Here is a 461,373-nt window from a genome sequence, read left to right on the forward strand (position 1 = left end):
GGACATGTGGACCGTTAAGAAGTGAGAATGCCGGTATGAGTATCGAAAAGAAAGGTGAGAATCCTTTCCACCGAAAGCCCGAGGGTTCCTGAGCAACGATCGTCGTCTCAGGGTAAGTCGGGACCTAAGCCGAGGCGGAGACGCATAGGCGATGGACAACAGGTTGAAATTCCTGTACCGGATACAATCGTTTGAGCGATGGAGCGACGCAGAAAGGCATATGATCGCGCGACTGGAAGAGCGCGTCCAAGTGCGTATGTTGAATCGGAGGCAAATCCCTGATTCTAAAAGCAGAGACACGATGGGGAGTTATACGAAAGTATGACGAACTCATAGATCCTACACTGCCAAGAAAAACTTCTAGTGAGAAAGTATCCGCCCGTACCGTAAACCGACACAGGTAGGCGGGGAGAGAATCCTAAGGTGCGCGGGAAAACCCTCGTTAAGGAACTCGGCAAATTGCATCCGTAACTTAGGGAGAAGGATGACCTTAAGTAAGCGAAAGGGAGAAACCCCTGGAACAGAACAAGGTGGCAGAAAAGAGGCCCAAGCAACTGTTTACCAAAAACACAGGTGCCTGCGAAAGCGAAAGCTGAAGTATAGGTGCTGACGCCTGCCCGGTGCTGGAAGGTTAAGGAGAGATGTCAGAGCAATCGAAGCATTGAACTGAAGCCCCAGTGAACGGCGGCCGTAACTATAACGGTCCTAAGGTAGCGAAATTCCTTGTCGGGTAAGTTCCGACCCGCATGAAAGGCGTAATGATTTGGGCACTGTCTCAACGAGGGGCCCGGTGAAATTGAAATACCTGTGAAGATGCAGGTTACCCGCGACTGGACAGAAAGACCCCATGGAGCTTCACTGCAGCTTGAGATTGAATCTCGGTGATGCATGCACAGGATAGGTGGGAGACTTTGAAGTATGGGCTTTGGCTTATACTGAGTCGATGTTGGGATACCACCCTTGTATTGCTGAGATTCTAACACGGAGGCTAACAACCTCGTGGACCATCTCAGGTAGGCGGTTTGACTGGGGCGGTCGCCTCCGAAAGAGTAACGGAGGCGCCCAAAGGTTCCCTCAGGTCGGACAGAAACCGACCGAAGAGTGCAAAGGCAGAAGGGAGCTTGACTGCGAGACAGACAAGTCGAGCAGAGACGAAAGTCGGGCTTAGTGATCCGGTGGTACTGTGTGGAAAGGCCATCGCTCAACGGATAAAAGCTACCCTGGGGATAACAGGCTAATCTCTCCCAAGAGTTCATATCGACGGGGAGGTTTGGCACCTCGATGTCGGCTCATCACATCCTGGAGCTGGAGTAGGTTCCAAGGGTTGGGCTGTTCGCCCATTAAAGTGGTACGCGAGCTGGGTTCAAAACGTCGTGAGACAGTTTGGTTCATATCCATCGCGGGCGCAAGAAGTTTGAGGGAGGCTGCTCCTAGTACGAGAGGACCGGAGTGGACGGATCAACGGTGTACCAGTTGTCACGCCAGTGGCACGGCTGGAAAGCCGCATCCGGAAAGGATAAACGCTGAAAGCATCTAAGCGTGAAGCCCGTCCCGAGATGAGACTTCTCATCAGCAATGAGTAAGACCCCTTAAAGACGATGAGGTTGATAGGCTGTGAGTGGAAGGCCCGTAAGGGTTGGAGCGACGCAGTACTAATAGGTCGAGGTCTTAACTTGAATTTCACAAGCGCGACCAAGTGGCGGAAGCCCTTCGGAAAACTTTTCTTCTATATAGTTTTGAGAGAACAGACACTCTCAACGATTCAGTGGCGATAGCTGTGAGGATACACCCGTACCCATGCCGAACACGGTAGTTAAGCTCACAAACGCCGAAAGTACTTGGCTGGAAGCGGCCCGGGAGGATAGGAAGCTGCTGATTAACTAAAAAGGATCAATCATGTGAATGGTTGGTCCTTTTTGCTTTGTCTTACATTCTCGGTTGGCCGGAGTCGCCGGGAGGAACAAGCTGCTGATTAACGGAAAGAACTAATCATGCAAATGGTTGGTTCTTTTTATTTTGTCTGGCGGTTTTGGTTGGCTGGAATCGACGGCGGTATGAAAGACTATGAGGGGCGATCTTCTCCCGCATGTCATTTCGAGCGCAAGCGAGAAATCTTTTCCGTTTGCGGTCAAACGGTGTATGCGTGTGAACGGAAACGGGAAGCCTGATACTCCATGAATGTGGGATACGGTGCTTCATGCAAACGGATGAGCAAAGGGAACAACAAAGCCGCAGCAATAAAGATCCCTCGGCTACGCTCGGGATGACGATACGAGAGGAGGGATAGGCTCACATTGCGTTTAAGAGAATAATCTTGGTTGGCCGGAATCGTCGGGAGGAACAAGCTGCTGATTAACATGAAAGCACATCTGCAAAGATGTGCTTTTTGCTTTGCCTTCATTTGGTTCAAGGTTCAGGGGTGAGGTGGCGGCTTCGTCGCCTTTTTTTATTGGGCGATGCTCGAAAGTGGAATGAAAAACGATATGAGACGATCCGTCTTTCTTGTGTGTCATGAGGGCCGAAGTAGAGGGATCCTTCCGGCAGAGCGGTAAATCGTGAGCGAGGGAAAGGCGAAAAAGGAAGCGCCAAGGCGTCGTTTGAGTGAGGGCGCATGTGTGCATATGGCGGCAGTGCAATAAAGATCCCTCGGCTTCGCTCGGGATGACGGTACTTGGGGAGCGAATAGGTTCAGCGGATAGATTCACAAGGGCGGCTTCGCCGCCTTTTTAGAGGATGGTATTCCCGTATCGCAGCCTTCCCCTCTAGGGAAAGGTGCCCCGCAGGGGCGGATAGGGTGACTATGGCATGAAAGACAGCTGGGATAAGGTTTCCCAGTCACTCCAGGGAAGGAATCAATCATTTACATGGTTGGTTCTTTTTACTTTGCTTTCATTTGGTTCAGGGTTCAGGGGTAAAGAGGCGGCGAGACTGCTCATTAAAGCGTCTTCCTGTCACGTAGCAACAAAAAACGCTTGTAAGAGGGGATCGTGTGACAGGCGGTGAAGGCAGTTTGTGTACTATTCTACGGCATTTTTGGATAAGGTTTCAGGATAGTGGAATAGTTCTAGAAAAATAATTTTAGATAAAGTCTAAATTTAAAGTTGCATATAGACGAAAATCAGGGGGGGGTACTATTAAACCATATTAAAACGCTTTCCCATGGATTCTGCGTTTCTACTTTTTTAGAAAGCGTTTATATTAGGAGGAATTGGTATGATGAAAAGCAAAAAATTAATTTCGGCAATTTTGGCTGCTGCATCGATCGCAGGGAGTGTGGTTGGCGCACAGGCTCAGACTATTGATGGTCTTGATCACAAGGTTGACAATATCATCAATGAATTACAAGATCAAAAGAATAAAATTCAGGGACTTGAAAATAAGGTTAATGGCATAGATACCACCAAACTGGTTGAAGCAGAAGCAACAGCACGCAAAGATGCAGACCAGAAACTGCAGGGAAATATCGATGCAGAAGCAACAGCACGTAAAGATGCAGACGCGAAGCTGCAGAAACAGATTGATAAGAATGGCATCAAAGCAGATACAGCACTGAAGGTAGCTGGTAATGGCGCGATGCAGAATGGCGCAACCAATCTGACAAATGGTGTAAACCAGAATACCAGACTGGTTGAAGCAGAAGCAACAGCACGCAAAGATGCAGACCAGAAACTGCAGGGAAATATCGATGCAGAAGCAACAGCACGTAAAGATGCAGACACGAAGCTGCAGAAACAGATTGATAAGAATGGCATCAAAGCAGATACAGCACTGAAGGTAGCTGGTAATGGCGCGATGCAGAATGGCGCAACCAATCTGACAGATGGTGTAAACCAGAATACCAGACTGGTTGAAGCAGAAGCCAAAGCACGCAAAGATGCAGACACGAAGCTGCAGACACAGATTGACACCAACAAGCAGCAGATTAGCCAGAACCGGCAGAATATTGATAAAAATTCCAGTGACATCAAAACTCTCAAGGATAACTGGAAGGACTCTAATCGTGCTTTCAATGCAGAACAGGTGCAGCAGATTGATCGCAACAAAGCTAATATTGAGTTTATTCATGATCAGATGGATATGGGCGCTTATAAAGATGGCACTTTTATCACCAATGGTGATAGCATCGGCGAAGCACTGAAGAAACTGGATACCAATGCAGTGGATCAGCAGAAACAGATTGATAAGAATGGCATCAAAGCAGATACGGCACTGAAGGTAGCTGGTAATGGCGCGATGCAGAATGGTGCAACCAATCTGACAGATGGTGTAAACCAGAATACCAGACTGGTTGAAGCAGAAGCAACAGCACGCAAAGATGCAGACCAGAAACTGCAGGGAAATATCGATGCAGAAGCAACAGCACGTAAAGATGCAGACGCGAAGCTGCAGAAACAGATTGATAAGAATGGCATCAAAGCAGATACGGCACTGAAGGTAATTGGTAATGGTGCGATGCAGAATGGTGCAACCAATCTGACAGATGGTGTAAACCAGAATACCAGACTGGTTGAAGCAGAAGCCAAAGCACGCGACGATGCAGACAAAGCAGAAGCGAAGGCTCGTGAAGAAGCTGACACGAAGCTGAAGAACAACATCGATAATGAAGCGGCAGCTCGCTTTGCAGGCGATAATGCGCTGAACAGCCGCATCAATCAGGTGGAATCCGATGCGAATAAGGGCATCGCCAAGGCATCCGCTCTGGCTGCACTTCACCCACTGGACTATGATCCGGACAATAAATTCGACATTGCTGCCGCAGGTGGTTTTTATAAAGGCGAGAATGCATTTGCTCTGGGTGCATTCTACCGTCCGAACAGAAATGTCATGCTGAGCATGGGAACGACCTTGACCAGCGGTGATAATGCTTACAATGTCGGTGTGACCTTCAAAATCGGTAAATCCGGTAAGCACACGGAAACTGGTCTTACCACAGCTGACCTGTACGCAATGATCAGTGCTATGCAGGACAAGATGGATCAGCAGCAGAAGAAGATCGAAGAACTGGAAGCAAAACAGGCTAAGTAATCATTTCCCTGTAGACTTCGAAGAGGCCCAGATAAAGTCTGGGCCTCTTCTTGTGCATAGGGAGGCTATCCGAGATAAGACTCTTCTCTATTTATTCCAATAGCACCCATCTAGTTGTTTTTGAAGACCTGCTATGGCAAGCAAAAACACCAGTCTTTATGGCTGGTGTTTTTTGCTTGCTGGTATGTCATCCGCATCGGGGGCGCTGCCGTTTTATTTTTGGGGGGCAGGTCATTTCCTCTTTCGTCACCAGTTACCGGTTACGCTTACGCTTACGATATGGGAGAGTGGTCTTTCCTGCAAGGCACGCAGGCTTATCAGCTGTCAATCACACACAAAAGCGCGCCCCGTGCTTGGGAAGGCGATATGAGAAAATGCTCCTTACCCATTCCTTTTTATTCCGCTGTGTGAGCCAACCTCCGCCCCTTCGGGGCACCTCCTTCCATAGGAAGGAGGGAGAGCCATGTCCCTGCATAGCTTTCCCATACTGTCATTTCGAGCGCAAGCGAGAAATCTTTTTCGTTTGCGGTCAATAAGAAACGGGAGGGCATCGGAAAACGGGAAACACGGTACTCCATACGCTACTTCCTGCGCTCCGGGATCACGGCGTTTCATTTGGGCATTAAAAATCCCCTAAAGCAGTTTGGTTATTTACGTTGTCTGCTTTAGGGGGGATCATATCAGTGTGAGGGCGCGCTTTTGTGCGTAGATTATTTCCCTGTATCACTGGTCGTGCTTTCCGTCGATGTGCCGAAGGAGGAGTAGGTGACGCCATTAAAGGTGCAGGTGACTTCGCCTTTGCTTCCTACGGTATAAGCACCGGCACCCGTGGGCGGTTCGGGGACTTTTTTCAGATAGCCGTTATCGCCTGCGAGTGTGGAGAGGTCGGTGGGGTAGGTGCCGCCTTTCTTGACGTGGTAGACTTCCATGGCGGTGCCGATGGTGGAAAGATCAGACTGGATCTTGGCGACCTTCGCTTCGTCGGTCATGCCGACGAAGTTCGGAATGGCGACAGCGGCAAGAATGCCGATGATCGCGACTACGATGATGAGCTCTAAAAGCATGAAGCCTTTTCTTTTCTTGATCGTTCTCTTTTCTTTTTCCATAGGACCTCCTTGTTGTGAAGTGACGGGGGAATCGTTTCATTCATTATGCGCTTTCCGTTTTGGATTTACCAATATGAAATGCGAATGCTTACTCAGGGTATCGGTGAGCAAATTAGATGAGAGGGACTTTTTCCGAAAACACTCATCCATGAAGACTAGCACCTTTTTTGCGAATCGTCATCGCTCACTGGCCGCCGATCCCCTTGCATTTTTCAGAGCACAATGCTAGAATAAGCCGGAACGAAGATCCTGGAAAAGTCAATAGAAAAATTGACGCATAAAAACTTTTATATAGCGTATGATAATTTCTATAAAAGAAAATAAACAATATGCATTATAGAAGAAATCTTTATGTGGGTTTTCGTGAGAATCATTGCGGATATTGACTTTGTGTGATATGATTTTTATTCGCAACGGTTCTTTTAGTAGAGTATATATAATAAGGTTGTGTAATGCTTCCGGAGGCAGGCAGGGACTCGATGATTGGTTCGATTTCCTGCTTCTTTTTTCCGGGAGGAAGAAAGCCATGTTGTTTTTATGAAAGGGTGAGGCAAGGAATGCCGAACAGCAAGATGTTCAGACCTGTCGTGGTAGGGAAGAAAAAGAGATACACCTATGCCAGATCGCAGGAAGTACTGAAGATGCCCCATTTGCTCGATCTGCAGACGAAGTCGTATGAATGGTTCTGCAAGGAAGGGCTGAAGGATGTTTTCGCAGATATTTCTCCTATCGAGGACAGCGCTAAGAAATGGGCGCTGCACTTTGGCGATTTCTATTTCGGCAAGGGCAAGTACAATATCGAACAGTGCAAGGCGAAGGATGTGAACTACTCCGCTCCGCTGTACGTGAAGACGCGTCTGGAAAACAAGGAAACCGGCGAGCTGAAAGAGCACGATCTGTTCATGGGGGATTTCCCGGTCATGACGGACACGGGTACATTCATCATCAATGGTGCCGAGCGTGTCATCGTATCCCAGCTGGTTCGTTCTCCCGGCGTATACTACAAGCGCGAAAGAGATGCTTTCGACAAGGAGATCTATACCGCGCAGCTGATCCCGAACCGCGGTGCGTGGATCGAGCTGGAATCGGATCCGGCAGGCTCCGTTTCCGTCCGTATCGACCGCAACCGTAAGATGCCGGTCACCGTCCTCATCCGTGCGCTGGGCTACTCTTCCAATGAAGAGATCCTGGAGCTTTTCGATCATGATATCCATATCGAAAAGACGCTGGAGAAGGACAGCACCACGGACAAAAAGTCCGCTCTGATCGAGATCTATCACAAGCTCCGCCCGGGTGAACCGGCTACCGAAGATAGTGGTACGACGCTGCTCCATAATTTCTTCTTTGATCCGCGCCGTTATGATCTCGCGAAGGTCGGCCGTTACAAACTGAATAAGAAGCTGGCTTGGAAGAACCGTCTCCTCGGTCACAAGACCGAAGGCCCGATCGTCAATATGGAAACGGGTGAAGTGGTCATCGAAGGCAACAGCACCATCGATGAAGAAGCGATCGCAAGGATCGAAGAAAGCGGTGTATTCTCTTCCTTCGATCAGGTCGAAGTGATGACCCAGAAGGATGATGGCACTCCGGTCAAGGTGATCTGCTCTTCCGGCAACCGCGAAGACAATTACCGCACGCTGGAGATCTGCGATATCATCGCCTGCATTGATTATCTCCTGAACATGATGCAGGGCTATGGCAAGAGTGATGACATCGACCATCTGGGCAACCGTCGTGTCCGTTGCGTCGGTGAGCTCCTGCAGAACCAGTTCCGTATCGGTCTCACCCGTATGGAAAGAGTGGTTCGCGAGAGAATGACCACCCAGGACCAGGATAAGATGAGTGTACAGGCGCTCGTCAATATCCGCCCGGTCGTAGCTGCTATCAAGGAGTTCTTCGGAAGTTCCCAGCTGTCTCAGTTCATGGACCAGACGAACCCGCTGGCAGAACTCACGCATAAGCGTCGTCTTTCCGCTCTGGGACCTGGCGGTCTTTCCCGTGAACGTGCAGGCTTCGAAGTCCGCGACGTACATTACTCCCACTATGGACGTATGTGCCCGGTAGAAACCCCTGAAGGCCCGAACATCGGCTTGATCTCCTCTCTGTCCAACTACGGCGTCATCAACAAGTATGGTCTCATCGAGACACCGTACCGTCTGATCGATGAAAAGACCCACACTGTCACTGACAAGTGCGAATATGTCACTGCTGATATCGAAGAAGATAAGATCATCGCACAGGCGAGCGAACCGCTCGATGCAGAAGGTCATTTCGTTCATAAAAATGTAGCGAGCCGCCGCGGCCCGGACGTACTCGAAGCGGAACCGGAAGAAGTCGTGCTGATGGACGTATCTCCGAAGCAGGTCGTCTCCATCGGTACCTCCCTCATTCCATTCCTCGAACACGATGATACGAACCGAGCTCTGATGGGTGCGAACATGCAGCGTCAGGCTGTACCGCTCCTGCGTCCGGAAGCACCGCTCGTCGGCACCGGCATGGAATGGGTCGCTGGTCAGGACTCCGGCGTCTGCATCCTCGCTAAGCGTGCCGGCACTGTCGAAAGAGTCACTGGCCGCCAGATCATCGTTCGCGCAGAGAATGGCGAGCTTGATACCTACGACATCATCAAATTCATGCGTTCCAACCAGTCCACCTGCATCAACCAGCACCCGATCGTATCCAAGGGCGACCGCGTAGAAGCGGGAGACACGCTGGCGGACGGCATGGCGACCGATGGCGGCGAGCTGGCTCTCGGCCACAATGTACTCGTAGCTTTCGTATCCTGGGAAGGGTACAACCACGAAGACGCCGTTCTGATTTCCGAACGTCTCTGCAAGGATGACCTGTACACCTCCATCCATATCGAAGAATATGAATGCGATGCCCGCGATACCAAGCTGGGCGAGGAAGAGATCACCCGCCAGCTGTCTTCTGTTTCGGAAGATGCTGTCAAATACCTCGACGAAAACGGCATCATCATGGTCGGCGCTGACGTCCGTCCAGGCGATATCCTGGTCGGCAAGGTCACTCCGAAGGGCGAGACGGAGCTGACGCCGGAAGAACGATTACTGCGTGCGATCTTCGGTGACAAAGAAAGAGAAGTCCGTGATACCTCCCTGCGTGTGCCGCACGGCGAATTCGGCAAGGTCGTCGATGTCAAGGTCTTCACCCGTGAAAACGGTGATGAGCTGGCACCAGGCGTGAACAAGCTCGTCCGCGTTTACATCGCGCAGAAACGTAAGATCCGTGAAGGCGATAAAATGGCAGGCCGTCACGGCAACAAGTGCGTATGCTCCCGCATCATGCCTGTCGAAGATATGCCGTTCACCCCGGATGGCCGTCCGGTCGATCTGGTACTGAACCCACTGGGCGTACCGTCCCGAATGAACATCGGACAGATCCTGGAAATCCATCTTTCCTGGGCCTGCCACATGCTCGGCGAAGAGATCCATGCGGCAATGGCAGCCGGTGTCGGCTCTCCGAAGTATGAAGAAATGAAGCAGCGCCTCATCGACTGCGGCTATGATTTCGAAAAATACGGCATGCCGGAACCGACCGAGTCCGGTATCCATATCGCGACCCCGGTCTTCGACGGCTGCCGAGATGAAGACCTCGCAGCGACCCTGAAGGCAGCAGGCCTTCCGGCCGGTGCGAAGACGGACCTCTATGATGGCCGTACCGGTGAAAAACTGGACAATCAGGTCACGATCGGCTGGAAATACATGCTGAAGCTCCATCATCTCGTCGATGATAAGATCCATGCCCGCTCCACCGGCCCATACTCCCTCGTTACCCAGCAGCCGCTGGGTGGCAAGGCACAGTTCGGCGGCCAGCGTTTCGGTGAAATGGAAGTCTGGGCTCTGGAAGCCTACGGCGCGGCTTACACGCTGCAGGAAATCCTGACCGTGAAGTCCGATGATGTCATCGGCCGTGTCAAAGCCTATGAAAAGATCGTCAAGGGCGAAAACATCCCGAGTCCGGGCGTACCGGAATCCTTCAAGGTCCTCATGAAGGAACTCCAGTCCATCGGTCTCGACGTCCGTATCCTGAATGAAAATGGCGATGAAGTCGTCCTGAAAGAGCTCGATGAAAGCGATCTGGAACAGGGCTACGGCGGCGGACAGCCATGGCATAAGGATGAACTGAAAGAAGCCATGGAAGGTGATGATGCCGTTTCAGATTCCAGAAACGACATGGAAAGCCACATGAATGGCGCTGTCGAAAACGCCGGCGATGATGTCGCATCCTTCAATGATACACTCGAAGCAGAAGCCAATGCACAGGCTCCCGTAGAAGCCGGCTTTGGTGAAACTGATCTTGATACAGAACTTGGCTTTACGAATGACAGCCAGGATGACTGATTCCGGAAAGGAGCGCTAATCAATTGTTAGATGTAAATGAATTTGATTCCATGAAAATCGGTATCGCTTCTCCGGAAAAGATCCTTGAATGGTCTCACGGGGAAGTGACGAAGCCGGAAACCATCAATTACAGAACCCTGAAGGCAGAAACCGACGGCCTCTTCTGTGAAAAGATTTTCGGACCGACCAAAGACTGGGAATGCAAATGCGGCAAGTACAAAAAGATGCGTTACAGAGGCACCATCTGCGATAAGTGCGGTGTCGAAGTCACCTCCTCCAAAGTCCGCCGTGAACGCATGGGTCATATTTCTCTGGCCTGCCCGGTTTCCCATATCTGGTACTTCAAGGGCACGCCGTCCCGTATCGGCCTCATCCTTGAGATCTCTCCTCGCCAGCTCGAAAGAGTCCTGTACTTTGCAGCTTATATCGTCCTCGATCCGGGCGATACGAACCTGTCCAAGTGCCAGGTCCTGAATGAACAGGAATATCAGGATGCCGTAGCTACCTATGGCAAGAAAGCATTCAAAGCCCAGATGGGCGCAGAAGCCATCCAGTACCTGCTGAAAGAGCTCGATCTGCCAAAGCTGGAAAAAGCACTGCAGAAAGAGATCGAAGAGGGCAGCGGCCAGCGCAAGGTCAGATGCATCCGTCGCCTCGAAGAAGTCGAAGCCTTCCTGCATTCCGGAAACAAGCCGGAATGGATGATCCTCTCTGTCCTGCCGGTCATCCCTCCGGATCTGCGCCCGATGGTCCAGCTCGATGGCGGCCGTTTCGCCACCTCCGACCTGAATGACCTCTATCGCCGCGTCATCAATAGAAATAACCGTCTGAAGAGACTTCTGGAACTCGGTGCTCCGGAAATCATCATCAGAAACGAAAAACGTATGCTTCAGGAAGCTGTCGATGCCCTGATCGATAACGGCCGTCGCGGACGCGCCGTCTCCGGCCCGGGCAACCGCCCGCTGAAATCCCTCTCCGACATGCTGAAGGGCAAGCAGGGCCGTTTCCGTCAGAACCTTCTCGGCAAACGTGTCGACTACTCCGGCCGTTCCGTTATCGTCGTCGGACCTGAGCTCAAAATGTACCAGTGCGGCCTGCCGAAGGAAATGGCGATCGAACTCTTCAAACCGTTCATCATGCATGAACTCATCAAGAGAGGCGTCGCAAGCAACCTCAAGGCAGCACGCAAGAAGGTCGATAAGCTCGCTCCGGAAGTCTGGGAAGTCCTTGGCGATGTCATCAAAGAACACCCGGTCCTTCTGAACCGCGCACCGACACTGCACAGACTCGGTATCCAGGCTTTCGAACCGATCCTCTGGGAAGGCCGCGCGATCAAGCTGCATCCGCTCGTATGCCCAGGCTACAACGCTGACTTCGATGGTGACCAGATGGCCTGCCATCTGCCGCTGTCCGTTGAAGCGCAGGCTGAAGCACGCACCCTGATGCTCTCCATCAACAACATCCTGTCCACGAAGGACGGCAAGCCAGTCGCAATTCCTTCGCAGGATATGATTCTCGGCTCCTACTACCTCACCATCGTACAGACAGCCAATGATACGAAGGTCGATTTCACCGATGAAGAAAAGAAAGAAAATCCGAAGGCGAAATTCGATGTCATGAAGCAGTGGAAGAAAGCCGAAGATGAGATGGACACCTCCAAGCTTCGCGCTTACACCGGCTATGACGAAGTCATGCTGGCTTACAACCTGCATCAGATCAAGATCCATGATTTCATCAAGGTCTTCATCCCGAAGGAAGATCGTCCGGATGGATTCAATGAATCTGATGATGATCTTGTCATCACCACCCCGGGCCGCCTGATCTTCAACTATGCGATCCCGAGAGAACTGCGTTTCTTCTACAAGCGTCATGAAAAGCGCCTTGATGAAAATGGCAATACCTATACCGTCGAAAACAATGGTCTCGGCGTCACTATCGGTAAGAAGCAGATGGGCAAGCTCGTCAATGACTGCTTCAAGAAACTCGGATTCAAGGCGACCGGCGACCTGCTCGACTCCGTGAAAGCCCTCGGCTTCCACTACGCTTTGATCTCTGGTATTTCCATCGGCATTTACGATGTCGCTGTACCACCGGAAAAGGATAAGATCCTGGAAGACGGCGATGAAAAAGTCGAACAGATCAAACGCTTCTTCCGCCGCGGCCTCATGACCGATGACGAAAGATACAGAAGAGTCGTCGAAGTATGGAGCAAGAAGACCGACGAAGTCGGTGCTGCGATGAAGAGCTCTATGGTGAAGTTCAACCCGCTGACCATGATGGCCCAGTCCGGCGCCCGTGGTAACGATAACCAGATCCGTCAGCTGGCCGGCATGCGCGGCCTCATCGCCGATACCTCCGGTAAGACGGTCGAACTCCCTGTAAAGGCAAACTTCCGTGAAGGTCTGACCGTCCTCGATTACTTTACCTCTTCCCACGGCGCTCGTAAGGGTCTTGCCGATACCGCACTCCGTACCGCAGACTCCGGTTACCTTACCCGTCGTCTGGTTGACGTTTCCCAGGACGTCATCGTTCGCGAAGAAGACTGCGACGTACAGGTCCTGAATTTCGACAGAGAACAGAGCCTTATCGCCTCTCAGCCGGAAGTCAAGAAGACCATCATGGGTCTCAAGCAGACACTCCTCGGCGCAGTTCTGGATGAAGATGTCCTCGACCGCAGAAATGGAGATATCCTCCTCGTGAAGGGCAAGACCCTCGATGCGGACGATGTGACCCTGCTGAACCGTCACCTCGTAGAACATATTTCCGTCATCATCCCGACCGCTGACGGCATCGAAGCCGCAGAACCGAAGACCTTTGACCTCGGCACACAGGATGCTGTCGCTGAATACAACCGCGCGATGCGCCATCATCTGACTGTCCACTTCGCAGGCAAGAAACTCGAAGAAGATGCCTATGACCGCCAAGGCAATGTCCTCTTCCCGGCAGGCACCGTCATCGACAGCGATGTCGCAGAGAAGATCCTCGTTTCCGATATCCCGGTGCTCAAAGTCCGTATGGATGAAGCGGAAGGCGTCGAAGTCTCCCTCATCGAAGAAAAAGGCCAGCCGATCGAGTCTCTGGCTGACCGTATCGCAGGCCGCTGCCCGCTGGAAGATGTCGTGAACCCGACCACCGGCGAAGTTATCGCGAAGAAGAATGAAGAAATTTCCGATGCACAGGCAGAAGAAATCCAGAAATACTACGACAAGCTGAAGGTTCGCTCCATCCTCACCTGCCACTCCGCTCACGGCGTCTGCGCGAAGTGCTATGGCAGAAATCTGGCAACCGGCCGTCACGTAGAGATCGGCGAAGCAGTCGGCATCATCGCTGCACAGTCCATCGGCGAACCGGGTACCCAGCTGACCATGCGTACCTTCCATACCGGCGGCGTTGCTTCTGCAGAAGATATCACACAGGGTCTTCCACGAGTCGAAGAATTGTTCGAAGCCCGCAAACCAAAGGGCAATGCGATCATTTCCCGTATCGACGGCACGGTTTCCATCACCAGTGCAGAGGATAACCCGAATGTCAAGATCATTACCATCACCAGCAATGATCCGGAAATCGCCCCGGAAAGCGAAAAGATCCCGGTAGCGAAGAAGATCTCCGTCACAAACGGCGAATTCATCAAAGCCGGCACCCGCCTCTTTGAAGGTAACATCAACCCGCACGATATCCTTGATGTCCTTGGCGTACAGGCGACTCAGAACTATATCGTCAAGGAAGTCCAGAAGGTTTACCGCAGCCAGGGCGTAGAGATCAACGATAAACACATCGAGATCATCGTTCATCAGATGCTGCGTAAGATCAAGATCACCGAACCGGGCGGCTCCGGCTGGCTCCCGGGCGAGACTGTCGACATCGTCGCATTCCGTGCGATGAACCAGCGTCTTGACGACGAAGGCAAAGACAGAGCCGTCGGCGAAAACCTGCTCCTTGGTACCACCAAGGCAGCTCTTGCGACCGACTCCTTCCTCTCCGCCGCTTCCTTCCAGGAAACCACCCGTGTCCTCACCGAAGCAGCGATCAAAGGCAAGGAAGATCCGCTCCTCGGCCTCAAGGAAAATGTCATCATCGGCAAACTTATTCCGGCTGGTACAGGCATGTCCCGTTACCGCAAGCTGAATGTCATCCATAAGGGTGAATCCTTCGAAACCGGATCCGATGCGGAATAATTGATGCATCAGATGTAGCCAAAGCAGTCCTCACATCGTGGGGACTGCTTTTTGCATGGAGGGTATTCTGCACGATCCGGCGTATTTACTGGGCAGCAGCTACTTGCCGCAGGTCACCGTGCTTTCCTCTTGCGAATTTCTTCGAGATTCTCTACAATAGAATAGATATGACAGGGGGACTTGCATCACAGGCGTCGTCTGTATCCCTTTCCGCGATGATCCTACGATCCTATGCGTTGCACGGCCTCGCTGCCTCTATAGGATCTCCCGAATCTCTTTCGCCCAAGATCAAAGGGGTGCATCCCCAATGGTTCACACGGAATACATTTTCCTGCTCTCGGATTTTTCAAGGAGATGCTATGATAAAAAAACTCTTCCCTCTCGCGCTAGCTGCGATGCTCTCAGTGACGGGGCTTTCGATCTCCGATGCGGAGGATCTTGTGATCGATGGGCTCGGCCGTCTGCCATTTCCCAAGGACGTGACGGTCACGGATGGCGGCGGGTCAGAGCTCTCGCGGTTCATGATCGAAGGGACACACCGGGAAAATTATGGGAGATCGGCGCGTGCTGCGATGTGGTCGATTCTGACGGTACCGCCAGGCATGCAGCTGTATCCGGAGAAAGCGCCGTATCCCTATGACTCGATGCACATGTACCAGATACGCAAGACGGATGTGCGCGGGACATACAGCGCGGGCATCTATGTCATCTCGGGGACGGAGAAGGATTTCTTCCATGAGGGGCATCCGAAGGCAGCCCGCTTCTGGTCTACGGCTTTCCTTGAGGATGCCAAGCGTCCGACCTCGCTCTTTGGAATGCCGAAGATCCAGACATCGGAGTTCCAGGCATTGGTGGATCAGGTGCTTTCTGAGACAAAAGGTCCATCTATACAGGTGAAGATCTTGAGATTCGTCCCCTGGCGTGCTTTCAAAAATGAAGACGGTACCTACCGCTGGGGACAGGAGGCGAAGGTCATCCTGACGAATGAAAAGGGCTTGTCGTTTCCCCTCTGGATCTCTGCCAATCTTTTGAAAGCGGGGGATAAGTACTATTTGATCGAGGTGAATGGCAGCCACGCGGCGGCCGAACAGCTGTCGGATCTCCTGCTGTATGGATTCTATCGGATGAAGAGATGAGATAGCAGCGATGCGATGATTTCAAAATGCGCGGTGCTTCCGCTTTACGATGTGCGCTCCATCTAGGCAGGACAGCGTAAGCTTTTTTACTGCTGCATTTACTTTTGAAAGGGGATTTTCCATGAAATGGAAATGTTTGCTTCTCACGCTCGCGCTGGCCTGCGGGATCTCTGCGGGGGGAGAAGCGTATGATATGAATGCCGTCGCAGCCGCTTCGCTTCCCAAAGGCTTCACCTACCGGGAGGCAGCGGGGACGGAGACACTCCATTTTATGGAGAAAGACATTCCTTATCAGATGGGACAGCTGCAGTATACATTGGAAAAACAGCAGAGCTTCTCATCCGGCTATATCATTCGCGCGCTGCTTCCTGTAGAGATGGCGGAAGCGCTGAAGCCGTATTTCAAGATGAATCGTGATGAACATGTCTGGCGCCGGCTGATGCAGATGAACCGCGCACTCTTAAATCCGGCATCCCCTCTTCGGAAGGGGATCGAAGAGACGGTACTGAGTCTGGCTCGCAATGCCATCGGCCCCGCTGCGGATTCTTCGATCAAGGTAGAGCTTTCTCGGCTGGAGCCTTTCCGCCGCCTGGATGTCGATGAGGCCTATGTCTATACCGCAGGCGGGCTGATCACCTACAATGCGGAGGGGATGAAGCTCCCCATGTACTGCCGCTCCTATTTCTTCCCCGGAAGTGAGGGACTCGATGTCCTGATGCTTTTCACCCCCGACGAAGGCAAAGCGCCGCTCCTATATGCCATCGATGATCTGGTGAATGCGGCCGCGAAGGAAGAGCTCAATGGGGCAGCAGGATATAAAGACCTCGGCGTGGTGCTGGGGAAGAATCAATAAGAAAAGGGGCTGCCAGTGACAGGTGACTAGGAATTAACAGCTAGGAATTAGGAAGCTCGAGGGACTAGTGACTTGAATACTACTTTCGGGCATCGCCTCATACATCATTGCGGCGAAGCCGCCACCTGAACCCTGAACCATAAACCTTAAATTACATATTTCCATACAACCAACCCATTTACAGGAGGACCTATGAACGTATTTGCCTCGCTTGGCGTGAATGAGACGCTGACGAAACTTTTGAAAACACAGGGGATCAAGACCCCGACGCCCATCCAGATGTCCGCGATCCCAAACGCTTTCAAGGGACGCGATCTGATCGGCCGTTCGCAGACTGGGACCGGAAAGACGCTGGCCTATCTGCTGCCGGTCGTTCAGCGCGTAGAAACAGACAAAGCCATGACGCAGGTGCTTATCATGACACCGACCCGCGAGCTTGCCAAGCAGGTCTTTGACGTGATGCGCCCCTTTGCCATCGAGTGCGGTGTGGATGGAGCAGATATCATCGGCGGACGCACGATCGAGAACCAGTTGCAGAAGCTGAAGCGTGATCCGCATGTCATCATCGGGACACCCGGGCGCCTTCTGGATCATATCCGCAGAAAGAGCCTCGACCTTTCGAATGTGAAGACGGTCATCCTGGATGAAGCCGACCAGATGCTGGCGAATGGGTTCCGCAAAGATATCGAAGCCCTGATCGATGAGACGCCGAAGAAGCGCCAGCTCCTGCTCTTCTCTGCGACGATGCCTGACGATGCGAAGCGTCTTGCCAGAAAGTATATGCACCACCCGGTCTTCCTTGATGTCGCAGAAAAAGCGACTGCATCGACGGTCGAGCAGCGTATCTATGAGACGACTCTCCCGCGCAAGTTCAAGCTCCTCGTCCGGCATCTGACGGAGATGAATCCGTACATGGCCGTCGTTTTCACGAATACCCGTGAGGAAGCGCATGAGCTCGCCGGCAAGCTGCAGGAGGAGACAGACTTCATCGTGGATGAGATCCATGGTGATATGAGCCAGAGCCAGAGAAATCAGGTCATTCGCGAATTTGAGAAAGCACGCATTCAGGTGCTCGTTGCCTCCGATATCGCGGCACGCGGGCTTGACGTCGAAGGCATTACGCATGTCTTCAATTACGGGATCCCAAGAAATCTCGAATACTATATCCATCGCATCGGCCGCACCGGCCGCGCCGGTACGAAGGGGATCGCCATCACCTATGCGACGCCGGAGGATGGATTCCTTCTCCGGAAGCTGGAAAAATCCATTGAAGAGACCATCACCCGCTATGATGAGAAGGGAAATGTCCGCCGCGTGAAGGCAGGCAAGCCGAAGAAGAAGGTCGTGACGCCCGGCATGTACAAACCGACCAAGAAGAAAGAGCATAAAGCGCTCGGACACAAGGGGCGGAATATGAGACAGAAACGGAAGAAAGAAAAGAAATAAGGGAAACGGACAGTTGCGGCTGTCCGTTTTTGGGGTAATGCTATTAAGTTAAGGAAATCGTTAGCTGCGTAACGTCTTGCTTCCCCCTTCGGGGGAAGTGCCGAAGGCAATAGGGGCATGCCAGCGGTATAGCGTGCTATGTTGAATAGTCCGATGTTATTGCACTTGTCAACAAAAATTGGACACGAAACTAAAAAAATTAGGCATAAAAATTGAATACTTGTACAAGATACAGTGAATCTTCCAACATCGTCTCGGGAACCGCCAGACACTTTATGCCAACTACAACTTGAATAAGTTCAGCATTTAGAAATATGGCGTTCTCGGTACTGCTTCGGCGTCAAGTAGCCCAATGTATAGGCTGGCCTATATTCGTTAAAGAAATGGATGTAATCATCCACCTCTTCCGCGATGGACTTCTCTCCGGTCACGTGCAAGTCCATGAACATTTCGGCCTTAATCCATCCATTGACAGATTCCATTGCAGCGTTATCTGTCGGCGTTCCGGCACGTGACATCGACCGGGTAATGCCGTACATGGGCAACAGGTCGTTGTAGGCCTTAGATGCGTAGACAGATCCCTGGTCCGTGTGCAGGATCATTTGGTGTTCTGGATGTTGCTCCTTCCATGCAATCAGATCTCTCAGCCCACTGATATAGGTCATGCGGTCGCCACGCTTTGACGAAAGGGAATAGATGACAATCTCATTGTTCCAGAGATCCATGTAAAGAGTCAGTTCGTAGTAGGTGCCCTTCACATAAAACGCTGTCATATCGCTCACGATGCACTGCATCGGCCCGTCAATCTGCATCTCTGACAGGAGCAGATTTGGGAATATCCGTGCCGGATCTCCAGCCTTCTTGTAGCGGTAATGCTTGGACTTGCTCTTGATTCCCGCAATCTTGCAACACTTATGAGCATAGGGGTCAGACAGGACAATGTTTTTGTCTAGGCGTATCTTGGCATTCAGCCAGCGGTAACCATGCGACGGATACTTCGAGTGGTATTCTTGAAACAGCCTGACATTGCTTGCAAGGTTCTTCTCTCTTTCCGAAGGATGGGAGAGATGCTTCTTCCATGCGTAGAAACTGCTCCGCTGGATGCCCATTGCTTTACATAGGATCTTCACTGGGATTTCTCCTGACAGCTCCATAATCACTTGGTAGTCTTGCTGGCGTATAGAATTACCGTACCATCTCCCTTCACCTCGTATCCTTTTTTTAACCTTGCTTCTGTGATCCTGGCCTTGATCAGCTCCTGGATCAATTCCTCCTTTGTCATAGATTTCAGTTCATCCAGCTCTACCGGCTCTTTCTTGAAAGAGAGTGTGCCGATGGATCTCTGACCGTGTTTGGGCGGTAGCCGATTGACATCCCGATACATTCTCATGTAATTCCGTGCGGTCTGCTCACTAATGCCATATTCTTCCGCGGCTTCATACCGACTTATTTCGCTGTAGTAAATTCGTCGACCGATGTCCAATCTTTGTTCTTTCGTGTACTTCATGGCAAACCTCCTGTCCAGTAAGGGGGACACTCTGTCCAGTGCTTATTTTGCACTGCCTATGCAGTGTACACTGTAGGTCTAAAGATTACCCCCTCTGTGTCCAATTTTAGTTTACCACTTCATATCGATATTCCAACACTTTCATGCAATACCGCTACGTAGCCCCCTCACCCCTTCGGGGAGCTCCCCCGATGGGGAGCCAAGAACGTTCTGCCGCTTAACGCTTAACTTAATGGCATTACCTAGAGGGGAAGGCTGCGATACGAGAATACCATCTTCTAAAAAAGTCGGCGAAGCCGCCACGAGAACCTTGAACTCTGAACCAAATGAAAGCAAAGTAAAAAGGGGCTGTGAAGAAATGAGGATTCATTTCTTCACAACTCCTTTTCTGTAGGGGGATTTCCTCGTGCCTTTGTGCCGAAGCGTACTGCCAACACGCCTGAATTGTGATACAATAGTCCCCATCGAGGTGATACGTATGATCAAAAATAAAAAATTCATTCATCAGCTGCTGTGGCTCTTGGCGGGAATTCTTCCCTGGGGCTTCGGGGGATTTCTGGTACACACTGCTGAGTCCATGGCAGTGGGGACGCTCGCTTACTGGGGAATGGGGCTTCTGGTGCCGTTTCTTTTTTTCCTCTTCCAGCGGAAAGGCTATGGCAGTGAGTGGGGAGCATTACGAGCGGCAGTACATTTGCCGCTCTGGATCTCCTTTATCATCCTGCAGATGGTCATTTTCTGGAGCTATCTGCCGATGGCAGACAAGGCCTTCAAGGAAAGTCCGATACCGATCTCGATCGCTTTCTTTATCGTGCTGACGCTTTTTGCCGGGGCGGCGATCATGCTGGACTATCTGCTTCCTGCTCTCTATGAGAAACTTGCGGAGAAGGGGGCTTGCCGGAAAGTCTGGCTGGGCGCGGCTTATTTCAGCGGACTTATTCCCGGCTTTGCCATTCTCTCCTTTCTGGGGCTCTACTATGCGAATGGTATGCGCCTTGATCCTTTCACGGCGAGCTTCTTCCTGCTGGAGGTTTTCAGCTTTATCTTCTACGGAAAAATCATCCTCGGCATGATGACATTCGGGATTTATCTCTTTCTGGCGCTTTCCGGGACAAAGGGGCGGCGCATCACGGTGTGTGCTTTCAGCGGGATATTCTGGCTGATGCTCCTCTATATCCCGATGGTGATCTCCCTCCATCTTCCGCAGGCAAGCTGGCAGGTCTATATGGATCCGTCCTACCTTCCCATGATCCCCTTCGTTTCAGATCTTTGGCTGACAGGGATCGCGATCTGGGGTGGGAAAAAGGTCACGGAGTGGATATTTAGATAATGGGGTTAGCCCATGGGGCGGGCTGCTCACCTGATTGTTTGCGAAAGAGGGGGAGCGGGTTCTATAGGTGGAGAGGGTTCAGCGGGGGCGGTGCTCGAAGGTGGCATGTAATCACCTTTCGGGCATCGCCCCTTTTTTTTGAACCTATAGAACCTGCTGAACCTATTTCATCCGCAATCAAAGGGCAAAACGTCTCAGGGGCTCGTCCTGCGCCTTCACCGTGAAATTCTAATTTTTCTCCATTGGACAGGTATGATAAAATGTAACTGTATTAGTGGCTTTTTTCATTTCCGACTGGAGCCTGCGCCTTTGCGCCGGCGAGTAACGAGGAAGGAGTGTTGAACTTGTCTGATATCAGACGTTTGTATGTACGAAAGAAGGCTGGTTTCCGTCAGGGCGAAGAGAGCCTGACGGCTGAGCTGAAAGAGGTGCTGGGAGACCGCATCGAAGGCTGTGGGATCTATCATCGCTACGATGTCGACGGACTTTCCGGAGAAGACTATGAGAAAGCGGTCTCGACTGTATTCTCTGAACCGCCGGTCGACAGTGTAGAGACAGAACTGCCAAAGGGCGATCTCGTCATCGGCGTCGAATTCCTGCCGGGGCAGTATGACCAGAGAGCGGATTCGGCAGAGCAGTGTCTGGCCATTGTCACCGGAAAAGATGGCGCGCGTGTGCGTTGTGCGCTGGTCTACACCTTTGATGGACATTTCGCAGAAGGCGACCGCGAGAAGATCCTGAAATTCCTTGTGAATCCGGTGGAGTCCCGTGAAGCAAGTCTCGCTCCTGCGGAAACGCTGGATCTTCCCATCGAAGACCCGAAGGCAGTACCCGTTGTCAAGGGCGTCTGCGAGCTGGATGATGCAGGGATCGATGCCCTGATCGCCGACATGGGCCTTGCCATGAGCCATGATGACATGGCGATGATCCGTGACTATTTCCGCGATGAAGAGAAGAGAGATCCGACCGTGACAGAGATCCGTGTGCTCGATACCTACTGGTCCGACCACTGCCGTCACACCACTTTCTCCACCAAGCTCTCCTGTGTCGAAGTCGAAGACGGCACTTTTACCGCTCCGATCTCCAAGGCGCTCAAAGACTACGAAGAGACGCGTATCCATATCTATGGCAAGGACACGAAGCGCCCTGTGACGCTGATGGATATGGCAACAGCGGCTGTCAAGGCTCTCCGCAAGGAAGGAAAGCTGGAAAATCTGGATCAGTCGGAAGAGATCAATGCCTGCACCATTAAGGTGAAGATCGATACCATCGACGGCGAGGAAGACTGGCTGCTCCTTTTCAAGAATGAAACACACAACCATCCGACCGAGATCGAGCCATTCGGCGGGGCAGCGACCTGCCTGGGCGGATGTATCCGAGACCCTCTCTCCGGACGCTCCTATGTGTATCAAGCGATGCGCGTGACGGGCGCCGCAGACCCGCGCATGCCGCTTTCCGAAACGCTTGCAGGCAAGCTCCCGCAGAGAAAGATCGTTGTCGAAGCGGCTAAGGGCTACTCCTCCTATGGCAATCAGATCGGTCTTGCCACCGGTGAGGTCAAGGAATATTATCATCCGGGATTCATGGCGAAGCGCATGGAGATCGGCGCCGTTGTCGCAGCGGCTCCGGAAGACCATGTCATCCGTCTTTCTCCGACACCCGGCGACGTCGTCATCCTGGTCGGCGGGCGCACGGGCCGTGACGGCATGGGCGGTGCGACAGGCTCATCGAAGGAGCTGAATACCGAGTCCATCGAGACTTGCGGCGCAGAAGTCCAGAAGGGCAATCCGATCACGGAAAGAAAGATCCAGTGCCTCTTCCGTCGCGGGGAAGTCACACGCCTCATCAAACGCTGCAATGACTTCGGCGCAGGCGGTGTCTCTGTCGCTGTCGGTGAACTGACAGATGGCCTTGACATCGATCTTGATCAGGTACCGAAGAAATACGAAGGCCTTGATGGGACTGAGCTGGCGATTTCCGAATCGCAGGAGCGTATGGCGGTCGTCGTCAGAAAAGAAGATGCAGACCAGTTTATCCGCTATGCCGCAGAAGAAAACCTTGAAGCCACCATTGTGGCTGATGTGACCGATACCCGCCGCCTCGTCATGAAGTGGAGAGGGGATACCATCGTCGATATTTCGAGAGATTTCCTCGACACGAATGGCGCGCAGCAGGTGAAGGAAGCCTACATCGCAAAGCCGGATGAAGCTGGCTATTTCCATAAAGAAGAGATCCATGACATCAAAAAGACCTGGCTTTCCGCCATGGCAGATCTCAATAACTGCTCGGAGCAGGGGCTGGCTGAACGCTTCGACTCCACCATCGGTGCCGGTACCGTACTCATGCCATTCGGCGGCAAGTACCAGAAGACCCCGACCGACGGCATGGTAGCGAAATTCCCGGTCCGCAAAGGAGAGACTGACAGCGCCAGCTTCATGGCACATGGTTTCGATCCCTATCTGGCATCCTGGAGCCCGTTCCATGGTGCAGCCTATGCCGTACTCCTCTCCGTGGCCCGCCTCGTGGCGATGGGGGCTGACTGGAGAAAAGCCTACCTGACGCTGCAGGAATACTTCGAAAAGCTCACTGACAAGACCAGCTGGGGCAAACCGGCGGCCGCACTCCTCGGTGCTTTCCATATGCAGGAAAGCCTTGGTCTGGGAGCGATTGGCGGCAAGGACTCCATGAGCGGTACCTTCAATGATATCCACGTCCCGCCGACACTCGTTTCCTTCGCAATCGCTCCGGGGAAAGCCTCCGAAGCTGTCAGCCAGGAACTCAAGAAGGAGGGCGATGTCCTCATCCTCTTCGGCCAGCCGAAGGACGAAGCCGGCATGCCGCTTCTTGATGTATTCAAAGCGCATGCGGATTTCCTCTATCAGGAAGTGCAGGCCGGACACATCGCAGCGATGAAAGCGGTCGAACACGGCGGCGTCGCAGTGACCGCAGCCAAGATGGCTTTCGGCAACAAGCTCGGCGTCACCTTTGGTGAAAATCTGCCGCTCTTCAAATACTTCAGCAATTTCTATGGCGCGATCCTTGTAGAAACTACGCCGGAACTGGCAGAGGCATTTGCCAAACAGCCGCACACGAAGATCCTCGGTACCATCGGCGGGGACAGCATGAAGCTCTGCGGGGAAGAGATCGCCGTCGAAGAGCTCCTGCGTTCCTATGAAGGTACGCTCGATCCGATCTTCCCGCGCCGCGCAGCAGACATCCAGAAAGAAGCGCCGATCCTTCCGGAAACGAAAGCGATCCCGCAGTTCTATGTCCATACGAATCTTTCGCGTCCGCGCGTCTTCATCCCGACCATGCCGGGCAACAACTGTGAAGTCGACTGCGCGAGAGCCTTTGAACGTGCCGGTGCGGTCAGTGATATCTTCATCTTCAGAAATCGCGATGCAGCCGAACTCAAGGACTCCGTCGATGAAATGGCAGAACGCATCCGCCATGCGCAGATCGTCATGTTCCCGGGCGGCTTCTCTGCAGGCGATGAACCGGACGGCAGCGGCAAATTTATCGCCGCTGTATTCAGAAATCAGAAGCTCATGGAGGCCATGGACCAGCTCCTTCATGTCAGAGATGGTCTTGCCATGGGCATCTGCAACGGTTTCCAGGCTCTGATCAAGCTCGGCCTCGTACCGTATGGCGAATTCAAGCCGCTCACCGATGACGCACCGACGCTCACCTTCAATACGCTCGGCCGTCATATCTCCCGCTTCGTCACGACCAAGGTCGTATCGACCAAGTCCCCGTGGCTTGCCCTCTGCCAGCCCGGTGATCTCCACTCCATCGCCATCAGCCACGGCGAAGGACGCTTCATCGCTTCCGATGAACAGATCCGGGCACTCGCAGCCAATGGCCAGATCGCGACACAGTACGTGGGGCCAGATGGCGAGCCGACCTACGACAGCCGCTACAATCCGAACGGCTCCTCCTGGGCTGTTGAAGGCATCACCAGTCCTGACGGACGCGTCCTCGGTAAGATGGGTCATACCGAACGCCGCGGCCAGAATGTCGCAAAGAACATCGCCGGTGATACCTACCAGCCGCTCTTCGAAGCCGGTGTGAAGTACTTCAAGGGCTAATGGTCCATGCATAGAAAAACGCTCTCGTGAATGCGGGAGCGTTTTTGTTTAGGGTTCAAGGTTCAAGGTTCAGGGTGAGCCCCGAAGTTTGAAAGCAGGGATGAGGGATTGGGGATTAAGGAAACGCTGATTCAATCGCAGAGTCAGATTCTACAAGAATTTTTATACATAGCTTCGTCATAGCCTTCCTTAAATAGCTCGCTATTCGCGTCAGGTTATTCCTCGCTATGCATAAAAGTTCAAGAGTAAAATCTGACAACGATTTAATCAGTGTTTCCTTAGAAATCTCAATGACTTGTGACCAGGAATTAGTATCTAGGGATTAGTAGCTAGGGATTGGGTTCGCGATAGGAGAAAACCGCAAATTCAAATCTACGCGGCGCTTCCTGATTTTATGCGCCGCACCACGGGCTAACCCCAAACCGCAAACCCTGAACCCTGAACCCTGAACCTTAAAAATTTTCATCCTAAAAACTATTTGACACGCACGTAAAAAAACTATATAATACTCCTTGTGAGATTTGTCCGGAAACCACTAGCCCCGGAGGAAGGATGACATCTTGCGGTTCTGTTTTTTATTCAGAAGGAGTCATTACTAATGAAAACAACATTCATGGCCAATGCGGGCAACATCACTCGCAAATGGTATATCGTTGATGCTGCAGGACTGACTGTTGGCCGTCTGGCTGCCAGCGTTGCCAAAGTTCTGACCGGCAAGAATAAACCTACCTACACACCGCATGTTGACACTGGTGACAACGTCATCATCATCAACGCAGATAAAGTCGTTTTCTCCGGCAAAAAAGAACTGAAGAAAGTTTACTTCCACTACACCGGATATATCGGCGGCGACAGATACCAGAAAGCTGGCGACGCTCTTCGTGAAAAACCGGTATGGGTCGTAGAACATGCTATCCGCGGCATGCTTCCGAAGAACAAGCTCGGTGCTCAGATGTACCGCAAGCTCCACGTATACGCAGGCGCTGAACATCCGCATGCAGCACAGCAGCCTGAAGAACTGAAATTTGATATCCGTTAACCAGAAGGGAAGGAAATAAGAAATGGCAGAAGCTACATACTACGGCACTGGCCGCAGAAAAACATCCGTTGCCAGAGTCCGTCTGGTACCGGGACAGGGTAACATCACAATCAATGGTCGTGATCTGAAGGATTACTTCGATCTCGCAACCCTCGAACTGATCATTAAACAGCCGCTCGAACTGACCGGCACCACCACCGCATATGACGTCATCGCTAACGTAAAAGGCGGCGGACGTACAGGCCAGGCTGGCGCTATCCGTCATGGCATCAGCCGTGCTCTCCTCGATGTCGATGGAGACTACAGAAAAGTTCTGAAAGTCGCAGGTCTCCTGACCCGTGATCCAAGAATGAAAGAACGTAAGAAATACGGCCTCAAGAAAGCAAGAAAAGCAAGCCAGTTCTCCAAACGTTAATCATTGGACGAATACCGAAAACGCTCATGGATTTCCATGGGCGTTTTTTGATGCATGAGAAGCAGAAACGAAGGGGATGAGCAGCATATGATGAAAGCGTGTCATCCCGCCTTCCCCGCGGCTCCTCTTCTCTTTTAAAAGCTGTTTCCCGTCCCAGATCCACCAACCAAGTGCATTTCCCTACTATTTCCTTCCTCTATGAAGTATAATAAGGGAGACCGATTCACCAAGGAGGATTTATGACTGCAAACGATATTCATGACGCGATAGAGACATTTGCTCGCTACGGTGTGCCGCGGGAGCGGATTTTTAATGAAGTCATGCGTGCGCGCTACCTGGACTATGTACTTTTCCTGAATCCGGAGAATGTCCAGTACGGGATCTCCATCGATGACCTGTACGAGAATATGAAGCGCACGGCAGACAAACTGGGCATGTATGAGGGCGATGCAGATACCTATGCGCGCGTTTATACACTTGCGCTCCGTGTGGAGCCGCTGGTCTTTGCGCCGGAAATGCCGACGGCACCTGCCAAAGTGCATGCGCTGCTCGCAGAAGCGGTAAAGAAGGCAGAGGCCGCGGGAAATACGGTGCTTTTCACCGGCGCGGAAGAATATCTGCCTTACCTTGCCGGAATTTTCCAGGATCTCGGAGGAAAACGTATCGCCGTGGCGGTGAAGGATGGCATCTGGAAGGAGCGTCTCCACTACGTCTTCCCACGCGGCCGTGCGATGCTGGAGAGCGAACTTGCGGAAGATACCGAACACTACGATTACATTTTTGATTTTGAAACAGACGGCATCGCAGCGGCAGCTGATTTGAGACATCGCCTCGCCGAGAAAGGCGTGATGGACGTTATCATTCCTTCGGCGCTGCTGACGAAAGAGGGGGATACTGCGCTTGCTGCCAGAAGAAACTTGGCGGCCGAGAAGAAACTGACGGCTTTCTATGATACGGAAATCGGCGGGAACGAGTACGCTTACCTGCGCTTTGCCGGAGAAGCAGCTAAGACCGTGTCTTTCGGGCTGTCGGATTTCTCAGACGGCGCCTTCCGCGGCATAGACCAGCTCTCGCTTCCGTCGGAAACCTTCATTGAAGCCGATGACTGGAACTATGATCTCTACGCTTTCAATGGCTCGCCGAGCGTGCAGATGCTCCTTTCTCAAAATATCGTTTCGCCGGATTTCACGCTGGGAAAGGTCTTCTCTGATGTGCCGATGGAAGAGATCGAGACCGACCTGCCGCAGATTTCCCGCGAAGCGGTGACGGACTCGGGCGTGCGGATGGATCTCGCGGCGCATGTACGTGAGAAAACGCCGGCGGTTCTGCGCGTCCTTGCAGCAGGCGACCTCGTTCTGACCACGGTGGAAGGGCATCTTCGCACTGCCGTCGTAAAAGAACCTTGCGCTGTATCTGACGAAGGCATCCTGGTCTTCCGCCCGCTGGAGGGCTATACCGGCGAATATGTGAAACTCTATTTCGATGGGAAACTGGGCGAACTTTTTCTCGCAACTATGAAAGCAGGGAAGCATTGGTATCTCACGACATCCCGACTCCTTCGTTTACCCATTCCGCCGGCAGGAAAGGAAACCATGGAAGCCCTCACCAGACTTTGCGATGAACGTACCAAAGCCCTCGCTCATGCGGAAGCCGCATGGAGAGAAGCCAAAGAAGAGAGTGTCAGAAGGATGGTCGGGAAATAGGTTTAATGGGTTCAACAGGTTCAGCTTGATAGGGGGGATAGCCACTTCCCTTGGAAGGGGCAGGCGAGCCGGGGTTGGTCGAGGGAAACGGAATTAACGTATTCCACTAGCCAACCTCCGCCCCTTCGGGGCACCTCCTTCCAGAGGAAGGAGGGAAATGCGAAATAGTTAAGGAAACGCTGATTCAATCGCAGAGTCAGATTTTACAAGAATTTTTATACATAGCTTCGTCATAACCTTCCTTAAATAGCTCGCTATTCGCGTCAGGTTATTCCTTGCTATGCATAAAAATCCAAGAGTAAAATCTGACAACGATTTAATCAGTGTTTCCTTAGCAGTTACTTCTACGCCCTGAACCCGCCAACCTGAAGTTTGAAAGCAGGGATCAGGGACTGAGGATTAGTAGCCTCGAGTGAATGATGTCTTGAATACGACTTTTGGGCATCGCTCTATTTATACTTCGCGGCGCTTCTATATTTTTATGCGCTGCACCCTGAACCTTGAACCCTAAACCCTATCTACCAAGAGGAGATTCAAAATGATGGAAACAAAAAAAATCGTACTGGCTACGCACAATCAAGGAAAGATCAGAGAATTTCAGAAAGCCTTTGCAGAGATCGGATGGCAAGCTGTGCCGATCGCAGACATTGCGGAGGTAGAAGACCCGGAAGAGACGGGGACGACCTTCGAAGAAAATGCGCTGCAGAAGGCCCGCTGCTATGCGAAGGCGGTGGATCTTCCCGTGCTCTCCGATGACTCGGGCATCATTGCCTGCGCGCTCGGAGACAGGCCTGGGGTATACTCGGCGCGCTATGCCGGACACCATGGCGACGATGAAGCCAATAACCAGAAGCTCATCCGAGACCTCGCCCCTTACACGGGGGATGATCGCAAGGGCTACTATGCCTGCGTCGTCGCACTTGTCTGGCCGGATGGCAGATCCCTTACGGGAAAAGGGACGTGCGATGGGATCATCCGTGATTTCTATCAGGGGGAAGGCGGCTTCGGCTATGATCCGCTCTTCTATCTGCCGGAATTTGGAAAAACCATGGCAGAGCTTTCGATGGAAGAGAAGAACCAGATCAGCCATCGAGGAAGAGCTCTCCGGGACTTACTGTCGAAAATAGGGAAATAGATTCAGGGCACGCCCCTCGGGGCGTCCTTTGGTTGTTTGCAAAAGAGGGGGAGCAGGTTCTATAGGTTCAAAGGGTTCAGCGGGGGTGGTGCGGCGCATAAAAATCAAAAGCGCTGCGGAGGTTTGAAACTGGCGGTTTACTCGTATCGCAAACCTAATCCCTAGCCACTAATCCCTAGCTACCAGTCACTAGTTACTTTGCGCCCCTAATCCCCAATCTCTAATCCCTGGCTACTAATCTGTGCTTGCCATGCGAACCATTGACTTTTATTTCCCAAAACTCATACATAATGTATCTACCTATACAGAAATAGTATACTCGATTTTAAGCAGTTTCATTCAATAAGGCTCTATGTTATAATGGAAAAAGTTCCAATCCATAGAGGAAAAGAACGGGGGTGGCAGTTTACTTCATGAAACGGGGTAAGCTCAAACTGCTGGGTTTCAACAATTTGACCAAGACACTCAGCTTCAACATGTACGACATCTGCTATGCCAGTACAGAAACAGAAAGAAAAAAATACATCGCTTACATTGACGAGGTCTACAGTGCCGAGCGCCTGACCCAGATCCTCGTGAAGGTCGCCGAGATGATCGGAGCCCATGTGCTGAACATCGCTTCACAGGACTATGATCCGCAGGGCGCATCCGTCACGATGCTGATCGCAGAGGAAGAAGTCGAGAAGCAGGATGTGGTGTGCCATCTGGACAAGAGCCATATCACTGTCCATACGTATCCGGAAATGCATCCGCAGGATGGCATCTGTACCTTCCGTGCAGACATTGATGTATCGACCTGCGGGAAGATCTCGCCCCTGAATGCGCTGAATTTTCTCCTCCAGTCCTTCGATGCAGATATCGTCATCACTGACTACCGCGTGCGCGGCTTTACGCGTGACGTGCAGGGCAAGAAGATCTTCATCGACCACCGTATCAATTCCATCCAGAACTACATGGCGCCGAAGCTGCGCTATAAGTACGACATGGTGGACGTCAATGTATATCAGGAAAATATTTTCCACACGAAGATGCTGATCCATGATTTCAATCTGGATAACTACCTCTTCGATATGAAAGAGGCAGAGCTGGATCGCAAGGAAGGGAAACGCATCCGCCGCCTGCTGAAGCAGGAAATGTATGAGATCTTCAATGGCAGAAATCTTCCTGCCATCAAAGATTAAATATAAAGCGGCTCCATTCGAAGTCGCCGACGCATAAAGTATCAGTCTTTTTTTAGGAGGAAACAATGGATACTGCAAAGCTCAAAGAAGAAGCACTCGCACTCAGAAGAGAAAAGCATCAGATGATTAAGACCGGCTTGAATGCTGCTGTCGAAAGCAATCACGACCTCGCGATCGTATACACCCCGGGTGTATCCGCTCCGTGCCTCGCGATCAAAGACGATGAAGACCTGTCCTTGGAACTGACCTGGAGAGGCAATGTCGTAGCCGTTATTTCCGATGGCACCCGTGTCCTCGGCATGGGCGATATCGGCGCAGCTGCTGCTATGCCGGTCATGGAAGGCAAATCCGCACTGTACAAGAGATTCGGACAGATCGATGCGATCCCGATCACTCTGGACACCAAGGATCCGCAGGAATTCATCCACACCGTCAAACTGCTCGAAAAGAACTTCGCTGGCATCAACCTCGAAGATATCTCTTCCCCGAAATGCTATGACATCGAAGACGAACTGAAAAAGATCATGAACATCCCGGTCTTCCACGATGACCAGCACGGCACTGCGATCGCTGCTCTGGCAGCACTCCTCGGCGCTCTCGAAGTCGTCGGCAAAAAGATCGAAGATGTGAAAGTCGTCATGAATGGTGCTGGTGCTGCCGGTACTGCGATCGCCCGCCTGCTCCTCGAAGACGGCGTAAAACCGGAAAACATGACCATCCTGAACTCCAAAGGCATCCTCTTTGACAATGGCAAGAGAGACCGCGTACAGCAGGAACTCATCGCCAAAGTCAATCCGGAAAACAAACAGGGCACCTTTGCTGACGCTGTCAAAGGCGCTGATGTCCTCATCGGCTGCTCCGCACCGGGCGTATTCAACGTAGAAGCCATCAAGACCATGAACGACAAGAGCATTGTCTTCGGCATGGCAAACCCGGTACCGGAGATCATGTACGAAGAAGCCAAAGAAAAAGGCGTTTACATCTATGGCTCCGGCAGAAGCGATATGCCGAACCAGGTCAACAACTCCTCCGTATTCCCAGGCCTCTTCCGTGGCGCTCTCGATGTACGTGCCCGCCAGATCAATGAGGAAATGAAACTCGCTGCTGCTCATGCTCTCGCAGACCTCGCTATCCATAGCGGCAAACTCGACCCGGATCATGTCGTCGTCGACGTATTCGATCCGAAGGTTCCGTTCGCTGTAGCGAAAGCCGTTGCCAAAGCAGCCATCGCTTCCGGCGTAGCAAGAGCTACCGAACTCCCGGAAAAATACAGAGACTAATCGCGCATAGCGCATCAAAAAAGCAGGAAATGAGACGTTCTCATTTCCTGCTTTTTGTTTTGGGAGATTGGTGACTGGTGACTAGTGACTGGTGGCTAGGGATTAGGTTTGCTATACGAGAAAACTGCTAGTTTCAAACCTCCGCGGCGCTTCCATATTTTATGCGCCGCACCACCATTTCGCATTTCTCATTTCTCATTCAAGTGGGGCTTTCCATCGTAATCAAGGGGCGGCACGCCCTTGGGCTAACCCTGAACCCTGCCCCCAAACCATTTTACTTCAGCCCCAATTCATCCTTATGGGCGGTCATGCCATCGATGCAAGCCTGCATGACCTCGCCCGCTTCCATGCCGAGCATGGCAAAGCCCTGCTTGATCACATCGCGGTTGCAGCCAGCTGCAAATTTCTTGTCCTTGAATTTCTTTTTGAGCCCTTTGAGCTCCATGCCGCTGATGCCTTCAGGGCGCATGAGTGCATACGCCATGACGACACCCGTCAGCTCATCGACCGTGAAAAGACTCTTCTCGATATCAGTTGTCGGCTCTACTTCATTGCTGCAGAGACCCCAGCCGTGGGAGATGATGGTCTTGATGTCTTCTTCGTCTACCCCTTCCGGTTCCAAAAATTCGCGGACGTGATGGCAGTGCTCATGCGGGAAGGCTTCGTAGTCGACGTCGTGCAGATAGCCGATGGCTTCCCAGTGATCTTTGTCACCTCCGAAGATGCTCGCCATCGCGCCCATGGCAGCGCTGACAGCCGCCGCATGGGTGAAAAGATGGTCTTCTGTGGTGTGTTTCTTCAGGATCTCTTTGGCTTTCGCAAGGGTAAGTGTGGACATAGTAGGATCTCCTTTTTAATCAGGGACTAGTGACTTGTGACTGGTAGCTGGGGATGAGGCAGGAAGCCCGAGACACGCCCTCCTTCCTCTGGAGGGAGGTGCCCCGAAGGGGCGGAGGTTGGCCGAGCAAAAACATTTTTAAAATATATCTCGATGGTAGAACATATGGAATGAATTGTCAATGAGAAAGGGAGAAATTGTGATACAATGAGAGAAAGAAGGGTTCAGGGTTAGCCCTTGGGGCGGCTCTACCCTTGATTAAGTTTGAAAGCATCGATTGAATGAAAAATGAGAAATGGTGGTGCGGCGAATAAAAGTATGGAAGCGCTGCGAAGTATAAATAGTGGCGATGCCCGAAAGTGGTACTTCAGTCACCAGTCCCTAGTTACCAGTCCCTAGTCACTTTGATTCTATTCCACGAAAGGAGCCATCAACATGACCGACATCGAGAAACTGAGAGCTATGATCGCATCCCATCACCGTATCGTTTTTTTCGGCGGAGCAGGGGTCTCCACGGAGTCGAACATCCCTGATTTTCGCGGAGCGAATGGCCTTTACCGGCAGAAAACGGGCCTCCCATGGACGCCGGAGGAAATGCTTTCCCACCATTTCTATGAGGAGCATCCCGTGGAATTTTTCACCATGTATAAGCAGTTCGCAGAAGCCATGCTAAAGGCCTCTCCGAACCGTGCGCACTTTGCACTGGCAAAGCTCGAGCAAGAAGGCAGGCTCTCCGCCGTCATCACGCAGAACATCGATGGTCTCCATCAGCGCGCGGGGAGCCGGAATGTCATCGAGGTCCACGGCACCATCCTGACGAATACCTGTGAGAAATGCTTTGCGACATATGATGCAAAGACCCTCCTTACTCTGGCATTGCCCGTGCCGCACTGTCCCAGTTGCGGCGGCGTGATCAAGCCGGACGTCGTGCTCTATGAAGAAGCGCTCGATACGAATGATATCGATGAGGCGATCGATGAGATCTCCAAGGCCGATATGCTCATCATCGGCGGTACGAGCCTCGTCGTTTATCCGGCGGCAGGCTTCGTCACCTATTTCCGCGGTGATGCTCTCGTCGTCATCAATCAGGACGCGACAGCGCAGGACGCCCGCGCTGACCTCGTCTTCCATGAGAGCGTGGGGAAGGTACTGGAAATGGCCGTGGAGGGAGATTAGGAGTTTCGCGTGACTGGTGACTTGAATACCACTTTCGGGCATCGCCCCATATATACTTGATATACTTGCAGCGAAGGCTCGACCACAAGTTTGAAAGCAGGGATGGGTAGCTAGGGATTGGGGATTAGGGATTAGGATTCTCCGGCATCGTCATCCCGAGCGCAGCCGAGGGATCTCTACCGCCCTGCGGGAATCAGCGTGTATGCGACGAAGGGAAACGATGTCTTGGTGTTGTCTCATCTGCAACAATGAGCGTTCTGCCATAGAGATTTCTCGCTTGCGCTCGAAATGACGACGGCGCGAAGCGCCATCAAAACTCTGCGGCGCTTCATTATTTTTTTGCGCCGCACCACAATTTCTCATTCCTCATTCCTAATTTGAGCAAAGATTTCACTTACAATCAAGGGGCAGTACTACCCCTGAACCTTGAACCCCGAACCCTCAATCTCATTAAGTGTATACTCCAACGCATAGACTTTCTTTTATCTGTTTCAAATGATATAATACAGGTATACGCGAGAAATGATGAAGCATTTTTCGTACACTCTATTTCCTTATAGAAAGGACAAAGAACATGGAATATCGTATCGAACATGACACCTTAGGCGAAGTAAAAGTTCCGGCGGATCATATGTGGGGCGCGCAGACCCAGCGCTCTTCTGAAAACTTCAAGATCGGAGCACGCATGCCGGAAGAGATCATTCATGCGTTTGCCGTGCTGAAGAAATGCACCGCCCTTGCGAACCTCGCAGAAGGCAAGCTTTCGGAAGAAAAAGCGAAAGTCATCGCAGAGGCCTGCGACGAGATCCTCGCCGGCAAGTGGAACGGCGAATTCCCGCTCGTCGTGTATCAGACAGGCTCCGGCACGCAGAGCAATATGAACATGAATGAAGTCGTTGCGCACATCGCGAATGCGAAGCTCGAAGCTGTCGGCAGCGAGACACGCATCCACCCGAATGATGACGTCAACATGTCTCAGTCTTCGAACGATACCTTCCCGACCGCTATGCACGTTGCGGCCGTTTCTGTCCTGCACCGCTGCCTCTACCAGCCGCTCGCTGAACTGATCGCGACCTTCCGCAAGAAGAGCGAAGAATACATGCACGTCGTCAAGATTGGCCGCACACATGTACAGGACGCCGTACCGCTCACCTTCGGACAGGAAGTCTCCGGATGGACGACCATGCTCGAAAAGTGCCAGCATATGATCGAAGCATCGGAAAAATATCTTCTTGGGCTTGCCATCGGCGGCACCGCTGTCGGTACCGGTCTCAATGCGCCGAAAGACTTCGGCACCAGAGTATCGGCTGAGATCGCCAAAGAAACAGGCCTTCCGTTCGTATCGGAGGAAAATAAATTCTATGCACTGACCGGACGCGATGACTTCGTTTTCGCTCATGGCGCTCTCGAAGCTCTTGCGATGGACTGCATGAAGATCGCTGACGACCTTCGCCTCCTGGCAGGCGGGCCAAGAGCCGGCCTCGGTGAGCTCACCATCCCGGCGAACGAACCAGGTTCTTCCATCATGCCGGGCAAAGTGAACCCGACCCAGTGCGAAGCCCTGACCATGGTCGCCTGCCGCGTTCATGGCAATCAGGCCGTCGTCTCCATGGCCTCCTCGCAGGGCCGCTTCGAGCTGAACGTTTATGCACCGGTCCTGGCACAGGCCTTCATCGAATCCGTCAAGCTCCTGGGCGAAGCCATCCACTCCTTTAATATCCACTGCGCCGTCGGCATCGAAGTCAACCATGACCGCATGGAAGAGCTGGTGGAGAAATCCCTGATGCTCGTTACCGCACTCGCGCCGCACATCGGCTATGAGAAGTCAGCAAAGATCTCGAAGAAGGCCTTCGCAGACGGCAGCTCCCTGAAGGAAGCCGCTCTGGCTTTGGGCTATGTGACCGAAGAAGAATATGACCGTTGGGTCGTCGCAAAAGATATGTGTAATGTAGATCGGTAATTTTTTATCCATGAAAAGCCGGGCGAAAGCTCGGCTTTTTAAGTGATACAAGTCCCCAGTCACAAGTCCCCAGCCACTAGTCACTTTTTTGACACATCCTGTATAATAGAGATAGAAACCAGCTGGGGGAGCCCTACGGGGCTGAGAGGCGCGAAGCGCTGACCCTTTGAACTTGAATCGGATCATACCGGCGTAAGGAAGCGGGCTCTATTTTGACAGAGTATCCGCCGGAGGCGGATTTTTTTATTGGAGGTTGACTATGACGCAGCTTGAAGCAGCAAGAGAAGGCATCATCACGAAGGAAATGGAAACAGCCGCACGTGAAGAGGGCGTGAGCGCAGAATTCATCCGCTCCGGCATCGCAGAGGGGACGATCGTCCTTCCGGCGAATATTTACCATACATCGCTCCATCCGTATGCGATCGGCAAGGGGCTTCGGACGAAGATGAATGTAAATCTGGGGATCTCTTCTGATGTATGTAACTATGACACGGAGCAGGCGAAGGCGAAGCTCGCCTGGGAGATGGGGGCGGAGGCCATCATGGATCTGTCCTGCTATGGTGAGACGGCGCCGTTCCGTGAATGGCTGGTGAAGAACAGTCCGGCGTCCATCGGTACGGTGCCGATGTATGATGTGAAGGGCGTCCTTCACAAGGGGCTGAAGGATATGACGGCAGACGATCTCTTCTCTGTCGTGGAACGTCATGCGAAGGATGGCGTGGATTTCATGACGATCCATGCGGGGCTGAACCGTGAGACGGCGAAGCACATCATGAGAAATAAGCGCATCACAAATCTGGTCTCGCGCGGCGGCTCGGTGCTCTTTGCGTGGATGTACATGCACGGGAAGGAGAATCCTTTCTACGAACAGTTTGACCGTCTGCTGCTGCTTTTGAAGAAGTATGATGTCACACTGTCTTTGGGCGATGGATGCCGCAGCGGCTGCGGGCATGACTCGACAGATGCCGTGCAGATCTCGGAGCTGATCAATCTGGGTGAGCTGGTCGTGCGTGCGCGCAAGGCGGGGGTACAGGTCATGGTGGAAGGCCCGGGGCATATGCCGATCTCGGATATCCGCATGAATGTGGAGATCGCAAAGAAGCTCACTCACCAGGCGCCTCTCTATGTCCTGGGGCCGATCGTCACCGATGTGGCGCCGGGCTATGATCACATCACCGCGGCGATCGGGGGGACGCTGTCGGCAGCATGCGGGGCAGACTTCCTCTGCTACGTCACTCCGGCGGAGCATCTGCGTCTGCCGGATCTGGATGATGTACACGAAGGGATCGTGGCTTCGAAGATCGCCTGCCACGCCGCGGACCTCGCCAAGGGGGTGAAAGGCGCAGAAAAATGGGATGAAGAAATGAGCTGGGCACGCCGCAAGGTGGACTTCCATCGCATGATCCCGCTCGCCATCGACCCGGGCAAGGCGCGTCGCTACAGAGAGAGCAGCATCCCGGAGGATGAAGCGACCTGTACGATGTGCGGCTCCATGTGTCCGATGAAGACGCTTGATGAGATCTTGAATAACCGCAATGCGGAGGAGGATCCGTTTAAGGACTAAAGCAAAGGTTGCGCCGGAAGGCGCAGCCTTTTTCGATGTAAAGGGGGCAGCAGGTTCAACAGGGAAGGGGACAGCTTCGCTGCAAACATAAATGTGGGCGATGCCTGAAAGGGGTATTTTATCAGTGCTTCCTTAGTTCCCCTCTTTCTGGTTTTTAAGCACCCATACATACGCGTCATTTCCGTTTCCATGCACACCGAGTATTTCGGGGGAAAAGTCAGGGAAGGCGCTCTTGTATTTCTGCAGGAAGAGAAAATAGGAAAGTGCCTCGTCAGTCCAGACCTCGCCGGGCTCTAAGACGGTGATACCGGGGGGATAGGGGAGGATCATTTCCAAAGATACGCGCCCTTTGGCTTTCGGAAGTGGGACGCGCTCGCGTGCTCCTTTGAGGAAGGCCTGATGGGCTTCTTTCCCGGTGAGCATGGCTTTGGGGAAATGATCTTCATCGAAGAGCGCCTGCGTAAGGCGGGCGGCTCCTTCCCGGCAAAGGAAGTCCTGATAGCGCAGGGAGAAGTCTTTCAGCCCCTCGCCCGGAAGGCAGGTGACGTCCGGCGCAAAGACGGACATCGGTGTATTGGCCTCATAGGCCGCTTCGCATTCCTGAAGAAGGGAGAGGAGGTGTTCCTGCTTTTCCTTTGTATCACCCGGCTCGATGAGGAAGAGGAGGGTGTGGAAATCAGATTTCTCCACTGTCACATGGCGGCTTTCGAGAAAATGGGAAAGAAGCGGCGCGGGGAGCGGGTCTGTCACAAGGAGTACCTTGCAGGGATCGGTGAGGTAGAGGTTTTTTGCGATATGGGAGAAGCCGTGCCAGGTGTCTTTGGGGGAAATCGCAAAGAAGGCGGGATCTGAGAGGATCTCTTCTGCCGGATGGGCGTCCCAGGAAGCGGCGCGCACCGTGGGAGCGGTGAATGGCCGAAGGAAGCGGCAGTGTTTGAGGATGGCTCTCTTCAGCTCTGTCGCCGTGATCGCGGCTTCTTGCCAGAGCTCCTTTCCTTTCTTCTGGTGCAGGTACGCATTCATTTCCAGCCCGGCAAGGAGCGGATAGTAAGGGGAAGTCGATATATGCATGAGAAAGGCAGCCTGCAGGACGTCATCCTCGAGGTAGCGCGCCATCCCCCGCAGGTGGCTGTCCTTCTTGTGAAGCTGGCTCGTCATGGAGAATCCGGCAAGCTGCTTGTGGACGGACTGCGTCACAAGGATGCCGGGATCGTCTTTCGTCAGGGGGAAGGTGAGGACGGCAGAATCCTGAAGGAGTGGGAGAAAATTTTCGTAGCCGGCCCATGCGCCGTCGAAGAGGATGTAGTCACAGAGGGAGCCGATGCGGCGAAGAAGCTCTCTGGCATTCAGAAAGAGGCCGTCATAGGTGGAGAGCTGGAGGCAGGCAAGGCGGTAGGGGCGCTGCTTTTTCCCCGCGGCGGGCGAGAGCATGGCCGCTTTCTCGCGGAGGCGGACGGGGTCAAGCGTTTCTTCCGTCAGTCCGCCGATGATGCCGCTTTCATTTCGCTCGGAGGCGAGATAGACAGGAAGTCCGCCTGCGGCGGCGAGTGCGGCCTGCGAGGCAGACTTGTGGTTATTCCTGTCGAAAAGAATGAGGTCGCCCTCTGAGACGAGCGCGCTGATCGCGATGCGGTTCGAGGCGGAGGTGCCGCCCAAGACGAAGAAACAGCGGTCGCTCCCATACACGCTCGCGGCGAGGGCTTCTGCCTCTCCGGAGACGCCTTCGTGAGAGGACGGATCCCCGATGACGGAAGAAGAGTCCGAGATGTCCGCTGTAAAAGCGCCTTCACCGAGCGCGGAGACAAAGGCGCGTCCTTCAGGGATTTCATCAAACAGTGCGCCGCTGTGGTGTCCCGGCGTACAGAAATCATCGCGCGCTTCTTTTGCAAAGTCTAAAAGCGCTTTCGTGAAGGGGGGAAGGTGGTGGGGATCGTTCATGGGTATCAGCTCCTTTTAGAGGTATTGTAACATAAGTTGGGGGTTCAGGGTTCAGGTTGATGGGTTCAGGGTTAGCCCTGGGACGGCTCCGTCCACTGATTATGAATGAAAGCTCGGCTCTCTAGTTGGAGTGAGGAGTGGTGGTGCGGCGCATAAAAATCAAAAGCGCCGCAGAATTTTGATAGCGCTTCGCGCCGTCGTCATTTCGAGCGAAGTCGAGAAATCTTTTTCGTTCACGATCAGGCGGATTATGTTTGTAAACCCTAAACGGGAAACCTGTTATCCTCAAGACCTTCGGGCATCGCCCCATATTATATTCGCGGCGAAGCCGCCACCTTCATTCCTCATTCCTAATTCCTCATTCCTAATTCGAGCAGAGCGTTCATCCCCGATCAAGGAACAGCACGCCCACGGGCTACCCCCTGAACTTATAATTCTATCAACAAATGATTCGATTTATGATAATATAGTAGAGTACATTCATGATGGGGTGGTGCGCGCAAGGAGGCGGGAGCGATCGAAAAAGAATATCAGGTGAATCTTCCTGTCTTCGAAGGGCCGCTGGATCTTTTGCTGCACCTTGTGACGAAGAATCGGATCGATATTCACGACATACCGATCCATGAGATCACCGAGCAGTATCTTGCTTACCTCAGAAGGGCGCAGGCGTTCGATCTGGAGCTGGCGAGCAGTTTCTTCGCCATGGCTTCGACACTCATCTTCATCAAGTCGCGGATGCTGCTCCCGAAGCGGAGGCAGGAGGCGGCCGATGAGACGGAAGACCCGAGAGCTGAGCTCGTGAGGTCACTCGAAGAATTCAAGCGGATGAAGGAGATCAAGGGACGTATCGAGGAGCTCATCGATGCCGAAAGGCCGTACTGGAAGAAAGAGCCCGAGGCTGTGAAGGGCGGGCTGTATCAGGGGCGGATCTCCCTCCTGAAGCTGCGAGCGGCCTTCCTCTCGCTCTATGACTCTCTCCATGAAGAGAAAGAAGAAATCCTCGCCCCCGAGGAGGTGTCGATGGAGCAGGAGATGGAGACGCTGAAAGAGACGCTCTCGCGACTTCGCCGTGTGGACTTCACGCAGTATTTCCGGCGGCTGAAGACACGCCTCCGCCTCGCCGTCACACTCGTGGCACTCCTTGAACTGATTCGCCTTGGCGAGGCTGGCGTGATCGAAGGCGCAGGGGGACTGGAAATTGTAAGCGGCGAAAGCGCAAAGAGGATCAGGAATGAGGAATGAGGGCGGTGTAAGGGGCTTGGCAGTCTCCAAAGACTCGACAGGTATCGACATGCTGCGGCGCTTTCAAAGGGTGATAGGCCAAGCCGCGCCCTTTGCGCCCGCTGGAGGCAAGAGACCTGCGATTTCCATTCTTCTTGACTCTCGATCTCAAAAAAGGACATTTATGACAAATACATTGCTTCAGTTATCAGCACTCATCGAAGCCTTTCTTTTTGCGAAGGGGAGCCCTGTCTCCCTGACCGACATGGCAAAGGCCGTGGGCGAAGACTCTCAGATGATCGAGAAAGCACTCACGCTGCTGACTGAAAAATATGAAAAGCCAGACTCCGGTTTGACGCTCCATCACACGGGCGCGGGGTACATGCTGGCGACGAAAAAGAAATATGACACCTGGCTCTCCTCCCTTCTGGGCAAACAGACGCCGCTCTCGGCTGCGGCGCTGGAGACGCTGGCGGTGGTGGCCTGCAAAGAGCCTGTGACGCGAGTCGAGATCGAGAAGATCCGCGGCGTGACGGCAGGCCGTGTGCTGGGGCTCCTCATGGAGAAGGGCCTCATCGAAGAAAGAGGACGTCTGGATATCCCCGGACGGCCGATCCTTTATGGTACGACGAAGCGTTTCCTCGCCTGCACCGGGCTTTCAGATGTGAATGAGCTTCGGATGCGCTGGCGAGAAGGACTGGAAGAAGGAGAACTATTTTGAAAGAACGTTTACAGAAGGTATTGAGCCATGCGGGCATCTGCTCCCGCCGCAAGGCTGAAGAATTGATCGCAGCGGGACAGGTCCGTGTGAATGGCAAGGTCATCCGCGAGCTGGGGAGCGAAGCTGATCCCGTTTCCGATCGTATAGAGGTCGCCGGAGAACGCATCCGCCCTGAGCGGAAACGCTATTTCCTCTTCTACAAGCCGGATAATGTCATCACGTCTGTCACCGACCCGCAGGGGCGGCGCACGGTCATGGACTATTTCAGAAATATACGTGAGCGCATTTTCCCTGTCGGACGTCTTGACTATCACTCCGAAGGACTGCTCCTCATGACGAATGACGGCGAGCTCGACAACATCCTGACGCATCCGAAGCATGAGGTCAAAAAGGTATATGAAGTCACAGTCCGTGGGAAATATTCACTGAAGCTGGCAGATAAAATGTCGAAGGGCGTGCGCATCGACAGCGGAGTGACTGCGCCGTGCGAGATCGAAGTCCTGGGCTATGACAAGGAGAAGAATAAGACAAAGGTACGCATGACGCTCCACGAAGGGAAGAACCGTGAGATCCGTAAAATGATGGCGGCGTTCCACTATCCTGTATTCGGACTGAAGCGCGTGCAGTACAGCTTCCTGACGCTTGCCGGCGTCTCCCGCGGGGAATACCGCCGCCTGTCCTTGGAGGAGGTCAAGAAACTGTATGAGCTCCACAAATAAAAAGATCGCCGTCATCGGAGCCGGTGTGGCGGGACTTCTGGCCGCTGTCACGGCAGCGGACCGGGGAGCCAAGGTCATGCTCTTTGAAAAAATGCCGAAGGTCGGCCTGAAGATGGGCATCACCGGCAAAGGCCGCTGCAATCTGACCAACAGCGCGCCCATCATGGATTTCATCGGGAAGACACCGGGCAATGGGAAATTTCTCTACAGTGCCTACGAAGCCTTCTCGAATACAGACCTGCTGGAGCTGCTCCATGGCTACGGTCTTGTGACCAAGGTCGAGCGCGGCGGACGTGTCTTCCCTGCCAGCGATGATGCACAGGAGGTGCGCCACCTTTTCATGCGCCTTCTCAAAGAAAAGAAGGTCGAGCTTCACTTGGAGGAGCCGGTGTCTCATATCGTCGTCATAGACGGCAGGGCGAAGGGCGTCGTCACGAAGAAGGGACGCTACGATGCCGATGCCGTGATCCTGACGACCGGCGGCGCTTCGTACCCGCGTACGGGCTCGACGGGAGACGGGTATCGGATGGCTGGGGAGATCGGGCACAAGGTCACGACCATCCGTCCTGCCCTCATTCCTCTCATCACGAAGGAAAGCTGGCCCAAAGACCTGCAGGGGCTCTCGCTCAAGAATGTCACACTGTCTCTTTCCGCCGGCGGGCGCAGAAAGGCAGAGGAATTCGGAGAGATGCTCTTCACCCATTTCGGGATCACCGGTCCCATTGTGCTCTCCCTCTCGGATAAAGCCTCCCTCTGGCTCTCACAGGGACATCCCGTGGAAGCGACGCTCGATCTCAAGCCTGCGCTCACGCAGGAAGTCCTCGATAAGCGTGTCCTGAGAGATCTGGAAAAGCATCACCTGAAGCAGATGGCCGGCGCTCTTGTCGAGCTTCTCCCGCATCGCATGATCGACGTCGTACTCTCACTGGCAGGTATCTCTCGGGACCTTCCTGTCAGCGAGCTCAAGAAAGCCCAGCGCGCGTCCCTCGTGCAGACGATGAAGTCCATGAAGCTCACCATCACAGGCACTCGTCCCATCGAGGAAGCCATCGTGACAGCCGGCGGCATCTCCGTCAAAGAAGTGAATCCGTCCACCATGGAATCAAAGAAAGTGGCAGGGCTCTACTTCGCAGGAGAAGTCCTTGACATCCACGCCTTCACCGGCGGCTACAATCTGCAGGCGGCCTTCTCGACCGGACATCTGGCAGCGGAAAGTGCAGCCGGCAGGGACTAGTGGCTAGTGACTAGTGGCTAGTGACTAGTGGCTAGGGATTAGGGACGCAGGGGAACTGGTGACTAAAAGACTTCAGACTCCCGTATCGTCATTTCGAGCGAAGCGAGAAATCTTCCTTGCAGAGCGATAAACGATGGATGTGTGAAAGCAGGGATTAAGTGCCTCGAGTGACTAGTGATTGGGGTGACTAAATACTGCCTTCGGGCATCGCCCCATAATTATATATTCGCGGCGAAGCCGCCATCTTCATTCCTAATTCCTAATTTCTCATTCGAGCAAAGATTTCATCCACGATCAAGGAACGGCACGCCCTACGGGCTAACCCTGAACCAACCAATTCATATAAAGGAGATCATCATTTATGCGAAAATTATCCATCGCCATCGACGGCCCGGCGGGGGCCGGCAAGAGCAGCGTATCGAAGATCCTTGCATCACGCCTTGGCTATGCCTATCTCGATACCGGAGCGATGTATCGCGCCGTCGCCTATGAAGCCCTGAAGAAGGGTCTGACAGATCCGGCGGAGATCACCGCTATGACAAAAGCCCTCGATATGGAAGTGAAGCCCGGCATGGATGCCATGCACGTCATCGTGGATGGCGAAGATGTGACGCCCTTCATCCGCACGCCGGAAGTCTCCGGGCATGTATCGGAAGTTTCCGCCATCGGCGGCGTGCGCACGGCGATGGTCGCCATCCAGCGCCGCCAGGCCGAAAAGGGTGGCATCGTTCTTGACGGCCGTGACATCGGGACGACTGTCCTGCCGAAGGCTGATGTGAAGATCTTCCTCACCGCCTCCGTCCACACCCGTGCGCTTCGCCGCTTCAAAGAGCTCGAAGCCCAGCACCCGGAGCTTTCGCTCGAAGACATCGAAGCCGATGTGGCAAAGCGCGACTACATGGACAGTCACCGAGAGATCTCCCCCCTGAAGCAGGCAGAGGACGCCATCCTTCTTGATAATGGCGACCTCACGCTCGAAGGTACTGCAGAAGCCATGATCGCCATCTGCGAAAAGAAATTTCCGGGGTTTAGCAGGTAAGTGATTAGTGACTAGGGATCAAGGACTGGACATGGAGATTTGGAGACATCAGAAATCTAAAATTTGAAGTCTAAAGTCTTATAGTCTCCCTGTCTTCTTGCGCTTTATCAACGGCAAACGGCTAACAGCCAACCACCATTTTCAAACGAGGTGAATCCTATGGGCTATGCTATTGTCAGAGCCATCTTAAATTTCTTCTTCTTCGTCATCTTCGGACTCAAGGTCGAAGGGCGGGAGAATGTGCCAAAGACCGGGGCCATCATCGTTGCACCGAACCATAAAAGCTATTGGGATCCCCCTGTCGTCGGCGTGGCTTTTAATACCCGCATCATCCACTACATGGCGAAAGAAGAGCTATTCAAAAATCCATTCTTCGGCTGGCTGATCCGTCAGTTCGGCACTTTCCCGGTGAAGCGCGGCAGCGTCGATCGCGCTGCTGTGCGTCAGGCCATCAAGGAGATCAAGGAGGGCAATCCCCTCGGCATTTTCCCGGAAGGCACCCGCATCAAGAGAGATGGACTCGGCCGTTTCCACACGGGCATGGCATCCCTCGCACTCATGACCGGCACTCCGGTCATTCCTGTCGCTGTCCTTGGCACAATGGATCTGCCTCGTAAGAATGGTCCTTTGGCCGTTCTCATCGGAAAGCCGATCGAGGTCAAAAAGCAGCGCCCGACCGATGAGAAGGTGGCCGAGCTCAATGACATCGTGAAGGCAGAGATCCAGAAGCTGATGGATGACTATAAAAAGTGACTGGCAGCTGGTAACTAGGGATTAGGGATTAGGAGTCTCAAGTGACTGGTGACTTGTGACTGAAATGCCGGCACAAGGCATTGCCAGTATTTATACTTCGCGGCGCTTCCATATTTTTATGCGCCGCACCACCATTTCGCATTTCTCATTTCTAACATTTCGCATTTCTCATTTCTAATTTCTCATTCAATCGAGGCTTTCAAACGTAATCAAGGGGCGAGCCGTCCCATGGGCGAACCCTGAACCCTGAACCCTTTATCTTGCTATTGAACTTTTCTATTTCAAACATAATGCCTGCTCTATAGCGGGCGCTTCAATTGAGAATCAAAATCATGGAAATCTATAAATCGAAAGTGATGGGCTTTTGCTACGGCGTGAAAAGAGCCATGAAAATCGCGGAAAATGCGGCAAATTCGGGCATTAAGGCCGTTACCTACGGTCCCATCATTCATAACCCACAGGTGGTCGGAAGGCTTTCTGAAAAAGGCGTCCATCCGGTGGACGATCTGGACACTTTGACAGATGAAACTGTAATAATTCGCTCGCACGGAGTAGGCCCTTCGTGCTATAATAAACTCAAGTGCAAAAATCTGGCCCTAATGGACGCGACGTGCCCTTTCGTCAAAAGGAACCAGGAGATCACTAAAGACCTCGTGGCTGATGGAAAGACCGTCGTACTCATCGGTGAAAAGAAGCACCCGGAAATGAAGAGCGTAGCGGAGTGGGCAGTGGGTCATTCCTTCCAGGTAGAAACCCTCGAAGATGTAGACCGGCTTCCAGACATGGAAGAGGCGCATATCGTCACGCAGACCACATTTTCGGTGGCTTTGGCTGACCAGCTGGTGCAGGCGATCCGGCAACGGATCCCGCATGTGTTTCTTCACAAATCCATTTGTGATGCGACCATGCAGCGACAGCAGGCGGCGCGTGAGCTGGCGAGGAAAGTAGATGTGATGATTGTCATCGGCGGGCGCAACAGCGCTAATACCAGCCGACTGGCAGACGTATGCAGGAGCGAAGGCGCCTGCGTTCATCATATCGAAACGGCAGAGGAACTAAAATCTGAATGGTTCCAAACCCGGGACAAGATTGGCATCACCGCCGGTGCATCCACACCGGACTGGATCATAGAGGAGGTAGTTTTTATTATGGAAAACATGAAAGAAATGCTGGAACAGGAAGAAATGAACCTGGACGTGCATAAAGGCAGTGTAGTAGAAGGGGAAGTTGTTGACGTACTCGACGACAAAGCCTATATTTCCTTCGGCTACAAAACAGAAGCTGTACTGCAGGCTCATGAATATGCATACCCGGCACCAGCATCTCTGAAGGACGTACTCAAAGCTGGCGACAAGCTTCGTGTACAGATCGTCAGCGGTGTCAAAGAAGACAGCACCATTTACGTATCCAAGATCAAAGTCGATCGTCTCGCTGACTGGGACGTTGTTGAAGAAGCTTTCGAAAAAGGCGAAGCTGTCGAATGCGAAGGCATCGAAGCTATCAAAGTTGGCCTGCTCGTTCAGCTGAAGTCCCTTCGCGGCTTCATTCCGCTGTCTCAGGGCGACCTGCGCTTCGTTCACTCCCTGCAGAACCTGGTCGGACAGAAATTCCCGGCTAAGATCCTCGAAGTCGACCGCGCTAAGAATAGACTGGTTCTCTCCCGCAAAGCAGTACTGGAAGATGCCAGAAACAATGAAATGGATGAAATCGAAGCTGCTTATGAAAACGGCGACGTTCTTCAGGGTACTGTCAAGAAGATCATGCCATATGGTGCTTTCATCGGCATCAATGGCGTAGAAGGTCTGCTCCACATCTCCGATATCTCCTGGAAGAAGATCGGCAAAGTGGAAGACGTCCTCAAACCGGATCAGGTCATTGACGTCAAGATCAAATCCTTCGATCGTGAAAAACAGAGAATCTCCTTCTCTCACAAAGACTGCCTCCCGAATCCATGGGAAACCGCTGTCACCAACCACGCTGCTGATGACATCGTAGACGCTAAAGTCGTCAAGATCCTGGAATTCGGCGTTATCGTTGAACTCGAAGACGGCCTCACCGGTCTGCTCCACATCAATGAAATGACCGATGATCACAACAAGAAACCGGGCGACATCTGCCAGGTCGGCGATGATCTGAAAGTCAAGATCATCAACATCGACGAAGCTCGCAGAAGAATCTCCTTCTCCCTCGTCGAAGCACCGGCTCATGATGCTGAATAAGAGAAAATGATAAAAACCGCATTGCGAGAAGCGCAATGCGGTTTTTTATTGGCCCGGATAGGACATCTCATAAGACACCGCTATAGCCCCTGTGACTTTATGGGGATCATGGGACGGCAGAAAGTGAAAAGCGGAGGATCACTTGACTTTGCCTCCTTGCTATCATACAATTTTATTTACAGTGAAAATGGGGAAGTGTTGCTTCTATCTTTTGGAATGGCCGGCTCTTAGAAACCGGCAGGCAGCATGCTCCTTGGTTAATATATGATTTCCATAGAAATAGAAAGGAATGGGCTCATGAGTAAACCTCTCGTAGCCATCGTCGGGCGGCCGAATGTTGGCAAATCGACCTTGATCAATGGGCTGGCGCAGCGTCGCGTGTCCATCGTAGAAGATATCCCGGGCGTCACCCGTGACCGCATCTATTGTGATGTGAAATGGCTGAACCGTGAATTCACGCTGATCGATACCGGCGGTATCGAGTTTAGAAATGGAAAAGACCAGATCTCGAGCGGCATCCGCCAGCAGGCAGAGCTGGCGATGGAAGAGGCGGATGTGATCCTCTTCGTCCTTGATGCACGCGCCGGACTGACGTCAGATGATGAGATCATCGCCGGGATCCTGCGCCGCACGGGGAAGCCGGTCGTCGTGGCTGTCAATAAAGTGGACAGCGAGAATCAGGAGATGGATGTATACGAATTCTATTCGCTGGGGCTGGGAGATCCGATCGGGATCTCCGCAGTGAACCGTCTCTCTTTCGGCGAGCTTCTGGATCGCATCACGGAAGGCTTCCCGGAGCAGACAGAGGAGGAGTCGGAAGATATCATTCGCACGGCCATCGTAGGGCGCCCGAATGTCGGGAAGTCCACCCTGATCAATTCGCTTCTGGGCTATGAACGCTCGCTCGTGGCGGATGAAATGGGGACGACGCGAGATGCGGTCGATTCTCTCTGGACCTACAAGGGAAAGACCTTCATCCTGGTCGATACAGCGGGCATGAGAAAGAAGAGCAAGATCGATGAGCCGCTGGAAAAATACAGCGTCATCCGTTCTATCCGCGCCATCGATAACTGTGATGTGGCGATCTTCGTACTGGATGCGGTCGATAAGCTGACGGAGCAGGATAAGAAGATCATCGGCTACATCCACGAGGCAGGGAAGGGCCTGCTCCTTTTCGTGAACAAATGGGATGCGGTCGCCAAAGAGACGAATACGATGGTGGAATTCGAGAAGGAGATCAAGAATGGTCTGCCATTTGCGTCCTATGTGCCGATGCTCTTCGGCTCGGCGCTGACGAAGCAGCGCATCCATCGTCTCGGGGATATGATCTACAATGTGGCTGAGCAGCAGAGTCTGCGTATCCCGACATCTGTCCTGAATGACCTTTTGGAGGATGCGAAGATGGTGAATCCGCCGCCGGCACATTCCGGCCGCGTGGCGAAGATCTACTACATGACGCAGGTGGGGATCCGTCCGCCGACGTTCGTCATGTTCGTCAATGATGCGAACCTGATTCATTTCTCTTATGTCCGTTTCATCGAGAACCGGCTGCGTGAGTCCTTCAGCTTCGAAGGTACGCCGATCCGCATCGTGGTACGAAGCAAGAAGGATGGTGAAGAGGCGTGATGGATGGCATAGTTTGGATCGTGCTGGCGTACTTTATCGGTGCGATACCAAGCGGATATATGATTGGCCGTGTATTTTATGGTGTGAATCTGAAAAAGGTGGGGAGCGGCAATATCGGAGCGACGAATGCGTATCGTGAGCTGGGCGCCGTCGCTGGTCTTTCTGTCTTTATCTGCGACTTTTTGAAGGGATTTCTTGCGGTGCATCTGGGGATGCCGGATCCCACGCTGGTACTTGCGTGTGCGATCTTTGCGATCGTCGGCAATGACTGGTCCGTTTTCCTGAAGTTCAAGAGCGGCAAGGGCGTCGCCTGCGGCGTAGGTGCCTTCGCCTATATCTGTGCTCCGGCCGTGCTGGTGGCCTTCCTGGTATGGCTTGCCATCTTCAAGTGGAAGCACATCGTATCCCTTGGCTCCATCGTGGCAGCGCCGGTCGTAGCGATCGTCATGTTCTTCATGGATAAGCCGATCGAGTATGTGGCATTTGCTGCCGCTGCCGCCATCATCATTATCGGTAAGCATAAAGACAACATCGGGCGGCTCCTTCGCGGAGAAGAGAAGCCGATTTCCCGGGAAAAGAGGTAGCAGATGAAAGTAGCTATGATAGGCGCCGGCGGCTGGGGGACAGCGATGATGATCTCCCTCGCGGCGCGGCATGATGATCTTTTCATGTACTGCAGAAATCCCGAAACAGCGCAGGAAATGCAGAAGAGCCGCGAAAATAAGAACTACCTTCCGGGCTGCCGCATCCCGCTCCATGTGAAGATCACGAGCAGTCTGGAGACAGCGGTGAAGGGGGCAGGCTGTGTCATCCTCTGCACCCCGTCACATGCGGTCGAAGCCATGACGGAAAGCCTTGTACCGTGGCTGGAAAAGGATACCGTAGTCGTCTGTGCATCCAAGGGGCTTGCAGATCATGCCGGTCATCGCCTGTCGGAGGTCATCAAGGATAAGGTGAAAGGCATCACGAAAAAGATCGTCGTCCTCTCCGGGCCGAACCATGCCGAAGAAGTCGGCCGTGGGCTGCCGTGTGCGACCGTCGCTGCTTCCGAAGTGCCGGAAGCGGTGCAGGTGGTACAGGACCTTTTCATGAGTCCGGTCTTCCGCGTGTATCGCAGTGACGATATCAAGGGCGTCGAGTACGGTGGTGCGCTGAAGAATATCATGGCGCTCGCCTGCGGTGTGCTGGATGGCATCGGCCTCGGCGATAACAGCCGCGCTGCTCTTATGACACGCGGGCTGGTCGAAATGACCCGCTTCGGCGTACATTTCGGCGCACAGATGACGACCTTCTTCGGCCTTTCCGGGATGGGAGATCTCGTCTGCACCTGCACATCTGTCCACAGCCGCAACCATACCGCCGGTATGATGATGGCAGAAGGCAAGACAGCAAAGGAGATCACGGAAGGCACGAACATGATCGTGGAAGGGATCCGCACAGCTCGTCTGGTGCATGACATCGCTGTCCGTGAGCACATCGATATGCCGATCACGGAAGAGGTATGCCATCTGATCGATGGTGACCACACGGCATTGGAGGCTCTCAAAGCCCTCATGCGTCGCGCCAAGAAGGCGGAGTCTGAGACGTACCCGATGTAAAAAGCGGGTTCAGGGTTCAGGTTGATGGGTTCAGGGTTAGACCGTAGGGCGTTCCGTCCACTGATTGCGTGCGAGAGAGGTTCAGCGGGTTCTATAGGTTCAAAAGGTTCAACGGGGGTGGTGCGGCGCATAAAAAATAGAAGCGCCGCGGAGTTTTTGATTGTTATGCCCTGAACCCCGAAGTTTGAAAGCTGGGATGAGTGGCTAGGGATTAGGGGTTAGGGATTAGAAGCAAGCGGTGATTAAAGTGGCGCAGTTGGCATGCTGACCATTCTGCAATAGAGATTTCTCGGCAACGCTCGAAATGACGACGGCGCGAAGCGCTATCAAAACTCTGCGGCGCTTTTGATTGTTATGCGCCGCACTACAACCCTGAACCCTGAACCTTCCCCCAAAAAGAGCACCGACGAAAGTCGGGTGCTCTTTTTGATTTTCCTATGCTATAATAGAAGCCATGGAACAAAAAAAATTATCACAGAAGAAAACCGTGTCCTTCATCACACTTGGCTGCAAGGTGAACCAGTATGACAGTGACGCGATGCGTACCCTTTTCGTCCGGAACGGGTACAGCCCGGCAGAGGGCGATGACGCGGATGTCTATGTCATTAATACCTGCTCTGTCACCAGTGTCGGTGACAGAAAATCTCGCCAGATGGTGCGCCGTATCCGCCGCGCGCATCCGGATGCCATCATTGCCGTCGCCGGCTGCTATGCCCAGCTTGCGCCGGAGGTCTTCGAGAAGATGGGGGATGTCGATGTCATCGTCGGCCATCAGAATCGCACGCATATCGTCGAGTATGTGGAGAAAGCGAGAACGGCGGAGCAGCCGCTGAACGAAGTCGTGGACATCATGAAGGTGAAGGACTTCGAAAATATGGAGGTCGACCCAGAAGGAGAGATCAAGACCCGCGCCTTCATCAAAGTGCAGGAAGGCTGCGACAATTACTGCACCTTCTGCATCATCCCCTATGCGCGAGGCAAGCTGAAGTCAAGAAAGCAGGAGGATGCCGTTTCCGAAATCCGGAAGCTTGTCGCTCGCGGCTATCGTGAAGTCGTGCTGACAGGCATCCATCTTGGCAACTATGGCAAGGATCTCCATGACGGGACGTCCCTTTCCAGCCTTGTCGCCGAGCTCGTCAAGATTCCGGAGCTTCTCCGTATCCGCTTAGGCTCTATCGAGTCCGTCGAGCTTTCGGAAGAGCTGATCCGGATCATCCAGAATGAGCCGAAGGTGTGCCGTCACCTCCATCTTCCCATCCAGTCAGGCTCCGACAGCGTGCTGAAGGGGATGAACCGCCATTACCGCCTTGCTAAATACAAGGCACTGATCGCCGAACTGCGCGATAAGATCCCGGGCCTTGCTCTGACGACAGATCTCATCGTCGGCTTCCCGGGAGAAACGGAAGAAAACTTCAAGGAAACACTGGAGACATTGAAAGAGATCCGCTTCTCCGGTATTCACGTATTCCCGTACTCCCAGCGCACCGGTACGCCGGCGGCAACCTATCCGGATCAGGTCTCGAATGAGGTGAAAAAGGAGCGAGTCCATCGCGTACAGGAGCTGGAAAAAGGCATCGCGAAGGACTACCGCGATCAGTTTCTCGGCAAGGTCGTCCATGTCCTCGCCGAAGAGGTCAAGAACGGCTGGTACGAGGGCCTTACGGATGAATACATCCGCGTCACCATCCGTAGTGAAGGTGTAGAGCGGGGCATCATGTACCCGGTCCGCATCACCGCCATCACCGAAGAAGGAATGGCGGGGAAGATTGAAAATCAGGAATTAGAAATTAGAAATTAGAAATTAGAAATTAGAAATGAAGGTGGCGGCTTCGCCGCGAATATATATGGGGCGATGCCCGAAAATAGCTTGTAAGTGATTAGTGACTGGGAGACATCAGACTTCAGACGTCTGACTTCTGAATTTAGCACACTGACCGTTCTGTAAGGAAGGTCTGCAGGCTATGATTCCAATGATGACGGCGCGTAGCACTATCATAATTCTGCGGCGCCTCATTGTTTTTTGCGCCGCACCACCCCCGTTGAACCTCTGAACCTATAGAACCTGCGAAACCCTTTGTTAGTTATTTAAGGAGGAATCACCATGTCTGACTGCATTTTCTGCAAGATCGCTGCCGGAGAAATCCCGAGCACCAAGGTTTACGAAGATGACAACTGGTTTGCATTTAAGGATATCGAGCCCTGCGCACCGGTCCATATCCTTGTCATTCCTAAAAAACATGTCGACAACATTCTGGCTTTCGACGAAGAGTACAACAAAAACTTCTCCGACTTCTTCCTTGTCGTGAAGAAGATCGCGGAAGAAGCCGGTCTGAAAGAAAATGGCTTCCGCCTCGTCATGAATACGGGCGAAAAAGCAGGACAGTCCGTCTTCCATTTCCACGCTCACATCATCGGCGGCAAAGAAATGGGCTGGCCGCCATTCCCTGAAAAATAATGAGGAATGAGGAATTAGAAATGAAGGTGGCGGCTTTGCCGAGATCGAGGGCTCAGGTCGCAGCTGTTCTGGCATTCGTTATCTCACATACGACGTTTCTCGCCGCTCAGGATGACGAAACGGGGCGATGCCCGAAGGCTGGAGGATAGAAGTCAGATGTCAGATGTCTCCTAGTCTCTTGGTCTAATCCCTAGTCCCTAGTTCCTAGTTACTTTTTTCATAAAACAGATTGACAGAATGCCACTTGTACTTTATACTAATTAAGTGTGCAATAGCACCCCATCAGTCTTATTGGGAGGGAGGGATATAGATGTCTGAAATCAAAGTTCAAAAGGGCGAAACTCTTGAAAGTGCTCTTCGCAGATTTAAACGTTCCTGCCAAAAAGCCGGGGTTCTTTCTGAAGTAAGAAAACGTGAACATTATGAAAAGCCCAGCGTAAGACGTAAACTGAAATCTGAAGCCGCTAGAAAACGTAAGTTTAAATAATAGGTTGTAAGGTGATTAGTTTTGTCAATCAAAGAACAGCTCATGGCTGACATGAAAGCAGCTATGAAAGCGAAAGAAGAAGGAAAGCTTGCTCTGAACACGATCCGCATGGCTCGTGCTCACATCAGACAGGCTGAAATCGACAACGGACACGCGGACTTCAATGATGATCAGGTTCTTGCGGTTCTCCGGAAAGAAGTGAAGCAGAGGAAAGAAACTCTGTCTGAGATCGAGAGTTCCGGAAGAGAAGACCTGGTTGAACAGACCAAAGCGGAGATCGATGTACTTGAGAAATACCTGCCGGCAGAAATGACTCCGGAAGCCGTCGAAGCAGCAGTCAAGGAAATCGTCGATGCCATGGATCCTGGGCAGAAAAACATGGGCTCTGTGATGAAAGCTGTCATGGCGAAGCTTAAAGGACAGGCAGACGGAAAGCTGATCAATCAGATCGTCCGCAAACTGCTTGCTTAGGCGAAAGGCTTGACAAAGTAAGAAGCGTGGTGTATTCTTAATCCATAAGTTCATATGCTGCGTCAAAGATGACTCATTCCTACCGGGATGGGTCATTTTCTATTGATTCATATAGCTTATTTTCAATCTAAAAAATGGTGGAATTCAAGAAAGTCTATAGGAGGACTCAAATGAACAAAAACTTATTGTACTGCATCCCTGCTGGACAGTATGGCAAAGAAGGGGTACTTTCTTTACTGGCACAGCATCCGGAAATTCGGTTCGTCTCTCTGGTCGGAATCGATCTTGCAGGCAATGATACAGATGAACGCATCCCGATCGAGATCTTCATGAAGGACTACGAAGATTTCTTCGCTGGCAAAGCTGTCCAGACAGATGGTTCTTCTGTCGTGTTTATGAATATCGCCACACTGAACGATGCCCGCGTCGACATGGTCGCTGACAGCACCGTGAATTGGTATGTAGACTATAATGATGATAACGTGGATGAAGAAACCGGTCTTCCGATCGGCACGCTCCGTATTCCGAGCTTCCTGATCCACAATGGCAAATACATTGATTCCCGTTCCATTCTGAAGCAGTCCTGCGAATATGTCGCTGACCGTCTCAGAAAGCTTCTGGTCGGTGCACAGGTCAAGGGGATGGAAAATTTCCCATTCTCTGAGATCCAGGACATCGTATTCACCACCGGCACAGAGCTGGAATTCTGGGTGAAGACACCGAGCGAGAAGGAGACCGTACAGCATCTTTCCATTTCCCAGCGCCTGCAGGAGCAGTACTGGCAGCGCATGCGCGGCAATGTCCGTACCGCTATGGAACAGGCGATCGAAGAACTCGATGCCCGCGGCATGCATGTAGAAATGGGACATAAAGAAGTCGGCGGGATCAAACCTAAGATCGATGATGATGGTCATATTTTTGACGTTTGCGAACAGCTTGAGCTCGACTGGCTCTTCTCGACAAACCCGCTGCAGGCGGCAGATAATGAACTGGAAGCCCGCATTGTGGTTCGTGAAGTATTCCGCAGAAACGGGCTCGACGTCTCCTTCCGCGCGAAACCGATCATCGGCGTCGCCGGCTCCGGGGAACACACCCATGTCGGCTTTGCTGCTCTTCTTAAAAATGGCAAGACCATCAATCTGTTGGCGCCGGAGGATATGCAGGCGGATTTCCTCTCCACCATCGGCTATGGCTTCATCATGGGCATCCTCAACAACTACGAAGCAACGAATCCATTCGTTTCCTCGACCACCGATGCTTTCAACCGCCTGAAGCCTGGCTTCGAAGCGCCGGTCTGCATCGTCACCTCTCTGGGACATAAGCCGGAGTTGCCGTCTCGAAACAGATCCATCCTGATCGGGCTCATCCGTGATATCGGAAATCCGAAAGCCACCCGCTTCGAGCTCCGTGCGCCGAACCCGTTTACCAATACCTATCTCTGCGTTTCCTGCCTGTACCTGACCGCTTTGGATGGCATCGAGTATGCACTCGCTTCCGGAAAAGGCCCAGAAGAACTTCTCGCCGAGCTTTCCAAGAAAGCCGGAGAAGAAGCCGGATACCTTGACAAGAATAGAGAATATCGCTGCGAAGACAACGTATTCGAAGACTATACGCAGGAAGAACGCGATGCTGTCTTCGGCAAGCCGCCGGCTACCGTCTGGGACAATGTCAAGATCATGAAAGCCAATCCGGACAAAGTCGCTGCGCTCACCAAGAGCGGTGCGATCTCTGAACAGATTGTAGACTCCTTTGTCGCATCCATCCTTTACCGCTGGAAGAATGAGCTGATCGATCGGATCATTCCTGGCACCGAACTGGCTGTCAGAGGATATAAGAAGCTCGATAACGACGATAAGATCGATGAAAAGCGCTGGAAATCCATCAAGGCGAAGCGCATCGAGCTCGCTAAGGATACAGAGGATGAGAAATGCCTCTGCACCCGCCTGAAGGAAGCTCTCGAGGCAAATGACTTCGATACCGCTTCCACGCTGCAGGTGGAAATGGCAAAGAAAGCAGAAGCACTGGAAAAAGAATATCGCGTCTATGCGCTGAATATTCTGGACTAGAGAAATGCTGGTGCATCAGGGCGAGGGGAAAATGAAATTTCTAATCCCTAGCCACTAATCCCTAGCTACCAGTCACTACTAACCAACTATACATTCATCTGGCCGAAGATGACCTATTCTCTGGATACCCAGAGAGTAGGTCATTTTTATTTTGCAGGCAAGCTCAAATAGGGGGGACAACCTGGATGAGACGTTTATGGAAAATGGAGTACTGCTACTCCACGCTGGGGTTTCGCCAGCTGTGTAAAAGAATCCAGAGATTAGGGGTTGGAGGTTAGGAATCAGCGAACCTCACCCATAGGCAAACAGCAATCAAAGACCAACAATCCACGATTATCAAGCAGGAGGAATTCAAAATGATCAACAACGACTTACTGTACTACATCCCGTCCGGTGAATTTGGCAAAGAAGGCGTCCTGGGACTCCTCAAGACCCATCCGGAAATCCGTTTCGTTTCTCTGGTCGGCATCGATCTGGCCGGCAATGACACCGATGAAAAGGTGCCGATCGAACTGTTCCTGAAAAACTACGATGATTTCTTCGCCGGCACAGCCGTACAGACCGACGGCTCCTCTGTCGTTCTGATGAACATCGCCACACTGAATGATGCCCGCGTCGACATGGTCGCAGATGCCAGCGTAAACTGGTACATCGACTACAATGAAGACAACCTGTACAGCAATGGCCGTCCGGTCGGCACGCTCCGCATCCCATGCTTCCTTCTGCATAATGGCAAATTCATCGATTCCCGTTCTATCCTGAAAGAATCCTGCGCTTTCGTCGCTGAGAAGCTGAAAGGCCTCCTGGCAAGCGGCAAGCCGGTCAAAGGCATGGAAGATCTGCCGGTCGATGAGATCGAGGATATCAAATTCACCATCGGCACGGAACTGGAATTCTGGGTCAAGACACCGAGCGAAACAGAAACGGTACAGCACCTGTCCATTTCTCAGAGACTGCAGGAACAGTACTGGCAGAGAATGCGCGGCAACGTCAGAACTGCGATGGAAGAAGCCATCGAAGAACTGGATGCTCGCGGCATGCATGTAGAAATGGGGCATAAAGAAGTCGGCGGTATTAAACCGAAAGTCGACGATCTGGGACATACCGTCGATGTCTGCGAACAGCTCGAACTTGACTGGCTCTTCTCTATGAATCCGCTGCAGGCGGCTGACAATGAACTCGAAGCCCGCATCATCATCCGTGAAGTCTTCCGCAAGTACGGCCTCGATGTTTCCTTCCAGGCAAAACCGATCATCGGCGTTGCCGGCTCCGGCGAACATACCCATGTCGGCATCTGCGCTTCTCTGAAGAATGGCAAGACCATCAATCTGTTGGCGCCGAGCGATATGAAAGCTGACTTCCTCTCCACCATCGGCTATGGCTTCATCATGGGTATCCTGAAGAACTACGAAGCAACGAATCCATTCGTCTCCTCCACCACTGATGCCTTCAACCGTCTGAAACCGGGCTTCGAAGCGCCGGTCTGCATCGTCACCTCCCTCGGCCACAATCCGGAAGTACCGTCCCGTAACAGAACCATCCTGATCGGTCTGGTCCGCGACGTCGAAAGCCCGAAAGCCACCCGCTTTGAACTGCGCGCGCCAAACCCGTTCACCAATACCTATCTCGCTGCCTCCTGCCTCTTCCTGACCGCACTGGATGGCATTACCTATGCGATCACCTCCGGCAAAGCACCGGCAGACCTCCTCGCAGAACTCTCCAAGAAACCGGGCGATGCTGCTGACTATCTCGAAGCAGGTCGTGCCTATCGCTGCGAAGACAACGTATTCGAAGACTTCACCCAGGAAGAACGTGATGCTGCTTTTGGCAAGCCGCCGGCAACCGTATGGGAAAACATCAAGACCATGAAGGCAAACAAAGACAAAGTCGCTGTCATCACCGCCGGCGACAGCTTAAATCAGGTCATTGTAGACTCCTTCCTTGATTCCATCGAATACCGCTGGGAAAATGAACTCGTTGACCGCATCATCCCGGCTACAGAAGCACTCGTCAAGAGCTTCAAGAAGCTTTCCAGCGAAGATGAACTCGATGAAGAACGTTGGGAATCTATCGCAGCAAAGAAATATGAACTTATCAAAGATACCAAAGCCAGCAAGTCTATCGCGACCAAGCTCAAAGAAGCCCTGGAAGCTAAAGACTATGACACCGCTTCTGATCTCCAGATCGAACTCTCCAAGAAGTCCGAAGCACTGGAAAAAGAATACGCTGTCTATGCGCTGAACATTGTCGGCTGATAGAAAGCAATAAAAAAGGGGCTGTGAAGAAATGAGGATTCATTTCTTCGCAGTCCCTTTTTGTTGCTTTCATTTGGTTCAGGGTTCAAGGTTCAAGGTTCAAGGTTCAAGGTTCAGGGTTCAGGGTTGAGGTGGCGGCTTCGCCGCCTTTTTTAGAAGATGGTATTCTCGTATCGCAGCCTTCCCCTCTAGGGGAAGGTGCCCGAAAGGGGCGGATAGGGCACAGGCGGTATGAAAGAGAGTGGGAAGGAGTGTCTCAAGTCGACGATTTATGAAAGTACCCTATCCACCGCTCCGCCTAATCCTTCCCCGATGGGGAAGGATTAGGCGGAGCGACGCTTCGCGTCGATTTTTATAAAGGGCGATGTCCGAAAGTGGTGGGGATAGCGATACGGGGGAAACGCATTTCCAACATACGGGGGGAGCCAACCCCGTCTCGCTACGCCAGGCAGCCCCTTCCAGAGGAAGGGGCGAGAATGTGGGGCGTTTTGAGTGTATCTATCCCTCCTTCCTTTGGAAGGAGGTGCCCGCAGGGCGGAGGTTAGGGGCGCAGAGCGGAGTGAAAGATGATGTGAGGCTATCCATTTTTCTAGGGAAACGCTGATTAAATCTGATAACGATTGAATCCGTGTTTCCCTCGTCACCAGTATCCACTCACTTTACCGCAGTAAATGTGAGCGACTTTGTATCAAGTGAAAGAGTATAGGTGGCGTCTGTGCCATTTTCCTTCGTGTGGAAGAGGATCTGTTTCTTCTCAACGGTGAAAGAAGAGGTACCATTGATATTTTCCAGATCCGCTGCATCGAAGGCGCTCTTGAAGGCGGCGCCTTTATAGGAAACAATATGCGCGCCGCCGGCTTCGCCGGTATCGACAAGGTAGAAGCGCAGGCCATTCGCGTCATTCACGAGCGGCGTGATGGTGAGCTTTGCATCCGCAAAGCCGGCTTCTTCGCTTACGAGGACGGGGAGAGCGGTGAGAGACAGCGCACTCTCTGATGCTTTCGTCGTGAAGGTGAGGTCAGCCTTGCCTTCTTCGCCTGCGGTGAGATTTACGTCGAGCCGCTGGTCACCCGTGAGGGCGGTGTGGAAGGCGGCCTCCCCGGAATTGACGGCAAGGATCGTAGGCTCGCCCGTGATCCAGTTCGCGGAAACAGAGGAAGCGAGGGTGAGGGCTGCGAAGGCAGCAGTCAGTAAAATTTTTCGCATAGGAGACTCCTTTCATGAATGAGAAATGATGAGCAGTGAGAACGCCGCATGGGGATAAAAGGACAGGAGCATCGTATCCGGAGGCCTGAACCACAGTCATAAAAACTGCTATTTATTCTCATTATATAGAAAATTCGAGCATGTTTCAAGCCGGGCGGAGGGGCGGGAAAGCTCCTCCGCCTTTCTTGCGACCGATCCTCAGCCACTAAAAAACATGCAAAAAGAGCCGGCTGAAATACAGCCGGCTTGAAATGCAGCAATCAGATGATCGATCAGATGTCTCTGTTTACTTTATGAGAACGAAGGCAACGAGTGCAGACATTCATTCTCTTGACCTGTCCGTCAACCAGTACGCGAACTCTCTGGATGTTCGGTTTCCAGGTTCTCTTTGTTTTCAAATGGGAATGGGATACATTGAATCCCGTAGCGGTTCCCTTGCCGCAAACTTCACAATAGTTAGCCATGTGCTACACCTCCTTGCACTTCCGCGATTGCAACATTCATACTATATCACAACTCTTTTTTTTACGCAAGTATTTTACAGCAGAGTATTTGAAGAATTATAATAGGAGAAAAGAGATAGGGGGTCAGGTTCGGGATTCAGGGTTAGCCCATGGGGCGTATCGCCCTTTGATTGCGAATGAAAGCTCTGCTCGCCAGTGACTAGTGACTTGTGACTAGGAGACATCCGGCTCCCGTATCGTCATTTCGAGCGAAGCGAGAAATCTTTTTTATTCGCGGTCTGGGACTCACGCTTTCCCCACTTGTGCCTCGCACCTCTCCAGTTTTCTCATCTGTCTTTCATACCGCCAGTGCCCTATCCGCCCCTACGGGGCACCTTCCCCTCGAGGGGAAGGCTGACGATACGGGAATGCCATCATCTGACATTGCGGCGAAGCCACCACTACAAGTTTGAAAGCAGAAAGAACAATCTTTCCCTTATATGAATTCTCATAGGTTCAAAAGGTTCAAAAGGTTCACGGGTTTCTCGTTTTTCGTGAATACCATATCTTCAAAACTCCGCGGCGCTTTCCTATTTTTATGCGCCGCACCGTCCCCGTTGAACATGTAGAACCTATAGAACCTATAGAACCCATAGAACCCATAGAACCCATAGAACCCGCTCCCCCTCTTTCGCAAACAATCAAGGGGCACCACGCCCCTAGGGCTAACCCTGAACCCTGAACCCCGAACCCGTAACCATTCAAAGGAGGTCATCCATGAAACTATCTGATTCCGTCCAGTACCTGAAGGGCGTCGGCCCTCGGATGAAGGAGAAGCTGGAGCGCCTCGGTATTCATACCGTAGAAGATATCCTTTCCTATTTTCCGAGGCGCTATCAGGACTGGACGAAGGTCACACCGATGGGAGATCTCGTGCCTGATGAAGAGGCTGTGGTCTACGGAGAGGTAGTGGGCCTGAAGGAGATTCATCCCCGAAGAAGCATGTCGATCCTGAATGTCATGATCGTCGATGATACGGGCGCGGTGGTGCTCACCTATTTCAATCAGCCGTGGAAAGCCGATCTTTTTCATCGTTCGAAGCATGTGCTGGCATATGGCAAGGTGGAGTATGGCTACAACAGAAACCAGATCAGCAATGCGGAGATCGAGACCATCGAGCCGGAGAACCTGCCGTCCTTTCAAAAGCTCGTCCCTGTATACGGACTGACCGAGGGCATCAAGACGCCGCAGCTTCGGCGCATGATCGAAGGAGCGCTCGCGCTGGTGGAGGATGCCGATGAGAATCTTCCGGAGGATACCGTCCGGAGAGAAAAACTGATGGGACGGCTTGCGGCCATCCGTGCGATGCACGATCCGAAGGACTGGGCCGAGCAGAGAGAAGCGCGCAGACGGATCGCATTTGAAGAATTGTTCTTCATGCAGGCAGGTGTTTTGCTCCTGCGTAAAAAGAGAGAAGAGGGGAGAGAGAGCATCAAGTGCGCGCCATCCGGTGAGCTCGTCAAGAGGGTGCGCGAGCAGTTCCCCTTCCGGCTGACCGAGGGGCAGCAGCAAGCCTTTCGTGATATCGAGGACGATATGGAAGGGCTCATCCCGATGAACCGCCTGGTGCAGGGGGATGTCGGGAGCGGCAAGACGGCTGTCGCGGCACTCTCGCTCGCCAAAATCGTAGAGAATGGCTATCAGGGCGCACTCATGGCACCGACCGAGGTTCTGGCAGGGCAGCACTATGAGACATTCCAGCATTTCTACGAAGGCCTTCCCATCCGTGTCGCTTACCTCTCCGGAAATACGAAGGCATCTGAGCGCCGCGAGATCCTGAAGCAGCTGGCAGCAGGCGACATCGATGTGCTGATCGGTACCCATGCTTTGATCGAGAAAGATGTCATCTTTGCCCATCTGGGCCTTGTCATCACCGATGAACAGCACCGCTTCGGCGTGAAGCAGCGAAAGGCATTAGAAACGAAGGGGGGCTCGCCGCACATCCTCGTCATGACGGCGACACCGATCCCAAGGACAATGGCGCTCTCCGTTTATGGCGATCTCGATGTTTCAGCCATCCGCGGGATGCCGCCGGGAAGACATCCGGTGAAGACTTACGCCATCGGGAGTCAGATGCTTCAGCGTGTTTTCAATTTCATGGGACGGGAAATGGAAGCGGGACATCAGGTGTACGTGGTCTGCCCGCTCGTCGAAAAGAGTGAGAAGCAGGACCTCGCCTCGGCCGTCTCCGTGTATGAAGAGCTGCGTGACCGTATATTCCCCATGTTTCCCGTGGGCCTTGTCCATGGGCGGATGAAGAACAGCGAGAAAGAGGCGGTCATGCAGGCCTTTCATCGGGGAGAGAAGAAGCTCCTCGTCGCTACATCCGTCATCGAAGTCGGCGTCAATGTACCCAATGCCACCATCATGTTCGTCTACGGAGCCGATCGCTTCGGCCTTTCGCAGCTGCATCAGCTTCGCGGCCGTGTCGGGCGCGGGGAGGCGCAGGCTTACTGCATCCTTTACTCGGATAATCAGAATGAGATCACCCAGCTTCGTATGAAGCTGATGTGCGAGATCCAGGATGGTTTCCTCCTGTCAGAAAAAGATCTTATCCTGCGCGGCAGCGGTGAATTCTTCGGCTATCACCAGCATGGCATGCCGGACCTCAAGGCGGCAGATATCGTGAAAGATCTCCCGCTCCTCGAAGAAGCGAGGAAGGAATCGCAAAACGCCATGGAGCGGGGGATGGATTTCAGGAAAGAACTCGCGCATCGATTTGGAGGGGCGTTCCTTGAAAAATTGGGGGGGGAGAAGTGACTGGTGACTGGTGACTAGTGGCTAGGGATTAGGAGCCTCAAGTGACTAGTGACTGAAATGCCACCTTCGGGTATCGCCACCATCTATACTCCGCGGCGCTTCCATATTTTTAAGCGCCGCACCACCATTTCGCATTTCTCATTTCTAATTTCTCATTCAAGCGAGGCTTTCAACCATAATCAAGGGGCGCTCTGCCCCACAGGCTAACCTTGCACCCTCAAAAATCATACAAGACACAGCTCTGTGATTTATGGTATAATGTTTTAATTGAAAAGAATGCACCTCTTTGGCATATGAGGGGATGCGGATCCTAAAGATCTGCATTTCCTGGCTAGAGAGCTAGACATGACATCACATAAGTAACCAAAGTTTTTGAATGGAGGCTATGATGAGAGAAGACAAATTTGGCAAGCAGGGACTGACTTTTGATGATGTGCTGCTGATCCCGGCACATTCGGATGTCCTTCCGCGCGACGTAGATGTACGCACCCACCTTACACAGAATGTCACACTGAATATTCCGGTCATGAGCGCCGGCATGGATACCGTCACTGAAGCAGAAATGGCGATCGCCATGGCGCGCGAGGGCGGTATCGGTGTCATTCACAAGAACATGAGCATTGATGAGCAGGCCAGAGAAGTGAAGCTGGTCAAGCGTTCGGAACACGGCATCATCGTGGATCCGATCTACCTCGCTCCGGACAACACCCTGTCGGATGCGGACGAACTGATGAACAAATACCATATTTCCGGTGTGCCGATCACAGAGAATGGCAAACTGGTCGGCATCATTACGAACCGTGATATGCGCTTCGAGACGGATCTGTCCCGTCCGATCAGCGACATCATGACTTCGAAAGGTTTGATCACCGCTCCGGAACATACTACCATGGAAGAAGCGAAACGCATCCTGCAGGCGCACCGCATCGAAAAACTGCCGCTCGTGGACGATGACGGCCATCTGAAAGGCCTCATCACCATCCGTGATATCGAAAAGATGAGAAAATTCCCAAATTCGAACAAAGATTCTGACGGCCGCCTGAAGGTGGCTGCTGCCATCGGTGTCACTTCGGACGTGGAAGACCGCGTCGAAGCGCTTCTCGATGCCAAAGCAGATGTCCTTGTCATCGATACCGCACATGGTCACAGCGAAGGCGTGCTGCAGACCATCCGCCGCCTGCGCAAAGCATTCCCGCATCTGGAACTCATCGCCGGAAATGTCGCAACCTATGATGCGACCAAGGCACTGATCGAAGCTGGCGTATCCGCTGTCAAAGTCGGCATCGGACCTGGCTCCATCTGCACGACCCGCGTCATTGCGGGCATCGGTGTACCGCAGATCACAGCGATCTATGACTGTGCGAAAGCAGCCGAAGGCACCGGCATCCCGATCATCGCTGACGGCGGCATCCAGTACTCCGGTGATATCGCAAAGGCCCTTGGCGCCGGTGCGTCCTGCGTCATGCTCGGCAACCTCCTCGCAGGTACGGAAGAAGCTCCTGGCGAGATGATCATTTATCAGGGCAAGAATTACAAATCCTACCGCGGCATGGGCTCTCTGGGTGCTATGCAGGCTGGCAGCAAGGACAGATATTTCCAGCAGAATGCGAAGAAACTCGTACCGGAGGGTATCGAAGGCCGCATTCCTTACAAAGGACATGTCTCCGACGTCCTCTTCCAGCTCATCGGCGGTCTCCGTGCATCCATGGGCTACTGCGGTGCGAAGAACATCAAGGCCATGAATGAAGACACTCAGTTTATTCAGATTACCGGCGCAGGTCTGCGTGAAAGCCATCCGCATGATGTCAGCATCACCAAGGAAGCACCGAACTACAGCGTAAAATGATAGATATAGAAAAATCCTCGCACAATGTGATGGACGTCACGGTCTATGCACTCACCATGCAGGAAGTCCTCCAGTGGGCGAAAGAAGGGATGGGGGATGAAAAGCCCCGCCTCATTGCCACGGCCAATGCAGAAATGATCATGCAGGCGCAGGAAGACAAGGAGCTCGGGCGCATTCTGAATCGTGCCGACCTCGTCGTTCCTGACGGAGCCGGTGTACTTTGGGCGGGAGAAACTCTCGGCACTCCCTTTCCGGAACGCGTGACCGGTGCCGACCTGTCTGTCGAGCTGCTAAAGATCGCATCGAAAGAAGGTTGGCCCGTCTATTTCTTGGGCGGTGCGCCCGGCGTCGCAAAGAAGGCGGCCGATCGCTTCCAGAAGTCCCATGGAGAGATCCGACTCGTGGGCTGCCATGACGGCTACTTCGATGAAGAAGAAGAGAAAAGGATCATCAAAGACATTCGGAAAAGCGGAGCCAAGCTGCTCCTGGTAGGCCTCGGCGTCCCGAAGCAGGAGAAATGGCTCTATCGTCACAAGGACGAGCTCGGACCCGTGCTGGCCATGGGCATCGGCGGCGTCTTCGATGTCATGAGCGGAAATCTGAAACGCGCCCCGCTCTGGATGCAGAAGAACCGCCTAGAGTGGGCGTATCGACTCTACCTGCAGCCCTCCCGCATCGGGCGCATGATGGCCATCCCCAAATTCATGATGGCTGTCAAGAAGTGGAAGAGGGAGAGAAAGTAATAAGGGGTGAGTGGCTAGGGATTGGGGATTAGGAGCCGCAAGTAACTGGTGACTAGTGACTGGTGGCTAAATACCACCTTCGGGCATCGCCCCATATATACTCGCGGCGAAGCCGCCACCTTCATTTCTAATTTCTAATTCCTAATTCCTAATTTCTAATTTCTCATTCGCGCAAAGCTTTCTTCATAATCAGTGGACGGAGCCGCCCCACGGGCTAACCCCGAACCCTTAACCCTTAAACCCAACATATTCATTTAGGAGTCAGTGATGCTGAAAAAACCAATCATTCTACCGGAAGGATACCCTTTTATCATCGTGGCACTCCTTCTTGGCGTGATCGGACTCTGGATGAAATGGTACTATGCTGCCGTCGTGCCCTTTGTACTTGCAGTATACTTCACCTATTTCTTCCGCTGTCCTCCCAGAAATGATAAAATCACTCCGGGTGATGATGTCCTCGTCTCTCCGGCGGACGGCACCGTCGTGGACGTGTGCCATGACGCGAAGGAAGACATGTTTCTGGGACAGACCTGTCATAAAATCACCATTTTCCTCTCCATTTTCGACGTGCACTGCAACCGCAGCCCAATGGAAGGGAAGATCACCTACCAGTCCTATACACAGGGCAAATTCCTGCCTGCGTATGAGGAAGGGGTAGGCTTTGAAAATGAACGCGGTGCCATCGGGATCACGGGCAAGAACCGATCCATCCTGGTCATCCTCATCGCGGGGATACTGGCACGACGCGTCGTTTCCTGGAAAAATCTGGGAGACAGCCTGAAAAAAGGCGAACTCTACGGTATGATCAAATTCGGCTCCTGCACGGAGCTCTACATCCCGGGAGACTGTGAGATCTGCGTCAAAAAAGGCGACAAAGTACGCGGCGGCCTGACCGTCGTAGGGAGGCTGAAATAAGTTGAATAAATCTTGGATTGCCAATGGAGTCACAGCGGCCAATGCATTCTTTGGCGGCTTATCCATAATGATGTCTATCGAAGGTCACTGCGACCTTGCAGCGATTTTCATACTGATCGCGATGGTGGCTGATGCACTGGACGGGAGAGTCGCCCGTGCGCTGCACACCGCCGGTCCCATGGGCGTCGAGCTCGACTCCCTCTCCGATGATATTTCCTTCGGCATCGCAGCCGGTGCGCTCATTTACTCCTACCAGCTCCATGAGCTGGGCTGGGTGGGCATCATTCCCTGCGCCCTCCTTGGTACCTTCTGTGCCTTCCGTCTGGCACGTTTCAATGTGAAGGTCACATCCGTTCATGGCTACTTCGAAGGACTGCCCTGCCCGACGACCGGCGTCATCATTTCCGCTTACGTGCTCTCCGGTGCGAAAGTCTGGAACTGGCTCATCGTCCTCTGGGTCCTTCTGCTCGCCTTCCTCATGGTGAGTGAGATCCACTACCCGGATAACAAAGGCGCAAGCGCAGACCGACTGCATCGGCCCGCGATTCTGATCTGCCTTGCCTTCTTCGTCATCGCGACCATCTTCTACTGGCCGATCTGGGCGGCTGCCATCTGCGCTGCCTACATCCTCTTCGGCATGATGAATACCTACCTCAACCGCAGAAAAGGCAAACGGAAAGCTATCAGAAGAAAACAGAAAAGAGCACCTGAGGACATCGAACAATGAACCACTACCTCGATATAATCATGTTTCCGATACAGATCATCGTTGGGATTTTTACCATCTACTATACGGTGATCGCGTTATTCGGCATGTGGCATCGAAAAGAAACGAATCTGGCTGCCCCAAAGAGCCGCTTCGCCATCGTCGTACCGGCGCACAACGAAGCCATGGTCCTGGGAGACCTGCTGGACAACCTTCGCATCCTGAAATATCCGAAAGAACTCTATGACGTCTTCGTCATCGCAGACAACTGCACCGACAATACCGCTGACATCGCGCGCGCCCATGGCGCCCACGTCTTCGAAAGAGAAAACAAGGAACTCGTCGGCAAAGGCTATGCCATGGACTGGGTCTTCCCGAAGATCTTTGCACTGGATAAGAAATATGACGCCTTCTGCGTCTTCGACTCCGACAACCTCGTCCATCTGGATTTCCTTGCCGTCATGAACAATCGTCTCCTCAAAGGACAGAAAGTCCTGCAGGGCTACCTCTCCGCGAAGAATCCGACCGACACCTGGGTCTCCGGCACCTTCGCCATCGCCTTCTGGACCATCAACCACCTCTGGCATCTCGGCAAGTACAATATGGGTCTCTCCTCCTGTCTTGGCGGCACCGGCATGTGCATCGCTTCCGATATCGTTAAGAAATACGGCTGGGGCTGTGACTGCCTGACCGAAGACATGGAATTCGCCATGAAATGCCTCTCTCACGGCATCCGTACCTGCTGGGTACATGACGCTATCATTTACGATGAGAAGCCACTCTCCTTCATGGCCTCCTGCCGCCAGAGAAAACGCTGGGCGCAGGGCCAGTTCGATTGCTCCGAGCGCTACATCCCGATCCTTTGGAAAGAAGGATGGAAACGTCACAGCATCGTCATCTTAGACGGCATCATGCAGCTCCTGCAGAACTACTTCCTCCTCGTCTCCACCTTCTACCTTCTGATGACCTACATCAATATGTTCTACCCCTGCTTTACGGTCATCCTCTACAACGATGTGCTGGTGCCGCACCAGTTCTGGGCGATCCTTGGATTCATCCAGTCCGTCGTCCCATTGATCGTTCTTCTTCAGATCAAGGTGCCCTGGAAGATCTACCTCTACTGGCTCATCTACCCTGTCTTTATGTACTCCTGGATCCCCGTCACTATCCTCGGATGGAAGGATCGCCATGAGAAAGGCTGGGTACATACCATTCACACCAGAAGCATGCACTTCGAGCAAGCCAGCCTCACCAGAAAGAAAGAAATCGACTCTTGAAACTAAGCCAAAGAACCACGGCATGCGCCGTGGTTCTTTTTTGTTGGTTGGCGGTGATTGGTGACTAGTATTGCGTTTCCCTAAATAACTGGCATGTAGGTCAACTTTGAAATCAAGTGAGGAGTTAGGAGTGAGGAGTGAGGAGTGAAGGTACGGCGCATAAAATGAGGAAGCGCCGCGGAGTTTTATATAAATAATGGATAAACTGTTTTATATAATGAAGGGGGGATTGGGGCACTATATGAATGGTGTGCCTCTTCTGGCACTTCTCACTAAGTCCAGAAGCTGACAAATCGCTATACTAGTGACTGGTGACAAGGAATTCACCGTCATCCTGCGTAGACGGAAACGGCGCATGTGCGATAACCGCATGCGGAACAAGCGTCGAAGGATCTTGCGGTGAATGTGGCTTGCTGCCTGCTTGATAGAAAATCGAGAAAATATGTAAAATCAACATTTGAAAACTTTGGAAAATATGCAATTTAATAGAAATAAAACTATGACGCCTTTTTTATAAATGACGGAGATCACTGTTTCCCTTCCATCTTTTTTATCCAAAACCGTGTAAAGTCCAAAACTTCCACGATAGTATTTTATGGAGAGAGGAAAATCCTCCCGGGAGCCGAAAGCTCCTCCACACTCCTACGTGCACATACCTATAGGAAAGGAGAGCGGAGAGGGCTGGCGGCGGATCCGATTTCCCTCCTCCCGCCAGAAAGCGTGCTAGCCGCCGGACAGCGTGAGCCATACAAATACATAAAGACGCAGCAAGCAAAGAAAGATCTCATGCAGGATTCGCCTCCACGGCAAACCCTAGAGCGAAGTTTAGCCGTACCTGTACGACATGAACCGTGAAATGCGCTGGTGCCAGATTGCAGGGAATGCTTCCATGGATACTTAAGAATGCTTGCTGCGCCTTTGTGATGCGAAAATGCCCTTCGTCCACAAAGGGCATTCTCGCATTTCTCATAATGACCCGTGAATTTTTTTACCCCATCATTTCATAAATTGACATTTCATGTCTAACCCGCGTGCTATACTAAAGACAAGGGAGGGATCTTGATGTATCGAAAGAGAATAGAAAAAACGAATTGGAAAATGCAGAATGTGAATCCGCAGGGGAAAGACTGCAATGACTGCGTCTTTCGGGCCATTGCCGGAGGCACGGGGATTTCATGGAAAGACACCTTCGCCGGACTGTGCCAGACGGGCCTTTCCCTGCATGCCATGCCGGACTATCCGATCGTCTTTCGCAAATATCTGAAGGAAATCGGAGCCCGCTACGTGTATAAGTCCGCCCAAGCGCACGCCCATACCGAGGACGAAGCCAGCACGGCAGACATGACCGCGGGAGAATTTATCCGGCAGCATCCGAAAGGAAACTACGTCCTCCGCCTTTGGTGGCACGTCACCTGCGCGCGGGATGGTTTTCTCTATGACACATGGGACGCGAGCAGCGAAAAACTGCTCGAAGCGTGGGAGATCCCGCCCGACATCGCATCCGCGCCGCGCCCCTCCGCCCCATGGCTCTACGAAAGGAGCGAGCGCCGCCTCGCTCCTTTGGAAGACATCGACGTCGCCGCGGGCCAGACATTTCTTTTTAGAAATCCAAGTCCCGTAAACCGCGGGTATCAGGACAGCTTCGTCCGTGCCATCGCCCTCGCCGAAGGCAGGACATGGGAAGAGGCTTATCAGGATCTCTGCCGTCAAGCCCTCTCTCAGTGTAATAATCCGCAGTCTACGTCCGTCGCGGCATCCTACCTCAGCCGCTATGCCGTGGGGACTTGCCGGTATTTCACGCGTGGAAAGACGCCGGTAAAAGAATTTCTCGCCTCTCATCCGTCCGGTGCCTGGGTGCTCCAGCTCGGCAAAGGCTGGGCGAGTGCGGTGGTGGATGGCGTGTTGATGGATACGAGAAATTATATCAATAAGCCGATCGAGGTCGCATGGCGACTGCGTTGAGCGGCGAATTTCAAACCCACTCCGGATTTTTTCGGAGTGGGTTTGTTTTGGAATCAATTTTCATATAGAGAACTTCATTTCTGTTATGATCTGTCATTCTTTTTATGATATGATGATCTAAGGAAACGATGATTAAATCGCAGAATCAGTGTTTCCCTAAACGCAAGGAGGTGTGTCGTGATGAAAGAAAGTAAACGTTGTGAAGGCACACTCTTTTTGGGGCATTTTTTATTGGGGGGGTAAACCAGCCTCTTCCGTAAAGGTAAACAATATTTTTGTCGTGCAAAATCAGAGGAAACGAGAAGCTATGGGGACATGGCTTTCGTTTCCTCTTTTTTTTAGGTGTTTGGTATGAAATATAATACGTGGAATATTTATTCGGCTGTTCTTCTCATGGAAACGTATGAGCGTGCGCGAAAGCACCCGCAAAAGAGAAGTGCAGAAATCATTCAGTTGTCTCAGCTGCTACGGAAGCGCGCAGGGCAGGGGAAGCCCTATCACGGCGTATTTGGCTCTGTTGCGGATATCAACTACCAGCTGGGGAAGGTCGAGAGCCAGATGACGGCAGGAAGACGAGGCCTGCCTGGGGCATTGCCGCAAGCGATCATGAAAGCCGTAAAAATGTATCAGTCCCAGCCCACGGACTATGATCGCTATCTGCGTGCTGCCCATCAAAATATCACAGTGGATGAACTGAGAAATCTGGAAATGGAGCAAGGCGGAAGACGGGGGCGGGGGAAAGCCATTCCCCTGAAGGAGATCGAGGGATCGGCTGCTAAAAAGGAGGAGTCCGTAAAGCCAGCAAAGGTGGAAGTCGCTGCGAAGGTGGAAACTCCTGCGATGGAAGAGCCGAAGACAGTGGCGGCAAAGAAGGAAATGATTCCTTACGAGAGCGCAGAAAGTGCGCCGCTGCTTGCATTAGATGATTCTATTTTAGACTTGCATGTATCGACTCGCTTGGAGAATCTACTCATGCGACACCATGTGAAGACCATTCGCGATATGCTTTCGTATCCGACCACGGAGTGGGAGCTCATGAAAGGGATGGGAGCCAAATCGCTATGCGAGCTACGGGATATATTGAGACGATATAGCAGGATCGATCCGAATCAAAAACCATCGCAGGGGCCGAAATCTACCATAGAGCTGGCAGATGAGGCGATTTCATACGATATGCCTATCGGGCGGGTACACTTTGGTACGCGTATGGATAGGGTACTTGCGAGTGCCGGCTTTCAGACGCTGGGGGAAGTGCTGCATTATCCGAAGGAAAAGTGGGCGGAGATGTCTGCATTGGGGACGAACAGTCTCGCACATCTTGTGAAGGAAATCGAAGTGTATCGCCAGGCGGCAAGAGCGACGGCGAAAGCAGAACGTGAGAAAAGGAACCGCGACATCTCGAAAGACCAGTTGCGTGAGGAAGCGGAGGCGATGGAAGACTTCGCGGATATGCTCATGGTCACCTATGAGCATATGATGAGGGTTGCAAAGCAGGCAGAGGCGCAGGATATCCCCTTAGCGGAAGGCATCTGGCAGGATGAGACAATACGGAAAGCGGCACAAAACTATGTGCTTCGTCTTCTTGTCCACGAAAAATATGAAGGCGCGTCTTTTGAGACGCTTTCGACAGATTTTCCACATAGGATTTTTGATGAAACTGCTTTTGTGGCGCTTTTGGACTCCATGGAAAAGCAGCAGCTCATCTGGAAGCAAGGCAAGCGCTACTACTGTGTCTATCCTTCACTGGAAACGGTACTTCCCTCGGTTTGCCGGGAGCGGAATGCCAAGGTGTTGAAACTTCGTTTGTCGGGACTGTCGCTGGAAGAGGTGGCAGGGCAAGTGGGGGTGACACGCGAACGCGTGCGCCAGATCCAGAAGAAGATTTTCTCGAAGCTCCCGCCCGTACGGGAAGGATACTTCGCTTTCTACAAGCAGAAATATGTCGGACTGACGGATGACGATTTTCAATACATTTTCCAGCTTGCAGAAGAGACGTGCCATTTTATCTCGCTTTACTTGGATGAGCAGCGGGTGAAGGAAAAAGATGTGGATGCGGGACAGCGTCTGCAGGCTTTGCGTGCCGTGATGCATGATCAGATACTGGATGCGAAAATACGGGAAAGGGCGGACGCGCGGCTGAAAGCGATCGATCCGTATTTTCTCATCGACGGAAAGCATGTGATGAAGAATCGCCAATCCCTCATCCGTTTTGCCATCAAAAGATATTGCCAGGATGCAAAACCTTCGGGTGCATTACTGGAAGATTACCTGCGGCTTTTGGATAGTCTTTCCGTTTCGCGTGAGAATCCGCGCTTTTCCCTGAATGTGAGATACATAGAACATTATTTCTCGGAAATGAAGGTATTGGTGAGCTGCCATCGACAGGTTCGCTATTATGACATTCTATCGATGGACTATCAGGATTTGCTGGATACGCTGCAGCTGACCGCATATAGCAATGTTGAAATATCCAGCCGCAAGTTTTTCCGTGACTACCCAGAAATCATGGGGCGGTATGATATCAGAGACGAGTATGAACTGCACAATCTTTTGAAAAAGCTCTGGGCGCATGGTCATTACAATGACTATCTGGATGATGCACATCGAATGACTTTTGGCAGAATGCCAACGCTGAAGATTGGTCATACAGATCGTAAAAAACAGGTCGTGGATATCATTCAGGAACATGGTTATATTTCTTACATGGATCTGGGATGCGCGATAGAAGAAGCGTATGGTGTTCCTCAAAATGCTGCAATGGCGAATGGCTGGGGCGAAACCTGCAAAGAGTATTTTGACCCTGGTACGGGGATGTTTCATATCCCGGAGACATTTCTTCCTGAGGATAAGGTGGAGCGCATGAAGAAACGCCTGCCGGAGGATTTTTATCTGATGCAGGATATCCTCGATACGTACTTGGAAGAATACCCAGAGGGAAATGTATGGGATATCGATCCGGCGGCTGTAAGGCAGATGGGTTTCATCTCGCATCGGAAATATGTGATCCGTGATACCTATAGCAGTGTAAAAGATTTCTTCAAAAAGCTGTTTGTAGAAAATGAAATACTGGATCTTCGAGATCATCCTGAATATGCGGTATCTTCCATGTTTTCAGCAGTCTGGCTAGGTCTTGCCAAAGATTTTAAGGTCGTAGAGACTGAGCCGGGGGTATTCTGCAATAGCCGGTATTTAGAAAAACATGGAATTACGCAAGAAGCTATCCATGAATTCTGTGAGAAGGTGTATCACTTTATAGAAAATGGGAAATGCTTCAGTATCAGATCCTTGCGAGCAGCAGGTTTTGATCTTCCGTGGCAGGAAGAGGGATGGGGTGACTGGTTCTATGGATCACTTTTGGCAGCTGACTATGAGAGCTTCAATAGCCAGAAGTATGGCTCGGGACATTTGCTGCGCAAGAGACAGATGCAGCGGAAACTCAGCATGGCGGAACTCGTCGAGGAAATCGTCAATGGTTCGGAAAATTTGCTGACGACTTCAGAAATTTCCGGCATCATCGAGGATACCTATGGGATCGAATTCTCTCCATTCAAAGTGAAGGAAATCGTAGAATCGAATGATGATACATTCTGCGAGAAAGTATTGTATTAAAGCGTGAGAAAGAAATGAAAATAGCAGTGATAGATGCAGACCTCCTCGGGCGGCGAAGGCATCGTTTTCCGAATCTGGTCTGCGAAAAGATTTCCGGCTACTACAAGCAGGTGGTGAAATTGCCGCCGGAAAATGTTGTTTTAAAAACGGACTATGAACATCTGGAAGAATTTGACCGTGTGTTTATCGCCAAAGTCTTCACAGATACCCCCGTTCCGGAATGGCTGCAACATGTGTCGCAGCCGAAAGAGCTTCTGATTCGTGTGGGGCGGCCAGACGCCGGAGCGCTGCCTGTCGAGAAGTGGCTGGAGAAAACTGTGGGATATAAAATCAATGGAAAGATACCTGTCAACGTAGGCGGCACAGGTTTCTTTTTTGATCGTGCTCCCAATCTGCCTGATGTCATCGAGCATTGCATGCCTGACTACCATCTTTACGACAACTGGATCGAGGAGAAGGTAGAGCAGGCGAAGAAAAAGGCAGAAAGTGAAGGCCGTGAATTTCATCGCAGCCGGTTTCTGGTGCAGTTCAAGGAGTACCTGGAGTACAGCATAGGGTACTTGACCCGTGGGTGCTTCCGGCACTGCGGCTTCTGCGTGAATCAAAAATATAACAGGGTATTCCGTCATAGCCATTTGACGGAATTTTTAGATCGGGATCGCAAGAAGATCTGCCTTCTGGATGATAATTTCTTTGGATATCTTGACTGGCGGCCGCTTCTGGGAGAATTGGTCGCAACAAGGAAACGATTCAAGTTCAAGCAGGGAATGGATGAACGTCTTCTGACGCCAGACATAGCGAAGGCACTTTTCACATCGAACTATGATGGGGATTTTACGTTTGCCTTTGATAACATTAGCGACTATGACCTGATTCATGCAAAACTGGAGATCATGAAGCCGTACAAGAAGGGGCGGAGCGTGAAATTCTACGTGCTGGTGGGATTTGCATCCACCGATTGGAAGGATATCCGAGATACCTTCCGGCGTATTGAGCTTCTGATGCAGTATCACTGCCTGCCCTATATCATGCGCTATCAGAATAAGAATGAAGCGCCTTGGAAGAATTCGCCGCTTCATGCGATGTATGTGGCGATTGCTCGTTGGTGTAACCAACCGAATATTTTCAAAAAGATGAGTTTCAGAGAATTTTGCAAGGCCAATCAGGCGATGAAGAAGACGCCAGGTTATTGCTCGGCCATGCAGGCGCTGAAGGATTTCGAAATGAGACATCCGACGCTGGCAGAAGAATTTTTTGATATGAAGTACTCCGACTATTCTGACTGAGGGAGCTGATTCCTATGGATTTTTTCGAGGAGTGGGGAAGAAATCTGGAGAACGCTAAGTACCTGTATGCGTTTCTGTCTGAGAAAGAATATGTGAATCAGGTTTTCCTGTCCGGCACAGGGCCAGAGGAAGAGAAAGCATGCCGAGTGCTGTCCAAAGTGTCTATCGAAAGACTGGTGGACTGCATTTGCCGTCTGTCTCCGAAAAAGGAATTTAGTGTGGCGGATATTCCCATGTTCAGTAGTCTCGAGCGCTCCATCATTCGCGTCCCCGAGTTGTTGGAATTTGCAGACGATGGGCTCTCTTTTGATGCTCTCGGCTATCAGCTGATGCAGTGTGCCACGCAGATAGCCAAGAAGAAATATGGGGAGAACCAGTCAAAAACGGCCGCACTTTTCAGCCTTGTATCCATCACGGATACGCGGCCTAAGATGGTGCATCTGACGTCTTTGGGAAAGTACCTGATACCGATACCTTTTCCGGAAAAATCGGAGATTTTAAGAAAACTGCTGCTTCGTAATGCTTATCTGCACTGCCTCATTCACAAGGCCGCGAAAGGCAAGGTGCGGTATGCGGATACGGTCGCCTGCGTTTCCCAAAGCACAGCGGTGAGGAGGCGTGGTAATGTGCGGGAACTGATGGAATTTGTTTTGAAAGGTACGAAGAAAGAACAGCTTTTACAGCATATCGATTGGGAGGTGTAGCCATGGGGCTGAGAGATTTATATCTGGAGTCCTGCTATGAGACAGAAAGCAGCAAGGAACATCTGCTGGAAAAATTCTATATTCCGGTCTTGAAAGCGACGAAGCGGTACTACCGCATTGCGGGCTTTTTCAGCTCGACTGCTTTGACAGTAGCCGCGGAAGGTATTGAGGGGCTCTGCCAGAATCACGGGCATATGTACCTTCTCGTTTCTCCGCAGCTTTCTCGCAAGGACTTCGAAATCATTCAGAAACACCAGCCGCTTGATGAGCACGCGGATCTGTTTCAGGAGTTGAAGCTCGATGAGGCGGCCGATGATCATCTGAAGCTCCTTGCCTACCTGCTGGATCAGGGATTTCTGGAAATCAAGATCGTCGTATGCAACAATTCACCGACCAGCCTCTTTCATCAGAAAGTCGGTATTATGATCGATGAGAGGGGAGACATGATCTCCTTCTCCGGCTCCATCAATGAAACGGCGCAGGCATGGCTGGAAAATATCGAAGAATTCAAAGTCTTCCGCTCTTGGGAGTTGGGACAGCAGGTCTATGTGGATGCGGATAAAAAGAAATTCGAGGACTACTGGAGCAATCGAAAGGCGTCCATCGCGACGGTTTATGATATCCCGGAAGCCGTCCGAGAAAAGATCGTCAAGATCAAGCCGAAAGATCCATTCGATCTTGACTGTATGAAGCGATACAAGAAACCGGGTGAAAAAGACCCGATCGGACTCTTCCAGCACCAGAGAGAAGCCGTGCAGAAATGGAAAAAGAATCAGGGCCGGCTCCTTATGGAAATGGCGACAGGGACAGGGAAGACGCGGACGGCCATCGGCTGCATCTATGAAAAAATGAAAGAGAAAAAGCCTTTTCTTACGATTGTCGCGACACCGCAAAATACCCTCTCGCGCCAATGGCAGGCGGATATGGAGAAGGTGGGGGTCTCCTTTGATTATAGTCTTATCGCGGATGGGACGAACCCGAAGTGGAAGAAAGAACTTGAGAGCATGCTCTTGACATTTTGGGAATACACGAATGCCATCGTGTACACCACACATGCCACGGCTTCCTCTGATAAATTTATAGAGCTCATTACAAAGTATAAAGGAGATACGCCGATTCTTTTCATCTGTGATGAAGTCCATGGGATCGGCTCGAATAAGCAGCAGAAGGCGCTTCTGCCCTGCTATGAGCAGCGCATCGGTCTTTCAGCGACGCCGGAACGTCTCTTTGATGAAGAAGGTACGCAGCTCATCCGGGACTATTTTGGAAATCAGTCATTCGAATTCGGTCTTTGGGATGCCCTGCATACGAAAAATGAAATCACCCAGAAGCCATTCCTGAATCCTTACGTCTATCACCCGCTCTTTGTCCATTTGTCTGAGGAAGAAAAGCAGAAGTGGGAAAAGCTGCAGCGAAAAATTAGGCCGCTTGTCTTTACGATCGAGAAGCTGAAAAAACAACATAAATCGTACCAGAAAGAGAAAAAGGTACTAGACAATCTGTATGAAAAACGTGCCGATATCGTCAAAAATGCAGAAGAAAAGATGGCGGTGCTGGATGGACTGCTGGACAGTATGGATCCAGACTCGATCCAGGATACGCTTCTCTTCACATCGAATGTGCAGATGGATGGTTGCATGCAGATGCTGGCCGAGAAGAAAATCACGCGGGCAAAAATCACGGAAGAGATCTCCGCCAGCAAGACGGATAGAGAGACGGGCCTGACAGAACGGCAGGAAATTTTGAAAGGGTTTGCCGCTCACAGCCTGCAGGTCGTCCTCGGCATCAAGTGTATGGATGAAGGCATTGATATCACGACTGCCCGCGTGGCGATCATCCTAGCGAGCAGTACGAATCCTAGAGAGTACATCCAGCGTGTCGGACGTGTCATTCGACCGGCACCAGGGAAACAGATGTCGGAAATCTATGATTTCATCGTTTTGGGCGATCAGGATCTTCCGCTCTTAAAGAATGAAGAAAAGCGCGTCGCGCTGATTGCGCAGAATGCCGATAACTATATGGATGTATACCAGTTGTTCAAGGGAAAAGGTGTGGATTTAAATGAGTATCAGCAAGAGAATTAAAGACCAGATCGAAGCGCTCGATGTGAATCGGAATATGAAAGATCTGATGCTGGATATCCTGGAAGCGCAGAGCCGAGGAAGCAAAAAAGCTTATGATAAAAAGATTCAGGAGTATCTGGATAAGCAGAATAAAAAAGGAGGGGAGGCGTGATGGGCATTCAGATCGATCGACTGTCATTTGTAAATTATCGCCAGTATGGGACGTGTGAAATCAATTTCAAAAAATCGGAGAAGGCTGATACCCAGCTCTTTGCCATCATCGCGCAGAATGGTACCGGGAAGACGACGGTGCTGAAGGCGATCACATGGTGCCTCTATGGGAAAGAGAATCCGCGTGAATCGAATGCAAAAACGGAAGCACGGAGCCTGCCGCTTGTGAACAGCTCAGTCCTAGACAAGGCGAAGGTGGAAGAACGCGTGCCAGTTTCTGTGTCGTTCCGCTTTACCAATGAGTCCCAAGATGTCATCGAACTTACCAGAAAAGCATTTTTCATGAAGCACAGCAATGGCGCCGTCACTGGCAGTGCTCCTTCTTTCATGGCGACGGTCACCCCGCATGATAATTCCAATACCAAAACGCTTAGCGAAGAAAATGCAGGCATTCTGGTGAAACAGTACTTCGATGAAGCCATTTATAATTTCTACTTCTTTGATGGGGAAAAATTGAAGGATTTCTTCGCTACGCCGCTGAAAGAGTCGATTTATAATATTGCACAGGTCAATCTTTTGGAAAATACGATCAATGCGACGAACAATAAAAAGGTGGCGTTGAATCGAGCGATTGGCAAGAAATTACCGGACTACGCCAATCTTTTTTCGGAGAAAACAGAGAAGGAAGATTGGATCGCTGCCACGACGAAAGAAATCGAACGAGCGAATAGAAAACTGGAAGAAGCCAAGCAGCGAGAAAATTCCTATGATAATAAGCTGATGGGATTTCGTGAAGTAGAGCCATTACAGAGGGAAAAGAAGCGTCTGGAGAGAGAAGAAAAGGCGCTGGAACAGGAAGACGCTAAGAACAAAGCAGAACAAACGACCATTATCAAAGAATACCTGGTATTGCTCACGATGTACCCCAGACTGAAGAGAATCTATCGCTACATCTCGGCTAAAAAAGAAGCGGGAAAACTGCCGCCAAGCATTGATAGAAATCAGATTTTGGAATTGCTGCACCATAAAGAGCAGCCCTGCCCGCTTTGCCATAGTCATCTGACGGAAGAAGCCATTCTTCATTTGGAAGAAATTTTGAAGGAAAATAAAATTTCCTCCGCCACCTCCAATTTTTTAAGCTGCATGATATCGCCGCTGGAGGTCTATCTCGATAGAGCACGGGAGTATATGACTCAGCGTGATGCCTGGCGCAACAGGGTCATTGCTACCCAAAAGCGGAAGGCAGAAAATAAGGCGCAGCTGGAAGAGAATAACCGCAAACTGGACGCTTATGGTGGCGATGCGGGAACGGCGAACGTAGCTTTGTGGAATAAAGAACGTGACCAGGCAAAGGGGGAAATCAACAACTATAATAAAGAAATCGCAGGCCATAAAGCGATGATCGCAGTCAAAAGTGCAGAAATCGCCAAACTGGATAAGGAGCTGTCTGTGTATGAGAAGCAATCAGCGATTCAGGGAAAGCAGAGAGAAGAACTGAATGTATTAAAGAAAATTGGCGATGGTTTCACAAGGGTCAGAGATGCGATCGTCAATGAAACCAAGAAGGAAATGCAGGAACAGACATGGAAGACATTCCGCTCTATGATCTGGAAAGAGAATACTTTCGGAAGCATCTCCATCGATGATCAATATAATGTCGAAGTTTATAACATGCAGGGGCATATCATGACGAATTCAACTGGTGCTACAGAAGCCATGGCACTGGCATACGCTTTCACGCTTTCCGTACATCAGGTTTCTGGGAAGAACTGTCCGCTCGTCATCGACTCTCCCTTAGGCCGCGTATCGGATGAAAACAGAGTACGCATGGCTAAAGCGCTCCTGAATATCGCGAAAGAGAAGCAGATCATCATGCTCTTTACGCCAGATGAATATTCTCCCGCAGTGGCAGAAATGTATGATAAGAAAGCAACCGTGCGGCATCTGAACCTGTCTAAAGATGAAAGTGTAGTAGAAGGAGTGGATCGATAATGGCAGATAGAGCGTATATTGCGGACGAAAATAGGGACTACATCAATACCCATGGGAATATCCTCGATCTCGAAGCGACGCCGAATAAGGAAATCTTTTTTCTCACCATGGCACTTGGCATGGACGAACCGAAAAAGCTGCCAACCAAAAAGACGGGCTGGATTCTCTTTAAGACATTTGATACCAGGGACCAGGCTCTGATCCAGGCGCTGCGTCTGGGGGCAGAGGATGTGAATGAAGAAAATATCAATGATTTTACCGACTTTGACAAGTGTATAGACTATGCAGAGCAGTGTTCGGAAAGAGGCTTTGAGAAGCTTAGGCAGATGGTCGCGGATGCAGATGGTGATAACACGACGCTGCAGGATCGCTTGATGAATGAGCTGGACCGCCTGTATCGCATGAACGTAGAGGGAAAGTAGATTTCATCGATCTTGAGCATGCAGACGCCAGCCTCATGGCGCTGAAAGAAAAACTGGCAGAATGACGAAGGCTAGCTGTTTCGTTAGAATGAGTTTATAAAACCGTCTTGTCGATGAGACAGAAACCGTGCTATATTGTCTTATGAATGAGACAAAACAGCACGGTTTTTATCTTATGTATGAGACAACAGGAGAAAGAAGGCAGAAGAAATGGGTTTTCGTTTTCAGCGGCGGATCAAGATCATGCCGGGAGTGACGCTGAATGTCGGAAAGCGCGGGGTCTCGACGTCGATCGGACGGCGAGGGGCGCATATCACGTTCGGACAGAATGGTGTCCGGACGACAGTGGGGATCCCGGGGACGGGGATCTCTTATACGTCGCTTTCAAAGCCTTCGCATGCGCCGGAGGCGGGGAGCCGGGAGGCGTCGTGGCCGCATCTTGCAAAGTGTCCGTACTGCGGGCATGGGATGCGGAAGCGCTGGGATCGATGTCCGGCGTGTCATCAGGTGCTGGAGCAGCCGCTGCCGGAGGATGCGGTGCGCTGCCGAGGGTGCAGGCGGGTGTATGAGGGGAATATGCTCCGTTTCTGCCCGGCGTGTGGGTGCCGGCTGTTGGATACGCCGGTGGAGATCCTGCCGGAGCTGACGGCGGAGGAGCGCGCGCAGTATGCGGCGGGGCACTGCGAGGTGTGTCCGCATTGCCGTGGTCCGGTGCCGGATGTCGTGGGGCTGAAGTATTGCCCGCATTGCGGCTTCGAGGTCTCGACAAAGCAGAATCGGCAGGCGTTCTGGGGGAAGTTCTTCTATTGTCTCTTTGTGGCGATCCTGATGATTGCACTTTTTGTCATGATGTAGGATGTGAAAAGTCTGCTTCTTGCTTCCCTCCTTTTCTTGCGTTGGGGTGGGTGAGTCTCCGCCTCTTATTATCTCCTTGTAGCTCTCTTGAAAAGATGGGAAAATGAAACTCTGGAACTTATTATACGAGAAAGAGGACTGGTAAGAGATATGGGACAGAAGGGGAACAACTTTGTGGAGTATGCCCTCATGCTGGCTCTGGTGGTCGGGATCGGATGGGGCCTTTTGGGGTCTTACGGAGACGGGATCCCCGGGATCTTTGGCTCCGCCGCAGAGCTTCTTCAAGCGGGAGGCAAAAGTGATGAGGATGGAAAGCCGAATACGGAGCAGAAGGTCTATGACCGTCATATGAAGTGGCTGCAGGATACGCTTCTTGCACTCACCCAAAAAGAGACGGGCGCTGGGTTCCAGTCATTTGTCGACTATATGGGTGGAACGAATGGAAACTATTTCGATCAAAGAAAAGGCCCGGAGTTTACGACGACGAATGGGCTGATCGATAGTGACAGTCTGTCGCCCTTTGTGAGCCAGATTGATTCCAGTGCGCTCGAAAATGACAGCTGGGCGATGGTCGGTTATAAGGAAAAAGACCAGCTGTACTATGCGGTCGCCATTTACAGCCCGGATAAGAATAAGGGGACGAAATTGACCGATCAGACGGTGGGGACGAAGGTCACGACGGATGTGTATCGGGTGAATCCTACTACGGGTGACATTATTCGACTCGATAGCAGCGTACAGATGCAGGTGGCAGAGAAGAAACGAAAGAATGGAACTACATATCGTGTTCTTCGTGATCTGTAATGAGAAGTACAGAGAGAAACGCACAGGCTTTTCCGCCTGTGCGTTTTTGTGCGTAAAATCTCATAGTGACTGCAAGTCTAACTAGACCTTGCATTAAATCGAGGAATTCTGCATTTTTTGAATGAAACTGGGATTAAAAACTGCACTTTTTCAATGCTTTTTGTCCTATTTAAGCTATTTTGGGGCACCACAAAGAAGCGTTTCTAAATCGATTTTTTTAGAAATACTGTAAAATTGCATGCAGTTAATTCGAGAAATCCTGACGCTCTTTTTCTTAAAATAACAGTGAAAACTTTGTGATACATTTGGTCAAGTTGACATTTCGCTGCCGAAATTTGTTTTTTCACTGCCGCTCCATCCAGTGCAAGGACTAAAGGCCTTGCACTGGATGGAGCGGCAGTGAAACAGACTCCCTTATAGCGTTTTAGCCCGTAATATTCAGAAGCTTAAGCAATCTTTTGCTTTGGATAACTTTGTCAGCGGGAACTTCGCGTATTTCCAGTAAATCAGCCATCTCTTTCCCGTGATATAAGCAGAATAACTGGTAAGGCGTTTTGCCGTTGTATTGCTTTCTGGCGGTGCTGTTCATGTGCGAGAATATGATGTTTAGCTGCGACTGTGTCATTTGATCGAAGCTGGTTCCTTTGGGGCAAATATCCCGCAGCAACGTATGGTTTTTCTCAACACGTGGCTTTTGGCACGATTTCATTGCATCACAGAAAAACAGATGCGTCTCTCTAGTGCCAGCGGCGTTGCACTCTATAGAGTGAATATTTGCAAATTCTCCGCCGTTATCTGTCAGGATCAGCGGGAATAGCTGGTCAAAGGGAGTTTGAGCTGCTGCAAATTTTTCATGAAGGTGTCTAAATTCCTGCGAAACCGCAAGTGCGGATTTGGAGTCAAGTAAAATGCCTACCATGAAATTACAGATGGTAAAGAGCAGCGTCAGAATGACTTTTCCGCCCTGACGGCCTATAACGGTATCCATCTCTACCCAGTTAGGTATTTCGTGAGTTTCAATGTATTGAAGGAAATCCGCGTAAGTGCGCCCTTTTTTGACAGCAGGTGGAATGTAGGGCGTTCTTTTCTTCTTGCGGGATTTAAACTTCACCTTTCTAGGAAGATCTAGGCTGGTAAATGAGAAGTAACCTTTATCTGCGTATTTGTATGCGGTGGATACGGCTATTTCTACACCGGTAGATTGAAGAGCTTGATACATATGCTGTCCGCTCTGGATGGCAGCAGAAAGCTTTGCATCCATGTCGTAAAACTCAGCTTTATTCAAAGGAATGCCTTCACGTGAATCACGAAGCATGTTCCTGTATTGCTCATGTGCTTTGCGTGAAACGTAAAGATAACGCTTTAATCGACAGCTGTGGCGCTTCTTGCAGGCGTTACAAACGTAGGGCGGCCTTTCGAGCTTAGGGCAAGATTCATTAATGACGTTATTCTGTTCATCGTAATTAGTGAACCTATTGGCTACAAGGGTTCGATGTTTACGGACTTCGCGTGAGATCGTGCAGGCATCTTTGCCAAGTGCTGCGGCGATGGTCTGGAAAGTGGTAGCGTTTTGTAACATTATCTCGAGAATGCTTCGATCATCCTGGGTAAGGTGTTTGTACCTTTTATTGCCTTTGTTGACAATCATTTGAATGCAACCTCCTTCATGCGCAAGATTTCTCTATCTAAAGTCTAGCAAAAGGTGGTTCTACATGTAAGTGCTACTTTTACTGCTAATCCGGCACTTACTTTGAGAATTAACGGTGCGTTTTTGTGTAGAGGAATGCCGCTTTCGCTTTCCTTTTCTTCTACGAACTGTCATACAAATATGCTATAATGAAGCGATGTATATTTTTGATTGAGGTGCAATATGACTGACTTAGAAGAAATCAAACGCCGCCGGACGTTTGCGATCATTTCCCACCCGGATGCCGGCAAGACGACATTGACGGAAAAATTACTGCTTTACGGGGGTGCGATCCATCTCGCAGGCTCCGTCAAGGCGAGGAAGACGGCGCGCTATGCGGTGTCTGACTGGATGGAAATCGAAAAACAGCGCGGGATCTCTGTCACGAGCTCGGTGCTGCAGTTCGACTACCAGGGCTGCCGCATCAATATCCTGGATACCCCGGGGCATGCGGACTTTTCGGAGGATACCTACCGCACGCTGATGGCCGTCGACTCGGCGGTCATGGTCATCGATGTGGCAAAGGGTGTCGAAGCGCAGACGAAGAAGCTCTTCAAGGTCTGCTCGGATCGCGGGATCCCGATCTTCACCTTCGTGAATAAGATCGACCATTTCGGTAAGAATCCGTTCGATCTGATGGCGGACATTGAAGATGTGCTTGGCATCCGTTCCTGTCCGATGAACTGGCCGATCGGTGTGAACGGTGACTACACGGGCATCTATGACCGTGAGACGGAGATGTGCCATATCTTCATCAAGGACAATGCCCATGGCGTGAAGAAGCTGGAAGTGATCTCCGGCAAGATCGATGACGAAGCCATCGTTTCTCAGGTCGGGCAGGAAGTTTTGGATGCGCTCCGTGATGACTTGGAGCTTCTTGATGAAGCGGGCGATCCCTTCGATGCGGAAAAAGTCGCCAAAGGGGAGCTGACACCGATGTTCTTCGGGTCGGCTATGACGAATTTCGGCGTACAGCCATTTCTGGAGAAATACCTCGAGCTTGCGCCGCCGCCGGAAGCGAGAAAGACGCTGGAAGGCACCATCGAGCCGGAAGATCCGGCGTTCTCCGGTTTCATTTTCAAGATCCAGGCAAATATGGACCCGAAGCATCATGACCGTGTCGCTTTCATGCGTATCTGCTCGGGCGTCTTCGAGAAAGGCATCACCGTCCTGCATCGCCAGAGCGGCAAGATGCTCCGTCTCTCCCAGCCGCAGCAGTTCCTCGCGACGGAAAGACAGACGGTCGAGAAAGCCTACCCGGGCGACATCATCGGTCTTTTCGATACCGGTGAGCTCGGTGTCGGCGATACCGTCTGCGAGAAGAAGCATCCGGTCACCTTCATTGATTTCCCGGTATTCCCGCCGGAGCTTTTTGCCCGCCTGTCTCCGGAAAGCAGCATGAAGAGAAAGCAGTTCCTGAATGGTGTCTCCCAGCTCGCGCAGGAAGGGGCGATCCAGGTCTACAAGCAGCCTTACGTCATGGAGTCTTTCATCATCGGCGCTGTCGGCCAGCTGCAGTTCGAAGTCATGAAGTACCGGCTGGAAAATGAATATAATGTCCATGTGAATCTGGAGCCTCTCTCCTACACCGCAGCCCGCTGGACCGAGGGCGATGTCCCGCCGGAAGAGCTTATTGGCATCGACAATGCGATGGTCGTCTATGACCGCCGCGAGCGTCCTGTCTACCTCCTGCCGAATGCATGGCAGGCCGGCTGGCTCGCCCAGAGAAATCCGAAAGTCACCTTCCTTGAAAGCCCGCCGCTCGGCGTAGCGAGACTGGAAGGGAATTAAATGAGGAATTAGGAATTAAGCATGAAGGTGGCGCTTCGCCGCTGAGCAGGAATCGCCTTCCCCATTGGGGAAGGGGGACCGCGTCAGCGGTGGATAGGGTGCTTTCGTAAATCGTCGACTTGAGACGCATTTCTCCATCCTCTTTCATACCGCCTGTGCCCTATCCGCCCCTTTGGGGCACCTTCCCCTCGAGGGGAAGGCTGACGATACGAGGAAAACCTGTGATCAACAGACCTTCGGGCATCGCCCCATAAATATTTGCGGCGAAGCCTTAGGCGGAGCGACGCTCCGCGTCGATTTTTGTAAACGGCGATGCCCGCATTCCGCGCGCTAGTCGCCAGTTACTTTGATCAATGAAAACGTCCGCCATCTGGCGGGCGTTTTTGCGTGTGACTAGGAAATTAGAAATGAGAAATTAGAAATGAGAAATGGTGGAGCGGCGCAACAGATAAGGACGCGCCGCGGAGTGAGAAATGGGCGATGACCGCACTTTGCGTGCCGGTCACTGTCCTTAGCCACCAGTCACTCTGATCAATGAAAACGTCCGCTATCCGGCGGGCGTTTTTGCATGCGGCTTTTCATTTCAAATTTCTAGGGAGATTATGGTATACTAATGGCGAATATGGTTTTTCGTGACTGGTAACTGGTGGCTGGCATTGCGTATTTCGATGAAGAGGACTTTCAATCGACATACAAATGCAGTCAGAATGAGCGTCGTAGCCCCCTCTCCCCGAAGGGGAGAGGGGGCTACGTAGCGGTATTGCATGAAAGTGTTGAAATATCGATAGCATCGGACTATTCAACATAGCACGCTATACCGCTAGCATGCCCCATCTCGCTTTTCTCGAAATGGCGTCTCACTGGATTTTAGCGTCGCTACGCTCCTAAAAATCCAGTTCGCTTGCACATATTGCCTTCGGTACTTCCCCCGAAGGGGGAAGCAAGAGGCTGCGTAGCTAACGATTTCCTTAACTTAATAGCATTACTCCATCGGGGAGCCAAGATATTCCACCACTTCTCATTAAGTCCAGAAGTTAACAAATCGCTATACCAGTGGCTGGAATTGTATCTCGGAAATAGCTGTCATTATATAACTTCGTGGCGCTTTTGCTTTTGCGCGCCGCCCCATCATTCCTCACTCTTCATTTCGCATTTTTCATTTCTTATTGCTTCGCTATGAGGTGATACTATGACTTTTTTGAATCGACTGCTTTCCCGCATCAAGAATGAGCGCGGAGCGTACATGGTATTTTTTGCGATATTGATTCCGATCCTCTTCGGCTGCGCGGGGCTCGCGGTGGACCTTGGGAATGGCTTTGCCCGTCACGCGCGCCTGCAGAAGGCGGCAGATGCAGCGGCTCTGGCTGGTGCCGCTGCTTTTGCTATGAATCAAGAGACTGTCGATAGTCATCCAAAGGCAGATGCGCAGGCGGAAACTTATGCGAAAGTGAATTGGGGGAATGGGAGAGCATCATTCCAAAAGCTGCCCCAGGCGAAGACGGTGGATGGTGTATCGTATTATCGCGTCCTTCTTCAGGAGTCGATACCTACGACATTTATCAAATTTGTGGGCATTAAAGAAGACCTATTCAATATTGAGGCAGAAGCGGTGGCAGTGATTCCGACGAAATCGAATGAGCAATCGAATGAGCAGTTGAAATTCGATAGCCTGGCTTCTTTTAGCGGGAGCATGTCCGGAACATTTAACAATAATAATGGTACGGATGGTCAAATGACGGAATGGGGTTGGGTCAATGGCAATAACAATCCGATAGCTTCGACTTATGATGGGCATGTGGTTTGCTATAATCAGGATTTTTATAATGCCAATTACAATAAGCCGGAATTCCAAAAGTTCTTTACCAAAGAAGCTAGAAATTTGCCAAGAAATGATGCCGTTCAAAAAGGCCTTTATAGCCCTATGGAGAAGGGTAATGAGAGTGATTTTACGGCGTTTTGTCAAAAGTCTAATGAGGCTATTGAAAAAATGTTTTCGGATTCTGCCAATTATTTTACGCCGCCTAAAGGAGAGCAGAATTATTCTTTGCCGAATGGCGATTACAATGGAACGCAGTCCAATAGAATTCTTCTAACCGGGGAACCGGGGGTCGGAAATTTTTCGCTGAATCTTAAAAATCTGGGTGGAAATCAAAATGAGCCTGTTTATGTTTATCTCAAAGGCGTTTTTGTCTTAGTGAATATCAATTTGCAAGAGGATATCAAGCGCCCCATTATTTTTTGCCTTCCGGAAAAGAATCCCTGGTGGCCGACTGAAATCCATTTTAATGGAAATGGTCACGATTTTCGTGGCGTATTGTATACGCCATATGCAAACAATACGCCGCTCAATTTTGAAAATGGAACATTCAGAGGTACTATTTTAACGCATGACTTAATGCTTCAGTCTAACCATGGTTCGTTTGTTTTCGAAGAGTTTGGATTCCCTACGGACGGTTCTGGTTCAAGTGGCGGAACCGGCAGCGGAAGCTCCTCGTCGCAGAAACTTCGTCTGGTAGATGGTAGTAAGCTCTCGTGGCAGTGAGGCCTTAACTGATATATTTTGGTATTGTCGCTTGAGGTACTGTGATAAACAAGTACGATTTTGAGAAAAATGAAATTCCAAAGAGGGAAGTCCTGACGGGCTTCTCTCTTTTTTACTGCTGTTGCCCTACATCACGTCATTATACAGGATCTTTTGATCCTACGCTTTTTCCATACCATACTATCAGAATTTCCTTTAACAGAAAGCCTATCCTTGCCGCCGACGTTCCGGCGGTTCATGGTATAATTATAAAGGGGAACTTTGCCAGTCTTTTACCTGCTTTTTACGCAGATGGGCTAGGATAGAGATGTGTCCAATACGTACAACCCATTGTCATGAAACATATGGCGAGACAAAAGGGGCAGAAGTGAGAGGCGCGGGAGCGGCACATAAAAAAGAAGACGCCGCACCACCATTTCACACTTCACATTTTTCGCGTTGCTCTGCCCTGCATGGCGTTTGAACGCTTATATCGCATATTCATTTATAAAAGGAGGGCCACTTATGTCGGAACAAAAGCCGCTCATTTACGGTATCATTCACATCGGCTCGTCGAATCTGTCTCTTCGCATCGTGGAGTACAAGAATGTTAATGAAGTCCGTGTCATCGAGTCCGTGAGGAAGGATACGAACTTTGGGGAAGAGGTATTCAATCATAAGAATCTGTCTTTCGCTTCGATCCGGAAGCTCTGCCGCATGCTGAATGGCTTGAAGCAGCTGCTGTCGGATTATCAGGTGAAGGTATATGCGGCGTATGCGACGGCGGTTTTCCGTGAGGCGGATAACTGCCGCTCGATCCTGGATCTGATCCGTGTCAAGACGGGATTCAATGTGCAGGTCGTGGACATGCCGCAGGAGATCTATTTTAAGCATTTCGGCCTTTCCTACCAGCTGAAGCAGTATAACCGGGCGGCGAATGAGCGTCTGGGGAAGAATTTCCTCTTCGTCGACATCACGTCGGGCTGCGTGGGGCTGACGGTGTGGGAGAAGGGCTCGCTCTGCTACCAGCACAATGTACACATCGGGACGCTGCGGCTTTTGGAGACGTTCACGACGAACCAGCGCGAGTCGCGCTATTTCCCGGAAGCGCTGGCGGAGTACATCCATGCGATCATGGAGCCGCTCTGGGTATCGATCAGAAAGTATGACATCGATACGGTCGTTCTCTCGGGACGCGAGGCGAGGATCGTCGCGATGCTCTTGCACCATGACCTTGATCGGCGGGATATCGCAGAGGTGAAGCCTCAGGAATTCGGCAAGGTGTATGACGAGGTGGGAAAATTCTCTACTTCGATGATCATGCAGAAGTATCACATCAGTGAGGCATGGGCGCTCACTGTCTCGCCGACGCTGCATATTTATCAGGAGATCCTGAATGCGATCCCCGTGAAGCATGTAGTCATGATGGGGATGACCTTCGTGCGCTCGGCATCGCTCTTCTATGGGGCGCAGAAGACGAATGATCCGGCACTTGCGTACATGCGCGCGCAGAATCTGGAGCTGACGCGCTCGATCGCGGCAGACTATTACTATGAACCGGTGCATGCGAAGGCGATGGAGCTCTACAGCAAAGTGATCGTTCAGGCCTTTGACCGCGGAAATGGGCTCAATGACCGTGATGAATTCCTGCTTCGCATGGCGATCATCCTGTACCAGATCGGGAAGTATGTGAATCTTCTGGGCTCGTCCATGCAGGCGTGGAATATGGTTCGCGGGACGGATATTTTCGGGATCTCCGACCGAGAGAAAGATATCGTGGCGTGCATCGTCTACTATGATCACAAGGGGATCCCGAATGATGACGATGAGCCATTCCGTATCCTGTCGGATGAGTCGAAGATGACGGCGCTGAAGCTGATAGCCATCTTCCGTCTGGTCCGTGCGATGGATATGTCGAGGAAGCAGAAGCTGAAAGATCTTTCGGCCCATATCTCGGGGGATGCACTTGTCATCGAGTATGAGTCGAGTGAGGATACGGCTTTGGAGACATGGCTGTTTAATAAAGAAAAAACAATGTTTGAAACGGTATTTGGCATGGAAGCCAAATTGGAGCGGAGGTAACTATGGACATGCAGGATAGACATCAGCATTATTATCTGAACCGCGAGCTGTCGTGGCTGCAGTTCAATCGCCGCGTACTGCAGGAAGCAGTGGATCCGAACAATCCCCTGCTGGAAAAATTGAAATTCCTGGCGATCACGAGTTCGAATCTGGATGAATTCTTCATGATCCGCGTGGCGGGGCTGAGGCACCAGAAGGAAAATGGCGTGAAGCGCCGTGACATCGCCCATATGACACCGGAGGAGCAGCTCGAGCAGATCTCCGACACCTGCCAGAAGCTCGTCGCGCGCCAGTACCGTTTCCTTCATATGATCCTGTCCGAGCTTCGCACGGAAGGGCTCTACTTCATCCATCCGGAAGATGCGACAGAAGCGCAGAAGAAATGGATGGAGGACTATTTCGAGCGGCAGGTATTCCCAGTCGTCACGCCGATGGCCGTCGACTCCTCGCATCCGTTCCCGTTCCTCGCTTCGAAGAGCCTCAATATTGCGATGCTGCTCGAAAGGAATGAGCGTGACCTTTCGCTGGATGAGGAAAATGATATCGATGTGAAGACAGCGATCGTGCCAGTGCCATCGCTGCTCCCTCGTATCGTCCGCCTGCCGGATGATCCGGAAAAGAAGGGACGCCACGACTTCGTCCTCTTGGAGCAGGTCATCCGTCACTTTGCTTCCCGTTTCTTCATCGGCTACGACCTCTTGGAAGCACATCCTTTCCGCATCACACGTGACGCGGATCTTGCCATCGATGAAGAAGATGCACAGGATCTCGTCGTCGAGGTGGAGCGCCAGCTGAAAAAACGCCAGCGCGGGGAGGCCGTGCGTATCGAATTCGAAGCAGGCACCAGCCGCTTCATGCAGCGCTTCATGACGCAGGAGATGCACCTCGCGAAGGAGGATCTGTATGAGATCGACGGACCGCTCGATATGACGATGTTCTTTTCCTTCTGCGGCATCAAGGGCTACGACCGTCTCCGCTATCCGGAAGCGCATCCGCATCGCCCCTGGTCCATGATCCAACTCGAAAAGGATGGTCGAAAGAATATTTTCGAGATGATCCGTGAGAAAGATCTCCTCGTGCATCTGCCCTATGAATCTTTTGAAGACTCTGTCGTCAATTTCGTCGCTTCTGCTGCGGCTGACCCCGATGTCCTTGCCATCAAGCAGACCCTGTACCGCGTGGCTTCCTCCTCGCCGATCATTCAGGCGCTCGAAAAAGCAGCGCAGAACGGCAAGCAGGTCACTGTCCTCATGGAAGTCAAGGCACGCTTTGATGAAGCGAATAACATCCTGATGGCTCGCCGCCTTGAAAAAGCAGGCGCACATGTCATCTATGGCCTTGTCGGGCTCAAGACGCACTCGAAGTGTACGCTCGTCATCCGTCGCGAAAAGGACGGCATCCGCCGCTACGTCCATGTCGCGACCGGCAATTACAATGCATCCACAGCCAAGCTCTATACGGATCTCGGCGTATTCACCTGCAATGACCAGTTCGGCAGCGATGCTTCTGCCTTCTTCAATCTGCTCTCCGGCTACTCTGACCCGCCGCTGTGGGACTCCTTCATCGTCGCGCCGATCAATCTCCGCCAGCGCTGCATGGAGCTCATCGACCGCGAGATCGCCTTCGCCAAGCAGGGCGAGCAGGCACACATGGTCGCCAAGATGAATTCCCTCCTCGATAAGGAGATCATAGATAAGCTCTACGAAGCCTCTCAGGCAGGCGTCAGGATCGAGCTCATCATCCGCGGCATCTGCGTACTCATCCCGGGCATCCCCGGCGTCAGCGACAACATCACCGTCAGAAGCCTTGTCGGCCGCTTCCTGGAGCACAGCCGTGTCTTCTGGTTCGCCAATGGCGGTCGTGAAGAGCTGTATATCGGCAGTGCGGACTGGATGCCAAGAAACCTCAATGACCGCGTCGAACTCATGATCCCTGTGCGTGACGCCGATCTCTGCCATCGTCTGAAGACCATGGTCAATATGGAGCTCGCGGACAATCAGAAAGCGCACATCATGCAGTCTGATGGCATGTGGAAAAAGGAGATCGCACCTGCTGATAAAGTGGGCGCCCAGGCTGAATTCCAGCGTATCGCAGAGAAGCGTGACCGCGAAGATGAAATGACCCTCGCGCAGAAAATGGAACCCTACATGCCTGTCTTTGGAAAAAAAGAAAAGTAAATCATGCTAAGGAAAAGCCGAAGCGAATGCTTCGGCTTTTTTGCGTGGCTGGTGACTAGTGGCTGGTGACTAGTGACTGGTGACTAGTGACTGGTGACTAGTGACTGGTGACTAGTGACTGGTGACTGGTGACTGGTGGCTAGTGACTAGCGGCTAAAGGCTAAGAGCCTAAGAGACGGCAGACTCTCTCGTATTGTCATTTCGAGCGAAGCGAGAAATCTTTGTCATTCGCAAGCGATCAAGGAATGGCACGTTCCATGAGCTTTGATTCTCTATTATCCACTTTTCCTTCTGCCATCTTCTCTTTTTGGGAAAGAATTGTAAATTTCAAGGATTTTGGCGGGCGAATTTCCCACTTTACGAAAAAATGAGAAGAACGAAAGGTCAAAGATGGGACAAAGTTGGGCTATCTCGGATGAGAGATGAAGTCGGCTCGGGGTTGACAATCGGGCGGGGGTCGAAATGCATAAAATGCGAAAGAAACGATAACATGGGAGATAGACTGATTCATAATTCGTTAATAATTCTCAAATGTCTATTGGGGAAATACAAGATTGACAATTTGATTGATGAATATTATTCGATAATATCAGATAAAAATCGTGATATGACAAAAAGCGAGACAAAGAATAGTGTGCGATGTATATTGGAGAATATGCAAGAAATATTCGATAAATACGGAATAAATGCGGGCTTCTATTATTGTCAACATCGGAAAAATTGACAAAAAGTCTCTCTATGGTAGAATAGCGGCCATAGGAGATGCATTTATGAAACCTTCAACGATGAACAAAGCGAAAAAAGTATTAGTATGTATATTGACGGCGGCTGCCTTGGGAAGTCAGGTGGATCTTGCGGCAGCATCTTTAGATTTTCTGGGTGGCAGTCACGCGAAGACAGTGACCGTATATGATGGGGATCACAAGCAGGTCATTTCTACGGCAGCCTCCAATTTCAAGAATGTATTAAGCGACCTCCATGTATCACTGAAGGCGTATGACACATTCTGGACAAGCACAAAGGACGTCACGGACGGCGCAGTCATCGTGGTGGAGCGGGCGGTGCCTGTTTCCATCATCGCGAATGGCAAGAAAAAGGTCGTCTATACGACGCAGCAGACGGTGCAGGGCGTGGTGAATGATGCGGGCTTCGACTGGAAGAAGATGATGCCGATCGAAGACGGTCTGATGCAGGTGAAGGAAGGCATGCAGATCCACGTCGTTCCGTATACTGCGAGGAAGGTCTTCCGCAAGGAGGCGATGCCGATCCACTATAATAAATGGTATGATGGTAGCCTCGGGGAGGATCAGGAGGTCGTCGTCCAGGAGGGGATCCCCGGCGAACGGGAAGTGGAGATCGATGAATTCATCTCCGGCGGCAAGGTCGTGAAGACGGTCATCGCTCATGCCAAGGTTCTCTCTGATGGCACGCCGGGCATTATGAAGACCGGTAAAGCAGAAGGGACGATGGGCTGGGTCGCCAATATGCATGCGAGCGCATATCATCCGAGCGATGGAGGCGGCAGCGGCATCACTGCGACCGGTACACAGGCCGGTCACGGCACGGTGGCGGTCGATCCTTCCGTCATCCCACTCGGTACGAATGTATTCATCCCGAACTATGGTCATGCTGTCGCAGCAGATACCGGCGGTGCGATCGTCGGTAACCGCATCGACCTCTGCATGGAGTCTTTCGAAGACTGCTATAACTTCGGCAGACAGAATATCGAAGTGTTTGTGAATTATTAAGGGTTCGAGGTTCAGGGGTGTGGTGCGGCGCATAAAAATATAGAAGCGCCGCAATGTATAAATGGGGCGATGCCCGAAGGTAGTATTTCAGTCACTAGTCACCAGTCACTAGTCACTCGGCGCTCCTAATCCCTAATCCCTAGCTACTCAACTCTGTGTTCAGGGTTCAGGGGTGTGGTGCGGCGCATAACCATATAGAAGCGCCGCGGAGTATAAATAGTGGCGATGTCCGAAGGCAGCATTTCAGTGACCTTCAGGCATCGCCTTTTCTATTTTCCAGCGAAGCCGCTACCACAACCCCGAAGTGTGAAAGCAGGGATGAGTAGCCAGGGATTAGTGACTGGAGACTAGGAGACTAGAAGACATCAGACTTTCGCACCTCTTTGCCTTCCCCATCGGGGAAGGGGGACCGCGTCAGCGGTGGATAGGGTGCTCTCGTAAATTGTCGACTTGAGACGATCTTTCCCGCTCTCTTTCATACCGCTAGAACCCTATCCGGCTCGCTTCGCTCGCCACCTTCCCCACGCGGGGAAGGCTTTGTTTCTGGGATAGCGGTATTCTCGTTTCGTAGCCTTCCCCATTGGGGAAGGGGGACCGCGTCAGCGGTGGATAGGGTGCTTTCGTAAATCGTCGACTTGAGACGCTCCTTTTTCACTCCGCTCTGCGTCGCCCAACCTCCGCCCTGCGGGCACCTCCTTCCAAAGGAAGGAGGGATTGATACACTCGAAAAGCCCCACATTCTCGCCCCTTCCTCTGGAAGGGGCTGTCGAGCGTAGCGAGACGGGGTTGGCTCCCCCGTATGTTGGAAATGCGTTTCCCCCGTATCGCTGCTCCCACCACTTTCAGGCATCGCCCTATATATATTCGCGGCGAAGCCGCCACCTTCATTCCTCATTCGAGCAGAGCTTCCATCCAAAGTCAAGGGGCGCCCCGCCCACGTAATGCTATTAAGTTAAGCGGAAGAACGTTCTTGGCTCCCCATCGGGGGAGCTGCCCGAAGGGCTGAGGGGGCTACGTAGCGGTATTGCATGAAAGTGTTGGAATATCGATAGCATCGGACTATTCAACATAGCACGTTATACCGCTAGCATGCCCCTATTGCCTTCGGCACTTCCCCCAAAGGGGGAAGCAAGACGTTACGGAGCTAACGATTTCCTTAACTTAATAGCATTGCCCGCCCACGGGCTAACCCCGCCCCGTTCCCACAAAAAAACTCCCTACTGCGCGCACCCTCTCTCTCATGCTATAATAAAGCAATATATAGGAGGATACTATGCTGACAGTTTATATAGCTTTATTCGTGACCGTGCTTGACCAGCTGGTGAAATGGATCGTCCAGCAGCACATGGTCTGGGGAGAATCGATCCCGCTCATTTCCGGGGTATTTCATCTGACCTACATCATCAATCCCGGTGCGGCCTTCGGCATTCTGGCGTATCAGAGATGGTTTTTCCTTGCGATCGTCATCCTGCTCTTTGGTGCGTTCTTCTTTTTCCGGAAACGCATCCCGAAAGAGCCCCGCTATTTTTCCGCCGCGATCGGTATGCTGCTCGGAGGGGCTTTGGGAAATGCCATCGACCGCGTGCGTATCAGCGGCGTGGTGGACTTCTTCGATTTCCGCATCTGGCCGATCTTCAATGTGGCAGACATTTTCATCTGTGTCGGTGTGGCACTGATCGTATTTTATTTTTGGAGACATGAAGCATGAGTGAGAAAATTTACGTTGTGACCGAGCAAGAAGCAGGACAGCGTCTTGACCAGTTCCTGAAAGAGGCCTCCGGGCTCACCCGTTCTGAAGTGCAGAAATGGATCAAAGACGGCCGTGCGCTGCTCGCAGATGGCAAGATGATCCGTCCGAATTACCATGTGCAGACAGGCGATCAGATCTCCTTCTCCTGGGAAGAGAAGAAGGAGATCGCGCTCATTCCGCAGGATATACCGCTTGATATCCTCTACGAAGATGAACACATGCTGGTCATCAATAAAGCGCGCGGCATGGTCGTGCATCCCGGCTCGGGCAATCCGGATGGCACACTGGTGAATGCACTCCTCTTCCATGTCGGTCCTTCGCTTTTTGAGGCCTGCGAGGATCCCATACGTCCGGGCATTGTACACCGCCTTGACAAGGATACCTCAGGCGTCATGGTCGTCGCGAAGTCGAAGGAAGCCTTCCCTGTGCTGAAGGAAGAGATCGCGACACATGAAGCGGAGCGTCACTACGTCGCTCTCGTCCATGGGCAGATGGAAGGAAATACGGGCGTCATCCGTTTCCCCCTGGGGCGCAGTACGAAGGATCGCATGAAATGGGACGTACAGCCTAAGACCGGCAAGCATGCCGTCACCCATTTCCGTGTACTTGAATTCATGCCGCATTACTCATGGATCGAGTGCAAGCTGGAAACCGGACGTACCCACCAGATCCGCGTCCACATGGCACACATCCGCCATCCCGTCGTAAATGACCCGCTCTATGGCTGGAAAAAAGACCATTTCCCTATCGAAGGGCAGGCACTCCATTCGTGGACACTCGATATTCGCCACCCTGTGACGGGCAAGGCCCTGCACTTCGAAGCGCCGATCCCTGCTGATCTTGCGCTCTGCCTTCAGATGGCAAGAAAAGGGGAAATGTAAAGAAACACTGATTAAAGTTAGGAGTGAGGAGTTAGGAGTGAGGGGTGAAGGTACGGCGCATAAAATTAGGAAGCGCCGAGGAGTTTTATGTAAATAACAAACAAATTGTTTTATATAATGAGGGGGTATTGGGGCACTATATGAATTGTGTGCCCCCTTCCCGCACTTCACACTTCTAACTAAGTCCAGACGTTGACAAATCGTAATACTAAAATCCCTAATCCCTAACCACCAGTCACAAGTCCCTAGTCACTAGTCCCTAGTCACTTATTTCCCCGAAAGCCGAAAGGAGAATTTCTATGATCACACGTACCATATCTGTCCCGGGATTTCGCATCGGCACGGCGCAAGACCGTGTGGGTCTTACGGGCGTGACCGTCATTCTGGCGCCTGAAGGGGGTGCGACCGCAGGGGGCGATGTACGCGGCTGCGCACCGGGGACACGGGAGACGGATCTTCTCTCTCCGGAGAAAACGGTGCAGCAGATTCACGCCGTGGTCCTTTCCGGCGGCTCTGCCTTTGGCCTGGAAGCCGACAGCGGCGTCATGAATGCTCTCGCAGAAGACGGTGTCGGATTTCCCGTAGGGCCGGTGTCTGTACCGATCGTCTGCGGCGCGGTGCTCTTCGACCTTTTGATAGGTGATCCGAAAGCCCATCCCGATCTTGCCATGGGATACGAGGCGGCGAAGCGGGCGGATGTGACATTTCCCGTCGGCTGCTACGGTGCAGGGACAGGCGCGACGGTCGGCAAGCTCAAGGGTGCAGAGCATGCCATGAAGAGTGGCGCCGGCTATGCTGAGATCTCCCTCGAAAGCGGACTCTGCGTCGGGGCCTACATGGCTGTCAATGCGTGCGGCGAAGTGTACGACAAAGAGACCACGCTCGCCGGTATTCTTTCCGATGATGAGAAAACCATCCTTTCTTCGCACGACTTCATGCTCAACGGATTTGAACGTATCCTTGGCGGCAATACTTCCATCGGTTGCGTCGTAACGAATGCGAAGCTCACCAAGGCGGAATGCAAGGCGGTGAGCGGTATGGCACACGATGGCTTCGCCAGATCCATCCGCCCCGTCCACACCACGATGGATGGGGATACCGTCTTCACCATGGCATCCGGAGAGATCGCCGCGCCTGTCGATACGGTGGGCTATCTAGCAGAAGAAGCCATCCGCCTTGCCGTCCTTGATGCGGTCAAGAGTGCGGAATCCATGGGCGCTCGCCCTGCGTATGCGGATATCACGCGCGGGGAGTAGAGCGTGCGCCTTAAGGAAACACTGATTAAATCTGACAACGATTTAATCAGCGTTAGCCCGTGGGGCGGGGTGCCCTTTGATTGCGTTTGAAAGCCTCGCTTGAATGAGAAATTAGAAATGAGAAATGCGAAATGGTGGTGCGGCGCATAAGACTATAGAAGCGCCGCGGAGTATAAATAATGGCAATGCCCGAAGATGGTATTTAGTCACCAGTCACTAGTCACCAGTTACTTGCGGCTCCTAATCCCTAGTCCCTCATCCCTGCTTTCAAACTTCCTTATTTCCCCACGGGCGGCTAAATTGACATTTTCCTTCTTATCGCATACAATAGATAAGTACCTTTGGGGATGTACCGGTTTCGACAGGAGATTCTGGGACATAAACAGCGAGTCGGGATCCCACCTGCCCGTTAAACGGTGGAAAAACCTAAACGCAAAATGTGATTTTGCTTTAGCAGCCTAATCTGCTAATGTCCCCTGCGGTTTTCCTATGACCGCAGGCTGACATCAACCAATAGGATAGAGCGGAAGGATGCTTGGGACTTTCGTTTCGAAAACAATTCCGAGATCGGCAAAGGCAGTTTGTTCCTGTACGATACTTTGCTTAAATCTTAAAACAGTGAACTGCACTCGGAGAGGTTTATGGGACAGGCTTTTTGGACAGGGGTTCGACTCCCCTCATCTCCACCAGCAAGTGATGGATCGCAGCGATGCGATCCTTTTTTATTGCCGCTTTGGCTTTTCAATGAATATTATTTTTCCATTTTCGGGCATGTGGGGAGCAACACGAATCCATCTATGATGATTATATTGACATGTATCGATATCCATGATAGAATACACATAGAGAACAATCGATATTCCAGAAAGGAGGAATGAACCATGATTCAAATGATCACAGGTACTAAAAATTTTGATCAGGTGCTCGCAAAGGGCGATATGATCGCCGGCTTCAGCGCACCATGGTGTGGCTACTGCCGCCGCCTGCAGCCGATGATCGTGAAGCTGTCGGAGGAGATCGACATCCCGATCTACGGCGTGAATATTGATGAGGATGAAGCACTGGCAGAGCGCTATCACATCGAGACGATCCCGGATATCGTGTATTTCAAGGACGGCAAGCCGGTGGACAGCATCATCGGCTATGGCAATGTAGGGTATCCGGAGCTCAAGGCGTTCGTGGAGAAGAATCGGTGATAGCGGCTCTACGATAGATATCAGCTATAGTGAGCGGCACAGGCGAGCGCAGCGAGTCGGGCTGTGAATGAAAGCTCTGCTCGCATGAGGAATGAAGGCAGTGGCTTTCTACCATCTTCTAAAAAAAGGCGGCGAAGCCGCCACCTCAACCCTCAACCCTCAACCCTGAACCTTGAACCCTGAACCAAATGAAAGCAAATAAAAAGGAGCTGTGAAGAAATGAGGATTCATTTCTTCACAGCTCCTTTTTATTTTGCCTCCTCTTTTCTCAGGCTGCGTGGTAAAATAAAAAGAAAATTCAGAAATGAGGAGACACCATGAGAGAGGACGAGGCGGATTCCCTGGTGAGGCTGGGGAAGGACTATCTTCATATACGAAATTACGATAAAGCGATGGAGTATCTGGGGCATGCCGTGATGCTGGGCAAAACGAATGCGGCGCAGGATCTCTATGCGCTCGGCGAGCATTTCCTGGCAGAGAAAAACTACAAGAAGGCAGAGGAGGCTTTTCAAATGCTGGCAGATCGCGGGCATGGGGAAAGCTGTCTCATACTTGGAGAGATGTGTGAGAAGGGTCTTGGCCGCCAGCGGGATTATCAGGCGGCCTTTGGCTTCTATAGCGAAAGCTTCCAGCAGGGAGTCGACCGGGGGGCGTACCGGGCAGGGATGCTCATGCGTGAGGATGCGCTTCGGGTGACCGAGGTGCGAGACATCGCACTCACCTGGCTGGAAGAGGCGATCAAGGCGGGGATCTATGAAGCGTATGCGGCGGTCGGGGATCTTTACAGCGAGCATTTCACGGCGGGCTCGACGCCGCGAGATGATCAGGAGGCATTTTCCTGGTACATGAAGGGGGCGATGCGCGGTGATGCGCTGTGCCTCTTTCGCGTGGCGGTGTGCTTCGCTGAGGGCTATGGGACGAAGCCGGATATCCCGCGTGCGCTTCGCCTCTATCGGCAGGCGGCGGATGCCGGGAGTGCGCTCGCCTGCAGGCAGCTTGGGGAGATGTATGCGGCTGGTATTCACGTGCATCGTGAGATCCGAAGGGCGCTTACGTGGTATCTGCGTGCCTATGAGCTGGGGAATCCGGAAGAGAAAAGAGCGGCTGCGGTAGGGATGCTGCGCGTGGTGCAGGCGTATATCGATACGCCGCGCTATGAGGAGGTCGAAGAGCTTCTCCATTCCTTCCTAGAGAAGCTTCATGCGGCGGGAGATACGAGCTGTCTCTTCGCACTTGCAGACATCGAGCGACGCAGGGGACGGATGGATCTCTATCTGAAGGATCTGGAGATGGGGATGCAGGCAGGGCATGACAGCTGCCGTGAGCGCTGGGTGCAGTATTATATGAATGAAGTGGTGACGGAGCTGCGGGTACTGGAGCCGATATTTGACGAGCTTGCCGAAAGGCGGGGCGAGAGAAAGTTCTTCGATGATTATCTTGCGCATACGAGGCATGCGGCTTCTTGCTGCGAGAAGGCGGCAAAGGCGGGCAGCCCGGAGGCTTGGGCGCTCCTTGCGTATCTCTATCTCTACCATGGCGCAGATATCGGGAAGAGAAATGCGGATTTTCTGGAGGCTGCGGCGAATGGAAGAAATGCACGGATCATGGATATGGATCTCTTTCTGTGGACGTACTTTGCAGGTCCCTCCGGAGAGGAGCAAGGAGAGCTTCATCACGAGAATCCTTTGAAGGCGTTCCGGTTTGCGCAAAAGATGGCAAGGAAGCGGAATGAGGATTTCTATGAAGTGATGGCGGATTACTATCGACGCGGATATGGGACAGAGCCGAATCCCCAAATGGCGGAACGGTATCTGGATAAAGCGGCTAAAGTGAAAGAAAAGGGGAAAAGGAAATGACATTTACATCTTATATCGATCAAGTCAGAGCGGAAAGACCGCTTGTGCATCACATCACGAATTATGTGACGGTCAATGACTGTGCGAATGCCTGTCTTGCGATCGGCGCATCGCCTGTCATGGCTGATGCGGTGGATGAAGCGGAGTCGATGGTCTCCATCGCGCAGTCGCTGGTGCTGAATATCGGGACGCTGAATGTGACGAAGGTCGAAGCGATGATGGTGGCAGGCCGCAAGGCGAATGCGCTCGGTATTCCGGTCGTTTTTGACCCTGTCGGCGTGGGGGCGACGCCTTTCAGAAACCATATGGCGGCTGAACTCATGTGTCAGATCCGGATGGCGGTCGTGAGAGGAAATATTTCTGAGATCTGCTCTCTGGGAGGAGAGGCAGCGCGGACCAAGGGAGTCGATGCGGGCGATGCAGATGCCAAGGTCGCGGAAGAGGTCGCTTCGATGCTGGCGAAGAAATGGCATGCGACGGTCGTCATCAGTGGCAAGACGGATATCATCACAGATGGGAAAAGGGTCATGCATATCCGCAATGGCTGCCCGGAGATGTCGGATATCACGGGTTCCGGCTGCATGTGTACCACACTCGTCGGTGCGTTTGTCGGTGCGCATCCGGAGGATCCCTTCGGCGCCTCTGCCGCGGCGATGCTCTCGATGGGGATCGCGGGCGAAAGAGCCTGGAGATCATATGGGCATCAGGGGCTTGGTCATTTCCACATGGGCATCCTGGATGAGCTTGGCAGCATGAGCGCCTCTGTCATGGAAGCGGAGGGCAAGTATGACATCCTTTGATCTTACGCTCTACCTCGTGACTGACCGGCGTATGCCTAAAGAGGGATTTGAAACTGTCGTCGAAGAGGCGATCCGGGGCGGCGTGACGCTTGTGCAGCTTCGTGAAAAGGAAGGGGATACGGGTCTGCTCTACGAACGGGCGCGCAGGCTGAAGAAAGTGACGGACCGCTATCATATCCCTCTCATCATCGATGACCGCATCGACATCATGCTGGCGGTGGATGCGGCAGGCGTTCATGTGGGACAGAGCGATATGCCGGCGGCCATCGCAAGGCAGATGATCGGCCCAGATAAGATCTTGGGCGTCTCCGCTGCCAATCTCACCGAGGCACTGAAGGCAGAAGCAGACGGCGCAGACTACCTCGGTGTCGGCGCGATGTATCCCACGAAGACGAAGACGGATGCGGACTTCACGACCAGAGAGGCGCTGGAGGCGATCAAGCGCAGCGTCCACATCCCCGTCTGCGCCATCGGCGGTATCAATGAGAAGACCATCCCTGACTTCAAAGGAAGCGCGATCGACGGCTTCGCCATCGTCTCTGCCATCATGGCGAGCGAAGAGCCAAAGGCGGATGCGGAAAAGCTGAAACGGATGATCGGGAATGTGCTGAAAAAATAAGGAATCAGGAATGAAGGAGCGGCGCTTCCGCTTTTTATGCGCCGTATTTCCCGCTGAAGTTTGAAAGCAGGGGGCGCTAGTGATTGGTGACTAAACGACTAGAAGACTAGGAGATATCAGACTCCCGTATCGTCATTTCGAGCGCAGCGAGAAATCTTTGGCATTCGCGGCGAGGGACTCACGCTTTCCCCACATGTGCCGCGCATTTCTTCGCTTTTTTCATCTGTCTTTCACACCGACTGTGCCCTATCCGCCCCTACGGGCACCTTCCCCTCGAGGGGAAGGCTCCGATACGAGAATACCCTCTTCTAAAAAGACGTCGCACTACCCTTGTGACCCATCCGCTCCCCGTATCGTCATCCCGAGCGAAGCCGAGGGATCTTTATTGCACTGCCGCCATATGCACACGTGCGCCCTCACGCAAACGACACCTTGGCGCTTCCTTTTTCGCCTTTCTCTCACTCACGGCTTACCGCTCTGCAAGAAGGATCCCTCCACTTCGGCCCTCATGACACGCAAGAAAGACGATAGCCTCACATCGTTTTTCACACCGCTGCGTAGAGTTGTGCCTCTCCGAGGCACTCTATCCTGCGCCTTCGGCGCGGGCCGTTTGGCCTCACAGGAAGGCGCCTTGATGGGCAGGCTAGGCGCCTCTTTGGATTAGGCCAAACTCGGAAGTCCCTCTGCGGGACTTCCGTCTCCAAGGGCCCACTCGTATCATAGGAGTGACTGGGAACTAGTGACTTGAATACCACTTTCGGGCATCGCCCCATATATATTCGCGGCGAAGCCGCCACCACAACCTTGAACCTTGAACCTTGAACCTTGAACCTTGAACCCTCTTTCGCCCAATCAAGGGGCCCCCGCCCACGGGCGAACTCTGAATTCTATTTCCTCTTGACCTGTACTACAGAGTAGTATAAAATAAGGTTTGATATTGGCTTTATATTCGATAGGAAAGGCCGATCTGCCCTTGGGTAGATTCAGAGGAGGATGCAGAGTGAAGTATTTTTTGATTGGTTTGACAATGGTTGTTTCCTTACTGGTGATCGTAGTCGTCGTAGCTCAGGAATCCAAGCAGGCGGGAATGGGCTCGGCCATCGGCGGCGGCGCAGAAGGCGCTGTTGGCGGCAAAACCAGAGGTAAGGATGCTGTACTCTCCAAGTTCACGGTGGTATTTGGCATTGTCTTTGCTGTGCTTTGTCTCGTGCTTGGAAGATATATGAATACTTTCTGATGAAAAGAAAAGGGGCTTGCATAGAAGCAAGCCTTTTTTTATTAAGGGATGGCAAAGAGCAGTGAGCGGTGACCGGAGAACGAATCGGTGCTTCTTCAGTCCATGGTGAGGCTTCCTTATGGCTCTACGCGGAGCCGCGAAGCCATTTCATCGCGCATATACAGGAGAACAACAATGGAAGAAAAGAAAACGCTTTTATCTTATAAGCCGGGGACGATCCTGCAGGGCGTATACAAGTCGTATGGCCGGTTCGGATTTCTGATCACCGATGACGACCACGAGGATGTGTATATTTCCGACCGCGACCATCTGAATGCGGTGAATAATGATACCGTCGAAGTGAAGACGATGAAGAGTGAGACGGGCCGTCACAATACGGAAGGCCGTGTCATGAAGGTCTTAGAGCGTGCCAATGATACCTTCGTCTGCACCTATGAGATGCTGAAGGATGGCGGTGAAGCCGTGCCGATCGATGAGAAGGTGGATATGTACATCGAGATCCCTGAGGGGCAGGAAATGGATGCCACCACGGGGGCGCGTGTCATCGTCGAAGTCACTCGCTGGCCGGGGGAATGGACGGATGCGGAGGGCCGTGTGACGGAAGTCATCGGCTACAAAGGCGATAAGGGGCTTGATATCGATATCATCGTTGCACAGCACCGTCTGCCGCATGAATTTTCCGAAAAGGTACTGGATGAGGCGGAAAATCTGCCGCGGGATATCCGGATGGAAAAGGGACTCACCGATTTCAGAGCTCTTCCGATCGTCACCATCGACGGGCCTGACTCGAAGGATTTGGACGATGCAGTCTACTGCGAGAAGAAGGCAAATGGACATTTTGAGCTGTCTGTCCATATCGCGGATGTGTCTCGCTATGTGACGAAGGGGTCGCTCCTCGATGATGAGGCCTACCGCCGCGGCACCAGTGTATACTTGGCGGACCGCGTCATCCCGATGCTGCCTTTCCAGCTGTCGAATGATCTCTGCAGCCTAAACCATGATGAAGACCGCTATGCGATGTCCTGCGTGATGGATGTGTCGCCGGATGGCAAGGTAAAGACCGAGCTGGTCACACCGTCCATCGTGCGTGTGGCACGCCGCTGCAATTATCCGGAGATCAATAAAGCCTTCCATGAGGGCATTATGCCGGCAGATCTTGCACACTTCATGCCGATGCTCGAAGACCTGAAGGCCTGCGCGGATGCCCTTCGCGCAGACCGCACCCGCCGCGGCGCACTCGACTTCGATTTCCCGGAATACAAGGTCATTCTCGATGAAGAGGGGACACCGCTTCGCATTGAGAAGCGCATCAGAAGTGATGCGGAGAAGATGATCGAGGATGCCATGATCGCGGCGAATGAAGCGGTAGCGCGTTTCCTTGAAAAGACAGGACATACGTCGATCTACCGTGTGCATGAGCATCCGGATGAGGAGAAGCTGAATTCCCTGAAGCGTCTCATCGCCATCATGGGACTCGATCTCTCCATCCCGAAGGATCCGGAGCCGAAGGATATCCAGAAGCTCTTGGAAACGGTGAAGGGAGAAGATATCGAAGCGGTCGTGCAGGTGATGACGCTCCGCAGCCTTCCGCAGGCCTGCTACAGCACGGAAAATGCCGGACACTTCGGGATCGCCAGTGAATGCTATACGCACTTCACCTCGCCGATCCGCCGCTATCCGGATCTGATGGTACATCGCCTCATCCGACAGGCGATCTCGGATGGCCTCTCCAAGGCAGAGCTCAAAAAGCAGACAGAGTTCCTCCTGCGTGCGGCTGACCACTGCTCGGAGACAGAGCAGAATGCGACAGATACCGAGCGCGATGTCGATGATCTCAAGATGACAGAGTACATGGTGCCGTTCGTTGGCGAGCCATTCGATGCGCATGTGACCGGGATCACCCGCTTCGGTGTTTTCGTAGGCCTCGACAATGGCGTAGAAGGTCTTGTCCACATTGACTCCATGGACGATGACGAGTACATGTATCAGGAAGATACGATGACCTTGAAGGGCCGCTTCTCCGGGACGACTTATTCCATGGGGATGCCCGTCCGCGTGACCCTTGTCAAGGCGGATAAGGAACGCCGCGAAGTCGACTTCATCATGGGAGAGATCCATTCCCCGCTGAATCTGGAAAAGAAGACCAGAGCATCTGCAAAATCCAGATCACATTCGAAAAAGAAAATGAAGAAGGGGAAGAAGTGACTGGTGACTAGTGGCTAGGGATTAGGATATTTCCTTTATAAGCCCGCTCTCCCTCCTCCTTTTGGAAGGAGGTGCCCCGAAGGGGCGGAGTGTGCAAGCGAACTGTATTTTTGCAAACCGACGCGAAAATCCAGTGAGACGCCATTTCGAGCAAAGCGAGATGTTGGCTTCGCGAAGCAGGCTTATCACACATCGCGCGGGCCAACCCCGCCTAGCTGCGCTTGGCTGCCCCTTCCAGAGGAAGGGGCTCGCCGGAAGAGCATCTGGCAAGTCATGTACCAGCATTGCTTTATACAAAACTCACGGCGCTTCCAAATTTGATGCGCCGTACCTTCACTCCTCACTTCTCACTCCTAACTCCTCACTTGAAACTATGTATTACATGGAAATTGACCAACATCCGTAAAGGAGAGATACATGGCCGAGAAAAAAACGGCGCCGCCGATCGCGCTCAATCGGCAGGCACATCATAACTATTTCATCCACGAGACGTATGAGTGCGGCATTGCGCTCACCGGAACGGAGGTGAAGTCCATCCGCGCGGGCAAGGCGAACCTGCGTGACAGCTTCGCTCGTATCCAGAAGGGCGAGGTCTACCTGTGGAATGCACATATCAGCCCCTATGAGCAGGGAAATATTTTCAACCACGACCCGCTTCGTACCAGAAAGCTGCTTCTGCACAAGAAGGAGATCCGAAAGATCGAGATGCAGCTCAAAACAAAGGGCTACACCTTAGTCCCGCTCAAGATGTACTTCAAGCACGGCAAGGTCAAAGTGGAGATCGGTGTCGCAACGGGTAAAAAACTCTACGATAAGAGAGAGGATATGGCTGCGAAAGCTGCTAAGCGCGATCTTGACAGGCGCATCAAAGAACAAAGGTATGATTGACTAGTGACTAGTGACTAGTGACTAGTGACTAGTGACTAGTGACTAGTGACTAGTGACTAGGGATTAGGGATTAGTGACTAGTGACTAGGGATTAGGGATTAGTGACTAGTGACTAGGGATTAGGGATTAGTGACTAGTGACTAGGGATTAGGGATTAGGGATTAGGGATTAGGATATTCCTTTATAAGCTCGCTCCCTCCTTCCCATGGAAGGAGGTGCCCCGAAGGGGCGGAGGTTGGCTAATGAAGCGGGTTTGTCACACATTCATGGAATTACCCCCGTTGAACCCGTGTCAACCTGAACCCCGAACCTTGAACCCTTATCATACCATCATTTCAACTAACAACCACAAAGGGAGAACCATAGCATCATGGAAGAAAAAAACAATAAGCCCCGCAAAGACTTCAAAAGTAAGGGAAAATTTGGCGGTAAGAAATTCAGCGGCCGCGGCAAGAGCTTCGGCAAGGATAAGCCGGATTTCAAGAAACGGAAATTGGCTCCCGGCGTCGAATTCGTGGACCGCGAGCTCGGCGTGGGCATCGTGAGAAAGCTGACAGATGAAGGCATCGTCGTTGCTTTCGGCGATGCGGAAAAGCTCATCCCGAGAAAGAAGCGCGAGGGCGGCTACAAAAAAGACGGCTTCAAGAAGGACGCACATCGTAAGGATTTCAAAAAGGAAGCCTTCAGCGCGGCGAAGCCGATGGAAAAGAAGGTATTCACCTTCGATGCACCTCTGCCGGATGCAAAGCCGACCGGTTTCAAAAAGAGAGAAGCGGCTGTCGGTCTGGAGGTCACGGATGAGACGCTCGGTAAGGGCACCATCACCCGCATCACAGAGCGCGGCACGTATGTCACTTATGATGCGACAGGCGAGCGCATCCTCTATCCGATGGGACTTCCGTCGAAGCTCTTGAAGACAGCATTCCCAGAAGAGAAGAAGGAAACGAAAAAAGAAGCGCCGAAGGGACAGGCGCGCACCTATACCGTGCCGGTAGCCGACAGACCGGCTCCGAAGCCGAAGGTGGAAGTCCGTCCGGTCAAGGAAACGCACCGCGGCAATACCCACTATATCGAGATCGGCGTGGGCACGCCCGTTGTCTCCTCTGTGTATGGACCGGGCGTCATCACGGATATTGCGGATGGCAAGCTCGTCGTAGACTTTGGAAATACGGAGCAGTCCTTCTTCTATCCGAAAGCTTTCGCGGAAGGCCAGATCGAAGTGGTGGAAGACTAGTGGCTGGGGAGGAGCTCTCCTCTCGGTCTGTAAGACAAAAAAGGAGCTGTGAAGAAATGAGGATTCATTTCTTCACAGCTCCTTTTTACTTGTCTTATTTTTTTGTCTGCTTGATGAAGGCTTCATCGCGTAGGAATTGTTCCCTCATATCGATCTGGAACTTGACAAGCTGCCCTTCCACGCGGAATTCGACGCGTTTGATATTGGGAAATTCGGTCAGCGTATCGACAGTCATGGCGATGAAGAGGGACTGTCCGGTCTCTCCTTGAAGCTGGTTCAGCTCTTTCGTGAAATTCACGGTGCAGGTGCCGTCTTCGACATGGACGCTCTTCAAGCGGGTACCGGCAGGAACGAGAGGATACTTGGACTTTCGATCCGCGCGGAGCATTTCTTCGATGGCTGTCTTCGCAGTGCGGTCAGCGGCTTTCACTTTGACCGTGGCAGGAAGGATATGAAGGCCGTCTTCTGTGGGCAGGTAGTAAGTGAGACTCGCTTCTTTTTCTGCGGGGATCTGGCTCGAGGAAGCGGCGGGCGGGACGACCTGTCCCGCGCTCTGCGGTTTGCTGTTTCCACCGCAGCCGGAAAGAAGAGCGGTGAGGATGATCGGGACGATCAGTGCATAATAGGTATTCATAGGAGCTCCTTTGGGAAGCATCGGTCTGATTCAGCGAATGGATCCGTGTTTCCTCCCTTTTCATTTCTCATACAATGGTAAGAAGCAGTCTCAGAGAGCTGCGAAATAATCCACCAGTCCCTTGAAGAGGCTCTTGGCGATACTCTTCGGCCCCCAGCTGGACGTGAGCATCTGGACGCGGTGCGCGTTGCTGATATAGCCCATTTCCATCAGGACGGAAGGCATTTTTGTATTGACATTCACATAGAGATGCCCGGAGCGGACACCGCGGTCAGGGATGGAGAGCAGGTTCATGGTGGACTGGTGCAGCATCTGGGCGAGCATCAGGTCCTTTGCGGTCTTGGGGTAGTAGTAGGCGGTGGTACCATCGACAGAGCCATTGGAGAAGGAGTCGATGTGGATGGAGACGAAGACGTCTGCATTCGCTTGATTTCCGACATCGCAGCGTGCCTGTAGCTCGGGGTCATCGTCAGCCCATGGACCATAGACGTCCTTGTCGGTGCTGCGGGTCATGACGACCTTCGCACCGGCAGAGGTGAGCATGTCGCGCAGCGGCAGGGCGATGGAGAGGGTGACATCCTTCTCGTAGATCTCCTTATTTCCTTTGTGTCCGATGGCACCGACGTCCGTGCCGCCGTGGCCGGGGTCAAGGCAGATGATCTTGCCTTTGAGTATTTTTCGGGCATCGGCAGGTACAGAGACTTTCTGCGGGGGGGCTTCTTTCTCAGCAGCAGGCTTTTTGGCGGCTGGCTTTTTGGTCGCCGTGTTCTCGGCGCTTGCTGCCGGCTTTGTGTAGCTCTTTTTGGCGCCCTGGATCGGGATGTCAATGACGAGGCGGTGCGGTTTTCCCAGTTTTGCATCCGGACGAAGGGCAAAGACGTGGATGTCATCGATCTTCTGCGGCTTGGTGAGGGCGACGTCGATGTAGGTGTCGCCGTCTTTTTCAGAAACTGTGGTGAAATCGATGGCGCGCGGATCCATATCGTATTGAGAGCCGCTGAAGCTCTTTTGGGTGTTCTTTAGGATGACTTCGAAGTTTTTGCCGGATTTGTCTATCGCAGCCTCCGCCTGTACCGCTTTCGTGAGATCTGTCACGATACGGACGAAGGGGGGATCGCCATCATTTCTGGCTGTCCAGCGAAGATCGGTGATTTCTGCATCTTTCGCCCATGCTTCATTCGCTGCCAAGGGCAGCCAAAGAAGCGAAAACACAAGCAGGATGAGTTTGAAATATTTCATAGATATCCTTTCTTATACATGTCTTACACGTGCGTAACGATACTCTCTCATATGGTTTTATTATAACACAGCGAGAAAAGGGTGAGCCCGTGGGGCGTGCCCTCCCTTGATTGGGTTTGAAAAGCTCGTTTAAATGAGGAATCAGGAATGAAGGTGGCGGCTTCGCCGCGAATATATATGGGGCGATGCCCGAAGGTGGTATTTAGTCACCAGTCACTAGTCACTTCTTATCCCCAATCCCTAGCCACTCATCCCTTAAAGTACCGAGAAAAACTTGACACTTACCGTTCTTGGCAAAACGCTTTATTTTCTTGCAAAATCGTAGTAAAATATTATAGTGTTGTCATAATAGGAAAACTATAGCAATTCGATACAAAGGAGTTTGACCATTGGATTTCTCGTATAGCAAATGGAAAAAAGCAGCAGCTCTCTCAGCGGCGTCGCTGCTCGCACTGTCGGCTTTTGCACTGACGGGCTGTGGGGGACAAGGCGGGGAGAAGGCAGCGTCTTCTCAGCCGGCAGCGGCTTCGGCACAGGCGGTGGATCCGAATCTGAAGCCCGGCGTCGCTGTCGTGCATCGCGCAGCAGATGTGAAGTATAGTGTACCGGAGGGCGTGTCCGTCCTCATGTACCACATGATCGGAGACGAACAGGGCAATGCGGCCATCATGACCGAGGCAAATCTGCGTATCCAGATGAATTATCTGCGTGATCACGGCTACCATCCGATCACCATGCAGGAGCTCTATGACTATGTCACCAAGGGGGCGCCTCTTCCGGAAAAGCCTGTCTGCATCACTTTCGATGACGGATATCTTGACAGCTACACCATCGTATATCCGCTCATGAAGGAGTATGGCTTCCCATGGACGCTCTTCCTGATCACCGATGATGTAGGAAAGCCGTATAACCGCATGACTTGGGATCAGCTGAAGGAAATGGCAAACAGCCATGCTGTCACCATCGCAAGTCATACGCTGTCGCATCCCAAGCTCCACAATCTTGCCACCCGTGCAGAAAAAGAGAAGGAGATCGTCGAGGCGAACAAGGCGCTCAAGTACCAGCTCGGGATCGACAATGTCTGGCTGGCATATCCTTATGGCGACTATGACGATGAAGTCATCGATATCTGCAAGAAGGCCGGTATCAAGATGGCTGTCACGACAGACGCCGGCCGCGTCCATGTCGGCAGCTTCCCCTATGATCTGAAGAGAGCGTATATCGGGAATGACATTTCCATCGCCCGCTTCTCGGAACGTCTGAACAAGGATAATTACACGCCGGTTTGATGGCTGAGCGGGGGCTTTGACGTGAATCTTCATAGGTTAAGCGGGTTCTGAAGGTGAAAGCAGGGATGAGTAGCTAGGGATTAGGGATTGGGAGACTCAAGTGAATGTTGACTGGGATTCTCCGGCATCGTCATCCCGAGCGCTACGCTCGAAATGACGATGCGCGCGAAGCGCTATCAAAACTCCGCGGTGCTTAGATCCTTCGACTCAGTTCTCATATTTCAGATAAGCCATTATTTAACATACGACGTTTTTCTCCGCTCAGGATGACGAAATACGCCGCCCTGCTCCCCGTTGAACCCATAGAACCCGCTCCCCCTCTTTCATCCCCGATCAAAAGGCGATACGCCCCAGGGGCTAACCCTCAACCCTTTTTCAAGGAGTCACAATGAAACGATTTTTCAACAACATCGTGGTCAAGTTTATCCTGATCACCCTGGTCTTTTTCATCATCACGTCTCCGATCGTGGTGCTCTTCGGGCCGTTCGGCAATTTGAAGCGTGCTGTGGTCGGTGCGATCATGCGCTCACGGCATCCGCAGTACATTACGTGGCTTTACGATCAGGAGGAGCTGAACCAGATCCTCGGCACCGTGACGACGACGGATAAGCAGAATGTATTCGCTTTCAAGCCGCGCACGGATGCGACACTGAAGCTGAAAAAGATCGAGACATCCCGCTTCGTCGGGTATCTGCTGGAGATCCCAAATCCGAAGCGTATCGAAGTCGCTACGGCAGAAGACATCAATGAGAAGGGGGATACCACTTCCAGCATCGCGAAAAAGAACAATGCCGTAGCAGCCATCAATGGCGGCGGCTTCTACGATCCGAATGGCACCGGCATCGGACGTCTGCCCTATGGCTTCATCCTGCATCAGGGCAAGTACCTTTTGGGGCAGCAGGTCGATGACAAGGAAAAAGTCGACTTCGTCGGAATGACGAAGAACGGAAATCTGATTGCCGGGAACTACAATAAGAAAGAACTGCGTGACCTTGGTGCGGTCGAAGGCCTGACCTTCGGCCCGCCGCTCATCATTAATGGGCAGAAGGTCATCAAGAGCGGTGACGGCGGATGGGGGATCTCCCCGCGCTCGGCCATCGGACAGAAGAAGGATGGTACGATGCTCTTCCTCGTCATCGATGGACGACAGCCCGGCTACAGCATCGGCGCGACGCTTGTCGATTCGCAGAATATCCTCTATGAAAACGGGGCCTACATTGCGGCCAATCTGGACGGCGGATCTTCCACGACACTTTACTATAATGGCAAGGTGGTCAATAAGCCTGCCGATCTCCTGGGCGAACGTATGATACCGACTGCATTTATCGTGAAATAAGGAGAACAGCGTGAAGAAAAAAATCGCACAGCTCATGATCTGCTTCCTCCTTGGCGCAGGGGTGCAGGCAGGGGCCTACGTATATATGGACCGCGTCCTTTTTGCCCCGCTCTCCTCAGGTGACTATGATATGTCTGATGTGAAGGACAAAGTCGCAGAGCAGGCGGAAAAGGAAGGCAAGAAGCTCTATGCGAAGGTCAGCGTGAAGGGGAAAGCCTACTACTCGCATGACTATAAATATATGGCAGATGTGACCGCAGAGACGGTCACCATTTACAAAGCCGAAGATCTTGGACATCCTCAGATCGTGGATCTGAAAGGACAGGGCGTTTCTTTCTTCGAATGGATGCCGGACAGAAATCTGGCGCTCATGGCGCTCTATCCGATCCACTGGAAAGGCGGACGCTGGGATGTGACACTGGCGCGCTACAATCCGGAAGGCACCACGCACGAGTCCGATGCGCCGATCCGTGATCTCCCAAGAAATGCGAAGATCGTGGATGTCGCTTACTCGACCGCGACCAATGCCGTCTACATGAAGATGGAGGTCGGCAAAGGACTTTACCGCATCTACCGCACGGATGCAAACTATGATACCCGCCGCATCTATGTGCAGACCTCGCACATCGGCAAGATGGCCGTCTACTATGATGCAGACCGCCTCTTCTATGATGACAGCCAGAAGGGCATCATGTACACCTTTAATGGGGATGACAGCTCGTGGCGTGTCATCTCTCCGCCGGGGGCTTACCGTCTGGTCGGTCTTGGAGATGATAAGACCATCTATGCAGCCAAGATCAACAGCAAGGGCGAGGCGACCGCTTACTATACGGGTAAACTCGGCGTCGGCTTCAAAGAAGTCAAAGCGCTGGAAACACCTGTAGAATTCAACTCTATCACCGTCCATATGATCCGCGAAGCCGCCATGCACGCGGGAAAATAAAAAGCAGCGCTTCGGCGCTGCTTTTTGTGTGCGAGTGACTGGTGGCTGGTGATTAGTGACTAGTGACTAGAAGACTCTCGCATTGTCATTTCGAGCGTAAGCGAGAAATCTTCCATGCAGACCGATAAACAAAGGATGTGTGCAGCACCAAGGCGTCGCTTTCCTGCAGTGCCTATGTGATACTGACCGCAGTGCAAGAAAGATCCCTCGGCTGCGCTCGAGATGACGATACGGGAAAGGGTTGCCCCAAAAGTTTGAAAGAAAGGATGAGTGGCTAAGGATTAGGAGGCTTGAGTGTTTGGTGACTGGGCTGAGACTGAAAGACTAGGGGACTTGGAGACATCAGCCCCCGTATTGTCATTTCGAGCATAAGCGAGAAATCTTCCATGCAGACCGATAAACAAAGGATGTGTGTAGTACCAAGGCGTCGCTTCCGTACCGTGCCTATGTGATACTGACCGCAGTGCAAGAAAGATCTCTCGGCTGCGCTCGGGATGACGATACGAGAAATGGCTACCCAAAAAATTTGAAAGCAGGGGCGAATAGCTAGGAACTTGTGACTGGTGACTAGGAGACCTCGGACTCCCGTATCGTCATTTCGAGCGTAAGCGAGAAATCTTCCATGCAGACCGATAAACAAAGGATGTGTGCAGCACCAAGGCGTCGCTTCCCTGCAGTGCCTATGTGATACTGACCGCAGTGCAAGAAAGATCTCTCGGCTGCGCTCGAGATGACGACGGCGCGAAGCGCTATCAAAACTCCGCTTCAAAGAAGTCAAAGCGCTGGAGGCACCCGTAGAATTCAACTCCATCACCGTCCATATGATCCGCGAAGCCGCTATGCACGCGGGAAAATAAAAAGCAGCGCTTCGGCGCTGCTTTTTGTGTGCGAGTGACTGGTGATTAGTGACTGGTGACTAGTGACTTGGAACTAGTGGCTAGTGACTAGAAGACTCTCGCATCGTCATTTCGAGCGTAAGCGAGAAATCTTCCTTGCAGACCGATAAACAAAGGATGTGTGCAGCACCGAGGCGTCGCTTTCCTGCAGTGCCTATGTGATACTTACCGCAGTGCAAGAAAGATCTCTCGGCTACGCTCGAGATGACGACGGCGCGAAGCGCTATCAAAACTCCGCGGCGCTTAGGGAAACACTAATTCTTCGATTGAAACAGCGTTTCCTTAACATACGACGTTTTTCTCCGCTCAGGATGACGAAATGCGCCGCTCCCATCCCTTCAGCTTCCATCTTTTATAATTTTCTTCCCCGATTTCCTGAATAAATGATATAATAGCTTAGATACCTATTATTCCCATGAAGGAGAGCGGAAATGGCAGAAGAAAACGAAATCTATACAGCCGACGACAGACTGATCGTCGCACTGGACGTCGACAGCTTTGACAAAATGAAAGCGCTGGTCGATGAGCTTGGCGATCTGATCTCCTACTACAAGGTCGGCATGGAGCTCTACTACAGTGCAGGCAGTGATACGATCCGTTACCTGAAGGAACACGGAAAGAAGGTTTTTCTTGATCTGAAGCTCCACGATATTCCGAATACCGTCGGTCACAGCGTGGCCTCCGTCACTCGCCTCGGCGTGAACCTCATCACCGTCCATGCAGCAGGCGGCCGTGCGATGATGCAGGCAGCGACGCGCTATGCGAAGATCACTGCGGATGAGCTGGGCGTAGAACGTCCGAAGATCCTGGCGGTCACCGTCCTCACCAGCTTTGATGACCAGGGATGGCAGGAAGTCGGCGGACATCTCCCCATTCAGGAGCATGTCCTGGAGCTGGCTTCCCTTGCGAAATCCTCCGGCGTCGATGGTGTCGTCGCTTCCCCGAAAGAAGCCGGCAGTATCCGCGAGATGGCCGGAAAGGATGATTTCCTCATCGTGACCCCGGGCATCCGCCCATCCTTTGCCCAGACCGATGATCAGAAACGTATCGCGACCCCATCACAGGCTTTCAAGGACGGATCTTCCATGCTCGTTATCGGACGTCCGATCACACAGGCGATCGACCCCTGTGCGGCTGCCCGTTTAATTTTAAAAGAAATAAAGGAGAACGCATAATGAACGAAAAAGAAGTCGAATCTTTGCTGAAAGAAACCAAAGCCATTCTGGAAGGTCATTTCCTTCTGACCAGCGGTCTTCACAGCCCTCTTTATGTAGAAAAATTCAACGTGCTCCAGCATCCGGAATACACGGAAAAGCTCTGCCAGGAATTTGCAAACCATTTCAAGGATATGGGCATCGAGACCGTCATTGGACCGGCGACCGGCGGCATCATCCTGTCTCAGGTCACTGCCCGTCTGCTGGGCGTTCGTTCCATTTTCACCGAAAGAGAAAATGGCAAGATGACCCTTCGCCGCGGCTTCAAGGTCGCTCCTGGTGAAAAAGTCCTCATCGTCGAAGACATCGTCACCACCGGCGGCTCCATCAAGGAAGTCGTCGATGTCGTGAATGAAGCCAAGGGCGATATCGTCGGCATCGGCCTCTTAGTAGACAGAAGCGGCGGCAAAGCAGACTTCGGCGTACCGCAGGAAAAGGTATATCCGCTGCTCCACCTCACCGTTCCGACCTACAAGCCGGAAGAATGCCCGCTCTGCAAAGAAGGCGCGCCGATCACCGAACGTGGCAGCCATCATCTGAAAAAATAAGAGTGAGATCTGAAAACACACCTATCGAGAGATCGAGGGTGTGTTTTTTTCTTGCCGCTCACAGCTCTTGCTCATGACCGCCTGCGTTCCTCTCTCTTTTTCATAGAAGGGGGGAGAGTCTTCCGGCAGAAGCAAGACGTTTTAAGGAAACACTGATTCAATCGTTGTCAGATTTTACTCTTGAATTTTTATGTATAGCGAGGAATAACCTGACGCGAATAGCGAGCTATTTAAGGAAGGTTATGACAAAGCTATGCGTAAAAATTCTTGTAAAAGCTGACTCTGCGATTTAATCAGCGTTTCCTTAAGCCGCAAGGGTTCTTCGGCTGGCCAATACCTCTTAACCGTCAAGCATAACTTTCATGCAAAACGTGTATTTTATTCCAAGAGGAAAATCATGCTATGATTTGTAAGGATTAACCTAGTATTAGCATATAATTAGTATAAAAACGAGGAGGACATGATGGCACTGGCGTCGCTTGCAGCATTGGGGCTTGCTATATTTCTTGGCTTTGTGAAAAAAATGAATACGGGGCTGTTATGTACCGCGCTCGCACTGCTCGTAGGCAGACTGGCCGGGATCTCTGATGATGAGATCATCCGTGGCTTCAACTACTCCTTATTCCTCATGCTTCTGGGCGTGACCTATCTTTTCGGACTGGCGGAGATGAATGGGACCTTAGCCCTGCTTTCGAAGAAGATCGTGGCGCTCTCCGGACGTCGCACCTACCTGGTACCGATCGTCATGTACCTTTTTGCGACCATCCTCTCTGCCCTGGGACCGGGCACCATACCGACGGCAGCCATTATGATGGTCTTCGGGATGACGCTTGCGAAGGAAATGAATATCAATCCGGCGATGCTGGGGGCCATCATCTTTCTCGGAGCGGCCGGAGGCGGGATGTCTCCACTGGCTGCGACGGGCATCATCGGGCTGAATCTATGCGGAGAATTCGGCCTGACCGGCATCGAGGAACCGCTTCTCGTGAATGGCGTCCTCTCCTCGACCGTCTATGCCGCGCTGGTCTACTTTGCCTTCGGAGGCTATCGGCTGCGGTCAGACATCGTACTTCATCTGGCAGATACGCCTTCATTTGCGCGGCAGCAGATCATCACATTGATAGGCATCGCGGGCATGGTGGTCCTTGTCCTGTTCTTTCATATCAATGTGGGACTTGCCAGCTTCGGCGTCGCTGCTATCTTGTCGTTTCTGAATGTTTCTGATGAAACGGCAGCGCTTCGCCGCATCCCCTGGGGGACGCTTCTTCTGATCTGCGGTGTCGGCGTGCTGATGAATGTCATCATTTTGACTGGTGGGATCGATCTTCTCTCAGATGCGCTTGCTTCCATCATGAGCGACTCGACCGCAGTCAGCATTCTGGGGATCACGGCAGGCGTCCTTTCGTGGTTCTCCTCGACCTCCGGTGTCGTCATGCCCACGCTCATTCCGACCGTGCCGCATATCCTGTCACAGATGGGAAGCAGTGCTAATCCGGTCGAATGGGTCACTGCGATCACCATGGTCTCCAATACCGCAGGCATCAGCCCCTTATCGACGGGCGGTGCGCTGGCGCTGGCGGCTTATTCGGCAGAAGGCGGATTGAAAGACGGCGAGCTGGATCGGCTCTTCATGCGGATGTTCTTCATCTCCGCGGCGGGCGTTGTGTCCCTGTCTGTTCTGGCCTACTTCGGGCTCTACCGTTGGCTGCTGTAAAGAAATAAAACAGAGAAGCGAGTCAGGCAGCCGACGGAGATCCCATGGCTGCCTGTTTTCCGTATCGTAGACGAAGAAGGAGTGACGAAAATGAGTGAAAATCATGATGCTTTGCTTTACATACTGCGTATCGTCGGATTTCTTTTTGCTGTGTGCTGCGTGTGGCTGATCTATGCCAGACAGAAAACGAAAATGAAACGTCTGAAAGCGGCCAACCAGCATTCCGCCATTGTTCTCCTGCATAAGCGTCATGCGGGAAATATAGACTATGCCAGCATCAATGCGATCCTGCACATCGATGGACTTCGTGCAGAGACCTTCCTCTATGCGCTCGGAGTCCCTGCGGTATATCTTGCCCCGGGAAAACATGTCATCGAAGTCGAAGCACACTGGTCCAGGCACATCCGTGGACGGCGTATGAAAGACTATCAGGCAGGGCCGAGCATGATCTCCGTCTCTGTCGAATCAGGAGAGTACTGGTCCCTGGAGTATTGCATCTCTAAGGATCATTTTACGTTCGAACGCTGTGATCCAAAGAACTTATTTTTGAGGAAGGCAGGCTAAGGAACCGGAGCCTGCATAAAAGTTTCTACAAAAAGGCATATTTTCGAGAAAAAATACCAAAGATATAACCGATTGGCATGAACTATAGACAAGCGGAAAACAGATGGATATAATGGAATCAGAAAGGATGAAGAAGGAAATACCTTTCAGACCGGTCAAAATCACTTCAAATGAGTGTAAACTTCCTAATTTCGGATTATTTCCTCGTGCAGCCGCTGAATGCAGAAAGGAGACTATCATGAACAAGATGTATGATGCAGTGATGAAAATGGAAACTTTACTCGATGCGTATGAAGCTCTCATTGGCAATATTACAGATTTCCTGAATGACAATGGGATCGATATCACAGGGGATCCATCGGAACATCCGGCACTGATGCTTTACGCAGAAGCCGGACGGATCTATGGCCGTTTGCTCCATACGAGAAAGCTTGAGGACCTGCTCCGTATGGAAGGGGAGTACCGTCTCATGACCTCCATGGTCGCTGAAATGAAGGCAGGGGCGTGGATGACGACCTCCCATCACGAAAAAATGGCCAAGGCCGGTTGATTTCGTGAGGAACAGGATATGGTAACGGGAAAAAGGAGCTGTAAAGAAATGAATCCTCATTTCTTTACAGCCCCTTTTTACTTTACTTTCATTTGGTTCAGGGTTCAGGGTTCAAGGTTCAGGATTGAGGTGGCGGCTTCGCCGCCTTTTTTTTAGAAGAGATGGTATTCTCGTATCGTAGCCTTCCCCTCTAGGTAATGCTATTAAGTTAAGGAAATCGTTAGCTACGTAACGTCTTGCTTCCCCCTTCGGGGGAAGTGCCGAAGGCAATAGGGGCATGCCAGCGATATAGCGTACTATGTTGAATAGTCCGATGCTATCGATATCACAACACTTTCATGCAATACCGCTATGTAGCCCCCTCAGCCCTTCGGGCAGCTCCCCCGATGGGGAGCCAAGAACGTTCTTCCGCTTAACTTAATAGCATTACCCGCAGGGGAGGATAGGGTGACTATGGCATGAAAGACAGCTGGGATAAGGTTTCCCGGTCACTCCTATGAGAGCTGCAAGTCCCCCCGCGGCAGATGGAACGCGAAAATGAGATGATCGTTATTTAACATCGCCTTTTTGCGTGGGAGGAGCTATAGGGATGGACAGGGAAGCAATGGTTTTCTGGAGAAAGCATTCAAACGGAATAGATATTTTGTCTATTTCTTATGGGAATGCCTGCCTTTATTCTATAGAGACGTATTTCATTTCAAAGGATCAATCATCTATTCTAATAAAATATATAATTATATCTCGATAAATATGTTACAAATGATAAATAAAGAGATATAATTTACCCATCAAGAGCAATGGATAGGAGGCGCAGCTCGTGATGTGGTATCTGTTTGGAAGTTCATGATCTGGCATATAGGCAGAATAGTTTACGGCAGAGAAGCTCTGGATCCAAGAGAGAAGAGCGTCTGCCCATGTCTGAAATGCGAAGGAGTTGACTTACGTGTCATTGAATACTCATGAGATCCTGGCACTTTCCATTTTTGTGGTTGTTTATTTTTTTATCATCTCTGAGATCGTTCATCGAACGATCATCGCTCTTTTAGGCGCTGCTGTCATGATCATGTCAGGCATATTGACGCAGAGCAAAGCCATCAGTTATGTGGATTTCAATACGATCGGTCTTTTGGTCGGGATGATGCTCATCGTAAGTATCACGGCAGAGACAGGAGTATTTAATTATATGGCCTTGTGGTCTGCACAGAAGGTCAAGGCCAGGCCGCTTTACCTTATGGGAGCACTCGCTTTTCTGACTGCGTTCTGCTCCGGATTTCTGGATAATGTGACGACGGTATTGCTGACCGTACCGGTGACATTTTCAATTTGTAAAAAATTGAAAATCTCAGTTTATCCATTCTTGCTGGTACAGATCATGGCTTCTAATATCGGGGGGACAGCGACCATGATCGGTGATCCTCCGAATATCATGCTGAGCAGTGCGGTTCCGCAACTCAACTTCGTCGCCTTTCTGACTCATTTGGGGATCGTCTGTCTCTGTATTCTGACCGTGACGGTTGCGATTTTTATGCGACTCTATCATAAACAGCTGATGACGACAGAAGAGCTTCGCGAGGAAGTCATGAAGATGGATGCAGGCGCGGAAATTACGAATGCGCCGCTATTGAAACGCTGCCTCGTCGTCCTTGCCCTCGTGATAGCCGGTTTTATTTTCCATGATCTCCTTCACGCGGATAATGCCAGCATCGCTCTTTGCGGCGCCGCGCTTTTGATGCTTTGGACTATGAGGAAAGATGAGAAATCCATTGGCAGCGCCCTTGCTGGCGTGGAATGGGTGGCCATTTTCTTCTTTCTTGGACTCTTCATTATCATAGGCGGATTGGTGGAGACAGGCGTCATTACTGCGCTTGCCAAAGCGGCTATGCATGCGACAGGCGGGAATATGACGACGACGACCATGCTTGTCCTGTGGCTCAGTGCATTTGCCTCTGCTTTCATTGATAATATTCCTTTTGTTGCGACCATGATCCCTCTCATTAAGGATATGGGAAATATGGGGATCACGAATCTGGATCCTCTTTGGTGGGCCTTATCTCTTGGCGCCTGCCTCGGCGGTAATGGGACCTTGATCGGTGCGAGTGCCAATGTGGTGGTGGCTTCTCTGGCCCAGGCGCATGGGATCAAGATGACGTTTGCCGGATATACTCGCTACGGGTTGCCGATGATGCTGCTTTCGATCGCCATCTCGGCTGTCTATATATATTTCTGGTACTTGTGATCGAACGATTCGTGTTTCCATCATTTGTTTAGTTTCTTTGGCGGATCTGCGGAAAATCATCCGCTTTCCCCAGTGATACAAGGAGGAATATACATGAACGAGAAAAAAATGAATGAAGCAGGGTATTGGGAAGAAAAAAGCTTAAAGAGGGCGGAAATGCTGAAAGAAAATGATGGCCTTGGCGTGATTTCAGGAAGACAGTACCGTCATGACTCCATCCAGATGCCGGAGATCATGGCAGAGACATCGGCGGGTTTGCAGCACTTGGTGAAGAAAAGCCTGAAGAGGGCAGATGCCATGTCTGAAAATAATGGGATGTATGAGTGAGGGAAGTAGAAAGCTCTTGTTTTTCGCATACATAAAAAAGGGTGTGACCTAGGTCACACCCTTTTCGTATCAGATGGCATCTTTTTTATAGTAGGGAGAGGTTATCCAGTTTCCTGTCTGCATATCCGACAAAATCGAGCGAAGAAGATCATATTCGCCTTCCAGAATGCAGAGCGGATCGATATTCTTCATCTGCGGAAGAGAGGTATAGATACGGAGAGCTTCTTTGTAGAGCATCAGTTCAGGCGCGTTGCCATCGATGTCGATATCGGCATCCTTGAAGTAGGCTCTGTACTGAGCGAGCAGCTGCTCGAAGTCATGGATCATTTTCTCGCGCTTCATTGTGGTGTCATATAAACTGCCCATGATGGTATCCTCCTTCGCTGCTGCGGCAGCGGAATAGAAAGCCGAGACCTCTTGAGGTGCTATGGCGTAAGCGATGGGAAGCGTAGTTCCGTCTGTTTGCACATCGTTTCCGCACCTACTGTATGAGTATCTGCTTTCGGAATTCTTATGATTTCATTATAAGAGATAAGCAGATCTTCGTCCATAGCATATGCCCATGTGTTATAACTTTCATTTTTGGAACAGGAAATATGCGAAACTAATCGATCCATGTTCCTCACCGATCTCGGATCACAGATCTTTGATCTTGATCATGCGTTCCGAATCACGGACATCGCTGTAAAACTGCAGGAACTTTTTCGCGACCACAGAGAGTGGGCGGCCCTTGACGCGGACGACGGTCTTGTACAGATCCGTATCGACCCCTGTGATGGCTTTGGCAATGAGCCCCTCTGGGAGCTTTTCTTTCGGCTCCATAGGGACGATGCTGACGCCGCAGTCATCTTCTGCCCAGCACAGAGCGGTGGTGCGCGTGGTACAGATGGAAAGGACCTGCGGGCGGATGGATTTCTCCGCGAAGATCTTCGACATCATGAGATGACAGCCGGTGGAGAGACAGAGCGGACATTCCGCAAGCTCCGGCAGCGTCGGTGTGGTGGTCCCTTTCAAAAAAATAGAATTTTCTGCGGTCACACAGACGATCTTTTCTTTGCGGCGGAACAGGACGTCAAAGTTATTCTGGTGGATCGGGGGAACCGAAAGGATCCCGAGCTCTGCAATGCCGGAGAGAAGCTGCTGCGACTGCTCCGTAATGCCGCCTTCATGGATCTCATAATTGATGAGAGGGAAGAGGCGATGAAAAGGCTCGAGACATTCCTTGATGAAGACAGCCGCTCTGGAATTGGCAACCGTGAAGCGCAGCGTCCCCTTGCTGCCGTCGCTGACATCTCCGATCTCATTCTTGGCCATATCTTCCAGAGAGCAGATGTATTTCGCTTTGTGGTAGAGGATGCGGCCTGCATCGGTCAGGATGAGGTGCTTGCTGCCGCGTGTCGTGATGATGAGCTTCGTGCCGAAATAATTCTCCAGCGACTTCACCTGCTTCGATAGTGCAGGCTGCGCGATATGGATATATTCTGAGGCGGCCGTCATGCTGCCCGCTTCGACGATGGCAAGAAAATTTCTGTAATTATCAATTTCCATATAAATCTCCTTTACATTCAGATCATGTCTGCCAGGATAGGAAAAGAATGCACATAGGAATCATGGTTCTGTATATTATATAAGAAATAACTAATAAGTGCAATCATAAACGCCAATGAATAGCAAATGTGCGGAGGCGTGGTGTTATTTTCGGATTTGCATGACTTTCATTCCTGTAAGTATCAATGATTTTCTTCGGATAACTAAAATTCCTATCAGATATTTTTAATTTTGCGATAAATTTTGTATCATATAGCCAAGTTAAATCCCATGTCTGCCAGGACAGGAAAACGCCGCAAGGCCAATTTCATAAAGGAGTGATGGAAAATGTTAGCAAAACACACAACCCCATTTGACAGAATTTTTACCCATCGGCTTGATGCAGCCAGCCAGTATCTTCATGATAAGGAACAGACTCGCCAGTTCACCGATACCATTCAGGGCAATGAGCTGACTCTGTCTCAGCTTGAAACATTGCACAGAAGAAAACTGAGCTTCATCGGTCACCTTCATTAAAATATACATGGGCGCAGGACAGATCGCCTACAGCCCATCATCTTCCCTTTGTTTGAAAGCTGTCTCACTATAATGTATTTCATCCTGTTACCTTCCTCAGCTTGAATGCAAGATGGCTTGCCTAAAGGACCCGTTCAGCGGCGGGTCCTTTTTTTATGGGATGGGCCCGGGAGATACCGCCTGGCAGCCGATGATCCCTCTCGTGTGGTCATGACAAAAGGAAAGCGAGAGATTGTTTCATTGGCGGAGAAACAAGGCTCGTCAGCGGAAAAGCCGCCTGGGGCTCATTGGTCGGTGCCGCATCTGCGCAGCAAGAGCAATAACATATTCCGTGCAAGCATAAATGCGGCAGAAAGAAGAACTGCAAAACCAAATGGAATGAGAATATAAATACCAGTATCTAAAATTCCTATCATATATTTTTAATTTACTCACATAAATGCTATGCTTTCCCTGTCAGTTGTTCTTGCTGTTTTTTCAGAAAGGAGGTTCACGTGACAGAACAAAAAGGGAACACCGGATTGGACCTATTGCCACTCATGAAGGAATGGGATAAAAATTACTATTTCCGCTTCATAGAGACAGATCAATCAAATTTCGGACTCATCAGTACCTATGGTCACTATGAAGATTGGCAGCCGGTCAGCATCGTGTATCCCGAAAAAGAATCCCGCTTCATAAAAAAGGGGAAAACGTAATGAGAATTTTGAAGAGCAACTCTCCACATACATTTCTTAGAAGGATATAGATTCCTTCCTCAGATTCACACCCATAGGAGGATGTAAGAACGTTATGGATTTCTTAATCGCGATGGATCCAGCAGTGAAATGTCTGCTGCTTCTGCTTGTCGTCGCCATTCTTTTCGTTACCGAAAAAATTCCGCTGGCGGTCACCTCGATCGCTTCTGCTGTTTGCTGTTGGCTGCTCGGGCTGGTACCGCTCAAAGAGGTATTCCTCGGTCTCGCTGATTCTACTGTCGTGCTCTTCGGCGGCATGTTCGTCGTCGGTGCGGCGATGTTCTACACGGGTCTGGCCCAGGACATCGGTGCCCGTATCGTCAAGGTTTTCGGTACAAGTGAGACGAAGCTGATGATCGGCGTCATGATCATCGCAGCTGTCATGTCTGCCTTCCTCTCGAATACCGGCACCACGGCCTGCCTCATTCCGGTCATCATCGGCGTCTGCAAAGAAGCAAATCTTTCGCCATCCCGTATTCTCATGCCTCTGGCATTTGCTGCCGGCCTCGGCGGTACCTGCACACTGATCGGTACGCCGCCAAACATCATTGCAAACGTGGCTCTGAAAACCGCCGGTATGCCTGAGCTGCAGTTCTCCTTCTTTGAATATGCATATATCGGTATTCCGATCACCGTTTGCGGCATCATCTATATGCTGCTCATCGGTCGTCACATCCTTCCGGAAGTGAAGGTGGATGATTCCTTCGCAAAGACGGCAGAAGTCGAACAGGAGATCGAAGCGAACGAAACCACCAAGACCAAGAAGATCATCTGCGGTGTCATTATGCTCGGCGTCATCGTCACCATGGCAACGGACCTTGTTCCGCTGGAAATCGCGGCTGTCATCGGCGCACTCCTCTGCGTTGTTACCGGCTGCCTTACAGAACGTCAGGCCTATGACTCCATTGACTGGGTCACCATTTTCCTCTTCGCCGGCATGATCCCGATGGCTACAGCCATGAATACATCCGGTGCAGGCAAGATGATCGCGACCTTCACTGTCGCAGCTATGGGCGGTAACCCGTCTCCTTATCTCATCACCGCTGTTCTTTTCGTCCTCGCAGTCATCCTGACCCAGTTCATGAGTAACACCGCCTCCAAAGCTCTGCTTTGCCCGGTAGGTATCGCTCTGGCTACCCAGGTCGGCGCTTCCCCGAGAGCAGTCCTCATGGCGATCCTGATCGCGTCCTCCTGCGCATTTGCTACCCCTGTCGGCACTCCGCCAAACACCCTTGTGCTTGGACCAGGCAAGTACTCCTTCATGGACTATGTCAAGTCTGGTTCCGGCCTCGTCGTGGTCTGCCTGATCGTATCTGTCATCGTCATCCCGATCGTATGGCCATTCTTCCCGAACTAATAAAAATATATTAGTAAAATATAATAATAAGAAATAATCTCCTCCTTTTATGCCCGCTGGATATGACTCATCCGGCGGGCTTTTTCTTTTTGGGGGAAGTTGGTTGGTCGTTGTCTTGGTACTAGTGACTGGTGACTGGGATTCTCTGGTATCGTCATCCCGAGCGTAGCCGAGGGATCTTTACTGCACTATGGGAATCAGCGTGTATGCGCTGAGGGGAAACGATGTCCTGGTGCTGCCTCACATCAGGCGTTGAGCGTTCTGCAATAAAGATCGCGGGCTACGCTCGAAATGACGATGCACGCGAAGCGCTATCAAAATTGCGGCGAAGCCGTCACTGCCTTTTCGTATTTCTAATTCAACTCGAAGATTGAAAGCGGGGACAAGTAGCTAGGGATTAGGGATTGGGGATTAGGAGTGACTAGTGACTGGTGATTGGTGACTGGGATTCTCCAGCATCGTCATCCCGAGCGTAGCCGAGGGATCTTTACTGTACTGCAGGAAATCAGCGTGTATGCGCCAGGGAAAAACGATGTCCTGGTGCTGTCTCACATCAGGCAATGAACGTTCTGCAATATAGATTTCTCGGCTACGCTCGAAATGACGACGACGCGAAGCGCTGTCAAAATTGCGGCGAAGCCGCCACCGCCATTTCGTATTTCTAATTTCTAATTCAACTCGAACCCTGAACCCTTTTTCCCTTGCCTATTTCTCTTCCAGCTTTTATAATGAAAGGAAATGGCATGATGTATCCTACAGTCTTTCAAGGAGGCGTTTGAATGAATCGTCAATGGATGAAAGCAGGAGCTGCCCTTCTCACTTTGGCAGCATTGGGAGTCACGGCTGGCTGCGGGGGAGCGCCCGCAAAGAGCAGCCCGGAGAAAGCAGCGGCATCAGGAGCCGCGGAACGGACACTGAAGGTCGCCTGCATCGCGACATATCCGCCATTTGTCTATAAGGATAAAGAAGATAAGATCATCGGCTTCGATGTGGATATCACGAATGCAGTCGCCAAAGAAATGGGAGCGAAGACCGAGTACAAGAGCATGCCTTTTGACCAGATCGTACAGGCCGTCGCAGACAATAAGGCTGATATCGCCGTGGCGGCCTGTGATATGACGCAGGACCGCGCAGATAAGGTGAATTTCTCCTCGATCTACTACAATAAGGAAAGCGTTTCCATCCTGTCTCGCAAGGATGATGAACGGATCCATGGCTCGCAGGACCTCTCCGGAAAGACCGTCGCTGTCGAGAAGGGCACTGTCTATGTGATGACGGCCAAGCAGCTCGGCGCGACAGTGAAGGAGTATGACTATCATGACCAGCTCATTCAGGCCGTGGAAAGCAAGGAGGCTGATGCGCTTATCCTCGATAAGCCTGTCGCTCTCTTCTACATGACGCATGGGGCAGCGGACAAGCTCCGCTCCGCCGGCATCATTTCCGGTAGCGGCGGCTTCGTCATGCTTCTCAATAAGAAAGACCCTGCGCTCCAGAAAGAAGTGAATGAAGCACTGGGCAAGCTCATGAATAATGGAGAATATGATAAGATCTATGACAAATGGTTTGCCGATACGAATTTCGAAAAAGAACCGGATGTGAAGAAATAGGTAAGCGTGAAAAGGATTCTCTCATGACGAGGGAATCCTTTTTGGCTGGATTCAGATTTTCCTGTGGGGCGGGGGCCTTGATTGTGGATGAAAGACTCGCATGAATTAGAAATTAGAAATGAGAAATGGTGGTGCGGCGCCAGATCCTTCGACTCAGTTCTCACTGCTTTGCCTTTACATTATCGAACATCCGACATTTCACTCCGCTCAGGATGGCGAAATGCGCCGCGAAGTATAAATCAAGGCGATGCTATGAGCTGGTATGCCAGTCACTAGTCACCAGTCACTTGAGACTACTAATCCCTGGCTACTCATCCCTGCTTTCAAATTTTTTAGGGCAGCCATTCCTCGTATCGTCATCCCGAGCGCAGCCGAGGGATCTTTCAAGGGAAACACTGATTCAATCGTTGTCAGATTTTACTCTTGAATCTTTATGCATAGCAAGGAATAACCTGACGAGAATAGCGAGCTATTTAAGGAAGGGTATGACGAAGCTATGTATAAAAATTCTTGTAAAATCTGACTCTGCGATTGAATCAGCGTTTCCCTTGCACTGCGGTCAGTATCACATAAGCACTGGCAGGGAAACGATGCCTTGTTGCTGCGTGTTTTTGCGTTCACATAGGCATCGTTTATCGGTCGGCAAGGAAGATTTCTCGCTGCGCTCGAAATGACAATGCGGGACCCGGGGTCTTCTAGCTACCAGGCACTAATCCCTAGCTACTCATCCCTGCTTTCAAATTTTTTAGGGCAGCCCTTTCCCGTATCGTCATCCCGAGCGCAGCCGAGGGATCTTTCTTGCACTGCGATCAGTAGCACATAAGCACTGGCAGGGAAACGATGCCTTGTTGCTGCGTGTTTCTGCGTTCACATAGTCGTCGTTTGTCGGTCTGCAAGGAAGATTTCTCGCTACGGTCGAAATGACAATACGGGGGTCTGATGTCTCCAAGTCTCCTAGTCTTTCAGTCTCAGCCCTAGTCACCAAACACTCGAGGCTCCTAATCCTTAGCCACGCATCCTTTCTTTCAAACTTTTGGGACAGCCCTTTCCCGTATCGTCATCCCGAGCGCAGCCGAGGGATCTTTCTTGCACTGCGATCAGTATCACATAAGCACTGGCAGGGAAACGATGCCTTGTTGCTGCGTGTTTTTGCGTTCACATAGGCGTAGTTTGTCGGTCTGCAAGGAAGATTTCTCGCTGCGCTCGAAATGACGATACGGGAGACCGAGGTCTTCTAGTCACCAGTCACTTGAGGCTACTCATCCCTGCTTTTCAAATTGGCGGAGAAGCCGCCACCTTCCTCATTCCGCAGTCCTGATTTTCTGGAACCCCGAACCCTATTCATTTCCCCATTGTAATCCCTGCCTAAATCGAATATAATGAAATAAGTTATCAATTGTATACGGAAAAATGCGCATACAAGTTTACAATATATCATGAGGTGATCAAATGAGTGAATTACTTCGCGTGGAGAATCTCCACGTATCTGTAGGCGGGAAAGAGCTCCTTCACGGCATTAACCTCACCGTGAATCAGGGAGAAGTCCATGTCATTATGGGTGTCAATGGGGCAGGCAAGTCGACGCTGCTTCACGCCATCATGGGAAATCCTGTCTATCAGATCACTGAGGGTCATATATATTTCGAAGGAGAGGACATCACAAAGCTTTCTGTCGATAAGAGAGCGAAGCTCGGTATCTTTCTGTCTTTCCAGAACCCGATCTCGGTGGCCGGCATCACGATGGAGAATTTCATCCGTACCGCGAAGACGACGATTTCCGGAAAGCAGCAGCGCCTTTTCCCATTCAAGCGTCTCATGCGCCAGCGCATGGAAGACCTCGCCATGGATCCGTCCTACGCAGACCGCTACCTGAATGACGGCTTCTCCGGCGGGGAACGCAAGAAGAGCGAGATCCTGCAGCTTAGGATCCTCGATCCGAAGCTCGCGATGCTCGATGAAACAGACTCGGGACTCGATGTCGATGCTGTCCGCATCGTATCGAAGAATATTTCTGCGTATCATAATGAAGGAAATGCGATCCTTCTCATCACCCATCTGAACCAGATCCTGAAATTTATCCAGCCGGAATTCGTCCACGTCCTGATCGATGGCAGGATCGTGAAGGAAGGCGGACCGGAGCTCGTGGATGAGATCGAGACCAATGGCTTCGATGTCTATCGCAGCGAGGTGTGACTATGGCAGAAGAGAAAGTCAGAAGCCAGGTCGAAGATATCAATCGCAGCATCTATGACGTCAAGGACAAGGTGGAATTTTCCTATAAAGCAGAGACAGGTCTTACGGAAGAGATCATTCGCGAGATCTCTGCCAAAAAGGAAGAACCGGAATGGATGCTCGAGAAACGGTTAAAGGCTCTTGCGATTTACGATCAGCTGGACTTCCCGCCGTGGGGACCGGATATTTCCGAGCTGGATATGCAGCACATCGATACCTATGTGCGTCCGAAGACGGACATGAAAGCAAGCTGGGAGGATCTTCCCGAGAATATCCGTGACACCTTTGACCGTCTCGGCATCCCGGAAGCGGAGAAGAAATCGCTCGCCGGTGTCGGCGCGCAGTACGACTCGGAAGTGGTCTATCACAATATCCAGAAAGAGCTGGAAGAGCAGGGCGTCATCTACGTCGACTTTGAGACGGCTGTGAAGAAATACCCGGAGCTCATCAAGCCGTACTTCGGGAAGCTGATCACACCGAATTATCATAAATTTGCGGCGCTGCACTATGCCGTATGGTCCGGCGGCTCCTTCGTCTATGTGCCGAAGGGCGTCCATGTGAAGATGCCGCTCCAGAGTTATTTCCGTCTGAATGCACCGGGCGCAGGACAGTTCGAGCATACGCTCATCATCGTCGAAGAGGGGGCAGACTGCCACTTCATCGAAGGCTGCTCGGCACCCCGTTACAATGTGGCCAATCTCCACGCCGGTGCTGTCGAGCTGTATGTGAAAAAAGGCGCGACGCTGCGCTACTCGACCATTGAAAACTGGTCGAAGAACATGTACAACCTGAACACGAAGAAGTCCCTCATCGATGAAGACGGACACATGATTTGGGTATCCGGCTCCTTCGGCTCTCATACCTCCTGCCTGTATCCGGATACGGTTCTCCGAGGCGACCGTGCGACCTGTGAATTCACGGGTATCACCTTTGCCGGAAAGGGACAGTATCTCGATACCGGCTCGAAGGTCGAAGCCCTCGGGAAGGATACCTCCCTCACCGTGAATTCGAAATCGATCTCCAAGGGCGGCGGTACGGCCATCTACCGGGGCGTCGTCTACATCGGGCCGAAAGCTGCGGGGACGAAGGGCTCTATCAGCTGCGAATCCCTGATGCTCGACAATGAGTCCCGCTCGGATACGATCCCGGATATCATCATCGAGAATGATGATATCGATCTCGGGCATGAAGCCAAGATCGGCCGCATTCCGGATGAAGATATTTACTACCTCATGAGCCGCGGCCTCTCCGAAGAAGACGCCAAAGCCATGCTGGTTCGCGGCTTTGCAGAGCCGATTTCCAAAGAACTGCCGCTGGAATATGCGGTAGAAATGAACCGCCTCATCGATCTTGAATTCGAAGGCGCGATTGGTTAAGGAGGGCATCATGGAAGAAATCAGAGTCAACCGTCTGCCGCTTCTCACCTATCGGTATCTGCATACGAATGATACGCCGCTTTCCTTTGAAACGCCGAAAGGGAAAGGCAGCTTCACCTTCTCCGACATGACCCATGTCAAAGAAGGCGGCGCGCTTCCTGAAGATTTCGATGGCGCATCGAAGGAAACCGTGCTCGCTGCAGAAAAAGGCAGTCACTATACCATCACCATCCCTCAAGGGAAGGATGCTCGTCTCGTCATCGATGTCCAGGCGGAAGAGGGCGCGTCGGCAGCCTTTCTTTTCCGGCTGGAAAAAGGCGCGTCCCTTTCCCTCACATGGAAGCTCACGGGCGGAGACAGGGAAGGTACCTGCGTCCTTGCTGCGTACTATGAGCTTGCGGAGGATGCAAGGCTCCACGTATCGCGCCTGGAAAGCGGTCTCACCAAGACCATCATCTATGACCAGCGTCACAGCGTACTCGCCGCTCGTGCCCGCGCCGACTTCTATGCGGCCGAGCTCGGCGGAGAGAAGATCATCGTTCACAGCTATGGAAAGCTCTCCGGCGATGCGTCCGAGATGAATGAAAGAGCCATCTATGCCGGCCGCGGGAGGCAGCATCTCGACTTCTTCTACCACATCGATCATGTGGGGAAGAAGACGAAGGCAGAGATCGACCTCAAAGGCGCACTGGCGGATGAGTCGAAGAAGATTTTCCGCGGTACGCTCGACTTCAAGCGTGGCTGCGCCGGATCCGTGGGCGACGAAGGCGACTTCGCCATCCAGCTCGATCCGAAGACGAAAAACATTTCCCTCCCGCTTCTTCTCTGTACCGAGGATGACGTACAGGGCAATCATGCATCCAGCGCAGGGCAGCTTGACCAGAATACCATCTACTTCCTGATGAGCCGCGGCTTCACCTTGGAAGAAGCCCGCCGCATCGTGGTCGAAGCTCTGATCCGTCCCATCATCGACGGTATGGATGAGACCATCCGAGAAGAAGTCCTGACGGCTGTCAGAGAGAAGCTTGACAGAGAATAACGGGTTAGCCCCCTGGGGGGGGCTCGCCCCTTGATTACGTTTGAAAGCCTCGATTGAATGAGAAATTAGAAATGAGAAATGCGAAATGGTGGTGCGGCGCATAAAAATATGGAAGCGCCGCGAGTATAAATAATGGCGATGCCATGAGCTGGAATTCCAGTCACCAGTCACCAGTCACTAGTCACTTGAGACTCCTAATCCCTAGTTACTCATCCCTGCTTTCAAACTTCAGGGCTCGCTTTAAATGAGAAATGAGGAATGAAGGTGGCGGCTTCGCCGCAAATATATATTTTGCAGCGTAGCTGCCACTACAACCCTGAACCCTGAACCCTAAGGCACTTGCATGAAATGTTTGAATCAGGTGCTACACATATATTTGGAGGAATCATGAACAGCGAACTTATTCGAAATGATTTTCCTATTTTGAAAACCAAGGTCGGCGGTCATCAGATCGTCTACTTTGATAATGCTGCCACCACGCAGCGCCCGCTTCCCGTCGTCAATGCGGTCTTAGACTATACCACCCATGAAAATGGGAATCCGCACAGAGGCGCGCACATCTTTGCGATTTCCGCCTCGGAAGCCTACGATACCTCGAAGGAGGTCGTCCGTGACTTCATCCACGCCAGAAGCGAAAAGGAGATCATCTACACCAGAAATACCAGCGAATCCTTGAACCTCGTAGCCCGTTCCTATGGGGAGACACATCTCAAGGCAGGCGATCATATCCTGATCACCATCGCAGAACATCACTCAAACCTTGTCACCTGGCAGCGCGTCGCCCAAAAGACAGGGGCGACACTGGACTATATCTACGTCGACAAGGAAACCGGCCATTTCCCGGAAGAAGAGCTGAAAAAGATCGACGATCCGAGAGTGAAGCTCTTCGCCTTCGCCGAAGTATCGAATGTCCTTGGCATCGACTTCGATCCGAAGCCCCTCATCCAGAGAGCCCACGCGCATGGCGCGATCGTCGTCTTAGACGGTGCGCAGTCCACGCCGCATAAGCCTGTCGACGTACAGGACTTAGACTGCGACTTCTTCGCCTTCTCCGGACACAAAATGTGCTCGATGGGCGGCATCGGCGTCCTCTATGGCAAGGAAGAGCTCTTGAACGACATGGAGCCCTTCCTGATGGGCGGCGACATGATCGAGGATGTCCATGAGCAGGAAACCACCTACGCCGAGCTTCCTGCCAAATTCGAAGCCGGCACACAGTATGTCGAAGGCGCTGTCAGCCTTGTCGCAGCCATCCGCTATGTGCAGGCCATCGGCTTTGACGAGATCCGCGCGCAGGAAAAACGCCTCGTCACCCGCTGCCTGGAAGGCATGAAGAAGCTCCCCTTCATTCACATCATCGGACCGACGGATCCGGAAGAAAAAGAAGGGCTCGTCGCTTTCGAAGTCGAAGGCGTCCATCCGCATGACGTCGCACAGATCCTCTCTGCGGAAGGCATCTGCATCCGCACCGGACACCACTGCGCCCAGCCGCTCCACATCTACCTTGGCATCAATGCCTCCTGCCGTGCCAGCTTCTATTTCTACAACACGGAAGAAGAAGTGGACTACTTCCTCGAAAAGCTCAAGGATGTCCGGAAAGTCATGGGGTATGACGACTGATGGAACTCAAACAGCTTTATACAGACCTCATCCTCGAATACAACAAGGATAAGAGCAACAAACGCAAAATCGAATGCCCGACCGTCCATGAGCACGGACATAACCCGAGCTGCGGCGATGACATAGATATCGAGGTCAAGATCAAGGACGGCGTTATCGAAGACCTCGCCTACACCGGCAGCGGCTGCGCCATCAGCCAGGCCTCGACGGCGATGATGGCTGAGCTCCTGCATGGGAGAACCGTCCCGGAAGCCCTTCGCCTCTGCCGCCTCTTCCTCGATATGATCCGCGGCAAAGTGACGGAGGAAAGCGAGCTCGAAGAGCTCGAAGCCGCTATCACGCTGAAGGATATTTCCAAGATGCCCGTCCGCGTCAAGTGCGCGACCTTAGGCTGGCATACGCTCGAAATGGCGCTCGAAAAAATAGAAAAAGAACTCACGAAGTAAGACAGAGCCCCCGACCGCATAGCGGTGCGGGGGCTTTTTGTGCCGAAAAGGAGTGGAAAGGGAAAAGATTCCTCATCCTATCATCTAAACTTATTATTGTCCTAAACCTAATATAGAAATTTGACAATACGAGATTTATGATTCATAATAAAACACATAAAAACAATAATAATGCACTTCAGATAGTTTAATATAATGAGAACCTTGAGACCCGAAGCCGGACTTGTTTTCAGGTTCTCATTTTTATTTTCTAGCCTTGGTTTTTACGCAGTCGTCGATGGTCCGTTTCAGGACATCTGAAATCGTCTGCGTTATTTATAAGAGAGAAGGATATATATGAAGAAGGATGTCAAATGTTTGCTCTCAGCACTCGTCTTTGCCGGAATTTCATGGGGGGGATACGGAATAGCGTCTGCTGCCGGTGAAGCAGTGTATGAGCTGAATCCGGTCGTCGTGACGGCAACGAGAACGGAGAAGATGGATGTGGATGTGCCGGCCACTACGACGGTCATTACGGCGAAGGATATTCAAGATAAAGGCTATGTCAGCGTTTTTGATGCACTTGAACATACCGTAGGGGTCGATAGTTATAACTATAGTGCCGGTGGTGGTGATGACCTCGGTGGATCCCAGAGCCGTTTCTATATTCGTGGGATGGATAAAGGGACATTGGTTCTCGTCAATGGTGCGCCGATCAATGTGATGAATTACAGCTCAACAGAAGGCGTTCCTGTCGATGCGGTAGAAAAGATCGAAGTGATCAAGGGTTCGAATTCTGTACTTTATGGTGCGGAAGCTATGGGTGGTGTCGTAAACATCATTACGAAGCATGGCGGAAAACCGAGTGCATCGATTTCCGCAAAATATGGTAATTATAATTCCGGTTATCAGGTGGGAATGACCGGTGAAAGGTATACCGCTTATTTTACTCGTGATTTTGAAGATGAATTTGACGATGCAGCCAAAATTTTCCCTAACTCTAAATATAACTGGACAAATGGAAAGGGGAGAAAGAGCAGCCTTTATTTGTCGACGCAGCTGAATGATCGCTTGACGCTGGACTGGTCTCATGTGGATAGAAATAAAAAGAGATCGGCCTTCAAAGTCATTGGTGGAAAGAAAACGGATAAATATTATAGTTATGGTATTTACGATTATGATACGCAGCGGAATAACATCAATTTGATCTATAATGACAAAGACCATGAGTTTAAATCTGTTCTTGCGTATAACAGCAGAAGAATTGATACGAAGCAATATAAAAATGGTCAAGCACCTGCGGTGCGTGGCACGAATTATGATGTGTACGGGATCACTTTTGATAATCAGAAAACATGGCATTTCAATAACGGGAAGGACAACCTGACTAGTGGAGCCACCTTTAAGAGAGAACACTACAAAGCACTGGCTACACCGTCTGATCGTATTCATCGAGATGCTTACAGTATTTATTCTTCTTATGAACATCAGTTCAGCGATAAACTTTCTACCATCATTGGTGCGCGTGGTGAGTTTGTCAAAGGAAATGGCTGGGATAAAGAGCAGAATGTATTCCTTCCGCAGTGGCAGATGCTTTACAAGCTGAATGATAGCTGGAGCTTGTACTCCAATATTGGGGAATCCTTCGATATGCCGTCGATCAATTCCAAATTCTATTCGAAGAAGACAAAAGCGATCGATTATCAGCCACAGAAAGGCTGGTCTTATGAAATCGGCTCAAAATATGTTAAGGACAAGGATAGCGTAAAGATCGCCCTCTTCCATATGAATATTGATAATTACTTCAAGTGGGTCAAGGAAAACCAGATCATTGATGGTGGTGCCAGTGACATCAATGTGCAGATCAATGGAGGCGAGTTCAAAAATACAGGTCTGGAAGCTGAATGGACGCATAAGATCAATGAGAACTGGCAGTATAATCTGGGGGTAAGCTGGTCGGATCCAAAGCTGAAGAGCAAATGGGTAGTGGGCCATGAAAATGAATGGATGCAGGAGGCGGCGAAGCTGCAGACCAATGCCGGCGTACAGTATTCCGATAAAAAATGGACGGCCAATCTGAACCTGTTCTTTACAGGAGAAAGAGAATACTCCTATTATACAAATAAAGGGGCTATTGCTAAGAATGACGGCAGCTATGACCACGCCATTCCGAACAGAGTCAATCTGACGTCCTCTATTTCATATGCTCCCAATGATAGTCATCGCATCACACTGAATATGTACAATTTGCTTGATCGGCACAACAACTGCATCAATGAAAATGAAAACTATGATCTTCCATTCAACTGGACACTGACCTATAAATATTCTTTCTGATCGCAGTGAACACAAAAGCGGCTGACAGCCAAAGGCTGCCGCCGCTTTTTATTTGATGAGCCAAAAGGAAGCTATGTGGAAAAGAATTTTTTTTACGATACTTGCCGCGCTGGCATCGATCCTTCTTCCTGCCTGCTCGGTCACGCCCGCGCCGCAAAGTGAGACGCGAAGTATGACGGATGATGCCGGGCGCACTATATCCGCGCCCATCCATCCTACGCGCATCGTTTCGCTCACGTATGGGACGGATGAGATACTGACGGCGCTTCTTTCCCCTGGGCGCATTGCCGCCTACTCGAAGTATGCGGGAGATGACGGGATCAGTTTCCTCACCAAGGACGAGGTCAGCCGGGTCGGGCGGACGGTCGATATGGAGCCGGAGCATATTTTGGCGCTTGCACCGGATCTGGTGATCGCTTCGACGTCTACGCCCATGCAGACGGTCGAGGTACTCACACGCTCTGGTGTCCCTGTCTATGTTTCCACCATCCCGACGACGGTAGAGGAAATGAAGGGGAAGGTGCGCGGCGTTGCGAAAGCAGTCCACGAAGAGGAGAAGGGGGAGGCGCTGGTTTCTGACATGGAGTCGAAGCTGGCCGCTCTTGCGTCTAAGCTCTCAGTGGTTTCACCGGATAAGGAGCGGGTGGCTCTCGGCATGTCATTCCGCGGGATCCTGGGCAAGAAGGGGACGCTGTTTTCGGATGTCCTGCGTCTCGCGCATGTGAAGGATGGGGCAGCGGTGTATGAGGTGCCGAAGGGGGCGGATGCGTACCTTTCTTTGGAGATCCTCCCGAAGATCGACCCGGATGTGATCCTTCTTCCCACCTGGCGGGTGAAGGCGGGGGATGATACGAAGGCCTTCGAGGAGGGGCTTCTGTCAAATCCTGCTCTCCGCGAAGTGACGGCGGTCAAAGAGAGGCGGCTCGTGCCCTTTTCGGAGAAGTACAAGTACGTCATGAGCCAGCATGTCGTGGACGCAGTGGAAGCGGCGGCGCGGGCGGTGTATCCGGAAGTGTTTGTGACTAGTGACTAGGGATGAGGGGCTAGGACATTTCACCCCTTCTCGCATTTCGCCCGTTTGCATTTTTGCTTGACTGATGAATGGGATGATTGAATGAGGTATAAGGAGACTCACCTATGACACCCAAAATCATTTATATGACGAATATTGATCGTCGCTATTTCATGATGCGCCGTGCGCTTGACGAATTGATCGCAGATGGAGAGATGCCCGCATCCTCACAGGTCGTAAAGACGGAGGATGGCTCTGCGTGGAGCGCGTCGTGGGAAGAAAAACTACGCGGGAGCGCACTGGTCATGATCCGTTTCATGGGAAATACGATCCGTACGAAGTTTTGGACGGCGTGTATGCATTTTCTCTCGCGGGAAGGGATCCCGTATTACATGGATGCGGCGGGATCGGCAGAGGAGGAGTGCGTAGAGCGGGTCGCGGCAAAGGACATCGAGGCTATGAAGGCGTACTCGTTCTATGGGGGTCTGACGAATTACAAGAATCTGTGGCTCTATGCGCGTTCCCTTTTTGATCAGGGGATGCCTGATGCGGAGCCGCCGTCGCCAATCTGCTGGGCAGGGATCTATCATCCGGGGATGGCGAAGAAATTCATGACGGATCTTTCCTTGTATGAGAAGGCTTTCCTGCAGGCGGGGCGTCCGACGCTGGGGCTTCTCTTCTATCGGGATGAGTGGATCTGGGATGACCTGCATTACCAGAAGGCATTCATAGAGGAGGCGGAGCGGAAGGGGCTCAATGTCATTGCCGTCTTCACGAATGGTCTGCCGGATCCGAAGCTGGGGATGCCGACGATCCATGAGGTGTTTGAGAAGTATTTCATGAAGGAGGGAAAGCCTCTCGTCGATGTCATCGTGAATGTGATGAAGTTCTCCTTTACGACGTCGGGGTCGATTTCCATCAAGGCGCTGGAAGAAATGGGCGTCCCTGTGCTGGAGGCCTACTCTCTGATCGCTCCGAAGGAGGAGTGGGAGGCTTCGCCGGAGGGAATGAATGCGATGGAGATCTCCATCTCGGTCACGATGCCGGAATTTGATGGGATCATTCATGGGATGCCGATCGCTGCGAAGCATGTGAAGGAGGATGGGGAGGTGGAGTACCTGCCCATCCCCGAGCGTATGCGTGCGATGGTCTCGCGGGCGGGGGCATGGGCGAGACTGCACAGGAAACCGAATGCGGAGAAGAAGATCGCGATCATTTTTCACAATTACCCGCCGAAGAATTCGAACATCGGGAGTGCGTATGGTCTGGACAGCATCGAGAGCGTGCGCCGTCTGCTCGGCTTCATGAAGGAGGCAGGCTATCAGGTCGATTTCATCCCGGAGGACACGGAGACCTTCATGAAGCGGCTGACGGCGCAGGCGACGAATGACCGCTCGATGCTGACGGAGGAGCAGGAGGCGGCGTGTCAGAAGGTCCAAAAGAAGCTCTACTGTGATCTCTTTGCTACCTTCCCCGAAGAGACGCGGCGGCAGATGGAGAAGGACTGGGGAAAGGCGCCTGGCAGGGTCATGACGACGGAGTCGGGCGATATTCTGGTACCGGGGCTGATGGACGGGCATATTTTCCTCACGGTGCAGGCGCCGCGCGGGTATGGCTTTGATGCGTCGAAGATCTATCATGATCCTTTTATCGCACCGACGCATCAGTATCTGGCATACTATCAGTGGATCCGTGATGTATGGGGAGCTGATGCCGTGGTCCATGTGGGGACGCATGGAAATCTGGAATGGCTTCCGGGGAAAAGTGCGGGGATGGATAGAGGAAGCTATCCTGATTTAGCTCTGGGAAGCCTGCCGAATATCTATCCCTACCATATGACGATCACGGGAGAGGGAATCCAGGCGAAGCGGCGCGGCGGTGCATGTCTTGTGGATCATTTGCCTGCACCGATGGAAGAGGCAGGGACGTATGAGGAGCTCTCTGAGCTGGAGCAGGCGATGGATGAGTACGCGCATTTTGAGAAATCGGAACCAGAAACGGCGAAGCGGCTGGTACCACGGATCCGTGAGCTTGCGGAGAAAGCAAGTCTGGACGGGGAGGTGCCGTATACGGAAGCGGATTTGGCAGGGTATCTTTCGCGCCTTCACTGCTATATCGAGGATCTTAAAAATAGCGAGTGCCATGTCGGACTGCACATTCTGGGAGAGATGCCGAAGGGGGAAACGCTCATCCATGAAATATTGGCTCTTCTTCGTCTGCCGAATGGTGACATCCCCTCGATCTGTGAGCTGCTGGCTGAGGAGGAGGGGACATCCGTAGATACGCTGTTGGGACAGGCACAGACACTTTTTCCGAATGGTCTCACCGGGGGCGAGTGGATGGCGCGCCTTCAGTGGAAGGCAGAGGGTCTGGTCCGCAAGCTGGCAGAATTGCATTTCGACAAAGAGAAGGCGAAGACACTGGGGACAGAGAGAGAGCAGCCGCTGCTTCGTTTCGTTTGTGAGGAGGTATATCCGCGCCTTGCAGAGACAAAAAAGGAAATGGAGCATACCCTTCGCGGGCTTTCTGCCCGTTACATTGTGCCGGGGATCTCCGGCTCTCCGCACGCGGGAGGTGTCTCTCTTCTGCCGGCAGGGGTGAATTTCTATGGCATCGATCCGCGGCGTCTGCCGACAAGGACGGCATGGGAGGTGGGAAAAGAGCTTGGGGATCAGGTCATCTCGCAATATATCGAGAGCGAAGGCCGGTATCCGGAAAGCGTCGGCATGGTTTTCTGGTCGGGTGCGAATATGCGAAGTCACGGGCAGTGCATCGCGGAATTTCTCTATCTCATGGGCATCCGTCCGATCTGGGAGCCGGGCAGCCTCTATGTGAAGCGTATGGAGCCCATTCCCCTGTCGGAGCTGCAGCGTCCGCGCATCGATGTGACGGCGCGCATCAGCGGTCTTTTCCGCGATACCATGCCCTCTGTCGTCTCGCTCATGGACAGGGCGGTGCTGCTCGCCGCCTCTCTTGCGGAAAATGACGAGGATAATTACGTCAGGAAACATATTTCCGAGGACAGCCGGATCATGGAAGAGAAAGGCTCGCCCAAGGAAGAGGCGTGGCGGGAGGCTGCGTATCGCATCTTTGGGGATGCCCCGGGGACGTATGGTGCAGGCGTTGCGGCGCTTCTGGAGGAGAAAAATTGGGACAGCCTTGATGACCTCGCGAATGTTTTCATCCGATGGGGCGGTCATGCCTATGGATCGAAGTCAAATGGCAGCTACAAGCCCGAGCTCTTCCGTGAGCGTCTCTCGCATATGGAAGTCACCATCAAGAATGAGGATAACCATGAGACCAATATGATGTCATCGGACGACTATAATGCTTACCACGGCGGCTTGATCGCAGCGGTCAGAAGCTGCTCGGGAAAGAAACCGCATGCCTACGAAGGGGACAGCAGCGATCGGAGCCGCATTAAGGTACGCACTGTCGAAGCGGCAGCGAAGCGTATCTTCCGCACGGAGACTGTGAATCCGAAATTCATCGAAGGCCTTATGCAGCATGGCTACAAAGGCGCGGCAGATCTTTCAAATCGCGTCGCCGTCAGTTTCCAGTGGGATGCGACGAGCGATGTCATGGAGGACTGGATGTATGAGAAGCTCTCCGCCGCCTATGCCTTGGATCCCAAGGTGCAGGACTGGATGAAGCGTGTGAATCCATGGGCGCTTAGCCGCATCACTGAGACGCTCCTTGAGGCAGCGCGGCGAGGTCTGTGGCAGGCCAAAGAAGAGACTGTGGATGCTCTCGAGAAGCTGTATCTTGAGGTCGAAGGCGAGATCGAGGAGGAATAAGAAAACGCTGATCTGATCGCAAAGCGATCGGATCAGCGTTTTTTTCACGGAATGGCATTGTCTGTGCCATTGTCACAAAATATCCAGATCCTCATAAGCGGGGCGCATGACATAGCGCCCCGTCTTATCAATGAGCCCCCATTTGCCTTTGACTTTGACGCCAGCGAGACCGGAGGAGAAGGGGGTGACGTCGGAAAAGGTGTCGTCATGAGGGAAGGCTTCATGACCCGCAGGTGTGAGGAAGCTCCAGCCGTTCTTTGTCTTGACGGGAAGGAGGCCTTCTCCTGCTTTCGATACAGCGAGGTAGAGGGGGGCGGTGAGGCGTGTCCCTTCTTTGTCTGCGATGCCCCATTTGCCCTCTTCCTTATAACCGAAAAGACCACTGCCCAAGGATCGGATCTCCTTGTAAGAGAATGGCAGAAGCTCGTGACCGTCTTCCATGGAGAGGAGGCCCCATTTCTTGCTTTCGTCTTTGGCGAGAAGTACGCCGTCTTCCTCATCGGGGAGGAGACCGGTATAGATAGTATGAGCGATGTAGTTACCTTCGCGGTCGACCCAGCCATAGCGGCCGTCTTTCGAAAGGAGGATGCCTTTTCTTCCGGCGGAGAAGACGCGGTCATTGGCGGGGCTGGCGATGACTTTTCCGTTCTTGTCGATATAGCCGCGCTTGACCGTGACGGATGGGACAGGCTCATAGTCGTATCGGCCGGGATACCAGATGGGCAGGCCGATGCCCCATCCCCAGCCCCATGGGTGATGGTGATGGCGGAAGGCAAGCCAGTCGCCCCATCCCCAGCCGATGCCGATGGAGATAGGAGGAAGGCTGCGGACGGCGCGCGTCTCCACCTCGCCTTCTCTGACTTCGGCAAGGCCGTCCTTGAAGGGGAAAAGCTGGTCATAGTCTGCCATGAAGGCGATGGTGCCGTCAGGTCTGGCATAGCCGTTGCCGTCGATGGTCTTGACACCGGAGAGACCTTCGGAGAAGGGGGTCAGCACAGCTTTGAACTGCGGCTTCGCGGTGACGTTTCCTTCGGTATCGATGAATCCCCAGAGCTTGCTGTCGCCTAGGATAGCCGCATAGCCTTCGCTGAAGGCCGGCGAGACGGCTTTGTAAGCGGGAGGGATGATTTCCTTGCCCTCTCTATCTATGTAGCCCCAGAGATTCTTCTGGTTTTTGACGGCGAGGCGTCCCTCTTGGAAGGCAGCACCGGTGTCCTTGTAGGTTGGGGAGACGATATAGCGGCCCGTCATATCGATGACGCCCCAGCGTCCTTTTTCTTTGACGGCGGCGAGGCCGTCTTCGAAGAAGCGCGCTTCCTGATAGACAGGCTTCACTTCTTTTCCATCGAGCGAAAGATAACCATAGGTCGCGCCCCGCTTTACGATCGCCATGCCGTTCTCGAAGTCGGAGACTTGATCGTAGGCGGCACGAGAGATCAGCGATCCATCCTTTTTATAGAAGGAGATTTTCTTGTCCTTCCCACGGACGGCGAGAGCGCCTTCCTTCCAGATGGAGCGGCTTTCATAGGAGATCGGGATGACTTCCTTTCCCGCGCGGGTGAAGAATCCGCGAAGTCCGCCTTTTTCTGCTTCGATGAGATCATCACGTCCCTCTTCAGAGAGAAGGTCCTCCTTCTGCTCGTCGGCCTCGGAGAGTGAGAGGCTGAGACGGTCATATGAGATCGGGATCACGACTTGGCCGGCACCATTCACTGCGCCCCACATGCCGTTTTCTTTGACTGCGGCCGTGAAGGGGAGCGTGGGTTCATTGGCAGAAATCGCAGTTGCTGCCCCAAAGGCAGCAAGCGTCAGGAGTAGTGTACGTTTTTTCATAGAGAGCACCTCCGGGAAGATGATAGATTCTATCCTAAGGAAACACTGATTAAATCGTTGTCCGACTTGGCTCTTGCATTTTCATGCAAGGCGAGGAATAATCCGACGCGAATAGCGAGCTATTTAAGGAGGGTTATGACGAAGCATTGCATGAAAATACATGCCAAATCGGACTCTGCGATTTAATCAGCGTTTCCTTAATTATAGTCAAAGAACGAGGGGCTGTAAAATGAAAGCCAAAAAGCATTTTCCGCGGGGAAAATGCTTTTTGATGCTATGGGGACCTATGGGGCGGCACGACCCGGGGGATAAGTTTGAAAGCAGGGAAGAGTAGCTAGTGGCTAGGGATTAGGGATTAGGAGTGACTAGTGACTAGTCACTGGGATTCTCCGGCATCGTCATCCCGAGCGTAGTCGAGGGATCTTTACTGCACCGCAGGAAATCAGCGTGCATGCGCCGAGGGAAAACGATGTCTTGGTGCTGTCTCACAGCAGGCAATGAGCGTTCTGCCATAGAGATTTCTCGGCTACGCTCGAAATGACGACGGCGCGAAGCGCTATCAAAATTCCGCGGCGCTTCTGATTATGATGCGCCGCACCAATCCCTTTGAACCTCTTGAACCTATAGAACCCGCTGAACCTTTATCATTCCACTTCGATGAGTTCATACTGCGGATTTCCCATCTTGAGCTCTTTCATTGCCTGCAGCTGATGGAGACCGTGGCGAGACTCGATACGCTTGACGAGATCCTGATTTGAAGCGGTCTGATAGACGAGGTCGACCGATGCCTGATCGATGGCGAGAAGGTCGGTCGAGGCGAGGATGCCGATATCCGGGATCGTCGGCTCGGCAGCGATGAGACCGACGCAGTCGCAGTCGACAGACATGCGGCGCAGGACATTCAGGTAGACGATGTGCTTGCCGAAGAGATCAATGGTGGCTTTGGCGGATTCCGCCATGTTCTCCATGAGGAGCTCCTTGCCTGGCCAGGCGTTCCAGTCTTCCGGCTGGTTGTTTACATCGACGCCATGGACCTGGCTTTTGCCGATGCGTCCATCCGCACAGCCGATGGCGAGATTCTTCATCGAGCCGCCGAAGCCGCCCATGGCATGTCCTTTGAAATGGGTGAGGACGATCATCGAGTCATAGTTCACGATGTGGCTGCCCATGGAGACTGTCTTGAAATGCTTGCCGCCACGGACCGGAAGTTCGATAGTCCCTTCTTCGTCCATGATATCGACGGGGCAGAAGGTCCAGCCATTCACCTGCAGGGTGTCGCGGTGCATGGCTGTCGTGTGGCGGTCTCCCTGGTAGAGCGTATTCGTTTCTACGATCGTGCTGTCCTTCACCTGCTTCTGAAAGGCAGCTACCATGTCACGCGGCAGGATATTCGGCCCATGCTTTTCACCTGTATGCAGTTTGATGGCTACTTTGCCATAGATGGCATCATTGATCCGTGCGTAGAGCGAGATCAGGTGCGCCGCATCGATCACGCGGGTGAAGTATACCTTTGCGCGGCTGCCTTCTGCGCTCTCATCCACACGGCGCGAGCCGATGACGGGAGCCTGTTTGTATGTTTTCATATCGTATCCTCCTTGATGGCTAGGGCTGCCTGTGGCAGCTCCGATCTGCGTTACTAGTATAGTCTGTATGTTCTTCAATCACAAATGCTTTTGGCGAATGAGCATGGAAGCTGGAAAAGCATGGGAAAGCCCGGGCGGCGCTCTGCTGAGGAGAACCGATGGGATGGGGATCACAAAAAAACGCCCATGCATACACATGGGCGTTCATGTTCTGGAGCCGGCAACAGGATTTGAACCTGCGACCTACGCATTACGAATGCGCCGCTCTACCAGCTGAGCTATACCGGCATTGACATGAAATATTGTAACAAATGGAGTGGGGGTTTGTCAAATGAATTTTACTATTTCAGAGAAAGCTGCGTGTTTTCCAAGAATCATGCCGAGCGTATGCACCTGCATTCAGGAAACAGGATATGCGTCATGGGCTTTTAAAAATGTATTGACAAATCTGAATTTCCGTGCTATACTTCTAAACATTGTCGGGGCATAGCGCAGTTTGGTAGCGCACTTGGTTCGGGACCAAGGGGTCGCAGGTTCAAATCCTGCTGCTCCGACCATTTTTATGCGGGTGTAGCTCAATGGTAGAGCGCCAGCCTTCCAAGCTGGTTACGAGGGTTCGATTCCCTTCACCCGCTCCAGAAACGATCCGCTCTTGGGGCGGGCTTTTTTATTGCCTGAAATGACTGGCGTCTGCCTTTCGTGCATCCAAGGGAAAGGCTGCTCCTGCGATTTTCCGTCATTTCCTTATACCCGTTTCCGAAATATGATAAGATAGTAGCAATAGCAGTGGAGGTGGATCACGATGGCATACACAGAAGCAGAATTGATCGGTCAGCTGGAGAAGGATCTTGCGCGTCCGGGCGAGCTGTATGTAAAGGACTATATACAAGAGGGCGGGGCGGCGAGTGATACAGGGCGATCCTATGAGGACATCATCAGCACGTATCTCGTCTCTCACGCAGAAGCACTGAAAATGACGGATACGAATTGGGGCATGGTGCATACCGCTATCGGCAAGACTTCCGAGCGAGGGAGCCGCATGGCACAGAAGCTGCTTTCGGAGAAGGATTTTTTCCATGCCATTCCGCTGGACGGAGATGTGCGTCTGACAGATGGGACGATGGCGGAGATCGGATACTTTGATTTTATGACGCTCGATAAAGAAGGAAAGAGCCTCACGCTCTTTGAGATCCGGCCATATCTGGAAAAAGAAAAGCCGCTTTCGCGTCTCCTTCGCTGCTGGAGCCTCAAGACCTCACTGAACAAAGCGCTTCTTTTGCAGATGCTCGGCATGGAAAAGCTGCCACGGATCTCCATCGTGACGCTCATCACCGGCGGAGGAAGTGATCACTTCACGCCTGCGGGGAGACAGCCGGTGTCTCTTCCTTTGAAGCAGCTGGGCGGGATGCTCGGTGTTTTTTGCCTGTATCTCTTCCACGGCCTGTACGGCGTCCCCGTGAGCGGAGCGCAGGCTCCGGCGCAGATGACGCGCGCGGAGCTGCTCTCGCTCCTGGAAAAAGATGCCAAGCATCCGGAGCTTCTGTATCAGAAGGACTATATCAATCGATTCGGCCTCACGGCGGATACGAAGGAGCCGTACGCGGCTGTCGCAGCCGGCTGGCTCACCGGGCATCGGGATCTGTGGATGGGGGTAGCGCATGGTCTTTACCGATTGGTCGAAGGGAATCGCGTCGGCATCATGATGAAGGATCCCGATCTCCAAAGGATCCGCAAGCAGCGCGTCTTTCCGCCTTTTGGCGAAGTGCTGCCTGTCGCGCTCGTGCTTTTGGGAAATCGGTCGCAGGAGCTAGGACGCCCCTCCATGCTGCTCTATGATGGAAATCCGTCAGGGGTGGGGACGTACTCTCTCGTGAGAGCACTTGAAAGGGTCGATCCGTCCGACAGCCTGCTTCGGAGCGTACTTCGCGCGTTCACGCATCTCGTGCTGGTCGATCGGAAGAAGCTGATGGCAGATCTTCGGCTGCCGGAGGAAACGACGCTGGAGGTACGTCTCGTCGTAGGAAAGGGGATGCAGTACGACCTCTTTTTGCGGGATCTTCCCTTCGTAGAGCCGCTCATGAAGGCCATGGGCATCGGACTCATCACGATGGGGGAAGGATATGAGGCGATGTATTGAGGGAGATTTTAGTGACTAGTGACTGGACACAAGCTACCAGTCACAAGTCACTCTTTTCAAAAACCTTGAACCTTCCCTTCGTTCCCTATATAATAAGAAGAAGTAAAAATGTAAGGAGAGCAACTATCCATGGGATTTTTTGATAAAAAGCACGAATCCGACACCCCGATAGGAAACCTGAGAGCGCACATCGGTACCTACATGTACTTTGTCAAAGTGGGCAAGTCGAAGTTCAAGCACAAGGGACGCATTGGCGAGATCTTTGCGGATATGGACAACACCCAGTTCCTTTTCAATCAGGCGACAATGGGGACGATGTATGATTTCAAAAAGAAACTCGACTATGCACTTTGGGATGCAGCCGTTCATAAATACACCGAAGACATGGAAGCCCTGAAGGCAGAGCTATTGAAGGTCGTCGATCAGGAAGAGGCAGCGCCGAAGGAAGAAGCACCGAAGGAAGAAGCACCGAAGGAAGTGGAAGCGGTGGAAGTCGCCCCAAAGGAAGAGGAGACAGGCGACTGGAAATCCTCCATCAAAGGACAGATGGCGGCTGCGGAAGAGAAGGCGAAGAAGGAAGCCGAGCGCAAGAAGCGCGAAGCTGAGGCGGAGGAAGGCTTTGAGGTCGATGCCAGCGAAGAAATGACCGAAGCCGACTGTCGCGAGCTCTGGCGCATCCTTCAGGGACTCGAAAGAGAATTCCAGGAAATGAAGAGCATTGCGGACGACTGGTTCACCGTACACGGTAAAGGCAATGGCTGCTTCGGAGCGCTCGCCATGATGGCTCTTATCCCTGTGGGCGCGATCTACGGGATCTGTCAGATGCTGTAAATGAGGAATGGAAGGGAAAATGGACCGATGTGCCTGCCCGGCCCCCACTTCCTTATAATAACTTTTCTCGAGAGGGTGTACATTTACCCTCACCTATGGTATGATAATGCAAGAAATCTTGGTTTCAGGGAGGTGACATCATGTCCAAACACATCGTTACAATCAACAAGTCTTCTCTGCAGGACTCCATCAAATTCGAAGGCTGCAGTGAATGTCAGACTTCCTGCCAGTCCGCTTGCAAAACAAGCTGCACCATTGGCAACCTGATCTGCACAGAACAGGAAGAAGCAGAAGCAAAGAGAGCATAAGCTGATGCACGGCCAAGCCCCCGGCCTTGAGACCGGGGGCTTTTCTTGTGAGAGAATGGATGAGGGTGGAAGGGAAATAGCATCAGAATTTTCGGCGCTTCCTGATCGGCTGCGCCGCACCATCCCTTTGAAGTCATAAAACTGTTGAGCCCTTCCAGACCATAAGCCTTACCTTGATATACCAGCAAGCAATCAATAAAAGGAGAATAACATTTCATGGATTACAACGTTAAGCCAATGATCCACCGTTTCCAGCAGAACGGCATGAATATCGTCATGGATGTGAACAGCGGCATCGTACATGTCGTCGATGATGTGACGTACAAGGTCCTCGCGTATTACAATGGAACCAACCGGGGAATGGTTCTGGCGAATCTGGCCAAAGACTACGAAGAGGCCGAACTCAATGAAGTCATGGATGACCTTGATGAACTCATCGCCAAAGAAGTGCTCTTTGCACCGATGGATAAGAATTACAAAATGGCGATCGAAGACCGTCCGATCATCAAAGCACTCTGCATCAATATCGCTCACGACTGTAATCTGCGCTGCCAGTACTGCTTCGCCGGGCAGGGCGGCTATGGCCAGTGGCGCATGTTGATGAGCTTCGACGTTGCCAGAAGAGCTGTCGATTTCCTCATCGCACACAGCGGTCCGCGTGAACACTGCGAGCTTGATTTCTTCGGCGGTGAACCGCTCATGAACTGGCATGTCGTACAGCAGACCATCGACTATGTACACAAGCAGGAAAAGAAGCACGGCAAGAAGATCAAGATGTCCCTCACCACGAATGGCCTTCTGCTCGACAAGGAAAAGGTCAAATACCTGACGGACAATCACATCAGTCTCATCCTGTCGCTTGACGGCCGCAAGGAAATGCATGACCGTATGCGTCCGGGTGTCCATGGCGAAGGCACCTATGATGAGATCGTGAAGAATCTCCAGTACTGCGTGGCGAACCGCAAGGGCGAGGAATACTATGTCCGCGGTACCTTCACCCGTTACAATATGGACTTTACGACCGACGTCATCGATATGATCGACAAGGGCTTCCCGGCTGTATCCATGGAACCGGTCGTCGGCGAAGACACTGCCGACTACTCCATCAAGGAAGAGGATCTGCCGCGCGTCAAAGCGGAATATGACCGCCTCGCCAAGCTCTTCATCGCAAGAGAAGAGGAAGGCCGTCCATTCTTCTTCTTCCATTTCAATATGGACCTCTGGAAGGGCCCCTGCCTCCCGAAGCGTCTTCGCGGCTGCGGTGCCGGTCACGAGTATCTCGCCGTCGTACCGAATGGCGATATTTACCCCTGCCACCAGTTCGTCGGACGAGAAGGCTACGTCATCGGCAACGTCTATGAAGGTCTCAAGAACTTCAAGATGATGCGCGACTTCCGCATGAACCACGTCTTCAGCAAGCCGGAATGTGTCGACTGCTGGGCGAAATTCTTCTGCTCCGGCGGCTGCCATGCGAATAACGAAGCATTTGCCGGCGACATTCATAAGCCGTACCACATTACCTGCGAGATCCAGAAGAAACGCGTAGAATGTGCGATGATGATCCAGGCGTACAATGAAATGAAGAAACCAAAGGTCATGGCGCAGCCAGGCACCTACCAGGCAAAGAAAGAAGCCATGGAAGAGAAATAAAAAAGCCGCAGCGGACATATCCGCTACGGGGGTTTGTTATCCTAAACGGGTACGTCCTTGCTTGCTAGGGACGTACCCGTTTGCTATTCAGCTGGCAACGGCTACCTGCAGTTTGAGCTGTAGTGCCTGCATCAGTTTGATGAGAGTATCGAGCTTGGGAGCTACACTGCAGGACTCGATGCGGGCGACAGAAGACTGTGGGATACCGCAGCGCTCAGCCAGTGCTCGTTGGCTGAGGCCAAGCTCCTGCCGACGCTTGATCAAGGAGGAGACGATATCAGCCGCCGCTTCAATTTCTTCCATATTTCTACGGTCGTCCTCACTGCATGCTTTGACGTGCTCTTTATAGTCATTCCAGTTCATGATTTTTCCTCCTTTTGTTTGATGTAATCATCGCGTTCTGCCTTGGCCCGGAGAAGCTCCTTCGCTGGCGTCTTTTGCGATTTTTTGCGAAAATGATGAAGAAGCACATATTGCTTGTTGTCATAATAGAAATAAAAAACGCGGTTATAACCCGGACGCAGCTCCCAGATATCTTCTTCTAAATGTTTCGTGATCTTAATGGGAAGATTGCTGCCGTTCTTTGCAAGCAAATCGATATAGAAAACAATCTGGTTGTATTGAATGCGTGCATCTTTGCTGGTTTTACTTTTTGTACGCAATGCTTCAAGGAAATTCAGAATCTCAGATTGGCCATTTCTGTTTGTATAAAACTCAATATTGTACATAGCAGACTCCTTCTTCCTATACTGATGATAGCATAAATGCTATTAGGAGACAAGGGGGTAAATCAAACTATCAATAAAAATTGTTGGTTTGTCAAACATATGTTACACCGTGCTTGATGAAATCATGGAGTGTATCTTTTGGAGATTTCCATCCAAGCGGTCGCATTGGGAAGCAGTTATAATCTCGATAATTATATCGTTTGAGTTGTATTCTGAAATCTTCAAAAGAGAAGAAACAATGCGTGGCATAAAAGCGTTCGTTATCCTTGCGATGACTGCGTTCTACTTTCCCATTGTGCCTTGGGGTAAAGGGACGAATCTTTTTGTGCTTGATGCCTAATTCCTTTAATTTACGCTCAAAAAGAGTAAGGTCTTCGTCAAGCTTTGCTTTGGTGAATCGTTTAGTGAATTCGGTGCCGTTATCTGTCTGCACACATTCAATAGGCATCGGGAAAGCCTGAACGAGATGCCCAAGAAATATCATGGAAGAGTAGGTGCTGTGCTCTTCAAAGGCTTCCACATAACGCCAGCGTGAGAACTCGTCAATGGCTGTATATTGATAGAAGCGTTTTCCTTTGGCTTCACCAGTCAGACATGCGGACGGCACAAACTTTACGTCAATCTGGATGCGCTGCCCTGGATACAGCATCTGTTCATAGGGTTTGGGCACATATTTGGGGTTAGGTGGTTTCACCGGAGTCACCCCTATGCGTTTCAATGTACGGTAAAGTCCGGTAACTGAACGACTGTATCCACGCTGACGCAGCTTTACCCAGAAAACCACCAGACCGGCTTCTGGATTTCGACGCCTCATATCCTGAATGAGCTTTAATTCCGCAGCTGTATGTGCTTTGGGATGGTGTTTTGGCCTGCGGGATTTATTACGTAGGGACTCCAGTGAGCCGTCATAACGTCGAAGCCAGCGATATACGTATTGGCGATATGTATTGTATTTGATGGCAGTTTTAGTAACGCCATGTTTCAATGCATATTCGACCATAGATCTACGATATTTCATAAGTTGTGATATACTGTTCATGCGAGATACTCCTTTGATAAAAGTTTCTTTTGACGAATTAACTATATCACAAGGGTATCTCGCTTTTCATGTTTTCAATGTGTAACACATGTATTGTAATCCTACAGGGTAAATCAAACTATCAATAAAAATCCTATTGACAGAAAGAAAACAAAATGCTATAATCATCTACGTTGTCGGGGCATAGCGCAGTTTGGTAGCGCACTTGGTTCGGGACCAAGGGGTCGCAGGTTCAAATCCTGCTGCTCCGACCATTTATGCGGGTGTAGCTCAATGGTAGAGCGCCAGCCTTCCAAGCTGGTTACGAGGGTTCGATTCCCTTCACCCGCTCCATTTTTTTATCCGCTCAGTGAGCGGATTTTTTATTGGGAGAATAGGTGACTGGTAGCTAGTGACTGGTGACTAGTCACTAAGAGACTGGGAGACTAGGAGACATCAGACTTCTGACGTCTGACGTCTAACGTCTAACGTCTTAAGCGGGCATCGCCTCATATATATTCGCGGCGCTTCATTATTATTTGCGCCGCACCACCACTCCTCACTCCTCATTCCTCACTAGAGATGGCAAACGGAATCAAAGGGTAGCACGCCCTATGGGCTAACCCAGAAGTTTGAAGGCAGGGATTGGTGGCTAGGGATTAGGAGCCTCGAGTGACTAGTGACTGGGGATTAAAAGCAAACGGTGATTGAAATAGCGCAATTAGCGAACTGACCGTTCTGCAAGGAAGAGCGAGGGCTACGCTCGAGATGACGATGGCGCGAAGCGCTATCAAAATTTTGCGGCGCTTCTATATTTTTATGTGCCGCACCACCATTTCGCATTTCGCATTTCTCATTTCTAATTTCTCATTCAAGCGAGGCTTTCAAACGTAATCATGGGCATCACGCCCCTTTACATTTCCATCGCGATTTGCTACAATGTTCCCATATACGGCGATGAGGAAGAGGAGTATGTCCGACAAAGCGAGCCGGCGGTGGTGAGAGGCCGGCGATGGACAGAAGGCGTTTCTGAGCTGTTTCCTGAACAGAGTAGGGAAATAAGAGAAATCAAGGTGGGCCTTAGGGAACACTGATCAAATCAGACTTTGCGATGTAATCAGTGTTTCCTTGGGTCAATGAGGGTGGAACCGCGGGTTAATGATCTCTGTAACTCGTCCCTGTAACTTTTTGTTACAGGGATTTTTATATTGTCAGGAAATGGGAGCGCAGTGATCGATCGGTCACACCCCATTTCATCGATCAGGAGGAACAAATGACTTTTCAGCAGATCGTCTTAGCACTCCAGAAGTTCTGGTCCAAGCAGGGCTGCGTACTCGGAGAAGCTTACGACACAGAAAAAGGCGCAGGCACGATGAATCCGGCTACCTTCCTGCGCACCATCGGACCGGAACCGTGGAACGTAGCCTATATGGAACCATCCCGCCGTCCGGATGATGGCCGTTATGGGGATAACCCGAACCGTCTCTACCAGCACCATCAGTTCCAGGTCATCATGAAGCCGTCTCCGAATAACATCCAGGAAACCTATCTGGAATCCTTAAAAGAGCTCGGTATCGATCCGCAAGAACACGACATCCGCTTCGTCGAAGATAACTGGGAGTCCCCGACTTTAGGCGCATGGGGCATTGGCTGGGAAGTCTGGCTCGACGGCATGGAAATCACCCAGTTCACCTATTTCCAGCAGGTCGGCGGTATCGATGAGCATCCGGTCTCCGTAGAGATCACCTATGGCCTCGAACGTATCGCGATGTACATTCAGGAAGTCGACAATGTCTATGACCTCGAATGGACCGATGGTGTCACCTATGGCGACATCTGGCACCAGAATGAATACGAGCAGTCCGTCTACAGCTACGAGCTCTCTGACCACGACATGCTCTTCAAGCTCTTCGACATGTATGAAAAAGAAGCACAGCGCGTCGTAAAGGCCGGCCTCGTACTCCCCGCCTATGACTATGTACTGAAATGCTCCCATTCTTTCAACCTGCTGGACGCTGCCGGAGCGATCTCCCTCTCGGAACGTACAGAATATATTTCCCGCGTCAGAAACCTGGCCCGCATGTGCGCCAAGGCCTGGCTGAAAAAGCGCAAAGAGCTGGGATTCCCCATGCTTAAAGGAGGCGAAGCGAAATGAGTAAGAATCTTCTCTTAGAAATCGGCACAGAGGAAATGCCGGCCAATATCATGTCCGGTGTCGTAGACCAGCTGAAAGCACTCGCGGCTTCCCAGTTCGAAGCCCATCGCATCGCTGCCGAAAACATCACCATCTACGCGACCCCGCGCCGCCTTGCCGTCCTTGTCAAGGATGCCGCAGACCGCCAGCCGGATGAAGAAGTCAAGAAACGCGGCCCATCCGTCAAAGCTGCTTTCGATGCTGATGGAAATCCGACACGCGCTGCCCAGGGATTTGCCCGCGGCCAGCACATCGATCCATCTGAACTCGTCAAAGAAGGGGAATACACCTGGGCGCATGTCGTACATGCGGGCAAGAAAGTCGAAGACGTCCTTCCCGAGCTCTTCCTCTCCCTCATCACCGGCCTGAACTTCACCAGAAGCATGCGCTGGGCCGATGAAGAAGCCCATTTCATCCGTCCTGTCCGCTGGATCGTCGCTCTCTGTGACAAGGAGATCATCCCGATGGAATTTGCCCACGTCAAGAGTGGCAATGTCAGCCGCGGACACCGTTTCCTCTGCAAGGAACCTGTCGTGATCTCTGATCCGCTCTCCTACAAGGAGACCATGCGTCACGCCTTTGTCATCGTTGATCAGGATGAACGCCGCGAAATGATTCGTACCGGCCTTCTCGCCGTTGCAGATAAGCTCGGCGGTCACGTCTGGCACAATGCAGACCTTCTGGAAGAGATCAACTACCTTGTCGAATACCCGACTCCGCTCTATGGCAGGATCGATGATGAATTCCTGAAGCTCCCTGTACCGGCCGTCGTCACCCCGATGCGTGACCATCAGAGATACTATCCTGTCAGAAACGAAGACGGCTCCCTCATGCCGTACTTCCTGACTGTTCGAAATGGCGGCACCAAGGCCCTTGAAAACGTCCAGCACGGCAACGAAAAAGTCCTCCGTGCCCGTCTCGACGATGCGAAATTCTTCTTCGAAAACGACCGCAAGAAGACCTTGGAAGGCCACAGAGATGACCTCACCCGCATCAACTATCAGGAAGGCATGGGAGACATGCGTGATAAAGCAGACCGCCTTCAGAAACTGACGGAAGCCATCGGCAAGGACTGGGGCTTCACGGCAGAGAAAGCCGCTGACGCCGACCGCGCCGCCTTCCTCTCCAAGTCCGACCTCGCGACCGGCATGGTCACCGAATTCACCGAACTGCAGGGCGAAATGGGCAAGGAATACGCGCTCCTTGACGGGGAAAAACCGGAAGTCGCACAGGCCATCTTCGAGCAGTACATGCCAAGATTTGCCGGAGATATCCTCCCGCAGCAGGAAATCGGCCGCGCGCTCTCCCTCGCTGATAAGCTGGATAACCTCGCTGCGACCTTCCTGCGCGGTCTCATCCCGACCGGCTCTCAGGATCCCTTCGCGCTCCGCCGTCAGACCATCGGCGCCGTAAATATCCTGACTGATGGAAAGATCCACTGGGACATCCGCCGCGGCATAGAGGCAGCGCTTGCCCTTCTTCCGGGCGATGAAGAGACGAAGAAGACCGTCCTCTCCCAGATCGAAGACTTCTTCCGCCAGCGCATCAAAGCCATCATGCTTGATGAAGGCATCGCCTACGACATCATCGACGCCGTCCTCGCCGGCCCTGTTGATGACATTTATGCCCTCTTCCTGAAGGCGCGCAGCATGGCGGAAAGCCATCTGAAAGACGAAGCCGAGCTCCGACAGGCTGTCACCCGTCTTGCGAATATCACCAAGGGCAAGACCGGCGGCAAGGTTGATCCATCCCTCTTCACAGAAGACGTGGAAAAGAAGCTCCAGAATGCTTTCGAAGCTGTTTCTGCCAAAGCCCTTCCGCTCTTTGCTTCTTACGAGTACGGAAAAGCCCTCCCGGCTCTCAAGGAACTCACGGCCCCGATCAATGACTACCTCGACAACGTCATGGTCATGGTCGATGACGAAGCCGTCAAAAACAACCGCATCTCCCAGCTCCTCGCTACCCTCGCCCTCTTCAATACCTGGGGCGACTTCAGCAAGCTGGTGTGATCGGCTTTCTGGAAATCGTCTTTTCGATAGACTGCTAAAAAAGGAGTTGTGAAGAAATGAATCCTCATTTCTTCACAGCTCCTTTTTTGCGTTGTTGACTGGCGGCTAGGGATTGGGGGAAGACGCTATCCCCGTATCGCCTGCCTTCCCTGCATAGTGCATAGAAAAAAGGATACTTCACGCCGTGGTGTGAAGTATCCTGAAGAATCCGGTACAGCTGCTTTTACCCTTCCTTCTTCATATCAGGGATCAATTTCAGCACGCAGTACAGGAAGGCAAGGAAGGCGAAGGCTGCGCCGGCGAAGCCGATGCATGTGATCGAGATATACGTGCAGAGGAGGCCGCCCAGCCAGGTGCCGGAGCCGATGCCCAGATTGAAGATGCCCGAGAAGATGGACATGGCGACAGGGGCTTCAGCGCTGGTGGTGACCTGGATGGTTTCTGCCTGCAGTCCGACATTGAAGGCTGTCGCAGCCATGCCCCATAGGACGCAGATGGCGCAGATGGCGTAGAGATCTCCTGCAAGCGGATAGAAGAGGGAAAGTGCGATGACGAGGAGGAAGATCGTCGAGGCCAGGAGGGAATAGCGGTGGGCGTTATAGAGCTTGGAGAAAAGGAGGCTGCCCAGAAGTCCGGCAAAGCCGAAGACGGTGAGAAGCATTGTGATCCAGTCTGCCGGGAAGTGGGAGATCTGCAGCATGAAGGGTTCGATGTAGCTGTAGCAGGTGTAGTAACCGGAGGAGACGAGGAAGGAGAGGAGGAAGATACCGGCGAGGACTTTATTTCTGAAAAGCTTCGGCACATCTTTCACGGTGAAAGGCGCATTGCCGGAGACCTTCGGGAGCAGGAAGAAGAGGTAGGCGAGTGTCGCGAAGGAAATGACGGCCACGCAGGCGAAAGTCATGCGCCATCCGGCGGCGAGACCGATGAAGCGGCCCATGGGAAGTCCGAAGATCATGGCGATGGATGTCCCAGTGACGACCATGCCCATGGCAGTGGACTGGTGGGAGGCGGGGACAATGCGTGTCGCGATGGGGGTCGCGATGGACCAGAAGACGGAGTGGGCAAAAGCGACGCCGATACGGGAGGCGAGGAGGGTATAGTAGCCCGTAGAGATCGAAGAGAATACCTGTGATACGGCAAAGAGCGCGATCACGCCGAGAAGCAACGGGCGCAGCGGGATGCGTGAGCAGAGGATCATGAGCGGGAGCGACATCGCCATGACGACCCAGGCATAGATGGAGATCAGCAGGCCTGCGCGGGCTTCGCTGATGCCAAAGTCCATTGCGATGTCCGTCAGAAGGCCGATGGGCATGAATTCAGAGGTATTGAAAATAAAGGCAGAGAGTGTGATGCCGACGAGCGGCAGCCATTCACGTAAAGTCATAGATAAGCCATCCTTTGATAACGTATTCGCATAGGTGCGTAGATACGTATTATAGCATGCGATGGGGCGGGGGACAAGGTGAAGGGGATTCACAGGTTCAATGGGTTCAACGGGTTCAACGGGTTAAGGTGGCGGCTTCGCCGCGAATATATAGGGGGCGATGCCCGAAGGTCAGCGGATAGCAGGTTTCCCGTTTTCAGTTTTCTGACATCATACGCCAAACCGCGAATGACAAAGATTTCTCGCTGGCGCTCGAAATGACGATACGAGAGAGTCCCCGGTTCCCAGTCCCTAGTCACCAGTCACTAGTCACAAGATCGCCCCAATCAAAAACCCGCTTTGCAAAGCAGAGCGGGTTTCGTGCCAAAGCTCACTTTCCCATCGCTTCCTTCAGCTGGGCGCGGAAGATGGCTGCGCCGCCGTTTGCAGGATGGCGCAGGCCAGTGACGGAGAAGCCTGCTTCGGTGAGTGTCATCTCGCTCTTCCTTCCGATGGCAAAGAGCGGAAGGGGGCCGGTTAAGGAGAGGAGCTCTTTCGTATACGTGAGACCGATAGCGAGTTCTTCATCCGTCGGTGTGCGGTTCGTGAGGAGATTTCCTTTTTTATAAGGATGAAAGGGAAAGATGTTCCACAAGAGAAATTCATCGGGGGCAAGGCCGGCTTCGAGGCATGCGCTCCAGACGACGGAGTCAGTGGGCTCATTGAAGCCTTTTTCTTTCTGAGCAGCCTTCGTGATGAAGGGGCTGTCCATCCGGCTGGTGCGTGTGCCTTCACGGCAGAGGATCATCCGGCTCGTGACTTTGGGATGCTGGTTCAAGAGCATACGCTCGCAGGTCATGGCGATGCCGGAGAAGTGTCCGCCCTGATAGCCGCAGGCTTCAGCGATGAGAAGGATCTTTGCCCGCCCGATGCGCAGGGCGAGGTAGTCCGTAAGCTGCTCTTGTCGGATAGAGACGGCGCGGGCGACTTCGTAGTCTGCGTCTGTATCACGCCATGGATTGAAGACGTTCTCGCCCTTGTAGGCGGAGAGAGAAGTGAGGAAATGGGAGAGATTGTCGTTCATGATGAGCCTTTCAAATGGGGAGTTAGTAGGAATTAGGAATTAGGAATGGTTGTGCGGCGCATAAAAATCAAAAGCGCCGCGGAGTTTTGATAGCGCTTCGCGCCGTCGTCATCTCGAGCGTAGCCGAGAGATCTTTCTTGCACTGCGGTCAGTATCACATAGGCACTGTACGGAAACGACGCCTTGGTGCTACACACATCCTTTGTTTATCGGTCTGCAAGGAAGATTTCTTGTTTGCGCTCGAAATGACGATACGAGAGAGTCTGATGCCGCTTAATCTCTGGATCGCTAGTCACCAGTCATTAGTCACAAGTCCCCACAAACCGATAAACTGTCCCAGCCTTGGTGCTTTCTACTTTTTCAAAATGGGGAGCGAGCGACCATGCGTCGAAGAATTTGGCTTTCCCGTTTGCTACATAGAGGTAGCTGGGCCTATCAGAGGCCTTGGCAGATTCTATGAATTGCTCTTCGTTGACGGTAGGGATGGGAGATTTCTTATCCCAGCGGGCATCGCGCTTTTCCTGGTTCAGCAGCGGTTCATCAGGCAGGAGGCGTGTTGCGATGTCGCCTGTGTAGTAGCTGTAGCTGGCGGGATAGGTGAGGAAGAAATAGTGCTTTCCTTTCTCTTCCTGAATGGCACTATCGATCTCAAAGGCGGATCGGGTCATCATGAAGTGGGGAAGACCTTCGGAGATACAGCAGAGGAAGGCGGACGCCGTGACCGCGGAGATGATGGTGAGGCGTTTGTATTGGTTCGCTTTCCAGCGGATGAGGTAGGCGAAGAGGCCATAAGCAAGGACCGCGTAGAAGACAAGCCAGTTTCCTTCTTTTAGACGGAAGGTGCCGACAAGGAGCGCTGTCATAAGGATCAGGAGGCCGAGACCGCCCAGAATGGAGGGGAGCTTTTCGCCCATGCGGATGCGGAGCGCGCCGAAGGCGGCAAAGGTGATGGCGGGAACGACGGAAATGTAGGAATAGGTGACATACTTCGTGGCCATCAGGGTGTAGAAGAGGATGGTGCCCCAGCACCAGACCATGAGGAAGAGGTAGAAGGCGCCCTTCTCTTTCCAGCGCATTTTCATTTCATAAAAGGAAACAAAAGCCCATGGGAGGAGCGAGGCGGGAAGGAGGATGAGGTAGTAGTACCAGTGGTTGTCCTCGGGATGCTCGGAGGAGGTGGCGCGGAGGACGTTGTGCAGTCCCAGAAATTCATTGATGAAATCACTGCCGTGGATCGCATACATGCCGCCGTACCAGGGAAGGACGATGGCAAAGAAGGCGAGAAGCCCCTGCCAGGGGAAAAGGCGGAGAATGGTCTTCGGCTCTTTCATCGAAAGGCACCAGATGACAAGGAGAAGGCCGGGAAGGACGAGGCCGACGGGGCCTTTCGTGAGGCAGGCAAGCCCTGCGGCAGCGTAGGCGATCACCAAGTGCTTTTTGCTGTTTTCTGTGATGCCGATGTAGGCAGAAAACATGGTCGGGATGTTGAAGAGGAGAAGGATGCTGTCGGTGATGATGGCGTGGGAGATCACCCAGCACTCGAGCGAGGTCGCGAGCATGACGCCGGCCCAGATGGAGACGACATTGTCCTTCAGGGTGCGCCGGAGGTACCAGATGAGAAGTGTCACGGAGAGGGCGCCTGTAAGTACTGCCGGCAGGCGGGCGGCGAGGTCGGTAAAGCCAAGTGCGCTGTAGGCGAGCGAGAGGAGCCAGTAGACCATGATGGGCTTGTCATACCAGTAGACGCCATAGATCTGCGGGGACATCCAGTCGCCGGACTCCACCATTTCACGGGCGGTCAGTGCGTAGTTCGACTCGACCGGATCGGTGATCGGAAGCAGCCAGCTGCCCCAGAGGAAGAAGAGAAAGGCGATGATGAAGAAGCTGATAAAAGAGATCAAGGTGCTGCGTTCGTTCTCTTTGGCAAGCTGCGCCTGTTTTCTCTCACGCTTTTGACGTTTTGTACTCAAGGAGACCTCCTGTAACTAGAACTGTGACATGGTGAAGCGGCGTACCCTTCCGTACGCTACGAAACATAGAGAGTGATGGTCATATCTCATGTCATGCATGCCTGTCGGATCGGACGATGATGGAAACAGCAGCTCCTCATGGCTCTGCATGTCTTACCAGAAATACCGCTGTATCCTTTTCCCACAGCAGCCGTGCTTCTGCTTTCAGCTTTTCCGGCCAATGGTCATAGATCTTTTTCTGTACAAGAATGTAGGCATGATCTGGAAGGGTGAGGGCATTGTCTTTGCCGGGAAGAAGGACGCCATCGGCTTCATTTTTTTCCGTTTCCCGGCGTTTTCGTTCGTCAAATTCCGGAAGGGCTTTTCCGTAGATGCCTGTGTAGAAGGCAACAGATGGCCGGTAGAAGGTATCGATATAGACCGGAAGTTCAGGCGCCTTTTCTGTTTCCGAGAGCGTCTCTGCAATGGCCTTCGAGGTGAAGAGACTGGAAACGGGAGCGGCAAAGAGGCCCCAGACGGATGTCACGAAGAGAAGGATGAGGCAGGCCTGCGAGCAGAGGAAGCCGCGCATACGCCCCTTTGACAGCATGTGGACAGAAAAGAGAGCAGAGAGGATCATGAAGAGGGAAATGCCGTATTTCACTATAGCGCCGCCTGCGGGGGTAAGCGGCGCGAGGCTGATGGCGATAGCGGTCGTCAGGGCAAAGAAGAGATGGAAGCCCATGAGGGACTTGGAAACATGCCCCGCTTCTCTGATCTCCGTGAGATATTTCCCCGCCAGAAGCGAGAGCGGAGGAAACATCGGAAGGATGTAGGAGAAGAGCTGCGTCGAGGAGAGTGTAAAGAAAAGGAAAATGACGAGCGCCCAAACGATGAGGTAGAAGAGGACAGGGTCTGATCTCCATTTTCGTAAACGCCGAAGTATACCGGGCAGTGTGCCTGTCCATGGATAGAAACCGGCGATCAGGACGACGAGGTAGAGCCAGTAGTGGTTCTGCCCGGCATGCTCCGGACTGATGAAGCGCGTCACATTGTGATAGCCGAGGAAGGTATCGATGAAGGCATCTCCGTGGATCATGCCCATTGCCAGATACCAGGGAAGTCCCACGAGACAGGCGAGGGGGATCCCCCAGGTCCAGCGGAGTGCCATGATATTTTTGAAAGTGAAAGATCCCCTGAAGATCATCCAAAGCCCTACGATGAGTGCTGGAAATCCAAAGCCGATCGGGCCCTTCGCAAGGAGCGAGAGACCGCAGAAGATATAGGCGGGGATATATTCTTTTCGAAGAAATGAAATGAGGGCGACGGTGAGCGTGAAGGTCAACGTCGCATCCGTCACCGAGCTTCTGGCAAGGACGATGATCTCCAGAGAGGAGGCAGAGATGAAGGCACCGTAGAGCGCAGCCTTCTCACCTACTAGCTTTCGCATAGACAGGTAGAGGTAGGGCGAGAGCAGCGCACCCATCAGGATCGAAGGGAGACGGGCACTCGTGGTCGAGACTCCGAAGAGAGTGAAGGAGATCGATTCCAACCAATAGAAAAGCGGCGGCTTATCATACCAGAATTCGCCATAGATGCGGGGAGACAGCCAGTCGCCTGTAGAGAGCATTTCCTTCGCTGTTTCGCCGTAGACTGGCTCATCTGGGTCGAGCAGAGGAATGAGACCGGAAAAAGTGCCGTAGAGGGCGAGACAGAAAAGGAAAAGTAAGATGCAGTTTTTATTGAGCTTCATGTTTATTATTCTTATGTTTCTGATAGAAATGGAAAGCAACTGCGATGATGGCGCAGATGACGATGCAGACAAGAGCGATCTCCAGCTTGTAAGAGAGGAGCGAATGCCAGTTTTCTCCCAGCATGGCACCCATGTAGACCAGGAATATGGTCCAGGGGATAGTGCCGATGATGGTCAGGATCGTGAATTCCGGGAGGGGAAATTGTGCGATGCCCGCAGGCAGGGAAATGAAGGTACGGATCCCCGGAAGCAGACGGCCGGTAAAGACCGCAATGCCGCCGTAGGTCTCAAACCAGTTTTTTGCGGCGATCATTTTTTTCGCGCCCATACCGCCTTTCTGCGTGTGGCGAAGGATCATGTCGCGCCCGCCCTTGTAGCCCATGTAGTAGGAGGCCAAGGAGCCGATCAGCCCAGCCAGTGTGCCGATCAAGATCGTCGGCCAGAAGGAGAAGACACCCTGCGAGACGAGGAAACCCGCAAAGCCCAGAATGATCTCACTGGGGATGGGGATATTCATGTTTTCGAGCGCCATACAGATAAAGAGCGCAAGATAGCCCCATTCAGAGAGAAAAGATATGATGAATTCCATAGATAGGTCCTTTTGAAAAAACAAGTATAACAAGGGGCAGGATCGGATGATGGCAGGCGTCACTCTCGGAGTCAGCCGCCGGGTCACTCGCTATCGGCTGTTCGTATTTCTAAAGCCTAGACCCTGATTCCTATCATCACTATATCAGACATTGCTTTCGATTTTTTAAATAAATTGTGGGTATTTGTAGAATCATATATATTCTAAACTATAGCATGGATAAAGGGGTGGGTCAATCAAATAGCAGGTTTGAGAAGGGCAATAGGAATTAGGACCGCGAGTGACTCGTGACTGGTGGCTAGGAATTAGTAGCTAGGGATTAGGTTTGCGATACGAGAAAATCGCTAATTTCAAATCTCCGCGGCGCTTCTGATTTTTATGCGCCGCACCACCATTTCTCATTCAAGCGAGGCTTTAAAATGTAATCAAAGGGGCACCACATCCCACGGGCTAACCCTGAACCCTTCTTTGAATATTTATTCGAAAAGCTAGAATAATTTGACATATGTCCGAAGAATTGATAAGATACAAACAGTTGGTTTACTGCTTATTTATATATGTATAGAGTATGGAGATGATCAGAATGATGAATAAAAAAATGAAAATTCTTCTGGCGATGGGCGCTATGGCAGCGGTGGTCCTTGTTTCCGGCTGCGGCGGCGATGCAAAATCTGGCGAGAGTGCAGCGAAGTCTGGCTCCGGCATCCCGAAAGTCATCCGCGTCGGCTCGGAAACCACGTTCCCGCCATTTGAATTTACCAAGGATGATAAATATGTAGGCTTCGACCTGGATCTTGCGGATGCGGTCATCAAACAGATGGGCAGCCAGATGGAATTCAAGTCCATGGGCTTCGATGCGCTGATCCCGGCTGTCCAGTCCGGACAGATCGATCTCATTGCAGCAGGTCTCGATGCGACACCGGAACGCGAAAAGCAGGTCGCTTTCTCCGATCCCTATTTCACACAGAATGGCTATATCATCATTGTCAGAAAAGACAATGATGATATCAAGGACTGGGCAGATCTGGAAGGCAAGAATGTCGGTGCGCAGGTCGGCACGCAGCAGGTGAAGCTCGCGCAGGAAGCCAAAGCCGCACAGGTGAAGCAGCTCGACTCGAATTCTCAGGCATTCATGGAACTGCAGGCTAAGACGCTCGATGCGGTTGTCATCGACCAGCCTGTCGGCATGTACTACCTGAAGCAGGGCGGCGACAAAGATCTGAAGATCGTCGGCACCTCCAAGGGCGCCAACGGCATGGTCTTCGCAGTGAAGAAAGAAAATAAAGAACTGCAGGCGGCGGTGAATAAGGCGCTGAAGGAGATCAAAGCAAACGGGACCTATGATAAGATCTTCGAAAAATGGTTCGGCAAGCAGGAAAAGAAATAAGCGTGACAGGATAGAAGGAGCGGGCATTGTCCCGCTCCTTTTTGCGTGCGTGCCATCGCTGACCGGAAGGACGGTTTCATAAAGTTGAAATTTTAAAGTCTTTAGAAAAACAGTACATGATGCCGGGTTTTATTGGAAACACTTGAAATTTTAAAGTGAAAAAATGGTCGGATTCCAGTATACTTTTTATATATGATTCTGCAAAGATTTAAGGAAACGCTGATTCAATCACAGAATCAGATTTCATATGGATTTTTATACATAGCGTCGTCGACATTCTTCTTAAATAGCTCGCTATTCGCGCTCCCTGTCTCCTCGCTCTATATAAAAATCCAAGAATGAAATCCGATAACGATTGAATCAGTGTTTCCTTAAAAACATTGGATCTCGGGAGGAAATCACATGAACAAAAATGTAATGAAATCAGCCGCTTTCGTTCTGGCAGCCAGTGCTATTTTCTTTTCCACCGGATGTGGTGGGGAGGCAGGGAGCAGCATGGCGACGTCGAAGAAAAAGCTCAGTGTTGCTGTGGAGGCCTCCTATGCCCCCTTCGAATATAAAGATGAAGACGGTCACATCATCGGCTTCGATGTGGACCTCATGAAGGCAGTCGCACAGAAAATGGATGCGGAGGCAGAGTTCAATAACCTTCCTTTTGAACAGATTTTCCACTTCGTCGGTGACAAGAAGATCCAGCTTGGGATTTCCGCCATCGGCGCAACGGAAGAACGTAAGAAGCACGTGTCTTTCAGTGATCCATACTACAGCCTCGGAAGCTACGTCATCGTAGTCCGCCCCGGCACGGAAGGGATCCATGGGCCGGAAGATCTGAAGGGTAAGATCGTAGCCGCCGAACGTGGTACTACGAATGAAGTGAAGGCGAAGGAGCTTTCTCCGGCGCGCACGGTGATGCCTGACTACTATAAGGATGTCTTCAAGGCAGTGGAAGAGGGAGAAGCGGATGCAGCTATCATGGATGAACCGGGAGCGAAGTACTATCTGGAACACGAAGGCAGAGGCAAGCTGACCACGGCCGGCGCCATCCCGACCGGAGAGCAGTTCGTCATCATCATGGCGAAGGATGACAAGGCCATGCAGCAGGAAGTCAATGCGGCGCTGAAGAAGGTCATGGAAGACGGGACCTATGACAAGCTCTCGCAGAAGTGGTTCTTTGAAAAAGCGGCCGATGAGGCAAAAAAATAATAGCTGGAGAAATGTTGAAGCAAATAAAAAGCTATGGTGAAACGGAAGTTTCATCATAGCTTTTTTGTTCATGGCTAGCCCATGGAGCGTGCTGTTCACTGATTACGTTTGAAAGGCCTGCTCGAATGAGAAATGTTGGTGCGGCGCAAAAATAATGAAGCGCCGCGAATGATATATGGGGGATGCCCGAAAATAGTATTCAAGTGACTGGTGGCTAGTGACTAGTCGCTCAAGACTCCGAATCCCTAGCCACTAATCCCTAGTCACCAGTCACCAGTCACGAGTCCCTCAAGGCCTTCATTTCAGATCCGTTTTGTGGAACAGGACTTTGATGAAGGCGGCAATGACCTCGGGATCAAAAAGGATAGAGGAGCCGCTGAAGATCTCACGTGTGACTTCAGCCTTTGTCTTCTCTGAGAAGTCCGGTGAGGAGTAGATGGCGGTATCGTAGTAGTCTGCGACGGCAATGATCCGCGCTCCGAGAGGAATATTCACGTTCTTGAGGTGCTTCGGAAAGCCGGTCCCGTCCCAGTGCTCGTGATGGCAGCGGATGTAGGGAAGAAGATCCTGACAACCCGGGATGGACTCGAGCATATTTGCGCCAAGCTCCGGATGTTTTTTATACAGCGAGAGCTCTCTTCGAGAAAGGTAGGGCGCCTTAGACAGGATCTGATTCGGCAGGGAGATGAGGCCGATGTCATGCAGAAGCCCCGCATAGCGGATGAGTGTGATCTCATTCGAAGGCAGCTTCATATATACGGCTGTCGCAGCTGCATAGTTCGAGACGCGGACAGAGTGGTCGTAAAGCGCAGCGGATTTCAGACGCAGCAGGTCTGCAAAATGTAGAGTGATGGTTTCGAGCATGTTTTGCGTTTCCCGGAAAGAGATCGGGTTTTGAAAGAGAGACGAACTATACATGGTGGTTCCTCTGTGAAAAAGGGTTAAAGGTTCAGGGTTCAGGGTTAGCCCTTGGGGCGTGCCGCCCCCCTTGATTGTAGATGAAAGTCTCGCATGAATGAGAAATTAGAAATGAGAAATGCGAAATGGTGGTGCGGCGCATAAAAAATCTGAAGCGCCGCGAAGTATAAGAAATATAAGAAGTATAAATAATGGCGATGCCATGAGCTGGCATTCCAGTCACAAGTCACTTGTTTTTTTCCATCCAATGGCTCATGTAAGAGCATTCGGAGTGGATGATATAGTGATGGCGGATGGCCCATTCATAGAAGGCAGAAGCCAGCTTTCCGGCGATGCCGCGTCCGGCGAGGGCATCGGGGACTTTTGTATGGGTGACGGTGAGAATATTTCCCGCGCAGGTATACTCCATATAGGCGGTTCCTTTCGGGTCTTCCTGTAGAAATCGACAATGGGCTTCATCATGGATAATCATAAGAAGGACCTCCTGTTTTCTGCAAAAGACACAATGAACATTGTACACAATTTAAGGACAAAGGTCAAAGAAAATCTGAAAAATATATAAATCCCATCAGGTATGGTATAATTGGTGCCGAAGGCGGCAGCAGGCAGATCTCTGGCGAATACGCTGTATTTCTGCTGGATTCCGTTTCCTGCTCCGTATGCTGACTCTTTGGCTATCATACTATATATATGCTATTGATGAGGTAATTGCACAACAATTATAATTATTATACTATAAATAGTTCTGCTTTTCATCACAGGTAAAATCTATAAATACGTACGAATCTTTCAATATCGGAGGAGAGTGCTTATGAGCGATATCATTTATTTTCTGCATCACAGCGGATTCATCTATGAAAATGAGACAAGCCTTCTTGTTTTTGATTTCTATAAAGACCCGGAGAACCGGCTGGAGACGCTTCTTAAGGATTCTACGAAGAAATTGTATTTCTTTGTGAGTCATTATCATGCCGATCATTTTAACCGCGATATACGAAAGTGGGAAGAGCGGGCAGAGGCCTACATCATGCATAAGAACTGCTGGCTGACGATGGACAGGGAAGAAAAGAAGCATCTTATGGTCCCCGGAGATACGCTGACGATCGGCGATCTGACGGTCACTATGTATGGCTCGACAGATGAGGGAGGCTCGTTTCTGGTCAAAAGCGGGGGCAAGACGATCTTCCACGCGGGAGATCTGAACTGGTGGCACTGGGCCGGCGAACCGGCGGCGGATAATCTGGCCGCCAGGCGGGATTTCTTCCATGAGCTGTCCCGCTTTTCCGAAAGACAGGTCGATGTGGCCTTTTTCCCGGTGGATGCTCGGCAGCAGGCGGCCCGCGAGTGGGGCGTCATGGCGTATCTTGAAAGGGTAGAGCCGAAGCTCCTCGTCGCGATGCATGCTTACGGCAAGCGCTGGCTTCCCTCTTATGAATTTCTCTGGCATTATCCGGAACAGAAGCTCTGGATCCCCGAAAAGGATGGAGATGTCAAGGAGGCGGAGTCTTAGCCCTGGCGATCTCTGATCTTGGTTTAAGGAAATGCGGAACGGATCAGCATTTCCTTACCTTTGACACGAAGGATTATATAACCGGCATGGGAGGAACTTTATGACAAACGGCTGGATGTGGATCATTGGCATTATGCTGATTGGCGGATTCATCCTGCAGATGACGCCGCTCATGTTTTATCTGTACGCGGTCTTTGGTGTGCATCTCTCTATCCTTTTGATCTCGTACCTGATCCTTCGAAGAGAGCGGGGCATCGATCTGCGGGCGAATATGCTCTTCATGCTGGGGCTTACGGTGATCAATATCATGACGGATCTTGGGATCATGAATTACCATATGTCCTGGGCAGCGGTGGCGGCTCTTTTCATATGGTCTCTCTTTGGGGGAGGAAGAAGGGGATAGGAGTGGCTGGTAATTCGTGACTAGTGACTGGTGACTGAAATACCACTTTCGGGCATCGCCCTATTTATACTTTGCGGCGCTTCTGATTTTTATGCGCCGCACCACTCCTAACTCCTAACTAGAAAGCGTGACGTTTTCAAATGGAATCAAAGGGCAGCACGCCCTACGGGCTACCCAGCCCTCTATCTCAACCTTGACAATAAAAAATAAACATTTTAAAATTGATGCAGTGCTTAAATCATCGTGATACGATGCCCGTCGTATGTGCAGCGTCCCCGATGGATCAGCATGCAAGCTGCAAGCCCAGTGAGAACTCCGCGAGCGGAGGGATTCTTATTATAGATAAAGGCCATCCGTCAGCCTTTTCGCCATCATCACCTGCTGTAATTTTTGCAAAGGATGTTTTGTGTCATAGGAACCTTTTCTCTTGAAGGATGAAAGACCATTTACCACGGCCTGCACTTTCCGGCGTGCCCGGAGCTACGTATTTCCTGTCTTAAAATAATAAAATCAGAAAGAGAGAGGTGAACCATTTGACACTGGATGAAGTTTTACTCTACGTCATTCTCTGTGGTATCGCAGCGGCTGTCTGCGGTACGGGGATCGGTTATCTGCTGCGCAAGCGTATCGCAGAAGCCCGGATCGGTTCTGCAGAGGAAAAAGCGAAGCAGATCGCAGAGGATGCGAAAAAGATGCTGGATACAGCGTCTCGTGAAGCGGAGACGCTGAAGAAAGAAACCTTGGTACAGACCCGTGAGGAGATCCATAAGCTCCGCGAGGATATGGAAAAGGAAAATAAGGATCGCCGCGAAGAACTGGCGAAGTACGAGCAGCGTCTGGTACAGAAGGACAATAATCTGGATCAGCGCAGCAGCAATCTGGAACAGCGCGAATCACAGCTGGACCGCAAAGAAAATCAGGTCAAGGCCCAGAAAGAAAAAGTCGATGCCCTGTATGTGTCCCAGCAGGCGAAGCTGGAAGAGATCTCCCAGCTGTCCCGTGAACAGGCGAAGGATATGATCCTGTCCCGTGTGGATGAGGAGCTGACGCATGAGAAGGCGGTCCGCATCCGTGATGCGGTCGAGGAAGCCAAGAGCAGTGCGGATACCAAAGCGAGAGAGATCATCGCGGCTGCCATTCAGAGAAATGCGGCCGATACCGTATCAGAGACCACAGTTTCCGTCGTGGCTCTTCCGAACGAAGAGATGAAGGGACGCATCATTGGTCGTGAAGGCAGAAATATCCGCGCCATCGAAACGCTGACCGGCGTCGATCTTATCATCGATGATACTCCGGAAGCTGTCATTCTGTCGTGCTTTGATCCGATCCGCCGTGAAGTCGCGCGTCTTGCGCTGGAAAGTCTTGTCAAGGATGGCCGTATCCATCCAGCCCGCATCGAAGAGGTCGTGGCAAAGACGAAGAAAGAAGTGGATAAGGCGATCCGTGAAGCCGGTGAACAGGCTGTCATGGAATGCGGAATCCGCGGTATGAATCCTGAACTGATCAAGACGCTTGGCCGTCTGAAGTATCGTACCAGCTATGGGCAGAATGTCCTGCAGCACTGCATTGATACCTCCTATTTCTCCGGCATCCTGGCGGCTGAAGTGGGAGCCGATGTAGAGCTTGCCAGAAGAGCGGGTCTGCTTCATGATATCGGCAAGGCTGTCGATCGGGAACAGGAGGGGACGCATGTAGAACTCGGCGTGGAGCTCGCTCAGAAATACCATGAATCGCCGCAGGTCATCAATGCCATTGCTTCCCATCATGGGGATACAGAGCCGACTTGTGTCGAGTCTGTACTGGTCGCTGCGGCTGATGCGATCTCCGCTGCCCGCCCGGGTGCCCGCCGCGAGACACTGGAAAACTATATCAAGAGACTCACGAAGCTCGAAGATATTGCGAAATCCTTCCCAGGCGTGGCCAGCTGCTATGCCATTCAGGCAGGACGTGAGCTGCGTGTCATCGTGAAGCCGGAGAAGGTCAATGAGGATCAGGCCGTCATTCTGGCGCATGATATTTCCCAGCGGATCGAAAAGGAGCTCCAGTATCCGGGGCAAGTCAAGGTGGTCGTCATCCGCGAGACCCGCGCGACGGATATTGCAAAATAATGCTTACCAAAAGAAGCTGCTTCGGCAGCTTCTTTTTCTTTTTGGGGGCAGGTATGCTATAATGAGGAACACATTAGGAGGGGGACTCTGGCGGACGGGGAGCAGGGAGCGGATTGCGATCTTGTTTCCGTTGGTTCCATCGGGCCTGACAGACAAAAAGGACAGATCGAGTGATAGATTTTACAGTAATGAATAGAGGTACTCATCATGGATAGAGAAGACTTGGATCAGCAGCTGAAAGAGCATGGGGAAGCCATGCAGAAAGAGATCACCGGATCCCGCAAGGGACGGATGAAGCTCTTCGCCGCAGCACTTGCGCTGCTCGTCATCGGCGGCGCGGGAGGCTGCTTCTTCGGCGAGTTTCCGGCGATCCCGAAGAGGGACGCTTCTTCCTCGTACCAGGTACCGCAGGGGGCGGATAAGAAGCTGCAGGAGCTGCCGGCCATCCGCAATACGGCGATCGTGCAGGCGGTGAAAGAGGTCGGGCCGGCGGTCGTCGGCATCACGACCAAGGTATATGATCGCGATATGTTTAACCGCCGCGTCGAAGTCGGGCAAAGCGTAGGATCGGGTGTGGTCTTTGACAAGAAAGGCTACATCGTGACGAATAACCACGTCGTCTCCGGCAGCAGGGAGGTCAATGTCTCGCTTTCTTCCGGAAAGACAGTTTCCGGCAAAGTGGTGGGGACGGATCCGTCGACCGATCTTGCTGTCGTCAAGATCGAAGGCAGTGACGATCTCCCCGTAGCTTCTTTGGGAGACTCGGATGGCCTGCAGGTCGGAGAAACGGCGATCGCGATCGGGAATCCATTGGGTCTTGAATTTCAGGGAACCGTAACGGTCGGCGTCATCAGCGCATTGAACAGAAGCCTCGATGATATCGACCAGCGTTTCAAGCTCATTCAGACCGATGCAGCCATCAATCCGGGCAACTCCGGCGGGGCACTTGTCACCGCTGATGGAAAGGTCGTCGGGATCAATAGTGCGAAGATCGCGAAAGAAGGGGTCGAAGGCATGGGCTTTGCCATCCCGATCAATCAGGCAAAGGGCATCATCTCGCAGCTCATAGACCATGGCAAAGTGACGCGTGCCTATCTTGGCGTGTATGCAGCAGACAAGGATATTGCCGCCCGCTACGGTTACAGCTGGGATCACGAGAAGGGAGTCCTCGTCATGAAGATCGCGGCCAGGAGCCCGATCAGCCTGACTGACATTGAGCCGGGGGACTACATTCTTGCGATCGATGGGAAGGAGTGCAATACTATGAAGGAGATGCGGGAAATCCTCGATACTCATAAGCCGGGGGAAAAGATCTCCATCACCTACGAGCACCAGGGAAGAGAAGCCAAGGCGGATGTCCTTCTTGCGGCTGCACCGGAGAATAATAAGTAAGGAAACGATCTGACGAGCGGTTTCCTATCGAAAAAGAGGTCCTATGGACGCAGCTTCGGGGCTTGGCGGCAGTCTCGGATCATCATTTTCTTTGCAGCATCGGTCTACAGAAAAGGAAGAGCTATGAAATTTACACTGCTTGCCATCGGCAAGATCAAAGAAAAATGGATGCGGCAGGGCATCGAGGAGTACGTGAAGCGCCTGAAGCCGATCGCACCTCTGGAGATCATCGCACAGGATGAAGAAAAAATGCCGGAGAATCCATCTCCTGCCATGAAGGAAAGGGTGATGGAGAAAGAAGGAGAGAAGATGCTGAAGTATCTCTCTGGCGATGACTGCCTTGTGCTGCTTGATCTCAAAGGGGATCCCATGTCCTCGGAAGGATTGGCAGACTGGATCTCACGGCGTATGGTCACCGGGACGAGCCATTTCTACTTCATGATCGGCGGTCCCTATGGGAATGGGAAGAACATCCGGCATCGGGCGGATCTCAAAATCTCCATCAGTGCGATGACCTTTACGCACCAGATGGCACGCCTGATCCTCTCCGAGCAGCTCTATCGCGCGATGAAGATCATACGGCATGAACCGTACCATCTATAAAGAGGTTTCCCGGGAAAATCCTTTCTCAAGAACTGATGTCTTCTTCGCCAGCCCTCCTATTGCAGTTCCGGCTCGAAAGAATTAAAATATAAATAGAGAAAGTGTTTTCCTCATTTGTCTCAGTATGAGCCGATTTTTCGTATTTCCTGCAAGGAGGTCTTATCATGAAATCTCTGAAAGCGAAAGACTTTATGACGAAGTATGTGTTCACGGTATCACCGGATACGACCGTACAGGAGCTGGTGGGACTTTTCGTGACGCATCCCGTGTCTGCGATCCCGGTCGTGGGAGATGATAATGAGCTTCTTGGCATTGTTTCCGAGGGTGATCTTTTGTACAAGAAGGTGCAGCCGAAGATCCCGCCGCATGTCGATGTGCTGGGCGGCACAGTGTACTACTGCGGTTTTGGCCGGTATGAGAAATCCTTCAGGAAGCTGCTCGCAACGACTGCAAAGGATATCATGACGACGGATGTGCGCTGTGTCACGCCGGAGACGGACATGGAAGCCATCACGACACTCATGGTGGATCACCATCTGAAGACGGTGCCTGTCGTACAAAAGGGGAAGCTTAGCGTGGAGCGTGAGGGTGATGAGCCGCCGGCACGCCTTGTCGGGATCATCACGCGTCATGATATCTTGGGGGCTATCGCAGCAACGCAGGTCGAAGAGCATATGAGAAACAGGAAATAGCGTGCTGCTGTTCCTTGCGGGTAAAAGAGAAGGCCGATGGGACTTCTCTTTTTACTTGTGTGCGTTCCCTGTCAATTCTTTTGCGGGCATAGTATAATAAGGAGAATGTATGTATGAGCGGCCGGTGGATCGTCACTGGCGACAGATAGCTGCGGATCCTTGCGTGATTCGCTTTTACAATGGGAGAGGCACTCATGATGAGAAAATTATTTAACGCGCTGAGCCAGCTTCATCGAGGCGTCCTCATCTGTGGTGGCTTTGCGGCCTTCATGCTGTTTGGGGCGCTCCTCCTCATGCTGCCCATCTCGCAGACAGGAACGAAGGAAGTCTCTTTCTTGGATGCCCTCTTCATGTCTGTCAGTATCGTCAGCGTGACGGGGATGAGCATGTTTGATCTGAAGACTGACTTTACCATCTTCGGGCAGCTGGTCGTGCTCTTTCTGATGCAGGTGGGCGGTCTGGGGATCATGACGATGATGGCCATGGTCGGCATCTCCCGGGGGCGGAAGATTCGCCTGCAGGAGAGGCTCCTTATCCGGGATTCCTTCAATCTGCAGACACCGTCTGGTATGGTGATGCTGGTGCGGAAGATCATCCTGATGACGCTCTCTATAGAGTTTTGTGCCGGCAGCATTCTTGCGGCCTATTTCTTCACACAGAATGGATGGATCGGCATTTATCAGGGCTACTGGCATGCGGTCTCTGCCTTCACGAATTGCGGTATGGATATCATGGGAAATGATGTCGGATTCGCCGGAATGGCAGCCAATCCGCTGGTCAGTACCGTTGTCTGTATCTCGATGTTTCTGGGAGGCGTAGGCTTCATCGCGCTGGATGATCTTTTGAGGCACCATAGCTGGAGCGCACTGACTCTGAACAGCAAATTCATTCTGGTCATGGAAATGATACTGATCCCGCTGGGCGTTATCGTCTATTTTCTTCTGGAGGGCAATAATCCGGCGACGCTGGGACATCTCAGCACGGCTGAAAAGTGGCAGAGTGCCTTCTTCATGTCGATCTCTTCCCGCATGGCAGGCTTTACTCTCTTTGATATCCACGCTATGAACAATGCGACCGGGCTTATCATCATGCTCTTCATGTTCATCGGAGCAGCGCCTGTCTCGACCGCTGGCGGCATCCGCACGACCACCATCGGACTTCTTCTGCTCTCGCTCTGGTCATGGATCCGCGGGAGAAAAGATGTGGTCATCTTCCATAAACGGGTCGATCCGGAATGTCTGGTGAAAGCATCGAACGTTTTTACACTGGCGACGGTACTGACCTTCCTCACTGCGATGATGGTCTTCCTCTTAGAGCCTGCGTCTCACTTTGATTTTGAGGATGCCCTCTTCGAAGCTGTCTCCGCCTTCAGCACCGTCGGCTTCTCGATGGGACTCACGACGGAGTGGAATGTCCCCTGTAAAATCGTCATCATGATCGCTATGTTCATCGGGCGTATCGGCGTCATGACGCTCGCCGTCACCTTTGCCGGCCGTCCGAAGAGTCAGATCAAGTATCCGAAGGAAAATATTGTCATCGGATAAAAGGAGAGGGGCTGAAACGCTGCCTTCGGGCAGCTCTCCTTTAGATCCGATCGAACCATTTATTATTGCATAGAATCATCCATCACGAGGTACTCTCTATGGCAAAGAAATTACAGTTTTTCGTGGCAGGTCTGGGCCGCTTCGGCATCAGTGTCGCTGTCACATTGGAAAAGATGGGCTATGACGTCATGGCCATGGATATCGATGAAGAGGTAGTGCAAGATCTTTCAGATACACTGGGCTACGTGGTCTGCGCGGACTGTTCCGATGAGAAGAACCTGGTAGCCATCGGTGCCGGCAATGCAGACATCGCTGTCGTTTCTGTCGGCGATCTGTCAGCAAGCCTGATGACGACACTGCTTTTAAAGGAAATGGGCGTCAAGAAGATCGTCGTCAAAGCCCTGGATCCCATTCATGGAAAAATGCTGCAGAAGATCGGCGCAGACAAGATCATTTACTCAGAGAAGGAAATGGGTGTCCGCGTCGCGCACAATCTGATCTCCCCAGGCATCGTTGACTATATCGAGATGGAAAACAACATCACCATCCTTTCCATTCGTGTGCCGCAGGAGTGGGTGAACAAGAGTCTGATCGATACCGACGTCAGAAGAAAATATAACATCACCGTCGTTGCGATCAAGCGCGGAGGAGATATGTTCGTCAATCCGAGACCGGATATGAACATGAAGGAACAGGATACGCTCATCATTCTGGGAGACTCGGAAAGTGTCAAGCGCGTCACCGAGTCGCTGGAACAGTAAAAGAGGATGGGCAGCCGGCGGGCTCCTCCCATGGCTTAGGACCTCTTTCCTCCCGAATCCATGGGCAGACTTTCCCCCAGAGGCTTAATCCAATTTTCACATTGAAATCCCTTGTTTTTTTATGGTATCATACATATAATTGACGTTTGTAGGACAGCGCCGCATCTTTTGGCTGCGGTATCAGATAGATCTTTGCTTTCAGTATTTCATCAGTACAGGAGTGATTCCTTTTGGAAAAATTAGTAATTCATGGTGGACATCCCCTGCGTGGACACGTCCGTGTTTCCAGCGCAAAGAATGCCGTTCTTCCTATCATTGTAGCGACACTTTTGCCTGAGACACCGGCATCCATTGTCGATACACCGAATCTCGATGATGTGGTGACCATTTGCAGTGTACTGGAGTCTTTGGGGGTCAAAGTCCAAAGAGAGGACAATGTCCTGACTTTTGATGCATCCGGGGTGAATAAGACCGAAGCTTCTTATGAGCTTATGAGCCGCATGAGAGCCTCTTTCCTGATCATGGGACCGCTTCTGGCCAAGATGGGGCATGCGAAGATCGCGCTTCCGGGGGGCTGCATGATCGGCAGCCGTCCGATCGATCTGCACCTGAAAGCCTTTGAAGCCATGGGGGCAGAGATCAATGTGGGCAACGGCTATGTCGAAGGATATGCACCGAAGGGGCTGAAGGGCACGACCATTTATCTCGATTTCCCGAGTGTCGGCGCGACAGAGAATATCCTCATGGCAGCTGCTACGGCAGAAGGCCGTACCATCATCGAAAATGCGGCGGAAGAGCCGGAGATCGTGGATCTCGTGACGTTCCTGAATTCCATGGGGGCAAACATCAAAGGCGCAGGGACGAATATCATCCGTGTCGAAGGCGTCGAGAAGCTGGAAGGCGTCGCTCATACAGTCATTCCGGATCGTATCGAAGCGGGGACCTTCATGATCGCAGCGGCTATGGCCGGCGGCGATGTCGTGATCGAAAATGTATTGAATGAACATCTGAAGCCGCTCCTCGCAAAGCTGGGAGAAGCAGGCGTCAAGGTGATCAAGGATGTCGACAGTGTCCGTGTCATCAGTGATGGGCATATCCGCTCTACGGATATCAAGACGCTGCCCTATCCGGGCTTTCCTACGGATCTGCAGGCGCAGTTCATGGCACTCATGACCGTGGGCAGCGGCGTCAGCCGTATCACAGAGACGGTATTTGAAAATCGTTTCATGCATGCCGGCGAGCTGCAGCGGATGGGGGCTTCCATTCAGGTCGAAGGCCGCTGTGCGATCGTTGAGGGCGTCCCCTTCCTGACAGGTGCCTTCGTCAGAGCGACGGACCTTCGTGCAGGGGCAGCACTGACACTGGCCGGGCTCGCTGCGCACGGAGAGACGGAAGTGGGCGAGCTTCATCATATTGATCGTGGTTATGACCATCTTGTAGAAAAGCTGCAGGGGTTAGGAGCAGACATTGTCCGTGTCGATCGAGACTAAAGCGCTGGCGGAGAAGGCGGAGCGTCTGGCGGGGCAGAAGACCCTTCTGGACTGGATCGGCTCTTTCGGCTCAGAAGACATCGGCGTCGATATCGGGACGTCGAATGTAGTGATTTACGTCAAGCATAAGGGCGTCGTATTTCCGGAAGCCTCTGTGATCGCCCGCCACGCCGTGACGAAGGAATTCTTCGCTTACGGTACGAAGGCAGAGGAAATGGAGGGCAAGGCGCCGCGGGACATAGAGATCGTCCATCCGATGAAGCGAAGTGCGATCATCGACTATAACGGGGCGGCTTATCTTTTGAATTCCATCGTGAATCAGTCGTATTTGAAAGGGATGTTCTTTCATCCGCGTCTCATGATGTGCGTGTCTCGGGGAATGGGCAGCGTACAGAGAAGGGCGCTTTTGGAAGCGGCTGTGGCTATGGGCGCACGGAAGACAGTCCTCATCGATCAGCCTATCGCGGCGATGATGGGTCTCGGGCTCACGGGGGATAACTGTCAGGGCGCGATGATCGTGGATATGGGCGGCGGCTCGACGAAGGTTTCCGTGCTTTCGAAACACGGGATCGTGGTCAGCCATTTCTCACCGGAGTCCGGACTGGAAATGGATCAGGCCATCATGGCGGCTATCCGCGACAAGTATCATATCCGCATCGGCCGCAAAGAGGCGGAAAGCCTCAAGATCTCGCTGGGCGCATACTGGGATCTGGATCAGGCGCCGCGCGTGGCTGAAACGTATGGCCTTTCCATCGTATCGGGATCGCCGGTCAAGATCGCCGTAACGGCTGAAGATGTGGCGCATGCCATCAATCCGATCCTGTACAGGATTTTCAAAAACATTCAGGATGTGCTGCAGAGGACGCCGCCGGCGCTTCTCGCAGCGATCCGAGAGCAGGGCATCATGCTGGTCGGCGGGGTGTCTCAGCTGAAGGGCATCGATGAGCTGATCACCCGTATCACCGGGATCGCAGCGAAGGTAGCGGAGAGACCTTCCTATGTGAATGCCATCGGTGCCGGAGCTTCGCTCAACTATATCAATGCATTCAGAGACTCACTGCAGGATCTGCACTGAGCAAAAGCGGAACAGATCGCATTCTGTCGACACATACATGGGGATATAACATTCATTTGTTATGTCCCTTTTTATTTTCTTCATGCCAAGAGACAGATAAAATGGTAAAATATAATATACCTATATGTGAATTTTACAACACAGGGAGGTACATCATGAGAAACGCGATGAAAATCGGCTTGGCGCTGGCAGCACTTGTGGCTGCCGGTGTATATAGTGTGTCTGCGGAGGACGTCTCGCAGCAGGCTGTACTGAATGGGACGGTCGTTTCTGTCATAGAGGCAGGCACACCTGTCAAGGAAGGCGATGTACTGGTCTCTGTGGACTCACTGGTCGGCGGTGTACCGGCGGCGAGAGCCGATCGGGACGGCGTGGTCAAAGAGGTCCGCGTCCAGAAGGGCCAGACGATCGCCAAACAGGACGTCGTAGCGGTGCTGGAGAGCAAATAAAGAAGTCGGCAGTCTGGCACGGTTCCTTCGTTCCCCAGACGGCCTGTCCTTTGCCTTTCATTGGAAGCCTGCTGCACCTATGCGGATGCATCCGATGAAATCGCCATTTCTGATTTCAAACTTATATTTCGGTAAGGGGGATCCTATGCCCAATCGGTTTAAAAAGTCAATGAAGCATCTGGCAGCGGCTGTCTGCCTCACGCTTTCCTGCGTGATGCCTTGTGCAGCACAGGAATTTCTTCCTGTGTCAGAAGTACAGGAGGGTATGCATGGCTATGCCAAGACTGTCGTACACGGTACGAAGATCGAGACCTTCGATGTCGATGTGTTGGGGATTATGAAAGGCAAGGGAGCGACCGGCGGAGATCTGGTGCTGGTGAAGGTATCCGGACCGCTGATCGATCAGACAGAAGGCATCGCGCAGGGGATGAGCGGCAGTCCGGTCTACATTGATGGGAAGCTGCTCGGCGCAGTGGCGTATGGATTTCCACAGTCCGGCGGGCGCATCGGCATGGTGACGCCGATCGGCGACATGCTGAAGCTCTGGACCATCGATGACGGAAAGGACACCGGTCTTACGCCGCCATCCTCCAAAGGGCTGATCCCGCTTACGACGCCTCTCATGGCGAGCGGATACACCCCGGATGCGATGGATTTCCTCGCAGGGAAAATGCAGGATTTCCACATGGTCCCATTTGCTTCCGCATCTGCCTCGCAGGACGATGTGCCGCAGCCGCTTGAACCGGGAAGTGCCGTCTCGGCAACCATGGTGACAGGCGATCTCAAGCTCGGCGCTGTCGGGACGGTCACTTATGTCGACGGTGATCGCATGGTGGCTTTCGGGCATCCGTTCATGGATCGCGGAAATACCGATTACTTCATGCACAATTCCTATATCTTCACCGTCATCCCGAGCAAGAATATCCCCTTCAAGCTGGGGTCCGTCGGGGCAGAGATCGGCACGGTCAACCAGGACCGGGGAGCCGGTATCGGCGGAATGATGGGGAAGCTTCCACACTCTGTCTCGCTTCATGCGTCCGTGACCGATGAAGATACGAAGAAGAAGGAAGATCTCCATGTACGCATGATCCCGAATGAAGCGCTGCTGCCGACTTTATCCGTCACTTCGGTGTACCATGCGATCAGCAATGCCATGGATCGTAAAGGACAGGGGACGGTCGATTTCACCTATACGCTTTACCCGGAGGATATGAAGCAGAAGCCTTTCACCAGAAGCAATATGTACTGGTCGTCCAAAGACATCGCGGAGCGAAGCGTAGATGAGCTCTATAATGTGGTACGGCTTCTCGAGCAGAACCGTTTTGAAAAATATCCTCTCCGCAGCATTATGGTCGACATGCATGTGACGAGTGAACGAAAGACCGCGCAGCTTCTCGATGCCTCGGCGTCTCCGATCATCGTGAGCCCGGGCGATACCATCTATGTACGCGCGCGTCTTTCTCCCTACAGGGGAGAAGTCTTCTACAAGGACCTGACATTCACCGTGCCGAAAGATCAGCCGTACGGAGATATGATCCTCGAAGTCCGCGGCGGCGGTGTCGTGCCGCTCCCCTACCTCATCCAGCAGCAGAAGTTCAATTTGACGGATGAGATCTTAGACCGCATCCGCACGTACAAGGATTTCAATGACCTGCACAGCCGACTGATGAAGGAAGACAAGAACAATCAGGTCGTCGTGGAGATCCTGGATCCGGAGGTCAGCATGATCTCCAAAGGTGAAAACGGCGGCAAAAAGGCAGAAATACAGGAGAAAAAGGCACCGGAAAATCCAGACTATCTGAAGAATAAGGACGGGCTCAAAGAAGACGGAGAAAAAGAGACTCCGAAGAGCGCCGTCGATACGGACTATGTCATCTATGGTGACGGACAATTCACCTTCAAAGTTCTGCCGCAAGCGGAACGCGATAAAGCCCTGAAGAAGCTCGCAAAGAGCAAACAGCAGGCCACCATCGAGATGAGCAATAAGGAAAAAGAAACGCTGGAAAAGAAGGGCGAGAAATCCGCAGATGATGAAAAGCCGGCAGAAAAAGCATCGGTGATGATAGCATTGTAAAAAGGTTCAGGTTGATGGGTTCAGGGTTCAAGGTGGCGGTGCGGCGCATCAAATAATGGAAGCGCTGCAGAGTTTTGAAGATACTCTTCGCATGTACTGCAAAGTCCTTCCTGCGGAATGAGGGCAATACGAGTTTGACGTTAGCCTCAATGACGCACTACCCCGTTGAACCATAGAACCACACCCATAGTTTGAAAGCAGGGACTAGGGATTAGAAGCCGCGAGTGACTGGTGACTTGAATACGACTTTCGGGCATCGCCCAATATATATTCGCGGCGAAGCCGCCACCTTCATTCCTAATTCCTCATTCGAGCAAAGCTTTTATCCACAATCAGTGGATGAGACGCCTCACGGGCTAACCCTGAACCCTGAACCCTGAACCCTGAACCCTGAAAGGAGGTCTCCCCACCCATGTCATTCTTAGAAACGCTTGGCCGCTATACCATCGGCATCTTTCATCAGCTGGGAGCGGTGATCCTGCTCCTTGCGGCAGCGGTGAAAGAGATCGGCGCATTCCGCGGGCGGGAGACGATGAAGCAGTGCCTGGCATTGGGCGTGCTGTCCTTTCCCATCGTGGCATTGACACTGCTCTTTACCGGCATGGTGCTTTCTGTACAGATCGCGGGCGAGCTCACAAAGTATGGCGCAGACTTCACCGTCGGTGCGATCGTAGCCATCGGCATGGGGCGTGAACTCGGACCGGTGCTCTGCGGTGTCGTCCTTGCAGGCCGCGTTGGGGCAGCCATCACGGCTGAGATCGGTACGATGCGAGTGACCGAGCAGATCGATGCGCTAAGGTGCCTTGCGGTGAGTCCGGTGGGGTATCTCGTGGTGCCGCGGCTCGTCGCCTGTATGACGATGCTGCCGCTTCTGACAGTCTTTGGTGTCACCATCGGCGTTGGCGGCGGTATGATCGTCGCTTCGCTCACGCATGGCGTCTCCTCCTATACCTTCATGCACTCCATCCACGTGTACTGCGTCCCTTCTGACCTGTACATCGGCGTTTTCAAGTCGGTCATTTTCGGTATGATCGTCGCCCTTGTCGGCTGTGATCGCGGGATGACCTGTACGGCAGGGGCAGAAGGCGTCGGCAAGGCGACCACCCAGTCCGTAGTATATTCAATTATTATGCTTTTTGCGGCGAATTACCTGCTCTCGTCCATTCTGTTTTGAGGCGTCCTATGATTGATATCAGGCATGTATACCAGACTTTTGGCGATCGTCATATCTTGAAAGATGTCAGTCTTTCCATCAAGGAGGGAGAGACGATGGTCATCCTGGGAGCGTCCGGCTCCGGGAAATCAACGCTCCTAAAGCTCATCATCGGTCTTTTGCGTCCTACATCCGGAAAAGTCCTAGTGAATGGGAAGGATATGGGACAGCTCAGCGAAGTGGAGCTGAATGAGGAGCGCCGCTCGATGGGGATGGTCTTTCAGTATTCTGCGCTCTTTGACTCTCTCAATGTGAAAGAGAATGTGGCCTTTGGTCTGCGTATGCACACGCGGCTTTCTGAAGAAAAGATCGATGCCATCGTGAAGGAGAAACTGCATCTGGTCGGGCTTGATGGGATCGAAGACCTCATGCCGGCGAATCTGTCCGGCGGCATGAAGAAACGCGTGAGCCTTGCCAGAGCGATCGCGCTCGAGCCGAAGATCATTCTCTATGATGAACCGACAGCGGGGCTGGATCCGATCCGTTCGACCGATATCAGTCTTTTGATCAAAGAGACGCAAAAGGTCCTGCATGCGACGAGCGTCGTCGTGACGCACGACCTGAAGTCTGCGGAAATGATCGCGGACCGCATGGCTTTTTTGTATAAGGGCTCGTTCCTTGCGGTAGGGACAGCTAAAGAATTATATGCATCGAAGGATGAAAGAGTACGGCAGTTCATGAACGGTCTGCCATCGAATCCTGATTTTTTGAAAGAAGGTGATGCCTGATGAAATGGTCGACGGAAGCAAAGGTCGGAGCTTTTGCCCTTGCGGGGATACTCCTCTTTGCCGGGATCCTGATCGAGCTTTCCAGCCTTGTGATCTTTGGAAAGAGCGGATTTCATGTGACCGGCTATTTCAAGGAAGCGGAAGGCATAGAACCGGGAAATCCGATCCACTATGCCGGCGTCGAAGTGGGCATGGTCGATGGCATCACGGTGGAGAACGGGGAAGCTGTCGTGAAGCTGCGTTTTTATCACGATGCCAAGGTGCCCAAGGATGCGGACTTCTCCATCCAGACCAGCAGTGTCATGGGCGGACGCTTCGTGAAGGCCTCTGGTGGTCATCAGGAACGCGGCTATCTGGCAGAGGGGATGAAGGTCGAGGGCAAGTCAGCACCGGGGATCGATCAGGCGATGGATAAGATGGATAAGCTCATCACGTCTGCGCAGACCATGCTCGATGGGATCAATAGCGTCGTCGCAGACCCCTCTTCGCAGAAGCATGTGAAGAACAGCATCAATAATTTTGATGCGATTTCCGAAAATCTCGCCATCCTGACCGCGCAGGGGATACAGACAGCGAATGAGATCCAGAGTATCACCTCGCAGGTGAATCAGATGCTGTATCAGCTGAATGGAGACGGCAAAGCCACCGGTGATGTACGCAGGATCATGGACAATATGGTCGTGGCATCGGAGAATGCGAAGGAGATCTCTCAGAATGCCAAAGAGATTTCCGGGAAAATAAATGGATTTATGCAGGGAAATGGTGATTTTGATGTATCTGTTTCCGGCGAATTGTTATATAATACTAAGAAGGACGATTTCTCGCCGAATCTCTTCCTCCGCGTGGGGAAAGACTCCTATGGTCTTCTGGGGATAGAATCCATGGGGAATGATCCGGTCTATGATGCGCTCTATGGTCGTATGAGAGGGGACTATGGCGTACATGCCGGTATCATTCGAAACAAGATCGGCGCTGGCGCGGACTATGCGTCCGGGCGGTGGAAATTCTCCGCAGATGTGTATGACCCCAATGATTTCTCTGTCCGCCTGCGCGGACAGTATGCTCTTACGCCGAATCTGTTCCTGACCGGACAGTCCATTTTCCCGCATAATAACCGCGGCGGCGGAGAGTACATCGGTGTGGGATACAATTATTAAATGAAAACAGCGCCCCCAAGAGGGGCAGTCTGGATACAATGACAACAAAGACATCTGTCTAGAAGGGATGAATGTTGAATGAATACAATGACCTGCAAAATTCTGACTGCTTCTATCGTGCTTGCTCTTTCCTGCGGGCTCGGTGCAGAAGCAAAAGGATCTCAGACGAAGATCATGACGGATCCGTCGATCACACAGAAAGCCATCGAGGCACAGATGAATCAGACGGTAGCGAATAAAGATGTGAACTTCAATAACATGCTGCTCCAGAAGAATCTGGCGTCTTCCATCACAGAAGCGGCAGCTCCGGAAGCAGCGGCTATGGATATCGACCTCAAAGGTGCGGTCACGACTGCCATTCAGAACAACCGCGACATCACCATCGCAGAGTTGAAGCGCAGAGAAGCGGAAGCCGATGTCAGCGCAGCGGCAGCCAAGAAGAATCCGTCCGTCAGCTACTCTTGGCAAAGAAATCAGTATCCGACACAGGTAGTCACTACTGTCGTAGGCACGCAGAGCTCCAACCATGGCTATAGTCAGGGAATCAATGTTTCCTGGCCGATCTGGACCTTCGGCAAGGTAGAAGGTGCGATCGATGCCGCACGCTATCAGAAAAACATCGCAGATCTTAATGTCTACAAAACAGAAGCGGATACGAAGCTCGCGGCCGTGCAGGCATACTACCAGTACCTTGAAGCGGTCAAGCTCGCTGAAGTGCAGGCACAGTCTGTCACTGACTATGCAAGCCATCTGAATAACGTACAGCAGCAGTTCGATGCCGGCATCGTGGCTAAGCTGGACGTACTTTCTTCCAATGTATCGCTCGCCAATGCGAAGCAGAAGAGCATCGCAGCGGACAACACCCGTGATGTCGCAGAAGCGAACCTGAACAACATCATGCGTGTCCCGATGAATACGACGCTGAAACCGCTGGATAAGAATTTCCCGGAACCGGAATTTGACCTCACCATGGAACAGGCCATTCTGATGGCGCAGAAATACCGCTGGGAACTCGTCGAAGCAGACTATGGCGTAAAGGCAGCTGAGGCCGCTCTTCGCTCTGCAAAGGCAGGCTATCTCCCGACAGTCAGCGTCGGCGGCGGATACAGCTGGAAGGAAGCCAGCGTGACGGCGGTCGATAAAGATGACTGGGCTGTCCAGGGCGGGCTTTCCTGGTCACTTTGGGATGGCGGCGCTACCCAGGCATCAGTGAAGAAAGCGGATGCCGCGGTCAAAACAGCACAGGAAACACTCCTGCAGGCGAGAGAAAAGATCGAGCTGGAAGTCCGTCAGGATTACCTGAATGTCCTCTCTTATAAAGAACAAATCCGCGCTGCCGAAGCATCGGTCGCTCAGGCAGAAGAAGCATATAAGATCGCGACCGTCCGCTACAGCAGCGGCGTCGGCATCAACCTGGATGTCCTCGATGCAGAACTCGCCCTCAATACTGCGAGAACGAACTATATCACCGCGCTCTACAACTACAACATCGGTCTCGCTACGCTGGAACATGCGATGGGCGTACCGGCTGTCATTCACCCGGAATTTGCAAAAGCATAATTTTTAGTGACTAGTGACTGGTGGCTGGGAGACATCAGACTCGCATATCGTCATTTCGAGCGAAGCGAGAAATCTTTGTCATTCGCGGTCAAAAGGATGATGTCAGGAAACCATAAATGGGAAGCCTGTTAATCGCTGACTTTCGGGCATCGCCCTATTTATACTCCGCGGCGCTTCTGATTTTTTATGCGCCGCACCAACCCCCTTTGAACCTTTTGAACTTATAGAACCGGTTTCCACCCTTTCATCCCCGAGCAAGGGGCGGCACGCCCCCGGGGCTAACCCTGAACCTTGAAACTTTATTTTTACTTTGGAGAACTTGACCTTGGCTAGCAGAATCAAATGGTGGATCAATGGTATCGCAGCATTCATTTTCGTTATGCTCTGTATCATTTATCTGCTGATCCGTCCGATCATCACACAGAATCTGGAACCTGTCATCAAAGACGCGGCAGGGGAGCGCATCAATGGCACCCTGACGTGGACCATGATGGATCTGGATCCGAATTATGATCTTTCCTTCACTGACCTGGAGCTGAAGGACGCGAAAGGAGAGGTTGTGTTTAAGTCGCCCTCTTTGGCGATCGGATGGTCTGCTTCTGCGTTGTACAACTATGCCTTCAAAGATGGCGGTATCGCTGATGTCGTGAAGACGGTGACCATCGAGAATCCGGAAGTGCACCTTGCCAAGGGGAATGATGGACTCTGGAATGTAGAGACGATTCTAAAACCATCGGACTCTTCGGACAATGGTACTTTCACAGGACAGGTCATCGTGAAGGACGGGAAGGCTTCCATCTCTGCACCAGATATCGGTTCGTATGATTTCACTTCGCTGGGAGGCACGCTCGGCTGGGACAGCAAGGGTACGATCACAGGCTCTTTTGCGGGAGAGTCATTTGACAGCCATTTCAAGGGAGACGTGAAGTACACGAATACGAATAACATGGAAATCAGTCTGGAAACGGATCCGGTTTCCCTTACCTCGTTGAAGCCGCTCTTAGAGCAGTTCCCACAGATTTCTTCAAAACTTGATATAGACAAAGGGACAGGACAGGTGACCAGCGCCAAGATCTGGAAAAGTGATGGCGCTGTCGCTTATCATGTCCAAGGTTCTATCAAAGATGCTGCTCTTCGCTATGATCATTTTATTCTGGCTGACGGAGCAGCCTTTTTTGATATTGAAAATGGTGAAGCTGTCATCACCGAAGCAGCCGTAAAGGTCAATGGGCAAACATTCACCGGAGATGCGAAGGTCCTTTTTGACGTGGACGATCCGATCCTGATGGGACATGTGACGCTGAAGGATATCAAGGCGGAAGAGTTGCTGCCTGAGAAAGGCGCCACCGGAGTCGTTTCCGGCAGCGTAGATATTTCGGGGACGATGGGAGATCCTTTCGTGTCCGGCGAAGCCCATGTGAAGGATGGGCAATATGAGGATCTTTCTGTCAAAGAGGCGAATGTGCGCTTTGTCTATGGAGAGGATCGGATCTCGATCCCTTATCTGAAGGCACAGATGGCGGGCGGTCTTCTGATCGGCGAAGGCTCATATACTATGACAAGCGGAGTCTTCGAAGGCGAAGCAGCCGGAGAGCATATCGACCTTTCTTCTCTTCCGGTCGGGATTTCCGCTTCCGGCATTGTGAGCGGATCTGGGAAGGCGAAGGGCACCTATAAGGACGGCGCACTGTCTTTGGAAATGGCTTCCGGAGAAATGGATGGCGCGGGTCTTTCGTATGAGAATATGGCAGCCGGCAAGGTTTCCGGCTTTGGCAGTTACCGTGATGGTGACTGGCATGGCGTTTTCTATGGCATGGATCTTTCGTATGATGGGATGTCCATGGATACCCTCTCGGGGGAGGCGACTTCGCGCGGCGGCGTGATGGATATTGCGTATCTGACAGGCACATCTGGCGAAGGCTCATTCACCGTGAAGGGGACATATGGGCCGTCTCTCTCGCTCTCGGGCGAGGTATCGTCCATCGACCTTTCTGAGCTTTCCGGTCTTTCGGGAATGGATATGGCCGGATGTCTCTCCGGCCGGTTCGTAGTCAGCGGGAGCAGGGAGGATCCATACGGCGCGGCAGATTTCACAGCGCAGGATGGGGAGATCCGTGGCATCTCCTTTGAACGTATCGAAGGACATGTATCGCTGGGAGATCAGTTGGCGACTATCACTTCGCTTCGCTGGGAAGGGTCGGACGGTAAGCATACGGTGAAGGGGACCGTCGGTCTCTTTGCGCCGCACCCTCTCACGCTCACTATCGATACCGACAAGACACGCATCGAGAAACTGCTTGCGCTTGCCGGAGAGGACTACCCGGTGACGGGATGGGTCGAAAATACAATGACCGTCACTGGCACGATGGAAGCGCCACAGGTGAAAGGGGATTTTCTGGCCTTCGACGGTTCGGTCATGGGTGAGCTTTTCCAGAGCATCTCCGGCGAATATACCTATGATGGAGATGACATCACCCTGAAAAACGGCCTCGCCTATATCTACGATGGTACAGCCATCGTGAGCGGTACGGTGAAGCCGGATATGATCGATATGGATGTGTCACTCAATGACATCAGCCTTTCGTGGATGCTTCCGGGACGCGGAGCAGACGGCAAGGTCAATATGCGCGGGCATGTATCCGGAACGATGGAAGATCCGGTCTTTGAAGGGACGATCTCCTCCAGGCAAATCTCTGTAGGCGGCACTGCCATTTATATGGCATCTGCCGGCATCTATTATCAGAACCATGTCGTAAGCCTTGATGACGGTATATTCAATCAGAAGAATGGCCATTTCGAATGGAAAGGCAGCTATCACATGGACTCCCATACCCTGCAGGGGTTCCTTCGATTTAAGGAATGGAATATCAAGGAGATCATGCGTCTTTTCAAGCTGCCTGAGTCCGCTGTGGATGGCGCTGTCAATGGAGGCATGCAGATCGGAGGGACTCTGGAGAACCCCAGCATCGACTTCAAGGCAGATTTCCTGGGAGGACATCTGGGGGATACACCTGTCGGTCAGGGAGCGATCGATTTCTCCTACCTGAATGGGGCGCTCTCGATCCGTAAGTTTCATCTTCCTGTAGGAGATGGACTGCTCGCCGCAGAAGGCTCTATGAATAGCGATGGGGAGCTCGCTGTCCAGCTCGCAGCCAAAGACATGGAGATGTCCTGGCTGCCGCAGGTATTGGGACGAGATGACATACGGATGGGCGGTCGTCTGACGGCCGGAGTCGTTCTCAGCGGAAATAAAACATCGCCGGAAGCAGACATCTCGATCGGTATCGAGCATCCGAGCTACGGAGAAATCAGCTTTGACAGCTTCTCTCTGATGGCGAATGCCAAGAGCAATGTCGTGACGCTGCAAAATGCACTGGTATCGAAGGGAAACTATCGTGCGAGTGCCAAGGGCATACTCCCCGGTAATCTTTTTACCGGCAGCACCACAGATGAGGCAGTGCCGCTTTCTGTTGATTTCAATCTCGATCAGGCAGATATGAATATTCTGGCTCTCTTCGGTAAAGCCGTGACGAGTGCGAGCGGCCCGATCAAGGGACATGTACAGCTTGTCGGTGACTATCGTGACCCGGAGCTTAAGGGCAGCATCATAGCAAAGAATGGGGCGCTCGGTCTTATGACCATGAATGAAGTCATTCAGCCGATCGATCTGTCCTTACGATTTGATGGACATCGCGTGATATTTGATGGCAGTGCCTCCTTCGGTGGCGGCGGCGTCACTGCGAAGGGCTCTGCTGACTGGAAAGAAAAGGCGATCACGCATTATGATGGGGAAGTGCATATGCATACTCCTTCCATCGACTCTGCCTATTACAAAGGAGCAGTCGATGCTGACCTTTCACTGGGGGAATTCATGGATCAGCTCGGTGTCACGGGCAAGATCTCTATCCACAATGCGACTTGCGAAGTGCCGCTCGCTCTCCTTGCGGAGAGCGGTGAGTCGTCGGCCAATTTCCTGACGAAGATCGACATAGCCATCGGAGACAATGTACGGCTCTACAGCAGCTCGCTCTATGACCTCATGATCAAAGGAAATATTTCGATGATGGGCCATTTCCGCGAACCGATCATGACGGGCCGCGTGAATGTAGAAAAAGGAACTGTCAAGATCAATACCACGGAATTCAAGATCGATCAGGCCAATGCTGTCTGGGGTGGTACCCCCGGCTCCTTCCTGCCTGTCATCCATGCGCGTGCCGATACCAAGGTCGGTCATTACAATATCAAAGCCGAGCTGGATGGACTGCCCGGTGATATGAAGACGACCTTCCACAGTGATCCTGCGCTGAATGATTCGCAGATCATCATGCTGCTGACGCTCCATCAGGATCCGACCAAGGATAAGGATGGCTCGATGCAGGGGGCGCTCTTCAATGCCGGCCTCACCATGCTCTTCGGAAATACAATGCAGGACTTCCTCGCAGATAAGATCGGACTTGACCTCATCAGCATCACGTCGAACCTGACAGACTACTATGACAATATCGATGATAACAATGACAGCTACTACTACATCAAGATCGGGAAGTACCTCTTCAATGATTTCATGCTGACTGCGACCATGGGAGTGAATAATGAGGAAAAAAGTTTGGGCTTCCATTATGATTTGAATTCGCGCGTCGGTCTCTCATCGTGGTATAATAGCAATCACGACAGTTACATCGGCAGCGATTGGAGCTTTAAATTTTAGTTCATAAGCCTGATGGGCTCGGGGAGGAGGTGCGGCTTCGCCGGAATCCTTCGGCGCGAACTCATTTTCCCATTCGCCGCTTGTCGAGCCAACGACATTCCCTTAGATCACGGAAAATGCGTCAATGATCCGGTAACGCATTTTCCGTTCAGCGCTGACAGGAGGGGAAGGTCTATTTCGCGAAATCCCATTTACATGGAGTACCTATTATTATGCTCGAAGAATACAAAGCCTGCCTGTCCCGTGTGACCTTGCTCAGCCGGGAGGAAGAGCAGGCACTTTGGAAAGAATACAAAGAGGAAGAGGAGATCGACGCGCGACAGCGTCTGATCGAGAATTACCAGCCGCTTGTCTTCAAGGAGGCCGTCAAGTACGGCCTGCAGGAGGCGGTGACGATGGACCTTATTCAAGAAGGCACTGTAGGGCTCATGGAGGCGGTCGAGCGCTATGATCCTTTGGCCGGTGTCGCCTTCTCCCTGTATGCCATCCATCGCATCCGCGGACGCATGCTGAATTTCCTGAATGCCAATAAGAAGGAGATCCTTCTCAAGGACGGGGAGGAAGAGAAAGTCTTCCTTGCGCAGGCCATTCCCGATATGGCTTTCGAAAGTGCCGACCGTGAATCGCTGCATGTGGCAGTCGACATGGCGGTGCAGCGACTCTCTGCCAAAGAGCAGGATGTTATCCGCTCGGTCTACCTCGCGGAGCAGACCGCTCAGGAGACCGCTGATGCCATGGGCGTCAGCCAGGCCTACGTCTACCGCCTCGAGAAACGCGGCATCCGGCGTCTGCGCGGGATGCTCTCAAAGCTGATCCATGAGAGAAAGTAGGGGATGACGTGGCATAGCGTTTCTTGCGATCCCATTTTCGGCACTGCCTCGCTGCCCCGCTGAACCTATAGGAAAGAGTAAGATGGAACAGGAATCGGATCTTTGCTCCTCGGACCCTGTCAAACATATCATCCCAGCTTGAAAACACTCGAATTTCGGCAAAAATGATTGAGAATACAAGAAAATGTGAAATAAATAATAATTTTGGATGTTCACTTGTACTTCTAAAACACTGATTATATATAAGAATCATGTAACCAGTGGTTGGCAGAGATCGGAATGATTCCGGTTTTCTCAGCAGGAGGCAGTATGTCGGGGGATACGCTGAAGAGAGTGAAGTCGGTGAAGAGGTGGCTGGAAAAGGCAGAGAATTCCTATTCCAACCATAAAGAACTGACAGGCGAGATGAATCTCATCATGGCGCAGGCAGAGATGCAGCGCCTGAAAGAGGTGAGAGGGACTTCGCCGCGGCGGAAGTGGCTGCTTCGCGGCGGCGCGCTGGCTGTGGCGGGAGCGCTTTTCCTCGGCGCCTCTTTTCTGAAGGACAGTTTTTTTGCACCTGCGCCTACTCCAGCAAGGCCGGTGGAAACAGCAGTCACGACACCGACTACGGCGGTTGTGCCAGTCGAGGAAGCGGATAAGAAAGCCGAAGAGGTTCCTTCGGTATCTGCAGAGACTGTCACGACAGAACCGGCGGAAACGGATCCGCCAAAGCCAGATTCAGAAGCAGTGCCGCCTGCTAAAGCAGCGCCCGTCGTCATGACGCCCGCGCCGGCTCCGGTGGAAGTCTCCGCCGTCACGAAGCCGGAGCTACCCGCCCTCTCCGATCAGGAGATCCAGCGTGTCGTAGGCGAAGCGGGAAGGGCTCTCCGAGGAAATTAGTGATAAGAAGAATTCCGGAGGTTTGAAGGGTCTCCCCTTTAGGAGCTTCCGTCTTGCACTGAATCCATCAATCCCAATGTTATTTAAGGAAATCACACGTTTTGGCAAGTATGCCAGATACCCATCTGTATTTCCATAAATATATAGAAATTCACCATCCAATACATGAGGAGGAATTTACGATGACAGCAACATATAAGAAAGCACTGCTTGCCTCTGCGATCCTGCTTGCGCTTTCCGGGGCGGACGTCTTTGCGGAAGCACCGCAGATGACCGGCTCCCAGAGCGGCATGTCCCAGAGCTCCATGATCGACGTGAAGAGCGGTAAGGAAGCGGGCAAGACCGGTGAGATTTCCGACCAGACGGAAAAAGCGGAACCATCCATGGAAGTGAAGGAATCCCACCAGACCGTCGCAGTGGGCGATGCCTCGCTCTATCTTTCGGCGGACGATGACGCAGCCATCGAAGCACATACAGGCAAGACCATCGCGCATGTCGACTTCGACGGGATCCCGGAAGAAGTCAAGACGAAGCTGTCCCCTCTTCTGCAGAGCAAACCGGGCAGCACCATCACGGCTGAGGGCATCCGCAATGATGTGGCATCTCTTGGCTCGACAGGTGTTTTCTCTCAGATCCGTCCGAAATTCAAGGAAATCCCCGAAGGCGTGGATCTCACCTATGGTCTTGTCACAAATCCCATCGTTCGTGATGTGGAATTCACCGGCAATACCATCTTCACCTCTGACTACCTGAAGTCCATCCTGCAGGTGCCAGAGGGCAGCGTCCTGAACTTCGTCCTCGTGAACCAGAAGCTCAAGGAGATCGAAGATGCCTACCTCAAGCAGGGCTACATGCTCGTCTCCATCCCGAATGTGGAAGTGACGCCGAAGGGCATCCTGAAAGTCCATATTTCCGAAGGCGTCATCGAAGATATCCAGCTCGTCGGCAATGATAAGACGAAGGACAAAGTCATCCTCCGCGAACTCAAGATGAAGAAGGGCAAGCCCTTTAATAAATTCCAAGCAAGCCGCTCCATGGAAAGACTCTATAATCTGGGCTACTTTGAAGATGTCAACATGAAGCTGCTCCCCGGCAAAGAAAATGAACACAATGTCGTCATCGAGATCGATGTTGTCGAGCAGAAGACCGGTGTCATCACTGTCGGCGCCGGCTACTCGGACTCTGACGGTACAGTCGGCATCATCGAGCTCGGTGATACGAACTTCCGCGGCACAGGCGATAAAGTCAATTTCCACTGGGAATTCGGCGGCGCCGGCGACGGTAAGAACTATACCATCTCCTACACCCGCCCGTGGATCAATTCCAACGGTGACTCCCTCGGGGCTTCCATCTTCAACCGCATCTATGAATACGATGACTATGATTCGAACGGTGATACCGTCGCAGAATACGATAAGAGAAGAAGTGGCTGGAACCTCACCTGGGGACGTCAGAATGGCGAATATCGCACGAACTACTTTGCATTTGAAAGTGCGAAGGAAAAATACGATGACCATGACGGTTTCGAATGGGGCAGCGCAGCAACTGACCGCTTTAAGAATTATAAGACGGAAGGTTATAATAGCGAGGATGAAATGAAAAAAGCTTGGCGTGGCGCTATCGATGATAATTTTGGTACCACGAACAGCTTCACCTTCACGCATGTCTTCGATAACCGCGACAACTACTTCAATGCCAGCAAGGGCCGCCGCATCTCCTTCTCTACCCAGTGGGGCGGACATGGCCTTGGCGGCGACTATGATTTCTACAAGTTCACGACAGAAGGCCGCTTCTACAAGGGGCTTGGCAATGGTCACATCCTTGCGCTCCGTCTGCAGGGCGGCTACATCGACGGCGATGTCTCTTACGGGAACCTCTTTGACCTCGGTGGTTCGAATACGCTTCGCGGCTATGAGGATGACCAGTTCAAGGGCAAGAAAATGTACGCGGCGACACTGGAATATCGTTTCCCGATCGCCAAGAAAGTCCAGGGTGTCCTCTTCACCGATGGCGGCAGCACCTGGGGCATCGATAACGGACAGATCCCGTGGTATGAAGATGATGATGGTTTCCAGTGGTCTTGCGGCGTAGGCCTGCGTCTCCAGACCCCGATCGGACCGATCCGTCTTGACTATGGTCACGGTGATAAGAATAAATTCCACTTCAGCTTCGGCACACAGTTCTGATTTGAATGCGAAATGAGAAATGGTGGTGCGGTGCAACATGCATAAAGCGCCGCAGCTCCGATTTTTCCCTCTTTCCGCTGGAAGGAGGTGCCCGCCGGGGCAAAGGCGAGTTCAGGAATGTTCTCCGTTGCACCTGCTGAATCCATTGCACCTGCGGAACCTAGCTATCCACTGATTTTCCAAAGGAGGAGCCATGCATTCTTCCTTATTTCATTCGATGACTCGAGCAGGTCTTGCCCTGCTCGTTTCGTCATTCCTGCTTCCTGCGTGGGCAGATGCGGCACCGATCCGTGAAGTGAGCGTCTCCGTCACGGGAGCGGGCGGCATGCCGCCCGCAGTGGAGAAGCGGATCACGGCGAGTATTTCTGCCATAGGAAACCGCATCCTTGTCGGCAAGGATGAGAGCCTCTTTCGCTCGCATGAGAGCGAGTACGATAAGGTCCTTGCAGACATCGTGAACCGCGTGGTCGTGGGCTATGTGGTGGATGATATATCTGCCGCCTATGGAGAAAAGACAGCGCTTCACGTATCGCTCACTCCCGTCGGGCAGATGATCCGCGAGGTGGAGACCGAGATCGACTACGGGAATCTGTCTCCGGAAGCGGCAGCGCTGGTGAAGAAGGACAGCGCCGGTGTACCGCTCCTTATGAGTCAGCTCCTCTCGGGGCTTCCCGTCGATTCGGTCGGCTGGGCGGAGAGTGTCTCTGAGTCTGCCGGGCGAGAGCTTCTTAAGGAGATCCTCCCGGAATTTACTGCCAACTTCGAAGTGACCTCGGGGGAGAAGACAAGAGTGCGGATCTCCCTCATCCCGCAGGGGACGATCGTCCGTACCGGAAAGCTCACACTGCACAAGACCACCATTCCGCGCCTCCTGATGCTGCGCGCGGTGAATGAGACGGAACATGCCCTTCGAAGTCTTGAAGGGCTTCCGCTCGCTTTTGTCGCCCGTCATCAGAAGGATCTGGCTGCCTCGATGAATGACATCCTCGCCAAGGACCCCTTCATTGAAAAGTATGGCATAGAGACAAAGGCCTATCTTTACCCGGGAGAGATCACAGAACTCAAAGTCGATGCACTGACCGATCACTGGATCATCCGCACGGAAGCATGGATGGATGCCGGGCGCGATGGAAATCGCAATACGGCGATCGAAGGCATGCTCGGGCATTTCGTGGGCAGGAACAATGTGATCTTCGGCGAGGCCCGCTTCTACCCCGGCCCTGTCGACTGGAATGTCTATGGCGGCTGGTACCATCACTTCGGGCGCGTCATGGATCTGGGCTATAAGTATGATCTTGTAGAAAACAGCCACCATGCCTTTGGTCAGATCCCCTTCGGCGAGAACTTCGCCCTGCGCTATGACCGTGATTTCAAGAAAAAAGAGAATGAATATGGATTTTCCTATAAGATCCATAATTACATGACGATCGAATATGTGTATAATGATGAAGAAGGCAAATGGCTTCGGCTGATTGCCAATTTATAAAAGAGGAGAGTAACCTATCATGATGACAACTCTTGGTAACAAGAAAAACGTAAAGATTTTTTCCTTCGCTTTGGCTGGCGTATTCATCGCCTCCGTGGCAGCGATGGCGGTGGTATCCATGGGTGATACAGCGAATGCTGCTCCGACCTCTGACATCGGCGTCGTTGACCAGAGAGAAGTGATCTCCGCGAACAGTACCCTCGCAGCGAACTACCAGCAGAAGATGAAAGAAACGGCAGATGAAATGCAGAAAGACTTTGATGCGAAGTCGGAAGGCATGAGTGATGCGGAAAAAGAGAAGCTCTTCGCTGACATGCAGCAGCAGTTCAATCAGAAGAGACAGGCCATCGAGAAGGACATGGATGATCAGGTGACCGGCGCTGTGAAGTCCGTCGCATCCAAGAAGGGCCTTGCTCTTGTTGTCGATAAATCTGCTGTCATTTACGGCGGCACAGACATCACGAAGGAAGTCACCGATTCCCTTTCGAAGTCTCTTTCTTCCGCTGCCTCCTCTTCCGCAGCATCCGCAGCTTCCTCAGAAAGCAAAAAATAAGGACGTCTCATGAAATATAGAAACTGTGTATACACCGTGGCGGCTGCCCTCCTCGTGGCGTGCTCCCTGGCGGTAAGCGGATGCAGCGATAAAAAAACCGAGGAGCCGGCGCCACCTGCCGTTTCCTACGGCGTGGTCGACTTGGAGACCCTTGTGAAAGCCCATCCGAAATACAGTACATATTTCCGCCTCGAGACTGAGTACAACCATCTCCTTGATCAGTATCAGAATGAACGAAACAAGCTCATTCACATCGCCTCTCAGCAGCAGCACATCAAGGCCGCGCTCTCCGATCAGAGCCGCCGCATGGCTGCCGAAAATGAGTGGAAGACGAAGGTCAAGGCAAAAGAAGACGAATTGAATGACGGCCTCGCAAAACTCTACAAGACCATCAGCGAAGCGCACAAGAAGGACAGAACCTTCACGCCCGATGGCCTCACTGACGAAGAGCGCGCAGAGATGGCGAATCTCCAAATGAAGCTCACCGTCCTCGGCGTCACCGGCTCCGAAAAGGAAGACGTCAAGCAGCGCCTCCATGATCTGATGGACCTTCGCACCGAGCGTGCGAAGATGGATACCATCGGCTGGTCAGAGGACGAAGTGAAAACGATGAAAGAGGCAAAAGAAAACGCATCGAAGGAGCTCGCTGACTTTTCAGAAAAGACCGCGAAAGACATCAAGCAGAACCTCGCGGAGGAAACGAGCGTCGATGTGCCTCTTCCCGAAGACCCCATCGACCCATCGTGGAACGAAGACTGGCAACAGAAGATTGATGCCAAGCAGAAAGAGATGGCCGCCGTCAAGAAAGAAATTATGGAAGACATCCGGAAAGAAGCTGCCCGCGAGGCCTCTGACAAGCACCTTTCCATGATCTTCTCGAAATACAAAGCCAATATCCACGCCGAAGACGTGACGGGGGATATGGTGAATCGTATAGTCAATATCACCAAGTAGGAGGAAATCGAATGGCTATGTGGAAAAAACTGGCCTGCGTAGGACTCATTGGCGCAGCACTCGCCTTTGCCGGCTGCGGCAGTGAACATAAAGTGGCAGTCATTGACTACCAGAAGCTGGAAGCTTCTTCTCCGAAGATCCAGTCTATCGAAAAAGAAATCAACGATAAGGATAAGGAGATCAGAGACCGCCTGGATCAGGACTCCCAGAGCGGACTCTCCGATGAAGACATGCAGAAGAAAGTCCAGTCCGCTCAGCAGGAGCGCATGATCTTCATCCAGAGCAAACAGAAACAGATCCAGTCCATGGTCGAGTCTCAGGCAGCCCAGATCGCGAAAGAAAAGGGCATCGGTATCGTCATGCATAAGAGAGCCGTACCCGGCGGTGCCGTCGACATCACCGATGAAGTGATGGCCAAGATCGATGGCGCATCGAAAGCGGCATCCGGCGCTGCTTCGTCCGCATCCAAGTGAGGTCCATCATGAAAAAAACAGCAGGTGAAATCGCTGCCCTGATTGGCGGCACTCTCTATGGAGACAGCACGGTCTTGATCGACGACGTCGCCAGCGCAGAAAGCGCTGGCCCGTCGCAGGTGACCTTTGCCCGCGGTGTCTACGCCGAGCACATCGAAGAAATGCAGGCAGGTGTCATCCTGGTCGATGAACTCCCAGCCCACTACACGAAGAATCTCATCGTCGTTCCCGATGCCCGCCGCTCCTTTGGCGAACTCATCGAAGTTTTCCGTCCGGAAAACAAATGGGAACCGGGCATCCAAGAGACTGCCGTCATCAGTGAAAAAGCCCTGATCGGCAAAGACGTCACAATCATGGCGTATGCCGTCATCGAAGAAGGCGCTGAGATCGGAGACGGCTGTGTCATCTACCCGTACTGCTACATCGGAAAGAATGCGAAGCTCGGCAAAGACTGCGAACTGAATCCGGGCGCCGTCGTACATGAAAACAGCATCTTAGGCGACCGCGTCGTCCTTCGTGCGCATGCCGTCGTCGGCGGTCAGGGCTTCGGCTTCTCCACTGACGAGGCAGGCCATCACCATCACATCCGTCAGCTCGGCCGCGCTGTCATCAGAGACGACGTCGAGATCGGCGCCTGCTCCACCGTCGACAACGGTGCGATGAACAATACCATCGTCGGCAGCGGCACCAAGATCGATAACCTTTGTCACTTGGGACATAATGTCGAGGTCGGCCAAGACAATTTCCTCTGCGCGCAGGTCGGCATCGCCGGCAGCACCAAAGTCGGCGACCACGTCATCATGGCCGGACAGACCGGCGTGAATGGCCATATCACCATCTGTGACAACGCTGTCTTCGGAGGCAAGACAGGCATCATCGGTACCATCAAGACCCCAGGCACCTACCTGGGCTATCCGGCGAGGACCCACGCCCAGTGGGGGAGAGTCGAGGCTGCACTCTCGCACCTGCCGGAGCTGATGAAAAAGATCCGCCGTCTGGAAAAGCAGCTCGCTGAGAAGGAAGAAAAGTAAATCAGCTTCTTATCATAGCTGATACAAAGGGGCTGTGCTTTCATTTGGTTCAGGGTTCAGGGTTCAGGGTTCTCGTGGCGGCTTCGCCGCCTTTTTTAGAAGATGGTATTCTCGTATCGCAGCCTTCCCCTCTAGGGAATGCTATTAAGTTAAGCGGCAGAACGTTCTTGGCTCCCCATCGGGGGAGCTCCCCGAAGGGGTGAGGGGGCTACGTAGCGGTATTGCATGAAAGTGTTGGAATATTGATCGCATCGGACTATTCAACATAGCACGCTATACCGCTAGCATGCCCCATCTCGCTACGCTCGAAATGGCGTCTCACTGGATTTTAGCGTCGCTACGCTCCTAAAAATCCAGTTCGCTTGCACATATTGCCTTTGGCACTTCCCCGAAGGGGGAAGCAAGACGTTACGTAGCTAACGATTTCCTTAACTTAATAGCATTACCCTCTAGGGGAAGGTGCCCCGCAGGGGCGGATAGGATGACTATGGCATGAAAGACAGCTGGGATAAGGTTTCCCGGTCACTCCTATGAGAGCTGCAACTGCAAGTCTCCCGCGGCAGATGGAACGCGAAAATGAGATGATCGTTATTTCACATCGCCTTTTTGGCGTGCACTGGCGCATGGCTCTGAATGCGAGTGACTATACGGGGCGGCATAAGGGCTATCATGGCAACATCAGCGTGACATATAAGTTTTGATGGATTTTCTAAAACGGCTGGTCGGGGATCACATTTCCGGCCAGCCGTTTTGCTCCCTCGGAGCATCCGGAATGAATTGAAATTTTCAGAAATTTTCAAATTTCATAGGAAAGTATGGTACAATAATAAGGTATGTAAAAAGAAGGATGAGGCAGCGGTATTCCTATATTGCTCATCGGGGAAGGCTCTCATTCGATTCCCAGCCTCTCTCGTCCCCAGTCCACTAGTCACAAAGTCACTACAACCCCTAAGGAGGTCTATAATGGCAAAAGATTATTCATTCGACGTGGTATGCCGCACGGATCTGCAGGAAGCGGCAAATGCTGTGAATCAGGCGTCCAAGGAGATCGGCACGCGCTATGATTTCAAGGGCAGCAAGAGCTCGGTCACGCTTGACGAGGACAAGATCACGCTGATCGGCGATGATGATTTCAAGCTGAAGCTGGTGAAGGATATCATTCATGGAAAGCTCGTAAAGCGCGGGATCTCTCTCAAGAATCTGAAGGAAGAGAAGAAGGAAGCGGCAGCTGGCGGGACGGTCCGTCAGGTACTCTCGCTGCAGAACGGGATCTCTTCGGATATGGCGAAGGATATCGTGAAGCGTGTGAAGGCTTCGAAGATCAAGGTCGCTGCCAAGATCAATGGGGATGAGGTGCGTGTATCGAGCAAGGATAAGGATTGTCTGCAGGAGTGCATCCAGTTCCTGAAGCAGCAGGACATTCCGGCGGATCTGCAGTTTGTGAATTACAGATAAGAAGGCTCTGCGGGGGCAAGGGCTTTCACAGGTGTGACGAGGCTCAGCTTTGAATGGCGCGGCGTCGCATTTGCCTTGCACCGTGAACCGAATGAACCCGCTGAACCTTTATGTATGGGAGGAGTTATGAACGCAGAGGAAATGATGGCGAAGACGCTCCGGGAAGGGCATACCACCGGCGCAACGGCGACGGGGGCGATGAAGGCAGCGATCCTGGCTATGCGAGGAGAATTTCCAAAGCAGGTGACGGTCCTTTCGCCGCAGCGCACGGAGCTCACGATCCCGGTGGAGTCTGCCGAGGCACATGGGCGGACGGGTATCGCGACTTGCCTTAAGGATGCGGGCGATGACCTGGACTGTACACATGGGACGCCGATCGTCGTGACGGTGGAGCTGGTGGATACGCCGGGTCTTACGCTCCGTGCGGGGAAGGGCGTAGGTACGGTGACGAAACCGGGGCTGCAGGTGAAGGTGGGACGACCCGCCATCAACCCGGGCCCGCAGATCATGCTGCGTTATGTGTATGAGGAGCTCATCGGCAAGGATCATGGCTGCATCGTGACGGTTTCTATCCCGAAAGGGGAGGAGCTGGCAAAGCAGACGCTGAATCCTTCGCTGGGTATCGTCGGCGGGATCTCGGTCCTGGGAACGACAGGGATCGTGAAGCCAATGAGCGAGGAGGCGTACAAGAAGTCGCTGGCACCGCAGGTGCCGGTGGTCTATGCGAGCGGGATCCGCACGGCGGTCCTTTGTCCCGGCCGTATCGGTGAGACAGCAGCGAAGATCATGGGGATTCCAGCGGATGCGATCATCGAGACGAGCAATTACATCGGCTTCATGATGGAGCAGTGCATCGCAGGCGGTTTCCAAAAGATGCTGCTCATCGGCCATATGGGAAAGCTGGTCAAGGTGGCGTCAGGCAGCTTCCATACGTACAATCGCAATAGTGACGGTCGTATGGAGACGATGGCGGCGTATGCGGCCATGAATGGGGCATCGACAGATACGGTGCGTGAGATCATGTGCTGTACGACGACGGATGGCGCGGCAGCGGTCGTGCATCGGGAAGGACTGGATATGATTTACCAGCAGATGGCGGAGAGGGCGCAGGTGCGCTCGGAACGCTATATTTTCGGTAAGGCCAGGGTCGGCGTGATTTTTGCGGCGATGGATGGCACGGTGCAGGCAGTCAGCAACCATGCGAAGGAGATTCTGGAGGAGGAACAATGGAGCATACATTGATCGTAGCGGGGATCGGGCCGGGAGATCCGGACTATATCCTGCCGAAGGCGCAGAAAGCCATCGAGGGGGCGCATTACCTCGTGGGCGGCCGCCGCGCGCTTTCTGACTATGCGAAGCCTTCTCAGGAAACATATCCTGTGACAGGCAAGCTCTCTTTGCTGGCGGACTGGCTGGAGGAGGCGCTTAAGAAGGATGATGTCGTCGTCATGGTGAGCGGGGATCCGGGCTATTACAGTCTGCTTCCGTGGCTCAAGAAGCGGTTTCCGGAGCATCCGATCGAAGTCATCCCGGGGATTTCTTCTGTGCAGGCCTGCTTCGCTCTTGTCAAAGAACCATGGCAGGGGGCGCTGTGGCTCTCTTTCCATGGCCGCGTGCCGGAAGAGAAGGATACGTCATATTTGCCCGGACGAAAGCTCGCCTTTCTGACGGATCATGAGCACAATCCAGCCTATATCGCGAGATACCTGATGGAAAAGGGCTGGCCGAAGGAGACGCGCGCTGCGGCGGCCGAGCATATTTCATATGAGAATCAGCATCTTTCGGATTCGACTCTTGAGGAATTGTCGCATCTGGAAGGCTATGGTGAATCAGTCATGGTGGTGATGGGATAAATGCAGTTTGGCATCAAAGATGAGGAGTTTATTCGGGGAAAGGTACCGATGACGAAGGCTGAGATCCGTGCGATGGTCATGGTGAAGGCCGCCATTCAGCCTGGCGATATAGTGGCTGACATCGGTGCAGGGACAGGCTCTCTATCCATCGAGGCAGCGCTCTGCTGCCCCAAGGGGGCTGTGTATTCGATAGAAAGAAATCCGGAGGGGATCGAGCTGATCCGGAAAAATGCGGAAAAGTTCGGCTGTCGGAATATTCATACCATAGCCGGCACAGCGCCGGAGGCGATGGAAGGGCTGCCGAAGATGGATGTGATCATCATCGGCGGGTCTTCCGGAAATATGCATGAGATCCTGGATCGATGTGAAGCGCTGCTCGCTCCGGGCGGACGCATCATCCTTACCGCTGTCACCGTGGAAACGACGGGGGAAGTGGTGAAGGAATTCGCGGATCGTCCTTTCGAGCTGGAAGGCTTCGAAATGCAGATCAATCGACTGAGAAAACTGGGACGGTATCATCTTTATGATCCGATGAGCCCCATTTTCATATTTACAGCAATCAAACATTGAGGAGGAAGTTATTATGGGAAAATTGTATTTCATCGGCGCAGGCCCCGGAGATCCTGAGCTCATCACGGTGAAGGGACAGCGTCTCATCGCAGAGGCGGATGTCATCATCTACGCCGGCTCTCTTGTGAATCCGGAGATCCTGAAGTACGGCAGAAAAGACGCGGAGATCTACAACAGTGCGACCATGAATCTGGATGAAGTGCTGAAGGTGGAGATCGATGCGCTCAAAGCGGGCAAAATGGTGGCTCGTGTGCACACCGGCGATCCGGCCATTTACGGTGCGATCCAGGAACAGATGGACGGCCTGCGCGCAGCAGGGATCAAAGAAGATCAGTTTTGTGTCGTCCCGGGCGTCAGCTCCTTCCTTGCGACAGCAGCTGCGCTGAAACAGGAATATACCCTGCCGAGCATTTCTCAGACCGTCATCATCACCCGTATGGAAGGCCGCACACCAGTCCCGCCGAAGGAAAAGCTGGCGCTTCTTGCTGCACATCAGGCGACCATGTGCATTTTCCTCTCTGTCCAGGCGATCGATCAGGTCATGGCGACCCTGAAAGAGGGCGGCTATCCGGGCGATACCCCGGTTGCTATCGTAGCCAGAGCGACTTGGCCTGACCAGCGTATTTTCCGCGGCACCATTGATACCATCGCAGACATTCTCCATCAGGCAGGCGTCGTCCGTCAGGCCATGATCGTCGTCGGCAAGGTCCTTGATACCGATTATGAGCTCTCCAAGCTTTACGACAGCAAGTTCACCACCATGTTCCGCAAAGGCACAGATGGAGAGTAAGGATGATGGGGATGACTGTTGGTCTCATTCTTCATTCAAAACTACTTCGCAGAGTGAGGAGTTAGGAATGAGGAGTGAGGAGTGACGGTAGCGGCGCACAATTTATAAAGCGCCGCCAATAGGAGAAAGATCTACAAATGCAGAGAGAGTCGTAGGCATGTAATCATCATGAAGGTGTGTTTCTCTAACTATTTAAGGAGAATAATGACGAAGCAGTGTATAAAAATTCTTATGAAATCTGATACTCAGCGTTTCCCTAAATAAGGTCAATGTACAGATCAATATTTGCGGCGCTATATTATTTTTGCGCCGCACCAACACTCCTAACTCCTAACTCCTAACTCCTAACTTGTAATAAGAGAAGCGAGAGCCAATATCATTTTCTGGAGTTTATCGTATGAAGTACGCTATTGTTTCTGTATCCAAAGAAGGAGCCCAGCTGGGGGTGCGCGTGAAGGCGGGCATTTCCGGTGAGGGGACTCTGTATGAAAGAAAAGACGGTGCGAGCGGCAAAGAAGCCGTGTATTTTACCCGCACGCTTGCGCTCACGGCGGATATCTTCTCCCGCTATGATGGGATCCTTTTCATCATGGCCTCCGGCATTGCGGTCCGCGCTATCGCAGCGCATGTAGTGAGCAAGGCGTCCGACCCTGCGGTACTTGTCATGGATGAGTGCGGGAAACATTGTATTTCCCTTCTCTCCGGACACCTCGGCGGGGCGAATGCCTGGGCAAGAGAAGTCTCGGCGGCAGTGGGAGCCGATCCCGTCATCACGACGGCGACCGATGTCCATGACCGCCGCGCGCCGGATGATATCGCCCGCGAGCTGATGATGCGTGTCGAGCCGCTTGCGGCCTTGAAGCCTGTGAATACCGTCATCGCAGCAGGGCGCACATTCCGATGGTTTCTGGATGAGAGCGTCGAAGGGAGCGCATCCATAGCGACGCGCCTCAAAGAGAAAGGGATCCGCACGGAGCCCTTAGACCGACTGGATGCCAATGCGTTTGACGCATGCGCCATCATTACCGAAAAAACGATCACTGTGAAGAAGCCTTTCGTCTGCCTTCGTCCGAAGAATCTTTTCGTTGGCATCGGATGCAAGCGCGGCACCTCCGAAGAGCTGGTGCAGAGCGCATTCACCGCAGCACTTGCTCAGGCAGGGGCTTACCCGTACCAGGTAGCATCGCTTGCGAGCGTCGATGCGAAAGCGGATGAAAAGGGCTTGCTTGATTTTGCCAGTTCCATGCATCTTCCGATCCATTTTTACAAGGCAGAGGAGCTTAAAAAGATCGCGGAAGAGTATCATTTAGAAAGTTCAAAATTTGTAGAGAAAACGATAGGAGTGGGAAACGTATGTCAATCAGCAGCGTTAATGGAATCAATGAAGGGAAAAACGCTTCTGCCGAAAACGAAGTTTGTCAGTGCCACGGTGGCGATCGCCCTGGGACTATCCGGGTCATCGGCATTGGACCGGGCCATGAAGAAGAAATGACGCCGAAGGCCATCAAGGCCATGGAAGCTTCCGATATCATCGTGGGATATAACACCTACATTGCTCTCGTGAAAGACCTCATCAAGGACAAAGAGGTCGTCGGAAATGGCATGCGCCAGGAAGTCGATCGCTGCCAGAAGGCTGTTGATCTGGCGGCAGAAGGCCATCAGGTGGCCGTGATCTCCTCCGGTGACCCGGGCGTCTATGGCATGGCCGGCCTTGTGCTCGAGCTCATCCAGAAGCTGCCGAAGGAAGCGCGTCCGGAGTGCGAGGTCATCCCGGGACTCACGGCAGCAAATACCTCTGCTGCGGCGCTCGGCGCTCCGCTCATGCATGACTATGCCGTCATCAGTCTTTCTGACCTCATGACCCCATGGGAACAGATCAAAAACAGAGCGAAGCTCGCCGCGGAAGGTGACTTCGTCATCGCCATCTACAATCCAAAGAGCCGCGGCCGCGCGACCTACCTCGATGAGATCCGCGATATCGTGCTTCAGTATAGAAAGCCGGAAACACCGGTAGGCATCGTCAGAAAAGCAGGACGTCCGGGCATGAACTGGACGATCTCCACACTGGAAAAACTGCCGGAAGAACATGTAGACATGCAGTCCACCGTCATCATCGGCAAGAGCACCACCTTCGTCGCTGACGGAAAAATGATCACACCAAGAGGATACAAAGCATGATCTGGATCATTTCCGGAACACAGGACGGCCGAGAAATCGGCGCTGCACTCGCAGACCGAGAACAGTCCAAGCCGGAGGGGGAGCGCCGTGAGATCCTTATGACCGTTGTCAGCCAGTACGGTAAAGTGCTCGCCGCACATAAAGGGCTCGACATCGAAGTAGGGCGTTTCCGGGAAGAAGACATGCTCCGTGTCATCAGGGAAAAGGGGATCTCGCTCATCCTTGATGCGAGCCATCCCTATGCAGCGATCGTTTCTGAGACGGCCCGCGCGGCCTGTACCAAGGCAGGGATCGACTATGTACGCTACGAGCGCGCGGAGATCCCGCTCCCTGACTATGACAAGCTCTATCACGCGAAAGATGAATTCGAAGCGGCAGATCTTGCCGGTCAGCTTGGAAAGAGTATCCTTTTGACGACCGGCTCCAAGACGCTTGCCACCTTCGTAGGGGCGAAAGCGCTGGAAGGCAAGGAGATCTGGGCGCGTGTGCTGCCGACATCGAATGTGATCAAAATGTGTGAAGACCTCGGCATGAGAGCCAAGTACATTCTCGCCCTGCAGGGCCCCTTCTCCTATGAAATGAATCTTGCCATGATTCATGACTATCACGCTGATGTGATGGTCACCAAGAACAGCGGTCTCATCGGCGGCAGCGATACGAAACTCAAAGCCGCGATGGACGCTGGGATTTCCGTCATCGTTATCGATAAACCGAAAGCAAAACTGGACGGCGCTGTGGTCTTCTCGACCGTAGAAGGCGTCCTCAACTATATGGAGGAAAACTATGGATTTCATCAAGAGCCCTAAGGCCATCGAAGATAAAAGTATGGATCTCATCAATCCATTCATCATGGACATCGACCTCACACCGGAAGAAGTGACGGTCTATTCCCGTATGATTCACGCCTCCGGCGACGTAGACTACGGGCATCTCATCCAGACCAGCAAAGGCGCTGTCGCTGCCGGTATCGAAGCGCTCGCCAAGGGCTGCAACATCTATACCGATGTGAATATGGTCAAAGCAGGGATCAATAAGAATGCCCTGCATGCACTCGGCAGTGAGGTATTCTGCCGCGTATCCGATCCGGAAATCGCAGCCATTGCCAAAGAGAAAGGCATCGCCCGCTCCATGGCAGCGATGAACTCCTTTGGCACCGATCTCAATGGCTCTATCATCGCCGTCGGAAATGCTCCGACCGCTCTCTACGAAGCCATCCGCATGGTCGAAGAAGATGGCATCAAACCGGCACTGATCATCGGCATCCCTGTCGGCTTCGTCGGCGCAGCTGACTCGAAGGAGCAGCTTGTCCGTCGTGCGCCCTGCCCCTTCATCACTGTCCGTGGCACCAAGGGCGGCAGCTCCATCGTCGCCTCCTGCGTCAATGCACTGATGTACAATCTGGTAAAGCGCAACAACAATATGCTCTTTGTCGAAGGTAAGAAATAGAACTCGTCAAAAGCGCGAAAAAAGGAGCTGTGAAGAAATGAGGATTCATTTCTTCACAGCTCCTTTTTACTTTCATTTGGTTCAGGGTTCAGGTGGCGGCTTCGCCGCCTTTTTTTAGAAGATTGCATTCTCGTATCGCAGCCTTCCCCTCTAGGGGAAGGTGCCCCACAGGGGCGGATAGGGTGACTATGGTATGAAAGACAGCTGGGATAAGGTTTTTCCAGGTCACTCCTATGAGAGTTGCAAGTCCCCCGCGGCAACACGTTTTATGGGGGGACTGGGTTTCCCATTGAGCATGCATCACCTATAGGACCTGCGGGATTCATCAGATCAGTTTTCTGAAATATGGGATCTTCTTGATTCCCCACGTCAGCACCACACCGAGTGCGTAGGCAAGGGTGATCCAGATGACGGCATCGAAGAAGGGGAAGCGGTAGAGATAGACCAGAAGAACGCGGGAGAGGATGATGTGTGTGAGATTTCTTGTGATTTCTTCGAAGAGCATGACGCCGAACGAGATGCCTCCGAGGAAGACGAGGCGGTGAGACCAAGCATCGGAGATGTGGTGGGTCATGAAGTACCAGCGGGTGAGGCAAAAGACGAAGGCGGTATTCAGGAAGAGGAAGGAGTCGTAGAAGCGCTCGGAGATGGCTTCCGTCATGCCGCCGGCGCATACGCCGTGGTAGTAGGTCATGAAGCCGGCTATGGCGGTGCCGATGATGGCAATAAGTCCCAATCTTGCAAGATTTCTCTTCGTCAGCCATGTGTCGGGAAGTACATGTTCGATCCAGTAGCCCATGAGGAAGTAGAAAGACGGCTCGCTGATCGCGAGGAGCGGGTTTACAAAGTAGTTCATCTCCGCGCTGCCCTTGAAAATGAGAAAGGAAATGACAGGCACGCAGCCAACGAAGAAAAGATTGAGCCCGATGAGGTAGAGATAGAGATCCTCCGTCATGGCCTTCACCAGTTTTCTCCAGATGGGGAGCATCAGGAGAAAGCCGATATATATGTATAAAAAATAATAAGCGGTTGCCATCTGCGAGGAGTAGAGCATCGTGAAGAATTTCGCGATGTGACCAAGGATCGTGAGGGGAAGATTGTGGTAGAACCAGACATAGTTGATGAGAGAGAAGACAAAGATGACCTGAAGGAAGCGCCAGATGCGTTTCTTGAAGATGGTGGAGATCGGCTCTTCGCGTCCCAGGAGCAGTGCGCCCGAGATCATGAAAAAGATAGGCACCGCGGTCTTTACCCAGAAGGGGACGGCGAGGTAGAAAGGATAAAAGAGCGACTCGGGGCGGTGAATGAAAATAGAGAAACCTTCGGTCGCACTATGGGTGAACATGACCAGCCAGATGCAGAGGAAGCGCAAAAATTCGATGTGGAGCAGCTTCTTTTTGGCGGGTTTGGACGTCGGTGTGGGGGTATCATTTGTCATGGGAAAACCTTCTTTGCTAATATATTTGCGGCTTAATCATACCATGAATGGGGAGGAGGGGAAAGGGCTTTGGGAGCAGGGCTTGTAAGTCGGCTTCCTATGAACGAATGGCTTCCCCATGCCGTAAGCCCCATTTCTCTTTCCAAATCTATGCCCGTGTGTTATAATTTCTTTAACCCAATGCATAGTACAAGACGCAACCGCTGGTGAGCAAGACGTAGGATGGTATTTTCGGAGGCGGATGGAGGGTCATGTGCTTGCAAAATAGAAATGGAGGAAAAGTAGAATGGCAGGTAAAAAATGGAAGAAAATTTTGGCGGCAGGTCTTTGCGGGCTGATGGCTGCGGGTCTCATCGCAGGCTGCGGCGGCAGTGACGGCGGCAAGAGCGATGCGAAGATGAAGGTCGGGGTGGTACAGATCGTGCAGCACCCGGCACTGGATGAGTCGAACAAAGGCTTTGTCGATGCACTGAATGAACAGGGGCTCAAGGACAAGGTCGATATCGATCAGCAGAATGCCCAGGGCGACCAGTCGAATCTACGCTCGATCGCCAATCGCTTCGTTTCAGGAAACTACAACTTGATCTGTGCGATCTCTACACCGGCAGCGCAGACGATGGCGAATGCGACGGACAAGATCCCGATCATTTGTACGGCGATCGCTGATTTCGAAAATGCGAAACTCATGAAGTCGGAAAAAGCGCCGGACAGCAATATCACAGGAACCCACGACAGAGGTCCGCTGGATAAGCAGGTGGCACTCATTCATGAGATCCAGCCGAATGCAAAGAAAGTCGGTATCATTTACAATTCCAGTGAAATCAACTCCGTCATTCAGGCCGATCGTCTGAAAAAGGCTTGCCAGCCGCTTGGCATCGAAGTCGTCGAGCTCACGGTGAACTCGGTGAATGATGTGCAGCAGGTGGCTGAGGGCTTCCTTGGAGGCAAGGTCGATGCGATCTTCGTTCCGACGGATAATATCATCGCTTCATCCATTCCGACACTGATGGCCGTCGCAAATAAGGAAAAGATCCCGGTCTATGGCGCAGAGGTGGGGCATGTGAAGTCCGGCGTCCTTGCTTCGGAATCTATCAGCTTCTATGACATTGGTCATAGAGCAGGTGAGATGGCAGCAGAGATCCTGAAGGGCAATAAAAAGGTCAAGGATTTCCCTGTCGAAGGCGCTGACAAATCGAAACTTTACATCAATAAAGCAGAAATGGAAACGCTTGGCATCACCATCCCGCAGTCGGTTCTGGACCGCGCGGAAATGATGTAGTAGTAAGGAAACGCTGAATTACCTTAAGCAGGCATTTGCCGGGAGATACGGTTTGCATGTTCCCGGTGTATAAGTAAGGCATACAAAGGAGTAACCTTTTCCGTGAAAGAGGAAGAGGTTACTTTTCCTTGTATAAAAGAGAAAGGAAAACCTCATTGGCTTCGAAACTGAAACAGCTGTGGTGGCTCATGCTCATTTTCGCCATCTGCAATATCGCGATGGCTATTCTCCTCTATCATGACAGACCGGTACCTGTGGATGAAAATCCGCCGGTCCCGATCGCCAGGAAAGAAGTCTATAGCATCGGTATCCTGCAGTCGGACGATCTGCCCGAGCAGGATAAGATGCTCGAAGGCGTCATGGCGTCTCTTGAAGCCGGCGGCTATCAGGACGGAAAGAATATGAAGGTCGAGCTCGTCAAAGCAGCTGGCAGTGAACGCAAAGTGAAGAGCGCGGTGAATCAATTCGTCCGCAGCAAGAAGGATCTCATCATTGCCATCGGCACTCCATCAGCCAAGGCGGCCGCAAAGGTGACGAAGAGCATCCCTGTCGTCGGCATCGGCGTTCTTTATTTCCAGAAGGACAAAGACTTCGAAGACCATGAAAACTTCACCGGTATCAGCGACTATCCGCAGGTCGTGAATCAGGTACGGATGGCATCTCGCTTCATGAAGCTCGATCCGATGGGCGTGATTTACAATCCCAAGGATGAGGGGGCTCTAAAGCAGGTCAAGATGCTTCGCGCCGTTGCAGAACAGAAGCAGCTGAAGCTGGTGGAGATCAAGTATAACGACAGCGAAAAAGCAGGGCCGCAGTTTGAAAACCTGATCTCGCAGGTCAAATGCGTCTATATGCCGGAAGATCCGATGGTTCTTGCACACTTTGATGACATGGTGAAGATCGCCACAGACGCCTGGGTGCCGATCATTGGCGAGCAGAAGGAAATGGTTTCCCGCGGAGCAGTCCTCTCCGTGTCTCCGTCCTATTACCGCATGGGATTCTCCGGTGGGCGTATGGCCTGCTGGCTTCTTGCGGGAGAAAAGATCCCGAAGGATATCCTCATCACCAAGCAGCATGATCCGGATCTTGTCATCAACATGAGACAGGTGAATGCACTCAATATTCCACTCCCCGGTGACATCTGGCAGCGCGGCAGAAAGCTCTATCTTTATGATGGACAGCCGGCAAGACCGTAAAACAGGGCTGTTTATTGATCGTTCTCGGTCGTCCGTCACATAGGGCGTACGCCTTTAAGGGAAGTTCATCGGATGGATTTCCCTTTGATTTTATTCCGTAGCATAGCAGAAAAGGAGCATTGAATTTACATGGCAGATTTAGCATTTTCCACCGTTGCCCAGGGGCTCATGTGGTCCATCCTGGCCATCGGCGTATTTCTTTCCTTCCGCGTACTGGATGTACCGGATATGACCTGCGAAGGCAGCTTCCCGCTGGGCGGTGCTATCGCAGCATCCATGATCGCAGCTGGTGCTTCGCCATGGCTTGCCATTGCAGCCGGTGCTTTCGGCGGTCTTCTTGCCGGTATCGTGACCGGTATTCTTTACACGAAGCTCAAGATCCCGGCCATCCTGGCAGGGATCCTGACCATGATCGCGCTCTACTCGGTGAACCTGCATGTCATGGGGAAAGCGAATATTTCCCTGCTTCGTGTGGACACCATCTTCTCGACCACGGCGAGCCTCCTGCATGTGAGCAACTCTGTCGCGGCCTTCCTCGTGCCGGCAGTGCTGCTTTTCCTCTGCAGTGCTTTCATTTACTGGTTCTTCGGTACAGAGCTTGGCATGTGCATCCGCGCGACCGGGTATAATACACAGATGGTGCGCGCCCAGGGTGTAAATACCGATACCATGATCATCATCGGTCTTTTCATTTCGAATGCCCTCATCGGTCTCTGCGGCGCGGTTGTTGCACAGAACAACGGCTTTGCTGACGTAGGCATGGGCATCGGCACCATCATCATCGGGCTCGCATCCGTCATCATCGGCGAAGTTATTCTTGGCGTCGACAGCTTCTCTGCTTCTCTTGCTGCCGTCATCCTCGGCTCTGTCATTTACCGTGTGGTCATCGCTGTCGTCCTCTATATGGGCATGCCGCCGAATGACCTGAAGCTTTTTACTGCTATTATTGTTGTCCTTGCACTGGCTGCGCCAATGATCAAAGGCAAAGTCAATGTCGGAAAGTGAGGCTGATCCCATGTTAAAAGTTACCAACATCAGCAAAACCTTCTTCAAGGGCACCAGCAATGAAAAGAAAGCATTGAATGGTCTGTCGCTCACTCTGAATGACGGTGATTTTTGTACCGTCATCGGCGGCAACGGCGCGGGCAAGAGTACGCTTCTTAATGCCATCGCCGGCGCGTATATTCCCGATGCAGGGACGATCGAGATCAATGGCACGGACGTCACCCGCGTCAGCGAATACAAGAGAGCGAAGTACATCGGCCGCGTTTTCCAGGATCCGCTGAAAGGCACTGCGGCCGGCATGCAGGTCGAAGAGAATCTTCTGCTCGCTTCCCGAAGAGGGGAGAGCCGCCGCCTGAAATGGGCTTTTTCCGCCGGGGATCATGAGAAATACAGAGACATGGTGGCCCGTCTGGATCTCGGTCTGGAGGATCGCCTCGGCACCCGCATCGGACTTCTTTCCGGCGGGCAGCGCCAGGCTCTCACGCTGCTCATGGCGACCATGAAAAAACCGGACATTCTTCTCCTCGATGAACCGACAGCTGCTCTCGACCCGAAGACAGCGTCCAAGGTGCTGAAAATCACCGATGAGATCGTCACCGAACAACATCTGACGACACTGATGATCACGCACAACATGAGAGACGCGCTGAAATACGGCAACCGTCTCATCATGATGAACAGCGGTCGTATCATTGCGGATTATACACCGGAAGAAAAGAAAAATCTCACCATCGAAGATCTGCTGAAGAAATTCGAAGAGACCAGCGGTACGGTCAGTGACCGCGTCGCTTTGGGATAAAGGGAAAGCCTCTCTGCCATTGTGATATGATCCCCCTAAAGCAGACAAGGTAAATAACCAAACTGCTTTAGGGGGATTTTTTTAATGGCCAAAAGGAAACATTCAGCAGATTGGATGCTTGCCAGAGTGAGAGAATATCTTTCCGGCAAAGGATCTTACCGACAAATCGCCAGAGCGAATGGGATATCCGAGCGGAGTCTTCGTGGCTGGGTAAGGAAATACGAGAAACAGGGCGAGGCCTCTTTCATGGATAGAGCTGGGAACGCAAGCTACAGCAAGGAATTCAAGGCAAGCTGCGTCCTTGCCGTGCTACGTGGCGAGGGCAGCATTGACAACATCGTAGCAAAATACAACATTTCAAGCCGTTCCGTTCTCCGGCACTGGATGAAGCAGTATAATGACCATATAGAACTTAAGGACTACGATCCAAAACGGGAGGTCTATATGGCAGGAGCAAGAAAGAAAACATCGCTTTCGGAGCGCAAGGAGATTGTGGAGTATTGTCTATCGCATGGCAAGAACTACAAGGACACCGCTGCGCACTATGACGTTTCCTACAGTCAGGTATACGATTGGGTGAGGAAATACGTCGCTGACGGGGAAGCTGGCCTTACCGACCGGCGCGGACATCATAAAACCGACGAAGAAGTTGACGAGATGGAACGTCTCCGGCGTGAGAACCGGCGCTTGAAACGGCAGCTTGAGGAACAGGAGAGGTTGGTCTATTTCTTAAAAAAATTGAAAGCCCTGGAAGGGAGGTGAAACTTGGCAGGCTGCGCCATGCCATAACCTATGAAGCAATCCAGCAGTGCCACGCAGAAAAGGGCTGGGGCATTTGCTGGCTGTGTGGTCAGGTAGGTATTACGAGAGCATCCTATTATCAATGGCTGAAGCGAGATGTCCCAAAAGCGGAAAAAGAAAACGAGATCATCGCCCAACTGATCCAAGAGTATGATGAACGATTCCACCACATCCTGGGCTATCGGCGCATGACTGATTGGATCAATCGCCTGAACCACACGCATTACAGCAGGAACCGCATTCATCGACTCATGAAGGAGCTCAATATCCATTCCGTGATCCGGTGCAAGAAGGCAAAATACAGAAGGACCACACCAGAAGCCACATCAGAGAACATCCTTCACAGGGGTTTTCAGGCAGAACGACCGAACCAGAAGTGGGCAACGGACGTGACAGAATTCAAATGGTACGAAGGATCAGTCGTCAAAAAGCTCTATTTGAGCGCCATCCTCGATCTCTATGACCGGTCGATTGTCGCCTACGTCATAAGCGGACGCAATGACAATAAGCTGGTGTTTGACACATTTGAGCAGGCGATTCGCAAAAATCCGGAAGCACACCCGTTGTTCCACAGTGACCGGGGGTTCCAGTATACCAGTAAAGCATTCCAGTTCAAGCTCTCGAAGCAGAGGATGGAGCAATCCATGTCCCGTGTTGGGCATTGCATCGACAATTGCCCAGTGGAAGGTTTCTGGGGAATTGTGAAGACAGAGATGTATTCCCTGAATAAGTTCAGCAGCGGCGGCGAGCTGCGTTCGGCCATCGACCAATACGTCCATTTTTACAATTACGAACGTTTTCAGGAACGATTTGGAGTAAGGACGCCAATGGAAGTTCGCATGGCAGCTCTGCACGCGAAGAACCCGGAACAGTTCCCGATTGCCGAGAACAAACGGATTCAGAAATACAAAGCAAAATTCGCGGCATAACAAAATGCCGCAAATCCCATGCTGATACTAAAACACCAACATGGAACTTACGGCTATAATTTTTTAGATATTTGCCATGTCTACCTTGACAGGGGCTGATCATTGGTGCAGAGGGGCTTTTGGGGTTTAGTGTGACTAGTGACTAGTGACTGGAGACTAGGAGACATCAGACTCTCGTATCGTCATTTCGAGCGAAGCGAGAAATCTTTTTTGCAGACCGCTAAACGAAGGATGCGTGAAAGCAGAAATATGTAGCACCAAGGCGTCGTTTCCCTGCCGGTGCTTATGGGATACTGATAGCAGTTCAAGAAAGATCCCTCGGCTTCGCTTCCGATGACGATGGTGCGAAGCACTATCAAAATTCCGCGGCGCTTCCATATTTTTATGCGACGCACCACCATTTCTAATTTCTAATTTCTCATTCAATCGAGGCTTTCAAACGGAATCAAGGGGCAGCACGCCGCAAGGGTTAAGTTTGAAAGCAGGGATTAGGGATTAGGGATTAGTGGTTAGGGATTGGGAGCCTCATGTGACTGGTAGCTAGTGACTGGTGACTACATACAACCCTCGGGCATCGCCATTATTTTTACTCGCGGCGCTTCTATTTTTTCATGCGCCGCACCAGCACTCCTAACTGTATTCGTATATTAAGCCCCCATCTGAGATGGGGGACCCGGTGGAGCCGTAGCTTTGCCTAGAGTATAAAAAATCCTCCAGTGTTAGAATAAAGAGGGTCTAGCAAACCACTTTAGCTAACAAAGGAGGAGTCCAAATGGACAACAATAGTATAGCTCATACCAAATGGAATTGCACATATCATATCGTATTCATCCCAAAATATCGCAAGAAAGTATTCTACGGGCAAATGAGGAAAGATTTGGTTGAAATCATCCGAAAATTGTGCGAGATGAAGAAAGTGGAACTGATCAAGGGAGCTGCATGCGTGGATCATGTGCATCTGTATCTCGGGATACCGCCGAAGTTGAATATATCAGACGTAGTAGCCTATATCAAAGGGAAAAGTGCGTTAATGATATACGACCGGCATCCCGGGATAAAAGCCAGATGGGGAGAACGGCATCTCTGGGCACGAGGCTATTATGTAGAAACCGTCGGGAATATCAACGAAGAAGTTATCAAGCGTTACATTTCAGAGCAAGAAGAAAGCGATAAGTTCGAGAAGTAAGTAAGACGAATAAGCGAAAGAGCCGCCATAGGCGGCTGTAAGTACAAAGACGATTTGCTAGACCTGCCATAGGCAGGTGTCAGTACAAAACCCCGGAGGGGTTCCAAATAAACCCCCATTTGAAATGGGGGTTGCTAACTTCCTAACTGTATTCGTATATTAAGCCCCCATCTGAGATGGGGGACCCGGTGGAGCCGTAGCTTTGCCTAGAGTATAAAAAATCCTCCAGTGTTAGAATAAAGAGGGTCTAGCAAACCACTTTAGCTAACAAAGGAGGAGTCCAAATGGACAACAATAGTATAGCTCATACCAAATGGAATTGCACATATCATATCGTATTCATCCCAAAATATCGCAAGAAAGTATTCTACGGGCAAATGAGGAAAGATTTGGTTGAAATCATCCGAAAATTGTGCGAGATGAAGAAAGTGGAACTGATCAAGGGAGCTGCATGCGTGGATCATGTGCATCTGTATCTCGGGATACCGCCGAAGTTGAATATATCAGACGTAGTAGCCTATATCAAAGGGAAAAGTGCGTTAATGATATACGACCGGCATCCCGAGATAAAAGCCAGATGGGGAGAACGGCATCTCTGGGCACGAGGCTATTATGTAGAAACCGTCGGGAATATCAACGAAGAAGTTATCAAGCGTTACATTTCAGAGCAAGAAGAAAGCGATAAGTTCGAGAAGTAAGTAAGACGAATAAGCGAAAGAGCCGCCATAGGCGGCTGTAAGTACAAAGACGATTTGCTAGACCTGCCATAGGCAGGTGTCAGTACAAAACCCCGGAGGGGTTCCAAATAAACCCCCATTTGAAATGGGGGTTGCTAACTTCCTAACTGGCGAACAAGGCTTTCATACACAATCAAGGGATGGCACGCCCAAGGGGCTAACCCTGAACCTCTAATTCCCCTTGCACTTTCCTTGATTTCCATGTATAATAATTATCGTTGTGAATACTGTATCCCAGTGGCACGTATCTCCGGCGGCGACTTAGATACAGCTCATGTGTTATTTTAGGAGGCTATTATGCTTACAACCGAACTGAAGAAAGAAATCATCGAACAGTATGCCACCCATGAAGGTGACACCGGATCTCCGGAAGTTCAGATCGCTATCCTCACCAAGAGAATCGTTCTGCTCACCGAACATCTGAAATCCCACAAAAAGGATCATCATTCCCGTCGCGGACTGCTGAAAATGGTCGGCCAGAGAAGAAACATGCTCGACTACCTGCGTCGCAGCGATATTGAACGTTACAGAGCTCTCGGTGCTAAACTGGGCCTGCGTCTGAAATAATTAAAAATTTTTTCCACTTATATAGACATAGATAATTCACAGGAAAGCAGTGGCCATTGCCGCTGCTTTTTTGTTGCCGCAAAAGGAGCAGCGGGCGAAAACGGATCCATCAGGGCGGATCAAACCAGTTTACGGCTGACGGTCACTGCTTTCTTATGTTTATACAAAAAAACATTGACCTTATTCATAAAATGCTATACAATTTATACAAAGTATCTTCCATACTTTCGGGAAGTATGGCTTCGTTTATGCAGATATTTCAGCCTATGCATAAAAGTATGTTTATGAATTGCTTGAGGAGGACAGCTATGAAACGATATAGAATCATGAAAATCAAAGAGATCATTCAGTCGCAGATCATCGAGACACAGGAAGAGCTGGCAAATGCTCTCAAAAAAGAGGGGATCGTCGTGACACAGGCGACGGTATCCCGCGATATCAAGGACCTGATGCTTCTCAAGATCCCGTATGGGGATGGGCATTATCGGTATGCTCTCCCGAGTGAAAAGCCGAATGTGATGTCTAAGAGTCACACCGCGATTCTTTTCCAGGAAGCGGTCATCCGGATCGATAGTGCGATGAATATGGTCGTGCTTCACACATTGCCGGGTTCTGCATCCTCGGTCGCCTTTGCCATCGATCATTCCAGGACAGAGGAGGTCATCGGTACATTGGCGGGGGATGATACTGTGCTCCTGATCCTGAAGACGCCGGAAGATGTACCGGCTATGATCAAAAAGCTTCAGGGTCTCTTGAAAAATTGACGAGGTTGCCATGCTGCAGAGTTTACATATCGTGAATTTTGCCATCATCGAGGATACGGTGATCGATCTCACGAAAGGGGTCACGATCTTTACGGGTGAGACAGGAGCGGGGAAGTCGATCCTGATCGATGCTCTTGCGGTTCTCACCGGACGGCGTGCGAAGACGGATCTCATCCGTACCGGCGCTGATTTCTTCAAAGTGGAAGGGATCTTCTATGCGGATGACAGCATCGTCTCTGCTTTGCAGAAGCTTGGGATCGAGTGCGAGGGGCGCGAAGTGATCCTGTCGCGCAAGCTGAATAAGTCGGGGCGCGGGCTCTGTACCATCAATGGGGATTTCTGTACCGTCAAACAGCTTCAGAAGATCGGCAAGATGCTGGTGCGTCTGCATGAACAGAATGACAATATGGAGCTCCTATCCATCCCTTTCTGCGAAAAGATGGTGGATTCGGGGACATCGGAGGTAGTAGCTGCCTACAGGGACTATCAGGATTCCTACCGGGAGTGGAAAAAGCTGAAGGATGCCCTCGAGGACTATGAAAATGCGAAGCAGGAGCGGGAGCGGCGGCTGGACATTCTGGAGTGGGAGCTTTCCCAGATCTCTTCCGCACATCTTTTGCCGGATGAGGATGAGGAGATCGAGAAGAAGCTCTCCGTCCTCCAGAACCATGAGCGCATTTTCCGCTCAGTGCATCAGGCACTGGAGCTTCTGACGGCAGAAAATGGTCCGCAGGATGCCATCGGGGATGCGATCCGTGAGGTGTCATCGGTCTCCAAGTATGACGAAGCGCTGGAAGCCTTCGTCGAGTCACTGAACAGTGCCTCGTATGCGCTGGAAGATGCCATCAATGGGCTTGATTCCTACATTTCAGATACCGACTTCTCTGAGGAAGAGCTGAATGAGCTGCAGAGCCGGGATGAAGTGATCTCTGAAATGAAACGAAAGTATGGTCCGACGCTTTCGGATGTGCTCGCCTATGAAGCAAAGGCAAAAAAGGAATATGAGGCGCTGAAGGAAGTCATCTATGACAATGAGGCGCTTCAAAAAAATTATGCATCACTGACCGGTCTTTTGATGAAGAAGGCAGAGGTGCTGAATCGGTATCGCATGATCTCCTCGAAGCGGATCCTCACAGGGGTCGTCACGACGCTGAAGGATATGGGCATGGAAAATGCGCGGATGGAGCTGCACCTCGTCGCGCAGAAGAGCCCGATGCCCAATGGCGCAGAGGAGATGGAATTTTATTTCTCGGCGAACCCGGGTGAGCCGCTCCGCAGCATGCGCGATACGGCATCCGGCGGGGAGATTTCCCGTATTGCGCTCGCCATTGAGATGGTGATTTCTCACCTGCTCTCGCAGCAGACACTGATCTTTGATGAGATCGATGTCGGCATCAGCGGTAAGGTGGGGCTCAAGGTCGCCAGAAAAATCGCCTGCCTGGCGAAGACGATCCAAGTGCTCTGCATCACGCACCTTCCGCAGACTGCCTGTGCAGCGGATCGACACTATCAGATCGTGAAGACGATCGCAAATGGCCGGACATCGACAAAGGCGGTACTCCTCAATGACGCGCAGCATTTGGACAATATCGCGCAGATGATCTCCGGTACGGAAGACTCAAAGAGCGCACTGACATCGGCGAAGGAAATGCGACGGCTGGTGATAGGAAGATAGGAATGGAGCCGGAGGTTTGGCGGATTCCTCGGATGATAGTTCCATTTTCCGTGTTGCTTACCAGAGCGGGCTTTTCCTGTAAAAAGATCCTCTGCTCAGGGGAAAATGACGATGCGGGAATACTTTTACGAAGCGATCACAGGATAAGCTTCACACCTTATCATAAATAAGAAAAGGGGCTGTGAAATAACGATCATCTCATTTTCGTTTTCAATCTGCCGCGGGGACTTGCAGCTCTCATAGGAGTGACCGGGCAACCTTATCCCAGCTGTCTTTCATGCCATAGTCACCCTATCCGCCCCTGCGGGGCACCTTCCCCTAGAGGGGAAGGCTGCGATACGAGAATACCATTTTCTAAAAAAAAGGCGGCTAAGCCGCCACCTAAACCCTGAACCTTGAACCCTGAACCAAATGAAAGCAAAGTAACAAGGGGCTGTGAAGAAATGAGGATTCATTTCTTCACAGTCCCTTTTCTTATTTGTAAACGATGATGGTCGATACATCATCGCTGTCGTTCTCGGAGGAAAAGGTTTCCGGTGACGGCTGCTCCGGAGCGATCACAGTGTCTGATCTTCCGGCGGTTTTCGCTTGGGCATCGGCTTTCTTTTTCGCAGCCTCCTCGGCAGCTTTTTTCTTAGCAGCTTCCTCGGCAGCCTTCTTGGCTGCTTCTTCCGCGCGGCGCTGTTTCTCTGCAGCGGTCAGGTAGACGGTGTATTTCGGTGTGGGCGAGACCATGGCATTGATCTCAAAGAGGCGTCCCCATGGGAAATCGGCGGAGATCGTCGCAGGGTCAAGTCCCATTTTCCGTTTGGCAAAGTCCTGCACCTCGGCGATCATTTCCTCTTTCATGGCCGGGGTGGGGATGTAATTCGTCCTTTCGAGCTCTGTCAGGCGGTTGATGTTCTTCCTGACGTTTGCCTGATATGCCCAGTTGTCGATGTATTGCTCGGTCAGCATATCGCGGTGATCTGTCTCGCTCATGTCCGGCGCGAGGATGGCCTGAGCGATGGCATAGCCGATCGTGTTGGAGGCCGTGTTCCATCCATTGTAGGCGGCGACCTTGTAGAGAAGATCATGCTGCTTCATGAGGCTCATGAGCGTATTGTCCGAGCCATTGGCGAAGTAGACGTCCACCATGGAGACGGGAATGCCCTTATCGATGACGGCTTTCACCTGATTCATGAATTCCGTGGTGGAAGGCTTCATCATGCCGTAATTGGAAAACTGACCGGACTCACCCGTGGAGGAAAGGGGGGTATTCACGGCGAGTACGATGTCGGGGCGGCCTTTGGGATCCATGATGCCGCCGACGGCTTCTACATGCTCGGCGATGGTCTTTCCGATGGGCTGGCTTTCATAGCTGGGGACCGTATCCTCTGCGCGGCCTAAGGGATAGATGGAGGTGAAGCTCGGCGTGAGGTGATTCACGTCATTGTGATAGCGTGCGATGAGGAGCAGGGCAAGCTGGTCTGCTCCCGGGAAGGAGCCATAGACTTTGGGAGACAGCTTCGCACTTTCCTTTCCCAGATACCGTGCTTCCATGGCGGACTGGGAGTTCGTGCTGTTATCATCATGCCCCTCACAGAAATAGGCAAAGATGCCGCTCTTGGTATCTTTGAGGAGCAGGCGGTTGATCGTATGGTTCTTTGTGCGGCGCTTGAACCAGTCCTGCAGATATTCGGACGGGATGGAGAGCTTCAGGGACAGCATTTCCGCCGCCTCATCCTTTGTGAGTGTGCCTAGATCCATCTTGTCCTGCAGGCCGGAGAGTACATAGAGGTCGTGGCCGTACTTGGCATAGTAATACGGTTCGACACCGCTGTTTGAAGCATACGGCGTTCTCATGATGGTGCCGAAAGCATAGATCGGCACATTCGGATACATGTGGTGAAGCCGCTGGATACGGTTTTCCCGTGCCATCAGCGTATCGAGCGATTCGTTGTGCTTTCTGGAGTCGACAAGACCGCCGTAGATGATGGTGTCCGTAGAAATCACCGCCGCATCGGCCTCGCTCATGTGCTGCTCGATCCAGCGCCAGACCTGATCAGGACTGCCCTGATAATTCTTCCCGGAAAGATAGCCTTTCGGCGGCGTCAGCACCGTGTAGCCGGCCTTTTCTGCGGTGGAAACCGTGTAGTCAAGAGAGACGGGACGGTCATCCTGCGGTACAAGCAGGATGGTGCGCGCATCGATCGAAGCGAGTCCGCCTGCGAGCAGGAACGCCATAGCCAGCGCGCCGATTTTTTTATGATAGTGCAATGGAAAGCCCCCGTTTGAGAATGAGAAATGAAAAACAGAGAAGCGGCGCGTCAAAGTATGAAAGCGCCGCATGACAGATCTTTCAACGCGGTAGAAGAAACGCTACTGCGTGACATATTTATATGGTATTATTATACCATGAATGAAGAAGGTACGCAGGCGTGACCAGCGAGAAATGAATATATGGCGGTGGTCTATGCATCGGATACGCCGTGCCCTCTTTTTTCACTCCCAAAGGAAAGTAAAAATGAAGGTCTGTGAATACAAGGAGATACATTGTGGCAAAATATCAATTTGATGAGCTGGTCAAGGCGGCCGGATCTGGTGAAGGTATCTATGATCAGCTGAAGAAGAAGGAGATCAGCGAGAAGGAAGCCATTGAGGACATCCTGCAGGGAAGCTTCCGCTTCTCCATCACCGATGGCTATCTCGTAGAAAAGGGCGGGCAGTTTGACTACGCTTTTGATTTTGGAAATGGGGCCTGCGTGCGCTATGACTGGCGAAGCGGAGTCCCTGTCAAGAAAGAGGCGGTGCTGTCACGGGACGTGATGGAGACTTTCGCGAAGGAAATCGCATTTCTTTACCAGCTTCCGCAGAAGCAGTTTGTGACCGACACGAAGTCGACGACCGTCCAGACGAATGCGTATGAAAGAGAGAAGTATGGTCCCATCAAGCGCCTCACCCGTGCGGAGCTCAGATTCGGTGATAAATTCTTCCGTTGGGTACCGGAAGAGGATGAAGACCGGCCGTTTAAGGAATTGTATGCAGCATTGATGACGCTTCGAACGGCGGTGGATGAGGAAATGAAATAGGGGCTAGCCCGTGGAGGCGCACATTCCCTTGATTGCGTGTGAAAGAGGTTCAGTGGGTTCTGTAGGTTCTACGGGTTCAAAGGGGAAGGTGCGGCGCATGAAAATTAGAAGCGCCGCGGAGTATAAAAAGGGTGATGCCCAAAAGTAGTATTGAAGTCACCAGTCACTAGTGACTAAATTCCCTAGACCACTCGCCTAGAATGGTGTACAATAGGGGCGTTGTTTATGAAAAATCTGCGGTCATTCCAAGAAAATTGTCTGTGGATCTTTTGATTCATTAGAAACAAAAAGGGGAATGAGAATAGCGGCGGCTCCGCTGCCAATCAAAGATGGGCGATGCCCGAGGGGAAAATAGGGCAAAGGCTGACATCTGCTATCTCTCGATCCCTGTTATCTGCTCACTTATAATAAGGAGACATACTTTCATGCACGAACTTTTTGACTGGATTTATTCCATCGTCGTGGCGCTTTTTATCGCCATGATCATTCATATTTTCCTCTTCGTCCCGACGAAGGTATCGGGGCAGTCGATGTACCCGACACTGAATAATGGCGAATACCTCATCGTATCGAAGATCAGCCACGTTTTCCGCGAAACGCCGGAGTATGGGGATATCGTCATCATCGACAGCCGCACGCATCGCGAACGCTCCTGGATGGATGATCTGGAAGAACCGATGAAGAACTACATCGCCATCTTTGATCGCTCGAGCCGTGAGCACAACGTCTGGGTGAAGCGCGTCATTGGCAAGGGTGGTGACACGCTGGCATTTAAGGAAGGCCATGTATGGCGCAATGGAGAGAAGCTGGAAGAACCATACATCAATGAACCGATGGAATTCTCTATGGACGGCTCCTATACAGTGCCGGAAGGTACGGTCTTCGTTATGGGCGACAACCGGAACCACAGCTCTGACAGCCGTTTTATCGGACCCGTACCTGTGGATCATGTCCTCGGTAAGGTTGCGATCCAGTTTTGATCAGTATTCTTTGGAAGCCGCTCTCTGAAAAGAGGGCGGTTTTATTGTGGGAGACGCCGGCCTCTATCCTTCCTGTTCCATTGGGAAAAGCTGATTCCATCACAGCATCCGGTTTGACATGTATCTGCATGCCATGCTTTTCAAAGCCCTTCTTGCATAGTCCGCTGCCCACGTCGAAGGATTCCTGGCTCTGGTTGAAAGCGTAAGAGAAAACAAGCAACGATCAAGCCAGTGGCTCTTAAAAAATCATAACAGGAGAGGAAATGCCCGGTGGCGGATGGGCGCGGAAAAGTGTACAATGAACGTGGAAAATCACGAACACAGAAACGCATGTGTCAGATCCTTTCCGTGGACGAGAAAAGTAAAGGAGAATAGCCATGATTACCGGAGATATCAAACATTTGGAAGACTACAAGAAACAGCTGCCGACATTCATCTACGAGTGCCTGAAAGAAGTCGCGGCATTTGATTTCACTGCGGTGCCTGACGGAAAGTACAAAATCAATGGCTGCGATATGGGCGTGGAGTCGCCTGTGACAGAGCCGGCGGCGGATAGAAAGCTGGAAGGTCATAAGAAAATGATCGATATCCAGTATGAAGTGGAAGGCGAAGAAGAATGGCTCGGCGTGGAGACGATCTTCGAAGCGGGAGAGTGCATCGAGAGTTATCCGGAGCGTGACCTCTATTTCTATGAGTCTTCGCCCAAAGGGGAGTCGAAGGTGTACTTTGAGACAGGCCGTTTCGCCGTCTTCTTCCCCGAAGACCTCCATCGCCCGCTCTGCCAGGGAGAAAGCGGCAGCCGGCAGCTTCGCAAAGCTGTCGTGAAGGTGCCGGTGGAATGGGTGAGTGTGAAATAGAAGTCAGGGGTCAGAGGTGACTGGTGATTGCAGAAAACTGAGCGAACCTCTTCTTGACTTACAGTCAACTCTTTGCTATTATAGACTATATTCGATTACTAGCGATTTCTACAGTACCGCACGATGAAGGTGGTATGTGTAAGGGGGCAGAGTATGAAGTATAAAAAAATTTTGGCAGCTGCCATGGCGGCAGGCTTTTTGCTTTCCGCCGGCATGATGACCGGCGGATGCGGGTCGGCCAAACAGCAGCAGGGGCAGCAGCAGGCGATGAAGGTCACGACTTTCAAACCGTTCAAGTCGGACACGCCGATCCAGAGAGAGTATGCCGGCTCCATTATGGCCTTGCAGGAGGTGCCGGTCCGCTCGAAAGTATCCGGTACAGTCATGGAAAAATACGTCAAAGGCGGTGACCATGTCACAGAAGGGCAGCCGCTCTTCCGCCTTGATACGCGCACTTATTCGTCCTCTCTGGCAGCCGCAGAGGCGCAGGTCGCGCAGGCTTCGGCTACCTATGAAAATGCGAAGCGCGATCTCGCCCGCTATGAGCAGCTGATCGCGACGGGAGCGATTTCCAGGCAGGCTTATGATGCACAGAAGGCAGCGACAGAGTCCTATCAGGCCGTCGTCGAAGCAGCCCAGTCGCAGGCTGCGATCGCATCGGATAATCTCTCCGATACCATCGTGACAGCTCCCTTCACAGGGACGCTCTCCATGGATGATGTGAATATCGGCACCTTCGCTTCGGCAGGACAGACGCCGCTCGTCACGATTTCCTCGGCAGATCCGCTGTATGTTCAGTTTGATATGTCGGAGAGCGAATACCTCTCGCTCACCAAGAATAAGAGTGGCACAGAAACGCTCGGGGATGCCCTGAAGCTTCGCCTGGCTGATGGATCCATCTATCAGGAGACCGGCAAGATCGTCCAGATCAATCCGGGTCTGACCGGCGGACAGCTGACGATGAAGGCGGCGTATGCAAATCCGGATAACCTGCTCGTACCGGGCATGTATGCGACAGTTGTTTCTGATGCAGAAATCACCAAGGGCAGCATCCTGGTACCGACCAAGGCACTGATACAGCTCCTGAACCGCGATATGCTTGATGTCGTCGTCGATGGCAAGGTCCAGCAGAAGGCGGTCAAGCTCGGCGCGACCTATGGCATCTATACCATCATTGAAAGCGGCATCGATGAAAATGATGAGATCATCGTCGAAGGCCAGAATAAAGTCCGTGTCGGACAGGCAGTCGCTCCGGAAGAAACCACACGCGAGGCCTTGGAACAGGCGGCGATCAAGGCCGTTTCTGCGCAGCATGGCACGACAGATGCTAAGAAATAAGGGGAGGAGCTATGGCAAATTTCTTTATTAAACGCCCTATCTTTGCTATCGTCGTGGCTCTTGTCATCACGATCGCCGGGGCACTCTGTATTTTCTCACTGCCGATCGACCGCTATCCGAAGATCACGCCGCCTCAGGTCTCTGTCCATGCGACCTATCCGGGTGCTGACTCTGAAGTCGTAGCGCAGACGGTGGCCGAGGTCATAGAAAAGAATGTCATCGGTGCCGAAGGTTTTGATAATATGTCTTCGACATCGAACTCGAATGGCTCCTATTCGCTCTCGGTCCAGTTCCTGACGGGGACGGACTCGGATATGGCGACCATCCGTGTACAGAATGGCGTCACAGCTGCCGATGCAGGGCTTCCTGATACAGTCCGTTCCATCGGCGTCACCACGAAGAAATCTTCGGGGGACATGGCACTCGTCGTCGGTCTGCTCTCACCGAATGGCACGTATGATGACGTCTTCCTGAAAAACTATTTCTCCATGAACTACTTGGATGAGCTGAAGTCCATCAAGGGCGTCGGCAACGTACAGGAATTTGGCTCTGACTTTGCGATGCGTATCTGGATGGATCCGACGAAGATGTCGCAGAACAAGATCACTGCGAGCGAGGTCATTTCTGCCGTTTCTTCGCAGAATAAGCAGATCGCGGCCGGTAACATTTCCAGTGCTCCGGTCGATCCGAATGCCTCCTTCCAGTACATCATCACGGCGAAGGGCCGTCTTGTGACGGAGAAGGAATTCGGCGATATCGTACTTCGCACCAATGATGACGGCTCCATGCTTCGCCTGAAGGATGTGGCCCGTATCGAGCTGGGGGCAAAGGACTACAGCTTCATTTCCCGTGCGGCGGGACAGGAGTCGGCGATTCTCGCCTTCTCTTTGACCGATGATGCGAATGCACTCGAAACTCTGGGTGCGATCAAGGAAAAGCTGAAAGAAGATGCGAAGAGCTTCCCCGATGACATGAGCTATGTCATCTGCATGGATAATACGGACTTCATCTATGCCTCCATCAAAGAGGTCATGCATACCTTCGTCGAAGCGCTCCTCATCGTAGCACTGATCGTGTACATTTTCCTGCAGAACTGGAGATCCACGCTCATCCCGATGATCGCGGTGCCGGTATCGCTCTTGGGTACCTTTGCTTCCTTCCTGCTTCTCGGATTCACCATCAATACCCTGACGCTTTTCGCAATGGTTCTGGCCATTGGCCTTGTCGTCGATGATGCGATCGTCGTCATCGAAGCCGTCGAATATGAAATGCGCTATAACAACCTTGGCCCGAAAGAGGCGACTGTCGCTGCGATGCAGAAGGTACAGAGCCCGGTTATCGGCGTAGCGGTCGTTCTGGCTGCTGTCTTCGTACCGGTCGCTTTTCTGGGTGGGATCATGGGTATCCTGTACAAACAGTTTGCTCTCACCATCGCTGTCTCCGTCCTGATTTCCGCTTTTGTCGCGCTGTCTCTGACTCCGGCTCTTTGCGCCGGTCTTCTGAAACCGCCGAAGAAGCAGAATAGGAAAAATTTCCTTGATCGATTCTGGGATACCTTCAATGACGGTTTCGATCGTATGGTGGAGATCTACGGAGCGATCCTGCAGAAGATGGGACACGCGATCGCTGCTCCGATCCTTGTCCTTATCGTCATCACGGTCGCAGCCTTCGGTATTTTCTTCAAGCTTCCGACCGCATTCCTTCCGCAGGAAGATAATGGCTACTTCATCACGGCGTTCTCGCTGCCGGAAGGCTCTGTCAATGTCAGAACGAATGCAGCGATCACCGCTTACCTTGATTACATGGGGAAGGATCCGGCGGTCGAACAGTCGCAGGGCGTCACCGGCTTTGATATTTTGTCCAGTGGGCAGAAACCAAATGCAGGTCTTTCCTTCATCAAACTGAAACCGTGGGATGAACGTAAAGCGCCAAACGAACAGATCAATGCAGTGATGGGCAAAGCCATGGCGTATGGGGCGATCCATCCGGAGGTATCTCTGATGGCGCTGAATCCGCCTCCGATCCCGGGCCTTGGCTCCTCCGGCGGCTTCAGCCTTTACATCATGAACAAGAGCGGCGCATCGGATGAAGAATTCCAGCGTGTCGTCGGAGAATTCCTCGGTGCTGCCAACCAGCGTCCGGAAATTCAGATGGCCTACACCACCTTCCGAAGCGATACCCCATCGTATAATTTTGATATCGACCGAGAAAAAGCACAGAGAAATGGTGTGGCTGTCGGTGATATCTTCACCGCCCTTCAGGCCTACTATGGCTCTGTCCAGATCAATGATTTTACCATTTATGGACGTAACTTCAAGGTCGTCGCACAGGCGGATACCCAGTACCGCACGAACCCGGGGGACAACAAGTTCCTGACGGTTCGCGACAATAAGGGCAATATGGTGCCGATCTCCACCTTCATCACTCCGAAAAAATCCAATGCCGTTTCTGTCATCACTCGTTACGATAATTTCCCGGCCGTCGAGATCGGCGGGCAGCAGAAGGATGGATACTCCTCCGGGCAGGCGCTCGATGCGCTCGAAGAAACCGCCAATCAGGTCCTTCCGAATGGTTATGGCTTAGAATTCGTCGAATCCTCCGCCCAGGAACGTGAAGCGAGCGGTAAGACGGTATATGCACTCGCGCTCGGCATGCTCTTCGTATTCCTGTCTCTGGCAGCTCTCTATGAAAGCTGGAAGGTTCCATTCACTGTCATCTTCGGGATACCGACCGGTTTCTTTGGTGCGAGCCTTGCAGCCATGGCATTCCATGTATATAACGACATTTACTTCCAGATCGGTCTTTTGACCATCATCGGGCTGGCTGCGAAGAACGCCATCCTGATCGTCGAGTACGCGAAAGTCCGTACGGATCACGGGATGGAAGCGCTTCAGGCGGCTGTCGAAGCATCGAAGATCCGTCTCCGTCCGATCCTGATGACATCTCTTGCTTTCATTGTCGGTAACATCCCGCTGGCTCTCTCGACCGGCGCAGGTGCAAATTCCCGCTCTGAAATGGGGATTGCCGTTGTATTCGGTGTGCTTTCCGCTACCATTTTCCAGATCTTCATCGTTCCGATGCTCTTCGTCGTCATTGAACACATCCATGGATTCAAGAGATCGAAGAAAGTCGTCACTGAAGACTGATGATCGTAAGTAAAAAAAGAGCCTCGAGCCTTGTGCTCGCGGCTCTTTTTGCTGGCGGGCACTGCGTTTTTGAAAGTCATGTTTTTTGCTGACCTCCTCATTTGTACGGGCCTTTCCTTGGTGATCCATGGACAGGCGGGGAAGGCAATGCCATTCGGCCAAGACGATCATCGATGATGAAGTGCAGGGAGCGTGCTCTCGCTTCACTTGCTATCATTTCGGATCAAGCTTAGTGTAAAATTTTACTCGGTAGGGGAATTTTTCCAGAAACAATAAAAGAGGAAAGCCTCCCTTTGAGTGGAAATGTTATAATTTCCGTGCACAAATAAAACAAAGAAAGGGCTTTCCTCATGGATATTATAACAAAAACTGGAGAAATTTGGAGTGAAAATGCAATTGGTGCAGTCATTTCTCTCATTAAGAAATCTGATGACTCTATCGAGGCTGAAAGGAAGCTAACTCATTGGCTCACTGAAATGAACTGTCAGCTTATAGCTATGGCTCTGGCGCGTATTGACACTGAGCTGTATCAGATTTACAAGGTACAGGGGTGGCGTGTGGCACGCCGGGACCCTAGGACGATTTGCTGCCGCTATGGAGAGCTGACCTATACCCGAAGACTTCTGCAGAAAGAAGGGAAGAGCTTCTATCCCCTGGACTGCAAAATGGGCTTTGAGTCCAGAAAGCACTACAGCCTGGGAATGATTGAGCGGATTGTCGAGTCTGTCGCAATTACGACATCCCGCAGTGCCAGTGAACTCCTGCAAAACCTGGCAGGGATTACCATCTCCCATCAGTCCGTTATCTCACTTAAGAATTATGCCGGTAAGAAGGCAAAGGCTTACGAAAAAGCATTCGTAGAAGAGAAGAAGGATAAAAAGCCAGTACAGCCGGAGATTATAGCGATTGAAGGGGATGGAATCATCCTCAAAAACAAGAAGAAAGGCGAGGTCTCGGAGGTGCATCGCCTCCAGGTATACGAAGGAGTCAGGAAAAATGGCAACAGGACAGAACTGGTAGGACTTCGCTGTTTTGCGTCCACCAGCAGGAAAGAACTTTTTGCAATGGCAGCAAGCTATCTGCATGGGCACTATGACCTGTCTAAGACCACGGTGCTATCGAATGGGGATGGAGGGTCCGGGTACCAGTTTCAGGACTTTGAGCAAATGGTAGAAGGCTGCCTGGATCACCAGCACTTCCGTGACTGCTATCATGTACATGAAAAGATCCGGACCCGGCTCAGCTTCTGCAAGAGGGAACTGGTAGACCGTATGATCCGAGAGTTTCACCAGACCGACGATATTATGAAACGGATTCCCGTATGGATGGACACTGCCCGGAGCTGCGCCCGAACAGAGGCGGATTTGGAGGAGGTAAACAAACTGCAAAGCTATCTGGAAAGAAATGCTCCCTATATCCCAAGCCTGAGCCAGCGCGGCATCCATACAGAAATCCACTTGGGTACTGCAGAAACGAATCACCGGTTCTACAGCTATCGCATGAAACGGCAGGGGCGGAGCTGGTCCAGCGAAGGAATGGAGTGCATGGTCTGGGTACTGACCGCCCGGAAGAATAAGACGCTTACGCAAGCCCTCTTGTACCATGCTAATGGGAAGAGCTACAAAAAGATGGATAGAGCCATGCACAAAGCCGTGGTGCAGGCAGAGCGCAGAATGAGAAACTATAGGCCAGGATGCCTGGAAGGGCGTATAGGCATTTATGGAGCTTCTTCTTCCCCCATGGGAAGACTTGCCAGAGCAATACAGAAATACTGATTAAACCGAAGCCACGGAGATAGTAATTATCGACAGTCAAATGAATTACCGAGGAAAACTTGACACTTATCGGATCAAGGGTCGTCCCCTCTCATCCCATCCATTTATGCTATACTAGAGACAAATACACAGGAAAGGCGGAAGCTCTCATGCATTGGGATACAGATGATATTCACACCATTCATTGCTTCGGCGACAGCCTGACGGCAGGCTACGGCGCAGTCCCGGGCGCGGGCTGGGTGGAGGTGGTTGCAAAGCGCCATCCGGAGATAAACTGGATCAATCACGCGAGCCTCGGCGCACTCACAGAAGACATTCTGGACGCACTGGAAGGCACTGCCGCGCTCACATCCGGTCAAGAAGGCTTCTTCTTCATGGGTGGAACGAATGATATCCTCTGCGGTTTTCGTCTCTCCTCTCTGGAGGGGCGACTGACAGAGCGGCTGCCCTCGATCTCCGGAAAGGTGCCGCTCACGATCGGCATCCCGCCGCTTGCGACGAAGGAGAGCATCTGGAGCGGATGGCAGAGCGAAGCTGTCTATGAAAGGAATCAGCTCGATCTTGCAGCATATGGGGATTTCTTACGAGAGCTTGCAAAGGAGAGCAACGTGTGCCTGATCGATTTTTCCCATGCGTTCCCTTTGGAGGATGCATGGTACTATGATGGTCTCCATCCGAATGAGAAGGGGTATAAGCGCTTCGCAGATATGGCAGAGGCAGCTTGGAGGATCAAAGAGAGGTAGAAAGGAAAAGACAGGATGAATGATAGAGAAGAACGAAAAAGGGAACTTATGAAGCAGCGCGTCTTTACATGGGAAGAAGCGGAAGCGCAGATCGCAGCATGGAAAGCGCGGGGCGAGATCGTCGTATTTACGAATGGATGCTTTGACATGCTCCATCGCGGGCACATCACGTATCTCGCGCAGGCGGCCTCTCTCGGAGATCACCTGATCGTGGGGCTGAATTCGGATGCATCGGTGAAGCGGCTCAAGGGAGAGTCGCGCCCAGTGAATGGAGAAAACGATCGTGCGCTCATGCTCTCTGCCCTTCGCAGCGTGGACGGCGTCGTGATCTTTGGGGAGGACACCCCGACCGAGCTCCTGTCTCATCTGAAGCCGGATATCCTTGTCAAAGGCGGGGACTACAAGGTGGAAGAAGTCGCCGGAAGAGAGTACGCCGGGCGCGTGGAGATCCTCTCCTTCGTCAATGGATACTCGACGACGAAACTGATTGAGAGAATCAGGGCGTGATGAGGGCTGGTAGCTAGTGACTGGTGACTAGTGACTAGATATCAGACGTCAGATATTAGACATTGGGCACTAGACATCGGACGTGAGTCATTAGATGTTTAATCCCTAATCCCTAATCCCTAGTCACTAGTCCCTAGTCATTTTTTCAAGAGGCATTGATACTATGCAAAACTGGAAACGAATCGTGTATACCATTGCAGCGATACAGATCGGGACAGGGATCTCGATCATTGGCGTCGTTGCCTTCATTCCGCTCTTTCTGACATCTGAGCTTGGCGTCACGGACCCGGGAGAAGCGGCGTTTTGGGCGGGGCTGATTTCGGGTGTGACGCCCTTCTTCGTCGCGATCGCGGCGCCTTTCTGGTCCATGCAGGCCGATCGCCGGGGGCCGCGTTTTGCGCTGTCCATGATCCTCTTCATCTTGGGCGTGGTCATTGCTTTGATGTATTTTACACGATCGCCCGTAGAGCTTCTGATCCTCCGCATGATCCAGGGCATGTCCGGCGGCTTTCTCGCAGTCGGCATGTCTCTCGTCATGAATGTGACGCCAAAGAAGCAGCTGACGTGGGCGATGGGTGTCTTTCAGGCATCCATGGTCATGGGAGTCATGTTCGGCCCTCTCGTAGGCGGCATGATCGCTGATACCATGGGCTATCGCATGCCCTTTGTCATATTTTGCGCTCTGTCATTTTTCTGCCTCGCTGCGGTGCGTCTGATGGTGCCAAAGCAGATCGGACAGGAACAGGCAAGGGGGCGGGAATCTTTTGTGAAGCAGCTTTCCTACTTTATGAAGAATCCCGTCGTCCGGCTGATGGTCATGCTGCAGTTTCTCTGCAATTGCGGTATGACAGGGATCGGTCCGATCCTCCCGCTCTATATCAAGGAAATGATGGGTGGAGATGCCATGGCGGTCGCGACGATCGTCGGGACCATCATCTTCATCGCAGGCGCCACGAGCGTCACCTCTTCTCTGAATGTCTCGCGCCTTGCGCGGCGGGTCTCTATGCCGAGGATCCTCATCATTGCGTCTCTTGTGACAGGCGTGAACTTCATTCTCCAGTACCTGATGCCGGAGGTCTGGACGCTGGGCTTCATGCGCGGGCTCACCGGCTTCTCCCTCGGGATGATTATGCCGCTCGCAAATACCATTCTTGCCTCGGTGGTGCCGGCGGAAAAGCGTACGATGGTGGTGGGCTTCTCGACCAGTTTCGCTCTTATGGGCAATGTTGCCGGCCCCATGGCGTCGGGCGCCATCGCAATGCAGTGGGGCTATGGTATGGTCTTCTGGTCGACGGCCTTCTGCTTTTTCCTCGCTGCATGCGTGATCTATAGGGAAAGGAAAATCATATAATGGGTTCAGGGTTCAGGTTGATGGGTTCAAGGTTGTGGTAGCAGCTTCGCTGCAAAATATATATTTGCGGCGGAGCCGCCACCACCATTTCTCATTTCTCGCTCAAGTGAAGCTTTCCAACGGAATCAAAGAGCGACACGTCCGTGGGCTAACCCTGACCCCTGAAGTTTGAAAGCAGGGATGAGTGGCTAGGGATTTGGGATTAGGAGTGACTAGGAGACATGAGACTCTCGTATCGTCATTTCGAGCGAAGCGAGAAATCTTTCTTGCAGACCGCTAAACGAAGGATGTGTGAAAGTAGAAATACGCAGCGCCAAGGCGTCGTTTCCGTACCGGTGCTTATGTGATACTGACCGCAGTGCAAGAAAGATCCCTCGGCTACGCTCGGGATGACGACAGCGCGAAGCACTATCAAAATTCCGCGGCGCTTCCTTATTTTATGCGCCGTACCACCATTTCGGATTTCTCATTTCTAATTTCTCATTCAAGCGAAGATTTCAAACGGAATCAAAGGGCAGTACGCCCCAGAGGCTAACCATGAACCTTCCAACCCTTCCCATTTTCCTCTTGCATTTTGCTTTAAATCCTGCTATCATACTAACGTATATGTACAAGCAAAGATGGGAAGAAGCTGGGAAATTTCTCACAGAGAGCCGCCGGGGCTGGAAAGGCGGCAGGAAGGAAACAGCGGGTCACCCCGGAGCTGACAGCGAGATCTGTCCGCGGCGCACGTTACGCGCGAATGAGCGATCAGTTACTGATTATTTAGGTGGTACCGCGGAAGCACTCTTTCGTCCTATGTGGATGAAGGAGATTTTTTTATTTAGGAGTGAACGATATGGCAGAAGACATGAAAGATCTGGGAAAATACGATCCCAGTCAGATCGAACAGAAATGGTATAACTTCTGGGAAGAACATGGTGTATTCCATGATGAAGCAGATCCTGAAAAAGAACCGTACAGCATCGTGCTGCCGCCGCCAAATGTCACCGGCCAGCTGCACATGGGGCATGCGCTCGACAATACCCTGCAGGATATTCTGATCCGTTACAAGAGAATGCAGGGCTACAATGTCCTGTGGCTGCCGGGCAAAGATCATGCCGGCATCGCAACGCAGGTCAAGGTCGAAAAGCAGATCGCTGAAGAAGGTCTCAATAAATATGACCTCGGCCGTGAAAAATTCCTGGAACGTGTATGGCAGTGGAAGGAAAAATTCGGCAACCGCATCGGGCTGCAGATCCGCCGCCTCGGCTCTTCCTGCGACTGGTCCCGTGAACGCTTCACCATGGATGATATTTGTGCGCGTGCCGTTCGCGAGGTTTTTGTTTCCCTCTATGAAAAAGGTCTGATCTATCAGGGCTTCCGCATCACGAACTGGTGTCCGCGCTGCCAGACAGCACTCTCCGACATCGAAGTCGAACATGAAGATGAAGTCGGACATCTCTGGTACTTCAATTACCCGATCGCTGGCGAAGAGGGAAAATACATAGAGATCGCGACCACCCGTCCGGAAACCATCCCGGGCGATACCGCTGTCGCTGTGAATCCGGAAGATGAACGCTACAAGGATCTCGTCGGCAAGAAGGTCGCACTTCCCGGCACCGGCCGTGAGATCCCGATCATTGCCGATGAATACGTTGACATGGCTTATGGTACCGGCTGCGTAAAGATCACACCGGCGCATGACCCGAATGACTTTGAGGTCGGACAGAGACATCAGCTCGAGACCATCGTCATCATGAACAAAGATGGCACGATGAATGAAAAGGCAGGCAAGTATGTCGGCATGGATCGCTACGAAGCGAGAAAAGCCATCATTGCTGATCTCAAGGAAGCCGGTCTTCTCGTCAAGATCGAAGAAACAAAGCATGCGGTCGGTCACTGCTCCCGCTGCAAGACCGTTGTTGAACCGATGACCACCAAGCAGTGGTTCGTCAAGATGAAACCGCTTGCCGGTCCTGCTATGGAAGCTGTTACCTCCGGTAAGACCAAGTTCGTCCCGGAACGTTTCTCGAAAACATATATCCAGTGGCTGTCGAACATCCATGACTGGTGCATTTCCCGCCAGCTTTGGTGGGGGCATCGTATCCCGGTCTGGTACTGCGATGACTGCGGCGCTGTCTCTGCATCCCGCACCGACCTCACAGAATGCCCGAAGTGTCACAGCCAGCATATCCATCAGGATCCGGACGTCCTTGATACCTGGTTCTCCTCTGCGCTTTGGCCATTCTCCACGATGGGCTGGCCGGATCAGACCCCGACGCTGAAGCAGTGGTATCCGACCTCCACCATGGTCACCGGCTACGACATCATCTTCTTCTGGGTAGCCCGCATGATGTTCATGTCCATGGAATTCATGAAGGAGATCCCATTCAAATACGTCTTCATCCACGGCCTTGTCCGCGACTCTCAGGGACGTAAGATGTCCAAATCCCTCGGCAACGGTATCGATCCTCTTGAAGTCATCGAAAAGTACGGCGCAGATGCGCTCCGCTTCACTCTGGTGACCGGCAACACCCCGGGCAATGATATGCGTTTCTACTATGAACGTGTCGAAGGAAATAGAAACTTCGCCAACAAGCTCTGGAATGCGACCAAGTTCACTCTGATGAACCTGGATGACTATGACAAGGATTTCGTCCCGACCAAGGAACAGCTGACGCTGGCAGACAAGTGGATCCTCGACCGTCTCGCCTACACCGAAGACTATGTAGGCACGAACCTTGACAAGTATGAACTCGGTGAAGCGGCAGACAGCATCTACAACTTCGCATGGAATTATTTCTGTGACTGGTACATCGAAACGGCGAAGGGCCGTCTCTATGGCCAGCACAATACGGATAGAAAAGTCACCCAGTATGTCCTCGTGTACACCCTGACCCGCATGTTGGCACTGCTCCATCCGTTCATGCCATTTATCACGGAACACCTCTGGCAGCATCTGCCGCATGAAGGCGAAACGCTGGCAAGAGCTCCATGGCCGAAGGCAGACGAGGCGCTCCGTTTCCCGACCGAAGCAGAACAGTTCGATCGCATCATGGACTGCATCAAGGCTGTCCGTAACATGCGTGCCGAAGCGGGTGTCACCCCGAATAAAGCCTGCCATATCCAGATCGCTGTCCTTCGTGATGACCTCAAAGCCTGCCTTGAAAACAATAAGGAATACTTTGAAAAACTCGGCCATGTCGAAGGCATGAAGCTCCTTTCAGCAGATGCGGCAAAGCCGGAAAATGCAAATGCGGCTGTCGTCACAGGTCTTGAAGTCTACCTCGAGCTCAAAGGCCTCATCGACACGGCGAAGGAAAAGGAAAAGATCCAGAAGGCGAAAGATGCTCTGGCCAAAGATATCGCCCGCACGTCCGGCAAACTTTCCAATCAGGGCTTCCTCGCCAAGGCACCGGAAGCTGTCGTAGCGAAGGAAAAGGAAAAGCTGGCGACCTTTGAAGAAAAGATGAAGTCTTTGGACGAACGTCTGCAGTTCCTGGAAAAGCTTGGCTAAAAGACCGTTGGCTGCGTGCAGCAGGCAGAGGGCATCCGCTACCTGCCTGCTGCTTGCAGCGAGCAGCTAACTATAGTAAGGAGAAATCATGAATTACGAAGAATCTATCGCCTATCTGGAAGCGGCGGCATCCTTCGGGATCAAGCCGGGCCTCGAACGCATCGAAGCCATCCTTGAACGTCTGGATCATCCGGAAAAGGCTTACAAAGTCATCCATGTCACCGGTACGAACGGCAAGGGCAGCGTGGTGGCTATGATCACCAGTGTGCTGGAAAATGCGACACTCAAAGTCGGTCGCTACATTTCCCCGCATCTCATCGATTACACCGAGCGCATCCACATCGCAGGCCATGATATTCCGAAGGAAGACTTCGCGAAGGCTGCGACCGTCGTCCGCGAAGCCGCAGAAAAAGCCATCGCTGACGGCGTCGAAGCTCCGACGGAATTTGAACTCCTGACGGCTATGGCGTTCTGGTATTTCAAAGAACAGAAGGTCGACTACGCTGTCATGGAGGTCGGTATGGGCGGGCTCTACGACTCTACGAATGTCATTATCCCTGTCGTTTCCGTCATCACGAATGTAGCGATGGACCACGAGAAATACCTCGGCAAGAATCTGGAGGAGATCGCACATCAGAAGGCCGGTATCATCAAAGAGGGCATCCCTGTCGTCACCGCAGCCCAGCATGTACCGCTGAAGCAGCTGAAAAAAGAAGCGCATGATAAGAAAGCGCGCCTTTATTTCTATGGAAGAGACTTTGAGATCGATACCCGCAGTAAGTACGGTCATGGACAGGTCGTCGTCGTCAAGCGCAAGGACATGCCCAAGGAACTCGAAAACTGTCTCCTCTTCGTGCCCTTCGTCGGCGCGCATCAGGCAGTCAATGCGGCTGTCGCGACCATGGCACTCACGCTCATCATGAAGCAGGATGAGAGAGTCAATGAGAATGACCTGCGTGAAGGTCTTGCACGTGCCCAGTGGAAGGGCCGCTTTGAGATCCATGATCTGGGCGGTATCCCGTTCGTCATGGACGGCGCACACAATCCGGCGGGCGCTGAAGCGCTGAAGGAAGCGATCGAGGAACAGTACCCGGACAAGCGCCGCGTCCTTGTCTTCACTTCTCTTCAGGACAAGGATACGGAGACCGTCATCCAGCTCCTCATCCGCAAGGGTGACCGTGTATTCCTGACGGAAGCACCGACACCGCGCACCAGAAAGCCGGAAGAGATCGCTGCCATGATCGATGAGCAGAAGATCGCAACCGTGCATACGGCAGAGCCGTCTGTCACGAAAGCACTGGATTCGGCACAGAAAGAAGCCAAAGATGGCGATGTCGTCATCATCTGCGGCTCCCTCTACATCCTTGGCGAAGCCATGGAGTGGATGGCAAAGAAGATCGGAAATTGAACATAGTAAGGGAAACGCTGATTCAATCTGACAACGATTTCATCAGTGTTTCCTTAGGAAAACGGTTACATCGCCAGCTGGCGGTGTAACCGTTTTTTGTCTTGGGGTTCAAGGTTCAGGGTTAAATGGGTGCAACGGGATGTGGCGGCGAAGCCGCTGCATCCATTTCTCATTTCTAATTGCTCATTTAAGCAAAACTGGCAAACGGAATCAAGGGGCAGCACGCTCATGGGCTAACCCTGAACCTATCATCTCTAAAATAGATAAATTTATCTAAAAGAGTTATACATATACGCATGCATATGTTATAATGAGAGCACGAAACAAAAGACTATTTCTATGGAAACACTGATTTTGAAAGGAAATCAGCATTTCTGTAAGTGCGGCATGGCTGCGATTTCCTATAGGAGGACCTCAATATGATTACCGAACGTGAAATATTCCTGACCGATCCTGAAGAAAAAGCAAAAGTTGTCGAATTCCTGAAAGGCTTTGATCTGACTTTTACGGGGATCATTGACTATACCATGGGACTTTTTGATGATGGCAAGCTCATCGGCACTGGTTCGCTCGGCGGGCGCGTCATGCGAGATATTGCGATCAGCAGCGATTATCAGCGAAAAGGTCTGACCCACCGCATCATCAGGAACCTGCAGGGGGAATCCAACCGCCGCGGGATCAATGGAAATCAGATCTTCACAAAGCCGAAGAATGTACCGGTCTTTGAACACATGGGCTTCAAGTGCGTGGCTGTCGCTGAGCCGTATGCAGCGCTTTTAGAGTCAGGTACAGATACACTCGAGGACTATCTCGCGCGCGTGCGTACCTTTCTGGGCAGCGGGGAGGGGAAGAACCGCGGGGCGATCGTCATGAACTGCAATCCTTTCACCTTGGGACACAGAAGCCTTGTCGAGTATGCACATAACAACTGTGATGAAGTCATCATCTTTGCCGTGCAGGAAGATAGGAGCGTCTTCCCCTTCTCGAACCGATTCACTCTCATCAAGCAGGGCGTGAAGGATATGAAGGGTGTCGAAGTCATTTCCGGCGGGGATTTCATCATTTCCAATGCGACCTTCCCGACCTACTTCATCAAAGGCACGGATGAGCTCGCTGCGCAGACGAAACTGGATGCGACCATCTTTGCTACCCGCATCGCACCTGCGCTGAATATCACCGTCCGCTTCGTAGGCGAAGAGCCGACCGACAAGACCACGCTGGCCTACAATCAGGCAATGCGTGAGGTCTTCGCTGAAAACGGGATCGAGCTCAAGGTCATTCCCAGAGAGCAGAAGGGCGATCAGATCGTTTCCGCCTCCTCGGTGCGCCGCGCTCTCGCGGCAGATGACTGGGAGACCGTCTACCGCATGGTACCGAAGACCACGCTGACGTACCTTCGAAGCGAGGATGGGCAGAAAGTGATCCGGAATATCAAGATGCAGGAAGCATTCAAACAGATGGAAGGAAAAACGAAATAACGAGAAAAGGCTAAGCTATCATGGGATGGCTTAGCCTTTTCTTATTCCTGGTGACTGGTGACTAGGGATTAGGGATTAGGGATTAGGGATTAGGAGCAAGCGGTGACTGAAATAGCGCAGTTGGCACGCTGACCGTTCTGCAAGAAAGATCTCTCGTCAACGCTTCCGATGACGACGGCGCGAAGCGTTATCAAAATTCCGCGGCGCTTCCATATTTTTATGCGCCGCACCACCACTCCTCACTCCTAACTCCTCACTCCTAACTAGAACAAGCGAGAGGCTTTCAAACGTAATCAAGGGGCGGGACGCCCCAAGGGCTAACCCTGAACCTGTTTCTAATGTCAATCCTGCTTTATAAAATAGTTGACCAATGGTTTACAACTGATTATAATAAGGAAAAATAGTAAACCAAACATTTCCTGTATAGGGGGCATTTCTATGCGAAACGAAATTCTGGATTATTTCCGCAAAGCCAATGGTCAGTTTATCTCCGGCGAGCAGATCTCCCGGGATCTGCATGTGTCGCGGACGGCCATCTGGAAGCACATCAATATTTTAAAAGAACGCGGTTATATTTTCGAGTCCAGCACGCGCAAGGGCTATCGATTGATCTATGCGCCGAATCTTTTGACACCGCTGGAAATCGACAGCGCGCTGCACACGGAGACCTTTGGTCGTCATGTGGTCTATCTCTCCAGCACCACATCGACGAATGAAGAAGCGAAGAAGATCGCGCGCGAGGGCGCGGAAGAGGGGACCATCGTCGTAGCGGAGGAACAGACGGGCGGTCGCGGACGTCTCACGCGCTCCTTCTACTGCCCCTTTGCGAAAGGGATCTGGTTTACGCTGATTCTCCGTCCGAAATTCTTCCCGCTGGAAGCGTCCAAATGTACGCTGATGGCAGCCGTGGGTGTCTGCCGTGGGATCCGCCGTCTGGGTCTTCAGGACGCGGGCATCAAGTGGCCGAATGATATTCTTTATCACGGCAAGAAGCTGGTCGGCATCCTGACGGAAATGTCTGCCTCCATGGAAAAGATCGACTACATCATCATCGGTGCCGGTATCAATACAGGGATGAAGAAAAGCGAATTCCCGGAGCTCTTCCGTGAAAGTGCCACCTCTTTCCTGGCAGAGGGGATCGATGTTTCCCGTAAGGATCTCCTCGCTGCCATTCTGGCAGAGCTGGAGAAGGAGTACGAGATCGCACAGACACAGGGCTTTGACAAGGTGCTTGAGGACTGGAAAGCTCTCTCCATCACCTTAGGTCAGGATGTCCGCGTCATCATGGGCGAGGAAAACTATACCGGCAAGGCGGTCGACATCGATAAGGATGGCTGTCTCCTTGTCGATACCGGTGAAAAGGTCGAGCGCGTCATCGCAGGCGATGTCTCCATCCGCCCGATCGATGCGCCGCTCCCGAAACGATAAGTGCGGTTGGCAGGTAAGTGGTGAAAAACAAACGGGTTCTGAAGGGTCAATGGGTTCAACGAGGGGCGGCGCAAAATAATATGGGAGCGCCGCGAGTTCAGAAATAGTAGCATTCTCGTATCGTTCCTCTTTCTATTTGCGGCTGAGCCGCCACCACAAGTTTGAAAGCAGGGATGAGTGGCTGGGGAGCGGGAGTGACTGGTAACTAGTGACTGGGGTTCTTTGGCATTGTCATCCCGAGCGTAGCCGAGGGATCTTTACTGCACTGCAGAAAATCAGCGTGTATGTGCTGAGGAAAAACGGTGTCTTGGTACTGTCTCACATCAGGCAATGAGCTTACTGCCATAGAGATTTCTCGGCTACGCTCGAAATGACGACGGCGCGAAGCGCTATCAAAATTCTGCGGCGCTTCTGGTTTTTATGCGCCGCACCACCCTCGCCCTACCTATAGAACCCGCTGAACCCTGAACCCTTATTCCTCATTCACGAAAGAAGGTCTTTCCTTTGGAAAAAGGACACATGCATGATATGATCAGTGCCGCTTTATTTGCGGGCATTATGGCGATCCTGTCACAGTTTACATTCCCCATCGGTGCTGTGCCGATCACGCTGCAGAGCTTCGTCTGTGCGCTGGCCGGCGGTGTACTGGGACGGAAGTGGGGCGCGATCTCCATCGGATTATGGCTTCTCCTTGGGATGCTTGGCATCCCGATCCTTACCATGGGGAAGGCTGGCATCGGCATTTTCCTTTCTCCGGTCGGCGGCTACTATCTGGGCTTCGTCGTCATGGCCTGGCTCTCGGGCTTCCGCCTGGCACAGAAGGGACACTTCGTGCGCCAGATCGCCTGTGCACTGGCCGGTCTTGTCTGCTGCTATGCTCTGGGGACGGTATGGTTCATGGGCTATTTCCAGTACGGCCTTGACAAAGACATGCCGCTGTGGACGGCGCTCACCATGACGGTATTCCCCTTCATCGCGTTTGATCTCATCAAAGTCATTTTGGGTGTCCTTGCCGGTACCCGTATCCGTCAGGCGCTGCATCAGGCAGGATTCTATCCGTCCTTGGAGCATTGAGCGCGTAAAGACGTATTGATCTCACCTGAGAAGCAGTGTGTCCTTAAAAACGTTTCATCTCATTTTGAGGTGAGACGTTTTATTTTGGATTCGGTATCAGACCTTCTTGCTGCCAGCCAAGCATCCCTTCGTATCTCCCATCCCGCCTCTTTTTTATTCATAACTCTTTCTGCATGGGATTTTTCATTCATATCAGAATAATCATTTTTCTCTTGACAGAATGGAAACTTTGTTGCATGATACACATGGTAACAAGGGGGATGATTTCAGAAGGACAAGAATACCCCTTGAAATTATTGGCTATGCGCCATTCACTTGGAGGAGATGCACATGCTTCTTGCTTTTGATGTAGGAAATACGAATATCGTCTGTGGTGTATATAAGGATAGAAAATTGATCCGTCACTGGAGGGTAGCGACTGATACCCTCCAGACCGCGGATGGATACGCTGCACTGCTGGGCAATCTTTTCCAACTGACTGGTCTCAGCTTCAAAGAGGTAGAAGATATTATCATTTCTACTGTCGTCCCTCCGATTATTCCTATTCTGGAAACGATGTCTCAGCGCTACTTCCATACCAAGCCGATCCTTGTAGGACCTGGCATCAAGACAGGGCTGAATATACTCTATGATAACCCGAAGGAGCTTGGGGCTGACCGTATCGTGAATGCCGTAGCTGCCGTGGATGAGTACAAATGCCCTCTGATCATCATCGACATGGGTACTGCGACTACGTTCTGCGTCTTAGATACCAAGGGGAACTATCTGGGTGGTGCTGTTGCACCGGGCATCGGGATCTCCATGGAAGCCCTCTTCCAGAGAGCCTCGAAGCTTCCTCGCATCGAGCTGGTCAAGACGCCGAGCATCATTTGCCGCAATACCGTTTCCGCGATGCAGGCAGGGATCTATTACGGTTTCGTCGGACAGATCGATGAGATCGTGAATCGCATCAAAGAGGAACTGAATGAGAAAAATGTCAAGGTCATTGCGACCGGCGGTCTTGCCACTCTCATCGCGAAGTCTTCGAAGACCATCGACATCGTGGATCCGATGCTGACACTGAAGGGGCTTCTTGTCCTGTATGAAAAAAATAAAGCGGATAAGAAGAGAGAAGCGTAAGAGAGTGCCCGATTTACAGGTCCTGCGCTGCTCCCCGCAGGATCCTTCCGTCATGAATCCATGAGGCCTCCGGGGGGAATACGGATCCAATCATGACTTGATTGGATTTCGCGTTTTCCCGGAGGCAGATATTTCTGCATTTTTTCTTTTTTCCCTCTTGCAATTTCTACCCGTGTCGTGTATAATTATTTGCACATGGCCGGTTAGTCAAACGGTTAAGACGCTGCGTTCTCAGCGCAGAGAGTATGGGTTCGAATCCCATACCGGTCACCAAAGTGAAAGCGCCTCGATTCGAAAGGATCGAGGCGCTTTTTGCATGACATGGGGAATAAAGAGCCCCCAAGGTACATGGGGCGATCCCCATGAGGGAGTCTCAGCTCCCTTCAAGGAAACACATACTGCACAAGTCCCATGTAAAGGATCGTGCCGGCGGCCATGGAGAGCATCATCTGCCGTTTCCAGAGGTGGAGCAGCGTGGTCACAAGGAGAGCAATGGCTTCCGGGATACCATGATTTCCTGACAGCAAAGAAACATCCTTCAGGCAGTACACGACGAGGAGTGCGAAGACAGCAGACGGCAGCGCTTTCCCTAGATAACGGATGTAGGAGGGAAGAGATGCCCCGGGCTTAAAAAGGAGAAAAGGAAGGGAGCGAGAAAGCATGGAGGCGAGAGAGCAGAGTGCGATGATGACGCACTGCTGCCAGAAGGGAAGCGGGCTCATCAGAAGCCTCCTTTCTTTTCCAATGGCTTACGATACAGTGTCATGATGAGGAGCATGAGGCCCATGGCGGGCAGGATGAAATTCTCTTTTCCGAAAAGAAGAAGGCTGCCGATGGAGGAAGAGAGTCCGATGAGGGCAGTGTAGTGCTTCTTCTCTTTCATCCACTGCTCAAGGAAGATAACGAGGAACATGGTCGTCATGACGAAAGAAAGACCTTTCGTATCAAAGGAAATAAGGCCGCCTAAGAGACCGCCGATCGCTGCGCCCGAGCACCAGTACAGGAAATTTAAGAGAGAGACCCAGAAGTAGAACCAGCCTTTGTCGATCGAGTAGGGGATGGTGGCAGAGTAGTTCAGCGCGAATGTCTCATCACACATCATATAAATGAGGAAGGGTTTCTTCCAGCCGGTGCCGGCGTATTTCTCCAGCATCGGGATCCCATAGAAGAGGTGACGTGCCTGTACGGTGAAGGCGACGACGAATGTCTCGATCGGGGCAAAGGAAGAAAGCAGCATGGAGATGGTGACGAATTCCAAAGAGCCGCCGAAAATGATCGCGGCCATTGCCATGGGATAGACCCAGGAGAAGCCGAGTGTATTCATATAGAAACCGTAAGCAAAGGCGAGAAACCAGAATCCCGCGAAAATGGGGAGTGTCAGTGGAAAGGCCTCTGCCAAAGCCGCCATGGCGGCGCCATTTTTCCTCATCATAAGAGTCCTCCTAAAAACTGTTACGATGGATGAGAGTTGAATACCATCATAGACTATTTGGGGGAGAATGACAAGGGAAAAGGGGTCAGGGGCAGCCAGTGGGGCGGGGCGGCCCTTGATTACGGATGAAAGCGCTGCTTCGAGTGAGGAATTAGGAATTAGGAATGGAGGCGGCGGCTTCGCTGCGATCGATGACGAGGTCGCAGCTGTTCTGGCATTCGTTATCTCAAGTGCGACGTTTCTTGCCGCTCAGGATGACGAAACGGGGCGATGTCCGAAGGTAGTATTCAAGTCACTGGTCGCTCGGCGCTCCTCATCTCCAATCCCTAATCCCTAGGATCCTAAAATTGTGGTACAATGAAAAAAAGACTATACCAGCGATCAAGAGTAAAGGAGAATACCTATGGAACCCAGCGTTGTCACGAAGGTCGTCACAGACGAGCTCAGCATCACCACCCGCTTCATCAATGGACTGAAGGAATTCGCCATGACGCGCGGGATCGATTTCCTAGAAGCACTCATCATTTTTATCATCGGCTACATCATCTGCCGCAACATCCGCCGCGCGGTCGCGCACATTCTGGAGAAGAGCGACGTGGATCCGTCAGCAAAGACCTTTATTGAAGAGATCATTTTCTTCTTCTGTCTGGCCATCGTCGTACTGGTCGCTCTGGGAACGGCAGGCGTCGGTACAGGGACTCTCGCGGCTGCTTTCGGCGGCGTGGGTCTGGCGATCGGTCTTGGGCTCAAGGATAATATCGGCAATGTAGCCTCCGGCATTTTCATCCTCATCTTCCGTCCCTTCCGTGTGGGCGACTACATCCAGGTCGCTTCGAATCAGGGCACAGTGACGGAGATCAGCATCATGTATACCATGCTTTCGACGCTGGGAAATCAGCGCATCGTCATCCCGAATTCCTCTCTGACGAGCAGCGTCATCAAGAATTTTTCTGCCTATGATACCAGAAATCTGGAGATGACCTTCGATGTCGGCTATGACACGGATCTGAAATCCTGTGTGGAGCTTCTCAAAAAGATATTCACAGAGGATGCGTATGTGGTCGATAAGGAAAAGCTCACCATCTATGTGAGCGGCATGGCTGACTCCTCCATCCGCATCTATGTCCGCGCTGCCGTAGAACGTGCGAAATACTTCGATGCGCAGAATGACCTTTACATCCGCGTGAAGGAGGCCTTCGATGCAGCGGGGATCGATATCCCCTTCCCGCAGCTTGTCGTGCATCAGGCGGAGAAGGAGTGACTGGTGACTAGTGACTAGTGACTGGTGACTTACATGCCATCTTCGAGCATCGCCCTATTTATACTCCGCGGCGCTTCTGATTTTTATGCGCCGCACCACCATTCCTAATTCCTCATTCCTAATTCCTCATTCCTAATTCCTCATTCAAGCAGAGCTTTCAAACAGAATCAAAGGGCGAGCTGCCCCGTGGTCTAACCTTGAACCTTTCCTTCATTTGCCAAATCTTCTTGTTTACGCTATAATCTATATAATGATAAATTTCGATATGGAGAAAGAGGAGGATACCTATGACAGATGTGATCATTATCGGAGCAGGCCCGGCGGGCCTGAATGCAGCGCTCTATGCTGCGCGCAAGGAGCTTTCTGTACAGGTCGTATCGACGGACATCGGCGGGCAGATGCTTCTCACGGGAGAAATCGAGAACTATCTGGGGCTGCCGCATATTTCTGGCTTTGAGCTGGCAGACAAGATGGAAGCCCATGCGAAAGAGTATCCGGTAGACTTTGTCTTTGCCGGCGTTCTTTCCACAGAAAAAGACAGCGAGGGACATTTTCTGGTGCATCTTGATGATGGCAAGGTGCTTACGGGAAGAACCCTGATCGTGACGGCAGGAAAACGCAGCCGCACACTCGATATTCCCGGCGAAATGGAATATACCGGCCGTGGCGTCAGCTACTGCGCGACCTGCGACGGTCCTTTCTATCGAAAGAAAGACACGGCAGTCGTCGGCGGGGGAGACAGTGCGGTGCAGGCTGCAATCGAGCTGTCACGTCTGGCGAACAAGGTCTACCTCGTGGTCCGAAGCCGCATCCGTGCTTCGGAGATCATTGCACGTCGCCTTGAGGGGCTTTCCAATGTAGAGATCCTTCTGGGGTATACACCGGAAGAAGTGAAAGGCGAGAAGAAAGTCACGGGGCTGGTCGTGAAGGATCGCGCTGACGGTGTGACAAGAGAGCTCTCGGTGCAGGGGGTCTTCGTCGAGGCGGGAGGTTTGCCGAATAACCAGTGCGTTCCTGCGGATGTCAGAAAAAATGCAGCTGGTGAGATCGTGACAGACAAGGGTGGATGTACGAATGTAGCAGGCTTCTTTGCAGCAGGGGACGTGACAGACTCTCCCTACAAACAGGTCATCATTGCTGCTGGGGAAGGCGCAGCGGCGGCACTCTCGGCTCATGAATACTTGTTGAGGCAGTAGGTTTCGGGCAGTGCTTTTTGGGGAAACGCGGATCTGATCTGATCATGATAGGATCCGCGTTTCCTAAACAAGATGAAACCATGGATCAAATTTCCGTGACCGGCCATTCTTGTCCCATTCCCGGTCAATGATGAAAGAAAGTGAACAGATGCGAGTTACGAAAAAGATCAAAGAAGAGCAGCTGAAGCGTCTCTCTGAGGTATACCATGACGATGGTACGATGCTTCATTTCACCAGTCCTTTTACGTTGCTGGTGGCGGTGATCCTGTCAGCGCAGTGTACGGATAAGCGGGTGAATGTCATCACCGGCCGCATTTTCCCGCGGCTTGCAAGTCCAGAGAAGATGGGAGCGCTCCGTCAGGAGGAGCTGGAAAACGAGATCCGGGACTGTGGCCTCTATAAGGCGAAGGCGAAGAACCTGCTCGGCATGTGTCACATGCTGATCGAAAACTATGGCGGCGAAGTGCCTGAGGATTTCGATGAGCTGGTGAAGCTGCCCGGTGTCGGACGAAAGACGGCGAATGTCGTCCGCTCTGTCGCGTGGGGATATCCTGCCATTGCGGTCGATACGCATGTCTTTCGCGTGGCGAACCGGCTGAAACTGGCGGTAGGTACGACGCCACTGGAAGTGGAGAAGGGGCTCATGAAGGCCATTCCGAAGAAGGACTGGTCCGCTGCACACCACTGGCTCATCTGGCATGGCCGCCGCGTGTGTACGGCGAGGAAGCCTGCCTGCGAGACTTGCTTCCTGCAGGATATCTGTCCCTCGTGCACGGTGGGGAAGAAATAGAGAAGGGCGAAATGATCTTCGGGTCATTTCGCTTTTTTATGAGTGGGGCTCAGTATGGGGAGAGGATCAATGGGAAGTCCTGTCCCCTTTTGTGTAAAGCCTCGCACTGATTCGCCCTTTTTAGGTGACGGGCTTTATTTCTCATTCCTGATTTGAGCAGCGCTTTCATTCGGGATCCGTGGGGAAAGGCACAAGAGATGCGCGGGGTCCCTTCTCCCCTTTCCCTGTCAGCGCCAATATTGTATAATTTCATAGATACATTCTACGCATTAGCAAAAGAGGAGACGTCATGAAGAGACTGTTTTTAGCGATTACCAAAGGGGAAGAGATCCGTTTCCTGGGACATCTGGACTACCTGCGTACCATGGAGCGCGTGGTGGTTCGTTCAGGGATCCCGATCGCCTTCTCGGAAGGCTTCAATCCACATATGAAAATTTCCCTTGACTCGGCGCTGGCCGTGGGGGTCACAGCGGATCCGCTCTATATGGAGATCAAACTTGAAAAGGATATGCCCATCGAAGAAGTGAAGGAGCGTATGCAGCGCGAGATGCCAAAGGGCATGACCATTTACCACATCGAAGAAGCGGCACAGGAATGGCCGAAATTCGTAGCTTTTTTCAATGAAGACGCTTATGAAATGGAAGGTCCTGTGACGGAGGGGGCGGATGCCGAAGCGGCAAAAGAGGCGATAGCCCGTTTCAATGCGCTTCCATCCTTCATCTACCAGCGTGTCACGCCGAAAAAGGTCCGTGAGATGGATGTAAAGCCGATGATCATGGAGCCGATGAAGGTCCGTATCGAGGGGGAAAGAGCGTATCTCACCTTCTCTCTCATCCGCAGCAATACAGGTACGGTGCAGCCTAAGGATGTATGGAAGATGCTTGCCGAGTCCTTCGGCCTTCCATGGACGCCGGATGCCTTCATCTGCTCGCGTACCGGGACGTATCGGAAGGAAGAGGGGGAGAGAAAGACGCCCTTTGATCCCGGTGTCTTTGATGCATGGGTCAAAAAGAAATGAAACAGATACTGCTCCATGTGACGGAAGAGGAAAAGGTGCTTGCTGTCCTGGATGAGGGCGTACTTTCGGACATTTCTGTCGAAAAAGCAGAGGAAACGGATCTGGTGGGGCGTGTGTACAAGGGCGTCATCCGGAATGTCGTGCCTTCGATCAATGGGATGTTCATCGATATCGGTATCGGTAAGAACGGATTCCTCCGCACGAAAGATATCCTGTCCAAAGAGCCGCATACCGAGGGGGCATCTGTCCTTGTGCAGGTGGAGAAGGACAGCACAGAGACGAAAGGTCCGCTCCTGACGGAGAAGATCTCCTTTGCTGGAAAATATGCGGTGGCTCTCCTTGCAACGAACTATATCGGGATCTCCAAGAAGATCCGAAGCGAAGAGAAACGCGCATCGCTCAGAGCTATGGCGCGTGACATATGTCCTTCCGGTATGGGAGCCATCGTGCGCACCGCGGCAGAAAAGGCGGAGACGGAAGAGCTTCGGCGCGATCTGTCTGCGCTTTCTGCTGTCGGAGAGATCGTCAGCCGTCGCTTCAAGGTGGAGAAGGCGCCTAAGCTCCTCTACCGTGACGGCGACCTCGCGGTGAAAAGTCTGCGTGACTACATGACGCCGGACGTCGAAAGCCTGATCACGGATGACAGGCCGACCTTTCAGCGTTTGAGGCAGCTTGCGGAAGGAGAAGGATTCCCCGCAGAAAAGATCCGCTGCTATGAAGGAAAGGAGCCGCTCTTCCATGCCTCTCATGTCGATGAGCAGATGAAAGCACTCTTCGATCGCGAAGTACCGCTCCCTTCCGGCGGCTCGCTCGTCATCGACTACACGGAAGCACTGACTGCGATCGATGTGAATTCCGGCTCCTTTCAAGGGAATATGCCTCATGGGGAGTTGGCTTTTCTTCTGAATCAGTCCGCTGTGAAAGAGATCGCCCGCCAGATCCGCCTGCGTGGGATCGGCGGCATCATTCTCATAGATTTCATCGATATGGAAAGAAAATCGCAGGAAGCCCGTCTGGTCGAGCTTTTGAAAGAAGAAGTGCGGAAAGACCGCGTGAAGACCGTCGTCTGCGGCATGACCTCGCTGGGCCTTGTCGAGATGACAAGAAAACGTACGGTCCATCGTCTTTGGCAGAATTACTATGAGACATGCCCTCTTTGTCACGGACAGGGCCGCATCCTTTCGGCAGAATCAGTGGCCCAGCAGATCCTAGAGGACTTGGAGCGGCAGAAAAGCCGTGCGCCTTTCCGAAGCGGTATCCTCATCCGCTGTGAAAAAGAAGTGGCGCATCGCCTCCATGCGCCGGACATGCAGGCGCGCCTTGAGTCCCTCGTTCATCATGATGTCATCATCGAAGACAATGTAAGCATGATGAGAGAAGGATACAGCATACTGGGAGCTGGAGACTAGGGGCTGGTGGTTTGTGGATGGGATCAGCCTTTCTAGGGGATCGACCATCCTATAAAAGAAAGGAAGAATCGGTATGATCGAAGACATTCACTCCGCCGCAGACATGGACCGTCTCGTCGCAGAGGGGGAAGGCTATGTGCTCCTGTGGCTTTGGGCGGCCTGGTGCCGCCCTTGCCAGGTCATGGCACCGGCCGTGCAGGCACTGGAAGAGCGTTTCGCGGGAAAAATACGGGTGGTGCGCATGGAAGTCGATGAGCAGGAGGAGCTTGCGGAAGGCTTCGGTCTCGTCGGCGTGCCGACCTTTATCCTGTATAAGGACGGTGAAGAAAAAGGCCGCATCATCGGTTATCGCATGAAAGCGAAATTCTTCGAAGAACTCGAAGCGATGATGATGGAGAATAAGGGCTAGGGAAACGCTGATTCAATCGCAGAGTCGAATTTCATATGGATTTTTATACATAGCTTCGTCATCATCTTCCTTAAATAGCTCGCTATTCGCGTCAGATGATTCTTTGCTCTGTATAAAAATCCAAGAATGAAATCTGACAACGATTTAATCAGTGTTTCCCTAGGAAACGGTGGCTCGCCGCCTTCGCTGCTTTCCTTGCTGAAGGCGCTGAACCCGTGAGCCCTTTTCACCGGATACGCTTGAAATTTTCAAGCGTATTTTTTTATTTGCCTTTTTCTATACAAACCTTGCCTTTTCATGCTATAATGACACCGTAAGATGATACATGCAAAGAGACCTGTCTTTGCATGAGTGAATTTCTCGACAAGTGAAAGCTTAGCGAGCTGAAACGCCAGTATCTTTTGCGGCGGATGATTCATTCATGCGGAGGCAGGTTTTTTGATGGTATCAATCAAAAGCTGTTTTTGCTGAGGAGGAATCATCATGGCAAACGAAGTGACTATGGAATTTGTACAGGGTATGCCGAAGGCAGAGCTGCACCTGCACATCGAAGGAAGTCTGGAACCGGAGCTGAAGCTCGCACTTGCCCAGAAGAACCATGTGGATATCGGACAGTCCACCATTGAAGAAGTCAGAAAATCTTATCAGTATGACGATCTGGCTTCCTTCCTCGCTGTGTACTATCCGGCGATGAATGTGCTTCAGACGGAAGATGATTTCTACGATCTCGCGATGGCGTACCTGAAACATGCGAAGGAAGAGAATGTCCGTCATGTAGAAATTTTCTTCGACCCGCAGGCACACACCAGCCGCGGTATCGCATTTGAAACTTTCATCAAAGGTCTCTACCGTGCGACGGTCGATGCGCGTGCGATGAACATTGATGCTCGTCTCATCATGTGTTTCCTGCGCGACCTCTCCAGAGAGTCTGCCAGAAAGACGCTCGAAGAAGCCCTGCCGTACAAGGATATGTTCATCGGTGTCGGCCTCGACTCGGATGAGCACAACAATCCTCCGATGAAATTCTTCCCTGTCTTCGTCGAAGCGGAAAAGGCCGGACTGCGTCTCACAGCCCATGCGGATATCGACCAGAAGGACTCCATCGAGCATATCCGTGACCTTTTGGAAGTCATCGGCGTAGAACGTATCGATCACGGCACGAACATTGTCGAAGATCCGGATCTCGTCGACTATGCCGTAAAGCATCAGATCGGCTTCACCTCCTGCCCGCTGTCGAATTCCTTCGTTCGTCCGGAAATGAAGGGCCCAGAAATCAAAGAGCTCCTCGAAAAGGGGGCGAAGATCTGCATCAATTCGGATGACCCGGCATACTTCGGCGGCTACATCAGCAAGAACTACTATGAGCTGGCCCGCCAGTTTGACCTCACCAAAGAACAGGTCGTTCAGCTTGCTAGAAATTCCTTTGAAGCCAGCTGGATCAGCGAAGAGCAGAAAGCGATCTATATCGCTGAGCTCGAAGAATACGCGAGAACGCATTAAGAAATGAGGAATGGGGGATAGCTTTCCGCCCACCCTTCCGTAAGAAGGGATGAGAATCGCGGGCTGCTTCATGGTATGATGACGGAGCATTGCATGAGCATACATATAAGATCAGACTCTGCGATTTAATCAGTGTTTTTTCTAATTGTCTGTTTTGCTTTTTAAAACGAGGGATACGCATCCAAAATGTCTGATACTACATCTCACGGTCTGCTGGATCGACTGTTTCATCTGACCGAGAACAAGACGACGGTCAAGAGAGAATGTCTGGCCGGACTCACGACCTTTGTCTCAATGGCTTATATTTTATTTGTGAATCCCCAGATCCTGGGGGATGCCGGGATGGACGCAGGGGCGGTCTTCACCGCTACCGCACTTTCGGCGATTTTGGGCTGCCTTCTCATGGGATTCCTTGCGAACTATCCGATCTCCATCGCGCCGGGGCTTGGTGACAATGCTTTCTTCACCTACTCCGTCGTCCTTGCCATGGGGATGCCATGGCAGCAGGCGATGGCAGGGGTCTTCATCGCTTCCATCCTGTTCACTGTCGTTTCCATTTTCAGGATCCGTGAGATCATCATTGATGCGATCCCGCAGGATCTGAAATATGCGATGGCAGCCGGCATCGGTATCTTCATTTCCTTCGTCGGCCTGCAGGGCGGCGGCATCGTCATTGCAGATCCGGCGTCCATCATTTCCATCGGCTCCTTCAAGGTACCGACTACCTGGCTCACCATCTTCGGTACCCTTGTGACCGCGCTCCTGATGGCGAGAAAAATCCCCGGCTCCATTTTCTATGGCATCGTCATCACCGCGCTCGCCGGCCTTGTGACAGGCGTCATCGCACCGCCGGACAGCATCATCTCCATGGCACCGTCTCTCGCACCGACCTTCGGAGTCGGCGTGACGCATATGGGAGCGATCCTGACGGATCCTACCATGTGGGCGGTCGTTGTCATCTTCTTCCTGGTCGCTTTCTTTGATACCGCAGGCACACTCATCGGCCTCGCACAGCAGGCAGGCTTCATGCACAATGGCAAGATGCCGCGCATCGGCCGCGCACTCATGGCAGACTCTCTCTCCATGCTCGCCGGCGCTGTCATGGGGACGACCCCGACGGCAGCGTATGTCGAGGCTTCTGCCGGCATCGCGATGGGGGCGCGCACAGGTCTTACCGCTGTCGTCGTCGCGATTCTTTTCGGCGTCAGCATGATCTTCTCGCCGCTCCTTGCCGTCGTCACAGCGAATGTCACCGCTCCGGCGCTCATTGTCGTCGGCGTCCTTATGGCATCGGCGCTGAAGGAGATCCGCTGGGATGAGTTCGAGATCGCGCTCCCGGCCTTCCTGATCGTCATCGGCATGCCGCTCACTTTCAATATTTCCTATGGCATCGCCTTCGGCTTCATTTTCTATCCGCTCGTCATGATCGCTGCCGGTCGCAGAAAAGAGCTGAACTGGATCATTTGGCTCATGTTCGTCCTCTTCCTCTTGCTGCTCGCGACACTGACGATGTTGAAATTCTGATGAAGCTTGGCTTCTGGGCCTATGAATCTAAGGAAATGCGGAAAGCGATCGGATCCTTACTTTCGTGAACCCGCTGAACCCACTGTACTTATAGAACCTGTTTTTTACAAAGGAGAATCATATGCTGACTAGAGAATTGCTCGCTTCCTACATTGACGCCGGCGCTGGCCGCATCAAAGCGGACCTGGCGGTCATGGGCGGTACCCTGATCAATGTCAATACCGGTGAATACTATCAGGCGGACGTTGCCATTTACAAAGGCAAGATCACGGCGGTAGAGAAGGATATTTCTGATTATGTCGATGATCATACGAAGATCATCGATGCGAAGGGAAAGTATCTCGCTCCGGGGCTCATCGACTGCCACGTCCATGTCGAATGCAGCAAGATGAGCATGACCCGCTTCGCAGAAGCCGTCGTGCCGCATGGCACTACGAGCATCGTCAGCGGACTTGATGAATATATTTCCGTCATCGGTGTCGATGGGCTCGAGGATATTTTCAAAGAGATCGATGCGTCCCCATTGAAGGTTTTCTGGGCACTTCCGTACAAGACGCCCTACACCATCCCGAAGTCCACCATCGCGTACAATGTCACAGGGAAAGACCATGAGAGATATCATCAGGACTCCCGCTGCTACGGCATCTGGGAGCTCGTCCGTGAAGCCGTCATGACCAAGGATCAGGATACGCTGGATGCCATCGTCGAAGCAGAGAAGCGTCACCGTCCGATCTTCGGCTGCAGCCCGCTCGCTCGCGGCAAAGATCTCAATGAATATCTCATGAGCGGTGTCCGTGTCGATCATGAAAGCTACGATCATGAAGAATTTCTGGAAAAAGCCAGAAAAGGCATCCATACCATCATCCGTGAATCTGCAGTGACGAAATTCCTGAATGAAAATGTCCGTGCCATCACGGAATGCTGCCCGGGCATGGCGCGTCACACCAGCTTCTGCTCCGATGACGTTCACGCACGCGGCATCCTTGCACACGGTCACATCGACCACATCGTCCGTCTGGCTATCAAGGCCGGCGTCGCACCGATGACTGCCATCCAGATGGGCACCATCAATGCGGCGGAAGCCTATCAGATCGATGATCACGTCGGCTCGATCGCGCCGGGGAAAGACGCTGACATCCTCCTCGTCGACCAGCCAGGCACATTCCAGGTCGAGACCGTCATCAGCAAAGGCCAGCTCATCACCGAAAATGGAGAGAACCGTTTCGATTACCAAATCCCGGCGCGCCAGTCCTCCCTCACCGATACCGTGAAGCATGCGCTCCTCACTGCGGATGATTTTGCCACCCATGTGAATATCGAAGAGGGCACCGCTCTTGTCGAGACCATCCACAGCGTAGGTCCCTTCATGAGAAAGAGAAGAGATGTCGAACTGGAAGTGAAGGACGGCATCGTATGCCCGAGTGCGGAGAAAGACGTCGCCATGGTCTCCGTCATCGAGCGCTATGGCATCCACGGCCATATGTCCAAAGGCTTCATCTCCGGCTGGTCCTTCAACAAAGGCGCCATCGCGACCACGGCATCTCCGGATGACAACAACCTTGTCGTAGCCGGCGCGAGCCGCGAAGACATGGCACTTGCTGCGAATACCCTGATCGGTCAGGGCGGTGGTCAGGTCGTCGTCATCGATGGCAAGATCATCTCCTTCCTTCCGCTCCCGATCGCAGGCATTGCATCCGACCTTGCGCCGGAAGAGCTTGCGAAGAAAGAGATCGAGCTCGAGGAAGGCGCGAAGGAAATCGGCAGCAGCCTGCCTGATCCGATCTTCTACCTCTCCTTCCTTCCAATCACAGCGATCCCGGACCTGGCGATCACTGACGGCGGCTGCGTAGACTATACGAAGCTCAGATATTTCGATCCGATCCTCGAAGTGAAAGAGAACTGATTTGTATACAAAAGAGCGAAGCTTAAATGGCTTCGCTTTTTTGTAATCTTAAAAAGGGAAAGACATTATTCTGGGATTTCATTAAGAATAGACGGTGGTGCCGCCAGAAGAAGTTCAAAGATACGGCTGGACGATCTTGCAGCGTGGTGAATTCCTTTCTGTTTTCTTTCAATGTCTTGTATCCATCAGTGTTTCCCTAGAAATAAAATGTACTTGCTTTCCTCTTGACGTGGGTGCTTTCGTTTAGTAGTATGAATTTGTTTATCCTTAAGCGGTGAAAAAACATGCTGATACAATCTGAATATGACCGCATCCATATTTTCAAAATAGAAAGGCAGGACGGAAATGAAAGCACCTATCGAAGAAATCAATGCATTTGTCGATCGAAACAAAGAGGAAATGCTTCTTTTCTGGGAGCAGCTTGTGAACCGACAGGCGGGCTCGAAAGAAGTGGACCGTGTGAACCGCATCATGCATTTCCTGAAGGACCATTTTGAACGAGAGGGCATCGACTGCCGCCTTGTAGACAGCAAGGGGAGTGCGGATGTGCTGGTGGCGGAGCTCAATGCAGATGTCCCCGGTGCGCCGTTTCTCCTTTCAGGGCATTGCGACACTGTATTTCCTTCCGGCAGCTATCCGGAGGATCCCTTCCATATCGAAGACGGCTTTGCCAGAGGCCCCGGCGTACTGGATATGAAATGCGGGGTAGCACAGATCTTCTACCTTCTGGTCGCACTGAAGCACTTCGGCTATCGTGATCGTCCTGTCAAAGCCATCTTGGTCGGAGATGAAGAGACGAGCCATTATGGCGGTATCGCAGACCAGATCCTGAAAGACGAAGCGAAGGGGGCGCTGTGCTGCTTCAATATGGAAAGCGGACGCCTTGATCACTGCATGACCGTAGGCCGTAAGGGCTGCCTTGACTGCCACATCACGGTGCGCGGCGTCGCAGCCCATGCGGGAAATGACTATTTAAAAGGCAGAAACGCCATCGTCGAAATGGCCCAGAAGCTGCCGCTCCTTCAGGCACTCACCATCTTTGAGGAAGGTCTCACGGTCAGCGTAGGGACGATCAAGGGCGGCACCGTCTCGAATGCGGTCCCTGACTACTGCTACGCCGAGCTTGATGTGCGCTACAAGAAACAGAAGCATATGGACTATGTGAAGGAAAAGATGCGGGAGATCTGCGATAAAACCTTCATCGAAGGCACTACAACAACGATCGAATTTGTCGCGCCTATGCCTCCTTTCGAAGAAACGAAAGCCAATCATCAGCTGCTCTCTCATATCAATCGCGTCGCGAAAGACTGCGGCTATGAGCCCTTTGGCGCGATCTACGTCGGTGGCGGTTCGGATGCCTCCTATATCTCCAGTATGGGCGTGCCCACCGTCTGCTCCATGAGTGCAGAAGGCAGCGGCGCACATACCATGGAAGAAAAAGCCTCCGTCGAGAGCTTCTATTCCCGTTGGATCATTGCCCTCGCATCCATCATGGAAATCGATCAGTATGCGGGGGATCAGTGACTAGTGGCTAGGGACTAGTGACTGGGGATGAGGGTCTAGGCTCCCCTCTCAGCTGCGTAATGCTATTAAGTTAAGCGGCAGAACGTTCTTGGCTCCCCATCGGGGGAGCTGCCCGGAGGGCTGAGGGGGCAGCACTACGGTATATTGGGCATTGTTCGATGGCCGCTAGCATGCCCCTATTGCCTTCGGCACTTTCCCCGAAGGGGAAGCAAGTCATTACGGCACTGACAATTTCCTTAACTTAACAGCATTACTCAGATGCGTAGGCCCTTGGAGAAGGGCCGCGCCAAAGGCGCAGGATAGAGTGCCTCAAAGGGGCACCTCTCAATGAAGCGGAACGAAAGTGCATGTGCGATAAAGCTACACCCGTATCGGCATCTCCTCCTTGTAGAACGGTTAGCGCGCTAAGTGTGCTATTTTATCACTGCTTCAGGGGGACGTCTTACGCTTATTTCAATATTCCGCGGTGCTTCTAATCTTTATGCGCCGCACCTTCCCCTCAGAACCTATTGCCCCTTTTTCCTATCATGCCCCTCTGCGTTTCACAGCAAACCAAGACAACAGGAGAATCATATCTAATGAAAGATCAAGTGAAAGCATTCAAAGCACCCAGCCCGATCATCATACTGGTGTGCGTCATCGTATTCTGCGCCATTGCGAGCTACATCATCCCCGCGGGCGTTTATGACCGAGTCAAGGACGTTCAGACCGGAAAAATGGTCGTCGACCCGTCTACCTTCCACTATGTAGCGCAGAAACCGACAGGATTTCTCGATTTCTTCACTTCTATCAATAAAGGATTCAAGGGCGGTATCAGCATCATCGCCTTCCTCTTCATGGTGGGCGGCTCTCTCAATATCCTTGCCAAGACCGGTGCCATCGTGGCAGGGCTCAGCGCTCTCGTTGAAAAGCTGAAGAATCGGAGCGTCCTTCTGATCCCCGTCCTCATGACCACGCTTGCCACCTTCTCGACACTCGCCGGATGCAACGAGGAATACCTCGCCTTCACGCCTCTCGTCGTGAGCGTCGCACTCGCACTCGGCTTCGACTCCTTGACCGCGCTTGGCATGCTCTTCTGCTCGGTCGCAGCCGGTTATGGTGCCGGATGCACCCAGCCATTCTCCGTCGGCGTCGCACAGGGCATCGCGGGCGTTCCGATCTTCTCCGGCCTGCCATACCGTATGGGTATCTTTGTCTTGCTCCTCGTGCTGAACATTTCTTATGTCATGTACCACGCGCGCAAGGTGAAGAAAGACCCTAAGAGCAGCCCGGTCTATGAGATCGACCTGCTGAAACGAGACAAGATCGATCTTTCTACCGCAGAAAAACTCTCCACACGGCAGGCCATTTGCCTTGGGCTCCTTGGTCTGAACTTCGTTTGCATCATCGTCGGTGTGCTGAAATTTGATTTCTATATGAATGAAATCTCTGCGATCTTCCTCATCATGGGCATCCTCTCCGGTATCATCTGCCGCCTGCACCCGAATGACATCTGTGATGCCTTCCTCGAAGGCTGCAAGGGCATGATGCTCCCCTGTCTCGCTGTTGCGATGTGTAAGGCAGCCACCATCCTTTTGGATAATGCCAAGGTCATGGATACCATCATCTACTACCTCGCCGGCATGCTTGACATCTTCCCATCCTCCATTATCGCCTTCGGTATGTTCATCATCCAAGACTGCTTCAATCTTCTCGTCCCCTCCAGCTCCGGACAGGCGGCCATCTCCATGCCGATCATGGCACCGCTCGCTGACATCGTCGGCCTCACCAGACAGACCGCTGTCTTCGCCTTCACCTTCGGCGATGCCTTCACGAACTGTATTACCCCGGCCTCCGGTGCCACCATGTCCTACCTCGCCATGGCAAACGTCCCCTACAAAAAATGGGCGCGCTTCATCCTCCCTCTCATCGGTATGTGGTGGATCGTCGCCTTCTGCTTCCTCACCTACGCGACCGCCATTCACTTGGGGCCGGTGTGAGCAGGAAACGAATTTCATAATATGAGTAGCCCCCTTCTCCAAGGGAGAACGTGTTTTTCTGCTTTCTCATGAAGTAAAGAACCATATGTCATAATATGAGACCATAATAAAATCCCTCTATAGAAACAGCTCTATAGAGGGATTTTATTATGATTACATATCGAGTTATTTCAATTTCGGGGGGGGGCAAATCTTTGACCTTTACACTGAGCGAATTGACATATTCATCCGGATCCTTTGTCGCCCAGTAACTGATGATGGGGAAGAGAAAGACATCACCATCGGGCACGAGATGATTTATCTTCATGAAAGCCGTCAGTTTTTCATAAGCCTCTTCTGCGTGGAGAAAGTACGCGCCCTTCGTCAGAATGGATAAATACAGCCCTGAGGGACGTATATAATTACATGCAAGGAGCGAACCCTCCTCACCGGACTGTGTCACGATAGCGGAAGAATGCTTGAAATTTTTCGAGAAAAAATCCTCCTCACGGATGACCCAGCCCGTCGGGTGGTCCTTGCAGAAGGAATGGGCGAAGGCTTCATGCACATGCTGGGCGCGTATCGCGATGGCATCGAACCCTCCGCGGTGCACTTCTGGGATTGGTGTCAAATACATGCGGCAGTCCGGATAACATTGCAGGAGCACTCGATTGAGTTCCATATGCTGACTGGATTCCAGTGTTTTTCGGTAGCAGGAAATGGCAGCGAGAAGCTGCTGAGTCTCCGACAGAGTTTGTTTACACAGCGATTCCCGCTCCTTCAGAATGCCGAGGATCTTATCACGCGAGCGATGCTCCAGAAACTCCTTGATGTGAGGGACAGAGATATCCAGTTTTCTCAGGAATAATATGATCTCCAGTGTCAGATACTGCGGCATCGCATAGTAACGATATCCGTTTTTAGCCACAAATTCTGGCGTAAGCAGCCCCATCTTATCGTAGTAAAACATCGTCTGCTTCGGAATCCCGAAGAGCTTGGCCAGCTCGCCAGCCGTATAATACTCTTTTTTATCGCTCATGCACTCACCTTTTAGATTTCATTACCGTATGACATTCATATACTTAATGATAACACAATAGTCGATGATATGAAAATAAAGATTGATTTCCCTGACATGAGAGGGGAATGGGTAAATTTTAAGAATGGGCTTGCTATTTGCATCCTTTCGTGCTACAATGACGGCATCAAGAGGTGAAAGCCCTTGAACCAACTGAAGAGGGAAGCAGAGCCTACGGGCTATTGCGCTGAATTCGGTGAGAATCCGAAACTGAGACCCAGCCGTGAAGGAAATTCATTTCCAAGTCGGATGCCGCCTGTTTCCAACATCCAAGAGCAAATCTGCGGGAGTCGTGTCTGCTTTCGTAGACTGGGTGCTGGTCACAGTCTCAGTCTACGCAGAAGTAGAAATCGATCCGCAGTTTTTTATTGCGGAAAACGAATGGATTTTCAAAGGCCTTGATCTATTTCTGATTTCTACTGCCTTCCTCTTTGTGAAAAGGAGAGCCAATGATGAAAAAAATTAAGGATGAAATCGCACGTATCGAAGGCGCGAAAGGAAACGTCGTCCTCGTGAACAAGAAATCCTATCTCTCTCTCCTGAAAGAGCTTTCCGTCCTGCGATTCAAAGTACACAGGGCGGAGAACTGGGAAACCCCCGCGGCAGTCGTTTCCCTTGTAAGACATGGTTATATGTATCAATACTGGTATCCGGAGAACAAACCGGCACAAAACAAAGGAGAACATAAAATGGCAGAACAGAAAAAAACCGAAGCAGTCGAAGTCAAAGTCGCAGCCGAAAAGGTAGCCGCTTTCCAGAAATATCTCGAAGAAAACAAGATCAGCGGATTTGGTCTGCAGGACTTCCAGAATGACGTTCATGCACAGGCATTCCGCAGCAACCTTCAGGTCGAAGGAACAAACCTGCCCTTCATGATCCTCTTAGACGACAGCGTATACACCATGCTCCAGGTCCAGGTCGCAGCCGGCCTTGCACAGGGCGACAAGAGAGAAAAGATCTGTTCCTTCCTGAATGACCTGAACGAACAGTACCGTATGCTGAAGTTCAGTGCTGACGCTGCTGGCAACGTCCTCCTCACCTGCTGCATCCCGGCTGGTGTACCGCACTTCGAACCGGCCCTCGTCATCGCTATCCTGAACCAGATCCAGGGCCTCCTCACTGCGACCTATCCGGAAATCATGAAACATCTCTGGGAAAAATAACAGGCATGCTGATTGGGTGATAGAGCTTTTGATTTCGATCGCTAACTGTCATCCGTTATCCAAGAAAGAAGGTAATTCTTATGAATATGAAAAAACTCGCCGTCGCCGGAGCGATGCTCCTCGCTGGCACCTTTGGCGCCATGGGGATGGCTGATGCAGCCACCGGCATCGTCAATGTGAATGTCGTCCTCTCCGGCAACGCCGCTTTCCAGAAAGCAGGAAAGACCGTAGCAGCAGAACAGCAGAAGCTGCAGAAGGAATACAACGAAAAATCCAAAGGCATGAACGATGCCGACAAGAAAGCCTTGGAACAGAAACTGAACCAGCAGCTCGCCCAGAAGGAAAATGAAGTCATGAAACCGATCCAGGACAACTTCAAGGCCGCTGTAGAAAAAGCAGCCAAAGCCAAGAAGATCGACACCGTCGTCGTCCCGGGCGGCATCATCTACGGCACCATCTCCGCTGACCTCACCGAAGATGTGAAAGCGAATATGAAATAAGGCGGCAGACAGTGCAGGCAATACCGCTTTGTGGTATGACCTCATAGCAGGTCAGCAGGTTCGGTAGGCTCCTTGGACGTGACGCACGAAAGCCGCTTTTCCCTCCTTCCTCTGGAAGGAGGTGGCGCGAAGCGCCGGAGGTTGGCCCCGCAATATGTAAGCTTAAAAGCAAGAATGGGTGACTGGTGAGTGAAATGCCAGCTCATGGCTTCTCCACCATCTATACTCTGCGGCGCTTTTCTATTTTATGCGCCGGACCACTCCTGTTGAACCTTCTGAACCCATAGAACCTTCTGAACCTTTTTCGCACGCAATCAAAGAGCGGCACGTACCGTGGAAAACCGTTTAAAGCTTACGCAGTTTTCGGGGCGATGCAGGGAGAGCACTTGTGATTTTCCCCTCCCAAGTGTTTCCTGCCTCGTCCCCTATGTAGAGCTTTCCCCTCTACATATCACTCCTTTTTCTCCTCTCTCTTTTTTCTTGAAAAAGCCCCTACAGATGTCAGCCTGACATCTGTAGGGGGCTTTTCATGTAGGATAATCTGATTGAATCAGTGCTTCCTTAAAGAAGTATCTTGAAATTGAAGGATTCTAAGATACTTCTTTAAGGAATTTATAAAATTTCAAAAATATTTCTTGACCGTATGACTATCATACAGAGTATCATGCATGTAAATCATAAAGGGAAACGAATGGGGAATACTGGTGAGAATCCAGAGCTGTCCTGCAACCGTATGGGGAAAAGAAGCAGTGTTACGTCTCTCACAAAGAGCTGCTTCTTTGAGGAACTCAGTCGGAGTGCCATGAAATTTCTTATATCCTATAAGAGTAAGCGATAAATCTTGCTTTTATGTGCAAAGACCTGCGAGGTATGGGTTGGATATCTTTTGCTACTTTTTAGTGTGTCAAAAGAATGTTCCAATTCGTACTTGGCAGTTTTTTATTTTCTTGAGATACGGAATATAGAGGTCATTGGATGTCAGGGTCACACCGATCCTGGATGAAGAATGAGCATCGTAAAGCGTGTCTCGCCAGAAAGGAGAACGGAAAATGCAAAGAAAGTGGGTAAAACGGATGATATTGGCGACCCTGTTTTTGGGAGGGGGCGCATTATTTCCTGCCGGGCAGCAGGCGCTGGCACAGGACGCAACGGCTACTACAGGCCGCTCCTATGCGGTTCTGATGGGAGACGAGGATGTGACGCTGAGCGGCTATAAAACATCCAATGTCTATCTTTGGAAGCATGAGAAGGAGGCTCCTGATCAGTTGATCGGCGGGTCTGTGACGGTATCCAGTGCTGGCTTACAGAATTCAGGTGATAAGGCAAGGATCACGCTGGTCACTGATAGTGATGGGTTAAATCTGTCCAATGACGCCCAGGTGAAACAGGTGCTGGGTGCTCTGGCAGATAAATTGACATACACCGCATATACCAAGGGCGAAAAGAATCTGGAAGGTACCGCAGAAATTTATGAAGGCTTGACCTTTGCTTCTGCTTCCAAGAAATTGTCTGCTCTGGATTTTGATGAAACTACGGGCAAGGCAAAATTGGCTGGAGAGGTCAAGACCCCGTATTCCGGCGTCTTAGGTGTTGATGATGAATATGAAAAACGAGGCATCAAACAGGCCGATGGGACATATCGTTTTCAGGAAGATGCGGTGATTCACCCAGGCTTCAACATCACAAAGGATGATAATTACCTGAGAGATTTTGCCTCTGTAATGATTGGCAAAGATACCACCATTGATATGACAGGTCATAATCTGGATGTCATCATGCATGGCAATATTTATAATGGCGGTGGTTTTACCAATCGTGCGGCAGCTTTGTATGTACCGGGAAGTGCAACTTTAACCATTAACAATCCGGGACAGATCCGTCTGGATACGGATTCTGACTATTACTACTATGCTGATATTGGTGCTATGACGGAAAATAGCCATGTGGTCATTCACAATGATGACGATCCAGACCATGCTGTAGTGATGCGCGTTACGACCCCGCTTAAAGGATATGAAATGAATGTGACTGCGCTGAAAACAATGGCAGGAACCATTGACATAGATGGATTGGTGGATATTTACACCAATGGCGGTTGGGCGACCAATGCTGCCTCGGGGCGTATTTCTGTCGGTGGTGGTACTATTGTGACGCAGGCCTATAATAGTGTCACTGCTCGAAGCGGGGGCGTGATGAACGTCAATGTATCGGGGACTGTAGAAAAGGGATTGACGCCAGGAAATCATACGGTCAATATCACGGCGAAAGGAGCCACTGATTGGGATAGGAACAGTTATGCTGCTTTGGCTTCCATGGGAGCCTGGGTGGGCGCAGACACCAATGCTACGGTGAATGCGGCATTGACGACGGCGGATTCTACTTTGTACGGAACAATACAGGAAGCGGTCAATACCAAAGATACGGATGTGGATGGTGTTCGCCTGTTCCTGCAGAATGGGGCAAAGTGGACCAATACAGGGTCTTCTTCTATGCGTCATCTGTATGGGGGTAAAGATGCGGCACATGTCGGGTATATCGATATGTCAAAGCCAGCAAACTCCAACGTAAATTCTGATCTGACGATTGCCAATTACACCGGAAATACAGTGATTTATTATAGCCAGAACAGAGGAAAAATCCAGGGAGGAAATATTCATATCGGTTATGCCGAGAAGACAGATGGAGAGAAGGCTTCCATTACCATTCGCACGGATAGCGCTCGCATCACGCCAGCCAATTTAGCAAATGAAAGTTACATGAGAAATATGCTGAATACATTGGCTAACAAGTTGTATTATGCTGCTTATGCGGACGGGGAAAACAATCTGAAAGGAACAGTGCAGATTGCAGAAGGCTTGACCAGCCAGAGTGTCTCTCGAGAAGAAGATATCCATTTTACCAAAGCAGGTACTGGCTATGTGGATGGTTTCCAGCAGAAGGCAACTGATTTTACCCAGGCTTTGACTGGTATTATGGAAAAAGATGGTCCGTATGTGGACGCCAATGTATTAAGAGCGGGAAATAAGGCTACCTTTACGGAAGATACGCGCATTACTGTGAAAGATGAAGCGGCTATGCAAGCCAAGGATAAGGCTAGCCTTACTATAACCGCCAAGTATACGGATTTTAATTTGACTGCTTCTGGAGTGGAAGGAAAAGGGATAGAGGCTTCCGGCGCCACTCTGAATATGTCGAATCCTGGAAACATAGAAATCAATGCGAATACAGGAATAGAAGCATCCTATGCAGATGATACGAAGGGCAATATCAATTTAAATGGAAGTACAGCGAATCTGACCATTCATCAGGCAAAAACAGGGGTATTGGCATCTGGAAATGCAGAAACGAATAAAGGGTCTACCATTTATATTTTAAATGCAGAGGGAACTACCACCATTCACAACGAATTGCAGGATACAGATTTTGTAGGAATGAAGACAACCCATGGGAGTACCATTACCACTGCTGGACGTATTGATATCGATGCAGGGAAAGGAACGGCGATCCATGGACGGGTTTCTGCCAATGGGGCTACCATTCGTACAGATGGAGGTACAGCTATTATCGTAGCGGATGGGACGGATGAGGACTATGGTGGAAGACTTTCGCTAAACTCTTATAACAGTGGTTCTAAAGCAACGGCCGCAGATATTACGATTGATGCAGGGGATGGATTTGCTGTCGATGCTACTCGTGGTGTTTGGCACATCGGTAGTCAGTCAAGTCGTTCTGATACGGCCAATGGTATCGTCAATGTGACGGGACATATTAAGCTGGGAAAAGAACATGGTCAGCTAGTTCTCACCAAAGGTGGTTCCGTTTGGACTGGAACGACGGTAGATAGCACAGAAGATGGCAGTGGTTCATTAGATCTTGCCATGGAAAAGGATGCCATTTGGAATCATATTGACAAAGAAGGAGATACAGGCAGTGCTGTAAAAGTATTCCTGTATGGTACGGGTTATAAAGGTGACGCTGGTGATCAATCAACCATTTTCCAAAAATCCAAAAAAGATATCGAACTTACAGATTTTAATCGTTTTGATGGGATCCTTCGGGTAGTCTATAACCATGAAACTGAAAATCCAGCTGCTATCATTGGAGGTAATATCATTGTAGACAAAGTATCTACTCGATATGTAGGTGGTAAGGCGACTTTATACGCTGTTACAGATCATGATGGTATTTCTATGGATGATACGGACCAGGTAGGAAGTGTGCTGAAGGCATTGGCAAAGAAGGTTATTTATACCAATCCGTCGGAAGCCAAATTGGTCGGGAAAGTGGGGATTGCAGATGGCTTGACGGCTAAGAGCGCCATGCTGACGGAAGGGTTTATTCACTTTGATCCGGAATCGGGGGGTAGGTAGCTATATACCACAAATGGTGGATACTTTTACCCGCTCCATGACTGGTGATGAGGTCTACGATCAGATTTATACGGACCAGGGGGTTCGTCAAAGCCAATTTCTGTATTCCCTTGGGAAAGATACCACCATCACCGCCGATAAAGCCATGGATTGGAAAGTCAACAGTAACAGTGATGTTGTGCAGATTGTGGGACAAGGACATACGTTGAACTTGGAAGGACAAACAGCTGGGATTTATATTGGAAATGATGGTAAAAATACGAAAAAAAGCACAAATCTAAAATTTACAGAAATGCCAAGCTTGAATATAGCAGCCAGTGCCAATGGTACGGGAATTCTGGTAAAAAATAGTAGTGCTTCTATTAAGATGCCAAAAGATGGACAAATGCATATCGCAAGTAAAGGCGGCGATAAGGACTTTGTGGGGATCAAAGTCGTAGAGGATCGTGATACGGAAGATCAGTTTTTTGGGGAAACAAGCTTTAGCGTAGGATTTGAAGGTGCTGTGGATATAGAAACGCCGGAAGGAATCGCTCTTTGGCTCGATGGAGGGAAAGACTTAAGTCTTCTTAGTTCTGCTAATGTGATTCATGCAGAGGGCGGCACACTACTCAAAGTGACTAAGAGTCAGAACAATAGTAAAGTTTCCATCACTGGTAAAAAGTTAGTCGGAGACCTGGATCTTTTGGGAGCTACTGGCGGTACATATCGGATTACTTTAAATAACGGTGCTACCTGGACAGGCGGTATTGTTAACGACGCAGCGAAATCTGGCGCAATTAGTCTTGATCTTTGGAACGATCAGTACAGTATCACACCTACCCTATGGACTTATCAGTGGGAACAGAAAGATAAAGCACAGGATAGCTATATTCACACGGTGGAAGGATGGAATCCTGGTATCGGTGAAAGTGCTATCTATATGAAAGCGGACACAAACTTGACTATCGGCATGCTAAAACGGGGAATCCGAATCCTCTACGATCATGATGTGTCGCATCCAACTCAAATCCTTGGCGGAAATGTAACCATCGAAGAAGCAGAGAAAGTGAATCCGCAGACTACTCTTTATGTACGGACGGATAGCGATGGGATCGATATGTCGGATGAAACGCAGGTCTCTGATGTCTTACATGCCCTGGCTCAGAAAATCTACTACAAAGGGACGCCAGAATACCTGGATAGCTATGCGGAAATTGCAGAAGGTCTGACTTCTGCTTCTGTGCTGAAAACAGGAAAAATCACCTACGATGAAACAACCCATCAGGGGAGTTTGTCGGGGACGGTAGAGACGCCCAGTCAGGATGGCACGTTATTTGTTACGTCTTTGTATGCCCCAAAACGTACTGGAAAGGATGAAAATAATACGGCCTATGCCAATGCAGGTGTGCAGCAGAATGGCAAGTACTTCATTTTCCGGAAGGATTCCAAGATTCAGATTTCGCAGAGCGGAGAGGTCCCTTACACCAGTGCTATCGATGCTTCCAGTGATACCTGGGGATATGTAGACATCAAGATGGATCTGACAAACCATCAGCTGGATGTACATATTGACGGTGGAGAAGAGGGACTCAATGAAGCCGTAGCAGGGATCAAAGGCGTTGGCTACGGTGTGTCAGCCCAGAATGGCACCCTTCATATAGAGGCAGCCAATGCTAGAGGAGATGCTATCGGTGTACAGACGAAAGGTAAAAAGGAAACGGATAGCATAATCGATTTGAAGACGTTGACTCATATCGATGCGAAGACGGGCTTCGATGTGACGGGTGGCACCGTCCGTGTTAATGCAGGGACTATCCAGGCGGATACTTTGGGCAGAGTCGGTGCGAATGGCATCCTGTCCATCGGTAATACAGGAGATGCGCCTGCCGTATGGACGGGTGATATGTCTCAAAGCGATGGACAGCTGGATATGAACCTAGATGGGGAAGATTCCAGCTGGACAGGCGCTATGGATTGGACCGGCGGCTCGAACAGCCTGATGCTTACGAATGGAGCGACCTGGAAAAATACCGGGGATTCTCATGTGGGACAGCTCGTCAGCGGCATTACGAGAAGCGTCGGCGGCGTGATCGACATGACCGGGGATGCTGGAAATATCGTACTCGATAAGTTCAGCGGAAATGCGTCTATCCTGTATAAGCATGATGCCAATGACCTCACGAACGTGTATGGCGGTGATGTGACTGTCACCAGTGCAGAGGCCGGCTCTCGGATCACATTGATTACAGATCGGGATGGTATCAGCGATGATGGACTTCGTGAAAAGGAAACGGTAAGCTCCCTTTTCCAGGCGATGGCAAACAAGCTGTACTACACCAATTACCAGACAGAGGGAAATCTCACCGGCATTCTCCAGATTTCGGAAGGGCTGACGGCGAGAGCGGCGTCCAAGGTCACCGGGGCTATGGAATTTACCGGAGAAAATGGACAGGGGCAGTATAAAGCGGATAGCGCTTCCCCGTCGATTTATCCGAAAGACCAGCAGAAGGAAACCTTTACGACGGTTATGACAGGTAATGAGAGCGCGGATAGCGAGTACCTCGATGGCGGTGTCATGAAGGTCGGGAATCCTTCGGATATCCGTTATGAATTCACCAAGGATAAGACCGCTGTAGAATTGGCTACGGCTTCTGATACGGCGATCCAGGCGAAAGATACGGATTATTCCATCGATATGAATGGCCATGATCTGACCATTAAAAACGAAGGAAATGCAGGTATCACCGTAGATGGCAAAGCCTTGACTTTCCGCAACGGAAAGACCACAGAGCTTACGGCGGACAAGGTCGGTATCGAAGCCAAGAACGGCGGTACCTTCCGTACCCATGAAGGCGGCGTGTGGAATATCAGCGCCGAGACAGCGGCGAAGGCCGATGGGGCAGGCAGCAGTGTTTCCTTAGGCGCTGGCAAGATCCAGAGCACCACGCTGGCAGAAGCCTCGAATGGCGGTACCATCAGCTTCTTTGCTCCGAATGACACGGCAGCAACAGAATATGTGGGGGATGTGAAGGTCAATGATGCGGATAGCAAGGTAACCTTAGGCATTGCTACCAAAGGCTCTACCTGGACAGGCGGTCTTACCAATCATGGCGGCACCTTTGAAATGGGGCTGCAGAATGGCGGTGTATGGAACAACACGGGAAAGGAAGAAGCCAATATTTCCTTGCTGGATGCAACGGATACCGGAAATGGCGTGATCTTCCAGAACAAGGACAGCGGCGGTATTACGGTAGACCGGTTCCGCGGTCATGCATTGGTGCTCTATAGCCATAGTGCAGCAGACCCGACCGATATTCTGGGCGGAGATGTGACGGTCAAGAAGGCCGATGCCAATAGCTTCCTGACCCTGCGCACCGATCGCAGCGGTATCAATATGGGTGATTATCACGGCGTAGAGAATGTGCTCGATGCTCTGGCGAAAAAGCTCACCTATACGGAGGCGGTCAATGGCGTGACCAACCTGAATGGCCGGGTAGAAATCGCAGAGGGCCTCACGGCTGCAAGTGCTGCCAAGCAGTATGGTACGATTGATTTCAATAAGACCACGGGACAGGGCAGCTATAAAAAGAACAGCATGAAGCCAGGAGAGACGGATCCGGATATCATCTGGGGCAGCTCGGAAACCATGATGATGCGTGGTGCGAAGAATGCCATGAATACGTCTATGTTGTCCTGGAGAAGCAATGTTTCCGATATGACGACTCGTATGGGAGATCTCCACTATGGCGCAGATGATGGGATCTGGGCAAGAACCTTCGGCGGTAAAGTCAAATATGATAAAGGAACCTCTTCCTTCAGCAATAGCTTCTGGGGCGCTCAGGTGGGGGCTGATAAGCTCTTCAAGAACGGCTGGCATTTTGGCGGCGCTTTCGACTACAGCAAGGGAAGTGCCAAGTATGAAATGGGCGGCGAAGGGGATCCGAAGCTCTACACCTTCTCGCTCTACGGCACGAAGCTTTTCGAGGATGGCCAGTATGTAGATATCGCTGTCAAGGCAGGTCACACGACAAACAGCTATACCGTATACAATGATATGGGACATAAGCTGGATGGGGACTACAGTGCTAATGGCTTCGGTATTTCCGCTGAATACGGAAAACGGTTTGGCGGAGCCGATGGCTTTGTGGAACCACAGCTGCAGCTGACTCTTTCTCGCCTGGGAAGTGCAGACTATGATGGGATCAGCGACTATACCGGCGGAAAGAAAATGCATGTCAGCCAGGACGGCATGACAAGCTTCATCGGCCGTCTGGGTGTAGCCGCAGGAAAAACAACGGAACGCGGTAATTTCTATCTGAAGGCAGGCTTGCTCCATGAATTCAGCGGAAAAACAAGCACGACATTCAGCGCAGAAAATGAACCGACGTCTACCGTGGATCAGGACTTTGGGGATACCTGGGCAGAATTGACTCTGGGCGGTACCTATAGACTGTCTCCTTCGAGCATGCTTTATGGTGATATTACCAAGAGCTTTGGTGGAGATTACAAGGTACAGTGGAAGGCCAATGTGGGTGTCCGCTTCACCTTCTGATGCTATACCGAATATAAATAAATGGTAGTAAAGGGCTGTGCCTTGCAGGAGATCTGCAAGGCGCAGCCTTCTTTTTGCATATGTTAAAAATTGATTCGCACTTTTCGGGGAAAGCCTAAAAAGGAAAATGAAGTTATGAAACCGATCAAGGACAACTTCAAGGCCGCTGTAGAAAAAGCAGCCAAAGCCAAGAAGATCGACGCCGTCGTCGTCCCGGGCGGTATCATCTACGGCACCATCTCCGCTGACCTCACCGAAGATGTGAAAGCGAATATGAAATAAGGCGGAAAAAAGAGCAGGCTCTGGAGGCTTGGCAGGTTCCATGACGATGATGAACGAAAGATTTTTCCCTCCTTCCTCTGGAAGGAGGTGGCGCGAAGCGCCGGAGGTTGGCTCATGCACTCTACTGGCAGAACAGAATCAATGAATTTCTCCAGTCGGTACGTTTTCTGAATGATCATGGGATAGGGCTATGAGGCACCATGCGATCATTGTATTTACTCCATGGGGCGATGCAGGGAGAGCACTTGTGATTTTCCCCTCCCAGATGTTTCCTGACTTGTCCCCTATGTAGATCTTTCCCCTCTACATATCACTCCTTTTTCTCCTCTCTCTTTTTCATATGCTTTGTATGAAATCAATGTCTGTACTTCATATCATATTCTCTTTAAAATATGAGGCACTCTATTTAAGAAGCTCGTTTGGTTATAAAAATTGTGATTAAAAATTAGAAAAAATTGACAGTATGATTATCATACGGTTTATTCTTTAATTGGATAGTAAGAGAAGTTGGATGCATGTACAAGGAGAGTAATGATTGAGGGAAATATAGGAAACTCATGATGCCGAGACTTGCATACCGGTTTCTTGATCATACTGTCCCACGGAGGAGTTTCCTCCAATGGTTCTCTGAGAAAGGAGAATAGTATATGAAAAAGTCATATGCGAAAAAATTAGGCTTATGCGTGGTGCTCGCTCTCAGTGCGGGAGTTCTGTTTCCAACGGGTGTGGTAGAAGCAAAGAACTATACCGCGCCGATTACAGGTAACTCGGATATTGATGGTACAAAGACTACATATAAAGGTGTATTAAAAAATGGAGTGTACACTTTTGGTGAAGATACTACGATTAAGGTGGGCAATAATGAAATTGCAGGCGGGAAATGGTTAAACAACATTAGTACTGCTGTTTCTGGTGCTCAGGGGAAAACCCCGGTTATCAATATGAATCACCATACTTTGACGGTTACAGAAACGAATAGCTCCGGCGCAGCCACGGGGATTGCAGCCATTGGCAATGGTAGTTCAGATACCGCCAACTTAGGAAAAGTCACCATTAACAATGCGGGGAATATGAGAATTACCGCTAGAGGAACGAACGTAACTGCCGGTCTCTTTGCCAATAGCAGTGGAGAAATCTACATTGACAATAATAGCAATGGAGCTGTTTTAACCGTAGATGGCAAATCGACCACAAAGAGCTATGGTGTGGGCATCAAAACCATGAATGGCGTCACGGGTACCAGTAAAATCACCGTTACCGGCTTGGTGGATGTGACCGCCGATGGACAGAATGATGGCGGTTATTCCTCTAATGAAGCTGTCAGCGCTGTAGCATCTACTATTGACTTGGGCGGCGGCTATCTGAAAGCTATCAATGGCGCTTGGGCTGCCATTCGTGCTTATGGAGAATTTGTGACTCCCAACTATGGGGTAGTCAATTTCAATGTGACCAAAGATAAAGATGGCAATCCCACTGGTGCTGGAAATCATATTGCACAGATTACAGGCGACTTGGTTACCAATGGCGGTATGGGTACCAAAGGTCGCATCAATGTGGGGCTGAATGGTAAAGATTCCTGGTGGGAAGGCAACTATGCCGACACCCGTGGCTATGGAGAAACCCCAGGAGAGTTTGGGGCGGTCAATCTCTTCATGAAAAATGGCTCTCATTGGCTCGGCTTCGGCAATGGTTCCATGAATATCCAGATGGATGGTTCAGAAACCTACTGGAATGGCTTTGGTATGGGGGATAGTTTGCAGCTCACCTTAAATAACGGATCTACTTGGTATAATGCTATTACCCCGACCCAGAAAGATCAGAGTGGCAATGCTGTTGAAGCAAAAATTGCCTATTTGAACAGCCGTAATGGCATTATTGATATGACCGGTGAAAAAGGTCTATATGTTGCTGATGGGAAGAGTTTAAATGGGAATACGACCGCTTCGGATCCGTCCCATTTCGTTAAAGTAACGGATACTTCTATGAAATCTGGCAATGTCATTATTTCTTCCTTTACAGGGAATGCTACCGTTAGATATGCTCATGATACGTCAGCACCAACAACCATTTATGGTGGTAATGTAACGATTGCAAGTGCATCCAGTGGTTCTATCATTACTGCTACTACTGACAATAATGGCATTGATACCACTAACTCTTCCGCGGTCAATTCTGTATTGAATGCACTGAAGAATAAACTAATCTATTCCGCTTCTGATACCAATCTTACGAAATATGCTCAAATCGAGGAAGGTTTGACTTCCACCTCTGTGTTTGCAAAAATTGCCCCATATGCATGGTATACATCTGGAAATAAAAACATTGTGCAGACTGCAAATGAAGAAGACGGCAAATGGACTGTTTATGATACGTGTCTGAATGCCTATTATGACAATGATTTTTGGCTGAATAATGGGGTACTGAAGTATGATGAAGTAACGGGAACTCATACTTATACTTTTGACAGTGATACTAAAATTATAGGGCCAGACCCAGAGGTTGTTCAGTGGTGGTCATCAGATCCTGTATCTAAAGCCATTGTAGATTTGAGAGGCCATGATTTTTATGTCACGACAAAATCGAAGAGTATTCCTGCATACACTACAGGATTAATTGCGTTTTCTTTGTACGGTGACGACGGTCCCATTAGCGTAGAGGTGAAAAATCCAGGGGAAATCACACTGGAAGGAACGGATATAGATTCCCACAAAAATGGGGTAATTTCAATGTATAAAGATGTGGATTTCCATATCTATAATTCTAATGAAAAGAGTATATTGAAGATTAATTCTATTGGGAAAGCCAGCCCTGCTCCAGCTATCTTTAACCAAAAGAGCAAGATAGTTGTGGATGGATTAGTAGATATTAATAATTTTGCGGATGCTATTTCCACCTGGGGGGATAGTTCCTATACATCCATCGGGGGTGGGAAAATATCCAATGTCACCAATTTTATAAAAACCTCTGGAAAAGATGGTAATATACCGGGTATACAGGCTCTTAAATCCACAAATGCTCGTGTTGACTTTGACGTCAAGACCGATGACAAGGGCAACGTCACTGGCGTTGGAGATCGCTATGCTAAGTTGGAAGGGGATATCAACAACCAGGGCATCGGCTCTATCTTTAATATCGGTCTCGGCACGGCGGACTCCTACTGGAAAGGCACAGCCATTAATTCCGGTGACGCACTGAATCTCTACATGGCCAACGGTTCTACTTGGACCAATACCGGTGCAAGTACCGTGAAGAGTATCACTGCCGATAAGAGCTACATTGTCATGGGCAAAGATGCTTCTTTGAATCTGGGTAGCTTCAGCGGTAACGCAGATATCTTCTACCAGATGAACGGTAAAGACATCCAGGGCGGTGATGTAACCATTGCCAATGCGACCAAAGGCTCCTCCCTTTCTATGATAGCTGATGTAGACGGCACCGATATCACGACAGGTGACTATACCACTATCCTGGACAACCTGGCCAAGAAACTCTACTACACCGCAGGGGATACTCATCTTTCCGGCTATGTCAAGATTGCCGAAGGACTCACCAGTGCTTCTGTCACAAAAGCGCTGGGCGGTATCGATTTCGATCGTGCTACAGGACAGGGGAGCTACGAGAAGTTTGCTTCCAGCCAGAGTAAGTTTAGTTACAGCACAGCCATCAAAGGCCATATGACAGACGATATGGACTATGTAAAGACCGGCGTACTGGACACAGCTACGAACACTTACAACTTCATCAAGAATGAAACCACCATCACGGCGGAAAACAGCACCGTCTCTGGAGGACCTTGGGTGGGCCGTGTAGGCTCTGCCGTAGCAGGGATCGATGACACGACGACTTTGGATATGCATGGTCATACTCTCACTGTCAGGGAGGCCAATGCAGGTCATTCTACCGGCATCACGGCCATTGGTACAAGAGGCAAAGTGGAAATCAATAACGCCGGTGCAATGGATATCTCTGCGAGTGGCACCGGACAGACTGCTGCGCTCTTTGTCAATGGCGGTGGACAGATTGCGATTCACAATGGCGACAGCGACAAAGCCGTACTTCGTCTAAGAGCCAATGCGTCGAACAAAGCCAATGGTGCCGTCATCAAGAGCATGAATGGTGTGGCTAATGCTGCCAGTCAGATCACTATTGACGGTTTGGTTGACGTCGTAGCAGATGGACAGAATTCTAATGAAGCCGTGAGTGCGGTGGCATCCACCATCAATATCGGAGGTGGGATCGTCACGGCGGAAGACGGTGCAGCTTGGGCTATCCGCGCTTATGGAGAATTTCTTTCCCAAAATGTCGGTATTGTCAATATCAATACCACGCAAGACAGTGCTGGAAATATGAATGGCGCAGGTAGCAGAAAGACGCAGATTACAGGGGATCTCTCTACGGCAGGCGGTATGGGAAACAAAGGCCAGATCAATATCGGGCTGAGTGGAAAAGATTCCTTCCTCAAAGGGGATTACGCCACTGCTACTGGCACCGAAGTAGAAGCGCATACACAGGCTGCGACCGGCCTCAATCTGTATCTCTCCAATGGAGCCGACTGGACAGGAAACACCAAAGGCTCTACGACGCTCACTATGAATGCCAATACGACTTGGCATGGACAGAGCACATCCAGCGAAATGGCAGTCAATATGAAAGGGGCGGGTACTTGGTACAATACGGGTGCCAGCACCATCAAGCATTGGACCAGCCAGAGATATGCTTCCCAGGCAGCTACGATCGATATGACCGACAGCAAAGCAGGAGATGTCAGCATTGATAATTACAATGGAAATACCTTTGTAATTTATAAGCACAATGAAGCGAACCCGTTGATCTTGACTGGCGGTAAAGTGACCATCAAACACGCTGATGCGGGATCTTCTATCACCATGAGTACTGATAACACTGGCATCGATACAAACAATATCTATGCAGTCGACAGTGTGCTTAGTGCATTGGCAGAAAAGCTTACCTACAGTGGTTATATCGGTAAAGCGGAAGATAACCTCAAAGGATATGTACAGATCGCGGAAGGTCTTACCGCTCGCTCTGCGGCTAAAGCTACAGGCAATATTCAGTTCAGTGAAAAAACCGGACAGGGGAGCTTCGACAAGGATAGCCTGGCACCGTCTATTTCCTACCCGAGCGAACAGGGGAGCAGCGAATTTGGTACCGCTATTACCGGCGATAAGAGCAAAGATACCGAATACCTCAAGAAAGGCGTCCTCAGCACGGACACTGGGGAATATACCTTCACCAAAGAAAGCAATACCATCACTGGTAACAACCAAGCCATTGCCGGTGGTGCATGGCTTGGAAAGGTTACTGCAGCCGTATCTGGTGGACAAGGAATCAACACCATTATCCATGCAAATCGCAACAAACTGCAGATTTCCGAAGATGGCAGCCAGGGGCGTAATGGAACTACAGGCATTTCTGCCATTGGATTGGGAGAGGACAAGCCAGAGAAATTGGGCAAAGTCACTATCAAAGATGCGGGTAATATGACTATCACCACGCGTGGCAGCGGTGTCACAGCTGGGCTCTTTGCGAATAGCAGCGGTGAGATTTACATCGATAATGCAGGAAAAGATGCTAATGGTAACGACTATGTCCTAAAAATTGACAGTAAATCTAAGGCCAAGGCAAGTGGCGTGGGCATCAAGACCATGAATGGCGCGAAAGGTACCAGCAAGATCACTGTGACTGGATTGGTCGATGTGGTGGCTGACGGCAAAGCAGATGAAAATGGGTTTGCTGCGAATGAAGCGATCAGTGCTGTAGCGTCCACTATAGATATCGGCGGTGGCAATATCGCAGCTATTAATGGTGCCTGGGCGGCCATCCGCGCCTATGGTGAGTTTGTGACGCAGAATACAGGTACAGTCTATGTCAATGTAAAGCGAGACGATAATGGCAAGATGGTCGGTGCCGGAAACAATAAGACCACCATCACCGGTGATTTCGTGACCAATGGCGGTATGGGTACCAAGGGGCAGATCAATGTCGGGCTCAATGGCAAAGACTCCTTCTGGGAAGGTAACTATGCGGATACCAGAGGATATGGCGTGACGCAGGGGCAGCTTGGTGCGGTCAACCTCTTTATGAAGGATGGAGCCCATTGGAAAGGCTTCGCTAACGGTGCCGTCAACGCTAATCTTGAAGGGAAAGACACGTATTGGTACGGCTTCGCCACCAGCGAAAACACCCAGCTCACACTGAAAGATGGTGCCACCTGGATCAATGCCATCACGCCAGATCAGCTGGATCAGAGCGGCAAACCGGTAGAAAGTCACATCGGATACCTCACTAGTGACAATGGCTTTATCGATATGACTGGGCGTAAAGTCTTTGTTGCATCCAGCAAGAGTCTCTCTGGATCCACCACCGGTGACGGTGCTTCTGCTATTACCGAAAGTGAAAATGGCATCACTGGCAACCTGACGATCAATGACTACAGCGGCTCTGCTACCATCCTCTACAGAAGAGACGCAGCAAGTCCGACAGATGTCCTTGGCGGGAATGTTACCGTGAAGAAAGCGGCGGATAATTCTGTTATCAATCTTCGTACGGATGGAGAGGGGCTTGATTACCATGATACCGATACCCTGCTGAAAACCTTCAAGAATCTGGCAAATAAACTCTACTACACTGAAAAAGTAGAAGACAAGGCAGATACTGCTGAGGTAAAGGCTGGGATGCTGGCAGGTGAAGGAGATGTTGTGACAGATACCACGCTGAATTTGGCTGATCATCTGAAAGGCACAGTAGGTATTAACGAAGGGCTGACCAATACCTCTGCTACTGTCAAACTGGCAGATATTATCTTCCAGAAAGATCATCAGGGTCAGGGAACCATCAAGATGGATCCATCGTCAATCAAGACGGGAGATAAATCGAACATCATCTACGGTGATAAAGAAACTGCGATGATGCGTGGTGCAAAGAGCGCAATGACCACCTCCATGCTCTCCTGGAGAAGCGATATGACAGATATGACCAGCCGCGTCGGTGATCTTCACTATGGCGCTGAGGATGGTATCTGGGCAAGAACCTTTGGCGGCAAAGTCAAGTACGACAAAGACAATGCAAAAGTGACGAACAGCTTCTGGGGAGCGCAGATCGGTGCGGACAAACTGCAGAAGAATGGCTGGCATGTCGGCGGTGCCTTCGACTACAATAAGGGCGATGCCAAGTATGACAAGGGCGGTGAAGGAGATCCGAAGCTCTATACCTTCTCCCTCTATGGCAGCAAACTCTTTGATGATGGGCAGTATCTGGATGTCGTAGCGAAAGTCGGACATACCAGCAATGACTATACGGTGTACAATGACAGCGGGTACAAGCTCGATGGGGATTACAGCGCGACTGGTTACGGTATTTCGGCAGAATACGGCAAGCGGTTTGGTGGTGAGAAAGGATTTATTGAACCACAGGTACAGCTGACACTTTCGCGCCTTGGCAGTGCAGACTATGATGCCGTCAGCAACTATGCGGGGGGCAAGAAGATGCACGTCAGCCAGGACGGCATGACCAGCTGCATCGGTCGTCTGGGCGTCGCTGCAGGAAAGGCTACAGATAAAGGCAACTTCTATCTGAAGGCCAGCCTGCTTCATGAATTCAGCGGGAAGACAACGAGCACCTTCAGTGCAGAAGGAGAAGCTACTTCCAGCGTTGATCAGGACTTCGGCGATACTTGGGCAGAGCTTGCTCTTGGCGGCACCTACAGACTGTCGCCATCCAGCATGCTCTATGCGGATGTCACGAAGAGCTTTGGCGGTGATTATGAAGTACAGTGGAAGGCCAATGTGGGTGTACGCTTCACCTTCTGATGCTTTTGATTTCGATAGCTCATCTCTGATCGTATAACAAAAAACTCGTGAATCGTAATGAGATTCACGAGTTTTTTTATATTAAGTTGCATTAGTTGTTGGAATCAAATAACCAGCAACTTACAACAATCAACAATTACTCATCCGCTATCTTATCAGTTGAAAAAGTGAATGAGAAGCTACTGCATTAAAGATTTTCAAATGTTTTTAATTTTCTCGTTGACTGTATGATAATCATACGGAATATCATTTCCTTAATGAAATGGTATGGGGAATGCTGGTGTAAATCCAGAACTGTCCTGCAACCGTATGGGGAGAAGGTTCATTGCACGTCTTTCACAAAGAAATGAATTCATCGAGGAACTAAGTCGGAGTGCCATGCTTTTTCGTAACTATCACATCATGATGGTGTTCAAAGATCTGCGAGGTATGGGTCGGATAGAGTGATATTTCTTTTGTGATGCTCAAAATCCGGTCTATACTTGGTAGCTTTTTTATTTAATCAGTATATCTGAGAGAGGAGTGCATGATTTATGAAAAAGGAAATGAAAAATTGGCTTCGCAGTAGCATTGTTTTGGCTTTGGCGGCGGGTGCCTTGGTCGGAGGTTCGTCTGTGCAGGCGGCTAATACGTATGATATGACCCAGGGGGAGTTTCTGACCAATGGACTCAATTATACGACTACGAACACGTACCAAGATAGGGATACATTGATTTATAAATGGGATGCACAAAACAAGAAAATCATTGGGGGAAATGTTAGCGTTGGTCAAGATGTCTTGAATTCATCTTATGATGGTGTCAATGTGAATCTGGTGATTGATGCATCAGATTTGTCGAGTATGAGCAACGATGATGTCAAAGAAGCTATGACGCAGTTGGCCTCTAAAATTAAAAATTATGCAGAGACTAACCGATATAGGCTGACTGCCTATGTACAAGTACGAGAAGGATTGACCGCTTCTTCCAAGGTTCTTCGTTCTTATCAGTTGGAATACAAAACTCCTGGTTGGGGTGATCCAGATCAAGAAATCAAACCAGATGCAAATGTCGGAGATCTAGCGGAGGGTGTCTTTGCCACTCCTATTATCAATGGCGCAGCAGGCAGTGAATATGAATTTGATGAAAATGGGGTTTGGCGATATAAAGGCTTTAGAGGAGCAGTGGATGTTAATTTTACTACTCCCGCTACAGATAATGTGTATGCGGCTATTCGTACAGATGGGAAAGATACAGGAATTTCAAATCTGACGGAAAATAGTTCGTTCAATTCTACTTTACAGATGAATGCAGATGCGTCTTCTTTAGCTGATTCCAAAGCTTACTTGGCGTATAGTGGGACAGGAAATCAGGTCAGCGTGATTGCTGATGAATTGAATGCTACGGTCAAAGGGACGGAAGCAACTGGGATTTATGCAGGGCATGAAAATGGTGATACCACGAGTAAGGTAGTGGTTAATGGTGGCATTAATCTGACATTGGATGGTAAGAAAACTACTGGTGTTGAAGCAGGAAAGAATGGGGAAGTCTCCTTATTAACTGGTCAGAAGATTTATAATAGAACCAATACTGTTAGTATTGAATCACCCAATGGTCATGCCGTATATGCACATGACGGAGGCAAGGTTACTTTAGATGCTGTGAAAGTCAAGAAAGCAGATAAATCTGTCATTTGCGCAGAAAAAGGTGGCAACATCACATTGGGCATTGTAAGTGGATTAACAGATGAATCGATTAGTACAGATGACGATGCAGGTAGTCAGGTCTCTTTATCTGTGGATGGAAATTACACAGGGCAAGTGAAGGGGAATGTCAATGTAGCCTTTACTAAGGGTTCTACTTATAAGGCAGATAATGATAGCATTGGCACTGTGACTTTGAATGGTTCCACATGGGATGGTTCCTTGTTGCGTGATAATGGATCAGTATCGATCAACTCTAACGGTCAGTGGAATATGGGAGAAACTGGTCGAGGTATCAAATTATCTGCTTTGACCGGCGGTAAAACGACAGCCAGTCGTGGCTATGTGAAGATGGGCAGTGATAATCTTCACATCGGTACTTACAGTGGAAATGGCACATTTATTTATGATCATGATGCTTCTGATCCGACGAAGATTCTTGGTGGGAACATTACTATTGAAGAATCTAAACCACTAAGTCTTTCTAGCACTGATTTGGGGGATAAGGGTGATTCTACAGCAGAGGGGACTTCCGCGTCTACAATTGCTATTGCGACCGATAGTGCCGGTATCGATACCACGGATAATGCTTTAGTTGAAAAAGTGCTGGATAATTTGGCAAGTAAATTGGCTTATCTGAACTATACTAAAGGAGAACGCAACTTGAGTGGTACCGTAGAATTATTGGAAGGACTGACCAGTAGTTCTGTGACCAAGCATTTTGCCAATCTGACTTTTGATGAAAAGACTGGCCAGGCAAAACGGGATTCGGAAGTCTATCATCCCTATGTCACCTATATCACTGGGGACGCTTCTATCGATACGGCCTATGCAGACGCTTACAATGCAGATACCAATACCTATGATTTCAATCAAGATGTATTTATTCGAGAAGCAAAGTCTACAGATTCCGTTTATCCAGGTAGTTTGTATTATGGATTGATTACCAATTATGGGACGGAATATGAAAAGCCAAGCAAAGGTTTTGGCATGTGGAAGAGTGCTAAACCAGATGATGGTCCTTCTTATACCATTGATCTTCACGGAAATAATTTGACTGTTGATTTGGAAGCATTCCCTGAAGCGAAGACGACAGGGAGCCAGCCGATGTGGACTACAGCCGCTATCATGGCAGCTCGTGAAGGAACCATTAAGATTACTAATCCAGGGGAAGTTCATTTGACTTGCAATGCTAATTACTATTATGGTAGTGCCATCCGTGCTTCTACTAGTGCTGGCACTACCAATGGTGCTCATGTGGTCATTGAAAATGATCAAGGAAACTTGAAAGACCATATCGTATACCTTCGTGGTGGCATTGATACACCAGGGTATCAGCTTGATTATCGTACTATTGAGACTTACGGGAATGCTAAAGCTAAGGATATAACACAAGAAAACTCGGTATACATCAAAGGCCTCGTAGACATTGAAGCAGATAAGCATGCGGCTGTTTTTGCACGAGGCGGTTGGATTCGTCTGGGTGGTGGTCGTATTTCTGTGGATAATTACGATGCGCTTTGGACGGCAGGTAAGGGTCGCATTGATATCAATATGCTGGTCGATGATGATGGCACTGTGAAAGGTGCTGGCAGTAATGATTTTGTACTGAAGGGTAATGCAGTGACCGTTACTCCTTACTATGGGAAGAATGGGACATTGAATTTGGCCTTTACCACAGCAAACTCCAGGTTTGATGGGGAAACTGGAGGTACCGGTGAACAGAATCTCTATGTACAAAATGGAGCGGTTTGGAACAATACACCAGAATCGTATAACATCTGGAGTTCCGGTGAAGTTGTAAAATCAGATCTAGCAAGTATTGCTACCCATTTATACGGGGGACAAGATGCAGCGCATACAGGTTACCTGATTCAGGACAGTGCGAAAGATTTAACAATTAAGAATTATAGTGGCTTTATGAAAGCCTATATAGCACGGGATGAATCCAAATCTGCAGGTGAAGATGGAACTGATGCAACTAGCCAGTTTAGTCAAAAAGGAAATATTATTATCGAAAAAGCGGATCAGACAGATGGACAGAATGCAGATTTCACTTTATTGACAAGTCAGGAAGGCATTGACACTTCCAATAAAGAAGAAGTACTTTCAGTAATGAAGGACTTGGCTGGCAAGCTGATCTATAAGGAAGCCACTGACAGTGAAAATCCGGCAGTTCATCTCAATGGACATGTAGGCTTGGCAGAAGGACTGATTGCTGGTTCAGTAGAAACGAGATTGGCTGATTTGACGTTTGATGGGACGTCCGATGGAACGGGTAGTGTCGTGGATAGTACCTATCAGATTCCGAAGAATTATCCGGCTATCCTGTATGGACCTAAAGAAACTGCTATGATGCGTGGCGCTAAATCTGCCATGGCTTCTACAGCTATGATTTGGCGGGCTATCAATAATGACGTGGAACGCCGGCTGGGCGATTTACGTGTAGGCAATGCTGAAAAGGAAAATGGTATGTGGGCTAAAGTGGGCGCTGGGCGTATGTCTTACGACGAAGGAACCACAGATTTCCGTACCCGCTTTAATGAATATCATATCGGTTATGATCATGCCGTAGGCAATGCAGGATGGAGAGCTGGTGCTTCTGTCAGCTACATCGACGGGAAGAGTACCTATGAAAAGGGGACTGGTGATAATGATGTAACCAATTTCCATGTATATGCTACAAAGACCATGCAAAATGGGGCTTACTTGGATATCATTGGCAGAGTTAGCCATGCCAAGAATAAGTATCATATTATGAACGATGCAGGGAATAAACTGGACGGCGATTATGGAACCAATGGATATGGTCTATCTGCAGAATATGGGAAACGGTTTGTCAAAGATAGTGGATTCTATGTAGAACCACAAGCAGAACTGACTTGGGGTAGATTATCTGGCAAATCTTATGATGCTGCTAGTGATTATGGCGGAGGCCGTGCATTGCATGTCGATCAGGATGATTTTAATAGTTTGATTGGACGTATCGGTGTTGGATTTGGTTTAGTGAAAGAACGAAGCAGCATCTATGCAAAACTTTCGCTTCTCCATGAATTCCAAGGTGGTTTTGATACACAGTATACGGCAAAAGGTGAACCTTCTAATGCGACACATATGGACTTTGATGGTACTTGGGTATCTGCTATGTTTGGCGGTACATACCAGCTGGGAGACAGAGCCAATTTCTATGGGTATCTGGAAAAGACTTATGGTGGCGATTTAAAGACCGATTGGCGCTATAATGTAGGACTTCGTTTTACCTTTTAATAGGAGCTAGAAGCCAAGACTAGGGAAACACTGGTAATGATTAAATCATTGTTTCTCTGGTATGTGTGACTGCTATTTTAGGAGAATAAAGAGCTGTGAATTTGAAAGGAAATTCATGGCTCTTTTTTCTTTATGAGGAAGGGGAGAGTCCTTCACATAGAAGCAGGTGTGATTAGGCAAAATCCTGCACACAATTATTGCCTGTTCGTTGTTGGAGCCTTGATAACCATAAATAGGGGGCTTGACTATATGATAGTCATACGGTTGATACTAAATAAGAATACAAAGTATAAAAGGATAGGCGGCACATTTTATTTCATGCCCCATATTCATTGAGCAAGAGGGCAAAATGAAAGGACTAGAGAAAATGAAGAAATGGAATTCATCTTGGCGTAGGGAGTCCAAGAAATCTTACCTAACAATTGGCTTACTGCTAGGAATGATCTCTATGGGACAAATGTCTGTGTCCGCTAACGAACCAGAACAGGCGGAAGGACCCATATTTACATTGCAAGGGATTACTGTAGAGGCTAAAAGGCCAGATTGGGAAGCAAAGCTTTCTCCGGGGACTGTCACCGTGATTCGCCCTCAGGATTTCAAAGGGGAGCAGAAGACGCTACCGGATATGCTGAAGACGGTGCCTGGGGTACACGTGCGCGAGGTGAACGGGCACGGGCAGTATACGACGGTCACGGTGCGAGGTTCTACCGCGGCACAGGTCGGTGTCTTCATGGATGGGATACTGACAAACCTCGGGGGCGATGCGGCTGTCGATATCTCCACCATTCCGGTCAAGAATGTAGAGCGCATTGAAGTGTATCGCGGTTATGTGCCGGCACGCTTCGGAGGAACTTTTATCGGCGGTGTGATCAATATCGTGACCAAGAAACCGGATAAACCCGGAATTTCTGCAGAAGTGGGAAAGAGCTCCTATGGCGGGAAGAGTCTCTCCATGGAGTATACGGCACCTGCGGGCAGCGGTACTTTGCTGGTGGCAGGAAATTATGAGTCAAGTGATAACGATTTTTCCTATACCAATTATGCGGCGGAAAGAAATATACCGGAAGTGCAGAATGCACTATCTGGGTTTCAGAATCAGGTAGCGAATTTCAATCGCGACTGTATTGATTACTTGACTTCCACCAAAAATCAGCAGGGGCAGGAAAAAGTGCCTATTATTTCTTTGTCGCCTGAGGAAGTTGATCACTTCAAAAATAATACGGATGATTGGTTGAACTTCGTCAGAGGGACAGGCGAAAACAGCTTGGCAGGAAAGATAGAAAAGAATGCATTCGCGAATGCGATGCAAGAGGATGCACTGACCTTCAAAGATAAAATTGCCTCTACCGTTGTAAATGGTAAGACTTTACAGGAATTATTCACAAACGAATACGGAGAAGAATGGTGGTGGGGGGAAGCCAGCCGGGAGTGGAAAGAAGGTCATGGTGATTTTATAACGCCTGAAATCAAGCAGGAGATTGTACGAAATTATGTCGATCAAACGGTAGGAGACACTATCGCCAATGAAAAGTTGAATACGGACCCGGAAACCAGCAAGAGTTTAGAAGGATATAAGAAGAAGGTCGAAGAATATAAGAAGAAATTGAAAGAAGCGAAAGATGGGAAACGTTGGCGTAAGTACAATGATTATAAAAATAGCAGCGCATTAGTGAAGTGGCAGAACCAGAACTGGATGGTCAAAGGTTCCTGGAATCAGATCGACCGGCATTTACCGGACGGATTGTGGGGGGGATCGGCTGCAGATGCCATCATCCATAATGGGGTTGATTTGAGAGATGTTTATTTCTATGACAGTCGGAGGCAAAAATTAACCAATACAGAGCTGATGCTACAGAATCGGAACCAGAATGGTCGGTTAGAATGGGGCTGGACGGCGGACTATCTTCACCAGAAGAAGAGCTATAAAGCGGAAAATATCATGAAAAATGATGTGACGGACGTGGAAGCTGTGACAGTTCCCCTAAGAGAATGGAGCAAGTATACTTCGAATAAGTACAATATCCAGCTGGATGGGACGTACAAAGTGTCTGAGCGTAATATGCTTGATTTCCAGATGAATATGTCGCATGAACGGTTACATATCGATGGCTCGCTGATGGATAAGGTGCTGGGAGATTCTGATATAGCCAATACCCTTGGGCAGACAAGAAATCGATATGATCAGGACATTTTGAATGTGCAGCTGCAGGATACGATCACCTTAGATAGGAAGTCCACCTGGTTCTTGACGCCGAGCCTTCGCTATAACCGGTCCAAGATTACTGGCTACAGCGATGGGAAACGATTTGCAGTGAATCAGGAGAATCGTTTCCATTGGCTGCATCCGAAAGACAGCCAGGTGGATGACAAGGTGACCTGGCAGCTCGCTTTGAAAAAAGAGGTCAATGACCAGCTGACGCTTCGCATGACTGGTGGGACATACTACCGCTTGCTGAATATGTATGAAATCGCAGGGGATGGGGCTGGTATCCTGCCCGCTTCTCGTGGCAGCGGTCAGAATTCTGTATTCCCTGTTCCGGAAGAAGGAAAGCAGTTTGATATAGGTGCCATCTGGAAAGGAAAACTGCTGCATGCGGATAACAGTACGCAGCTCACATATTTCTGGAGAGACTCGACCAATATGCTGCAGTTGGTCCGGGCAGGGAAAGACCATTGGTCTTATTTCAATGATAACCGCGGCAAGGTACATGGCGTGGAATTCCAGTCCAATTTCAGCTGGAAGAAGGTGGATCTGGACTTGCGGGCCACTTACATGCAGACACATATGCAAAGGAAAAATAGTGCCGTGGGCTATGGTTATTCTGATATCTGGGCTACCTATCAGCCGGAGTGGGAAGGAAATGCGAGACTGACCTATCGCCCGAATCGGCATGTGGATCTATTTGGCGAAGTCCATTATACCGGCGGTTATTATACCGATTACAGTAAGGACTCCAGAGGCGGAGAGTATGCACATTTGTCAGGGCGGCCGGTTAATGCACTGACGACCATCAATGGCGGTGTGAAATGGAAACCGGCTGACAGCTGGCAGCTTACTTTTGGCTGTAATGACATATTCAACAGGGGACCAAAGATGAAGATCCGAAGCAATACGGCTTTCACGGTGCCGGGATACATCAATCCGGAATTCCCTATCCAGGGACGGACGTATTATGCGTCGATCCGTTATCAATTCTAAGGAGGAATAGATGATGTGGAAAATGAGTAATAAAAAACGCAAGATGGCTTTCCTGACTGCTCTGATAGGGAGCCTTATGGCGGGATCCAGTGTAGGGGCGGCGAATCTGATGGCAACGATCCCATCGGATTATGCCAATAGCCAGATGGGAGGAGTGACAGGTTCCCGCGTGACCACGAAGGTCGATGCGGCTCCAGTGGTAGGAGCGGTGAAGAATTTGAACAGGGATCCGGCTACGTTCTCTGTGATGCTCGATGGGGAAAGCAAGATTTTCCTGCGTCAATACGTCTATGGCGTCACAGACCTGAAAGGAAGTATCCTGATGGATGCGGATGGAGACTGGGCTTCTGGTGCCAATCCTACAGGAGTGATTAAAGCCGTTCCGAATGCGCATGCTGTTACTGGGTTTGGAAATACCATTTATGCGACGGGCTATGATCAGGGGCAAGTGGGTATTGCGCACATTGTGGATAATCAGATTGCAGAAGATACAACCAAAACCGTCGATTTAAAGAAGGATATCAAGGAAAAGACCGGGGATATAGATGCCAAGGCGTATGATACCTATACAGATACGAATGGCAGTATACAGACTACGACGGTTCATGGGGAAGGGCTTTTGGTCAAAGATGGCTATTTATATGTGGCAGCCAGTGTCAATCTCAAGGGCGGATACGATAATTATGATAATGGGTATCTGATGCAGTATAAGATCAATAGCGATGGCGGTTTATCTTATAATGGGTATGCCCGCATTGGGAAAAATACGGATCAGGTGAAACTGAATAATTATAATCATTTAATCTTGAGTACTTCTATTGGGGGCTATCAAAATTATGGTTTCGGAAATAAAGAAACTTCTTTGGATTATGTAAATATTAACGGGAATAATATTGGAAATCTTCATGATAAAAAGTCGATCATTTTACCGGAGCAGGTTAAAAACGATGGCTATGATTTCCGTGATATGAAGGTACTGCCGGATGGTACTGTTTATGTGATGAAGTATACTTTGAGTGATGTAGGAGGGGACAATAAGAGTGGATTTACCGGCCGTGTGTACCAGACGACCATGGCCAATCTGATGTCGAAAAATCCGGATGATTGGAATATAGTGCTGGCGGGTACGGTCGGAGAAGATGGAGGTTGGTTTGGTCGCCTGAATGCGGAGTATTATACCAAACGGTTATGGGTAGAATGGGGTAACAATCTCTATGTGTACGAAGATGGAGATACGAAACCTACGCACCAATGGGAGACGAAGGACTTTTCTACTGACAAGCAGTTCTATCAGTTCAATTCTGTCACGATGCTGCCGACCGATCAAGTCTGGGGAAGTCTTGCCAAGTTGACGACGTATCGTCCTGAAGGCTTTACTGCATCTTCAGAAACAAAAATCACCCTGGAGAATGCAGATGCCAAGATAGGAACTGTAACTAGAAAAGCGGGCATTACTGGGACATCAGCGGACCATAAAGCTTTTAGTGATGTCACTTCAGATGATGGAACGTATTCTTTTACCAAAGATGAAGTGTTAAGTATTAATCTGGGAAAAGAAGGGGATCATGCCACCAATGCGGCAGCGGTCATTCAGGCGAAAGATGGGAAAGACATCACGATCGATGCTTCCGGTCATACCTTACAGCTAGCCTCTAAAAACTATATAGCATCTCCTGTAGGTATTTATGCCGGAAATGGTAAGAATGTAACGATCACGGCAGACAAAGTGGATGTCGTGACTTCCGGATATTCTAGCGGGAATTCCTTGACCAATGCGATCTGGAATGATGGCGGGAAAAATACAGCCAGCCAAATCACCGTCAATGGAGATGTCAATATTTCCATGTCTGGCGGTTATGGTGGCAATGGTGTCGCTATCCAGAAGTCGTTCCGCTGGGGAGAAAACAGTCAGGAATCGACAGTGTCTTCTGCTATTACGATTCATGGCAATCTGAAAATCGCAGGAGAGGACAGTGCAACGTGGGGCATTCCTGTCAATCAGGAGAATGTTCTGTCTCGTTTCAATAATGCAGGCATTCTGACGAATATTGAAAAAAGCAAAGTCACTGTCACTGGTGATGTAGATATGGCGGTGTATGGCAATGGAATCACCACCAATGCAGTTGGTAGCGAGGTATCCATTGGAGGCGGGCATATTACTGTGCCGCAGGGAACGAAATACGGCTATTATACACTGGGTGCCTATGTGGGTACGATCAATGTCAATATGAATGAGGCAGGCTCCGCAGCCGGTACACATGATGTACAGCTGGATGGAGATGTATTTGCTTTAAAATCGACGGGCACCATCAACTTGGGGCTGACAACGAAGAATTCCTACTTGAATGGTATCATTGACAATGGCGGCAAGGTCAATATGTGGCTGCAGAATGGAGCCGTCTGGACCAATGAAGCGAAAAATACCCGCTATAAACAGGACGATGAGGATGTAGGAAATAATGAGATAAGCCGAGTGACATTCCTGCATGGTGGTACGAAGTCGGGGACTGGTGATACAGCGGGTGTCATCATTCAAACAGAAAACAGTAAGTCGCTGACGATTGACAAATTCTCTGGAGCGGCGAAGGTACTGTACTCACATGATAGCAATACCCCCACGAAGATATTGGGCGGGGATGTGAACATCGGCAGTGCTATTCGTGGGTCAGAAATCGTTCTCCGGACGGATTATGATGACAACATGCAGTCTGATGCAGTAAAGAATCAGGTTTTGAATGCATTGGCAGAAAAACTGTACTATAAAAATGCTGTCAATGGTGAGAAATTCCTTTCTGGGAAAGTGGAAATCGCGGAAGGCTTGACAGCTTCCTCTGTGGCTAAATATACCGGAAATATTGCATTTAATCAGACGGATGGCCAGGGCAGCTTTGCAGGAAGTGGAGAAACGCCGGAACCTCCGGCTGAACAGTCGAAGACGCTCTTCACTTCTTCGATAACTGGCGGAGATGACAAAGAGTACAAGGATGATCATGTATGGCAGGATCAGGTGTACACCTTTACCAAGGATAAAACGACTGTCCAGGTAGAGGGAGGCGCAGCTGTCGATGCTGTGAAAGACGTGACCATCACAGCCGATGGAAATGAACTGGATCTGACCGGCGGAGAAGCCGGGATCCGTGCAGCGGCTGGAAAGACTGTAGACATCACGGCAGGTACACTCAAAGTCAATGGCAAGACGGGGATCGATGTGGCTGGCACCGTGACACTCAAGGGCAAGAGCGAAATCACCGGGACTGAAAAGGCTGTCAACGTACAGAAGGGCGGAAGCGTAACGCTTGGCACATCGACCATCTCTGGAGATGTAGAAAACAGCGGCCATCTGACACTTGACGCAGCGACTACCGTGAGCGGCAGCATCGCCAATGCGGGCGTCCTTGCGGTAAACGGTGAGACCCATGCCAAAGATCTGACCACAACGGGAACGATGACTGTAGGAACTGATGGTGTGCTTGCGGCAGACAATATCAATGTCAATGGAGGTACCTTCACAGCCAATGGCAGTGTGAGCAGCACTGTCAAAGCTGACAAAGGCGGCAAGGCCATCCTGAAAGGAAAGAAGACCGTACTGAAAGGTCTGGTAAGTGGTGATCATTCCAGCATCGAAGCGATCCTATCCGGAAAAGACTCCGCATTAAACGGCAGCCTTGATGGAGCAGGGAGTGTGACTCTGTCATTGGCAGATCAAGCAAACTGGACAGGGAATGCTGTTGGAAACGGGGCTTACGCCGTTACCATCGGGAAAGACAGCACCTGGACGGGAAGCAGTGCAGGAAACAATACCAGCCTCACCCTGGGAGGCACTTGGAACAACCGTGGAACAAGCAGCCTGAAGCAGATGGCAGGAAACGGTGGCGTCATCGATATGACAGATGCAAAGGCTGGCACCGTCACCATCCAGAACTATGGCGGCAGCAGCACCTATATCTACAAACATGACACAACAAAACCGGCAGATGCCAACAGCGGTTATGCTATCCTTGGCGGAGATGTGAAGATTTCCCAGGCAGACAAAGGCAGTGAGATCACCCTTCTTACCGATCGTGCTGGTTTGGATTTCGATTCGACCAAAGCAGATGAGAAGAACCTCATCAGCGGTACGCTGAATGCGCTCGCAGGAAAACTCTACTATACGGGCTACGCAGATGGAAATCTTAGCGGAACGGTCAAGATCGCAGAAGGCCTGACAGCATCTTCTACCAGCTTGAGATCTGAAACCATTACTTTTTCCACAGCTGATATAGGTACCAAGAAGGCAGGACAGGGATTCTATGCCTATACTCCGGCGACGGATGAGAAACCTTATGAAACTGGTCCTATTGTAAAATCTGAAAACATTGATGAAACACGTGTTGGCGATGTCAACGGCATTGTTTCTATCAATGTTACCGAAGCGCAGGATAGTGTAGCTTCCAGTGCGCCTAGTGCTATGTATGTAGCAGGCGATGCAGTAAGCCCGCTTGTTGTTGATCTACAAGGGCACACCTTAAAGCTTAACACCAGCGGTGATGCAAAGAAATATTTGTCTACCGTTTACGTTGATGCAGACAAGAGTATGGAAATTAAGGATTCCAAGGGCAATGGTGTCCTGAAGGTTTCCGCCGGTCTTGGTGCTGATGGCAATGCTGATACTAAAGCTAACTATGTTTATGGCATTCGTGTAGGTGAAAACGGCAGCTTTACCGCAAATACTGATGTCGAGATAGACGGAGTAAAATCCGATTCTACTCAGCGTGCTTATGGTTTATATGTAGGTACCAAAGGCAATGTCGTATTTGAAAAGGATTTGACTGTCAAGAATGTTCAGACCGGCAACAAGGTTGGACCGAGTACAGCAGGTATTTATGCAGACAGTTCTTCAAGCGCAGATGCTCCTGTCAATATAACTGTTAAGGGCAATCTTAATATTGAAAACGTATTGGGAAGTGCAATCCGTGCACTGAATACTTCAACTATATCTACTGCCGGCGCAACAATTAAAGCTGCGGATATGTCTAACGGTACTGCAAATAGCCAATATTATGCTTTGCAGGCTAACAAGGGGACTATTAACCTGAATACCGGTGAAGGCATTACTGCCGGAGTTCTGGACGTTACCGGTGACATGAAGGTAACTGACAATAAAGCTTCTGTTATCAATGTCAATATGACGAAGGGTTCCCAATGGACAGGCGCAGTAAGCAATATTCCCGGCAGTACTTATAATGCACCTGCTGGTCAGTTTAATCTGACAATGGCAGAAGGATCCGTATGGAATCATGAAACCGGGCGTTCAGTAGATACGCTGAAGACAACGTTTGCCGGCAGCAATGTTTCTAAGCTGGACGGCTCCGGTGTAATCTATCAGAATTCCGACAAGGGTATTATCGTATATAATTACAGCGGAGACACGACTGTTGTTTATGGCCATGAGGCAAATGATCCGCTGACCATCAATGGCGGTGATTTTACGATCAAGGCTGCCGCTGCCGATTCCAAGATCACTTTGGTTACCGATAGCCAGGGGATTACCGGTGGCTTTGCGGATGGTGATACGGCAGCAGAAAAGAATCATGTCAAGGAAGTACTGAACAAGCTGGCTAATAAGCTGTTCTATACAGGCTACAAGGATGCAAATCTGGCTGGCGTTGTTAAGATTGCCGACGGTCTGACGGCATCCAGCGTAAGCGCTACTGTCAAAGCATCTGGAGATGTGACCTTCTCTGATGGAACGAATGGGACGAAAAAGGCAGGACAGGGATTCTATGCCTATACGCCGGAACAGGAAAAGCCCAATTATAAAACAGGTGCAATTACCAAGTCTGAAGATATCAGCCTGAGTCGTGAGCTGGATGAAAGCGGCGTGGCGCATGTTTCTGTCACAGAATCGAATGTTGGTAATAACAAATTTGCGAGCGCACTCTATGCAGGTGAATCGACATCCTTGTCCAGCCCGATGACTGTCAAAATGTCCGGTAAGGGGCTGGCTTTGAGCGCTCAGCAATCCAGCGGCCAGGCAGCAGGCATTTACGTAGATGCTAACTCTTACATCAAGGTTGTTAATCCGTCTGCGGATCAAAAGCTTGCGATTACAGCAAGCAATACGGATACCAGAGGCTCTCATGGCATTTACGCCCTGGGCAATGCGCACCTGAATATTTCCGGTCCGGTAGAAATTACAGATGTTATCACGAAGGGTGATGCCGCAACCGGCATAAATATCCAGGGCCAGCAGAGTGAGATTACTATTGATGGTCCGCTGACAATCAGCAACGTCAAAGGTCTTAGAGAACGCGGCGCAGGCATGAATGCTTCCGGTATTCAGGTCACCGGTGACAGCTCCACTGTGACTGTCAGTAGTCCGGTCGATATCTCCGGTGTACGCGGCAGCGGTATCAAGCTCGCTGGCAAGGATACCAAGGTATCTGTTGGCGGTGGCACCATCACGGCAGCTGAAGACAGTGGTAAATCGCATAATTTCTATGCAGTCCGCGTAGATAAAGGCACGCTGGACATCAACATGAAGGACGGCGCTGCAGGCGATACGACCACCAAGATTACCGGTGATATGTATGCCACCGGCCAATATGGCAAGAAGGTCGTGGAATATACCGGCGGCGAGCTGATCGACTGGAAAGACGCAGGCATCCTTAATGTGGCTTTGACCGATAAGGATTCCTTCTGGAAGGGCGTGGCTGCTTATGATATGTATAACGACAACTATGGCGCTGGCGGCAATACTATGCATGATATCGGACAATTCAATCTGTATCTGCAAAACGGCGCCACTTGGACCAATGAGCAGCAGTCGCATGTGACAACAACGACCATAGCGTCCAAAAATCCTGTATGGGCAGGCAGCACGCTGGCAACGCTGCATGGCGGTAAGGATGCCGATAATGCAGGCTTGATTTATCAGAAGGACAATAATCCTATTTCTGTTGTAAATTATAGCGGTCATACCACTGTATTCTATGAGCATGATGCTGCTGATCCTACTAAGATGATTGGCGGCAGCTTCCATATTACCAATGCAGCAGAAGGCTCTGCTATCACCTTTATTACAGATAATAAGGGCATTACCTCCGGCTTTGCAGATGGCGATTCCGCTGATGCTAAGGATAAAGTAGCCAACGTACTGAATAACTTGGCAGGCAAGCTGTTCTACAAGAACTATACGGATGGTCATCTCTCTGGCGTAGTGAAGATAGCTGAAGGCCTGACTGCTTCTTCCGCAGAACTGAAGACCGGCGATATTTCCTTCTCTACGGAAGATACAGGCACCTTTACACCTGGCCAGGGCTACTATGATTATAAGACCAGCAAGCCTGGCAGCCAGATAACTAAAGAATTTACTACGGCAATTACCGGTGATGCAGTTGCTGATACGGTTTACATAGAAAAAGGCGTACTGAAGGACGATGACACCTATGTATTCACGGCAGACAGCACAACCATCACACCTGAAAAGCATCTGATTGCCGGTGGTGCATGGCTCCCGCAGATCAGTGCAGCGATTTCCGGCTCCGATGAAAACCATAATGTGACCATGGATATGAATGGCAACAAGCTGACGGTAGATACAACAACCGATACCCATACAACCGGTATCGCAGCCATCGGCAAGGGTGTAGTCAACATCAATAATGCCGGTGCGATGTCCGTCACTGCAACAAGCACCAAGGGTGGTCAGACAGGCGCACTGTTCGTGAATGCCGGCGGTACGATCCAGATTCATAATGCCGGTGCTGACAATGTCCTTACCTTGCGCGCGAAGAGCACGGCTCCGGCAAATGCTGCCGTGATCAAGAGCATGAACGGAGTAAGCGGCGTGATGTCTGCTATCACCGTGGACGGCCTCGTTGATGTTGTGGCTGATAAGAGTAATGCTTCCGGTGCCAACGAAGCCATCAGTGCAGTTGCTTCCAAGGTTGAGGTTGGCGGCGGCGTCATCAAGGCGATCAACGGAGCAGAATATGCGATCCGTGCTTACGGTGAATTCGCTTCCAAGAACCGCGGACAGGTGAATGTGAATGTCAAGAAGGATGCCAAAGGCGCTATCATCGGTGCAGGTAGCAATACTGTTCAGCTGGAAGGCAATGTCTATCTCGGCGGCGGCATGGATAATGCCGGTGCCAATGCAGATGTCAGCCTCGGTCTGAATACGAAGGATTCCTTCTGGAAGGGCGATGTAAGCAATGCTAACGGCAGCAGTGCAGGTATCGTGAACCTTTACATGGGAAGTGGTGCATCTTGGACCGGCAATAACCTTTCCGGCAATACCGTAAACGCGAATCTGGATCACGCCACCTGGACCGGCTCTAGCAGTGGCAATGCGATGCACCTTACGCTAGATAACTCTATCTGGAATGTAAATGGTGCTAGCAAGATTGCTTCCTTCTCCGGTAACAAAGGCAGCATCTTTGTGGCAAGTGATGCGGGCGATATCAGTGTAGCTGATTACAGCGGCAACGCTACTGTGATTTACAACCACGATGCTAATCATCCGACCAATATTCTCGGCGGCAGCTTTACCATCGGTCAGTCGAAGAACGGGTCTGCCATTACGCTCATCACGGATAACCAGGGCATCACGAAAGGCTTTACCGCACAGGATAAGGCTGAAGACCAGAATACGGTCAATGAAGTTTTGAACAAGCTGGCACAGAAGCTCTTCTACACCGCGAATGACAGCAAGCTGGCTGGTACGGTCAAGATTGCTGAAGGACTGACCGCTTCCTCCAAAGCGCTCAAGACTGGCAATATCAGCTTCTCCACCGATGCAACCGGCACGAAGACACCTGGTCAGGGCTTCTATGAGTATACGGTCAAGGATGATTCCGTTATTACTGATCCGATCACAGGTAATCTGGATAAGAAGTATGAAAATCTGGGCATCGAAACCGAAAAAGGCATTTACAACTTTACGCAGGATACAGTGATCGATGTCACAAAGGGTGATTACAGCTCGAACCTGAGTGCTATTGAATCCAGCGGCGGTCCGATTACGATTAACGCTAAAGGGCAGGATCTTGACGTAGCTTACCATGTTTTGAAGGGCAGCAATGTGGCACGTGCGGTCGCTACCGGTCTCAGCTATGGGAAATCGAAGGATGTGACCATTACAGCTAAGAACCTGAAGCTCAGTACGGATACCACAGGCTTCAGGGCGCAGGGAGTTTATGCAACAGGCGGTAAGATCACCATCGATGCAGACACCACTATTTCTACCTCTGCGCAGACAGAAAGCAATGGTATTTACAGCGGGAATGGCGGTACCGTCACCATGAGCGGCAACCTGACTATCCAAAAGGATAGCAAGGCAGCGAATTACATTGCGCTGAAGTCTGACGATAATGGCGTGATCAACGTCAATATGAAAGACGGCAAGGAAGGCGCAGGCATCGTGAAGATTGATGGCGATGTCTACACCAAGTCGGCAGAAAGCTATGATTATTGGGAGGAGGAAACAACTTCTACATCTTCTACCGTTAATCTGGCATTGCAGGGCAAAGACAGCAGCTGGAACGGCCGCAGCCTCTACGAAGTTACTTCCGGTGATGACTCCACCAGCTATGGCACATTTAACCTGTGGCTGACAGATGGTGCCACCTGGACAAACGAGAAGAACGGCAAGGAGGTTCCGAGCGGCTTTACCGGCAGCCATGTGACGAAGCTGACTGGTGGCAGCGATGCGGCACACGCAGGTAACATCTTCCAAAACGATACTAAGAAGATCACCATCGACAACTACAGCGGCTATGCGAATATCTACTATGCACATGAAGGAAATGGCGAAGCGGCAGAGAACTACAAAGCGGGTGACACCATCATCACCAAGGCAGCTGCCGGTTCCCAGATCTCTCTCATCACCGACAACACTAACGTCGCAATGGATAACGAATACAGCGTAGCCAATGTCCTGAATGCGCTGGCAGGAAAGCTCACCTACAGCGCTTATGCAAAAGGCGAGAAGCACCTCACCGGCTATGTGAAGATCGCCGACGGTTTGACCGCATCGAGCAAAGCCCTGCAGACCGGAAACATCGCCTTCAGCGATAAAGATGGCAAAGGCAGCTTGGCAGAAGGGACAGTCACACCTGGGGTCACCTATCCGGAAGAGCAGGTGAAAGACTCCTATACGCAGGCTATCACCGGCATCACGAAGGATGACTATATCTACAAGCAGAACGGCGTCCTGAAAGAAGAAGGCAAGTATACCTTCACGAAGGATCCGACAAAGATCATGGTAGAAAAAGGCTCTGCTATCGATGCCAAGGCGGATATCACCATCGATACCAGCAAAGCGAAACTGGAACTCTCCGGCAAAGACGCCGGCATCAAGGCGGATGGTCATCAGGTATCCATCACCGGCAGCACCGTGATCACCGGCAAAGACGCGATCTCCGCTTCCAATGGCGGCAAAGTCACACTGAATGGTATGACCGACATCAAAGCAGCTGGCGAGGATGGCACAGCGATTTCTGTAGCTGACAAAGACAGTGAAGTCGCTATCACAGGCAATGCAGCCGCTTCGATCACGGGCGCAGTCTACGTCGCAGGCGGAAACCTTACTGTAAATACCGGGGCCACCACCACCATGACGGGAGATGTAGTCATCGATGGCGGCAAGGCTGACATCACACTCGGAGACAAGGCATCTACCCTGACAGGCGATCTGTCTGTCAGCAACAATGGTCAGCTGACGCTCAATGTTAGCAATGGAGCCAAGGTGACAGGCAGCTATGCAGCAAGCAATGGCACCCTCACCATGAACGTCAAGGATGGCGGCTACTGGATCCTGAATGATGCAGAAAACACCACCAGCCTGTATGCGACAAGCCTTGCTGATGAAGCAGGGGATACGAACGCACCTGCAGCAGGAAAACTTTTCGTCAATGGTGGCAGCGATAAAGCACACACCGGCTACATCGATATGACCAAGAGAACCCAGGACCTCGATATTGCAAGCTTCAGCGGACACGGAACCTTTATCATGGCGCATAAAGACGACGGTACATTCACCAGCGGCAACGTGAACATTGCAAAAGCAGCTGCCGGCTCCGGACTGACCCTTTACACAGCCAACAATGGCAGCATCCAGATGACGGACAAAGCTGCCGTAACCAAGATCTTGGAAGCATTGGCAAAGAAGGCCATCTATACAGAGGGGAACGACAATCTGACTGGTGAAGTAAAGATCGGCGAAGGTCTCACCTCCTCCAGCGCCAAGACCGGATTGATTTCCTTCAAAGACAAGACAGGCGCCCTTGTCGATGGCAGCATCCAGTGGGAACCGACCATTGAAGAAGGTGACTACGAGACCTTCGTCATGAAGGGCGCAAGGAGCGCCGTCACCACCTCCTTCCACAGCTGGCGTGACAACATGCAGGACACCTACACAGGAGCAGACCTCGCTGATGAAGACGGCATCTTTGCCAAAGCCCTTGGCGGCAAGACCTCCTCGGATGTCAGCGGACTGAAAGACAGCAACAACTACTGGGGTGCACAGGTCGGCTACGACAAAGCCCTCGCAAATGGCTGGCACACCGGCGTAGCCTTCGACTACCGTGATGGCGACAGCGACTACCTCCTTGGCGGCAAAGGCGACAACAAGCTCTACAGCTTCGGTGTCTACGGCGTGAAGAAGATGGAAGACGGCAGCTACTTCAGAGTGGCAGCCAAAGCCGGCCGTGTAGAAAACGAATACGACGTCTATACCGAACTCAGAAACAAGCTTCATGCAGACTACAAAGCCAATGCCTATGGCCTCACCGCAGAATACGGGAAGACCTTCGGCAGTGAGATGAGCTACATCACCCCGAAAGTACAGCTCACTTGGTCCCGTGTAGGAAGCAAGGACTACAGCGGCAGCGCAAACAATGGCGCAATCATGAACATTTATCAGGAAAGCTACGACAGCCTTGTCGGCCGCCTCGGCTTCGAAGCGGGCATGAAGAAAGCCCATGGCAGCCTCCATGCAGGACTCTACCTGGCGCATGAATTCAATGGAGACATCGACACCCGCTACTTTGCGAAAGACGGCGGATGGAAATCCACCTCCTTTGACGGAGATGACACCTGGGCAGAACTAGTGCTCGGCGGAGAGTATCGCCTTGGCAGAAACAGCCAGCTCTATGCAGACTTTGCAAGAGATCTTGGCGGCGACTTCCAAAGAAAGTGGAAGCTGAATGCCGGCATCCGCCTCAGATTCTGATAAAGTCCTCGATTGACCGCGTGAGAACGCAAACAAAAAAGGATGAAACTAAGCGTAAGGCTTGGTTTCATCCTTTTTTGTTGCCTTGAAAGCAGGCAGGAGGTAAAGATATAAGGGTAGTCCCTGACGTGTGTGGGAGAGAGGTTCAGCTGGTTCTATAGGTTCAACGGGTGCGGTGTGAAAGTAATATAGCGTCGTATGTGAGATGAAGAAGATCCCATATCGTCATCTCGAGCAAAGTCTAGGGAAACGCTGACTAAATCGCAGAGTTAGATTTCATATGGATTTTTATACATAGCTTCGTCATCATCCTCCTTAAATAGCTCGCTATTCGCGTTAGATGATTCCTTGCTCTGTATAAAAATCCAAGAATGAAATCTGACAACAATTTAATCAGTGTTTCCCTGGAGATCTTTCTTGCAGGACGGTATACGGCACATGCGAGACGGTGGTATAACGCAGCAACAAGACATCGCTGCTGTGTCCATGCATACGTGCTGATTACCGCAGTGTAGTTGAGATCCCTCGGCTACGCTCGGGATGACGATACGGGGATTCCCCTTATCCAAGGAAACACTGATTCAATCTGACAACGGATTGAATCAGTGTTTCCTTAGAAATGGCGATACGCTATCTCGTTGACCTCAATAGAAAAGCGCGACAATCTTTGCTGGATTGTCGTGCTTTTGCGTTTGATGAAATATTATTTCACCGGATTTCTCAGTGTCCCGATGGGGTCGATGTTGATCTCTACCACATCGCCTTTTTTGAGGAATTTCGGCGGGTTGAAGCCCATGCCTACGCCCTGCGGGGTGCCGGTTGCGATGACATCGCCCGGGAGGAGAGTCATGCCGTCGGAGAGAGTCGCGATGAGTTTTGGAATGGAGAAGATGAGGTCGGTGGTGGTGCCTTCCTGACGCAGGCTGCCATTGACTTTCGTGTAGATGGTGAAGGGGAGCGGCCAGTCACCGACCATGACGGTCGGGCCCATCGGGCAGAAGGTGTCGAGGCTCTTGCCGCGGAACCACTGGAGGTGCTTTTTCTGCAGGTCTCTGGCGGTGACGTCATTGATGATGGTGTAGCCATAGACGTATTTCATCGCATCTTCTTCCGCGATGTTCGTGCCTCGTTTGCCGATGATGACGCCGAGCTCGCCTTCGTAGTCGACTTCCTGGGTGGCTGCGGGATGGCTGTCGATTTCCTCGTCTGGCCCGATGATGGAGGTGGTGGCTTTGGTGAAGAAGATCGGATCTTCCGGGTTCTTGGCATTGGCGTTCTGGTCAAATTCCTTGACGTGTGCCTGATAGTTCTTGCCCACGCAGAGGACGTTCCTTCTGGGGTAGAAGGGGGCTTCGAGACGGACGTCTGCGAGCGCGATCGGAGCGACGGCTTTGTCCTTTCCGTTCATTTCGAGCGCGTGTGCTAGGTTCAGGAGGCCTTCTTCGCCGCTTTCGATGAAATCGCCCAGCGTCTCAGCGAGGGGAATGAAGTAGGTTTCTTCAAGATCGATGGCAGGGTAGATGGAAGTGCCGTCGGCGGACAGGACGCCCCACTGGCGTTCGCCTTTGTAGTTGTAGGATACAAGTCTCTGCATAATAGACCTTCTTTCTTATAATATAGAGTGTGGACATATTATAGCATAAATACAGGAAATATGGTTGATTGGTTCAAGGCCTGGATAGCGGGGGATAACAGGTTCAAGTGGTTCAACGGGTTCGATGAGTTCAAAAGGTTCAATGGGGGGTGGTGCGGCGCGAAGCGCCGCGGAGTTTTAATAGCGCTTCGCGCCGTTGTCATTTCGAGCGTAGCCGAGAAATCTCTATGGCAGAACGCTCATTGCCTGATGTGAGACAACACCAAGACATCGTTTTCCCTTGGCGCATACACGCAGATTCCCGCAGGGCAGTAGAGATCGATGGCTGCGCTCGGGATGACGATACGAAAGGATGGCTATCCCCACGTCCTTCAGGCATCGCCCTTTTTATACGGCGGCGAAGCCGCCACCACAACCCTGAACCCTGAACCCGCTCCCTTTTCCTCTAAACTTTCTCTATTTGTCCCTTGCATTCTGCTATCCCGTTTGTTATAATAGCAAAGAATTATCTATGTAGTTGAAATGAGGTGCAACAATTGAAGAAGGGACTTCATCCGGATTATCATCCAGTCGTTTTCCGCGACATCGGTGCTGACTACTCTTTCCTGACCCGTTCTACAGCAACTTCCAACCAGACTGTAAAATGGGAAGATGGCAATGAATACCCGCTGATCAATATCGATATCAGCAGCAAATCCCATCCATTCTATACAGGACAGCAGCGTTTCGGTAAGGCTCGTGGCCGTATCGAAAAGTTCAACAAACGTTACGGCAAATCCGCAGAATAAGGAACAGGGCGCAAGCCCTGTTTTTTATTGCCTTTTTTTGATATACTAGGAAAGATGTGTATATGGGGAAATGGATATTTCAAGTATCCGTTTGAAATTTTGGCTATGGTTCAGGGTTCAGGTTGATGGGTTCAGGGCTGGGTTCCGCGTGGCGCGAGATTCTTCGACTCAGTTCCCACTGTTCTGATTACGCATGAGCAAACATACGGCATTTCACTCCGCTCAGAATGACGACGCCGCGATTTCAGTCACCAGTCACACCTAATCCCTAGCCACTCATCCCTAGGTTCAAACTACAAACGACCCAATTTATAACAGGAGTAAAGCATAATGCAGATCAGCAAATTAGATGGCATGGAAGCCAGATATATGGCACTGGAAGATCAGCTGAGCGATCCTTCGGTGATCGCCGATCAGAACCGCTGGAGAGAGCTCTCGAAGGAGCATGCGGAGCTGGGAGAGATCGTTTTCAAATATAGAGAATATAAGGAGGCACTCAAGGGGATCCAGGATGCACTGGAACTTCTGGACGATAAGTCGCAGGCCGATCTCCATGAGCTGGCGAAGGAAGAGCTGAAGGAAAATGAAGAGAAGCGGGATGCGCTGGATCTGGAAATCCATAAGATGCTGATCCCGAAGGATCCGAATGACGGGAAGAATGTCATCCTGGAAATCCGCGCGGGTACGGGCGGCGAGGAGGCTGCGCTCTTTGCATCGGATCTTCTCAAAATGTACCTGAAATTTGCAGAGCGCAAGGGCTGGAAGGCAGAGATCGCGGATGCGAATGAGACGGATCTTGGTGGGTTCAAGGAAGTCACCTGCACCATCGAAGGAAAGAATGCGTATTCGATCCTGAAATTCGAGAGCGGCGTACACCGCGTGCAGCGTATCCCTGAAACGGAGAGCCAAGGGCGTGTGCATACGTCGGCGGTCACGGTGGCTGTCCTTCCGGAGGCGGAGGATGTAGATATCGAGGTGCGCCGCGAAGACCTGCGTATCGATGTATACCGCTCTTCCGGTGCGGGCGGTCAGCACATCAATAAAACGTCTTCGGCGATCCGACTGACGCATCTTCCTACGGGCATGGTGGTCACTTGTCAGAATGAACGAAGCCAGCGTCAGAACAAAGAGAAGGCGCTGCAGATCCTGAAGTCTCGTCTCTATGACCAGGCGATGCGGGAGTCGCAGAGCAAGGAAGCGGCGGACCGCAAGAATCAGGTCGGCAGCGGCGACCGTTCGGAGCGTATCAGGACGTACAATTTCCCGCAGGGCCGCGTGACAGATCACCGCATCAATATGAGTATTTACCAGCTCGATGATTTCATGAATGGGAACATGGACGCGATCCTTGACCGGCTGATGGAAGAGGATCTGGCGCGCCGCATGAAAGAAGGGGAAGCGAATGGCCGCTAATACGCTCTGGACGATCCAGCGCCTGCTCGCATGGACGACGCAGTATTTCCAAAATCACGAGATCGAGTCGCCGCGTCTGGACGCAGAGCTCTTGCTTGCGAAGGTTCTTCACAAGCAGCGGATCTTCCTCTATACGGATTTCGAAGAAATCGTGAATCCGGAGGAGCTCGCACTTTTCAAGTCCTTCATACAAAAGCGTGTGAAGGGAATTTCCACGGCGGCTATCATTGGCGAGAAGGAATTCATGGGACTCACATTTCATGTGAATGAGGATGTCCTGATTCCTCGCCCGGACACAGAGACATGGCTGGAAAAGATCATCCAATACCATAGAAACGACGGCGTGATCGAGGTCGCGGACCTCGGGACAGGGAGCGGGGCGATCCTCCTCTCTTTCCTGTATTATTGCAAGGAAGCGAAGGGGGTCGGCATCGATATTTCTGAAAAAGCCATCGCTGTCGCAAAAGAAAATGGGAAAGAGCTTGCGATGGAGGAACGCGCGGCGTGGCTGCTCGGGGACTATATCGATGCGCTGCCTGAGGGGGTGCTCTATGATGGCATCCTTTCAAATCCTCCCTACATTCCTCGTTCCGATATCGCCCATCTTCAGGAGGAAGTGAAGCATGAGCCGATGCTTGCGCTCGATGGGGGAGAGGATGGTCTCGTTTTCTACCGCCGCCTCGCTGAGAAGGCAACTGCACATCTGAAGGAGGGCGGTTTCCTTGCCGTGGAATTCGGCATCCACCAGTGGGAAGAGATTCTTTCGCTTTTGAAGGAAACGGGCGAGTTTGAGGATTTCGAAGTCATCAAAGACTACGGCGATATCGAACGCGCGATCTATTGTAGAAAGAAGAAGCATCATGACTGAAAAAGTAGAAGTCAATGACCTATATTATAAGGATAAAGTAAAGGCGCTCGGACGCATCATTCGTGAGGGCGGTCTTGTGGCTTTTCCGACGGAGACGGTCTATGGTCTTGGAGGAAATGCGCTCGATGCGGGTGCGGCGAAAAAAATCTACGCTGCGAAGGGCCGTCCCTCGGATAATCCGCTCATCGTCCATGTGGCGGATCCCTCCGAAGTGGAGAAGTACGCAGCCGAGGTCAGCCCGCTCGCAAGGCGGCTGATGGATACCTTCTGGCCGGGGCCTTTGACCATTGTTTTCCCGAAGAAGGATTGCATCCCGATGGAAACATCCGGGGGACTCTCTACCATCGCCATCCGCTGCCCGAGGAGTGAGGCGACACGCGCCCTCATTCGTGCAGCCGGCGTCCCTATAGCAGGTCCGAGTGCAAATATTTCCACCCGTCCGAGCCCGACGACCGCGGACGATGTGCTGCATGATATGAATGGACGCATCGCCGCTGTCATCGACGGCGGGTCCTGTCAGATCGGCCTCGAGTCCACCGTGGTGGGCATCGAAGGGGACGAGATCGTCATCTACCGTCCCGGCGGCACGACGAAGGAAGCGCTCTCTGCCATCGCACCGACGACGGTAGACAGCGCACTCGCCAAAGACGGCGCACATCCGAAGGCACCCGGCATGAAGTATCGCCACTATGCGCCTTCTGCGCCGCTCACCGTGTATACGGGAGAGGCGGGGAAGGTGGCAGAGGAAATCCTCTCCTTTGCGGGGAAGAGTGATAAACGATATGGATTCTTCGTCAGCGAAGAAACGGCTCGTCTTCTCCCCAAGGAACTTCCTGTTTTCGTCTGGGGACATCGGGAGGATAAAGAGAGCTTCGCGCACAATCTCTTCTCCGGCCTCCTTTATTTCAATCGCCATCCCGTCGATGCCATCATCGGCGAGGGCACGGATACCGCAGGTCTCGGTCTCGCCATCATGAACCGCCTCACCAAGGCGTCCGGGTATCATATCGTGGTGGAGAAGAGGTAGGAGCGGACGGGTTCAAAGGGGTTCTAGGTTTTGTGAATTGACGGACTTTTTCCATCGGCATCATAGAAATCCGGCGCCTCTTTTTACCTATATGTACCGCACCATATCCGTTGGGTGCATAGAATATGTTATGCGAAAGGAACAATTCGCCCATTGCCGAGCTGTTCCTTTTTATGTGCCGCTGTTGTATACTGAAATGGTACAGTATTCCTATTTTCCAAGGAGGGCGAAGATTATGAAAATTGCTATGGCGAGTGATCACGGTGGGTTTGCACTCAAGGCTTCTCTTATGAAGCATCTGGACGAAGAGAAGATCGAATACATAGATTGCGGGACATACTCGGAAGAGTCCTGTGATTATCCGGATTTTGCAGAGAAGGCTTGCAAGCTGGTGCAGCAGGGTGAGGCGACGTATGCGATTCTCGTCTGCGGGACAGGCATCGGCATGTGCATCGCTGCGAACAAGATGAAGGGCATCCGTGCGGCGCTCTGCGGCGATACCTTCTCCGCACATTTCACCCGTGCGCACAATGATGCGAATGTCATGACGCTTGGCGCGCGTGTCGTCGGGCCGGGGCTTGCGGAATTCATCATGGACGAATTTTTAAAGACTCCGTTCGAAGGTGGCCGCCATGCCAGAAGAATTGCAAAGATCGCTGCGATTGAAGAGGCGCAATAATGTTTGAAGACTTACAGGAACAGGCAGTAAAAGCTTTCCATGAGCTTTGCGAAATTTCTCATTTCAGAAAAGGGAGTCTCATCGTCATCGGTGGCTCGTCGAGTGAGATCCGCGGCGGACACATCGGCAAGGATAGCTCCTATGAAGTTGGCACGGCTGTCGTGACGGCTCTGATGGAAGAGGCAGAGAAGGAGGGACTCGCTCTGGCTTTCCAGTGCTGCGAGCATCTGAATCGGGCGCTCATCATGGAGCGCAGCGAAGCAGAGAAGCGCGGCTATGAGGAAGTGACGGTCGTCCCCTGGCTGCATGCCGGCGGCGCCTTCTCGACGAATGCTTTCTATCATTTCAAGGACCCGGTTGCCGTGATGGAGATCAAGGCTGACGGGGGACTCGATATCGGGCTTACGATGATCGGTATGCACTTGAAGCGCGTGGCTGTCCCTGTCCGTCTGGTGAATAACCATATCGGGGCGGCCCTTGTGGCAGCTGCCCGCACCCGCCCGCCGCTCATTGGTGGAGAGCGAGCGCACTATGTGAGGGAAAATGACAAGTGACTGGTGACTAGGGATTAGTGGCTAGTGACTCTCTCGTATCGTCATTTCGAGCGGAGCGAGAAATCTTCCTTGCAGACCGATAAACAACGCATGTGTGAAAGCAGAAATACGTAGCACCAAGGCGTCGGTTTCCTGCCAGTTTCTATGTGATACTGAGCGCAGTGCAATAAAGATCCCTCGGCAACGCTTTCGATGACGACGGCGTGAAGCGCCATCAAAATTCTGCGGCGCTTCATTATTTTTGCGCCGTACCACCATTTCTCATTTCTCATTTGAGCAAAGCTTTCATCCGCAATCCATGGGCGCCCCGCCCACGGGCTAACCTTGAACCCTATTTCCTCTTTACTTCTTCCTGATTTGTGCTATACTATCCTTGTGAGAGATTTCACGAATAGCATACCTGCTCAACGGAAGGGCTTAGTCGTGTATCCTGAAGGGTACACGCTAAGCCCTTTTTCTATATCAAGTATGCATATTTCAAACCCAAAGATGCATTCGTGTGCGCCTCATGATACAATAAATCAAATGTATGCAGGAACCGAAAATGAGTGACTGGGGGATATTTGAGGCAGAGAGCGCTGCTTTAGCGAGCGGTGCTTGGTGAAATGGTGCGATGCGCCGATATTTCTCCACTCTCATTGAGGAAAGTTTTGCATCATGGGGTGTATAAATCGATCCATTCGATTTCACTTTGAAAAATGAAGGGAGTTCATTTCAATGAAACACTTAAAAGAAGACAAAGCGGTTTATGAAGCCATTCAGAAAGAGCTGAACCGTCAGAGAAACAAGCTGGAAATGATCGCATCTGAAAATATCGTCAGCTATGCTGTCATGGAAGCACAGGGTAGCGTCCTCACAAACAAATATGCAGAAGGCTACCCGGGCAAGAGATATTACGGCGGCTGTGAATATGTCGATGTCGTCGAACAGCTGGCGATCGATCGTGCGAAGGAGCTCTTCGGTGCGGAACATGTGAATGTACAGCCGCATTCCGGCTCGCAGGCGAACTTCGCTGTCTACTACGGTCTCTTAAAACCGGGCGACACCATGATGGGCATGAACCTCACGGATGGCGGTCATCTGTCTCACGGCAGCCCGGTCAATATTTCCGGCAATTATTTCAATGTCGTTCCTTACGGCGTCAGAAAAGAAGATGAACTTCTGGACTATGAAGCCATGGAAAAGACCGCGAAGGAAGTCCAGCCGAAGCTCATCATCGGCGGCACCAGTGCATACTCCCGCATCATCGACTTCGAACGCATTGCAGCGATCGCCCATGAAGTCGGCGCACTCTTCATGGTCGATATGGCACACTTCGCCGGTCTTGTCGCAGGCGGTGAATATCCGAGCCCGGTGCCGTGGGCAGATATCGTGACCACTACCACCCACAAGACGCTTCGCGGACCGCGCGGCGGCATCATCATGTGCAAGGAACAGTATGGCAAAGCCATCGATAAAGCGGTATTCCCGGGCATGCAGGGCGGTCCTCTCATGCATGTCATCGCAGCAAAGGCTGTCGCTTTCGGCGAAGATCTCTCCGATGATTTCAAGCAGTATGCAAAACAGATCAAAAAGAATGAAAAGGTCCTCTCTGATGAGCTGCAGAAGAATGGCATCCGCGTCGTTTCCGGCGGCACCGATACCCATGTCCTCCTCGCTGATATGAAAGCTATCGGCATCACAGGCAAGGTCGCACAGACGGTTCTCGACGAGATCGGCATCACCGCAAACAGAAACACCATTCCGTTCGAGACTCTCTCTCCATTCGTCACGAGCGGCATTCGTCTCGGCTCCCCGGCTCTGACCACCAGAGGATTCAAGGAAGATGACTTCAAGGAAGTCGCAGATATCATCTCGACGGTCGTCAAAAATCCGGAGGATGCAGCAGTCAAGGCGGACTGTGCAAAGCGTGTCCATGCTCTCTGCGTGAAGTATCCGCTCTACGAAGATCTGTAATGAATACATCAAATAAAAGCCAGTCCGCAAGGGCTGGCTTTTATTATGCTTGTACATGAATATTTTTTTCGTCTAAATAATTCTTGAGACTGCGTGACATCAGTTCATTCAGCGTGAGTCCATTTTCATGTGCATAGAAGTAGGCGGAACGATGCAGCTCGGGTGTGACACGGACATTGAAAGAGCCTTTGAATTCTTTACTGGGAGACTTTCCTGTCTCTTTGCAGACTTCCAGGTAATCATCCACAGCAGCGTGGAAATCAGACTCCAGTTCAGAGACGCTTTCTCCCTCATAAGAGATGGAGTCCTTGGTGCCGAGCACTTTCCCATAGAGGATGCGATCTTCACCGCAGTAGGAAATCGTACCACGGTAGCCTTTGTATTCCATATAGTTTTTCATTTGAGGAGTCCTTCTTTCTCTAAGAATGCTTTGATTTGCTCGATTTGGTACTTCTTCAGTGCATTTTCGGTAGCTCCATGTGGAGCATGAAGAAAAAGCCGATTTCCTACTGCATTGGGGCCGAAAGAAATGCGAGAACCGTTTCCTTGGCGCACCTGATAGCCGCATTGTTTCATCAGTGTAAGAAGTTCGCCATAGGTAAAATCTCTGGGATACGGATTTTGAAAGAGCCGCCCCAACAATTTATCTTTTTGTGTCAATATAGCCTGCCTCTCTGTAACTAAATTTTAGTTACCCTCTTTTCGCATCATACTAAAATCAAACGCCTTTGTCAAGGGAAACGCTGCTCCAATCGCAGAGTCGAAAGTGAGACTTTAGATATCCGAAGTCTCCCTGTCTAAAGGCTCCCCGTCTCTTTGGCTCCCGCCACAAGTCACCCGCTCGCAAACTTCCCCTTGACTTTCCCCGGCCAATCCCGTATACTATTGAAGTTGATAAATTTCTCTAACGCGTTTAGAGCACTGGCGAAACAGTGAAAGACAAACGGCATAACGGCCGATAGGTAAGGAGGTGCGAGAAATGCCGGTTCCGAAGACAAAAAGTTCTAGATCCCGTCGCGACAAGAGACGTGCAAATTGGAAACTGACTGTTCCGGGTCTTGTGGAATGCCCACAGTGCCATGCACTGAAAAAACCTCATCATGTATGCCCAGTATGCGGTTTCTATAAAGGCAAACAGATCATCACCAAGACTGTTGAAGAATAATGGTCAAAGGAAAATGCTTCTCGATAGAGAGGCATTTTTTTATTGCAGAAATTACTTCTCACTATGGCGCGATATGATACAATAGTAGGTGTTTCTCGAAGAAATAGGGTTCAGCAGGCTCTGCGGGCGAGAGCAGAAAAGGCGGCGATTATATTCACAAGGCGCCGTCGGCCCTTCTTTTTATTCAAAGATTGCGGCGCGCTTTATTTTTGCGCTGCATCGCTCTCGCTCAAAAGCAGAGCCCTATAGAAGCTGTTGAACCTGTTGAATAAACAACGACCATCAAGGAGGAAGTATGGGGAAGCATTTTTCTTTTATCCATTGTGCGGATCTGCACCTCGGAGAACCATTCGGAGGCGTGCGCCTCGGGACGAAGGGACCGTGGAACGAGCAGATCGGGAAAGCCACCTTCAAGGCCTTTGAAAAGGTGGTGGATGCGGCACTGGAAAATCGGGTAGATGCGATCTTGATTTCCGGAGATGTATATAATTCAGACCATCACAGTCTGGCGGCGCAGATGGCTTTCGGTCGGGAGTTGTATCGGGCGGCGCAGGCGGGGATCGAGGTCTTTATCGTGCATGGAAATCACGACCCGGGCGAAGCCTGGCGTGCGGATATCCCGCTGCCGGAGACGGTGCATGTTTTTTCTTCCGAAGAAGTGATAGGCATCCCGCTCATGAAGGATGGGGAAAAGGCGGCCACGATCTATGGCATCAGTTACAAGACACGCCATACGAAGGATGATCTGGTGCGCTCTTTCCATGTGAATCCGGAGGATGGATTCACCATCGGGATGCTACACACGGAAGCCGGCGTCGATGGGAGTCCCTATGCGCCTTGCACGGTCGAGGAGCTCAAGACTGCGGGCATCGACTACTGGGCACTGGGGCATGTGCATACGAGAAAGACGCTCTCGATGAAGCCCTATATCGTCTACCCGGGCAATACGCAGGGGCTGGATATCACGGAAATCGGGCCCCGTGGCTGTTACCTGGTTGATGTGGGGGCCTATGGTACAGTGACGTTGAAGTTCATCGAGACGGATGTGATACGTTGGATGGACATGGTCATAGATATCGCTCCGTTCTTGACCGCAGATGATCTTTTGAAAGACGTGGCACGCCGCCGCGCAGGACTGAAGGAACTGACCGGTAGGCCGAATATGGTGCGTCTGGTACTGACGGGGCATGGTGCGCTGCACAAAGCGATCTCGACGGAAGAGGGACGTGATTTCCTTCTGCAGTCTTTGAATGAAAAGGAGCAGTTCCGCCATCTCTTTGCTTATTTCACCCGCATCGAGGATCGGACGCGGCCATTTCTAAATCTCACCGAGCGCCGCGAGCTTCCCGATGTGACGGGGAATTATCTGAAGGCTTTTGATGCGGTCATGGATCTTCCGTCGGAAGAAAGGGCGAAGATGCTCCGAGAGATGGCTTCTTCGCAGCCGGAGCTTTCGAAGTATAAGAATCTATTGGGCAAGGTGTCTGATGAGGCACTTCTTGCTGCTTTCCGCCGGGCGGAAGTGCTGGGAGCGGAAATGCTGACAGAGGAGGATGGACGATGAAAATCACGGATTTGCAGCTCTCAGAGTACGGCATCTATCGGGGCGCGTCCTGGCAGCCGTCGACGTCTTCGCTGAATGTGGTCATGGGAGAGAATGAGAGCGGGAAGACGACGATGCTTCGTTTCATCCGTGATATGCTCTTCGGCTATGGGCGCGGCAAGTGGCAGGGACGGAAGGGAAATATGGCATTCGTCCGTGCGGACGGGCAGGAGTATCGCGTCTTCCGGGAAGAGAAGGAGCGTTGGTTCGAGAATGCGAGCCATGAGAAATTCTCCGAGGAGCTTCCGACACTCTGGTGGCACGGTCTCACACGCTCTATGTATGAGCAGATCTTCGCTGTCGGCTTAGAGGACCTGCAGGGGGCTTCCTTCCTTGCGAATGACTCCATCCGTAGCCGTTTCTTCATGCTGCAGGGTGGCGATAAGCTCGCCAGTGCCAAGAAGGATATCCAAGAGAATAAGGAAAAGCTCTTCGTGGCTTCGTCTCAGGGAAAGCGCAAGATCAATCAGCTGATGGCGGATCTGGATACGGTGAATCAGGAGCTGGATCATCTTTCTCATCAGGAAAAGGATTTCGCCGAGCTGCAGAAGAAGCAGGAGCTTTTGAAAAAGCAGATCCGTGAGCTCGAGGCTTCGCTCGCCAAGGACCAGGAAAAGGACAGAGAGCTCTCGAAGCGGCTGGGCGCCTGGGAATACTACAAGCGGGCGCGTGATATCAAGCACCAGCTGGATCTCTCCTCGCAGGTGAAGATGTTCCCGTCGAATGGTAAGGAGCAGTGGAACCAGCTCATGAACCGCATGAAGGTGATCCACGACCAGAAGGCATCGCTCCAGGAAAAGCTCGATGAGTACACGCCGAAGAAGAAGGAAGACATCATCCCATGGGCGAGAGAGGCTGAAGCGCTGGAAAAACTCTACGTCGATCTGGGGCAGTGGCGCCAGACCATCGTCGATGTGGAAGCACTGGAAGAGGAAAAGGAAAACTGGAAGCTTGATTTTGTGAATCTGGGCTATTCCCTGCCGCTCTGGGACCGCGCACTGCCTTTGGAGGATGCCTGCGTCCATGTGGACTGGGCAGAAGGACGGCGCCTTGCGCAGAGCGTGGGTGTCAGGGGCAATGAGCTCCATTTCTGGGAGCAAAGAGAGCCGGAGGTCGAAGCCGTCGCAGAAGAGGCGGCAGATGGAGACATCCAGACTGAGGAGGACTTCCAACAGATGGAGGACATGGCCTCCTCGCTCGAGCAGCTTCTCCATCAGGAAGCGGAAATCAGAGGCAAGATCGATGCCGCCTCGCAGCTCGAGGATAAGAAATTCACCTTCTGGTTCTGGCTGGGCATCCTTTCTATGGCAGGAGCAGCTGCTGGCATCGCCTCCTTCTACATGGCCATGGCAGGCACCGTGGCGCTCTATGGCGCAGCAGGCGGGCTCATGCTGGGGATTCTCTGCTTCCTGTTCAATAATAAGAGCATCCACAAGAAAGGGAATGACCTTGAGAAATGGAATGATTCGCTGGCTTCTCTCGTGAATGAGAGGAAGGCGATCTCCGACAAATTCCCCGGGCAGGCACCGGAAGACATAGATGATCTGCAGGCCTTCCATAACCTGATGCAGAGCCGTCGCTCTGATTTCTACAAAGACCAGGCAAAGCGGCAGGCTATCTCATGGAAACGGGAAACGGTACGAAAGCAGCAGCTTGCGCACCAGAAGTGGACAGAAGAAGGCAAGCTGCTTCGCGAAAAGAAGGAAAAAGCAGACAAAGACTGGGATGCCTTCCTCGCGAAAAACAAGCTCCCAAAGACCAGTGCAGAGAATCTCTCCGCTCTGCAGGAGCAGTGGCAGAAGATCTACTCCGCCGAAGGCAAGGGCAAGATCCTCGACCTGCGCTTGGAGCAGATGGATGCGCGCCTTGATGCCTATAGCCGCCGGGCAGAGAGCATCATCTCGAAGACGAAGATGCCCTACACCGTCGATCCGGACGGTATTCAGGAGCTTTACGAGGAAACGCATGCGCGCAGCCTCACATGGCAGTCCATTCAGGAAAAGAACAACCAGCACGATGCGTATCGGAAGGAAATGGGTAAGCTCGATGACGGCTGGGCCTCCTGCCAGCGGGAGATGGATACCCTTCTCCATCTGGTCAATGCAAAAAATGCGGAAGAATTCGCGGAAAAGGTGAATGCCCACGAGCATCATGACCAGCTGACGAAGGAATGGGAGGCCGTGAAGCAGGATCTGCGCCTCTATGCAGGCAGCGATGAAGAATTCCAGTCCCTCTGGAACTTCCTGGAAAGCGGACAGTACGATGACTGGATGGAAACCCATCAGAACCTTGCAAAACACATCAAAGAAGAGACGGCGTCACTGGGTGAGCTCCAGAAGAATCAGGGAGCGGTGGAAAATGAGATCTTCCGTCTGGCGGGGGATAATACCATCACCGATACCCTGCAGAAAAAAGAAAAGATCGAAGCCGAGCTTGCCAATGCACTCTCCGAATGGCTGACCTACATGTACACAGAAGAAATCCTGAACCGCGCGCAGGCCGCCTATGAGTCCGGCCGCCAGCCGCAGATCATGAAGCAGGCGAATACTTTCCTCTCTGCTATGACCAGAGGCAAGTATGCCCTTCGGATCTCCGAAGACGGGAAAGATATCGGCATCGTGGACAGCGAGCACCGGGTGAAAGAGGCCAAGATCTGGTCCTCCGGTACAGGCGATCAGGTCTTCCTTGCCATTCGCCTCGCCATGGCGCTCTCCTTTGGAGAGCAGCTAGAGCCGCTCCCTATTGTTTTGGATGATATCTTCGTGCGCTTTGATGAAGAACGCCAGCGTGAGACACTGCGCTTTCTCATGGAGCTCGGCAAGACCCAGCAGATATTCCTTTTCACCTGCCACGCACAGACCATGCGCATCGCAGAAGAAGTCGGGAAGGAAAAAGCGACCGGTGAGTTCATCCACCTGAAGTCCGGGACCATCGAGCTCGGAGCGTAGATTTGGAGTGACTAGTGGCTAGGGATTGATTAGGAAAATCTCGCAACGCGGTGTGATAAAAAATTGAGAAAAGAGACTCTCTTCGAAAAGAAGAGGGTCACTTTTTTCATATGTGTGCGATGCTATGTATAGAAGCAGGAGAGAGCATCCCGGAGATGATCGATTGACAGATTTCCCTCATCCTAGGCAGAGGGAGAAAAGGAAATCGGGCATCATGCGGCTCTCAAATGCTTCTCCCTTTGAAGGTTCTGCCCGGGAGGAATCGGCAAAAGGGGCAAGACAAGTGAAAAAGACAGGATGAAAACCTAATTACGAAACAACTCAGATAGCTCTGACGACAAGATCAGGCTCGCCTCTAAGTTAGTAGAAGTCCTTGTTTCGTCAAGGCCGCCCTCGAAGACTCTACGCCTCCCAGCCTGGCGCCCGATTCATTAGATCTGATTCATTCGACAGGATGACATCCTGTCTTTTTTGCATGGGTAATGCTTGGAAAACACTGATTAAATCGAACAACGGTTTAATCAGTGTTTCCATAAGGGAAATGAAAAAGCTCTGCAGGACTAGCGTGATCAGCCCCTGTCAAGGTAGACATGGCAAATATCTAAAAAAATTACTGCCGTAAATTCCATGTTGGTGTTTTAGCATCAGCATGGGATTTGCGGCATTTTGTTATGCCGCGAATTTTGCTTTGTATTTCTGAATCCGTTTGTTTTCGGCAATCGGGAACTGTTCCGGGTTCTTCGCATTCAGAGCTGCTATGCGAACTTCCATTGGTGTCCTTACTCCAAATCGCTCCTGAAAACGTTCGTAATTGTAAAAATGGACGTATTGGTCGATGGCCGAACGCAGCTCGCCGCCGCTACTGAACTTGTTCAGGAAATACATCTCTGCCTTCACAATTCCCCAGAAACCTTCCACTGGGCAATTGTCGATGCAATGCCCAACGCGGGACATGGATTGCTCCATACCCTGCTTCGAGAGCTTGAACTGGAATGCTTTACTGGTATACTGGAACCCCCTGTCACTGTGGAACAGCGGGTGTGCTTCCGGATTTTTGCGAATCGCCTGCTCAAATGTGTCAAACACCAGCTTATTGTCATTGCGTCCGCTTATGACGTAGGCGACAATCGACCGATCATAGAGATCGAGGATGGCGCTCAAATAGAGCTTCTTAACGGCTGATCCTTCGTACCATTTGAATTCTGTCACGTCCGTTGCCCACTTCTGGTTCGGTCGTTCTGCCTGAAAACCCCTGTGAAGGATGTTCTCTGATGTGGCTTCTGGTGTGGCCCTTCTGTATTTTGCCTTCTTGCACCGGATCACGGAATGGATATTGAGCTCCTTCATAAGCCGGTGGATGCGGTTCCTGCTGTAATGCGTGTGGTTCAGGCGATTGATCCAATCAGTCATGCGCCGATAGCCCAGGATGTGGTGGAATCGTTCATCATACTCTTGGATCAGTTGGGCGATGATCTCGTTTTCTTTTTCCGCTTTTGGGACATCTCGCTTCAGCCATTGATAATAGGATGCTCTCGTAATACCGACCTGACCACACAGCCAGCAAATGCCCCAGCCCTTTTCTGCGTGGCACTGCTGGATTGCTTCATAGGTTATGGCATGGCGCAGCCTGCCAAGTTTCACCTCCCTTCCAGGGCTTTCAATTTTTTTAAGAAATAGACCAGCCTCTTCTGTTCCTCAAGCTGCCGTTTCAAGCGCCGGTTCTCACGCCGGAGACGTTCCATCTCGTCAACTTCTTCGTCGGTTTTATGATGTCCGCGCCGGTCAATAAGACCAGTTTCCCCGTCAGCGACGTATTTCCTCACCCAATCGTATACCTGACTGTAGGAAACGTCATAGTGCGCGGCGGTGTCCTTGTAGTTCTTGCCATGCGATAGACAATACTCCACTATTTCCTTGCGTTCCGAAAGAGATGTTTTCCTTCTTGCTCCTGCCATATAGACCTCCAGTTTTGGGTCGTAGTCCTTAAGTTCTATATGGTCATTATACTGCTTCATCCAGTGCCGGAGAACGGAATGGCTTGAAATGTTGTACTTCACTACGATGTCGTCAACGCTGCCCTCGCCACGTAGCGCGGCAAGGACGCAGCTTGCCTTGAATTCCTTACTGTAGCTTGCGTTTCCAGCTCTTTCTATGAAAGAGGCCTCGCCCTGTTCCTCGTATTTCCTTACCCAGCCACGAAGACTCCGTTCGGATATCCCATTCTCTCTGGCGATTTGTCGGTAAGATCCTTTGCCGGAAAGATATTCTCTCACTCTGTCAAGCATCCAATCTGCTGAATGTTTCCTTTTGGCCATTAAAAAAATCCCCCTAAAGCAGTTTGGTTATTTACCTTGTCTGCTTTAGGGGGATCATATCATAGTCTTGCAGGGCTTTTTTTATTGTTTTGGCTATTTGTTTTCCAAATGCCGGGGCGGTCATTGATTATGTGTTCAATTATCAAAATATTCGGCGATAGCAGGTGTTTTTCCCTTTTCCTTCTTTGGTTAGCTCGCCCGTTGTTACCATTTTACGAAGAGCTCCTTCCACTGAACTGAGACTCAGTGCCGGGCAGAGGTTATGGATTTCTTGCTTGGTAATACGCCCGATTTTTTGCTGACAAGCCATTCTCACTATTTCAAATGCAGACCGTTTTCCTTCCATAAGAGCGACCCGATCGTCTAAATCCTTATATGCAGCCAAAATGGTTCCCAAGAGAAATTTCATAAAAGGAATCACATCTTCTTTTCCTTCATGCCAGCCTTTTTGAGAATCTTGAAGAGATTCGTAATATAAACTTTTATTAACTGCAATTTTTGCTTCCAAAGAAATATATTTCCCTACAAAGAATCCATTTTGATGCAGTAGCAAAGATGTCAGTAAACGGCTCATACGGCCATTTCCATCATTAAAAGGGTGAATGCAAAGAAAGTCATGGATAAAAATGGGGATAAGAAGAAGCGGATCCGCTATGAAGTTTCCAATTGCCAGATTATAGGTGGCACATAAAGCATCCAGTGCATTTGGGGTTTCATCAGGAGCGAGCGGAGTAAAAAGAGTGACGGTTTGACCGTTTGAATAAGTAGCATTGATGTAATTTTGAGTTGTTTTTGTACGTCCGGCTACTGGATTATTCGTGTGACTATATAAAATCTTATGCAGCTGAAGTATATCATTTTGGGTGATAGGAATGGCATCATAATTTTCATAAATTAACGATAAATCATCGCGATAACCTGTAATTTCTTGTTCATTACGGTTCCGGGGCGTCGTTTTTTCTAATGCAAGCTGTCTGAGACGGGTGCGCGTTGTCGTGATTCCTTCAATGGCATTTGAAGATTCTATACTCTGAATTTTTGCAATTTCAATCAATTTTTCCAGTTTTGCCGGCCATTGCTTTAAAAATATCTCCTGCTTTCCTGCTTCTTTGTAAATAGCCGCGATAAGTCCAAGTAAATCGGTATCCCATTTTCGGTCACGCAGCCATGCATAATTAAATGTCCTCATTTTCGTATCAGCACCTTCTTTCCCTTAAAGTATAGCAAAAATTAAGGGTATTTTGTATCCGGCTACATAGTAAGTCAAATTGCCAAGCCTTTAGCGTGAAGCGAGGAGCCATAACGCATCATTTGAAAATTTGAAGTTCTCCTGGTCGATTAGCAAATGAATGGCTTCGATCCGTATTATATCAATCAGTCGAAAAGCGCTTCATTTCCGCTGGGGATGAAGGGAAAGACGGATGATCATTGTGCTGGGGAGAGTATGTGCCGGATATCAATCAGGAAAATCAAAAACGGAGGCGATAGCGTATGGGAGAAAACGAAAAAAGCCTGCACGACTAACCGTAGTGATCAGCCCCTGTCAAGGTAGACATGGCAAATATCTAAAAAAATTACTGCCGTAAATTCCATGTTGGTGTTTTAGCATCAGCATGGGATTTGCGGCATTTTGTTATGCCGCGAATTTTGCTTTGTATTTCTGAATCCGTTTGTTTTCGGCAATCGGGAACTGTTCCGGGTTCTTCGCATTCAGAGCTGCTATGCGAACTTCCATTGGTGTCCTTACTCCAAATCGCTCCTGAAAACGTTCGTAATTGTAAAAATGGACGTATTGGTCGATGGCCGAACGCAGCTCGCCGCCGCTACTGAACTTGTTCAGGAAATACATCTCTGCCTTCACAATTCCCCAGAAACCTTCCACTGGGCAATTGTCGATGCAATGCCCAACGCGGGACATGGATTGCTCCATACCCTGCTTCGAGAGCTTGAACTGGAATGCTTTACTGGTATACTGGAACCCCCTGTCACTGTGGAACAGCGGGTGTGCTTCCGGATTTTTGCGAATCGCCTGCTCAAATGTGTCAAACACCAGCTTATTGTCATTGCGTCCGCTTATGACGTAGGCGACAATCGACCGATCATAGAGATCGAGGATGGCGCTCAAATAGAGCTTCTTAACGGCTGATCCTTCGTACCATTTGAATTCTGTCACGTCCGTTGCCCACTTCTGGTTCGGTCGTTCTGCCTGAAAACCCCTGTGAAGGATGTTCTCTGATGTGGCTTCTGGTGTGGCCCTTCTGTATTTTGCCTTCTTGCACCGGATCACGGAATGGATATTGAGCTCCTTCATAAGCCGGTGGATGCGGTTCCTGCTGTAATGCGTGTGGTTCAGGCGATTGATCCAATCAGTCATGCGCCGATAGCCCAGGATGTGGTGGAATCGTTCATCATACTCTTGGATCAGTTGGGCGATGATCTCGTTTTCTTTTTCCGCTTTTGGGACATCTCGCTTCAGCCATTGATAATAGGATGCTCTCGTAATACCGACCTGACCACACAGCCAGCAAATGCCCCAGCCCTTTTCTGCGTGGCACTGCTGGATTGCTTCATAGGTTATGGCATGGCGCAGCCTGCCAAGTTTCACCTCCCTTCCAGGGCTTTCAATTTTTTTAAGAAATAGACCAGCCTCTTCTGTTCCTCAAGCTGCCGTTTCAAGCGCCGGTTCTCACGCCGGAGACGTTCCATCTCGTCAACTTCTTCGTCGGTTTTATGATGTCCGCGCCGGTCAATAAGACCAGTTTCCCCGTCAGCGACGTATTTCCTCACCCAATCGTATACCTGACTGTAGGAAACGTCATAGTGCGCGGCGGTGTCCTTGTAGTTCTTGCCATGCGATAGACAATACTCCACTATTTCCTTGCGTTCCGAAAGAGATGTTTTCCTTCTTGCTCCTGCCATATAGACCTCCAGTTTTGGATCGTAGTCCTTAAGTTCTATATGGTCATTATACTGCTTCATCCAGTGCCGGAGAACGGAATGGCTTGAAATGTTGTACTTCACTACGATGTCGTCAACGCTGCCCTCGCCACGTAGCGCGGCAAGGACGCAGCTTGCCTTGAATTCCTTACTGTAGCTTGCGTTTCCAGCTCTTTCTATGAAAGAGGCCTCGCCCTGTTCCTCGTATTTCCTTACCCAGCCACGAAGACTCCGTTCGGATATCCCATTCTCTCTGGCGATTTGTCGGTAAGATCCTTTGCCGGAAAGATATTCTCTCACTCTGTCAAGCATCCAATCTGCTGAATGTTTCCTTTTGGCCATTAAAAAAATCCCCCTAAAGCAGTTTGGTTATTTACCTTGTCTGCTTTAGGGGGATCATATCATAGTCTTGCAGGGCTTTTTATTTATATCCATATAGTGCATCGTTATATTTACACTATTTAATTTACTGTAATTTACGGTAAATTAGTCTAAATAAGACTAAATAAGACTAATTTAGAATAAATAAGTCTACTTTTTCTCTGGCGATCTTTAGATTTCTCGTAAAAAGTACATTTTTTAGGTTGCAAAACGTGAAAAGAAGGAGTATGTTAGAAAAGAAGGCCGGAAGGATTAGGGCTGTATGTCAGAATACTTTGTTGAAGAGGACGGATAATGCATAACAGCTGGCGGATGTCGAAAAGGCTGAACAGCGGAGATGTTCTTGTTGGCTTGAAATCAAGAATAATGACTATTGCATGAGAGCAGGCGGGATTGTAATGCTTGTAGTGCTGGCTGGAGAGATCAGGTATGAGAGATATGCTTCGCTTTTAGCGCTTCCTCTTTAACCTGTGGGAGATTTTCCTCTTTTAAAATCCCAGTGAGAGAATTAGTGAGTGGGGCTTCGGAATGATCAGAAACAAAATAGTCAATCGCCTGTTCAGAATGAGCAATGGGGATTTTTTTGCCGAGCATGCCCCTGTCCGATTTTTTATCTAATCTACTTTGAAGAGTATGAGTTGTTATGGTTTTATCCATCATGATAGTAGTCCTTCCTTCATTGGTTGACTACATTTTATCATAAAATGAGTATTGGAATGAATGGCAAAAGGAGAAAACAATATGAGCTGTCACGATATTGGACGTGGGATGAATTCTGTGGTGCTGGTTGTTTTGGACTTGTATGATCACGGGAAGATGTCTTTGGAATCTGCGCGTCAAGTGATAAAAGCTTGCCGCGAGGGGACCCAATGGTGTGATGGCAACGAGAATGAAGCGGTCATGTGTTGCTGCGAAAATCGCTGCGGATACTGTCTGGAACGATTGAAGCCAGGCGATGCTCTCTACTGCCTTTATGATATAGTCGGAGTCGCTGAAAGTGAGGGACTGCTTAAAGATTATGAACCTGTGAAAGATTTTAGGAATAGGACAGATCAGGCATATAAACTGGCAGGAAAGGATTTGGGATATGACTGGATTTGTGCCAACTGTTTTGAGGAGATTATTAATAAAATCACAGGGGATTCCGAAAAGACCGGGTTCTTAAAACAACTGGTGGAAAGCATATCTTTAAATGAATGGCACGTAGCAGCAAACAATATGAGTGATTACTATATGGCAAAGTATATGGAGCAGAAAGAGAAAGATGATGAAGCGGACTAACTGTAGAGACAAAATGGTATGAAGGGCGTGAAAAAGATAATGAGCGTTTTTTACTTAATGAACAAAGATACACCTGCCCTGCGCGTGGAGTTTGAAGCACAGCGGCATATCTGCAAAGAGGTGCAACCGATCAATCTGGAAGCCGGCCCGATTTATCTGGCTTGCCAGGAACACCGCGTGAGTAGCGCTTTTACGGAATGGATGCGCCTAAGAGCGCCTCTGTGGGAGATTGCTTCCAGACGTAAGGAAATCCTTCAAAACTATGCAGTCAACCTTTCTGACCCATACTGGCTGCAGCCGCAGGGATCCGATATTACCTGGAAAGATATTACTCCATTCCGGAATGATTTTACGCCGAAAGCAGTACCCTCGCCGAATCCCTGCACGGATGGGAGACTCCCTAAACACTGGGCGATCATAGATGATAAAAGAGTACTGATCAAGGAAAGCAGCGGCCCGTATTATCGCGAGGCAAAGAATGAAGTGCTGGCGTCTCTTTTGCTGGATGTCTTAGATGTGCCGCATGTTACATATACAGAGCGAAGGAATCTCTCTTACTGCGAAGACTTTATCACAGAGGATAGCGAGCTTGTCCCTGCCTGGCAGGTATTAGGCGCTTGCGAGAAGAAGGAACAAGAAAATCGATTTGACTTTTTCCGGAGGTGCTGTGATACCCTGCAGATTCCCGTCACGGAAAAAGAACTGGCGAACATGCTGCTGTTCGACTGGCTGATCTTCAACGAAGATCGGCATTTCGGAAATTTTGGGTTCATCCGCAGCGTAAGCGATGGAAAGTTTCAGGGAATGGCGCCATTGTATGACCACGGTAATTCGCTGTGGTTTGATTTGCCGGCTGCCAATTTCCATTGCATCTACCTGAAATGTATGCCATTTGCCAAAAACTTTGAAAGGCAGAGCCAATTCATGCGGGCATCAGACCTGGATTTAGGACGACTGACGGATTGCGCAGTGGCAGAGATTTTCCAAAAAGTATGGGGAGAACGTATCCAAGAGAAAACCATCGCAAAGATGCTCTATTTGGTGCAAAGACATATTTCTTCTGTGCGAAAGCAGATAGGAAGATAAGAAAATGTCAGATGATGATGCCGGTGATGCAAGGGCATGATGGTACGCTTGGTGGATATGATCCGGCAATATAGAGAGTTATGACTTTTTAGAAAAATCTTGGGAGATGCGCTATGCTATGGATTATAACCGATACGCACCTTAATCATCACGCCATGGTAAAGAGCTGCGGCAGACCAGAAAATTTTGATTCCAGCATCTGCCAGAACTGGCAAGAAAAGGTAAAAGCACAAGACACGGTCATCCACCTTGGCGATTGCGCCTGGCGACCGGAAGGAATGAAGAGGCTTCTGGGACTGCCGGGGAAGAAAATCCTCGTGCGCGGAAATCACGATGATAAATCACTGGAAAAGTACATGGAAATGGGCTGGGACTTTGCCTGTGATTCCATTGTCATGAAACTCGGGGGTGTGGTCATCCTATTCTCCCACAAGCCCCGCTTGGGGCATCGAGCAGATATCAATATCCATGGGCACTACCACGACCTGCATCGTGAAGATTTCTCCCGACTCTATCTTCCGCTGTCACTGGAGGCAATGGGATATCAGCCAATCGCGCTGGATGCAGAGTTTCTCGGGACAATGGCGAGCTGGGTTAGTAGGCGGCGCATCCCCAAATTGAAAGAAATCTACGAACTCAAACAGAACCATCGCCCGCTTTCCCTGAGGGATATTTATGGACAGCAGGGGAAAGAACGTTTTATCCGTAAGTTTGATGGGACGCCAGAGTTGGACATTTATGCAATTCTGAAAAAGTTTTGCACGATTCCCTCTGCTTTTACCTGATCTTGTAAAAGGAGAAATAACTATGACAGAATACGAAAAAGGGTATCATGATGCGAAATGGACGATGGCGAACCGGCTTTATGAGTGCTATTTAAATAAATACATATTTGGCATGAGTTGGCAAATGATTGAATATATTACCGGACTATCGCTTGATGACCTTGAAAAGTTGCTATTTGAGTATGACGAGGAATTGACTGCTGCCTGTCTGGCAGAGTCGGACTCGCTGGAGGAAAAGATATATCGTCTGCATATTGAACGATACAGCAATGAATATATTCAGGAACAGCTTGGCGTCACAGAAGAGAAAATAAGATCGGTGATCGAAGGGAAAGATGAATGCTGCAAAGACGTTTACTATACAGTTTACAAAAAGCTCAAGGCGAAAAAACACAAGAATATTGCAAAATATCAGTATTATCGCAATTTTACTATAGGCCAGAAAACTGGACATGAAGAGGTGCGATGGAAATGGGTATAAAGACTGCATACAGCAGGAATGAATGAGGATAAGATTTCGGAAATTCTTACATATCCGCAGAAAGAGGTAGAAAGCCTCTTGATGATGAAAAAAGAAGACATCAAAGGCTGGGTCGAGGATCATTGGCAAGATTAAAACTAAGGGGAAAATCTATTAGGCTGATGCTGGTACTCGAGGCAAAAGAAAAACTGTTAAAATTTGGATAAGACAGTCCTAAAGGCAGCTGTGGGAAAGAGTCTTCTGAATGGAGTTAAAATCCTGGCTGGAGAATTGAAGTCAAATCAAATCTGCGGAAGACCGTTGACGCTAGAATAAGTCGAGTATTATCTGGATTCTTCTATTGAGAAGTACGAGGATCACGCGGCTTCCGTTGGCAAAGAGCTGTGAGGTTGACAGAAGAATACAATTGGTGGGTACTGTGCCAGCGAAAGGAAGCCGCGATTTTTTATGATTAAAGATTGGCTCACTTTTTCATTGACATTCACACCTTTGCCAAAGAAGAAGCCAATGCAGCCCTTAAAGCCATCGACGTCGATAACCTGTAGCAGCTCATCGAAGCGCAGATGAAGAACCTCACCTAATCTGAGATGCCAGATGTGTATTTCATAAATCCGCTCTTCTTCTTTGTTGGAAAAAGGGAAAATTTGCCAGCAAATTAAAAGAAGAGCAGATGTGTCTACTCTTCTTGGGAAATGGTGTTTAGTTTTTAAATCTACTAGCGTAGTAAGATGCTGTTCCGTACCCGTCGTGGAATCCATCATCGTATCCTAAACGGTAACCCTGGCGGCGTCCCTGAATATAAGCGGCTTTCTTCTCTTCCTCCCTTTGTTGCTTTAAGCGACGAATCCGTTCTTCCGTCTGCACTTCTTTCTGGTAAATCATACTTGCTTCCCTAAAGTTATCTGCTCGGTCGCTTATTAGATAGCCCGCCATCTTTTGGCAGGCAGCCGCATTATAGATAAATTTTTTTATACAGTTATATGTCTTGGTACTATAATATGGTTAACACACTTTTATTGAAAGGATTTGAAAACTATGATCTTGCTGCATATTCCTGAGGCCAAAGGCTATACTAAAGAAAAACAAGAATTTAGAGACAAGATAAAAAAGGGGTTTGGTGTTAAATGGAATCGAGACTTAATAAACCCAGTAACCAATACTAAAGGCTGCTGGTGCATTTCTGGTGATAAGGCCGCTGGTATTCCCTCCAAATGGTTAATTAGCTAGGAAATAAATTTTGCAGATTTTCTTATGAACGCTGGTAAGCAGGTACAAGTTCCTAACCTTTTATACACATTCAAAGCGGATGTGCATGATGTATATTGCGGTCCTAATGAAGCTTTTTACATGTATATCTTGTTTACGGAACATAATCTTAAAAGAACCATTAAAGTAAAGGTGCCTTTTAATCTGCTCGAAGATAAGCATTACAAGGAATTCATTGATAAAGAAGTTGAAGTGACCGGTCGTGTTTTTGTATACAAGCCTTACCTTACATTCCAGATAGAGGCAATTAGCTTTAAACTGGTTGGGCCATGCACGCGGTTAAAAGAGTTAGAAAAATGGCAATCTGTATGTGATGAATTGGTTACGAAAAAAGTAGCAAATAACGATCCCTGGCCAGATGGAATCCAAAAAGTTGGATTGATTGCAAATACGAATAGCAGTGGTTATGTTGATTTTATTGATGAAATAACAAAGCATAATGCAATACTATCAGAAAATATCATCACAAAAAATGTTACGATGAAGCTGGAAGATATAGTGAACGCATTGCAAGAATTAAATAAAGAGTCTAATTGTGATGTTATTTGTATTGTTCGTGGCGGGGGAGATCCGGAAACCCTCATAGACTATTCTCGGCCAGAATTCTTGGAAGCTATTGTAAATTCAAAAATACCAGTTGTAACAGGCATTGGGCATTCCACTGATAATCTATTGTGCAAACAAGTGGCATTTCATGCATCTAAGACTCCTACTGCTGCTGCTAATTATATCAATACACAGGTATATAAGAAGAAAAAAGAAAAGTGGGGAGAACAACAAGCCAAGTTCTTCAATCAGCAATTAGAAAAAAGGGAAAGGGCCGCTATTAATTGGAAGGAAAGATGCCTAAACGCGGAGAAAAAAATAGAAGAACTTGAAAAAGAAATCAGTGCGTTAAATACTCAAATTGCGAAATTAAGTCAGAAGAAAGCAGAGATAACCTCTGAAAAACAGCCAGAGCCTAAGAAGCAGAATTGGTTTTCAAAACTCTTCAAGTAAATCCTAAGTTGATATAAATTGCCGTAAAATCAAGGAAAATAGAACCCTACAGGACTAGAAATAATCTTGTAGGGCTTTGTTCTAAATAATTTTTTTATATAGCCATATATTGTCATACTGCTATAGTATAATAAAGGAAACAAGAGGTGATACAGGATGCTGAGATGGAAAACAAAAACTATTGCACCGCCGGATTATTATGTTCGCCTAAGAGATATACAAATTTCATTAGGCCTGGAACTAAAGCAAATGGGCAATCTGATATGCATTCCTGAAGTTACCTATTTATACTATGAACGTGCTAATACAATTGAGATGTCTTTAGAAACTTTGATTCAATTTGCTGTTAAAGCTTGGCGTCTTACTTGATTTCCTGATGGGCTTAACGGATGAACTAGCGCCATATACATCCGCTTCAAACTCTGCGCCGCTGGAGAGAGCAGACACTTCAAGGGTTAGAGAAATGCGGCTTGAATAGGGGATTACGGGAAAAGCCATGGCGGAACAGTTAGAAGTTTCCTGCGGATGATAGCAGATGCAGAAGCCGGGAAGATTGACATCATCATCACCAAATCCATACAGCGCTTCGTGAGAAATACTGTCGACCTTCTCCAGACAGTACGACAATTGAAAGAACAAGGGGTCGAGGTCTGGTTCGAAAAAGAGAATATCCATACCATGAGCGAGGATGGGGAACTGATGATGACCATTCTCGCATCCTTTGCCCAGGAGGGAAGCCGTTCCATCAGTGAAAATGTCAGATGGAGAGTAAAGAAACGATTTGAGAAGGGCATCCCCAATGGGCATTTCCGAATTTATGGTTATCGCTGGGAGGACGACCAGTTAGTTGTCATTCCTTCGGAAGCGGCCATCGTCAAACGCATCTTCCCGAATTTCATTGACGGGAAGTCCCGGCTGGAAACAGAGCGGGAATTTGCTGCGGAGGGGATCAAGATGCGAAACGGTTGCCAATGGCTGGATTCGAATATCAAAAAGATTCTTACTAACATCATCTATACAGGCAACTTGCTATTACAAAAGGAGTACATTACAGACCCCATCACCAAGCATCGGAAGAAGAACCAGAGTGAGCTGACAAAGTACTACGTCGAGAATACTCATGAAGCCATTATCGATAAAGAGACATTCGATTATGTGCAGCAGGAAATGGCACGGCGGCGTGAGCTGGGTCCATTGGCAAACAAAGCGCTGAATATCTCCTGCTTCACGGGAAAAATCAAGTGCGGTATCTGTGGCAAAAGCTTCGTCCATTGTATCCGTCATGACAGAGGTGGTTCAGAAGTATGGGAATGCCAGTCTCATAAAGTAAGGAGCTGCAGTGCAGCATGAAGGGCGCTGTTCCTGCTAAAGTGCTGCATGAAGAATGCGCTGCGGTCCTCAGCCTGGAAGAATTCAACGAAGCAGTTTTTCTGGAGAAGATAGACAAAATCTTGGTACCGGAGCACCATACCATGATTTTCTATTTGAAAGATGGCCAGACAGTCACCCGGCACTGGGTATCGACGGCAAAGAAAGACTGCTGGACTGATGAATACAAAGATCGTCAGCGGGATTGGGTGAGAAACTACATGGCAAGTGGAAAGGATACCCGGTTCTCGTCTTTTACGACCCGTGTGCGCTGCGCCGTATGCGGCCACGTCTTCCGGTGGTGCAAGCAAAGTAGAAAGAACGGAATCTCTGTTCATTGGCGCTGCAGTCAGGGCGGCAAGTGCAGTTCTCTCAGCGTTCGCGAAGAGGACATGATGAAGATTGCCGCTGATGCCATGGGGATAGAATCTTTTGACGGAGAACGAAATCAAAGATGCCTTCGTCCAAGCCGTTAATCAGCTTATTGGCAACAAGGAAGAAATCCTCAACAATATCGTCGTGTTGAAGCAACGGCTCACAGATATCGGTTCTCTGGAAAAAGAACGTGATGCGCTGGAATTGGACCTGAATATGCTGGCAGATAAGGTACAGCAGCTCATAGCCGAGAACGCCAGGGTTGTGCAGAACCAGGATGATTATGACCGGAACTACAACGAACTGGTCAGTCGGTATGAAGCAGCGAAGACGCAGTACGACAAGACCTGTGAAGCCATCCAGTATCGCAAGGCCCGGAGCCGTCAGATGGACAGCTTCATCCAGGAGCTTAGGAATCAGGATCTCATTAAGGAGTTCGATGCCCGGCTGTGGGGCAGCCTGGTGGATTTCATCACAGTGTACAGCAAAGACGATATCCGGGTGACCTTCAAGGACGGGACGGAAATCAGAGCATAAGCAGGAAAAAAGGATTACGGCAGAGAATCCAAGAGGAAACGCAGGATTCTCTGCCGTATTTTTGATGAAGAAAATCGGAATATGATATAATAGTAAGGGTTTCAGGTGTGCGAAGTTTGAGTGAGATATAAATGTTTGGCGAAATATTTTTGCGTGATGGCCCTCTCTGCCCATCGGCAATACCGATGCTATCAAGCCCCTTTAAAATACTAAATTATCAAAAATTCGTTTTGCCGCCTCCGCAATCATAGCGTCGTCAGATTTTGCATTTTTTTCCGTGCGGCGCGACATTATCGCCATGACAATGGGTTTGCGATTGGGCGGATAAATCACGGCAATATCATTCCGCGCCCCATAATCGCCTGAACCGCTCTTGTCGATAACTTTCCAACCTTGCGGAGTTTCTGCCTTGATAAGCGTGTCGGTTATGGAATTGTCGCTCATCCAATCAATCAGCAGTTTTTTCTTGTCGTCGCTCAAAATATCGCCGAATATATAGACTTGCAAATTTTTTACCATCTGTCTCGGCGTGCTAGTATCACGATTATCTTTTGGATTGAAAAGATTAAGTTCAGGTTCATTTCGCGCAGGTTTGGTAGTTTTGTCGCCAATATTTTTAAGTGCCACCTTGAAATTTTCCACGCCGCCGATCTCCTGCAAAATTAAATTTGCCGCCGTGTTGTCACTCCACCTGAGCGATGCCGAACAAATTTCCGCCAGCGTCATGCCATCAGCAACATGGTCTTTGGTGATTGGCGCGTAGGACAAAATATCTTCCGCCGAAAACTTACGAATTTCATTCAAATCGGAGGTATTTTTTTGTCTTAGCAATTCTGCAGCCGTAAAAACTTTGTGTGTCGAGCAGTAGGAAAAACGCGTATCAGGTTTGTAGCAAATTTTTTTTCCATTCTCCATGTCAACGGCGTAAACACCAATCACGGCGTTATATTTATTTTCCAGATCAGCAAGATTTAATTTCTGCCGCGCTTGACAATCCTGAAGGCAGAAAACCATCAAGCCACAGATTATCAAAAACAAAAAACAAAATTTCTTCATAATAACCTCCTACTATCTGTTGAACGACCCGCCAAATTCAACGGGTCGTATTGGCTCAATAGAGCGTGATCATCAGCAATTAGCACTCTTATTGCCATTACTAATACATCACTTCATACAATCAAAGATGCAGTCACTTGCACTTGTCAACAAAAATTGGACACAAAACTAAAAAAATCAGGCATAAAAAACGAATCGATGTACAAGATTCATCAACTTTTCTGACATCCTTCAAGCTTGTTAGACAAACCATGCCATCGATAATGCAGACGAGATCAGCAGATGGGCGTGTGACGTTCCCGATACTGCTTCGGCGTCAGGTAGCCTAAGGAATAGGCTGGCCTCTGTTCATTGAAGAAAAGAATGTAGTCATCCACCTCCTCCTTGACCGGTTTCTCGCCGGTCACATGCAAGTCCATGAACAGCTCCGCCTTGATCCATCCATTGATGGACTCCATAGCGGCATTGTCTGTGGGGGTCCCGGCACGTGACATGGATCGGGTGATGCCGTACATGGGCAATAGCTCGTTGTAGGCTTTGGAGGCGTAGACCGATCCCTGGTCAGAATGGAGAACCATTTGGTGCTCCGGATGCCGTTTTTGCCACTCAATCAGATTTTCCAGTCCGCTGATGTAAGTCATGCGATCACCGCGTTTTGCAGAGAGGGAATGACTGACAATCTCATTGTTCCATAGATCCATATAAAGAGTCAGTTCATGGTAGATGCCTTTCACATAAAAAGCGGTCATATCACTCACGATGCACTGCATTGGCCCATCGATCTGCATTTCAGACATGAGCAGGTTGGGAAATATCCGCGCTGGATCGCCAGCCTTCTTGTACCTGTAGTGCTTGGATTTGCTCTTGATTCCCGCAATCCTACAGCATTTGTGGGCATAGGGATCGGACAGGACAATCTCTTTGTCCAACCGTATCTTGGCGTTCAGCCAGCGATAGCCGTGCGATGGATACTTCCAATGGTACTCCTGGAACAGCAGGACGTTGCTCAAAAGGCGCTTTTCTTTGCCCGACGGCTGAGAAAGATGTTTTTTCCAAGCGTAGAAACTGCTCCTCTGGATGCCCATTGTCTTGCAAAGAAGCTTCACCGGAATTTCTCCGGATAGTTCCATGATTACTTGATAATCTTGTTGCCGTACAGAATTACAGTACCATCCCCCTTCACCTCGTAGCCTTTTTTTAGCCGTGCCTCGGTTATCTTGGCCTTGATTAGTTCCTGGATAAGTTCTTCCTTTGTCATCGCCTTCAGTTCATCCAGCTCTGCCGGAGCTTTCTTGAACGAGGGCGCACAGATGCTTCTTCGTCCCTGCTTGGGCGGCAACTGGTTGGCATCCCGGTACATTCTCATGTAATTCCGTGCCGTCTGCTCATTGATAACGTATTCCTCTGCAGCTTCATACCGGCTGATTTCGCCGTCGTAAATGCGGCGGCCAATGTCCAATCTCTGTTCTTTTGTGTACTTCACGGCAAACCTCCTGTCCTGTGAGGGAGAATTTCTGTCCGATAATTAATTTCGTACTATCCGTACAGTATACACCGTATGTCCAAAAATTACCCCCTCCGTGTCCAATTTTAGTTTACCACTTCAAGATTCACCACAAACCAAACACGAGAGGTGCTACGTGATGTCTCAATTATACACCAGTCAGCCGACAGTTAACAGACTCCTGACGACTTTTTCTTCCTTGTTCCCATCTGCGACGAGACGGACGCGCCATCTGCTGGCGTGGTTACTCATTGCTCAACTGGCTCTGGAGTCGGCGCCGTCGGTGCGCTGCCTGTTCCGGCAGTTCCTATCGAAGCAGACGGACGCATCGCTCAACAGCTATTACCGCGCCCTTGGCAACGGCCTCGTCACGGATGCATCCATTCGCCAGGCCTTGGCGCTGCAGGCGCTTGCCATAGTGCCAGAGGCACTGCGGCAGGAGCCTATCCTGCTCAGCGTGGACGACACGTCCATTGCCAAGTGGGGCAAGCACTTCGACGGTGTAGGCATCCTGTACGACCACGCCAAACACGATGGCAAGTCCTATTTCAATGGGCATGCCTTCGTCAGCCTGACGATGAGCGTGCCGGTCCTCCATGAGACCGCAGGCAAGCAGCAGATCCGTTATATCGCGGTGCCGATTGGCTACGTCATGAGCAACGGCGAAGCCTCGAAGCTGACACTTGCCTGCCAGCTTCTCGATGAAGTCATGCCAATCCTTGAAAAACGCCAGGTCATCCTGCTCTTCGATAGCTGGTACGCCAAGCGCGAGTTGCTCGCACATGCTCTCAGCTATCCGAATCTCAATGTGACCTGCAATGCACGCCACGATACGGCCATGTTCGAGTTGCCGGATTCGACGGCAGGCCGTCGCGGCCGTCCACCAAAGTACGGTAAACGCTTGATGCTGGACGAGATTGCCAATGATCTCACGAATTACCTTTGCCGGATGGACAACTATTTTGTTGCTCACCGTCTGGTGAAAACGCGCATCTTTGGCGACCATACCGTCCATGCCTATGTGACGCTGAGCAAGAGTGGCTCGTACCGTCTCTTTTTCAGCACCATAGATCCGATGGCGCTGCACATGAGCATTGCTTGGCAGGAGAACAAAGGGCTCCGCAACACCAGCTCCAAGCATATGGCGATTTACCCGCTCAAGCTCTACAAGCTCCGCTGGGGCATTGAGACGAACTACTACGAGCAGAAGATGTTCTGGGAGCTCGGCAGCTACAAAGTTCGCACAAAGACTGCGATTGAGCATCTGCTGAACCTAACGAATTCCGGGCACGCTCTCATGAAGATCCTGCCGTATGAGGACGAGCGGCTGAACACCTACCGGGACAAGAGCCCGCAAGAGCTGCGGCACGCGCTAAGCCAGCAGATCCACAAGGAAGTATTTTTCGCCACTTTGGTGTCCAAAGCCCAAAGTAGCATAAATTCAAGCACATTGCTCAAGGCTTTGCAAGCATTGGCTTGGGGCGATGAGCAAGCGGCTTAAAAGCTGTAAACTGTTGTATAATAGTAGAAAATTATGGAACTCAGGGACGGCAGGTGAAGCGACAATGGAACGGATTGAAGGAACAGTTACAACGGCAATATCGTATGCCAAGAGTATCGATGAGAAAGCGAGGGAACAAATCCGCCGCATGTGCAGCTATGAGCTGACGAAGGGGAGCCGGGTGCGGATTATGCCGGACGTCCATGCCGGGAAAGGCTGTACGATTGGTACGACGATGACAATCACAGACAAGGCAGTACCGAACATCGTCGGCGTGGACATCGGCTGTGGCATGTATACGATTGCTCTTGACAAGCAGCCGATTGATTTTGCCAGACTCGATGAAGCGGCTCACATCGTACCTTCCGGGATGAATGTCTGGCCTGAGAAACAGGCTGACTTCAATTTGCAGCGGCTCTATTGTTATGACAAGCTGAAAAAACTGTCTTGGATTGCCTGCAGTATCGGTACCCTGGGAGGCGGGAATCATTTCATCGAGGTCGATAAAACCCATGATGGTCGACATTATCTCGTCATCCATACAGGAAGCCGGAACCTGGGAAAACAGGTGGCGGAGATTTATCAGCGCATGGCCGTTGAGCTGAATGCCCATGATGAAACACTGGAAGAACGGCTCCAGCATATCATAGCAGAATACAAGGCAGCAGGACGGCAAAAAGAAATCCAGAAGGCCATCCAGCAGGCGAAGTCAGAACAACGCAGAGAAAAGCTGCCGGAAGATCTTTGCTTTGTCTCCGGAAAATACCTGAGGCAGTATCTGCATGATGTGGCTCTTTGCCAGCAGTTTGCTAGACTGAACCGGGAGCAGATTGCCAAAAAACTGCTGGAAAGAGCCGGCCTTCAGCCCGGCGAAGCGTTTCATACCATTCACAACTACATCGATGTCGATGAGATGATTCTCAGAAAAGGAGCCATCGCCGCACATAAGGGTGAAAAGGTTCTCATTCCCATCAACATGCGTGACGGAAGCATCCTGGCACTCGGCAAAGGCAATGCCGAGTGGAATTACTCTGCCCCGCACGGCGCAGGCCGCATCATGTCCCGTACCCAGGCAATCAAAGAGCTTTCCCTCAAGGAATACCAGCAGGAGATGGCAGGCGTATATACAACATCGGTAAACGAAGGTACCATTGACGAGGCTCCTATGGCCTACAAATCCCTTGACGATATCTTGGATGTCATCGGTGACACCGTGGACGTTATCGACGTGATGAAACCAGTCTATAATTTCAAGGCGGCAGAGGAGAAGCATTTCTAAAGCATCGGGAAGTGAAGTGACATATATGGAAAAACTAGGGTGCATGAAACGGATTGATGACTTGCGGTCTATCTGGCCGCATGAGGAACAGGATTTTTCAAAATGGCTTGCCCAAAAAGAAAATCTGGAACAGCTGAGTGATGCCATTGAAATTGACCTAGAGCTTGAGGAAACGGAATCTCCAGTAGGAAGTTTCAGTGTAGACATCTACGCCCGCGAAAGCGGGAGTTCCCGTGGGATTATCATCGAGAATCAGCTGGAAGATACCGACCATGATCATTTGGGGAAAATCATTACGTATGCGGCAGGGAAAGACGCTGAAATTATAGTCTGGATTGTCAAAAGGGCTCGTGATGAGCATAAACAGGCTATCGGATGGCTGAATCAGCATACGGATGAAAATATTGGTTTTTTCCTGATTGAAATTGAACTCTGGCGCATTGGGGATTCGCTGCCAGCACCACGGTTTAATGTTGTAGAACGTCCCAACGAATGGGCAAAAACGGTGAAAGCTGCAGAAACCCTGACGCCGCTGCGGAAATTCCAATTGAACTTCTGGCAGCAGTTCTGTGACTATGCCTTCGATAAAGACAGTAAGTTCAGCAAGAGCTTCTCATGCAGAAAGGCTTTCGCGACCAATTGGTACAACCTGAGTACCGGCGTATCATCTGTGGTGGTAGAATTTACAATCAACACATCCCGCCATCGGGCGACAGCGGGCTTGTATGTTGCCAAGGGGAAGGATTGGTATAGGCAGCTGAAAGATAATCAAGATACGATAGAAAAGGAATTAGGCGCTTCCATTGAGTGGTCAGAAGGTGAAAAAGATGGACGTATGCTTTTGACCAAGGAGCTTGATGCGGCGTTTGATAGAAAAGAATATAAAACTTACTTTGACTGGTTCATGGAAAAAGCACTTCTGCTCAAGAAGATAGCCAATCAGTACAACAACGATTGAAGTGAACACGGGGGTGTTCAAAATCCCTGCTATCGTTCGATTGTATCAAATACAGACACCTTTGAGATCCTTGCTGCGGATCCGGGGGAATGTTTGTGCAGTCCATGAAATTCATCGAAACGCACAGCGGGCGCAATGATAATGTCTCCATAGGATACCTTCGCCAAAGACTTGCAGGCGTTGTCGCGCTTCGACTTCATCATGGCCCCTTCAGCCTGTCGAACTGAGAACAGAAAAATCTGGTGGATGACCCGCGTTCACTCCTTACTTGATTCGGAAATCAATTGATCGGTGTCTTACCACATAACCTCAAATCAAAAAAACGCTATCCACGAAAATGTGGATAGCGTTTTATCATGTCTGATGTCTAGTCCCCAGTCCTTAGTCACCAGTCGCCAGCAATTAGTCCTGTGTCAGTTCCTGGATGAGGTCATGGACGGTCGTGATCTTATCGATGCGATAGGCATTCGCACCGCAGAAGACGAGGCCGTGGTCTACATCGCCGTGGACGGCGCGGATGAGAGCCATGGTGATGCAGTAGGGGGTGGTCGCCGGGTCGCAGGTCTTGAGGCAGTGGAAGCAGCCCTGCGGCGGGATGCGGTGCTCGGTGAAGGCTTTGACGAAGGGGTTCAAGAGTGCGCGGCCTGGCATGTGGACCGGGCTCTGTACGATGGTGACGTCGCTCTCTTTGGCATTCACATACATCTGTTTGAATTCGTCAGCAGCGTCGCATTCTTTGGTGGCGACGAAACGGGTCGCCATCTGCACGCCGGAGAGACCGAGGGAGAGGTAGTGCTCAATGTCTTTCTTATCGAAGACGCCGCCGCCGAAGATGACGGGGATCTTCTTTTCGAATTTTTCTTCAAATTCTTTGACAACGGCAAGGATTTCTTTGATTTCCTTTTCATAGCCGTCGCTTTCGTGCTCTTTCACCTGTTCTCTGGTGTAGCCGAGATGGCCGCCGGCTTTCGGGCCTTCGATGACGACCATGTCAGCGGTACGGTGATGGTGGCGTTCCCACAGCTTCAGGATGACGCGGGCTGCTTTCGGGGAGCCGATGATCGGGGCGATCTTGGTGTCTGTGCCTTCCACGCAGGCGGGGAGATCGGCAGGAAGTCCTGCGCCGGAGAAGATGATGTCTGCACCGTTTTCTGCTGCGCAGCGGGCATAGTCTTCATAGTGATGGCCTTTGGACATGATGTTCACGCCGATGATGCCGGTCTTTGCTTTTTCTCTGGCTTTCAGCAGTTCGGATTTCAGTGCGCGAAGGTTGGCATTCACTGTATTTGTTTTGAAGTCTGGTTCATTGAAGCCTACGTTGGCAGCAGAGATGACACCTACACCGCCTTCATTGGCTACGGCACTTGCGAGGCCTGAGAGGCTGACGCCGATGCCCATGCCTCCCTGTACGATCGGTACGGTAGCGGTCAGGTTGCCAATGTGTAATGCTGGTAATTTCATGTGATTTTCTCCTAAAATATTCTACAAATCTCACTTTCAAATAACTATACGGTATCACAGATATGTTTGACAAAATAGCAAGCAAGAAGTATCCTGTATTTACTGTAGTTTATGCCATGAGATGAAATAAGTCAATGGATAAGTTTTTAAACAATCCTGAATTTTTAGCAAACGAATTACGCACCGCGTTTGAATTATCACCTGGTGATAAAATCCGAGGCGAAAAAAGTCAGTAAATGTGGGCGATTTCCCTGATTCGGAAAGAAGCCCATCAGGGAGATGCTTTCCAAAGTATCTTTTAGAAATCGCTAAAACAAATGAAATTTTAATCTACGGATTCAGTGAGTCGCCCATGATATCGATGAAAATCTAAGGAATGTGAAAGAAATATGATTTCCTGCATATGTCTCAAAGAAAGGCTCTTTGCTTATTCAATTTCTTCGTGCAATCCTTGACTGCTTGTGATATAGTATTATCAGCAGGTGATAAAAATGAGCAGAAATTTCAAAATGGATAAAACCCAAAGACGCGATGCGATACAGAGCCTGCTCCGCCAACATCCATGTCTGACAGATGGAGATCTGGCAGAGAAATTTTCTGTATCAAGAGCTACGATCCGTCTGGACAGGCAGGCGCTTGGCATCCCACAAATGCGTGACCGTATGGAGCACCTCGTGGCAGGAAGTCCGGAGGCACGCGGGCTGCAGATCTTAGATAAGGATATCGGTATCAAAGGCGTGGGTCTCTTTCAGACCAGCGATGAGATGGCGGATAATCTCGGTGTGGTGGCTGCGGAAAAATTATATGGCGCAGCCGCTGCATTCGCCGAGTCGCTGGCCGGTGTGCCTTTTGCTTCGACGCAGGTCGGAAATATCAAATATAAGATCGCTGTCAAGCCCGGCACGGCGCTTGTCGTGAAAGGGCGGATCGTATTGGTCAGAGGAAATAAAAAACATATCTATATCAGTTTTTTTGACGGTGATAAAGAAGTATACCGTGCAAAATTTATTATGCAGATCCTGCAGTAATGGAGGCGTCCTGTGAAAAAAATAGCTGTTGACGCGATGGGCGGGGATTTTGCACCGCTGGAAATCGTGCTTGGCGCCATTCAGGCGGTCAAGGAATACAAAGTGCCTGTCGTTCTTGTGGGAGATGAGGATGAGATCCGCCCCATCCTGGAGAAGCATCATGAGGATCAGAATCCTCTGATCGAGATCCATCATGCATCGGAAGTGATCGAGATGGGAGAGCATCCTGGGCTGGCGTATCGCAAAAAGAAGGATGCGTCTGTCTCTGTCGGCGCTCGTCTTGTGAGAGAGGGGGAGTGCGGAGCTCTCGTGGCTCCGGGATCGACTGGGGCAGCCGTCACGGCAGGACTTCTTGGCATCGGCCGTATCAAGGGCATCGAGCGTCCGGCGATCCTGACGCCGATCCCTAACCAGAAGGGCGGCTATACGTACCTGATCGATTCTGGTGCGAGTGCGCAGCCGAAGCTGGAGACGTATATCCAGAATGCTCTTCTGGGCTATATTTATGCGACGAAGGTCGCGGGTATCCAGCAGCCGAAGATCGGTCTTCTCAATATCGGGGAAGAGGCGACGAAGGGGAGCCCTTTGGTCACGGAAGCAAATGAGGCGCTTTCCGCACAGAAGGTCATTCCTTTTGCGGGCAATGCGGAAGGACGCGATGTGATGACGGGAGAATTTGATGTCATCGTCACGGATGGATTTACAGGGAATGTAGTCCTGAAATTTGGGGAAGGCGCCGGGAAACTGGTGGCTGCCCTTTTGAAGAATGCTGTCATGCAGGGGGGACTTCGCGCGAAGATCGGCGGGCTGCTCCTGAAGCCGGCACTCAAAAAATACATGGCAAAGCCTCTTGACTATGCTGAATACGGCGGTGCGCCGCTCATGGGCATCAAAGGCGGCCTCATTATCTGCCATGGCGCTTCGAAAGCAAAAGCGATCAAGAATGCCATCCATATGGCGATGGGCGTTTGTCAGGAGCATCTGGATGAGATCGTGATGGATGCGCTGAAACAGATGGAAAATAATGAGGCATGAGGAGTTGTGCGGTGCTTAAAAAGAAGCGCCGCGGAGTATGAATGGTGGCGATGCTTGAAACTGGCATTTCAGTCACCAGCCACTAGCCACTAGTCCCTGGCTACTAGTCACCAAAAATTCTCTTTTCAATGAACGGAAAGGACATTATATATATGAGTGAATTATGTTCTGCAGGAATTCTGGGTACCGGACATTATGCGCCGGAGAAGATCCTTTCCAATGCAGACCTTGAAAGAATGGTCGATACCAGTGATGAGTGGATCCGCACCCGCACGGGCATCGAGACCAGACATATCGCTTCTCGGTCGGAGACGACCTCCGATCTTTGCGTGAAAGCTGCTCTTCCGGCACTGGAAATGGCTGGCCTTACCGCAGACGATATAGACTACATCATTGTAGCGACGGCATCCCCTGACTATGTGGTACCATCCACGGCCTGCATGGTGCAGGATAAGCTCGGATGCAAGCATGCAGGTGCGATGGATATTTCCGCCGGCTGCTCAGGCTACATTTATGCAGTGGCTCTGGCATCGAATCTGGTGAAGGCCGGGATGTACAAGCACATCCTGATCATCGGTGCGGAAATTCTTTCCCGCCTCGTGAACTGGCAGGACCGCTCCACCTGCATACTTTTCGGTGATGGGGCAGGGGCCGCTGTCATCGGAAAGGTCGAAGATGGCTATGGCCTTCTGGCTTCGGATCTTGGCTCAGACGGCAGCCTAGGCAAGATCCTGAATATCCCGGCGAGCGGCGTCGCTGAACTTGTGACCCACCGCGCCATCGACTCCGGCCGTATCTATATCCATATGGAGGGGCCGGAAGTATTCAAAGCCGCTGTCCGTCACATGGGTGCGACCACGCTGAAGACTTTGAAAGCCGCCGGCATCACGAAGGAAGATATCAATATGTTCATTGCCCATCAGGCAAATAATCGCATCATTCAGGCGATCGCAAAGCGTCTGGCTCTGCCGCAGGATCATATGTATGTGAATGTCAATCGCTATGGCAATACATCAGCAGCTTCCGTCGGCATTGCGCTTGATGAAGTCGTCCGCGCCGGACGCGTGAAGCATGGTGACTACGTTCTCCTGACTGGCTTCGGCGCCGGTCTTACATGGGGCTGCGATGTCATGAGATGGATGTAAGGCAAGACCTGATTCCGAATAACCAACAATAAATTAGTATTTATTTTATATGGAGTGTGACAAGATGAAAACTGCATTTCTGTTCCCTGGACAGGGATCTCAGAAGGTGGGCATGGTACAGGATCTGTTTGAAAACTATGATTCTGTCAAAGCCCTGATCAAAGAAGCGGATGAAACGCTCGGCTTCTCTATTTCCAAAATGATGTTCGAAGGCCCGGACACAGAGCTGATGAAGACCGAATTCACCCAGCCGGCCATTCTGACGGCCAGTGTCGCTGTATGGCAGGTGCTGAAGGAACACGGCCTCACGCCGGATATCGCAGCAGGCCACAGCCTTGGCGAATACTCTGCGCTGGTCGCAGCGGGTGCGATCTCCTTCGCAGATGCCGTGCATACCGTCCATCTGCGTGGCCGCTTCATGCAGGAAGCGGTGCCGCTCGGAGAAGGCGGCATGGCAGCTATCATCGGTTCCACCCCGGAAACCATCGTGAAGGTGTGCGGCGAAGTCTCCACAGAAGACCTTCCTGTACAGGCAGTTAATTTCAACTGCCCGGGACAGGTCGTCATCGCGGGTGCTACGGCAGCTGTCGAGAAAGCCTGCGAAGCACTGAAGGAAGCAGGCGCTCGCCGTGCCATCATGCTGAAGGTCAGCGCGCCATTCCATTCCACCCTGATGGAACCGGCAGCTCTTCGACTGAAGGAAGTCCTTGACAAGATCGACATCCATGACACCGCCATCCCGGTCGTAGCCAATGTCAATGCCAAGGAAGAGACCAAAGCGGACGAGATCAGAAAGAATCTGGTCGATCAGGCGGCACATCCTGTACACTGGGAAGAATCCATCCGGAATATGGTCGCCGGCGGTGTCGATATGACTGTCGAAGCCGGCCCCGGCACGGTTCTTACCGGCTTCATGAAGAAGATCGCCCGCTCCGTACCCTGCCACCATGCAGAAGATGTAGCCTCCATCAATGAAGTCGTGGCTGCACTGAAGGGAGAATAATGATGGAAACTATCGAAAAGACCGCGCTCGTCACGGGGGCTTCCCGCGGTATTGGCAGAGCCATCGCTCTTACACTGGCTGCGAAGGGCTATGCTGTTGCACTGAACTATGCCGGCAGCCAGGCTGCCGCAGAAGCTGTCAAGGGAGAAATCGAAGCCGCTGGCGGCAAAGCCTTCACCATTCAGGGCGATGTCTCCAAAGCAGAAGATGTGGATCGCATTTTCAAAACGATCAAGGAAGAATTCGGTCAGCTGGATGTCCTTGTGAATAATGCAGGGATCACCCGCGACGGACTTCTCATCCGCATGAAAGAAGAAAGCTGGGATGCCGTACTCTCGACCGACCTCAAGAGTGACTTCCTCACCATCAAAGCCGCTGCGCAGATGATGATGAGAAAGAAAAAAGGCTCCATCATCAATATCGCATCCGTAGTCGGCATCATGGGCAATATCGGCCAGGCCAACTACGCAGCAGCAAAAGCAGGCGTGATCGGTCTCACCAAGGCCTGCGCCAAGGAGCTCGCTGCAAGAAACATCCGTGTCAATGCTGTCGCACCAGGCTTCATCGCGACCGACATGACCGATGCTATTCCGGAAAAGAATAAAGAAGCCATGCTGACAGCCATCCCGCTCGGACGCATGGGTCTTGCCGAAGACGTCGCCAAAGCTGTCTCCTTCCTGGCTTCCGATGATGCAAGTTATATCACCGGACAGGTTTTAAAGGTGGACGGCGGAATGGTTATGTAATATAATCAGTAGGGTACAATACAAGGAGACGTCTGTCTTCTATGAGAAAGGTGGTGAAATGAGTAATGAGCACTTTTGACAGAGTAAAGAAGATCGTTGTTGACCAGCTGGGCGTTAGCGAAGCTGATGTCACCATCGACTCCACTTTCATCGATGACCTCGGCGCTGATTCCCTGGATATCGTTGAACTGATCATGGCATTTGAAGAAGAATTCGACATCGAAATCCCGGATGATGCTGCTGAAAAGATCAAGACCGTAAAGAACGCTGTAGACTACATCGACAGCCAGATGTAATGCGCATTCGCATTTCAACATCATATTGGAAGCCGGAGGGGGATCCCCTCCGGCATGCCATATGACTTCCTTTGGGGGAGAATATTTCAAAAAAGCGAATGACCGTCGTGGTTCGTTTTTTTGAGGTCTTGTCCATGCGTGATGGATTTGAAACAGGCGGAGCCATGCCTTTTCAAGTCCTATAATTTTTGCTTAAGAACCTAACACGCGATAAATAATGTTTAAAAGAAGTTTATAAGAGAGGTGCCCTTTTTATGGAAAGAAGAAGAGTAGTAGTGACTGGCATGGGTGTGGTTTCCCCCGTCGGTATCGGCGTCGATGCATTTTGGAATGCCCTTTTGTCGGGCAAATCCGGTGTAACGCCGATCACAGAATTTGATCCCACGGATTTCCCTGTCAAGATCGCAGGCGAAGTCAAAGATTTCGACCCCGTCAAATATGTGGGTGACAAGAAGACCGTCCGTCACATGGATAGAAATGCTCAGTTTGCTGTTGCTGCCGCAAAAATGGCAGCCCAAGATGCGAAGCTCGATATGAGCGTAGAAGATCCGAACCGCGTCGGCACCATCATCGGTACCGGTATCGGCGGGATCAAGACCATGGAAGATACCGTGGAACGCATCGAAAAACGCGGTCCGGGAAAAGTGAATCCATTCGCAGTCCCGATGATGATCGCCAACATGGCCTCCGGTATGGTCTCCATCACCTTCGGCCTGCAGGGTCCGGTCCTGACTGACGTCACCGCCTGCGCTTCCGGCAACAATGCCCTTGGCAGAGCGACCCGCATGATCCAGTGGGGCGATGCGGATGTGATGTTTGCCGGCGGTACCGAAGCGGCTGTCGCAAAGACACCGATGGCTGGTTTTGCTGCTATGCATGCGCTCTCTTCCCGTGAATGCCCGCCGGAAGAAGCATCCTGCCCCTTTGATGTCCGTCGTGACGGTTTCGTACTCGGTGAAGGCAGTGGTGTCCTCATCCTTGAAGAACTTGAACACGCAAAGAAGAGAGGCGCGCACATTTATGCAGAGGTCATCGGCTATGGCACGAATGGCGATGCTTACCATATTACAGCTCCGCGTCCGGGTGGTGAACTCGCAGCTCGCTGCATGAAGAATGCCATCGCGGATGCAGGTATTTCTCCGGAAGATATCGACTACATCAATGCACACGGCACCTCCACCGGCCTCAATGATAAGAATGAGACCAAGGCGATCAAGGAAGTCCTCGGTCAGCATGCCTATGACATCGTCGTGAACTCCACCAAGTCCATGACCGGCCATCTTCTGGGCGCTGCTGGTGCGATCGAAGCTGTCGTCTGCGTACTTTCTATCATGAATAACAAAGTCCATCAGACACTGAACCTTCAGACTCCTGATCCGGAATGTGACCTTCACTACGCGGCTGAAGGCCCGGAAGACCGCAAAGTCGATGTGACCATGTCCAATGCTTTCGGCTTTGGCGGACACAATGCCGTTGTCATCATGAGGCGCTATGAAGAATGAGACATGCTGAAGTGAGAAGAAGAGACCGTATGGCAGAAATTGAAAAGTTTGCTGCGGAAAATGAAATTCCCGTGCAGAATGCACAACTTCTCAATACAGCACTCACCCATACCTCGTATGCGAATGAACATAAAAATGAAGTCATTCATGACAATGAACGACTGGAATTCTTAGGGGATGCCATCCTGGATCTGGTCATCGGGGAATACCTTTTTCTGCGTTTCCCCAGCTGGCCGGAAGGGGAGCTGACCCGAGCGAAGGCGAGCGTCGTCTGCAAGCCTTCCTGTGCGGAATGCGCAACGAAATTCCATGTGGGCGACTACATGCGTCTGGGCCGCGGAGAAGAAATGTCCGGCGGCCGCACCCGTATCTCGATCTTAGGCGATGCCTTCGAAGCTGTCATCGGCGCGATCTATCTCGATAATAACTATGAGGTAGCATCCCGCTTCATCTTGGGGCACATGAAAAAATTCCTCGATCTTATCGATCAGGGAGACTATGACCATGACTACAAGTCTGACCTGCAGGAAATGGTACAGAAGCACGGAGATGTGAATATCTCCTATGTTGTCACCAAGGACGAAGGACCGGCACATGACAAGACCATCTGGATGGAAATCCACATCAATGGCAAAGTCATGGGGGAGAGCGTCGGAAAGAATAAAAAAGAAGCAGCCCAGCGGGCTGCCAAAGAAGCCATCCGAAGGATTCAGCTTGGTGAAACCGTATGATGGGAAAAGCTGCCGTAAGGCAGCTTTTTTGCGTGTTCTGCAAGGAAGAAGAAATCCGCGCCGGGCGGTTTGAGGGGGACATAAAGTTTGAAAGCAGGTATTAGATGCTTCAAGTGACTGGTGATTAGGGACTAGGCAACATCGGACTCCCGTATCGTCATTTCGAGCGCAAGCGAGAAATCTTTGTCATTCGCGGCCTAGCGGTCAATGATTGGAAATTCCAAACGGGAAACCTGATACCCACTTACTTTCGGGTATTGTCCATATATATTCGCGGCGCTTCCTTATTTTTATGCGCCGCACCTGAACCCCGAACCCCGAACCCCGAACCCTTAAACCATTCATCCCATTTTTTCAGAAGAAATCGAAAATATCCTTGACATTCCCATAGGTGAATGCTATTCTAATATCGTAAGTTAGCACTCGAGAATAATGAGTGCTAATAAATTCAGGTGATACATATGGCACGTAGAATCAATCAAGAAAGCACCGGACACGGTGTGAATGAACTGAATGAAAGAAAACGGCGTGTCCTGTGGGCGGTGGTGCAGGACTATGCAGACACGGCCGAACCGGTCGGTTCGCGCACGATCGCACGGAAGTATGACCTGGGCGTATCGAGCGCGACGATCCGAAATGAGATGCAGGACTTAGAGGATGAAGGCTATCTTGAGCAGCCGCATACCTCCGCTGGACGTATCCCTTCGATCAAAGGATACCGTTTCTATGTGGACTGGCTGATGCAGCCCGCTCCGGTCTCTTCGGAAGAAGAGCACATGATCGACCACATGCTGATGGATCATGTGAGCCGTCAGGAAGAGATCTTCCGGAATATGGCCAAGGCTGTAGCGGTACTGACGCATACGCTGTCGGTCGCAGCTTCTGCGGGACAGAAGAAGAAATTCAATTATGTCCGTTTCCTTCCGCTCGATGGCAGGCGGGCGATCCTCCTTGTCGTGACGGATCAGGGCGATGTATCGAATGCGGTGGTGGATATTCCGAAAGGATCCTCCTTCGACGAGATGCAGCTCCTAGCGGATAAGCTGAATCATTTCCTGCATGGCAGAGAGATCGACCATACGGATGAAGAGATGATCCTTTCCTTCCAGCGCGACGTAGAGAAGGATCTGACACCGTATCTGTCGGTCTTTCAGGCACTGCAAAGGGCTGTGAGCCCGCAGAAAGAGGTCTACGCCGGCGGGGCTTCACAGCTGATCGAGCAGCCGGAGTTTAAAAATGTAGAGAAGATGCAGGATATACTGAATCTCTTAGAGCAGAGAGACATGCTCGAAAGCATGCTTCTTTCCTCTTCCGATCAGCCTATCGCTGTGCATATCGGGACAGAAAATCCGATGAAGTCGCTCTCGGATCTGTCCGTAGTCAGAGCGCAGTTCACATCCGGCGGCCGGGTCATCGGCTCTGTGGCCGTCTTAGGACCGACACGGATGCAGTACAGCCGCATCGTCGGTATGATGCGCTTCATGCAGCAGCGACTGGATCTGTTATTAAAAGGGAAAACATAGGAGGCTCCTGGATGAAAGAAGATAAAAAGAAAGTCGACGTCGAAGAACCGATGAAAGAAACCGAAGCCAAAGAAGAAAAGAAAACGTCTCCCGTAGATGACTTGATGGATCAGCTCGGCGAAGCGAAGAAGACCGCCGAAGAAGCCAAGAACAAGGCAGAGGCAGCGGAGTCCAAGCTGGCTACGGCTCTTTCCCAGTACGTCAGACTGCAGGCAGACTTTGATAATTTCCGCCGCCGCACCAGAGAAGCGGAAGCGAAAGCTGCGGATACACATACCGCAGAAACACTGAAAGCTTTCCTGCCGGTGCTGGATAATTTCGAGCTGGCGCTTGCTCACATGAAAAAAGATGAAGGCGGTGCGGCTTATGTACAGGGCTTCGAGCTCCTGCAGAAACAATTCGTCAAGATCCTAGAAGGCTTCGGCGTGAAGGAGATCGAAGCACTGGGAAAGACCTTCGATCCGCATTTCCATGAAGCGGTCATGATGCTCCCGGCAGATGACAAAGAAGACGAAACCATTTCTATGGTATTCCAGAAAGGGTATCTGTACAAGGACAGCGTACTCCGCGCAGCGAAGGTACAGGTCGTGCATAACGGCTAACCGATGGGACGCTCTGCGATTCCATTTCTCTATATAGATATAGCATTTCGTAAGTACAAATAGAAAGAAAGGGGACATTTCAAATGTCAAAAGTTATTGGTATCGATCTGGGGACTACAAACTCTGTTGTTGCCGTCATGGAAGGCGGCGAGCCTGTCGTCATTCCGAATGCGGAAGGTTCTCGCCTGACCCCATCTGTTGTCGGCTTCTCCAAGACCGGTGAACGTCTGGTCGGCCAGCTGGCAAAACGCCAGGCGGTATCGAACCCGCATCGCACCATCGTTTCCATCAAACGTCACATGGGCAGCGACTACAAAGTCACCATTGATGACAAATCCTATACTCCGCAGGAAATTTCTGCGATGATCCTGCAGAAGCTGAAGGTCGATGCAGAAGCTTATCTCGGCGAAAAAGTCACCGATGCAGTCATCACCTGCCCGGCTTATTTCACCGATGCACAGCGCCAGGCGACCAAGGATGCCGGCAAGATCGCAGGGCTGAATGTCCTTCGTATCATCAACGAACCGACCGCATCCTCTCTGGCTTACGGCCTCGATAAGATCAAAGACGGCAAAGAACATCGCTTCCTCGTCTATGACCTCGGCGGCGGCACTTTCGATGTATCCATCCTGAATCTGGCGGATGGTGTCTTCGAAGTCGAAGCCTCCAACGGCAACGGCCATCTCGGCGGTGATGATTTCGATGCCCGCGTCATGGACTGGATCGCTGAAAAATTCAAAGCACAGAACGGCTTCGAACTGAAACGTGATCCGATGACGAACCAGAGACTGAAGGAAGCAGGCGAAAAAGCCAAGATCGAGCTGTCCTCCGTCATGAGCACGGATATCAACCTGCCATTCATCACCATCGACTCCGATGGTCAGCCGGTCCACTTCGATGCGACCCTGACCCGCGCAGAATTTGATAGAATCACCGAAGACCTCGTACAGGCGACGGTAGAACCGATCGACCTTGCGATGAAGGATGCAGGCCTTTCCGTCGGTGATATCGATAAAGTCCTTCTTGTCGGCGGTTCTTCCCGTATCCCGGCAGTACAGACCTTGATCAAGAATAAATTCGGCAAGGAACCATCCAAGGGCGTGAACCCGGATGAATCCGTCGCTGTCGGCGCTGCTGTTCAGGCCGGCGTCCTCAAAGGCGAAGTCAAGGACGTCCTTCTCCTCGATGTCACTCCGCTGTCCCTCGGTATCGAGACCCTGGGCGGTGTCTTCACGACCATGATCAAGAGAAATACCACCATCCCGACCTCCAAGTCTCAGGTCTTCTCCACCGCAGCTGACAATCAGCCGTCTGTAGACATTCATGTCCTGCAGGGCGAACGTCCGATGGCAGCGGACAACAAGACCCTCGGCCGCTTCGAACTTTCCGACATCCCGCCGGCTCCACGGGGCGTACCGCAGATCCAGGTCACCTTCGACATCGATGCAAACGGCATCGTCCACGTCTCTGCGAAAGACCTCGGCACCGGCAAGGAACAGAAGATCGATATCACCTCTTCCACCGGCCTTTCTGATGAAGAGATCCAGAAGATGCAGGACGACGCAAAGGCACATGAAGAAGAAGATAAGAAGCGTAAGGAAGGCATCGAAGCCAAGAACAATGCGGAAGCACTGATCTACCAGGCGGAAAAGACGGTCAAAGAACTCGGCGACAAAGCAGATGCTGCCAAGGTCAAAGAAGTCAATGACGCCATCGCTGCCCTGAAAGAAAGCCTCAAAGGCGATGACACCGCGAAGATCAAAGCCGATGCGGAAGCACTCACCAAGCCACTGCATGAACTCACCGAAAAGCTGTACCAGCAGGCACAGCAGGCGCAGGCACAGCAGCAGGCAGGCGCTCAGCAGGGCCCGCAGCAGGGACCTCAGGCAGGTGCCAAGAAAGCCGATGACAATGTAGTCGATGCCGATTACAAGGTCGTAGACGACGACAAGAAATAATTGATCTCCTGCAAGGGGATCATCATAGAGAAACTCAGAAGGTTCTGAAGGTTCTACGGATTTCCAGAAAACGGGAAGAGAGCGGAGCCTTCAGGACCTTTTGAGGCATTTCTAAGGAAACACTGATTCTGCGATTTAATCAGCGTTTCCCTAATTTCTTTGAGGATAGAAAAGAATGGCAGACAGCAGAGATTACTATGACGTGCTGGGCGTCAACAAAAGCGCCTCAGACGATGAAATAAAGAAAGCATATCGCCGGCTGGCACGCAAGTACCATCCGGATCTGAATAAAGACAATCCAAAAGCCGCGGAAGAAAAATTCAAGGAAGTCAATGAAGCCTACCACGTTCTCTCCGATGCGGACAAGAGAGCGCAGTATGACCAGCTCGGACATGATGCCTTCACGCAGGCTGCCAGCGGCGGCGGTGCGGGCTACGGCGGCTTCGGACAGGGCGGCTTTGGCGGTTTCGGTGGACAGGGCGGCTTTGGCGGCTTCGACATGGGTGATATTTTCGACATGTTCACCGGCGGCGGACGCAGACGGAGCAATGGCCCAGAGCAGGGCGCTGACCTCCGCTATGATATGGAGATCACCCTTCGCGAAGCAGCGACCGGTATCAAGAAGAAATTCACCGTACCGAAGAATGATACCTGTACCCATTGCCACGGCACCGGTGCAGAACCAGGCTCCTCCGTTGAGACCTGCCCCGACTGCCACGGTACCGGACAGCAGCGTGTGGTAAGGAATGGTCCTTTCGGACAGATGGTGAATATCATCACTTGCCAGCACTGTCAGGGCAGCGGCAAGATCATCCGGAATAAATGCTCCGAATGCCGCGGCACCGGCACGATCCGCGTGAAAAAGACCATTGAAGTGAATATCCCGGCCGGTGCTGACACCGGTGTGCGCATGCGCGTCTCCGGCGAGGGTGAGCCAGGCAAGCGCGGCGGTCCGAAGGGGGATCTCTACGTATACATCTACGTGAAAGACGATCCGGACTTCGAGCGTGACGGGGATGATCTCTACAAGAGCGTAGACATCACCTTCCCGGTCGCAGCTCTTGGCAGCACCATCAAGGTCAAGACCCTTGACAAAGAGGTCGAGCTCAAGATCCCCGCCGGTACGCAGAGCGGTACCCGATTCCGCATCATCGGCGAAGGCATGCCGCACCTCCAGTCCAGCCGGAAGGGCAATCTGTACGTGGAAGTCAAAGTCACCGTACCAAAGCGCCTGAAGGAAGAACAGAAAGAAGCCCTCCTGAACTACGCCCACCTCATGGGAGAGGACTGCGCGCAGTACAAAGGAAAGAGCTCCTGGCTCGATAAGATCATCGATAAGTTTAAGTAAGACGTAAGACAGGAACGCCCCGCGAATGGGATCTATTCGCGGGGCGTTCTTTGCGTGGGAGTGGCCTTTTATGAAGAAGGAAGGGTCACTTTTTTCATCGGCTTGCGATGCTATGGATAGAAGCGGGAGAGAGCTTCCCGGAGAAATCGGAACCACTCACTTTCTCATCCTAGGCAGAGAAGAGGGCGGGGAAGAAATCAAGCGGTTCTCAAACGTTTCTCCCTTGAAAGGCTTTGCCTGGGAGAAGCTGAAAAAGGTAAAAGACAAGTGAAAAAAGACAGGATGCGATCCGAAACCGAATAAAGTGGATAGCATTGACGACAAGATCAGACTCGCCTTTAAGTCAGTAGAAGTCCTTACTACGGTAAGGACACCCTCGAAAATTCTACGCTCCCAGCTTGGCGTTCGATTCATTGGATCTGACCATTCGACAGGATGGTACTCTGTCTTTTTGCGTGGAGTATTGCGAAACATTAAAAAAAAACAGGCCAGAATGGAATATTATATGTGAAGATGTAAAAAACTTTTCAGGGAAGCCCTATAGAAATAAAATAGACTTATTGGCTGGAGGAGTGCCCTGCCCACCTTTCTCCGTTGCAGGGAAGCAGCTTGGAAGTGATGATGAACGGGACCTTTTTCCAGAGGCATTACGTTTAATCGAAGAAATTAACCCCAAAGCGGTAATGCTGGAAAACGTCAGAGGATTTTTAGACCCAGCATTTAAAGACTATAGAGAATCCATTTTAAAAAGAATTGACGAATTAGGGTACAATGTTCAGATAAAATTGCTCAATGCATCGGATTATGGCGTTCCACAGTTACGACCGAGAATTGTCATTGTCGGAATCAGAAAAGATGTTCAGGGAAAATTTAGCTATCCACTACCAACATCAGAAAAAGTTAAGACAGTGGGGGAAACTTTATTAGACTTGATGAAGAAGAACCAGTGGCAAAACGCAAATGAATGGGCAAAACAAGCATCAACAATAGCTCCCACCATAGTAGGAGGTTCAAAAAAACATGGGGGACCTGATTTAGGTCCTATAAGAGCAAGAAAAGCATGGGCACAGTTAGGAGTAGATGGAAAAGGTATTGCTAATGAAGCGCCAGAAAAAGATTTTGAGGGAATGCCACGATTAACTCCAAGGATGATAGCTAGAATTCAGGGATTTCCTGATACCTGGAATTTTGGAGATAAAAAAACGGCAGCATGCAGAATGATTGGAAACGCATTTCCCCCTCCTGTAGCAAAAGCAGTGGGAGAAGAAATAAGAAAGGTACTTGAAAAATAAAATGGAGACGCTACTTGCAGAAGCACGGAAAAAATATCATGAAAGTCTGCTCAAATATGGAGTACTAACAATTAATGAGAAAGGAATCCCCAGTAATGCAGATTCTGCTTCTAAATTATCCATTACCATTGCGCGTGGAATTGCGGACCAGCTCATGGTGGAAACCCACGATAAAGCAGTTGGACAAACATCTGGAGCAAAGTTTGAACAAATTAACATGGAATTTTTGAAATCTACATTTCCAAAACTTCAAAACTTACGCCCTGGGAAATGGCATATTGAAAAATTAGGTAATCGAAGCGGGACTAAAACAAGCAGTTTTGCCCAATACGAACATTTAGAATATCTAAGTAAAATAACGAAAGATAATCCAGAACTGGTTACTTGTATAGGAAATAATTATATTGTTGCTCCGGATATTGTGATATATCGAGAATTAGAAGCAGACGAAGAAATCAATAAAATGCAGCTACTAGTAAATGATACAGTATGTAAAATGGCCGATATACGAGCAAGTAATGGAGGTCGGCCGATTCTCCATGCATCTATTTCTGCTAAGTGGACAATGAGAAGTGATCGAGCACAAAATAGCCGTACGGAAGCATTGGGACTAATTCGTAATCGAAAAGGGCACTTACCCCACATTGTTGTTGTAACCGGAGAACCAATGCCTGGCCGTCTTGCTTCGTTGGCGCTTGGTACAGGAGATATTGATTGCATGTATCATTTTGCTCTGTATGAATTAATCAAAGCAGTAGAAAAATCAGGAGCTGAAGATTCTATTGAAATGCTCCATTTATTGATTGAAGGTAAAAGGATAAAAGACATAAGTGATTTACCGTTGGATTTAGCTACCTGAAAACAATTTTGGGAATTTATCATATTAGAGAAACAAGGCGGATAGTGTGTGACTAAAAAATAATGAAGCGCCGCAGAGGTTTGGCTGGTAATTGAACCTCTGCGGCGCTTTATATTATTTTGCGCCGCACCGTTCCCATTGAACCCGCAGAACCCGTTGAACCTTCATGAAATTTTTGCACCATTGCCTTCTGCATGATACAATAGAATGTGAATTTTTAGGATAATTTACAAGGAGCGAGTGATGACGGATTTCCTACCTCATGTTTATGGACAGGAAAAAGTTAAGAAGGAATGGAAGCGGCTTCTCGAGGAGAGGCGGCTTCCGCATACGATGATCCTGTATGGCGATGAGGGTCTCGGAAAGACGACAGTTGCTTTTGATCTTGCAGGGGTGCTGACGGGGAAGTCAGGAAAGCTCTGGGAGGAGATCCGTCTCTGGCAGCGGGAGTCTTCCGGCAAGGAGCCGGTCGTGACCTTTGCGGATCATCAGGTCTGGTATCTTCGTCCGATGGGGATGGAGCTCAAGATCGAGCAGTTCCGCCTGTTTCTGGACGCGATGGCAACATTCGATGAGACGGTGCATGTGTGCATCATCGATGAAGCGCAGACGATGATGGATCCGGTGGCAAATTCGCTCCTGAAGACCTTAGAGGAGCCGGAGGGAAATATCCATTTCATCCTCATCACGCATGATCTTCACGCGCTGCTTCCGACCATCATTTCCCGTGGTGAGCGGTTTGCCTTCCTGCCTCTTTCGGAGGGAGACTATCTCTCGCTCATGGCGTCGGATCCGAAGAAGTATCACTTCCCGAAGGGAATGGATGCGAAGGTGCTCTTCCAGCTTTCGGAAGGAAATCCGGGGATCACGCTGGAGGTCTGTGATGAAAAGGGAGAGGCAGAGCCGCAGTCGGCGATGGATTTCTGGAATATCCTGACGCATGATGCGATGCCTTTTGCGACACTCTCCGCTATGGAGCTGGGGGAGAGGAAGGATTTCCTGCGGCGGCTTCGCTGGATCCGTCTGGTGGGGCGCGATATCATGGTGATCGCAGAGACGGGGGATGCTTCTCTTTCCCGCTGCGGGTCGGTCGCGGGACGCGAGGCTTCTCTCGCTTCTTTCTGGGACCGCGGTCGGGGCGAGGAAGCGATGGGCGTGCTGCAAACGGCAGAAACGGCGGTTTCCCGATATATCAATAGTAAAAATGTATGGGATTATATTCTCATCAGTTTGGAACATATACAGAAAGGCAGCCAGAAATGGAGCAGATCGTAGGTGTCCGGTTCAAACCGGCAGGGAAAATATATTATTTCGATGGCAATGACCTGGAGCTTCACTTGGATGACGGGGTCATCGTGGAGACGTCGCGCGGGCTGGAGTATGGCTATGTGGTGACGATGCCGACTGAGGCGGAGAAGGATGAGGAGAATCCGATGAAGCCGGTCATCCGCAGGGCGACGATCAAGGATATGGCGCAGCTGGAGCGGAATAAGGCGAGGGAGAAATCGGCTTTCGATATCTGTCTCCAGAAAATCGAGAAGTTCAAGGTGCCGATGAAGCTCTTGCGGGCAGAGTATACATTTGATAGAAATAAGATCGTTTTTTTCTTCACCTCAGATGGGCGTGTCGATTTCAGGGAATTGGTGAAGGAGCTGGCTGCGGTCTTCCATACGCGCATCGAGCTTCGTCAGGTGGGCGTGCGTGATGAGGCGAAGCAGGTCTCGGGGATCGGCTCGTGCGGACGGCCGCTGTGCTGCGCGACGTTCCTCGGAGATTTTGCTCCGGTGTCGATCAAGATGGCAAAGAATCAGGGACTGTCGCTGAATCCGACGAAGATTTCCGGGGTCTGCGGGCGTCTTATGTGCTGCCTGCGCTATGAAAATGACCAGTACACGGGGGATAACAACCGCAGGAAGAAGTGCTGTGCGATGCAGCAGAAGGGAAAACAGTTCCGTGTCGGCATGAAGGTCATCACGGATGAAGGCATGGGACAGGTGCTGTATGTGAATTCACAGAAGCATACGGTCAAGGTGCAGCTCGATGGACAGAAGACGAAGACGCTTTCCTGGGATGTGGTAGAGCAGGTGGAAAATGACTGAGTGGACACTGAAGGATGGCGAGCGGCTCGATGATCTGGTACGGGATGGTATGCGTCTCATCCAGCGTCCGGATCAGTTCTGCTTCTCGGTGGACTCCGTACTGCTCGCGCACTATGTGAAGCCGAAGGCGAAGGATCGGATCGCAGACCTCGGAACGGGGACCGGCGTCATCTCTCTCCTCGTATCGGCTCTGGGCGGAAGGGATATCACGGCTTTTGAGGTGAATCCCGTCATGGCAGATCTCGCGCGCCGCAATATAGCGGGGAATGGGAAAGAGGATCGGATCCATGTGGTCGAGTGTGATTACCGGAAGGTGAATGAAAGGTTTCCTTCCGGCTCTTTTTCGTTGGTGCTGGCGAATCCACCCTATCGCGAAATGGGGACGGGGAAGATGAGCATGCTAGAGGGTGTCGCCAGTGCGAGCTATGAGATGAATGCATCGCTCACAGACGTTTTCAAGACAGCGCAGTATCTTTTGAAATACGGCGGCCGCCTCGCGATGGTGCATCGTGCCGATCGCACGGCTGATCTCATAGCCATCGGACGGTCGTATCGCATGGAGCCGAAACGGATGCGTTTCATTTACGCCAGAAAAGGCCATACTGCGGTGCGAGTCCTCATCGAGTGGAAGTATGGAGGAAATCCGGAGCTCACGGTAGAGCCGCCGCTCCTCCTGCATAACCGAGACGGATCGTATACGGATGAAGTGCTGGAGATATATGGGAAATAAGGACGACCGTAGGGCGGCTTTCTCAGAATTGTGCTTGGACTCCTGGCTCGAATTAGAAATTAGGAATTAGAAATTAGGAATGGTGGTGGCGGCTTCGCCGCAGTATAAATAGTGCGTTTCCCTCGGCTATTTAAGGAGGATGTCGACGACGCTATGTATAAAAATCCATATGAAATCTGATTCTGTGATTGAATCAGCGTTTCCTTAATTTCTAGCTACTTCTCTCGTCGTTGAATCATTAATTGAATGCCAGTGATCCTGAAAATGCAACACCAGTCACAAGTCACCAGTCACCAGTCACTAAAATATACAAACGGAAGGAGCTATCCCATGAGTGAAATCAATCCCGGCACCCTCTACTTGGTGCCGACACCGATCGGAAATCTGGAGGATATCACAGAAAGAGCGGTGGAGATCCTGAAGCAGGCGGACATCATCGCGGCGGAGGATACCCGTCATACTCGGATCCTGCTGGATCATCTGGGCATCGCAGGTCATGTCGTATCCTACCATGAACATAATAAAAAAGAAGCAGGGCCGAAGCTCATCGAAAAGCTGCTCGATGGACAGTCGGTCGCGCAGGTGAGTGATGCAGGGATGCCGGTCATCTCTGACCCCGGGGCAGATCTGGTGCGTCTGGCACTTGCAGAAGATCTCCCCATCGTGCCGCTCCCGGGACCGAATGCCGCGCTGACGGCACTTGTGGCATCGGGCCTCGATGCCAGGCAGTTTGCTTTCATCGGATTTCTGCCGAAGATCACCGCGAAGCAGAAGAAGCTTCTGATGGATATGAGCCGTGTGCCTGTGACGCTCATTTTCTATGAAGCGCCGCATCGCTTGAAGGAAACGCTGGATACGCTCATCAAATATCTCGGAGACAGACAGGCTGTGACGGCAAGAGAGCTCACGAAGAAATTCGAGACCTTCCGGCGGGGGACGCTGAAGGAGCTCCGCGCCGAGCTGGATGAAAATGACCCTAGAGGTGAATACGTCATCCTTGTCGAGGGCTGGAATGAGGATATGGCAGAAGGGGAAGAGGAAGAAGCTTCCTGGGAGGCAGAAGCACTGGAGCTGGCAAAGACACTTCCGCAGAAAGAAGCAGCGAGAAAGATCGCAGCGAAGTTCCATATGGGACGGCGAGACGTGTATCAGTACTTACTCAAAAATGGTGACTAGTGACTGGTGACTAGTGACTAGTAGCTGGTGGCTAGGGATTAGGGATGAGGGGCTCTCTTGTATCGTCATTTCGAGCGCAAGCGAGAAATCTTTGTCATTTGCGGTTCAGCGGTCAATGTTGGGAAATCCCAAACGGGAAACCTGCTATCCGCAGACACTAGGGCATCGCCCCATATATATTGCAGCGAAGCTGCCACCACAACCCTGAACCCTGAACCCTGAACCCTGAACCCTGAACCCTGAACCCTGAACCCTACAACTTTTATTTTCTTTCCATTTCCCTACATAAGCGGTATAATAATTTAAATATGCATACAAAACGAAACACTTTCGTTTGACCAATAGAGGCAGGAGGAATCTGAATGAACGACAAACCGAAATACTATATCACCACGCCGATTTACTACCCCAGCGCGAAGCTGCACATCGGGCATACATACTGCACATCCATCGCTGACAGCATGGCTCGTTTCAAGCGTCTTGACGGCTATGATGTCTTTTTCCTGACCGGATCGGATGAGCACGGACAGAAGATCGAGCAGAAGGCAGAGGAAGCCGGTGTCACGCCGATCGAGTACACGGATAAGATCGTAGGCATGTTCCAGCAGCTGTGGAAGGAACTCAATATTTCCAATGATGACTTCATCCGCACCACCCAGAAACGTCATGAAAAGGTCGTACAGATGCTCTTCCAGCGCTCCTATGATAAGGGCGATATTTACAAGGGCAAGTATGAAGGCTGGTACTGCGTGCCATGCGAATCCTTCTGGCCGGAAAATAAGCTGGATGAGAATCACACCTGTCCGGACTGCGGCCGTCCGCTTCAGAGAGTCAGTGAAGAAGCGTATTTCTTCAAAATGTCCAAGTATGCGGATCGCTGGATGAAATATGTGGAAGAGAATCCGGGCTTCATTCAGCCGGAATCCCGCCGCAATGAAATGATCCAGTTCGTCAAGAGCGGGCTGGAAGACCTTTGCGTCTCCCGCACGAGCTTCTCCTGGGGCATCAAGGTACCGTTTGACCCTAAGCATGTCGTGTATGTCTGGTTTGATGCACTGGTCAACTACCTGACCGCGGCGGGCATCGTCGACGATCCGGAAAAATTCAAGAAGTTCTGGCCGGCAGACGTGCATCTGGTGGGCAAGGAGATCGTCCGTTTCCATACCATCATCTGGCCGATCATGCTGATGAGCCTTGGCATCGAGCTGCCGAAGATGGTCTACGGCCACGGCTGGCTCATCGTAGACGGAGAGAAAATGTCCAAGTCCAAGGGCAATGTCGTCGATCCGATCCCGCTTCTGCAGGAATTTGGCTCTGATGCGATCCGCTACTACCTTCTGAATGATATCCAGCTTGGGCAGGACGGCAATTTCAGCCGCGACAGACTGATCGGACGTATCAATTCGGACCTGTCGAATGATCTCGGGAATCTCCTGTACCGCTCTCTTTCCATGGTGGAAAAATACAGAAAGGGCGTCCTGACCAAGGGCGATGCTTCTTCTGATGAGACAGTGGCAGCTGCTTCTAAGGAGATCGAAGATAAAGCAGCTGAGACGCTTTCTGCATTCCGCGCAGGCATGAATGGCTGGAAGATCAATGATGCACTGAAAGCGGTATGGACCTTTGTCCGTGCGCTCAATAAATATGTCGATGTGACCATGCCATGGGCACTGGCTAAGGATGAGGCCAAGGCACCGCTTCTCGATGCTGTCCTCTATCATCTCTGTGAAGGCATGCGTTTCGTCTCTTTGATGGCAGAGCCGGTTATCCCGATCGCGTCTGAAAAGATCTGGAACCAGCTGGGACTTACCGATTTCAAGGATGCAGCCTACAAAGACCTCGTCTGGGGCGGTATTGCTGACGGCACTCATATCAATAAAGGACCGCAGCTCTTCCCGCGCATTGAGATCGAAAAGGACGAGGAAGCACCCGCACCGAAGAAAGTAGAGAAGAAACAGCCGAAGAAGGAAGAGAAGAAAGAAGAAAAGAAGGAAGCGATCTCCATCGACGATTTCTTCAAGACAGACCTTCGCGTAGCAGAAATCCTGACGGCGGAAAAGGTGGAAAAATCCAAGAAGCTCATCAAGATGACCGTATCTCTGGGCGATGGAGAGACGCGCACCGTCGTGAGCGGGATCTCCGAATACTATCAGCCGGAAGAGCTCATCGGCAAGCACGTCATCTTTGTGTCGAACCTGAAGCCGGCAAAGCTCATGGGGATCGAGTCGCAGGGGATGATCCTTGCTGCGTCGAAGGATGGAAGCCTCAAGGTGCCTTTCGTCGACATGCCTGCCGGCAGCCGGGTGAAATGATGGGGCTCTTCGATACCCATGCGCACCTGTACGACAAAGCCTTTGACCGTGACAGGAAAGAGGTCATCCATCACATATTCGAGACGCTGGACTACGTGGTCATCCCTTCCGAAGACCTTGTGACCAGTGAAAAAGCGGTGGCTCTCGCAGAGAGCCACCCTTCTCTATATGCAGCAGTCGGCATCCACCCGCAGGTGACAAAGGATGCGACGGAGGAGGCGCTCGCAGCCATTGCTGCGCTTGCCCGGACGCATGACAAGGTGAAAGCGGTGGGGGAGATCGGGCTGGACTATTACTATCTCTACACGGATAAGGAAACGCAGAAATACTGGTTTGCCCGCCAGATCGAGCTTGCCAAAGAGCTTGACCTTCCCATCCTCATCCATGATCGGGACGCCCATGGAGATACGCTCTCGATCCTGAAAGCACACCAGGGAGGAAATCTGCGGGGGATCCTTCACTGCTTTTCAGGGAGTCTGGAGACAGCGAAGGAACTCATGAAGCTCGGCTTCTACATTTCCTTTGCAGGGCCTGTCGTTTTTCCAAAGAGCCTGAAGCTCAAGGAAGTCGCCAAAGAGATACCGATGGATCGGCTCCTCATAGAAACGGACAGTCCTTACCTCACCCCGCCGCCCTTCCGCGGGAAGCGAAACGATCCGTCCAACGTCCGCTTTGTGGCGGAAGAGATCGCCCGTCTCAAGGGGGTATCGGCGGAAGAGATCGCAGAGCAGACGAAGCGGAATGCGATGGAAGTGTATGGGATAGAGGAGTAAGGTTTGACGGGTTCAGGGTTCAGAGGTAGCCCGCGGGGTGTGCGCTCCCTTGATTGCGTTTGAAAGCCTCGTTTGAATGAGGAATAAGGTGGCGGCTTCGATGTGCAATATACATTCGGCGCGAAGCGCCGCACTCCTGAAGTTTGAAAGCAGGGATGAGTGACTAGTGACTGGTGGCTTGAATACCACTTTCAGGCATCGCCCCATATATACTCGCGGCGAAGCTGCCACAATATAGCCTTCCCCTCGAGGGGAAGGTGCCGAGCGCAGCGAGGCGGATAGGGTACTGGCGTTATGAAAGAGAGATGCGGAAAGATGCGTAGTTTCCTGCATTTCTTCTGTAAACATACAACGTTATACCGCGAACGAAAAAGATCCCTCGACTTCGCTCGGGATGACAATACGTGGAATACCCTCGCCTAAAATGGCGGCGCTTCCATATTTTTATGCGCCGCACCAACACTTCTCACTTCTAACTGTATTCGTATATTAAGCCCCCATCTGAGATGGGGGACCCGGTGGAGCCGTAGCTTTGCCTAGAGTATAAAAAATCCTCCAGTGTTAGAATAAAGAGGGTCTAGCAAACCACTTTAGCTAACAAAGGAGGAGTCCAAATGGACAACAATAGTATAGCTCATACCAAATGGAATTGCACATATCATATCGTATTCATCCCAAAATATCGCAAGAAAGTATTCTACGGGCAAATGAGGAAAGATTTGGTTGAAATCATCCGAAAATTGTGCGAGATGAAGAAAGTGGAACTGATCAAGGGAGCTGCATGCGTGGATCATGTGCATCTGTATCTCGGGATACCGCCGAAGTTGAATATATCAGACGTAGTAGCCTATATCAAAGGGAAAAGTGCGTTAATGATATACGACCGGCATCCCGAGATAAAAGCCAGATGGGGAGAACGGCATCTCTGGGCACGAGGCTATTATGTAGAAACCGTCGGGAATATCAACGAAGAAGTTATCAAGCGTTACATTTCAGAGCAAGAAGAAAGCGATAAGTTCGAGAAGTAAGTAAGACGAATAAGCGAAAGAGTCGCCATAGGCGGCTGTAAGTACAAAGACGATTTGCTAGACCTGCCATAGGCAGGTGTCAGTACAAAACCCCGGAGGGGTTCCAAATAAACCCCCATTTGAAATGGGGGTTGCTAACTGGCGTGCAGAGCTTTCATCCTCAATCAAGGGACGATACGCTACACGAGCGAACCCCGAACCCTGAACCCTGAACCATTTATTTTATTTTTCCCCCTTGCATTTCATCTTCGAAACGGCTATAATATAAAAGCTTGCTTTGATGCAGGCAACTTCTCTTCCCATGGAGAGCATGGGACATAAGTCCAAAAAGGAGGCGAATTTCGTGAAAAAGTATGAAGTTATGTTCATTGTGAATGCAGCTAATGATGAAGTCATCAAAGCTGCTGTCAAACTGGTACAGGACACTATCACCAGAATCGGTGGTACCGTTGACAAAGTTGATGAATGGGGCAAACGTCATCTTGCCTACGAAGTCAGACACCAGAGCGAAGGCTACTACGTAGTAGTAGATTTCCAGGCTGACCCGGCAGAGATCAAAGAACTTGACCGCGTTATCAAAATTCATGAAGAAATTATCCGTCACATCATTGTAAAACAGGATGACTAAGAGGTAGCACAATGAATTCAGTTCAAGTTATGGGTAATCTGGCACGAGATCCGGTCGTCCGTGCAACAAAGACCGGCCGCGCTATGGCATCTTTTACCGTGGCAGTGAATCGTTCTTTTACAACGCCTCAGGGTGAACAGAGAGAGATCACAGACTGGATTAACGTTGTGGCTTGGGGAAATCTGGCGGAAGCTGTAGGAAATCAGCTGAAAAAAGGCAGCCGCGTTTTCGTGGAAGGCCGTTTTACTACTCGTTCCTACGATACACCAGACGGACAGAGAAGATGGGTCAGCGAAGTGACTGCGAATTTCGTAGCGCTTCCGATCGGCGGATTCTCGCATTCCCAGCAGCAGCCTTCGGGCAATGCTTTCGGCGGAAATAATGGCTATACTGGCAATAATGGCTACGGCGGAAACAATGGCGGCTTCAATAACGGAGCTTCCCCATTCGGCCAGAGCCAGCCGCAGGGCCAGCCGAAGAGCAGTTTTGGTCAGTTCGGACAGGCTTCCAAGGATGAAGACATTCCGTTCTGAGATACATTGATTTTGGAGGATAAACTAGCATGATCAGAAGAGATAGAGTAAGAAGACCGAGAAGAAAGGTCTGCCAGTGCTGCGTAGATCACGTAGACACCATTGATTACAAAAACATTGCCGCACTTCGCCGTTTCGTTTCCGAAAGAGGTAAGATCCTTCCTCGCCGCGTAACTGGCACATGCGCTAAACATCAGCGTAAGATCAATCTCGCTATCAAGAGAGCAAGAGCTATCGCTCTGCTTCCTTTCAGCGCTGACTAATCAGAAGCGGAAGATCCCAAGACTTCAGTCTTGGGATTTTTTTATTGGAACGGGCGCAATGGAGAAGCCACTGTGCATAAAAATCCGAAAGTGCTGCGAGTATTTGCGCAGAGCGTAAGCTCTTTCCCTCTTACCGGGAAAGCAGACTGTCAGGTTCGACGCCTTCCTAAACCCCTAAATTTGTAGCATCCCATTCTCGTCTATGTTACAATAAAGCTAAGTTTATCTCGATGGAGGTGTCCTATGAAATATAGAAGTACAAGAAGCAGTGAGACCGTGACCGCACTGGAAGCGCTGGTGAAAGGACTGGCGAGTGACGGCGGACTCTATGTGCCATCGGAGCTGCCAGCGCCTTTTCTGGCAGCTGATGATCTGATGCATCTTTCTTATGAAGAGCTGGCGGCTTATGTGCTGTCTCATTTCTTCACCGATATCCCGGAAGAGGATATGAAGAGGCTGACGCATGATGCATACACCGGGACATTCGAGACACCGGAGATCGTGCCGGTGAAGACGATGTCGGAGTCCTTCTCCATGGCAGAGATGTTCCATGGAAGGACCTGTGCATTCAAAGATCTTGCCCTCTCTCTCTTCCCGTACCTTCTGGTGTATGCCAAGAAGCAGCAGAAGGATGAGAGGGAGGTGCTGATCCTGACTGCGACCTCCGGAGATACCGGCAAAGCGGCGCTGGAAGGCTTCCGCGACGTGCCGGGGGTACACATCATGGTCTTCTACCCGTCTCACGGTGTCAGCCCGCTGCAGCAGGATCAGATGCAGAAGCAGCTCGGAAATAATGTGAAGGTCGTCGGCATCGAAGGCAATTTCGATGACGCGCAGGGTACGCTGAAAAAAGTCTTCGGCAGTGAGCTGCGCGAGAGATCTGCAGAGAAGGGCGTGCTTTTCTCCAGTGCGAACTCTATCAATATCGGACGCCTTTTCCCGCAGGTGGTGTACTATGTCTGGATGTGGCTCTCACTTTTGAAGCAGAACTCCATCGGGCCCAAGGAGACCTTCAATGTCGTCGTTCCGACGGGAAATTTCGGAAACATCTTGGCGGCATGGATCGCCAAACAGATCGGTACGCCGATCGGCGAGCTCATCTGCGCCTCCAATGAAAACAAGGTCCTTGCCGATTTCTTCAAGACGGGTACCTATGATATCAACCGTGACTTCCACCTGACCGAAGCTCCGTCGATGGATATCCTGATTTCTTCGAATTTTGAGCGCTTCCTGTACTTCATGACCGGCTCGAAGGAAACTGTGGCTGCTGATATGCAGGCGCTGAAAGACACCGGCATTTACTCCCTCTCGAAGGAGGCCATGGAAAAGGTCACTGGCGAGATGAAGGGCGGCTGGGCATCGCCAAAGGCCATGGAAGAAGCGATGACGAATGTCTACGACAAGTATGACTACCTCATGGATCCGCATACGGCCATCGCCTATGCAGTCTATGATGAGATGAAGAGAAAGGGAGAGATCCCGCGTCATACCCATACCGTTATCGTCTCTACGGCGCATCCCTATAAATTCCCCGGCATCGTGGCAAAGTCACTCGGTCTTACGCCGAAGGATGATCCGTATGATACCCTTCGTATGATCGCAGAAAAGACGGGCATCGCGATCCCCAGACAGCTCGGTGAGCTTGAAAGCAGAGAGAAACGATTCACAGATGTGGTCGATCGAACGGAAATGGCAGAGTCGATCGAAAAGTATGTGGACGAGATTTGTGAGAAGGATTAGTGACTAGTGACTGGTAGCTGGGTATCAGGAGTGACTGGCGAACAGAAAGAGTGCCATCTTCGGGTATCGCCCTAAGGAAACACTGATTAAATCGTTGTCTGATTTCATTCTTGGATTTTTATGCAGAGCAAGGAATCATCTGACGCGAATAGCGAGCTATTTAAGGAAGATGATGACGAAGCTATGTATAAAAATCCATATGAAATCCGACTCTGCGATTTAATCAGCGTTTCCTTAAATAAAAGGGTGTGAAGCGGCACTCCGATTAGCCTTCCTCTGAGGGAAGGGGGATCGCTCGTGCCAAGCCGACAACCAATAACAAATAACCAAAAGAGGTCTGATGCTATGATACAAAGAAATGGGGATGAAAGAGCGGAGCGGCGTTTCCGTATCGCGCTCTTTGGGGTGCTGCTGCTCGTACTGGTGGGCGTGCACTTCGTAGATCCGTCTTTCTATCCGACGATCTACCAGCTCTCCATGGACGGGGATCTCAAAGGTACCATTGCCTACCTCAAGACCTTCGGCGTGTATGCGGCCTTCATGAGTTTCTTCATCGATGTCGTGATCAATGTGGTCGGATTCCTTCCTTCCATCTTCATTTCGACCGCGAATGGGCTTATCTTCGGCCTCTTCTGGGGGACGATCATTTCCTGGCTGGCAGAAACGGTGGGCGTCATCATCTCCTTCTACATGATGCGTACACTCTTCCGCGGGATGGCACAGCATGTGATCGCGCAGAGCAAGACGCTGACGAAGCTCGGCTCTTATGATTCCTGGCAGGCGATGGCGATCGCGCGTGCGATCCCCTATATGCCGAATGGTCTTGTTACGGCTGTGGGCGCTCTTTCGAATATGTCCTTTTACCACTACGCGCTGGGCTGTCTCGTCGGGAAATTCCCTTCGGTGGCTCTCGAAGTCATTCTGGGGCATGATGTGGTGAATTTCGGAGATAATTCGCTGCGCCTGACGATCATCATCATCGCTGTCGCTGTCATCTACGGCGGCATTTGGTGGTATACGAAGAGGGAGAAAAAGTGACTTGTAGCTAGTGACTAGGGGCTAGAAATTGGAAAACCGCCAAGCGGCATTGGGCTGCTTGGCGGTTTTTACGTGGGAAATTTAGGGGCTAGGGATTGGGGATTAGGAGGGGCTGGGTTCAACGGGTTCAGAGGGTTCAAAAGGTTTAACGGGTGTGGTGCGGTGCCATAAAGTGACTAGTGCGGTAGCTAGTGACTAGTATTGGGATTTTATTTAAATGGTCTATTTCTAGTCACCAGTCACCAGACACCAGTCACCGATCACTTATCTCCTACGATATACGGGATGGCGTCAATGTCGTTGACCGGCATGAGATGAGCGCCGGCAGCGTGGATCTCACGCAGGGCGGTGACGATCTCTTTGGAAATCGCAAGACCGGTCTCGCGGCCGCCTGTTTCCATCTGCGAAAGGACTTTCTTCGGGATGGTGATGCCCGGGACCTTGTCATTCAGATAGTTTGCCATCTTGATGCTTTTCAGCGGGACGATGCCGAAGAGGATGGGAAGATCCAGGTCTTTGGCACAGGCGAGGAAGTCTTCTGCCTGCTTGATGTCATAGATCGGCTGGGTCTGGATGAACTGAGCTCCCGCTTTTTTCTTGCCCTCCAATCGTTTGATCTCTGCATCGAGGTCATCGGTGCCGGGATTTCCTGTGGTACCGATGTAGAAATCTGTAGCCGCGCCAAGGTCATGTCCTTCGATATCGTGACCGCTGTTCAGGCAGCTGGCGATCTGGATAAGACCGGTGGAGTCGATTTCAAAGACACCCTTGGCATTCGGATGGTCACCGATTTTGGGCGGATCACCGGTGAGGGTAAGGATGTTATGCACGCCGAGTGCGGCTGCTCCCAGAAGTTCCGCCTGGAGGCCGATGACATTTCTGTCGCGGCAGGTCAGATGGAAGATGGACTCGACCTGGTACTTCTGTTGGATGATGCAGGAGAGGGCGATCGGGCTCATACGCATTTTGGCCATGGGGCAGTCGGCGATATTGACTGCGTCGACGTAGGGAGCGACTTTCTGCGCCTGCTCTTCCGTGATGGCGGAGGAGGCGCTCTTCGGCGGATCCAGCTCGGTCGTGATGGTAAAGATGTGATTCTGGTTCTTTTCTTTTAATGTGGACATAGGGGACTCCTTTCAAAAATTTTGTAGCTAGGGATTAGGGATTAGGTGTCTCAAGTGACTGGTGACTGAAATGTCAGCTCATGGCATCACAACTATTTATACTCTGCGGCGCTTAGATCCTTCGACTCAGTTCTCCTGTTTCAGATAAGCCATTTTTTTAACATACGACGTTTTTCTCCGCTCAGGATGACGAAATGCGCCGCACCACCATTTCTCATTTCTAATTCAAGCGAGGGTTTTATTCATAATCTAGGGACGGCACGCCCAAGGGGCTAACCCTGAACCTTAAACCCGCCAACCTGAACCCTCTAACTATTTCTCCATCATCCGATCGGCTTCTTTGATGGCAGCGATGCCGTCTTTGCAGTAGGCATCAGCGCCGATGGAGGCGGCGTAGTCTTTCGTGACGACGGCGCCTCCTGTCAGGATGGAGACGGCGGGGCATTTCTCTTTGACGAGGGAAACGGTCTTTTCGAGCTCCGGAAGGGTGGTGGTCATGAGGGAGCAGAGGCCGACGAGATCCGCGTGGTGTTCTTCGATGGCGGAGAGGAAGGCTTCGGGGGCGACGTCCTTGCCGAGGTCGATGACGCGGTAGCCGCTGTTTTCAAGAAGGGCAGAGACGATATTCTTGCCGAGGTCGTGGATGTCGCCCTGCACGGTGCCAAGGATCAGTGTACCTTTGGCAGCTGTGGCGGCTTCGGGGAGCATTTCCTTGATGACCTTGAAGGCGGACTGCATGGCTTCGGCGCTCATCATGACCTGCGGGAGGAAGACTTTCCCAGCGCCGTATCCGTCACCGATCTCGGTCATGGTAGCGGTGAGGCCGCTCTGGATGATTTCTTCCGATGAGAGCCCGGCTTCGATGGCGCGCTTCACCGCACTCGCCGCTTCTTCCTTTTCCCCCTGTTTCACGGCGGCCTTTACCTGGGCAAGCGGCGGGAGGTCTTGCACAGGCAGAGCTGTGGCTGCTGCGGCCGGGGCATCCTGTGCTTCCTGAATGAAATGCAGGGCGCCTTTGTCAAAGCCGAGGAGCAGCTTGGCATTGGTGAAGGCATCCTTCACGCCCTGATCGAGCGGATTCACGATGGGGGCATTCATGCCGCAGGCGAGTGCCATGGTGAGGAAGGCTGCATTGATGCGGGGACGGCAGGGGAGGCCGAAGGAAACATTGCTCGTCCCCATGACGCAGGGGAAGCCGAATTCTTTTTTGTAGAGCTTGATGGTACGCAGGGTCTCGCTCGCGCCTCTGTCCCCGGAGCCGACGGTGAGGACGAGCGGATCAAGGAGAAGGTCTTCTTTGCGGAGTCCAGCAGCGAGGGCTTTTTCCTCGAGATAGCGAATGATGCGGACGCGTTCTTCAGCGGTCTCCGGCAGATTTCCCTTCTCGATCGGAAGGAGCAGGAGAGCGGCGCCGTAGGTCTTGGCAAGATGGAGCATCGCGTCTAAGCGTTCTTCGTTCTCTGCATTGGCTGAATTGATGAGCGGGCGGCCCGGATACAGCTTCAGGGCTTTTTCAAGGACCTTCGGGTCGGTGCTGTCGATGGAGAAGGGGACGGGGCAGAGCATGGAGAGCTGGGAGATTGCTGTCTCCATGAGAGCGACCTGGTCTACCCCGGGGACGCCCATATTCACGTCGAGGATGTCAGCGCCTGCATCGACTTCCGCGAGGGCTTCTTTCTTGACGGAGGTGAAGCTGCCTGCCTTCAGATCTTCTCTCATTTTCTTGCGGCCGGTCGGATTGATGCGTTCGCCGATCTTGACGGGGGCATAGTCATCGCCGATGAAGACGGTCTGTGTCCGCGAGGTGAGTGCCGTGAAGGGCGGGATCTTTTCTTTCGGGGAGATCGTTACATCGCTGAGGGCGAGGACTTCTTCACGGATATGATCCGGCGTCGTGCCGCAGCAGCCGCCGAGGAAGGATACGCCGGCCTTGGCAAATTCCGGTGCCCAGCTGCCGAAGTCTTTCGGTGTGAGTGGGAAATGGGTCTCGCCATTTTCCAGTACCGGCATGCCGGCATTCGGCTGGATGATGATGGGCTTATTCGTGTAAGGGACCATCTGCTTGGCGGCTTCCAGCAGCTTTTCCGGGCCGACGGAGCAGTTCGCACCGATGACGTCTGCGCCCATGGCATCCAGAAGGATGACAGCGGCTTTCGGGTCGGTGCCGGTGATGGTGCGGCCGTCTTCTGCATAGGTCATCTGGCAGATGACAGGAAGGTCGCAGGCCGTCTTGGCAGCGATGAGGGCGGCCTTCATCTCCTGAATGTCGATGATGGTCTCGATGATGAGCGAGTCTGCTCCCGCATTGGCAAGGGCTTTTGCCAGACGGTAGTAGTTCTCGCAGGTCTCATCGAAGGAAAGATCGCCCAAGGGGGAGAGAAATTTCCCTGTCGGGCCCATATCACCGGCGATCTTTACACGATTTCCGCAGGCTGTACGCACATTTCGCACAGCGGCTTCACAGATGGCTTCCACCTTATCCGCAAGATCATAGTCTGCGAGCTTGATGGGGGAGGTGCCGAAGGTATTCGTCGTGATATAGTTACTTCCTGCGTCTGCGTATTCCTTATAGATGCGCTGTACAATGTCCGGGTGGGTGATATTGTAGTAGTCTGGGCAGTCTCCTGTCGAGAGACCGTAGCGCTGCAGCATGGTACCCATGCCGCCATCAAAAAAAATCATAGTGGTTCTCCTTTTTATTATTGTATTATATATTTCATTATTATAGCGTAGGGGGAAAAGAAGTGGCGAGGGATTGGGATTCGCGGTTCAGGGGGCGCAAAAAATGACGATACGAGAGAGTCTGATGTCTCCCAGTCACCAGTCACCTATATTACAGATTCCGAAATGGACAGCTCATGAGTCCGCATGCCCGACATTTCGCCGGAGCGGGGCGGGCGCTGCATTCAGAGATGCCGATGATGGCAGAGACGGACTTCCTCGGGAAAAGCATGGCGTGGTCGGTCACATGGATACCGATCGTTTCTGCACCGATCGCACGGCAGAAATCAGGCTGCTGCGTGACAGGCCAGTCCCCGTAGCCGGGGGAGAAGCGCCAGACCGTATGCTGTCCGCTTCGCGCGGCCTCTCTTTGGATCAGGGCATCGACCTGATCGGCGAGGTGCTCGACGGCAGCGGTCGCGGCGGCATCGAGGAGAAGCCCCTGCAGATACTCGCCGCTCTTAAAATGCGCATCGGATGCCTTCTCGATTTCTTCGCCCACCGTGACAGCGAGTACGCCGACGGACCAGGCCTGGGAAAGGTGCCTCAAGATCGAGCGGCCGGTGAGGGTCAGCGGATGCGCTCCGCCGATCGTCCCGTTTTCCGGGTCGTAGGGGAGGATCTGCCAGATGCCTCTCGGCTCGGCGAGGGCAAGCGCTTCCCTGATGGCGCTGTCGATGGCGTCTTGCGGAAATTCCTTCACCTTCGGAGAGAGTCCCGCATAGCGCATCATTTCTTTTTGATCGATCTGGAACAATGTTCCGTTGAATAGTGGCATAGGGTCTCCTTTGGAAGCCTGAAAAACGGAAAAATCAATAAAAAAATCCTTCATCCCTCTAGGGACGAAAGATTCGTGGTACCACCCAATTTCACTCATGCATCACTGCACGGGTCTTCACAGGTACGCCGGCAAAGCCTTGATACCCTCGCGCTGTATCGGGCGTCCCCGGGATGCTTCATGATTCAGCCTTCCTGGCTCGGAGTCCATCTTCTGCAGATATCTCAATGCTTCTTTTCACCATACGAAGCTCTCTTTGAATGCCGTCTCTGCGTACTCTTCTCTTCATTGCCACTGTGTAATTGTATGTAACTATAGCATATGAGCGGGGGAGTGTCAAATGGATGGGAAGGCATTTTTGGGGACGCTTTGTCATTGGTTTTCTGCTTTTTACCATTCTTCTCTTGCTTTTTTTCATACATGCATTAGAATTTAAAGAAAAGCTTTTTATATACGAGGTCTAACTATGAAAATATCCAATTCTTCTCTTTCCATCCGAAGCAAGATGACGCTCATCCTGGATACGGGGCAACTGATGATGGAGAGTGGTGCAGGGAGCAAGCGTATCGTGCGTGACATGCTCCGCACGGCGGCCTGCCTTGGCATCTATTGGGAAGATGTACAGATCCATATCACATACTCTACCATCATGATCAATGTCGATGATGGGGAAAAGGCATATACGATGTTCCGCAAATGCTACCGCCATGGCATCAATATGACGGCTCTTCTGCAGACGAGTGAGGCCAGCTGGGAAGCACTGTATAAAAACGAATCCTATGATAATTTTCGCCTTCGCCTGAATTATATCAGGCAGAATTTTAGAAATCGCATTTATCCGGAGTGGATGATCATTCTGGCCATCGGACTGGCATCAGCAGCATTCTGTCTGATTTTCGGCGGTCATGCTGTCGATGCGCTCTTCACCATGCTGGCGGCGATGGTGGGAGCTCTGGTGAAGTACGTTTGCAACCGTCTTGAGGTGAATGGGTATGTCACCATTGCTATCTCCGCGTTCTTTGCGACGCTCACGGCCTATGGGACGATGTATCTTCCCGGGGCGACGAATCCGTTTCTCCCTGTGGTGGCATCGGCGCTCACCTTGATCCCCGGCGTGTCACTCATCAATGGGGTCGATGATTTTTTGAACAGCTACTTGACATCCGGGATGACGCGATTCACGCACACGGTTCTCATCATGCTGGCGATGACCTTTGGGATCGCAGGCGCTGTCAGTCTGACGAATGTCCCCAGCTTCACCGAAGTACCGATCGCGCCGGAGCATTTGTACATCATGCAGGCACTGGCAGCCGCTATGGCAGCATTGGGGTTTTCTATCATGTTCAATGTGCCAAGGCGCTATATCATCGCAGCCTGCCTCGGGGCCGTCCTTACGGTGGATACGAGAAATATTCTGATGGTCTCCTTCCATATGGGGATGGCGAGTGCCTCCTTCCTCGGAGCCGCGCTGCTCTCCGTCTTCTATTTTGCGCTCTCCCGCTACTTCCATGCCCCTGTCTTTGTGGTCACGATACCGGCGATCATTCCGCTGATCCCGGGCGTGCTGCTCTATCGTTTCCTGTTTGCCATCATTGATATCGGACAGATCGATCTGATCGAGCTGCTGACGGCTTTCAAAACAGGTGTCGAGGCGATGCTTATCATTCTGGGGCTCTCTCTTGGCGCGACTCTCCCGGATGCGATCGCGCATCAGTACATCGAGCGATCGAAGCGGAAGAATCTGGAGAAGCTCCTCAAACGAAGAGATGGCATAGAAGCGGATATCCGGAAAGCAGCGGATCTGGATAAGGCGAGCGGAAGAGGATAACTATTAGGAATGAGGAATTAGGAATTAGGAATGAAGGTGGCGGCTTCGCCGCGAATATATACAGGGCGATGCCCGAAGGTAGTATTCAAGTTACAAGTTACCAGTCACTCGGCACCACTAATCCCTCATCCCTAGCTACCCATCCCTGTTTTCAAACTTTAGGGTTCAAGGTTCAGGGTTCAGGGCTGTGGTGCAGCGCATAAAAATATAGAAGCGCCGCGGAGGTTTGAAACCAGCGGTTTTCTCGTATCGCACCCCTAATCCCTAGCCACTAATCCCTAGCTACCAGTCACCAGTCACCAGTCCACTCTCCCCATTTCCCAAAAACGATTTGACACTGCCATGTCCTCGTGCTATAGTAGGTAAAACAAAGAAAGCCTTGGAACAGGAAGAGTAGGATAGTGATGGCGCTTCAGGGAGCCGGCGGAGAGTGCAAGTCCGGTGCGACAGCTATGTGAATGGGCCTGGGAGGCGCAGCCTGAGCCGAAAGGGGTAGGAGCTGCCGGAGATCGCCGTTACCGATGATGAGCTGGACCTTGTGTCAAGTAGGGTGGTACCGCGGAAAGTGATCCTTTCGTCCCTTTGCTGGAAAGCAGAGGAATGAAAGGATTTTTTATTGGATGAATACGATCCTGTAAAGGGGGATATGAAATGGAACAAGTGAAAGATGTATCGAAGCTTGTCTTTGTCAAGGCGCGGGGCGGGCGTTTCCGCTGGCTGACGATTTCCACACTGATGCTGGCGATCGGGATGCTGCTGCATCTGGTCTCGCCATCGGTGGCAGGCTTTACGCCGAACTGGATGATCGCGACCTATGTGGTAGCGATCCTTCTGACGAAGCCGACATACAAGCAGTGCCTCGGCATCTGCATGGTCGCAGCGCTGATGGAAGTCTTCACCAGTAAGTCGGCTTTCCCGTATGGCGACTTTGCTTCGGAATTCTTCGGCGCCTATGTGGCAGGTTTCTTCGCACACAGCGTACCGCCGATCCGGATCGGGAAATTTTCCCTCCGTCCTGCCATCGCAGGCTTCGTGACGACGATCGTCTCTGGCTTCACCTTTGTTTCCATCCTGACGCTCGTCATGGGGATCCCGATGAAGGTATATCTCTACGGAATGCTCCCGATGGTGGCCCTGGTCGGCGTGGGTAATGGGATCATCACGCCCTTCCTCTACTTCCCGGCACTGCGTCTCTTCAAGTCCATGCACTATATGGCTGAGTCAGATACCGTAGACAGTGACCATTCCGGTCTGTCTCTTAGGCAGTCGGAAGAGGGCGTCATCAGCGTAGAGCATCTGACCTACACCTATCCTTTTGCCAAAGAGCCAGCATTGAAAGATGTGTCTCTTGCGGTGCGCAAGGGGGACTTCGTCATCGTGACGGGACCGAACGGGGCAGGAAAGACGACGCTCCTCATGTCGATGGCGGGGGCGATCCCGCACTACTACGGCGGTACGATGCAAGGCATGGTCTTCACGGATGGCAAAGCCGTGACACAGCACAATATCGCAGACCTGGCATCCTCCATCGGTGTCATCCTTTCCGACTACAAGGCGCAGATCGTCACGCTGACGGTGGGGGAAGAAATGGCTTTTACGCTTGAAAATCATGGTTTTCCCCCGGAAGAGATTCGCCGCCGCTCGAAAGAAGCACTTGCGAAAGTCCATCTCGAAGGTCTTGAGGACCGCAAGGTGACGACTCTCTCCGGCGGTCAGTGCCAGCGCCTCGTCGTCGCAGCCGTCCTTGCCGAAGAGCCGGACGTACTGGTCTTCGATGAACCGACATCCGCACTCGATCCGGAAGGCATCCGCGAATTCTATGAAATGGTCGGCGAGCTGAACGAGAAGGAAGGTCTCACTGTCATCGTGGCAGAGCACCATCTCGAAGCCGCGCTCCCCTATGCGAAGAAATTCGTCCTCATGAATCATGGCGAAATCATCGTAAATGGTACGCCGGAAGAAGTGATGCGCCGCATGTATACCGAACATATTTATGAAGAAGCCCTCCCGGATATGTACAAGGCACAGCTCGAACTCGAGCAGGTGGGGATGACCTTCGAGAAGCCATTCCTGAATCTGGCCGATGCAGAAACCTCGGTCATTCATTCCTTTGCGAAAGGGGGAGAGAAAGATGCTTGAGCTGTCTCATGTGACCTTCCGCTATGCGGAAGGGCTGCCGGACGTATTGAAAGACATTTCCCTCTCCTTTGACAAGGGAGAATTTGTCGCCATCACAGGGCGAAACGGCTGTGGTAAGACCACTGTGACCCGTCTCCTGACGGGACTTGAGAAAGCAGCCTCGGGGCAGATCCTCTATCATGGGAAAGATGTGACTCGCGAAGAACCATCTGAGCGCAGCCGCTTCATCGGCTACGTCTTCCAGCAGCCGGATCGGCAGATGTTCATGCCGACGGTCCGAGAGGAGATCGCCTTCGGCCCCTATCAGCAGGGGAAACGCGGTGCGGAGCTCGAGGAAGCTGTAGCGCGCGCCATGCAAGATACCGACACCGAAGCCCTTGCGGAGGAGTATCCGCGCATCCTGTCTCGCGGCGACCAGCAGCGAGTCGCCATCGCCTCGGCACTTGCGATGGATACCGAATACCTCGTGCTCGATGAACCGACGAGCGGACAGGACGGACGAGAAAAACAGCGTCTGATGAAACTCATGGAAAGTCTGCAGGAGAAGGGCATCACCATCATCCTTGTCACCCATGACATGGATATCGTCGCGAAAGACTGCACCCGCGTCATCGTTATTGCAGAGCATGAGATCGCTTTCGACGGTCATCCTTCTGAGCTTTTCTCTGCGGAGAACCGTCCGGAAGACTGGGGACTTGCCTATCCGCCGGCTGTCCGTCTGGGGCGTAAGCTCCCCGGCAGTCCCTACTGCAAGGATATGAATGCGTTCTGCCGTGCCTTTTATGAACTGAAAGGAGGAAAAATCGAATGAGAAATCTGGTACCCTTGACCAAAATCCTTCTCACCTTCGGGACGGCCGTCTGGGCGATCGTCCTCTCTGAGCCGACGAGCCTTGCCGCCCTCTGCGCCCTTGAGCTTCTGATTCTCCTCGTGTCCGGCGAACTTATCAAGAATCTGAAAGCACTCCTTGCCCTTGTCATCTTTGCTGCCATGCTGGGCGTGATCGAGTACATCGGCGGCGGCAGTGTGAAGGAATGTAATGTCGCGGCCCTGCGTATGCTGGGGATGACGATCATTTTCATCTACCTTCTTGGGACAGTGAAGCTGCAGGACCTCACCGCTTCCATGGTGCGCCAGCTGAAAGTGCCGTACGAATACGCCTTCATGTTCACGGCGGGGCTTCGCTTCATCCCTGACTTTATCGAAGAAAACAAAGCGGTCTCCGAAGCACAGGCCTGCCGCGGTCTGGCAGTGAAAGGGAATTTTTTCAAGCAGGTGAAACGCTACATGTCCATTGTCCGCCCGCTCATGCTCCGTTCGCTCGGACGCAGCGAGACCATGGCACTCTCACTCGAGCTCCGCGGCTTCGGCGGCTCGAAACGTACCTTCATGGAAAGCGTCGCACCGAAAGGAAAAGACTTTGCTGTCATGGCACTGACGGTTCTCCTTACCGCTTTCGTCATCTATGGACGTGTAAAGCTGGGATTGTAGACACAGGGATTTTCAGGCGATCGGCATTCCCTTCGGGGCATGCATCGCCTTGCAAAAGAGCGCAGATGCGCTCTTTTTTATTGCATCAGAGGATATAGCCTTCCTTCATATGATATAATAATACCGATAACTACGTATATGTCACGTCTACGGGGCGGGGCGATTTCTACGAATGACATCCACCGCCTACTTTCCCAAAAACTAAGGAGAACCCATGGATACAGAGCACATCAGAAATTTTTCTATCATCGCCCACATTGACCACGGCAAGTCCACACTGGCGGACCGCCTGATCGAGATCACAGGGACCGTGCAGAAGCGCGACATGGAGGCGCAGATCTTAGACACGATGGAGCTGGAGCGTGAGCGCGGCATCACCATCAAGGAGCAGTCGGTGCGCCTGAACTATACATATGAGGACGGCGAAACCTACGAGCTGAACCTCATCGATACCCCAGGGCATGTCGATTTCAACTATGAAGTCTCGCGTTCCCTTTCTGCCTGCGAAGGCGCGATCCTCATCATCGATGCGACGCAGGGCGTACAGGCGCAGACGCTTGCCAATGTATATCTTGCGCTCGACCATGATCTGGAGATCATCCCTGTTATCAACAAAGTCGACCTCCCGAGCGCAGACGTGGAGCGCGTGAAGACGGAAGTCGAGAACGTCATCGGCCTTGACATGTCGGAGGCGATCCCCGTCTCTGCCAAGACTGGGCAGAATGTCGAAGAAGTCTTGAAGCGTATCGTCGAGCAGGTGCCGCCGCCGGAAGACCATTCGAAAGCGCCGCTTCGCTGCCTCATTTTCGACTCCATTTTCGACTCCTACAAGGGTGCGATCGCCTATGTCCGTGTGAAGGATGGGGAGATCCGTGCGGGGATGAATATCCGCATGATGGCCTCCGGCAAGGTCTACACCGTGACGGAAGTCGGCTATTTCTCGCCCTTCCCGAAGCCCTGCGACGTCCTCACCTGCGGCTCGGTCGGCTACGTGGCAGCCAGTATCAAGAACGTCTCCGACTGCGAGGTAGGGGATACCATCACGACCGAAGAGGGTGGTGCCAGCGAAGCACTGCCGGGCTACCGCAAGGCACTCCCGATGGTTTTCTGCGGTCTCTACCCGATCGAGAGCAAGGACTATGACAACCTGAAAGTGGCTCTTGAAAAGCTGCAGCTGAATGATGCGGCGCTTGAATACGTGCCGGAAACCTCTCAGGCGCTGGGCTTCGGCTTTCGCTGCGGCTTCCTGGGACTGCTTCACATGGACGTCGTGCAGGAACGCCTCGAGCGTGAGTACCACCTGAAGCTCATCACCACCGCACCTTCGGTCATTTATCACGTCTACAAGACCGACGGCACGATGGTACCTGTGGACAATCCGGCGGAACTCCCTCCGATGACCAAGATCGAGCATATCGAAGAGCCTGTCGCCAAGGTAGAGATCCTCGTCCCCTCCGATATGGTAGGGAATGTCATGGAGCTCGTGCAGAACCGCCGCGGTGTCTTCCAGACGATGACCTACCTCGATGAGACACGTGTCGACCTTTCCTATACCATCCCGCTCTCGGAGATCATTTTCGATTTCTTCGATAAGCTGAAATCCTCCACCAAGGGCTACGCCTCCCTCGACTACCAGCTCTCCGGCTACCAGAAGACCGATGCCGTGAAGCTCGACATCCTTCTGAATGGCGATCTCATCGATGCCCTCTCCATCATCGTCCACCGAAGCAATGCCGCAGCCCGCGGCCGCACTCTCGCGCAGAAACTGAAAGACATCATCCCGCGCCAGCAGTTCGAAGTGCCGATCCAGGCGGCTGTCGGGAGCAAGATCATCGCCAGAGAGACCATCAAAGCCTATAAGAAGGACGTCCTCGCTAAGTGCTATGGCGGCGATGTCTCCCGTAAGAAAAAACTGCTCGAAAAGCAGAAGGAAGGCAAGAAGCGCATGAAGCAGGTCGGCAGCGTAGAGATCCCGCAGGAAGCCTTCATGGCGGTATTGAAAGATGACTAGTCTAGGACTCTATATCCATATTCCTTTTTGCAGAAGCCGCTGTGATTACTGCGGCTTCTATTCGATTGGACGAAAGCCCACCGACCGCTACATTGATGCACTTACCAAGGAAATGGATCTCAAAAGCCCGGACTTTGAGGATCGCCTTTGCGATACTGTCTATCTGGGTGGCGGCACACCCTCTTCGCTCTCCGAAGCGCAGCTCACAAGACTGATGAAGACGCTCTCTCAGCATTTCCGCATTTCTGACACGGCAGAGATCACCATGGAGATGAATCCCTGCGACATGAGCGAGAGCTATCTCAAGAATGCCATGCGCGCCGGCGTGAACCGCATTTCCATCGGCGTCCAGGAAAAGCACGATCACCTGCTTTCTGCCATCGGTCGCCGGCACACCGCCAAAGAAGCAGAAACAGCCGTGAAGCGTGCGTATCGGATGGGCTTTCATAATCTCAGCCTCGACCTCATGTACGAGCTTCCCGGCCAGACCGTCAAAGACTTCGAAGCGAGCCTTCGCTGGGCTGTCCATCTTCCCGTGAATCACATGTCCATCTATAGTCTTATTCTCGAAGACGGTACGCGCATGGCGCAGCTCGCTGAGAGGGGCCGGCTCGCCCGCCCCAGCGAAGAAGAAAGCTGGGCCATGTATCAGGCCATGTGCCGCATTCTTCCCGCCTATGGCTTTGAACGTTACGAGATCTCCAGCTTTGCCAGGAAAGGCTATCGCTCGCGGCATAATCAAAAATACTGGGAACTTTCTGACTACCTCGGCCTCGGCCCCGCCGCCTGCTCCCGCATCGGACGCACACGCACGGAGAATACCCCCGGCGTGCGCCTCTACGAAAAAGAACTCCTCACCGGTCATCCGCCGCAGCAGGAAGTGGAAACGCTCTCGGATACTGACGAAATGGAAGAATACTGCTTCCTCCACCTTCGCATGAAAGAAGGCATCCCGCTGGATGGTTTCCGGAAAAGATATGGAGAGGGCATCACGCACTGGTATGGAGACGCCGTCAAGATGCTGAAAGAGCGGAAACTTCTCAAAGAAGAGGCCGGTCATCTCTTCCTGACCTACCACGGCGCCGCTCTCGGAAATTTTGTATTTGAACAGTTTTTGCTGGACTGAGCTCATCACTTTTGGCACACAAAGGAGCTGTGAAGAAATGAATCCTCATTTCTTCACAGCTCCTTTTTACTTTGCTTTCATTTGGTTCAGGGTTCAGGGTTCAAGGTTCAGGGCTCTCGTGGCGGCTTCGCCGCAATTATATGTGGGGCGATGCCCGATCAAGAATCATTCTCGCCCCTTCCTCTGGAAGGGGCAGATGCACTTGTCAACAAAAATTGGACACGAAACTAAAAAAATTAGGCATAAAAATTGAATACTTGTACAAGATACAGTGAATCTTCCAACATCGTCTCGGGAACCGCCAGACACTTTATGCCAACTACAACTTGAATAAGTTCAGCATTTAGAAATATGGCGTTCTCGGTACTGCTTCGGCGTCAAGTAGCCCAATGTATAGGCTGGCCTATATTCGTTAAAGAAATGGATGTAATCATCCACCTCTTCCGCGATGGACTTCTCTCCGGTCACGTGCAAGTCCATGAACATCTCGGCCTTAATCCATCCATTGACAGATTCCATTGCAGCGTTATCTGTCGGCGTTCCGGCACGTGACATCGACCGGGTAATGCCGTACATGGGCAGCAGGTCGTTGTAGGCCTTAGATGCGTAGACAGATCCTTGGTCCGTGTGCAGGATCATTTGGTGTTCTGGATGTTGCTCCTTCCATGCAATCAGATCTCTCAGCCCATTGATATAGGTCATGCGGTCGCCACGCTTTGCCGAAAGGGAATAGATGACAATCTCATTGTTCCAGAGATCCATGTAAAGAGTCAGTTCGTAGTAGGTGCCCTTCACATAAAACGCTGTCATATCGCTCACGATGCACTGCATCGGCCCGTCAATCTGCATCTCTGACAGGAGCAGATTTGGGAATATCCGTGCCGGATCTCCAGCCTTCTTGTAGCGGTAATGCTTGGACTTGCTCTTGATTCCCGCAATCTTGCAACACTTATGAGCATAGGGGTCAGACAGGACAATGTTTTTGTCTAGGCGTATCTTGGCATTCAGCCAGCGGTAACCATGCGACGGATACTTCGAGTGGTATTCTTGAAACAGCCTGACATTGCTTGCAAGGTTCTTCTCTCTTTCCGAAGGATTGGAGAGATGCTTCTTCCAGGCGTAGAAACTGCTCCGCTGAATGCCCATTGCTTTACATAGGATCTTCACTGGGATTTCTCCTGACAGCTCCATAATCACTTGGTAGTCTTGCTGGCGTATAGAATTACCGTACCATCTCCCTTCACCTCGTATCCTTTTTTTAACCTTGCTTCTGTGATCCTGGCTTTGATCAATTCCTGGATCAATTCCTCCTTTGTCATAGATTTCAGTTCATCCAGCTCTACCGGCTCTTTCTTGAAAGAGAGTGCGCCGATGGATCTCTGACCGTGTTTGGGCGGCAACCGATTAACATCCCGATACATTCTCATGTAATTCCGTGCGGTCTGCTCACTAATGCCATATTCTTCCGCGGCTTCATACCGACTTATTTCGCTGTAGTAAATTCGTCGACCGATGTCCAATCTTTGTTCTTTCGTGTACTTCATGGCAAACCTCCTGTCCAGTGAGGGGGACACTCTGTCCAGTGCTTATTTTGCACTGCCTATGCAGTGTACACTGTATGTCTAAAGATTACCCCCTCTGTGTCCAATTTTAGTTTACCACTTCACAGACGAGCGAAGCGAGGCGGGGTTGGCATCCCCGCGTGTGAAAATATCGCTTCACGCAGCCAACCTCCGCCCCTTCGGGGCACCTCCTTCCAAAGGAAGGAGGGAGAAAAGCGGAGTGCGTTGACTGGTAACTAGGGTTCAGAATTCAGGGCTCAGGGCTCTCGTGGCGGCTTCGCCGCCTTTTTTTAGAAGATGGTATTCTCGTATTGCAGCCTTCCTCGCTAGGTAATGCTATTTAGTTAAGCGGCAGAACGTTCTTGGCTCCCCATCGGGGGAGCTGACCGAAGGGCTGAGGGGGCTACGTAGCGGTATTGCATGAAAGTGTTGGAATATCGATAGCATCGGACTATTCAACATAGCACGCTATACCGCTGGCATGCCCCATCTCGCTGCGCTCGAAATGGCGTCTCACTGTATTTTAGCGTCGCTTCGCTCCTAAAAATCCAGTTCGCTTGCACATATTGCCTTCGGCACTTCCCCCGAAGGGGGAAGCAAGACGTTACGTAGCTAACGATTTCCTTAATTTAACAGCCTTCCCCTCTAGGGGAAGGTGCCCGCAGGGGCGGATAGGGTGACTATGGCATGAAAGACAGCTGGGATAAGGTTTCCCGGTCACTCCTATGAGAGCTGCAAGTCCCCCGCGGCAGATTGAACTCGAAAATGAGATGATCGTTATTTCACAGCCCCCTTGAATCTTCTGAACCTATAGAACCCGCTCCTCCTCTTTCCCTCGCAATCAAATGGCACCCCGCCTCATGGACTATCCCTTATCGCCAGGAGCCCGCGGCTAAGGAAATATGATGGCAAAAGTATCCATACGATTCGAGTTTCTTCTTCAGCTAAGAGAGGTGTTTTTTATTGCCCGGATGTATTTTGCGTGATATCATGAAATCAGAATGACAAAAGTGGGGATGAGAGAAGTCTCCGTTAAGGGAACACTGATGAAATCTGATCCTGTGATTGAATCCGCGTTTTCTTACATTTCCGATACGATCCAGGAGGATGACATGGTAGATACGAAGAAGGAACAAGAACGCGACGAGCTGCACCGCGCCATATGGGCGATCGCGGATGAACTCCGCGGGGCGGTCGATGGTTGGGATTTTAAAAACTACGTACTTGGCACGATGTTTTATCGCTATATTTCGGAGAATCTCTCGGACTATATCACTTGCGGAGAAAGAGCGGCGGGAGATACCGACTTTGACTACGTGACCATGCCCGATGAAGATGCAGAGGGCGCGAGGGAAGGTCTGGTGCAGGAGAAGGGATTCTTCATCCTGCCAAGCGAACTCTTCTGCAACGTCTGCGCCCGCGCGAAAGATGACGATAACCTCAATGAGACGCTGGAGACGGTTTTTCGTCATATCGAAGAATCGGCGAAGGGCAGCGAGGCGGAGAGTGATTTCGAAGGATTATTTGATGATTTCGATGTGAACAGCAACAAGCTCGGCGCGACTGTCGCGAAGCGGAATGAAAAACTCGTGAAGCTTCTCTTTGGTGTGGCGGAAATGAACCTAGGTGATGTCAAAGGTCATGATATCGATGCATTCGGTGATGCGTACGAGTACCTCATGACCATGTATGCGTCGAATGCAGGGAAATCCGGTGGTGAATTCTTCACACCCGCCGATGTTTCTGAGCTCCTAACCCGCCTGGGGACGGTCGGTAAGACAGAAATCAACAAGGTGTATGATCCTGCATGTGGGAGTGGATCGCTCCTTCTGAAAGCCGAAAAGGTGCTGGGGAAGGACGCCATCCGCAATGGCTTCTACGGGCAGGAAATCAATATCACGACGTACAATCTCTGCCGCATCAATATGTTCCTGCATGATGTCGGCTTCGATAAATTCAACATCGCCTGTGAAGATACGCTGATCAGTCCGCAGCATTGGGATGATGAACCCTTCGAACTCATCGTATCGAATCCACCATACTCGATCAAGTGGGCAGGGGACAGCAATCCGCTCCTCATCAATGACCCGCGCTTTGCCCCGGCCGGAGTCCTTGCGCCAAAGAGCAAAGCGGATATGGCCTTCATCATGCACAGTCTTTCCTGGCTCGCTGCGAATGGCACCGCGGCCATCGTCTGCTTCCCCGGCATTATGTACCGCGGCGGTGCGGAGAAGAAAATCCGTAAGTATCTTGTGGATAACAACTTCATCGACTGCATCATCCAGCTTCCGAGCAATCTGTTCTTCGGCACTTCGATCGCGACCTGCATCATGGTGATGAAGAAGAATAAAACGGATAACCGCACACTCTTCATCGACGCTTCGTCCGAGTGCGTGAAGGTGACGAATAACAACAAGCTCACCGCGGAGAATATCGCGCGTATCGTGGATGTCTTTGCAAAGCATGAAGAAATCCCGCATTTTTCTAAGCTCGCAGAGTATCAGGATATTGTGGATAATGAGTACAATCTCTCAGTCTCGACCTATGTAGAGGCAAAAGACACGAGGGAGAAGATCGATATCGTGAAGCTGAATGGGGAAATCCGGGAGATCGTAGCGAGGGAGGATCATCTTCGCGAAGAAATCGATCGGATGATCGCGGAAATCGAGGTGGGGACGGATGAGTAGACTGGAGGAGTTGATCGCGGAGTTCTGCCCGGAGGGGGTGGAGTATAAGACGCTTGGCGAAATCGCGAGCGTTTCGCGCGGTGGGAGTTTCCAAAAAAAGGATTTTCGTTCTTCGGGCGTCCCATGTATTCACTATGGGCAGATATATACGAAGTACGGTCTATTTGTGGATAAGGCGCTTACCTATATAGATGAATCGTGTGCGAAGAAACAAAAATTCGCTAAAACCAATGATATTGTGATGGCTGTAACGAGTGAGAATATCGAAGATGTTTGCAAATGCATTGTGTGGCTAGGAGATGAAAGAGCGGCGGTCAGTGGACATACGGCAATCATTCATCACAATCAGAATGCAAAGTACCTGGCGTACTATTTCCACACACAGATGTTTTTTGCACAGAAACGTAAAATCGCACATGGTACGAAGGTTGTCGAAGTGACACCGAGTAAATTGCTCGATATACGCATACCTGTCCCGCCGCTCCCCGTACAGGGTGAAATTGTCCGCATTCTGGACAATTTCACCGAGCTTACAGCCGAGCTTACAGCCGAGCTTACAGCGAGAAAGAAACAGTATGAGTTTTATCGGGATAAACTTCTGATCTGTGATGATAATATCGTTGTAAAGAGGATTGGCGATATAACACGAGTTTTTTCTGCTTCTCGTGTTCATAAAGATGAATGGACAACTGAAGGAGTACCTTTTTATCGTTCGAGTGATGTGATTTCTTATTTTAATGGGGTTGAGAATTCCAGAGGAAAGGCTTATATATCAAAAGAACTGTATGAAAAGCTATCTGCCAAGTCAGGGAAAATATGTAAAGATGACATTTTAATAACTGGTGGTGGGACAATCGGAGTACCATACATTGTTCCCAATGACGATCCCATCTATATGAAAGATGCAGACCTGCTTTGTATTCAACACTCTAAAGAGTTTGATAGCAGATATTTGTATCATTATTTTCTCTCAACTCCGTTTAGGGATTATCTTAAAGGGATTACACATGACGCTACTATCCCACATTACACTATTTCACAAATATGTGAAACGCCAGTGCCATTGCCGTCACTTGATGTTCAGAAACGCATCGTCAATGTTCTGGATAACTTCGATGCCATCTGTTCTGACCTGAAAATCGGTTTGCCTGCCGAGATCGAAGCAAGACAAAAACAGTACGAATTTTATCGTGATGCCCTCTTGACTTACGCCGCAACTGGCAAGACAATCTTGACAGACAGACAGACAGACAGACAGACAGACAAGCTTAATGGCTTAATTCTGCTTTGTCAATATGTTTTCGGTAGCATATCACTGTCTGTTGGCAATATCTGCAACATTTCGAGAGGTAAAGTAATCTCGAAATCCGATATAAAAGAACAGATGGGTGATTATCCGGTATATTCGTCACAGACTGAAAACAATGGTGAACTCGGTAAAATTAACTCCTATATGTTCGATGGGGAGTTTGTAACTTGGACAACAGATGGAGCCAATGCAGGAACAGTGTTCTACAGAAGTGGTAAATTCAACATCACCAATGTATGCGGCTTGCTCTCGATATCTGATAAAACGATTTTGATAAGCAAATACCTTTTCTACTTCCTACAAAAGAATGCAAAAGCGTATGTCAATTCAGGAATGGGAAATCCAAAACTGATGAGCAATATGATGGCATCAATTAAACTTAATATTCCTGCTTTGCAAGAACAGAAACGCATTGTTTCTATTCTCGACCGCTTTGACACTCTTTGCAACAACCTGACTTCCGGCTTGCCTGCCGAGATTGAAGCACGAACCAAGCAATACGAATATTACCGAGACAATCTGCTTACATTCAAGGAGCGAAAGGGATAGTCCAAAGTTTGCGCTCAAAGGAAGAAAGGAGAACCTCTATGTCACAATTCCAAGTCGTTGCGGAAACGTCTGAGAATACCGTCATCACGGAATATACGCCGGAGAAGCGGCGATCCACGAGCTACCAGAGTGAAGCGGAGCTGGAGAAGGAGTGCATCCGTATGCTCTGCGAAGAGGGCTATGAATACCTCGCTATCCATGAGGAGAAGGATCTTGTCGCAAATCTCCGCAAGCAGCTCGAGGCGCTGAATCAGTATCATTTCTCAGATCGGGAATGGGATGATTTCTTCCATCACGTCCTAGCAAACCCGAATGAGCATGCGAAGGAGAAGACGGAGAAGATCCAGGAGGACAATGTCCAGGTCTTGAAGCGGGATGACGGGTCGACGAAGAATATCACGCTCATTGATAAAAAGCAGATCCATAATAACCGCCTGCAGGTGATTCATCAGTATGAGAATGGGAAGGAGAATGGGGCTTCCTTTGACAATCGCTATGACGTGACGATCCTGGTAAACGGGCTTCCTTTGGTGCATCTGGAGCTGAAGCGGCGCGGGGTGAAGATCCGCGAGGCATTCAATCAGATCAATCGGTATCAGAGGGATTCGTTCTGGGCAGGGGCAGGGCTCTACGAGTATGTACAGATTTTCGTGATTTCCAATGGGACGAATACGAAGTACTATTCGAACAGTACGCGCTTCAATGCGGTGAAGGAGAATGAGAAGCGCGGGGCGAGCCGGACGAAGACGAGCAACAGCTTCGAATTCACCTGTTTCTGGGCGGACGCGAATAATACAGTGATTTCTGACCTCATCGATTTCACGAAGACTTTCCTTGCGCGGCATACGATTCTCTCTATTCTGACACGGTACTGTATCTTCACGTCAGAAAAGATGCTGATGGTGATGCGTCCGTATCAGATCACGGCGACGGAGCGGATTCTGAACCGGATCGAGATAGCGAACAATTATAAGAAGTATGGTACGGTCGATGGGGGAGGCTATATCTGGCATACGACGGGGTCAGGGAAGACGTTGACGTCTTTCAAGACGGCGCGCCTCGCCTCGCGTCTGCCGTATATCGACAAGGTGCTTTTTGTTGTGGACCGTAAGGATTTGGATTATCAGACGATGAAGGAGTATGATCGCTTCGAGAAGGGGGCGGCGAACAGCAATACGTCGACGGCGGTCTTAAAAAAGCAGTTGGAAGATCCGTCAGCGCGTATCATCATCACGACGATCCAGAAGCTTTCGACGTTCATCAAGAAGAATCCGGGGCATCCGGTCTATGCTGAGCATGTGGTCATCATTTTCGATGAGTGCCATCGAAGCCAGTTCGGCGATATGCATTCGGCGATTGTGAAAAATTTCAAGAAGTATCATCTCTTCGGCTTCACGGGGACACCGATTTTCTCTGTCAATGCGGGCCGTGGGAAGAATCCGGAATTCTTCACGACGGCGCAGACGTTTGGCGACCAGCTGCACTGCTATACCATCGTGGATGCTATCCGCGACAGAAATGTGCTGCCTTTCCGCGTGGACTACATCAAGACGATGGAGGCGGATGAGGATATCTCTGATGAGATGGTCTGGGATATCAATCGCGAAAAGGTGATGATGGCGCCGGAGCGAATTTCTGTGGTGGTGAAGTACATTCTCACGCATTTCGACCAGAAGACGTATCGCGGAGATAAGACGTATGTCTATCAGGCACTGACGAATATCAGCGAGGTGGCGTCCGGGAAGAACCAGGTCGAGGAAATCAAGCAGAAGCAGCGTCTGTCTGGTTTTAATTCCCTCTTTGCGGTGGCCAGTGTCCCGATGGCGAAGCTCTACTATGAAGAGTTCAAGAAGCAAATGCAGGCCGATCCGACAAAGAAGCTGAAGATCGCGACGATTTTCAGCTATGCGCCCAATGAAGAGGAAGCGGAGGGGCTTTTGGGGGAGGAAAATTCGGAGGATACATCAGCTCTCGACAGGAATTCACGGGATTTTCTGGAGCATGCGATCGAGGACTACAATGCGATGTTTCATACCAGCTACGATACGTCAGCCGATAAATTCCAGAATTATTACAAAGATGTCTCGCTCCGCATGAAGAATAAGGAGCTGGATCTGCTCATCGTGGTGAATATGTTCCTCACTGGCTTCGATGCGACGACGCTGAATACGCTCTGGGTGGATAAGAATCTCAAGATGCATGGGCTCATTCAGGCGTTTTCCCGGACGAACCGCATTCTGAATGCGGTGAAGACGTTTGGAAATATCGTCTGCTTTAGAAATCTTTCGAAACGGGTGGATAGTGCGATTTCTCTCTTCGGGGATAAAAATGCCGGAGGCATCGTGCTTATGCGCCGTTTCAAGGACTACTATGAAGGCTATACGGATACGGATGGCAAGCACAGGGATGGATATGTGGATTTCGTGAATAGGCTCAAGGATAAGTTTCCTCTGGGCGGAAATATCATCAGCGAAGAAAAGCAGAAGGAATTCATCTTGCTCTTCGGCGTCCTGCTTCGCATGAGAAATCTGCTTTCGTCTTTCGATGAATTCAAAGGGAGGGAAATTCTTTCCGCTCGTGACTGGCAGGATTACCAGGGGCGGTATCTCGATATCAAAGAAGAGTGGGACCGCAGGGAAAAGCATGATAAAAAAGATGTCACGGAGGATGTAGTCTTCGAGACGGAGCTCATCCGCCAGGTGGAGATCAATATCGACTATATCCTGATGCTGGTAAAAAAGTATCATGATACCCATTGTGAGGATAAAGAGGTGCTGATTTCCATTCGTAAGGCTATCGACGCGAGCCCTGAGCTTCGCAGCAAGAAGGATCTCATCGAAAATTTCATAGCCGGTGTCAATGAGTCGGGAGATATCCTGAATGAGTGGAATGGCTATGTCGCAGAAAAGAGAGAAGAGGATCTTTCAGCTATCATTCAGGGGGAACGGCTAAAGGAGGACGATACCCGCCGTTATATGGAAAATGCTTTCCGTGATGGGGAAATCAAGACCGCGGGAACTGATATCGATGCCCTTCTCCCACCGATTTCTCGCTTTGGGTCTGGGACACGTGCCAAAAAGAAACAGAGTGTAATCGACAAGTTCAAAGGTTTCTTTGAACGCTACTTTGGCATTGGCGGTGCTCCGTCTTTCGAGAAACCCAAAGCTGCTATGCCTTATGTTGGGAAAGAGAAAATGTCCGTGGCAGCAGAACGTCCGATGACGTATGGCCGGTGAGAGAAAAACGGTTCATCTTTCAGTCTCTTGACCCGATATCGCGGCATTAGGATACGTAGAACCTGTCAAACCTATCGAACCCGTTATATCATTACTCACACAATCGCATGGCGCACCATTGCCATTTCCTTCCAATCGCGGTATGATAGATGCATAAAATAAAAGGAAGCACCGAGGCTTCAAAGTATCAGGCATCGCCCTGATGCTTTTGGCGCGGTGCTTTTCATTTCTGCCGACGGCAGAAAAGAATGGGAGGAATACAAATGCCGGTTTCTTACATGGAAATCAATCTGAATGCGCTTCGTCACAATCTCAAGGTCATCCGCGCGCATCTGCCGAAGGAAGTGAATGTGCTCGCTGTCGTGAAGGCGAATGCCTATGGGCATGGCGCGAAGGAAACGCTGCGCATCGCTCTCGAGGAAGGATACGTCGCTGCGGCTGTCGCCCGTGTGGAAGAAGGAGCGGAGCTGCGCGACGCTGGATTCACTTGCCCGATCTATGTACTGGGACTGCCGCTGCCGGAGGATATGCCTATCGGTGTGAACAAAGACCTCATCATGCCGATCGATGATACCGTCGATCTTGATGCCCTGGAAGCTATCGCGGCTGTTTCGAAGAAAACGATCGAAGTCATGCTGCCGATCGATACGGGCATGAACCGCATCGGAACTCATCCGGAGGATGTACCTGCGCTCCTCAAAAAGCTCGAAGCCTATCCGCATATCCACGCACATGGCACCTTCACCCATATGGCGACGGCAGACCACAAGGAAAAGGATGCCGCACTGAAGCAGCTCGACCGCTTCGATGAAGCGATCTCCTACATGCCGGTCGATGAAAACTTCGTGATCTCCTCCGCCAACAGTGCCGGTGTCATTGATATCCCGAGAAGCTGGCATAACCTTGCCCGTCCTGGCATTATCATCTATGGGCCGCAGCCATCGGATGTCATGACGAACAAGCTCGACCTCAAGTATGCGATGAGCGTCGTGAGCCATGTCACCCATGTCCAGATCCTGCACAAGGGCGAAGCCATCGGCTACGGCGGTACCTATGTCGCCAAAGAGGATATGAAGACTGCGACTGTCCCGATCGGGTATGCGGACGGCTGGCACAGAAGCCTTTCCAATAAGGGCGTCGTCCTCATCAATGGCAAGCGTTGCCCGATCGTCGGCCGCATCTGCATGGATCAGTTCATGGTCGCTTGCGATGACGAAGTCCGTCCCGGCGATGAAGTTGTCCTCATGGGCAAGCAGGGTGAGGAAGAGATCACTGTCGATGAAGTGTCTGCTACGGCTGAGACCATCCCGCATGAAATCATGTGCGACCTGAAGCGCATCCCGAGAGTATTTGTAGAAAAATAGTTTTGAAGGATCCGGCACTGGAAAAGAGCGGGATCTGGTTCGTATCCTCCTGTCGGGCAAAAGCGAGACATCTTTTCCCCTTCCTTATTTTCTCTCCATATGCTATAATAACGCTTGTTAAGCGTCTATAGCTCAGTGGATAGAGCACTGGTCTCCGGAACCAGGTGTCGAGAGTTCGAATCCCTCTAGACGCACCAGAATTTCTCCGATATTATCGGATAAAATAAAATAGCGCATTTGGGCGAACATGGAGTGGGCGCACAATTTGGGCGCAGTTGGTCCCCGTTGGGACTTTCAGCAAGTTTGAACAGGGGAAATACCTTCTTATAAGGTCCGTCCCCTGTTTTATTTTAAGAAGGCACGGTATATGTATGTAAAAGACCATGATCTGAGAAACCATCTAGTATCAAGAGGAAATGAAATAGGCCATTCCAAGACGCAAGCCTCATTTAATACACTTACCGCATTAGCATTTCTGATCAGCGCGTGGACTGGCGACATACCATTCCAGCAAGGGATGATTTTACTAGGGGTACTAGCTACGATTTGGAGTATAATAGATATACAAAAGGCATTTATAAAACCGTACAATCATGAAATTTTGTGGAAGGAGATTAAATCAATGGATCAGATCAAGCACAAGTTCTCGCTTATCGCCGTGAAAGATACCTTCTGCGAGTATTCAAACAGGTTCCTTGTCTATTGGGACGAGCGATGGGAGTGCTGGCTGCTTCTTAACTTCAGGACACCAGACAATAATGAAGTCGAGGTACTTGCGAGGAGAACTGCTGAAACGTTGCATGTACCGGCAGCTAAAACGAAACTTCAGTGGCTAGATGTTCAAGTGTACACAAAATTTTCCGTAAGTGATCGTATAAGAAAGGTATACGAACACAATCTCTATATGGCAAAGATTACAAGCTGGCCGGAAACATTAAGGCAAAGGCAGTTCGTTCTTGATGGTGTAGAGTACAAGTGGATGACACTCAGGGAAATGAAAAATGATTCCAACATTATGAAGAAAAACCGCGATGTAGTAGCCATGTTAGAAAAAGAAGCCGCATGACTTATGTTAAAAGAGCACCCCGAAACGGGTGCTCTTTTCGTTTGGTTAATTATAAATGTCGTCGATCTTCTCGGCGATGGTTTTATCATAGCAGGGAATCGCATGGCCGTACATGTCGAGGGTCTGTGTCACGCTGCTATGTCCCAGCCGGCGGGAGACTTCGATGATGGGGATGCTGTTCGCCAGTAGCAGCGTGGCGTGGGTATGCCGCAGGCAGTGGAAATTCCTGTAGGGCAGGCCGGACTTGGACATGAGGTATTTCCACATCTTTTCTATCGCTTCAGGACGGATAGGCGTCCCGGCACGGTTTAGAAATACGAGGTCGTGCTCTTCTCCATCTATAGTGGGAAGCGCTGCTTTCGCTTCTTTGAGTTTCTGGTACACCTTGGTCGGGATAGAGATCTTTCTCTTGCCCGCGGCCGTCTTCGGGGTGTCTATGATGAGCGTACCACCTGAAAGCGTCTGTACCTGCTGGCGGATGAAAAGAGTGCGCTCTTCAAGGTCGACGTCGCACCAGCGAAGACCGAGCAGCTCCCCGCGGCGCATGCCGGTATTGATGGCCACAAGAAGAAAGAGTGCGTAAGGCTTTAGCCTCGGATCTGACTCTGCCAGTTCCATCATCTTCTTTAGCTCCTCGCTGGTAAAGATCCCTTTCTCCTGCCTGATGACGCGGGGCGGCTTTACGAAGGTGACCACGTTTTTTCTGACCATCCCCAGCTCCCATGCCTTCTGAATGGCACCATGGAGCAGCACATGGAGCTTCTTGGCACAGTCGGGCGTCAGGGCGTTGTAGAGCTCCTGAAGCATGGTGGGCGTCAGCTTCTGTAGGGAGATCCCAGCGAGCGGCAGCGCTTTGTTTGCGGTGAATAGATAGCGCTCATAAGTCAAAGGTTTTACCGTGGGCTTCTTGTATGTTCCCAGCCATTTGATGAGCCATTCGCCCAGAGATATGGCGGAGGGCGCTACGAAGGATCCATCATGCGCGGCGAGCCGCATCTTCTGTGTCCATGCCAGCGCCTCATCGCGGCTAAGAAACCGCTTCGAATAGCGGCGTCCATCCACGGAGACGAAGGCGCGCCACCGCTGCCGTGATTCTTCCCAGTGAACCGTCCCTTCTTTATATCGTCCCGGCATAGCGAGCTCCTTTCTCCCACATTGTCAGCATGTCTTTAGTTTCAAAAAGTAGGGAAATTGAAACTAAGCGATGAATTAGAGAGCCTCTAGTTTCAAAAACGACCAATTTTGAAACTAAATTAGATGAAATAGGAAACCGTAGGGAAAATAGGAAAAAATTTGCGCTCTCCGAATGCGTCCGGCCAGTTCAGGGGCGATTTGGGTGGGCGGTTGCCAATTTATTTCTTTTCGAGGGAAATCAGACGCGTATCCGCTTCCAGCTCTGCTAAATCTTCGCGGTCGGCGGCGGCGGCATCCGACTTCTTACGTCGCGCGTCGAACGCCGTATAAATATCATTCACGCGCTCTTCCATCTGGCGGCGGGACACCTTGCCCGATGATGCGAGCAGCGGGACGTCATGATCCTCGAGGAGCTTGTCCACAGAAGAACGCCAGAAGGGAAGCGTCAGATCTTTGCGGCGCTTTACGCGGAATTCAGCACTTTCAAGGAAGATGGTTACCAGGCGGTTCAGCGTATCCAGTTCATCCGCCGTGAGATAGTTCTTGGCGGTATAGATATCCTTGCGGCGCACGATGCTTCCCTGCCAGGAGGTCAATGCCATATTCGGCTGCGAGGCGTCCGCACGAGAAAGTATCAGCTCCGCGGCGGTCTTGCCGGTGACGCCGTAAATCAGCTTATTCTGCGTTTCGGCAAAGAAGAGCATGGTCGCCCGGTCTGTCTTGTCATAGTCAGAAGACAGGGCGAAGAGGTCGCGAAGCTTCTGATAGAACCGTTTTTCACTGGCGCGGATATCCCGAATCTTTGCGAGGAGTTCATCGAAATAGTCCGGACGGCCATCGGGATTCTTCAGGCGCTCGCTATCAAGGACGAAGCCCTTCTGCAGGTATTCTCTCAACGTGGAATTGGCCCACCGGCGGAATTGCGTGCCTCTGGGGGATCGCACACGGAACCCGACGGCGAGGATCACATCGAGGCTATAAATAGCGACCGGCTTGTCGGAATTAGCAATTTGCATAAAATGCAAATTGCTTTTTTTATCTACTTCATTTTCATCGAGAATATTTGAAATATGGCGGGAAATGGTAGAAATACTCTTACCGAACAGCTCTGCCATCTGGGCCTGCGTACACCACACAGTCCCATCCTTGGCGAGCAAGCTCACATTGGCCTCGCCGTCATCGGTGTTATAAATAATCAGATCATCCATAAAACACTCCTTTCTGCAATTTTGCGGGCGTTCGCAAAATTGCAACCTACACGATACGAACTGATGGAAGAGGGACTTTTGGCGTTATGCTCACGACATAAGACTTTAATCGCAAAATGATGTCTTGCGGAATGCCGGTGAAACCACAATAATTTTGAAAAATGCTTTTATGAAGCTGGTTTTCAGACACATAGTTATCTAAAAAGGAAATCAAATAAAAAATCCCATTACCGTGAAGTAATGGGACAGTGGCCTAACCCGCAGGCTTCGGTCAATTCATCTTAATTGAATTATACCAGTCCCTACTTCTATTGTCAAACAACGAACATAATCACGATTTTGCGGACGATCGCAAAATGTAAATACTTTTTTCAAAAATAATAGACGAGCGTTTTGAACATTGAAAATCAGCTTTCAAAAAGCTCGTTTATATGAATTACCAGGGCAAAACAAGAATCCAGTGTGTCGAAAGCGTGAATCACCATTTCAAAATGTTCATATAGCACTACAGAGTGGTTGTTGCATTTTTGCAATAACCACTTTCCCCATCTTTGCGACCTCACCAAAATGGTGGGATCTCACTTGCCGGTAACTTGCAGGGGTGCAGATCCACATGGGTGGAAGTGCGGTAGAACCGCTCTTTTTTAATTTGCCGGTCATTTGCAGGCTTGAAGAAGGCGAGCGAGTTCACGCCAGTCCTCTTGCGTGCTCACGCCTCTTTTATGCGTTCCTCGCAGAGCTCTCCTGTTTCGCGCTCCTGCTCTTCGAGCTTCGAGTCCGTGTAGCCTTGTACGGCGTACTGGCGGCGGTTATCGAGGCGGCGGTATTTAGAGAGAAGGCTTTCCTCGTCCGCCGTCAACGGGAGTAGGTCACTTGCGCCGGGTATCGTAATGATGTCGTCATCATCGACGCTTACCATAAATTCTTGTAGAGTCATTCCCAAGGCGTTTGCAATCTTCGAAAGCATTTTAGTGGTGGGATTAACAGTCCCCTTCTCCAAAAAACCGACATAGGCTTTGCTGACACCAGTTTTCTTTGCAAAATCAGCCATTGATAACTGGTTCTCTGCGCGGTAAGTGTTAATCCATTCGCCTATTCTCATAATATGCCTCCTTTGATAATTTAAAATCGTCAAATAAATTATACAAGATTTTCACTTACTGCGTCAAATATATTTGACAAAAGCCACACCGTCTAATATAATAGACATGTAAACGGAAAGGAGGATGATTCCATGGGAGAAAAAATCATTGCGTGGAGAACGGCTCGCGGCTTGTCTATGAGCCAGTTTGCCGAGCTCGCCGGAGTATCGAAGCAGACGCTGAGCTACATTGAATCCGGCAAACGTACCAACATTCAGGCGGGGACGCTGAAAAAGATCGCCGCTGTTATGGGATGCACACTGGATTTTCTTGTAGCTTAAACGTCTAACATAATAGACAATAAAGAGGAACAGGGAGGACTATATGAAAGCGTTGAAAGATCCAGATGACCTCTTCCGGGCGATGAACCGGAAGGAGCGTGAATACCAACGAGGCATTGATGACGCCAGCGACGTTGCAAGGGCAAAAGCTGCGGGCCGCGCGATGGCGGTTCTCCACATCTCAATTCTGGTGGGCTCAATCACGCTCGACAGTGATTTTACGGAGGCGGATATGGAAAGACCTCGCGAGTACGCGGACCGTGCGGAGAGGGTAGCTGAACGATACGATGGCCGTGAGAACGTAGAAGCGTGGCTCGCACGCGGTCGCGTCGAGGGCGCCGCATGGGCTCTGCAGGAAATCGAAAGGAGAATGAGATAGCCATGTGGGTAAACATCTCGCAGGCCGCCAAGCTCGCCGGGGAAAGGAATCAGTAATGAAAGTTAGGAGGAAAGCATGAAAAACAAGCGCATGATCATAGCACTGAAGCCGCGCAGCATGGGAAAGCTGGCAGGGTGGGATCTATTTCTTTCTGAATACCTGCAGCAAGGCCTTTCCGGCGGAGGAGATTTTCAAATCACCATGGACTACAAAGAAGGCGATGGCCTGACAATGCAACTCGTAAAGGGTGACAAGAAGCTGAAAGAGACGCACATCAGAAGGGAACCGCTGGACATAGCAGCCAAAGTGCTGCACCATGCCGCAAGATTCACCCTGGTGGCACAACGAAGAAATGAAAACCCCAGCATTCTGCTGGCACAGGATACTGGGGTTTGGGTTTCCAAGGACTCTATCGAGGTTGAAGCGGTGTCACTTGACACCCAACCGGCGGACTGAACACCGTGGAAAGTTCGGGTTCACCATTGGTGACGAGTAGTGCATAGGTGCGAGGTTGCTGAAGAACGATGTCAACGAAATCGTAGGATGCATGCAGTTGGTCATAAACCTTTCTCGCACCTTCCGGCGTCATAGCTGTGCAGTCAATCAGATAGTGGTAATTCCGCAAGGTATAGCGAAGATTCATATTTCTCGCCTCCTTTCTATAGAAATTATAGCAAGAGAGGGGAACAAGAGTGGGAAATAAAACAGGGGAGGACTATATGAAAGTATTGAAAGATCCAGACCAGGTACTGCAGATCATGGACGCGAAACTGGACGAGCTTCGCAAGAAATTCGACGCGGCAGACGGAGAAGAAGCATCGGAGATTAGCGGGCAGGAGGCCGCGATCATCAGCATCGCGGGGCACATTCGCCACGCAGTCGAGGACCGCGGCTACTTCGGGGCGGAAGACATAGCGTGGGTCTATGAATACGTTGACGACGCTAAAGAAAAAGACCACGAGTACCGTAATCCCAGAGACACTTGGTTCATGAAAGGCCTCGCCAAGGGAGCCACATGGGTGCGCGCAAGGATCGACTATAGGATGATGGAGGGCCAATCCTGAAAGTATTGAAAGATCCAGACGACCTCTTCCTGGCGATGAACCGGAAGAGACAGGAATACGGACGAATCGTGTCCAATTCCAGCGGCCAGGGAGCGGCCGAAGCCATGGGGCAGGCGATTGCAAACCAGGAAATCGTGATCATGGTAGGCTTAATCATCCTCGACCACAATTTTACTGAGTATGACTTGAAACGGGTTCGCGATTACGTAGTCCATGCGGAGAAGAGGCTCAAATCGTACGAGGAATTCTCAGGCTGCGATTGCGAAACATGGTTTACTCGCGGCCGCGTCGAGGGCGCCGCATGGGCCCTGCAGGAAATCGAAAAGAGGATGAGATAGCCATGGCGGACGAAGAACGGGAAAAGAAAATTGTCGACGAGAAGAAAGCCCGCGCAGATGCGGTCGCCCTTCTTTGTCGGGCGCTGCAGGCGGCGGGCGTGCCGCTCTTATCACTGAAAATCATCGAGGACGGCAGCGACTGCACGGTCGAGGCAATGTTCAAATATGGAGCTCGCCATTGGGGAGTTCGCTATGCGGACATCAGCACGGACGCCCCGCATACGGCGCTTTGGGACATCCTGCGACAGATCCCGGAGCTTAGGTAGAAAGGAGGCTCATATGTGGGTAAACATCTCGCAGGCCGCCAAGCTCACCGGATATAAGTACGGTGAGATCCGGCGGCTCATCGCCAAAGGAGCTTTCCCGTTTTACCACAACGGGAAGAAGGCCTTCAAGTTTGAGCTTGAAGACCTCAAGACTGCCATGAAGGCGGAAATGGAGGCCACGCAGGCAGCCGCAAAGGAAAAGTGGGAAGAGCAGCAGCTGGGGGCGCGCCCCTTTGATTTCAAAGGAGGAATGGCGCGCCTCAAGGCGGAGGCGAAAGTGGAAAAGCGGAAGCTCGCCGAAGAGAAGCGGCATACCTGCCGCGTCATCAAAGGTGGTGACCGCGGCAATGAGTTCGACTTCCGTAGCCAGCTCAAACGACTGCAAAAGGAAGCTGCAGGAAAGAATGAGACTGCCTGAGGCTTCGATGGAGGATGATGCTATGAGGGTGCACACACAGAAAGGCATGAAAGACAACTATATGATCTTCGCCATGCGCGCCGCCGATGAGCAACGTGCGGCGGTCAAAGCAAATACGCATCGCGGGAATGCGGAGCGTCGCGATTTCTTCATGGGAATCGTAAAAGACGTGGCAGCAGCCGCAGGCGTCGCTCTCGGCTGGGCATTTATTGCAGCCGGATGTGCCGTGATACAGTGAGGTGCTGTGAATATTGCGGAAAGCCGCTCTCCGCGGATGCCGCCCCGCGGAAACGCTTCTGCTCCGCGGAGTGCGAGAGGCGCTCTTACTACGAAGGGCGCCGCGATAAGGACCACGCCAGAGAGGAAGCGGAAGAAGGCATTCCGCTTCGCGAGTTCCAATGTGAGCAATGCGGACACTGGGTCCGCGTCATGAGCAAGGGCGACAAGCGCTTCCGCTTCTGCAGCGCCAAATGCGAAAAGGCATTCTGGAAGCGGAATAAACCGAGGGCGGCACGGAGGACAGCAGCTCCGGCGGGCAGAGGCTTCGGCGGTGGCTACTTTGAGAGATGCTGCAAGTGGTGTGGGAAGGCCTTCGGTACGCAGTCGAGGACGGCTATGTACTGCTGCGCCGAACATAAGCGCATGGCACTGATGTGGAAGAAGCAGAACGCAGCCGAAGAGAAGAAGGCTAGAAAACGGTCGAAGTACCGACCGTTCGTGGACAAAAGAAAGGATGGCGCGATATGAGCGGGGAAGTAACTCTCGAGCAGGTGCTGGCGCTGGTGCCGGAAGAAGGCCACGCGATTCACATCTACGATCAGGAGGGGAATGACTATTTCTGCGGATACAAAGACTCGATCAATGAAGAAGAGCCGGTGCCGGACTTGGTACTCACGGGGATTTATTGCAACACAGAGGATCTGAAAGATGGGAGCGGGGAGATCCCCGTCATCGAGATGGAAGTGAGCCCGAGAAATGAAAAACGCAGAAGCTAAAAAGAGCCCTTATAGCATCAGGCAGCAGTATTGGACGCGCCGTCTCCTGACTGCGATCGCTGCCATCGATGGCGCGTGGATGCGGGCGGTGGAGAAGAAGCTAAAGAGAAAGTACAAAGGCCGTGAGTGGCCGGATGCGGCTGAGCCGCAGCAGATGGCAAGACATATCCTGCAAGTCAGGCAGAGGGAGGATTTCAAATGATGGAGACGGAAATGGCTGGACTGGTCAGTCAGCTGGATATCCTCGTCAAGGATCTTGAGGAGGACGAAGAGAAAGCGGGCATCGATGAAGTCGGGGACTATCTGTGCGGGATGCGAGATGCGCTCGGCGTAGTCGCCAGCACGATCCGCGCAGGATTCGCTGCCGATCAAGTGCGGCGATTCATCGAGACAGAACTGGCGAGAAGCATTGTCGAAGAGGCAGGAAAGAGAGACCGGAGGAAAAGGATCCAAAGGGGAAAGCAAGCCGGATTCAGAAAAGCACAGAAGGAGACGGCGCGTTTTCTGTCGAAAATGCACCACTACGAAGGAGAGAAAGAATGAGAAAACCGACATACAATCAGGATCACGACATCCGCTGGAGGGTACGCACCGCTACAGGCTGGATCAAGCGGAAACTCTCCGGCCGCAGATGGAGACATCGCCAACTTTGCCGGTCTGTGCTGATGAGCAAGGTCGACGGAGAGGAGGGATAAATATGGATATACCGTTTTGGGCATTCTGCGCGCTGCTGGCGGCTCTTGTGTACGTGTCGCTTCTCTACTTCGCGGCGAGGATGGGAACTGAGGGTTTGATCGCTTACATGCTCTGGCACAACTATCGGATGCCGACGAAAGAGGAGCTGGATAAGGCGAAAATATGGATTTTGAAAAAGAGGCTGGGCGTCAAAACGGATTGGCGAGATATGCCTTGATGATTTGTAAATAAAAATCCGCAGGGCGGTCATTGATCTGCTCTGCGGGTTTGGAGGTATCGATCTCTTCGGTAAGCCGATTTCATCACAACGCAAACGGAGAAAACGATGGAAGAAAGAAAAGAGGAAATCAGCACGAAGCAGCTGCTAGAAGAGACGCTTCGCGCTTATGCGTGGATTACAAATGCAGTAATCGTGCCAGGGGAAAAGCAGGGGAGAGTGATGGTCAAAGATATCGAGCTGGCGAATGCCATGATAGACAGGATGGCTACACTTTCCAACCTAATAGAGAAAGAACAAAGTCGCATAAGTAGCTAGAGAGTAGGTTCTGAAGAGCAGTTTGTGCAACGGTGGAGCTAAGGTGTATGAGCTTCGAGGCAAGGATAGAGGCGCGAGGCGAAGCCGGGGTATCGGATAGCAGATCCGGGAAACACCTTTTCAGCGTGTCTTTTTGCTCGGGGCTAAGCTCGTCCATCAAATCGACGATAGCAGAAGCTTCATCCAAAAGTACCTGCGTCCACGGATAAGGGGAGCCGCACGCGTGGCAATATGCGGGGACGTGACAGCTCGAGATAAAGCGGTCTTCATGCTTAATTGGGGCGGCGGGACAGCGAACAACCTCATCGCTCCAAATGTTACTGGAGCGGCTCGGGCCGTAAACAGGGATGCGCCTGTAACAGTCGCCGTGAATGGGTGCGCCGCAGGACGGGCAGGAAGAGATACAGGGGCTCCCACATTGGGGGCAGTATTTCACTGATTCTACCGGGAAGTCAGAGCAGTTGCCAGAAATCAGATGGCCGGATTCACAGATTAGAGCTTGATAGTAAGCAAGGGGAGATTTCATAAAAGAGCACCTTCTTTCTACAAGACATTATATCAAAGCAAAAGGAGAACGAATGGAGTATTTGAACATGGTCATGGGTATCAGCACGTATCTTTTCACCGTGACGATTATCGCCGCTTTCCGGCGGGGCGAGGGAGAGGGACGCTCCATGTTCAAGTATTTCGTTGATTTTCTTTTTTATTCTATAGCACCGCTGGTGGCAGCGGCTTTCCTCTATGCGAGGTAGCAAGATGGATATAAACAGAAAAGATGGTTATACCTGCTGGGCGTGCGGGCGGCCGATACCGAAGGATCGTGCGATGTGGATCCGGCGTGGGGGCAGATATGTGCCCATTCACAGGGAGTGCGATTTCGAAGGATATCGCATCCAGAGGACGGATTTCATATTCGGGGTTGCGTTTACGATCGTTTTCCATAAGAAAGGAAGCGGCAGCCATGAAGCACGTGGGAGAAAACGTGGATAACAGCATCTACGGGAAGACGAAGGTCGAAGTGCCGTTTCTCAAGGCAGAGCATGGCGAGCTGAAAGAAATCGGGCGCGTCATCATAAGCGAGAAGGCAGATCCTCGATGGATGGATCCGGACGGCTGCCTAATGATGGATGAGAACGGGACGTACTATCAGGGCTTTAGAAAGACTACGAAGGTGGTGCTGGAAGAGTGCCAGGAAGAGACGCCTTATTTATATACATATAAAAGGCAGAAAATTTTCTTCCAAATTGAGTGGGAGGACGAGGAGCCCGTGAACGCCGTGTGCCCCGTCTGCGGAAAGTCGGCGCACCACACATGCGCCTGCCCGAGGTGCGGGCATATGGCAGTGTGCGATGCGCATTGCGAGCATTGCCATTTCTATAAGAAGCCCTACGGCTGCCAGTACAAAGCAAGGCCGCCGTAGGGCAAGATTTTCAAAAGCCGCGGGAGAGCTATCGTGCGGAGCGATCCCAAAGGAAAGAACAGGCGGCGCCGCACTTTGCGGGCCAGCTAAGAGTATCCAAGTTTGAACCATTTCCAAGGGAGTGCATCCATGTCGAGCGAGAGAAAGTTGCTGAAAAGACAACGGTCAAGAAAAAGAAGAATGGCCGCTCGCCGGAAGGGCAAGGGAGCTTACATTCGTACCGAGTGGAGCATCCCCAGCGGGAAAATTGTCATCGTTCAGAAATCCATCTCAGGGAGGTATGGGAAGAGGGATGGAAAGAGGATCCGCGAAAAGTCGTCGGAAGAAAAGGTGAGAAGGTGGCAGGACAAAAGGGCTGAGATGCAATGTCTGCTTCTGCTGGAGGAGAATTTCAAGCCCGGCGATTATTGGATGCGGTTTTCCTATCCGCCGAAGACGTTTAGTAAGACGTCTTCGGAAATCAGGAGAGACCTTAGTCGCTTCAAGAGAAAACTTTCCCGGCTTTACAAGAAAGCAGGGAAAGAATTCAAATCGATCTATGTCATCGGCAGAGGGAAGAGGGGAAGCATCCACTTTCACGCTGTCATCAACGGGGATATTGATAGCCGCCTCATCGAGAAGGCGTGGCAGAAGACTGTAGGGACAGAGAAATGCCCCTGCCCGTCGTGCAACACCACGCACCTGAGCGATGAAGGGTACTGGCCGGATCTCGCCGCCTACATCGTGAAGAACGGGCTAGAAACCTTTCGCAGCGATGATCCCATTCTACACGCCAGGTATGGATGCACAAGAAATCTCAGAAAGCCAACAAAAAAGACCACGGTCGTGGTCGCAGGTGACTGGGTAGAGAAGCCGCGAGCAAAGGCTGGCTACTGGGTGGACTATGAAAACATGAGAGCCGGCATCAGTGATATCGGGTTTCCATATCAAAACTATTGTCAGATAAAAATCGGTATCGATCTCACAAAAGGGGATCGAAAGCACATGAGGAAGGAAAGGAAGAAAGCAAATGACAACGGAAGAAAGAGAAAAGGAGCTGCAAGAGCTGGACCGGAAGCTGAGGCAGCAAGTTCAAATCCTGCTGGAAAGCAAAGAGGGTAGGAATTTGTGGGCGGGAGAAATCCAGTTCCAAAGCATCCAGCTGAATAACAGCAGTGTTTCCATCAGTTATGTCGATGCGGATGGTGCGAAAACGTTCACTTGTGAAGAGCAGCCGAGAGAAGAATTTAGAACCGCTATGGCGGCGATGAGCTTTTACTATACCGACATGGCAGGAGACTATGGACTAGGGAAACCGGCACAGGCCATTTTCGCGGTGGACAAAGTAGTACCGAAGCGGGATAAGAAATCCGGGGCGCTGAAAGGGGTTCGGCTGAGCGGGAGGTTCCACATCAAGGATAGCGCTGCCACGCAGCGGTTCAGCACGATCGAAGACATCACTCCGACCGATAACGTGCTCCGCATCATGAAGAAAATCTACGATGAAGCGGCGCTTTACATCAGCGGCGAGCGGAGAGAACAAAACCTTTTTAAAACGAGCCGGGATGGTGAGCAGGAGTCAAGCAATGAGCGGGCAAATGAAGAGTGATAGATTTTTTGCATAAAACTATCATAGAACTCCGTAAAAGTAGAAAGTAGCATGCATAAAACTGCAATCAGGTAGATTTTAAGCGGGGAGGCAGTCATGCGTTTTCACGTTTTGCCGGTGGATCATGTGGGAAGTGCCGTGAAAGAGCTGGAAATGATTTCGAAGGAATTAGAGACATGGGAGGAATTGCATGAATTCAGTACAGATACTAGGAAACCTGGGGAAAGACCCAGTGCTCCGCGCAACGAAAACAGGGAGAGCGGTTGCATCGCTTTCCGTGGCGGTGAATAGAACCTTTATGTCGCCGCAGGGAGAGCAGAGAGAAATCACCGACTGGGTGAATGTCACCGCGTGGGGGAGTCTGGCAGAGGCAGCGGGAAACCAGCTCAGGAAGGGGACGCGCGTCTTCGTCGAGGGGCGGTTCACCACAAGAAGCTATGACACGCCGGATGGCCAGAAGCGGTGGATTTCAGAGGTGACGGCAAACTTCATCGCGCTGCCTATCGGCATGCAGGGCAATGAAAGCCAGCAAGGGGGCGGCCAGATGCAGGCGGGATGGGGGAATCCGGGAGCACAGGCAGCCGGAGGACGCACCGTCTATAGCGAGGGCCCCACGCAAAGAGGCTTCGGGCAGTTCGGCACGCCGCAAGCTGAAAAGCAGAAGATGGAAGAAACGAGCATGTTTCCGGCAGATCGGCAGGAAGCCGTAGGACGAGCCGCGCATCCGTCCCAGTGCGAGGAGGACATTCCGTTTTGAGAAGGTGCGTGAGAAGAAAAGGCGCTCGGCATCCGGCGGGAAAGAATTCAAAGTCTCCGGAGCCCATCGGCTACTGTTCCTACTGCGGCACGGCACTTTATCAGCCATGGCAATTTCACTGGATGTACGACGAGGATGGGCAGCGCGTCAGGAAGTGCAAGTGGATGAGGCGGTGCTGCGAAAGACGCAGGCAGATCCCGGGGCAGGAAGAGTCCTACAGGCGTGCCGTGCTTCGGTACGGGAAGGATGGGAAAGAAAGATGGCTCGAGGGTTTCGCGAAGGAGCGAGAGGATGAAGACGAGTAAAGAGGGCAAGGGCGGCATCTGATGGGATTGGGACTTTTATCCGGCGGCATGCGCATCGCAAGGCCGGAGATCCGGCGAGGCGCGGATGGTGAGGTGCGCAGCATTTCTTTTTCTGTGCCGGGAGAACCGGTAGGGAAGGGACGGCATCGCTTCACGCGCACTGGTCATCCTTACACGCCAGGCAAGACGGAAAGCTATGAATCGCTGGTCAGGCTGGCGTATAGCGAGTGCGGGATGGCATTTCCCAAAGGAGTGCCGGTGCGCGTCAGGATCACTGCCTGCTTCAGCATCCCGAAGAGCGCATCAAAGAAAAAGCGAGCAATGATGATTGCAGGGGACATCGCGCCAACTAAGAAGCCGGATTTTGATAACATTCAGAAGATCATCTGCGACGCGCTGAATGGCGTCGCCTACCATGATGACAGCCAGATCGTAAAGGCAGACATCGAGAAAGTATACAGCACTACGCCGCACGTAGAAGTCAACGTCGCGGCATGGACAAAGGAGGAAAACGATGGGGAAGAAATTCAATGAGCTGGTGGAGCTCAGGGATCGCAGCCGCCAGCTGATGGACGAGAACCGCAGGCTGCGTCTTGCACTCAAGGTGAGTGAAGGAAGAGCGCAGCAGCCGGCATGGAAGAATGCAGAGCTCCGGAAACAGGTAGAAAAAGAAAGGCGCACGAGGAAGCTGCTCTCGGATATCGCGAGGTTCGATACGGAGGCTATCGAAGCGATAACGACGTCAGTGCAGGAGATCATAGAGACCTTGGTACAGAAGAAGCTTGATGCTTTGCGAGCGTACGACGAAAAGGCGGCGGCAAAATGTCAGGCGCCGCATGAGCTCGCAGAAAGGGAAAGCGGTCGCAAATGTTAGAGAGGGAATGGAAACAGCTCGATAAATCGCCGGGGGTAAAGCTGTACGCACCGAATGAAGCTGCAGAACCGACGACTTATAGCGAGTGGGAAATCGTATCGGTGATTTCCTGCGGTGCGACCATGACACATATCACGAAGGCGGCGAACGGAAGCGGGGAAGAGAAAAGGGATACGCGGTTCTTCCATTTCAGCCAGCTGATGACGAAAACGATGTTCGACAAATGGCGCAAGGAAAATTATGAAGTATGTCCGCATTGCGGGAAGGAACACGTGAAGGGGAAACTGCCCAGGATATCTCCGTACGATTCATGGGAATGTCTGGAAGCAGCCAAAAGTGCCGAATACAGGGTGAAGTGGTTTCCGCAGGCTTATGGCAGCTGTATCGATTGCGGAGAAGTATTCAGAAAGGGCAACATTCGTACAAAGAGATGCCGGAAATGTGCCAAGTCATACGAGGCAGACCGGCGGGCGGCGGCAGCGGCGAGAAGGCGCAAAGAAGGGAGCCGAAGGAAATGAACAGAAAAGAATTGGCAAGAGTCATGGCAGCCAGACGCGGGAAGACCATCCAGGAAGCGGGGAAATGGGAGAGTGCTATGCTTGACGCGATGGCGGATGCCTTGCGGAAAGGCGAAGAGGTCAGGCTGATCGGCTTCGGAGTGCTTCGCGCGGTGGATGTGCCGGCAAGAGAAGGGCGTGATCCGAGAACGCATGCGGCTATTCAGATCAAGGCACACAAGAAAATTAAATTTACGCCGAGCCATCTGATTTTGTAAAAGGGGAAGCGGGGTACGACTATGAGCATCGCGGGAGCTATTGCCTTAGGATTCGGTATTGGCATCATCGCGGGCGGCTCAGCAGGGGCGATGATCGCCGCCTTGTGCGTGGCAGTCGCACGCGGAGATGAGAAAACAGAGGCCGAAGAGAGTATAATAAGGGCAGAGGATTTCAATGATTTCAGTAGGAGACGGGCGGATGACGGAGCAGGACGTGTGGAATTTCCTCAAAGAAGGGGAAGGGAAAAGAAGGCGGCTAAAGGCGCTGGAGGCCAAGAAAGACAAGATAGAGAAGGATGCATATAGCATCAAGGCGATAGACTATGAGAAGCCGAGGGTTTCCGGCGGCATGCTTTCTGACGTATCGGACAAGCTGATCCAGAAGGAAGAAGAAAAGAGCCGCATCAAAGCAGAGATCGCTGAGCAGGAAGCGGGGATCTATGCTTGGGAAACAAAAGCGCTGCGCATGTCTCGATATTGCGATAATGATACGCAGGCCGCACTATTCGTCGAGAGATTCGTCAACCGAAAGTCGCAGGCAGAAATCCAAAAGGAATACCACTACGCGGAGCGCCAGCCGTACAATATCTATAATCAAGCCGTCGCTGCCATCGCGCGGAATTGCAAGGAATAAAAAAACGCCAGTCATTCAGAGTACCGAGTGACTGGCGTTTTGCGTGTGAAAAAGTTTGTGAATATGTGGATATAAAGAATATTTTAGATAAACCAGAGAAGGCCGCCAAAATTCTAAAGGCTGCAGAAAAATAGCGCTAAAGCAAAGAGTGCACAAAAGTGCAGACTTCGATGTGCTATAATGGCATTGTGAGAGGTTCGATAAAGCAGAGGAGCTTACGAGACACCCATCACACACAACTGCATAGGCCGCCACCACGGCGGGCGTCATGTGCTGGCGCCTGCCGCGTGCGGCACACAATGGTAAAGGACAGCCGAGCGGCCGTCCTTTTTGATTGTGCGGGCGCATGGCCCATAGGTTCTTCCAGCGTATGGCGACGCCTGCGGTCCTCGCGACCCCAAAATCGGTCTAGGTACAAAAACTTTTTGGCCCTTGTTAGTAAAAACGGAGGAGGTGACATGGTTGGCTACTAGAGTAAAAGACAAAGAAGGAAATATTCGCACAGAAAATACAAGTAGACAGAAAATCACAAAAGGGATCAACCGGGTCACCACCACCCAGACGCAGATGTCGCGCGCGCTCAAGATTTCACAGCAGCGGGTGAGCCAGATGGCGAAGGATGGAACGCTTCCTGTAGACGAAACGGGGGCGCTTCTCTTGGTGGAAGGCCTTCGCCACTACTTCGGAGAAAGACCGGACGAAGAGGCGGGGGACGTGGATTTCGATAAAGAGCGCGCACTGCATGAGAAGGCGAAGCGAGAGATCGCTGAGCTAAAACTGGACAAGATGAAGAAAAACGCCTACTCTGCACGCGTGGTGGAATACGTCATGACGGCCATGGCGGCGAACCTTCGGACGCAGCTTCTGGGATTGCCGTCGAAGCTCGCCCCCATGCTGGAGGGAAAGTCCAAAGAAGAAATCTACACCACGATGACGAAGGAAATCGAGGAAAAGCTGTCAGAGCTGGCGGCATATTCCCCGGATCTCTTCGACGAGGAAGTGGACGAGGAGGATGGCGATGAAGAAAGCCAGTGAGCTGTGGAAGTACGTTTCCATGCGTGGCTTGAAACCGACGCCGAAGACTTCGGTATCCACGTGGGCGGACAATTACCGCGTGCTCTCCAGTACATCGGCGGAGCCCGGAAGGTGGCGCACTAGCCGCGCACCGTACCAGAAGGACATCATGGATGCCTTTACACAGCCGGGAATCCATCGAGTAGTGGTGAAATCGTGCTCGCAGGTCGGGAAATCGGACATCATGAACAATGTCATTGGACGATTCGCCCACCTTGATCCCTGTACCATCATGATGATCCAGCCGACGATCGAGATGGCGCAGGATTTCTCAAAGACGCGCATTGCGCCCATGATCCGTGATACCCCGGCGCTTTCCAGTCTCTTCTTGGACGTCAAGACAAGGGACAGCAACAACACGATTTTAAATAAAATCTTCCCGGGCGGTCGTCTGGTTATGGCGGGCGCCAACAGTCCGGCGGGGCTGGCATCTCGTCCGGTGCGCATCCTGCTTTGTGATGAAGTGGACCGTTTCCCGGACTCTGCGGGAACGGAAGGCGACCCAGTAGACTTAGCGTCGAAACGAATGACAACATACTGGAACCGCGTCATGGGGCTTTTTTCTACCCCGACAAACGAAGGAGCGAGCCGCATCGATATCGAGTATGAGGCAGGGACCAAGGAAGAGTGGCGGCATCAATGCCCACATTGCGGCGAATTTTGCAAGTTGAAATACAGCGACATGGAGACGGATGCGGAGCGAGTAGAGGGCACCAGCCGAAAGACTTATCTTATAAAATCCGTCAAATGGCGCTGCCCCTATTGCGGATTCGATGCCACGGAGCAGGAAATGAAGCGCGCGCCGCAAAAATACGTAGTCACGAACCCGAAAGCATTGGGGAATGGATGCCGATCCTTTTCACTCAATGCTTTTTCTTCGCCATGGATTTCATGGGCGGAAATCATGCGAGAGTGGCTCGAAGCGAAAGGCGACCCAGAGCGCGAGAAGGTCGTCCAGAATACCCGCTTCGGAGAGTCATACAGTTCGCCGAAGGCCTTCGAGGACGAAGAAATTTTTCTGAGGCGGCGCGAAACCTACGGAGCAGAGCTCCCACAGGGCGTGCTATACCTCACGGCTGCCGTCGACACGCAGGATAACCGCCTGGAGTATGAAGTTTGCGGATGGGGCACAGAAGAGGAGTGCTGGGGCATCCGAAAGGGCGTCATCCTAGGCTCGCCGGGGAGCGAAAACACGTGGGCGCAGCTGGATGCCGTGCTGGATCACCCGTATTCCTTTGCTGACGGCAAAAAACTCAAGGTCGTGCGGACGTTCATCGACTCCGGCGGCCATTTTTCATCGGCGGTATACGCGTATTGCCGGGCGAACATTGCAAAGCAGCGCTTCGCCATCAAGGGCAAGGGCGGCATCCCAGGCATGCCCCTTTATGGAAACAAACTGGGAAAAGCAGAAGACGCGACGCTCCCTCTGGTGATCCTGGGCGTCGATGACGGCAAGGAAATGGTACTATCCCGCCTCTCCATCAAGGAAGCGGGGCCGAAATACTTCCATTTCCCCTTGGACGAAGAGGGCGTAAATCGCCGCGGGTATGATGACATCTATTTCAAGGGTATCATCTCCGAACACAGAAAGCGCATCAAGAAAAACGGCATTTTCCGCGAAATCTGGGAACCAACGGCGGGCGTCAGAAATGAACCGCTTGACCTTCGTGTCTACAATCTCGCCTGCATGCTTTCTCTTCCGGCGGGATGGGAAGAGAAAGCCGCCGCGGCGCTTTCGGGGAATACGCGCAACGAGCACCGGGAGAAAGCGCGTGCCGTGCGGAATACTAAAAAGGCCGCCAGCAGGCGGCAGATAAACATCTGGTAGGAGCAAATATGAGCAAGCTGCAGAATGAACGGCTGAAGAAGTACATCGAAGCAGAAGAAGCCATCCTCTCCGGGCAGTCTTACACCATCGGAAACCGCACCCTGACAAGGGCGAACCTGGCAACCGTTGAACGGGTCATCCAGGAACTCATCGCGGCAGGGGCGACAGTAGACGGTGAAGAGACATCCGGCGGGAGCACGAAGCGCATCGTGCTTCTGGATTAAACAATCAGTATAGCACAACGCCATGAGGCAAAAAGAGTCAAAAAAATACAGATTTGTATTTTGCGGATTCACATTTTCAGGCTAGGAGGGACGTCAGATGAAACGACGGATGAAACGCAATAATAACAGAATCAGGGCGCCGAACGGCACGGAAAAACTCCGCGTGCAGAATACGGGCTATTCCGAAGGCGGTGGAAGCCGCACCAGCAACATTCTGAAGGCGTGGAACCCGATACGCTCCAGTGCCAAGTCGGATATTGATGCGAATATCGGAGCACTTCGTGGGCGAAGTGCGGATCAGGCGACGAATACGCCTATTGGCGCTGCGGCGATCGACACGTCTGCGATGCACGCCATCGGGGCGGGGCTCACCGTTTCCCCGCGTCTGCAGTTCAAGACGCTCGGCATGAGTGTCGATGAAGCAAAGGAGTGGGAACGGGAAACTGCAAGGGAATTTGACCTCTGGGCAGGCTCTACGCAGTGCGACCTATACCGAAGAAATAATTTCTACGACCTGCAGAACATCGCCTACACGACCTACCTGACGGACGGGGACTCCTTCGCCCTCTTCCGGCGGAAAGCGCCGAGTGCCTACATGCCCTATTCTCTGCGCATCCAGCTCATCGAGGCGAATCGAGTATCCAATCCGCTCGGAGCTGGCGTTATGGGGGATCCGGGACCGTTTGCCGTAGAAATGCGTGCGCCGAACGGAAACCGTATTATCGACGGCGTAGAGATTACAGAAGACGGAGAAATCACCGCCTACTGGATCAGCAGCAAGGTGCCGTATGATCCGACGGATTTCGCGCCGACCACATGGAGCCGCGTCGAAGCCTTCGGGAAACGTACCGGCGCGCCGAATATCCTGCAGATCTGTCATGATATCCGCGCGGAGCAGTACAGAGGCGTGCCGTATCTGGCTCCGGTGCTCGAAACATTAAAGCAGGTATCAAGGTACACGCGGGCGGAGCTGACATCTGCTATTATCAAGAGCTTTTTCGCCCTCTTCTTCACCAGCAGCGCGGCCGGGCAGGATCTGAACAGCATCCTTGGGCCGCAAGACCCTAATGAACCGGTAGTCGATGTGGGAGAGTATGGTCTCGCGGCGGGCACCATGAACGCACTACCCAGAGGCGTAGACGTGAAATCCGTCGATGCTTCGAACAGCCAGAGCACCTTCGAGCCCTTCGTGACACAGCTCATCAAGCAGATCTCGGCAGCCATCGGGCAGCCGTATGAAGTGCTCTTGAAGTCCTTCACATCGTCTTACTCCGCATCACGCGCAGCACTGCTGCAGGCATGGGATGAGTACAAGCTGAGAAGGACGTGGTTCGCAAATGATTTTTGCCAACCTATCTATGAAGGCTGGCTCTTAGAAGCGGTCGCCATCGGACGCATCAAAGCCCCGGGATTTTTTGACGATCCGCGCATTCGCAGAGCCTACTGTCATGCAGACTGGTTCGGCCCGACGATGAGCATCCTTGACCCGGTAAAGGACGTGAACGGCAGTGCCATGCGTGTGGCTTACGGTCTGTCTACACGGACAAGAGAAGCGGCAGAAATGACGGGCACCAATTTCGATGAGAATATCGAAGCGCTGGCATACGAGCAGAAGCGGCAGGATGGTCTGGGATTAAAATTTGCCAAGCCACTCGTACTGGCTGGAGAGAAAGAAGGTGAGATAAGTGAGTAAGTTTTGGAAAATTAAAAACGAGGCAGGGAGCCAGGACGTAGAACTCTACCTCTATGGTCAGATTGCCGAAGAGCCGTGGAGAGAGAACGACAAGAGCGCGAAGGAATTCGCCGATGATCTCGCGGCGTGCGGAGGGAAGAATATCACGCTCCGTATCAATAGCCCGGGTGGCGACATTTTCGCAGCACAGGCTATTTACAACGTGCTAAAGGCATATCCAGGCAAGGTGACGGCTCACATCGACGGGATCTGCGCGAGTGCTGCCACGGTCGTGGCATGCGGCGCGGGTAAAGTCGTCATGCCGAAAAATGCCCTGTACATGATCCACAATCCTATGGCCTGCGTATTCGACATGCTGGACGCAGAAGCACTCAGTAAAATGGCGGATACATTGGCGAAGGTCAAGGAGACGGTAGTCAACGTGTACAAGGACCGCGCCGGGGACAAGATGAGCGCGGATGAAATCATTCGTTTCATGGATGAGGAAACGTGGATGAGTGCCGAAGAAGCACTCGAAAAAGGGCTCATTGATGAAATCGATGATTATGCCATCGATGCCCAGATGAAGAGCTGGCTCGTAGTGGTAAATTCTATTTCCATGCCCGTGAAGGATCGGGATGCCGAAAAGATCCGGCGGGTGATGAAGACCGAAGAAAGGAAGAAAACAACCGAAATGAATGACAGTGATCTGATTTCTAAAATCAAGGCGCTCCTCGGGGACAAGCCGAAAGCGCCGAAAGAAGAACCAAAAGAAGACATTAAGGCAACGGCTGAACGCCAGCGTATCACCGCCCTCGAAGCACTCGCAGGCGAAGAGGCAAATCCCTACGTGGATGCCGTCATCGCATCCTGCAAGGGCGTCCCCGGCATGACTGCAGAAGCGGCAAAGCCGATCGTGGATGCAGTGAAGGCTGTTCACGTAGAGCCGAAGGAAGACACCAAGCTGGCGGCTATCCGCGACCTGATCGAGGACAATATGCAGTCCGGCGCATCTTCCGTCAAGGCGGTGCCGCAGATGTCGGCAGCTGATACAGAAAAGGCAAAGAACCAGGCGGCGGTCGCAGACATCGTCGCACGCATGAATAAGTACAGGGGGACAAAATAATGGCAATGAGAGAAACGACCAAAATGGAATACGACGGCCTGCTGGCAGGTGGTATCACTGCCTTCACAAAGAATGTAGCTATCACAGCGGGCACCGCCATGAAGCGCGGCACACTGATGACCGTGACGGATGGAACCGCAGCCGCGACCGCGAAGAGCGGCGCGGCAGACTCCATCCTCGCCAATGACGTGGATGATAAAGCGACGGCAGCAACAGTCTACATTACCGGCCGCTTTCATAGAGAAAAAGTGATCGCGGCAGAAGGTGATACCGTAGACGCACACGAAGAAGAACTTCGCGGCAAGGGCATTCTCTTCGCCGCACTGAAATAAGGAGGACAAAACAATGCCTATTGATTACACAGAAACCCTGCAGATGATGGAAGCGGTAGAGCGAGCTACGCCGCCAGCTGCCTTCCTGCTCGATACCTTCTTCCCACGCATGCCGGCAACGGCCACTACCTCGAAGATCTCGGTACAGTTCAGAAAAGCGGCCCGCCGCCTTGCGCCATTCATTGTGCGTGGAGCGAAAGGCATTGATATGAAGCGCGATCCCATTCAGGAGGAAACCTATGCACCGCCGATGATGGCGGCGCGCCGTGTACTCGATCCGGATATTATCGCGCAGCGCGGGTTTGGCGAAGGTTTCTACTCCACCAAGACTCCGGCGGAACGCGCCGCCGATCTGCAGGCGATGGATCTTGCTGATCTGCAGGCGGATATCATCAACCGCAAGAACAAAATGGCCGCCGACATCCTGACCACAGGCAAGTGCGACATCATCGGTTTGGCAGACGACGGGAAAAAAGAACTGATCGACACCGTGGACTATGGTTTCGACCAGAAGCTTATCCCGACCACCAAGTGGGATCAGGCGGGTGCGACCATCTACTCGGATATCAAGGGCATGTCCGAAATGATCCAGCAGAATGCTGGCCAGATCCCAACTGCGATGATCATCGGCCGTCATGTATTCGACTACATGCTGAACAACGATGAGATCATGAAGTGGCTCGCTGTACCGTCTCGCGATAATCTGGGCCTTATGTCCATCGCGCCGCGCATCGTATCTCCACAGGTCACTCGCGTGGGCCTTATTCAGGCGCTGAACCTTGAAATCTACACCTACGGCGAAACCTACGTGGATGACGATGGCGTGCAGAAGCCGTTTATCGGCGATGATGATGTCATCATCGGCATCACCGGTCGTGGCCGTCAGCTTCACGGTGCCGTCACTCTGGTCAACGAAGCGGGCACCGGTTATGATACCTTCGTTTCTCCGTACGTACCGTACAAATTCGGCAATAAGGAAGACCAGACCGTTGCCCTCACCATGTTCTCTCGCGCCGTGCTGGCACCAGAATGCGTCAGCGATTGGGCGATTATCAAAGCCAAGGGCGAATAAGGAGGCAGTATGTTCATTCTCGTGAAACGGAACTGTCTCTCAGCCCATGGAAAGATTTTCCGCCGCGGTGAAGTGGTCGAGCTGGATGACGAGACAGGCAAGGCACTCCTTGCATCCGAAGACTACACAGAAGTCGTGCTGCAGGAAAGCGAAGCAGAAAAAGCCGCTGAAGAACCCGCTGAAGAACCCGCAAAAACACCCGTGAAAGCACCAGCAAGGGGGAAGGGGAAAACGACGAAGGGCAAAGGCGCAGCGGCCAAGAAGGCGGAAAGCGAGGATGCACTTCCCGCCCCAGATGTAGAAGGCACTGTCGAAGGTTGATTTCTTTCAAAGAACAGGTCGAGAAGGACAACGGAGGCACTTTCTTGAACCTGTCGGAATTTGGGGAAGAGCATAGGTTGAACGATACACTCTGCACATGCATCCTGCAGGGGGACACCATTCAGCAGGCCTTGTCCATCGGAGAAGGCATCAGCAAGAACTATCCCACCATCTACGGCGCGGATCTGACAGTCAATGTAAAAGCATCTGACCTCGAAGAAGAGACGCCCGTCTACGGGCAGCTGTTCACGGTGGATGAGGAAATCTACATCGTGCAGAGCGTGAAGGAGGATATGGGCATGCTGACCATCGGACTGGTGGCGAATGAACGATGATTACCATTTCATTTGACCAAAAGCGCATCGAGCGCGCAAAGACCATGCTCGCCCTTGCTCCGAAAGAAGCGGACCGTGCAGCCGCCGCTGCCATCAACCGCACGCTGACACACGTGCCGAAGGAAATGGCGAAGACCGTGCGAGAGAAATACATCGTCCGTGCGGGAAGCGTCAAGAAAAGCCTTCGGAAGAACCGGGCGAGCGCAGGGAAGCTCGCGGGGGAAATCATTTCTACGGGCAAGACCATGCCGCTCACCTCTTTCAAAATCGGAGGTGGGCGGCGCGGCCCCATGCGCGTGAAAGTACTCCGCCGCGGGAGCCCAAAGCCCGTCAAGGGGCTATTTGCCCGGCCGTTCCCGAAAGGATACGTCGGTCCCATGAAACGTGTGGGCGGCGCGAGGTATCCGCTGAAGACTCCGGCGGGCCCCAGCATCCCGCAGATGGTCGGGAATGAGGAAATCTTCTCCAAGTGGGGCGACGAAGCGGAGGAGTTCCTGAATAAGCGCTTCACGCATGAAATCGATTTTCGCTTTTCTAAGTTGTTTGGTTAGGAGGCAGCATGACACCGATAGAAGCCATGGAGAACGTCGCCGCGCGCATCCGAGACGTGGTGAAAGAGTACAGAACACACCAGAGGCTGGGTACGCTCCCTGTCTCTATCTATGCGGGCTACCCGCCATTTTCCACGAAACCGGAGCAGCGGGAGTCTTACATTTACTGCTATGCGGTCAGGGTGCACGACACCGAAGACCGTTATAGCCGGGTGGATATTGAGATCGGCTTCTCCATTTGCGATGAGGATCCGAAAGAAGGCTGCCTCTCTCTGTACAATCTGATGGAACATGTGCGGCAGGCACTCCTCACCAAGCGCACGTTAGGCGGAAGGAGCCGGCTGCTGTTTCCGCTGGAAGGGGAAATCGTGGATCCGCAGCCGTTCCCGCAGTGGCAGGGGCGGCTGACCGTTTCCTATACCATTGCACAGCCTGAAGAGGAGGTGGATTTCTGAATGGAAGTATCAAAGCAGACAATCTACATCGGACCGTCGCTCTCCGGCTCGCGGCTGGCGCATGCCACCACGTTCATCGGGGGATACCCCGCGCACGTGCAGAATATTCTGGACGCGCACCCGTGGATGGTTCATTTATTCGTGCCGGTGGCTGAGTATGCGGAAAGCATGAAAAAGCTGACAAAGAAAGGCACCGCACTTTATATTTTTGCAAATCGATGCAAGGAGGTTTAAACATGGCATACAAACATGGCGTATATACTGGCGAGATTCCGACCAGTATCATCCCGCCAGTGGAAACCGATGCAGGTCTGCCCGTCATTTTCGGCACGGCGCCCCTGCACCTGGCATCCGATCCGGCGAAAGCGAACCGTCCCGTCCTCTGCTATTCCTATGCAGAGGCAGTGGCAGCCTTCGGCTATTCGGATGACTGGAAAGACTACACCCTGTGTGAAGCGATCTACAGTCAGTTCGCCCTTTATAACCGCGCGCCGGTCGTGCTGGTGAACGTACTGGATCCAAAGAAGCACAAGAAAGACAAGAAGAACCAGTCGCTCACCTTTACAGACGGCGTGGCAGCCATCAAGGATGCGGTCCTTCTGGATACGCTCAAGCTGAAAGTGGCAGAGGCTGGCGAAGCGCTTGGCGAGAATGATTACACGGCAGCCTACGATGATAATGGCGTGCTGATCATCACCGCACTCGACACCGGAAAGTTGAAAGATGTGACTGCGGCATTCGCAGACTATACCTATCTCGACCCAAGCGCCGTGACTTCGGCGGACATCATCGGTGGTGTGGACAACGTAACGAACGAAAAGAAAGGCCTTGAAACCCTGAATCAGGTCTTCCCGCTGACCCGCCTTGTGCCGGGCATCGTCATGGCTCCGGGATGGAGCCATGATCCGGCGGTCGAAGCCATCATGAAAGCGAAGGCAGGAAATATCAACGAACATTTCACCGCACTCGTCCTGGCAGACATCCCGTGCGGCGAAGGCGGCGTCACCAAGTACGGAGACGTGCCGGCGTGGAAGAATAACCATAACTACACCGGCGTGAACGAAGCCATCTGCTGGCCAATGGTGAAGCAGGGCGAGAAGATTTACCACATGTCTACCCAGCTTCTCGGCGTCATCAGCACCATCGACAGCACGGATGAAGATGGCGTACCGTACCAGAGCCCGTCCAACAAGTCCATGCAGATCGAGGGCCTGTGTCTTGAAGATGGCAGCGAAGTCGTCATGGAACCGGAGCAGGCCAACTACCTGAATGGGCAGGGTATCGTGACCGCGCTGAATTTCATCGGAGGATGGAAGGCATGGGGGAACAATACCGCTTGCTATCCGGCGGATACGGACGCGAAAGACCGCTTCATCCCACTGCGCCGCATGTTCAACTGGCATGCCGCTACATTCATTCAGACCTACTGGCAGAAGGTGGATAATCCGACCAATCGTCGCCTCATTGACAGCGTGATCGATTCGGAAAACATCCGTCTCAACGGTTTGGCTGCCAGGGAAGTCATTCTGGGTGGTCGCATTGCCTTCCTTGAAAGCGAAAACCCGAAGACCTCGCTCTTGGACGGCAAGGTCAAATTCCACACCTATTTCACCCCGCCGATTCCAGCAGAAGACATCGAGAACGTCATTGAACTCGATACCGACTACCTGGACAGCCTTTTCAAATGATAAGGGAGGGCACATATGCGAAACGTACCTGAAAACTCGATCAATTTCAGAGTATACGAGGACGGCGGCGCCTTCCTCGGCATCTCTGACGTCACATTGCCAAAGCTCTCTGCCATGACACAGACCATCAAAGGCGCGGGGCTTGCAGGCGAGCTCGAAGCACCGACGAGGGGGCACTATGGCTCCTGCGAGACGGAGCTGAACTGGCGCACCATCGAGAAAGACCTGCTTCACCTGGCGGCGAATAAAGCACTTTCTCTCGATCTGCGCGGCGCAGGGCAGGGATATGACTCCGAAAGCGGCGAATACACCACGCGCAAAATCAAGGTCCTGCTTCGCGGCCGCCCGAAAGAAGCTGATCTTGGTAAATTCGATGTAGGAGCGACCACGGACAGCAAGACCACGCTCGAATGCGACTACATCAAGATCGACATCGATGGGGAAACCAAGCTCGAACTGGACAAATATAATTTCATCTGCAACGTGGATGGCGTCGACTACTTGGAAGACGTGAGAGACGCGCTGGGGATGTAACGAAAAAGCCCCGCATATCGCGAGGCTTTTACATTTTACTCTATAAGGAGGAATCATGGCTGTTACAGTCAAATTAAAGAAGGCAGTACACGTCAAAGGGAAAGAGACCACGACCGTGGTGCTCGATTTCGACAAGCTTACCGGGCATGATCTCATTGCGGCAGAGGCCGAAGCCGTTGCAATGAAAGCGCCGATGGTAGTTCCGGCGGCTTCCATGAAGTTTCAGGCGATTGTCGCGGCAAAGGCCATCGGTTGCCCGGTAGACGATCTTTTCGATTTGGGCGCGAAGGACTTCAACTACATTGCTACATTGACGCTAAATTTTCTCGGGGCGTAGTGGATAAAACCACTGGAACACGCCCCATCAAAAAACTGGCGTTTCAGATGGCAATGGCCACCTATACGCCAGTCGAGTTCTATTTATCTATACCGTTGCCTTTGCTTATTGAGTATGCAGAAATCGTCAAAGAAATCGGTCGAGATAAGCAGTAGTTTTGTTATTCGGCTTTTTTCTGACTTCCCTAAGGAAGAGAGACGTCGTATAGAGAAAGGACGAAATCCCGCCAAGCACACCAGCGGCGAAAAGATAATTCCCGATAAGCACCCACTCAGTCTTTGGCATGCCGCAGAGCTGCATGATCAGGATCGGGATGAGAGGAAGCAATAAGCCAATGACGATGCAGGCAAAGAAATAAATAGCCAGCAAAAAAGCGAAAAGCGGGAACGTGGCGCCGACCAGAAGGGCAACTAAAAAACGCATGAGCATTCACCTCGATTAGAGCCTTCAAACATTATCTGAGTGCTGGCGTTTCGCTCTTTCTGCAGCTTCGCGGGCTTTTGCTTTGCGCAACCCTTCCTTCCAGCCGCCGACGAGGCAGCACTTCACGTTGTAGCAGATGCGGCCAATAGGGTGGCGAAAAAGGAAGATAAAGAAAGCCCAAGTGCCAATCACACAGGTCCATCCATAAAAGGATAGAAACCATGTCGCGGCGATGGCGTAAGCAAACATGACAAGGAAAAAGATCAGCCCGAGGCAGCCTAGCGTATCCACGAAAATCACCACTTTCTAGGTATGACAACCGCTGAAAATTCAAAACAGTCCAGTGATTTTCTTTGATTATATCACGAAAGGAGGAGGCTATGGCAGGGAAAAGTTTTTCGTACAACTTCATCATCAACGGCGCTGTAAACAACAGCCTGATCAGCTCATTTGGCCGCGTCAACCGCTTAACGCAGACGATGAGTATACAGAACATTGATCTAAAGAACAGCATCGCGCAAATCAACAATGCGTTTCGCTCAGGCACAGTCAGTTCTGCGACCTATGCAGCCCGCATGAAAGAGCTGTCTTCAGCGCAGCGTGCCATCGCAAGTACCGCGTTGAAGTCCAGCTCAAGTTCGCTTTTCTTCTCGGCGGCTAACTTACAGAACACTGTGGGAACCATCAGAAGTATTGCCGCGCCGATTGAGTCGGCGGTAAAAACGGCCATGAGCTTCGAGGCGGCCATGTCCAAAGTGAAAGCCATCACGATGGCGGACAACGAAGAGACAAAGCAGCTGACTGACACGGCCCGGGAGCTGGGCGAAAAGACGCAGTACACCGCATCGCAAGCTGCAGAGGCGATGAGTTTCCTCGGCATGGCGGGTTGGAAGACGAATCAGATCATTGCCGGTATGCCAGGGCTTTTAAATCTGGCGGCGGCCGGCGGCACAGATCTGGCCAAGACGGCAGATATCGTATCTGACGATCTGACAGCGTTCGGCTTAGACGCGGAAGCTGCCGGACACATGGCAGATGTGTACGCGGTAGCCATCACAAAGACGAATACCAACGTCGAAATGCTGGGCGAAACAATGAAATATGCGGCGCCGGTGGCACACGCATTCGGCGTCTCCATGGAAGAAACGGCGGCGCTTGCTGGGCTCATGGCAAACTCCGGCATCAAGGCAAGCAATGCGGGCACCGCGCTGCGTTCCGGCTTTTTGCGCCTCGCGGGGCCGCCAAAGATGGCGGCGAACGCACTGGCGCAGCTCGGCATGACAGCGCAGGATCTGACGGCGGAGCAGAAGGAAGCTGCCATTGCCATGGAATCGCTCGGGATCAAGACCGGCGACACCACGGGGCCGCAAAAGATGGTCAGCATTCTGACACAGCTTCGCGAACGCATGCAGGGGCTCAGTCAAGAGGAGCAGCTAGCAACAGCAAAGGCCATCTTCGGTACAGAAGCTGCCAGCGGCTGGCTGGCCGTGCTGAATTCTGCACCGGGGACTTTCGAGAACTTGCTGCAGGATATTCAGAAATCGGATGGAGCAGCTGCTAAAATGGCAGCGACCATGAAGGACAACGGGGTGGGCGCTGCGGAGAAGTTCAAGTCAGCACAGGAATCGCTGGCGATTTCTGTGGGAAACATATTCCTTCCTCAGCTCACACGCGCGATGAATGGCCTTGCAGGCTATACGGGGTCGCTCTCACAGTCGGCGCAGCAGCACCCGGTGCTAATAGGCGGCATTGCGGCTATGGGTGGCGCGATCGCCATGGCGGTAACTGCATTGCAAGCGGTCGGGGTGGCCTATCAGGGGGTCATCGCCATCAAGGCGGCTTACACCGCCATCACAACCTCATCTATGTTCGCGACCATTGCACACACGGCATCCACCGTCGCGGGAACCGTTTCCCTGACCGGGCGTGCGATTGCGCTGGCTGCGCTGAATGGCATCACGGGGCTATGGACAGGCATCACAAACCTTGCAACTGCCGCCCAGTGGGCGCTAAATACAGCCATGCTTGCCTGCCCGATCGGATGGGTAATTGCCGGCATCGGCCTGCTGATCGGAGCGGGTATCTTGTTATATAACAACTGGGATACCGTGAAGAGCTTTTTCATCACACTATGGGATAGCCCCATGACGGCGCTGAATAATTTCTGCAGTAGTGTGAAGAAATTATTCGGCGATATCGTACAGTGGGCAATCGGCAAGTGGGGCGAGCTGCGACAGACGCTCTCCCACCCCATCGACGCACTGATCAATTACAATCAGAGCATAGGAAACGCGCCTGATGTGGCAGCCAATGCGGCCGGAGGTATCTATAACCAGGGCTCTTTCCTGACGACATTCGCTGAAGACAGCCCGGAGGCAGCTATTCCGATCGACGGGAGCCGGCGTGCGCTGGGACTGTGGCAGGAAACCGGACGGCGCCTCGGAGCGCTGAATGCTTCAGGCATCGCGCCGCAAAAGAGTGGGACACGAAGCACCACCATCAATTTCGCCCCGCAGATCACGATTCAGGGCAACGCAGACAAGAGCACCATGGAGAGCGCGATGAAAGACGCCGTGAGCGACCTGAGGCGCATGCTCAAGGATATACAGAGAGACGAAAGGCGGCTTTCTTATGGCTAAGACATACCGCACTGTGCAGGGCGACATGTGGGACAGCATTGCGAAAACACTCTACGGCAGCGAGAGTGGCATGACAAAGCTCCTCGAAGCCAATGGGGACTATGCGGACATCGTCGTATTTCCGGCAGGCATCACGCTCGTGGTGCCTGCCTGGGAAGCGCCGAAGATCAGCCGCCTGCCGCCGTGGAGGCGTTCATGACGCCGCGTCAGGTCGTGCCCCTTGTGAAGTATGAAGGGGCGGACATTTCCGAAGACCTCGCGCCGCACCTGAAGTCGATTTCCTTCACGGACAACATGTCAGGCTATGCGGATGACCTCACCATCAGGCTTGAAGATCGAAACGGCCTGTGGGAATCGGACTGGTTCCCAGACCGCGGGGCGACGCTTGATGTGTCCTATGTCACGCTGAACTGGAAAAACCTCGCGGACGGCCTGCAGATCATGGTGGCGGGGCTCTTCGCTATCGACACCATAGAGGGCAGCGCGCCGCCGAGGGAAATCGAACTCAAAGCGACATCCATTCCGGAAAGCAACGAGCTTCGCGGTGTCGATCGCACACGCTCGTGGGAGAAGGCGGAGCTCAAGACCATCGCAAATGACGTGGCGACCGGCGCAGGGCTTTCGCTTGTCTATGACAGCGAAGAGAACCCGACACTGGACAGGGCAGAGCAGACGGAGCAGTCCGACCTCTCTTTCCTGCTGAAGCTCTGCGAGGACAATGGTCTCGCGCTGAAAATCACCAATGAGCAGGTTGTCATCTTCAATGAAACAGATTATGAGCAAGCAGAGCCCGCTGCCACGGTCGTGAAGCCTGGCACGATCTACGAAGTCCAGGAAGGCATGGAGTACGTGCAGAACATTACAGGTTACCGGATGCACGCCGTGACGAGGGACATTTACAAAGCCTGTCACGTGAAGAACAGCGACAGCGACACCGGCGAGACCATTGAGGCAACGTTCGCCGATCCGGGAAAGACGGAGGGGAAGACACTCGAAGTCAAAGAGCAGGTGAAGACTGTTTCTGAAGCCGAAAAGCTCGCCAAGAAGCGCCTTCGCGAAAAGAACAAAGACGAATGGACGATGTCCGTCGACATGCCGGGGGATTTCCGCATGCTGGCAGCTACCACAGTAAATGTATTAGGCTTCGGGAAATTCGATGGGAAGTACATCATCACATCGGCGAAGCATCAGATTTCCGGCGGCTATACCACCAGCATAGAAATGAGGAGGTGTCTCAATGGATACTAACCAGCTGAAGAACCTGATCCGCGTCGGAAAAGTATCCTCCGTGAACGGAAAGACATGCCGCGCGCGGGTTACATTTCCTGACAAAGACGACCTCGTAAGTGATGAACTGGCGGTGCTCCAGATCGGAGCAAATGGGACGGAAGGATACTGGGTGCCTGAAGTCAATACGCAGGTGCTCTGCCTCTTCCTGCCGAATGCATCCGGGAACGGGCTCAATGCCGGATTCATCCTAGGCGCATACTACTCGAAGGCAAAGCCGCCGCCCGAGGAGAACGCTGACGTGAGGGCAATCCATTTTCCTGACGGGAGCCTCATCAAGTGGGATGGCGGCACTATTACCATCAAGGCCGCGAGTGCTGTCAAGATCGAAGCTCCGCGGGTAGATATCAACTAAGGAGGAGCTATGCCGGCTGCACACAGACTAGGCGATAATGACACCGGGCACGACGCCTGCCCGCCCACAGCGCTTTCCTCGGCCAGCGGCGATGTATTCATCAACGGCAAGGGCGCAGGGCGTGTGGGGGACACCTACGCGCCGCATGGGTGCAAGGCGCACCCATCGCATGCGGGGGCCGTCGCCAGCGGGAGCAGCACCGTCTTCATTAATGGGCGCCCTGCTGCTCGTGTAAGAGACCCCGTCACGTGCGGCGGTTCGGTAGCGGCGGGCTCATCCGATGTTTTCATAGGAGGGTGATATGTTCGTAGGATTTTTGGGGACCATCCCCTTCGTTGCGTCGCGTGGTTACGTCCGTACATTTGACGACTACAAACGTCAAGGAGAAGCCAGGTGGGCGGAGCATGAAATCCTGGGCGAGAAACCGCTTTCGGAATTTTTGGGAGAAAATCTGGAGGAGATTTCCTTCACCATGCTCTTCCGAAAAGACCAGGGCGTAAACCCGCAGAGTGAAGTCAACACACTGAAAGAGCTCCGGGATGGCGGCAGGCCCGTGCCGCTGGTACTAGGGTTCAAAGTCATCGGAGACGGCTTGTGGACCGTGCGAGGGCTATCCTATAGCGTTGATTTCTGGGATAAGTGGGGACACCCACAGGCCATCACGGCGAATGTCTCCCTGAAGGAATATTCAGACGGAAAAACTGCGCTGAAAGAAGTGTTCAAGGGGTTGATTGGTTTATGAATTACTCCATCGGAATCGAGAATATTGTAGATTTCTCACCGCAGGATGAAATCACGGAAATTCTGCAGAACGTGCAGACTATCATGGCGACCACAAAGGGGAGCGTACCACTTGACCGAGACTTCGGTGTGAGCGCGGATTACGTAGACAAACCCATGGCGAAAGCAAAGGCCATGCTGGCGGCAGAAATCATTCAGGCGGTGCGAAAGTACGAGCCGAGAGTTACCATCACCGGGATTTCCTTCACGGAGTCCATGGATGGGAAACTAGAGCCAAGAATCGAGGTGAGACTCAATGGAATTAAAGAATCTTCCTGATATTTCCTTCGCTGAGACAGACGCGGAGAGCGTGAAAAAAGAAATCATCGCCCGGTATGAAACAATCGCCGGGCGTACACTGGCCGATGGAGACCCCGTTCGGCTTTTTCTTTTATCCATCGCTGAGCTCCTTATCCTGCAGAGAAACCTCATCGATTACACGGGGAAGATGAACCTGCTCGCCTATTCCAAAGGCGATTATTTGGATCACCTGGGCGCGCTCCTCGACGTCGAGCGTATCCCTGCGAAGAGGGCGGAAACCACGCTGACCTTCATCCTGTCGACCGCAGAAACCGGCGCCATCATACCGGAAGGGACACGCGTCACCACGCAGGACGAACGGGCGTATTTTGCAACGGCGGAAGCCCTCTCCATTCCGGCGGGGCAGTTGACCGCGCAGGTGGCCGCCGTCTGCACGGAGCCGGGGGATGCCGGAAATCATTTGGCCATTGCCTCATTGACGAAGCTGGTCGATCCGCTGCCTTATGTGGACAGTGTGCAGAATGCGACCGTCACTGCGGGTGGTGCAGACAAGGAAAGCGACGAATCATACAGAGAACGCATTCACGAAGCCCCGGAGTCCTTTTCGGATGCAGGCTCCTATGGGGCATACACCTTTTTTGCCAAGTCTGCGAATCCGGACATTGCGGATGTTTTCATCACATCCCCCTCTCCGGGCGAGGTGAAAATCGTGCCGCTGATGACGGGTGGGGAAATCCCGGAAGAGGAAGTACTGAAGGATGTGCTTGAAGTGTGCAATGATAAAACGGTGCGGCCTCTGACAGATCAGGTGAGCGTACAGGCTCCGACCGTGAAGAATTATGATATTCAGATTACTTATTACATCGGAGCAGACAGTGAAAGCTTTTCTGCAACCATCCAGCAGGCCGTCACGGAAGCGGTCAATCAATACGTTGAATGGCAGAAGGAGAAGCTGGGCAGAGACATCAATCCGTCACAGCTGATGAAGAATATCATCGAAGCGGGAGCCAAACGGGCGGAAATCACAGAGCCTGTATTTACGAAAGTAGAAAACACAGAGGTGGCTGTAGCGGATCAGATATCAGTGGTCATGGGAGGGATCGAAAGTGAGTAACCTGTCTGAACAGAAACTGATTACCATTGTCCCGTCTTCCATTTCCGGAGATAAGACGATCCGGAACATTTCCGCAGCTACTGATCCGGGGCTCCGGAAAATCTCCAGAGATACACTTCTTCTTTTACTTCTTCCCAGGCTGGATGAACTTCCAGAAAAAATCGTCGATGCCCTGGCATGGCAGTACCATGTTGATTTCTATGATGACGCAGCTACGTTGGAGAAAAAACGGGCTCTGGTGAAGCAGAGTATAAAATGGAACCGCCGAAAGGGAACCCCGTCTGTGGTAGAAGAAGTCTGTACGGCGATATTCAAATCCGCAAAGATTGAAGAAAACTGGGAGTATGGTGGGAAACCCTATCACTTTAAGGTTGTGATGATTACTGAAGCGGTTCCCGACATTTCTGTGATCAACAGCCTGTACCGCGCCATCGAGCACACGAAAAATGTTCGCTCCTGGCTGGACGGGGTGTCTTTTCACAGAAACTTGCCGAAAACAATTTACTATGCACTTCCTGTTGCCTCCGCAAAAGTTATCAGTATTTATCCTGCAGCTTTCAGGATGTCGGATATATCCGGTACTGTACGTGAAGCTGCAGGAGTGAGGGTTCAGAGAAAGGTGGAAATTCAATAATGCCAAACTGGAACGGGCTTGTATTGACTAAGAAAGGGCAACTTCTGCAGGCGAAAGTAGGAACTGGCGTTGTGCTTGCACTGACTAAAATGAAGCTGGGGTCCGGTGTTTTACCTAAGGGGACTTCGCTTGAAGACCTGACAGACCTTGTGACGCCGGAACAGAATGTAGGGATTGCGTCCAAAGAAGTTCTGACGGATCAGAAGATGTGTAAAATCAGTGCGACAATCACCAATGTCGGACTTTCCGCGGGATACTATGTGCGGGAGCTTGGCGTTTTTGCCAATGATCCGGACGATGGGGAAATCCTGTATGCTGTTACCTCTGATTCCGCGCCGGACTACCTTCCCCCTCAAGGAGGTTCTACAGCGGTATCCCAGGAATTTGCCGTATATATTTCGGCATCTAATGCGTCCGATGTTAAGGTTTCTATCGATCCGGGGGCCTTGGCAACGATGGGCTATGTCGAATTAGCTCTCCATGAATATCTGAAAATCGTGGATAAGGGAACAGATATATCAAAAACTTCCGGGGCTCTTGTTGAACTTTATTAAGGAGGGGGAGGGAAGTGCTTCAGATTGACAGTAAGAACAGAATAACACTGACGAGAGGAGATACCGCAGTCCTGAAATTGTATTTAAAAGATGCAAGGGACAAATCCGTGAATATTGGTGAAAATTGTTCCTGCATTTTGACCGTTAAAGAGAACACCGACACAGATTCAGCCCTGATCCAGATTACTGCAAAGGACGGCAGCTTTACATTCCTCCCAGAACATACAAAACACATGAAGTACGGCAATTATGTGTACGATGTCCAAGTCACTATGGATGAGGGAAATGTCTATACGGTTATCCCTCCCAGTCGGTTCACGATAGGAGAGGAAGTAACATGGTAGCCCTTCATCAGGACCGGATCATTATAGGATCTCTGGCAAATGGAAGCCAATTCATAGAAGGAATCCTGGAAAAAGAGAAGGTATTGAACGGGTTGCTGGGAGTAGGCATCCGGCAGGTTGAAAGTGACGCTGTAGTCCGGGTAAATAATCGGTTGGATTTACCGACTGTTGGGAATTCGCAGAATATTTATTTTGTAATCGGTGAGAATGCAGTTTATCGCTGGGATGAAGAAAAACTATTGTATTTTTGTGTTGGCAGAGATTATGAGGAAATCAGTTTGATTAATGGAGGTACAGCCAATGAATAAGGAACTGAAGGTAAAAATTACTCTGAGAGCGGACAGCTCTTCCGCATGGGCGAGTGTAAACCCCGTGCTCTTGAAAGGGGAAGCCGGCTATGAAGTTGATACGGGGAAATTAAAATTCGGTGATGGTACTACAAAATGGTCTGATTTAATGTATTTTGTCGGGAATGTAGATTTATCCGGATACATGACACTGGCAGAATATAAAGGCTCCGGGGCCGGTGTTGTAAAGGCTGCAGATAAGCTGCAGACGGCCAGAAAAATCAATGGTGTTGGCTTTGACGGTACTGCGGATATTACTATCAAGGACAATACCAAAATCCCGACCTCTGAAAAGGGGCAAAAAAACGGGGTAGCAACCTTGGATAACAATGGATTAGTCCCGTCGACACAGCTTCCGAGTTATGTTGATGATGTTATAGAAGGCTACTACAGCGAGGGCAAATTTTATAAAGAACAGAGCCATACGACTCTTATTAAAGGGGAATCCGGAAAAATCTACGTTGACCTGAATCCCTCCGCAAAATTTGAGCAGTATAGATGGTCCGGCTCTTCGTTTGTCTGCATAACCAAGCCTTTGGATATAGCAAGCACAGAGGAGGCAAAGTCCGGCACCGATGATACCAAGGTCATGACGCCTCTGAAAGTTAGCCAGGCTATCGAGAATAAAGGATATATTACCGAAGAGAATGCGGCCAATACATATGAAGCGAAGATTACAAATAAGAAATCCGCTTTTAACGTAGACTTTGGCACTACCGCCGGCACTGCTGCGGAAGGTAATGATGCAAGATTTTCCGATGCGCGTATTCCTAAAGGAGTCGCAGGGGGTGATTTGACCGGAAATTATCCAAATCCTACCATCAAAAATTCCGCAATCACGAATGAAAAAATTGCTGACGGAGCTCTGTCTACGTCCAAACTGTTTACTCCCTCCGGAGATACATTGATTCTTAATGGCGGTAATTCTCAGGGGTGATAGAAGGGAGGATGTCTCATGCCGATCACATACCTAAATGTAAGAATGAAGCAACGGATCGGACTGGCATCCGAATGGAAAGCAGACAATCCCTTACTTCTAAAAGGAGAACTGGGCATTGAAAGCGATACCGGATATGTAAAGTCCGGCGACGGAAGTACCCGATATAATGACCTTCCTTATCTCACGTCCCCTCAGGCCGAAACCGGCGGGAAAGTGGTAGCAAGTATTTATCAGCCGGAAAGTGAAATGTGGATTGATGTCGATATGGAAGATATTACTATCGGTGCAGAAAGCGATGCCTTTATAGAATTTAAATAGGAGGTTCAATGATGACCAACAGAAAAGGAAAATTCAAAGTAAAGAATGGCAGCGGGAGTTACGATCAGGTAATGCTTGAAACGCAGCTTGGGCAGGTCTTGGATAGTCCGATAAAAAGCTTGGAGAGAAACACCTACTATGAACAGAACGACGTTGTGGCGGAACAAACATGCAAAGGGGCTTTCTTGGTATGCGTTGAAGGCGGGACTACAGACGCATCGCTTCCTCCGTATTCTGGTGCGTTAGAAGGCGCTCCTGTGATTGATGGGACCGCTATATTTACTGTACATCGTTTTAATAACTTGGCAAATACAGATGCTATTACTGCGCATGATGCTCTCGAAACTGCTCACCCATCCCTTGATTTTATTAAATCTATGTCTGCTGCATCCGATGGTATTCACTACCGCACAAGAAATGGAAAATCGGATCAGGTTCTTGATCTTATCAACAAGCTCCAGGCAACACTTTCTCAGGGAACAGTACCGAGCGGCAATACCGGATCTTTGGCTGCTCTGCTTTCCGGTATTGTGCATCAGATCAAGGCGCTTTCCGGTAAATCTAACTGGTGGGAAACACCAAAAGATAGCTTTGAAACACTGTCTGCCGGCGTAGTTGCCGGTGACGTTTCCAATCCGGACTCGTGGTGGGTGAAGCTGGGGGGGCGATCCCGATAATTATACAGGGTGGATACTGCCACGTATCCGGAAGCGAAGCTTACCGAACATCGTACCCTATTTCGTTTACGGTAGCAGGGGTTCCGATCCCTCGCGTCTTTTCGCAAGGTCACTACGTTGACGTTGCAAATGTAACCAAAAAAGATAACTATGGATTTCATGCTACTGGTTCGTTCAATGGCACTTCGTGGGCTGCGAACAACGGCTGGTATATCGCTATAGGGTGGTAGACAGGGTGGATATACGTGGGTAGGTTTAAGGAGTAATATCACGGTCAATTATCCTATCTCGTTTTCGAAGGCGCTAGGCATTGCGGGGCTTGCAGTGGTAAATAATCAGAATCCTTCCGGTCGCGGGCTCGAACATATCAAGACGTTTTCTGGATCATCTTTCATATATTACTCGGGTTACGATATAGCCAATAAATGGTTAACATGGCTGGCAGTCGGCATATAAGCAGCTATTCTCATAGCCCGATAAGCCAACAGTAGGTCCCGTTACTGTAACTATTTTGGCGAAAGCGAAAATACGATGATGTGGGCGTTCCTATTATGTCTCCCCAGTCACTGTCATAATTTCGCGAAGACATCCTTGTTGTGGTGCCCCCAGTAAGGAATCTTGATATTGATATGGGGTAAGTGAATGTGCCCGATGAGCTAAATCCACCCTGTCTATATGCCAATAGCGATGTACATACTATCCCAGCCGTCTTTAGTGAAATATGTCGCTGTTATTTCCCCGAGGTTTCCGTAATGGTCACTCCTGGAAGCGCCATAAATCTGCCCTAAAGTGACGGCTCCGCAAAATTTTGGAAATGCAACTGGGAAGCCAATTTTGGTGCTAGTCCCGCACTTTCCACCCTGTCTATACAGTGCCAATAATTAGTATACTGGCTTTCCACTGATTGCCGCCGGAGAGGGCAACAATTATCGAATTTGTTTTAACCGATTGTACTGATACAGGGTTGTTTGCGCCGCCACTCCAATAATTCGTTGTAGGCGTTGCAGGGGATGCAATAGCAAAGTAGTTATTTGCCGAAATAGGTAATCGCACTGTATCCCAGTTCCCTGTCATTACAACAGTTACACCCTGTCTACACACCAATGCCAATATGGTAATAATTACGGCCTTCCCCGCCACACTTTACTGTGGTCCTTGTGAAATACATAATCACATCATTATTCCACAGATCATCATTACTGTTATTCGGTGTGTACTGGGCAAATGCCATTAAACACGTTGAAGGGAAAGATACCGGCCAGTTACAAGTATTACTGCCAGTTACACCCTGTCTAGTAACCAATCGCTATTCTGTAGCTACCACATCCGTTATCACTACGATAGTTAAGTGAGGGTTTAGAAAGATTATAGACTGTATCATTGTTACCATCACCTGATGAACCATCGTGCATTAGCGTATTCATCGCGGATAAGCAGGCATGAGGGAATGCGATTGGGAAGTTCCAAGTTCTTCTATCTGTACCACTGTGATACTCATATCCACCCTGTTTATGTGCCAATAGTTATTACATACGCGAAGCAGCCTTCATGAGCTTCAAGAGTAATTGAGGTTAAACCGTTCTTGCAAACAGTCAGCGCCGAATATATCGGCTCCCAATAACCCTCCTGGCCAAATCCTGTAACCGGGACGAAAAACCCCGAATATGAAACAGGTAATGTATACGTTGCGGGAGTAGCGGAACCGATCTTGCCAGTTACACCCTGTCTAATAGCCTATTGCGATAACTCGTACATTAGACCCAGCTCCATCCGCGCTCCAGCTAGTAGTATTCCCACTGATTGATGGTCCCCAGTCCATCTTACCGCTATTGCCTGAATAATCGCCTGATATACCCAGCAGCGCGTGAGGGAATGCTATTGCCCATGATCCAGATTTACCAGTTTCATATCCACCCTGTAGAAAATGATTTTCACAGAAGGGCGGGAAAGCCGATAATTACGGATAACATAGAATTGTCTATTCGCCCGAAATCCTAGAAATCGCAAGAATCCTAGCAACAAAAAAGTATCACGATACATACAATACTCGTGGTACTTTTCAAATGGAGCAATTATTCTGTTAGCAGCAAGTTAGCATCAAATCTTTTCGATAGCTTTACGTAGTTGCCGTAGATTTTTGTGAGTGTATACTCCGTTTGTTACATCATGTCTAGCATGACCAAGGATCATTTTCCGCGCGTTATCGTTGACATCTACGGCATCCAGCAGAGTGGCACATGTATGACGAGTATCATGTGGTTTGTATTTCTCCCCGTGAATTAGCTTCATGACACGGCTAAACAGGCGAGAGAGACGACTATAGCTGTAGGGATTACCACTTTCATCGCATAATAGGAAATCACCTTGTAAAGAGTATCGAGCTTCTACGAGAGACCATATCTTACTGGCGATAGGGATGATTCGTTTTCCGGCTTCAGTCTTTGATTTTGTGATGCGGATATACTTCTGCCTACGGTTGATGTCAGTTTTTTTGAGATTGCGGAGTTCGCAAGTACGCATGCCGGTGTAGATGAGTATCAGTACAATATCGACATCTGCTTTATCAGCTAGTTTCCAAAGCCGATTGATGGCTTGCTTACTCATGGCTTGATGAGGATTGACCGGCTTGTTTTTACCGATTCGGATAAGCCCGGTAAAATCATGAGACGTGTATTCCATTTTGCGAGCGTATGCAAATAGCAGTGATAACAGGTTGCGGACCTTTTTCTTGCTTGCATATGACAGACTACCCATTCCATCGATGACGGTCTGCAGATGGCTATATTTGATTTCGGCTACTGGCACGTCATACAGATAGACGCAATGCTTGTATGAGCTTTCATAGCCGTGAATCGTGCTATCAGATACGCTGCTATATTCGATATGTTTTGGGAGCCAGCGTGCATATAATTCTGCAAATGTTATTTTGTTGTCTGAAAGGCGGTGAAGGCCATGAGACTGATTATAGTCAACCTGATATGCCATAGCTTCCAGCTTAGTGGCAAAATAGCCCATAGCTTTTTGTTTGCCGTTCACGGAGACCATAAATACGAATGGCCTCCGCCTGTTTCCTGACAATTTTTTGATAGTTCCATAACCATTTGGATTTTTCATAATATGCCTCCTTTTCTGGAGGCTATTTTACATTACGAAAGGGAAAGAAATGGCAGAACAGGTTTATTTGAGTATTTTCGACAAGACGACTGGTACAAGAAAAACATCTTATACGATTCTCGGCCAGATCCATGGCAAGAATCTTGATGAGCTGAAAGAAAAAGCCGCAGCAGACTATCCGAACGACTACGCCGTTCTGCAAACTGCTGAAGAATATCACAATGGTATTTCCGGAGATCTGCGATGGAATGGAGATACTTATACCGATCCGCCACAGCCTACTGCAGAAGAGTTGCAGGCGCAGGCGCTGGCATCTCTCGATTCTGAATATCAGAGCAGGTTTGATGAGCTGGATGAGCAGATTGTCAAAGCAGCGGCGCTGAAGAATACGGAGCTTCAGGATGAATTGATTGCAGAACGATCTGCGCTGGCCGAAGAGTATACACAGAAGAGAGGTGAGCTCTAATGACGAAGAGATGTTTCCTGTGCGGATCCAAGATGGACGAGAAAACGGGGCTTTGCATAAATCCTAAATGTGTGAGGAGCAAGCCGCTTGCCGAAAAAGCGGAAGTGAAAGAGGGGGCCAAGGTGAAAGCTAATGAATCTGAATGAGATCAGTATCTGGGTAGGGAAAGTGTTTGACGGGCTATATATTGGCTGGCCATACAAGACGGCTTTGGGCATCGTATTTCTGGCGCTGGAGCGGCACTTGGAGCTCTTTACGGCGTTTGCCTGCATCGTGTGCGTGGATTTATTCGCCAAGTTTATCGCGCTGTCCTACGGCTATCTTACCGAGTCTATGACGGAGAAGCCATCCCTTATCGACTCGGTAAAGGGCATTCCGGCGGCGCACCGTGCTGGTGTCATCAATAGCTACGCTATGCGCACGCAGTTTGTCGAGAAAATTTCCGTGTACATGCTGCTTGTCGTAGCGGGTGCACTGGTGGACTTTATGCTGGGGCGAAGCGAGTTTGCGAATCTGATTATTGCTTACTTGGCATCGTCAGAGCTGCTGTCTATCGTGGAAAATCTGGATGATGCCGGGGTGTCTGCCGTGCATGATTTGGCCGGGCTGATTAAGAGGAAGAGGGTGTAAAGATGAATGTCATTGATGTATCAGATTGGAACGATCACAGCAACTGGTCACATATGATTGGCGAAGGTGTAGAGGGTGTTATCGTAAAAATCAGCGAAGGGCGTACGCTCTCTGAACTTCACGGCAAACACATCGCGGCAGCCAGCGCCCGCGGCCTTTCATGGGGCGTTTACTGCTACACCCACGCACAGACCACGGAACGGGCGGAAGAGGAGGCAGCGGTCGTCATTGACGCACTGGAAACTTTAGGATACGGAGCACCGCCCTTGGGGATCTGGATTGACGTGGAAGCGCCCGAAGTCATCGGCCAGGATCCTGATGACGTGACCGCAGTATGCAGTGCCTTCATTTCCACATGCAACGCCGCCGGCTACAGCGCCGGAATCTATGCGAGCCTGTCCACCTTGACAGACCGTATCAATGTTAATGATCTGGCCGACTATGTGCCGTACTGGTGCGCTCAGTATGGGACGAGCGAGTGCGGCTTCCACGACAGCTACCCGGGCAACATTCTCGCGGGCTGGCAGTGGACCGATTGCTATAGCATCGGCGGGCAGAATTACGACATGAGTGAATGGTACTGATGAGGTGATTGTATTGTGCAAATCAATAAAAAGATTGTGTATCTGCTGGCTGGGGTGCTTGCTCTGGCTAGCTGCTGGTACTTCCTCGCAGGCCGAGGAGATGTATCAGATATCGGAAAGCGAGCTGACGACACTCGAGCAGGACTTGAATCAGCTGACGAAGAGCAACGCGACCAAGCAGGATCTCTTGACAGAGCAGCAGAAGCAGTTAGAAACAGCGCAGACAGAGCTGGCAGAATCGAAGAAAACGAACGCCGAGACGCGGAAATTATTAGAGAGTGCAAATCAATCCTTGAAAGAATTAGAGGACGAGGCGAAGAAGGACATTGAGACGAAAACTCGACAGCGTAACCTCTGGATTGCAATCTCGGGCGGTCTGTTGTATGCATGGATTAAGAAATAGGAGCGCATATGCCAAAATCTAATACTTATGAGGAATTTGTCGACAAGTTCAAACCAAAGAAGACCACAGATGACTGTTATACACCGGGCGCAATTTATGAGGTTGTGAAGGACTGGGCAATCAAAGAAATGGATTGGGGGGGGCGGACGATAGTCCGTCCATTTTGGCCGGGCGGCGACTTTGAAAAATTCGACTATCCAGCAGATTGTGTAGTTATCGATAATCCGCCATTTTCCATCATAGCGAAAGTCGTGAAGTTCTACGCGGAACATAACATCGACTATTTCTTGTTTGCGCCGCACCTCACGTGTCTCGGCATCCGAGCGGCGCATAGCCATATTTGCGTCGGGGTGTCGATTACATACGACAACGGCGCTAAAGTAAGCACTAGTTTTGTAGCGTCTAAAGGCCCGCTGATCCGAAGTGCACCAGACCTGTACCGCATACTTGATGAAGCGAATGCCGCGAGCATCAAGGCCAAGAAAGCGCCACCACTGCCGGTGTACACGTATCCAGATAACGTCCTGACATCGAGCGCCGTGGCGTTGTTTTCTGAATACGGAATCGAATACCGCGAAGACATTGGCGTATTTGTTCGCGCCATGGACGCACAGCGCAGAGCAGGGAAAAGTATTTTTGGCGCCGGTTACATTGTCCCCGAAGAGGCAGCACGCAAGGCACGGGAGGCAGTACGCAAGGCACAGAAAGAAAAGTCACAGCGCTGGGTGCTTTCGATGCGCGAGCTTGCTGCGCTAAAAGCGGCAGAGGAAGCTGCAAAGCAATAAAAAAGGGCGTCTTGATTTAGCACATTGTTAAATCAAGACGTCTTTTTTATTTTGCAAAAATGTCGAAAAGTGCGATAAAATCGAAGAAACTCAAGAACATTGCATCGACAAAAAGCAAGATGAATGATATAATATATACAATTAAAGGAGGTGAAATGATGGATGATATTAAAGAAGCGATTCAGCTGATAGCTTTAATCATTGGGTCGGTAGTCGCAATACTGACTGGCATCGAAAAAGTATTATCGATACTGATTAAAATTAAACAGCTGAACCGCAAATAGAACTAAAGGGAAGCCGGGGAGAAATCCCCGAGCCCCTTCCCTAATATCATACCATATAAAGAAAATGAAAACAAAAATATTATTAGCTGTATTTTGGGCATGCGCTGCCATCGCATGGTGGGCTAGTAACTACACCACAACTTGCATGGTTTTAGTAATTATTGCGACGATTCTGAACGTTGCTGAGTGGTTAAAGTGATTTTTGAAGTAATGAAATTTCATGGAGGAAGAATGGAAAAGAATGGCTGGGGCGGGAAACGCCCCAATCAAACAGGAAGGCCCAAGAAAGCCGAAGGCGTGAGAAAACAACATCAGCTGCGCGCATATGACGAAGAATGGGCGGTGATTCAGGCATTCGCCCGGCTAGTCAAACACGGGAAAATGAAAGAGTGCAGCGATTTCGTGAAAAGGATTGAGACTTAGAAAAAGGAAGCAAAAAGAGCTCTTCAAACGTCACCATCACCGCAAATGATTCAGACGATTAAAGAGCTGAGGTGCAAGAGGGCGAATGCCCTCTTGACAACCTCATTATATCACATCCGGCCGCACATGACTGGTAACGAAGGTAGGCATGGAGAGACTGTATGGGAAAGAAAAAGAATAGCTGGGCGCAAAGTCGGGCGCAGTTGGCGGCCTGAAAGTTCCCTAAATGAGAATGAAGCGGTATAGGAACGGCAGGAAATGCGACGGTATCTGATTCGCTGAATTTCATATAATTTGTCATTCTCATTTGAAGGTCTCCGGAACCAGGTGTCGAGAGTTCGAATCCCTCTAGACGCACCAGAATTTCTCCGATCATATCGGACAAAATATAATTCGTCCAGTTACACCCTGAAGGTGGGGTAATACATGGGGGAAATCGACCTTTGAGGAGGTCAGAAAGCCGAGGCGGTATGCCCCGGCTTTTTATCATGCCTTTTTCTTTGTTTTGGCAGCAAATCTCTGATCACAGTCCGATGGCTCGTCGTCATATATTTCCTTGGCTATGGTGGTTCCAAACCGTCTCTTTCTACTGTATTCTCCATGGTAAACATGCTATAATAATAAGACGTTTCATTTGAATACATCGGACAGAGACAGGGGCTGCGCTTCAGGATGCGCCGCGGATTTTCGCTGTATCTCACGGGTCTTTGACCGTGGGAGCTCTGTACCGGCCTTTATATATCGTGAGGGTTTACCATGAAAATGTTTCGAGGACTATCGAACTGGATCGGTATGGACATGGGCTCGTCCCAAGTCCGTATCTACCGGGAAAATAAAGTGATCCTTGCTGAAGCGAGTACGGTCGCGGTGGATAACATCGACGGCCATGTACTGGGCTTTGGCACGGAGGCGCTCATTCATTACCACAAGGCGCCGGAGAATATTTCTCTGGAGTGGCCGGTACAGAATGGCGTCATCGCTGATTATGATATGACGAAGGCGATGCTTCGTTTTTTTATCCGCAAATCGCTTCATCATGCGGTGTCGCGTCCGACGGTGATGATCTCCATTCCGGGCGAGACGAGCTCGGTCACGCGGCATGCGCTGGTGGATGCTTTGATCCACGCCGGCGCGCAGCATGTGTACCTTCTTCCTTCGCCGGCGGCTGCGGCTATCGGGGCGGGGAAGGATATGCTGGCACCATCTGTGATCTTTTCTCTTGTCATCGGGCGTGATGTTGCTGATGCGGGGCTTTACAGCTGCGGAGGGATCGTCACGCAGGAGGGGATCCCTTTCGGCGGGCATCATATCGATAAGGGGATCTGCCAGTATCTGCAGGAAAAGTATCAGATCATGATCGGGCTGGATCAGGCGGAGAAGTTGAAGAGTGAAGTGATCTCTCTCAAAGCGGCGGATGGGCAGGCGACATTCACTATCCGCGGGCGCAGGATCCGTGATGGCGTGGAAGTGGTGGTGGAGCTTTCCACGGAGGAATTAAGACCGGTGATGCAGCGTATCCTGCAGCCTGTTCTGAAGCTCATCCGCCGTGTCCTTCGCGAGGCGAAACCGGAGATGGCGGGCGATCTTCTGAAGAATGGTCTGCTTCTTTCCGGCGGTAGTGCGCTTTTAGACGGGCTGAAGGACTGGCTCGCCGGAGAGCTTCATATGCCGGTCTTCGTACCGGCTCTGCCGGGGGAGGTATTGGCTATGGGCTGCTATCAGGCTCTTGGCATGTATAAGGATCTGCCGTTTCTCATCGAGAACGGTGAAAAATATTACGGAGGCGCTTGATCGTGATTTTCTTTGGCAGAAAAAAGATGGCCGCCGCAGTCGCCCTCTTTGTTTTCATGGGCGCATGCGGCTGGTTCTGGCGGCATAGGGAGTACATCCCTTTCATTTCGCAGCCGCTCTCTATCGGTGCAGCTCCTTTCAACTATACCGCGAGCAGGACGGCGCTTTCTTTCACACAGGGGCTTGATTTACTTTCGGGCGCGTGGGAGAACTGGAACGAGCTGGATGCGCTCCGGAAGGAAAATGAAAGTCTTCGCGCGGAGCAGGCTCAGTACAGCGAGATCCTTGCGGAGAATATCCGACTGAAGAGTCTCCTTTCGTTCAAGCAGGGCTATAAACAGTACCACCTGACGGGGGCTTCTGTCATCACCCGCGACTACGGGGGATGGACACAGACGCTGGTCGTGGACCGCGGCAGTGACAGCGGCATCAAGAAGTATATGCCTGTCATCGTCCCGACGGGTCTTGTGGGCTTTGTGAGTGAAGTGTATGAGAATTCCGCACGTGTGCAGCTCCTTCTGGATCCGCGTACATCGGTGGGCGGTATCGTTGCGCGTCCGGCCTCGCGCGTGGTGGCGATGGTTTCCGGAAACAGCAGTGAGCCGGGCAAGCTCTCTTTCGTGAATCTGCCGCGTGAGGCTGATGTCATCAAGGGGGATACCATCGTGGCATCCGGCTATGGCGGGGTGTATCCGAAGGGGATGGTCATCGGTACCGTCGAGCAGGTGGATGTCGACTCCATCGGCGGCACGCAGGTGGCACGCATTGTTCCGGCGGCTGATTTCTCTCATCTGGAAGAGGTCTTCATCATCACGGACCATATCCAGAGGGCGACGCCAGAGAGTATCCTGGTGAAGCCGCCGAAGAAGGAACCGCCGATGAATCCCAATAAACATCAGGCAGGTGAGAAGGAATGAGTGGCTATGCACTGGCTTTTTTGAGCTTTCTCGTTTTTCTTGTGCAGTCCTCGGTGATGCCATTCTTTTTCTCGGGGCTGCATCAGCCGGATCTGTGGCTGGTCGTCATCGTCCTTGCGACATTGATCTTTGATAACAAGACGGCGATGACGCTTGCACTCGTGGGCGGGCTCCTTACGGATCTTGTGACGGGAAATCTTTTCGGACTGCACCTCCTGCCATACCTGGCGATCGCAGCGCTGTATCTCGCTTTGGGCAGGAAGCGCTACAACCGTCACTGGTATATTTCGCTTTTTGCAATGACGCTGGCCTCGCTCCTTTATGCACTGCTGTCATGGCTGGTGCTTTTGGCAGCTGGCAGCCATGTCTTCTCGATTTCTTATATCCTGTACTTTGTGATGAGCACCACCTTCATGAATGGAGTAGCCGTGCTCTTTCTTCACAGGCCGCTATGGGCCATGAAACGGGAGGGAGAACCGAAGTGGTGAATAAGCATGTGCCCTCGATTCTCAGTGGGCTTTTGAAAAATACGGAGGAGTCCCGCTATGCACGTATGATCTATGCGGCGATCTTCCTCCTGCTCGTCCTAGGACTGCGTCTTTTCTATATGCAGGTCATTCAGGGCGGGTACTATAAAGAAGAAGCGGATGGGAACCGCATCCGTTACCTTCCCATGCAGGCGATGCGTGGTGTCATGTATGACAGAAATGGCTTGATCCTTGCGGGCTCGCGCTCGGCATACAGCGTCGTCATGCCGGTCGATCGCAAGGGAAATACGCTGTCGGATGAGGCGCTCAGCCGCCTGTCGCAGCTTCTTCATGTGCCGACTGCCGATATCAAGAAAAAGATCGAAGACAATAAGCTGGCCTTCGGAGCGATCTATCTGGCAAACGATGTCGGCATCGATGTCGCGACGCAGATCGAAGAGAAGAAGGATGAATTCCCGGGCATCGAAATCGAAGTGAATCCGCTACGCGTATATCCGCTGGGCAATGCGGGGGCGCAGGTCCTTGGCTATGTCGGCGAAGCGGGGCCGGATGACAGGGATGCGGAAGGAAATCCGTACACGACCACGACACTGATCGGTCGTGCGGGCCTTGAGAGCCGCTATAACAATTATCTCGAAGGCAAGAATGGCACAAAGACGGTCGAGGTCAATGCATCGGGTCAGCCTGTCCGCTATGTGGGCGGTACGCCGTCTGTCACGGGGAACAGTGTGCGTTTGACGCTGGATGCGAATCTGCAGAAAGCGGCAGAGGACGCAATGGAAGCACAGGTGAAGACGCTCGTCCATGGCGGTGTCATGCCGACGGGGGCTTCCGCGGTGGCTGTCGATCCGAATAGCGGAGCGATCCTCGCAATGGCTAGCTGGCCGAGCTATGATCCGAACCGCTTCAGCAAGGGGATCTCTTCGAAAGACTGGAATGAGATCGTCAATAATAAGAATCATCCGATGCAGAACCGCACGATCCAGTCGATGTATCCGCCCGGATCGCTCTTCAAAGTCATCACGGGCGCGGCAGCACTCGAAGCGAAGGTGACGACACCGGAGGAACGCATTTTTGATAACGGCAAGCACTGGCTCGTCGATAAGAGAAACTCTGGGGGCGAAGCCTTCGGATGGATCAATTTCTATGAAGCGATCGAAAAGTCGGACAATGTCTATTTCTATGAAATGGGACGCCGTGCAGGCATCGACCGCATCTCCCGTATGGCGGAGGAATTCGGTCTTGGGAAAACGACAGGCATCGACCTTGCCGGTGAATCGGACGGCAATGTCGCAAGCGAAGCCTACAAGATGAAAGTTTTCAAGCAGGACTGGTACCTCGGGGAGACGATGGATGCCGCGATCGGACAGAGCTTCACGCTGACGACGCCGCTGCAGATGGCGATGGTATACTCGGCGATCGCCAATGGCGGCTTCCGCTACCAGCCATACCTTGTGAACCGCATCGATCAGCTGGATGGGACACCGCTCAAGATCTTCTCACCGGAGAAGGTGGGGACGCTTCCGGTATCTAAGGATACGCTTGATGCGATCCACAAAGGACTTCGGATGGTCATGAGCAAGGATGGGACAGGCGGCCAGATCTTCGAACATTATCCGATTTCGATCGCCGGTAAGTCTGGTACGGCGGAAACGAATGGTCTCGATAACGGCTGGTTCGTGGCATATGCGCCTTTCGACAAGCCGGAGGTCGTGATCCTGTGCATGTTCGAGCACAGCGGCTTCGGCTCGGAGTCCGCGGCACCTGTCGTCAAGAAGATGATGGATGCCTATTTCCATATCGGAGATTATTCGCCGGCAAAGCTGAAGGCAGCGGATGAGGCAAAGGCAGGAGGCAAAAAGAATGGCTGAGATCGTATCCTTTGCTTCCGGTAAGGGCGGCGTGGGGAAGACGCTCCTCACCGCTGCTCTGGGGATCTTCCTCTCCCGGAAGGGGAAGAAGGTGCTCCTCATCGATGGGGATATGGGCATGAGAAATATGGATCTCGTGCTGGGGCTGGAAAATGAGTGCTTCTATCATGTGATGGATCTGGCGGAAGGCCGCTGCTTTGCGAAGGATGTCATCCTGGAAGTGAATGACCATTTGGATTTCCTGCCGGCGGCGCAGAATGATACATGGGAGACCGTCTTTCCTGCGGCGATGGATACCGTGCTCGAAGACGTGGAGGACAAGTATGACTACATCCTTCTCGACTGTCCGGCGGGGCGGGGAGAGGGCATCCGCTTTGCGGAGCATCTCTCGGATCATATGTTCCTTGTTGTGGCGCCGTCCTGGGCCTCGAAGCGGAATGCAGAGCGTCTCATGACGGGACCGCGCAAGCGGTACATGACCTATGTGCTGAACCAGTTCTCCCTCTCGGGGGATACGCAAATCTCCCTCTCGGATATGCTGGAGACGCTCGATGAAGAGTCCATCTCTGCCATCATCCCGTATACGGAGGAGGCAGACCGTCTCGCGCATCAGGGAGAGCTTTCGGATTTTTCCGAAAAAGGGGCGCTCGGAGAAGCACTCGCTCTTTTCTGGAAATCGTACAAAGAAGAGAAACAGATCCCGCTTTCGCGCTGGAAGAAGCTGCTTCGGAGAGCAGAGGCGGAGAATGCGCGGGAGAAGGCACCTGTGAAGACGGCGCCGGCCGGCCTTTCCTGGCACTCGGGCAGCCGCTCGTATAAATGGCAGAGGAGGAGATAGCAGAATGAATCTCATTCGATATTGGCGGCGCATTGACAGCACGCTGCTGATGGCTGTCCTGGGCCTTGGCGTCATCTGTCTTCTGATCATTGCGAGTGCCACTCATGCGAATATGGATGGACAACCGGGGCAGTATGACTTCGTCATGAAGCAGGGGATCTTCTTTGTCGGCGGTCTTATCATTGCCGGGGGCTCGCTCTATTTTGACTACAGGAAACTCTATCGCTTCGTCCCCATCCTCTATGGCATCAATGCGATCCTGCTTCTGGTCGTCAAATTCGCCGGAACGAGTGCGCTTGGGGCGCAGCGCTGGATCCAGATCGGCCCTTTCACGCTGCAGCCTTCGGAATTTGCGAAAATCATCATGATCATCTGTCTGGCAAGGCTCATGGCGAATGACAAATCCGGCTTCCAGACATGGAAGAGCCTTCTGCCTGTCGCGGGTATGATGGCACTTCCGACACTTTTGATCTTCATCCAGCCGGACCTTGGTACGAGCCTTGTCTTCGCGGCCATCACCTTCGGCATGCTTTATATTTCCGGACTCAAGATGCAGCTTGTGAAACGCGCTTTTCTTGCGTTCGTCGTAGTCTTCCCGCTCATCTGGTTCTTCGTGCTGCACAGCTACCAGAAGATGCGTATCCTCGTCCTTTTCAATCCGGACGTCGATCCGTATGGCTCCGGTTACCATGTCATCCAGTCGAAGATTTCCATCGGCAGCGGCGGTTTCATCGGGCAGGGCCTTTTCGAAGGCACGCAGAGCCAGCTGAATTTCCTCCCGGAAAATCATACTGACTTTATCTTCTCTGTCATTGGGGAAGAGCTGGGCTTCGTCGGAGCCATTTTCGTTCTCTTTTTATTCTTCGTTCTTTTATACAGGACACTTATGATTTCCCGCTCTTCGGGGGATGCCTTCGGCAGCCTGCTCGCCTGTGGGATCTTTTCCATGTGGCTCTTCCAGATCTTCATCAATGTCGGCATGACCCTCGGCATTATGCCTGTCACCGGCATCCCGCTGCCTTTCATGAGCTACGGCGGCTCGGCTCTCCTCATGAATCTTCTCTGCGTCGGGCTTTTGATGAATATCTATTTAAGAAGAAAGAAATTGATGTTTGATTGACTGGGGATTAGGGATTAGTGGCTAGGGATTAGGAGTCTCAAGTGACTGGAGACTAGTGACTGGAATGCCAGCTCATGACATCGCCATTATTTATATTTCGCGGCGCTTCTATATTTTTATGCGCCGTACCACAACCCTGAACCCTGAACCTTGAACCCATTGAACCAATACAACCATAAACCTGTAACCCCATTTATTTTAGGAGTATCAAATGAACCGTGTAACTATCGATCCCGTATGGCTGATGCATATCCAAAAGCCTGCCCGCTACATTGGCGGAGAGTGGAACAGCGTGGTGAAAAACCACGATGAGATCCCGGTGAAAGTGGCGCTGGCATTCCCTGATGTCTACGAAGTCGCCATGAGCCATCTGGGACTCAAGATCATCTACAGTGTCCTGAATGCCAGAGAGGATGCGCTGGCAGAGCGTGTATATGCGCCATGGGTGGACATGGAAGCAATGATGAGAGAGAAGCACATCCCGCTCTTTTCTCTTGAAAACAAATGCCCGGTCAAGGACTTCGATGTACTTGGCTTCACCATGCCGTATGAAATGTGCTACACGAATATCCTGAACATGATCGACATGGCAGGCATTCCTGTCTGGGCGAAGGACCGCACAGACGAGGATCCCCTCGTCGTCGCCGGCGGTCCCTGCGTGTACAATGCAGAGCCGGTCGCTGATTTCTTCGATGTCTTCTTCATCGGAGAATCTGAAGAAGCCATCGGAGAGATGGTGGATATCGTGAAAGCATGGAAAGCGGAAGGGAAGCCCGGCGGCCGCAAAGAGGCGATCCGCCGTCTCGCTCAGATCGATGGCTGCTATGCGCCGTCCCTCTATGAGGTCTCTTACTATGAGAATGGCGTCTTCCGCAGCATCCGTCCCATCGACGAAGCGGCCCAGTTCCCTGTGAAGAAGCGTGTCATCCGTGATGTCGACCATGTCCACATCGATGACAAGCCGATCCTCCCGCATATCGAGATCGTGCATGATCGTGCCGTACTGGAAATGTTCCGCGGCTGCAGCCGCGGATGCCGTTTCTGCCAGGCGGGGATGATCTACCGCCCTGTGCGCGAGAAGAGCGAAGAGAGACTGCAGGAGATCGCAGATACCCTGATCAAGAATACGGGCTATAATGAAATTTCCCTCATGTCCCTCTCTTCGGCAGACTACTCCTGCCTGCCCGAGCTCGTCGATCACCTCTTGGAAAATTTCAAAGACAAGCGTGTGAGTGTCAGTCTCCCATCACTGCGTGTCGACAGCTTCTCCATCGACATCGCGAAAAAGATCCAGCAGGTCCGAAAGAGCGGTCTCACGCTGGCACCGGAAGCCGGTACGCAGCGCATGCGCGATGTCATCAATAAGGGCGTCACGGAGGAAGACATCATGGGCGCCTGTGCGAATGCCTTCAAAAATGGCTGGAAAAAGGTGAAGCTCTACTTCATGATGGGCCTTCCGACGGAAACGGATGAAGACCTGAAGGGCATCGCCGATCTGGCGAACCGCATCCACGAGCTCTATCACGAGATCAAGGGGCGCTATGACCTGCGCATCACTGTCAGCGTCTCGAGCTTCGTGCCGAAGCCTTTCACTCCTTTCCAGTGGATGCCGCAGTGCAGCGTAGAGGAGATCGAGCGCAAACAGCAGTATCTGAAGAGCCTTTTCACAAACCGCCATATCAAGTACGCCTATCATGATGCGAAGACAGGATATATCGAAGCTGTCCTCGCTCGCGGCGACCGCAAGCTCTCTTCTGCCATCTACACCGCATGGAAGAAAGGCTGCACCTATGACAGCTGGACGGAATTTTTCCACTTCGACGTCTGGATGGACAGCTTCCGTGAATGCGGTATCGATCCCGACGAGTACGCAGCGCGCATCCGCGATTTCTACGAATGCGAACCGTGGGATCATATCGACAGCGGTGTCACGAAGGACTACCTCCTGAAAGAATGGCGCATGGCCGAGAAGGGGATCCTCACCCATGACTGCCGCCACCAGGCCTGCAATGGTTGTGGTGTCTGCCCGATCCTCGATGTGAATCTCCTCGACCATAAAGTAGAAAGCAAGGAGCCGAAGCGTGTCTTCACGTATCGCCAGCCGAAGGCAAGGGAGTAGCTGTTTAGTGGCTAGGGATTAATAGCTGGTAGCTAGTGACTAGTAGCTAGGGATTAGGAATTTTCCCCCTTACCATTTTCTCCATACTATCGGTTTATGAAATCGACACGAAAGCGAGGTTCATGAGGCCTCGCTTTTTGCGTGTTATATTTTTCTCTATCTGTTTCGGACAAAAGAAAACCGTCATGACCATTTCGATCATGACGGTTTTCTTTTGGGATCAGGTATAGCGGAGTAGCGGGAAATGTGAGGCAAACTTCCTAATCCCTAGCCACTAGCCACTAGTCCCTAGTCCCTAGTCCCTAGTCCCTAGTCCCTAGTCCCTAGTCCCTAGTCACCAGTCACCAGTCACCAGTCACCAGTCACCAGTCACGTAAAATCAGAACATATTCAGCAGCCCTTTAAATCCATAGTAATTGGTCGGCAGGAAAGCATCCACATACTTGGATACACCGACAGGCTCCGGTGCGGTGAGGAAGAGAAGGAAAAGGCCGAGGACGGTGAAGCCGATCGCGATGAGGCTTGCCTTGCCCTTGCCGGACATTTCATAGTAGCCGAAAAGACGCAGGCCGAGTGCGCCGAAGAAGGTGATGCACATGCCGGAGAGGGAGAAGACACCGAAGAGGATATTCGCCATCAGGAAGCCGACATAGAAGACCGGCAGGAAAATGAAAGGCAGATTGTATGCGATGCGGGTCGGGTTCACGCTGCGACGCATATCATCCATCCAGTCCGCCATATCGAAGCCGAAGAGGCCGAGCGGGATGAAGGAGAGCAGGATGACCGTATCCCAGATGCCGGAAAGTCTGTCGCGGTCCTGTCCCAGCCACCATACGAAGCCGCAGAGGAAGAGGCCGACAGCGCCGCCCAGTGCATAGTACCAGGTAGCGGGGATGAATTTCACGGCAATCATAGAGACGGTGGTCAGGAGGGAACCGATCACGATGTACTTGGTGAGTTCTCCCTTCGAAAGCTGTCTGTCTTCCGGGATCTCCGACTTGATCTGCGCGAGGATCTCCACCATGAAGAGCAGGAGGAAGATCGCCAGCGCTGCGAATGGATACAGGAAGAGAGAGATCACGATCAGAAGGACGGGGACAAAGACTCGCATCCCCTTGAAGACCTGCAGCTTCTTGAAATTCAGCTTGCGTTTCTGGGTGTAAATGGTGAGGCGCATGAAGACCAGGTACGTCAGCATGATGCCTACCGTTTCCATCGGTTCACTTCCCATGTAGAGTAGCGCACAGAAAACGAGCATTGCCATATTCGCTCCGGTAAAGCGGCAGATCAGTGTACTGAAAATGCCAATGTTCAGAAAGGCCACTACGGCGTCAACAAAATTCAAAACATCCATCTCCTTAATAAAAAATAGAATTATCTTTTCTAGTATATATGGTACGCGGGTTTTACGCAAGGGAGGTTGGGGGATTCGTGACTGGGGACTCGTGACTAGGGATTAGTAGCTAGGGATTAGGTCATTCTCTCGCGTTTTTATCCCGCTAGAACCCTATTCGGCTCGCTACGCTCGCCACCTTCCCCATGCGGGGAAGGCTATGGTGCGGGGAAGCGGTATTCTGATTTTCTACCTTTTCCCTCCTTCCTCTGGAAGGAGGTGCCCCGAAGGGGCGGAGGTTGGCTCCCGTAGCGAGATGAAAAGAAATGTGGGACAGTCCATCCTCTCGTATCGTCATCCCGAGCGTAGCCGAGGGATCTTTTACGTCGTAGGGTATTCTGCACATATGAGGGAAAGAGAAAATCGCATAGGTGCTGCTCCTCATCTCACACTCTCCGTTTGACCGTTGTGCAAGGAAGATTTCTCGCTAGGCTCGAAATGACGATATGGGGAAAGCGGTATTCTCCTTTCTCATCCCTAGTCCCTAGCCACTAGTCACCAGTCCCTAGTCACCAGCCGCTGGACACGCATCCCTCTTGCGTCATCTGTTATAATAGAAACGTAGAAATATATCTCTTCAGGGCGGGGCGGAATTCCCCACCGGTGGTAAAGATCTTCTGAGCCCACGAGCTGCAGATGTCCTGCAGTAGATCTGGTGAGAACCCAGAGCCGACGGTTAGAGTCCGGATGAAAGAAGAGTGGTAGACTTTTTGGCTGTCCACCTCCCTGAAGGAAAGGAAGGTGGATTTTTTGCGTATCGATGAAGACAGAAAATTCATGAGCCGTGCGCTGGAGCTAGCGGTGCGCGGTATGGGACATACCCGTCCGAATCCGATGGTCGGGGCGGTGCTCGTAAAAGATGGCCGCATCATCGGCGAGGGCTGGCATGAAGTATATGGCGGGCCGCATGCGGAAGTGAACTGCTTCGCTCACGCGACAGAAGATCCGAAGGGGGCGACGCTCTATGTGACGCTTGAGCCCTGCTCACACTATGGGAAGACGCCGCCGTGCGCTGACCTCGTAGTGGAAAAAGGCGTCGACCGCGTGGTCGTCGCGATGGAGGATCCGAATCCTCTCGTAGCCGGCAAGGGGATCCGCAAGCTGAAAGAAGCGGGGATCTTTGTGACGGTAGGTCTCATGGAAGAGGAAGCGAAGAAGCTGAACGAAGTCTTCCTGAAATACATCACGCAGCACAAGCCCTTCGTCCTCTACAAGGCTGCGATGTCTCTGGATGGCAAGACGGCTTGCCACACGGGGGACTCCCAGTGGATCTCCTGTGAAGACTCGCGGGAAGAAGTACATGTCCTGCGCGGCTGCTACAAGGGCATCATGGTCGGCGCGGGGACGATCCTTGCTGACAATCCGCAGCTCACTGCCCGCACAGAGGGGATGATCGACCCCGTGCGCATCATCGTGGACGGAAAGCTCTCCGTGCCGCTCAAAGCGAAGGTATTTCAGGAAGAGGGGGAGAATATCATCCTCACCACGACTGCCTCGGATGAGGAAAAGCGCAAAGCGCTCTCGGATATGGGCGTCGATATCATCATGACGGACAGCGAAGAGAACGGCAGTGTCGATCTCGAGGCCGCCATGACGGGGCTCGCTCTGAAAGGCATCGACAGCATCCTCTTAGAGGGCGGCGCGACGCTCGCCGCGTCTGCCTTTGATGCCGGTATCGTCGACAAGGTACGCATCTATACCGCGCCGATGATCATTGGCGGCGTCTCTGCGCCCGGGCTCATCGGCGGCGAGGGCGCACCGACCATCCCGAAGGCCATCCGTCTCCGTGACATCCAGACGCAGATGACGGGGAAGGATCTCGTCATCGAAGCGTATGTAGAAAAAGAAGCCAAAGAAGAAAAGGCAGAGTCCACGCGCCCGACGGACGTCGACCTGCTGAAGAGAGAGGAAGAGCCATGTTCACAGGGATCGTAGAGGAAATCGGGACGCTTCGCAGGATGAAGCCCACAGCATCTTCCTGCACGCTCACCATTTCTTGTGAAAAAGTCCTCGAGGGGACGAAGCTCGGCGACAGCATCGCCGTGAACGGTACCTGCCTCACCGTGACGCGGATGGATACGCACTCTTTCGACTGCGACGTCACGCCGGAGACGCTTTCCCGCACGTCGTTTTCCATGGTGCGCGTCGGATCGCCCCTGAATCTCGAGCGTGCGCTCCGTCTCTCGGATCGCTTGGGCGGTCACATCGTGCTCGGCCATGTCGATACCACGGGACGCCTGATCTCCTTCATCAAAGAAGGAAATGCGGTCAATATCACCATCTCTGTCGAGCAGAAATGGATGAAATACATCGTAGAAAAAGGCTCCGTCGCTATCGACGGCGTGAGCCTCACTGTCGCGAAGCGGGGGAAAGACCGCTTCACGATCTCCCTCATCCCACATACGGGGGAGAAGACCATCCTTCTCGGGAAACGCCCGGGAGACCCGGTGAATGTCGAGTGCGACTACCTGGGAAAATATGTGGAGCAGCTCATGAAAAAGGACACGGAAGAAGGTCTCACCATGAGCATGCTTGAGACACTTTCTGGAGGAAACTATGGAATTTAAATTTGACCCGATTGAAGATATTTTAGAAGAGATCAGAGAGGGACACATCGTCATCATGCAGGACGCCGAGTCCCGCGAAAACGAAGGCGACTACATCTGTGCCGCAGAATTCGCCACGCCGGAGAATGTGAACCGCATGGCGTCCGAAGCGAAGGGCGTCATCTGCATGCCGATGTCCGAGGAGATCGCAGAATCCCTGTACCTCGGACCGATGATCCGTCACAATACGGACAATCACCAGACCGCCTTCCTTGAGTCCATCGACTACAAGGGCTCCGGCACCGGCGTCTCTGCCGCCGCCCGCTCCATGACAGCCTTGGAAGCCATCAAAGACGGAGCGAAGCCGGAAGATTTCCGTCGCCCTGGGCATCTTTTCCCGCTGAAAGCTCGCCGTTGGGGCGTCCTCGAACGGCAGGGCCATACCGAAGCGACCGTCGACCTCGCCCGCCTTGCGGGGCTCAAGCCCGCCGGCCTGTGCTGTGAGATCATGAATGAAGACGGTACCATGGCCCGCCGCGAAGACCTCTTCCGCCTCGCAAAGGAAAAAGGCCTCAAGATCGGCAACATTCAGGAGCTTATCGAATACAGGAAAAAGCATGAGATCTTCGTCGAACGCATCACCGCCGCCAAACTCCCGACCAAGTACGGCGACTTTGAGATCTACGGCTTCGTGAACCGCATGAATGGCGAGCACCACGTTGCCCTCACCATGGGGAAGGTCGATGACGGATCTCCCGTCCTCTGCCGCATCCACTCGGAATGTCTCACCGGTGACTGCTTCGGATCGCTGCGCTGCGACTGCGGACAGCAGCTCTCCGCAGCCATGCGCCAGATCGCCAAAGAAGGCCGCGGCGTCCTCGTCTACCTGCGTCAGGAAGGCCGCGGCATCGGCCTCATCAATAAGATCCGCGCCTATGCCCTGCAGGATGAAGGCTATGACACCGTCGAAGCGAATCTCAAGCTCGGCTTCGCTGCCGACCTTCGCGAGTACATGACCGGTGCGCAGATCCTTAGAAATCTCGGCGCGACACACATCCGCCTCCTGACAAACAACCCGCAGAAGATCGACGACGTAAGCGAGTACGGCATCACCATCACCGAGCGCGTCCCCATCGAGATCGCGCCCACCAGAGAAGACGAATTCTACCTCAAAACCAAGCAGGAAAAAATGGGCCACATGCTGAAGCTCGACCAGGACATCGTAGAGCCGAAGGCATAGGATTTTAGTGGCTAGTGACTGGTGACTGAAATGCCAGTTTCGGGGATTTCAGTTTACAAGAATCGGCGCATCGGCCATATATTCGCGGCGCAGCCGCCACAACAACCCCGAACCCTGAACCCTTGAACCCTTGATGTTACCATTTATAAAATATGTTACATATACCCAAAGGAGACTTCCTCATGAATATCATTTCCGGACTTTTCAATGAAAGCGACATCCGCGTCGGCATTATCGCTTCCCGTTTCAATGAAGTCATCGTTTCCAAACTCATCGACGGCGCAGCCGATGGTCTTGCCCGTCATGGTGTCGACATGGACAAAGTTGATCTTGCGTGGGTGCCGGGTGCCTTTGAGATCCCGCTCGCAGCGAAGAAAATGGCAGAAAGCGGGAAATATGATGCCGTCATCTGCCTCGGCGCTGTCATCCGCGGCGAGACCGATCACTACGAGCACGTAGCGACCGAAGTCACGAAGGGCGTCGCTATGGCTTCCCTCTCCAGCGGTATCCCCGTCCTCTACGGTGTCCTCACCACCGATACCATCGAGCAGGCCATCAACCGCGCCGGCCTCAAGTCTGGCAACAAAGGCTTCGAATGTGCGATGGATGCACTCGAAATGGCGAGCCTTTTCAAAAAGCTGGAAAAATAAAAATCATAGAAAAGCAGCCTGTCGGTTTTCATCGGCAGACTGCTTTTCTATTGCCTGTTTCCCTCATACAGACACAAAATATGATGAGAGAATGTTTCTTTTCTGCTTGTATATTGCGGAATCTCTCTTCGCTTTTTCTCTGTTTTTTGTTACAATACAGGTAGAAAGGCGGTGATGCCATGGGACGATTCAAACAATGGGAAGAGCTGACCATCCAAGATAATTTTCTTTTTCAGAAAGTTATGCAGAACCAGCGAATCTGCAAATACCTGATCGAAAAAATTTTGGGCATCCAGATTGAAAAGATCACATTTCCTGAAGGCGAGAAATCTATAGACAACCGCTACGACAATAAAAGCATCCGTCTGGACGTCTATGTGCACGATGAAAGTGGCCACGTTTATGACATTGAGATGCAATGTACGAATGGCGACGAGGGGGAACTCCCCAAGCGGACCCGCTACTATCAAGGCATGATCGATATGGACGAGCTGAAAAAAGGGCAGTACTATACAGAGCTGAAAGAGTCCTTCATCATCTTCATCTGTACCTTCGACCCCTTCGGCGAAAATCTCCCCATGTATACCTTCCGCCATCGCTGCATCGAAAAGGAAGGCCTGGAGCTGGGGGATCTTTCGACAAAGATCTTCCTGAACGCGAAAGGCGAAAGTGATACCCTTGACCCGGATATAGCAGCCTTCCTGCGCTATGTGGACGGGAAAGCAGCAGAGGGTGCATTGACGAAAGAAATCAACGAAGAAGTGATCCGGATCAAAGAACATAAAGAAATGAGGCGAGAATATATGACACTTTTGATGGAACTCCAAAAATATAAAACCGAAGGCATGCAGGAAGGGATCGAGATCGGCATGAAGCAAGGTATGGAGAAAGGCATGGAGCAGGGTATGGAGAAGGGGATGGAGAAAGGTATGGAGCAAGGCATGGAGAAAAAAGGTAGAACAGTGATCATGAATCTGCTCAAACTGAACATGCCGATCGAGGGCATTGCTGCTGCGACAGAAAGTTCGATCCCGTATGTAAAAGAAATAGCGCGAGAAGCGGGATACTCTGTCTGAAATAAATACCAGAGCAGTGATCCGAAAGGTTCACTGCTTTTGATTATGACTATATGTTCTTTCCGCGTTTTGATGAAACAGCCTTCCTGCGCTATGTGGACGGGAAAGCAGCAGAAGGTGCATTGACGAAAGAAATCAACGAAGAAGTGATCCGGATCAAAGAACATAAAGAAATGAGGCGAGAATATATGACACTTTTGATGGAACTCCAAAAATATAAAATCGAAGGCATGCAGGAAGGGATCGAGATCGGCATGAAGCAAGGCATGGAGCAAGGGATGGAGCAATGGATGGAGGAAAAAGGTAGAACAGTGATCGTAAATCTGCTCAAACTGAACATGTCGATCGAGGGCATTGCCGCTGTGATAGAATGTCCGATCCCGTATGTGAAAGAAATCGCGCGAGAAGCAGGATACTCCGTCTGAGAAGAAGCCACGAATGAGTGAGAGCAAAAAGTCAATAGAAAAATCCCCATGGGCTGCGGCATGTGTCATGCCATAGCCCATGGGGATTTTTCTTACAAAGGCATAAAAAAACATCCGGAAAAGGCTTCCCACCTGTGCCCGATGCAGGCGGAGCTCGGAATCGGTGACGGTCGTCCATGAGCACCGAAGTGCGGGAGGGCCTGTGCTATCGTCGGAACCCGGCCTCGCAGAGGACAGGGAAGTGGCAAAGCCATGCTTCCGGATATTCATTTTTTCTTACTTATCAGCCTAAAATGGGCATTGGCAGCAGGCTGTACGCTTCCGCTGACCCATCCGATGACGCACGGTGCATATGGCAGATCTGCCCCTTCCGGTGCGGCTCTCCCTGTGATCTCGTAGCGCTTAGAGAATTCTGGAAATCGGAGAAACCGTCCATCCGGAGAACATGTTCAAATATGTCCATGCTTCATGACTATATGGTACTACGTTCTAGAGAAAAATGCAAGAGGGAAAAGACGGATAACGCAATATATAGTTTATTTCATGGATCATACGAATAGCGAAGATACCATTTTCGCAGTAAATACAGAGATTCAGATGATGTATACTGCCCGGTGGGTGAGAAGATCGGATGATCTGTTTTTCATCTACGGCGAGAGATTTTTATGATACTATATAGAAAAGCTCTTACATGTCTATTGGCTTCTCAGAAAGGAAAAGACAATGACCCCTATGACTGAAATTGAAAAATTAAAAGATGGCGTGTACGAGAAAGTCATGTCGCGGCGCTTTGCTGAAGTGCTGAAAGAGGCACTGGCCGAGGATCAGGTGCGTGCAGAAGAGGAAGATGTGGATGCTGAGGAAGCCGTGGGCTATCTCTCTTCGTATTTGCAGCGGGTGATACGACTCTGCCTGAAGGACATCGCGGACAGGGATGAGGAGAACAGCGTCGACCACCAGCTGGCACTCACGAATGAACTCATTGCCTCCCTTGCAAAGAAGACAGAAGAGCTGGGAGGCGGTCAGGAGGTGGCGAATGCACCATTTCTGCTGAGATCCTTAGAACACAAGAAAAATACACTCCTGCCTCGCCGGTGGGAGCGGCCGGCGACATCACTCACGCGATCATTCCTTTTCACCAATTCTAAGAAGGATGTCTCGATGGTACACGAGCTCACAAAGGAGATCGCATCCTCTGACCGCATTGATTTTCTGATCTCCTTCATCCGTTTCTCCGGCCTTCAGCTGCTTCTCCCCGCACTGCGCCTTTTCACAGCCCGCGGTGGACACCTGCGCATCGTGACGACGACATACATGGGAGCGACGGATCCGAAGGCGATCGAGGTGCTTGCGTCTCTGCCCCATACAGAAGTACGCATTTCTTATGATGTGAAAGAAACCAGACTGCACGCCAAATCATACATGTTCTATCGGGAAAGCGGCTACTCGACGGCCTACATCGGTTCATCGAATCTTTCCCACGCTGCCATCGCAGAAGGGATGGAGTGGAATATGAAAGTGACGGCGCAGGACCAGCCGCACATCATCGATAAAATGAGCGCGACCTTCGAGACATATTGGCACTCCGAGGATTTCACCTCCTACGAGCCCCAAAAAGATGAGGAAAAACTCCATCGCGCTATCGATAGGGAACGCGGGCGGAGCAACGGGACAGATGCCTCCTCCTATGTTTTTGACATCCAGCCGTACCCCTACCAGCAGGCGATACTGGATGCACTTGATACAGAACGGCACGGCAAAGATCGCTGGTACAATCTTGTCGTCGCCGCCACAGGCACGGGAAAGACAGCGATCTCCGCCTTCGACTATCGCCGATTTGCCGCCTCGAGAAAAGAAGGGACGCGCCTCCTCTTCATCGCTCATAGAGAAGAGATCCTGAAACAAAGTCTCTCTTGCTTCCGTCAGGTCATGAAAGATCCCGATTTTGGTGCGCTCGCAGTCGGAGGACACCAGGCAAGTCACGTGGAACACCTCTTCATGTCCATTCAGACACTGAACAGCCAGCGTTTCTTTGAAAAAATGGATCCCTACTACTATGACATGATCATCGTCGATGAATTCCATCATGCAGCGGCAAGATCCTACCAGCACCTTCTCACACACTTTCATCCGAAGATCCTCCTCGGCCTCACAGCTACGCCAGAGCGTATGGATGGGGGAGACATTCTCTCCTATTTTGGCGGACACATCGCCGCAGAAATACGCCTGCCCGATGCCATCGAGCGGCGACTTCTCTGCCCTTTTCACTACTTCGGCGTCACAGATCCGGTGAGCCTTGCGGAGATCAAGTGGACAGGCGGAGAGTACGACGCGAGCGAGCTCGAACGTCTCTACACCGCAGAAGGCGCACTGGCCAGCCAGCGCGCCCGCGCCATCGGAGACGCCCTCCTTCGCTACACCGCAGACATTCGCGACGTGAAAGCACTCGGCTTCTGCGTCTCGAAGAAGCACGCGCATTTCATGGCAGACTACTTCAATCAGCACGGCATATCTGCCCTCGCACTCGATGCAGATACACCGGCAGCAGAAAGAAATGCAGCGCGGGAACGCCTCGCAGAAGGGGAGCTTCGCATCCTATTCGTCGTAGACCTCTTCAATGAAGGCGTCGACATCCCGTCCGTGAATACCGTACTCTTCCTAAGACCGACGAACAGCATGACCGTCTTCCTCCAGCAGCTCGGGCGCGGCCTGCGCCTTTCGAAAGGGAAAGACTGCCTCACCGTCCTCGACTTCGTCGCACAGGCAAGCCGCAAGTATGACTTCTCCCGCCGCTTCGCATCGCTCCTCGGCAAGCATCACGTCATCATCAAGAAAGAGATCCAAGAAGGATTTCCTCACGTACCGAAAGGCTGCGCCATTCAGCTCGAAGAGCAGGCACAGAAATGGGTACTCGAAAACATCGCCAGCCGCCTTCGGAAAAATGAATACTACATCGAGATGGTGAAAGAACTCTATGCTGCCACCGGCAGCCGACCGACCCTCTCCGATTTCTTCCGCGCGACCCAGGTAGAGCCCGCCGTTTTCTACAATGGCACGCGCACCTATACAAGGCTCCTCATGGACGCCGAGATACTTCCCGCGCTCCCTGTGACCGACCTCGAAGAAGCCCTCCGCAGATCCATGAGCCGCACCCTCACCATAGATTCGCCGCGTTGGATCTCCTTCCTGCGGCGTGCCTATGAAAACCTACCGATAAACCCCACTCCCATGGAAAAGAAATACCTGCGCATGTGGGCGATCACCCTCTTTCCCGATGGGCAGAAGGACAGCCCGAAAGACCCCGCCCTCGCCATCACCCGTTTTGCGAAAGAAACAGCACTCAAGGAAGAGATCAGCGAACTGCTCGACTTCCTCTATGACCGCATCGATATCATTCCCCAAAAGGCAGAGCTTCCCTATCCCTGCGCCCTTGAAGTCTACGATAGCTACACGCGCGACCAGCTCTTCGCAGCCCTCGGCTTTGCCAAGCCCGCCAGCATTCGTGAAGGCGTGAAATACCTCGACCATACGAACAGTGACACCGTCACACGACCGACAGACGTCTTCCTCGTGACACTCAATAAATCGCAGAAAGAATTCTCCGATACCACCCTCTACGAAGACTACTCCATCGACCGCCACCTCTTCCACTGGCAGAGCCAGTCCACCACCACGCCCGAGTCCAAGACAGGACAGCGCTATCTTTCCCAAAGAGAAACCGGCGGCATCGTCCTCCTCTTCGTCCGAAGCGCCAAGCAGGACGCCTACCGCAATGCCATGGCCTACACCTTCCTCGGTACGGCGAAGATCGTCTCTCACGAAGGTTCCCAGCCCATCAGCATCATCTATCGCCTCGATCATCCCATCCCAGCGAAATATATCACAAAGACCGATAGCAGCGGCGTGCTGTGAAAAAAGGAAAACAGATCCAATTTCCCATATACAAACCGTGTAAAACCAAGAATTTACACGATGGTATGTTATGGAGAGGGAAATCCTCCCGGGAGCTGAAAGCCACTTTTGCACTCCTTCGTGCACATACCTATAGGAAAGGAGAGCAAAGATGGCAGACGGTGGATCCGATTTCCCTTTCTCCCGCTTGAAAGCGTGCTAGCCGCTAGAGAGTGGATGAAATACAATCGCATAAAGACGCAGCATGCGAAGAAAGATCTCATGCAGGATTCGCCTACACGACAAACCCTAGAGCGAAGTTTAGCCGTACTTGTACGACATGAACCGTGAAATGCGCTGGTGCCAGATTGCAGGGAATGCCTCCATGGATATTATCAGATAGCGCGTTGCGTCTTTGTGATGCACAGAATGCAAAAAGCGGAGCAGAAATATCTGCTCCGCTTTTTGCATGAGAAATTTCACTTGATTCATTGTATTTCTATGGTATAATACGTGTAGAAAGGGCGCTATCCGGCAACGGTTAAGCCCCAATTAGATTTTGACAGAAAAGCCGTCTACTTTCTCAGGGTAAAGGCGGCTTTTCTGTTGGTACTAACGTAAAGCAATAACCCATAATGTTATTAGTAACATGATATAGCAAAAAAGTGATCTTTTCCTCAAGAGAATGGGTCACTTTTTTCGTATGCCCACGATGCTATATACAGAAGCGGGAGAAAGCATCCCGGAGATGTCCGGTCACCGGATTTTCCTCATCCTAGGTAGAGGGAAAGAAGGAAATCAGACGTCATGCGGCTCTCAAACGCTTCTCCCTTCGAAGGTTCTGCCCGGGAAGAGCCGAAAAAGGGGTAAGATCAGTAAGACGAATTGAACTTGCTGTGCTTTTGTGATGAAAGTGACCCTTTTTATAGACAGAGGGTCACTTTTTGTTTTTTGATGCCAGCTTATGAATGGTGAACATTGTGATAGGCATGGATTTGAGTAATATTGGCTAAGAAGTGTATCATGCAGAAAGAAGTATGAATGCCAATGGGGATCTAAAAAATGCCGGTCAATGATTCTTGAATTAACAAAGAAGTGTGATATAATTAGCTTAACCATCATAAAGCATTAAAGGAAGAGAGGCTATTTATTAAATAGGCTCTAAATGCTTTACCTGTGTAAACAGGAATCCATGGGAGAGGTGGTAGGATTTCAATTGTTTTTAGAAAGAGGGGTATTCTATGAAGAAGAATAATTACCGAATTTTGGCAGCTGCAGCCATGTTGACAATTCTGGGGGGGGGTAGCAACGCAAGCTGCTAGAATGTATACCCTTGATGGTATTGAAGTTGATGCCGATCGCCAAATAGATAGATTCGGCAATACCATCACGGAACAGTCTTATTATCGTACAGGGGGAGACGTTAACGTCATAGATAGTGTACAAATTGAACAAAGGCATTATTCAACTATTACCAGTGCAGTAAAAAATTTACCAGGGGTACAAGTCAATTCTATTGGCTATCATGGAGGAGAATATGGCGCAGGTACGCAATATAATACAACGGTCACAATTAATGGTGATGAACATGTTGTAATTTGTCTTGATGGTCGTAGAATTGATAATGCTGTAAGTGGGGTTATGGCATCGGAATCAACGAATCATACAAATGCATTAGCCAATCTAGATCAAGTAACCAGCATTGATAATATTGATAAAATTGAGGTTATTAAAGGGCCAGGTGCATCTGTTTATGGAGCTGATGCTACTGGTGGCGTAATTAACATAATTACCAAAAAAGGGGCACTTAAACCACAAGCTTCTATAGATTTGGCAACTGGTTCATGGGGGCATCATGTTTACAGAGCCAATATGTCTGGCTCTTCTAGTGATGGTAGCACGAGATATTTTATTTCTGCCATGAGAGATATGGGGGGAGATACACATTATTATGACCAAATGACTGGTAAAAATTATACAAATCATGGCACGGATTTTAAAGATGATGCAGTTAATATTAGATTGGATAAATATTTTAATGATACACATCGTCTGACATTTTCATACAATTATACGGGAGCAAATGATGGATATCCAATTACGCCTCCTGATTATAGATATATGAATCCAACTGATTGGAAACGCATTAAGGATACTATTGCTCAAAAGCAATATGGAGATATCAAAGTTCCTGGGTATAGAAATGATTGGTATATCAATGGATTTAAGAGAACGTACACAGCGCACCTGAATAATGATTTTGATCTCTCGTATTCATTTGCCAAAGAAAATGAGATGGAAAGTTTTGTTCGAGTGTATAAACAATCGCATAAATATTGGAATTCTTGGGGACCTTCAGATAGTGTAGTTTGGCCAAATAAGCCAATTCCTACGCCATGGGATCCTGAATGGAATGATTATGTCAATGCTAAAAGGGTAACAAAAGATTCATCTCGCAGCAAAAACTATGATTTCAATCGAGGAATACAGCTACAACTCGGGAAATCTTATGGCAAGCACGACATTTTAACAGGATGGACTTTTGATAAATCACGTCATGAAAGTTTTAGCGTGAGCTCTACGACTGGAAGAGAGACGTCTACAAATGTAAAACAAACGACAATAGATGGTTATTTGCAAGATAAAATTCATGTGAATAACAAGTTTGAAATAGCGCCATCTCTTAGATATCAACATGCAAATGCTGTTAGTACAACTAGTGAGAGCGGGAAGACTACCAATGGGGGCAGTGCATTTTCTAAGGTGACAGCTGCTGTTAATGCGCAGTATCTTATTAATGATGGATTTAGCATTTTCGCTGGTTGGACACAAATAAATAGACCATTACTCCCCAATGATTACAAGTCAAGCTCAATGCTTTACGAAGATCAAAAGCTTGAAAATGATAAGGGGAATGCATATACTATCGGTTTAAAGAAACGAATTTCGGATAGAACCAATGTCTTTGCCAATTATGATTATACAGATATGTCTAATGCTGTTTGCAGACAGTCTGTATGGGATGATAAAATCGGAGACTGGGATACTAAGTCGGTTAATGCGAAGCAAAAAAGAAAGGCATTTAATTTAGGAATCAATCAACAAATCGATGAACATTGGGGGTTAGGAGTATCTTATTCAACCATCGATGAACAGTGGACAGCGAAGAAAGGCATGAAATTCCAACCAGGCTTAGGAATTGATTCGATGTTAATTAATGCATATTTAAACTCAACTAGACCTAAAAATAAGTATATCGCAGATCTTACTTACTCTTGCGGGAAATGGTTTTCTTCTTTGACCACTACCATTTATAGTGGAATGGACGATAGATATTTCACTTCTAATAGGTTTATCATTTTGGATTTCGCATTAAATTACAATGTATCAAAGGATTGGTCTGTTTATGCGACAGTAGACAATCTTACTAACGAGGGATACGAAGTTAAATTCCATCCATATGTTGGTAAAGGTGCTTATGCTATGCCTGGTAGAAGCTTCATGCTTGGCGCAAAATATAAGTTTTAATAGGATGATGTAATAAATAGCAGAGAAGTTTGAATGGCTCAAACTTCTCTGTATTTATTATATAGACGAGGGAAAGCATGAAAAAAAGAAGAAATGCATATATAACAGGAGTAGTGACTTTATTTATTATTATGGGAATAGGGCTTTATCAATATAATGTGCAAGGACCACAAGAGTATGGGATCTCGAATAAGCCTGTTTTATCAAAAGTATCAAATTTTCCCCAAGATATACAAACATATGATTCGGAAGGTCATCCGCAAGTTATGACATTTTATAGTAAACCAACTAGAGTTATAGTTAGTGAGCGTAATTCCTTAGAAACCCTATTGTCATTGGGAGAAGGAGACTGTGTTATAGATACATCTCTACAAAAAAATAGCCAAGCTTATAAAGAACTGAGTAACAAATATCCGGAGGAAATAAAAAAGGTTCATTTTTCGGGAGCAGCTGAATTGAATACCGAATCTTCTTTAGCGCAGAGACCAGATTTTATATTAGGATGGAAGTCAACCTTTACTTCCGTATTCAGAAAATCAACGCATTGGTGGAATTCTCGAGGGATAAAAACATATGTGGTAGCTACTTCTAATCATTTATTATCCCAGGGAACGATTGAGGAAGAATGTAAATTCTTAGATGATATGGGGCGGATTTTTTCCCATAAAGATAAAACAGATCAGATGATCAAAGACATTCATGAAGAATTAGATAGAGTAAAAAGTAAAACGGAAGATAGAGAAAAGCAGATAGTAATGGTAATAGAAAAAAATAGAAATGGCTTTTTCAATTATGATTCGGGATGGCTTGTAGGAGATATGGTTCAGCAATTGGGCGGTTATATGCCTGTAAAGGAGAGGACTGTTAGTAGTGAAGAATTGATCAAATTGAATCCGGATGTAGTTTTTGTTGTCTATTTTAGCGATGAAATGAAACAGGATATATATGAGACTTTTAGATCTCCTATGTATAGTTCGCTAAAAATAGTAAAAAATAATCGAATATATCCAATCTCCTTGTATGACATGTATGCTACGGGAGTAAGAACGGCAAATGGTATTCAACTCATTCGAAATGGTTTGTATCCTGATTTGTGTGAATGACATAAAAAGTGAGCCAGTTTCCAATCTATTATTCTGCCCCATGCTGCCGCTCTTGGTGGACTGGTAGGATAGCATTGAAAAGTGTTACGTGGATGAGAGTATATGGTTGATAGAGAAGATGATGGCCGAAAATACATTTCCTTAGATCGTATAAGATAAGATCTCTCTATACCTATAGGCATAGAGAGATTTTTTATCGCTTGTGTCACTCTGTTTCGTTTCGCGGCATTTGCACAGCGCCGTCATTTTCATTTCCCTTTCCTTCCTCTATATGGTAAAATATAACAGTCATACTGACATAAATATTGAATAGAGAGGCGAAACTTATGGCTCATTGCAATGAAAATTATCTGAATCTTCAGGGTGCATACCTGTTCGCGGAAGTCCGCAAGAAGCAGGAGGCGTACAAAGCCGCGCATCCGGATGCGAATATCATTTCCCTCGGTATCGGTGATGTGACACAGCCGCTGGCTCCGGTCGTGATCGAAGCGATGAAGAAGGCTGTCGAGGAAATGGGACATGTGGAGACGTTCCGCGGCTATGGTCCGGAGCAGGGCTATCTCTTCCTGCGTGAAGCGATCGCGAAGCATGATTTCCAGGATCGCGGATGCGATATTTCCCCAGACGAGATCTTTGTCAGCGACGGCGCAAAGTGCGATGTCGGCAATATGCAGGAGATCTTTGCAGAATCCGATATCGTCGCGATCACTGACCCGGTGTATCCGGTCTATGTGGACAGCAATGTCATGGCGGGCAGAAGCGGTAAATATGTTCGCGGGGCGTATGAACGCTTCGAATATCTGCCGTGCTATGAAGAATGCGGCTTCAAGGCAAATCTGCCGTCTCATGATCCCATGATCATTTATCTGTGCTCGCCGAATAACCCGACCGGTTCTGCGCTGACGAAGAAGGATCTGACGGTATGGGTACGCTATGCACAGCAGACGGGCTCTGTCATTTTCTTCGATGCTGCGTATGAAGCATTCATCACGGAAGATGACGTGCCGCACAGCATTTATGAGATCGAAGGGGCGAAGGAAGTCGCTATCGAGTTCCGTTCGTACTCGAAGACGGCTGGCTTCACCGGCGTCCGCTGCGGGTACTGCGTCGTTCCGAAGGAGCTGATGCTGGAAACGAAGAAGGGTGAGAAGATCTCGGCAAACCAGCTGTGGGATCGCCGCCAGTGCACGAAGTTCAATGGCTGCTCTTATATCGTGCAACGCGGCGCGGAAGCGATCTACACCGAAGAAGGCCAGAAGCAGATCCAGGAAACGCTGGATATCTATAGAAAGAATGCTGCGGTCATCTTGGCCGGTGCGAAGGAAGCTGGTCTTCCTGCCTGCGGCGGCGTGAACAGCCCATATGTATGGCTGACGGTGCCGGAAGGTATGACGAGCTGGGATTTCTTTGATTTCCTGCTGAATGAGGCGGAAATCATCTGCACGCCGGGCTCCGGCTTCGGTCCGTGCGGGGAAGGCTATGTCCGTCTGACGTCTTTCAATACGCCGGAGCTGACGAAGGAAGCGGTAGAACGCATGAAGAAGGCACTGGCTGCCAGATAAATTGAAGGGGGAGGGAAGAGAGTGATCGGCTCAGGCATTGAGAAATGAGAAGATCGCTTTTCCCGAATTGGGAATGAGGGGTGGCGCTTTCGCGTTCAGTCATCGGTCACTTCTGATCCCTGAACCTATATTTACAAGGAGTATCCATGAGTACGAATCTGCAGATCGGCATTGTCGGCCTTCCGAATGTAGGGAAGAGCACGCTGTTCAATGCCATCACAAAAGCCGGAGCAGAAGCGGCGAATTTTCCTTTCTGCACCATCGAGCCGAATGTGGGCGTCGTAGAGGTCCCGGATCATCGTATCTATGATCTGGCGAAGATGTTCCAGCCGAAGAAGACGACGCCGGCGTTCACTCGTTTCGTCGATATCGCCGGCCTCGTAGCGGGCGCGTCCAAGGGCGAGGGTCTGGGAAATCAGTTCCTCTCGCATATCCGTGAGACGGATGCCATCGCGCATGTTGTCCGCTGCTTCGAGGATGGAAATATCACGCACGTAGAAGGCTCTATCGATCCTGTCCGTGATATGGATATCATCAATACGGAGCTGTGTCTGGCGGATCTGGAGAGTGTCGACAAGAAGAAGGTCAAGACGGCGAAGCTCGCGCAGGCAGGGATCAAGCAGGCGAAGCTCGATCTGCCGGTGCTTGAAAAGGTATTCGATGCGCTGCAGGAAGGGACGCCGGCAAGAGCCCTTGATCTCTCGGAAGATGATCTGGAGGTCTTGAAGGAGCTGAATCTCATCACGCTGAAGCCTGTCCTTTATGTGCTGAATGTCGCGGAAGATGACATCGCGGATCCGGAAGCGAATCCTTTCGTCCAAAAGGCAGCGGCGCAGGCAGAAAAGGAAGGCGCCAAGTGGGTGCCGATCTCTGCGGAGATCGAGCAGGAGGTCTCCGAACTGGATGCCGAAGAGGCGAAGGCTTTCTTGGCCGATCTGGGCGAAGAGGAGCCTGGCCTGAATCGCCTGATCCGCAGTGCGTACTCTATGCTGGGACTCATCAATTTCTTCACCGTCGGACCGGATGAATGTCGTTCTTGGACGGTCCGTGAAGGGACGAAAGCACCGAAGGCCGCCGGCAAGATCCACAGCGATATCGAGAGAGGTTTCATCCGTGCGGAGATCGTCTCCTACAAAGACCTGATGGAATGCGGCTCGTATACGACGGTCCGTGAAAAAGGTCTCCTCCGTGTCGAAGGGAAGGACTATATCATCCAGGATGGGGATATCGCCTACTTCCGCTTCAATGTGTAGTTTTTGAAATCAGAAAGCGCAGCCCGCAGGGGCTGCGTTTTTTTGTATCCTCTTTGAGGAAAGGGGGACTCTCGCATCGTTCCCTCCTTCCGCTGGAAGGAGGCGGTTCGAAGGGGCGGAGGTTGGCTCTCGCAGTGGGATGAAAAGAAACGTGAGGAAAGCGCACTCTCGTATCGTCATCCCGAGCGGAGCCGAGGGATCTTTTTCGTTTGCCGTTTTCTGTTTCCTGTATGAATCAGTTTGCGGGAAACATCGTGATTGCAAGTCTTAAGGAACACGGTGCTTCCCGTTTTCCGTTGTCCTCCCATTTTGCCTGACCGCGAACGAAAAAGATTTCTCGCATTCGCTCGAAATGACGATAGGGGGAAAAAGGGGTACTCTCCTATCGCCACTCTCCCCATATGGGGAAGGCGGCGGTGGGCGGCATTCTCCCTCCTCTCGTTGGAAGGAGGTGCCCCGAAGGGGCGGAGGTTGGCTCCCGCAGCGGGGTGAAAGGGAATGTGAGGGAAGCGGTATTCTCGTATTTCGGACTATACTGATTTCTCTCGCAGATTGCGTTTTTGCATGCCAGTAGAGTAGCCCCTTGAAGAAGGGGCGCGCCGAAGTCGGAGGATAGATCTGCCCCGCAGGGGCAGCCTTCTACGAGAAGGGATGAAAGGGGATGTGAGATAGCCCGTTCTCCCGTATCGTCATCGAAAGCAGAGCCGAGGGATCTTAACGTGATAGCGGCGTTCTGCATTGGTGAGGAAACGCAAAATTTTTTTGCCGTATCGATATCTCACAGTCTACGTTTTACCGGTGTGCAAGGAAGATTTCTCGCTTCGCTCGAAATGACGATATGGGGGGAAAAATGATGATACGGGGGATGATGGGATGCGGAGGAGCGGTATTCTCATTTCCCTCCCCCCGCAGGCTAGCTGCAAACTACTTTCCTCTATTTTTACGCAGTCTTCTTTCCTGTGATATAATGACATTATTAGGAGAGAATGTTTTTACGAAATGTAGAGTTTCCTGTGAATTTATGAACTCATAAGGAGGAAATATATGAAGAAGAAATGGATGATCCTTCTCCTCATTGTCATCGCAGTGGCAGCGGGCGGCGGTTATTTCTGGTATCAGAAGAGCCATGCTCCGCAGAAGGATAATTACACGGTGGGGGCGGTATCGCGCGGCACTATCGGGCTTACCATCGATGCGACGGGGACGATCGAGCCGGTGAATAGTGTCGATCTCTCGGCGACGGCGTCCGGCACTTTGGAAAAGGTGTATGTGAAGCAGAATGAAAAGGTCACGAAGGGCGAGACGCTGGCGATGATCGAGTCGAAGGCGCTGACGTCCATGATGAAGCAGACGCAGAACACGCTCGCGAACAAGGAGTCCTACTATGAACGTCTGGCAGGCCTTTATGAGAAAGGCGCGATCCCGTACCAGGATATGGATAATGCGCGCTTGGACTATCTGAATGCACAGGCGGCGTATGACAAGGCGCAGGCGGATGTGAATGATACGGTCATCACATCGCCGATGGATGGCGTGGTCATCGGAGAGCCGATGAAGGAAGGGGAGACGGTGTCTCAGGGGCTGTCTAGCCAGATGGTCATCGTGACGGTTGCGGATCTTTCTTCCATGCGTATCGAGCTTCTGGTCGATGAGACAGATATCGGTGAGGTGGCCGTGGGGGAAGGCGTGGAATTCACGGTCGATGCGTACCCGAACCGCACGTTCCACGGCGTGGTGTCGGATATTTCCAAGAAGCAGTACTCAGCGAGCGGCAGCACGAGCAGTTCCTCGAGCTCGGTCGTGTACTATACCGTCTATGTAGATATCAATAAGGACGAGCTGGAAGGGCTCTATCCGTCCATGACGGCGAGAGCGGTCATCAAGGGCCGCGAGAGCGTGGATGCGCTGACGGTGCCTGTGACGGCGATCCGCAGCGACTCGGAAGGCTCCTATGTCTACGTCAAAGAGGGGGCGGATGTGAAGAAGACCTATGTGACGACGGGGATCTCCACCGAGAAGGAGATCGAGGTGACGAGCGGTCTTTCCGAAGGGCAGGAGATCGTGATCAGCGGGACTGTCTCGCAGGAGAAGACTTCGACTCCGACGAATAAGAACAATCGCCACGGCCCGGGAGGTCCGGTGTGATGGAGAAGAAAGAGAAATCGGATGCAGTCATCCGCTTGACGGATATCGGCAAGAGCTACTATATCGGGAAGCAGGAGGTGCCTGTCCTGACGAAGATCGATCTTACGATCTCCAAGGGGGAGTTTGTCTCTATCATGGGGCCCTCGGGCGCCGGGAAATCGACGCTGATGAACATCCTAGGCTGTCTCGATCGTCCGAGTCGCGGTTCTTACAAGCTCGATGGGGAAGAGGTCGCAAGGCTCGGGGACAGTGCGCTGGCCTATACCAGAAATCGCAAGATCGGTTTCGTCTTCCAGAGCTTCAATCTGTTGCCGAAGCTCTCGGCGCTGGATAATGTCATCCTTCCCATGATCTATGGGAATGTCTTCAAGAAGGAGAGAAGAGAGCGCGCCCTTCGCATGCTGGACTCCGTGGGGCTGGGTGACCGTGCGTATCATATGCCGGCGGAAATGTCGGGCGGGCAGCGTCAGCGCGTCGCCATCGCGCGAGCGCTCATCAATGACCCTGCCATCATCATGGCGGATGAGCCGACGGGGAATCTGGACAGCAAGTCGACAAAGGAGGTCATGGAGATCTTTTCCTCCTTATATAAAGAGGGGAAGACCATTATCCTCGTCACGCATGAGAATGATGTCGCGGCTTACGCGACCCGCCACGTGATCCTTTCTGATGGACACATTAGTAAAGATATACGAGGGCCTTTATCATGACGAATATTTATTTCGAAAGTGTCCTCATGGCATGGAGCTCGATCGTCAGCAATAAAATGCGCTCGCTGCTCACCATGCTGGGCATCATCATCGGGGTAGCGGCCGTCATTGCGCTCATGTCCATCGGCTATGGCGTGCAGGACTCGATCAAGAGCGATATTTCCCGTCTGGGATCGAATACCATCACTGTCACGCCGGGGACCGGCAGAAAGCCGGGGGTGAAGCAGGCGGCCGGCTCTATGCAGACCTTGACCTACAAGGACTATCTGGCGATCCGCAATTTGCCGAATATCACCTATTCCGCTCCGCTCGTGCAGGGGAGCTACCTTCTCGTCAATGGGAATAAGAACTGGAATACCCGTGTCTACGGCTGTACGCAGGACTATGCGGATCTTTCTGACCTCAAGGTGCAGGAAGGCCGTTTCTGGACGCAGAAGGAGTACAATGCCCGTGCCCGTGTCGCTGTCATCGGGAAAACGGTCGCGACAGGGCTCTTCGGAGAAGAGGATCCCATCGGGAAGAAGGTCCGTATCCATGGGAATCCATTCACCGTGATCGGGCTTTTGGAGGAAAAGGGCTACTCCTTCATGGA

General features: G+C 51.3%; 381 protein-coding genes, 7 tRNA genes, 2 rRNA genes, 1 other RNA gene, 2 pseudogenes, 4 riboswitches and 1 other annotated feature (2 of these 398 cut by a window edge). Of the genes and pseudogenes, 333 read left to right on the forward strand and 60 right to left on the reverse strand.

Annotated elements, in window-relative coordinates; translation table 11 throughout:
* Positions 1–1,676 (forward strand): 23S ribosomal RNA (locus tag ACGG9R_RS02415) (it extends 1,250 nt beyond the left edge of the window).
* Between the two features lie 85 nt (positions 1,677–1,761).
* A 5S ribosomal RNA gene (gene rrf, locus ACGG9R_RS02420) occupies positions 1,762–1,878 on the forward strand.
* Positions 1,879–2,300: 422 nt separating this feature from the next.
* On the opposite strand, the gene ACGG9R_RS02425 is transcribed toward rrf, so the two are convergent.
* Positions 2,301–2,513: a hypothetical protein gene (locus ACGG9R_RS02425; protein WP_390151009.1), complete on the reverse strand. Its 213-nt coding sequence runs from the start codon at positions 2,511–2,513 to the stop codon at positions 2,301–2,303.
* Between the two features lie 700 nt (positions 2,514–3,213).
* Between ACGG9R_RS02425 and ACGG9R_RS02430 the strand changes: the two genes are divergently transcribed.
* Positions 3,214–5,025: a YadA C-terminal domain-containing protein gene (locus ACGG9R_RS02430; RefSeq protein WP_390151011.1), complete on the forward strand. Its 1,812-nt coding sequence runs from the start codon at positions 3,214–3,216 to the stop codon at positions 5,023–5,025.
* A 395-nt stretch (positions 5,026–5,420) separates the two neighbouring features.
* Here the strand turns inward: ACGG9R_RS02430 and ACGG9R_RS02435 are convergent, their stop codons facing one another.
* Both ACGG9R_RS02435 and ACGG9R_RS02440 read right to left on the reverse strand, forming a co-directional pair.
* Positions 5,421–5,603 carry a hypothetical protein gene (locus ACGG9R_RS02435; protein WP_390151014.1) on the reverse strand — a complete coding sequence of 61 codons (183 nt, stop codon included), beginning with the start codon at positions 5,601–5,603 and terminating at the stop codon, positions 5,421–5,423.
* Between the two features lie 132 nt (positions 5,604–5,735).
* Positions 5,736–6,131, reverse strand: a complete 396-nt coding sequence (locus tag ACGG9R_RS02440) for a competence type IV pilus major pilin ComGC (RefSeq protein WP_390151016.1) — start codon at positions 6,129–6,131, stop codon at positions 5,736–5,738.
* Positions 6,132–6,688: 557 nt separating this feature from the next.
* Between ACGG9R_RS02440 and rpoB the strand changes: the two genes are divergently transcribed.
* The 5 genes from rpoB (at position 6,689) to ACGG9R_RS02465 (ending at position 18,102) form a co-directional block, all read left to right on the forward strand.
* Positions 6,689–10,492 (forward strand): DNA-directed RNA polymerase subunit beta, encoded by a 3,804-nt coding sequence (gene rpoB, locus ACGG9R_RS02445; protein WP_390151019.1) that lies wholly within the window; start codon positions 6,689–6,691, stop codon positions 10,490–10,492.
* A 23-nt stretch (positions 10,493–10,515) separates the two neighbouring features.
* Positions 10,516–14,667 carry a DNA-directed RNA polymerase subunit beta' gene (rpoC, locus tag ACGG9R_RS02450; protein WP_390151022.1) on the forward strand — a complete coding sequence of 1,384 codons (4,152 nt, stop codon included), beginning with the start codon at positions 10,516–10,518 and terminating at the stop codon, positions 14,665–14,667.
* Positions 14,668–15,026: 359 nt separating this feature from the next.
* Positions 15,027–15,803 carry a hypothetical protein gene (locus ACGG9R_RS02455; RefSeq protein WP_390151025.1) on the forward strand — a complete coding sequence of 259 codons (777 nt, stop codon included), beginning with the start codon at positions 15,027–15,029 and terminating at the stop codon, positions 15,801–15,803.
* Between the two features lie 121 nt (positions 15,804–15,924).
* Positions 15,925–16,656 carry a hypothetical protein gene (locus tag ACGG9R_RS02460; RefSeq protein ID WP_390151027.1) on the forward strand — a complete coding sequence of 244 codons (732 nt, stop codon included), beginning with the start codon at positions 15,925–15,927 and terminating at the stop codon, positions 16,654–16,656.
* Positions 16,657–16,848: 192 nt separating this feature from the next.
* Positions 16,849–18,102, forward strand: a complete 1,254-nt coding sequence (locus ACGG9R_RS02465; RefSeq protein WP_390151030.1) for a DEAD/DEAH box helicase — start codon at positions 16,849–16,851, stop codon at positions 18,100–18,102.
* Positions 18,103–18,401: 299 nt separating this feature from the next.
* Here the strand turns inward: ACGG9R_RS02465 and ACGG9R_RS02470 are convergent, their stop codons facing one another.
* Together ACGG9R_RS02470 and ACGG9R_RS02475 are read right to left on the reverse strand one after the other, a co-directional pair.
* Positions 18,402–19,256 (reverse strand): IS3 family transposase, encoded by an 855-nt coding sequence (locus ACGG9R_RS02470; protein WP_390151033.1) that lies wholly within the window; start codon positions 19,254–19,256, stop codon positions 18,402–18,404.
* A gap of 2 nt (positions 19,257–19,258) precedes the next feature.
* Positions 19,259–19,609 carry a hypothetical protein gene (locus ACGG9R_RS02475; RefSeq protein ID WP_390151036.1) on the reverse strand — a complete coding sequence of 117 codons (351 nt, stop codon included), beginning with the start codon at positions 19,607–19,609 and terminating at the stop codon, positions 19,259–19,261.
* 478 nt (positions 19,610–20,087) lie between these two features.
* On the opposite strand from ACGG9R_RS02475, the gene ACGG9R_RS02480 reads away from it, so the two are divergent.
* From ACGG9R_RS02480 to ACGG9R_RS02515, 8 genes are all read left to right on the forward strand, one after another.
* Positions 20,088–20,939 (forward strand): hypothetical protein, encoded by an 852-nt coding sequence (locus ACGG9R_RS02480; protein WP_390151039.1) that lies wholly within the window; start codon positions 20,088–20,090, stop codon positions 20,937–20,939.
* 344 nt (positions 20,940–21,283) lie between these two features.
* Positions 21,284–25,027 carry a phosphoribosylformylglycinamidine synthase gene (locus tag ACGG9R_RS02485; protein WP_390151042.1) on the forward strand — a complete coding sequence of 1,248 codons (3,744 nt, stop codon included), beginning with the start codon at positions 21,284–21,286 and terminating at the stop codon, positions 25,025–25,027.
* 598 nt (positions 25,028–25,625) lie between these two features.
* Positions 25,626–26,066, forward strand: coding sequence for a 50S ribosomal protein L13 (gene rplM, locus ACGG9R_RS02490; protein ID WP_022105864.1), 441 nt, complete (start codon positions 25,626–25,628; stop codon positions 26,064–26,066).
* 22 nt (positions 26,067–26,088) lie between these two features.
* The gene (rpsI, locus tag ACGG9R_RS02495; RefSeq protein ID WP_022105863.1) at positions 26,089–26,481 is read left to right on the forward strand and encodes a 30S ribosomal protein S9; all 393 of its coding nucleotides are present in this window, start codon (positions 26,089–26,091) and stop codon (positions 26,479–26,481) included.
* Positions 26,482–26,720: 239 nt separating this feature from the next.
* Positions 26,721–28,184, forward strand: coding sequence for a hypothetical protein (locus ACGG9R_RS02500; protein WP_390151046.1), 1,464 nt, complete (start codon positions 26,721–26,723; stop codon positions 28,182–28,184).
* A 538-nt stretch (positions 28,185–28,722) separates the two neighbouring features.
* Positions 28,723–29,319 carry an XTP/dITP diphosphatase gene (locus ACGG9R_RS02505; protein ID WP_390151049.1) on the forward strand — a complete coding sequence of 199 codons (597 nt, stop codon included), beginning with the start codon at positions 28,723–28,725 and terminating at the stop codon, positions 29,317–29,319.
* 413 nt (positions 29,320–29,732) lie between these two features.
* Positions 29,733–30,500: an adenosylmethionine decarboxylase gene (gene speD / locus ACGG9R_RS02510; RefSeq protein WP_022105662.1), complete on the forward strand. Its 768-nt coding sequence runs from the start codon at positions 29,733–29,735 to the stop codon at positions 30,498–30,500.
* 65 nt (positions 30,501–30,565) lie between these two features.
* Complete coding sequence (locus tag ACGG9R_RS02515; RefSeq protein ID WP_390151052.1) at positions 30,566–31,780, forward strand: NADP-dependent malic enzyme; 1,215 nt, start codon at positions 30,566–30,568, stop codon at positions 31,778–31,780.
* 274 nt (positions 31,781–32,054) lie between these two features.
* Here ACGG9R_RS02515 and ACGG9R_RS02520 read toward each other — a convergent pair whose 3' ends face one another.
* Positions 32,055–32,618, reverse strand: coding sequence for an HD domain-containing protein (locus tag ACGG9R_RS02520; protein WP_390151055.1), 564 nt, complete (start codon positions 32,616–32,618; stop codon positions 32,055–32,057).
* A 435-nt stretch (positions 32,619–33,053) separates the two neighbouring features.
* Here ACGG9R_RS02520 and ACGG9R_RS02525 point away from each other — a divergent pair, with 435 nt between their 5' ends.
* The 3 genes from ACGG9R_RS02525 to thiC all read left to right on the forward strand — a co-directional run bounded on the left by ACGG9R_RS02525 (position 33,054) and on the right by thiC (position 37,318).
* Complete coding sequence (locus ACGG9R_RS02525; RefSeq protein ID WP_390151058.1) at positions 33,054–33,794, forward strand: NAD-dependent protein deacylase; 741 nt, start codon at positions 33,054–33,056, stop codon at positions 33,792–33,794.
* A 574-nt stretch (positions 33,795–34,368) separates the two neighbouring features.
* Entirely contained in the window at positions 34,369–35,754 is a 1,386-nt protein-coding gene (gene fumC, locus ACGG9R_RS02530) for a class II fumarate hydratase (protein ID WP_390151061.1), read from the forward strand.
* A 114-nt stretch (positions 35,755–35,868) separates the two neighbouring features.
* Positions 35,869–35,970: riboswitch (TPP riboswitch) on the forward strand.
* Positions 35,971–36,013: 43 nt separating this feature from the next.
* Positions 36,014–37,318 (forward strand): phosphomethylpyrimidine synthase ThiC, encoded by a 1,305-nt coding sequence (gene thiC / locus ACGG9R_RS02535; RefSeq protein WP_390151064.1) that lies wholly within the window; start codon positions 36,014–36,016, stop codon positions 37,316–37,318.
* A gap of 132 nt (positions 37,319–37,450) precedes the next feature.
* On the opposite strand, the gene ACGG9R_RS02540 is transcribed toward thiC, so the two are convergent.
* Positions 37,451–39,256: an ornithine decarboxylase gene (locus tag ACGG9R_RS02540; protein WP_390151066.1), complete on the reverse strand. Its 1,806-nt coding sequence runs from the start codon at positions 39,254–39,256 to the stop codon at positions 37,451–37,453.
* A gap of 534 nt (positions 39,257–39,790) precedes the next feature.
* On the opposite strand from ACGG9R_RS02540, the gene ACGG9R_RS02545 reads away from it, so the two are divergent.
* The 16 genes from ACGG9R_RS02545 (at position 39,791) to ACGG9R_RS02620 (ending at position 58,120) form a co-directional block, all read left to right on the forward strand.
* Entirely contained in the window at positions 39,791–40,498 is a 708-nt protein-coding gene (locus tag ACGG9R_RS02545; RefSeq protein WP_390151069.1) for a segregation and condensation protein A, read from the forward strand.
* A gap of 163 nt (positions 40,499–40,661) precedes the next feature.
* Positions 40,662–41,198: an SMC-Scp complex subunit ScpB gene (scpB, locus tag ACGG9R_RS02550; protein WP_390151072.1), complete on the forward strand. Its 537-nt coding sequence runs from the start codon at positions 40,662–40,664 to the stop codon at positions 41,196–41,198.
* Positions 41,195–41,917 carry a pseudouridine synthase gene (locus tag ACGG9R_RS02555; protein WP_022106396.1) on the forward strand — a complete coding sequence of 241 codons (723 nt, stop codon included), beginning with the start codon at positions 41,195–41,197 and terminating at the stop codon, positions 41,915–41,917. The genes scpB and ACGG9R_RS02555 overlap by 4 nt, the downstream gene beginning before the upstream one ends.
* Entirely contained in the window at positions 41,901–43,151 is a 1,251-nt protein-coding gene (locus tag ACGG9R_RS02560; RefSeq protein ID WP_390151075.1) for an NAD(P)/FAD-dependent oxidoreductase, read from the forward strand. Before ACGG9R_RS02555 ends, ACGG9R_RS02560 begins: the two co-directional genes overlap by 17 nt.
* A gap of 361 nt (positions 43,152–43,512) precedes the next feature.
* Positions 43,513–44,190 carry a (d)CMP kinase gene (gene cmk, locus ACGG9R_RS02565; RefSeq protein ID WP_390151078.1) on the forward strand — a complete coding sequence of 226 codons (678 nt, stop codon included), beginning with the start codon at positions 43,513–43,515 and terminating at the stop codon, positions 44,188–44,190.
* A 159-nt stretch (positions 44,191–44,349) separates the two neighbouring features.
* Positions 44,350–44,943 carry a lysophospholipid acyltransferase family protein gene (locus ACGG9R_RS02570; RefSeq protein ID WP_390151081.1) on the forward strand — a complete coding sequence of 198 codons (594 nt, stop codon included), beginning with the start codon at positions 44,350–44,352 and terminating at the stop codon, positions 44,941–44,943.
* Positions 44,944–45,275: 332 nt separating this feature from the next.
* Entirely contained in the window at positions 45,276–47,162 is a 1,887-nt protein-coding gene (locus tag ACGG9R_RS02575) for a bifunctional 4-hydroxy-3-methylbut-2-enyl diphosphate reductase/30S ribosomal protein S1 (protein WP_390151084.1), read from the forward strand.
* A gap of 297 nt (positions 47,163–47,459) precedes the next feature.
* Positions 47,460–48,788: a ribosome biogenesis GTPase Der gene (gene der, locus ACGG9R_RS02580; protein ID WP_390151087.1), complete on the forward strand. Its 1,329-nt coding sequence runs from the start codon at positions 47,460–47,462 to the stop codon at positions 48,786–48,788.
* Positions 48,788–49,372 (forward strand): glycerol-3-phosphate 1-O-acyltransferase PlsY, encoded by a 585-nt coding sequence (plsY, locus tag ACGG9R_RS02585; protein ID WP_390151090.1) that lies wholly within the window; start codon positions 48,788–48,790, stop codon positions 49,370–49,372. The genes der and plsY overlap by 1 nt, the downstream gene beginning before the upstream one ends.
* A gap of 3 nt (positions 49,373–49,375) precedes the next feature.
* Positions 49,376–50,386 carry an NAD(P)H-dependent glycerol-3-phosphate dehydrogenase gene (locus ACGG9R_RS02590; protein ID WP_390151093.1) on the forward strand — a complete coding sequence of 337 codons (1,011 nt, stop codon included), beginning with the start codon at positions 49,376–49,378 and terminating at the stop codon, positions 50,384–50,386.
* Between the two features lie 454 nt (positions 50,387–50,840).
* Positions 50,841–52,184, forward strand: a complete 1,344-nt coding sequence (gene mtaB / locus ACGG9R_RS02595; RefSeq protein WP_390151096.1) for a tRNA (N(6)-L-threonylcarbamoyladenosine(37)-C(2))-methylthiotransferase MtaB — start codon at positions 50,841–50,843, stop codon at positions 52,182–52,184.
* 303 nt (positions 52,185–52,487) lie between these two features.
* A complete protein-coding gene (locus ACGG9R_RS02600) occupies positions 52,488–52,841 on the forward strand; it encodes a histidine triad nucleotide-binding protein (protein ID WP_022106387.1) in 354 nt (117 codons plus the stop codon).
* Positions 52,842–53,151: 310 nt separating this feature from the next.
* The gene (gene rpsU, locus ACGG9R_RS02605) at positions 53,152–53,328 is read left to right on the forward strand and encodes a 30S ribosomal protein S21 (RefSeq protein ID WP_022106386.1); all 177 of its coding nucleotides are present in this window, start codon (positions 53,152–53,154) and stop codon (positions 53,326–53,328) included.
* 21 nt (positions 53,329–53,349) lie between these two features.
* A complete protein-coding gene (locus ACGG9R_RS02610) occupies positions 53,350–53,799 on the forward strand; it encodes a GatB/YqeY domain-containing protein (protein WP_390151100.1) in 450 nt (149 codons plus the stop codon).
* Positions 53,800–53,969: 170 nt separating this feature from the next.
* Positions 53,970–55,865, forward strand: a complete 1,896-nt coding sequence (locus tag ACGG9R_RS02615; protein ID WP_390151103.1) for a glutamine synthetase — start codon at positions 53,970–53,972, stop codon at positions 55,863–55,865.
* A 356-nt stretch (positions 55,866–56,221) separates the two neighbouring features.
* Entirely contained in the window at positions 56,222–58,120 is a 1,899-nt protein-coding gene (locus ACGG9R_RS02620; RefSeq protein ID WP_390151106.1) for a glutamine synthetase, read from the forward strand.
* Between the two features lie 654 nt (positions 58,121–58,774).
* Here the strand turns inward: ACGG9R_RS02620 and ACGG9R_RS02625 are convergent.
* Both ACGG9R_RS02625 and rpmB read right to left on the reverse strand, forming a co-directional pair.
* Positions 58,775–59,326, reverse strand: a complete 552-nt coding sequence (locus ACGG9R_RS02625; protein WP_390151109.1) for a hypothetical protein — start codon at positions 59,324–59,326, stop codon at positions 58,775–58,777.
* A 272-nt stretch (positions 59,327–59,598) separates the two neighbouring features.
* Positions 59,599–59,790 (reverse strand): 50S ribosomal protein L28, encoded by a 192-nt coding sequence (gene rpmB / locus ACGG9R_RS02630; protein ID WP_022105397.1) that lies wholly within the window; start codon positions 59,788–59,790, stop codon positions 59,599–59,601.
* Positions 59,791–60,546: 756 nt separating this feature from the next.
* On the opposite strand from rpmB, the gene recG reads away from it, so the two are divergent.
* The 16 genes from recG to ACGG9R_RS02710 all read left to right on the forward strand — a co-directional run bounded on the left by recG (position 60,547) and on the right by ACGG9R_RS02710 (position 81,944).
* Positions 60,547–62,589: an ATP-dependent DNA helicase RecG gene (recG, locus tag ACGG9R_RS02635; protein WP_390151112.1), complete on the forward strand. Its 2,043-nt coding sequence runs from the start codon at positions 60,547–60,549 to the stop codon at positions 62,587–62,589.
* Between the two features lie 388 nt (positions 62,590–62,977).
* On the forward strand, positions 62,978–64,435 hold the full coding sequence (gene guaB / locus ACGG9R_RS02640; RefSeq protein ID WP_390151115.1) for an IMP dehydrogenase: 1,458 nt from the start codon (positions 62,978–62,980) through the stop codon (positions 64,433–64,435).
* Positions 64,432–65,178 carry a WecB/TagA/CpsF family glycosyltransferase gene (locus ACGG9R_RS02645; RefSeq protein ID WP_390151118.1) on the forward strand — a complete coding sequence of 249 codons (747 nt, stop codon included), beginning with the start codon at positions 64,432–64,434 and terminating at the stop codon, positions 65,176–65,178. Before guaB ends, ACGG9R_RS02645 begins: the two co-directional genes overlap by 4 nt.
* Before the next feature lie 267 nt (positions 65,179–65,445).
* On the forward strand, positions 65,446–66,093 hold the full coding sequence (locus tag ACGG9R_RS02650; protein WP_390151121.1) for a phosphatidylserine decarboxylase: 648 nt from the start codon (positions 65,446–65,448) through the stop codon (positions 66,091–66,093).
* Position 66,094: 1 nt separating this feature from the next.
* The gene (gene pssA, locus ACGG9R_RS02655; RefSeq protein ID WP_390151124.1) at positions 66,095–66,820 is read left to right on the forward strand and encodes a CDP-diacylglycerol--serine O-phosphatidyltransferase; all 726 of its coding nucleotides are present in this window, start codon (positions 66,095–66,097) and stop codon (positions 66,818–66,820) included.
* Entirely contained in the window at positions 66,817–68,076 is a 1,260-nt protein-coding gene (locus ACGG9R_RS02660) for a glycosyltransferase family 2 protein (protein WP_022105403.1), read from the forward strand. Before pssA ends, ACGG9R_RS02660 begins: the two co-directional genes overlap by 4 nt.
* Before the next feature lie 1,062 nt (positions 68,077–69,138).
* Entirely contained in the window at positions 69,139–70,038 is a 900-nt protein-coding gene (locus ACGG9R_RS02665; RefSeq protein WP_390151127.1) for a hypothetical protein, read from the forward strand.
* 351 nt (positions 70,039–70,389) lie between these two features.
* Positions 70,390–73,647 carry a DNA-directed RNA polymerase subunit alpha C-terminal domain-containing protein gene (locus tag ACGG9R_RS02670; protein ID WP_390151130.1) on the forward strand — a complete coding sequence of 1,086 codons (3,258 nt, stop codon included), beginning with the start codon at positions 70,390–70,392 and terminating at the stop codon, positions 73,645–73,647.
* Positions 73,648–73,661: 14 nt separating this feature from the next.
* Positions 73,662–74,933, forward strand: coding sequence for a hypothetical protein (locus tag ACGG9R_RS02675; RefSeq protein ID WP_390151133.1), 1,272 nt, complete (start codon positions 73,662–73,664; stop codon positions 74,931–74,933).
* A 14-nt stretch (positions 74,934–74,947) separates the two neighbouring features.
* Entirely contained in the window at positions 74,948–75,637 is a 690-nt protein-coding gene (locus ACGG9R_RS02680; RefSeq protein WP_390151135.1) for a hypothetical protein, read from the forward strand.
* Between the two features lie 2 nt (positions 75,638–75,639).
* Positions 75,640–77,721, forward strand: coding sequence for a DEAD/DEAH box helicase family protein (locus tag ACGG9R_RS02685; RefSeq protein WP_390151138.1), 2,082 nt, complete (start codon positions 75,640–75,642; stop codon positions 77,719–77,721).
* A complete protein-coding gene (locus ACGG9R_RS02690) occupies positions 77,699–77,872 on the forward strand; it encodes a hypothetical protein (protein WP_022105409.1) in 174 nt (57 codons plus the stop codon). The genes ACGG9R_RS02685 and ACGG9R_RS02690 overlap by 23 nt, the downstream gene beginning before the upstream one ends.
* A complete protein-coding gene (locus tag ACGG9R_RS02695) occupies positions 77,872–79,863 on the forward strand; it encodes an AAA family ATPase (protein ID WP_390155049.1) in 1,992 nt (663 codons plus the stop codon). Before ACGG9R_RS02690 ends, ACGG9R_RS02695 begins: the two co-directional genes overlap by 1 nt.
* Positions 79,863–80,285: a hypothetical protein gene (locus ACGG9R_RS02700; protein WP_390151141.1), complete on the forward strand. Its 423-nt coding sequence runs from the start codon at positions 79,863–79,865 to the stop codon at positions 80,283–80,285. Before ACGG9R_RS02695 ends, ACGG9R_RS02700 begins: the two co-directional genes overlap by 1 nt.
* A gap of 210 nt (positions 80,286–80,495) precedes the next feature.
* On the forward strand, positions 80,496–81,140 hold the full coding sequence (locus tag ACGG9R_RS02705) for a DUF4236 domain-containing protein (protein WP_390151144.1): 645 nt from the start codon (positions 80,496–80,498) through the stop codon (positions 81,138–81,140).
* Positions 81,141–81,290: 150 nt separating this feature from the next.
* Positions 81,291–81,944: a Flp family type IVb pilin gene (locus ACGG9R_RS02710; protein ID WP_022105413.1), complete on the forward strand. Its 654-nt coding sequence runs from the start codon at positions 81,291–81,293 to the stop codon at positions 81,942–81,944.
* A 424-nt stretch (positions 81,945–82,368) separates the two neighbouring features.
* Here the strand turns inward: ACGG9R_RS02710 and ACGG9R_RS02715 are convergent, their stop codons facing one another.
* Entirely contained in the window at positions 82,369–83,592 is a 1,224-nt protein-coding gene (locus ACGG9R_RS02715) for an IS30 family transposase (protein ID WP_390151147.1), read from the reverse strand.
* A 222-nt stretch (positions 83,593–83,814) separates the two neighbouring features.
* On the opposite strand from ACGG9R_RS02715, the gene ACGG9R_RS02720 reads away from it, so the two are divergent.
* The 17 genes from ACGG9R_RS02720 to ACGG9R_RS02800 all read left to right on the forward strand — a co-directional run bounded on the left by ACGG9R_RS02720 (position 83,815) and on the right by ACGG9R_RS02800 (position 107,872).
* The gene (locus ACGG9R_RS02720) at positions 83,815–85,422 is read left to right on the forward strand and encodes a peptide chain release factor 3 (protein WP_390151150.1); all 1,608 of its coding nucleotides are present in this window, start codon (positions 83,815–83,817) and stop codon (positions 85,420–85,422) included.
* Between the two features lie 1,189 nt (positions 85,423–86,611).
* Positions 86,612–87,964 carry a TadE/TadG family type IV pilus assembly protein gene (locus tag ACGG9R_RS02725; protein ID WP_390151153.1) on the forward strand — a complete coding sequence of 451 codons (1,353 nt, stop codon included), beginning with the start codon at positions 86,612–86,614 and terminating at the stop codon, positions 87,962–87,964.
* A gap of 504 nt (positions 87,965–88,468) precedes the next feature.
* The gene (locus ACGG9R_RS02730; RefSeq protein ID WP_390151155.1) at positions 88,469–90,025 is read left to right on the forward strand and encodes a Ppx/GppA phosphatase family protein; all 1,557 of its coding nucleotides are present in this window, start codon (positions 88,469–88,471) and stop codon (positions 90,023–90,025) included.
* A gap of 8 nt (positions 90,026–90,033) precedes the next feature.
* Positions 90,034–92,202, forward strand: coding sequence for a polyphosphate kinase 1 (ppk1, locus tag ACGG9R_RS02735; protein WP_390155052.1), 2,169 nt, complete (start codon positions 90,034–90,036; stop codon positions 92,200–92,202).
* A 770-nt stretch (positions 92,203–92,972) separates the two neighbouring features.
* On the forward strand, positions 92,973–93,950 hold the full coding sequence (locus ACGG9R_RS02740) for a 3D domain-containing protein (RefSeq protein WP_390151158.1): 978 nt from the start codon (positions 92,973–92,975) through the stop codon (positions 93,948–93,950).
* A gap of 1,273 nt (positions 93,951–95,223) precedes the next feature.
* Entirely contained in the window at positions 95,224–95,658 is a 435-nt protein-coding gene (gene lspA, locus ACGG9R_RS02745; protein WP_022106381.1) for a signal peptidase II, read from the forward strand.
* The gene (locus ACGG9R_RS02750) at positions 95,655–96,581 is read left to right on the forward strand and encodes an RluA family pseudouridine synthase (protein ID WP_390151161.1); all 927 of its coding nucleotides are present in this window, start codon (positions 95,655–95,657) and stop codon (positions 96,579–96,581) included. Before lspA ends, ACGG9R_RS02750 begins: the two co-directional genes overlap by 4 nt.
* A gap of 299 nt (positions 96,582–96,880) precedes the next feature.
* Positions 96,881–97,837, forward strand: coding sequence for a P1 family peptidase (locus ACGG9R_RS02755; RefSeq protein WP_390151164.1), 957 nt, complete (start codon positions 96,881–96,883; stop codon positions 97,835–97,837).
* Positions 97,838–98,180: 343 nt separating this feature from the next.
* Positions 98,181–98,526, forward strand: a transfer-messenger RNA (tmRNA) gene (gene ssrA / locus ACGG9R_RS02760).
* Positions 98,527–98,718: 192 nt separating this feature from the next.
* A complete protein-coding gene (locus tag ACGG9R_RS02765) occupies positions 98,719–99,033 on the forward strand; it encodes a thioredoxin family protein (RefSeq protein ID WP_390151167.1) in 315 nt (104 codons plus the stop codon).
* Positions 99,034–99,350: 317 nt separating this feature from the next.
* Entirely contained in the window at positions 99,351–100,889 is a 1,539-nt protein-coding gene (locus ACGG9R_RS02770) for a hypothetical protein (RefSeq protein WP_390151170.1), read from the forward strand.
* Positions 100,886–101,689, forward strand: a complete 804-nt coding sequence (thiM, locus tag ACGG9R_RS02775) for a hydroxyethylthiazole kinase (RefSeq protein WP_390151173.1) — start codon at positions 100,886–100,888, stop codon at positions 101,687–101,689. Before ACGG9R_RS02770 ends, thiM begins: the two co-directional genes overlap by 4 nt.
* Entirely contained in the window at positions 101,676–102,308 is a 633-nt protein-coding gene (thiE, locus tag ACGG9R_RS02780) for a thiamine phosphate synthase (protein WP_390151176.1), read from the forward strand. The genes thiM and thiE overlap by 14 nt, the downstream gene beginning before the upstream one ends.
* A gap of 1,000 nt (positions 102,309–103,308) precedes the next feature.
* Positions 103,309–103,545 (forward strand): preprotein translocase subunit SecG, encoded by a 237-nt coding sequence (secG, locus tag ACGG9R_RS02785; RefSeq protein ID WP_022106373.1) that lies wholly within the window; start codon positions 103,309–103,311, stop codon positions 103,543–103,545.
* Between the two features lie 174 nt (positions 103,546–103,719).
* Positions 103,720–105,750, forward strand: coding sequence for a ribonuclease R (gene rnr / locus ACGG9R_RS02790; protein ID WP_390151180.1), 2,031 nt, complete (start codon positions 103,720–103,722; stop codon positions 105,748–105,750).
* Between the two features lie 417 nt (positions 105,751–106,167).
* Positions 106,168–106,638, forward strand: a complete 471-nt coding sequence (gene smpB, locus ACGG9R_RS02795) for an SsrA-binding protein SmpB (protein ID WP_022106370.1) — start codon at positions 106,168–106,170, stop codon at positions 106,636–106,638.
* Between the two features lie 370 nt (positions 106,639–107,008).
* A complete protein-coding gene (locus ACGG9R_RS02800; protein ID WP_390151184.1) occupies positions 107,009–107,872 on the forward strand; it encodes a hypothetical protein in 864 nt (287 codons plus the stop codon).
* Between the two features lie 94 nt (positions 107,873–107,966).
* On the opposite strand, the gene ACGG9R_RS02805 is transcribed toward ACGG9R_RS02800, so the two are convergent.
* Positions 107,967–108,506, reverse strand: a complete 540-nt coding sequence (locus ACGG9R_RS02805; RefSeq protein WP_390151187.1) for a GerMN domain-containing protein — start codon at positions 108,504–108,506, stop codon at positions 107,967–107,969.
* A gap of 90 nt (positions 108,507–108,596) precedes the next feature.
* Positions 108,597–109,745, reverse strand: a complete 1,149-nt coding sequence (locus ACGG9R_RS02810; RefSeq protein ID WP_390151190.1) for an N-acetylmuramoyl-L-alanine amidase — start codon at positions 109,743–109,745, stop codon at positions 108,597–108,599.
* A 389-nt stretch (positions 109,746–110,134) separates the two neighbouring features.
* Here ACGG9R_RS02810 and ACGG9R_RS02815 point away from each other — a divergent pair, with 389 nt between their 5' ends.
* The 10 genes from ACGG9R_RS02815 to ACGG9R_RS02860 all read left to right on the forward strand — a co-directional run bounded on the left by ACGG9R_RS02815 (position 110,135) and on the right by ACGG9R_RS02860 (position 121,362).
* Positions 110,135–111,034 carry a polysaccharide deacetylase family protein gene (locus ACGG9R_RS02815; protein WP_390151193.1) on the forward strand — a complete coding sequence of 300 codons (900 nt, stop codon included), beginning with the start codon at positions 110,135–110,137 and terminating at the stop codon, positions 111,032–111,034.
* A gap of 388 nt (positions 111,035–111,422) precedes the next feature.
* Positions 111,423–112,370, forward strand: coding sequence for a phosphodiester glycosidase family protein (locus ACGG9R_RS02820; protein ID WP_022105273.1), 948 nt, complete (start codon positions 111,423–111,425; stop codon positions 112,368–112,370).
* Positions 112,371–112,380: 10 nt separating this feature from the next.
* Positions 112,381–113,313, forward strand: coding sequence for a hypothetical protein (locus ACGG9R_RS02825; RefSeq protein ID WP_390151197.1), 933 nt, complete (start codon positions 112,381–112,383; stop codon positions 113,311–113,313).
* 1,327 nt (positions 113,314–114,640) lie between these two features.
* Positions 114,641–115,384: an orotidine-5'-phosphate decarboxylase gene (pyrF, locus tag ACGG9R_RS02830; RefSeq protein ID WP_390151200.1), complete on the forward strand. Its 744-nt coding sequence runs from the start codon at positions 114,641–114,643 to the stop codon at positions 115,382–115,384.
* Entirely contained in the window at positions 115,381–115,971 is a 591-nt protein-coding gene (pyrE, locus tag ACGG9R_RS02835) for an orotate phosphoribosyltransferase (RefSeq protein ID WP_390155055.1), read from the forward strand. Before pyrF ends, pyrE begins: the two co-directional genes overlap by 4 nt.
* Positions 115,972–116,434: 463 nt before the next feature.
* A complete protein-coding gene (locus ACGG9R_RS02840; protein WP_022106199.1) occupies positions 116,435–117,685 on the forward strand; it encodes an SLC13 family permease in 1,251 nt (416 codons plus the stop codon).
* Positions 117,686–117,775: 90 nt separating this feature from the next.
* Positions 117,776–118,249, forward strand: a complete 474-nt coding sequence (locus ACGG9R_RS02845; RefSeq protein ID WP_390151203.1) for a hypothetical protein — start codon at positions 117,776–117,778, stop codon at positions 118,247–118,249.
* A gap of 238 nt (positions 118,250–118,487) precedes the next feature.
* A complete protein-coding gene (locus ACGG9R_RS02850; protein WP_390151206.1) occupies positions 118,488–118,799 on the forward strand; it encodes a hypothetical protein in 312 nt (103 codons plus the stop codon).
* A 943-nt stretch (positions 118,800–119,742) separates the two neighbouring features.
* The gene (locus ACGG9R_RS02855) at positions 119,743–121,035 is read left to right on the forward strand and encodes an ArsB/NhaD family transporter (protein ID WP_390151209.1); all 1,293 of its coding nucleotides are present in this window, start codon (positions 119,743–119,745) and stop codon (positions 121,033–121,035) included.
* Between the two features lie 93 nt (positions 121,036–121,128).
* Positions 121,129–121,362, forward strand: coding sequence for a hypothetical protein (locus ACGG9R_RS02860; RefSeq protein ID WP_390151212.1), 234 nt, complete (start codon positions 121,129–121,131; stop codon positions 121,360–121,362).
* A gap of 69 nt (positions 121,363–121,431) precedes the next feature.
* Here ACGG9R_RS02860 and ACGG9R_RS02865 read toward each other — a convergent pair whose 3' ends face one another.
* Both ACGG9R_RS02865 and ACGG9R_RS02870 read right to left on the reverse strand, forming a co-directional pair.
* Positions 121,432–121,830 carry a hypothetical protein gene (locus ACGG9R_RS02865; RefSeq protein WP_390151215.1) on the reverse strand — a complete coding sequence of 133 codons (399 nt, stop codon included), beginning with the start codon at positions 121,828–121,830 and terminating at the stop codon, positions 121,432–121,434.
* A gap of 168 nt (positions 121,831–121,998) precedes the next feature.
* Positions 121,999–122,910 carry a LysR family transcriptional regulator gene (locus tag ACGG9R_RS02870; RefSeq protein WP_390151218.1) on the reverse strand — a complete coding sequence of 304 codons (912 nt, stop codon included), beginning with the start codon at positions 122,908–122,910 and terminating at the stop codon, positions 121,999–122,001.
* Between the two features lie 327 nt (positions 122,911–123,237).
* Here ACGG9R_RS02870 and ACGG9R_RS02875 point away from each other — a divergent pair, with 327 nt between their 5' ends.
* The 12 genes from ACGG9R_RS02875 to cobN all read left to right on the forward strand — a co-directional run bounded on the left by ACGG9R_RS02875 (position 123,238) and on the right by cobN (position 140,965).
* Positions 123,238–123,426 carry a hypothetical protein gene (locus ACGG9R_RS02875; RefSeq protein WP_390151221.1) on the forward strand — a complete coding sequence of 63 codons (189 nt, stop codon included), beginning with the start codon at positions 123,238–123,240 and terminating at the stop codon, positions 123,424–123,426.
* A gap of 494 nt (positions 123,427–123,920) precedes the next feature.
* The gene (locus ACGG9R_RS02880) at positions 123,921–124,124 is read left to right on the forward strand and encodes a hypothetical protein (RefSeq protein WP_022106208.1); all 204 of its coding nucleotides are present in this window, start codon (positions 123,921–123,923) and stop codon (positions 124,122–124,124) included.
* 112 nt (positions 124,125–124,236) lie between these two features.
* Positions 124,237–125,520 carry an SLC13 family permease gene (locus ACGG9R_RS02885; protein ID WP_390155057.1) on the forward strand — a complete coding sequence of 428 codons (1,284 nt, stop codon included), beginning with the start codon at positions 124,237–124,239 and terminating at the stop codon, positions 125,518–125,520.
* A 779-nt stretch (positions 125,521–126,299) separates the two neighbouring features.
* On the forward strand, positions 126,300–127,127 hold the full coding sequence (locus ACGG9R_RS02890) for an ABC transporter substrate-binding protein (RefSeq protein WP_390151225.1): 828 nt from the start codon (positions 126,300–126,302) through the stop codon (positions 127,125–127,127).
* Between the two features lie 1,449 nt (positions 127,128–128,576).
* Entirely contained in the window at positions 128,577–129,320 is a 744-nt protein-coding gene (sufC, locus tag ACGG9R_RS02895; RefSeq protein ID WP_390151228.1) for a Fe-S cluster assembly ATPase SufC, read from the forward strand.
* A 2-nt stretch (positions 129,321–129,322) separates the two neighbouring features.
* Positions 129,323–130,735, forward strand: a complete 1,413-nt coding sequence (gene sufB / locus ACGG9R_RS02900) for a Fe-S cluster assembly protein SufB (RefSeq protein WP_022106212.1) — start codon at positions 129,323–129,325, stop codon at positions 130,733–130,735.
* A 10-nt stretch (positions 130,736–130,745) separates the two neighbouring features.
* Complete coding sequence (locus ACGG9R_RS02905) at positions 130,746–131,774, forward strand: SufD family Fe-S cluster assembly protein (protein ID WP_390151231.1); 1,029 nt, start codon at positions 130,746–130,748, stop codon at positions 131,772–131,774.
* Between the two features lie 387 nt (positions 131,775–132,161).
* Positions 132,162–133,394 (forward strand): SufS family cysteine desulfurase, encoded by a 1,233-nt coding sequence (locus ACGG9R_RS02910; RefSeq protein ID WP_022106309.1) that lies wholly within the window; start codon positions 132,162–132,164, stop codon positions 133,392–133,394.
* Complete coding sequence (sufU, locus tag ACGG9R_RS02915) at positions 133,394–133,840, forward strand: Fe-S cluster assembly sulfur transfer protein SufU (protein ID WP_390151234.1); 447 nt, start codon at positions 133,394–133,396, stop codon at positions 133,838–133,840. Before ACGG9R_RS02910 ends, sufU begins: the two co-directional genes overlap by 1 nt.
* Positions 133,841–134,176: 336 nt before the next feature.
* Complete coding sequence (locus tag ACGG9R_RS02920) at positions 134,177–136,156, forward strand: TonB-dependent receptor plug domain-containing protein (RefSeq protein WP_390151237.1); 1,980 nt, start codon at positions 134,177–134,179, stop codon at positions 136,154–136,156.
* Between the two features lie 73 nt (positions 136,157–136,229).
* Positions 136,230–137,189, forward strand: coding sequence for an ABC transporter substrate-binding protein (locus tag ACGG9R_RS02925; protein WP_390151240.1), 960 nt, complete (start codon positions 136,230–136,232; stop codon positions 137,187–137,189).
* Between the two features lie 104 nt (positions 137,190–137,293).
* The gene (gene cobN, locus ACGG9R_RS02930) at positions 137,294–140,965 is read left to right on the forward strand and encodes a cobaltochelatase subunit CobN (RefSeq protein ID WP_390151243.1); all 3,672 of its coding nucleotides are present in this window, start codon (positions 137,294–137,296) and stop codon (positions 140,963–140,965) included.
* A 72-nt stretch (positions 140,966–141,037) separates the two neighbouring features.
* Here the strand turns inward: cobN and ACGG9R_RS02935 are convergent, their stop codons facing one another.
* From ACGG9R_RS02935 to ACGG9R_RS02945, 3 genes are all read right to left on the reverse strand, one after another.
* A complete protein-coding gene (locus ACGG9R_RS02935) occupies positions 141,038–142,798 on the reverse strand; it encodes a WG repeat-containing protein (protein ID WP_390151246.1) in 1,761 nt (586 codons plus the stop codon).
* Positions 142,799–143,442: 644 nt separating this feature from the next.
* The gene (locus ACGG9R_RS02940; RefSeq protein WP_390151249.1) at positions 143,443–144,381 is read right to left on the reverse strand and encodes a DUF362 domain-containing protein; all 939 of its coding nucleotides are present in this window, start codon (positions 144,379–144,381) and stop codon (positions 143,443–143,445) included.
* A gap of 212 nt (positions 144,382–144,593) precedes the next feature.
* A tRNA-Thr gene (locus ACGG9R_RS02945) sits at positions 144,594–144,669 on the reverse strand.
* 192 nt (positions 144,670–144,861) lie between these two features.
* On the opposite strand from ACGG9R_RS02945, the gene ACGG9R_RS02950 reads away from it, so the two are divergent.
* The 6 genes from ACGG9R_RS02950 (at position 144,862) to scfB (ending at position 149,307) form a co-directional block, all read left to right on the forward strand.
* Positions 144,862–144,938: transfer RNA gene (locus tag ACGG9R_RS02950), tRNA-Pro, on the forward strand.
* A gap of 7 nt (positions 144,939–144,945) precedes the next feature.
* Positions 144,946–145,019 (forward strand) — tRNA-Gly (locus ACGG9R_RS02955).
* Positions 145,020–145,183: 164 nt separating this feature from the next.
* Positions 145,184–146,518 carry a hypothetical protein gene (locus tag ACGG9R_RS02960; protein WP_390151252.1) on the forward strand — a complete coding sequence of 445 codons (1,335 nt, stop codon included), beginning with the start codon at positions 145,184–145,186 and terminating at the stop codon, positions 146,516–146,518.
* A 129-nt stretch (positions 146,519–146,647) separates the two neighbouring features.
* Positions 146,648–147,349, forward strand: a complete 702-nt coding sequence (locus ACGG9R_RS02965; protein WP_390151255.1) for a hypothetical protein — start codon at positions 146,648–146,650, stop codon at positions 147,347–147,349.
* Positions 147,350–147,489: 140 nt separating this feature from the next.
* Complete coding sequence (gene scfA, locus ACGG9R_RS02970; RefSeq protein ID WP_022106300.1) at positions 147,490–147,657, forward strand: six-cysteine ranthipeptide SCIFF; 168 nt, start codon at positions 147,490–147,492, stop codon at positions 147,655–147,657.
* 216 nt (positions 147,658–147,873) lie between these two features.
* The gene (gene scfB, locus ACGG9R_RS02975; protein WP_390151259.1) at positions 147,874–149,307 is read left to right on the forward strand and encodes a thioether cross-link-forming SCIFF peptide maturase; all 1,434 of its coding nucleotides are present in this window, start codon (positions 147,874–147,876) and stop codon (positions 149,305–149,307) included.
* Between the two features lie 87 nt (positions 149,308–149,394).
* On the opposite strand, the gene ACGG9R_RS02980 is transcribed toward scfB, so the two are convergent.
* The 3 genes from ACGG9R_RS02980 to ACGG9R_RS02990 all read right to left on the reverse strand — a co-directional run bounded on the left by ACGG9R_RS02980 (position 149,395) and on the right by ACGG9R_RS02990 (position 151,074).
* Positions 149,395–149,670, reverse strand: coding sequence for a helix-turn-helix domain-containing protein (locus tag ACGG9R_RS02980; protein WP_390151261.1), 276 nt, complete (start codon positions 149,668–149,670; stop codon positions 149,395–149,397).
* The gene (locus ACGG9R_RS02985; protein WP_390151264.1) at positions 149,667–150,035 is read right to left on the reverse strand and encodes a type II toxin-antitoxin system RelE/ParE family toxin; all 369 of its coding nucleotides are present in this window, start codon (positions 150,033–150,035) and stop codon (positions 149,667–149,669) included. Before ACGG9R_RS02985 ends, ACGG9R_RS02980 begins: the two co-directional genes overlap by 4 nt.
* A 91-nt stretch (positions 150,036–150,126) precedes the next feature.
* Positions 150,127–151,074, reverse strand: coding sequence for a DDE-type integrase/transposase/recombinase (locus ACGG9R_RS02990; RefSeq protein WP_390151267.1), 948 nt, complete (start codon positions 151,072–151,074; stop codon positions 150,127–150,129).
* A gap of 177 nt (positions 151,075–151,251) precedes the next feature.
* Between ACGG9R_RS02990 and ACGG9R_RS02995 the strand changes: the two genes are divergently transcribed.
* The 4 genes from ACGG9R_RS02995 (at position 151,252) to glyS (ending at position 155,256) form a co-directional block, all read left to right on the forward strand.
* Positions 151,252–151,328, forward strand: a tRNA-Pro gene (locus ACGG9R_RS02995).
* Positions 151,329–151,333: 5 nt separating this feature from the next.
* A tRNA-Gly gene (locus ACGG9R_RS03000) sits at positions 151,334–151,407 on the forward strand.
* A 919-nt stretch (positions 151,408–152,326) separates the two neighbouring features.
* Positions 152,327–153,208, forward strand: a complete 882-nt coding sequence (gene glyQ / locus ACGG9R_RS03005; RefSeq protein ID WP_055237553.1) for a glycine--tRNA ligase subunit alpha — start codon at positions 152,327–152,329, stop codon at positions 153,206–153,208.
* Entirely contained in the window at positions 153,205–155,256 is a 2,052-nt protein-coding gene (glyS, locus tag ACGG9R_RS03010) for a glycine--tRNA ligase subunit beta (protein WP_390151270.1), read from the forward strand. Before glyQ ends, glyS begins: the two co-directional genes overlap by 4 nt.
* A gap of 223 nt (positions 155,257–155,479) precedes the next feature.
* Here glyS and ACGG9R_RS03015 read toward each other — a convergent pair whose 3' ends face one another.
* The 5 genes from ACGG9R_RS03015 to ACGG9R_RS03035 form a co-directional block, all read right to left on the reverse strand.
* A complete protein-coding gene (locus ACGG9R_RS03015; protein WP_390151273.1) occupies positions 155,480–156,643 on the reverse strand; it encodes an MFS transporter in 1,164 nt (387 codons plus the stop codon).
* 370 nt (positions 156,644–157,013) lie between these two features.
* Positions 157,014–157,706 carry a uracil-DNA glycosylase gene (locus tag ACGG9R_RS03020; RefSeq protein WP_390151276.1) on the reverse strand — a complete coding sequence of 231 codons (693 nt, stop codon included), beginning with the start codon at positions 157,704–157,706 and terminating at the stop codon, positions 157,014–157,016.
* Between the two features lie 302 nt (positions 157,707–158,008).
* Positions 158,009–159,676, reverse strand: a complete 1,668-nt coding sequence (locus ACGG9R_RS03025; RefSeq protein WP_390151279.1) for an ArnT family glycosyltransferase — start codon at positions 159,674–159,676, stop codon at positions 158,009–158,011.
* A gap of 136 nt (positions 159,677–159,812) precedes the next feature.
* Complete coding sequence (locus ACGG9R_RS03030; RefSeq protein WP_390151282.1) at positions 159,813–161,408, reverse strand: ArnT family glycosyltransferase; 1,596 nt, start codon at positions 161,406–161,408, stop codon at positions 159,813–159,815.
* The gene (locus tag ACGG9R_RS03035) at positions 161,395–161,997 is read right to left on the reverse strand and encodes a DedA family protein (protein WP_390151285.1); all 603 of its coding nucleotides are present in this window, start codon (positions 161,995–161,997) and stop codon (positions 161,395–161,397) included. Before ACGG9R_RS03035 ends, ACGG9R_RS03030 begins: the two co-directional genes overlap by 14 nt.
* A gap of 583 nt (positions 161,998–162,580) precedes the next feature.
* On the opposite strand from ACGG9R_RS03035, the gene ACGG9R_RS03040 reads away from it, so the two are divergent.
* Positions 162,581–163,384, forward strand: a complete 804-nt coding sequence (locus ACGG9R_RS03040; RefSeq protein ID WP_390151288.1) for a basic amino acid ABC transporter substrate-binding protein — start codon at positions 162,581–162,583, stop codon at positions 163,382–163,384.
* A 402-nt stretch (positions 163,385–163,786) separates the two neighbouring features.
* Complete coding sequence (locus ACGG9R_RS03045; RefSeq protein ID WP_390151291.1) at positions 163,787–164,587, forward strand: transporter substrate-binding domain-containing protein; 801 nt, start codon at positions 163,787–163,789, stop codon at positions 164,585–164,587.
* A 297-nt stretch (positions 164,588–164,884) separates the two neighbouring features.
* Here ACGG9R_RS03045 and ACGG9R_RS03050 read toward each other — a convergent pair whose 3' ends face one another.
* Together ACGG9R_RS03050 and ACGG9R_RS03055 are read right to left on the reverse strand one after the other, a co-directional pair.
* Entirely contained in the window at positions 164,885–165,505 is a 621-nt protein-coding gene (locus ACGG9R_RS03050; protein WP_390151294.1) for an HD-GYP domain-containing protein, read from the reverse strand.
* Between the two features lie 226 nt (positions 165,506–165,731).
* Positions 165,732–165,977 carry a GNAT family N-acetyltransferase gene (locus ACGG9R_RS03055; RefSeq protein ID WP_390151296.1) on the reverse strand — a complete coding sequence of 82 codons (246 nt, stop codon included), beginning with the start codon at positions 165,975–165,977 and terminating at the stop codon, positions 165,732–165,734.
* Between the two features lie 339 nt (positions 165,978–166,316).
* Between ACGG9R_RS03055 and ACGG9R_RS03060 the strand changes: the two genes are divergently transcribed.
* The 35 genes from ACGG9R_RS03060 to ACGG9R_RS03230 all read left to right on the forward strand — a co-directional run bounded on the left by ACGG9R_RS03060 (position 166,317) and on the right by ACGG9R_RS03230 (position 205,659).
* Positions 166,317–167,015, forward strand: a complete 699-nt coding sequence (locus ACGG9R_RS03060) for an MBL fold metallo-hydrolase (protein ID WP_390151299.1) — start codon at positions 166,317–166,319, stop codon at positions 167,013–167,015.
* A gap of 100 nt (positions 167,016–167,115) precedes the next feature.
* The gene (locus tag ACGG9R_RS03065) at positions 167,116–167,418 is read left to right on the forward strand and encodes a hypothetical protein (protein WP_390151302.1); all 303 of its coding nucleotides are present in this window, start codon (positions 167,116–167,118) and stop codon (positions 167,416–167,418) included.
* 533 nt (positions 167,419–167,951) lie between these two features.
* On the forward strand, positions 167,952–169,526 hold the full coding sequence (rny, locus tag ACGG9R_RS03070) for a ribonuclease Y (RefSeq protein WP_390151305.1): 1,575 nt from the start codon (positions 167,952–167,954) through the stop codon (positions 169,524–169,526).
* A gap of 255 nt (positions 169,527–169,781) precedes the next feature.
* Positions 169,782–170,918 (forward strand): S1C family serine protease, encoded by a 1,137-nt coding sequence (locus ACGG9R_RS03075; RefSeq protein ID WP_390155060.1) that lies wholly within the window; start codon positions 169,782–169,784, stop codon positions 170,916–170,918.
* A 123-nt stretch (positions 170,919–171,041) separates the two neighbouring features.
* Positions 171,042–171,521, forward strand: coding sequence for a 23S rRNA (pseudouridine(1915)-N(3))-methyltransferase RlmH (gene rlmH, locus ACGG9R_RS03080; RefSeq protein WP_390151308.1), 480 nt, complete (start codon positions 171,042–171,044; stop codon positions 171,519–171,521).
* A 164-nt stretch (positions 171,522–171,685) separates the two neighbouring features.
* The gene (locus ACGG9R_RS03085; protein ID WP_022106278.1) at positions 171,686–172,213 is read left to right on the forward strand and encodes a CBS domain-containing protein; all 528 of its coding nucleotides are present in this window, start codon (positions 171,686–171,688) and stop codon (positions 172,211–172,213) included.
* A gap of 194 nt (positions 172,214–172,407) precedes the next feature.
* Positions 172,408–173,757: a TrkH family potassium uptake protein gene (locus ACGG9R_RS03090; RefSeq protein WP_390151311.1), complete on the forward strand. Its 1,350-nt coding sequence runs from the start codon at positions 172,408–172,410 to the stop codon at positions 173,755–173,757.
* 98 nt (positions 173,758–173,855) lie between these two features.
* The gene (locus ACGG9R_RS03095) at positions 173,856–174,518 is read left to right on the forward strand and encodes a potassium channel family protein (RefSeq protein WP_390151314.1); all 663 of its coding nucleotides are present in this window, start codon (positions 173,856–173,858) and stop codon (positions 174,516–174,518) included.
* Positions 174,519–174,748: 230 nt separating this feature from the next.
* A complete protein-coding gene (murA, locus tag ACGG9R_RS03100) occupies positions 174,749–176,008 on the forward strand; it encodes a UDP-N-acetylglucosamine 1-carboxyvinyltransferase (protein ID WP_390151317.1) in 1,260 nt (419 codons plus the stop codon).
* The gene (locus ACGG9R_RS03105) at positions 175,992–177,083 is read left to right on the forward strand and encodes a rod shape-determining protein (RefSeq protein WP_390155062.1); all 1,092 of its coding nucleotides are present in this window, start codon (positions 175,992–175,994) and stop codon (positions 177,081–177,083) included. Before murA ends, ACGG9R_RS03105 begins: the two co-directional genes overlap by 17 nt.
* A gap of 155 nt (positions 177,084–177,238) precedes the next feature.
* Complete coding sequence (locus ACGG9R_RS03110) at positions 177,239–177,532, forward strand: hypothetical protein (protein WP_390151320.1); 294 nt, start codon at positions 177,239–177,241, stop codon at positions 177,530–177,532.
* 145 nt (positions 177,533–177,677) lie between these two features.
* A complete protein-coding gene (locus ACGG9R_RS03115; protein WP_390151323.1) occupies positions 177,678–179,606 on the forward strand; it encodes a SpoIVB peptidase S55 domain-containing protein in 1,929 nt (642 codons plus the stop codon).
* 412 nt (positions 179,607–180,018) lie between these two features.
* Entirely contained in the window at positions 180,019–180,780 is a 762-nt protein-coding gene (locus ACGG9R_RS03120; RefSeq protein ID WP_390151326.1) for an MlaE family ABC transporter permease, read from the forward strand.
* Between the two features lie 8 nt (positions 180,781–180,788).
* Positions 180,789–181,547, forward strand: a complete 759-nt coding sequence (locus tag ACGG9R_RS03125; RefSeq protein WP_390151329.1) for an ABC transporter ATP-binding protein — start codon at positions 180,789–180,791, stop codon at positions 181,545–181,547.
* The gene (locus ACGG9R_RS03130; RefSeq protein WP_390151331.1) at positions 181,547–182,704 is read left to right on the forward strand and encodes an MlaD family protein; all 1,158 of its coding nucleotides are present in this window, start codon (positions 181,547–181,549) and stop codon (positions 182,702–182,704) included. Before ACGG9R_RS03125 ends, ACGG9R_RS03130 begins: the two co-directional genes overlap by 1 nt.
* Positions 182,705–182,791: 87 nt before the next feature.
* Positions 182,792–184,264, forward strand: coding sequence for a TolC family protein (locus ACGG9R_RS03135; RefSeq protein WP_390151334.1), 1,473 nt, complete (start codon positions 182,792–182,794; stop codon positions 184,262–184,264).
* Positions 184,265–184,589: 325 nt separating this feature from the next.
* Positions 184,590–188,972, forward strand: a complete 4,383-nt coding sequence (locus ACGG9R_RS03140) for a translocation/assembly module TamB domain-containing protein (protein ID WP_390151337.1) — start codon at positions 184,590–184,592, stop codon at positions 188,970–188,972.
* A 212-nt stretch (positions 188,973–189,184) separates the two neighbouring features.
* On the forward strand, positions 189,185–189,802 hold the full coding sequence (locus ACGG9R_RS03145; protein WP_390151340.1) for a sigma-70 family RNA polymerase sigma factor: 618 nt from the start codon (positions 189,185–189,187) through the stop codon (positions 189,800–189,802).
* 309 nt (positions 189,803–190,111) lie between these two features.
* Positions 190,112–190,684 (forward strand): hypothetical protein, encoded by a 573-nt coding sequence (locus tag ACGG9R_RS03150; RefSeq protein ID WP_390151343.1) that lies wholly within the window; start codon positions 190,112–190,114, stop codon positions 190,682–190,684.
* A 182-nt stretch (positions 190,685–190,866) separates the two neighbouring features.
* Positions 190,867–192,870, forward strand: a complete 2,004-nt coding sequence (locus ACGG9R_RS03155; protein ID WP_390151346.1) for an outer membrane protein assembly factor — start codon at positions 190,867–190,869, stop codon at positions 192,868–192,870.
* 193 nt (positions 192,871–193,063) lie between these two features.
* Entirely contained in the window at positions 193,064–194,356 is a 1,293-nt protein-coding gene (locus ACGG9R_RS03160) for a Tat pathway signal sequence (protein ID WP_390151349.1), read from the forward strand.
* A gap of 19 nt (positions 194,357–194,375) precedes the next feature.
* A complete protein-coding gene (locus ACGG9R_RS03165; RefSeq protein WP_022106873.1) occupies positions 194,376–194,909 on the forward strand; it encodes an OmpH family outer membrane protein in 534 nt (177 codons plus the stop codon).
* 9 nt (positions 194,910–194,918) lie between these two features.
* Entirely contained in the window at positions 194,919–195,863 is a 945-nt protein-coding gene (locus tag ACGG9R_RS03170; protein ID WP_390151353.1) for a hypothetical protein, read from the forward strand.
* Positions 195,864–195,874: 11 nt separating this feature from the next.
* Positions 195,875–196,336 carry an OmpH family outer membrane protein gene (locus ACGG9R_RS03175; RefSeq protein ID WP_390151356.1) on the forward strand — a complete coding sequence of 154 codons (462 nt, stop codon included), beginning with the start codon at positions 195,875–195,877 and terminating at the stop codon, positions 196,334–196,336.
* 8 nt (positions 196,337–196,344) lie between these two features.
* Positions 196,345–197,367, forward strand: a complete 1,023-nt coding sequence (gene lpxD, locus ACGG9R_RS03180; RefSeq protein WP_390151359.1) for a UDP-3-O-(3-hydroxymyristoyl)glucosamine N-acyltransferase — start codon at positions 196,345–196,347, stop codon at positions 197,365–197,367.
* A 530-nt stretch (positions 197,368–197,897) separates the two neighbouring features.
* Positions 197,898–198,068 (forward strand): hypothetical protein, encoded by a 171-nt coding sequence (locus tag ACGG9R_RS03185; protein WP_390151362.1) that lies wholly within the window; start codon positions 197,898–197,900, stop codon positions 198,066–198,068.
* Positions 198,069–198,330: 262 nt separating this feature from the next.
* The gene (locus tag ACGG9R_RS03190) at positions 198,331–198,822 is read left to right on the forward strand and encodes a YajQ family cyclic di-GMP-binding protein (protein ID WP_022106878.1); all 492 of its coding nucleotides are present in this window, start codon (positions 198,331–198,333) and stop codon (positions 198,820–198,822) included.
* Between the two features lie 126 nt (positions 198,823–198,948).
* Entirely contained in the window at positions 198,949–200,064 is a 1,116-nt protein-coding gene (gene cbiD, locus ACGG9R_RS03195; RefSeq protein WP_390151366.1) for a cobalt-precorrin-5B (C(1))-methyltransferase CbiD, read from the forward strand.
* Positions 200,049–200,675: a precorrin-6y C5,15-methyltransferase (decarboxylating) subunit CbiE gene (gene cbiE / locus ACGG9R_RS03200; protein WP_390151369.1), complete on the forward strand. Its 627-nt coding sequence runs from the start codon at positions 200,049–200,051 to the stop codon at positions 200,673–200,675. The genes cbiD and cbiE overlap by 16 nt, the downstream gene beginning before the upstream one ends.
* A complete protein-coding gene (gene cbiT, locus ACGG9R_RS03205) occupies positions 200,676–201,245 on the forward strand; it encodes a precorrin-6Y C5,15-methyltransferase (decarboxylating) subunit CbiT (RefSeq protein WP_390151372.1) in 570 nt (189 codons plus the stop codon).
* A 13-nt stretch (positions 201,246–201,258) separates the two neighbouring features.
* Positions 201,259–202,035 carry a precorrin-4 C(11)-methyltransferase gene (cobM, locus tag ACGG9R_RS03210; protein ID WP_022106882.1) on the forward strand — a complete coding sequence of 259 codons (777 nt, stop codon included), beginning with the start codon at positions 201,259–201,261 and terminating at the stop codon, positions 202,033–202,035.
* A 397-nt stretch (positions 202,036–202,432) separates the two neighbouring features.
* Positions 202,433–203,527 (forward strand): cobalt-precorrin 5A hydrolase, encoded by a 1,095-nt coding sequence (locus tag ACGG9R_RS03215; RefSeq protein ID WP_390151376.1) that lies wholly within the window; start codon positions 202,433–202,435, stop codon positions 203,525–203,527.
* Positions 203,524–204,213 (forward strand): precorrin-3B C(17)-methyltransferase, encoded by a 690-nt coding sequence (gene cobJ / locus ACGG9R_RS03220; protein ID WP_022106885.1) that lies wholly within the window; start codon positions 203,524–203,526, stop codon positions 204,211–204,213. Before ACGG9R_RS03215 ends, cobJ begins: the two co-directional genes overlap by 4 nt.
* Complete coding sequence (cobK, locus tag ACGG9R_RS03225; protein ID WP_390151379.1) at positions 204,210–205,019, forward strand: precorrin-6A reductase; 810 nt, start codon at positions 204,210–204,212, stop codon at positions 205,017–205,019. Before cobJ ends, cobK begins: the two co-directional genes overlap by 4 nt.
* Positions 204,997–205,659, forward strand: a complete 663-nt coding sequence (locus ACGG9R_RS03230) for a precorrin-8X methylmutase (protein ID WP_390151382.1) — start codon at positions 204,997–204,999, stop codon at positions 205,657–205,659. Before cobK ends, ACGG9R_RS03230 begins: the two co-directional genes overlap by 23 nt.
* A gap of 325 nt (positions 205,660–205,984) precedes the next feature.
* Here ACGG9R_RS03230 and ACGG9R_RS03235 read toward each other — a convergent pair whose 3' ends face one another.
* Positions 205,985–207,097, reverse strand: coding sequence for an acyltransferase (locus tag ACGG9R_RS03235; RefSeq protein ID WP_390151385.1), 1,113 nt, complete (start codon positions 207,095–207,097; stop codon positions 205,985–205,987).
* A 286-nt stretch (positions 207,098–207,383) separates the two neighbouring features.
* On the opposite strand from ACGG9R_RS03235, the gene ACGG9R_RS03240 reads away from it, so the two are divergent.
* From ACGG9R_RS03240 to recN, 11 genes are all read left to right on the forward strand, one after another.
* Positions 207,384–208,376: an ABC transporter substrate binding protein gene (locus ACGG9R_RS03240; RefSeq protein ID WP_390151388.1), complete on the forward strand. Its 993-nt coding sequence runs from the start codon at positions 207,384–207,386 to the stop codon at positions 208,374–208,376.
* A 155-nt stretch (positions 208,377–208,531) separates the two neighbouring features.
* A complete protein-coding gene (locus ACGG9R_RS03245) occupies positions 208,532–209,572 on the forward strand; it encodes an ABC transporter substrate-binding protein (RefSeq protein WP_390151391.1) in 1,041 nt (346 codons plus the stop codon).
* A 129-nt stretch (positions 209,573–209,701) separates the two neighbouring features.
* On the forward strand, positions 209,702–210,577 hold the full coding sequence (locus ACGG9R_RS03250; RefSeq protein WP_022106189.1) for an ABC transporter permease: 876 nt from the start codon (positions 209,702–209,704) through the stop codon (positions 210,575–210,577).
* Positions 210,578–210,587: 10 nt separating this feature from the next.
* Entirely contained in the window at positions 210,588–211,376 is a 789-nt protein-coding gene (locus ACGG9R_RS03255; RefSeq protein ID WP_022106190.1) for an ABC transporter ATP-binding protein, read from the forward strand.
* Positions 211,377–211,460: 84 nt separating this feature from the next.
* Positions 211,461–212,138 carry a helix-turn-helix domain-containing protein gene (locus tag ACGG9R_RS03260; protein WP_390151395.1) on the forward strand — a complete coding sequence of 226 codons (678 nt, stop codon included), beginning with the start codon at positions 211,461–211,463 and terminating at the stop codon, positions 212,136–212,138.
* A complete protein-coding gene (locus ACGG9R_RS03265; protein ID WP_390151397.1) occupies positions 212,135–213,106 on the forward strand; it encodes an IS3 family transposase in 972 nt (323 codons plus the stop codon). The genes ACGG9R_RS03260 and ACGG9R_RS03265 overlap by 4 nt, the downstream gene beginning before the upstream one ends.
* 772 nt (positions 213,107–213,878) lie before the next feature.
* On the forward strand, positions 213,879–214,292 hold the full coding sequence (gene tnpA / locus ACGG9R_RS03270; protein ID WP_390151400.1) for an IS200/IS605 family transposase: 414 nt from the start codon (positions 213,879–213,881) through the stop codon (positions 214,290–214,292).
* A 284-nt stretch (positions 214,293–214,576) separates the two neighbouring features.
* Positions 214,577–214,990: an IS200/IS605 family transposase gene (gene tnpA / locus ACGG9R_RS03275; protein ID WP_045172396.1), complete on the forward strand. Its 414-nt coding sequence runs from the start codon at positions 214,577–214,579 to the stop codon at positions 214,988–214,990.
* A gap of 336 nt (positions 214,991–215,326) precedes the next feature.
* Positions 215,327–215,596, forward strand: coding sequence for a 30S ribosomal protein S15 (gene rpsO / locus ACGG9R_RS03280; RefSeq protein WP_022106191.1), 270 nt, complete (start codon positions 215,327–215,329; stop codon positions 215,594–215,596).
* Positions 215,597–215,904: 308 nt separating this feature from the next.
* Positions 215,905–216,360 (forward strand): arginine repressor, encoded by a 456-nt coding sequence (gene argR / locus ACGG9R_RS03285; RefSeq protein WP_390151403.1) that lies wholly within the window; start codon positions 215,905–215,907, stop codon positions 216,358–216,360.
* Positions 216,361–216,370: 10 nt separating this feature from the next.
* Positions 216,371–218,035 carry a DNA repair protein RecN gene (gene recN / locus ACGG9R_RS03290; RefSeq protein ID WP_390151406.1) on the forward strand — a complete coding sequence of 555 codons (1,665 nt, stop codon included), beginning with the start codon at positions 216,371–216,373 and terminating at the stop codon, positions 218,033–218,035.
* Positions 218,036–218,509: 474 nt separating this feature from the next.
* On the opposite strand, the gene ACGG9R_RS03295 is transcribed toward recN, so the two are convergent.
* Entirely contained in the window at positions 218,510–220,261 is a 1,752-nt protein-coding gene (locus ACGG9R_RS03295; protein WP_390155065.1) for a DUF4127 family protein, read from the reverse strand.
* Positions 220,262–220,321: 60 nt separating this feature from the next.
* On the opposite strand from ACGG9R_RS03295, the gene ACGG9R_RS03300 reads away from it, so the two are divergent.
* The 17 genes and pseudogenes from ACGG9R_RS03300 (at position 220,322) to ACGG9R_RS03380 (ending at position 242,082) form a co-directional block, all read left to right on the forward strand.
* Positions 220,322–220,459: a hypothetical protein gene (locus tag ACGG9R_RS03300; protein ID WP_390151408.1), complete on the forward strand. Its 138-nt coding sequence runs from the start codon at positions 220,322–220,324 to the stop codon at positions 220,457–220,459.
* A gap of 113 nt (positions 220,460–220,572) precedes the next feature.
* Positions 220,573–221,106 carry a hypothetical protein gene (locus tag ACGG9R_RS03305; protein WP_390151411.1) on the forward strand — a complete coding sequence of 178 codons (534 nt, stop codon included), beginning with the start codon at positions 220,573–220,575 and terminating at the stop codon, positions 221,104–221,106.
* A 425-nt stretch (positions 221,107–221,531) separates the two neighbouring features.
* Positions 221,532–222,086: a signal peptidase I gene (gene lepB / locus ACGG9R_RS03310; protein WP_022105222.1), complete on the forward strand. Its 555-nt coding sequence runs from the start codon at positions 221,532–221,534 to the stop codon at positions 222,084–222,086.
* Positions 222,087–222,463: 377 nt separating this feature from the next.
* A complete protein-coding gene (locus ACGG9R_RS03315; protein ID WP_390151414.1) occupies positions 222,464–222,943 on the forward strand; it encodes a YhcH/YjgK/YiaL family protein in 480 nt (159 codons plus the stop codon).
* A 153-nt stretch (positions 222,944–223,096) separates the two neighbouring features.
* A complete protein-coding gene (locus tag ACGG9R_RS03320) occupies positions 223,097–224,281 on the forward strand; it encodes an efflux RND transporter periplasmic adaptor subunit (protein ID WP_390151417.1) in 1,185 nt (394 codons plus the stop codon).
* A gap of 11 nt (positions 224,282–224,292) precedes the next feature.
* A complete protein-coding gene (locus tag ACGG9R_RS03325; protein ID WP_390151420.1) occupies positions 224,293–227,427 on the forward strand; it encodes a multidrug efflux RND transporter permease subunit in 3,135 nt (1,044 codons plus the stop codon).
* Positions 227,428–227,777: 350 nt separating this feature from the next.
* Positions 227,778–229,202, forward strand: a complete 1,425-nt coding sequence (locus ACGG9R_RS03330; protein WP_390151423.1) for an ISLre2 family transposase — start codon at positions 227,778–227,780, stop codon at positions 229,200–229,202.
* 149 nt (positions 229,203–229,351) lie between these two features.
* Complete coding sequence (locus tag ACGG9R_RS03335; protein ID WP_390151426.1) at positions 229,352–229,945, forward strand: SGNH/GDSL hydrolase family protein; 594 nt, start codon at positions 229,352–229,354, stop codon at positions 229,943–229,945.
* Between the two features lie 66 nt (positions 229,946–230,011).
* Positions 230,012–230,452: pseudogene (gene rfaE2, locus ACGG9R_RS03340) on the forward strand (D-glycero-beta-D-manno-heptose 1-phosphate adenylyltransferase); the annotation flags it as partial.
* A gap of 163 nt (positions 230,453–230,615) precedes the next feature.
* Positions 230,616–231,803, forward strand: a complete 1,188-nt coding sequence (locus ACGG9R_RS03345; protein WP_390151429.1) for an MFS transporter — start codon at positions 230,616–230,618, stop codon at positions 231,801–231,803.
* 838 nt (positions 231,804–232,641) lie between these two features.
* Positions 232,642–235,302 (forward strand): valine--tRNA ligase, encoded by a 2,661-nt coding sequence (locus tag ACGG9R_RS03350; protein WP_390151432.1) that lies wholly within the window; start codon positions 232,642–232,644, stop codon positions 235,300–235,302.
* Between the two features lie 88 nt (positions 235,303–235,390).
* Positions 235,391–236,710 carry a bifunctional folylpolyglutamate synthase/dihydrofolate synthase gene (locus tag ACGG9R_RS03355; protein ID WP_390151435.1) on the forward strand — a complete coding sequence of 440 codons (1,320 nt, stop codon included), beginning with the start codon at positions 235,391–235,393 and terminating at the stop codon, positions 236,708–236,710.
* A 419-nt stretch (positions 236,711–237,129) separates the two neighbouring features.
* Entirely contained in the window at positions 237,130–238,188 is a 1,059-nt protein-coding gene (gene citC / locus ACGG9R_RS03360) for a [citrate (pro-3S)-lyase] ligase (protein WP_390151438.1), read from the forward strand.
* Positions 238,189–238,626: 438 nt separating this feature from the next.
* Positions 238,627–239,616 (forward strand): biotin--[acetyl-CoA-carboxylase] ligase, encoded by a 990-nt coding sequence (locus tag ACGG9R_RS03365; RefSeq protein WP_390151441.1) that lies wholly within the window; start codon positions 238,627–238,629, stop codon positions 239,614–239,616.
* 504 nt (positions 239,617–240,120) lie between these two features.
* Positions 240,121–240,690, forward strand: a complete 570-nt coding sequence (locus ACGG9R_RS03370; RefSeq protein ID WP_390151444.1) for a biotin transporter BioY — start codon at positions 240,121–240,123, stop codon at positions 240,688–240,690.
* Positions 240,691–241,020: 330 nt separating this feature from the next.
* Positions 241,021–241,809 (forward strand): type III pantothenate kinase, encoded by a 789-nt coding sequence (locus tag ACGG9R_RS03375; protein ID WP_390151447.1) that lies wholly within the window; start codon positions 241,021–241,023, stop codon positions 241,807–241,809.
* Between the two features lie 197 nt (positions 241,810–242,006).
* Positions 242,007–242,082 (forward strand) — tRNA-Glu (locus ACGG9R_RS03380).
* A gap of 110 nt (positions 242,083–242,192) precedes the next feature.
* On the opposite strand, the gene ACGG9R_RS03385 is transcribed toward ACGG9R_RS03380, so the two are convergent.
* Positions 242,193–242,531: a branched-chain amino acid transporter permease gene (locus tag ACGG9R_RS03385; protein ID WP_390151450.1), complete on the reverse strand. Its 339-nt coding sequence runs from the start codon at positions 242,529–242,531 to the stop codon at positions 242,193–242,195.
* Positions 242,531–243,241, reverse strand: coding sequence for an AzlC family ABC transporter permease (locus ACGG9R_RS03390; protein WP_390151452.1), 711 nt, complete (start codon positions 243,239–243,241; stop codon positions 242,531–242,533). The genes ACGG9R_RS03385 and ACGG9R_RS03390 overlap by 1 nt, the downstream gene beginning before the upstream one ends.
* Positions 243,242–243,644: 403 nt before the next feature.
* Between ACGG9R_RS03390 and ACGG9R_RS03395 the strand changes: the two genes are divergently transcribed.
* The 11 genes from ACGG9R_RS03395 to ACGG9R_RS03445 all read left to right on the forward strand — a co-directional run bounded on the left by ACGG9R_RS03395 (position 243,645) and on the right by ACGG9R_RS03445 (position 257,754).
* Complete coding sequence (locus ACGG9R_RS03395; RefSeq protein WP_390151455.1) at positions 243,645–244,502, forward strand: mechanosensitive ion channel family protein; 858 nt, start codon at positions 243,645–243,647, stop codon at positions 244,500–244,502.
* A 287-nt stretch (positions 244,503–244,789) separates the two neighbouring features.
* Complete coding sequence (locus ACGG9R_RS03400; RefSeq protein WP_390151458.1) at positions 244,790–245,698, forward strand: NAD(P)/FAD-dependent oxidoreductase; 909 nt, start codon at positions 244,790–244,792, stop codon at positions 245,696–245,698.
* Between the two features lie 148 nt (positions 245,699–245,846).
* Complete coding sequence (gene nth / locus ACGG9R_RS03405) at positions 245,847–246,488, forward strand: endonuclease III (protein ID WP_390151461.1); 642 nt, start codon at positions 245,847–245,849, stop codon at positions 246,486–246,488.
* A 289-nt stretch (positions 246,489–246,777) separates the two neighbouring features.
* Positions 246,778–247,506 (forward strand): TIGR03936 family radical SAM-associated protein, encoded by a 729-nt coding sequence (locus ACGG9R_RS03410; RefSeq protein ID WP_390151464.1) that lies wholly within the window; start codon positions 246,778–246,780, stop codon positions 247,504–247,506.
* A complete protein-coding gene (locus ACGG9R_RS03415) occupies positions 247,503–248,915 on the forward strand; it encodes an Rne/Rng family ribonuclease (RefSeq protein WP_390151467.1) in 1,413 nt (470 codons plus the stop codon). Before ACGG9R_RS03410 ends, ACGG9R_RS03415 begins: the two co-directional genes overlap by 4 nt.
* Before the next feature lie 73 nt (positions 248,916–248,988).
* Positions 248,989–249,324: a thioredoxin family protein gene (locus tag ACGG9R_RS03420; protein WP_390151470.1), complete on the forward strand. Its 336-nt coding sequence runs from the start codon at positions 248,989–248,991 to the stop codon at positions 249,322–249,324.
* A gap of 483 nt (positions 249,325–249,807) precedes the next feature.
* Positions 249,808–250,824, forward strand: coding sequence for an adenosine deaminase (locus tag ACGG9R_RS03425; RefSeq protein ID WP_022105334.1), 1,017 nt, complete (start codon positions 249,808–249,810; stop codon positions 250,822–250,824).
* 186 nt (positions 250,825–251,010) lie between these two features.
* The gene (locus ACGG9R_RS03430) at positions 251,011–252,348 is read left to right on the forward strand and encodes an NCS2 family permease (protein WP_390151474.1); all 1,338 of its coding nucleotides are present in this window, start codon (positions 251,011–251,013) and stop codon (positions 252,346–252,348) included.
* Positions 252,349–252,469: 121 nt separating this feature from the next.
* Positions 252,470–254,251: an adenine deaminase C-terminal domain-containing protein gene (locus ACGG9R_RS03435; protein WP_390151477.1), complete on the forward strand. Its 1,782-nt coding sequence runs from the start codon at positions 252,470–252,472 to the stop codon at positions 254,249–254,251.
* Between the two features lie 345 nt (positions 254,252–254,596).
* The gene (locus tag ACGG9R_RS03440; RefSeq protein WP_390151480.1) at positions 254,597–255,775 is read left to right on the forward strand and encodes a M20 family metallopeptidase; all 1,179 of its coding nucleotides are present in this window, start codon (positions 254,597–254,599) and stop codon (positions 255,773–255,775) included.
* 578 nt (positions 255,776–256,353) lie between these two features.
* The gene (locus tag ACGG9R_RS03445) at positions 256,354–257,754 is read left to right on the forward strand and encodes a YfcC family protein (RefSeq protein ID WP_390151483.1); all 1,401 of its coding nucleotides are present in this window, start codon (positions 256,354–256,356) and stop codon (positions 257,752–257,754) included.
* A gap of 88 nt (positions 257,755–257,842) precedes the next feature.
* On the opposite strand, the gene ACGG9R_RS03450 is transcribed toward ACGG9R_RS03445, so the two are convergent.
* Complete coding sequence (locus tag ACGG9R_RS03450; RefSeq protein WP_390151485.1) at positions 257,843–258,772, reverse strand: MerR family transcriptional regulator; 930 nt, start codon at positions 258,770–258,772, stop codon at positions 257,843–257,845.
* Between the two features lie 331 nt (positions 258,773–259,103).
* Between ACGG9R_RS03450 and ACGG9R_RS03455 the strand changes: the two genes are divergently transcribed.
* The 10 genes from ACGG9R_RS03455 (at position 259,104) to ACGG9R_RS03500 (ending at position 297,851) form a co-directional block, all read left to right on the forward strand.
* The gene (locus tag ACGG9R_RS03455; protein WP_390151488.1) at positions 259,104–259,277 is read left to right on the forward strand and encodes a hypothetical protein; all 174 of its coding nucleotides are present in this window, start codon (positions 259,104–259,106) and stop codon (positions 259,275–259,277) included.
* Positions 259,261–259,974 (forward strand): hypothetical protein, encoded by a 714-nt coding sequence (locus ACGG9R_RS03460; protein ID WP_390151490.1) that lies wholly within the window; start codon positions 259,261–259,263, stop codon positions 259,972–259,974. The genes ACGG9R_RS03455 and ACGG9R_RS03460 overlap by 17 nt, the downstream gene beginning before the upstream one ends.
* 80 nt (positions 259,975–260,054) lie before the next feature.
* Positions 260,055–260,474 (forward strand): OmpH family outer membrane protein, encoded by a 420-nt coding sequence (locus ACGG9R_RS03465; RefSeq protein WP_390151492.1) that lies wholly within the window; start codon positions 260,055–260,057, stop codon positions 260,472–260,474.
* Positions 260,475–261,119: 645 nt separating this feature from the next.
* Positions 261,120–261,297: riboswitch (cobalamin riboswitch) on the forward strand.
* Between the two features lie 226 nt (positions 261,298–261,523).
* Complete coding sequence (locus ACGG9R_RS03470; protein WP_390151495.1) at positions 261,524–264,844, forward strand: hypothetical protein; 3,321 nt, start codon at positions 261,524–261,526, stop codon at positions 264,842–264,844.
* Between the two features lie 292 nt (positions 264,845–265,136).
* Positions 265,137–269,378: an autotransporter outer membrane beta-barrel domain-containing protein gene (locus tag ACGG9R_RS03475; RefSeq protein WP_390151498.1), complete on the forward strand. Its 4,242-nt coding sequence runs from the start codon at positions 265,137–265,139 to the stop codon at positions 269,376–269,378.
* A gap of 90 nt (positions 269,379–269,468) precedes the next feature.
* Positions 269,469–269,660 (forward strand): OmpH family outer membrane protein, encoded by a 192-nt coding sequence (locus ACGG9R_RS03480; protein ID WP_390151501.1) that lies wholly within the window; start codon positions 269,469–269,471, stop codon positions 269,658–269,660.
* 647 nt (positions 269,661–270,307) lie between these two features.
* Complete coding sequence (locus tag ACGG9R_RS03485) at positions 270,308–277,489, forward strand: autotransporter outer membrane beta-barrel domain-containing protein (RefSeq protein WP_390151504.1); 7,182 nt, start codon at positions 270,308–270,310, stop codon at positions 277,487–277,489.
* Between the two features lie 228 nt (positions 277,490–277,717).
* A riboswitch (cobalamin riboswitch) is annotated at positions 277,718–277,889 on the forward strand.
* Positions 277,890–278,022: 133 nt separating this feature from the next.
* Positions 278,023–282,438: an autotransporter outer membrane beta-barrel domain-containing protein gene (locus tag ACGG9R_RS03490; RefSeq protein ID WP_390151507.1), complete on the forward strand. Its 4,416-nt coding sequence runs from the start codon at positions 278,023–278,025 to the stop codon at positions 282,436–282,438.
* Between the two features lie 448 nt (positions 282,439–282,886).
* Positions 282,887–285,637 (forward strand): TonB-dependent receptor, encoded by a 2,751-nt coding sequence (locus tag ACGG9R_RS03495; protein ID WP_390151509.1) that lies wholly within the window; start codon positions 282,887–282,889, stop codon positions 285,635–285,637.
* Between the two features lie 10 nt (positions 285,638–285,647).
* Positions 285,648–297,851, forward strand: a complete 12,204-nt coding sequence (locus ACGG9R_RS03500) for a hypothetical protein (RefSeq protein WP_390151512.1) — start codon at positions 285,648–285,650, stop codon at positions 297,849–297,851.
* A gap of 703 nt (positions 297,852–298,554) precedes the next feature.
* On the opposite strand, the gene ACGG9R_RS03505 is transcribed toward ACGG9R_RS03500, so the two are convergent.
* Positions 298,555–299,445: a fumarylacetoacetate hydrolase family protein gene (locus tag ACGG9R_RS03505; RefSeq protein ID WP_390151515.1), complete on the reverse strand. Its 891-nt coding sequence runs from the start codon at positions 299,443–299,445 to the stop codon at positions 298,555–298,557.
* Positions 299,446–299,981: 536 nt separating this feature from the next.
* On the opposite strand from ACGG9R_RS03505, the gene ACGG9R_RS03510 reads away from it, so the two are divergent.
* From ACGG9R_RS03510 to ACGG9R_RS03535, 6 genes are all read left to right on the forward strand, one after another.
* Positions 299,982–300,233, forward strand: coding sequence for a type B 50S ribosomal protein L31 (locus ACGG9R_RS03510; RefSeq protein WP_022105304.1), 252 nt, complete (start codon positions 299,982–299,984; stop codon positions 300,231–300,233).
* A gap of 330 nt (positions 300,234–300,563) precedes the next feature.
* A complete protein-coding gene (gene prfA, locus ACGG9R_RS03515; RefSeq protein ID WP_390151518.1) occupies positions 300,564–301,646 on the forward strand; it encodes a peptide chain release factor 1 in 1,083 nt (360 codons plus the stop codon).
* Positions 301,636–302,514 carry a peptide chain release factor N(5)-glutamine methyltransferase gene (gene prmC / locus ACGG9R_RS03520; protein ID WP_390151521.1) on the forward strand — a complete coding sequence of 293 codons (879 nt, stop codon included), beginning with the start codon at positions 301,636–301,638 and terminating at the stop codon, positions 302,512–302,514. The genes prfA and prmC overlap by 11 nt, the downstream gene beginning before the upstream one ends.
* Positions 302,507–303,541, forward strand: coding sequence for an L-threonylcarbamoyladenylate synthase (locus tag ACGG9R_RS03525; protein WP_390151524.1), 1,035 nt, complete (start codon positions 302,507–302,509; stop codon positions 303,539–303,541). The genes prmC and ACGG9R_RS03525 overlap by 8 nt, the downstream gene beginning before the upstream one ends.
* Positions 303,542–303,776: 235 nt before the next feature.
* A complete protein-coding gene (gene rpiB, locus ACGG9R_RS03530) occupies positions 303,777–304,220 on the forward strand; it encodes a ribose 5-phosphate isomerase B (protein WP_390151527.1) in 444 nt (147 codons plus the stop codon).
* Positions 304,220–304,774: a TIGR01440 family protein gene (locus ACGG9R_RS03535; RefSeq protein ID WP_390151530.1), complete on the forward strand. Its 555-nt coding sequence runs from the start codon at positions 304,220–304,222 to the stop codon at positions 304,772–304,774. The genes rpiB and ACGG9R_RS03535 overlap by 1 nt, the downstream gene beginning before the upstream one ends.
* Positions 304,775–304,815: 41 nt before the next feature.
* On the opposite strand, the gene ACGG9R_RS03540 is transcribed toward ACGG9R_RS03535, so the two are convergent.
* Positions 304,816–305,046: a hypothetical protein gene (locus ACGG9R_RS03540; protein ID WP_390151533.1), complete on the reverse strand. Its 231-nt coding sequence runs from the start codon at positions 305,044–305,046 to the stop codon at positions 304,816–304,818.
* Between the two features lie 445 nt (positions 305,047–305,491).
* Here ACGG9R_RS03540 and glyA point away from each other — a divergent pair, with 445 nt between their 5' ends.
* Positions 305,492–306,730, forward strand: coding sequence for a serine hydroxymethyltransferase (glyA, locus tag ACGG9R_RS03545; protein ID WP_022105298.1), 1,239 nt, complete (start codon positions 305,492–305,494; stop codon positions 306,728–306,730).
* 43 nt (positions 306,731–306,773) lie between these two features.
* Here the strand turns inward: glyA and ACGG9R_RS03550 are convergent, their stop codons facing one another.
* Positions 306,774–307,130 carry a type II toxin-antitoxin system HicB family antitoxin gene (locus tag ACGG9R_RS03550; protein WP_390151537.1) on the reverse strand — a complete coding sequence of 119 codons (357 nt, stop codon included), beginning with the start codon at positions 307,128–307,130 and terminating at the stop codon, positions 306,774–306,776.
* Entirely contained in the window at positions 307,127–307,390 is a 264-nt protein-coding gene (locus ACGG9R_RS03555) for a type II toxin-antitoxin system HicA family toxin (RefSeq protein ID WP_390151540.1), read from the reverse strand. The genes ACGG9R_RS03550 and ACGG9R_RS03555 overlap by 4 nt, the downstream gene beginning before the upstream one ends.
* A gap of 319 nt (positions 307,391–307,709) precedes the next feature.
* Between ACGG9R_RS03555 and rpmF the strand changes: the two genes are divergently transcribed.
* The 3 genes from rpmF to ACGG9R_RS03570 all read left to right on the forward strand — a co-directional run bounded on the left by rpmF (position 307,710) and on the right by ACGG9R_RS03570 (position 312,446).
* The gene (gene rpmF, locus ACGG9R_RS03560) at positions 307,710–307,895 is read left to right on the forward strand and encodes a 50S ribosomal protein L32 (protein ID WP_022105297.1); all 186 of its coding nucleotides are present in this window, start codon (positions 307,710–307,712) and stop codon (positions 307,893–307,895) included.
* 295 nt (positions 307,896–308,190) lie between these two features.
* The gene (locus ACGG9R_RS03565; protein WP_390151544.1) at positions 308,191–309,459 is read left to right on the forward strand and encodes an exonuclease SbcCD subunit D; all 1,269 of its coding nucleotides are present in this window, start codon (positions 308,191–308,193) and stop codon (positions 309,457–309,459) included.
* On the forward strand, positions 309,456–312,446 hold the full coding sequence (locus ACGG9R_RS03570; RefSeq protein WP_390151547.1) for an AAA family ATPase: 2,991 nt from the start codon (positions 309,456–309,458) through the stop codon (positions 312,444–312,446). Before ACGG9R_RS03565 ends, ACGG9R_RS03570 begins: the two co-directional genes overlap by 4 nt.
* A 669-nt stretch (positions 312,447–313,115) precedes the next feature.
* Here ACGG9R_RS03570 and ACGG9R_RS03575 read toward each other — a convergent pair.
* From ACGG9R_RS03575 to ACGG9R_RS03600, 6 genes are all read right to left on the reverse strand, one after another.
* Positions 313,116–314,087 carry an IS3 family transposase gene (locus ACGG9R_RS03575; protein ID WP_390151550.1) on the reverse strand — a complete coding sequence of 324 codons (972 nt, stop codon included), beginning with the start codon at positions 314,085–314,087 and terminating at the stop codon, positions 313,116–313,118.
* Positions 314,084–314,761, reverse strand: coding sequence for a helix-turn-helix domain-containing protein (locus tag ACGG9R_RS03580; RefSeq protein WP_390151552.1), 678 nt, complete (start codon positions 314,759–314,761; stop codon positions 314,084–314,086). The genes ACGG9R_RS03575 and ACGG9R_RS03580 overlap by 4 nt, the downstream gene beginning before the upstream one ends.
* Positions 314,762–314,903: 142 nt before the next feature.
* Positions 314,904–315,950 carry a Fic family protein gene (locus tag ACGG9R_RS03585; RefSeq protein WP_390151555.1) on the reverse strand — a complete coding sequence of 349 codons (1,047 nt, stop codon included), beginning with the start codon at positions 315,948–315,950 and terminating at the stop codon, positions 314,904–314,906.
* A 444-nt stretch (positions 315,951–316,394) separates the two neighbouring features.
* Positions 316,395–317,366, reverse strand: coding sequence for an IS3 family transposase (locus ACGG9R_RS03590; protein WP_390151550.1), 972 nt, complete (start codon positions 317,364–317,366; stop codon positions 316,395–316,397).
* Positions 317,363–318,040 carry a helix-turn-helix domain-containing protein gene (locus ACGG9R_RS03595; RefSeq protein WP_390151552.1) on the reverse strand — a complete coding sequence of 226 codons (678 nt, stop codon included), beginning with the start codon at positions 318,038–318,040 and terminating at the stop codon, positions 317,363–317,365. The genes ACGG9R_RS03590 and ACGG9R_RS03595 overlap by 4 nt, the downstream gene beginning before the upstream one ends.
* A 462-nt stretch (positions 318,041–318,502) precedes the next feature.
* The gene (locus ACGG9R_RS03600; RefSeq protein ID WP_390151558.1) at positions 318,503–318,739 is read right to left on the reverse strand and encodes a hypothetical protein; all 237 of its coding nucleotides are present in this window, start codon (positions 318,737–318,739) and stop codon (positions 318,503–318,505) included.
* 60 nt (positions 318,740–318,799) lie between these two features.
* Here ACGG9R_RS03600 and ACGG9R_RS03605 point away from each other — a divergent pair, with 60 nt between their 5' ends.
* From ACGG9R_RS03605 to ACGG9R_RS03620, 4 genes are all read left to right on the forward strand, one after another.
* Positions 318,800–319,360 carry a hypothetical protein gene (locus ACGG9R_RS03605; protein WP_390151561.1) on the forward strand — a complete coding sequence of 187 codons (561 nt, stop codon included), beginning with the start codon at positions 318,800–318,802 and terminating at the stop codon, positions 319,358–319,360.
* 18 nt (positions 319,361–319,378) lie between these two features.
* Positions 319,379–320,446 (forward strand): HipA domain-containing protein, encoded by a 1,068-nt coding sequence (locus tag ACGG9R_RS03610; RefSeq protein ID WP_390151564.1) that lies wholly within the window; start codon positions 319,379–319,381, stop codon positions 320,444–320,446.
* Positions 320,447–320,559: 113 nt separating this feature from the next.
* Entirely contained in the window at positions 320,560–321,231 is a 672-nt protein-coding gene (locus tag ACGG9R_RS03615; protein WP_390151567.1) for a metallophosphoesterase family protein, read from the forward strand.
* 22 nt (positions 321,232–321,253) lie between these two features.
* Positions 321,254–321,712, forward strand: a complete 459-nt coding sequence (locus ACGG9R_RS03620; protein ID WP_390151570.1) for a hypothetical protein — start codon at positions 321,254–321,256, stop codon at positions 321,710–321,712.
* 356 nt (positions 321,713–322,068) lie between these two features.
* Here the strand turns inward: ACGG9R_RS03620 and ACGG9R_RS03625 are convergent, their stop codons facing one another.
* Positions 322,069–322,470: a hypothetical protein gene (locus ACGG9R_RS03625; protein ID WP_390151572.1), complete on the reverse strand. Its 402-nt coding sequence runs from the start codon at positions 322,468–322,470 to the stop codon at positions 322,069–322,071.
* A 277-nt stretch (positions 322,471–322,747) separates the two neighbouring features.
* Here ACGG9R_RS03625 and ACGG9R_RS03630 point away from each other — a divergent pair, with 277 nt between their 5' ends.
* The 6 genes from ACGG9R_RS03630 to ACGG9R_RS03655 all read left to right on the forward strand — a co-directional run bounded on the left by ACGG9R_RS03630 (position 322,748) and on the right by ACGG9R_RS03655 (position 326,257).
* Complete coding sequence (locus tag ACGG9R_RS03630; RefSeq protein ID WP_390151575.1) at positions 322,748–322,939, forward strand: hypothetical protein; 192 nt, start codon at positions 322,748–322,750, stop codon at positions 322,937–322,939.
* Positions 322,940–322,963: 24 nt separating this feature from the next.
* Entirely contained in the window at positions 322,964–323,977 is a 1,014-nt protein-coding gene (locus ACGG9R_RS03635; protein ID WP_390151578.1) for an exodeoxyribonuclease VII large subunit, read from the forward strand.
* A 156-nt stretch (positions 323,978–324,133) separates the two neighbouring features.
* Entirely contained in the window at positions 324,134–324,346 is a 213-nt protein-coding gene (locus tag ACGG9R_RS03640; protein WP_390151581.1) for a hypothetical protein, read from the forward strand.
* Between the two features lie 156 nt (positions 324,347–324,502).
* Positions 324,503–325,327 carry a recombinase family protein gene (locus ACGG9R_RS03645; RefSeq protein WP_390151584.1) on the forward strand — a complete coding sequence of 275 codons (825 nt, stop codon included), beginning with the start codon at positions 324,503–324,505 and terminating at the stop codon, positions 325,325–325,327.
* Positions 325,324–325,821 (forward strand): zinc ribbon domain-containing protein, encoded by a 498-nt coding sequence (locus tag ACGG9R_RS03650; protein ID WP_390151587.1) that lies wholly within the window; start codon positions 325,324–325,326, stop codon positions 325,819–325,821. The genes ACGG9R_RS03645 and ACGG9R_RS03650 overlap by 4 nt, the downstream gene beginning before the upstream one ends.
* Positions 325,778–326,257: a hypothetical protein gene (locus ACGG9R_RS03655; RefSeq protein WP_390151590.1), complete on the forward strand. Its 480-nt coding sequence runs from the start codon at positions 325,778–325,780 to the stop codon at positions 326,255–326,257. Before ACGG9R_RS03650 ends, ACGG9R_RS03655 begins: the two co-directional genes overlap by 44 nt.
* A gap of 201 nt (positions 326,258–326,458) precedes the next feature.
* Here the strand turns inward: ACGG9R_RS03655 and ACGG9R_RS03660 are convergent, their stop codons facing one another.
* The 3 genes from ACGG9R_RS03660 to ACGG9R_RS03670 form a co-directional block, all read right to left on the reverse strand.
* A complete protein-coding gene (locus ACGG9R_RS03660; RefSeq protein ID WP_006555379.1) occupies positions 326,459–327,313 on the reverse strand; it encodes an extended-spectrum class A beta-lactamase ACI-1 in 855 nt (284 codons plus the stop codon).
* 275 nt (positions 327,314–327,588) lie between these two features.
* Positions 327,589–328,443, reverse strand: a complete 855-nt coding sequence (locus ACGG9R_RS03665) for an IS3 family transposase (protein WP_009014516.1) — start codon at positions 328,441–328,443, stop codon at positions 327,589–327,591.
* A 2-nt stretch (positions 328,444–328,445) separates the two neighbouring features.
* Positions 328,446–328,796 (reverse strand): hypothetical protein, encoded by a 351-nt coding sequence (locus ACGG9R_RS03670; RefSeq protein WP_006555381.1) that lies wholly within the window; start codon positions 328,794–328,796, stop codon positions 328,446–328,448.
* Positions 328,797–328,956: 160 nt separating this feature from the next.
* On the opposite strand from ACGG9R_RS03670, the gene ACGG9R_RS03675 reads away from it, so the two are divergent.
* The 4 genes and pseudogenes from ACGG9R_RS03675 to ACGG9R_RS03690 form a co-directional block, all read left to right on the forward strand.
* Positions 328,957–330,318: a transposase gene (locus tag ACGG9R_RS03675; protein WP_006555382.1), complete on the forward strand. Its 1,362-nt coding sequence runs from the start codon at positions 328,957–328,959 to the stop codon at positions 330,316–330,318.
* A 64-nt stretch (positions 330,319–330,382) separates the two neighbouring features.
* Positions 330,383–331,597: an RNA-splicing ligase RtcB gene (locus ACGG9R_RS03680; RefSeq protein ID WP_008858595.1), complete on the forward strand. Its 1,215-nt coding sequence runs from the start codon at positions 330,383–330,385 to the stop codon at positions 331,595–331,597.
* A gap of 43 nt (positions 331,598–331,640) precedes the next feature.
* Positions 331,641–332,555 carry a DUF4268 domain-containing protein gene (locus ACGG9R_RS03685; protein WP_238524317.1) on the forward strand — a complete coding sequence of 305 codons (915 nt, stop codon included), beginning with the start codon at positions 331,641–331,643 and terminating at the stop codon, positions 332,553–332,555.
* A 65-nt stretch (positions 332,556–332,620) separates the two neighbouring features.
* Positions 332,621–332,707, forward strand: a pseudogene (locus ACGG9R_RS03690) (N-6 DNA methylase); the annotation flags it as partial.
* Between the two features lie 250 nt (positions 332,708–332,957).
* On the opposite strand, the gene ACGG9R_RS03695 reads toward ACGG9R_RS03690, so the two are convergent.
* On the reverse strand, positions 332,958–334,016 hold the full coding sequence (locus tag ACGG9R_RS03695) for an NAD(P)H-dependent flavin oxidoreductase (RefSeq protein WP_390151597.1): 1,059 nt from the start codon (positions 334,014–334,016) through the stop codon (positions 332,958–332,960).
* A 509-nt stretch (positions 334,017–334,525) separates the two neighbouring features.
* Between ACGG9R_RS03695 and ACGG9R_RS03700 the strand changes: the two genes are divergently transcribed.
* The 27 genes from ACGG9R_RS03700 (at position 334,526) to ACGG9R_RS03830 (ending at position 361,404) form a co-directional block, all read left to right on the forward strand.
* Positions 334,526–335,044 (forward strand): DeoR family transcriptional regulator, encoded by a 519-nt coding sequence (locus ACGG9R_RS03700; protein ID WP_390151600.1) that lies wholly within the window; start codon positions 334,526–334,528, stop codon positions 335,042–335,044.
* Between the two features lie 12 nt (positions 335,045–335,056).
* The gene (gene plsX / locus ACGG9R_RS03705) at positions 335,057–336,079 is read left to right on the forward strand and encodes a phosphate acyltransferase PlsX (protein ID WP_022105291.1); all 1,023 of its coding nucleotides are present in this window, start codon (positions 335,057–335,059) and stop codon (positions 336,077–336,079) included.
* Positions 336,080–336,231: 152 nt separating this feature from the next.
* A complete protein-coding gene (locus ACGG9R_RS03710) occupies positions 336,232–337,224 on the forward strand; it encodes a beta-ketoacyl-ACP synthase III (protein ID WP_390151605.1) in 993 nt (330 codons plus the stop codon).
* Positions 337,225–337,288: 64 nt separating this feature from the next.
* Positions 337,289–338,227: an ACP S-malonyltransferase gene (gene fabD, locus ACGG9R_RS03715; protein WP_390151608.1), complete on the forward strand. Its 939-nt coding sequence runs from the start codon at positions 337,289–337,291 to the stop codon at positions 338,225–338,227.
* 2 nt (positions 338,228–338,229) lie between these two features.
* The gene (gene fabG, locus ACGG9R_RS03720) at positions 338,230–338,973 is read left to right on the forward strand and encodes a 3-oxoacyl-[acyl-carrier-protein] reductase (RefSeq protein ID WP_022105288.1); all 744 of its coding nucleotides are present in this window, start codon (positions 338,230–338,232) and stop codon (positions 338,971–338,973) included.
* 65 nt (positions 338,974–339,038) lie between these two features.
* Positions 339,039–339,269: an acyl carrier protein gene (locus ACGG9R_RS03725; RefSeq protein WP_022105287.1), complete on the forward strand. Its 231-nt coding sequence runs from the start codon at positions 339,039–339,041 to the stop codon at positions 339,267–339,269.
* 254 nt (positions 339,270–339,523) lie between these two features.
* Positions 339,524–340,771: a beta-ketoacyl-ACP synthase II gene (gene fabF, locus ACGG9R_RS03730; RefSeq protein ID WP_390151611.1), complete on the forward strand. Its 1,248-nt coding sequence runs from the start codon at positions 339,524–339,526 to the stop codon at positions 340,769–340,771.
* A 29-nt stretch (positions 340,772–340,800) separates the two neighbouring features.
* Positions 340,801–341,502: a ribonuclease III gene (rnc, locus tag ACGG9R_RS03735; protein WP_390151614.1), complete on the forward strand. Its 702-nt coding sequence runs from the start codon at positions 340,801–340,803 to the stop codon at positions 341,500–341,502.
* Positions 341,503–341,963: 461 nt separating this feature from the next.
* Positions 341,964–343,025: a heat-inducible transcriptional repressor HrcA gene (gene hrcA / locus ACGG9R_RS03740; protein WP_390151617.1), complete on the forward strand. Its 1,062-nt coding sequence runs from the start codon at positions 341,964–341,966 to the stop codon at positions 343,023–343,025.
* Positions 343,026–343,036: 11 nt separating this feature from the next.
* Positions 343,037–343,627 carry a nucleotide exchange factor GrpE gene (locus ACGG9R_RS03745; RefSeq protein ID WP_390151620.1) on the forward strand — a complete coding sequence of 197 codons (591 nt, stop codon included), beginning with the start codon at positions 343,037–343,039 and terminating at the stop codon, positions 343,625–343,627.
* An 83-nt stretch (positions 343,628–343,710) separates the two neighbouring features.
* On the forward strand, positions 343,711–345,585 hold the full coding sequence (gene dnaK, locus ACGG9R_RS03750) for a molecular chaperone DnaK (protein ID WP_022106523.1): 1,875 nt from the start codon (positions 343,711–343,713) through the stop codon (positions 345,583–345,585).
* A 175-nt stretch (positions 345,586–345,760) separates the two neighbouring features.
* Positions 345,761–346,933: a molecular chaperone DnaJ gene (gene dnaJ / locus ACGG9R_RS03755; protein WP_390151623.1), complete on the forward strand. Its 1,173-nt coding sequence runs from the start codon at positions 345,761–345,763 to the stop codon at positions 346,931–346,933.
* Between the two features lie 70 nt (positions 346,934–347,003).
* Positions 347,004–347,204 (forward strand): hypothetical protein, encoded by a 201-nt coding sequence (locus tag ACGG9R_RS03760; protein ID WP_390151626.1) that lies wholly within the window; start codon positions 347,004–347,006, stop codon positions 347,202–347,204.
* 184 nt (positions 347,205–347,388) lie between these two features.
* Positions 347,389–348,225, forward strand: coding sequence for a DNA cytosine methyltransferase (locus tag ACGG9R_RS03765; RefSeq protein ID WP_390151629.1), 837 nt, complete (start codon positions 347,389–347,391; stop codon positions 348,223–348,225).
* A complete protein-coding gene (locus tag ACGG9R_RS03770) occupies positions 348,215–349,084 on the forward strand; it encodes an NgoMIV family type II restriction endonuclease (protein WP_390151632.1) in 870 nt (289 codons plus the stop codon). The genes ACGG9R_RS03765 and ACGG9R_RS03770 overlap by 11 nt, the downstream gene beginning before the upstream one ends.
* A gap of 243 nt (positions 349,085–349,327) precedes the next feature.
* Positions 349,328–350,359, forward strand: coding sequence for an AAA family ATPase (locus ACGG9R_RS03775; RefSeq protein WP_390151635.1), 1,032 nt, complete (start codon positions 349,328–349,330; stop codon positions 350,357–350,359).
* Positions 350,344–351,183, forward strand: a complete 840-nt coding sequence (locus tag ACGG9R_RS03780; protein WP_390151637.1) for a stage 0 sporulation family protein — start codon at positions 350,344–350,346, stop codon at positions 351,181–351,183. Before ACGG9R_RS03775 ends, ACGG9R_RS03780 begins: the two co-directional genes overlap by 16 nt.
* Positions 351,176–351,913, forward strand: coding sequence for a tRNA1(Val) (adenine(37)-N6)-methyltransferase (locus ACGG9R_RS03785; protein ID WP_390151640.1), 738 nt, complete (start codon positions 351,176–351,178; stop codon positions 351,911–351,913). Before ACGG9R_RS03780 ends, ACGG9R_RS03785 begins: the two co-directional genes overlap by 8 nt.
* A gap of 330 nt (positions 351,914–352,243) precedes the next feature.
* Positions 352,244–353,089 carry a 16S rRNA (cytidine(1402)-2'-O)-methyltransferase gene (gene rsmI, locus ACGG9R_RS03790; RefSeq protein WP_390151643.1) on the forward strand — a complete coding sequence of 282 codons (846 nt, stop codon included), beginning with the start codon at positions 352,244–352,246 and terminating at the stop codon, positions 353,087–353,089.
* Between the two features lie 362 nt (positions 353,090–353,451).
* A complete protein-coding gene (gene metG / locus ACGG9R_RS03795; protein WP_390151645.1) occupies positions 353,452–355,401 on the forward strand; it encodes a methionine--tRNA ligase in 1,950 nt (649 codons plus the stop codon).
* Positions 355,401–356,174, forward strand: a complete 774-nt coding sequence (locus ACGG9R_RS03800) for a TatD family hydrolase (protein WP_390155068.1) — start codon at positions 355,401–355,403, stop codon at positions 356,172–356,174. The genes metG and ACGG9R_RS03800 overlap by 1 nt, the downstream gene beginning before the upstream one ends.
* A gap of 614 nt (positions 356,175–356,788) precedes the next feature.
* Positions 356,789–357,202, forward strand: a complete 414-nt coding sequence (gene tnpA / locus ACGG9R_RS03805; protein ID WP_045172396.1) for an IS200/IS605 family transposase — start codon at positions 356,789–356,791, stop codon at positions 357,200–357,202.
* Between the two features lie 343 nt (positions 357,203–357,545).
* A complete protein-coding gene (rpsF, locus tag ACGG9R_RS03810; RefSeq protein ID WP_390151648.1) occupies positions 357,546–357,830 on the forward strand; it encodes a 30S ribosomal protein S6 in 285 nt (94 codons plus the stop codon).
* 11 nt (positions 357,831–357,841) lie between these two features.
* Positions 357,842–358,363 carry a single-stranded DNA-binding protein gene (locus tag ACGG9R_RS03815; protein ID WP_022106509.1) on the forward strand — a complete coding sequence of 174 codons (522 nt, stop codon included), beginning with the start codon at positions 357,842–357,844 and terminating at the stop codon, positions 358,361–358,363.
* A 32-nt stretch (positions 358,364–358,395) separates the two neighbouring features.
* Positions 358,396–358,626 carry a 30S ribosomal protein S18 gene (gene rpsR, locus ACGG9R_RS03820; RefSeq protein WP_390155071.1) on the forward strand — a complete coding sequence of 77 codons (231 nt, stop codon included), beginning with the start codon at positions 358,396–358,398 and terminating at the stop codon, positions 358,624–358,626.
* Positions 358,627–358,869: 243 nt separating this feature from the next.
* A complete protein-coding gene (thrC, locus tag ACGG9R_RS03825; RefSeq protein WP_390151652.1) occupies positions 358,870–360,366 on the forward strand; it encodes a threonine synthase in 1,497 nt (498 codons plus the stop codon).
* A 345-nt stretch (positions 360,367–360,711) separates the two neighbouring features.
* The gene (locus tag ACGG9R_RS03830; RefSeq protein ID WP_390151655.1) at positions 360,712–361,404 is read left to right on the forward strand and encodes a TVP38/TMEM64 family protein; all 693 of its coding nucleotides are present in this window, start codon (positions 360,712–360,714) and stop codon (positions 361,402–361,404) included.
* A gap of 260 nt (positions 361,405–361,664) precedes the next feature.
* Here ACGG9R_RS03830 and ACGG9R_RS03835 read toward each other — a convergent pair whose 3' ends face one another.
* The 3 genes from ACGG9R_RS03835 to ACGG9R_RS03845 form a co-directional block, all read right to left on the reverse strand.
* Entirely contained in the window at positions 361,665–362,528 is an 864-nt protein-coding gene (locus tag ACGG9R_RS03835; RefSeq protein ID WP_390151657.1) for a methylenetetrahydrofolate reductase, read from the reverse strand.
* A gap of 312 nt (positions 362,529–362,840) precedes the next feature.
* A complete protein-coding gene (locus tag ACGG9R_RS03840) occupies positions 362,841–365,210 on the reverse strand; it encodes a homocysteine S-methyltransferase family protein (RefSeq protein ID WP_390151660.1) in 2,370 nt (789 codons plus the stop codon).
* A gap of 151 nt (positions 365,211–365,361) precedes the next feature.
* Positions 365,362–366,027 carry a vitamin B12 dependent-methionine synthase activation domain-containing protein gene (locus ACGG9R_RS03845; protein WP_390151664.1) on the reverse strand — a complete coding sequence of 222 codons (666 nt, stop codon included), beginning with the start codon at positions 366,025–366,027 and terminating at the stop codon, positions 365,362–365,364.
* A 466-nt stretch (positions 366,028–366,493) separates the two neighbouring features.
* On the opposite strand from ACGG9R_RS03845, the gene ACGG9R_RS03850 reads away from it, so the two are divergent.
* The 6 genes from ACGG9R_RS03850 (at position 366,494) to hemW (ending at position 374,622) form a co-directional block, all read left to right on the forward strand.
* The gene (locus ACGG9R_RS03850) at positions 366,494–367,855 is read left to right on the forward strand and encodes a threonine/serine exporter ThrE family protein (RefSeq protein ID WP_390151667.1); all 1,362 of its coding nucleotides are present in this window, start codon (positions 366,494–366,496) and stop codon (positions 367,853–367,855) included.
* Between the two features lie 371 nt (positions 367,856–368,226).
* Positions 368,227–368,440 (forward strand) — a binding site (T-box leader).
* Positions 368,441–368,506: 66 nt separating this feature from the next.
* A complete protein-coding gene (locus ACGG9R_RS03855; RefSeq protein ID WP_390151670.1) occupies positions 368,507–369,994 on the forward strand; it encodes a tryptophan transporter in 1,488 nt (495 codons plus the stop codon).
* The gene (locus tag ACGG9R_RS03860; RefSeq protein ID WP_022105261.1) at positions 369,987–370,805 is read left to right on the forward strand and encodes an energy-coupling factor ABC transporter ATP-binding protein; all 819 of its coding nucleotides are present in this window, start codon (positions 369,987–369,989) and stop codon (positions 370,803–370,805) included. The genes ACGG9R_RS03855 and ACGG9R_RS03860 overlap by 8 nt, the downstream gene beginning before the upstream one ends.
* The gene (locus ACGG9R_RS03865; RefSeq protein ID WP_390151674.1) at positions 370,802–371,485 is read left to right on the forward strand and encodes an energy-coupling factor transporter transmembrane component T; all 684 of its coding nucleotides are present in this window, start codon (positions 370,802–370,804) and stop codon (positions 371,483–371,485) included. Before ACGG9R_RS03860 ends, ACGG9R_RS03865 begins: the two co-directional genes overlap by 4 nt.
* Positions 371,486–371,699: 214 nt before the next feature.
* Positions 371,700–373,496, forward strand: coding sequence for a translation elongation factor 4 (gene lepA, locus ACGG9R_RS03870; RefSeq protein ID WP_022105264.1), 1,797 nt, complete (start codon positions 371,700–371,702; stop codon positions 373,494–373,496).
* Positions 373,489–374,622: a radical SAM family heme chaperone HemW gene (gene hemW / locus ACGG9R_RS03875; RefSeq protein WP_390151678.1), complete on the forward strand. Its 1,134-nt coding sequence runs from the start codon at positions 373,489–373,491 to the stop codon at positions 374,620–374,622. Before lepA ends, hemW begins: the two co-directional genes overlap by 8 nt.
* Positions 374,623–374,958: 336 nt before the next feature.
* Here hemW and ACGG9R_RS03880 read toward each other — a convergent pair whose 3' ends face one another.
* On the reverse strand, positions 374,959–375,813 hold the full coding sequence (locus tag ACGG9R_RS03880) for an IS3 family transposase (protein WP_390151681.1): 855 nt from the start codon (positions 375,811–375,813) through the stop codon (positions 374,959–374,961).
* 2 nt (positions 375,814–375,815) lie between these two features.
* Positions 375,816–376,166, reverse strand: a complete 351-nt coding sequence (locus ACGG9R_RS03885) for a hypothetical protein (protein WP_287835597.1) — start codon at positions 376,164–376,166, stop codon at positions 375,816–375,818.
* 1,019 nt (positions 376,167–377,185) lie between these two features.
* Between ACGG9R_RS03885 and ACGG9R_RS03890 the strand changes: the two genes are divergently transcribed.
* From ACGG9R_RS03890 to ACGG9R_RS03915, 6 genes are all read left to right on the forward strand, one after another.
* The gene (locus ACGG9R_RS03890; RefSeq protein WP_390151683.1) at positions 377,186–378,871 is read left to right on the forward strand and encodes a type I restriction-modification system subunit M; all 1,686 of its coding nucleotides are present in this window, start codon (positions 377,186–377,188) and stop codon (positions 378,869–378,871) included.
* Entirely contained in the window at positions 378,864–380,729 is a 1,866-nt protein-coding gene (locus ACGG9R_RS03895) for a restriction endonuclease subunit S (RefSeq protein WP_390151686.1), read from the forward strand. The genes ACGG9R_RS03890 and ACGG9R_RS03895 overlap by 8 nt, the downstream gene beginning before the upstream one ends.
* A 38-nt stretch (positions 380,730–380,767) precedes the next feature.
* A complete protein-coding gene (locus tag ACGG9R_RS03900) occupies positions 380,768–383,965 on the forward strand; it encodes a type I restriction endonuclease subunit R (RefSeq protein ID WP_390151689.1) in 3,198 nt (1,065 codons plus the stop codon).
* A 263-nt stretch (positions 383,966–384,228) separates the two neighbouring features.
* Positions 384,229–385,329 carry an alanine racemase gene (gene alr, locus ACGG9R_RS03905; protein WP_390151692.1) on the forward strand — a complete coding sequence of 367 codons (1,101 nt, stop codon included), beginning with the start codon at positions 384,229–384,231 and terminating at the stop codon, positions 385,327–385,329.
* A 121-nt stretch (positions 385,330–385,450) separates the two neighbouring features.
* Positions 385,451–385,526: transfer RNA gene (locus ACGG9R_RS03910), tRNA-Arg, on the forward strand.
* Positions 385,527–385,696: 170 nt separating this feature from the next.
* Positions 385,697–386,395, forward strand: a complete 699-nt coding sequence (locus ACGG9R_RS03915; RefSeq protein WP_390151695.1) for a hypothetical protein — start codon at positions 385,697–385,699, stop codon at positions 386,393–386,395.
* A 45-nt stretch (positions 386,396–386,440) separates the two neighbouring features.
* Here the strand turns inward: ACGG9R_RS03915 and xerC are convergent, their stop codons facing one another.
* The 3 genes from xerC to ACGG9R_RS03930 form a co-directional block, all read right to left on the reverse strand.
* Positions 386,441–387,529 carry a tyrosine recombinase XerC gene (gene xerC / locus ACGG9R_RS03920; protein ID WP_390151699.1) on the reverse strand — a complete coding sequence of 363 codons (1,089 nt, stop codon included), beginning with the start codon at positions 387,527–387,529 and terminating at the stop codon, positions 386,441–386,443.
* A 218-nt stretch (positions 387,530–387,747) separates the two neighbouring features.
* Positions 387,748–388,737, reverse strand: coding sequence for a RhuM family protein (gene rhuM / locus ACGG9R_RS03925; protein ID WP_390151702.1), 990 nt, complete (start codon positions 388,735–388,737; stop codon positions 387,748–387,750).
* Between the two features lie 709 nt (positions 388,738–389,446).
* Positions 389,447–389,839, reverse strand: coding sequence for a helix-turn-helix domain-containing protein (locus ACGG9R_RS03930; RefSeq protein WP_390151705.1), 393 nt, complete (start codon positions 389,837–389,839; stop codon positions 389,447–389,449).
* A gap of 132 nt (positions 389,840–389,971) precedes the next feature.
* Between ACGG9R_RS03930 and ACGG9R_RS03935 the strand changes: the two genes are divergently transcribed.
* The 15 genes from ACGG9R_RS03935 to ACGG9R_RS04005 all read left to right on the forward strand — a co-directional run bounded on the left by ACGG9R_RS03935 (position 389,972) and on the right by ACGG9R_RS04005 (position 394,851).
* Positions 389,972–390,160 (forward strand): helix-turn-helix domain-containing protein, encoded by a 189-nt coding sequence (locus ACGG9R_RS03935; protein ID WP_390151708.1) that lies wholly within the window; start codon positions 389,972–389,974, stop codon positions 390,158–390,160.
* A gap of 43 nt (positions 390,161–390,203) precedes the next feature.
* Positions 390,204–390,539 (forward strand): hypothetical protein, encoded by a 336-nt coding sequence (locus ACGG9R_RS03940; protein WP_390151711.1) that lies wholly within the window; start codon positions 390,204–390,206, stop codon positions 390,537–390,539.
* 75 nt (positions 390,540–390,614) lie between these two features.
* Positions 390,615–390,995: a hypothetical protein gene (locus tag ACGG9R_RS03945; protein ID WP_390151713.1), complete on the forward strand. Its 381-nt coding sequence runs from the start codon at positions 390,615–390,617 to the stop codon at positions 390,993–390,995.
* A 263-nt stretch (positions 390,996–391,258) separates the two neighbouring features.
* Positions 391,259–391,603, forward strand: a complete 345-nt coding sequence (locus ACGG9R_RS03950) for a hypothetical protein (protein WP_390151716.1) — start codon at positions 391,259–391,261, stop codon at positions 391,601–391,603.
* Between the two features lie 5 nt (positions 391,604–391,608).
* A complete protein-coding gene (locus ACGG9R_RS03955) occupies positions 391,609–391,941 on the forward strand; it encodes a hypothetical protein (protein WP_390151719.1) in 333 nt (110 codons plus the stop codon).
* 2 nt (positions 391,942–391,943) lie between these two features.
* Positions 391,944–392,207, forward strand: a complete 264-nt coding sequence (locus ACGG9R_RS03960; protein WP_390151722.1) for a hypothetical protein — start codon at positions 391,944–391,946, stop codon at positions 392,205–392,207.
* 13 nt (positions 392,208–392,220) lie between these two features.
* Positions 392,221–392,625 (forward strand): hypothetical protein, encoded by a 405-nt coding sequence (locus ACGG9R_RS03965; protein WP_390151725.1) that lies wholly within the window; start codon positions 392,221–392,223, stop codon positions 392,623–392,625.
* 22 nt (positions 392,626–392,647) lie between these two features.
* A complete protein-coding gene (locus ACGG9R_RS03970; protein WP_390151728.1) occupies positions 392,648–392,863 on the forward strand; it encodes a hypothetical protein in 216 nt (71 codons plus the stop codon).
* Entirely contained in the window at positions 392,845–393,372 is a 528-nt protein-coding gene (locus tag ACGG9R_RS03975) for a hypothetical protein (RefSeq protein WP_390151730.1), read from the forward strand. Before ACGG9R_RS03970 ends, ACGG9R_RS03975 begins: the two co-directional genes overlap by 19 nt.
* A complete protein-coding gene (locus tag ACGG9R_RS03980) occupies positions 393,369–393,620 on the forward strand; it encodes a hypothetical protein (RefSeq protein ID WP_390151733.1) in 252 nt (83 codons plus the stop codon). The genes ACGG9R_RS03975 and ACGG9R_RS03980 overlap by 4 nt, the downstream gene beginning before the upstream one ends.
* Complete coding sequence (locus ACGG9R_RS03985; RefSeq protein ID WP_390151736.1) at positions 393,601–393,822, forward strand: hypothetical protein; 222 nt, start codon at positions 393,601–393,603, stop codon at positions 393,820–393,822. The genes ACGG9R_RS03980 and ACGG9R_RS03985 overlap by 20 nt, the downstream gene beginning before the upstream one ends.
* On the forward strand, positions 393,819–394,163 hold the full coding sequence (locus ACGG9R_RS03990; protein WP_390151738.1) for a hypothetical protein: 345 nt from the start codon (positions 393,819–393,821) through the stop codon (positions 394,161–394,163). Before ACGG9R_RS03985 ends, ACGG9R_RS03990 begins: the two co-directional genes overlap by 4 nt.
* Positions 394,160–394,315 carry a hypothetical protein gene (locus ACGG9R_RS03995; RefSeq protein ID WP_390151741.1) on the forward strand — a complete coding sequence of 52 codons (156 nt, stop codon included), beginning with the start codon at positions 394,160–394,162 and terminating at the stop codon, positions 394,313–394,315. The genes ACGG9R_RS03990 and ACGG9R_RS03995 overlap by 4 nt, the downstream gene beginning before the upstream one ends.
* A gap of 2 nt (positions 394,316–394,317) precedes the next feature.
* Entirely contained in the window at positions 394,318–394,533 is a 216-nt protein-coding gene (locus ACGG9R_RS04000) for a hypothetical protein (RefSeq protein ID WP_390151743.1), read from the forward strand.
* 108 nt (positions 394,534–394,641) lie between these two features.
* Positions 394,642–394,851 (forward strand): hypothetical protein, encoded by a 210-nt coding sequence (locus ACGG9R_RS04005; protein ID WP_390155153.1) that lies wholly within the window; start codon positions 394,642–394,644, stop codon positions 394,849–394,851.
* Here ACGG9R_RS04005 and ACGG9R_RS04010 read toward each other — a convergent pair.
* On the reverse strand, positions 394,802–395,377 hold the full coding sequence (locus tag ACGG9R_RS04010) for a DUF2321 domain-containing protein (protein ID WP_390151746.1): 576 nt from the start codon (positions 395,375–395,377) through the stop codon (positions 394,802–394,804). The two genes, ACGG9R_RS04005 and ACGG9R_RS04010, sit on opposite strands and share 50 nt — an antisense overlap.
* 52 nt (positions 395,378–395,429) lie before the next feature.
* On the opposite strand from ACGG9R_RS04010, the gene ACGG9R_RS04015 reads away from it, so the two are divergent.
* From ACGG9R_RS04015 to ACGG9R_RS04140, 26 genes are all read left to right on the forward strand, one after another.
* Positions 395,430–395,603, forward strand: coding sequence for a hypothetical protein (locus tag ACGG9R_RS04015; RefSeq protein ID WP_390151748.1), 174 nt, complete (start codon positions 395,430–395,432; stop codon positions 395,601–395,603).
* 209 nt (positions 395,604–395,812) lie between these two features.
* A complete protein-coding gene (locus ACGG9R_RS04020) occupies positions 395,813–396,271 on the forward strand; it encodes a hypothetical protein (protein WP_390151751.1) in 459 nt (152 codons plus the stop codon).
* Positions 396,272–396,631: 360 nt separating this feature from the next.
* Positions 396,632–397,372 (forward strand): hypothetical protein, encoded by a 741-nt coding sequence (locus tag ACGG9R_RS04025; RefSeq protein WP_390151754.1) that lies wholly within the window; start codon positions 396,632–396,634, stop codon positions 397,370–397,372.
* A gap of 4 nt (positions 397,373–397,376) precedes the next feature.
* Positions 397,377–397,859 carry a hypothetical protein gene (locus ACGG9R_RS04030; RefSeq protein WP_390151756.1) on the forward strand — a complete coding sequence of 161 codons (483 nt, stop codon included), beginning with the start codon at positions 397,377–397,379 and terminating at the stop codon, positions 397,857–397,859.
* Positions 397,860–398,049: 190 nt separating this feature from the next.
* Entirely contained in the window at positions 398,050–398,616 is a 567-nt protein-coding gene (locus tag ACGG9R_RS04035) for a single-stranded DNA-binding protein (RefSeq protein ID WP_390151759.1), read from the forward strand.
* The gene (locus ACGG9R_RS04040; RefSeq protein WP_390151762.1) at positions 398,613–398,921 is read left to right on the forward strand and encodes a hypothetical protein; all 309 of its coding nucleotides are present in this window, start codon (positions 398,613–398,615) and stop codon (positions 398,919–398,921) included. Before ACGG9R_RS04035 ends, ACGG9R_RS04040 begins: the two co-directional genes overlap by 4 nt.
* A gap of 21 nt (positions 398,922–398,942) precedes the next feature.
* Positions 398,943–399,455 carry a RusA family crossover junction endodeoxyribonuclease gene (locus tag ACGG9R_RS04045; RefSeq protein WP_390151764.1) on the forward strand — a complete coding sequence of 171 codons (513 nt, stop codon included), beginning with the start codon at positions 398,943–398,945 and terminating at the stop codon, positions 399,453–399,455.
* Positions 399,436–399,795 (forward strand): hypothetical protein, encoded by a 360-nt coding sequence (locus ACGG9R_RS04050; RefSeq protein ID WP_390151767.1) that lies wholly within the window; start codon positions 399,436–399,438, stop codon positions 399,793–399,795. Before ACGG9R_RS04045 ends, ACGG9R_RS04050 begins: the two co-directional genes overlap by 20 nt.
* Positions 399,789–400,313: a hypothetical protein gene (locus ACGG9R_RS04055; protein ID WP_390151770.1), complete on the forward strand. Its 525-nt coding sequence runs from the start codon at positions 399,789–399,791 to the stop codon at positions 400,311–400,313. Before ACGG9R_RS04050 ends, ACGG9R_RS04055 begins: the two co-directional genes overlap by 7 nt.
* On the forward strand, positions 400,310–400,570 hold the full coding sequence (locus ACGG9R_RS04060) for an HU family DNA-binding protein (protein ID WP_390151773.1): 261 nt from the start codon (positions 400,310–400,312) through the stop codon (positions 400,568–400,570). The genes ACGG9R_RS04055 and ACGG9R_RS04060 overlap by 4 nt, the downstream gene beginning before the upstream one ends.
* A 175-nt stretch (positions 400,571–400,745) precedes the next feature.
* A complete protein-coding gene (locus ACGG9R_RS04065) occupies positions 400,746–401,204 on the forward strand; it encodes a hypothetical protein (RefSeq protein ID WP_390151775.1) in 459 nt (152 codons plus the stop codon).
* Positions 401,205–401,666: 462 nt separating this feature from the next.
* Positions 401,667–402,239: a hypothetical protein gene (locus ACGG9R_RS04070; protein ID WP_390151777.1), complete on the forward strand. Its 573-nt coding sequence runs from the start codon at positions 401,667–401,669 to the stop codon at positions 402,237–402,239.
* Positions 402,223–404,106, forward strand: a complete 1,884-nt coding sequence (locus ACGG9R_RS04075) for a phage terminase large subunit family protein (protein ID WP_390151780.1) — start codon at positions 402,223–402,225, stop codon at positions 404,104–404,106. Before ACGG9R_RS04070 ends, ACGG9R_RS04075 begins: the two co-directional genes overlap by 17 nt.
* A gap of 8 nt (positions 404,107–404,114) precedes the next feature.
* Positions 404,115–404,330: a DUF6148 family protein gene (locus ACGG9R_RS04080; protein WP_390151783.1), complete on the forward strand. Its 216-nt coding sequence runs from the start codon at positions 404,115–404,117 to the stop codon at positions 404,328–404,330.
* A 97-nt stretch (positions 404,331–404,427) separates the two neighbouring features.
* Entirely contained in the window at positions 404,428–406,023 is a 1,596-nt protein-coding gene (locus ACGG9R_RS04085) for a phage portal protein (protein ID WP_390151786.1), read from the forward strand.
* On the forward strand, positions 406,016–407,128 hold the full coding sequence (locus tag ACGG9R_RS04090) for a head maturation protease, ClpP-related (protein WP_390151788.1): 1,113 nt from the start codon (positions 406,016–406,018) through the stop codon (positions 407,126–407,128). Before ACGG9R_RS04085 ends, ACGG9R_RS04090 begins: the two co-directional genes overlap by 8 nt.
* Positions 407,128–407,460, forward strand: coding sequence for a hypothetical protein (locus tag ACGG9R_RS04095; protein ID WP_390151791.1), 333 nt, complete (start codon positions 407,128–407,130; stop codon positions 407,458–407,460). Before ACGG9R_RS04090 ends, ACGG9R_RS04095 begins: the two co-directional genes overlap by 1 nt.
* Positions 407,461–407,473: 13 nt before the next feature.
* A complete protein-coding gene (locus tag ACGG9R_RS04100; protein WP_390151795.1) occupies positions 407,474–408,532 on the forward strand; it encodes a major capsid protein in 1,059 nt (352 codons plus the stop codon).
* Positions 408,533–408,541: 9 nt separating this feature from the next.
* A complete protein-coding gene (locus tag ACGG9R_RS04105) occupies positions 408,542–408,853 on the forward strand; it encodes a hypothetical protein (protein WP_390151798.1) in 312 nt (103 codons plus the stop codon).
* Positions 408,850–409,188: a hypothetical protein gene (locus ACGG9R_RS04110; RefSeq protein ID WP_390151800.1), complete on the forward strand. Its 339-nt coding sequence runs from the start codon at positions 408,850–408,852 to the stop codon at positions 409,186–409,188. The genes ACGG9R_RS04105 and ACGG9R_RS04110 overlap by 4 nt, the downstream gene beginning before the upstream one ends.
* On the forward strand, positions 409,185–409,739 hold the full coding sequence (locus ACGG9R_RS04115) for a phage tail protein (RefSeq protein ID WP_390151803.1): 555 nt from the start codon (positions 409,185–409,187) through the stop codon (positions 409,737–409,739). Before ACGG9R_RS04110 ends, ACGG9R_RS04115 begins: the two co-directional genes overlap by 4 nt.
* An 8-nt stretch (positions 409,740–409,747) precedes the next feature.
* On the forward strand, positions 409,748–410,194 hold the full coding sequence (locus ACGG9R_RS04120; RefSeq protein WP_390151806.1) for a hypothetical protein: 447 nt from the start codon (positions 409,748–409,750) through the stop codon (positions 410,192–410,194).
* Positions 410,195–410,428, forward strand: coding sequence for a hypothetical protein (locus ACGG9R_RS04125; RefSeq protein WP_390151809.1), 234 nt, complete (start codon positions 410,195–410,197; stop codon positions 410,426–410,428). It begins immediately after the preceding gene.
* A 2-nt stretch (positions 410,429–410,430) separates the two neighbouring features.
* The gene (locus ACGG9R_RS04130; protein WP_390151812.1) at positions 410,431–411,882 is read left to right on the forward strand and encodes a phage tail sheath family protein; all 1,452 of its coding nucleotides are present in this window, start codon (positions 410,431–410,433) and stop codon (positions 411,880–411,882) included.
* 15 nt (positions 411,883–411,897) lie between these two features.
* Complete coding sequence (locus ACGG9R_RS04135) at positions 411,898–412,416, forward strand: phage major tail tube protein (RefSeq protein WP_390151815.1); 519 nt, start codon at positions 411,898–411,900, stop codon at positions 412,414–412,416.
* Positions 412,417–412,471: 55 nt separating this feature from the next.
* Positions 412,472–412,753 (forward strand): hypothetical protein, encoded by a 282-nt coding sequence (locus ACGG9R_RS04140; protein WP_390151818.1) that lies wholly within the window; start codon positions 412,472–412,474, stop codon positions 412,751–412,753.
* A 126-nt stretch (positions 412,754–412,879) separates the two neighbouring features.
* Here ACGG9R_RS04140 and ACGG9R_RS04145 read toward each other — a convergent pair whose 3' ends face one another.
* Together ACGG9R_RS04145 and ACGG9R_RS04150 are read right to left on the reverse strand one after the other, a co-directional pair.
* Positions 412,880–413,176, reverse strand: a complete 297-nt coding sequence (locus tag ACGG9R_RS04145) for a hypothetical protein (protein WP_390151820.1) — start codon at positions 413,174–413,176, stop codon at positions 412,880–412,882.
* A 24-nt stretch (positions 413,177–413,200) separates the two neighbouring features.
* Positions 413,201–413,467 carry a hypothetical protein gene (locus ACGG9R_RS04150; RefSeq protein ID WP_390151823.1) on the reverse strand — a complete coding sequence of 89 codons (267 nt, stop codon included), beginning with the start codon at positions 413,465–413,467 and terminating at the stop codon, positions 413,201–413,203.
* A gap of 89 nt (positions 413,468–413,556) precedes the next feature.
* On the opposite strand from ACGG9R_RS04150, the gene ACGG9R_RS04155 reads away from it, so the two are divergent.
* From ACGG9R_RS04155 to ACGG9R_RS04225, 15 genes are read left to right on the forward strand one after another with little or no spacing between them, the layout of a single operon-like run.
* Positions 413,557–415,815 carry a phage tail tape measure protein gene (locus tag ACGG9R_RS04155; RefSeq protein ID WP_390151825.1) on the forward strand — a complete coding sequence of 753 codons (2,259 nt, stop codon included), beginning with the start codon at positions 413,557–413,559 and terminating at the stop codon, positions 415,813–415,815.
* Positions 415,808–416,014 carry a tail protein X gene (locus ACGG9R_RS04160; RefSeq protein WP_390151828.1) on the forward strand — a complete coding sequence of 69 codons (207 nt, stop codon included), beginning with the start codon at positions 415,808–415,810 and terminating at the stop codon, positions 416,012–416,014. The genes ACGG9R_RS04155 and ACGG9R_RS04160 overlap by 8 nt, the downstream gene beginning before the upstream one ends.
* Positions 416,011–417,063 carry a phage late control D family protein gene (locus tag ACGG9R_RS04165; RefSeq protein ID WP_390151830.1) on the forward strand — a complete coding sequence of 351 codons (1,053 nt, stop codon included), beginning with the start codon at positions 416,011–416,013 and terminating at the stop codon, positions 417,061–417,063. The genes ACGG9R_RS04160 and ACGG9R_RS04165 overlap by 4 nt, the downstream gene beginning before the upstream one ends.
* Positions 417,053–417,457, forward strand: a complete 405-nt coding sequence (locus tag ACGG9R_RS04170) for a phage baseplate assembly protein V (RefSeq protein WP_390151833.1) — start codon at positions 417,053–417,055, stop codon at positions 417,455–417,457. The genes ACGG9R_RS04165 and ACGG9R_RS04170 overlap by 11 nt, the downstream gene beginning before the upstream one ends.
* Before the next feature lie 9 nt (positions 417,458–417,466).
* Positions 417,467–417,757, forward strand: a complete 291-nt coding sequence (locus ACGG9R_RS04175) for a PAAR domain-containing protein (RefSeq protein ID WP_390151837.1) — start codon at positions 417,467–417,469, stop codon at positions 417,755–417,757.
* A 1-nt stretch (position 417,758) separates the two neighbouring features.
* Entirely contained in the window at positions 417,759–418,199 is a 441-nt protein-coding gene (locus tag ACGG9R_RS04180; protein ID WP_390151840.1) for a phage tail protein, read from the forward strand.
* On the forward strand, positions 418,196–418,516 hold the full coding sequence (locus ACGG9R_RS04185) for a GPW/gp25 family protein (RefSeq protein ID WP_390151843.1): 321 nt from the start codon (positions 418,196–418,198) through the stop codon (positions 418,514–418,516). Before ACGG9R_RS04180 ends, ACGG9R_RS04185 begins: the two co-directional genes overlap by 4 nt.
* Entirely contained in the window at positions 418,494–419,612 is a 1,119-nt protein-coding gene (locus ACGG9R_RS04190) for a baseplate J/gp47 family protein (protein WP_390151845.1), read from the forward strand. Before ACGG9R_RS04185 ends, ACGG9R_RS04190 begins: the two co-directional genes overlap by 23 nt.
* Positions 419,605–420,246 (forward strand): phage tail protein I, encoded by a 642-nt coding sequence (locus ACGG9R_RS04195; RefSeq protein WP_390151848.1) that lies wholly within the window; start codon positions 419,605–419,607, stop codon positions 420,244–420,246. Before ACGG9R_RS04190 ends, ACGG9R_RS04195 begins: the two co-directional genes overlap by 8 nt.
* Complete coding sequence (locus tag ACGG9R_RS04200; RefSeq protein ID WP_390151851.1) at positions 420,246–420,800, forward strand: phage tail protein; 555 nt, start codon at positions 420,246–420,248, stop codon at positions 420,798–420,800. Before ACGG9R_RS04195 ends, ACGG9R_RS04200 begins: the two co-directional genes overlap by 1 nt.
* 14 nt (positions 420,801–420,814) lie before the next feature.
* A complete protein-coding gene (locus ACGG9R_RS04205) occupies positions 420,815–421,144 on the forward strand; it encodes a hypothetical protein (RefSeq protein WP_390151854.1) in 330 nt (109 codons plus the stop codon).
* A complete protein-coding gene (locus tag ACGG9R_RS04210) occupies positions 421,138–421,452 on the forward strand; it encodes a hypothetical protein (protein ID WP_390151857.1) in 315 nt (104 codons plus the stop codon). The genes ACGG9R_RS04205 and ACGG9R_RS04210 overlap by 7 nt, the downstream gene beginning before the upstream one ends.
* Positions 421,445–422,428: a hypothetical protein gene (locus ACGG9R_RS04215; RefSeq protein WP_390151860.1), complete on the forward strand. Its 984-nt coding sequence runs from the start codon at positions 421,445–421,447 to the stop codon at positions 422,426–422,428. The genes ACGG9R_RS04210 and ACGG9R_RS04215 overlap by 8 nt, the downstream gene beginning before the upstream one ends.
* Positions 422,429–422,446: 18 nt before the next feature.
* On the forward strand, positions 422,447–422,749 hold the full coding sequence (locus tag ACGG9R_RS04220) for a hypothetical protein (protein ID WP_390151863.1): 303 nt from the start codon (positions 422,447–422,449) through the stop codon (positions 422,747–422,749).
* Between the two features lie 8 nt (positions 422,750–422,757).
* A complete protein-coding gene (locus ACGG9R_RS04225; RefSeq protein ID WP_390151865.1) occupies positions 422,758–423,426 on the forward strand; it encodes a hypothetical protein in 669 nt (222 codons plus the stop codon).
* A gap of 2,097 nt (positions 423,427–425,523) precedes the next feature.
* Here the strand turns inward: ACGG9R_RS04225 and ACGG9R_RS04230 are convergent.
* The gene (locus ACGG9R_RS04230; protein ID WP_390151867.1) at positions 425,524–426,540 is read right to left on the reverse strand and encodes a tyrosine-type recombinase/integrase; all 1,017 of its coding nucleotides are present in this window, start codon (positions 426,538–426,540) and stop codon (positions 425,524–425,526) included.
* Between the two features lie 49 nt (positions 426,541–426,589).
* Between ACGG9R_RS04230 and ACGG9R_RS04235 the strand changes: the two genes are divergently transcribed.
* The 14 genes from ACGG9R_RS04235 (at position 426,590) to ACGG9R_RS04300 (ending at position 439,259) form a co-directional block, all read left to right on the forward strand.
* A complete protein-coding gene (locus tag ACGG9R_RS04235) occupies positions 426,590–427,006 on the forward strand; it encodes a hypothetical protein (protein WP_390151870.1) in 417 nt (138 codons plus the stop codon).
* Between the two features lie 132 nt (positions 427,007–427,138).
* Entirely contained in the window at positions 427,139–427,636 is a 498-nt protein-coding gene (locus ACGG9R_RS04240; protein ID WP_390151873.1) for a phage holin family protein, read from the forward strand.
* 2 nt (positions 427,637–427,638) lie between these two features.
* Positions 427,639–428,220, forward strand: coding sequence for a glycoside hydrolase family 25 protein (locus ACGG9R_RS04245; RefSeq protein ID WP_390151876.1), 582 nt, complete (start codon positions 427,639–427,641; stop codon positions 428,218–428,220).
* A gap of 58 nt (positions 428,221–428,278) precedes the next feature.
* Positions 428,279–428,623 (forward strand): hypothetical protein, encoded by a 345-nt coding sequence (locus ACGG9R_RS04250; RefSeq protein WP_390151879.1) that lies wholly within the window; start codon positions 428,279–428,281, stop codon positions 428,621–428,623.
* 8 nt (positions 428,624–428,631) lie between these two features.
* Entirely contained in the window at positions 428,632–429,408 is a 777-nt protein-coding gene (locus ACGG9R_RS04255; protein WP_390151882.1) for a hypothetical protein, read from the forward strand.
* Between the two features lie 158 nt (positions 429,409–429,566).
* Positions 429,567–429,692 (forward strand): hypothetical protein, encoded by a 126-nt coding sequence (locus ACGG9R_RS04260; RefSeq protein WP_390151885.1) that lies wholly within the window; start codon positions 429,567–429,569, stop codon positions 429,690–429,692.
* A gap of 231 nt (positions 429,693–429,923) precedes the next feature.
* Positions 429,924–430,115 carry a hypothetical protein gene (locus tag ACGG9R_RS04265; RefSeq protein ID WP_390151888.1) on the forward strand — a complete coding sequence of 64 codons (192 nt, stop codon included), beginning with the start codon at positions 429,924–429,926 and terminating at the stop codon, positions 430,113–430,115.
* 756 nt (positions 430,116–430,871) lie between these two features.
* The gene (locus tag ACGG9R_RS04270; RefSeq protein WP_022105569.1) at positions 430,872–431,906 is read left to right on the forward strand and encodes a rod shape-determining protein; all 1,035 of its coding nucleotides are present in this window, start codon (positions 430,872–430,874) and stop codon (positions 431,904–431,906) included.
* A gap of 2 nt (positions 431,907–431,908) precedes the next feature.
* Entirely contained in the window at positions 431,909–432,823 is a 915-nt protein-coding gene (mreC, locus tag ACGG9R_RS04275; RefSeq protein ID WP_390151892.1) for a rod shape-determining protein MreC, read from the forward strand.
* The gene (mreD, locus tag ACGG9R_RS04280; protein ID WP_390151895.1) at positions 432,820–433,311 is read left to right on the forward strand and encodes a rod shape-determining protein MreD; all 492 of its coding nucleotides are present in this window, start codon (positions 432,820–432,822) and stop codon (positions 433,309–433,311) included. Before mreC ends, mreD begins: the two co-directional genes overlap by 4 nt.
* Complete coding sequence (mrdA, locus tag ACGG9R_RS04285) at positions 433,308–435,182, forward strand: penicillin-binding protein 2 (protein WP_390151898.1); 1,875 nt, start codon at positions 433,308–433,310, stop codon at positions 435,180–435,182. Before mreD ends, mrdA begins: the two co-directional genes overlap by 4 nt.
* A complete protein-coding gene (locus ACGG9R_RS04290) occupies positions 435,175–436,020 on the forward strand; it encodes an AAA family ATPase (protein ID WP_390151901.1) in 846 nt (281 codons plus the stop codon). The genes mrdA and ACGG9R_RS04290 overlap by 8 nt, the downstream gene beginning before the upstream one ends.
* A 4-nt stretch (positions 436,021–436,024) precedes the next feature.
* Positions 436,025–437,140, forward strand: a complete 1,116-nt coding sequence (rodA, locus tag ACGG9R_RS04295; protein ID WP_022105574.1) for a rod shape-determining protein RodA — start codon at positions 436,025–436,027, stop codon at positions 437,138–437,140.
* Between the two features lie 211 nt (positions 437,141–437,351).
* A complete protein-coding gene (locus tag ACGG9R_RS04300) occupies positions 437,352–439,259 on the forward strand; it encodes a TIGR03960 family B12-binding radical SAM protein (RefSeq protein WP_390151905.1) in 1,908 nt (635 codons plus the stop codon).
* A gap of 379 nt (positions 439,260–439,638) precedes the next feature.
* Here ACGG9R_RS04300 and ACGG9R_RS04305 read toward each other — a convergent pair whose 3' ends face one another.
* Positions 439,639–440,613, reverse strand: coding sequence for a hypothetical protein (locus ACGG9R_RS04305; protein ID WP_390151908.1), 975 nt, complete (start codon positions 440,611–440,613; stop codon positions 439,639–439,641).
* 608 nt (positions 440,614–441,221) lie between these two features.
* Positions 441,222–441,355, forward strand: a riboswitch (FMN riboswitch).
* 38 nt (positions 441,356–441,393) lie between these two features.
* On the opposite strand from ACGG9R_RS04305, the gene ribD reads away from it, so the two are divergent.
* The 14 genes from ribD to ACGG9R_RS04375 form a co-directional block, all read left to right on the forward strand.
* The gene (gene ribD, locus ACGG9R_RS04310) at positions 441,394–442,587 is read left to right on the forward strand and encodes a bifunctional diaminohydroxyphosphoribosylaminopyrimidine deaminase/5-amino-6-(5-phosphoribosylamino)uracil reductase RibD (protein WP_390151911.1); all 1,194 of its coding nucleotides are present in this window, start codon (positions 441,394–441,396) and stop codon (positions 442,585–442,587) included.
* Complete coding sequence (locus tag ACGG9R_RS04315) at positions 442,569–443,219, forward strand: riboflavin synthase (RefSeq protein WP_390151914.1); 651 nt, start codon at positions 442,569–442,571, stop codon at positions 443,217–443,219. Before ribD ends, ACGG9R_RS04315 begins: the two co-directional genes overlap by 19 nt.
* Entirely contained in the window at positions 443,209–444,438 is a 1,230-nt protein-coding gene (locus tag ACGG9R_RS04320; RefSeq protein ID WP_390151917.1) for a bifunctional 3,4-dihydroxy-2-butanone-4-phosphate synthase/GTP cyclohydrolase II, read from the forward strand. The genes ACGG9R_RS04315 and ACGG9R_RS04320 overlap by 11 nt, the downstream gene beginning before the upstream one ends.
* Positions 444,439–444,620: 182 nt before the next feature.
* A complete protein-coding gene (ribE, locus tag ACGG9R_RS04325; RefSeq protein WP_390151920.1) occupies positions 444,621–445,088 on the forward strand; it encodes a 6,7-dimethyl-8-ribityllumazine synthase in 468 nt (155 codons plus the stop codon).
* A gap of 179 nt (positions 445,089–445,267) precedes the next feature.
* On the forward strand, positions 445,268–446,164 hold the full coding sequence (locus ACGG9R_RS04330; protein WP_390151923.1) for an Rpn family recombination-promoting nuclease/putative transposase: 897 nt from the start codon (positions 445,268–445,270) through the stop codon (positions 446,162–446,164).
* A gap of 53 nt (positions 446,165–446,217) precedes the next feature.
* The gene (locus ACGG9R_RS04335; protein ID WP_390151926.1) at positions 446,218–446,589 is read left to right on the forward strand and encodes a hypothetical protein; all 372 of its coding nucleotides are present in this window, start codon (positions 446,218–446,220) and stop codon (positions 446,587–446,589) included.
* A gap of 732 nt (positions 446,590–447,321) precedes the next feature.
* Positions 447,322–450,501: a DUF3427 domain-containing protein gene (locus tag ACGG9R_RS04340; protein WP_390151929.1), complete on the forward strand. Its 3,180-nt coding sequence runs from the start codon at positions 447,322–447,324 to the stop codon at positions 450,499–450,501.
* 1,302 nt (positions 450,502–451,803) lie between these two features.
* A complete protein-coding gene (locus tag ACGG9R_RS04345) occupies positions 451,804–454,008 on the forward strand; it encodes a TonB-dependent receptor (RefSeq protein ID WP_390151932.1) in 2,205 nt (734 codons plus the stop codon).
* A gap of 77 nt (positions 454,009–454,085) precedes the next feature.
* The gene (locus ACGG9R_RS04350) at positions 454,086–455,111 is read left to right on the forward strand and encodes an ABC transporter substrate-binding protein (protein WP_390151934.1); all 1,026 of its coding nucleotides are present in this window, start codon (positions 454,086–454,088) and stop codon (positions 455,109–455,111) included.
* A 326-nt stretch (positions 455,112–455,437) separates the two neighbouring features.
* Positions 455,438–456,673, forward strand: coding sequence for an LL-diaminopimelate aminotransferase (locus tag ACGG9R_RS04355; protein WP_390151936.1), 1,236 nt, complete (start codon positions 455,438–455,440; stop codon positions 456,671–456,673).
* A 146-nt stretch (positions 456,674–456,819) separates the two neighbouring features.
* Positions 456,820–457,926 carry a redox-regulated ATPase YchF gene (ychF, locus tag ACGG9R_RS04360; protein WP_022106109.1) on the forward strand — a complete coding sequence of 369 codons (1,107 nt, stop codon included), beginning with the start codon at positions 456,820–456,822 and terminating at the stop codon, positions 457,924–457,926.
* A 1,044-nt stretch (positions 457,927–458,970) separates the two neighbouring features.
* Positions 458,971–460,071: an efflux RND transporter periplasmic adaptor subunit gene (locus ACGG9R_RS04365; RefSeq protein WP_390151940.1), complete on the forward strand. Its 1,101-nt coding sequence runs from the start codon at positions 458,971–458,973 to the stop codon at positions 460,069–460,071.
* Positions 460,071–460,781: an ABC transporter ATP-binding protein gene (locus tag ACGG9R_RS04370; protein WP_390155074.1), complete on the forward strand. Its 711-nt coding sequence runs from the start codon at positions 460,071–460,073 to the stop codon at positions 460,779–460,781. The genes ACGG9R_RS04365 and ACGG9R_RS04370 overlap by 1 nt, the downstream gene beginning before the upstream one ends.
* A protein-coding gene (locus tag ACGG9R_RS04375) for an ABC transporter permease (protein ID WP_022105236.1) crosses the window boundary here: on the forward strand, positions 460,778–461,373 show its beginning. 616 nt of this gene lie beyond the right edge of the window; the window shows 596 of its 1,212 coding nt (coding positions 1–596); the start codon lies at positions 460,778–460,780; the stop codon falls past the right edge of the window. Before ACGG9R_RS04370 ends, ACGG9R_RS04375 begins: the two co-directional genes overlap by 4 nt.

It is taken from the genome of Dialister sp. i34-0019-2H8 (assembly GCF_042846925.1).
In the GTDB taxonomy this organism is placed as follows: Bacteria; Bacillota; Negativicutes; order Veillonellales; family Dialisteraceae; genus Dialister.

Excerpts from the sequence above, each read along its gene's own strand:
- rlmH (WP_390151308.1), top strand. The coding sequence starts at position 171,042 with ATGAAATTTACACTGCTTGCCATCGGCAAGATCAAAGAAAAATGGATG.
- ACGG9R_RS03725 (WP_022105287.1), top strand. The coding sequence starts at position 339,039 with ATGAGCACTTTTGACAGAGTAAAGAAGATCGTTGTTGACCAGCTGGGC.
- ACGG9R_RS04155 (WP_390151825.1), top strand. The coding sequence starts at position 413,557 with ATGGCAGGGAAAAGTTTTTCGTACAACTTCATCATCAACGGCGCTGTA.
- ACGG9R_RS03865 (WP_390151674.1), top strand. The coding sequence starts at position 370,802 with ATGAGAAATCTGGTACCCTTGACCAAAATCCTTCTCACCTTCGGGACG.
- ACGG9R_RS02570 (WP_390151081.1), top strand. The coding sequence starts at position 44,350 with ATGGGCTATGCTATTGTCAGAGCCATCTTAAATTTCTTCTTCTTCGTC.
- ACGG9R_RS02685 (WP_390151138.1), top strand. The coding sequence starts at position 75,640 with ATGGGGCTGAGAGATTTATATCTGGAGTCCTGCTATGAGACAGAAAGC.
- ACGG9R_RS03390 (WP_390151452.1), bottom strand. The coding sequence starts at position 243,241 with ATGATGAGGAAAAATGGCGCCGCCATGGCGGCTTTGGCAGAGGCCTTT.
- ACGG9R_RS03780 (WP_390151637.1), top strand. The coding sequence starts at position 350,344 with ATGGAGCAGATCGTAGGTGTCCGGTTCAAACCGGCAGGGAAAATATAT.
- ACGG9R_RS03915 (WP_390151695.1), top strand. The coding sequence starts at position 385,697 with ATGTATGTAAAAGACCATGATCTGAGAAACCATCTAGTATCAAGAGGA.
- ACGG9R_RS02705 (WP_390151144.1), top strand. The coding sequence starts at position 80,496 with ATGGGTTTTCGTTTTCAGCGGCGGATCAAGATCATGCCGGGAGTGACG.
- ACGG9R_RS04025 (WP_390151754.1), top strand. The coding sequence starts at position 396,632 with ATGCAATGTCTGCTTCTGCTGGAGGAGAATTTCAAGCCCGGCGATTAT.
- dnaK (WP_022106523.1), top strand. The coding sequence starts at position 343,711 with ATGTCAAAAGTTATTGGTATCGATCTGGGGACTACAAACTCTGTTGTT.
- ACGG9R_RS03845 (WP_390151664.1), bottom strand. The coding sequence starts at position 366,027 with ATGCCACTATTCAACGGAACATTGTTCCAGATCGATCAAAAAGAAATG.
- ACGG9R_RS03625 (WP_390151572.1), bottom strand. The coding sequence starts at position 322,470 with ATGGATTCCACGACGGGTACGGAACAGCATCTTACTACGCTAGTAGAT.
- ACGG9R_RS03145 (WP_390151340.1), top strand. The coding sequence starts at position 189,185 with ATGCTCGAAGAATACAAAGCCTGCCTGTCCCGTGTGACCTTGCTCAGC.
- ACGG9R_RS03350 (WP_390151432.1), top strand. The coding sequence starts at position 232,642 with ATGGCAGAAGACATGAAAGATCTGGGAAAATACGATCCCAGTCAGATC.
- scpB (WP_390151072.1), top strand. The coding sequence starts at position 40,662 with ATGACAAATACATTGCTTCAGTTATCAGCACTCATCGAAGCCTTTCTT.
- ACGG9R_RS03880 (WP_390151681.1), bottom strand. The coding sequence starts at position 375,813 with ATGGAGCTGTCAGGAGAAATCCCAGTGAAGATCCTATGTAAAGCAATG.
- ACGG9R_RS03890 (WP_390151683.1), top strand. The coding sequence starts at position 377,186 with ATGACAAAAGTGGGGATGAGAGAAGTCTCCGTTAAGGGAACACTGATG.
- ACGG9R_RS03460 (WP_390151490.1), top strand. The coding sequence starts at position 259,261 with ATGATGAAAAAAATTAAGGATGAAATCGCACGTATCGAAGGCGCGAAA.
- ACGG9R_RS03930 (WP_390151705.1), bottom strand. The coding sequence starts at position 389,839 with ATGAGAATAGGCGAATGGATTAACACTTACCGCGCAGAGAACCAGTTA.
- ACGG9R_RS03240 (WP_390151388.1), top strand. The coding sequence starts at position 207,384 with ATGGCAGGTAAAAAATGGAAGAAAATTTTGGCGGCAGGTCTTTGCGGG.
- ACGG9R_RS04180 (WP_390151840.1), top strand. The coding sequence starts at position 417,759 with ATGTTCGTAGGATTTTTGGGGACCATCCCCTTCGTTGCGTCGCGTGGT.
- alr (WP_390151692.1), top strand. The coding sequence starts at position 384,229 with ATGCCGGTTTCTTACATGGAAATCAATCTGAATGCGCTTCGTCACAAT.
- ACGG9R_RS04340 (WP_390151929.1), top strand. The coding sequence starts at position 447,322 with ATGACTGAAATTGAAAAATTAAAAGATGGCGTGTACGAGAAAGTCATG.
- rpiB (WP_390151527.1), top strand. The coding sequence starts at position 303,777 with ATGAAAATTGCTATGGCGAGTGATCACGGTGGGTTTGCACTCAAGGCT.
- xerC (WP_390151699.1), bottom strand. The coding sequence starts at position 387,529 with ATGCCGGGACGATATAAAGAAGGGACGGTTCACTGGGAAGAATCACGG.
- ACGG9R_RS03565 (WP_390151544.1), top strand. The coding sequence starts at position 308,191 with ATGGGGAAGCATTTTTCTTTTATCCATTGTGCGGATCTGCACCTCGGA.
- ACGG9R_RS03150 (WP_390151343.1), top strand. The coding sequence starts at position 190,112 with ATGTCGGGGGATACGCTGAAGAGAGTGAAGTCGGTGAAGAGGTGGCTG.
- ACGG9R_RS02625 (WP_390151109.1), bottom strand. The coding sequence starts at position 59,326 with ATGCGAAAAATTTTACTGACTGCTGCCTTCGCAGCCCTCACCCTCGCT.
- ACGG9R_RS03535 (WP_390151530.1), top strand. The coding sequence starts at position 304,220 with ATGTTTGAAGACTTACAGGAACAGGCAGTAAAAGCTTTCCATGAGCTT.
- ACGG9R_RS02715 (WP_390151147.1), bottom strand. The coding sequence starts at position 83,592 with ATGATTGTCAACAAAGGCAATAAAAGGTACAAACACCTTACCCAGGAT.
- metG (WP_390151645.1), top strand. The coding sequence starts at position 353,452 with ATGAACGACAAACCGAAATACTATATCACCACGCCGATTTACTACCCC.
- ribE (WP_390151920.1), top strand. The coding sequence starts at position 444,621 with ATGAATATCATTTCCGGACTTTTCAATGAAAGCGACATCCGCGTCGGC.
- ACGG9R_RS02455 (WP_390151025.1), top strand. The coding sequence starts at position 15,027 with ATGATAAAAAAACTCTTCCCTCTCGCGCTAGCTGCGATGCTCTCAGTG.
- ACGG9R_RS03505 (WP_390151515.1), bottom strand. The coding sequence starts at position 299,445 with ATGCAGAGACTTGTATCCTACAACTACAAAGGCGAACGCCAGTGGGGC.
- ACGG9R_RS02985 (WP_390151264.1), bottom strand. The coding sequence starts at position 150,035 with ATGTACAATATTGAGTTTTATACAAACAGAAATGGCCAATCTGAGATT.
- ACGG9R_RS03940 (WP_390151711.1), top strand. The coding sequence starts at position 390,204 with ATGAAAGCGTTGAAAGATCCAGATGACCTCTTCCGGGCGATGAACCGG.
- ACGG9R_RS02540 (WP_390151066.1), bottom strand. The coding sequence starts at position 39,256 with ATGAACGATCCCCACCACCTTCCCCCCTTCACGAAAGCGCTTTTAGAC.
- ACGG9R_RS02430 (WP_390151011.1), top strand. The coding sequence starts at position 3,214 with ATGATGAAAAGCAAAAAATTAATTTCGGCAATTTTGGCTGCTGCATCG.
- ACGG9R_RS03130 (WP_390151331.1), top strand. The coding sequence starts at position 181,547 with ATGAAATGGTCGACGGAAGCAAAGGTCGGAGCTTTTGCCCTTGCGGGG.
- ACGG9R_RS02670 (WP_390151130.1), top strand. The coding sequence starts at position 70,390 with ATGAAATATAATACGTGGAATATTTATTCGGCTGTTCTTCTCATGGAA.
- ACGG9R_RS03325 (WP_390151420.1), top strand. The coding sequence starts at position 224,293 with ATGGCAAATTTCTTTATTAAACGCCCTATCTTTGCTATCGTCGTGGCT.
- ACGG9R_RS03375 (WP_390151447.1), top strand. The coding sequence starts at position 241,021 with ATGCTTCTTGCTTTTGATGTAGGAAATACGAATATCGTCTGTGGTGTA.
- ACGG9R_RS04165 (WP_390151830.1), top strand. The coding sequence starts at position 416,011 with ATGACGCCGCGTCAGGTCGTGCCCCTTGTGAAGTATGAAGGGGCGGAC.
- ACGG9R_RS03410 (WP_390151464.1), top strand. The coding sequence starts at position 246,778 with ATGAAGAGACTGTTTTTAGCGATTACCAAAGGGGAAGAGATCCGTTTC.
- ACGG9R_RS03345 (WP_390151429.1), top strand. The coding sequence starts at position 230,616 with ATGCAAAACTGGAAACGAATCGTGTATACCATTGCAGCGATACAGATC.
- ACGG9R_RS02505 (WP_390151049.1), top strand. The coding sequence starts at position 28,723 with ATGATGGAAACAAAAAAAATCGTACTGGCTACGCACAATCAAGGAAAG.
- mreD (WP_390151895.1), top strand. The coding sequence starts at position 432,820 with ATGAGTGGCTATGCACTGGCTTTTTTGAGCTTTCTCGTTTTTCTTGTG.
- ACGG9R_RS03935 (WP_390151708.1), top strand. The coding sequence starts at position 389,972 with ATGGGAGAAAAAATCATTGCGTGGAGAACGGCTCGCGGCTTGTCTATG.
- ACGG9R_RS04210 (WP_390151857.1), top strand. The coding sequence starts at position 421,138 with ATGGTAGCCCTTCATCAGGACCGGATCATTATAGGATCTCTGGCAAAT.
- ACGG9R_RS03060 (WP_390151299.1), top strand. The coding sequence starts at position 166,317 with ATGAGCGATATCATTTATTTTCTGCATCACAGCGGATTCATCTATGAA.
- ACGG9R_RS03160 (WP_390151349.1), top strand. The coding sequence starts at position 193,064 with ATGCATTCTTCCTTATTTCATTCGATGACTCGAGCAGGTCTTGCCCTG.
- ACGG9R_RS03675 (WP_006555382.1), top strand. The coding sequence starts at position 328,957 with ATGTCTCAATTATACACCAGTCAGCCGACAGTTAACAGACTCCTGACG.
- ACGG9R_RS03185 (WP_390151362.1), top strand. The coding sequence starts at position 197,898 with ATGAGAGCTGCAACTGCAAGTCTCCCGCGGCAGATGGAACGCGAAAAT.
- ACGG9R_RS03550 (WP_390151537.1), bottom strand. The coding sequence starts at position 307,130 with ATGAAAAACTATATGGAATACAAAGGCTACCGTGGTACGATTTCCTAC.
- ACGG9R_RS03990 (WP_390151738.1), top strand. The coding sequence starts at position 393,819 with ATGATGGAGACGGAAATGGCTGGACTGGTCAGTCAGCTGGATATCCTC.
- ACGG9R_RS03975 (WP_390151730.1), top strand. The coding sequence starts at position 392,845 with ATGTGCCGTGATACAGTGAGGTGCTGTGAATATTGCGGAAAGCCGCTC.
- rpmB (WP_022105397.1), bottom strand. The coding sequence starts at position 59,790 with ATGGCTAACTATTGTGAAGTTTGCGGCAAGGGAACCGCTACGGGATTC.
- ACGG9R_RS03850 (WP_390151667.1), top strand. The coding sequence starts at position 366,494 with ATGAAAATATCCAATTCTTCTCTTTCCATCCGAAGCAAGATGACGCTC.
- ACGG9R_RS04355 (WP_390151936.1), top strand. The coding sequence starts at position 455,438 with ATGGCTCATTGCAATGAAAATTATCTGAATCTTCAGGGTGCATACCTG.
- pyrF (WP_390151200.1), top strand. The coding sequence starts at position 114,641 with ATGGCAGAAGAAAACGAAATCTATACAGCCGACGACAGACTGATCGTC.
- ACGG9R_RS04190 (WP_390151845.1), top strand. The coding sequence starts at position 418,494 with ATGGAATTAAAGAATCTTCCTGATATTTCCTTCGCTGAGACAGACGCG.
- ACGG9R_RS02660 (WP_022105403.1), top strand. The coding sequence starts at position 66,817 with ATGAACCACTACCTCGATATAATCATGTTTCCGATACAGATCATCGTT.
- ACGG9R_RS02575 (WP_390151084.1), top strand. The coding sequence starts at position 45,276 with ATGGAAATCTATAAATCGAAAGTGATGGGCTTTTGCTACGGCGTGAAA.
- ACGG9R_RS02860 (WP_390151212.1), top strand. The coding sequence starts at position 121,129 with ATGAACGAGAAAAAAATGAATGAAGCAGGGTATTGGGAAGAAAAAAGC.
- ACGG9R_RS03440 (WP_390151480.1), top strand. The coding sequence starts at position 254,597 with ATGAAAGCACCTATCGAAGAAATCAATGCATTTGTCGATCGAAACAAA.
- ACGG9R_RS02820 (WP_022105273.1), top strand. The coding sequence starts at position 111,423 with ATGAAACGATTTTTCAACAACATCGTGGTCAAGTTTATCCTGATCACC.
- ACGG9R_RS02675 (WP_390151133.1), top strand. The coding sequence starts at position 73,662 with ATGAAAATAGCAGTGATAGATGCAGACCTCCTCGGGCGGCGAAGGCAT.
- lspA (WP_022106381.1), top strand. The coding sequence starts at position 95,224 with ATGCTGACAGTTTATATAGCTTTATTCGTGACCGTGCTTGACCAGCTG.
- ACGG9R_RS03120 (WP_390151326.1), top strand. The coding sequence starts at position 180,019 with ATGTCATTCTTAGAAACGCTTGGCCGCTATACCATCGGCATCTTTCAT.
- ACGG9R_RS03945 (WP_390151713.1), top strand. The coding sequence starts at position 390,615 with ATGAAAAACAAGCGCATGATCATAGCACTGAAGCCGCGCAGCATGGGA.
- ACGG9R_RS04095 (WP_390151791.1), top strand. The coding sequence starts at position 407,128 with ATGGCAATGAGAGAAACGACCAAAATGGAATACGACGGCCTGCTGGCA.
- sufU (WP_390151234.1), top strand. The coding sequence starts at position 133,394 with ATGGAACTCAAACAGCTTTATACAGACCTCATCCTCGAATACAACAAG.
- ACGG9R_RS03885 (WP_287835597.1), bottom strand. The coding sequence starts at position 376,166 with ATGAAGTACACGAAAGAACAAAGATTGGACATCGGTCGACGAATTTAC.
- ACGG9R_RS04075 (WP_390151780.1), top strand. The coding sequence starts at position 402,223 with ATGAAGAAAGCCAGTGAGCTGTGGAAGTACGTTTCCATGCGTGGCTTG.
- ACGG9R_RS03230 (WP_390151382.1), top strand. The coding sequence starts at position 204,997 with ATGGATTTCATCAAGAGCCCTAAGGCCATCGAAGATAAAAGTATGGAT.
- ACGG9R_RS02590 (WP_390151093.1), top strand. The coding sequence starts at position 49,376 with ATGAAAGTAGCTATGATAGGCGCCGGCGGCTGGGGGACAGCGATGATG.
- ACGG9R_RS03605 (WP_390151561.1), top strand. The coding sequence starts at position 318,800 with ATGGCAAAAGGAGAAAACAATATGAGCTGTCACGATATTGGACGTGGG.
- ACGG9R_RS03355 (WP_390151435.1), top strand. The coding sequence starts at position 235,391 with ATGAATTACGAAGAATCTATCGCCTATCTGGAAGCGGCGGCATCCTTC.
- ACGG9R_RS02645 (WP_390151118.1), top strand. The coding sequence starts at position 64,432 with ATGATAGATATAGAAAAATCCTCGCACAATGTGATGGACGTCACGGTC.
- ACGG9R_RS04185 (WP_390151843.1), top strand. The coding sequence starts at position 418,196 with ATGAATTACTCCATCGGAATCGAGAATATTGTAGATTTCTCACCGCAG.
- ACGG9R_RS02525 (WP_390151058.1), top strand. The coding sequence starts at position 33,054 with ATGACCGACATCGAGAAACTGAGAGCTATGATCGCATCCCATCACCGT.
- thrC (WP_390151652.1), top strand. The coding sequence starts at position 358,870 with ATGAAATATAGAAGTACAAGAAGCAGTGAGACCGTGACCGCACTGGAA.
- ACGG9R_RS03580 (WP_390151552.1), bottom strand. The coding sequence starts at position 314,761 with ATGGCCAAAAGGAAACATTCAGCAGATTGGATGCTTGACAGAGTGAGA.
- mtaB (WP_390151096.1), top strand. The coding sequence starts at position 50,841 with ATGGAACAAAAAAAATTATCACAGAAGAAAACCGTGTCCTTCATCACA.
- ACGG9R_RS03710 (WP_390151605.1), top strand. The coding sequence starts at position 336,232 with ATGAGTGAATTATGTTCTGCAGGAATTCTGGGTACCGGACATTATGCG.
- ACGG9R_RS02520 (WP_390151055.1), bottom strand. The coding sequence starts at position 32,618 with ATGTCCACACTTACCCTTGCGAAAGCCAAAGAGATCCTGAAGAAACAC.
- citC (WP_390151438.1), top strand. The coding sequence starts at position 237,130 with ATGATTACCGAACGTGAAATATTCCTGACCGATCCTGAAGAAAAAGCA.
- ACGG9R_RS04135 (WP_390151815.1), top strand. The coding sequence starts at position 411,898 with ATGCGAAACGTACCTGAAAACTCGATCAATTTCAGAGTATACGAGGAC.
- ACGG9R_RS03660 (WP_006555379.1), bottom strand. The coding sequence starts at position 327,313 with ATGAAGAAATTTTGTTTTTTGTTTTTGATAATCTGTGGCTTGATGGTT.
- ACGG9R_RS03465 (WP_390151492.1), top strand. The coding sequence starts at position 260,055 with ATGAATATGAAAAAACTCGCCGTCGCCGGAGCGATGCTCCTCGCTGGC.
- ACGG9R_RS02440 (WP_390151016.1), bottom strand. The coding sequence starts at position 6,131 with ATGGAAAAAGAAAAGAGAACGATCAAGAAAAGAAAAGGCTTCATGCTT.
- lepB (WP_022105222.1), top strand. The coding sequence starts at position 221,532 with ATGCACGAACTTTTTGACTGGATTTATTCCATCGTCGTGGCGCTTTTT.
- ACGG9R_RS03155 (WP_390151346.1), top strand. The coding sequence starts at position 190,867 with ATGACAGCAACATATAAGAAAGCACTGCTTGCCTCTGCGATCCTGCTT.
- tnpA (WP_390151400.1), top strand. The coding sequence starts at position 213,879 with ATGGACAACAATAGTATAGCTCATACCAAATGGAATTGCACATATCAT.
- ACGG9R_RS03595 (WP_390151552.1), bottom strand. The coding sequence starts at position 318,040 with ATGGCCAAAAGGAAACATTCAGCAGATTGGATGCTTGACAGAGTGAGA.
- ACGG9R_RS03125 (WP_390151329.1), top strand. The coding sequence starts at position 180,789 with ATGATTGATATCAGGCATGTATACCAGACTTTTGGCGATCGTCATATC.
- rpsO (WP_022106191.1), top strand. The coding sequence starts at position 215,327 with ATGCTTACAACCGAACTGAAGAAAGAAATCATCGAACAGTATGCCACC.
- ACGG9R_RS03115 (WP_390151323.1), top strand. The coding sequence starts at position 177,678 with ATGCCCAATCGGTTTAAAAAGTCAATGAAGCATCTGGCAGCGGCTGTC.
- ACGG9R_RS03055 (WP_390151296.1), bottom strand. The coding sequence starts at position 165,977 with ATGATTATCCATGATGAAGCCCATTGTCGATTTCTACAGGAAGACCCG.
- fabD (WP_390151608.1), top strand. The coding sequence starts at position 337,289 with ATGAAAACTGCATTTCTGTTCCCTGGACAGGGATCTCAGAAGGTGGGC.
- ACGG9R_RS03035 (WP_390151285.1), bottom strand. The coding sequence starts at position 161,997 with ATGGAATTCATCATATCTTTTCTCTCTGAATGGGGCTATCTTGCGCTC.
- ACGG9R_RS04055 (WP_390151770.1), top strand. The coding sequence starts at position 399,789 with ATGTTAGAGAGGGAATGGAAACAGCTCGATAAATCGCCGGGGGTAAAG.
- ACGG9R_RS03835 (WP_390151657.1), bottom strand. The coding sequence starts at position 362,528 with ATGTCCACATTAAAAGAAAAGAACCAGAATCACATCTTTACCATCACG.
- ACGG9R_RS03500 (WP_390151512.1), top strand. The coding sequence starts at position 285,648 with ATGATGTGGAAAATGAGTAATAAAAAACGCAAGATGGCTTTCCTGACT.
- ACGG9R_RS04105 (WP_390151798.1), top strand. The coding sequence starts at position 408,542 with ATGTTCATTCTCGTGAAACGGAACTGTCTCTCAGCCCATGGAAAGATT.
- ACGG9R_RS03680 (WP_008858595.1), top strand. The coding sequence starts at position 330,383 with ATGGAACGGATTGAAGGAACAGTTACAACGGCAATATCGTATGCCAAG.
- ACGG9R_RS04140 (WP_390151818.1), top strand. The coding sequence starts at position 412,472 with ATGGCTGTTACAGTCAAATTAAAGAAGGCAGTACACGTCAAAGGGAAA.
- ACGG9R_RS03295 (WP_390155065.1), bottom strand. The coding sequence starts at position 220,261 with ATGGCGTTCCTGCTCGCAGGCGGACTCGCTTCGATCGATGCGCGCACC.
- ACGG9R_RS02665 (WP_390151127.1), top strand. The coding sequence starts at position 69,139 with ATGTATCGAAAGAGAATAGAAAAAACGAATTGGAAAATGCAGAATGTG.
- ACGG9R_RS04315 (WP_390151914.1), top strand. The coding sequence starts at position 442,569 with ATGTTCACAGGGATCGTAGAGGAAATCGGGACGCTTCGCAGGATGAAG.
- ACGG9R_RS02935 (WP_390151246.1), bottom strand. The coding sequence starts at position 142,798 with ATGAAAAAACGTACACTACTCCTGACGCTTGCTGCCTTTGGGGCAGCA.
- ACGG9R_RS04260 (WP_390151885.1), top strand. The coding sequence starts at position 429,567 with ATGGATGATATTAAAGAAGCGATTCAGCTGATAGCTTTAATCATTGGG.
- ACGG9R_RS03700 (WP_390151600.1), top strand. The coding sequence starts at position 334,526 with ATGGATAAAACCCAAAGACGCGATGCGATACAGAGCCTGCTCCGCCAA.
- cobJ (WP_022106885.1), top strand. The coding sequence starts at position 203,524 with ATGACGCCGAAGGCCATCAAGGCCATGGAAGCTTCCGATATCATCGTG.
- ACGG9R_RS02940 (WP_390151249.1), bottom strand. The coding sequence starts at position 144,381 with ATGAAAACATACAAACAGGCTCCCGTCATCGGCTCGCGCCGTGTGGAT.
- ACGG9R_RS02740 (WP_390151158.1), top strand. The coding sequence starts at position 92,973 with ATGAAACCTTCAACGATGAACAAAGCGAAAAAAGTATTAGTATGTATA.
- ACGG9R_RS02620 (WP_390151106.1), top strand. The coding sequence starts at position 56,222 with ATGATCAACAACGACTTACTGTACTACATCCCGTCCGGTGAATTTGGC.
- ACGG9R_RS04225 (WP_390151865.1), top strand. The coding sequence starts at position 422,758 with ATGATGACCAACAGAAAAGGAAAATTCAAAGTAAAGAATGGCAGCGGG.
- ACGG9R_RS02560 (WP_390151075.1), top strand. The coding sequence starts at position 41,901 with ATGAGCTCCACAAATAAAAAGATCGCCGTCATCGGAGCCGGTGTGGCG.
- ACGG9R_RS04365 (WP_390151940.1), top strand. The coding sequence starts at position 458,971 with ATGAAGAAGAAATGGATGATCCTTCTCCTCATTGTCATCGCAGTGGCA.
- ACGG9R_RS03065 (WP_390151302.1), top strand. The coding sequence starts at position 167,116 with ATGACAAACGGCTGGATGTGGATCATTGGCATTATGCTGATTGGCGGA.
- rpsU (WP_022106386.1), top strand. The coding sequence starts at position 53,152 with ATGTCTGAAATCAAAGTTCAAAAGGGCGAAACTCTTGAAAGTGCTCTT.
- ACGG9R_RS03775 (WP_390151635.1), top strand. The coding sequence starts at position 349,328 with ATGACGGATTTCCTACCTCATGTTTATGGACAGGAAAAAGTTAAGAAG.
- cmk (WP_390151078.1), top strand. The coding sequence starts at position 43,513 with ATGCGAAAATTATCCATCGCCATCGACGGCCCGGCGGGGGCCGGCAAG.
- ACGG9R_RS04335 (WP_390151926.1), top strand. The coding sequence starts at position 446,218 with ATGTTCTTTCCGCGTTTTGATGAAACAGCCTTCCTGCGCTATGTGGAC.
- ACGG9R_RS04230 (WP_390151867.1), bottom strand. The coding sequence starts at position 426,540 with ATGAAAAATCCAAATGGTTATGGAACTATCAAAAAATTGTCAGGAAAC.
- ACGG9R_RS02905 (WP_390151231.1), top strand. The coding sequence starts at position 130,746 with ATGGAAGAAATCAGAGTCAACCGTCTGCCGCTTCTCACCTATCGGTAT.
- ACGG9R_RS03015 (WP_390151273.1), bottom strand. The coding sequence starts at position 156,643 with ATGACTTTACGTGAATGGCTGCCGCTCGTCGGCATCACACTCTCTGCC.
- ACGG9R_RS03395 (WP_390151455.1), top strand. The coding sequence starts at position 243,645 with ATGGAACCCAGCGTTGTCACGAAGGTCGTCACAGACGAGCTCAGCATC.
- ACGG9R_RS03435 (WP_390151477.1), top strand. The coding sequence starts at position 252,470 with ATGCTGACTAGAGAATTGCTCGCTTCCTACATTGACGCCGGCGCTGGC.
- fabF (WP_390151611.1), top strand. The coding sequence starts at position 339,524 with ATGGAAAGAAGAAGAGTAGTAGTGACTGGCATGGGTGTGGTTTCCCCC.
- prmC (WP_390151521.1), top strand. The coding sequence starts at position 301,636 with ATGGCCGCTAATACGCTCTGGACGATCCAGCGCCTGCTCGCATGGACG.
- ACGG9R_RS02925 (WP_390151240.1), top strand. The coding sequence starts at position 136,230 with ATGTGGAAAAGAATTTTTTTTACGATACTTGCCGCGCTGGCATCGATC.
- dnaJ (WP_390151623.1), top strand. The coding sequence starts at position 345,761 with ATGGCAGACAGCAGAGATTACTATGACGTGCTGGGCGTCAACAAAAGC.
- ACGG9R_RS03400 (WP_390151458.1), top strand. The coding sequence starts at position 244,790 with ATGACAGATGTGATCATTATCGGAGCAGGCCCGGCGGGCCTGAATGCA.
- rhuM (WP_390151702.1), bottom strand. The coding sequence starts at position 388,737 with ATGGATGATCTGATTATTTATAACACCGATGACGGCGAGGCCAATGTG.
- ACGG9R_RS03495 (WP_390151509.1), top strand. The coding sequence starts at position 282,887 with ATGGGACAAATGTCTGTGTCCGCTAACGAACCAGAACAGGCGGAAGGA.
- ACGG9R_RS03250 (WP_022106189.1), top strand. The coding sequence starts at position 209,702 with ATGGCAGATTTAGCATTTTCCACCGTTGCCCAGGGGCTCATGTGGTCC.
- ACGG9R_RS03900 (WP_390151689.1), top strand. The coding sequence starts at position 380,768 with ATGTCACAATTCCAAGTCGTTGCGGAAACGTCTGAGAATACCGTCATC.
- ACGG9R_RS03090 (WP_390151311.1), top strand. The coding sequence starts at position 172,408 with ATGATGAGAAAATTATTTAACGCGCTGAGCCAGCTTCATCGAGGCGTC.
- ACGG9R_RS03895 (WP_390151686.1), top strand. The coding sequence starts at position 378,864 with ATGAGTAGACTGGAGGAGTTGATCGCGGAGTTCTGCCCGGAGGGGGTG.
- glyS (WP_390151270.1), top strand. The coding sequence starts at position 153,205 with ATGAGTAAGAATCTTCTCTTAGAAATCGGCACAGAGGAAATGCCGGCC.
- ACGG9R_RS03095 (WP_390151314.1), top strand. The coding sequence starts at position 173,856 with ATGGCAAAGAAATTACAGTTTTTCGTGGCAGGTCTGGGCCGCTTCGGC.
- ACGG9R_RS04050 (WP_390151767.1), top strand. The coding sequence starts at position 399,436 with ATGGGGAAGAAATTCAATGAGCTGGTGGAGCTCAGGGATCGCAGCCGC.
- ACGG9R_RS04320 (WP_390151917.1), top strand. The coding sequence starts at position 443,209 with ATGGAATTTAAATTTGACCCGATTGAAGATATTTTAGAAGAGATCAGA.
- ACGG9R_RS04080 (WP_390151783.1), top strand. The coding sequence starts at position 404,115 with ATGAGCAAGCTGCAGAATGAACGGCTGAAGAAGTACATCGAAGCAGAA.
- ACGG9R_RS03415 (WP_390151467.1), top strand. The coding sequence starts at position 247,503 with ATGAAACAGATACTGCTCCATGTGACGGAAGAGGAAAAGGTGCTTGCT.
- ACGG9R_RS03965 (WP_390151725.1), top strand. The coding sequence starts at position 392,221 with ATGTGGGTAAACATCTCGCAGGCCGCCAAGCTCACCGGATATAAGTAC.
- ACGG9R_RS03665 (WP_009014516.1), bottom strand. The coding sequence starts at position 328,443 with ATGGAACTATCCGGAGAAATTCCGGTGAAGCTTCTTTGCAAGACAATG.
- ACGG9R_RS03585 (WP_390151555.1), bottom strand. The coding sequence starts at position 315,950 with ATGAGGACATTTAATTATGCATGGCTGCGTGACCGAAAATGGGATACC.
- ACGG9R_RS04125 (WP_390151809.1), top strand. The coding sequence starts at position 410,195 with ATGGAAGTATCAAAGCAGACAATCTACATCGGACCGTCGCTCTCCGGC.
- guaB (WP_390151115.1), top strand. The coding sequence starts at position 62,978 with ATGAGAGAAGACAAATTTGGCAAGCAGGGACTGACTTTTGATGATGTG.
- ACGG9R_RS03320 (WP_390151417.1), top strand. The coding sequence starts at position 223,097 with ATGAAGTATAAAAAAATTTTGGCAGCTGCCATGGCGGCAGGCTTTTTG.
- ACGG9R_RS04115 (WP_390151803.1), top strand. The coding sequence starts at position 409,185 with ATGATTACCATTTCATTTGACCAAAAGCGCATCGAGCGCGCAAAGACC.
- ACGG9R_RS03610 (WP_390151564.1), top strand. The coding sequence starts at position 319,379 with ATGAAGGGCGTGAAAAAGATAATGAGCGTTTTTTACTTAATGAACAAA.
- ACGG9R_RS03110 (WP_390151320.1), top strand. The coding sequence starts at position 177,239 with ATGAGAAACGCGATGAAAATCGGCTTGGCGCTGGCAGCACTTGTGGCT.
- sufC (WP_390151228.1), top strand. The coding sequence starts at position 128,577 with ATGAGTGAATTACTTCGCGTGGAGAATCTCCACGTATCTGTAGGCGGG.
- ACGG9R_RS02690 (WP_022105409.1), top strand. The coding sequence starts at position 77,699 with ATGAGTATCAGCAAGAGAATTAAAGACCAGATCGAAGCGCTCGATGTG.
- fabG (WP_022105288.1), top strand. The coding sequence starts at position 338,230 with ATGGAAACTATCGAAAAGACCGCGCTCGTCACGGGGGCTTCCCGCGGT.
- smpB (WP_022106370.1), top strand. The coding sequence starts at position 106,168 with ATGGCCGAGAAAAAAACGGCGCCGCCGATCGCGCTCAATCGGCAGGCA.
- ACGG9R_RS03430 (WP_390151474.1), top strand. The coding sequence starts at position 251,011 with ATGTCTGATACTACATCTCACGGTCTGCTGGATCGACTGTTTCATCTG.
- ACGG9R_RS03490 (WP_390151507.1), top strand. The coding sequence starts at position 278,023 with ATGAAAAAGGAAATGAAAAATTGGCTTCGCAGTAGCATTGTTTTGGCT.
- ACGG9R_RS03445 (WP_390151483.1), top strand. The coding sequence starts at position 256,354 with ATGAAAGATCAAGTGAAAGCATTCAAAGCACCCAGCCCGATCATCATA.
- tnpA (WP_045172396.1), top strand. The coding sequence starts at position 356,789 with ATGGACAACAATAGTATAGCTCATACCAAATGGAATTGCACATATCAT.
- cbiT (WP_390151372.1), top strand. The coding sequence starts at position 200,676 with ATGCAGTTTGGCATCAAAGATGAGGAGTTTATTCGGGGAAAGGTACCG.
- ACGG9R_RS04345 (WP_390151932.1), top strand. The coding sequence starts at position 451,804 with ATGTATACCCTTGATGGTATTGAAGTTGATGCCGATCGCCAAATAGAT.
- ACGG9R_RS04005 (WP_390155153.1), top strand. The coding sequence starts at position 394,642 with ATGGAAGAAAGAAAAGAGGAAATCAGCACGAAGCAGCTGCTAGAAGAG.
- ACGG9R_RS02850 (WP_390151206.1), top strand. The coding sequence starts at position 118,488 with ATGAACAAGATGTATGATGCAGTGATGAAAATGGAAACTTTACTCGAT.
- ACGG9R_RS03600 (WP_390151558.1), bottom strand. The coding sequence starts at position 318,739 with ATGATGGATAAAACCATAACAACTCATACTCTTCAAAGTAGATTAGAT.
- ACGG9R_RS04130 (WP_390151812.1), top strand. The coding sequence starts at position 410,431 with ATGGCATACAAACATGGCGTATATACTGGCGAGATTCCGACCAGTATC.
- ACGG9R_RS03330 (WP_390151423.1), top strand. The coding sequence starts at position 227,778 with ATGGATATTATAACAAAAACTGGAGAAATTTGGAGTGAAAATGCAATT.
- ACGG9R_RS03300 (WP_390151408.1), top strand. The coding sequence starts at position 220,322 with ATGAAAAACAGAGAAGCGGCGCGTCAAAGTATGAAAGCGCCGCATGAC.
- ACGG9R_RS04100 (WP_390151795.1), top strand. The coding sequence starts at position 407,474 with ATGCCTATTGATTACACAGAAACCCTGCAGATGATGGAAGCGGTAGAG.
- glyQ (WP_055237553.1), top strand. The coding sequence starts at position 152,327 with ATGACTTTTCAGCAGATCGTCTTAGCACTCCAGAAGTTCTGGTCCAAG.
- scfA (WP_022106300.1), top strand. The coding sequence starts at position 147,490 with ATGTCCAAACACATCGTTACAATCAACAAGTCTTCTCTGCAGGACTCC.
- ACGG9R_RS02845 (WP_390151203.1), top strand. The coding sequence starts at position 117,776 with ATGAGTGAAAATCATGATGCTTTGCTTTACATACTGCGTATCGTCGGA.
- rpsI (WP_022105863.1), top strand. The coding sequence starts at position 26,089 with ATGGCAGAAGCTACATACTACGGCACTGGCCGCAGAAAAACATCCGTT.
- ACGG9R_RS03030 (WP_390151282.1), bottom strand. The coding sequence starts at position 161,408 with ATGAAGCTCAATAAAAACTGCATCTTACTTTTCCTTTTCTGTCTCGCC.
- ACGG9R_RS03050 (WP_390151294.1), bottom strand. The coding sequence starts at position 165,505 with ATGTATAGTTCGTCTCTCTTTCAAAACCCGATCTCTTTCCGGGAAACG.
- ACGG9R_RS04120 (WP_390151806.1), top strand. The coding sequence starts at position 409,748 with ATGACACCGATAGAAGCCATGGAGAACGTCGCCGCGCGCATCCGAGAC.
- ACGG9R_RS02920 (WP_390151237.1), top strand. The coding sequence starts at position 134,177 with ATGAAGAAGGATGTCAAATGTTTGCTCTCAGCACTCGTCTTTGCCGGA.
- ACGG9R_RS04300 (WP_390151905.1), top strand. The coding sequence starts at position 437,352 with ATGAACCGTGTAACTATCGATCCCGTATGGCTGATGCATATCCAAAAG.
- ACGG9R_RS03075 (WP_390155060.1), top strand. The coding sequence starts at position 169,782 with ATGCAGAAAGAGATCACCGGATCCCGCAAGGGACGGATGAAGCTCTTC.
- ACGG9R_RS02840 (WP_022106199.1), top strand. The coding sequence starts at position 116,435 with ATGGCACTGGCGTCGCTTGCAGCATTGGGGCTTGCTATATTTCTTGGC.
- ACGG9R_RS02695 (WP_390155049.1), top strand. The coding sequence starts at position 77,872 with ATGGGCATTCAGATCGATCGACTGTCATTTGTAAATTATCGCCAGTAT.
- ACGG9R_RS02460 (WP_390151027.1), top strand. The coding sequence starts at position 15,925 with ATGAAATGGAAATGTTTGCTTCTCACGCTCGCGCTGGCCTGCGGGATC.
- ACGG9R_RS03695 (WP_390151597.1), bottom strand. The coding sequence starts at position 334,016 with ATGAAATTACCAGCATTACACATTGGCAACCTGACCGCTACCGTACCG.
- ACGG9R_RS03235 (WP_390151385.1), bottom strand. The coding sequence starts at position 207,097 with ATGACAAATGATACCCCCACACCGACGTCCAAACCCGCCAAAAAGAAG.
- sufB (WP_022106212.1), top strand. The coding sequence starts at position 129,323 with ATGGCAGAAGAGAAAGTCAGAAGCCAGGTCGAAGATATCAATCGCAGC.
- ACGG9R_RS03420 (WP_390151470.1), top strand. The coding sequence starts at position 248,989 with ATGATCGAAGACATTCACTCCGCCGCAGACATGGACCGTCTCGTCGCA.
- ACGG9R_RS02965 (WP_390151255.1), top strand. The coding sequence starts at position 146,648 with ATGGGATTTTTTGATAAAAAGCACGAATCCGACACCCCGATAGGAAAC.
- ACGG9R_RS02615 (WP_390151103.1), top strand. The coding sequence starts at position 53,970 with ATGAACAAAAACTTATTGTACTGCATCCCTGCTGGACAGTATGGCAAA.
- ACGG9R_RS04350 (WP_390151934.1), top strand. The coding sequence starts at position 454,086 with ATGAAAAAAAGAAGAAATGCATATATAACAGGAGTAGTGACTTTATTT.
- thiE (WP_390151176.1), top strand. The coding sequence starts at position 101,676 with ATGACATCCTTTGATCTTACGCTCTACCTCGTGACTGACCGGCGTATG.
- glyA (WP_022105298.1), top strand. The coding sequence starts at position 305,492 with ATGAAACACTTAAAAGAAGACAAAGCGGTTTATGAAGCCATTCAGAAA.
- ACGG9R_RS03020 (WP_390151276.1), bottom strand. The coding sequence starts at position 157,706 with ATGAACGACAATCTCTCCCATTTCCTCACTTCTCTCTCCGCCTACAAG.
- rsmI (WP_390151643.1), top strand. The coding sequence starts at position 352,244 with ATGAGTGAAATCAATCCCGGCACCCTCTACTTGGTGCCGACACCGATC.
- speD (WP_022105662.1), top strand. The coding sequence starts at position 29,733 with ATGAAACGGGGTAAGCTCAAACTGCTGGGTTTCAACAATTTGACCAAG.
- ACGG9R_RS03995 (WP_390151741.1), top strand. The coding sequence starts at position 394,160 with ATGAGAAAACCGACATACAATCAGGATCACGACATCCGCTGGAGGGTA.
- cbiD (WP_390151366.1), top strand. The coding sequence starts at position 198,949 with ATGAACGCAGAGGAAATGATGGCGAAGACGCTCCGGGAAGGGCATACC.
- ACGG9R_RS03335 (WP_390151426.1), top strand. The coding sequence starts at position 229,352 with ATGCATTGGGATACAGATGATATTCACACCATTCATTGCTTCGGCGAC.
- ACGG9R_RS03985 (WP_390151736.1), top strand. The coding sequence starts at position 393,601 with ATGAAAAACGCAGAAGCTAAAAAGAGCCCTTATAGCATCAGGCAGCAG.
- ACGG9R_RS02720 (WP_390151150.1), top strand. The coding sequence starts at position 83,815 with ATGACTGACTTAGAAGAAATCAAACGCCGCCGGACGTTTGCGATCATT.
- ACGG9R_RS02770 (WP_390151170.1), top strand. The coding sequence starts at position 99,351 with ATGAGAGAGGACGAGGCGGATTCCCTGGTGAGGCTGGGGAAGGACTAT.
- ACGG9R_RS03645 (WP_390151584.1), top strand. The coding sequence starts at position 324,503 with ATGATAGCAGATGCAGAAGCCGGGAAGATTGACATCATCATCACCAAA.
- ACGG9R_RS04245 (WP_390151876.1), top strand. The coding sequence starts at position 427,639 with ATGAATGTCATTGATGTATCAGATTGGAACGATCACAGCAACTGGTCA.
- ACGG9R_RS02700 (WP_390151141.1), top strand. The coding sequence starts at position 79,863 with ATGGCAGATAGAGCGTATATTGCGGACGAAAATAGGGACTACATCAAT.
- tnpA (WP_045172396.1), top strand. The coding sequence starts at position 214,577 with ATGGACAACAATAGTATAGCTCATACCAAATGGAATTGCACATATCAT.
- ACGG9R_RS02500 (WP_390151046.1), top strand. The coding sequence starts at position 26,721 with ATGACTGCAAACGATATTCATGACGCGATAGAGACATTTGCTCGCTAC.
- ACGG9R_RS02600 (WP_022106387.1), top strand. The coding sequence starts at position 52,488 with ATGTCTGACTGCATTTTCTGCAAGATCGCTGCCGGAGAAATCCCGAGC.
- ACGG9R_RS02875 (WP_390151221.1), top strand. The coding sequence starts at position 123,238 with ATGTTAGCAAAACACACAACCCCATTTGACAGAATTTTTACCCATCGG.
- ACGG9R_RS03385 (WP_390151450.1), bottom strand. The coding sequence starts at position 242,531 with ATGAGCCCGCTTCCCTTCTGGCAGCAGTGCGTCATCATCGCACTCTGC.
- ACGG9R_RS02710 (WP_022105413.1), top strand. The coding sequence starts at position 81,291 with ATGGGACAGAAGGGGAACAACTTTGTGGAGTATGCCCTCATGCTGGCT.
- ACGG9R_RS02650 (WP_390151121.1), top strand. The coding sequence starts at position 65,446 with ATGCTGAAAAAACCAATCATTCTACCGGAAGGATACCCTTTTATCATC.
- ACGG9R_RS03135 (WP_390151334.1), top strand. The coding sequence starts at position 182,792 with ATGACCTGCAAAATTCTGACTGCTTCTATCGTGCTTGCTCTTTCCTGC.
- cobM (WP_022106882.1), top strand. The coding sequence starts at position 201,259 with ATGGGAAAATTGTATTTCATCGGCGCAGGCCCCGGAGATCCTGAGCTC.
- ACGG9R_RS04060 (WP_390151773.1), top strand. The coding sequence starts at position 400,310 with ATGAACAGAAAAGAATTGGCAAGAGTCATGGCAGCCAGACGCGGGAAG.
- ACGG9R_RS02755 (WP_390151164.1), top strand. The coding sequence starts at position 96,881 with ATGATCACACGTACCATATCTGTCCCGGGATTTCGCATCGGCACGGCG.
- ACGG9R_RS02750 (WP_390151161.1), top strand. The coding sequence starts at position 95,655 with ATGAGTGAGAAAATTTACGTTGTGACCGAGCAAGAAGCAGGACAGCGT.
- ACGG9R_RS03365 (WP_390151441.1), top strand. The coding sequence starts at position 238,627 with ATGCGAAACGAAATTCTGGATTATTTCCGCAAAGCCAATGGTCAGTTT.
- ACGG9R_RS03840 (WP_390151660.1), bottom strand. The coding sequence starts at position 365,210 with ATGATTTTTTTTGATGGCGGCATGGGTACCATGCTGCAGCGCTACGGT.
- ACGG9R_RS02680 (WP_390151135.1), top strand. The coding sequence starts at position 74,948 with ATGGATTTTTTCGAGGAGTGGGGAAGAAATCTGGAGAACGCTAAGTAC.
- ACGG9R_RS04220 (WP_390151863.1), top strand. The coding sequence starts at position 422,447 with ATGCCGATCACATACCTAAATGTAAGAATGAAGCAACGGATCGGACTG.
- rplM (WP_022105864.1), top strand. The coding sequence starts at position 25,626 with ATGAAAACAACATTCATGGCCAATGCGGGCAACATCACTCGCAAATGG.
- ACGG9R_RS03960 (WP_390151722.1), top strand. The coding sequence starts at position 391,944 with ATGGCGGACGAAGAACGGGAAAAGAAAATTGTCGACGAGAAGAAAGCC.
- ACGG9R_RS04160 (WP_390151828.1), top strand. The coding sequence starts at position 415,808 with ATGGCTAAGACATACCGCACTGTGCAGGGCGACATGTGGGACAGCATT.
- thiC (WP_390151064.1), top strand. The coding sequence starts at position 36,014 with ATGACGCAGCTTGAAGCAGCAAGAGAAGGCATCATCACGAAGGAAATG.
- ACGG9R_RS03630 (WP_390151575.1), top strand. The coding sequence starts at position 322,748 with ATGATCTTGCTGCATATTCCTGAGGCCAAAGGCTATACTAAAGAAAAA.
- ACGG9R_RS02980 (WP_390151261.1), bottom strand. The coding sequence starts at position 149,670 with ATGAACTGGAATGACTATAAAGAGCACGTCAAAGCATGCAGTGAGGAC.
- rnr (WP_390151180.1), top strand. The coding sequence starts at position 103,720 with ATGGAAGAAAAGAAAACGCTTTTATCTTATAAGCCGGGGACGATCCTG.
- ACGG9R_RS03475 (WP_390151498.1), top strand. The coding sequence starts at position 265,137 with ATGCCAAGCTTGAATATAGCAGCCAGTGCCAATGGTACGGGAATTCTG.
- hrcA (WP_390151617.1), top strand. The coding sequence starts at position 341,964 with ATGGCACGTAGAATCAATCAAGAAAGCACCGGACACGGTGTGAATGAA.
- ACGG9R_RS04200 (WP_390151851.1), top strand. The coding sequence starts at position 420,246 with ATGCCAAACTGGAACGGGCTTGTATTGACTAAGAAAGGGCAACTTCTG.
- ACGG9R_RS03830 (WP_390151655.1), top strand. The coding sequence starts at position 360,712 with ATGATACAAAGAAATGGGGATGAAAGAGCGGAGCGGCGTTTCCGTATC.
- ACGG9R_RS03170 (WP_390151353.1), top strand. The coding sequence starts at position 194,919 with ATGAAATATAGAAACTGTGTATACACCGTGGCGGCTGCCCTCCTCGTG.
- ACGG9R_RS04020 (WP_390151751.1), top strand. The coding sequence starts at position 395,813 with ATGAAGCACGTGGGAGAAAACGTGGATAACAGCATCTACGGGAAGACG.
- cobN (WP_390151243.1), top strand. The coding sequence starts at position 137,294 with ATGACACCCAAAATCATTTATATGACGAATATTGATCGTCGCTATTTC.
- ACGG9R_RS03485 (WP_390151504.1), top strand. The coding sequence starts at position 270,308 with ATGAAAAAGTCATATGCGAAAAAATTAGGCTTATGCGTGGTGCTCGCT.
- scfB (WP_390151259.1), top strand. The coding sequence starts at position 147,874 with ATGGATTACAACGTTAAGCCAATGATCCACCGTTTCCAGCAGAACGGC.
- nth (WP_390151461.1), top strand. The coding sequence starts at position 245,847 with ATGCGAGTTACGAAAAAGATCAAAGAAGAGCAGCTGAAGCGTCTCTCT.
- ACGG9R_RS03860 (WP_022105261.1), top strand. The coding sequence starts at position 369,987 with ATGCTTGAGCTGTCTCATGTGACCTTCCGCTATGCGGAAGGGCTGCCG.
- ACGG9R_RS03190 (WP_022106878.1), top strand. The coding sequence starts at position 198,331 with ATGGCAAAAGATTATTCATTCGACGTGGTATGCCGCACGGATCTGCAG.
- ACGG9R_RS02765 (WP_390151167.1), top strand. The coding sequence starts at position 98,719 with ATGATTCAAATGATCACAGGTACTAAAAATTTTGATCAGGTGCTCGCA.
- ACGG9R_RS02805 (WP_390151187.1), bottom strand. The coding sequence starts at position 108,506 with ATGAATACCTATTATGCACTGATCGTCCCGATCATCCTCACCGCTCTT.
- ACGG9R_RS04290 (WP_390151901.1), top strand. The coding sequence starts at position 435,175 with ATGGCTGAGATCGTATCCTTTGCTTCCGGTAAGGGCGGCGTGGGGAAG.
- ACGG9R_RS02960 (WP_390151252.1), top strand. The coding sequence starts at position 145,184 with ATGGCATACACAGAAGCAGAATTGATCGGTCAGCTGGAGAAGGATCTT.
- ACGG9R_RS03620 (WP_390151570.1), top strand. The coding sequence starts at position 321,254 with ATGACAGAATACGAAAAAGGGTATCATGATGCGAAATGGACGATGGCG.
- ACGG9R_RS04215 (WP_390151860.1), top strand. The coding sequence starts at position 421,445 with ATGAATAAGGAACTGAAGGTAAAAATTACTCTGAGAGCGGACAGCTCT.
- ACGG9R_RS03045 (WP_390151291.1), top strand. The coding sequence starts at position 163,787 with ATGAACAAAAATGTAATGAAATCAGCCGCTTTCGTTCTGGCAGCCAGT.
- recN (WP_390151406.1), top strand. The coding sequence starts at position 216,371 with ATGCTGCAGAGTTTACATATCGTGAATTTTGCCATCATCGAGGATACG.
- ACGG9R_RS02475 (WP_390151036.1), bottom strand. The coding sequence starts at position 19,609 with ATGAAGTACACGAAAGAACAAAGATTGGACATCGGTCGACGAATTTAC.
- ACGG9R_RS04085 (WP_390151786.1), top strand. The coding sequence starts at position 404,428 with ATGAAACGACGGATGAAACGCAATAATAACAGAATCAGGGCGCCGAAC.
- prfA (WP_390151518.1), top strand. The coding sequence starts at position 300,564 with ATGCAGATCAGCAAATTAGATGGCATGGAAGCCAGATATATGGCACTG.
- ACGG9R_RS03040 (WP_390151288.1), top strand. The coding sequence starts at position 162,581 with ATGATGAATAAAAAAATGAAAATTCTTCTGGCGATGGGCGCTATGGCA.
- ACGG9R_RS03470 (WP_390151495.1), top strand. The coding sequence starts at position 261,524 with ATGCAAAGAAAGTGGGTAAAACGGATGATATTGGCGACCCTGTTTTTG.
- ACGG9R_RS02800 (WP_390151184.1), top strand. The coding sequence starts at position 107,009 with ATGGAAGAAAAAAACAATAAGCCCCGCAAAGACTTCAAAAGTAAGGGA.
- ACGG9R_RS04035 (WP_390151759.1), top strand. The coding sequence starts at position 398,050 with ATGAATTCAGTACAGATACTAGGAAACCTGGGGAAAGACCCAGTGCTC.
- ACGG9R_RS03635 (WP_390151578.1), top strand. The coding sequence starts at position 322,964 with ATGAACGCTGGTAAGCAGGTACAAGTTCCTAACCTTTTATACACATTC.
- ACGG9R_RS04010 (WP_390151746.1), bottom strand. The coding sequence starts at position 395,377 with ATGAAATCTCCCCTTGCTTACTATCAAGCTCTAATCTGTGAATCCGGC.
- ACGG9R_RS03570 (WP_390151547.1), top strand. The coding sequence starts at position 309,456 with ATGAAAATCACGGATTTGCAGCTCTCAGAGTACGGCATCTATCGGGGC.
- recG (WP_390151112.1), top strand. The coding sequence starts at position 60,547 with ATGAAACTATCTGATTCCGTCCAGTACCTGAAGGGCGTCGGCCCTCGG.
- ACGG9R_RS03425 (WP_022105334.1), top strand. The coding sequence starts at position 249,808 with ATGGCAAACGAAGTGACTATGGAATTTGTACAGGGTATGCCGAAGGCA.
- ACGG9R_RS04065 (WP_390151775.1), top strand. The coding sequence starts at position 400,746 with ATGATTTCAGTAGGAGACGGGCGGATGACGGAGCAGGACGTGTGGAAT.
- plsY (WP_390151090.1), top strand. The coding sequence starts at position 48,788 with ATGGATGGCATAGTTTGGATCGTGCTGGCGTACTTTATCGGTGCGATA.
- ACGG9R_RS04330 (WP_390151923.1), top strand. The coding sequence starts at position 445,268 with ATGGGACGATTCAAACAATGGGAAGAGCTGACCATCCAAGATAATTTT.
- ACGG9R_RS02910 (WP_022106309.1), top strand. The coding sequence starts at position 132,162 with ATGAACAGCGAACTTATTCGAAATGATTTTCCTATTTTGAAAACCAAG.
- ACGG9R_RS02725 (WP_390151153.1), top strand. The coding sequence starts at position 86,612 with ATGACTTTTTTGAATCGACTGCTTTCCCGCATCAAGAATGAGCGCGGA.
- ACGG9R_RS03970 (WP_390151728.1), top strand. The coding sequence starts at position 392,648 with ATGAGGGTGCACACACAGAAAGGCATGAAAGACAACTATATGATCTTC.
- der (WP_390151087.1), top strand. The coding sequence starts at position 47,460 with ATGAGTAAACCTCTCGTAGCCATCGTCGGGCGGCCGAATGTTGGCAAA.
- thiM (WP_390151173.1), top strand. The coding sequence starts at position 100,886 with ATGACATTTACATCTTATATCGATCAAGTCAGAGCGGAAAGACCGCTT.
- cbiE (WP_390151369.1), top strand. The coding sequence starts at position 200,049 with ATGGAGCATACATTGATCGTAGCGGGGATCGGGCCGGGAGATCCGGAC.
- cobK (WP_390151379.1), top strand. The coding sequence starts at position 204,210 with ATGATCTGGATCATTTCCGGAACACAGGACGGCCGAGAAATCGGCGCT.
- ACGG9R_RS04265 (WP_390151888.1), top strand. The coding sequence starts at position 429,924 with ATGGAAAAGAATGGCTGGGGCGGGAAACGCCCCAATCAAACAGGAAGG.
- ychF (WP_022106109.1), top strand. The coding sequence starts at position 456,820 with ATGAGTACGAATCTGCAGATCGGCATTGTCGGCCTTCCGAATGTAGGG.
- ACGG9R_RS04370 (WP_390155074.1), top strand. The coding sequence starts at position 460,071 with ATGGAGAAGAAAGAGAAATCGGATGCAGTCATCCGCTTGACGGATATC.
- ACGG9R_RS03745 (WP_390151620.1), top strand. The coding sequence starts at position 343,037 with ATGAAAGAAGATAAAAAGAAAGTCGACGTCGAAGAACCGATGAAAGAA.
- rpoB (WP_390151019.1), top strand. The coding sequence starts at position 6,689 with ATGCCGAACAGCAAGATGTTCAGACCTGTCGTGGTAGGGAAGAAAAAG.
- rnc (WP_390151614.1), top strand. The coding sequence starts at position 340,801 with ATGGCAGAAATTGAAAAGTTTGCTGCGGAAAATGAAATTCCCGTGCAG.
- ACGG9R_RS02425 (WP_390151009.1), bottom strand. The coding sequence starts at position 2,513 with ATGACACACAAGAAAGACGGATCGTCTCATATCGTTTTTCATTCCACT.
- ACGG9R_RS02810 (WP_390151190.1), bottom strand. The coding sequence starts at position 109,745 with ATGAAATATTTCAAACTCATCCTGCTTGTGTTTTCGCTTCTTTGGCTG.
- ACGG9R_RS02465 (WP_390151030.1), top strand. The coding sequence starts at position 16,849 with ATGAACGTATTTGCCTCGCTTGGCGTGAATGAGACGCTGACGAAACTT.
- argR (WP_390151403.1), top strand. The coding sequence starts at position 215,905 with ATGAAACGATATAGAATCATGAAAATCAAAGAGATCATTCAGTCGCAG.
- ACGG9R_RS04255 (WP_390151882.1), top strand. The coding sequence starts at position 428,632 with ATGCCAAAATCTAATACTTATGAGGAATTTGTCGACAAGTTCAAACCA.
- ACGG9R_RS02480 (WP_390151039.1), top strand. The coding sequence starts at position 20,088 with ATGATCAAAAATAAAAAATTCATTCATCAGCTGCTGTGGCTCTTGGCG.
- ACGG9R_RS03760 (WP_390151626.1), top strand. The coding sequence starts at position 347,004 with ATGAAGAAGGAAGGGTCACTTTTTTCATCGGCTTGCGATGCTATGGAT.
- ACGG9R_RS03785 (WP_390151640.1), top strand. The coding sequence starts at position 351,176 with ATGACTGAGTGGACACTGAAGGATGGCGAGCGGCTCGATGATCTGGTA.
- ACGG9R_RS03255 (WP_022106190.1), top strand. The coding sequence starts at position 210,588 with ATGTTAAAAGTTACCAACATCAGCAAAACCTTCTTCAAGGGCACCAGC.
- ACGG9R_RS02885 (WP_390155057.1), top strand. The coding sequence starts at position 124,237 with ATGGATCCAGCAGTGAAATGTCTGCTGCTTCTGCTTGTCGTCGCCATT.
- ACGG9R_RS03640 (WP_390151581.1), top strand. The coding sequence starts at position 324,134 with ATGCTGAGATGGAAAACAAAAACTATTGCACCGCCGGATTATTATGTT.
- ACGG9R_RS03950 (WP_390151716.1), top strand. The coding sequence starts at position 391,259 with ATGAAAGTATTGAAAGATCCAGACCAGGTACTGCAGATCATGGACGCG.
- ACGG9R_RS04240 (WP_390151873.1), top strand. The coding sequence starts at position 427,139 with ATGAATCTGAATGAGATCAGTATCTGGGTAGGGAAAGTGTTTGACGGG.
- ACGG9R_RS02730 (WP_390151155.1), top strand. The coding sequence starts at position 88,469 with ATGTCGGAACAAAAGCCGCTCATTTACGGTATCATTCACATCGGCTCG.
- ACGG9R_RS03165 (WP_022106873.1), top strand. The coding sequence starts at position 194,376 with ATGATGACAACTCTTGGTAACAAGAAAAACGTAAAGATTTTTTCCTTC.
- ACGG9R_RS02890 (WP_390151225.1), top strand. The coding sequence starts at position 126,300 with ATGAATCGTCAATGGATGAAAGCAGGAGCTGCCCTTCTCACTTTGGCA.
- ACGG9R_RS02870 (WP_390151218.1), bottom strand. The coding sequence starts at position 122,910 with ATGGAAATTGATAATTACAGAAATTTTCTTGCCATCGTCGAAGCGGGC.
- rodA (WP_022105574.1), top strand. The coding sequence starts at position 436,025 with ATGAATCTCATTCGATATTGGCGGCGCATTGACAGCACGCTGCTGATG.
- ACGG9R_RS03980 (WP_390151733.1), top strand. The coding sequence starts at position 393,369 with ATGAGCGGGGAAGTAACTCTCGAGCAGGTGCTGGCGCTGGTGCCGGAA.
- ACGG9R_RS03450 (WP_390151485.1), bottom strand. The coding sequence starts at position 258,772 with ATGAGCGATAAAAAAGAGTATTATACGGCTGGCGAGCTGGCCAAGCTC.
- rpmF (WP_022105297.1), top strand. The coding sequence starts at position 307,710 with ATGCCGGTTCCGAAGACAAAAAGTTCTAGATCCCGTCGCGACAAGAGA.
- ACGG9R_RS03815 (WP_022106509.1), top strand. The coding sequence starts at position 357,842 with ATGAATTCAGTTCAAGTTATGGGTAATCTGGCACGAGATCCGGTCGTC.
- lpxD (WP_390151359.1), top strand. The coding sequence starts at position 196,345 with ATGAAAAAAACAGCAGGTGAAATCGCTGCCCTGATTGGCGGCACTCTC.
- ACGG9R_RS03615 (WP_390151567.1), top strand. The coding sequence starts at position 320,560 with ATGCTATGGATTATAACCGATACGCACCTTAATCATCACGCCATGGTA.
- ACGG9R_RS04015 (WP_390151748.1), top strand. The coding sequence starts at position 395,430 with ATGGAGTATTTGAACATGGTCATGGGTATCAGCACGTATCTTTTCACC.
- ACGG9R_RS03855 (WP_390151670.1), top strand. The coding sequence starts at position 368,507 with ATGGAACAAGTGAAAGATGTATCGAAGCTTGTCTTTGTCAAGGCGCGG.
- ACGG9R_RS03800 (WP_390155068.1), top strand. The coding sequence starts at position 355,401 with ATGGGGCTCTTCGATACCCATGCGCACCTGTACGACAAAGCCTTTGAC.
- ACGG9R_RS04145 (WP_390151820.1), bottom strand. The coding sequence starts at position 413,176 with ATGCGTTTTTTAGTTGCCCTTCTGGTCGGCGCCACGTTCCCGCTTTTC.
- ACGG9R_RS04270 (WP_022105569.1), top strand. The coding sequence starts at position 430,872 with ATGAAAATGTTTCGAGGACTATCGAACTGGATCGGTATGGACATGGGC.
- ACGG9R_RS04000 (WP_390151743.1), top strand. The coding sequence starts at position 394,318 with ATGGATATACCGTTTTGGGCATTCTGCGCGCTGCTGGCGGCTCTTGTG.
- ACGG9R_RS03315 (WP_390151414.1), top strand. The coding sequence starts at position 222,464 with ATGATTACCGGAGATATCAAACATTTGGAAGACTACAAGAAACAGCTG.
- fumC (WP_390151061.1), top strand. The coding sequence starts at position 34,369 with ATGGAATATCGTATCGAACATGACACCTTAGGCGAAGTAAAAGTTCCG.
- ACGG9R_RS03650 (WP_390151587.1), top strand. The coding sequence starts at position 325,324 with ATGAAGGGCGCTGTTCCTGCTAAAGTGCTGCATGAAGAATGCGCTGCG.
- ACGG9R_RS03685 (WP_238524317.1), top strand. The coding sequence starts at position 331,641 with ATGAAACGGATTGATGACTTGCGGTCTATCTGGCCGCATGAGGAACAG.
- ACGG9R_RS04175 (WP_390151837.1), top strand. The coding sequence starts at position 417,467 with ATGCCGGCTGCACACAGACTAGGCGATAATGACACCGGGCACGACGCC.
- ACGG9R_RS04235 (WP_390151870.1), top strand. The coding sequence starts at position 426,590 with ATGGCAGAACAGGTTTATTTGAGTATTTTCGACAAGACGACTGGTACA.
- ACGG9R_RS02435 (WP_390151014.1), bottom strand. The coding sequence starts at position 5,603 with ATGGAGTACCGTGTTTCCCGTTTTCCGATGCCCTCCCGTTTCTTATTG.
- ACGG9R_RS04305 (WP_390151908.1), bottom strand. The coding sequence starts at position 440,613 with ATGGATGTTTTGAATTTTGTTGACGCCGTAGTGGCCTTTCTGAACATT.
- ACGG9R_RS02515 (WP_390151052.1), top strand. The coding sequence starts at position 30,566 with ATGGATACTGCAAAGCTCAAAGAAGAAGCACTCGCACTCAGAAGAGAA.
- ACGG9R_RS03215 (WP_390151376.1), top strand. The coding sequence starts at position 202,433 with ATGAAGTACGCTATTGTTTCTGTATCCAAAGAAGGAGCCCAGCTGGGG.
- ACGG9R_RS03525 (WP_390151524.1), top strand. The coding sequence starts at position 302,507 with ATGACTGAAAAAGTAGAAGTCAATGACCTATATTATAAGGATAAAGTA.
- hemW (WP_390151678.1), top strand. The coding sequence starts at position 373,489 with ATGACTAGTCTAGGACTCTATATCCATATTCCTTTTTGCAGAAGCCGC.
- ACGG9R_RS04170 (WP_390151833.1), top strand. The coding sequence starts at position 417,053 with ATGGATACTAACCAGCTGAAGAACCTGATCCGCGTCGGAAAAGTATCC.
- ACGG9R_RS03175 (WP_390151356.1), top strand. The coding sequence starts at position 195,875 with ATGGCTATGTGGAAAAAACTGGCCTGCGTAGGACTCATTGGCGCAGCA.
- ACGG9R_RS03540 (WP_390151533.1), bottom strand. The coding sequence starts at position 305,046 with ATGAGAAATGAGAAATGGTGGTACGGCGCAAAAATAATGAAGCGCCGC.
- ACGG9R_RS04045 (WP_390151764.1), top strand. The coding sequence starts at position 398,943 with ATGGGATTGGGACTTTTATCCGGCGGCATGCGCATCGCAAGGCCGGAG.
- ACGG9R_RS02990 (WP_390151267.1), bottom strand. The coding sequence starts at position 151,074 with ATGAACAGTATATCACAACTTATGAAATATCGTAGATCTATGGTCGAA.
- ACGG9R_RS03085 (WP_022106278.1), top strand. The coding sequence starts at position 171,686 with ATGAAATCTCTGAAAGCGAAAGACTTTATGACGAAGTATGTGTTCACG.
- ppk1 (WP_390155052.1), top strand. The coding sequence starts at position 90,034 with ATGCAGGATAGACATCAGCATTATTATCTGAACCGCGAGCTGTCGTGG.
- ACGG9R_RS02470 (WP_390151033.1), bottom strand. The coding sequence starts at position 19,256 with ATGGAGCTGTCAGGAGAAATCCCAGTGAAGATCCTATGTAAAGCAATG.
- lepA (WP_022105264.1), top strand. The coding sequence starts at position 371,700 with ATGGATACAGAGCACATCAGAAATTTTTCTATCATCGCCCACATTGAC.
- ACGG9R_RS03260 (WP_390151395.1), top strand. The coding sequence starts at position 211,461 with ATGGCCAAAAGGAAACATTCAGCAGATTGGATGCTTGCCAGAGTGAGA.